We start from the raw sequence: 459,358 nt of genomic DNA, 5'->3' as shown, positions 1-459,358 counted from the left end.
CGAACGGCGCATCTCGCGCGTGCGCAAGGTGATGCCGCCACGCGCCGGCTACGCCGACTGGGAAGTGACGGTGGCGCTGTCGAACCGTCTGGGCTATCCGATGGACTACCGCCACCCATCCGAGATCATGGACGAGATCGCGATGCTGACCCCGACCTTCACCGGCGTCAGCTACGCGCGCCTGGACCAACTGGGCAGCATCCAGTGGCCGTGCAACGCCGACGCGCCGGAAGGCACGCCGACCATGCACATCAAGGAATTCGTGCGCGGCAAGGGGCGCTTCATCATCACCCAGTACGTCGGCACGTCCGAAAAGGTGACGCGCAAGTATCCGCTGATTCTGACCACCGGCCGCATCCTGTCGCAGTACAACGTGGGGGCGCAGACGCGGCGGACCGAGAACGTGCAGTGGCACGCCGAAGACCGCATCGAGATCCACCCGCACGATGCCCAGGAACGCGGCATTGCAGAGGGCGACTGGGTCGGCATCGAGAGCCGTGCCGGTGCCACGGTGCTGCGCGCGCTGGTCACCGAGCGCATGCAGCCGGGCGTGGTCTACACCACCTTCCACTTCCCGGAATCGGGCGCCAACGTGATCACGACGGAGAATTCGGACTGGGCCACCAACTGCCCCGAATACAAGGTGACGGCGGTGCAGGTGATGCCGGTGCAGCAGCCGTCCGAGTGGCAGCAGGCCTACCGGCGCTTCAATGCCGAACAGCTGCAGCTGGCCGAGGTGCGGCTACCCGATGCCAACGTGACCATCTGAGGAGAACACAAGGATGAATATCGACCACCTGGTCACGATGGCCAACCAGATCGGCGGCTTCTTCGCTTCCTTCCCGGACCGCGAAGAAGCGCAGGTAGGCATCGCCACCCACATCGAGCGCTACTGGGCGCCGCGCATGCGGGTACGGCTGTACGAGCACATGGACCGCGAGGAAGGCGCCGGCCTGGCGCCGATCGTGCTGGATGCGATGACCCGGCACCGCCGCCGGCAGGAGTTGCCGGTGGCGGAGAATACCTCGGTGCCGAAGGATGAGGATACCGGCGGGGATGCCGGCTGAGGCCGAGGCTTAAGCTCTTAAGCCGCGACGCCGGCTTCGTGCGCCTGCTGGTCGGCGTGGTACGACGAACGCACCATCGCGCCGACGGCCGCGTGCACGAAGCCCATCTCGTAGGCCTTTTCTTCGAACATCTTGAAGACGTCCGGGTGCACGTAGCGGCGCACCGGCAGGTGCGAGTTCGACGGTGCCAGGTACTGGCCGATGGTCAGCATGTCGATGTCGTGGGCGCGCATGTCGCGCATGACTTCCAGGATTTCCTCGTCGGTCTCGCCCAGGCCGACCATCAGGCCCGACTTGGTGACGGCGTTCGGGTACTTGGCCTTGAAGTCTTTCAGCAGGGTCAGCGAGTGCTGGTAATCGGCGCCCGGACGCGCTTCCTTGTACAGGCGCGGCACGGTTTCCAGGTTGTGGTTCATCACGTCAGGCAAGCCGTCGGCGAAGATGTTCAGCGCCTTCTCCAGACGGCCGCGGAAGTCCGGCACCAGCACTTCGATCTTGGTGTTCGGCGACAGCGCGCGCGTCTTGCTGATGCACTCGACGAAGTGGCCGGCGCCGCCGTCACGCAGGTCGTCGCGGTCGACCGAAGTGATCACGACATACGACAAGCGCAGGTCGGCGATGGTCTTGGCCAGGTTGCCCGGCTCGTTGACGTCGAGCGGGTCCGGACGGCCGTGGCCGACGTCGCAGAACGGGCAGCGGCGGGTGCACTTGTCGCCCATGATCATGAAGGTCGCGGTGCCCTTGCCGAAGCATTCGCCGATGTTCGGGCAGCTGGCTTCCTCGCAAACAGTGACCAGGTTGTTCGCGCGCAGGATGTCCTTGATCTCGTAGAAGCGCGACGACGCCGTGGCGGCTTTCACGCGGATCCAGTCCGGCTTTTTCAGGCGCTCGTGCTGCTCGAGCGGGACGATCTTGATCGGGATGCGCGAGGTCTTGCTGGCGCCCTTCTGCTTGTCGCTGGCGTTGTAGGCGGCGGGTTCGGTGACGGGTGCGGCTACGGGTGCTGCCACTGCTGCAGCGATGCCGGTATCGATTTCGGAAGTCATTTGCTCTTGCCCCAAAGGGTGTCAGTTGGAGTTGATCGTTGCAGCTTCAGGTGCCGGCGTGGAGACCGCCTCGGTGGTTGCCAGGTGCCGCACCAGGGCATGCGCCAGGGCCTGCTGGACATCGGCCAGCGGCGCTTCCACGCCCATGGTGCGCATGTCCACGGTAGCCAGTCCGGAATAGCCGCACGGGTTAATCCATGTAAAAGGAGACAGGTCCATCGCCACGTTCAGCGAGACGCCGTGGTAGGTGCAGCCGTTGCCGCGCACTTTCAGGCCCAGCGCGGCGATCTTGGCCCCACGGCGTGGACCTTCGGCGATGTAGATGCCGGGCGCGCCTTCGACGCGTTCACCCGCCAGATTATACGCCGCCAGCACATCGATGACCGCCTGCTCGATCTTGTTCACGAACTGGCGCGCATACAGCTTGCCGCCGGGCTTGTTGCGGCGCAGGTCCATCAACAGGTAGATCACGACCTGGCCCGGTCCGTGGTAGGTCACTTCGCCGCCGCGGTCGGTCTGCACCACGGGCACATCGTGCGCCGGGACGCCGGGTCCGCTCAGCAGGTGGCCGCGGTCGGCACCGAGGCCGAGGGTGAACACCGGCGGGTGCTCGACGATCCACAACTCGTCGCGCGTCTCCGGCGTGCGCGCATCGGTAAACGCGCGCATGTCGGCGAAGACGCTCTCGTAGTCGGCACGGCCAAGCTCGCGGATGATCGGGCCACCAATGAAGGGGCTGCCAACGACCGGAGCGGCGGGACGATTCGCTTGCATGGAATTTAGAAGGGAAATGGGCTGCCCCGTCATTATAAGCCAGCCGCATTTCCTGTGCCCGCCTTTGCTTGGCCGGGCAGATGAGACGTTGCGCTGTTACAGCACGATCTTGACCATCGGGTGGCCGGACAGGGCGGTATACAGGGCATCCAGCTGCTCGCGGCTGGTGGCGCGCACGGTCACGGTCAGGCTCGTGTAGTTGCCCTTGCCCGACGGGCGGACTTCCATCTTGCCTTTGTGGAACTCCGGATCGTGGACGAGGATCACTTCGTGGATGGTGTCGGCAAAGGCGTCATGCGTGGCGCCCATCACCTTGATCGGGAAATCGCTGGGGTATTCGATGAGGGATTCTTTGGGGTCCATGGCCGCTCCATTTAAAAGTGCATTGTAGCCAAACTCGGGACACGGCGTTGGCAGGGCGCCGGGAAGGCTGGTCGAGGCGTTTCGATTCCTTTGGTTATTTCTTTTTTACTGTATTTTCAGGTTTTTTCTTTTGTTTCGCTTGTTCTGTTTGCATGTAATTTTTGGTATATAATTTCTAAAATAACAACTTATTTATAATACATATGCTGAATAACTGGCAGATTTGGAGCAAATATATTTCCTAGCGCAAACAAAAAAGCCTTGTCGCGTTTCCACGGCAAGGCTTTGATGATCTTCGCAGGTGCCGCGAAGGCCCAGTGAACTGGATGGCTCAGCGCTCGCGCTGGTCCCGCCCGCGCGCCTCGCCATGCGCACGCTGGCCGGCATCGGCGCGCTGGACCGCTGCAGGTGGCGGAGCAGGGCGCGCGGCCGCCACCGGCGGCGGTGCCGGCATGGCCGCACGCGGCGCCGGCGCCACGGCGGCCGGGGCGGGGGCGGGCGCTGCCGGCGGCGGTGTGAAGCGCTGCGGACGCTCGCCGTCGCCGCGGTGGCCGCGCTCGGGGCGCTGCTCGAAACGCGGCTCGGTGCGTGCTTCCAGCACCGGTTGCGCCGGCGCGGGTATCGCCTGGACCGGTGCGCTCTGCGCCGGCCGGTTGCGGCGCAGTTCTTCCATCTGCTCGCGCCGGTCCGAACGCTGCCAGCCCTGGCTGCGCCACTCGGCACGGGGATCGCTGCGTTGATCAACACGGCCCTCGATCTGGCCCGGCTGCATCACGCCCTGCGGCGGCACGGTCGTGATCGGCGCCGGCGCCGGCTGGCGCGGCGGCGGGCTGACGATGGTGCCCGCCTGCGGCGACTGGCGTGGCGGCGGGCTGACGACCGACAGGCCCTGGGCCGACTGCGTCTGCCGCTGCGTCTGCGACATCAGCGCCCCCAGTCCGCTGCCCTGGCGCACGAAGCCGTCGCGCTCGACGCGGCCGGTATCGATGCGGTTGGCGTCGGCACGCTCATCGCCACGGCGCCCCTCGAAACGCTCACCACGGTCGCCGCGGTCACCGAAGCGGCGCTCGCTCCCACGGTCGCCATCACGGCGCTCCCAGCCCGGCCGCTCGCCGCGCTGCGGACGGTTCGGCGGCGCCGGCGGCGCGCTGGCCAGCGGCACGCCAGCGCCCATGTTGGTGTTCAGCACCGGCGGCGCGGTGGCGATCGGCGCGCGCGAGACATTGATCCGGCCCGGCTGGCGGAAGCGGTCCTGCGGCACCACCGTCAAGCCCTGCGGCCGAAAATCGCGGCCGCGGTCGCGCTCATGGCCAGCGCGCGGATCGTTGCGCACGTGCCCGTTGAGCCAGCGCAGGTGGTTGTCCGAGGTGCGGTAACCCGGCACGTAGCGGTCGTGCCACGACAGCGGGTACCAGCCGTAGCCCGGCGCGCGGGTGCGGTCGCGGAAGGTGATATCCCAGCCGGCGCCGCCGACCCAGCCGACCAGCGCCGGCGCCCATACCGGACGGCCTTCGCGGCGGCCCGGTGCCCAGGCCCAGCGGTTGCGCACCTGGATCCAGCGGCCGTAGTGGAAGGGCGCATAGCCCCAGGGCGCGTTGTCGACCCAAGTCCAGCCCCATGGATCGAGCCAGGTCCAGCTGCCGTCGCGGTAGGGCACCCAGGTGGTGGCGACGGTGGGCAGCCAGATCGGGCCGTATTCGGCGTCGGTGCTCCAGCTGCCGTAGCGGTCGAGGTCTTCGTAGCCGGTCATTTCGGTGCCGACGTAGCGCGCCGAGACCGAGGTTTCTTCGATGCGGTCGCGCCCGGCCGCCCAGTCGTCGAAGGCGTCGCGCTGGGCGGCGAGGGTGCGTACGTCGTCGTCGCTGAAATCGGCGCCCTTGCCGGCGCGCACCGTCAGCTGCGAGCCGCCGCCCTCGACCAGCGCCACGCCGTCGAACACGTTCACGCTGCTGGTGTCGCGCACGCGCTCGGCGTCGATGCGCAGGCTGCCGGGCTGCTGCAGCTGGACGCGCGCCTGCGCCGTCGCCAGTTCGAAGCCGGGCAGCAGATCCGGGTTGCGCACGCGGATGTTGGCGCTGCCGTAGTGCAGGCGCAGGCGCAGGGTGGCGTCGTCCAGCTGCAGGATCTCGAGCGAGGAATCGCCGTCCAGGCGGATCGAGGTCGAGCCGATGCGCAGCTCGGTGCGGGCGCCCGGCGCGGTACTGATCATGTTGCCCGAGGTAACCGGCCAGTTGACCTGCGCCGCCATCATTTCGGCGCCGACGTCGTCGGCGATGCTGACCTGGCCCTGGGTCAGCGCCACCCGGCCGACCTGGGCCGGGACATCGTCCGGGTCGGCGGCCAGCGCCAGCGAAGTCAGGCCGGCCAGGGCCAGCAGGGTCAGGGAAGGTAGGACTCGGTTGCGCATGGTCTCTCCAGGCTCGGGCTTGCTGTTTGTATGGACGCAGCGCGTCTACCTGATTACAACGCACGAGCGTTCGAAAGGACAACGTGCGTTACAAACGGTTGCGAAAACCGTCGCAACCGCACAATCGGCCGCACGATCCGGCACGCGAAAGACGCCTCAGGCGGCGTGGCGCTTGACGAAGAACAGCAGGGCGCCGACCATGATCAGCACGCCGCCAAAGAAACGGTTCTGGGCCTTGACCGCGCGCTCGTCGCGGAAAAAACGCTGCATCGACGAGGCCAGGAAGGCGTAGCCGTGCATCACGGTGGCGTCGATGGTGACCATGGTCACGGCCAGGATCGCCAGCTGCGGCAGCACCGGCGCCGTCGGCGAAATGAAACTCGGCAGCACCGCGACCATGAAGATGATCCCTTTCGGGTTGGTGGCGTTGGTCAGGAAGCCGGTCAGCACGCGCCGGCCGAAGCTCGGGTGGGCCGCCATGCCGGCGGTCGACACGTTGGTGGCGTGCGCCTTGGCGCGCCACTGGCCGATGCCGAGCCAGATCAGGTACAGGGCGCCGATGGTCTTGACCACGGTGAACGCCACTTCGGACGCCAGCAGCAGCGAGCCGACGCCGGCACCGGCGATGACCAGCACCAGGATCAGGCCGAGCTGCAGTCCCAGCACGGTGGCACTGGCTTTACGGACGCCGTAGGCGAGGCCGTGCGACATCGACAGCACCGCGCCCGAACCGGGAGAAATGGCGATCAGGGTGCCGGCGATGACGAAAGCGATCCAGGTGGCGAAGCTCATGCTGGGAAAGGAATCTGGGAATGAGGAAGGAAAAAGAGGCGCAACGCCCGGTCATCGGTGCGTTGCGGCCTCTCTGGTACGGCAATTACTTCTTTTTCTTCGGGTTGACGGCGGCCTTCAGGGTGGCGCCGGCTGCGAAGCGCGGGGTCTTCGACGCAGCGATCTTCATCGCTTCGCCGGTGGCCGGGTTGCGGCCCTGGCGGGCAGCGCGCTTGGTGACCGAGAAGGTGCCGAAGCCGGTGATCCCGACCGTGTCGCCTTTTTTCAGGCGCTCGGTGATGATCTCGATGACGGTGTTCACTGCGTCGTTGGCAGCGGCACCCGACATCTCGGTACGCTTCGCAAATTCAGCGATCAGTTCGCCTTTCTTCATAAATCCTCCGGGGGTAAAAGAGCCGGAAGATTAGCATAATTAATTGCTATATGTAATGTTCTACAGGGCTACGGGTCGGCCGTAAGCCCTTTACTGACGCGGTTTCTGCCGTGCCGGCCATTCAAGCGGCGGCCGGGGCCCCCTCGAGGCGCCCGCGCAGGGCAGCATTGATCAGCGTCTGGTAGCCGGTCCCGGTGCGCTCGGCGCGTGAGCGGAACTCGTCCAGCACCTCGTCATCCAGGTAGATGGTGATGCGGGTCTTGCGCTTCGGCGGACGGGTGCGGCGGCGGGGTGCGGTCGGCAGGTCGACATTGCTGTTCATTGCATCTCCTTTGGTCGGTAAAGGCTGCTGCACCGCAGCCGATGGTCCAACTATACGTATTCGCTCCCCATGGCGGCGTGGAAAGCGACGAGTTGCAGATTTGCGGGGATGAAACGCAAATAAAGCGTCTCAGGCGCGTGCACGCATGACGCCCGAAGCGTGTGCAAGGGGGCGATGCATGTCGGTTAAGATGTGGCCATATTGACATTTGGAGGTAGGCCAATGGCTGCAGGAAGTTTACTAGCGTTGATCGACGATATCGCCAGCGTGCTCGACGACGTCGCCCTGATGAGCAAAGTGGCGGCCAAGAAAACCGCCGGTGTGCTGGGCGACGACCTGGCCCTGAATGCCCAGCAGGTCACCGGCGTGAATGCCGACCGCGAACTGCCGGTGGTGTGGTCGGTGGCGCTCGGTTCGCTGCGCAACAAGGCGATCCTGGTACCGGCCGCGCTGGCGATCTCGGCCTTCCTGCCGCAGGCGATCACGCCGCTGCTGATGCTGGGCGGCGCCTATCTATGCTTCGAGGGTTTCGAGAAGCTGGCCCACAAATACATGCACAGCGCATCCGAGGATGCCGCGCATGAGGAAGAACTGGTCACGGCGCTGGCCGCCGGCGCCGACATGCGTACGGTCGAGCAGGACAAGATCAAGGGCGCGGTGCGCACCGACTTTATTTTGTCGGCGGAAATCATCGTGATCGCGCTCGGCGTCGTCAACGAAGGCGGCGCCAGCTTCGGCGCCCAGGTCGCGGCGCTGGTCGCAGTTGCCATCGCGATGACGGTCGGCGTGTACGGCCTGGTAGCGGCGATCGTCAAGATGGACGACGTCGGCCTGTGGCTGAGCAAGAAGAGCGGCGCCCTCGCGCGCGGCCTCGGCAACCTGCTGCTGGCGGCGGCGCCGCGCCTCATGAAAGCGCTGTCGGTGATCGGCACGGTGGCCATGTTCATGGTCGGCGGCGGCATCATCGGCCACGCAGTGGAACCACTGCACCACCTGGCCGAGAGCGCGGCCCACGCGGTGTCCGGCGTGCCGGCGGTCGGCGGCCTGCTGGCGGCGGTCACCCCGACCGTGATCGATGCCGTGGCCGGCGTCGTCGTCGGCGCCGTGGTACTGCTGGTGGTGACATTGGTGCAGCGCCTGCGCGGCAAGCACTGACCTTGTACTGAAAAGAACCTTTCCGGGCGCGCCGACTCCAAGGCAAAAGGAGGAGGCTGCGTCATGCAGGAAACCCGCTTGCGCCTGCACCTGGCTCTCGGTGCGGCGCGGATGTCGACCTGGGATGCCACGGTCGTCGACAGCAAGGTCACCGACGGCATCGTCTCGTGGTCGCCCGACGGTGCCGCGCTGATCGGCCTGGCCCCGGTCGAGCAGCAGCAACACTATCTCGACTTCCTGGCGCGGGTCCATCCGGACGAACGCGCACACCTGGTTCAGTACATGCAGCTGCGCGTCGACCAGGGCGCTCCCTACCATTGCGAATACCGCGTGCTGATGCCGGACGGCATGGTGCGCTGGATCGGCTGCCGCGGCATGGCCGTCTACGAGGATGGGATTCCCGTGCGCACGCTCGGCCTGATCTGGGATGATTCGCCACGCAAGCAGCAGGAAGCCGAGCTGGCCGAACAGAAGGAGCTGGCCGAAGTGACGCTCGGCTCGATCGGCGACGGCGTGATCGCCACCGATGCGCGCGGGCGCGTGCGCTTCATGAACCGGGTCGCCGAGGAACTCACCAGCTGGAACGGCGAGCAGGCCGCCGGCATCGACGTCGCCCACGTGGTGCGGCTGCTGGACGAGGCCGACGGCAGCGAGATGGAAAACCCGGTACACCGCTGCCTGCGCGAACGGCATGCCGTCGGCGTGAGCTCGCATGCCCAGCTGCTGGCGCGCGACGGCCGGCGCATGGCCATCGAGGATTCCTCGGCACCGATCTGGGGCCGCGACGGCACGGTGCTGGGCGCGGTGGTGGTGCTGCACGACGTCACCCACGAACGCAAGCTGGCGCACCAGCTCAGCTGGCAGGCATCGCACGATCCGCTGACCGGTCTGATCAACCGGCGCGCCTTCGAGGTGGCGGTGGCCGATGCGCTGCGCAGCGCCAAGGACCACGGCCACCATCACGCGCTGCTGTACATGGACCTCGACCGCTTTAAAATCGTCAACGATACCTGCGGCCACGGCGCCGGCGACCTGCTGCTGCAGACCTTGTCCCAGCTGCTGCAGCGCCGCATGCGCGAGAGCGACGTGCTGGCGCGGCTGGGCGGCGACGAGATGGGCGTGATCCTGTCGTTCTGCCCGTTGCCGCGCGCGCTGGCGCTGGCCGACGAACTGCGCCAGGCGGTCAAGGATTTCCGCTTCGTCTGGGGCGAACGCGTGTTCGAGATCGGGGTCTCGATCGGCATGGTCGAGATCAGCGAGCACAGTAAATCGATGACGGAACTCCTGATCGCCGCCGACCAGGCCTGCTACATGGCCAAGGAGCAGGGCCGCAACCGCGTGCACGTGTACCGCGAGAGCGACGCCATGCTGGCGCGCCGCCAGGGCGAGCTGCACTGGGTGTCGCGCCTGACCGAGGCGCTGGAAAAGAACCAGTTCCGCCTGTTCTCGCAGCCGATCGTGGCACTCAACGGCAGCGTCAACGGCGCCGCCAACGGCCACGCCGCCGGGCACCAGGAAGTCCTGCTGCGCATCGCCGGCGCCGGCCGCCTCGATCCGGGCGCGAGCGGCGACGGCCTGATCCTGCCCGGCGCCTTCATTCCCGCCGCCGAACGCTACGACCTGATCGTGCCGCTCGACCGCTGGGTGGTCACCCACGTCTGCCGCCATATCCAGGCCGAACGGCGCCGCGCCGACGGCAGCCGCAAGGCCCAGCTGTACGCCCCCATGTATTCGGTCAACCTGTCAGGCAGCTCGCTCGGCGACGACGGCATGCTGGCCCACATCCAGTCCGAAATCGCGGCCCACGGCATCGATCCCGGCCAGCTGTGCTTCGAGATCACGGAGACCGCCGTCATCGCCAACCTGCCCAAGGCCCAGGAATTCATCGCTTCGCTGCGCGCGCTGGGCTGCCATTTCTCGCTCGACGATTTCGGCAGCGGGCTGTCTTCGTTCGCCTACCTGCGCACCCTGCCGGTCGACTACCTCAAGATCGACGGCCTGTTCATCCGCGGCATCGCCGGCAACGACATCAACCGGGCGCTGGTCAAAGCCATCAACGAGGTCGGCCACGTGATGGGCATCCGTACCGTGGCCGAATACGTCGAAGACACGGAAACCCTGGCAGCGGTGCGCGCACTCGGCATCGATTACGCCCAGGGTTACGCGGTCGGCCAGTTGCGCCAGCTGTCCTGAGCGCTGCCCCATCCCGGTGCGCGGCCCACCGGGCACGCTCGCTGCCCACGCACGTCATGCACCATGCATGATCATGTGTTGCGCCATTACAAACAAGCAAGCTGATTTGTTTGACAACGATCATACCCACAGCCCAGTATCAATATAGGGCTTGCCACCAGTAAAGCCCTGACCTCCGTGTCACGTTCCCATCAGGCATGACCGCACGGCTTCATTTCATTCGCAGACAAGAATAAGGAAGCAACGATGCAACAACGATTTGTACCGGAAAAGACCGCACTCGCCCTGGCGATTGCCACCCTGTGCGCCGCGGGCTCGGCCCAGGCTCAGGCCCAGGACACGGCGGGCGCAGGTAGCGCCGCCACCGTGGTCGTGACCGGCACCCGGGTCGCCAACCGCAGCGCGCTCGACACCGCCTCGCCGGTCGACGTCATCTCGGCCGACACCCTCAAGAATACCGGGTCCACCGACCTGAACCAGTCGCTGGCGGTGGCGCTGCCGGCGCTGAACTTCCCGCGCCCGGCGATCACCGACGGCACCGACACCGTGCGCCCGGCCACGCTGCGCGGCATGTCTCCCGACCAGAGCCTGGTGCTGGTCAATTCCAAGCGCCGCCATGCGGCCTCGCTGGTCAACCTGAACGGCAGCATCGGGCGCGGCGCATCCGCGGTCGACCTCAACACGATCCCGTCCGCCATCGTGCGCAGCATCGAAGTGCTGCGCGACGGCGCGGCCGCCCAGTACGGCTCGGATGCGATTTCCGGCGTGATCAACGTCCGCCTGCGCACCGACCGCAGCGGCGGCGAAGGCACCTTCACCTTCGGCGAGCGCAAGACCGATTACAGCATGCTCAACGGTGGCGCGCCGACGGATGCCACCTGGGGTCCCGGTCCGACCTCGCGCTCGCGCACCGACGGCCAGAGCCGCACCCTGAGCGCCTGGAAAGGCCTGCCGTGGGGCGAGACCGGCTACATCACCATCGCCGGCGAAGTGAAAAGCCAGGAACACACCGAGCGCAGCGGCTACGACCTGCGCCAGCAGTATGCACTGGTGAACGGCGTGAAGGGCGCCTACGACCCGCGCGAGCAGACCGTCAACCGCTACAACGCCTGGTACGGCGAGCCGGAGATGAAGCAGAAGACCCTGTTCGTCAATGCCGGCAACAACCTGTCGGGCGACGTCAAGGTCTACGGCTGGAGCAGCTACCAGCTGCGCGACGCCCGCTCGGCCGGCTACTTCCGCCCGGCGCAGGACGTGCGCAACGTGCAGGCCATCTATCCGGACGGCTTCCTGCCGATCATCGCACCGACCGTCGAAGACTTCAGCGCCGCCGCCGGCATCAGCTGGACGGTCGGCGACTGGGACCTCGACACCTCGCTGGTGTACGGCCAGAACCGGATGAACTACGACGTCGAGAACACCCTGAACGCGTCCTACGGCGCGGCCAGCAAGACCAGTTTCGACGCCGGCGGCTTTACCTACAAGCAGCTGGTCTACAACCTGACCGGCGTGCGCAAGTTCGACGTCGGCGGCCTGGCCTCGCCGCTGAACCTGGCGCTCGGCCTCGAGGCGCGCCGCGAAGGCTACGAATTGCATGCCGGCGAGCCGACCTCTTGGAACAATGGCGGCGTGCGGGTCAACGGCGCCGCCGCCCCGTCGGGTGCCCAGGTGTTCCCGGGCTTCCGTCCGCAGAACGCCTCCGACAGTTCGCGCACCGCGCTCGGCGTGTTCGCCGACCTGGAGGCGAATCTCACCGATAAACTGCTGGCATCGGCCGCAGTGCGCGGCGAGCGCTACAACGACTTCGGCAGCAACCTGTCCGGCAAGCTGTCGGCCCGCTACGACTTCGCCAAGACCTTCGCGCTGCGCGGCGCGGTGCAGAACGGCTTCCGCGCACCCTCGCTGCAGCAGCAGAACTTCACCTCGACTTCGACCAACTTCATCGACGGCGTCCCGTACGAGATCACGACCTTCAAACCGTCGGATCCGGTGGCGGTCGCGCTCGGCGCCAAGCCGCTGAAGGCCGAGAAGTCGACCAACTACTCGCTCGGCGCGGTGCTGCGCTTCGATCCGGTCAGCATCACGGTGGACGCCTACCGCATCAACGTGCGCGACCGCATCGTGCTGTCCGAAAACCTGACCTCGACCGCGGTGCGCAACTACATCGTGTCGCAGGGCTTCGCCGGCGTCGGCGGCGGCCGCTTCTTCATCAACGGCGTCAGCACCCGCAGCGAGGGCGTCGACGTGGTCGCCAACCTGCCGTGGAATGCCGGCGCCGTGGGCCGCTTCGACTTCACGCTGGCCGGCAACGTCAACCGCACCAAGGTCACCAAAGTGCCGACCACCGCCCAACTGGCGGCGCTGAACCCGGCGCCGGTGCTGTTCGACCGCATCAACGTGCTGGTGCTGGAGCAAGGCCAGCCGAAGAACAAGATCGTCGCCAGCGCCAACTGGAAGCTGGCGCAATGGGGCGTGACCGCGCGCGCCACCCGCTACGGCAAGGTGCTGTCGCCCGGGACCACGGCCGCCAACGACTTCCCGCTCGATCCGCACACCATCGTCGACCTGGAAGGCCGCATCGCGCTCACCAAGCAGCTGAGCCTGGCGGTGGGCGCAGACAACGTGTTCGACCAGTATTCGGAAACGCTGCCGTTCCGCGTGAACACCACCAACAACGCGCCGTTCTCGAACTACACGCCGTTCGGCAACAGCGGGCGTTACATCTACGCGCGCGCCAACTATACCTTCTGATCGTTATTGGGTGCGATGACGCGCCTAGCTTAACGGGATGCCGATAAAGGGTGGACAGCTTACCGTCCACCCTTTATTTCTTTTATTTCTTCCATCCGCCCCTTTCCACCCTGCGGATTCAACACATATTCCCCATCTGCATTACAATTTAGTCAACTGTGGCTTGGCACCGCCCAGTGCCGGGCCCAGGCCTGCGTACGCCACCGCCAATGACACGAGGATCCTTGACCGGTGTTTGAACAGGAGCATGCATGCGGATTTTGTTGACGGGCGCAAGCGGATTCATCGGGCAACACCTGCTGCACGCGCTGCTGGCGGAAGGCCACCAGGTCGTGTGCGCCGTGCGCGCCGTCAAGCCGAGCAGCGATCCGCGCCTGAGCTACATCCATGCCGATTTCAGCAAAGACATCGATAAATCCACCTGGCTGGCACGCCTGACCGGGATCGACGCGGTGGTCAACACGGTCGGCATCTTCCGCGAAAGCGGCGCCCAGACCTTCGAGAACCTGCATACCCGGGCACCGCGCGCGCTGTTCGCCGCCTGCGCCGAATCGGACGACGTGCACATGGTGCTGCAGCTGTCGGCGCTGGGCGCCGACGACGGCGCCGACACCCCCTACCACCTGTCGAAAAAGGCGGCCGACGACTACCTCGCCTCGCTGCCGATCCGCGCCTGCATCGTCCAGCCGTCGCTGGTGTACGGCGCCGACGGCACCAGCGCGCGCGTGTTCAAGGCGCTGGCCTCGATGCCGTTCGCGCTGCGTTTCGGCGATGCGCCGCAACTGGTGCAGCCGATCCACGTCGACGACGTGGTGGCGGCGATCGTCTGCCTGCTGCGCCAGCGCCTGCACATCGACCAGCCGCTGTTGCCCGGCATCGTCCCCTTGCGCACCGCACGCCGGCTGGCGCTGGCCGGGCCGCAGGCGCTGCCTTTCACCGACTACCTGGCGAGCCTGCGCACGGCGATGGGCATGGGCCGCCTGCGCGTGCTGAAGCTGTCCGCCGGCAGCGGGCGCCTGCTGGCCCGCTGCGGGCGCTGGCTGCCGGGCGGCCTGCTCGATCCGGACGCGCTGCGCATGCTCGACCGCGGCAACACGGCCGACCCGGGGCCGACGCTGCGCCTGCTGGGGCGTCCGGCACGCAGCATCGCCTCGTTCATCGTGGAGCCGCGCGCCGAGCGCGCCCGCGCCAAACTCGACTGGCTGCTGCCGCCGCTGCGCTGGGCTATCGTCGTGGTCTGGATCTTCACCGCGATCGTGTCGGGCTTCGTGTATCCGGTCGAGGACAGCCTCGCGCTGCTGGCACGGACCGGCATCCCCGAATCCCTGCGGCCGCTGATGCTGTACGGCGCATCGGCGCTGGACCTGCTGTTTGGCCTCGGCATCCTGTTGCTGAAGCGGCGCCGCTGGCTGTGGCTGGCGCAGCTGGCGCTGATCGGCTTTTATACGGTCGTGATCGCGTTCAAGCTGCCGGAGTTCCTGGTGCATCCCTACGGACCGCTGACCAAGAACCTGCCGATGCTGGCGGCCATCTGGCTATTGTATGAGTTGGACGGAAAGGAAAAGTAATGGAATACCTTGGCATCAAGTGGCTGCACATCCTGTCGTCGACGCTCCTGTTCGGCACCGGACTCGGGTCGGCCTGGTACATGTTGTTCGCCAACGTGAGCAAGGACGTGCGCGCGATCGCCGTCGTCAGCAAGTACGTGGTGATCGCCGACTGGCTGTTCACCGCCACCACCGCCGTCATCCAGCCGGCCACCGGCTTCTACATGGCGCACCTGGCCGGCTATCCGCTCACCAGCCACTGGATCATGTGGTCGGTGATCCTGTACGTGCTGGCCGGCGCCTGCTGGCTGCCGGTGGTGTGGATCCAGATCCGCCTGCGCGACCTGGCAGCCGCGGCGGCGCGCGATAATACGGCCCTGCCGCCGCAGTACTGGACCTTGTTCAAAACCTGGGTGGCGCTCGGGATCCCGGCCTTCATCGCCTTCGTGTTCATCTTCTGGTTCATGGTGGCCAAGCCGGTGTGAACAATTCAATCAGATTCGAAAGGAAATCCATGTCTCGTCTCAGCTTCGGTATCGCCGTCCTGCTGGCTTCCGGCGGCGTCTTCGCCGCCACCCCGGAATGGGTCGCACGCAGCGACGCCTACACCCAACCCGTGCTGAAGGACACCGGCAAGTACCAGCCCGAGGAATCGACCGAGCTGGGCGACGAGAGCTTCGACACCGGGGTGGCTGACTTCAAGCCGCGCGACTACGAACGCCAGCTGGCCGACACCGAAAAGCGCCTGCAGGCGCTGCGCCGCGAGCGCGCGGCTGAAAAAGACGTCAAGGTGCGGCAAGACCTCGACATCCTGATCGACTCACGCGAAAAACTTATCGCCAGCATGAAGCTGGAACGCCAGTACCTGCTGAACTACGTGAACGTGGGCGAACTGGTGTACGGCGGCCTGCGTGCCCTGCTCGACACCCGCAACAAGCCGGCCCGCCAGAAGCTGGCGCTGGTGCGCCTGAAGCGCTATGCGGGCACGGAAAGCGGCTATACGCCGATGGCCACGCTGGTGCGCGCCCGTACCGAGGAACGCCTGGCCAACAAGGGCTTGATCGGTCCCTATGTGGGCGAAGTCGAGGAAGGGCTGAACAACAACGCCACCTACATGAACGGCATCGAAGAACTGCTGAAAAAGGATGGCCTCAGCGGCTGGGAAGCCGACTTCGCGGCGCTGAAGGCGCAAGTGAAAGCCTACGACGAGTGGGTACGGAGCCGCATCCTGCCGCGCGCGCGCAAGGAAGTGCGCCTGCCGGAACCGGTCTACGTCAACCGCCTGGTGAATGTCGGCGTCGACATCACCCCGGGCCAGATGATCGAGCGCGCCAGCTTCGACTTCCAGGAAGTGCGCGACCAGATGCAGGTGGTGGCGGGCACCATCGCCGCGCAAAGGAAACTGCTGTCGCCCGATTACCGCGACGTGATGCGCGAACTGAAAAAGACCTCGATCCCCGCCGACCAGCTGCTGCCGTACTACCGCGAGCGTTTGAAGGATATCGAGGGCATCATCCGCGCCCACAACCTGGTGACGCTGCCGGCGCGCGAGGCCAACATCCGCACCGCCAGCCCGGCCGAGGCGGCGCGCACCCCGGCGCCCTTCATGAACCCGCCGCGCATGATCGGCAACACCGGAGAATACGGCGAGTTCGTGATCCCGCTGGCCAACCCGAACGCGAAGTCTAAGGAGAGGATGGACGACTTCGACTACGCCGCGGTGTCGTGGGGCGTGACCGCGCACGAGGCGCGCCCGGGCCACGAGCTGCAGTTCGCATCGATGGTGGAGCAGGGCATGTCGGTGGCGCGCGCCCGCTTCGCCTTCAACAGCGCCAACGTCGAAGGCTGGGGCCTGTATTCGGAAGCGCTGGTGCTGCCCTACATGCCGCCCGAAGGCCAGCTGGCCGCGCTGCAGATCCGCCTGCTGCGCATGGCGCGCGCGATGCTCGACCCGATGATCAACACCGGCCGCATGACGCCCGAGCAGGCCAAGGCCTTCCTGATGAAGGAAGTGGTGCTGTCCGAACCCTTCGCCCAGTCCGAGGTCGACCGCTATTCCTACCGCAGCCCGGGCCAGGCCACCGCCTACTATTATGGCTACGTGAAGCTGCGCGCCCTGAAGACGCTCGCCGAGATCGAACTGGGCGAACGTTTCAACTTGAAAGCGTTCAATGATTTCATCATCGCCCAGGGCATCCTGCCGCCCGAGCTGATGAAGCAGGCGGTGCTGGAGGATTTCATTCCGGCGCAAAAGGCGGCGAAGTGAGCCAATGAAGTGAGCCGATGAGCGCGCGAATATTAACCAGCGGTAAGCTGCGCCATGCCGGGCGCGATCCACGGTAAGGTTGACACTGTTGCGGCCAGGACGGCCGCCAGGCTCACCATTCGGAGGATACGATGCGCAAGATGATTTTCATGGCAGTTGCCGGTTTTCTGTGGAAAAAATTCATGGCCAAGCGGACCTATAACGGTACGGTGCCGGGCCGCTTCTGACGGTCTTTACGGAACCCGTTCTTCCAGCCGGAAGAACGGGTTTTTTTACGCCTGGCGAAGGCGTGCGTTCATCTACCCATCTACACGGAGAAAACAATGCGGGCTTATCAGATCTTACCCGGCGCGGGCATCGACGGACTGCAGAGCGTCGACTATCCCGACCGCGAACTGGGCACCGGCGAAGTGCGCGTCCGCGTGCGCGCGGTGTCGCTGAACTACCGCGACCTGATGGTCGCGAGCGGCAATTACCTGGTCAATGTCGACGAGTCCATCATTCCCTGTTCCGACGGCGCCGGTGAAGTGCTGGCCGTGGGGCCGGGCGTGAGCCGGATACAGGTCGGCGACCGCGTCGCCGCTTCGTTCTTCCCTTACTGGCACGACGGCCCCGCCGCCCCGGATAAAGTGCGCCACGCGCTCGGCGGCGACATCGACGGCATGCTGGCCGAAGAAGTGATCCTGCACGAAGATGCGCTGGCCAGGATCCCGGCCGGGATGAGCTTCATCGACGCGTCCACCATGCCGTGCGCGGGCGTCACGGCCTGGAACGCCATCTTCGAATCCAGCAACAACATCCGTCCCGGCGACACCGTGCTGCTGCTCGGCACCGGCGGCGTGTCCGTGCTCGGCCTGCAGCTGGCCAAGGCGGCGGGCCTGCAAGCCATCATCACCTCGTCCAGCGACGACAAGCTGGCGCGCGCCAGGGAACTGGGCGCCGCCCACACCATCAACTACCGCACCCATCCTGAATGGCAGGAAGAGGTGCTGCGCGTGACCGGCGGCACCGGCGCCCACGTGGTGCTCGAAGTCGGCGGCCAGGGCACCGTCAACCGCTCGATCGCGTCCGCCGCGATGGGCGGCAGCATCGCCGTCATCGGCGGCGTCAGCGGCTTCGGCGGCGAAGTCAATCCGGCCTCGCTGCTGGCCAGCGCCCGGCGCCTGGTCGGCATCTACGTCGGCAGCCGCACCATGCTGGAGAAGGTGATGCGCTTTGCCGATGGGGCCGGGCTGCAGCCGGTGGTGGACCGGGTGTTCCCGTTCGAGGAGGCGCAGGCCGCGTACCGCTACATGGAGTCGGGGGCGCACTTCGGGAAGGTGGTGATTGCGGTGGGGGAGTGAACGCGGTACACCCAGACTGACCGTTGGCGCCAGATCCGTCGCCCCTGCCCAGGCAGGGGTCCAAGTTCGTCGCGTACCGTCAGCATGTACAGCAGACTGTTCTGAAAACTTGGGTCCCTGCCTTCGCAGGGACGACGTTCCAGCGCCCGAACGTCCCTTACTTCTGGATTTTCACCAGCTCGATCTCGAACAGCTTCGGCCACAGCTTGCCGGTCACATATAACTTCTTCTGCCGGCCATCCCAGGCAATCCCGTTCAGCACCGCATCCACCGAACTGGTACCGCGCTGTTCCGGCGGCAGCAGGCCGGCCAGGTTGATCCAGCCGACCACCTTGCCGCTGTCCGGGTCGATGCGCGCGATCACGTCGTAGCCCCAGACGTTGGCGTAGATCTCGCCGTCGACCACTTCCAGCTCGTTCAGCTGCCCGACCGGCTTGCCCTCGGCGGTCACCGGGATGCGGCGCTGCTCTTCCAGGGTCTTCGGGTCCAGCACGCGGATCTCGTTGCTGCCGTCGCTCATGTAGACGTGTCTGGCATCGCTGGCCAGGCCCCAGCCTTCGCCCTTGTAATTGAAGCGGCTTTTCAGCGCAAAGGTCTTGGCGTCGTAGACGAAGCCGACGTTCGACTGCCACGTCAGGGTGACGATGCTGTCGCCCACCGCGGTGGAACCCTCGCCGAAGTATTCGTCCGCCAGCGCCTTCTTCTGCTGCACCTTGCCGGTCTTGAGGTCGACCTTGCGGAGTGTCGACTGGCCCTTCTGGCCGGTGCTTTCGTACAGCTGGCCGTCGCGGAAGAACAGGCCCTGGGTAAAGGCGGCGGGGTCGTGCGGATAGGTGTTCTTGACCACGAAGCCGTACACGGGGATGGCGGCTTGGGCGGCGGTGGCGCCGAGCAGGGCCACGCCTAGCACGACGGATGCGAATTTTTTCAAGGCTGACTCCAGAGGCAGGCGAATTGCGGCCATATCGATAGCGGCCACATAGTATGCCAGCAACGCGCCAATGCCGAGCAGGTTGACCCGGTTTTACACCGTATGGCCGGGCGTGGCGCTGGCTTATCGCCGTTTGCGTTAGGATTGGACTGGTTGACGAATAACGCTTGAAGGATAGCCCTATGGACAGTATCGACCTCGAAGTGCTGCACGCCTGCGACCAGTGGCTGCGCGCCGGCTACCGCTGCGAATACGTGACGGTGGTGCGCACCTGGGGCTCGAGCCCGCGTCCGGAAGGCGCGACCATGGCGATCCGTTCGGACGGCCTGGTGGTCGGTTCGGTGTCCGGCGGCTGCATCGAAGACGACCTGATCGCCGCGGTGCGCGAACACGGCATCGTGCGCACCAGCCCCGAAGTGCTCACCTACGGCATCAGCGCCGACGAGGCGCACCGCTTCGGCCTGCCTTGCGGCGGCACCATCCAGCTGGTGGTCGAGCCGCTCGGCGCGCACAGCCGCATCGACCAGTTGCTGGCGCTGGCCCAGCGCCGCGTATTGACCCGGCGCACGCTCGATCTCGCCACCGGCGCGGTCGAGCTGGACGAGGGCGCGGCCGACCAGCAGCTGCACATGGACAAGGACAAGCAGCGCCTCGTGACCCTGCACGGGCCGCGCCTGCGCATGCTGATCATCGGCGCCGGCCAGCTGTCGCAATTCCTGGCCCAGATCGCGGTCGGTCTCGAATACCAGGTCACGATCTGCGACCCGCGCGAAGAGTACCGCGGCAGCTGGAGCCTGCCGGGCGTGGAGGTCGTGCACGAGATGCCGGACGACGTCGTGCTGGCGATGAAACTGGATAACCGCAGCGCCGTGATCGCGCTCACCCACGACCCGAAGCTGGACGACATGGGCCTGATGGAAGCGCTCAAGACCGGTGCCTTCTACGTCGGCGCGATCGGTTCGCGCGTCAACAATGCGCGGCGCCGCGAGCGCCTGCGCGAATTCGACCTGACGGACGAGCAGATCGCCAAGCTGCACGGCCCGATCGGCATCTATATCGGCAGCAAGACGCCATACGAGATCGCGGTGTCGATCCTGGCCGAGCTGACGGCGGTCAAAAACGGCGTGCCGCTGCCGCAGCAGATGACGGTGGAGGGGGGTAAAGCGCTGGCGAACAACGTGCCGGCGAATCCGCTGGCGTTCGAGGCCAAGGCGGCCTGAGCTTTATTACGGTCGCAGCAACAGCGCGGCCAGCACCAGCATCGTCGCGCCCGTGAACACTTCGACGGCGCGCCAGACGCTTGGTCGCTCCAGCACGAAGGCGCAGCGCCGCGCCAATAATCCCAGGCCGGAAAACCACAGCAGCGAGGCCAGCATGGCGCCGGCCGCGAACGAGGTGCGGTGGCCCGCCGCCAGGCTGCTGCCGACCGCCCCCAGCAGCACCACCGTATCCAGGTAGACGTGCGGATTCAGCAGCGACATCGCCAGCACCAGCGTGAACGCCTGGCGCGCGCTGCCGGCCCGGGCGCCATCCTGCTGGACCGGCGCCGTGTGCGTCTGCCAGGCGCTTTTCAGGCAGCGGCAGCCGTACCACACCAGGAACAGGGCGCCGCCCCAGCGGCAGATCGCCAGCAACAGCGGAGAGGCTTCGACCAGCGCGCCGAAGCCCGACATGCCGAACCCAATCAAGGTAATGTCGATCAGCACGCAGGTGGCCACCGTCAGCAGCAGGTGGCGGCCGCGCACGCCGGTGCGGATCACGTGCGCGTTCTGGGCGCCGATCGGCATGATCAGGCTGGCACCCATGCCCAGCCCCTGCAGGAATACCTGTTGCGAAAACATCGTCACTTCCCCGGTCAAAAAGCCGCCATGATCGCTGCAGAGAGGTGATCTCATCAATTATATTAATGAAATCTAATGTCGATTAAGCCGGGCTAATCCATGAACCTCGATCCGCGCCGCAGTGAGGCCTTTATGGCCGCCATCGACGGCGGCAGCCTGGAAGCGGCGGCCAGCCAACTCAAGATCACGCCGTCGGCGGTGTCGCAGCGGATCACGGCCCTCGAGCAGGACCTCGGCACGCCGCTGCTGGTGCGTTCGCGGCCCTGCCGTCCGACGGCGCCGGGCATGCGCCTGCTGCAATTCCTGCGCCGGCGCGCGCTGCTGGAAGCGGAATTCCTGGCCGAGCAGGCCGACGAGACGGGTCCGGTGCGGATCACGCTGGCGGTCAACAACGACACGCTGGCGACCTGGCTGCTGCCGGCGCTGGCGCCGCTGCTGATTGCCGAAGGTTTACTGGTCGAATTCGTGCTCGACAACCAGGGCCACACCTTCGCTTTGCTGGAGCAGGGGCTGGCGCTGGCCTGCGTGTCGGGCGAGGCGGCGCCGATGCGCGGCTGCACGGTCACGCCGCTGGGCACGATGCGCTACCGGATGGTGGCGGCGCCTGGCTTTGCGGTGCGCTGGTTCCCGGACGGCATCCGGCGCGATGCCGCCCGGCGCGCGCCGGTGATGGTGTTCGACCGCAAGGACACGCTGCAGAGCGCCTTCCTGCTCCAGCATTTCGGGCTGCCCGAGGGCGCGTATCCTTTTCATTATGTGCCGGCCAGCGATCCGTACGTGCAATCGATCCGCCTCGGCCTCGGCTACGGCCTGCTGCCGCTCGAGCAGTGCGCGACGATGCTGGAAGCCGGCCAGCTGGTCGACCTGACCCCGGATTTGTATGTCGACGTGCCCCTGTTCTGGCATGCCTGGCGCATTCAGCCGCCGCGGCTGGAGCGCATGGGGGCGGCGCTTGTGAAAGCGGCGCGCGCGGTGCTGCTGCCGCTGCCATCGGCATGAGCGCGGGCGAGGGGCAGCCACTGGAGCATGCCCCAGGCCAGTTCCGGCACCACGAACAGCCACAATAAGGGGGCGCCGGTGGCGGCCAGTGTCCATGCCATCCAGGCCGAAAACAGCAAGCGTGTCACGCCGTCGTAACGTCCGAGGCGCACACTGGGCGTGGAGTACACTTTAAGGTCAAGTCCAACCCACATCACCGGATCATGCAGATCGGAGAACTGGCGTGCGCCACCGGCTCGAGCCGGAATACCCTGCGCTTCCACGAAAAAAGCGGCCTGCCGGTGCGAACTCGAACGGCCGGGCGCGGGCTGTCCGCTGGATGCGCAGCTCGAGACCATCGCGTGAGGACACCATGATGTGGCGTATCGAATTCTCGTCGGCGAAATTCCTCCCCACCTTGCCGGTCGCATGCCAGAGCAATCCCGGCGTGTACGGCTTCGAGCTGGCCCTGTGGCTGGCGCAGGCGCTGGGCCGGCGCGGCATCGCGACCAGCTACCCGGCACCCGAGGACTGGGGCTGGCTGATCGAATACGCGCTGCCGGAAGAGCGCAGCTTCATGATCGGCTGCGCCAGCATGTGCGGCCCGCACCAGGGCTATGACGGCCAGGCGCTCGACTGGTCGATCTTCGTCGAGGAACACCGCAGCATGCAGCAGCGCATCCGCAACCTGTCGAGCCGGAGCGAGCTGGACGCCTTGAGCGCGCACATCGTCGGCATCCTCGAGGAAGAACAAATTCCACCGGCGCGGGTGGGTGTGTAAGCGCACCGTTGCCGCCCAATCCGCCTGCTAAGGTAGGAATTTGTTACAAGAAAATGTCTGCCGATGGCAGGGCTGCCGCGTTAACCACGCAGGCGCCCCCCTGCTGGCGCGACATACAACGATCGATGGAGAAATCATGAAACGCCTGTTCGCTGCCGCCGCCGTGCTGGCACTGTGCTCCCATGCCGCATTTGCCGGCGAGCTGACCCTGTTCGCCGACAGCGACTTCCGCGGCGCCCGCGTGACGGTCCAGCGCGACGTGCCCGACCTGAACCGCGTCGGCATGAACGATCGCGTGTCGAGCATGATCGTGCAATCCGGGGTGTGGCTGGTGTGCGAACACGCCGGCTTCGGCGGCTACTGCGCCGAATTCGGTCCCGGCGAATACCGCGGCCTGCCGCGCTTCAACGACAGCATCTCCTCGGTACGGGAAGTGACGCGCGGCGGACCGGGTCGCGACCGCGGCGATTACCGCGATGGCGGCTATCGCAACGATGGCTATCGCGACGGCGGCTATCGTGACGGCGGCTGGCGCGGTGACCGTGACGACCGCCGTGGCGGCGACTGGCGTGGGGACGATCGCCGCGGTGACGACCGCCGCGGGGGTGGTGGCGACGTCATCCTGTTCACCGACGCGAATTTCGGCGGCGCCGAAGTGGCCCTGGCCGGCAACATGCGCGCGCTGAACGACGTCGGCTTCAACGACCGTGCCAGCTCGATGATCATCCGCGAAGGCCGCTGGGAACTGTGCGAAGACAGCGACTTCCGCGGTTTCTGCGCCGTCTACGGCCCCGGCCGCTATCCCGGCCTGGACCGGATGAACGACCGCGTCTCGTCGCTCCGCCGCGTGCGCTGACCTTGACATTCGGGTTCAGCCCAGCAGCGCCACGCCTTTGATCTGCACCCACAGTTCGCGCCCGGGAACGATATCGAGTTCGCGGCGCGAGCGTTCCGTGATGCGCGCCAGCAGCGGCGCCGGGCCCATGCGCAGCTGCACCAGCACGTGGCCCGGGGTGTCGGTGGCGGTGCAGGCCGTTACCCGCGCCGGCAGCAGGTTGACGATGCTGGTCCCGCCGGGGCGCTGCAGCGCCAGGCTGACGTCGCGCGCGTGGATGCGGCAGCGCAGGTGGGTGCCGATGGCTTCCCTGCGCTGGCCGACGTACAGCACGCCGCCGTCGAAGCGCAGGCGCGACAGCGCATCGGCTTCATGCCCCTCCAGCACCGTATCGAGCACCACGCCGGCATCGTCGGCGAAACTGGGCGGCAGATCGGCGCGCGCCAGCGTCTCGCTCAGCGGGCCGCTGGCCACCATGCGGCCGCCATCCAGCAGTACCAGGTGGTCGGCCAGGCGCGCCACCTCGTCCGGCGCGTGGCTGACGTAGATGATCGGGATCGACAGCGCGTCGTGCATGCGCTCCAGATAGGGCAGGATCTCCTGCTTGCGGCGCAGGTCGAGCGCGGCCAGCGGTTCGTCCATCAGCAGCAGGCGCGGCGAGGCGAGCAGGGCGCGCGCGATCGCCACCCGCTGGCGCTCGCCGCCCGACAGCCGGTCCGGCCGGCGTTCCAGCAATTCCCGGATGCCGAGCAAACGCGCCACCTCGTCGGGTTCGAAGCGGCGTTCGCTGCGCGGCACCCGTTTCATGCCGAATTCGAGGTTGGCGCGCACGCTCAGGTGCGCAAACAGGCTGGCTTCCTGGAATACGTAACCCAGCGACCTGCGATGGGTCGGCACGAAGATGCGGCGCGCTTCGTCCTGCCACACGGCGCCGCCGACGGCCACGTAGCCATCGTTCACGTGCTCCAGCCCGGCGATCGCGCGCAGGCAGGTGGTCTTGCCGGACCCTGACGGTCCGAACAGCGCCGTGATGCCGCGTCCGGGCAGAGTCAAGTCGACGTCGAGCCGGAATCCGCCGCGGTCGATGTGCAGGCGTACCTGGATGTCGTCCATCAGCGCCGCCCCTTCACTGCCTGCGGGTTCACCGTGTACAGCGCCAGCAGCACCAGGAAACTGAACACCAGCATGGCGCCGGACAGCCAGTGCGCCTGCGCATACTCGAGCGCCTCGACGTGGTCATAGATCTGCACCGACACCACCCGCGTCTTGTCTGGAATATTCCCGCCGATCATCAGCACGACACCGAATTCGCCGACCGTATGCGCAAAGCCGAGCACGGCCGCCGACAGGAAGCCGGGCCGGGCCAGCGGCACCGCCACCGTCCAGAAGGTGTCCCAGGGGCTGGCGCGCAGCGTCGCCGCGACTTCCAGCGGGCGCTCGCCGATGGCGTCGAAAGCATTCTGCAGCGGCTGCACCACGAAGGGCATCGAATACAGCACCGAGGCCAGCACCAGCCCGGCGAACGTAAAAGGCAGCAGGCCCAGGCCGAGCGCAGACGTCAGCCGGCCGACCCACCCGTTCGGCCCCAGCGCCAGCAACAAATAAAAGCCGATCACGGTCGGCGGCAGCACCAGCGGCAAGGCGACCACCGCCGCCACGGCGTGTTTCAGGCGCGAGCGCGTGCGCGCCAACCACCAGGCGACCGGAGTGCCGATCGCCAGCAGCAGCAGCGTGACGACAGTGGCCAGCTTGAGGGTCAGCCAGATGGCTGCGAGGTCGGCGTCGTCCATCCCGCTGATGCGCTTATAACTCGTAGCCGAAGGCGCGGATGATGCCTTTGGCCTTGTCGGACTTCAGGTAAGCCATCAATGCCGTGGCCGCCGGGTTGGCAGCGCCCTTGATGAGGATCACGGCATCCTGGCGGATCGGGCTGTGCATCGCGTCCGGGACGATCCAGCCCGATCCCGCGCTGAACTTGCCGTCGCGCGCCACCTGCGACAGCGCCACGAAGCCGAGTTCGGCGTTGCCGGTGCCGACGAACTGATATGCCTGCGCGATGTTTTCACCCTGCACGATTTTCGGCTGCAGCGTTGCCATCAGCTTGAGTTTGGTCAATGTCTCGACCGCTGCGGCGCCATACGGTGCGGCTTTCGGATTCGCGATCGACAGGTGCTTGAAGGTGCCGCTCTGCAGCACCTTGCCCTGGCCATCGACGTAGTGATCCTTGGCCGACCACAGCACCAGGCGCCCGGTGGCGTAAGTAAAACGCGAGCCCGCCACGGTCTGCTTTTCCTGGTCCAGTTTCGCCGGCGTCTCGTCGTCGGCCGCGAGCAGGATCTCGAACGGCGCGCCGTTATGGATCTGCGCATAAAACTTGCCGGTGGCGCCGAAGGCCAGCACCGCCTTGTTGCCGGTGTCCTGTTCGAAGGCGGCGGCGATCTTTTGCATCGGCGCCGTGAAATTGGCGGCGACTGCCACCTGCACTTCGCCGGCGTGGGCCTGGGTGCCGGTGGCAAGGACGAGCGTGGCCAGCAGGCCGGCAATGCGTGTCATGCAATATTCTCCGTGGATAGCGTTATATACCGCAGTATATAGCGAACGCTTGCATCGCGGAATCTGCTATCGTGCCGGCCATGGACGAACCAATCACATTGCAGGGCAGTGTCTGGATGACGGTCGGCGGCCAGAATTTCGGCGGCCCGGGCCGGGTGGACCTGCTGGCCAAGATCGCCGAGACCGGTTCGATCAGCCAGGCCGCCAAGGCCATCAAGATGAGCTACAAGGCAGCCTGGGACGCCATCGACGCGATGAACAACCTGGCCGGCGAAGCCCTGGTCGAGCGCCTGACCGGCGGCAAGGGCGGCGGCGGTACCCGCCTGACGGCCCGCGGCGAGCAACTGGTGAAAAACTTCCGATTGCTCGAACAAGTGCACCGCGATTTTGTCGAACAACTCAACCGGCAAGCGGCGGGCGTCGCCGACGATTTCACTCTGATCAGCAGGCTGAACATGAAAACCAGCGCACGCAACCAGTTCTTCGGTACCGTCTCGCGCGTCCAGGCCGGGGCGGTCAACGACGAGATCGAACTCGACATCGCCGGCGGCCAGCGCCTGGTCGCCATCGTCACCCGCGAAAGCACCGAAAGCCTGGGCCTGCAGCCGGGCCGCCAGGCATTTGCCCTGATTAAAAGCGCATCCGTGATCCTGGCGACGCAAACCGAGGGCGCCCGCTTTTCGGCACGTAACCAGTTGCGCGGAACAATTTCTCGCCTGACGCCGGGCGCGGTCAACACCGAAGTCGTGCTCGACCTGCCGGGCGGCGGCACGGTGGCGGCCGTCATCACCAACGACAGCGCGCAGATGCTGGAACTGGCCGAGGGCAAGGAAGCCACTGCCATGTTCAAGGCGTCCAGCGTGATCGTCGGCGTGCCCGGGTAAGTTGCTGCGTCATTCGACCAGGTGCAGGATCGGCGCGTGGTCGAACAGACCGTCTCCCTTCCAGCGCGGTGCCGTCGACGAATCGTTCGCCGCCACCGCCCTGCCGGCGTAATCGGGTCCCAAATTGCGGATCATGCGCGGAAAGGCGCGGCAATAGCTCGACTGCACGCCAGCCAAACGTGCCAGGTCACGGTACTCGATCACCGCGTCCAGGGGCAGCGCATCCAGCACCATCAGCACCCGCTCATGCCAGTCGTCGGACCAAGCCGGCAACGACAGGCGCAAATCGCGGATGGGGTCGCCGGGGCGCAACGTGCCGCCGGTAAGCACGCGCGCCAGCATGCCGCGCCGATCATCCAGCAGGCGTGACAGGCCGGGGCGGAAGGCATCCAGGTTGCCGCAGGCTTCGCATTGAAACATCAGCCTGAGCAGGACGTCGTTGCCGACCTGTAGCACCATGCCCGACGCGAGTGCAGCGGTATCGATATCGACCAGCAGGTTCTCGCGCAAGGCGTGCGCTGGCAAAGCCAGGTCGCGGTAGACGCCGGCATCGGCCAGCAGCAGCTGGCGTGGCGAATAACGGTCGGCATGGGCGTCGCCGAGCAGGCCGCGCTCCGCGACCGCATCGGCGCAATCGACCTGGCGCGGCGGCGCATGGCGGGTGGTACGTAGGGTCAATGCTTGAAGGGTTCCGATCTGCATACGGTCCAGATTAGCAAACCTCGGGCCGGCGTGACGATTCGATAAGCTGCAATGGCCGGAAGCACCGCATAATCCCATCAGATGGCTGATCGATGGGGAAATGGCGATGGAGAATTTTTTACCGGACGAATGCGATATCGTGATGGAAGGCGGCGTGACCTCGGGCGTCGTGTATCCCACCTTCGTGGCCCGGCTGGCGAAAAAATTTACCCTGCGCTCGATCGGCGGCGCCAGCGTCGGCGCCATCGCCGCCATTGCCGCGGCCGCTGCCCAGTACAAGCGCAACCGCGTGCGCCAGGCCGGCACCGGCAGTGACGATGGCTTCTATAAAATCGCCCTGCTGCCGCGGCGCCTGCGCGAATCGGTGGGTAACACCACACGCCTGCTGTCGCTGTTCCAGCCCAGTGCGGCAATGGCACCGCATTTCCGCGTCATCGTCGCCGGACTGAATGCCGGTATCAAACCGAAAGTGGTCGCGCGCATCGCCCTGGCATTGCTGTGGAATTTTCCGCTGGGCGCCTTGCTCGGCGCCGCCCTGTGGATGCTCGGCTATCTCGTCAGCAGTGGCTTGCTGGGTGGACATTGGCGTAGCGGCGTCGCGTACTGGCTGGCCAGTGGCCTGTGGTTCGGGCTGTCGATGCTGGCCAGCGCCCTGGGCTTCGCGGCGCTGCAATTCGTGCTGGGCGCCTGGCGCGGCCTGCGCCACAACCGCTGCGGCATCTGTTCCGGCCTGCGCACCCGGCCCGGCAATCCGCCGGCGCTGACCGAATGGCTGCACGCGCTGGTGCAGGACATTGCCGGCCTGCCCGCGGACCAGCCGCTGACCTTCGGCCACCTGCGCCAGTCGACGCCGCCGATCGAACTGGCCCTGATGAGCACCGGCTTGAGCGAACTGCGCGCCCACCGCCTGCCGCATGCGAGCGCCGACCTGGTGTTCCGCGCGTCCGAACTGGCGCATCTGTTTCCACCAGATATCGTGGAGTGGATGAAACAGGCGTCGCAGCATACCCATCATCGCCAGCAGACCCTGGATCTGCTGCAAGGTTTGAACGACCAGGGCGCGGATTATTATTTCATGCCCGATGCCGACGCCTTGCCGGTGGTGGTCGCCGCCCGCATGAGCCTGAGCTTTCCGGTGCTGCTGCAAGCCGTGCCCCTGTACCGCATCCGCACGCTGCCGGTAGCCGGCAGCAAGGTCGAGCTGCTGCGCGTCTGGTTTTCCGATGGCGGCTTAACGAGCAATTTCCCGATCCACTTTTTCGATGCGATCCTGCCGACCCGCCCGACCTTTGGCGTGATCCTGCGCGACGATCTGCACGAGGACCCGCATCAAGATCCATCCGCATCGCCCGGACCGGTGCTGCGCGTCACCCTGCCGTCCAACAACAACCAGGGCGCGACCCCGGCCTATGTCGCGGTCGACGACGCCGCCCAGTTGCCGTCGCTGGCGCGCTTCGCCACCGCCATCCTGCAGACCATCCGCACCTGGCGCGACGAAGCGCTGACGCGCACGCCGGGCTACCGCGACCGCGTGGTCCTGATCCGCCACAAGAAATCGGAAGGCGGCTTGAACCTGAACATGGACCGCAAGGCGATCGGCCTGATGAGCCGCAGCGGCAGCCTCGCCGCGCGCGCCATCATAGGCCGCTTCCTCGACCCGGTCGCGGCGGAGAACGGCTGGTTGAACCACCGCTGGGTGCGCATGCGCAGCACGGCGGCAGTCCTGCAGGACACGCTGGCGCCGCTCGCCGATGCCTGGCACGACACCCGGCTGGCGCCTTCGTATGCGGCAATGTGGCAGGCACAGGCTGACGCGGCGCTGCCGGCCTACCGCCTCAGCCGGGAAAGCCGGGTAGCCGGCGACATCCTGTGGCAGGGCATCCTGGCGATTCCGGAACAGATCCGGCATGCGGATCTGTCGGCACATGCGCCGCGGCCGCAGCCGGAACTGGTGATATCGCCGAAACAGACCTGAGGTGGAGGCAAACTTATCCTCCACTTATCCGGGGCTTATCCCTGCCTTATCCCATTCTTATACAGGGTTTGTGCACGCCTTGTGCCTCCGTTTATCCAACGGCTTTTCCACAACTTGCCCAAAGGCTTTTCCACGATTTTTACGGGCTTATCCTGCTCTTGTGCGCAAGTTATCCCAAGACTTATCCACTTTTAATTGTTGTACGGTTGGCCACGGTGGCATAGCTGATTTTGCCGCTAATCAATAGCTTCTAGGCACTTGCGCGTGACAATGCCTGCTTGTCACCGCCGCGATCGCATCGATCGGTCGCTTCACTTGTTGATGATGTCAGCGCTCACAGGAGCCGCAAGTGCCGGAACTCTTCCCACGCTTTACCCAGGACACCCGTCTGCTACGCCTGTCCACCCCGCTCGGCCCCGAACGCCTGCTGGCCGAATCGGTGCGCGGCGGGGAAAGCCTGGACCGTCCCTATCGCCTGCAGGTCTCGGCATTGTCGCTGGATGCGATGATCCCGCTCAAATCGCTGCTCGGCCAGCCTGTCCTGCTGGAAGTGCTGACGGCGGTGCCCGGAATGCCGCTGCGCCCCTTCCACGGCCACATCACTTCCGCACAATTGATCGGCGCGAATGGCGGCTTTGCCCGCTATGGCCTGACGATCGAACCCTGGTTTGCCTTCCTGGCGCTCGGCCGCGACAGCCGCATCTTCCAGGACAAGACCGTATTCGATATCCTCGATGCCGTGCTCCAGGCCTGGCCGGACCGGGGGACCCTGGTGCCGGCCTGGCGCTACGAGATCGCCGACCGCGACAGTTATCCGGTGCGTTCGCTGACCTGCCAGTATCAGGAATCGAACCTGGCCTTCGTCCAGCGCCTGATGCACGAAGCGAGCCTGTTTTATTACGTCGAGCACAGCGCCGCCCCCGACAGCGTGCAACTCGGCAGCCACACCCTCGTCATCGCCGACCACAACGGCAGCTTCCCGACGAATCCGCAAGCCGGGGTCCGCTTCACGCAACCGGACGCGGTGATGCGCGAGGACAGCGTCGACCGCTGGCATACGCTGTCGCGCCCGGTCCCGGCCACGATCGACATCCAGAGCTGGGACTACCGCAGCCTCGGATCGCGCCGGGTCAGCGCCGGCAGCGGCGACCATAAACTGTTTCCGGCCAGCACAGACACGCCGGGAAGCTATGCCTACCCGACGCGCGCCCAGGGCCAGCGCATCGCCGACAACCAATTGCAGGCGCTACAAGTCAGCAAGGAAATCCACACCGGTACCGGTACCGTGCGCACCTTTATGCCGGGCACGACCTTCACCTTGTCCGGCCATGCGCGCTTCGACGCTGCCGACCAGGACGCGGCCCGCTTCACGCTGCTGCGCGTCTGGCACCTGGCCCACAACAACCTGGCGGCCGACTTGCGCGCCGCGGTGACGCAGGCGCTCGGCAGCAGTCCCTTCGGCGATGAGGAAGTGCGCGCCACGGACACGGCGCCCGGCGAGCGCCCACTGTACCGCAACCGCTTCGAGGCGATCCGCAGCACGGTCCCTTACCGCAGCAGCGGCGCCGACGGCCACGGCGTGCGGCTGCACCCGCGTCCGACGATCAGCGGGCAGCAGACCGCGATCGTGGTCGGCCCGCCCGGCGCCGTCATCCACACCGACCGCGATCACCGCATCAAGGTGCAATTCCACTGGCAACGCAACGCCGGCGATGGCCACCTCAGCCACAGCCGCCTGGACCATCCGGCCCCCGACGGCCAGGCCGGCGCACCGGCCGACGACCGCGCCGGCACCTGGATCCGCATCGCCACGCCGCTGGCACCGATCGCCGGCGCCAACTGGGGCGCCGTCGCCGTACCGCGCGTCGGCAGCGAAGTGCTGGTCGACTTCATCGACGGCGACATCGACCGCCCGGTCGTCATCGGCAGCCTGTACAACGGCAAAGGCCAGCCCGACGCCCAGCACAACAGCGTCGCCCACGGTGCCGGCAATGCGACCGGCAACGCCCCAGCCTGGTTCCCCGGCGAGAACGATGGCCACGCCCATGCAGCAGTCCTGTCCGGCATCAAGAGCCAGGCCCTGAGCAGCAGCCAGGACGGCAGCGGCGCCTATCAGCAACTGGTCTTCGACGACAGTCCCGGCCAGGCAAGAGTCGCCCTGCAAAGCCATGCCGGTGCCCACAAGGGCACGGCCGAGCTCAACCTGGGCAGCCTGCGCCATCAAACCGACAACCAGCGCCTGGCGCCCACCGGCTTCGGCGCCGAGCTCAAGACCGCGCATGCGGCCGCGCTGCGCGCCGGCCAGGGTTTGTTGCTGTCGACCGACGGTTCCAGCGGCAACCAGCTTGATGTGCGTGCAGCTGTAGCTGTGATCGAACAAAGCCATGCGTTGCAAATATCGATGGCGACGACAGCGCGCGCGTACAAGGCCGTACTGCCCGCCGAGCCTGCGCCGGAAAAACTGCCTGCGGTGAGCGCTTTGCGGCACGGCATCGAGGTGCTGGAAAGCACCGGGGAACGGCACGTGACCGCCTTCAGCGAACCGCAGCTGCAATTGTCGAGCCCCGCCGGCATCGTCGCCTGCACCCCGGCCGATGCGGTGATCGCTGCCGGCCATACCAGCAGCATAACGGCAGGCCAGGATCTGAATTTCGTGGCGCAGGGGTGCAGCGGGCATGCGGTGAAGGATGGGATCAGTCTGTTCACCTTTGGCAAGGCGAGTGCGAACGACAAGCCGAATCAGGAGACCGGGATCCGGCTGCACGCGGCGAGCGGGAAGGTGAGCAGCCAGAGCCAGTCGGATGCGACGCGTCTGACGGCGGACAAGGGCGTCACGGTGGCCAGCGTGAGCGAGAGCGTGACGGTGGCTGCCAAGACCCACGTGCTGCTGACGGCGCAGGGGGCCTATCTGAAGCTCGAGGGCGGGGACATCATGCTGCATGCGCCGGGGAAGGTGGAGTTCAAGGCGAGCATGAAGGAGCTGGCCGGGCCGAAGGATGGCAGTCTGACGCCGCCGGTCATGCCCACCGCCAAAGACATCTATAACGAAGCTTTCGTCGTTCTGGACGAAGAGACCAAACAACCTATCGCCCACGTTCGCTACCGGCTCGAATCGGCAAGCGGCGTACAGGTCGAGGGCATCACCGATGCGCAAGGGCGGACCCAGCGCATCTTTACGTCGAAGAGCGAAGTGCTGACGCTGCACCTGGCCCAAGACGAATGAAGTCGACCACTGTTTTATCTCTCAGGAAAAACCATGAGTGAAACCCATGCCGCGGTTAAGACCGCGCCTACGACGACGCCTCGCGATACGTTTGTCGAGGTCTCGCATACGCTGACGGACGGTGTGCTTCTTTATCGTCCAGATGACAATTCGTTCATCGCTTTGTATCCGGACGAATGGCTGGCCTGTCGTGTCGAAGGCCATCAGAACAAGACTGCCATCGAAGAGCTGCAGGAAGCTAACCGCGCAGTCACTGAAAAATCACTGGCCCTGCAACACCTTCTGCAGCAGCCCAACTCGGCAAAAGCAGATCTCGCGCAGGCGCAAAAGGATCTCGACATCGCACTGAATAACTTGACGAAAAAAAGCGAAGCCGCCAAACAGCGGGTTGAAGCCATCACGAGCCAGAAGACCGATCCCAACAAGCTGGTCGAACTTCTACCGCTGACGATGAAGCGCATGGAGGGACGCACCCATACCCCCATCTATGTCAGCGCCCATAAGCTCAAAAGTGCACTGGCTGACAAGCGCATCTATCTTGTCGAGGGCGCTGCGGAACGTGCAAAACCGCCGAAAGAAAAGCTGTTCAACGGTGCCGTGTTGAATCACCGGGAAGTGAGGAATCGCATCCTGAATCAGGTACAGGACAAGGCAAAGTTCGAAAAGAAATGGAAATTGGCACCCAAAGATGCAGACCAGTTCAGCGGCATCCTCACCGATTGGGCAAAGGTCATGGGTGCGAACGCCACGGCCTTTCTTGAACGCGGACAGAAGGAACTCGCCGAGGGCCTGCTTGGTAAGGAAAATATCGATCCGAATAATCCTTATCGCATCGTCGACCTGAAACCCGAAGCGCAATTCATGCGCTGGTCCGCTGGCGCCGGAGCCGAAGCGACTTTCATGCCGTGTCAAGGCAACTTCTTCGACAAGCGCGACAAGAACTGGAGCCAGCGCTTCAAGCGTGCCGGCAAGGCAGCACAATTCAGTATCAAGGCTAATGCCGAAGCCTCTTTTGCCGTTGGCGAAGCGAAGGTCGAAACCATCCTTTATTTGCCCCATGCCGCCGGGTGGCACGTCAACGTCGCCAATAGCGATCTGCTACTCGATTTTGGTTATTTCCGTCTACGCAGCGATTTGACCTTGTACGCACTGGCAGGCGCCAGCGTGGCACTAGAGGCTGGGGCGGCGCTGATGGTAACCGAGGGAAGACAAGGCTTGAGGGGCACACCAGCCCGTACCAGTGCCAAGGCTAAGGTCGGCGCGAAAGGTGAAGCCAAGATATTTGCTGGCCTAAAAGAAGGCATACAGCTTTCCGGCGCATTGCAGTGGCTAAATCCGGAAGGGATGATCAATCCAAGTGGACCGAAGAAAGTGGATATGAACAAGGCAATCGCTGCCTATGTCGATATGGCGAGCATCAGCGGGGACGTTGCCTTGATCCAAGGATTGGCTGCGACATTAGGGTTTGAATGCGATTACCGAAATGGTCACTTTGTGGTTGCAGCCAAGGCAGGCGCTTGTCTTGGACTCGGCGGTTCTGGAAATGTTGCCGCAAAAGTAGGAGTTGAACAGATAGCACAGTTTTTCATGTGTATCGCACATCAGCTGAAGCAATCGGATTACAAGAAAATGGTAAGACTGATTAATAAGACAGCATTTTTCGCTTTTAATCAGCTTCTATACATGACCTTTGCGAGTAGCCGGGCGCTTGAAACCTTTGTTGGGCACGAACTTATAGATATTCAACGAGAATATACCAAGGTTAGTAACTCAATTAGAGAAATGCATGATGCATTCATAAGAAGAATAGAAAGCCAGTTAGTATCTGGCTGGGGTTGGTATGCCTATATGCCACCAGAATCTCGAGGCGCTACCATAAAAAGCATCATTGATTGTTTCAACCACTCTCCAAATAGAGACTTAAGAAAAATGGCTGCCTTTTCGATCAACGAACTCATGGCAACCGTCCAGTCGATTGCACATCTCGAAAATACTTTAGATAGGATCACAGTTGACATTGGGAAAAAATCAGACCGGAGCCTTTCGGTGAAAATGATTGAATCGATAACCGCAGACACTCCTTATGAAAACTGTATCAATCGTTGTGAAGTGCGTTTGGCATCCAGTGCCCCAATGATGGGTCGTCCTTTTTTACGAAACGATGCACCTGAATTTCTTGCAACGACATTTCCCTTGCATCATCCTGGATATCTCACTTAATTTTTTTTGGCAACGAATTAACTACACACCGAAAATTCGTAGTGGGATAACTGGAGTAGCCAGGGAACGGCAACATAACGCGCTTTTCGTAGTCTGGACCGTTGGGATAGGTTGTTTCCATTGGTTGGGGCACTGCTTTTGTCCGCATGAATACCATTGCGGAAATTTCAGCTTTCCCGCCAACGCTGCCACGCTTTACTTTCTCAATGCCCTTTCCGGGTCCAGTCGGGTTTTTTTTGGGAGAATTTTTATAATAATTTTCGTCGAACCAATCTTCTACCCATTCATATGTGTTTTCGGACATGCCATACAACCCGGCGGGATTCGATGGATAACTTCCAACAGCGGGTAAAGGCGGTTGTTCTTCCTCATCCGTCCATTCCTTCGGAAAATTCCTAGGCCTTTCGATCTTCCCGTTATCGGTTGCAAACAGCACACGTTTGCCGCCAGACCGCGCCGCATATTCCCACTGAGCCTCTGTCGGCAAATCAAACGGAAGATGGGTCAACGTTCCGAGCCACTGGCAATAGGCCTTGGCGCCATACCAGCTCACGCCTGCCGGACGCTTGGGTGCCCGGTCCCGGATGCCCAGCTCATCCATGTTGATACGTTGCTTACCGGTGGCATCCGTGAATACATCAAAATCCTCGTACGTGACCTTGTACGCCAACATCGAAAACCCATCCAGCGTCACCTTATGCAGCGGCCTGGAATACGTGTCGATATCGTAATACTGGCCAGCGCCATTGCCCCAATCGCCCATGTCGAACGTCCCGCCCTTGAGCGGCCGAAGCGAACCCTTCACTTTCGTGAGAAGTGCCTGCACCCGGGTCTCGACAGAGGCAGGAGGCGACGCCGCTTGCGGTGACGCTGCGGCTGCAGCGCCAATCGTAGACATAGGCAAACCGCTGTAGGCAAAACATGCGGCGACGAGCTGTCGACGCATCAGAGCTGTTTTCATATCGTGGCTCACATTTAAGTTATCCAGGCACAGCCCCATCCTGCTGAACCAAAGCAGCCTGCCGCAGCTGCGCATCCTCATTACTCACACAGACCACCGGCCCGAAACGCTCGAGCACATAGTGCCGCGCCAACGCCAGCGCCGTGATGAACGGCACGGTGCCGCTGCTGCCGCATGCCACGCCCACGCAGACGATGTCGCCCGCCTCGTCGAGCTGGGGCATCGTGACCGATGCGTATCCCATCAATTCCAGCACGCGGCTCGAGCGGTGGCCGGTATCGGCGACGATCATCACCACATCGGTGAAGTCGATATTGCGGCGCTTGATGGCGCGTTTGGTGAGTTCTTCCAATACATTCGGGTCGACGCGTTTCATGTCGTCGGCCGACACGCCGTGCTGCGCTTCCTCTACCGGATCCAGCAATACGAAATCGGTCAGCTGCCGGGCATGCGCCTGCGCCAGATCGGCGAGCACCAGGCCGGCCGCGCCTTCGCCGGGAATCAGGCCCTGCGGCCGGGAAGACGTAAACAGCTTGCCTTCGGCGGCCCATTTATCGACAGTCTCCTGATCGATGTGCGAGGCGCAGGCGACGACCAGTGCCGCCAGCGGCTGCGCTTTTTGCAGGGTGTCGTGGGCCAGACGGCTGAACACGGCCGATGGCGCCGGCGCGCCTGGATTGAGCGGCGCTTCGGCGGGTGTCATTAGGGCATCGGATGCCCAGCCGGACCGTTCGACCATATGCTTGAGCCATGCAGCGGCTGCCTGGCGCTGGTCAGCATGCCAGTCCAGGGGCAGGAGCGGCACCAGTTGCAGCATCGGCAGCGCGCCTTCGATACCAGCGAATGCGCCGATCGCGGACAGCGTCAGGTCGCCGGTAACGGCGCTGGCCAGGATCAGCGCGCGCCATTGGGCGTCGCTGAACTGCAGGTCCGCCATGCCGCACTGCGCCAGCCATGCGGCGATCTCTTCCTGCAGGGCCGCATCGCCGGCGGCGTCGCTGCGCGCCGTCATGACCGGGAAACCGTCGTCGTCGATCAGTTCACGATCCAGGTCCGCACGGGCCTTGCCGCCGGCGATGGCGGCTGCCAGTTCTTCGGCCGATGCGCCATGCGGTGAGCGCAACGCACTGGCCAACAAGGCGAGCGGCATTGCTGTTGGAGGTGCGGGGGGCGCGGCTGCCGGCTTGGCGGACACCGGCGCCGGGATGGAAGCGGCGATGCGCGGCAGGATCAACCTGGCGCCGAGCCATGCGATGCATGTCAGCGCCAGTGGAATCGCAAATAGAAAGGCGACGAATTCGCCCGAGTCGGGCGAACTCCGGGTCGAGCGCCAATAAGCAATCGAGATACCCCAGCAGGCCAGGAAAACAAAGCCGCCAATCAGGCTGTTGACGATCCAGGCAGGCGTTTTCGGGAGGGATGAAATGGTCGAAGCCATGGTCCTAGATATTGTCGATGGTGGTTTGCTGGCCTGCGATCAGGGTGGCACCGCACGCTGTTTTATCGCCGTGCCGTGCAACCGGTTTACCGTCGACGATCATGGTCGTATCGCCGCTGGCGATGGTGTTGTTGCCGTGCTTGGGACAACTCACCTTATCGCCCATGCGTGCAATGCCGGTCCCGGCGATATCGCTGTGAGATGAGGCTTCCAGAACGGCGCCGCCGTGGGACGTCTTGTCGCCCTTTCTGATCAATGGCCCTGCCATGCCGGCATCCTTTCTTTTGATGGTCAATCACTGCCATAAAACAGTTTGACAGTAAGGAAGCGTGAATAGTGGCTGTAGGCAATTCAAATGATTCGGCGCAAAAATGGCCAATTCGGATGGTGTAACTTGGCAACAATTTAGTTTCCCCACCGTGCTTGGAGATCACGATGAAAAAACAGGCTTTATTTGTTCCCTTGTTTGCATTGGCGGTATTGGCCGGCTGCGGCAAGCCGGTGCCGAAGGAAAAGCTGGCCTACGTTGGAGAATGGCAGGAAGCGAACATGTATCTGCTGATTACCGAGGATGGATCGGTCACTTATAAACGCATCAAGAATGGCAGCACGACCTCGATCGACGGGCCGCTCAAGGGATTTGAAGGAGATAATTTCGACGTGGGCGTCGGTCCGATGGCGACGACATTTGTCGTCGACAAACCGCCGTACCAGGTGGGAGGTCAGTGGAAAATGGTGGTGGATGGCCAGGAATTGATCAAGACGCCGGACGCGAGCTGATTGCCGGAACAGGAATTTCGCGGCTTGGCCTGCCGCGAAATTCCCTTGCCGCTTCAGGATGCCACCGCCATCAATTCCAGCTTCAATCCCTTCATGCCCGACGGCACGTAAATCGAGATCGACTGCGCCTGCAGCATGCGCTCGTACATGTGGCCTTTCGGATCCAGCGTGAAATAACAGGTGTCGGGCCGCACCGGTACCGCGGCCGGCAATTGGGGCGCGTATTGCAGGCGCACGCCGGGCAGGGCGGCCAGCACGCATTTCTCGACGTCGTCCGGGGCGCCGACCTTGAAACGCAGCGGCACCACGTCGACCAGTTCCAGCGCCGCGATGTCGGCCGAGACCGCGATATAAAAGGTGGTCTTGTCGTCGATCTTGCCGGAGTCGAGCATGCCAAGGTGGTACGAAGGCCGCGCCTCGTTCAGCGCGATGGCGAAATACTTCGACGAGATCACGGTGTCCAGCAATTCGCGGATGATCTGGTGCAGCTTGGCGAAGCCCGGGCCGGGGTCGCCATGCTGGTAGGGCGGCAGGTCGGCCAGGGTCCAGCTCTTGGAAAACGTCATCAGGCCGCCGGCCACCGCCAGCAATTGTTCGTACAGCCGTTCCGGGTGCAGCGACGGATGGTGGAAGTGATGTGTCAGCGTCGCATGGGCGGCACTGGCCGTGTGCAGCAGCCAGAACGAGGACATGTCGCCGGAGCGGAATTCGATCACGTTGCGGCTCGGTTCGCGCTGATGGCCGTACAGGGCGCTGACCTTGGCCTGCAGCGCGTCGAGCAGGCGCCGCAGTTGCAGGAACAGTGCCGGCGCCGCCTCGACCGACAGGCTGGGCGGCACGAAGGCCGGGTCCATCTCGAAGCCGCCGGTGGTGGCGCGGCGCAGCCGCAGCAGCGGGAAGTGGACATACGCGTCGCGCGGTTCGAATTCGGACACCAGGCGCATCGTCTTCTTGAGGTAAGCCAGTTGCACCGGGGCAGCCTGGGTGTACAGGTCCGGTGTTTCCTGATTGGCCTGCACGAAGCGCGCCGTGTTGCTGGCCTGGCCCGGCTGCACGAAATTGCCGGTAAAGGGTTTCAGGCCGGGCAGGGCGGCGTAATACGTCACGCTTTGCTGCGCGTGCGTGAGCTGGTCCAGGTCGATGGCGGGCGGCAGTTCGTCGATGGCGGGCGCATCGAGCAGTTCGCCGTCCTGGAAGCGCAGCGACAGGTCGAGCAGGCGCAAGACGTTGTCGGCCAGCGCTTCGCGGTCGATCTGCAGGCGCTCCACGCCCCAGGCATACGGATGCGCCGCGCGGATGCCTTTGTGCAGCCGGTGTTCATGGTATGCGTCCTGGCGCTGGAAATGCTGGGGACGCAGCAGCAAGCCTTCGCCCCAGAGTACTTTGCCGCTCATCTTTCCTCCCATGTTGTCGATGGCATCGCTCAGCGCTAAGCGAGCAACTAAATGAGCAACATAGCCTTTCAAGTCCACTCTTGCATCCCAACAATAGTCAATTTTGCGTTCGCTCAAGCGCGAGTGTGGCGTGCCTAAATGAACTATTTTTTCGGGACGGCGTGTGTGAAGATGGCGGTTTGCGCGCTGCGCACGCCACCATGAAGGGGATCCGATGAAGGGTTTTACGCCTGGGTTCTTTGACCGCCTGCTGGGCACGCCGGTGCGCCACGCGGCCGGCACCACGCTGCTGCGCATGTCGGTCGAGGACATGAAGGATGCCGTCGCGCGCGACCTCGAAGCCTTGCTGAATACGCGCTCGGTGCTCCCCGAGGGCTTGCTGAAGGCTTACCCCGAGTGCAGCGAATCGATCGTCAGCTACGGCATGATCGACTTCGCCGACCTGTCGCTCTCGAGCCCTTCCGACCGTGCCCATATCTGCGCCTGCATCGAAAAGACGATTGCCTGCCACGAGCCGCGCCTGCGCGAGGTCAAGGCCTTGCTCGAGATGCGCGAGGGCACCATCAACCGCCTGAACTTTTCGATCACGGGATTGCTGGTTGCCAGCGCGTCCGAGGAGCCGGTCAACTTCGATGCGGTGCTGCAGCCGTCGACGCTGCAGTACAGCATCAGCAAGACCGGCCGCACTGCTGCCGGACCGGCAGCCACGCCAGGAGGAGCCTGAGCTTGGAACAATTACTCCCGTACTATGAAAGCGAGCTCGGCTACCTGCGCCGCAACCTGCGCGATTTCGCCGAGCGCTATCCGAAGATCGCCGGGCGTCTCCTGATCAGCGGCGAAGTCTGCGAAGATCCGCACGTCGAGCGCATGATCGAATCGTTCGCGCTGCTGAATGCGCGCATTGCCAAACGCCTCGACGACGATTACCCGCAATTCACGGAAGCCCTGTTCGAGGTGCTGTATCCGCATTACCTGCGGCCCTTTCCCTCCTGCTCGATCGCGCACTTCGATTGCGGCGGCGTGGCCAAGCAGCAGACCGGCGCCAGCGTGATCGCGCGCGGCACCGAGCTGAATACGCGGCCGGTGCGCGGCGCCGCCTGCACCTTCCGCACCGTGTATCCGGTGACGGTGGCGCCGCTGACGCTGAGCGGGGCCAGTTTCGCTGCCATCCTCGACACCCCGGACGCGGTGCGCGCGCCGGCGGGCGCATCGTCCAGCCTGAGCCTGAGCTTCAGCAGCAGCGCCGAACAGGCTGGCGCCGGCCAGCTCGGCATCGATACCCTGCGCCTGTTCATCGACGGCGAACCCTCGTTCTGCGCCGCCCTGCGCGATGCCCTGTTCATGCGCGGCCTGGCGGCCTGGGCCGAAGCCGACCACGATGGCCGCTGGATCGCCTTGCCGGCCGTGCCGATCCGTGCGGCCGGCTTCGGCGACGACGAGGCGCTGATCGATTTTCCGGCGCGCGCCCATCCAGCCTACCGTCTGCTGACCGAATACTTTTGCTTCCCCGAGAAATTCAATTTCTTCGACGTCGACCTGGGTGCGCTGGCGGCAGTGCTCCCCGCCGCGACCAGGACCGTCACGCTGCACCTGGCGCTGGGCGGGGTGCGTGCCGACTCCAACACGGCGCGCATGCTGGGCACCTTGTCGACCAACAACGTGCTGCTCGGCTGCACGCCGGTGATCAATCTGTTCCACCAGCGCGGCGAGCCGATCCGCCTGACGCATACGACGGCCAGCTATCCGGTGCTGGCCGACGCCCGCCGTGCCTTTGCCTACGAGGTCGTCTCGATCGATTCGGTGCACCTGGTGCGCCAGACGCCGCAGGGCGAAACCATCGTCCAGTTCCGTCCCTTTTATTCGCTCCGGCACGCGCAGACACCGGAGCAGAACGGCCATTACTGGGCCATGCGGCGCGACGATACGCTGCTCGAGCGCAGCCCCGGCTTCGAGGCGCAGATCTCGATCGTCGACATCGATTTCGACCCGGCCGAGGTCGAAACCGATACCCTGAACCTGGAACTGACCTGCTCCAACCGCGACCTGCCGGCCCTGCTGCCGTATGGCCAGCGCGGCGGCGATTTGTTCCTCGAAGGCGGCTCGAGTGTGCGCGCGATCAGCTTCCTGCGTAAGCCCAGTTTGTCGTACCGCTTCGAACGCGGGCACAACGCGCACTGGCGCCTGATTTCCCACCTCGCACTGAACCACCTGTCGCTGGCCGACGGCGTCGTCGAGGCCTTCCGCGAGATGCTGGCGCTGTACGACTTGCCGCGTTCGGCGTCGTCGCAGCGCCAGATCGGCGGCATTGCCGGCATCGAGCAGCGTCCCGCCAGCGCCTGGCTGTCCGGCAATCCGTTTACCTGCCTGGTGCGCGGCGTCGACGTGCGCCTGAGCATCGACGAGGAAGCCTTCGTCGGCAGCGGCATCCACGCCTTTGCCCACATCGTCGAGCGCTTCCTGGCGCTGTACGTGCACGCCAACAGTTTTACGCGCTTGGTCGTGGTCTCCAACAAGTCGGGCGAGGATTTATTGACATGTTCACCCCGAAGCGGCGATTTGAGCCTGCTGTAATCCAGCGCCTGTTCGAGGCGCCCTGGCGCTTCGAATATTTCCAGGCAGTGCGCATGCTCGAGCTCTGGCTCAGGAAACATGGCGCGCCGCAGCAGGGCGTGGTCGCCAACTACCTGCGCTTCCAGAACTCGACCTCGCTCGGCTTCCCGCCCAGCCAGCTGGAAGCGATCGGTACCGAGCCGCCCGAACTCCTTCGCGACGCACGTTCGCTGAGTGAAGCGCTGCAGGCGGGCACGCTGCGCTACGTACGCGTCACCCCTGCCTTCATGGGCTTGCTGGGCGGCCACGGCGTGCTGCCAGTCCATTACACCGAGCGCATCGCCGAGCACCAGGCCGCGCAGCGCGACGACGGCGCGCGAGCCTTGCTGGACACCTTTTCGAACCGCTCGCTGGCGCTGTTCTACCAGGCATGGTGCAAGTACCGGCTGGCCCTGAAATACCAGGTCGGTGGCAAGGATGGCTTCCTGCCCCTGCTGCTGAGCCTGGCTGGCGTGGGCAGCGCATCGCTGCGCCGGCGCCTGGCGCACGACGACGATGGCGCCGTGCTGGACGAATCGATCGGCTATTTCGCCGGCTCGCTGCGGCACCGTCCGGCGTCGGCGGTGCAGATGGCGCGCGTGCTGTCCGAATATTTCGGGCAGCCGGTGCATGCCGAGCAGTTCGTCGGCAGCTGGTACGACGTGCCGCCGGCGCAGCAGACCGTGCTGGGCTGCCCGACCGCGGTGCTGGGCAGCAGCGCCATGGCCGGCGCCCGGGTGTGGCAGCGCGACCTGCGCCTGCGGCTGGTGATCGGTCCGCTCGACCATGCAGGGTTCGCCGCCTTCCTGCCCGGCGGGCGGGCAGCGCGGGCCCTGGCCAGCCTGGTGCGGATGTTCACCGGGGTGACGCTGGAATACGAGGTGGCGCTGGTGCTGCGGGCGGCGGACGTGCGCAGCGTCACCATGGAACCGCAGCAGAAGCGCGGGCGGCTGGGGTGGGATGCCTACCTGGTCGAGGGGCCGCAGGCACACGACCGCAACGATGTACGCTACGGCATCCACGACGCATGAGTCTGCTTGCGCTGTGCCAAAGCGTACTGAGCAATCAACCGGACCAAAAAAAATGCCAGCCCGAAGGCTGGCATTCTTTAACACGGCAGGTCGCCCGCTCAGGCAGCCGAACCGATGATCTGGTTGAAGGTCGCGCTCGGACGCATCGCGGCCTTGACCTTCGCTGCATCCGGCTGGTAGTAGCCGCCGATGTCGACCGGCTTGCCCTGCACTTCCAGCAGCTCGGCGACGATCTTCTGCTCGTTGTCCGCCAGTTGCTGCGCCAGCGGCTTGAAGAAGGCGGCCAGTTCGGCGTCCTCGGTCTGCGCGGCCAGTTCCTGGGCCCAGTACAGCGACAGGTAGAACTGGCTGCCGCGGTTGTCCAATTCTCCGGTCTTCGGCGACGGCGACTTGCGGTTGTCCAGCAGCTTGCCGGTGGCCGAATCGAGGGTCTTCGACAGCAGCTTGGCGCGTGCGTTGCCGGTCTTGATGCCCATGTCTTCCAGGCTCACTGCCAGCGCCAGGAACTCGCCCAGCGAATCCCAGCGCAGGTGGTTTTCCTCGGTCAGCTGCTGCACGTGCTTCGGTGCCGAACCGCCGGCGCCGGTTTCGTACATGCCGCCGCCGGCCATCAGCGGGACGATCGACAGCATCTTGGCGCTGGTGCCCAGTTCCAGGATCGGGAACAGGTCGGTCAGGTAGTCGCGCAGGATGTTGCCGGTCACCGAGATGGTGTCCAGGCCGCGTGCCACGCGCTCCAGGGTGTAGCGCATCGCGCGCACCTGCGACATGATCTGAATGTCCAGGCCTTCGGTGTCGTAGTCCTGCAGGTAGGTCTTGACCTTCTTGATCAGTTCGTTCTCGTGCGGACGGTACGGGTCCAGCCAGAACACGGCAGGCATGCCCGAGTTGCGCGCACGGGTGACCGCCAGCTTGACCCAGTCGCGGATCGGGGCATCCTTCACCTGGCACATGCGCCAGATGTCGCCCTGCTCGACGTTCTGGCTCATCAGCACTTCGCCGGTGGCCAGGTCGGTGATGTTGGCGACGCCGTCTTCCGCGATCTCGAAGGTCTTGTCGTGCGAACCGTATTCCTCGGCCTGCTGCGCCATCAGGCCCACGTTCGGGACGGTGCCCATGGTGCGCGGGTCGAAGGCGCCGTGCCATTTGCAGAAGTTGATGATCTCCTGGTAGATACGGGCGAAGGTCGATTCCGGAATGACCGCCTTGACTTCCTTCAGGCGGCCGTCGGCGCCGTACATCTTGCCGCCGGCGCGGATCATCGCAGGCATCGAGGCGTCGACGATCACGTCGTTCGGCGAGTGGAAGTTGGTGATGCCCTTGGCCGAGTCGACCATCGCCAGCGCCGGACGGTGTTCCTGGCAGGCGTGGATGTCACGGATGATTTCTTCGCGCTGCGAATCGGGCAGGGTGGCGATCTTGTTGTACAGGTCAGCCATGCCGTTGTTGACGTTCACGCCCAGGCTGTCGAACAGGGCGCCGTGCTTCTCGAACGCATCCTTGTAGAAGGTGCGCACGCAGTGGCCGAACACGATCGGGTGCGAGACCTTCATCATGGTCGCCTTGACGTGCAGCGAGAACAGCACGCCGGTGTTCTTCGCGTCTTCGATCTGCTGCTCGTAGAAGGCCAGCAGGGCCTTGCGGCTCATGAACATCGAATCGATGATCTCGCCGTCCTGCAGCGCCACTTTCGGCTTCAGCACGATGGTCTGGCCGCTCTTGGTGACCAGTTCCATCTTGACGTCGCGCGCCTTGTCCAGCGTCATCGACTTTTCGCCATGATAAAAGTCGCCACCGGTCATGTGCGACACGTGGGTGCGCGAGGCCGGCGACCATTCGCCCATCGAGTGCGGGTTCTTGCGTGCGTATTCCTTGACGGCCTTCGGCGCGCGGCGGTCGGAGTTACCTTCGCGCAGGACCGGGTTCACGGCGGAACCGGTGCACTTGCTGTAACGGGCCTTGATCGCCTTTTCTTCGTCGGTCTTCGGATCGGCCGGGTAGTCCGGCAGGTTGTAGCCCTTGGCTTGCAGTTCCTTGATGGCTGCCTGCAGCTGGCCCACCGAGGCGCTGATGTTCGGCAGCTTGATGATGTTGGCTTCCGGGGTCAGCGTCTTCTTGCCGAGGTCGGCCAGGGCGTCGGGGACGCGCTGCTCCGGGGTCAGGTAGTCGGCGAAGTTGGCCAGGATACGGGCGGCAACGGAAATGTCGCTCTGCTCGATCGTGATACCGGCCGGCTTGGTAAAGGTTTCGATGACCGGCAGGAATGCGTGGGTCGCCAGCAGGGGCGCCTCGTCGGTCAAGGTGTAGATGATGGTCTGATCGCTGCTCATGCGCATTTTCCTCGGTTGGTACTCAAAATTCATGGCCTGCTCGCCAGACGTCGATCCTAACCGATCCCGGATCGCAAACATAGCGGGGTTTGGAGGCCAAGTCTTATATAAGACAGAAGACAAGCGCCATATTATGCCCGACCTTTGGTGCGGATACCACCTTTTACGCACCCGGCCGCTTCAGGCGTCGCCATACGCGCCGCCATGCGGCACCCGTGCCGCACCACGGCAGTGCAATTTTGATCATGTTTTCTTGGCACGTTTCTTGATACGAAGAACCTGTCGATACAGGAGGAGCAGCATGATGGCGGCATATTTCAACGAAATGGTAGGCGGCGAATCGGGCCAGGTCCGCGAGCACTACCATGCCTTCGACGCCTGGCTGCAGCGCCAGCCGCCGGAGCGTATCGAGCGCAAGCGCGCCGAGGCCGATCTGACCTTCCGCCGCGTCGGCATCACCTTTGCCGTGTACGGCGACGGCGCCGGCACCGAGCGCCTGATTCCCTTCGATACCATCCCGCGCATCATCCCCGCGCACGAGTGGACCGCCCTGCAGGCCGGCCTGGCCCAACGCGTCCAGGCGCTCAACATGTTCGTGCACGACATCTACCACGACCAGAACATCATCAAGGCCGGCATCATGCCGGCCCAGCAGATCGTCCAGAACGCCCAGTACCGCCCCGAGATGCAGGGCATCAGCGTGCCGTCCGACATCTACGCCCACATCGCCGGGGTCGACATCGTGCGCGCCGGCCAGGGCGAATTCTATGTGCTGGAAGACAACCTGCGCGTGCCCTCGGGCGTCTCCTACATGCTGGAAGACCGCAAGATGATGATGCGCCTGTTCCCGGAACTGTTCGCGCACCACCGCATCGCCCCGGTCGAGCATTACCCGGACATGCTGCTGGAAAACCTGCGCTCGGTGGCGCCGACCGGCGTCAACGACCCGACCGTGGTCGTCATGACGCCGGGCATGTACAACTCGGCCTATTTCGAGCACGCCTTCCTGGCGCAGCAGATGGGCGTCGAGCTGGTCGAGGGCAAGGATCTGTTCGTCGACGCCGACCAGGTCTGGATGCGCACCATCCGCGGCCCCAAGCGCGTCGACGTCATCTACCGCCGCCTCGACGACGATTTCCTCGATCCGCTGGCGTTCCGCCCGGATTCGAGCCTGGGCGTGCCGGGCCTGCTGTCGGCCTACCGCGCGGGGCGGGTCACGCTGGCGAATGCGATCGGCACCGGCGTCGCCGACGACAAGTCGATCTACCCCTTCGTGCCCGACATGATCAAATTCTATTTATCGGAGCAGCCGCTGCTGAACAACGTGCCGACCTGGCAATGCCGCAAGCCGGACGACCTGTCGTACACGCTGGCCAATCTCGACAAGCTGGTGGTAAAGGAAGTGCACGGCGCCGGCGGCTACGGCATGCTGATCGGCCCGGCCGCCAGCAAACAGCAGATCGAGGATTTCAGGCGGCGCCTGATCGCCAAGCCGGAAGGCTACATCGCCCAGCCGACGCTGGCCCTGTCGGCCTGCCCGACCTATGTGGAAAACGGCATCGCGCCGCGCCACATCGACCTGCGCCCGTTCGTCCTGTCGGGCAAGACGATTTCAATGGTGCCGGGCGGACTGACCCGGGTGGCGCTGCAGGAAGGCTCGCTGGTGGTGAACTCGTCGCAGGGCGGCGGCACCAAGGACACCTGGATTCTCGAGGAATAAGGAGTAACAAGCATGCTGAGCCGCACCGCAGACCACCTGTACTGGATGGCGCGCTATACCGAGCGTGCCGAAAACACCGCGCGCATGCTCGACGTGGCATTGCAGACGGCGATGTTGCCGCAATCGCAGTTCGACGCCGAACAGACCTGGCGCGCCATGCTCGGCATCTCCGAACTGCAGGGCGCCTTCGATGCCAAATACGAGACGCTCGACGCCAAAAATGTGCTCGCCTTCATGGTCAGCGACACCGCGAACCCCTCGTCGATCGTGTCCTGCCTGACCGCGGCGCGCGAAAACGCGCGTGCGGTGCGCGGCGTGCTCACCACCGAAGTCTGGGAAACGCAGAATGCGACCTGGCTCGACCTGCGCGAGCGCGTGGCCCACGACGGCGATCCCGGCGAATTCTTCGAATGGGTCAAGCACCGCTGCCACTTGGCGCGCGGCGTCACGCTGGGCACCATGCTGGCCGACGAGGCGATGGTGTTCATCAGCCTCGGCACCTTCCTGGAACGGGCCGACAGCACCGCGCGCATCCTCGACGTCAAGTACCACGCTGCCAAGGGCAATGCGACCCACGAGATGCTGACCCAGCGCGAGTTTTACTATTGGGCCGCACTGCTGCGCTCGGTGGCCGGCTTCGAGACCTACCGCAAGGTGTACCGCGATTCGATCACGCCGGCACGCGTGGCCGAACTCCTGATGCTGCGCGCCGACATGCCGCGCTCGCTGCTGGCCTGCATGGAACGGGTCGTCCACAACCTGAAGGCGGTGCGCAATGACGTCTCCGCGAACACCGAAAGGCTGGCCGGCAAGATGCATGCGGAACTGCAGTTCGCGCGCATCGAGGATATCCTGGAAACCGGACTCGACCAGACCCTCGGCCGCTTCATGGAAAACATCTACAAGCTGGGCAACGGCATCAGCCGCGATTTCCTGGTCCCGCTGGGCGAGTGAGATGCCTCCTGGGCACGCACGGCTTCGGTGCAGTCGCGTACCGAAGTGGTGCGGCACCTGTGCCCGGAATGCGACACGGCGGGGGTGGACACAGCCCCCATGGTGAAGCCTGCATTGTGCCGGCCTGAAATGCCCGTGTAGAATAAAAATTTCACTTAGGAAATCCCAGCCATGACTTATTGTGTAGGCATGCGCCTGGAGGCCGGCCTGGTCTTCCTGGCCGATTCGCGCACCAACGCCGGTATCGACCAGGTCAGCACGGCCCGCAAGCTGAGCGTCTTCGAAAACCCGGGCGAGCGCATGATGGTCCTGATGACGGCCGGGAACCTGTCGATCTCGCAAGCGGTGCGCCAGACCATTTCCAGCTACGTCACCCAGGACGGCACCACGATCTGGACCGCGCCCACCATGTACGAAGCGGCGCGCATCGTCGGCGAAGCCGTGCGCAGCGTGCACAAGGAAGACGCGGCCAAGCTGACCGAGTTCGGCGTCGACTTCAATATCAGCCTGATCTTCGGCGGCCAGATCGGCACCGAACGCTGCCGCCTGTTCTATATCTACTCGGCCGGCAATTTCATCGAGTCGCACGACGAGAACCCGTATTTCCAGATCGGCGAAGCCAAGTACGGCAAGCCGATCCTGGACCGCGTGATCACGCCCCAGACCTCGCTCGACGATGCCGCCAAGTGCGCGCTGGTGTCGATGGATTCGACGCTGCGCTCGAACGTCGCGGTCGGCCTGCCGCTCGACCTGCTGGTGTATGAAAACGGCAGCCTGGCGCTCACGCGCTTCGTCACCATCGACGAACAGAACCAGTATTTCCAGCGCCTGCGCATCGCCTGGGGCCAGCAGCTGAAAGCCGTGTTCGAAGGCATCGACGCGCCGGTCTGGGATGCCGCGCCCGCCATCACGGACAAGGTGCCGTCCTCGGCGAACCTGCACAGCCGCCCGGTACGGGTGCCGCTGCCGGCCGGGCTGGCGCCCTTGCAGGCATCGAAACCGCTGCAATCGCTGGCCGAGCAGCCGGCCCTCGAAACCCAGCACTGAGGCTGGACTGTCCGCGCACACGCTTTCGTGCGCGTATGGACAAGGGAAAAAATCGGAGTATGGTTGAGGCAAAGCCAGCCTGAGGAGGCCGCGATGTCGATCAAGCCCTTGTCTTTTACGCTCCCCCTGGCCGCCGGCCTGCTGGTCTCGTGCGGTGGCGGCGGCGGTGGCGGCACAGGTGGCGGCACGACGCCACCCGTCACCACCCCCACCCCGCAACCGCCGGTGACGATCAACCTGGCGCTCGGTCCCTATGCCAGCGGCCTGAACGCGCCCACCTACCTGACCGCGCCGCCCGGCGACACGCGCCAGTTCGTCACCGAGCGTGCCGGCCGCATCCTGGTCATGCGCAGCGGCAGCGCGCTGGCCCGGCCTTTCCTCGATATCCGCACGGGCGTCAGCACCGCCGGCGAAGGCGGCCTGCTGTCGATGGCCTTCGATCCCGGCTATGCCAGCAACGGCCGCTTCTACGTCTACCGCACCGATCTGAGCGGCGACATCGTGGTCGAGCGCTATACGGTCTCCAGCAATGCCGACGTGGCCGATCCGGCCTCCGCGCTGACCATCATCCGGATCCCGCACCCGACCTACCAGAACCACGTGGGCGGCACGGTCGCGTTCGGCCCCGACGGCTACCTGTACCTGGGCACCGGCGACGGCGGCGGCGCCGGCGATCCGAACCGCAACGCCCAGAACCCGGGGTCGCTACTGGGCAAGCTGCTGCGCCTGGACGTCAGCGCCGCCAGCGCCGCCGAACCCTACCGCATCCCGCCGACCAACCCCTACGTCAACGGGTCCGGCAACCGCGCCGAGATCTGGGCCTCGGGCCTGCGCAATCCGTGGCGCTTCAGCTTCGACCGCGGCGCGCTCGCCGGCGGCCAGATCTATATCGCCGACGTCGGCCAGGATGCGCGCGAAGAGGTCGACGTCGAGGCGGCAACCCAGGGCGGGCTGAATTACGGCTGGCCGCGCATGGAAGGCACGGCCTGCTACGGGGCGCAGACCTGCGACCAGAACGGCCTGACCCTGCCGGTGTTCGACTATCCCCATACGAGCGCCACCAGCAGCCCCTGTTCGATCACCGGCGGCTTCGTCTACCGCGGCAGCGCCATGCCGGAGCTGGCCGGGCACTATTTTTATTCGGACTATTGCGCCGGTTTCGTGCGCAGTTTCCTGGTCAGCGGCAGGACGGCAACCGAGCAGCGCGACTGGAATCTCACCAACGTCGGCCGCATCGTCTCGTTCGGCCAGGATGGGCAGGGCGAGCTGTATCTATTGACCGATAGCGGCGCCATTTGGACCATCATCAAAGCGCGCCAATAAGGCCAGTCCTACAACGGTAGGGCACGCGCGCCGATTGGAATGGTCGCCCAGGTGGCTACCATCATGTCTACTGACAGTATGCAAAGGAGATCATGATGGCTGGAAATCAACACAATGACTGGGGCCACAGCGACGTGGGCAGCAACAAGGTGGCCGACAAGAGCGGTGTCGGCTTCACCGGCAACGAGCAATCGGATAAGCAGCAGGGCAATGCGGGCGGCACGCCGGCAGGCGAAGCCAACCGTCAGAAAGACGATCCGGGCCAGGATGCCGGCGCTTCCAACGGCCAGGCCTGGCGCCCGGACGTGCCGGACCAGAGCGGCGTCGGGTTTACGCCGGAAGACGGCGGCAATGGCGGCAGCGGCAGCCAGAACCGCCAGAGCGGCGCCCGCGCCTCGTCGTCCGGTGTCTATACCAACTTCCAGCACGCCAACCCGGAAAGTAACGTCAATCCGCCGGGCGCACCCCAGAACAGCCACGGCAGCGCCACCGGACCGCTGCCGGGCGGCGTCGAGGGCCAGTACCAGGCCAGCCGTAACGCCCAAGCCGGCATGGGGGCAACTGCCGCAGGCGGCAACCCGGGCACGCGCCAGGGCAGCGACGACGACGCCTCGAGCCAGGGCATCCATGGTGCCGGTCCCGATGGCGGCGCGCCGGCCGGCAACGGTTCGCGCTGAGCTGCGAAGCACAGCCGTCAATGCTGGAACGGACCCACGTCCTCGCGGGTCCAGCCGCCACTGCCCGGCGCCTTGGTCACCCTGACCAGGCTGGCGCCGGACTGCGCAAACAAGGTGTAATCGATGCCGTCGCCGTCCGGTGACGGCGCGATTGCCTCCACATCCGACAGGATCACCACCGGGACGCTCCAGGCGCCTGGATCGGCGACATGGACCTGGGGTGCGCCCGTGCAGATCACCTGGCCCGCCCCGTTCAATCCCCATATCGTGACGCGCTCGCCGGTGGCCGCCGCAAACAGGCTGCGCATGCCGTCGAAGGCCGGCCCGCTGCCGAGCGCCAGCGCCTGTGCGCCTTCGTTCTGGTTGGTGGCGGAAAAATAATACAGCGTGCCCTGCGCGGCGACGTACAGGCCGGAGGTATTGTCCGCATTGCGGCAGGCGGCGATCGCGTCGGCGCTGCGGCCGCGCGGCAATGCCAGATGGCGCGCCCAGCGCGGTTGCATCGGATTGAAGGGGTTGTACAGCGGCGCGTACAGCAGTTGCGCGTCGGTACCGGCCATGCCTGCCAGGTACAGCCCGTCCACGTCCCAGCCGCCGCGGCAGCGCCCGAGGCAGGACGCCAGCACGCGGCCGCCGTCGAGCGGCAGCCGGTGCTCGATCCAGCGCGGTCCGGCGCTGCGGCTGGCGCCGCGGCCGAGATCGATCGCATAGCGTGCCGGCCGGCGCGCACCGTCCGCATCGAGCACGGCGTCGACCACCACGAAAGCGCGGTCGCTGGCGTCGCCGATCTGCACCCGGGTAATCGCCAGCCGCCCCGGCGCCGGACCCGCATCGAAAGGGCAGGCGGTCCAGGCCGGCGCCGCGCCCCGGACCACGCTGTGCGCCGCCATGGGCGGCAGGTCCGCCGCCGGATTCGACAGGCTCAGATACAAATGGTCGCCCGCGCCATCGCTCACCACCAGCGCCAGGTGCAGCATCTGCATGCGCCAGGGCACCGCCACCGACAGCGCGCTGGCGAAGGCCGTGCTGCGGCCGCCCGGCAGGTCGCGGGCGATGCGCGCACTGCTCAAGTCGTGGCACTGCCAGCCGCGCACCGGGTGAAAGACTTCGCGCATCATGCACAGCTTGCCGGCTTCGATATGGAACAGCAGCGCGCTGCCCGCGGCGGGCTGGCGCGCTTCGAATCGGGGAGCAGGCGGGGGCTGGGCCAGGGGGTGGTACTGCATCGGTTCACCTGTTGTTTCGGGTCGATCGACAATCGTGATGCAGTCGTCGGGCATGCACGGACAAACGCGTGGCGGCGCTTGCCGTGTTGCGCGCAGTCTCTTTTGCAAATGACGTGCCACGCCAAACCGGTGTCCAGGGCCGGTAAACGGGGCGGATCGGCTGTCAAAACAGACAAATTGACATGTCAACAGCCACGCCTTACATTGTTTTTTACATGCAGAAACAATGGATTGACAGCAGCGATGTTCGACTCGGACCACACTTTTACCTCGCCGCTGACCGGCACCCCGTATGCCGGCGCGCCGGTGCTGGCGCTGACCGTGCTCTGGCATCCGGACCTGGCGCGCATCGGCGAGCAATACCTGCAGGCGGACGCCGAGGGGGCGCTGGAAGTGAGCCGCTTTTTCCCGCTGTTCGCCCATCCCGGCCGCGATGGCCTCGCACTCGGCCACGGCAGCGTCTCGCGCCAGCCATTGCGCCTGGCGCGCGCGGCCGGCGGCCGGCTGTCCCTGACGCCGCCCGACAGCCGCATGACGGTCGAAGTCAACGGTAGCGAGATCGCGCAAGCGGTCGTCCTCGAACCGGCCCAGCTCGACCGCGGCATCGTGCTCGGGCTGGGCCGTTCGATCCTGCTGTGCGTGCACTGGACCGACCGCCTGCCGCGCGATAACCCGGTGGCCGGCCTGCTCGGCGTCAGCGCGGCCGCGATCCAGGTCCGCGAACTGATCCGCACCGTGGCGCCGACCGAACTGCCGGTGCTGCTGCTGGGCGAGACCGGCACCGGCAAGGAAGTGGCGGCACGAGCGCTCCACGCCCTCGGCCAGCGTGCCGATCGGCCGCTGGTGGCGGTCAACATGGCGGTCATGAACGAAGGCCTGGCGGCGGCCGAACTGTTCGGCACCGCGCGCGGCGCCTACACCGGCGCCCAGTCGGCCCGCAGCGGCCTGTTCGCCGAGGCCGACGGCGCCACCCTGTTCCTCGACGAGATCGGCAACACCCCGGCGGCGGTACAGCCGATGCTGCTGCGCGTGCTGGAAAGCGGGCAATACCGCGTGGTCGGCGGCGACACCGACCGCCGCAGCAGCGCGCGCGTGATCGCCGCCACCGACCAGGATCTGTCGGGCCAGGATTTCAGCCAGGCCCTGCTGCGCCGGCTGGAGCGTTTCGTGATCACCTTGCCGCCGCTGCGTGCGCGGCGCGAGGATATCGGGGTATTGATCGTGCATGCGCTGGCACAGGCGCGCAGCGCGGGTGGCGCCGAGTTGCCGGCGCTGCCGTTCGCCTTCGTCAGCGCTTGCGCCAACTACGACTGGCCCGGCAATGTGCGCCAGCTGTCGCACGTGCTGGCACGCGCGCTGCTGCTGGCGCAGGCCGGGCAGTTGCCACTGTTCGAGGCGCTGGTGGGGGTGCGCCATGCAGTAACGCCAGCATCGGTAGTGGCAGCGGCGGCACCGGTGCCGGCACCGGCCAGGCGGCGCGCACTGGACCAACTCAGCGATGACGAGGTCGTGGCGGCGCTGCACAACAACGGTTGGCAGATCCAGGGGGCGGCGGCTGAACTGGGCATTTCACGGCCATCGATGTACAAGCTGATCGAAGCCCACCCGGCAATTCGCCGGCCCGAAGCGATCGGGCTGGAGACCTTGCAGCAGGCGTTGCAGCAAAGCGGCGCCGACATCAAACGCTGTGCCGCTTTGCTGCTCACGCCGGCAGAGGCCTTGCGCCGCCATTTGCGTGGGCTGAGCCTGCTGGGCTAGCGTCAGCTTGCCGGGTTGGTGGACACGGCGTTGCCGTCCGGAGCCGGGCTGGTGCCGAACGGGGCGGTCGGGCCGGCGCCGCTGCCTACCTGTGCCTCCGGATCGAAAGCAAATACACGGTACTCGAGACCGTTTGCCCGCTTGATCGCCACGGTCATGATGACATGTCAGGATTCCATTTCAGTTGGGATAACGCGGGTCGCGTCGCAACGCGACAAAATCCGGCTCGGCGTCGATGGCAGCGGCCGGGTAACCGTAACGTTTCGCCTGTGCCAGCGCCTGCAGCGCCAGTTCGCGCCGCTTCAACAACTCGTACGCAAGCGCTGCGCGGAAATAGACATCTGGACTGTCGGGCGCCGCAGCCAGCGCCTTGGCCGTCAGGGTCATGGCTTCCTCGGTGTCGGCACTGCGCGCCGCATATAAACCCATGCGAGACAGCAAGGTCGCATCGCCGGGCCTGAGGACGAGTTTGGGTGAAAGCAATTGCCGCGCCTTTCGATAGGCATCACGCGCCGCGCCTGCGCGGCCGGGTATCCACAACAGCGTATCGCCGAGATTGGCCCAGCCCAGGTAATCGTTCGGGTTGCCTGCCGGCGCGCTGACGGCACGCTGATAAGCGTCTGCCGCGCCCACGTAATCGCCACGCTGGAACAGCGCCAGCCCCAGGTTCGAATACAGGGCGGCGTTCGGACGCACCTGCAAACCCTGCTGGACCACGCGCAAGGCTTCGTCCGCGCGGCCCTGGCGCAGCAGTGCGGCGTTCAGGTTGGCGTAGCCAAGACCCGAATCGGGCTGCAGCTTGATGCTGAGTCGAAATGCCTGCTCGGCTGCCTTGTCATTTCCTTGCCGGTAATAAACAGTCCCGAGTTCGTCGGCAAATGCGCGCTGCGTCGGGAAGCGGCGCAACATGGCGTGGCCCCAGGCCAGCGCTGCGTCGTTGCGGCGCATGGCATTCAAAAAGTACATCTTGCCGTAAGCGGCAAAAAAATTGTCTGGATCCAGCGCCAGCGCCCGTTCAGCCTCTGCCAATGCCTGTTCGATTTTTCCCTGATGCCGTAAAACCCAGGCGTGCGCCACATGGCCCAGCGCCAGCGCCGGTTCCAGCCGCAACGCCTGCTGGGCGGCAGCGTCGGCACGGCGCAGCCAGGTCTCGTCCTGGGTGTCGGCGCTGTAGCGGAAAACGGCCACCAGCGACATGCCGGCCACCGCGGCGGCATTGTTCGGATCCCTGGCCAGCAGGGCTTCGAAATCGGCACGCGCCGCTTCCAGGCGCTCGGGCTGGTCGAAGGATTCCAGCGCATGCAGGGCGCGGGCGATGGTCGCCGAACGCGAGAACGGTGCCGGTGCCTGCCCATGCTGCATCGCATACCAGCCGCCCAGGCCCAGCGCCAGTACCAGCGCGGCACCGAGCCCGGCCTTGCGCCAGCGTGCGCCGAACGGCGCACCTGCGGCTGCGGCCACCGGTTCCGGCTTGGTTTCTGCCTTTGGCGCCGGCTCGGGCAGCAGCGCCGGCGCGGATGCCGGCGCCACGGCAGGCATGCCCGCCCGCACGGCACGCAGCGCCGCCTCCACCTCCGGCATGCCGGCCGGACGCTGTTCCGGCCGGCGCGCCGTCATCGCCCGCACCAGTGCGATCAGCGGTGCCGGCGTCGCCGCCGGAAACACCCACGATGCCGAGCTCGACTGCATTTGCGCGGCCGCCAGCGCCAGCCCGGACAGATTGCCGAACGGGCGCTCGCCGCAGATCATCTCGTAGCACACCACGCCCAGCGCGTAGACGTCGGACTGGCGGTTCGGCGCCTGCCCCAGCAGGCACTCGGGCGCCATGTAGGCGATCGTGCCCTGCTGCTCGAGCTGCATGACGGAGGTGGTGGCCTGCGGATCGTCGTGGAAGGCCAGGCCGAGGTCGAGGATGCGCAGCCGCCCGCCGGCGTCGACCATCAGGTTGGACGGCTTCAGGTCGCCGTGCACCAGTCCGCACGCGTGGGCCGCCGCCATGGCCGCGGCCGCCTGGCCAGCCAGATCCAGCACGGTGTCGAGCGCCAGCGGGCCGCGCCCGACCAGCTCGCGCAGTGTGGTGCCGGCGATCAGTTCCATGACGATCGCATGGCTGCTGCCGTCTTCCTCGATCGAATGGATCCGGACGAAGGCCGGGTGCTCGAGCGAGGCGGCCAGGCGCGCTTCGCGCAGCAGGCTGTCGGGCCGGCCGAGGACGGCGCCGCTCTTGAGGCGCTTGATCGCGACCTTGCGCCTCAGGTGTTCGTCCCAGGCTTCGCGCACTTCACCGAAACCGCCGGCGCCCAGTTGCCGGCCCAGGCGGTAATGCTTGAACGGCTGCGCCAGCTCGGGGGTATCGTGTTCGGTGTCGCTGGTGGCATCCATTTGAATGAGCAGAACCAGTTATGGTCTACATTGAGGAATAACAAACAATCTACAGTCTGGCATAAGCTGTTGTGTAGAGCCACTAAAATCTTGCTCTAGCGCCACAAAATAACACCACGATTCGTAGGCTGAGAGGCAAAAAAAAGCCGCCCGGGTGGGCGGCGGCTTCAGCATCCCGGCGGCGGCAAGCTTGCCGCCGCCGGGGCAGGGTAGCGGATTACTTTTGTGCGATCACCGGCGTCGGCGTCGCGGCCGGCACTTGCGCCGCGGCCGGTGCCTGTGACGGATCGGCCACGTTCAGGTTGAACGCCTTCAGGCCCAGCACGCCGCTGCTGTACTGGCGGATCTGGTTGGCGAACGCCGCGTCCGGGTTCAGCTTGCGGCCGTACGACGGCACCATTTCATGCATCTTGGCTTGCCACTCGGGCGTCTTGAGCTGGTCGCGGAAGGCCGACTTCTCGAGCACCTTCATCATGATCGGCGCGGCGGTCGATGCGCCCGGCGAGGCGCCCAGCAGCGCGGTCACGGAACCGTCGGCGGATGCCACCACTTCGGTACCGAACTGCAGGATGCCGCCCTTCTTCGGATCGTCCTTGATGATCTGCACGCGCTGGCCGGCGTTCTGCAGGGTCCAGTCTTCCATCTTCGCGTTCGGCAGGTACTCGCGCAGGGTGGCCAGGCGCTCTTCCGGCGTCAGCTGCACCTGCTGGATCAGGTACTTGGTCAGTGGCATGTTGTCCCAGCCGGCCTGCAGCATCGGACGGACGTTGCCGGTGTTGACCGAGGACGGCATGTCGATCCAGGAACCGTTTTTCAGGTACTTGGTCGAGAAGGTCGCGAACGGGCCGAACAGCAGGGCCGGCTTGCCGTTGACCAGGCGGGTGTCCAGGTGCGGCACCGACATCGGCGGCGAACCGACCGAGGCCTTGCCGTAGACTTTGGCCCAGTGCTGCTTGATCACTTCCTGGTTGGTGGTGACCAGCCACTGGCCGCCGACCGGGAAGCCGCCGTAGCCGTGGGCTTCCGGAATCTGGGTCTTCTCGAGCAGCGGCAGCGCGGCGCCGCCGGCACCGATGAAGACGAACTTGGTACGCACGTTTTGCGTGGTGTTGTCGGCCAGGTTCTTGATGCTGATGTTCCAGATGCCGTCGGCGCCGCGCTTGATGTCCTCGACCTGGTGGCGCAGCTTCAGCGTCATGCCGGTGTCGGTCAGGTGCTTGACCATGCTGCGGGTCAGCACGCCGTAGTTGACGTCGGTGCCGATGTCCATGCGGGTGGCGGCGATGCGCTGGTTCTTGTCGCGGCCGTTCATCACCAGCGGTGCCCACTGGCGGATCTGTTCCGGGTCTTCGCTGTACAGCATGCCCTTGAACAGGTTTTCATGGGTCAGCGCGGCGTAGCGCTTGCGCAGGAAGTCGACGTTGTCGCCCCAGACGAAGGCCATGTGGGGCACGTTGTTGATGAAGGTGCGCGGGTTGCCCAGGTAATTCTTTTGCACCTGGTAGGCCCAGAACTGCTTCGAGATCTCGAACTGCTCGTTGATCTCCACTGCCTTGCTGGCGCCGACGCTGCCGTCCGGGTTTTCCGGCGTGTAGTTCATTTCGGCGAAACCGGAGTGGCCGGTGCCGGCGTTGTTCATCGTGTCCGAGCTTTCGGCGCCGACCGAATCGAGGCGCTCGACCATCTCGATGGACAGGTTGGGCTGCAATTCCTCGAGCAGGGTGCCGAGGGTGGCACTCATCACGCCGCCGCCGATCAGGACCACGTCGAGCGGCTTGTCCGACGAGGCGGGCGGGGTGCGGCTGCAGGAAGTCAGGGCCAGGCAGGAGAGTGCGACTGCTAACGATAGTGTCTTACGCATACGTCTTATTAACTAATTAACTAACAAGCTGATTGAAGAAACAGGCTTCAATGGCTTTAGTACAGACGAAAGTCTTTCAGCTAAAGCATGGGGCAGAGCCACGGGGCTCGCGACACGACGCGTAACGAGGGCAACATCGCCGGCCAGGCCTGGAAACCGGGTTTCCGGGCGGGACCGAACAAGAGGCGAACGAGACAAGAACGCGTTGGCCAGACGGCCAGACCTGCACGTTCTTGGCGTCCATTGAGCAGGACAAATCCTTTAAGGATGCGAAATTATATTCGTCCAAATACCTGAATAAAAATTATATTTGTGAATACCGGATATATTTAGCGTTTTATTCGTATTAATACGTATCGTTCGATATTTTTTGTCAGTACCGGCAAGCTTATCAATTTGATTCCCTCATGCATGGAACGTTGCCGTTCAAACGCGCGCCTCATCCGGAATTATTTTGTGACAATTTGATAGTGTGTGCGCGGAAAGTACCCGTTACCATTTGCCCGTACCCTTTACCTAATAACACTGAACTACGCTGCCGCCTGCCCACGCCGGCCAAGGCGTGCGTCATTAAGAGAGAACAACTATGAACAAACCACTCCTGGTCCTTGCCCTCGGTTCCGCCATGGTGCTGTCCGCCTGCGGCGGTGGTGGTGGCGGTGGCAGCACGGGCGGCGGTACCACCACGCCGCCGGTGACGACCACGCCGCCGCCGGCCACGTCGACCCAATCGTCGATCACTGCCGCCAACGCGACCAGCGCAGCCAGCAATGCCTACGCCGCCACGACCTCGGTCGGCGCGTCGTCGACTTCGCTGACCGACATCCTGACCGGCGTCAACGTCAACCGTGCCAACATCAACACCGTGGCGCCACTGCTCAAGCTGGTCAAGCGTGCCTACGGCGGCCAGCAACTGCTGACCGGCGTCACCCAGACCCAGACCCAGCAATGCCCGGGCGGCGGTTCCCTGACCATCGATGCCACCATCAGCAACGCGAACAATGTCAGCAATGGCGACATCCTGAAAGTCACGGCGAATAACTGCGTCGATGGCACCGACACCCTGAGCGGCGCATTCACGGTCAATTTCTCGGGCGTGACCGGCGACATCAACACCCCCGTCTTCGGCGTCACGATGGACAGCACCTTCACCAACTTCAGCATTGTCAGCGGCACCGACAAGGTCGGCGTCAACGGCGACATGAAGGTCGTGCTGAACCAGACCAGCGCCAACAACAACACCATCGTCCTGTCCGGCAATTCGCTGCAGACCACCGAGCAGCAGGGCAGCGCGGCGGTTGTGAACCGCACCGTCACCGCCTACACGGTGAAAGGCAAAACCGAAAACGGCGTCGAGTCCAGCGGCGCCAACTTCGGCCTGTCCGGCACCAGCCCGAAACTCGGCACCTTCTCGTACACCGTGAAGAGCCTGGCAGATTTCGTCTTCAGCAGCCCGACCGCCGTGGTACCGAGCAGCGGCTCGCTGATCGTCACCGGCAATGCGTCGTCGGTCACCGCGACCGTCGTCCCGAACGGCGTGCGCGTGGACTTCAGCGCTTCGGGCAACGGCACGATCACGAACACCGAAACGGTGGCGTGGGCTGCCTTCCTGTCGTCGATCTGATCGATCCGCTCGACTCCCGGCCGGCCTGAGCCGGTCGGACCGATGCCAGCCAGCCAGGACGCCATGCGCGTCCTGGCTGGCTGTGTCGTTTCATGTGCCCCGCTTTTCCTCACCCTATAATAAGCAAATGACATCGATCCTTCGCGCCGGCCTCGCCGCAGCCCTGTATGCTTCGCTGATCCATCCTGCCTGCGCCCAATGGGAAGGCAGCATCGGCCCGAGCGTGCGCAACGTAACGCATACCGAAACCGCCCCCGGCGGGCGCCGCCTGGTCAAAGAAGACGGCTGGCTGCCCGGCGTGGCGCTGCAGGCCGGCTACCGCAGCGGCAAGCTCACCTGGTTCGCCGGCGCCGACTGGTACCACGGCAACATCGACTACCAGGGCCAGACCCAGAACGGCGCCGCGGCATCCTCCAGGACGGCGACCGGCCTGGCGGCGGGGCGCATCGGCGCCGCCTACGCGCTGCCCGCCGATTATGCGGTGCAGGCCGCGATCGAGGTCGACCGCTGGAAGCGCGACATCCGCGGCACGGCCGCCGCCGCCGGGCTGCAGGAAAGCTATCGCTCGACGCGGCTGGTGGCCGGCGCCGCTAAAACCTGGCAGCCGGCCGCCGGCAAGGTCAGCGTCGATGCCGCCGCGGTGCTGGCCGCACCGGAACGCCTGCACGTCGGCTTTTCCGGCGTGCTCGATCCGGTGGCGTTCGACACCCGCCGTTCCTACGGCGTGCGCCTGGGCGCCGCCCTGCGCCCGGCAGCCGCGCCCTGGCTCGAAGTGCGCGGCCGTTACGACTGGCTCAAGACGCCGCGCAGCGGCGATGCGGGCGTGACCGCCAACGGCCAGTACGCCGGCACCGTGGCCCAGCCCGAACACGAGCGCAAGGGATTCACGCTGACCGTGGCGGCCGTGTTTTAAGAGAGAGCCTGCCCGCACACAATTGAATTCGGGTAGGCGAGAGCTATGCCACACTGGGGCAGATAGCGCTGTTATGCAATCTGCAACCAAGGAAGGCGTACTCAATGACGAAACGAAATGAAAACCTGGCCCTGGCCGCCGGTGCGCTGGGGCTGCTCGGCGGCTATGCGCTCGGCAGGATGGTGGCGGCATCGCGCACGCAAGCGCCTGACACCCTGCCGCAGGCCAGCCTGCTCGATACCGTGGCCCTGGCAGTCGACGTGCTGGCGCCGACCTTCGCCAAGGGCGTGATCATCCGCCGCCCCGGCGCCGTGGCGCTGGCCGAGCAATGGCAACTCGATACGCGCGCGGTGCAGCGCCTGCAAAAGCTGCGCAACAAGTACGGCCAGGGGCCGCTGATGCTGCCGCTGCCGATTCGCAAGCAGGCGGTCGTGCTGTCTCCGCAACACGTCTACCGCGTCCTGAACGAATCGCCGGAGCCGTTTTCGCCGGCCAGCAGCGAAAAGCGCGCCGCGCTGTCGCACTTCGAGCCGGAAGGCGTGCTGATCTCGCAAGGCACGCTGCGCACCGAGCGCCGCCAGTTCAACGACGCCGTGCTCGAATCGAACCAGGCGGTGCACCACATGGCCGAGCGCTTCCTGCCGATCGTCGACGAAGAAGCCGCACGCATCCTGGCGGCGGCCCGCGCTAAAGGCGAACTCGACTGGGATGCCTTCGCCCAGGGCTGGTACCGCCTGGCGCGGCGCGTGGTGTTCGGCGACGGCGCCAGCGACGACCAGGAACTCAACGACATGACGGTCGCCCTGCGCAAAGCGGCCAACTGGGCCTTCCTGCACCCGAAAAAGAAGGCAACCCAGGCGCGTTTCTTCGCCCGTATTCAGCACTACCTCGAGCGCGCCGAACCCGGCAGCCTGGCCGCCGTCATCGCGCGCACCCCACAAAGCGCCGACACCAAACCGGAGCAGCAGGTGCCGCAATGGCTGTTCGCCTTCGACGCCGCCGGCATGGCCACCTTCCGCGCGCTGGCGCTGCTGGCGACCCATCCGGAACAGGCGCAGGAAGCGCGTGCCGAAATCTGCGCCAAACCCGGCATCGAACGCAAATTTTTACCCTTCCTGCGCGCCACGCTGCTGGAAGCGGTACGCCTGTGGCCGACCACGCCGGCAATCCTGCGCCAGACCACCCGGGATACCGAATGGGAAGGCGGCACCATGCCGGCGCGCACCGGCGTGCTGGTGTTCGCGCCCTTCTTCCACCGCGACGACCAGCGCCTGGCGTATGCGCACCGCTTCACGCCGGCCTTGTGGCTGCATGCGCGCAGCGACCAGGAATGGCCGCTGGTGCCGTTCAGCGCGGGGCCGGCGGTGTGTCCGGCGCGGCATCTGGTGCAGATGCTGTCGAGTGCGCTGCTGGCGGCCCTGATCGACGGACGCGAACCGACGCTGGTGTCGGGGCAGAAGATGGTGCCGGGGCGGTTGCCGGGGACCTTGAACAATTACGGCCTGCGCTTTGCACTGGAGACCCAGGGCTGACCAGGGACTGGCTCAGTCCTGCAGGCCGGCGACGATGGCGGCCACCCGCGCCATGAAATCCTTGAGGGCAAAGGGTTTGGTGAGCAGTCCCATGTCCGGTGCGGGCGCTCCCTTGTCCAGCACGCTCGACTCGGCATAGCCGGTGATCAGCAGCACCCGGGTCGCGGGGCTGTCGCCGCGGACGGTGTCGGCCAGCTGGCGCCCGTTCACGCCGCCCGGCAAGCCGATATCCGTCACCAGCAGGTCGACCCGGTCGATATGGCGCAGTTTCGCCAGCGCGGTGGCGGCATCGCCGGCTTCGAACACGGTGTGGCCGGCGCCGCGCAGCACCTCGGCCAATACCTGGCGCAGCGCGGCTTCGTCGTCGACCAGCAGAATGGTCATGCTGCGCGGTGTGCCGGACGGCTCCGCCGCCGGCGCGGCGTCCGGCGCCGCCGGCAGCGCATCGGTACAACGCGCCAGGTCGATATGCACCGAGGTACCGCATCCCGGCGCCGAGTCGAGGCTGACGTGGCCGTTGCTCTGGCTGACGAAGCCGAACACCATCGACAAACCCAGGCCGGTGCCCTGGCCGAGCGGCTTGGTCGTGAAAAAAGGATCGAAGGCGCGGGCGGCGGTATCGGCATCCATGCCGGTGCCGGTATCGCTGACGCTGATGCGGATGAATTCGGCGGCGGCCAGGCCGGCCGGGTGTTGCGGCAACTCGCGGCCGAGGTCGCAGGTGCTGATCAGGAGACGGCCGCCGCCGGGCATGGCGTCGCGCGCATTGATCGCCAGGTTGAGCAGGGCATTCTCGAGCTGGTTCGGGTCGCAGGACGTGACGCGCCATGCGCTTTCCAGTTCCAGGTCGATGGCGATCGCCGGCCCCACCGTCCGCGCGATCATTTCGTTCATCGAGGTCACCAGCTGGTTGACGTCGGTCGGCTTGGGGTCGAGGGTCTGGCGGCGCGCGAAGGCCAGCAGGCGATGGGTCAGCGTCGCGGCCCGGTTGGCCGACTGCGAGGCGCCGTCGAGGTAGCGGTACAGGTTGTCGGCGCGGCCCGCCTTCAGGTGGAAACGGGCCAGCTCGATGTTGCCGACGATGGTGCCCAGCATATTGTTGAAATCGTGGGCGATGCCGCCGGTGAGCTGCCCGATCGCTTCCATCTTTTGCGCCTGGCGCAGCGCGTCCTCGGCCTGGCGCAAGGCTTCCTGGCCCTGCTTTTCCTCGGTGACGTCGCGTCCCGCCATGTACAGCAGCCTGGCGCGCGGCACGACCGTCCACGACAGCCAGCGATAACTGCCGTCGCGGTGCCGGGTACGGATTTCGTAGCGCGTGACGGTCTTGCCGGCTGCCAGCTGCGCCATGACGCCAGCCAGTTCGTCGATCTGATCGGGATGGGCAAAACCCGCGAACGGCACCACCTGCAACTCGCGTTCGGTCCAGCCGAGGGTCTCGGTCATTGCCGGGTTACAGTTGAGGAAATAGCCTTCGGTGGTGGCGATGGCCAGGATCTCCTGCGCCATGTCCCAGAGCCGGTCGCGCTCGGCCGTGCGTTGGCTGAGCAGGTCTTCCAGCCGGTGGTTGGCCTGGTGCAGCGCGGCTTCGGCACGGGCGCGCTCGACCGCATTCCAGGTGCGCTCCGCCATGTCTTCCACCAGTTCGATTTCGTAGGGCGTCCAGATGCGCGGCGCGCGGTCGTTGACGATCAGGATGCTGGTCAACCGGCCTTCGCGCAGCACCGGCACGCTGATCTCGGCCCGCGTATCGAGGGCGCGGAACTGGCGCGCTGCCTGCGGGTCGGTCGTGCCGAGTTCGGCATCGATGTCCTTGTGCACGCTGGTGCGGCCGCTGCGCAGCGTGGCGAACAGGCTGGCGCCGAAGTTGTCCGTGTCGAACATGCCATGCAATTCATCCAGTGAACCGTCGGTATGGTTCGAGTGAAAGATGCCATGGGCACCGTCTTCCAGGATTTCGCCGAACAGCACCCGGCCGACCCCGAGTTCTTCGCCGAGCAGGCGGCTGCCGCGCCGCGCGACCTCGAGCGGATCGGCCAGTCCACGCAGCTGGTCGGCCATGCGCAGCTGGAAGGCGAGGCGGCGCTCGGTCGTCACCCGCCGCGTGGTGTCGGTACCGGTGCCGTACAGGCCGACGATGGCGCCGCCGTCGTCGTAGATCGGCGAATAGGAAAACGTGAACCAGGTCTGCTCGTGACGGCCGTTCCTGAACATCACCAGCGGCATGTCCTCGATGTAGATCGACTCGCCGGCAAGCGCACGTTCGATCAGGGGCCCCAGCTGCGGCCACAATTCCGGCCAGGTATCGCGAAAAGGGCGGCCCAGCGCCCGCGGGTGCTTGTCCTGCAAGAACTGCGCATACGGCTGGTTGTAGACCAGGCCGAGTTGCGGTCCCCAGAACACGAACATCGCATGCTTGGCGTCGAGCATCAGGCGGACCACGGTCCGGATGGCGGCCGGCCAGGCATCCGGCACGCCGAGGACGGAGGCGGCCCAGTCATGGTGGGCCATGCGTGAAGCGAGTTCGTCCGTACCTGAGAACAGAGGAGCAGAAGCCATTGTGGACAAGAGGAGGCGCCGGCTGGCGCTGTCATGACCGGTGATTCTACCCGACCTCTGCGCCAGAACCCGTTCCATGCGGTGGCGCCGTCAAGCGTGCGAGGCGGCGACATCATTGGCGCATTAGTATTGCGGTTACTTGTCCCCATACAGGAGGTATGAACATGACCACGTTCCAACGCATCGTGCTGGCCTCGCGTCCCACCGGCGAGGCCACATTAGAGAATTTCCGACTCGAAACCGTCGAGGTGCCCGCGCTGAAGGACGGCGAGGTGCTGGTCCGCAACGAGTACCTGACGGTCGACCCATACATGCGCTCACTCATGAACGAAGGCAAAAGCTACATGCCGCCGGCGCAACTGAATGCCACCATGCCCGGCGGCACGGTGGGCGAAGTGGTGGCGTCGAAGAACCCGGCATTCGCCGTCGGCGACAAGGTCTTCGCCAACCTGGGCTGGACCGAAATGGGCGTGTCGGACGGCAGCGGCATGCGCAAGGTCGATGCCGGCAAGGTCCCGCTGCAAGCCTATCTCGGCGTGGTGGGCATGCCGGGCATGACCGCCTGGTACGGCCTGAACCAGATCATGGCCCCGCAACCCGGCAACACCGTGGTGATCTCGGCCGCCAGCGGCGCGGTCGGCAGCGCCGCCGGCCAGCTGGCCAAGCTGCAGGGCTGCCGCGTGGTCGGCATCGCGGGCGGCAAGGAAAAGTGCGATTACGTGGTCGACGAGCTTGGCTTCGATGCCTGCGTCGACTACAAGGCGGGCAAGCTGGCGGCCGACCTGGCGGCGGCCACGCCGGACGGGATCGACGCGGTGTTCGAAAACGTCGGCGGCGCGGTGCTGGACGCCTCGCTGGCGCGCATGAATCCGTTCGGCCGGATCGCCGTCTGCGGCCTGATCGCCGGGTATGACGGCGAGCCTGTTCCAGTGAATAATTTCAGCGCGGTGCTGGTCATGCGCCTGACCGTGCGCGGCTTCATCGTCGGCGAGCACATGGAGTTCTGGCCCCAGGGCTTGAACGAACTGGGCACGCTCGTCGCGTCGGGCAAGCTCAAGTACCGCGAAACGATCGCGCAAGACCTGGCCAACGCGCCCACGGCATTCCTGGGCCTGCTGAAGGGGCAGAACTTCGGCAAGCAGCTGGTCAAACTGACCCGGTAACGGCAAACGCTAAAAGTCATCGGCCGGGCGACCGGCCCACGTGACCCGGGTCCGTCATCCGCAGCGTTATAGCGCCGGGATGCACACTTATTCCACCGTCACCGACTTCGCCAGATTACGCGGCTTGTCGACGTCGGTACCGCGCGCCAGCGCCGTGTGATACGCCAGCAGCTGCAGCGCCGCCACGTGCAGGATCGGCGACAGCAGGCCGTAGTGTTCCGGCAGGCGGATCACATGCAGGCCGTCGCTCGAGGTGATGTGGGTGTCGACGTCGGCAAACACGTACAGCTGGCCGCCGCGGGCGCGCACTTCCTGCATGTTCGACTTCAGCTTTTCCAGCAGTGCGTCGTTGGGGGCGATGGTCACCACCGGCATCTCTTCGGTCACCAGCGCCAGCGGGCCGTGTTTCAGCTCGCCTGCCGGGTAGGCTTCGGCGTGGATGTACGAGATTTCCTTCAGTTTCAGGGCGCCTTCGAGGGCGATCGGGTAGTGGATGCCGCGGCCCAGGAACAGCGCGTTTTCCTTGCGCGCGAAATCCTCGGCCCAGGCGATGATCTGCGGCTCCAGCGCCAACACCGCGCTCAGCGCAACCGGCAGGTGGCGCATCTGCTTCAGGTAATTCGCTTCCTGCTCGTCGTCGAGGCGGCCGTTGACTTGCGCCAGCGTCAGGGTCAACAGGAACAGCGCGGCCAGCTGCGTGGTAAACGCCTTGGTCGAGGCGACGCCGACTTCGACGCCGGCGCGGGTGATGTAGGCCAGCTTGCATTCGCGCACCATGGCGCTGGTGGCGACGTTGCAGATGGTCAGCGTGTGCTGCATGCCGAGGCTGCGCGCGTGCTTCAGTGCGGCCAGGGTGTCGGCCGTCTCTCCCGATTGCGAGATCGTCACCACCAGGGTCGACGGGTGCGGCACGCTGTCGCGATAGCGGTATTCGCTGGCGATCTCGACGTTCACCGGCACCTTGGCCACCGATTCGATCCAGTACTTGGCGGTGAGGCCGGCGTAATAGCTGGTGCCGCAAGCCAGGATCAGCACGCGGTCGATTTCCTTGAATACGCGATAGGCCTGGTCGCCGAACAGTTCCGGCATGATGCCGGTGACGCCTTCCAGGGTGTCGCCGACCACGCGCGGTTGTTCAAAGATTTCCTTCTGCATGTAGTGGCGGTACGGGCCCAGTTCGGCGGCGCCGGTGTGCGCATGCACGGTCTTCACTTCGCGTTCGGCCGGGCGGCCTTCGGCGTCGACGATCCAATATCTCGCCAGCTGCAGGTCGACCACGTCGCCTTCTTCCAGGTAGATGATCTGGTCGGTGGTGCCGGCCAGCGCCATCGCATCCGAGGCGACGAAATTCTCGCCCTTGCCGACGCCGACGATCAGCGGCGAACCCTGGCGTGCGGCCACCACGCGGTGCGGTTCTTCGCGGCAGAACACGGCGATCGCGTAGGCGCCATGCAGGCGTTTTACGGCCTGCTGCACCGTCTCGAACAGATCGCCGCTGTACATGTGGTCGACCAGGTGGGCGATGACTTCGGTGTCGGTCTGGCTCTGGAACACGTAGCCGAGGCCGGTCAGTTCGGCACGCAGCTCGTCGTGGTTTTCGATGATGCCATTGTGGACCAGCGCGATGCGGGCGTTGTCTTCGCTCGGCGAGAAGTGCGGGTGGGCGTTGCGGGTGGCCGGGGCGCCGTGGGTGGCCCAGCGCGTGTGGGCGATGCCCGTAAAACCTTGCAAATGGGTTTCGGCGATTTGCGTTTCGAGATCGGCCACGCGCGAGGTGCTGCGCGAGCGCGCGAGGTGGCCATCCACGTGCAGGGCGACGCCGCAGGAATCGTAGCCGCGGTATTCGAGGCGCTTCAAGCCTTCGATCAGGATGGGGGTAATGTTGCGTTGGGCAACTGCCCCGACGATGCCGCACATGGTAAATCTCCGAAAAGTTGTCTGATGTCACTAATGTAGAACAGTTGCCATGAAATAAGCTGTCGTACTTTAGTGAATTTTGAAAGAATATTTCATGCTATGCTAACGATGAAATTTCCTTTCATTTTTTGAAGTTATTTTTATAAAAATGCCGAGTGACGCCTACCCATTGGACGAAATCGATCGTCGCATTCTCAACGCCCTGCAGGTTGACGCCTCGCATACCAATGCCGAGTTGGCAGCCCTGGTACACGTGTCGCCGCCCACTTGCCTGCGTCGCGTCAAGCAGCTGATGGATAACGGTGTTATCGAACGGCAAGTTGCGCTGGTCACACCGGAACAGGTGGGTGCGCGCCTGACTGCCATCGTCGAGATCACGCTGGACGTGCAGGCGGCCGATCGCATGGAAGAGTTCGAACACGTGGTGGCGCTGGAGGCGGCCGTGCTGCAGTGCTACCGCGTTGCGCCCGGACCCGACTTCGTGCTGGTAGTGCAGGTGGCCGACATGCCGGCCTACCACGCGCTGGCGCACCGTTTATTTACCACCCACAGCAACGTGCGTAACGTGAAGGCGTATTTCTCGACCTTCCGTAGCAAGTTCGAGACACGCATTATCGTATAAGTTGCCGTTGAGCATGCTCAACCGTGCGCCACGGCAAACCGGGTCTACTGAAGGTCTTTCCTGCATCCGGCGAGGCGATCGTGCACACCGAAGCGATGGGCGGCGCGTCGACGCTGCTGAGCTTATCCGGCATCCACAAGCACTACCGTCATGGCGAATTTGACGTGCATGCGCTGTGCGGCATCGAGCTGCAGGTCGGCGCCGGCGAGATGGTGGCCGTGTGCGGCCCATCCGGCCACGGTAAAACCACCCTGACCAATATCATCGGCCTGCTCGAACCACCCAGCGGCGGCCGCCTGCTGCTCGACGGGGTCGACGCCGCCGGGCTGGGCGCGGCCGAGCGTGCCGTCCTGCGCGCACGCCTCATCGGCGCCGTCTACCAGTGTTTTACATTGATACCGGGCCTGACGGCACGCGACAACGTCCTGCTGCCGCTGCTGCTGCAGCGCCGCCTGACGCGTGCGGAGCGTGCCGATGCCCTGGCCCTGGCCACCGAACTGCTGGCCCGGGTCGGCCTGGCGTCGCACCTGCACCACCGGCCGGCGCGCCTGGATCCGGGCCAATGCCAGCGGGTGGCGATCGCGCGTGCCCTGGTCACGCGGCCGCGCCTGGTGGTCGCCGACGAACCAACCTCGCGCCTCGACGGCAGCGCGCTGCGCATGGTGCTGGAACTGTGGACTGCCTGCCAGCGCGAGCAGGGCACGGCCTTCGTGATCACCACCCGCGACCAGCGCCAGCTGGTGCGCGCCTCGCGCACGCTGCAGCTCAGCGATGGCCGGATCGGCGCGCGCCAGGCCGACCTGCCGCGCCACTATCCGCGCCCGGCATCCCTCCACGCTGCGCGGGTGGAGGCGTGACGCCGGCGCGCCTGGCATTGTGCACGGTGCGCCGCGGCTGGCTGCGCGCCTGGGCCGCGCTATCGGCGATCGGCGCCGCCGCCTGCATGCTCGAGCTCGGTGCCGGATGGTTGCATGCGCTGTCCCTGGCCGCCTGTGCCAGCGCCGCCCACATGGCACTGCAGACGCTGGCACGACGGCGCGAACTGGCAACGCTGCGTGCGCTCGGCATGTCGGGACCGGCCCTGGTGTGGATGCTGGAGCTGGAAGCGCTGTGGATAACTTGTGGCGGCGCGTTGCCGGGACTGGCGCTCGGCGCCATCGCGGCCTGGGGTAGCGGGCGCAGCGTCGGCCCGCCGCATCTGCTGCCGGGGCAGGCGGCGCCGCTGCCCGCATCCGGCGCCTTGCTGCCGCTGGCGGCGCTGGTGGCGCTAGCGGCGGCCTGCCTGCTGGCCGCACTGGTGCCGGCGATCCGCGCCGCACGCCATGAGGTGGCGCACGGGCTGGCGCTGCTGCCGCCCCATCAGGACGGCTGACATCCTGTGGACAAGGATGTGGACAGGATTGTGGAAGAGGGCAAGTAAGCCCTGTGCACAGCCTGTGGTTTTGCTGTGCACAGGGTGGATTACGCGCTTTACTTCTTGACCTTGACCGGGCGCTGCCAGCCTTCCACGGTCAATTGCTTGGGCCGCGAAATGGTCAGCTTGCCGGCCGGCGCATCCTTGGTCAGCGTGGTGCCGGCGCCCAGGGTCGCGCCCTTGCCGACGGTGACCGGCGCCACCAGCTGGCTGTCGCTGCCGATGAAGGCATCGTCTTCGATGGTGGTGCGGAATTTATTCGCGCCATCGTAGTTGCAGGTGATGGTACCGGCGCCGATGTTCACGCGCGAACCGACGTCGGCATCGCCGACATAGGCCAGGTGATTCGCCTTGCTGTGGGCGGCGATCTTGCTGTTCTTGACTTCGACGAAGTTGCCGATGTGGACATCCTGGCCGAGTTCCGTGCCCGGGCGCAGGCGCGCGTACGGGCCGATGACCGATTGCTCGCCGACCACGGCATCTTCGAAGTGGCAGAACGGTTTGACCTGGGCGCCGGCCGCGACCGTCGTGTTCACCAGCACGCTGTGGGCGCCGATCGTCACCCCATCGCCCAGCGTGACCTTGCCCTCGAACACGCAGCCGACGTCGATGGTGACGTCGCGTCCGCATTGCAGGGTGCCGCGCACGTCGATGCGCGCCGGGTCCATCAGGGTCACGCCCCCTTCCAGCAGGGCATGGGCGATATTCAGCTGGTGGCGGCGTTCCAGTTCGGCCAGCTGCACCTTGGAATTCACGCCCGCCACTTCCCATTCGGCCGCCGGCTGGGCCGACACCACCGGTACCCCGGCGGCAACGGCCTTGGCCACGATATCGGTCAGGTAATACTCGCCTTGGGCATTGTTGTTCTGCAGGGAATCGAGCCAGCCGCCCAGGTACTGGGTCGGGATGACCATGATGCCGCTGTTGATTTCCTTGATCGCGCGCTCGGCTTCGGTCGCGTCCTTTTCTTCCACGATGCGCACGATGCGGCCATCTTCGCGCACGATGCGGCCCAGGCCAAAGGGGTTGTCTTGGACCACGGTGAGGATCGCCAGCTTGTCGCTGCCCGCCGCTTCGACCAGGCGCTGCAGCGAGGCGGCGGTGGTCAGCGGCACGTCGCCGTACAGCACCAGCGTCGGCGCGTCCGGATCGATCTGCGGCAGCGCCTGCATGACGGCGTGACCTGTGCCCAGCTGCGGCTGCTGCAGGGCGGTATCGATGACGATGCCGGCGCTACCGTTCCACCCGGCAACCGCACTCGGCACCGCTGCGCCGCCGTGTCCGTAAATCACGCATAATTTACTCGGCTGGAGGCTGAGTGCGGTGTTGATAACATGCTGCAGCAGCGGCTTGCCGGCCAGCGGATGCAAGACTTTCGGCAGTGCGGATTGCATGCGCTTTCCCATGCCTGCGGCGAGGATGACAACGTTCATAAGCCGATCTCGGATGAGTTGAATAAGTTGAAGTGATTACCAAATGAAAAAGTTTAACACGCACCCCCAATTGCTCCAGCGCGTGCGCCTGCTGTTCCTGGCGTTTGTCGTGGTATTGGCCGCCGGCTGCAGTTCGATCCGGTTTACGTATAACCACGGCGACACCTTGTTGTACTACTGGTTGAATGCTTACATCGATATCGATAGCGACCAGTCCGACTGGGTCAAGAAAGACATCGACAGCCTGTTCCAGTGGCACCGCAGCACCCAGCTGCGCGACTATGCCGGGCTGATGACCAAGATGCAGCGCCAGCTCGGCGACGGCAACGTGACCCAGGACGAATTGCTGGCCGATTACCGCGACATCAAGGCGCGCACCGAATTGCTGGCCTTCAAAGCCTTGCCGCAGCTGGCCGATCTCGCGATGTCGATCAAGCCCGACCAGATCGCCCAGATGGAAAAGAAATTCGCCAAAAATAATGCCGACTTCCGCAAGAAATTCATGAGCGGCAGCGTGCAGGACCAGCAGGATGCGCGTTTCAAGAAATCGATGGAACAGTTCGAACTGTGGTTCGGCAGTTTCAGCCGCGACCAGGAAGCGGCGCTGCACAAGGCCTCCGATGCGCGTCCGCTGGATAACGAGATCTGGCTGCAGGAACGCACGCTGCGCCAGAAGAAAATCGTGGCGCTGCTGCGCCGCGTGCAACAGGAAAAGCTGAACAAGGAACAGACCATGTCGGCCATCCACAACCTGCTGCGCGACATGTTCGACCGCATGGACGCGCCCGACCGCAAAGCCTTCTTCGACGCCTATGTGGACAACACGGCGAAATTCATCGTCACGGCAATCCGCCTGACCACGCCGGAACAGAAAGCCCATGCACAGAAACGCATGCAGGGCTGGATCAGCGATTTCAACGCGCTGGCCCAGGGCAAATAAGTTATCAAGTCAATCGACAACGCGGCCGTGATGGCCGCGTTTTGCATGGGGCGGCCAATGCGCCAAACGCGCATGCTATAGTCGCCCCATGCAAAAGAAGAAGTCCTCCTCCCCCTCGTATCCCCGCCGTCCCGGCCCGCCGCAACAAGTCCGCATCATCGGCGGCACCTGGAAACGCACCCCGCTGCCCGTCCTCGACGCCTTCGGCCTGCGCCCGACCCCGGACCGCGTCCGCGAAACCGTGTTCAACTGGATCACGCACCAGATCGACGGCGACTGGGACCAGCTGGACTGCCTCGACCTGTTCGCCGGCAGCGGCGCCCTCGGCTTCGAAGCCGCCAGCCGCGGCGCCAACGCCATCACCATGATCGATACCCTCGGCCCGGTCGTGCGCCAGCTGGAAACGATCAAGGACAAACTGAAGGCCGACAAGGTGCGCGTGCTGCGCGCCGATGCCATGAGCGCGGCGCGCGACCTGGCGCAGCGCGGCCAGCGTTTCGACCTGATCTTCCTAGACCCGCCTTACCAGCAGGATTTCCTGGCCCAGGCCTTGCCGCTGTGCGCGCAGTTGCTGAAGCCGGGCGGCCTGGTATATGCGGAATCGGGCGACCGCCTGCCGTTCCCGGAAACCGCCGGCGCAGAAGACGCGCTGCCCGAATGGCTGGCACAATGGGAACTGGTGCGTGGCGACAAAGCCGGCATGGTGCACTTCCACCTCTTGAAGTTGCACTAAAACACCGCAACATCCGCCCTGAACCGGGGCGGCTGCCGAAATTTCAGGCATAATGCGCGTCTATTCAGGTGCATTTTCCAGGGAGCCGCAATGGTTGTAGCCGTTTATCCAGGTACTTTCGATCCGCTGACCCGCGGCCATGAGGATTTGGTGCGTCGCGCATCGGGCCTGTTCGACACCCTGGTGGTGGGCGTGGCCGACAGCAAGAACAAGAAACCCTTCTTTTCGCTGGACGAGCGCCTGGAAATCGCCAACGAAGTGCTCGGGCATTATCCGAACGTGCAGGTCGAAAGCTTTTCCGGCCTGCTCAAGGATTTCGTGCGCAAGCACGATGCCCGCGTGATCGTGCGCGGCCTGCGCGCCGTGTCCGACTTCGAATACGAGTTCCAGATGGCGGGCATGAACCGCTACCTGCTGCCCGATGTCGAAACGCTGTTCCTGACCCCGTCCGACCAGTACCAGTTCATCTCGGGCACCATCGTGCGCGAGATCGCCATGCTGGGCGGGGATGTCTCCAAATTCGTCTTCCCTTCGGTCGACCGCTGGCTGCAGAAGAAAATCGCGGCCAATGCCGCTGCAGCGGCGGCGGCATCGACCGCTCCGAAGGCATAACGACCGAGTTATCCATGGCTTTGCTGATTACCGACGACTGTATCAATTGCGACGTGTGCGAGCCCGAGTGCCCGAACGACGCAATCTCGATGGGCGCGGAGTTTTACCAGATCGATCCGCACAAGTGCACCGAATGCGTCGGCCATTTCGACGAACCCCAGTGCCAGCAACTCTGCCCCGTCGCCTGCATCCCCTTCGATCCCGCTTGGCGCGAAAGCCGCGAACAACTCCAGGCCAAGTACGAACGCCTGACCGCTGCCAAGGCAGCCTGAAGCTTCAAAGCATGCCGGTCCTTCGAGGCCGGCATTTTTTTGTCTGCCGTTTCGCTATCGATCCCGGGTCCGCTTCATGCAAGCTGAATAACCATGCCGCGTTTGATTGCATACGCAATTTATGTTTGATTGCGCTCGCAATATACGAGATATAAAAGGGTTTCTTGCTTCGTGCTATGCTGGTTCCATGAAGGACGAAACCGACCAGCACTCCGCGCTGCCGTCTTCGGTCAGCGAAAACATCGGCACCATTGCCGAGTTTTATGCACGGCATGAAGAACATGTCACCACCACCCAGCGCCTCATGGAAAAGGTCGCGCTGTTCCTGGGCAGTCCGGTTTACATCGCCGGCAACATCGGCTTCATCCTGTGCTGGATCCTGATTAACATCACGGCCACCGACCTGCATTTCAAGACCTTCGACCCGCCACCGTTTTCGCTGCTGCAAGGCATCATCACCCTGAACGCCTTCGTCATCTCGACAACAGTGCTGATCCGCCAGAACCGCATGTCGCGCCTGGCCGATCATCACGCCCACCTCGATCTGCAAGTCAACCTGCTCACCGAAGAAAAGACCAGCAAGATCATCGAACTGATCGACCAGCTGCGGCGCGACCTGCCGAATGTCCGCTCGGAAGTCGACCGGGAAGCCGAGGAACTGGCCAAGCCGGCCGATCCGAAAGCCGTGCTCGAAGCGATCGAGAGCAAAAACGACGACCCCTACGGCGAAGCAGGGGAGCGCACCCGCAAGTCCGACGATTGACACCAAGGTGTTGCCGATTGGCTGCGCTGTGGATAGAGTGCGCTAAAGCAGCATTTTGCTTGCTTGAATTCACTAGAAGGAGACACCCCATGCGTTGGATGCATACGCTCGCCGTCGGCGCCTTTCTCACCGTGACGATGGCCCTGCCTGCTGCCGCTGCCGTCGATGTCAGCGGTTATAGATTCGAGGACACGAACAAGGTCGCGGGCAAGGACTTGAAATTGAACGGTGCCGGCATGCGCACCAAGTTCGTCATCAAAGTCTATGCCGCCGGCCTGTACCTGCCGGAAAAATCGAAGGCGCTGGCCGAGATCCTGAAACAGGACGGCCCACGCCGCATCACCCTGCAGATGGCGCGCGACGTCTCGTCCGAGGATTTCGGCAAGGCCTTCATGGATGGCCTCAACGATAACGTCGACAAGGCCGAAAAGCAGAAGATCGTGGCCCAGATCGGCAAGTTCGGTGAAATGTTTGCCGGCGTCGACGGCCTCAAGAAGGGCGACGTGCTGCACATCGACTGGATTCCGGGCAGCGGCACCGTGTGCGAGCTGAACGGCAAAAAACTGATCGAAAGCGTCCCCGACGTCAATTTCTATAACGCGCTGCTGCGCATCTGGCTGGGCGACAAGCCGGTCGACCGCTCGCTCAAGCCGGCGCTGCTGGGCGACGCCCGCTAGGCTTTACTTTTCCCTTCCAAAACGCGGCCCCGGGCAACCGGCGGCCGCGTTTTTTTTCGCCCCGGTTTTTTGACTGCGCGACTGCCATTTTTTCGGGGTAGGGGTCCCCTGCATCCGCCATCCCGACGCCACTGGCAGGCCCTATCTTCGATGTTATCGAAAGTAACCGTAGATCATCCATAATGCGCAACTTACTATGAACTTCATCCAAAACCTACGATTATCAGCCCATACCTCATGCATGTTCCTGCAATTACTCTTATCTATGATTTTTATATCATCCCAAACCGGGGTACGCGTCAAACCGGAGTAGCTCATCAATATCGCGTATTTTACATTCATTATCTTCCATTAATGGCGCATCTTTCGATTGAGCGCATAATCGAATTTATGCACACTACATCGTCTATCGACTAATTGTTAAATCAACCGGCCGAAAAAATCCACCAAAACCCGGGTAACCGGAAATCAGGGGTGGACAACGAGAATCGCTTACCCTGGCCGGCAGACGAGGGCGAATGGCGGCAGGCTAGACAGGGGATAGGAACGGCCCGGACGGGCGAAAAAAAACGGCGCCCGTTACCGGGCGCCGTTTTCTTGGAGGAAGCGGGTAAATTCTATCAGGAGCGCGAACCCATGGCCCGCACGCTTGGGGTATCGAGCTCGAGGTCGGCCTGCTTGGCCGCGTTCAGCTTGCGGCGCGCTGCCAGCTGGTCCTTGGTCGGGCGCGGGCGCACCACCAGCACCAGCGCACGGGCGATGCCGATCAGCAGCGGGCGGAAGAACATCAGCACGGCACCCAGCACGGTCAACTGGACCATGCCGGTCACCAGGTGGGCAAAGGGAACGGCGGTCAGCGGCGCTTGGAACAGGGTGTCAGCGAAAGACATGGCTTATATATAGGATATCGATGAGTTCCATATCACTATAGTGCAACGCAACATATAAATCTAATTACGTTCCCTGATAGTGCTCATGCTGTTCGTGAATGGGAAATCAGGTACACTGTCATCACCTTGTTTACCCTTTAGCGCCGAATCGCCATGAGCTTTCTTACGCTTGACCTGAACCTGCTCCGTGTCTTCGACGCTGTCATGACCGAGCAAAACCTGACCCGGGCCGCCGGCCACCTGGCCATGACGCAACCTGCCGTCTCGAACGCCATCAAGCGCCTGCGCGAGAGTCTCGGCGACGAATTGCTGATCCGGACCGCCTATGGCGTCAAGCCGACGCCGCGCGCCGAAGCGCTGTGGCCCTCGGTGCGCCAGGCGCTGGCCGCGCTGGAAGCGGCCGTGATGCCGGAAACCTTCGACGTCTCCAAGGCCCAGGCCACCTTCCGCCTGGCCATGGCCGACGCCACCGCCGCGCTGTGGCTGCCGTCGCTGGTGCGCTCGATCGAAAAAGAGGCACCCGGCGTCAACATCCGCATGGTGCCGCTGACCACGCGCGAACCGCGCCCGATGTTGCTGCGTGGCGACATCGACCTGGCCGTCGGCTTCTTCCCCGGCGTTGCCGCCCAGCTGTCCTACGAGACCGGTTCGCCGATCCGCCACGAGCGCCTGTATTCGGGCGAGTACGTGGCCGTGATGCGCAAGAACCACCCGCTGGCGCAGGGCAAGCTCGAACTCGACAGCTACTGCAAGGCCGACCACCTGCTGGTGAGCTTCTCCGGCCGTGCGCACGGCCTGGTCGACGAGGCGCTGGCCCAGATCGGCCGCGAACGCCGCATCCTGCTGACCGTCAACCAGTTCTTCACCGCCGGCCGCGTGGTCGCCAACTCCGACCTGGTCACCGTGCTGCCCAAGCACCTGATCGCCTCCACCGGCGCCGCCGATGCGCTGGTGTGGCGCGAACTGCCGTTCCAACTGCCGGCCGTGCACCTCGACATGCTGTGGCACGAACGCGATGGCCGCAGCCCGGCTCACCGCTGGCTGCGCAACAACCTGGAAAGCATGTCGGCCTCGGCCCAGAAGACGCTGCCGCAGAAGTCGGAGACGAATGAGCGGATGGAGAAGGTGGCGTAAAGCGAGTGTGCTGAATGCTCGTCACCTTCGCCACGTCAATGTAAACGTCGCCCCTGCCTTCGCAGGGGCGACGTGCATGTATCAACGTCTGTTTTTTATTTGATCGGCAACTTGGTCGTATTCTTGACCTCTTCCATCACCGCATACGTGTGCGTCTCGCGCACCCCCTTCTGCAGCAATGTCTTACCAAGGAACTCGCGGTAAGCCGCCATGTCCTTGACACGCGCCTTGACCAGGTAGTCGAAACCGCCCGCCACCATGTGGCACTCGAGCACTTCCGGAATCAGCTGCACGCTCTGCTTGAAGGCGTCGAACACCTCGGGCGTCGTGCGGTCCAGCACCACTTCGATGAAGACCAGCAGCGACACGTCCAGCAGCTGCGGATTCAACTGGGCCGTATAGCCCATGATGTAGCCGGACTCGTGCAACTTGCGCACCCGTTCCAGGCAGGCTGCCGGCGACAGGTTGACCCGTGCCGCCAGTTCGACGTTGCTGATGCGCCCGTCGCTTTGTAGCTCGGCAAGGATTTTCTTGCTGATCTTGTCCAGCATCTTGGTTCACTCTCCACTATAAATATTATTTGGTGAAATTCTCTCACCAAAAACTATCTATTGCTAGTCTTCTGTAAAAACAGAATTAATCAAGAAGAATTCTCTCTACAATCGAATCATGTTTCCGCATTCCGACTCGCGCCGGCCGTATTTACGGTGCGGCGCGTTTTGCCATGCGCAGCTAGCCCCTGATTGACCCCGATTCTTCACTTTTTTTCGAGTTTCCATGAACATTGCCGCCGCCCCGGCCACCACCTTCGTTCCTTTCGACGCCCTGCAAGCCGAGACCCGCAGCGCCCAGGCGCCACTGCGTGCCGCGATCACCGCCGCCTACCGCCGCGACGAGACCACCGCGGTGGAATGGCTGCTGGCGCAGGGCGCGCGCGCGCATGCGGACGCGCACGGCCTGGCGCATCGCCTGGTGAGCGCGGTGCGTGCCAAGCGCACCCGCGCGTCCGGGGTGGATGCGCTGATGCACGAATTCTCGCTGTCGTCCGAGGAAGGCGTAGCCCTGATGTGCCTCGCCGAAGCGCTGCTGCGCATCCCGGACAGCGAGACGGCCGACCGCCTGATCGCCGACAAGATCAGCAAGGGCGACTGGAAAAAGCACCTGGGCGAATCGCCGTCGCTGTTCGTGAACGCCGCCACCTGGGGTTTATTGGTCACCGGCAAGCTGGTGGGGTCGAGTAGTGAAAAAGGCCTGGGCGCCGCGCTGACGCGGATGATCGCGAAGGGCGGCGAACCGCTGATCCGCAAGGGCGTCGACCTGGCGATGCGCATGCTCGGCAACCAGTTCGTAACCGGCCAGACCATCGAGGAAGCGCTGAAGAACAGCCGCGACAACGAAACCCGCGGCTACCGCTACTCCTACGACATGCTGGGCGAAGCCGCGCTGACCGAGCTCGATGCGCAGCATTACTACGCCTCGTACGAAGCGGCGATCCACGCGATCGGTAAAGCCTCGAATGGCCGCGGCATCAAGGACGGTCCGGGCATCTCCATCAAGCTGTCGGCGCTGCATCCACGCTACAGCCGGGCCCAGTATGCGCGCGTGATGGCGGAACTGCTGCCGCGCGTGCGCCAGCTGGTGCTGCTCGCCAAGGGCTACAACATCGGCATCAACATCGACGCCGAAGAAGCCGACCGCCTCGAGATTTCGCTCGACATGCTGGAAGCGCTGGCCTTCGACCCCGACCTGGCCGGCTTCGAGGGCATCGGCCTGGTGGTGCAGGGCTATCAAAAACGCTGCCCGTTCGTGATCGACTTCGTGGTCGACCTGGCGCGCCGCAGCGGCCGCAAGTTCATGGTGCGCCTGGTCAAGGGCGCGTACTGGGATGCCGAGATCAAGCGCGCCCAGGTCGACGGCCTGCCGGGTTACCCGGTGTACACGAGAAAGGTGTACACCGACGTTTCCTACCTCACCTGCGCGCGCAAGCTCTTGGGCGCGACCGACGTCATCTACGCCCAGTTCGCCACCCACAACGCCCATACCCTGTCCGTGATCTACACCTGGGCCAAGGCGGACAATGTGCAGAATTACGAATTCCAGTGCCTGCACGGCATGGGAGAGACGCTGTACGACCAGGTCGTCGGTGCCGAGAATCTGGATAAAGCCTGCCGCATCTATGCGCCGGTCGGTTCGCACGAAACCCTGCTGGCCTACCTGGTGCGCCGGCTGCTGGAAAACGGCGCCAATTCGTCGTTCGTCAACCAGATCGTCGACGAAAGCGTGCCGATCGAGACGCTGTTGACCGACCCGTTCGACGCCGCCCGTGCCGCCAACTGCCTGCCGCATCCGCGCATCCCGCTGCCGCAGGCGCTGTATCCGGACGGCCGCAGGAATTCCAGCGGCCTGGATCTCGCCAACGAAGACGTACTGGCCGCCCTGGCAGGCGAACTGGGCACTGCGCGTCCCTACGTGGCAGCGCCATTGATCGATGGCCAACTCGAAGCGGCGGGCGCGCTGAATATCGTGAACCCGGCGCAGTCGGCCGATATCGTCGGCCAAATTACCGAAGCGACAGTCGGCGACGTCGATACCGCGCTGGATGCCGCCGTGGCCGCCGCACCGGCGTGGGAGGGTCTCGGCAACGCCGCGCGTGCCGACATCCTGCTGCGCGTGGGCGATCTGTTCGAACGGCACCAGGCCGAACTGATGGCGCTGGCCGTGCGCGAAGCCGGTAAATCGCTGCCCAACGCGATCGCGGAAATCCGCGAAGCCGTCGACTTCCTGCGCTATTACGCGGCCGAGATCCGCAGCGCCAGCACCAGCCGGGCGCTGGGACCCGTGACATGCATCAGCCCATGGAACTTCCCGCTGGCGATTTTTACCGGCCAGGTCGCGGCCGCGCTGGCCGCCGGCAACACCGTGCTGGCAAAACCGGCCGAACAGACGCCACTGATCGCCTTCCGCGCGGTGCAGCTGTTTCACGAGGCCGGTGTGCCGGCCGGCGCGCTGCAGCTGCTGCCGGGCCGCGGCGAAACCGTCGGCGCCGCCTTGACCGACGATGCGCGCGTAAACGGCGTGATTTTTACCGGCTCGACCGAAGTCGCCCAATTGATCAACCGCACGCTGGCCCAGCGCGCCGTGCGCGAGGGCGGCGACATTCCGCTGATTGCGGAAACCGGTGGCCAGAACGCCCTGATCGTCGATTCCTCGGCGCTGCCGGAACAGGTGGTGCAGGACGTCCTGAGCTCGGCCTTCGACAGTGCCGGCCAGCGCTGCTCGGCGCTGCGCGTGCTGTTCCTGCAGGACGATATCGCCGATAAGACGATCCGCATGCTGAAGGGCGCGATGCAGGAATTGCGCGTCGGCGTGCCGGACCGCCTGGCCACCGATATCGGCCCGGTGATCGATGCCGAAGCGCAGGGCAACCTGCTGGGCCACATCGAGCGCATGAAGGCGAATGCGAAACAGCATTTCTCGCTGTCGCTGCCGGATGGCCTGGCGCAGCAGGGCACCTTCGTGCCGCCGACGGTGCTGGAAATCGGTTCGCTGGCCGAGCTGCAGCGCGAAGTGTTCGGCCCGGTACTGCACATCGTGCGCTACCGCCGCGCCGACCTGGGGCAAGTGGTCGACACCATCAACGCCACCGGCTACGGCCTGACGCTGGGCGTGCATTCGCGCATCGACGAGACCATCGACTTCATCGCCACGCGCGCCCACGTCGGCAACATCTACGTCAACCGCAACATCGTCGGTGCCGTGGTCGGCGTGCAGCCCTTCGGCGGAGAAGGCAAATCCGGCACCGGCCCCAAGGCCGGCGGTCCGCTCTACCTGAAGCGCCTGCAACAGGATGCGGCGCCGCTCCTCACCCACGAGCGCCGCAGCAATGCCGCGCTGGACGCGCTGCTGGCCTGGGCGCGCGCCAACGGCCATGCCGCGCTCGCCACGCTGGCCGACGGCTACATGCAGACCACGCTGGACGGCATCGAGCTGGAATTGCCGGGTCCGACCGGCGAGCGCAACCGGCTCGCCTTCGTCCCGCGCGGTACGGTCCTGTGCGCCGCCGCGTCGACCGCCGGACTGCTGAACCAGCTGGCGGCGGTGTTCGCCACCGGCAACCGTGCGCTGGTGCTGGAAGAGGGCCGCGCGCTGCTGCCGGCCAACCTGCCGGCCGGCGTACAGGCGCAGCTGCGCGTGATCGGCGCCGCCAGGCTGGAAGGCAGCGATGTCGCGATGGCGCTGGTCGAGGCCGGCGCATCGAACACGCTGCATGACCGGCTGGCAGGCCGTCCGGGCGCCATCGTCGGCATCGTCGACACCCGCGAGAACGCGCCGGTCGCCCTGTGGCGCCTGGTGGCGGAACGCGCGCTGTGCGTCAACACGACCGCGGCTGGGGGTAACGCAAGCCTGATGACGCTGGGAGTGTGATCATCCGGGAGCCCCGAATTCTGTAGTCCTGTAGTTAGCATAACTTGGAGGAAGACATGCTAGTAGGCGTTCCCAAAGAAATCAAAAACCACGAGTACCGGGTCGGCCTGACGCCACCCAGCGTGCATGAGCTGGTGGCGCGCGGCCACCAGGTGATGGTGCAGACCGGCGCCGGTGCCGAGATCGGCCTGACCGATGCGCAATACCAGGCGGCCGGCGCCAGCATCGCCGGCGATGCGCGCGCCATCTTCGCGCAGGCCGACATGATCGTGAAGGTCAAGGAACCGCAGCCGGGCGAATGCGCCATGCTGCGCCCGGGCCAGATCCTGTACACCTATCTGCACCTGGCGCCGGATCCGGAGCAGACCGCGGCGCTGATCGATGCCAGCGCCGTCTGCATCGCCTACGAAACCATCACCGGCCCCGGCGGCGGTTTGCCGCTGCTGGCGCCGATGAGCGAGGTGGCGGGGCGGATGGCGATCCAGGCCGGCGCCAGCCACCTGGAAAAGTCGAAGGGCGGCATGGGCCTGCTGCTGGGCGGCGTACCCGGCGTGGCGGCCGGCCACGTGGTCGTCATCGGCGCCGGCGTGGTCGGCACCAATGCACTGCAGATGGCGGTCGGCAGCGGCGCCCGCGTCACCGTGCTCGATAAGAACGTCGACCGCCTGCGCCAGCTCGACCTGGTGTTCGGCAACCGCATCTCGACCCTGTATTCGAATGCGCACGCGATCGAGGAAGCGGTGCTGTCGGCCGACCTGGTCGTCGGCGGCGTGCTGGTGCCGGGCGCGGCGGCGCCGAAGCTGGTCACGCGGGCGATGGTGTCGCGCATGAAAAAGGGGGCAGTCATGGTCGACGTCGCGATCGACCAGGGCGGCTGCTTCGAGACCTCGCACCCGACCACCCACGCCGACCCGACCTTCATGGTCGACGGCGTCGTCCATTACTGCGTGGCGAACATGCCGGGCGCGGTGGCGCGGACCTCGACCTTTGCGCTGAACAACGCCACCATCGCGCACGCGATCGCGCTGGCCAACAAAGGCTGGCAGGGGGCGCTGCGCGACGATCCCCACCTCAGGAATGGCCTGAACGTCTGCCAGGGCAAGATCACGCACCAGGCCGTGGCCTGGGACCTCGGCTACGACTACGTGCCGGCAGACACTTTATTGGGCTGAACGCCTGCCCCCAGTTGCCGGCAGAACTGGCGGACGATACAAAATGCATAACGCGCGGCCACCGATTTCACGAAGCGCATGAAATCGGTGGCCGCGTTTTCATTGGCATTGTCGGAAATCGTGCGGATCACGCCGAACGGTATGCCGAGCTCGAAACACACCTGGGCCACGGCAGCACCTTCCATCTCGACCGCCAGCAAACCCGGCAGAGCCGCGCCAAGGGCCTGTATGCGCTCTCTGCTGCCCACGAACTGGTCGCCGCTACCGATGAGGCCTCGATGGACGCGCGGCGCCTGGAGCGCGAATACGGCCCTTTCCTGGGCATCGATGCTTGTTGCCAGTTCGGTGTCGAGGAAATCGCCGGCTGCCTGGAGCAGTTGCAGCGCCATGGTCTGGTCCGACGCGAAGTGGCTGATCCCGGTTAACGGCACTTCATGACGTGGAAACAAGGGACTCGCATCCATGTCGTGCTGAACCAGCGATTCCGCGACCACGATGTCGCCGACATGCACCGATTTGTCGGCACTGCCGGCCACGCCCGTGAACAGGATGTGGGTAACACCAAATTTTTCCACAAGCAGTGTCGCCGTCATGGCAGCGGCAACCTTGCCAATTCGCGATAAAACGCACACAGCGTCGATTTCCCACAGTTGTCCGACCCAGACCTCACGCATGCCATGGATGATCTTGTAGGGGCTCTGCATGGCTTCCACGAGGCCCTGCTGTTCTTCGTGCAAGGCGCTGATGATGCCTAACCGCATAAATTGACCGTCCTGGAAGGGGTTGAAGGTGATGTTAACGGTGTATACGCCGGACGCATACATGCCTGCTGTCGTGCTCATACGCTGGATGTATAGGTACTTCATTGCTGACCTATGCGTTCGGCGTATACGCATGTTTACGCCAGTAGTGGTCGTTTACGCCGTTTGCCGTCCTGCTCCTCTGCTTGCCGGTTTTTGTTTTAATAGACCAAAGATATATATAAAAACTGGTAGTAGATAGTAAACGCGGCTTCGTCTGTGGATAAAGCCGGATTTGTCTACAGCATCAACGGTTTACGTGACGGCGTATACGCTGGAAAAGGATTGTATCTAAGCTGAACCGTTCGTGGACAAAAAGCGGCGTTAACCAGAAAAGACGTCTTCTGCACATCCAGTCCTGTGGATATGCAGGGCTTTCTCCACAGACGCCTGTCGGAAGGGCTGGATTTGTTGTCTTCAGAACCAGTTTTGCAGGAATGGCGCTGCCGTAAACCATGCCGGTAACCTGCCGGCGGTTCTGACCGGCCGTCCTGGTTGTGCATGCCATGTTCGGCAACCCGTTTTCGATCACCCGTTAACCAGCTTCCCTGCGATGGGTTCGCATCGCGTTCTTCCTGTAGACAAATGAAAGCATGCAATCAAGCGGCCAGGCCGCAGTCGTTTGTCCACGCGCACCGCGTCGTTGTTTTAGTTAACTTGGATAAATATATAAATTGGTAGTGATAGTAAACGCCTGCCTGTCTGTGGATAAGCCGGATTTTCTTCACAGCCTCAATGGTTTACCTGTGTTTCAAGCAGCTGAACAAGCCTTGTGTCTGGCGAGGACGTTAACTGGACAAAAATCAGGCTGTGGACGAGCGGGGCAGTTCCGCACATTCGATCCTGTTGATATGCATGGGCTTATCCACAGCGGCGCTGGTTTTTATTGGTAAACCGGGTTTTCAGGTAGCCGGCAAGGCCGTCGAAGCAGGATTGCGATCCAGGGCGGGAACTGGATCGGCGCCGTGAGATTTTTTTGTCCGGTGACGGCCGCTTTTTGGTTGACCGGTTCGACAGCGTTAACGCCGCCCGAAGGCGGCTTTTTTTTTGAACGCGGCCACATGCGCAAAGCGCGTCGTCAGGTTTACAACCAAAAGCTTGTATACAGAATAATGGTAATAGTTAACGACCCCCATCCTCTGTGGATAAGCCAGGTTTTATCCACAAGATCAATCGTTTACGTGCCGTATAAGGCAGTGGGTCGACCTTGTATGTGCCTCGTGGAAAAACTGGACAAGATTTTCGACCACGAACAAAAGCGGCGTTCCCCACAATCGATACCTGTGGATATGCAAACCCTTATCCACAACGGATGAGTGCCTGTAAACCTTAATCATCTGGTAAGCTTGCCTCCACGAAGTTCTGATCTGCATCCTGAGCGGCATTACCTGATCGACGTATACGGATCGAGAGGCGCGGCATGGAATCGGCGGGAGAATACGATTACGTCATCGTCGGCGCCGGCACCGCCGGCTGCCTGCTGGCCAACCGTCTCACGCGCCGCTCGGACACCCGGGTCTTGCTGATCGAAGCCGGCGGCAAGGATGACTACCTGTGGATCCACATCCCGGTCGGCTACCTCTACTGCATCGACAATCCGCGCACCGACTGGCTGTTCCGCACCGAAATCGAAGCGGGCCTGGGCGGCCGCACCCTCCTGTATCCACGCGGTAAAGTACTGGGCGGCAGTTCCTCGATCAACGGCATGATCTACATGCGCGGCCAGGCCGGCGACTACGACCGCTGGGCCGCGTTCACCGGCGATCCATCCTGGCGCTGGGATGCCGTGCTGCCGGTTTTTAAACGCAGCGAAGACCATCACGGCGGCGCCAGCGCCATCCACGGCAGCGGCGGCGAGTGGCGCGTCGAGCGCCAGCGCCTGTCCTGGGAGATCCTGGATGCGTTCCGCGAAGCGGCGGCCGAGAACGGCATCCCCAAAATCGACGATTTCAATGGCGGCGATAACGCCGGCTGCGCCTATTTCGACGTCAACCAGCGCCGCGGCATCCGCCTGAACACGGCCAAGGCCTTCTTGCGGCCGGCGGCGCGGCGCCCGAATCTGACCATCATGACCGGCTGCCACGTCGAGCGGCTGCTGATCGAGGACAGCGAACACGGCCAGGTCTGCCGCGGCGTGCGTTTTACGGGCGGGGGCAGGGCGTTCAGCGCCACCGCGCGCCGCGAAACCCTGCTCGCCGCCGGCGCCATCGGCTCGCCGCACATCCTGCAATTGTCCGGCATCGGGCCGGCTGCCTTGCTGCACGCGCACGGCATCCGGCCGCGCGTCGATGCCCCCGGCGTCGGCGCCAACCTGCAGGATCACCTGCAATTGCGCATGGTCTACCGCATCAGCGGCGCGCGTTCGCTGAACACCAGCGCCGCTTCCTGGTACGGCAAGATGCTGATCGGGCTGCAATACGTGCTGTCGCAGAGCGGGCCGATGTCGATGGCGCCGTCGCAGCTGGGGGCGTTTGCCCGCTCCGACCCGTCCCAGGCCACGCCCAACCTGCAATACCACGTGCAGCCGCTGTCTCTGGAAAAATTCGGCGATCCCCTGCACGGTTTTCCAGCGTTCACGGCCAGCGTCTGCAACCTGCGCCCGAGCTCGCGCGGCCATGTCCGCCTTGCCTCGAACGACAGTTACGTAGCACCGAAGATCACGCCGAATTACCTGAGCACGGCCGAAGACCGCAAGGTCGCAGCCGATGCGCTGGCGCTGACGCGGCGTATCGTTGCGTCTCCCGCGCTGGCGAAATACCGGCCCGAAGAGTTCAAGCCGGGACCGCATTACCGCACCGAGGAAGAGCTGGCCGAAGCGGCCGGCCTGATCGGCACCACGATTTTCCACCCGGTCGGCACCTGCCGCATGGGTCCTGCCGGCGATCCCTTGTCGGTGCTCGACAGCCGCCTGCGGGTCAACGGCGTGGCCGGATTGCGCGTGGTCGACGCCTCCGTCATGCCGTGGATCACGTCCGGCAACACGAATTCACCGACCCTGATGATCGCCGAACAGGCGGCGCAATGGATTCTCGAAACCACCGCGCAGACGACAGCGGAGACGACAATATAAGGAGACGACCGGCATGGCCGACGCGGACATCATTCTCGAAACGCGCAAGCTCAGCAAGGAATTCAAGGGTTTTACGGCGGTCGACGCCGTCGATTTGCAGGTGCGGCGCGGCCATATCCATGCACTGATCGGCCCCAACGGTGCCGGCAAAACCACCTGTTTCAACTTGCTGACGCGCTTCCTGGCGCCGACATCGGGCCAGATCCTGTTCAACGGCCGCGACATCAGCCGGGTGCCGCCGGCCCGGGTGGCGCGCATGGGCATCGTGCGTTCGTTCCAGATTTCGGCGGTGTTCCCGCACCTGACGGTGCTGCAGAACGTGCGCGTCGGCCTGCAGCGCCGGCTCGGCACCAGTTACCAGTTCTGGCGCAGCGGGCGCTCCCTCGGGGTGCTGGACGAACGCGCGCGCGAACTGCTGGCCGAGGTCGACCTGGCCGGCTTCGCCGACACCGTCACCGCCGACTTGCCGTATGGCCGCAAGCGCGCGCTCGAGATCGCCACGACGCTGGGAATGGAGCCGGAACTGATGCTGCTCGACGAGCCGACCCAGGGCATGGGCCATGAAGACGTGCACCGGGTGACGGCGCTGATCAAGAAGGTGGCGCAGGGCCGCACGGTGCTGATGGTCGAGCACAACATGAACGTGGTGTCCGGCATCTGCGACCGCATCTCGGTGCTGCAGCGCGGCGCCATCCTTGCCGAGGGCAGCTATGCCGAGGTAGCGAAAAATCCGCAGGTGATGGAAGCCTATATGGGCAGCGCCGATGCCGCCTTGCAGGGAGCGCACGAATGACGGCCGCGCTCGAATTGACGGGTGTCCAAGCCTGGTATGGCGAATCGCACATCCTGCACGACGTCAGTTTCAGCGTCGCCCGCGGCGAAGTCGTGACCTTGCTCGGGCGTAACGGCGCCGGCCGCACCACGACCTTGCGCGCCATCATGGGCCTGACCGGTGCCCGTTCGGGCTCGATCAAGGTCGACGGCGTCGAGGCGATTTCTCTGCCGACGCACCGGATCGCCCATCTCGGCATCGGCTATTGCCCGGAAGAGCGCGGCATTTTCTCGGCGCTGTCGACCGAAGAAAACCTGATGCTGCCGCCGCGGCTGCAGGGTAATGGCAGCGGGGCGGGTCAGCCGATGAGCGCCGCCATGAGCGTCGACGAGATCTATGCCATGTTTCCCAACCTGTACGAGCGCCGCCACAGCCAGGGCACGCGCCTGTCCGGCGGCGAACAGCAGATGCTGGCGGTGGCGCGCATCCTGCGCACCGGTGCGCGCCTGCTCTTGCTCGATGAAATCTCGGAAGGACTGGCGCCGGTCATCGTGCAGGCGCTGGCGCGCACCATCCTCACGCTGAAGGAACGCGGCTACACGATCGTGATGGTGGAACAGAACTTCCGCTTTGCGGCGCCGCTGGCCGACCGCTTTTATGTCATGGAACACGGCCGCATCGTCAGCACGATTGCGGCTTCACAACTGCAGGCCAGCATGCCGGCACTGACGGAACTGCTCGGCGTCTGAACCCGGGCAAGAACATCACAAGCGATTTTTTTACAACGGAGACCAGAATGAAAATCACAGCGATCGCCCTTGCCGCCAGCGCGGCCCTGTCCCTGCCGGCCCAGGCCCAAGTCTCGGGCGACACCATCAAGATCGGCATGATCACCGATCTGTCCGGCGTGTATTCCGATGTCGACGGCAATGGCGGCGCGGAAGCGGTGCGGATGGCGATCGCCGATATGGGCGGCGCCATCAATGGCAAAAAAATCGAGTTCGTGGTCGCCGACCACCAGAACAAACCGGACATCGCCGCCAGCCGCGCACGCGAATGGTTCGACCAGCAGGGCGTCGACATGCTGATCGGCGGCACCAATTCGGGCGCCAGCCTGGCCATGGCAAAAGTCGCACGTGAAAAGAAAAAAGTGTTCATTGCGATCGGTTCCGGCACCGCACAACTGACCAACGAGCAGTGCTCGCCCTACACCGTGCACTACGCCTACGACACCGTGGCGCTGGCGCGCGGCACCGGCGCCACCATGGTGAAGCAGGGCGGCAAGTCCTGGTATTTCCTGACCGCCGACTATGCCTTCGGCCAGTCGCTGGAAAAGGACACCACCGACGTCGTCAAGGCCAACGGCGGCAGCGTACTCGGCAGCGTGCGCCACCCGCTGTCGGCTTCCGATTTCTCGTCCTTCCTGCTGCAGGCCCAGGGCGCCAAGGCGCAGGTGCTGGGCCTGGCGAATGCCGGCGGCGATTTCATCAACGCCGTCAAGGCGGCCAACGAATTCGGCCTGACCAAGAAAATGAAAGTCGCCGGGCTGCTGGTCTTCATCAACGATATCCACACCCTCGGCCTGAACACGACCCAGGGCCTGTACCTCACCGACGGCTGGTACTGGGACCAGAACGACGCCAGCCGCGCCTGGGCCAAGCGCTACTTTGCCAAGATGAAGAAGCAGCCGTCGATGCTGCAGGCGGCCGATTATTCGGCCGCCACCAACTACCTGAATGCCGTCAAGACCCTCGGCAGCGACGACGCCGACAAGGTCATGGCCCAGCTCAAGAAAACGCGCATCAACGACATGTTCACCAAGAACGGCGAGATCCGTCCGGACGGCCGCATGGTTTACGACATGTACCTGATGCAAGTCAAAACGCCGAAGGAATCGAAAGGAGCGTGGGATTACTACAAGGTGGTGGCGACGATCCCGGGTGCCCAGGCCTACACCACCAAGGCCGAAACCAAGTGCGCGCTGTGGAAGTAGGGCGATGGAACTCTTCGGCGTTCCCCTGCCGGCCCTGCTGAGCCAGCTGCTGCTGGGGCTGGTCAACGGCTCCTTCTATGCGATGCTGTCGCTCGGCCTGGCCGTCATCTTCGGCCTGCTCAACGTGATCAATTTCGCGCACGGGGCGCTGTACATGATGGGCGCGTTCGCCGCCTTCATCGGCGTCACCAGCTTCGGCCTGAACTACTGGGCGATGCTGGTGCTGGCGCCGCTGGCGGTGGGCCTGTTTGGCATCCTGGTCGAGCGCGCCATGCTGCGCCGCCTGTACCGGCTCGACCACCTGTATGGCTTGTTGCTGACCTTCGGCATCACGCTGCTGCTGGAGGGCTTGTTCCGCTCCTTTTACGGGGTGTCGGGCCAGACCCTCGACGTGCCGGACATGCTGGCCGGCGCCACCGACCTCGGCTTCATGATCCTGCCGAACTACCGCGCCTGGGTGGTGGCAGCCTCGCTCGCGGTCTGCCTGGCAACCTGGTTCGTGATCGAAAAGACGCGCCTGGGAGCGACCCTGCGCGCCGGCACCGAGAACCCGAAACTGGTCGAAGCCTTCGGCGTCAACGTGCCGCGCATGGTGATGCTGACCTACGGCTTCGGGGTGGCGCTGGCCGGCCTGGCCGGGGTGCTGGCGGCGCCGGTCATCAACGTCACCCCGCTGATGGGCTCCAACCTGATCATCGTCGTGTTCGCCGTGGTCGTGATCGGCGGCATGGGTTCCATCCTCGGCGCCATTCTGACCGGCCTCGGCCTGGGCGTGATCGAGGGCTTGACCCGGGTCTGGTATCCGGAAGCGTCGGAAGTGGTGGTGTTCATGGTGATGGTGATCGTGCTGCTGCTGCGTCCCGCCGGCCTGTTCGGCAAGGAAAAATAATGTCCAAGAAAATCGTCTATGCCCTTGTCCTGCTGGCGGCCCTGGTGGCGCCTTTCGTAGGCTACCCGGTATTCCTGATGAAGCTGCTGTGCTTCGGCCTGTTCGCCTGTGCTTTTAATTTGCTGATCGGCTACGCCGGCTTGCTGTCCTTCGGCCACGCCGCGTTTTTCGGCGGCGCCGGCTACGTGGCCGGCTATGCGCTGGCGACGTTGGGCCTGCCGTTCGAACTCGGCATCCTGCTCGGGGTGCTGGCGGCGGCGCTGCTCGGCCTCGTGATGGGCGCGCTGGCAATCCGCCGCCAGGGCATTTATTTTGCGATGATCACGCTGGCACTGGCACAGATGGTGTATTTCTCGGCGCTGCGCGCACCGTTCACCCACGGCGAAGACGGGCTGCAGGGGATCCCGCGCGGCCGCCTGCTGGGCTCGTTTGACCTCGGCAGCGACCTCACTTTGTACTACGTGGTGCTGGCCATTACCGCCGCCGGCTTCGCCCTGATCGTGCGCACGATCCACTCGCCGTTTGGCCAGGTGCTGCGCGCGATCAAGGAAAACGAGCCGCGCGCCATCTCCCTCGGCTACGACGTCGACCGCTACAAATTGCTGGCCTTCGTCTTGTCGGCCGCGCTGGCCGGGCTGGCCGGTGCGCTCAAGGCGGTCGTGCTCGGCTTCGAGACCTTGACCGACGTCCACTGGACCATGTCCGGCCTCGTCATCCTGATGACCCTGGTCGGCGGCATGGGCACGCTGGCCGGGCCGATCCTCGGTGCCTTCCTCGTGGTTGCGCTGGAAAACAAGCTGGGCGACCTCGGGAACTTCCTCGCCGGCGCGACCCATGTAGAATGGTTTGCGTCGCTGGGCGAATCGGTGGGCATCGTCACCGGGCTGATCTTCGTTGCCTCCGTGCTGTTGTTCCGCCGCGGTATCGTCGGCGAACTGGCCCATGCCTATTCGAGGAGACGCGCGTGATCGACGAATCCCTGATGCTGGATGTAAATGGCATCCGCATGCATACCACCATGACCGGGCAGGGGCCGCCGGTGCTGCTGCTGCACGGCTTTCCCGACACCCACCTCGTCTGGCGCAAGCAGGTCGGGGTACTGGCCGCCGCCGGCTACCGCGTGCTGGTGCCGGACTTGCGCGGCTATGGCCGCAGCGATGCGCCGGGTGGTGTCTACGACTACACGCTGGAAAAGCTGCGCGGTGACGTCCTGGGCTTGTTGGATGCGCTGAAGATCGACAAGGTCAGCCTGGTCGGTCACGACTGGGGTGGCCTGATCGGCTGGCAACTGGCGGCACTGGCGCCGCAGCGCATCGAACGCCTGGTGGCGCTGTCGACCGGACACCCGTCGGCGATCGCCCGCGCCGGCCTGATCCAGCATCTGCGCATGACCTATGTCCTCGGTTTTATGCTGCCCGGCATCGCCGAGCAGATGCTGCGCGCCGGCGACTGGTTCATGATGCGCCAGTTCACCGGCGAGCCCGGCCAGGCCGAGCATTGGAAACGCGACCTGTCGCCGCCCGGTCGCCTGACGGCGGCGCTCAATTATTACCGCGCGAATGTCGGGCTGGCACTGCCCAAGGGCTACCCACGGGTGCGGGTGCCGGTGATGGGCATCTGGAGCGATTGCGATCCGGCCCTGGGCGAAAAGCAGATGCGTGATTCGGCGCGCTACGTCGACGCCGAATTCCGCTTCGAGCGCATCCACGACGCCGACCACTGGCTGCAGTTGACGGCGCACGAACAGGTCAACCGCCTGCTGCTCGATTTTCTCGGCAGCCGTTCGCATTCGGCGGCTGCTGCCTGAGGTGGAGGAGGGAACAGCAAAGCTTACGGTTGCGATGTTTGCTTACCGTAAAATATTGCTTTTCCCTTGGTCCGCCTCCCCATGTTCGATTTCACCCTGCTGGCCTGCGCGGCCTTTCTTGCCGGTCTCGTTGATGCTGTCGTCGGCGGTGGCGGTTTGATCCAGATCCCGGCCATCTTTGCGGTGTTCCCGAGAGACGTGCCGGCCACGCTGCTCGGTACGAATAAACTGGCATCGATGTGCGGCACGGTGGTCGCGGCGGCCAAGTACACGCGCCGGGTGAATGTCGCGTGGAGCACGGCGGCACCGGCCGCGGTGACGGCTTTCCTGTTTGCCTGTGTCGGCGCCTTTGCCGTGACACGGGTCCCGGGCGACTTTGTGCGCAGCCTGCTGCCTTTGATCCTGCTGGCGGTCGCGGTCTACACGTTCAAGAAAAAGGATTTCGGTTCGACTCACGCGCCGCTGCACAGCGGCATGAAGGAGCGCTGGCTGGCGATGGGCGTCGGTGCTGCCATCGGGTTTTATGACGGCTTCTTCGGCCCCGGTACCGGCAGCTTCCTGCTGTTCCTGTTCGTGCGCTTTTTCGGTTTCGATTTCCTGGGCGCGTCGGCGGCGGCCAAGGTCGTCAACGTCGCCTGCAATGTCTCGGCACTGCTGTGGTTCGGGTACAGCGGCCACCTGATCTGGAAGCTGGCAGGGTTGATGGCGGTGTGCCAGATCGGCGGCTCCCTGATCGGCACGCGGCTGGCGCTGAAGCATGGCAGTGGCTTCGTGCGCAAGCTGTTCCTGGTAGTTGTCTCGGTGCTGATTGTAAAGACGGCCTACGATACGGTGAGGCACCTGGGGTTCTGACTGTTTCACGTGAAACAGCGCTGCGCTGATCAGACCAGGCCTCCATGGTTTCACGTGAAACAAAATCTGTCGTTTTCGAGCCCATGTCGGAGCCCGATAGAAAAAAGAATCTATAATCCGGGCTTAACTCCCGCAACTCCTCCTTGCAGCACAATCCATCATGCTATATCCGACAGAATTCGACGTGATCGTCGTTGGCGGCGGCCATGCCGGCACCGAAGCGGCACTTGCATCCGCACGCATGGGGCAGAAGACCCTGTTGCTCACTCACAATATCGAAACCCTGGGTGCGATGTCTTGCAACCCATCCATTGGCGGCATCGGCAAGGGCCACCTGGTCAAGGAAGTCGACGCCATGGGCGGCGCGATGGCGATCGCCACCGACGAAGCCGGCATCCAGTTCCGCATCCTGAATTCGTCCAAAGGTCCGGCCGTACGCGCTACCCGTGCCCAGGCTGACCGTGCCTTGTACAAGCAGGCGATCCGCTCGCGCCTGGAAAACCAGAACAACCTGTGGCTGTTCCAGCAGGCCGTCGACGACCTGATCGTCGAAGGCGAACGCGTGGTCGGCGCCACCACCCAGATCGGCTTGCAGTTCCGCGCCCGTGCCGTGGTCCTGACCGCCGGCACTTTCCTCGACGGTAAAGTGCACGTCGGCCTGCAGAACTATGCGGCCGGCCGTGCCGGCGACCCGACCGCGCTGTCGCTGTCGGCGCGCCTGAAGGAACTCAAGCTGCCGCAGGGCCGCCTGAAAACCGGCACGCCGCCGCGCATCGATGGCCGCAGCATCGACTTTTCGGTGATGAGCGAACAGCCGGGTGACCTCGATCCGGTCCCGGTCTTTTCGTACATGGGCAATGCCGCCATGCACCCGAAGCAGGTACCGTGCTGGGTCACGCACACGAACGCCCAGACCCACGACATCATCCGCGCCGGTCTCGATCGCAGCCCGATGTACACCGGCGTGATCGAAGGCGTCGGTCCGCGCTATTGTCCGTCGATCGAAGACAAGATCCACCGCTTCTCGTCGAAAGAGTCGCACCAGATCTTCCTCGAGCCGGAAGGTCTCACCACCAACGAGTTTTATCCGAACGGAATCTCGACCAGCCTGCCGTTCGACGTGCAGCTGAACCTGGTGCGCTCGATGCGCGGCCTGGAAAACGCCTTCATCCTGCGTCCCGGCTATGCGATCGAATACGATTACTTCGACCCGCGCGGCTTGAAGGCGTCGCTGGAAACCAAGGCGATCGGCGGGCTGTTCTTCGCGGGCCAGATCAACGGCACCACCGGTTACGAAGAAGCCGCCGCCCAGGGCATGCTGGCCGGTATCAACGCCGCCCTGCAAACCCAGGGCAAGGAAGCCTGGACCCCGGGCCGTTCGGAAGCCTACCTTGGCGTGCTGGTCGACGATTTGACCACCCAAGGTGTGGCCGAACCCTACCGCATGTTCACCAGCCGCGCCGAATATCGCCTCAGCCTGCGCGAAGACAATGCCGACATGCGCCTGACCGAAATCGGCCGCAAGCTGGGCGTGGTCGGCGATGCGCAGTGGGAAGCCTTCGAGCGCAAGCGCGAAGCCGTCGCCCTCGAGCTGGAACGCCTGCGTTCGACCTGGGTCAATCCGCGCATCCTGGCCGCTGCCGAATCCGAACGCGTGATCGGCCAAGCGATCGAGCGCGAGTACAACCTGGCCGACCTGCTCAGACGGCCGGGCGTCGACTACGAAAAACTGATGAGCCTGCAGGGTAACGAAGGCCAGCCGCTGGCCGGTCCTGGCGTGGCAGATCCGGCAGTGAAGGAACAGGTCGAGATCCAGCTGAAATATTCGGGCTATATCGACCGCCAGGCGCGTGAAGTCGAACGCCATGACTACTACGAAAACCTCAAGTTGCCGGAAAACCTGAATTACCACGAGATCACGGCGCTCTCGATCGAAGTGCGCCAGAAACTCGACAAGCAGCGCCCGGAAACCCTGGGCCAGGCTTCGCGCATTTCCGGCGTGACCCCGGCAGCAATATCTCTGCTGCTGGTGCACCTGAAAAAACGCGGCGCCAAGGGATTTACCCAGGCGCCGCCTACCGAGGAAGTCGCCGGATGAAGAATTTCGATCGACCAGGCCTGCAGACGCTGCTGGCCGAAGGCATCCGCGACATGGGGCTGGACGTGAATGCGGCCCAGCAGGACCAGCTGATGGATTACCTGGCCCTGATGTTCAAGTGGAACTCGGTCTATAACCTGACGTCGCTGCGCGACCCGGTGCAGATGGTGACCCACCACCTGCTCGATTCGCTGGCGGCGGTGCCGGCGTTCAAGGATGCCGTCAACGTGCTCGACGTCGGTTCCGGCGGCGGGCTGCCCGGCATCGTGCTGGCCATCGTGCGGCCGGACATGAAAGTGTCGATGATCGACACCGTGCACAAGAAGACCGCGTTTTTGAACCAGGTCAAGGCGGAACTGAACCTTGCCAACGTCACCGTTTACACGATGCAGGTGCAGCAGCTGCAGGCGGGCAACAAAACCGGCGGGCCATTCGACGTCATCACCTCGCGTGCTTTTGCCGACCTGTCCGATTTCGTCAACTGGTCTGCGCACCTGCTGGCAGAGCAGGGCAGGTATATCGCCTTGAAAGGCACGGCGCCCAAGGATGAGCAGGAGCGGGTGCCCCAGGAATGGAAGGTGACGAAAGTGGAGCCTTTGCAGGTGCCCCGGCTGGGTGCGGAACGCCACCTCGTTTATATAGAACGCAGCTGAGCGAAACCGACCGAAAAATCGAAATCGGAAATAACCGTATAAACAATATAAATCGTTTATACAGTTAAAACCATACAAACCGTATAAATCGTTTTAACGATATGAACGGTATATATGTAAAGAGCATACATGGCGAAAATATTTTGCGTAGCAAACCAGAAGGGCGGGGTGGGCAAGACGACCACCAGCGTCAACCTCTCGGCCGGCCTCGCCAAGCTGGACCAGCGCGTGCTGCTGGTCGACCTCGACCCGCAGGGCAACGCCACCATGGGCGCCGGCATCAACAAGGCCGGGCTGGAGGCATCCATCTATGAAGTGCTGCTGGGCGAAGCCGACGTGGCGGGTGCGCGCCTGCGCAGCGAGGCAGGGCGCTTCGACGTGCTGCCGGCCAACCGCGAGCTGGCCGGCGCCGAAGTCGAGATGGTGGAGCTGGCCAACCGCGAGCGCCGCCTGAAGGAAGCGCTGGCCAAGGTCGATGCCGACTACGACTTCATCTTGATCGACTGTCCGCCGGCCTTGTCGATGCTGACCCTGAACGGCCTGGTGTCGGCGCACGGCGTGATCATCCCGATGCAGTGCGAGTACTACGCGCTGGAAGGCCTGTCCGACCTGGTGAACACCATCAAGAAGGTGCACGCCAACCTGAACCACGACCTGAAGATCATCGGCCTGCTGCGCGTGATGTTCGATCCGCGCATGACGCTGTCGCAACAGGTGTCGAGCCAGCTCGAGCAGCACTTCGGCGACAAGGTTTTCAAAACCATCATCCCGCGCAACGTGCGCCTGGCCGAGGCGCCGTCGTACGGCATCCCGGGCGTGACCTTCGATCCCTCGTCGAAGGGGGCGCAGGCGTACATCGCCTTCGGTGCCGAGATGGTCGAGCGCATCAAGACGATGTAACCCAGTCGAACGGAGCGGAACTCAATCATGGCAACCAAAAAACTCAAGGGTCTGGGCCGCGGTCTCGACGCCCTGCTCGGCGGCGGCATGGCCGACGACGCACCGGCGACGCCCGAACGCGCGCCGTCCACGCTGCACGTGACCCAGATCCAGGCCGGCAAGTACCAGCCGCGCACGCGCATGGACGACGGCTCGCTGTCCGAACTGGCGGCCTCGATCAAGACCCAGGGCATCATGCAGCCGGTGCTGGTGCGGCCGATCGAAGGGCAGGGCAAGGTCGGTTACGAAATCATCGCCGGCGAACGCCGCTTCCGCGCGGCCCAGCTGGCCGGCCTGGACGAGATCCCGGTGCTGGTGCGCGAAGTCGACGACCAGAACGCCGCCGCGATGGCACTGATCGAGAACATCCAGCGCGAAGACCTGAATCCGCTGGAAGAGGCGCAGGGCATCGCGCGCCTGATCTCGGAATTCGATTTTACGCACGAGCAGGCGGCGAATGCCGTCGGCCGCTCGCGCAGCGCGGTGTCGAACCTGCTGCGCCTGGTGAACCTGGCCTCGCCGGTGCAGACCATGCTGATGGCGGGCGACATCGACATGGGCCACGCGCGCGCGCTGCTGGCGGTCGACAACGCCAGCCAGATCGCGCTCGCCAACCAGGTGATCGCCAAACGCCTGTCGGTCCGCGAAACCGAAAAGCTGGTGGCGCGCGCGCTGGAAGAGCAGAACGCGCCCGCGGCCAGCGCACGCCAGAAGGAAAAGTCGGGCGACATCGTCCGCCTCGAGGAAGAACTGTCCGACCGCCTGGCGACCCCGGTCGTGTTCAAGATGGGGAAGGAGGGCAGGGGACAGATGATCATCGACTTCGCCGACCTCGATATCCTCGACAGCGTGCTGGCGCGCCTGCGCGCCTGAGCCCACCACCGCAACCCCGGGGTATCGGCATCCTCCCCACGCTTGTGCATAAAACCACAGTTGTGCACAAGCGTGGCGCAGAAAACAACAATGACACGTATGTATCGACGCAGCGCGCGGATTGTTGGCAATGTTGTAAAAAGACCGAATTTCGTAGCAAAGTTCCGATTTTTTACACGATTTTCTTTGTCGTTTTTACATTCATTCATGGTGCACGGTCGGACGGAACAGTTTGACTGTAGCTGTTATCACGCTTTATAATCCCGCTGATTCATGTAATTACCATTCCGTAATACGGTTCCACCACGGCTGGCGCGAAAGAACAACAACAATGCTGCGCTTGGTCTCCCTGCAAATGATCGCAACACTGATCACCGGCGTCATCGCCGGACTGCTCGGTGGGTGGAGTGCGATGTTATCGGCGGTACTCGGCGGAATCTGTTGTGTCGTACCAAACGGCATCATGGCCTTGCGCCTGTTCGCCGGTACGCAGAAAGTCGGCGGTGCCAACCCCGCCACTTTCTTCATCTGGGAATTTGTAAAGATTGCTTTAACGCTTGCGCTGCTGATCGCAACGGCGCGGCTGTATCACGATCTGAACTGGCTGGCACTTTTGTGCGGGTTCATCGTGGCGCTTAAAAGTTACATTATTTTATTATTTAGGCACTGACAATGATGAGTCCAACGGCAGAAACCGCGACGGCGCATGCGCCTACCGCGGGCGAGTACATTAATCACCACCTGGGTCACCTGACCAATATCCACCAGGGCTTCATCGTCGATTTCAAGGTCATCAACTACGATACCGTGTTCTGGTCGATCCTGATGGGCGTGATCGGCGTGTTCGTCCTGTGGCTGGGCACCCGCCGTGCCACCTCGGGCGTCCCGGGCCGCTTCCAGGGCGCCATCGAAGCCGTCGTCGAAATGGTCGACGACCAGGCCAAGTCGATCATCCACGGCGACCGCCGCTTCATCGCCCCGCTGGCACTGACCGTGTTCGTCTGGGTGTTCCTCATGAATTGCCTGGACTTCCTGCCGGTCGACATGTTCGCAGGTATCTTCCGCGCACTGGGCATGGGCGAACCGCACTTCCGTATCGTCCCGACCGCCGACCTGAACGGTCCGCTGGGCATGGCGCTGGGCGTGCTGGCCGTGGTTCTGTACTACAACGTGAAAATCAAGGGTATCGGCGGCTGGATCCATGAACTGTTCGCCGCACCGTTCGGCATCTGGCTGGCGCCGTTCAACTTCCTGTTGAACCTGATCGAATACGCAGCCCGCACCGTGTCGCTTGGTATGCGACTGTTCGGCAACATGTACGCCGGCGAGCTGTTGTTCCTGTTGATTGCGCTGCTCGGCGCCATGGCAACCCCGTTCGGCGTCGTCGGACATGTGATTGCTGGTTCGATCTGGGCAATCTTCCACATCCTGATCGTGCTCCTCCAGGCATTCATCTTCATGATGCTGACGCTGGTGTATATCGGTCAGGCCCACGAGAGCCACTGACCGACGCGATCGCAAGACGTACAAGATAGTGGTAGTAAAGAAGTTGTAAATTTCTTAGTTTTTTAATTTTACTTTTGGAGTAATTCTCATGACTGACGTTTCTTTCGTTGCACTGGCTTGCGGTCTGATCATCGGCCTGGGTGCTATCGGCGCATGTATCGGTATCGCGATCATGGGCGGTAAATACCTGGAAGCCTCGGCCCGTCAGCCTGAACTGATGAACACCCTGCAGACCAAGATGTTCCTGCTGGCCGGCCTGATCGACGCGGCATTCCTGATCGGTGTTGGTATCGCCATGCTGTTCGTGTTCGGCAAGCCGTTCACCAGCTAATAGATTCTCAAGACGATGATCTGAAGCGCCGAACCCGAACCGGTTCGGCATCCGTTTTTGTAAGAAGGAATCTAACCGTGAACTTGAACGCAACCTTGATTGTTCAGTTCGTGGTCTTCTTCGTCCTGGTGTTCGTCACGATGAAATTCGTGTGGCCGCCGGTGATGAAAGCGCTCGACGAGCGCGCCGAGAGGATCGCGAATGGCCTGGCCGCAGCTGATCGTGGCAAGGCAGAAATGGCCGCCGCCGAAAAGCGCATCGCCGCCGAACTGGCCGCGACCCGTGACGAAAGCGCCAAGCGCATCGCCGACGCCGAAAAGCGTGCCCAGGCGATCATCGAAGAAGCCAAGCAGAACGCCAACGTCGAAGCTGCCCGCATCGTCGAAGGCGCCAAGGCCGACGCCGAGCAGCAGGTCACGCGTGCGCGCGAAGAACTGCGCGGCCAGGTGGCTGCCCTCGCCGTCAAAGGCGCCGAGCAGATCCTGAAGCGTGAAGTGAACGCAGCGGCCCACGCCGACCTGCTGTCGCAACTGTCGACCGAGCTCTGATCATGGCTGAACTCGCAACCGTCGCCCGCCCTTACGCCGAAGCGCTGTTCCGTGTCGCCCAGAACGGCGACCTGAATGCCTGGTCCGGCCTCGTCGCTGAACTGGCGCAGATCGGCGCCAACCCGGACCTGCAGGCTTTCGCCAGCAATCCGAACGTCACGCCGGCCCAGCTGGCCGAGACGATTGCGTCGCTGGTCAAGTCGCCGCTCAACGCCGAAGCGCACAACTTTATCGCGATGCTGGCCGAAAACGGCCGCATCGCCCTGCTGCCGGAAATCGGGGCCCAGTACGCCGTGCTCAAAAATGCACTACAGGGTGCCGCCGACGCGATCGTCTACAGTGCCTTCGACCTGTCGGCCGACCAGCTCAACCCGCTGGTCGCCTCGCTGGAAAAGAAATTTGGCCGCAAGCTGAACCCCACGGTCGAAGTCGACCCCTCGCTGATCGGTGGTGTGCGCGTGGTGGTCGGTGATGAAGTGCTCGATACCTCGGTCCGCGCCAAGCTGCAGCAGATGCACGCCGCGCTGGTAGCCTGAGATCGCACAGTCACCGCATCCGCGCCCTTGCCCTACGCATCAAGAAACTATTAGGAGTTAGCACTCATGCAACTTAATTCATCTGAAATCAGCGAACTGATCAAGAGCCGTATCCAGGGCCTCGAAGGTCAGGCTGATGTTCGCAACCAAGGCACGGTGATCTCCGTCGCCGACGGTATCTGCCGCATCCATGGTCTGTCGGACGTGATGCAGGGCGAGATGCTGGAATTCCCGGGCAACACCTTCGGTCTGGCGATGAACCTCGAGCGCGACTCGGTCGGCGCCGTGATCCTGGGCGCCTACGAGCACATCTCGGAAGGCGACACCGTCAAAACCACCGGCCGCATCCTGGAAGTGCCGATCGGTCCGGAACTGCGCGGCCGCGTCGTCAACGCACTGGGCCAGCCGATCGACGGCAAGGGTCCGGTCACCACCCAGCTGACCGCCCCGATCGAAAAGATCGCCCCGGGCGTGATCGCCCGCGAATCCGTGTCGCAGCCGCTGCAGACCGGTATCAAGTCGATCGACGCGATGGTGCCGATCGGCCGTGGCCAGCGCGAGCTGATCATCGGCGACCGCCAGACCGGCAAGTCGGCCGTGGCTGTCGATGCGATCATCAACCAGAAGGGCCAGGGCGTCACCTGCGTGTACGTCGCGATCGGCCAGAAGGCCTCGACCATCAAGAACATCGTGCGCTCGCTGGAAGAGCACGGCGCGATGGAATACACGATCGTGGTCGCCGCATCGGCATCCGAATCGGCTGCCATGCAGTACATCTCGGCATATTCCGGCTGCGCGATGGGCGAATACTTCCGCGACCGCGGCGAAGACGCGCTGATCGTGTACGACGACCTGTCGAAGCAGGCAGTCGCCTACCGCCAGATCTCGCTGCTGCTGCGCCGTCCGCCGGGCCGCGAAGCCTACCCGGGCGACGTGTTCTACCTGCACAGCCGCCTGCTGGAGCGTGCCGCTCGCGTGAACGCCGACTACGTGTCCGCCTTCACCAACGGCGCCGTGACGGGTAAAACCGGTTCGCTGACCGCACTGCCGATCATCGAAACGCAAGCGGGCGACGTCTCGGCCTTCGTGCCGACCAACGTGATCTCGATTACCGACGGCCAGATCTTCCTGGAGACCTCGCTGTTCAACGCCGGTATCCGTCCTGCGATCAACGCCGGTATCTCGGTGTCGCGCGTCGGTGGTGCGGCCCAGACCAAGGTCATCAAGAACCTGTCCGGCGGTATCCGTACCGACCTGGCACAGTACCGTGAGCTGGCTGCGTTCGCGCAGTTCGCATCGGACCTGGACGAGTCGACCCGCAAGCAGCTGGACCGCGGCGCACGCGTGACCGAACTGCTGAAGCAGAAGCAGTACTCGCCGCTGCCGATCTCGCTGATGGCGGCATCGCTGTTCGCAGTCAACAAGGGCTATTTCGACAGCATCGACGTCAAGCGCGTGCTGGACTTCGAACATGGCCTGCACAACTACCTGAAGTCGAGCCATGCCGGCCTGCTGTCGAAGATCGAACAGGCCAAGGCGCTGGACAAGGATGGCGAAGCGGCACTGGCCGCCGCCGTCGCCGACTTCAAGAAGTCGTTCTAAGCGCATTCTGACGGAATGCGGGATGGGGGCGTCATGCCCCCGTCCTCACAAGGAGTAAGGGCTCATGGCAGCAGGCAAAGAGATACGTGGCAAGATCAAGAGCGTAGAAAATACGAAGAAGATCACCAAGGCGATGGAAATGGTCGCCGCATCCAAGATGCGCAAGGCGCAGGACCGGATGCGCGCCGCCCGTCCCTACAGCGAGAAGGTCCGTAACATCACGGCCAACCTCGCCACTGCGAACCCGGAGTACACCCACGCGTTCATGGCGCAAGCCAAGGACGTCAAGGCGAAAGCCGTCGGCTTCATCGTCGTCACGACCGACAAGGGTCTGTGCGGCGGCATGAACACCAACGTGTTGCGCCAGGTGACGCAGAAGACCCGCGAGCTGGAAGCCGCGGGCAATCGCATTGAAGTCGTTGCAATCGGCAACAAGGGTCTGGGCTTCCTGAACCGCATCGGCGTGAAAGTGGTTTCGCACGTGACGCAGATCGGCGACACCCCGCACCTGGAAAAGCTGATCGGCCCGATCAAGGTCATGCTCGACGCTTACCAGGATGGTCAGCTGGACGCGGTGTACCTGTGCTACACCAAGTTCATCAACACCATGCGCCAGGAACCGGTGGTCGAGCAGCTGCTCCCGCTGCCGGCCCAGCACCTGGAAGCCGACCGCGGCACCCACGCTTGGGATTACATCTACGAGCCGGACGCGCAAGTGGTCATCGACGAGCTGCTGGTGCGTTACGTCGAAGCGCTGATCTACCAGGGTGTGGCCGAGAACCTGGCGTCCGAGCAGTCGGCGCGCATGGTGGCGATGAAGGCCGCGACCGACAACGCGGGCAGCGTCATCGGCGAGCTGAAGCTGGTCTACAACAAGACCCGCCAGGCGGCGATTACCAAAGAACTCTCCGAGATCGTGTCGGGCGCAGCTGCAATCAGCGGCTAAGCGGCACCGGCGATCTCCCGAAACGACATTAAAACTATATCTGAAGGAACGAACATGGCTGATGGCAAAATCGTTCAGTGTATCGGCGCTGTGGTTGACGTGGAATTCCCGCGCAACGCGATGCCGAAGGTGTACGACGCACTGAAAATGGAAGGCTCGGAACTGACCCTGGAAGTCCAGCAACAGCTGGGCGACGGCATCGTCCGTACCATCGCGCTGGGCAGCTCGGAAGGTCTGCGTCGCGGCATGATGATCCAGAACACCGGCAACCCGATCATGGTGCCGGTCGGCCAGGCAACCCTGGGCCGCATCATGGACGTGCTGGGCAACCCGATCGACGAGCGCGGCCCGGTCAGCGCCGAGCGCACCGCATCGATCCACCGCAGCGCACCGGTGTACGACGAGCTGTCGCCGTCGCAAGACCTGCTGGAAACCGGCATCAAGGTGATCGACCTGGTGTGCCCGTTCGCCAAGGGCGGTAAAGTCGGCCTGTTCGGCGGCGCCGGCGTGGGTAAAACCGTCAACATGATGGAACTGATCAACAACATCGCCAAGGCGCACTCGGGTCTGTCCGTGTTCGCCGGCGTGGGCGAGCGTACCCGCGAAGGTAACGACTTCTACCACGAAATGGCCGATGCCAAGGTCGTCGACCTCGACAACCTGGGCAACTCGAAGGTCGCGATGGTCTACGGCCAGATGAACGAACCGCCGGGCAACCGTCTGCGCGTCGCGCTGACCGGCCTGACCATGGCCGAAGCCTTCCGTGACGAAGGCAAGGACGTGCTGTTCTTCGTCGACAATATCTACCGCTACACCCTGGCCGGTACCGAAGTGTCGGCACTGCTGGGCCGTATGCCGTCGGCGGTGGGCTACCAGCCGACCCTGGCCGAAGAGATGGGCCGCCTGCAGGAGCGCATCACCTCGACCAAGACCGGTTCGATCACCTCGATCCAGGCCGTGTACGTCCCTGCGGACGACTTGACCGACCCGTCGCCGGCCACCACCTTCGCCCACCTGGACTCGACCGTCGTGCTGTCGCGTGACATCGCGTCGCTGGGTATCTACCCGGCCGTCGATCCGCTGGACTCGACCTCGCGCCAGCTGGACCCGCTGGTCGTCGGCGAAGAGCACTACACCACCGCGCGCGCCGTGCAGGGCACCCTGCAGCGCTACAAGGAACTGCGCGACATCATCGCGATTCTGGGCATGGACGAACTGGCACCGGAAGACAAGCTGGTCGTCGCCCGTGCCCGCAAGATGCAGCGTTTCCTGTCGCAGCCGTTCCACGTCGCTGAAGTGTTCACCGGCGCACCGGGCAAGTACGTTTCGCTGAAAGACACGATCAAGGGCTTCAAGATGATCGCGTCGGGCGAACTGGACCACCTGCCGGAGCAGGCGTTCTACATGGTCGGCACCATCGAAGAAGCGATCGAAAAGGCCAAGAAGCTGGCTGCCGGTTAATTCCGACCGCCTCTTCAAAGGACACTTATGGCAAACACACTTCACGTAGACGTCGTTTCGGCCGAAGAGTTGATCTTCACGGGCGAAGCCGAATTCGTCGCGTTGCCGGGTGAATCGGGTGAGCTGGGTATCTACCCGATGCACACCCCCTTGATCACGCGCATCCGCCCGGGTGCCGTGCGCATCAAAGTTGCTGGCCGCTCGGACGAGGAATTCGTCTTCGTGGCCGGTGGCATCCTGGAAGTCCAGCCGAAAGGCGTGACCGTCCTGGCCGACACCGCGATCCGCGGCGCCGACCTGGACGAGGCGAAAGCCCAGGAAGCCAAGCGCAAGGCCGAAGAGCTGATGCAGTCCAAGGACACCCAGATCGACTACGCCAAGGCGCAAGCCGAACTGGCGGCGGCGATCGCCCAGCTGGCGGCCATCGCCAAGCTGCGTCACAAGGGACGCTGATCGCCGGCTGGTTTGGCGATCGATGAAAAGGCAGCCTGCGGGCTGCCTTTTTTATTGGCGCCGGCCGTTCGCCAGCCATGTCCTGCGCCGCCCGCCAATATGAATCTGATAAGCTGATGTCAACGACAACAGCGTCATCAGAACACGGGAACCCCATGCGCACCATCGAGCAAATCCTCCGTACCGCCAGCAACGTGGCCGTGGTCGGGCTGTCCAGCAACCCCGAACGCACCAGCCACCACGTGGCGCAATACCTGCAGCAGCAGGGCTACCACATCATCCCGGTGAACCCGGTGTATGCCGGCCAGCAGATCCTCGGCGAGACCGTGCACGCGACCCTGCAGGACGCGGCAGATGCGCTGGCGCAGAACGGCCAGCGCATCGACGTGGTCGACTGCTTCCGCAAGTCCGAAGACATCCCACCGATCGCCAAGGAAGCCATTGCGGTGCGCGCCGGCACCCTGTGGATGCAGCTCGACATCGAGAACCGCAAGGCAGCCGATCTGGCGCGCGCGGCCGGCCTGGACGTGGTGATGAACCACTGCATGCTGATCGAGCACCGCAAGCTGGACGCAGGTGCCGCATGAAGATGCTGGAACGCTTCCGCGCGCCCAAAAACCTGGTGCTGGACGATGCGCGTGCCGGCGACAAGCCATTGCGTGACGACGACGGCGGCAAGCTGAAAAACGGCGCCATCAAGGAGCGCGAGCGCGCGCTGACTGCCGAGCTGACCGGGCAATCCGCCCAGCTGCAGGAAAAACTGTACGCCGCGCGCGAGCACAAGCTGCTGTTGATCCTGCAGGGGATGGACACCTCGGGCAAGGACGGCACCGTGAGCGCGCTGTTCTCGCAGATCAATCCGATGGGATTGCGCGCCACCGCCTTCGCCGCCCCGACCGTGCGCGAAAAGTCGCGCGACTACCTGTGGCGCGTGCATGCCCACGTGCCCGGCAACGGAGAAATCGCGATCTTCAACCGCAGCCATTACGAGGACGTGCTGGTGCCGCGCGTGCTGGGCGACATCGACGGCAAGGAAATCAAGCGCCGCTACGGCCACATCCGCGACTTCGAACGCATGCTGCATGAAACCGGCACCACGGTCATGAAGGTGTTCCTGCACATCTCGAAGGACGAGCAGCGCGAGCGCCTGCAGGCGCGGCTGGACGATCCGGAAAAGCACTGGAAGTTCGACCCGGCCGACCTCACCGCGCGCGAGAAATGGGACGACTACCGGCATGCCTATCAGGACGCGATCGAGGCCACCGACGCCGACCACGCGCCCTGGTACATCGTGCCGGCCGATTCCAAGACCCACCGCAACCTGATCGTCGCCCACCTGCTGCTCGAGACCTTGCAGGGCATGAAGCTGGACTGGCCGGCACCGAAGGCCGACCTGTCGAAGGTCCGGATAGACTGAGCTAAAATGAAGCTCCTTTACCGTTCGTCAACGCCACCGGCCGACCATCCCATGTCCAAGACCACCGCTCTGCTGCTCTCCCTCGGCGCCGCCATCGCCGCCATCTCCATGCCGGCGCCCGCCCTGGCCCAGGCCGCGGCACCCGCCGTGAAATCCGCGCCGGCCTCGTGCCCGGCCGTGCTGAAGCACAGTTTTAAACGCCTGCAGGATGAAGCGCCGCAGGACCTGTGCCAGTACGCCGGCAAGGTGGTGCTGGTGGTGAACACCGCCAGCTACTGCGGCTTCACCAAGCAGTACGAAGGCCTGGAAAAGTTATACAGCAAATACGGCACCCGCGGCCTGGTGGTGCTGGGCTTCCCGTCGAACGATTTCAAGCAGGAAGATGCCGATTCCAAAAAGATCGCCGACCTGTGCTACAACACCTATGGCGTGAAATTCCCGATGTTCGCCACCACCGTGGTGAGCGGGACCGGCGCCAACCCGCTGTATGCGGAGCTGATCAAGGCGACCGGCAACCAGCCGAAGTGGAATTTCAATAAGTACCTGATCGACCGTAACGGGAAAGTGGTGGAGTACTTCCCGAGCAAGGTGACGCCGGAGGATCCGGCGCTGGTGGGCAAGATCGAGCAGGCGCTGGGTGGTTGACTGACCTGGGTTCCCGCGAAGGCGGAAACCCGGGTTTGCGTGAGGACCTGCGGCAGAAGTTAACAGTCCGCGCCGAACTTGGGTCCCCGCCTGCGCGGGGACGACGTGCTGATGACTGCGAGGCAGTCACGCGGCGCTTTTTTCCTAAGCCGCACTCTTCATGGTGATTTTGATCCACATCAACGATTTTGTTGAGGTGAATCAATAACCTTACATTCGCTGAACAACAACGCGAAGAAAGGTAACACCATGAACAAGCCGCTGCTGATCCTGACCCTTGCCGCCCTGGGCCTGATAGCCACCCACAACCTGGCGCAGGCACAGGAATCGCCCTGGCTGGTGCGGGCACGCGCGGTCCACATCGACCCGGCCGACAAATCCGATCCGGTCGGCGGCAGCGGCGCGCGCGACCGCCTGCACGTGAGCGACAAGTGGATTCCCGAAGTCGACATCGCGTATTACTTCACCCCGCACTGGGCCGCGGAACTGATCCTCACCTATCCGCAGAAGCACGACGTCACCCTCGACGGCACCCGGATCGGCACCTTCAAGCACCTGCCGCCGACGCTCACCGCGCAATACCATTTCATCCCCGGCGCCACCATCGATCCCTACGTGGGCGCGGGCGTGAATTACACGCTGATGTCGAAAGTAAAACTGCTGGATGGCGCGGCGCGCCTCGAACACGACAGCGTCGGGCTGGCGCTGCAGGCCGGCGCCGACTTCCGCCTCGACGACCGCTGGTCGGTCAACATCGACGTCAAGAAGGTGCAGATCCGCAGCGACGTCGAGATCGGCGGGGCGCGCGCCAGCCGGGTGAAGGTCGATCCGGTGCTGGTTGGCGTCGGCCTCGGTTACCGGTTCTGACCTTCCCTGCGACAGGTTTCGCTTCCTCCAAGCGTTGCCGGCCTGGTGCCGGCTTTTTTATGCGCGCAGCCGGTCCGCCATTCAATCGGCCAATACCGCCCGCAGCGGTCCGCGCAGCGCATTGCAGACGACGATCTCCTGGGCCCGCAGCAGGGTCGCGCGCGTGATCGGCACTTCGATCGCGTTCCAGGCCGGATCGTCCAGCAGCACGCCGCGCATCACGCCCGGCAGCACGCCGGCCGACAGCGGCGGCGTGTACCAGCGTCCTTTTACGCGAACGAACACGTTGCTGCGGCCACCTTCGGTGAGCTCGCCGCGTCGGTTGAAGAACAGGGTGTCGAAGGCGCCCACGCTTTCGGCGGCTTTCCAGGCGGCGTCGTAACGGCTGCGGATGCTGGTCTTATGGCGCAGGAACAGGTCGTCGGCATCGACCGGATCGTCCGCCAGCAGCAGGCGCACCGGCTCCTGCAGCGGCGCCAGCAGGCCGCTCTGCACCACGATCTCGCCATCGGCCCGCAGCGACAGGCGCAGGCGGTGCGGCTGGCCGGCCGGCAGCACGCTGCAGGCGGCCTGCACGCCGGCACGCGCCAGCTCAAGACGCAGCGGATAGCCGAAGTAGCTGCTCGAGGCCTGCAGCCGCGCCAGGTGGCGTTCCAGGTGGCGGCAGCCATCCTCGCGCGTGGCGTACATCGTCTCGAACAGGTCGAAATCGTTCGGCAGCCCGGTCAGGAAGCCGGCCTTCAGCTGGCATTCGGCATACTCGTCGGCGGCAATGCTGTCGTGGACGATGCCGGCGCCCACGCCCAATTCTCCATGGCGCACGCCGCCGTGTTCCGGCTGCAGCACCAGGGTGCGGATCGGCACCGCCAGGCAGAAGTCGCCGACCTCGGCACCGCCTATCCCAGGCTGGGAAGCGGGAGGATCGATCCAGCCCAGTCCCCCCGTATAGATGCCGCGCGCCGCCGGTTCCAGTTCGCGGATGATTTCCATCGTGCGGCGCTTGGGGGCGCCGGTGATCGACCCGCACGGATACAGCGCGTCGAAGATGCCGGCCAGGCCGACGCCGGGCGCGAGCTGGGCCTGGATGGTGGAGGTCATCTGCAGCACACGGCCGTAGGGGCGCACCTCGAACAGTGCCGGCACGCCGACGCTGCCGGTGCGCGCGATGCGGCCCAGGTCGTTGCGCAGCAGGTCGACGATCATCAGGTTTTCGGCGCGGTTCTTGGGGTCGGCGGCCAGCGCCGTGGCACGCACGGCAGTCTCGGCGTCGTCGCTGCCGACGCGTGCCGTCCCCTTCATCGGCCGCGCCAGCAGGCGTCCGGCGTCGTGGCGCACGAACAGTTCCGGCGACAGCGACAGCACCGTGCGCCCGTCGGGCAGGCCGACCAGCGCCCCGTAGGGCACCGGCTGGCGCGCGCGCAGGCGAGCATACAGCGCGAACACCGAACCGAAGGCGTCGAAGCGCAGCCTGTAGGTGTAGTTCACCTGGTAGGTATCGCCGGCCTCGATGTAGGCGTGGATGGCGTCGATGGCGCGCGCAAACGCGGCGTTGTCGACGTTGGGGCGCACCGCGGCGATACCGGCCGGGCCGCCGTCGTCTGCGGCGGCACGTTCGTCGAGCCAGGCTGTCACGCCATCCGCATCCAGCGCCTCGTAGCGCTCGAACAGCAGCACTTGCGCCAGCGGCGCGTCGGCGGCGCGGGGCGCGCCTGCGGCCACGCCGAGCAGCTGCTCGCCCAGTTCGTAGGCCAGCACCGGCACCGCGTACAGGCCACGCGCCAGCGCGGCCTGCAGGCGCGCCAGCAGGGGCGGCCACTCGGCGATTGTGTGGCAGGCCAGGGTGCCGGCGTAATCGCGGTACAGGCGCGAACGGGCCTGGTGCCAGCCGCCGGGGCCGGCACTCGGGCTGGCGTTGTCCAGCAGGGCGTAGATGGGCGGGGAGGCATCCATGGTGGCGTCCGGAGCGTGCTTCAGGCGGCCAGCAGCAGCGACAGCTGCAGCGCGCTGTTCTCGGCCGGGTGCTGCTTGAAACCGCTCTTGGCATAGCGGTGCCAGCGGCCGGCCACGTAGGACACCAGCAGTGCGGCGCGCGCGGCGACGTCTTCCTCGCGGCCGTGGCCCTGGCTGGCGGCCACGCGCAAGGCCTGTTTGAAAGCCAGTTCGACCTTGTCGTAGAACCCGTTCATGCGCAGCTGCAGGCGCTCGTCTTCGCCGACCAGCGCATCGCCGATCAGCACCCGCGTCATGCCCGGGTTGCTGGCGGCAAAGGTCAGCAGCATCTGCAGCATCGCATGCGCCTGCGCCACGCCCTGTTCTTCGCGTTCGCTGATCTGGTTGATCACCCCGAACACGCTCGATTCGATGAACTCGATCAAGCCCTCGAACATCTGCGCCTTGCTGGCGAAATGACGGTACAGCGCGGCTTCGGAGACGGTCAGCTTGGCGGCCAGCGCCGCGGTCGTGATCTTGTCGCCTTTCGGATGTTCGAGCATGGCCGCCAGGGCCTGGAGAATTTGAAGTTTGCGCTGGCCCGGCTTGGTGCTTGGCATATCTGTTTCGGATTCCCTGGATGTTTTATTTATGGGCGCGCAGCCGGTGCAGTTGCGCCGGCAGGCGAAGCACGGATTTTACTTTGACATCGACGTAACCGGGGCGTTTGACCATCTTCGGCAAGGGCGCTTTTCCTATTGGATCGCTGTAGCGCAGGTACTGGGTGACCCAGGCGGTGCGCAGGCCGAGCTGCTTGGCGTGCTTCAGGTTGACCAGCGTGTCTTCGACCAGGATGCAGCGCTGCGCTGCCAGGCCGTGGCGGCGCAGCAGGCGGCGCAGCATCAGCTTCGACGGCTTCGGACGCAGCTGCCCATGCACGCGCATGTCTTCGATCGCGATGTGGTGGGCGAAGTGGCGCTGCAGCCCGAGGTGGCGCATCACGTCGGTCGAATAGTCGAGCGGCGCGTTGGTCAGCAGGATCTTGCGGCCGGGCAGGCGGCGCAGCAGGCGCGCCAGGCCGCGCTCGAAGCGGACCATCTCCTGCAGCGCACCGAGGTCGTGGGTTTCACGCAGGAAGTCGGCGGCGTCGACCTGGTGGTGGCGGATCATGCCGAGCAGGGTGGCGCCGTACTTCTTCCAGTAGCCGATGCGCGCCGCGTTCACCGCCTCGCGGCTGGCCGGCGTGACGCCGTCGCCGAGCACGCGCCCGATATACGTGTTCATGTTGGCGCTGATCGCCGGGAAGATCGCATGCGAGGCGTCGTGCAGCGTGTTGTCGAGGTCGAACAGCCAGACGGGGGAGGGGAGCTTGGGCACCGGAGGACGAAGATAAAAGGGAGCAGCCGCGATTATATCGGCTGCGCGCAGGCGCTTCGCAGATGCTGATCCGGCTCTGGCCCGGGGACTGCGCTGGCGCAGGTCGCTACGGATGAGCTTGCTGATAATCGACAGGAGGGCTTACCCGATATGGATACCCTCAGGAAATATTTCCAACCTGTCAGGAGTGTCCCATGCGTCGTCCTGTCCTTGCCTTCCTGCTTGTCCTGTTCACCCTGGCCGTGCACGCTGCCGAGCGCAGCCCGGCCGAGCGCGGCGCCCTGTTCAGCGCCACCCTCAACGGCCATACGATGCTGCTGTTCGGCACCCTGCACGTCGGCCAGTCCGGTTTTTATCCGCTCGAGCCGCGCATCGCGCAGGCGCTGGCGGCGGCGTCCACACTGGCGCTCGAAATGGACCCGGCCCAGCCGCGCGCGGCCCTGCAGCGGGCGGTGCGCAGCCACGGCATGCTGGTGCCGGGCGAAGACGATTACGGCGCCATGCCGAGCGCGCAGAAGCGCCGCCTCGATGCGCTGATCCTGCAGGGCGGCCTGGATGCCGGCACGGTGCTGGACTACAAGCCGGTGCTGCTGGCGACCCTGCTGGCGCTGGCCGAATACACCAGGCAGGGGTATCGCGGCGACTGGTCGAGCGAAGCCTGGCTGGCCCGTACCGCGCGCGCCGCCGACGTCCGCGTGCTCGAACTGGAATCGCTGTCCGCCCAGCTGTCCCTGCTCGACCGCCTGAGCGTGCCGGAGCGCTGGCGCTTCCTCGACGAGATGATGGGGGCGATCGAATCCGGCGCGCTGCGCAGCGATGCGCGCGCCATGGTGCAGGCCTGGAGCACGGCCGACCGCACTGCGCTGGATGCGATCGCGGCGCGCTGCGAGGCCGACCGCAGCGTGTCGGGGCAGTTCGTGAATGCGGTCCTGCTGAAGGAGCGGAACCGGAAGCTTGCCGACAAGCTGGTGCGGTTGCTGGAGGCGGAACAGAAGACGGTGGCGGCCGTGGGCGTGCTGCACTTGCTGGGGACAGGCAGCGTACCGGCTTTACTGCAGGAGCGCGGCGTGACTATTGAGCGACTGTATTAAAAAAAATGCCTCCGCAAGCGGAGGCATTTTTCTTACAGCTTTTACTTCATGTTCTGGCGGAGCGGACGGGGCTCGAACCCGCGACCCCCGGCGTGACAGGCCGGTATTCTAACCAACTGAACTACCGCTCCAGACTGGTGCCCTTGACGTGGATTGAACACGTGGCCTCTCCCTTACCAAGGGAGTGCTCTACCACTGAGCTACAAGGGCATTCACATTCTGCGGCGACTTGTCGCCACAAAATTTCAGTGCGAGCGGATCATAGTGCCAAAAGCCTGTTCGGTCAAGACTTCCAGCAATAAAGAGTGCTCGATACGGCCATCGATGATGTGCACCGTATTGACGCCGGACTTGGCGGCATCGAGTGCCGACGAGATTTTCGGCAGCATGCCGCCCGAAATCGTACCGTCCGCGAACATCTCGTCGATCTCGCGCGCCGACAGGTCGGTGACCAGGTTACCCTGCTTGTCCTGCACGCCGGCGATGTTGGTCATCATGATCAGCTTTTCGGCTTTCAGGATTTCCGCGATCTTGCCGGCGACGACGTCGGCATTGATGTTGTAGGCTTGCCCGTCCTGGCCGAAGCCGATCGGCGAGATGATCGGGATGAAGGCATCGTCCTGCAGGGCTTTCACCACCGCCGGATTGATCGCCTCGATTTCGCCGACGAAGCCGATGTCGAGGAATTCGCCCGGCTTTTCCTTGTCCGGCATGGCCATCCGGCGCGCGCGGATCAGGCCGCCGTCTTTGCCGGTCAGGCCGACTGCCTGGCCGCCGTAGTGGTTGATCAGCATGACGATGTCCTGCTGGACTTCGCCGCCCAGCACCCACTCGACCACTTCCATGGTCTCTTCGTCGGTGATGCGCATGCCTTGCACGAAGGTGCCTTGCTTGCCGATCTTTTTCAGGGCGTTGTCGATCTGGGGACCGCCGCCGTGCACCACCACCGGGTTCATGCCGACCAGCTTCAGCAGGATGACGTCGCGCGCGAAGCCGTGCTTCAGGCGCTCGTCGGTCATCGCGTTGCCGCCGTATTTGATGACGATGGTTTTACCGTGGAAATTACGGATGTAGGGGAGTGCTTCGGCCAGGATCTGCGCCTTGATCTGCGGCGAGACCGCAGTCAGGTCATTGTTCTGGTCGTCGCCCAATGGGTTCAGCGTAGCGTTCATGGGGGTCCAAAAAGAATTTGCGAGATTTTACAGGCAACAGGCCATCGCAGTGGGCATTATAGAGACATCTGTTGAAATTTTTTGCAGGCGCCGTTAAGGTGAACCGGCCATGAATCCTTTCACCTCCATGAGTACCTGTACCCGCTGCGGCGCGTCCTTCGGCTGTGCGATGGCCGACGGCGGCACCGGCCCGTGCTGGTGCACGGCACTGCCGCCGGTCGTCGCGCTGCCGTCGCTGGACGCCGGCGCGCCGGCACCCGGCTGCTGGTGCCCGACCTGTCTGGAACAGCATATCGCGCAATCGCATGCGGTGGCGCCTGCCACGACGCCACCCGGATGACGCTGCCGTCTCAACGTGCTGTGCGGAAAAAGCGCATCATTGCCTGGCTGGCGCTGGGACCCCTGCCGTCGGTATAGCTGCCGCGCGCATCGCCGCCCGACCAGGCGTGGCCCGAACCGTGCACCACCCAGTGTTCGGCGTGAATGCTGCCGTCGGGACGGCGGTGCAGCGTGCGTGTATAGGCGTGGCCGTGCGGCACCTGGCCCGGCTCGACTTCGACCGCTTCCGCCGGGTGGCGCCGCCGCCGCTGGATCAGCTCGTCGCCATTGGCCGGATGCACGGTGGTGTCGCGGTCGCCGTGGAACACGATGATCGGGAGCGGGCGTCCGGGCCCCCGCATTGAGCCATGATGGCGGCGCAAATCGCCCTTCATCGCGGCCACCGCCGACGCCAGGTCGTGCGCCGCCGCGAACGGCAGGCCGGAATGGACACCGACCGCCGCGTACAGGTCCGGGTACAGCGTGCCCATGATGGCCGCCATCGCGCCGCCCGCCGACAATCCGGCCACGTACACCTGCTTCGGGTCGACCGCATATCTTCCCATGATGTCGCGCGTCAGGCCGGCGATGATCGAGGGTTCGCCTTGCCCATGCTGCTGGTCGAAGGCGTTGAACCAGTTCCAGCAGCGCGACGGGTTGGCCTGCTGCGACTGGGCCGGATAGGCGACCAGGCAGCCGCACTCCTCGGCCAGCGCGTTCATGCCGGTGCCGAGCGCGAAGTCGTCGGGATTCTGGGTGCAGCCGTGCAGCATCACCAGCAGCGGGCCGGGACCTGCCGTATAGGTGGCGGGCACGTACAGCTTGTAGCTGCGGGTACCGGCATCGTTGGTATAAGAGGCATCGACGACATGGCCGGGCAGCCCGGCGGCGCCGACCCCGCCCGCCGGCGGCGGAAAATAAAACGGGTTGCTGCCGGGCTGGCCGATACGGCCGAGGGTGGCGAGCAGGTCGGAAACGGGATCCTCGTGGGGTGGATGCGGGGCGGCGTCGGTACGATCGTGCGGCATCACCGCCTGTGCCGCGGCGCGTAGCTGCGCCAGCAGTTTATGGCTGAGACTCATGGGGCGCTCCTTTCCGGTGGGCCGGCGCCCAGTCTTTGTTGTTAAGCTTGCGTCAACCTTACAAAGTGTATGCGTGGCGCGACTGTGCCGAATGGGTTACGCTGCGCGCATGAATCCGGAAGACCAGAGCCCCGTTCCTTCTCCCTGCATCAGCCTGTGCAAGATGTCGAATGACACCGGCTTGTGCGAGGGCTGCCTGCGCACCATCGACGAGATCGTCGCCTGGAGCAGCGCCGACGACGCTTTCAAGCGCCAGGTGTGGGCCGCGATCCGCCGTCGCGAACAGGACCTGCCCTTTGACGACTGAATTGGCTGCATAAATGATTTAGAGTCGGAAATCTAGCACGGTCGTTCTTTTCTGCGCCATAATCGCCGGGCTGCTTCGATCAACCTACCGTGAGAGACCTCCATGGCGCTGCCCACCGTCCTGCAAGACCTGTCCCTACCCGTCATCGCCTCGCCGATGTTCATCGCCAGCGGCCCCGCGCTGGTGGCCGCACAGTGCAAGGCCGGCATCGTCGGCTCGTTCCCGGCCCTGAACGCGCGTCCGGCCGAGCAGCTCGACGTGTGGCTGACCGATCTGCAGAACGAATTGCAGGCCTACCAGGACGCCCACCCCGATAAAAAAGTGGGTCCGATCGCGGTCAACCAGATCGTGCACCAGTCGAACGACCGCCTGGCGCACGACGTCGAGGTATGCGTCAAGCACCAGGTGCCGATCATCATCTCCTCGCTGCGCGCACCGCCGCCGGAGATGCTGGACGCGGTGCACAGCTACGGCGGCATCGTGCTGCACGACGTGATCTCGATCCGCCACGCCGAAAAGGCGCTGGAGGCGGGCGTCGACGGCCTGATCCTGGTGGCGGCCGGCGCCGGCGGCCATGCCGGTGCGCTGTCGCCGTTCGCGCTGGTGGGCGAAGTGCGTAAATTCTTCGACGGCCCGATCGCGCTGTCCGGCGCCATCGCCACCGGCGATGCCATCCTCGCGGCCCAGGCCATGGGCGCCGACTTCGCCTACATCGGCTCGCGCTGGCTGGCGACCCGGGAGTCGAACGTCAGCGATGCGTACCGGGATGCGATCGTCGACTCGAGCGCGGCCGACGTGGTGTACACCAACCTGTTCACCGGCGTGCACGGCAACTACCTCAAGAAATCGATCGTGGCGGCCGGGCTGGATCCGGACAATCTGCCGGTGTCGGACAAGAGCAAGATGAGTTTCGGTTCGGCCAGTGCCAAGGCCTGGCGCGATATCTGGGGCGCAGGGCAGGGCGTGGGCTTGATGGAGGATGTGCCGACGGTGGAAGAGATGGTGGCGCGCCTGAAAGCGCAGTACGAGGCGGCGCGTGGCCGTCTCTCTTTGCGTTAGCCCCTGAACGTCGTTCCCGCGCAGGCGGGAATCCAAGTTTACGATGAGTTATTGCACACGTTCGCCATGCGCGACGAACTTGGATCCCCGCCTGCGCGGGGATGACGTGCAGACTGCGCGGGTCAGGGCGTGTCGTTCTGTTCCGCTTCCACCTTCTTGTCCGTATCCTTAATCACCCACAAGCCCGGCAAATTCCGCCAGTACCCATGCGCATCCATCCCGAACCCGACGACGAAACGGTTCGGAATGCTCAGGCCGACGATATCGGCCTGCACCGGCTTGGTTTTACCCAGGTCCTTGTCGGCGAACACGGCCAGGACCACCTCGGCCGCGCCCATGTCGAGCAGGCGCTGTTTCACGTGCGCCAGGGTCTCGCCCTCGTCGAGGATGTCGTCGACCACGATGATGATGCGCCCGGCCACGTTCTGGCGCGGGATGACTTTCCAGACGACTTCGCCGCCCTTGTCCAGGTCGCCGTAGCGGGTCACGTGGATGTAGTCGAATTCGAGCGGGAAGGTCAGCTGGGGCAGCAGGTTGCCAGTGAATACCACCGCGCCGCCCATCACGCCGAGCACCAGCGGGAAGGCGCCGGTCTCGTCGTTGTCGAAACGCTGGTTCAGCACGGCGGCCACGTTGCCGACGGCGGCCGCTACCTTGTCAGCGCTGACGATTTCCTCGGCATTGGCCATCAGTTCGCGCGCACGGGTGTAATGAAAGTCTTGCATGGTCTGTCTGTCTAAAAAGGGTCGAATGAATTATCCGCCAGAATGATGGGAACCGCGTTCCGCCTGGAGGCGCGTATGATACGGGGCTTGGAATAACATTTGAATATCTCCTTTTTTTGACCATGCCTGCTCCTGACACCACCGGCGTGCGCGCCGCCCGCCTTGCCCAGTTGCGCGCCGCGATGGCGCGCCACCAGGTCGATGCCTTCATCGTGCCGTCCGCCGATCCGCACCTGTCCGAATACCTGCCCGGCCGCTGGAAGGGCCGCGAATGGCTGTCCGGCTTCACCGGCTCGGTCGGCACCTTCATCGCCACCGCGGATTTCGCCGGTGTCTGGACCGATGGCCGCTACTACACCCAGGCCGACAGCGAACTGGCCGGCACCGAAATCCGGCTGATGAAGATCCCGTCCGGCGCCAGCCTGCTGCACATCGACTGGCTGGCCGAGAACCTCGACGCCGGCCAGACGGTGGCGGTCGATGCCCGCGTGCTGGGCCTGGCCGTGGCGCGCCTGCTGGGTGACGCGTTGACGGCGCGCGGCATCAAGCTGCGCACCGACCTCGACCTGCTGGACGATATCTGGGAAGACCGTCCCGGCCTGCCGCCCGAGCCGGTGTTCGAGCACGTGGCGCCGTATGCGGTGCAGGAGCGCGCGGATAAACTGCACGCTACCCGCAACGCGATGGCGAAGCTGGGCGCGCATGTCCATTTCATCTCGACCCTGGACGACATCGCCTACCTGTTCAACCTGCGCGGCGCCGACGTCAGCTACAACCCGGTGTTCCTGGCGCACGCGCTGGTCGAGTCCAGCCGCGCCACGCTGTTCGTCGCCGACGGCAAGGTACCGCCCGCACTGCGCGAACGCCTGGCGCGCGACGGCGTGCATGTCGCGCCGTACGCCGATGCCGCCGCCGCGCTGGCGGCGATCCGGGAAGATTCGACGCTGCTGGTCGATCCGCGCCGCATCACCGCCGGCATGCGCGCCGCGGTGCCACAGGGTGTGCGCGTGGTGGAAGCGATCAACCCGACCACCTTCGCCAAGTCGCGCAAGCTGCCGCAGGAAGCCGACCATGTGCGAGAGACCATGGAACAGGATGGCGCCGCCCTGTGCGAATTCTTCGCCTGGCTCGAGCACGCCTTGGAAGGAGGCACGCCGCTGACCGAAGTCACGATCGACGAACAGATCACGGCCGCGCGCGCGCGCCGTCCCGGCTTCGTCAGCCCCAGCTTCGGCACCATCGCCGGCTTCAATGCCAACGGCGCCATCATGCACTACCGCGCCACGCCGGAGTCGCACGCAGCCATCGAAGGCGACGGCCTGCTGTTGATCGATTCCGGCGGCCAGTACCTGGGCGGCACCACCGACATCACGCGCGTGGTCCCGGTCGGCACCGTCTCGGCGGCGCAGAAACGCGACTTCACGCTGGTGCTGAAAGGGATGATCAACCTGTCGATCGCGCGTTTCCCGCGCGGTACCAAAGGACCGATGCTGGATGCGCTGGCGCGCGCGCCGATCTGGGCCGCCGGCATCGACTACGGCCACGGCACCGGCCACGGCGTCGGCTACTTCCTCAACGTGCACGAAGGTCCGCAGGTGATCTCGCCGACCGCGCTGCCGGAACCGCATACGGCGATCGAACCGGGCATGATCACCTCCAACGAACCGGGCATCTACCGCCCCGGCCACTGGGGCATCCGCATCGAGAACCTGGTGCTGGCGCAGCCGGTTGAAAACGGCGAGTTCGGCGAATTCCTCGGCTTCGAGACGCTCACCCTGTGCCCGATCGACACCCGCTGCATCGACGTCAAGCTGATGCGCGGCGACGAAGTCGCCTGGCTGAACGATTACCACCGCACGGTCCGTGCGCGCCTGCTGCCACGCGTGAGCGGCGCCGCGCGCGACTGGCTCGAATTACGCACGAAGGAAATCTGATCATGGCCAGTTCCCGCTCCACCCGCGCCAGCGCCGCCGTCGACCGCCTCAAGCGCCGCAGCGGCGTCACCTCGTATTCGATGGCGCGCACCGGCGACGGCCTGTTCTTCCTGTCCGAAAAACCGGGCGCGCCGCCGCTGTGCGCGCCGCTCGAGATGGACGATTTCGTCGCCTTCGTGAACGGCCTCGGACCGCAGGAAGTCAAGCGCGTCAGCAAGAACGATCTCGAGTTCGAGAAACAGCTGGTCAGGAAAAAGATTGACTAACCAGGCGATCGTGACCGAGTCCGGCATGACGGTGTCGAGCCTGATCGCGGCCTACTGGTCGCCGGCCGAACTGGTGACCAATGGCCTGATCTTGCTGAACCTGGCCGGGGCCCTGCTGCTCGGCCTGATGGTCGGCTACGAGCGCTCCTATCACGGCCGCGCCGCCGGCATGCGCACCTATGGCCTGGTGTGCATGGCCTCGGCCGGATTGACCATCATCGCCGGCTACCCGAACTACTGGTACGGCGGGCATGGCGCCGCCACCGCGCTGGTCGACCCCACGCGCGTGATCCAGGGCGTGGTCACGGGCATCGGCTTCCTCGGCGCCGGCGTCATCATGCGCTCCGGTTTTACCATCAGCGGCCTCACGACCGCGGCCTCGATCTGGGCTTCGTCGGTGATCGGCATCATGGTCGGCGTCGGCTTTTACCTGGCCGCGATGGGCCTGGCCTTCTTTTCGGCCATGATCATGATCTACCTGAACCGCGCAGTCGGCATGCTGCCTTCGCGCCGCGCGGTGGCGGTGACATTGCGCTTCAAGCCCGGCATCCGCCCCGAAGAAGAAGTATTGCGCAAGGCCGCGCTCGAGCGCGGCTACGAGATCGCCGGCGGCTCGCTCACCATCGGCAGCGAAAAGAATGCCCAGGAATGGCGCTTCGTGGCGCTGGCGCTGGCCGGCCAGAACGGCGCGCCGCTGTCGTCGCTGGCGGGCGAGCTGTCGTCGGTCGAAGGCGTGGACGGCTACTCGCTGTCGCACGCCCGTAATTAATGGGACACCGCATGACCCCACACGAGATACTCGATTTCTGGTTCGGCGCGCCCGGCAGCGCCATTGACGGACAGCCGCGCCGCGAATGGTTCGTCAAGAACGACGCCTTCGATGCCGTCATCCGCGAACGCTTCGGCGCCGCCATCGACGCCGCCGTCGCGGGCGGCCTGCGCGAGTGGGATGCGAGCGGCCCGGACGGCGTGCTGGCGCGCCTGCTGGTGCTCGACCAGTTCACCCGCAACGCTTACCGCAACACCGCGCAATCCTTTGCCGGCGATGCGCTGGCGCTGGCCGCCGCCCAGCAGCTGGTGGAGACGGGCGCCGACCGCGCACTCTCTCCGCTGCGGCGCGCCTTTGTCTACATGCCGTTCGAGCATGCCGAAGACCCGTATATGCAGGAACGGGCGGTCGAGCTGTTCTCGATGCTGGCCGCGGAACACCCGGGCTTTGACGAGATGCTCGACTACGCGCACCGCCACCGCGGCGTGATCGCCCGCTTCGGCCGCTTCCCGCACCGTAACGCCATCCTCGGACGCATGTCGACGCCGGAAGAGCTGGCTTTCCTGCAGCAGCCGGGTTCGCGCTTCTGACATGGCGCCTTTCCTGAACATCGTCGGTGCCGGCCACGTCGGCCGCGCCCTCGGGCGCGTGTTCACCGCGCGCGGCATTTATCGGGTGCAGGACGTACTGACCCGCTCCCAGGCCGGCGCCCAGGCCGCCTGCGCCTTCATCGGCGCCGGCCACCCGGTCGACGCGCTCGGCTGGATGCGGCCGGCCGACGTCTGGATGCTGGCGGTGTCGGACGACCGCATCGGCGAGGTGGCGGCGGCGCTGGCCCAGGCCCATGACATCGAAGGCGCCGTCGTGTTCCACTGCAGCGGCGCCAAGGCCTCCAGTGAACTCGAACCGCTGCGCCTCAGGGGCGCAGCGGTCGCCAGCGTGCACCCGGTGCGCAGCTTTGCCGACCCGGCCGGCGTGGCATCGCAGTTCGACGGTACCTGGTGCGGGGTCGAAGGCGACGCTGCCGCGCTGGCACGGCTGGTACCGGCCTTCGAAGCGGCCGGCGCGCGCATCGTCGCCATCGACGCCGCCGCCAAGACCGTGTACCACGCGGCCTCGGTGTTTGCTTCGAACTACCTGACCACGGTGCTGGATGCCGCACTGCGCGCCTACCAGGCGGCCGGCATCCCGGAACCGGTGGCGCGCGAGCTGGCCGGCCCGCTGGCCGCCGAGACCCTGGCCAACGTGCTGAGATTGGGCGCCGCACAGGCGCTGTCCGGTCCGATCGCACGCGGCGACGAGGCCACGGTCTCTCGCCAGCAGGCCGCCGTCGATGCCTGGGACGGCGCCAGCGGACGCCTGTACGGCGCGCTGGCCGAGGCCACCCGCGGCCTGGCCCGGCGCCGTCCCTGATTCTTCCGTTTTATCAAAAGGAACTTCTAAAATGCAACTAACCGAGTGGACCATGCTGGCCGTACTTGGCGTCTACTTCTGGACCGGCGTGATGGCCGGCTGGGCGCGCGTCAAGTATGGCGTGGCGGCGCCGTCGATGGACGGCCCGCTGCCGTTCCAGAGTGCCCAGCGGGTGCAGGCGAATACCCTCGAACAGCTGCCACTGGTGCTGGTACCGCTGTGGCTGTGCGGCCAGGCGCTGGGCGACACCTGGGCCGCCGCGGGCGGGCTGCTGTGGTGCTTTGGCCGCATCCTGTATGCGCTCGGCTATTACCGCGATCCGGCCAAGCGCGAAGCCGGCTTCATCATCGGCATGCTGGCGTGCGGCGCGCTGGTGGCCGGCAGCGCCATCGGCCTGCTGCAGCAAGCCTAGGACGGTATCTGTTGCACCAAAGCAAAACTCGATCAGCAAAACGTCGACAAAGCCGGCGTGCTGCAATAAGCTAGTTGCCTCAGTTCAACTAATTTATTCAACACCCCGGCGGCCCGTCAAGCCGCTTGGCGGATGGAGGAGGACAGCATGCTGTTTTTGAAGAGCACCAGTGTCACCAAGGCACCGGGCATTTATGAAGTCGACGTGGCGGCCAAGCCTCCGGGCAAGACTTTCGGCATCTTCATGGCGACCGATCCCGACAATCCGCCGAACGCCGTGCTGACCGCGCTGGCCGAGCTCGGCTTCGAACCCACCCACCAGCAAAACTATGTCCACAGGGACAAAGGCAAGGTGCTCGACCTGCATTTCCAGAAGAACGGCACCGATCTGTTCAATGGCTGGAAGGCGGACGAGTGCAGCAACAACCTGGCGGCCATCGATTCCCTGTTCGGTAACGTCGGCATCAAGGTGGTGCCGCGTGTAATGAGCCTCGCAGAAGCCTACGCTTGAGCCATCCCGGGCCGGCCGGTGCCGGCCCTGCGCATGGACATCGACATGGTCATGCGCGCACGTCGATGTGGTAGAGCGCCCACGGGCATGCCGTAAAACGCTGTGCCAGCGGCAGCGCCGCCAACTCCGGGATCCGGTCGGCATCGTAGACGGCCCACAGCGGTCCCAATCCTCCCAGCGGCATCGGCGCCCCGTCGATATGGGTGGCCACGATGACGCCCCGCGCACTTGCCTGGGCACCGCTCAGTTCGACGTTATAGCCATCCACCGCCCGCAATACCAGGATGGTCCGGTCGCCGACCCTGGCGCCGGCGTTCCCCAGTACGTCCAGCAGCAACGGGCCGCGCAGCGTGTGCGGCTTGCCGTCGTATTCGAGCGTCGGCCGGATCGTGTGCGGCGCCAGTTGCAGCAGGGCGGCATGGTCGAAAGTGTAAGCCTTGGCGAAGCCGAGGCCCTGCTTGTGCATCATCTGGTCGAGTACCGGGTCGAACGGCCCGCGGTTGGCACGGGCGATGGCGCCGGTGACGGTCAGCAGGGCCGGGCCGCGCGAGGCCGGGCCACGGTCGGGCGCCGCGGCAGCGTCAGAGGCGAGCGGCAGGGCGCCGGCGATGGCCGCGCCCAGGAACTGGCGTTTGTTCATAAAATACGCATGAGAAAATACGAAGTCGATGGCTGGTCCATCATAGTCTGATTGGTGTCTCAATGGATTTATTCTCCGACGATGCCAGCCTGGTGCCAATCCCGATCGAAGACGGGGAACTTGCCATGCTGGCGCGCATGCCGCTGCCGGCCAGTCCGGCCCAAGTATTGGAACAATTGATTCAAGAAACAACGTGGCGCGCCGAAACGATCGTCCTGTACGGCAAGCGCTTCCTGCAGCCGCGCCTGACGGCCTGGTTCGGCGAAGCGGCCTACACTTATTCCGGCCTGACGCTGGCGCCCGCACCGATGACGCCGCTGTTGAACGGCTTGCGCAGCACGGTCGAAGACCTTACCGGCCACCGCTACAACAGCGTGCTGCTGAATTACTACCGCGACGGCGCCGACAGCATGGGCATGCACAGCGACGACGAGCCGGAACTCGGCCCGGCACCGGCCATCGCATCGCTCAGCCTGGGGGCCACCCGCACCTTCGTCCTGCGCCACAAGCTGAACAAACGCACCGTCAAGATCGATCTGAGGGACGCCAGCCTGTTATTGATGGCAGGTGAACTCCAGAAATACTGGTTGCATGGCATAAATAAAACTGCAAAACCAATCGGTGCACGTCTTAACCTGACTTTTCGGTACGTCGCTTAAGTACCGCTTAAGTTTCAGCATTCATCGGCAAAATTTAACTGAACGAAGGGTCATTAAGTTACAGCTGCTTACAGTTCTTACCAAATGGGCACGGACGCAAACGAACCCTGGTGCTATCTTGGCTACATCGCGATTCACTTTGCATCGCGAACCAGACCAACAAAGCAAAAGGATTCGTCATGAAAAAGCTCATCGTGGCCCTGATCGCCGGCGCCGCCGCCATGTCCGCAGCACAAGCACAGGACACTACCACCCCTGGCCACGCCTACCTGGGCGTGGGTGTTGCCAGCGCCGACCATGAAGACGGCAACGGTTTCAACAGCGACGGCTACAAGGCCTCGGGCAAGATCTTCGGTGGCTATGAATTCAACCAGAACTGGGGCGTCGAAGCCGGTTACACCGACTTCCGCAAGGCTGACGTGAACACCGCGACCGCCCGTGGCGAAACCAAGGGCTACGGCTACTACGTCGCTGCCAAGGCAACCAAACCGATCAACGAAAAGTTCGACGTGTACGGCAAGCTGGGCCTGCAGAACAGCCAGCGTGAACTGAGCATCGCCGGCCTGACCACCAAGGACCACGCAACCGACGCCTACGGCGCAGTCGGCGTGCAGTACAAGGTGAACCAGCAGGTTGGCCTGGTTGCCGAATACGAGCGCTACGGCAAGAGCAAGGACTTCGGCGCCAGCCCGAACGTCCTGACCGTGGGTGCACGCTACAGCTTCTGATGCCGGCGCAAGCGGAATATCGCAAATAGAAAAAGGGACCTGCGGGTCCCTTTTTTATTGCTTGCTTCGCCTGACCATCAGCGCAAAGGATTCGGGTAGGGCAGCGCCTGCGATACGCCGGAGCGCATCCAAGGCGGCGGCGGCAGGGGCGATGCGGGCGGCTTGAAACCGGAGGCAAGGAAGCGGTGCACCGACGACCACTGCCACTCGGATGCATGCTGGCACAAGCCGTGGCGTACCGGGTTGCCGTGCAGGTAATCGATCAAGGCCGTGTATTCGTCGTCGTCGGCAATCAGGTGGTCGTGGTAATGGCGTTCCCAGATCGCTTCGCCGCTGCCGGCCACGCGCAAGCCCGGCAGGCAGGCTTTGTTCAGGGCTTTCGAAAAAGCGATCTTGACGGCGCGCCAGCGCATCGCGCAATCCTGGTCGCCCGGGGGCAGGGTCCAGATCGTGTGAGCATGATTGGGCAGGACGACCCAGGCATCGACGTGGAAGGGCTTGCGGGTCCGGGCCTGGCGCATGGCTTCGCCAAATGCGGAGAAGTGGTCTGTCAGCAAGGTGCTGTTGCGGTCCAACAAGCGCACCGTGAAGAAGAACGTCCCGCCTGGAACGCGGTTATCGCGGTAATGGGTCATGAACCTGGTGTCAAGCGAGGCTTGAACAATCTCAACGTCGGTCGATTCTACACATGGCTTCAAAATGAGGCCGGTTCATTTCCGCGCGAAAATTATCTACAGATGCGGCGCATATCGAGGTATTTAATAACAAAAAAACCCAGGCACCGGATCGATGCCTGGGTTTTTTTCGGATTGCCGTTCCGCTGTGGCGCGGATACGACTCGGCTTACGCCGTCAGCGGCTTGTAGCGGATACGCTTCGGCTTGGCGCCTTCTTCGCCCAGGCGCTTCTTCTTGTCGGCTTCGTATTCCTGGTAGTTACCGTCGAAGAAGGTCACCTGCGAATTGCCTTCGAAGGCCAGGATGTGCGTCGCGATGCGGTCCAGGAACCAGCGGTCGTGCGAGATCACCATCACGCTGCCGGCGAATTCCAGCAGCGCATCTTCCAGCGCGCGCAGGGTTTCGACGTCGAGGTCGTTCGACGGTTCGTCCAGCAGCAGTACGTTGCCGCCCTGCAGCAGGGTTTTCGCCAGGTGCAGGCGGCCGCGTTCGCCGCCCGACAGGTTGCCGACCACCTTCTGCTGGTCGCCGCCCTTGAAATTGAAGCGGCCGAGATAGGCGCGCGACGGCATCTCGAAGCGGCCGACGCTCAGCATGTCGGCGCCGCCGGTGACGTCCTCGAACACGGTCTTGGTATTGCTGAGGTCTTCGCGGGTCTGGGCGACCAGCGACACCTTCGCCGTCTGGCCGATCTTGACTTCGCCGCTGTCCGGCTGCTCGAGGCCGGCGATCATCTTGAACAGGGTCGATTTACCGGCGCCGTTGGGGCCGATGATGCCGACGATCGCGCCCGGCGGAATCGTGAACGAGACATTGTCGATCAGCAGACGGTCGCCGAAGGCTTTGGAGACGTTCTTGAACTCGATGACTTCGTTGCCCAGGCGTTCCGCCACCGGGATAAAGATCTCTTGGGTCTCGTTGCGCTTCTGGTATTCGTATTCGCTCAGCTCGTTGAAGCGGGCCAGGCGCGCCTTCGACTTGGCTTGACGGGCCTTCGGATTCTGGCGCGCCCACTCCAGCTCTTTCGCGAGGGCTTTCTGACGTGCCGATTCGGTCGCTTCTTCCTGCTTCAGGCGTGCCTGTTTCTGATCCAGCCAGGACGAGTAGTTACCCTTCCACGGAATGCCGGCGCCGCGGTCCAGTTCCAGGATCCATTCGGCGGCGTTGTCGAGGAAGTAGCGGTCGTGGGTGATGCCGACCACGGTGCCCGGGAAGCGCAGCAGGAACTGCTCCAGCCACTCGACCGATTCGGCGTCCAGGTGGTTGGTCGGCTCGTCCAGCAGCAGCATGTCGGGTTTACTCAGCAGCAGCTTGCACAGCGCCACGCGGCGCTTCTCGCCGCCGGACAGCACGCCGACCTTGGCATCCCACGGCGGCAGGCGCAGCGCATCGGCCGCCATTTCCAGCTGCAGGTTCAGGTTGCCGCCGTCGGCCGCGGCGATGATCGCTTCCAGGCGCTCCTGCTCTTTCGCCAGCGCGTCGAAGTCGGCGTCTTCTTCCGCGTACGCGGCGTACACGGCTTCCAGCTTGGCTTGCGCCTCGAAAGCTTCGCCGAGGCCGCTTTCGACCTCCTGGCGTACGGTCTTTTCCGGGTCCAGCTGCGGCTCCTGGGGCAGGTAGCCGATGTTCAGGCCCGGCATCGGGCGCGCTTCGCCCTGGATGTCGGTGTCGATGCCCGCCATGATCTTCAGCAGCGTCGATTTGCCGGAGCCGTTCAGGCCCAGCACGCCGATCTTCGCGCCCGGGAAGAAGGACAGGGAAATATCCTTCAAGATCTGACGCTTCGGTGGGACGATCTTGCCCACGCGGTTCATGGTGTAGACGTAATTGGCCATGTGATGAGTGATTCGATGTGAAATAAGGACGACAGGATACTGTAAAAATTCGGGGTCAGAGCACAACTTTTACGTTGTCGGTCAAGCCTTGGCCGGTAGCGGCGGGCGGCGCAGCAAGCCTTCGATGGCGAACAGGGCCAGCGCCAGCCAGATCAGGGCAAAGCCGACCAGGCGGTCCGCCGTGAAGGCTTCGTGGAACAGCCAGACGCCGAGCAGGAATTGCAGCGTCGGCGACAGGTATTGCAGCAAACCCAGCACCGATAAGGGGATCTGGCGCGCGCCCGAGGCGAACAGCAGCAGCGGGATCGCGGTGATCGGACCGGCCGCGATCAGGAGCAGGCGGGTGGTGTCGGACGGGGTGTTGATGAAGGCGTTCTGGCCATGTATGGTCAGCCAGGTCACGTAGCCGGCTGCCAGCGGGAACAGCACCATGGTCTCGAACGACAAGCCTTCCAATGCCCCCAGCTTGGCCGTCTTGCGCAGCAAACCGTAGCCGCCGAACGATGCCGCGAGCGCCAGCGCGATCCAAGGCACGGTGCCGGCCTGCCAGGTCAGCCAGGCGACGCCGAGGGCGGCCACCGCGATCGCCATCCACTGCGCGCGGCGCAGGCGTTCGTTCAGCAGCACGTAGCCGAACATGATGTTGACCAGCGGGTTGATGAAGTAACCCAGGCTGGCTTCGATCACGTGGCCGTTGTTCACGGCCCAGATATAGATCAGCCAATTGATGCTGAGCAGCAAGGCGGACGCGGCAAAGCTGCCGAACACGCGTGGCTGGCGTACCAGCGACAGCCAGGCCCACTGGCGGCGCAGCACCAGCACGATCACCAGGAACAGCAGCGACCACAGCATGCGGTGGGCCAGGATCTGCAGCGGCGGCACTTCGCCGATGGCGTGGAAATACAGTGGAAACAGGCCCCAGCACAGGAAGGCGAGGGCAGCGGACAGGATGCCGGTGCGCATGGAAAGATGAAAAAATTATTGGGTCGACATTATCCCCGAAGTGGCGCCACTCTGCTGGGCCCCCGTATTTATGCTGCCGGGATCGCTGCCGAGTCGCGCGCCCATGCGCCGGCAGATGGGGCAGACTGCGGTCTTGCCTGAACTAAAACTTTGAGAAAATGTTGGAAAAATAAGCCGCTTGCCAGAAGGCCCGGCTTGTCTTTCCTTGTCTATTATTCTATTGTGCAACGCACCGGAACAACCAAGGTGAAAACTTGTCGCAACATAACAAAAGCAGCCTGGCCGCGCTGACCCTGGCGGCGGTCGGCATCGTCTATGGCGACATCGGCACCAGCCCGCTGTACACGCTGAAAACCATCTTCGATCCGACCCATGGCCTGCCGCTGAACACGCCGAACCTGCTGGGCATCGTGTCGCTGATCTTCTGGGGCTTGACGATGATCGTGTCGCTCAAGTACGTGACGCTGGTGCTGCGCGCCGACAACCGCGGCGAGGGCGGCGTCATGGCGCTGATGGCGCTGGCCATGAATTCGGTCACGCGCCACTCGCGCTGGCATTACGTCCTGATGGTGATCGGCGTGATCGGCGCCACCATGTTCTACGGCGACAGCGTGATCACACCGGCGATTTCCGTGCTGGGCGCGATCGAGGGCCTGGAAGTGGCCACGCCGGGCCTGGAAAAATACGTGGTGCCGCTGACCATCGCCGTGCTGCTGGTCCTGTACAGCGTCCAGAAACATGGCACCGCCGGCATCGGCCGCTTCTTCGGCCCGATCATGATCGTCTGGTTCGTCGTACTGGCGGTGATGGGCATCATCAACATCGTGCAGGCGCCGGTGATCCTGCAGGCGCTGAATCCGTGGCACGCCATCGAATTCATGGTGCGCAACAAGTTCATCGCCTTCGTCGCACTGGGTGCGGTGGTGCTGTCGCTGACCGGCGCCGAGGCCCTGTATGCCGACATGGGCCACTTCGGCAAGAAGCCGATCCGCATGGCCTGGTTCATGGTCGTGTTCCCGGCGCTGGCGCTGAACTACCTGGGCCAGGGCGGCCTCCTGATCATGCATCCGGAAGCGGTCGAGAACCCGTTCTTCCACCAGCTCGACAGCTGGAGCGTGCTGCCGCTGGTGGTGCTGTCGACCATGGCGGCGGTGATCGCCTCGCAGGCGACGATTTCCGGCACCTTCTCGATGACCAAGCAGGCGATCGCGCTGGGGCTGCTGCCGCGCATGCGCGTGATGCACACCTCGGAAAGCGAGATCGGCCAGATCTACATCCCGGCCGTGAACTGGCTGCAGCTGATCGTGGTACTGATCGCGGTGGTCGGCTTCGGCTCCTCGGACAAGCTGGCCGGTGCCTACGGCATCGCGGTCACGGCGACCATGTTCGCCACGACCTTCCTCACCTTCTTCGTGATCCGCTACCGCTGGCACCTGCCGCTGTGGCTGTGCATCGGCGCCACCGGCTTCTTCATGGTCATGGACGTGATGCTGTTCTCGGCCAGCACGCTGAAACTGTTGCACGGCGGCTGGTTCCCGCTGCTGCTGGGCGCGGTGCTGCTGACCACCATGCTGACCTGGAAGCGCGGCCGCGAACTGGTGTTCGAGAACCTGGAAAAGCATGCGATCCCGCTCGAGGACTTCCTGCAGTCGCTGTTCGTGGCGCCGCCGGCGCGGGTGGCCGGCACCGCCATCTTCCTGCGCGGCGAAACCGACGGCGTGCCGCACGCGCTGCTGCACAACCTGCTGCACAACAAGGTGCTGCACGAGCGCGTGGTGTTCCTGACCGTGCACATCCGTGAAGAGCCGTATGTGTCCCAGTCCGAGCAGCTGCAGGTGACGGCGCTGGGCCACAACTGCTTCCAGCTGAACGTCAGCTACGGCTTCAAGGACGAGGCCAACATTCCCGACATCATGCGCCTGTGCGCCATGAAGGACCTCGAATTCGAGATGATGGAAACCTCGTTCTTCATCGCGCGCCAGACTGTGATCTCGGTGCCGGGGCAGGGCATGATGCCGTGGCGCGAACACCTGTACGTGGCGATGCAGAGGAATGCGCGCACCGCCGCCGACTACTACCAGATCCCGGCCAACCGGGTGATCGAGCTGGGGACGCAGGTGGAAATTTAAGGACGCTTGCACGACACGGCATTACAAAAAATGTACATGTGGCATGCGGTCTGCAGGTAAGGTTGAGGTTTTCTTACCAAGGACCCGCATGAAACTGAAGTCTCCCCTCGCCGGCGTGCTGCTGGCCGCTTCCCTCGCCCTGAGCCTGACCGCCTGCGGCGGCGGCGATGACGACGCCGGCAGCAACGTGGTGGTCGCCAACCCGGCGTCGTTCACCAAGACCGACACCACGGTCGGCACCGGCGCCGAAGCCACCAGCGGCAAGACCGCCACCGTCACCTATACCGGCTGGCTGTACAGCGCCACCGCGGCCGACCACAAGGGCACCAGGTTCGACGGCGGTACCCTGTCCTATACCGTCGGCTCGACCAATTACATCAAGGGATTCGACCAGGGCGTGACGGGCATGAAGGTCGGCGGCAAGCGCACCGTGCTGGTGCCGTCCGACCTCGGCTACGGCAGCGCCGGCTCGCGTCCGGTCATTCCGCCGAACGCCGGCCTGGTGTTCGACATCGAACTCACCGCCGTCAAATAAGTTATTCCCTGAGCGCCAGCGCCGCCAGCGCATGGCGCAGCACGATCTCCTTTTCTTGCCGCTTGGCGTGCTACGCACGTCCGATCGGGCGCGGCGCTCTTCGGTGATAACTTTCTGACACCGTACATACAGCGTCGATCATGTGGAAATGCTATCCTAGGCCGCCTGGCCGCGTCGGCCGTAGCGGATCCACCCGGGAATTCGTCAGCCACGCCCTGGCGTACCAACGAAAACCTGGAGATCGCAATGACAGCAACAGACAGTACGGAAGCCCAAGCCATCCACGACCTCACGCCGCGCCAGCGCGTGTTCGCCATCGTCGGCGCCTCATCGGGCAACCTGGTCGAGTGGTTCGACTTTTACATCTACTCGTTCTGCGCGCTGTACTTCTCGTCGGCGTTCTTCCCCAAGGGCGACCCCACCACCCAGCTGCTGAACACGGCCGGCGTGTTCGCCGCCGGCTTCCTGATGCGTCCGATCGGCGGCTGGATGTTCGGCCGCATCGCCGACCGCTACGGCCGCAAGAATTCGATGATGATCTCGGTGCTCATGATGTGCGGCGGCTCGCTGATGATCGCCGTGCTGCCGACCTACGCCACGATCGGTACCGCGGCGCCGGCGCTGCTGCTGCTGGCACGCCTGTTCCAGGGCCTGTCGGTGGGCGGCGAGTACGGCACCAGCGCCACCTACATGAGCGAGGTGGCGGAACCCGGCCGCAAGGGTTTTTATGCGTCCTTCCAGTATGTGACCCTGATCGGCGGCCAGTTGTCGGCGCTGCTGGTGCTGGGCATCCTGCAACTGCTGCTGAGCCATGAGGAACTGGTGGCCTGGGGCTGGCGCATTCCGTTCGTGGTCGGCGCCGCGTCGGCCCTGGTCTCGCTGTGGCTGCGCCGTTCGCTGCACGAAACCACCACCGCCAGTGCGCGCAAGAGCGAATCCGCGGGCAGCGTCAGCGCGCTGCTGCGCAACCATGGACGTGCCTTCATCACCGTGCTCGGCTTCACCGCCGGCGGCTCGCTGATCTTCTACGCGTTCACCACCTACATGCAGAAGTACCTGGTCAACACGGTCGGCATGAGCACCAAGACCGCCAGCGGCGTGATGACCGTCTGCCTGCTGATCTACATGTTCCTGCAGCCGGTGTTCGGCGCCCTGTCGGACCGCATCGGCCGCAAGAATTCGATGATCGGCTTCGGCGTGCTGGCCACGCTCTGCACCGCACCGATCATGTTCGCGCTGCGCGGCGTGCAAAGCCCGTTCATGGCCGGCGTGCTGATCGTGTGCGCACTGGCGATCGTCAGCCTGTACACCTCGATCTCGGGCCTGATCAAAGCCGAGATGTTCCCGGTCGAGGTGCGTGCGCTGGGCGTGGGCCTGTCCTACGCGGTCGCCAACGCCATCTTTGGCGGCTCGGCCGAATACGTGGCGCTGTGGTTCAAGCAGGCCGGCACCGAATCGCACTTCTACTGGTACGTCAGCTTCATGTGCCTGCTGGCCGCGATCGTGGCGTTCCGGATGCCGGACCCGACCCGCTCGGGTCACCTCAAATAAGCGGTTCCGCGGCGCGGATCATGTCGATGTGCATGATCCCGTCTTCGTCGTAGGGTGCGGACACGGTGACGAACCCGAAGCTGCCGTAGAAATTCTCCAGATGCGCCTGGGCGCCGATACGAATCGCGTGGCCCTGGTGCAGGCGCACGGCGCAGGCGATGCCCTGCGCAACCAGCTCGCGTCCCAGCCCGGTGCCGCGCATGGCCGGACTGGTGACCACGCGGCCGAGCGACATCTCGGCGTACTTGGCGCCCGGCGCCAGGCAGCGCAGGGTGGCCGCCAGTTCGCGTTTCCCGTTCACCGTTCTCCAGCCGAGCAGGTGGTGGGCGCCCGGGTCCAGGCCGTCGATGTCCGGATACAGGCAAGTCTGTTCCAGCACGAACACTTGCTGGCGCAGCGCCAGCATCTCATACAGCTGCGCCGCCGTCAGGTCGGCGAAGCGGCTCCACTGCCATTCAATCATCGTTCTCGTTCTATCAGGTTGGGGTTGTCAGAGCACGCTCAAGCGACGGTCTCGAAGCCGTCGAGCACGTTCACCACGTCGACGCCGAGCGCCGGGCCGGCGTCGCCGCCTTCGAGCATGAAGGCAGTGGGCAGGCCGAGGTAGCCGAGGCGTTCGCCGAGGCGCAGGAAGTCGCCCGTCCCCAGTCCGAAGTGCGACTGCACGCCGAGCGACACCACCAGCGCCTGCGGCGCGAAGCCCGCCATTTTAAGGCATGCCGTCTCCAGTGCCGCAAACCACTGCGTGCTGCCGGCGCCGCGCGCCAGCGGCAGGTTCATGTTGGCACCGGCCCCCGGTCCGGCCCCGGTCTCGTCGGCGTGGCCCGAGTAATACGGGTAGGCAGCGTGCGGGTCGGCGTGGATCGAGACGAACAGCACGTCGCCGCGGCCATAGAAAATGCCCTGGGTACCGTTGCCGTGGTGGGCGTCGAGGTCGAGGATGGCGACGCGTTCGAGGCCGTCGTCCAGCAGGTGCTGGGCCGCCAGCGCCGCATTGTTGAGGAAGCAGCCGCCGCCGAAATGGTCGGCGCCGGCGTGGTGGCCGGGCGGGCGGGTCAGGGCGAAGCTGGCATGTTCGCCCAGGCGCAGCGCGTGGGCCGCATTGATCGCGCAATCGGCCCCGGTCTTGGCGGCGATCCAGGTGCCGGCCGTGAGCGGGGTGATGCCGTCCATCGCATACAGGCCGAGGCGGCCCGTGAAATCGTCGGGTTCGATGTCGTGGCGCTGCATGCGCGCCGGCCACACGGCGGGCTGGATGTCCCTGCCGGCGTTGCGCGGATCGAGGGCCAGCCACGCGCTCCAGGCGCTGCGCAGGAAGTGCAGGTAGCGCGGCGTGTGCACGCGCTCGAGCGAGGCCAGGGACACGCCGTGCGGGGTGACGATCTGGCCCAGGCCGCGGCCGTGCAGTTCGGCCACGATGAGGTCGAGGCGCTCGGGTATCTCGGAACAGGGGAGCGGGGCGCCGGGCCGGGGGACGGCGCGCGGGCCGTGGTGGGCATGGTGTTCGTTGAAGAAGGTGAGCAAGGGGGCTCCGCAGGTGGAACGAAAACCTACTCAACGTCGTCCCCGCGCAGGCGGGGACGACGCAAGGCCGTTTCAGCCCTGGTGATTACTGCACAGTGTACTGCTGTTGTACGCCGCCACGAAATCGTCGAAGCTGCCGCTGTCGGCCGCCTCGATCCTGGCCTGCTCGTCCAGCGATGCTTTCGCGGTTTCGTCGAACAGCGCCACTTCCGCCGGCATCAGCGGTTCGGCGCGCAGCGCCCGGGCGTGCAGTTCGCTCTGCTGCAGGCCGAATCTGGCAAAGGAGCCGAGCGCGCGCACTTCTTCCAGCACGCGGGCCGACGGGGTCTTGTCCGGGTTCGCCACCTTGGCCTTCTGCAGTTCGAGCGCGGACACGTGCGCGCCGGCGTAATTGTGTTCGCTGTCGAGCAGTTCGGCGAGCGGGCGGATGCGTTCGAGCAGCTCGGCGGCCCACTCCAGCAGCGGCACTTCGGCGTCGTTGCGGGTCAGCGTCAGGCCCGGGCGGCGGCCTTCCTTGACGGTGCGCGCGAAGTTGCGGGCATGGACCTGTCCTTCCATCGCATTGATCAGCGGGCTTTCCTCGAGCGCGCAGAACAGCAGGAAGGCGTCCAGGAAGCGCCCGGTTTCCAGCGCCACGCCGACCGGCTCGAACGGGTCGATGTCGAGGCAGCGCACCTCGATGTACTGCACGCCGCGGTTGCACAGCGCCTGCACCGGACGTTCGCCGGTACGGATCACGCGCTTGGGACGGATGGTCGAATAGTATTCGTTCTCGATCTGCAGGATGTTGGTCGACAGCTGCACCCATTCGCCATCCTTCTTGGTGCCGACGTCGGCGTACGGCGGATACGGGCGGTTGACCGCGTCCATCAGCGAGGTGACGTAGCTTTCCAGGCTGTTTTCGTGCGGACGCAGGCCGGACTGGGCGTCGTTCTGGTAACCCAGGTCGCTCATGCGCAGGCTGGTCGCCCAAGGCAGGTACAGGGTGTCGTCGGACAGCTTTTCGAGATTGTGCTCGCGGCCGCGCAGGAAGCCCGTGGCCAGCACCGGAGAAGCGCCGAACAGGTACATCAGCAGCCAGCTGTAGCGGCGGAAGTTGCGGATCATCGCGATGTAGCTCTCGGACTGGAAATCGCGCAGCGCATGGCGGCGTTCCTCGGCGATGCCTTCGCTCTCGGCCAGCACTTTCCACAACTGCTCGGGCAGCGAGTAGTTGTAGTGGATGCCGGCGATGCATTGCATGGCCTTGCCGTAGCGCAGGGCCAGGCCGCGCCGGTACACGTGCTTGAGCATGCCGATGTTCGATGTGCCGTACCAGGCGATCTCGATCTCTTCTTCGGACGGCAGGTCGCACGGCATCGACTGGCTCCACAGCATCTCGCCGTCGAGCTTGGTGTAGGCGTAGCGGTGGATCGCGTCCAGGCGGTTCAGGGCCAGGCCGATGTCGTGCTCGGCCGGCGTGATGAATTCGAGCAGGGCTTCCGCGTAATCGGTGGTGATCTGCGCATGGGTCAGGGCGGCGCCGAGTTGGACCGGGTGCGGTGTCCGCGCCAGACGGCCCTGGCTGTCGACGCGCAGCGTCTCGCGCTCGATGCCGCGCAGGCCCTGCAACAGCAGGCCGCGGTGGGCATCGTCGTCCAGCAGGGCCAGGCGGCGGGTCAGTTGGTTCGACACGGGATTTCCTTTCTTATACTGTACTGCTTTGAAGGTGCAGAGAGTAACCGAAAACGGCCAAGCGCGCCGGGCACCGCTCAATATGACGATTGTATTAACCTGGCGCCGGCTGCGGCGCCCCGAACAGCGCCTGATCGGGCATCTGATCGGGCACCTGGGCGCTGCCCTGCGCGGGCACCGGCAGCGGCGCCGGATCGGGTCCCTGGGCGGGCGGTGCCGGCGGCGGCTGCGTGGCCTGGGTTGCGATCCAGCGTTCGACTTCCCGCTCCAGCAGGTCGAGCGGCAGCGCGCCCTGGCCCAGCACGGCCTCGTGGAAGGCGCGCACGTCGAAACGCCCGCCCAGCGCCGCCTGCGCCTTGCGCCGCAGCGCCAGGATGCGCAGCTGGCCGATTTTATAGGCCAGCAGTTCGCCCGGATGGGCAATCGCGCGGTCGACTTCGGCCTCGTTGTCGAACGGCGGATTGGCGGTGGTCGCGTTCAGGTAGTCGAGCGCCTGCTGCCGGGTCCAGCCGCGCGCATGGATGCCGGTGTCGATCACCAGGCGGGCGGCGCGCAGCAATTCGTCGGCCAGGCGTCCGAAATCCGAAAACGGATCGCGCATCAGGCCCAGTTCGGGGCCGAGGCCTTCGGCATACAGCGCCCAGCCTTCGCCGTAGGCGGCGTACCAGGCATTGCGGCGGAACGGCGGCAGGTCGGGAATCGCCTGGGCCCGTGCCACCTGCAGGTGGTGGCCGGGCACGCCCTCGTGCAGGGCCAGGGTCTCGACTTCCCACAGCGGACGCGTGTCCAGGCGCGCCGTGTTGACCACCAGCGCCGCCATGCGCGCGGCGTTGCCCGCCTCGTAGGCGGCGCCGCCCTGGCCGGCCTGCGCATCCTGCAGCGGCTTGACCGCCAGCTCGTCGGGCGGAATCGTCGCAAACAGCAGCGGCAGGTGGGCGTAGACGCGGGCCAGGGTGCGCCGGTAGCGGTTCAGCAGCGCGTCTGCATCGGTAGTGAACAGGCGCGGATCGCTGCGCGCAAAGACGAAGAACTGGGGCAGGGTGCCGCGAAAACCGGTGCGCTGGATGGCCGGCGCCATCTCGGCGCGGATGCGTGCCACTTCCTTCAGGCCGAGCGCGTGGATCTCGGCCGGCGTCAGGGCGGTGGTGGTGGCGTTCTTTACCAGCAGCGCGTACCAGGACGGACCGCCGGGCAGGCTCGATGCGGCGATCGTGGGGCGCGCCGCCGGCAGATAGTCGTTGCGGACCACGTCTTCCAGCTTTTGCAGCGCCGGCGCCAGCGCCTGCAGGGCAGCAGCGCCGTCGGCGGCCAGCTGGGCGCGCACCTCCTCGGGGATGGTGGCCGGCAGGCGCCGCAGGGGCGCGGAGACGGCGCCGTCGGCCAGGTGCTCGCGCAGGCTGCGCAGCTGGTCCGGCACGCCGGCCATGATGCGCTTCGGCGCGACCCAGCCGGTGCGCATCCCTTCATGCAGCTGCTCGACGATGCCGTCGATGTGGCGCGGCAGCGCCTGCAGGCGCGCCAGGTAGTTGCGGTAGTCGGCTTCGGTAACGTAGGGCATCTGGGCGACCAGGCGCGGAAAGCGGAACTGGATGCCGTCCTGGACGCTGATCGGCTGCGGATCGAAGGGCACGACGGCGGCGACGGCCAGGCGCCTTTCCTTGTCGGCCACGAACAGCTCCCAGGACAGGCGCTCGCGCGCGTTCAGCTGGGCCGGGTCGAGCTGGCGCGCCAGCTCGAGCATGCGGCGCTCGTGCTCGGCCGCTTTCAGCGCGCCGGCCAGCGAGCTGTCGGCCAGCTGGGCATCGTAGCGGTGGTCGCCGACGGCGGTGGCGAATGCCGGCTGGTGCTTCAGGCGCCATTGCCAGTCGCGCTCGAACAGGGCGCGCGCCTGGCTGGGGACGTCGGCAGGAAGTTCGGTGGCGCTTGCCGGCAGCGGCGCCAGCAGCAGGGGGATCGACAGCGACGTCGACAGCAGCGGGGTCAGCAACAGCGGCAGCGCGGCCGCCAGCAGCCGCGCCGCGCGCTGCCGGGCCGCGGGCAGTCGGGTTCGAGGCATGCGGGGCTCCGGGGATGGGGCACCCATTGTAACAAAGGCGTAAAACGGGCTGCGCCGGGTGGCCTCGGCCATCCCGTGCGCGCGCATTGTGTGGCACACTGCGCCGGATTGATTATTTGTCAGGAAACCATGAGCATCATTAAAGACATGCCCTATGAATGGTGGGTCGGCCTGCGCTACACGCGCGCCGGCAAGCGCAGCGGGCGTAACCGTTTCATCTCCTTCATTTCATGGATCTCGGTGGCCGGCATCGCGCTCGGGGTGGCGGCGCTGATCGTGGTGCTGTCGGTGATGAACGGTTTTCAGAAGGAAGTCACCGACCGCATGCTGTCGGTGGTGGCGCACATCGAAGTGTTCGACGCGCGCGGCGTGCTGCCCGACTGGCGCCGGTCGGCCAGCGAGGCGCTGCGCAACCCGGGCGTGCGCGCCGCCGCGCCCTTCGTCGACATGCAGGGCATGCTGGTGGTCGACGGCACCATGAAGCCGGCGCTGGTGCGCGGCGTGCTGCCCGCCGAGGAAGCCAAGGTGTCGAAGGTGGCGCAGCAGTCGACCGCGTTCGCGGCGCTGCAGCCGGGATCGTTCAACATCGTGCTGGGCAATGCGCTGGCCGAGGCGCTCGGCGTGAAAGCCGGCGACCGCCTGACCATGCTGCTGCCGCCGGGCGGGGCGCAGGGACAGGCGGTGCAGGGCGGACAGCTGGCCGGTGCGCCGCGCTCGCGCACCTTCACGGTGGCCGGCACCTTCGCGGCCGGCCATTACCAGTTCGATTCCTCGCTCGCCTTCGTCAGCCTGGAAGACGCGATGGCCGTGCAGGGCCTGCCGGCGCCGTCCGGCCTGCGCCTGCACCTGGCCGACCTGTATGCGGCACCCCAGGTGGCGGCCGACCTGCAGCACAGCATGTCCGGGGAGCTGATCATGCGCGACTGGTCGCAGGTGAACGCGATCTGGTTCGCGGCGGTCGGCTCGCAGAAGCGCATGATGTTCATCATCATCACGATGATCGTGGCGGTGGCGGCCTTCAACCTGGTGTCGACGCTGGTGATGGCGGTGCGCGACAAGCAGGCGGATATCGCGATCCTGCGCACCCTGGGGGCGTCGCCGCGCTCGATCATGAAGATCTTCGTGGTGCAGGGCACGCTGGTCGGCGTTCTGGGCACCCTGCTCGGGGTCGGCCTCGGGGTGCTGGTGGCGCTCAACGTCGACGTGATCGTGCCCTTCATCGAACGCGTGTTCGGCCTGCACTTCCTGTCGAAGGACATTTATTTCATCAGCGAGATCCCGTCCCAGCTGCGCTGGGCGGACGTGGGCTGGAGCGGCGGGGTGTCGATCCTGCTGGCGTTCGTGGCGACGCTGTATCCGAGCTGGTCGGCGTCCAGATTGCACCCGGCCGACGCGCTGCGCTACGAGTAAGGCTTATTGCGGCGCGCGTCCGCCGCTGACTCTCTCTATATCACCGAGGTCGCGCCAGCTCTGCACCTCGGTGTAGCCGTGTTCTTGCAGCAGCGTGCGCACCGCGGCCGCCTGGTCGTAGCCGTGTTCCAGCAGCAGCCAGGCGCCCGGTTCCAGGCGCGCCTGCGCGCCCTCGGCGATGATGCGCAGCGCCGACAGGCCGTCGCCGAAATCGGTCAGGGCGCCACTCGGTTCGAAGCGCAAATCGCCCTGGGACAGGTGTTCGTCGCCGGCCGCGATATAGGGCGGATTCGAGGCGATCAGATCGAAGGTCTCGCCCGCCGCCAGGGCCGCGAACCAGTCGCTTTGCAGGAAGCGTACGCGGGCGCCGTTGGCATCCGCATTCGCCTGCGCCACCGCCAGCGCGGCCGGGCTGACGTCGAGCGCGCTGACCGCGGCATCGGGCCGGGTGTGGGCCAGCGCCACCGCGATGGCGCCGCTGCCGGTGCCCATGTCGAGCACGCGGCTGCGCTGTCCCGGTTGCGGCAGGCGTTCGAGCGCCAGTTCGACGATCAGTTCGGTGTCGGGGCGCGGGATCAGGACGGCTTCGCTGACCTGGAAATCGAGGCCGAAGAATTCGCGCTTGCCGACGATGTAGGCGATCGGCTCGCCCTCGAGCCGGCGCCGCACCAGCGCGTTCAGGCGCGCCGCTTCATCCTGGTCCAGCGCGCGCCCGGCCTGGGTGATCAACTGGACCCGCGTCAATCCGGTCGCGTGGCACAGCAGGATGCGGTTTTCGAGCGGGTCGAGCGGCAGCGCTGCCTGCGCCGCGCCGACCGTGGTGCCGGAAAGGACGGGAGATTGCACGGCCATCAGCGTGCGCGGCGCGCCAGCACCCAGACCAGGGACAGGCCCAGGATCACGAACCACAGCGCCGACCACTGCGGCACCGACAGGCCGAGCACGTCGTCCAGTGCCGCCTCGCACAGGCCGTCGGCGCGGAACACCCAGGGCAGCAGGGTCGCGGTCGGGATCTTGTTCAGCACCGTCTCCATCGGATCGATACCGCAGGAAAAGCCCGGATGCGCGAGCACGTACAGGTGCTTGCCGGCCACGCCGAGTCCGCCCAGCGCCGACAGCAGGGCCACGCCGGTCCACACTTTGACCTTGCCGGCAAAGGCCGCGATCAGGCTGAAGACGGCCACGCCCAGGAACAGGTAGCGCTGGATGATGCACAGGGGGCAGGGCAGCATGTCTTTCGCGTGCTGCAGATACAGGGCCGCGCCGACCAGGGCGAGGCTGACGGCAGCGATGAGAAGCAGGATCTTGCGGGAGGCGGGCATCTGGGCGTTCCTGTTATAAATGGCAATGTCAATCGTGCGATTTTCGCACATCGCGTCTCATCGAACCGGGTTTATCAATCGCCCAGCGCGGCCAGCAGTTCGGCCTGGTGCTCGGCCGACAGCGCGGTCGTCAGTTCGTTCAGGTCGCCGTCCATGATCATGTCGAGTTTATACAGCGTCAGGTTGATGCGGTGGTCGGTCAGGCGGCCCTGGGGGAAGTTGTAGGTGCGGATGCGCTCGCTGCGGTCGCCGGAGCCGATCAGGCTTTTACGGGTGGCGGCTTCTTCCCTTTGCTGTTCGCGCAGCTGCACGTCCTTGATGCGCGCGGCCAGGACTTTCATGGCCTGCGCCTTGTTCTTGTGCTGGCTGCGGTCGTCCTGGCACTCGACCACGATCCCGGTAGGCAGGTGGGTGATGCGCACCGCCGAGTCGGTCTTGTTGATATGCTGGCCGCCGGCGCCGGACGCGCGATAGGTGTCGATGCGCAGGTCGGCCGGGTTGATGTTGACGTCCTCGACTTCGTCCGCCTCCGGCATCACTGCCACCGTGCAGGCCGAGGTGTGGATGCGGCCCTGGGTCTCGGTGGCCGGCACGCGCTGCACGCGGTGGCCGCCGGATTCGAATTTCAGTTTCGAGTACACGCCGTTGCCGATGATGCGCGCGATGACTTCGCGGTAGCCGCCCAAGTCCGAGCTCGACTCCGACACGATTTCCACCTGCCAGCGGTTACGCTCCGCGTAGCGCGTGTACATGCGCAGCAGGTCGCCGGCAAACAGCGCCGATTCGTCGCCGCCGGTGCCGGCGCGGATCTCGAGGAAGATGTTGCGCTCGTCGTTCTCGTCCTTCGGCAGCAGCATGGTCTGCAGCTCGAGGTCGAGCTGGGACAGGCGGCCCTTGGCGGCTTCGATCTCGTCCTGGGCGAATTCCTTCATCTCCGGGTCGAGCAGCATCTCCTGCGCCGCGGCGATGTCGCCCTGGGCGGTCTGGTACTGGTGATACACGGCCACCAGCGGGCCCAGTTCGGCGTGCTCGCGGTTCATCTTCCTGAAATTGTCCATGTTGGCGGTGGCGCCTTCGGACATCAGGAGCTCGTCCAGTTCGACGAGGCGGTTGGCCAGTTGGTCCAGCTTGGCCAGCATGGATGGTTTCATAGTGTAGTAGACGAGATAGGACGGACGGGCCGCGCAGGGCGGCAGGGCGCGCGGCACGATCGCTGCCGCGCACATGGGCAAACGACAGAGGAAGACGCTAACGGCGGCCGCGGAACAGCTGGGGCAGCAGGCTGGCCAGGCGCGCGCGCTCGTCGCCCTGGGCGCGGTGCAGCGCCTGCTGCGGGCCGTGCAGGAACTTGGCGGTGAGACCCTTCGACAGCGCTTCCAGCACCGCGTCGATGTCTTCGCCCTTGGCCAGCAGCTTTTTCGCGCGCTCCAGTTCGGCCAGGCGCAGGACTTCGCTGGACTCGTGCAGGTCGCGGATGACCGGCACCACGGCGCGGTCGCCGACCCAGTGCATGAACGATTGCACGCGTGTTTCGATGATGGCTTCGGCCTGGGCCACGGCGGCTTGGCGGCTTTCGACGCCGCTGCGCACGACGTCGGCCAGGTCGTCGACGGTGTACAGGAACACGTCGTTCAGCTTGCCGACTTCGGGTTCGATGTCGCGCGGGACCGCCAGGTCGACCATGAACATCGGCCGGTGGCGGCGCGCCTTGATGGCGCGTTCGACCAGGCCCTTGCCGATCAGCGGCAGGGTCGAGGCCGTCGACGAGATCACGATGTCGAACTGCGGCAGCAATTCCGGCAAATCGGCCAGGCGGATCGCGCGGCCGGAAAAACGGTTGGCCAGGGTTTCGCCGCGCTCCAGCGTGCGGTTGGCGATCGTGATCGATTTCGGGTTCTGGGCCGCAAAATGGGTCGCGCACAACTCGATCATTTCGCCGGCACCGATGAACAGCACGTTCTGTTCGCTGACGCTGTCGAAGATGCGCTCCGACAGGCGCACCGCCGCCGCCGCCATCGACACGCTGTGGGCCCCGATCTCGGTGGTGCTGCGCACTTCCTTCGCCACCGCGAAGCTGCGCTGGAACAGCTGGTGCAGGTAGGTGCCGAGGCCGCCGGCCTGGTCGGCCACGCGCACGGCATCCTTCATCTGGCCCAGGATCTGGGCTTCGCCGAGGACCATCGAATCGAGGCCGGATGCGACACGGAAGGCGTGGCGCACGGCGTCGTGCTGCGGCAGCATGTACAGGTGCGGACGCAGTTCGGAAAAATTCAGCTGGTGGTAATCGGCGAGGAAGCGCGCAGAAGCGTCGAGCGGATCGGGCGCGCCGCTGGCGGCATACATCTCGGTGCGGTTGCAGGTCGAGAGCAGGGCCGCTTCGTCTTCGCCGTGGGTATTGAAACGCGAAAACCAGCCGCGCGCCGCTTGCACCGCCTCGCCCAGCTGCTCAGGCGCCAGCGCCAGTTGCTCGCGTAGCGAGACCGGGGCGGTGGTGTGATTGAGGCCAACGGCAAGGAGTTGCATGGGTGATCAAAAAACGGGCAGTCCGCTCATTATACCCTGATGTGCGCAGGGTTTCAGGGCAGCCTCAAGCCAGGGGCGAGGGCGCCCTCAAGCGCCCAATTTTTCCAGACGGTAACCATAGCTGTACACCGGCACCAGGCGGAAACCGTTCTCCGGGCGCAGGCGCAGTTTATTGCGCACGCGCGAGACGTGGGTGTCCATGGTGCGCGACGGTACCGCGGTTTCGCGCACCCAGATCGATTCGTGGATGTAGGCGCGCGACAGCGGACGGCCGAGATTGCGGAAAAACAGCAATGCCAGGTTGAATTCCTTATGGGTCACATCCACCTGTTCACCATCCATCATCAGGCGGCCGGGACGGGTTTCAAAGATATAAGGACCAAATTGCAATTGTTCAGCGCCATTCTGAGACGGGTAGGCACGGCGCAGCAGGGCTTGTACGCGCGCCACCAGTTCGCCGCGGCGCAGCGGCTTGACTAGGTAGTCGTCGGCACCGGCGGTGACGCCGGCCACGATGTCGTCCTCGGCGGCGCTGCCGGCCAGGAACATGGTGGGCGTATTCGCCGCCATTTTTTCCTTGGCACGGCGCAGCACTTCCTGTGCCGGTACATCGTTGATCTGCCAGTCGAGGATCAGCAGGTCGGTGCTGTCCTTGCGAAGGTTACCAAGAAGCTCTTTGCCACTGTCAAACGATTGGCAGCTGTGGCCGGCGCCATTCAGGACTTGGCAGATCAAATCTGCTTGGGTGGTGTCGTTATCCAGTACTGCAATTCGCATAATAAGGCGGTCTCGGCTTGGGAGGTGGGACTGCGTGAAGCCCAGGTGTAGGAACGATCCTACAACTTATTTCCGAATATAACAGACTTTTAAAATAAAGCCACACAGCTGCAATCAAAATTCACATTTCCGTTGGTGAATTGCGTCACACTTGTGTCCGTTTAGCATAAAACTCGTGGTTACAATCATATCGACCATCAGGATAGGAGTTTACATGTTTCTGAAAAAGAAAAAAGATGCTGAACAGGTTTTACTGCCGGTGGCCAGCGCGGACATCGAACGGGTACGCGCGCACTGCCGTGCCCTGGTGCGCAAGCGCGCCATGATTTCGGCCGGCGTGGGCGCGGTGCCGCTGCCCGGCATCGACATGGTGGCCGACCTCGGCAGCTTCGCTTCGATGGTCGAAGACATCAACCGCGCCTTCGGCCTGACGCCGGAACAGATCGAACGCCTGCAGCCGCGCATGCGCGTGGCCGCCTACGAGGCGGTGGGGGCGCTGGGCGGGATGCTGGTGGGTAAGCTGGTGACGCGCGAACTGGTGCTTAAACTGCTGCAGAAGTCGGGTGCCAGGCTGGCCGCGAAATCGGCCGCCAAGGTGGTGCCGCTGGCCGGCCAGATCGCTTCGGCCGCGATCGGCTTTGCGCTGTTCCGCCAGATGGGAAACCAGCACGTGGAAGCCTGCGTCCGGGTCGCGCGCGAGGTGGCGGACAAGGTGCCGCACGGGCCGGTCTGAAACGGAAAAACCGCCGGCAGCTCAGGCTGGCGGCGGTCGGTGCGTCAGGATGCGGTGCAGGGCCGGATCAGGCGTCCGGCAAGACAACGTTAACGTCGAGCACTTCCAGGTTGCCCTGGCGGTCGAGCGAGATCTTGATGTCTTCGGCGCTGACCTTGGTGTACTTCGAAATCACTTCGATCAGTTCGCGGTGCAGGGCCGGCAGGAAATCCGGCCCGGCGCGGTCGGTGCGCTCGCGGGCGATGATGATCTGCAGCCGTTCCTTGGCCGCTGTCGCACTTTTCTGTTTCTGAGGAAACAGGAATGAAAGCAAAGCCATATCACTTTACTCCAAACAGGCGCTTCATCAGGCCTGGTTTTTCGTAATTGGTGAAGCGCAACGGAATCTCTTCGCCAAGGAAGCGGCCGACCACGTCCTGGTAGGCTTGCGCGACATCGGTATCCTTGAAGTGGATTGCCGGATTGCCCTGGTTCGACGCGTGCAGCACGGCTTCCGATTCCGGAATGATGCCGATCAGCGGGATGCGCAGGATTTCCTGCACGTCCTGGTAGGACAGCATTTCGTCGGCTTCGACGCGGCGCGGCGAATAGCGCGTGATCAGCAAATGTTCCTTGACCGGCTCGCCGCCGCTCTGGGCGCGGCGCGACTTGGCCTGCAGGATGCCGAGGATACGGTCGGAGTCGCGCACCGACGAGACTTCCGGATTGGTCACGATGATCGCCTCGTCCGCGAAGGTCAGCGCCATCAGCGCGCCGTGCTCGATGCCGGCCGGCGAATCGCAGATGATGTATTCGAAGCCCATCTGCACCAGTTCGTTCAGTACGCGCTCGACGCCGTCTTCGCTCAGGGCGTCCTTGTCGCGCGTCTGCGAGGCCGGCAGGATGAACAGGTTCTCGCAGTGCTTGTCCTTGATCAGCGCCTGGGTCAGCGTGGCTTCCTTGTTGATCACGTTGATCAGGTCGTACACCACGCGGCGTTCGCAGCCCATGATCAGGTCGAGGTTACGCAGGCCGACGTCGAAGTCGAGGACGGCGGTCTTGTGACCGCGCAGCGCCAGGCCGGTCGAGAAGCTCGCGCTGGAAGTAGTCTTGCCCACACCGCCCTTGCCGGACGTTACAACGATAATTCTTGCCATGACAAATAGATGTCCTTAATTATTTTGGATCTGGTCAATGCTGGATGCGTAAGCACTCAATGCCGATTGGCCGAACCCAGCGATGATATATCGATTCGGTCGCCGACCAAACGGATTTGTACCGGCGTGCGCGCCATGTCGGCCGGCACGCCTTCGTCGAAGGTCCGGTACACGCCCGCGATCGACACCAGTTCCGGTTCCAGCTGCAATGCGAAGATACGCGCATCGGCATTGCCCGAGGCGCCCGCCAGGGCGCGCCCGTGCAGCGGCGCATACACGTGGATACTGCCGTCGGCGATGATTTCGGCGCCGTTGTTGACCACTGCGGTGATGATCAGGTCGGTACCGCGCGCATAGATGCGCTGCCCGGCACGCACCGGGGTGTCGATGATCAGGGCCTGGGCCGGGGCCGACGGCGCGGCCGGGGCAGGCGCGGGAACCGGTACCACCGGCGCCGGTGCCGGCACAGGTTCGGCCGCGTTCGCCGCCGCCGACGCATGGTCGCGCGCGCCGCCCGTACGCGGGCCGCTCGAGCCATCGTCGAGGAACAGGTCATGGGCACGGATGATGTCGTGCAGCCCGGCCGGCGCGCCGCGCACGGCGACCGCATTCAGGCGGTATTTCTTGAGCAGGCGAACCAGGGATTCCCAATCGATCTGTCCGGCCTCTTCGGCGATCGCGGCAATGTCGATGACGGCAAACTCATCTTCGAAAAAGTCGGCCACCCCGCCGGTCATCTGCTTCAGTGCGGCATCGATCGCAATCGGATCGGCCGAATGCAGAATGGTCGAAATGGCGACGACCGTGGAGATCTTGATTTCGATGGGAAGGGATGTCGGGCTCTTGGACATAGATAGTTCTGGTTGGCACAAGCCCGTGCATTCTACTTTGAAATTTCCATGAACGGGAAAGGCTTTTGACCCTTTGGTAATAGGGGGCAATGAGTATTTCCATACAAAAAAATGAACAGGAAAAAGTTCGTCTTTTCATAGGGGAATTGACTTAAATGCAGAGTCTGTTTGATAAATAAGCTGATAAGATTGATTTTGCTCAAACAATGTATAAGCTGAATATCTAACATTGTTGGCTTTCCAACCCGCGTCCCAATAGAGGCGCGCTAGGACTTCGGCCAGCTGGCTGCATTCATTACAACCCCGGTCCAGGCCGGGCACTCGGAGATCATCATGGAAGACGTCGTTATCGTGGCCGCCGGCCGCACTGCAATCGGCAAGTTCGGCGGTACGCTCGCTAAAATTCCCGCAACCGAGCTGGGCGCACAGGTCATCAAGCAGCTGCTGGCCAAGACCGGCATCGACCCGGCATCGGTAAGCGAAGTCATCATGGGCCAGGTGCTGACCGCGGGCGCCGGCCAGAACCCGGCGCGCCAGGCCGTGATCAAGGCCGGCCTGCCGGACAGCGTGCCGGCCTCGACCCTGAACGTGGTGTGCGGCAGCGGCCTGCGCGCCGTCCACCTGGCGGCGCAAGCCATCAAATGCGGCGACGCCGAGATCGTGATCGCCGGCGGCCAGGAAAACATGAGCGCCTCGCCGCACGTGCTGAACGGCTCGCGCGACGGCTTCCGCATGGGCGATGCCAAACTGACCGACACCATGATCGTCGACGGCCTGTGGGACGTCTACAACCAGTACCACATGGGCGTCACCGCCGAGAACGTCGCCCGCAAGTACGAAGTCGCGCGCGCCGAGCAGGACGAATTCGCGCTGCAGTCGCAGAACAAGGCCGAAGCCGCCATGAAGGAAGGCCGCTTCAAGGACGAGATCCTGCCGATCGAGATCGCGTCCAAGAAGGGCACCACGGTGTTCGACACCGACGAGTATCCGAAGCACGGCGCCACGCTGGAAGGCCTGGCCAGCCTGCGTCCGGCCTTCAACAAGGAAGGCACCGTCACCGCCGGCAACGCCTCCGGCCTGAACGACGGCGCCGCCGCCGTGATCCTGATGTCGGCTTCCAAGGCCCAGCAGCTCGGCCTGACCCCGCTGGCCCGCATCAAGGCCTATTCGCTGTCCGGCCTGGACCCGTCGATCATGGGCATGGGCCCGGTACCGGCCGCACGCGCCTGCCTGGAAAAGGCCGGCTGGACCCATGAAGACGTGGATCTGATGGAAATCAACGAAGCATTCGCCGCCCAGGCCGTCGCCGTCAACAAGCAGATGGGCTGGGATACGTCGAAGATCAACGTCAACGGCGGCGCGATCGCGCTCGGCCACCCGATCGGCGCCTCCGGCGCGCGCGTGCTGGTGACCCTGCTGCACGAAATGGTGCGGCGCGACGCCAAGAAGGGCCTGGCCAGCCTGTGCATCGGCGGCGGCATGGGCGTGGCGCTGGCGGTCGAGCGCTGAAACGGGCAAGTGCGTTACCGCAGTATTGGATAGGACAGGGCGATTACCAGAACAGGCAGTTCCTAAAACAGTTTTTGAAAAACTAGGAGAAGACGATGACGAATCGAGTGGCATTGGTAACGGGCGGGATGGGCGGCCTGGGTGAAGCGATCTGCATCAAGCTGGCGGCGCTCGGCTATACGGTCGTGACGACGTATTCTCCGGGCAGCAAGAAGGCGGAAGGCTGGCTGGCCACGATGCGCGAGCAGGGCCAGGACTTCAAGGCCTACGAGTGCGACGTGGCCGACTACGATTCGGCCCAGGCTTGCGTGGCCAAGGTGACCCAGGAAGTGGGGCCGGTCGACGTGCTGGTGAATAACGCCGGCATCACGCGCGACATGACCTTCAAGAAAATGGACAAGGTCAATTGGGATGCGGTCATGAAGACCAACCTGGATTCCGTGTTCAACATGACCAAGCCGGTCGCCGACGGCATGGTCGAACGCGGCTGGGGCCGCATCATCAACATCTCGTCGGTCAACGGCCAGAAGGGTGCTTTCGGCCAGACCAACTATTCGGCAGCCAAGGCCGGCATCCACGGCTTCACCAAGGCCCTGGCGCTGGAAGTGGCGCGCAAGGGCGTGACTGTGAACACGATCTCGCCGGGCTATATCGGCACCAAGATGGTGACCGACATCCCGAGCGAAGTCCTGGAAAGCAAGATCCTGCCGCAGATCCCGATGGGCCGCCTGGGCAAGCCGGAAGAAGTCGCCGGCCTGGTCGCGTACCTGTCGTCGGACGAAGCCGCATTCGTGACCGGGGCCAACATCGCCATCAACGGCGGCCAGCACATGCAGTAATCGTTGTAGCGTAGGGTAATGCCACTCGACACCGCCTGCGGGCGGTGTTTTCTTGTCTGGCGCCGCCATGCGGCCCAGCGCCGGACCGTATCCGCCGGACGGCGAACAGGCGGGGGCTGCCGGGCCGTGATCAGTCGTGCTTGAGCAGTTCGTATTCCGGTGCCAGCGGATCGTTGACGGCATGCACCGGCAGCACCGCCGGACGGCTGGCCGGCCGCGGCGTCAGCCAGCGCAGCCACAAGGCGCGTAAAACGCGCTGGAATTGTTCGCACATGGGCGTCGCCACCGCGACGATGACCAGGGTGGCGCCGATGACCAGCACGCGCCTGCCCCAGCTGCCTGCATCCGCGGGGCCGATGTAGCTGAACAACTGGATCAAGGGCCGGTGGAACAGGTAGAGCACGAAAGTCGTGGCGGCGATCTTCTTGATGGCATGGGCCATGCGCGGCGGCAATGGCGCATTCTGCTTGAACAGGCCATGGGCTGCGACCAGGTTCGCGAAGAAGAGGATGGCGTCGAAATAACGGCCACCGAGATCCTGGTCCATCCACTGGAAGCTGGCTGCGTGGCGCAACGTCGGCGACATCAGCAGCAGCAAGCCGCTTGCTACGAAAATGGCGAGCGCAGCCGGTACCGGCAAGCTCCGGTTCCTGCAGGTGCGATGGGCGAGGACGCCGCTCATCCACACTGGGAACAACGCCAGCATCAGCGGCCCGCCGAGCAGGAACAGGGCCGCCAGCACCAGGTATTTCTTGTATCCACTACAAAACGTCAACACGCCAAAGGCGAGGTAATAAAATGCTTCGTAACCAAGCGACCAGAACGGCAGATTGATGCCCGGTGTGTAGTTGATGTGCCATACCTCCTGCACCATGAACAGGGATGCCAGATAGCGCAGGGCGAGATGGTCGCCGTTGAACCAGGGCCGGTCGATGTACAGCGCGGGCGCCATCCTGACACCGACGTAATCGATCACGAAGGTCAGGACCAGGGCCGGGATGATGACCGACCACAGCCTTGCAACGCGGTTGGCGCCATATGTCCACCAGTTGCCTTCCTTGTTTTCGGCCACCCAGGCGATCACGAAACCGGACAAGACGAAGAAAATGACCACGCAAGTATCGCCATAGGCGCCCAGCTGCCACAGGAATCCTTGGGTCCAGTTGGTGCCGGCGGCGTGACCCAGGAACACCGTCAAGGCAGCCAGAAACCGTACTATGTCCAGGTAAGCGGAGAATTTGGGCTGCATGATGAGGTCAAGTAAGAAATAGGTATAAAGCAAGTGCGATCGATAATTATCGCAAACTTTTGCAACAAAGCATTAAATTTTGATAATAGCTGTAATTATTTTCGGCCTCGACACGTCTATATTGACGCTGCTGAGCAACAGGAGTCTCGCGCCTCACTTGGCGCAGCTTGTCGTATGCTGCGTATACACGATCCGTACCCATATATTGAAAGGCGGCGATGGCGATCGATACCCGACAACTGCAGGCGGTGGTGATGCTGCCGGGACCGCAGCGCTACGAATATTTCGTCAAGCGCGTGGCCGAGACCGGCGTGGTCTGGAGCCTGTACCGCCAGGGCTGGGCGCTGGCCAAGAAGGAAGACGGCACGCTGGTGTTCCCGCTGTGGCCGGACAGCGAATTCGCGCAGGTCTGCGCCGACTACGAATGGACGGGCTATGCGCCGCAATCCTTCGCGCTGGACGAACTGATGACGGAACTGCTGCCGCAGCTGGAGCAGGACGGCATCGTCACCGGCGTGTTCTATACGCCCGGCGCACGCGACGTGATGCCGACGGCCGGGCTGCTGCGCGCCGACCTCGACGATGAAATCCGGCGCCGCGGTGCCGAAGGGGAGACGCCATGATCCTGCCTCACGGTTCCTTGTCTCTGTCGAGCCTGGAAGAACAATGGCTGCAGCCGGGCATCAAGGGCTTGCCGATCAGCGCACCCTTGCGCCAGGGCGCGATCGGCGTGCAGGGCTGGAACGTGCTGCATGGCGACACCGGCTTCCCGGTCGGCGTGCTGAAGCTGAGGGCGCTGGAACACAACCTGGCGTGGATGCGCGATTTTTGCGCGCGCCATGGGGTGCTGCTGGCGCCGCACGGCAAGACCACCATGTGCCCGCAGCTGTTCGGCGCCCAGCTGGCGCACGGCGCCTGGGGCATCACGCTGGCGACCGTGCCGCAGGTGCAGGTGGCACACCGCTTCGGCGTACGCCGCGTGCTGCTCGCCAACCAGCCGGTCGCGCGCAGCGACATCCGCGCGCTGCTGCAGCTGCTGCACGACGATCCCGATTTCGAATGCAGCGTGCTGGTCGATGCCCTGGCCGGCGTGGCGCGCCTGGCCGAGGAGGTGGCGCAGCGCGCGCTGGCACGGCCGCTGCCGGTATTGGTCGAGCTGGGCCTGCAGGGCAAGCGCAGCGGCTGCCGCACGCCGGAACAGGCGTTGACGGTGGCGCGTGCCGTCGCCGGCGCGCCCGGGCTGACGCTGGCCGGCTTCGAGGGCTACGAAGGGCTGCTGGTGTCGGACGACCGCGCGGCCGATTTGCGCGCGGTCGGCGCCTTCGTCGACCAGCTGTGCGGGCTGGTGCTGGAAGCCGACGACGAGGGGCTGTTCACCGGCAGCACGATCCTGGTGTCGGCCGGCGGCTCGACCTATTTCGATCTGGTGGCGCGCGGCCTGGGCACACTGCACGGCTTGTCGCGGCCCTTGCAGCCGGTGCTGCGCAGCGGCTGCTACGTCACCAGTGACCATGGTTTGTACCATGACGCCCTGGCCGAGCTCGATGCGCGCGCCGGCTACGACGCCGGGCAGGGCCTGCGCCCGGCGCTGGAAATCTGGAGCGTGGTGCAATCGCGTCCCGAGGCCGATCTCGCCATCCTGGACATGGGCAAGCGCGACGCCTCGCAGGATGCCGGCCTGCCGCTGCCTTTGCTGACGCATCGCCCGGGGCCCGGCACGCCGCATGCGCTGCCGCCGGGCTGCGCCATCGTCAAGATGAACGACCAGCACGCCTACCTGCGCCTGCCCGAAGGGCCGCTGCGCGACGGGCTGGCGGTGGGCGACCTGGTCGGCTGCGGCATCTCGCATCCCTGCACCACCTTCGACCGCTGGCCGCTGCTGCTGGCAGTCGACGACGATTACCTGGTGCGCGGGGCCTGCAATACCTTCTTCTGAAGCCGTCCAGCATTAAGTTACAATCAATTGTCGCTTCAACCAGAACGTATCCCATGCCCGCCACCCCGCAGTCGCTGTTCCCGCCCATCCTGCCCAACCGCCACGGCATGCTCGCCGTCGACGACCTGCACACGATCTACTGGGAAGAGGTGGGTAACCCGAACGGCATCCCGGTGATCTTCCTGCACGGCGGGCCGGGCGCGGGTTTATCTCCCCAGCATCGCCGCTTCTTCGATCCGAGCGCCTACCGCGTGATCCTGTTCGACCAGCGCGGCGCCGGCAAATCGACTCCGCTGGGCGAATGGCGCAACAACACGACCCAGTTGCTGATCGAGGACATCGAGCGCCTGCGCGCCATGTTCGGCATCGAGCGCTGGCTGGTGTTCGGCGGTTCCTGGGGTTCGACGCTGGCGCTGGCCTACGGGCAGGCGCACCCGCAACGCTGCCTCGGCTTCGTGCTGCGCGGGATCTTCCTGTGCACCCCGGCCGAGATCGACTTCTTCCTGTACGGCGTGCAGTGGTTCTATCCGGAGCTGTACGACGAGTTCATCGCCCCGATCCCGCTCGAGGAACGCGGCGACCTGCTCAAGGCCTATGCGACCCGCCTGCTGTGCGACGATCCGCAGCAGTTCTGGCCGGCGGCGCGCGCCTGGAGCCGCTTCGAGGGCCGCCGCGTGTTCCTGCTGCCGCAGGAAGAGGAAAGCTCGTCGGACACGCTCGACCTCGGCGTCGGCCGCCTGGAAGCGCACTACATGGCGAACGGCGCCTTCCTCGAAGACGACCAGCTGATCCGCAACATGGGGCGGATCGCGCACCTGCCGGGCGTGATCGTGCAGGGGCGCTACGACGTGATCTGCCCGCCGCTGGCGGCCTACCGCCTGCAGCAGGCCTGGCCGGGATCGCGCATGCGCATGATCCCGGACGCCGGCCACGGCGCGCTCGAAACCGGCATCGCGCGTGCGCTGGTCGGCGCCACCGAACAGTTCAAACGCCACGGCCGCTTCGACTGAGGAAAGCCATGAACATCCAGACCAACGACATCGGCCACGTGATCCAGCTGTCGATCGCGCCCGTGTTCCTGCTGACCGGCGTCGCCACCAAGCTCACCGTGCTGATGAACCGCCTGGGGCGCATCATCGACCGCACGCGCGTGCTCAAGGAGCAGTTGCGCAAGGGGCCGAATCCCGAATGCCACGAAGAGCTGGATGTGCTGTACGTGCGCTGGCAGCTGATCAACTACGCGCTCACCGCCAGCACCCTGTGCGGCTTCCTGATCTGCGTGGTCATTGCCTGCCTGTTCCTCGGCGACACCGCCAACCTGCCGCTCGACCGCTATATCGCCGGCATGTTCGTGATCGCCATGATTGCCCTGATTGCCAGCTTCACCTTCCTGTTGCGCGAAGTCTTCGTCTCGTTCCGCTACATGCGCATGCACCTGCACGACACGCCGGCGCCCGAGCCGCAGCAGATGACGACGACGCATTGACCCCCTTTTGAAAGCATCGAATCACCATGCAAGACTACCAACGACCCCCGACCCTGTACCGCTACGGCCTGCGCAGCGAACTGGAACAGGCGCTCAGCGCCGGCCAGTTCCGCCTGGTGCCCGCCAACGGCTTCCTGGTGGTCTCCTTCGCGCAGGAGTGGAACAAGGAATTGTTCACCGTGCTCGGCCCGGCCGACAGCTGCCTGGTCATCCATGACGCGGAGGCCTTCGGCGAACGCCTGCACCGCGCCGTGCAGCGCACGCTGCCCAACTGGGCCGGCATCGACGGCCCGGTCGAATACGGCGTGCGCTCGCGCCTCGGCCTGGCGTTCTCGAAAACCGCCGCCGAAGCACGCGAAAAGGAGTGGAAATTCGCCTGGCGCTCGATGTCGCCGCAGGCCAGCCTGAACCCGGTCACGGTGCGCATCGGCAGCCTCGAGCAGTTTGCCGAGCTGCGTTCGCCGGAGAGCTATCCGGTGTAAGGAGCGCGTCCGGCGCGGGCAAAAAAATGGCCGGGTGAACTTCCACCCGGCCACTACCACCAACCAAAGTGATTCAATCCTGTCCGGCGCCGCTGCTGCCCTTCTTGCTCGGCCGGCTGGCGTAATCCGAGGCCGGCTGCCTCGTCTGGTCAAGCTGGCGCGAACCGCCGGCCCCGGTCTGCAGCGAACCAGCCGGTCCGGTCGGCGATTCCTGCGAGCCCGCTTTCTGCTGCTGTTCCATGCCGCCATACCCTGACTGGCGCGAGGCGTTCAGGCGGTCTTCCTCGCCGCGCGCCTGCATCCGCTGCGCGCTCTGGCGGGCGCTCCAGCCGGCCTGCTGGGCACCGCCGCCGCCGCGCTGGGTGCCGACGTTCGCATCGCCACCGCCGCTACCGCCCTGCAGCGAACCGCGTGCCCGCAGCGCCGCACCCTGCTGTTCGATATTCGCCGACTGCACGCTGGCGCCGCCCGGCGCGACCCAGCCCGGCGCACGCGGTTGCTGGCTGCCCTCGGCCACCGTCATGGTCACGGCCTTTTCCTTGGCGATGCCGCGTGCACGGACGCTGTCCGGTCCTTTTTGCTTGGTCATGTTGATCCTCCTCAAGTGCTGCGCTGCTGAAGCGCTGACAGGAAGATCATGCGCGCCGGGAAGCCCGTGTTCCAGAGGAACAGGGAGCGCACCTTTGTAGGAGTAGAACTACCATCATTCTCGGTGGAATTGAGAATGATGGTTACTGCCGAGTTGTCTCAGGTAGAATTTATTTTTTGCGCACGACCACGCAGCCGATCGAGTAACCGGCACCGAACGAGCAGATCACGCCCTGGGCGCCGCTCGGCAGGTCGTCCTGGTACGAGTGGAAGGCGATGATCGAACCGGCCGACGAGGTATTCGCATAGGCATCCAGGATCACCGGCGCCTCGTTGGCGTCGGCATCGCGGCCGAGCAGGGTGCGGATGATCAGCTGGTTCATGCTCAGGTTGGCCTGGTGCAGCCAGAAGCGCGAGATGTCGCCGATCTGCAGGCCGGCGCCCTGCACGGTCTCGCGGATCATCTCGGCCGCCATCGGGCAGACTTCCTTGAACACCTTGCGGCCCTGCTGGCGGAACAGTTTATCGGCCAGGCCGACGCCGGCTTCGTCGAAGCGGTTCATGAAGCCGAAGTTGTTGCGGATGTTGTTCGAGAACTTGGTCTTCAGCTTGGAATCCAAGATTTCGAACTGGTGCGCGCTGGTGGCCGTATCGGCCGCCTCGATGACCATCGCCGTGCAGGCGTCGCCGAAGATGAAATGGCTGTCGCGGTCGCGGAAATTCAGGTGGGCGCTGGTGATTTCCGGATTCAGCACCAGCACCGCACGCGCCTGGCCGGTCTGCACGGCGCCGGCCGCGGTCTGGATCGCGAAGGTGGCCGACGAGCAGGCCACGTTCATGTCGAAACCGAAGCCCTCGATGCCGAGCGCATCCTGCACCTCGACCGCCATCGCCGGGTAGGCGCGCTGCATGTTGCTGGCCGCGACCAGCACCATGTCGATGTCGGCAGCGGTGCGGCCGGCGCGCTCGAGCGCCTGGCGCGCGGCGGCGACGCAGATCTCGGCCTGCAGCGACAGTTCGTCGTCGGCGCGTTCCTTGATGCGCGGGGTCATGTGGGCCGGATCGAGGATGCCGGCTTTTTCCATCACGTAGCGCGACTTGATGCCCGAGGCTTTTTCGATGAAGGCGCTGCTGGACGGTTCCAGCGCGTTCACGTCGCCGGCCGCGATCCGGTCCGCGTTTTCGGCATTGAACAGTTCGACGTAGGCATTGAAGGCGGTCACCAGCTCATCGTTCGAGATGGCATGCGGAGGGGTGAACAGGCCGGTGCCGCTGATGACGACAGATTTCATGTTTGGCTTTCCAAGGTGATAACGGGAGGCAACTCCCGGAGAATCTGGCGATTCTACACAATCGTCGTGGCCGTGGGAATCGCCGCCGCCGGACTATGCTTATTAGGCAGGAAGCCTGTGGGGACAGGCTTTGCGCGGGATCAGTGTGCCTGCTGGGCCAGCGGCGCCGCTGCCGTGGTTGCCCGCTTCGACAGCTGTACCGGCAAGCCCTGCAGCTGGCGCAGCGCTTGCGCCAATTGAAAATCGTCGGCGCTGCCGAAGTCGAGCGGCTTGCGGCGGCGCGCCTCGGCCAGGATGCGGATCTGTTCCTGGATGTCGTCGTGGCGCGTGGCTTCTTCATGGTCACGATCGTTCGACAGGTGGCGCTGCAGGTCGGCTTCGCGCATGCGCAGCGCGTTCAGGCCGTCGCCCTCGGCGGTTTCGTCGACCGCGACGTCGGGCAGGATGCCGCGCGCCTGGATCGAGCGCCCGCCCGGGGTGTAGTAGCGCGCCGTGGTGAGTTTCACGGCGGCGTCGCCGGACAGCGGGCGGATGGTCTGCACCGAACCCTTGCCGAAGGTCGGGCTGCCGACGATGGTGGCGCGCTTGTAGTCCTGCAGCGCGCCGGCCACGATTTCCGAGGCCGAGGCCGAGCCGGTGTTCACCAGCACCACCATCGGCACCGTCTTGAACAGGGCCGGCACCTTGGCCAGCGGGTCGATGCCGCGTCCCGTCATGTAGTACTCGGGGCGGCCATAGAAACGGGCGCGCGATTCCTCGAGCTGGCCGTTGGTCGAGACCACTTCGGCGCCGGCCGGCAAAAAGGCGGCGGACACGCCGATCGCGCCCTGCAGCAGGCCGCCCGGGTCGTTGCGCAGGTCGAGCACCAGGCCTTTCAATGCCGGTTCTTCGCGCGCCAGCGCCGCCAGCTTATTCGCCAGGTCGTCCACGGTTGGTTCCTGGAATTGCGCGATGCGGATCCAGGCATAGCCGGGCGCCACGATCTTCCCCTTGACGCTCTTCTGCACGATTTCTTCGCGCACGATGTTGAACTGCAAGGGGGCAGGGGCGTCCTGGCGGACGATGGTCAGCACCACGCTGCTGTGCGGCGCCCCGCGCATGCGCTTGATGGCGGTGTCCATATCCATCTGCTTGACCGCGGCGCCGTCGATGTGGGAAATCAGGTCGCCGGCCTGGATGCCGGCGCGCGCCGCCGGCGAATCCTCGATCGGGGAGGTGATCTTGATGTAGCCCTCGTCGCTCTGGCCGATTTCGATGCCGAGGCCGACAAATTTTCCCTCGGTGCCCTCGCGCAGCTCGCGCCAGGCGGCGCGGTCGAGGTAGGCCGAATGGGGGTCGAGCGCGTCGACCATGCCCGCCACGGCCTGGGTGATGAGTTTTCGCTGGTCGACCGGTTCCACGTAATCGGCCTCGATCAGGCGGTAGACGCTGGCCACCTGGCGCAGGGCGTCGACCGGCATGCCATCCTCGACCGGCTTGTTCGCCAGCGAGGAAAACTGCATCGTCACCCCGACCCCGAGGATCACCCCGAGGGCGACGAGGCCGTAGTGCTTGAGGGAAGAGCCCATTACTGAATACCGGTCCGGAAATGTGGATGCCGGCTCAGTATACTCGCTCAGGCTGCGACGCGCCGGCCGCTCGACAAGGGGCGCGCGGCCCCGATGATGCGCGAAAACAGCTGGATCTGGCCTTCGGTGGTCGCATCCCAGCTGAAATTCTCGGCATAGCGGCGGGTGGCGGCGTGGTCCGGATAGTTCTCGCGCAGGGTACGCACGGCACGGGCGATGCCTTCCGAGGTGCGCTCCGGCATCAGCACGCCGGCCTCGGGCGCGGCCACGACTTCCGGCGTGCCCCACACGTTGCTGGCCACCACCGGGGTGCCGCAGGCCATCGATTCCAGCAGCACATTGGCCCAGCCCTCGCGGCTGGACGCCAGCACCATGGCGTCGGCGGCGTTGTAATACTCCTTCAGCTGCGGCTGGGCCACCGATCCGAGGAAGGTGACGCGGTCCGCCACGCCCAGGCGCTGGGCTTGCATTTCCAGGTTCTTGCGTTCCGGGCCGGTGCCGGCGATCAGCAGTTTCGCGTCCGGCATCAGGGGCAGGGCGCCGATCGTCAGGTCGTGCGCCTTGCGGGTATCGAGCAGGCCGACCGAGACCAGGGTAAAACCGTCGATGCCGAGCTTGGTGCGCGCGGCTTGCCGGTCCATCGGCTGGAAGCGCTGCAGGTCGACGCCGTTGCGCAGCGGGACGATGCGTTCGCCCGGCATGCCGAGCTGGACCATTTCATCGCGCAGCGCATTGCACACCGTGATCATGCCGGCGGCGTTCTCCGCCGCCCACATCAGCTGCTTGCGCGGCAGCGCGTATTGCGGAATCAGGTTGATGTCGGTGCCGCGTGCGGTGATCACGACCGGCTTGTTGAAATATTTGCCGAGCATGACCGCGGCCACGCCATCCGGATAGAAATAGTGGGCATCGATGGCGTCGAAGTCGTAGCCCTCGTCGATGATGCGGCCGATTTCCTGCTTCGCCGACTGGGCCAGCAGCCAGGGCGCCACCGTCATCCCGACCTTCGGAATCACGGCATAACGCGGATGGCGCACGTCGATGTCGTAGCGCGTTTCGCGCCGCGGCACCCCGGCAAAGGCGGCATAGCTGCCGAAACGCGGGTTCGACGACGGGAACCAGGGTACCGGCGCCACCACTTTGGAAGCGACTTTGCCACTGCCCAGCAGGTAGCGCAGGCGGGTTTCGACGAAGATGCCGTGGCTGGGCTTGACCGTGTTGGGAAACAGCGTGCTGAATGTGAGAAGCTTCATGGGGCGGCGTAATAAGTGGCGGCCGGGGCGGGCCGGGCAGGGGGCTATTATGTTACATAACGCAACACCTGTCTTTTCTAACGGAACGTAACGTCGCTTAATAGCAAAAATGTAACGTGCGTAACGTGCTCAGTAGAAATTTATGATAAATTCGACCGGTTCCTAGCCTAGAGGAAAGTCTGCTTGTCTTTCCGCTAGCCTTCACTTTCATGGGATGTTCCGGCCGGCGGCGCGGGCATCGCGTGCTTCACCTACTGCATATATTATGAAAATTTCCGTTATCGGGACTGGTTACGTTGGCCTGGTGTCAGGCGCCTGCTTTGCCGACGTCGGCAACACCGTGCTGTGCCTCGACGTCGACACGCGCAAAATCACGATGCTCAAGGATGGCGTCATCCCGATCCACGAACCTGGCCTGGACAGCCTGGTGCAGCGCAATGCCGCCGCCGGCCGTCTGCTGTTCTCGTCGGACTATGACGATGCGGTCAACCACGCCGACATCATCTTCCTGGCCGTGGGCACCCCGCCGGACGAAGACGGCAGCGCCGATCTCACCCACATCCTGTCGGCCGCGCGCAGCATCGGCCAGCGCCTGACCAAGCCGGCGGTGATCGTCGACAAGTCGACGGTGCCGGTCGGTACCGCCGAGAAGGTCAAGCGCGCGATTGCCGGCGAGCTGGAAAAGCGCGGCGTGGACGTCGCCTTCAGCGTGGTCAGCAACCCCGAATTCCTGAAGGAAGGCGCGGCGATCGAAGACTTCATGAAGCCCGACCGCATCGTGGTCGGCGGCGACGAAGCGGAAGCGATGAAGCAGATGCGCAAGCTGTACGCGCCGTTCAGCCGCAACCACGAAAAATTCGTCGAGATGGACGTGCGCAGCGCCGAGCTGACCAAGTACGCGGCGAATGCCATGCTGGCCACCCGCATCAGCTTCATGAACGAACTGGCCAACCTGTCCGAACTGCTGGGCGCCGACATCGAAGCGGTACGCATGGGCATCGGCATGGACCCGCGCATCGGTCCCGATTTCCTGTACGCCGGCATGGGCTACGGCGGCTCCTGCTTCCCGAAGGACGTCAAGGCGCTGATCAAGACCGCCAGCGGCCACGACCGCCACCTGCACCTGCTTACCGCCACCGAAACCGTCAACGACGCCCAGAAGAACGTGCTGTTCACCAAGCTGGTGCGTTTCTTCGGCTCGGAACAGGCGCTGCAGGGCAAGACCATCGCATTGTGGGGCCTGTCGTTCAAGCCGAACACCGACGACATGCGCGAAGCGCCGAGCCGTATCCTGATCCGTTCGCTGTTCGCCGCCGGCGCCAGCGTGATCGCCTACGACCCGGTCGCCAGCACCGAAGCCCAGCGCGTGCTGGTGGCCGAGCATGGCGAAGCGCTGTGCCAGGAACGCCTGCGCATCGTCGATTCGGCCAAGGCCGCGGTCGAAGGCGCCGACGTGCTGGTGCTGGTCACCGAATGGAAGGAATTCCGCGCGCCGGACCTGCCTTTCCTGGCCGACAAGCTGAAACTGAAGGCGGTGTTCGACGGTCGTAACATCTACGATCCGGAAGCGTTCGCGGCCGCCGGCCTGGCCTACGAAGGCATCGGCCGCCGTTCGAAGAAAGTGGAACAATGACCGACGCAGTGCAAGGCACGGACAAGCAGACGGTGCTGGTGACCGGCGCCGCCGGCTTCATCGGCAGCGCGGTAGCGGTGCGCCTGGCCGGCATGGGCTACCGCGTGGTCGGCTGCGACAACTTCAACGATTACTACGACCCGGCGCTCAAGCACCACCGCGTCGAGGCCCTGCTGGGCCCGGCCGGCGTGCCTTGCGAGACGGTCGAACTGAGCGACGGCGAACAGACCGCCGCCCTGTTCGAGCGCGTGAAACCGGCGCTGGTGGTGCACCTGGCCGCCCAGGCCGGCGTGCGCTATTCGCTGAAGAACCCGGCCGCCTACGTGCAGGCCAACCTGGTGGCCTTCGGCCACATCCTGGAAGGCTGCCGCAAGTTCAACACCCAGCACCTGCTGTACGCGAGCAGCAGCAGCGTCTACGGCGCCAACGCCAAGACCCCGTTCAGCGAAACCGACCAGACCGACGCCCCGGTGTCGCTGTACGCGGCCACCAAGAAGGCGAACGAGCTGATGGCGCATACCTATAGCCACCTGTACGGTCTGCCGATCACCGGGCTGCGCTTCTTCACGGTCTACGGCCCGTGGGGCCGGCCCGACATGGCGTATTTCAGCTTCGCGCGCAAGATGCTGGCCGGGGAAAGCATCCCGGTCTTTGCCGAAGGCAAGCTGTACCGCGACTTCACCTACATCGACGACATCGTCGAAGGCGTGGTGCGCCTGCTGTTCAAGCCGTCGATCCGGGAAGGCCAGCCGCCGCACTCGATCTTTAATATCGGCAACAACAACCCGGTACAGGTGCTGGACTTCATCCGCACGCTGGAAGGGGCGGTCGGCGTCAAGGCCGCGCTGGATTTCCAGCCGATGCAGCCGGGCGACGTGCCGGCCACGCATGCCGACACGAACAAGCTGCAGGACTGGGTCGGCTACAAGCCGACCACCTCCCTGGCGACCGGATTGGGCGAATTTGCACGATGGTATAATCAGGCGACCAAGGCAAATGTTTCCTATCTGAAATGAAAAAAGTCCTCATCCTCGGCGTCAACGGTTTTATTGGCCACCACCTGTCCAAGCGCATTCTGGAGACGACCGACTGGGAAGTGTATGGGATGGACATGCAGTGCGAGCGCCTGGGCGACCTGCTGTCCAATCCGCGCATGCACTTCTTCGAGGGCGACATCACGATCAACAAGGAATGGGTCGAGTACCACGTCAAGAAGTGCGACGTGATCCTGCCGCTGGTGGCGATCGCCACGCCCTCGACCTACGTGAAAGAACCGCTGCGCGTGTTCGAGCTGGATTTCGAGGCCAACCTGCCGATCGTGCGCTCGGCCGCGAAGTATAAAAAACACCTGATCTTCCCGTCGACCTCGGAAGTCTACGGCATGAGCCCGGACGCCGAATTCGATCCGGAAAACTCGAGCCTGGTCTACGGCCCGATCAACAAGCCGCGCTGGATCTACGCCTGCGCCAAGCAGTTGATGGACCGCGTGATCTGGGGCTACGGCATGGAAGGCCTGAATTTCACGCTGTTCCGTCCGTTCAACTGGATCGGCGCCGGCCTCGATTCGATTCACACCCCGAAGGAAGGCTCGTCGCGCGTGCTGACCCAGTTCCTGGGCCACATCGTGCGCGGCGAACCGATCCAGCTGGTCGACGGCGGTGCCCAGAAGCGCTCGTTCACCTATGTCGACGACGGCATCTCGGCGCTGATGAAGATCATCGAGAACAAGGACGGCAAGGCCACCGGCAAGATTTATAACGTCGGCAACCCGGTCAACAATTACTCGATCCGCGAACTGGCGACCATGATGCTGGACCTGGCGGCCGAGTACCCGGAATACCGCGAGACCGCGAAGCAGGTCAAGCTGGTCGACACCAGCTCGGGCGCCTACTACGGCGCCGGCTACCAGGACGTGCAGAACCGGGTGCCGAAGATCGAGAATACCGAGTCGGAGCTGGGCTGGCAGCCGCAGGTCTCGATGCAGGATGCGCTGCGCAAGATCTTCGATTCGTACAAGGACAACCTGGGCGATGCCAAGCAGCTCAATTCCTGAGTGCCTGGCCTTCGCCATCGAAAGGGCTGCCGCGGCAGCCTTTTTTATTGGCAGCGGCGTCAATACAAGTTCGATGTTCTTGTAAATCCTTGTATTCCGTCTCCAACGTAGGGTAAGTATTTGTAAAGGGCCCGGACAGGGCAGGGCGAGAGGCATATAGTCGATCTCAGTTTTTCTCTCTCTCCACTCTTGAAGTGGTCTTTGCCCACGGTACCCACCGTGGGCTTTTTTATGCCCAGGAGATTTGCAGTATGTTAAGAACCCGTCTGTTCCGTGCCTGCGTGCTGGCCCTTGCCGTCGGTGCTGCCACGCCCTCGTTCGCCGTCCCGCTGATGGACATGCGCGTCGAAGACCTGATGTTCATGGCGTCGGACCTGAAATCGTCGATGCACCTGAGCACCAACCAGCAAACCCTGTGGAACCAAGTCGAGGGCCGTACCCGCAGCGTGCTGCGCGAGCGCCAGCACCGCCGCGACACGCTGCAGGAACAGGCGAAAACGATGCTGGCCAGGCCGGACGTCGAACTGCGTGAACTGAATAAACTGGTGGAAGCGGAAAGCGCGGCTTCCAGTGCGGAAGACAGGCAGCTGCGTGAGCTGTGGCTGGGCGTGAACGATGCCCTCGACGACAAGCAGCGTGCCCAGCTTGCGGTGTTCCTGGGCGAGCAGCTGGTGCGCGTGGTGCCGGAAGGGCGGCCGGGCGGTGCTGGCGAGCGTGGCGGCGAACGGGGAGAGCGGCGTGGCGGACGTGGCGGCCGCGGCATGGGCGGCATGGGTGGCGCCGGCGGCGCGGGCGCCACGGGACCGGGCGGCGCCTCGATCAACATCGGCGGCTAAGACCCGCCGCGGTGCTCACATATGCATGATGTATCGAAAAGTAAAAAAGCGTGTTTTCGTGTAATGGCCTTACCCTTCCCGGATAGAATTTCCTCGATCTAGTCGGCAACATGGGGCAGGGACGACGAAGAAGTGCCTGTCAGACAACAGCCCGGTTTTGCCAAGCCGGGCTGTGTTACATTTGCCGATGGCCACAAGCCGCTCTTTTCCCTATGCAATGAAGGACTTCCTTGTGAAACGTTACCTGTTGAGCACCCTGACCCTGTCCCTGCTGGCCGCTTTCGCCAGCGCTGCGGAGAATGCCCCGGCACCCGCTGCATCCGCAGCCAAGTCCGGCATCGAGACGCAGTACATCGACCCGACCGTACGCGCCCAGGACGACTTTTTCGAATACCTCAACGGCAAGTGGCTGAAAACCGCCGAGATCCCGGCTGACAAGTCGAGCTGGGGCACCTTCATGAAGCTGCGCGACGACACCACGCCGCAGCTGCGCGAGATCATCGAAGCCGACCAGCAAGCCAAGGCCAAGCCGGGGACCGATGCCCGCAAGATCGGCGACCTGTACGCCAGCTTCATGGACGAGAACAAGCTGGAAGCCCTCGGCACCAAGCCGCTCGCCGGCGAGCTGCAGCGCATCCGCACGCTGAAGGACAAGAAGGGCGTGCCGGCCCTGGTCGCGCACTTGTCGCAGATCGGGGTGGCCACGCCCTACGGCATCGGCGTGGCGCAGGACGCCAAGGCATCGACCCGCTACGCGACCTACATCCGCCAGGGCGGCCTGGGCATGCCGGACCGCGATTACTACCTGAAGCTGGACGACAAGCGCATGGCCGGCATCCGCGCCAAGTACGAAGCGCATGTCGCCACCATCCTCGGCCTGGCCGGAGAAAAGGACGCCGCCGCCAAGGCGAAAGCGATCGTGGCCTTCGAGACGAAGCTGGCCGAAGTCCAGTGGAACCGCGTCGAGCTGCGCGATCCGAACAAGGGCTACAACAAGATGAGCGTGGCCGAGCTGTCGACCCTGGCGCCGGACTACGACTGGAAGAGCGCGCTGGCCGCCGCCGGCGTCGGTAACAAGGCCGACTACGTGATCGTCGGCCAGCCGAGCTACGTCACCGGCTTCAACAAGGTGCTGAACGACACCGACCTCGAGACCGTCAAGGCCTATTTCCAGTGGCAGCTGCTGCGCGAATACTCGCCTTACCTGAGCAAGGGCTTCGTGGACGCCAACTTCTACTTCTACGGCACCACGCTGACCGGCGTCACCGAGAACCGTCCGCGCTGGAAGCGCGCCGTGTCGACGGTGGAAGGCGCGCTGGGCGAAGCGCTGGGCCGCGAATACGTGGCCAAGTACTTCCCGCCGGAGAGAAAAGCGCGCATGGACGCGCTGGTCAAGAACGTGCTGGCCGCTTATAAAGAGTCGATCGACGGCCTCGACTGGATGGGCGCGGCCACCAAGAAGGAAGCGCAGGCCAAGCTGGCCACCTTCAACCCGAAGATCGGCTACCCGAACAAGTGGCGCGACTATACGAAACTGGCGGTCAAATCCGATGACCTGGTCGGCAACGTGATGCGCGCCTCGACCTTCGCCTACAACCGCAACATCAACAAGCTGGGCAAGCCGATCGACCGCGAGGAATGGGGCATGACGCCGCAGACCATCAACGCCTACTACAACTCGCGCCTGAACGAGATCGTGTTCCCGGCCGCGATCCTGCAGCCGCCGTTCTTCAATGCCGAAGCCGACGATGCCGTGAACTACGGCGCGATCGGCGCCGTGATCGGCCACGAGATCGGCCACGGCTTCGACGACAAGGGCAGCCAGTCTGACGGCCAGGGCAACCTGCGCAACTGGTGGACGGAGGAAGACGAGGCGCGCTTCAAGGCCAAGACCGACATGCTGGTCAAGCAGTACGACGCCTTCGAGCCGGTGCCGGGCTACCACGTCAACGGTGCGCTGACTCTGGGCGAGAACATCGGCGACAACTCGGGCCTCGCCATCGCCTATAAAGCCTACAAGATCTCGCTGCACGGCCAGCCGGCCCCGGTCATCGACGGCCTCACCGGCGACCAGCGCTTCTTCATGGGCTTCGGCCAGGTGTGGCGCTCGAAGATGCGCGACGAAGCGGCGATCAACCAGGTGAAGACCGACCCGCACTCGCCGGGCCAGTTCCGCGCCAACGGCACGCTGCGCAACCAGGCCGCCTTCTATGAAGCCTTCGGCATCAAGGAAGGCGACAAGATGTACCTGAAGCCGGAAGACCGCGTGACGATCTGGTGATCGGCATCTGGTAAGCTGCACCCGCACGACCCGGGCCGGCGGTGATCCCGCCGGCCGATTGACCACAATCCGAGAGACCAAAGAGATGAAAAAACAATACCTGTTGAGCGCCCTGACCCTGGCGCTGATCTCCAGCCTGGGCCACGCGGCCGAAGGCGCCGCCGCGGCCAAGAGCACCGCAGCCAAGAGCGGCCAGACCCTGAGCGCCGGCATCGCCACCCAATACATCGAGCCGTCCGTGCGCCCGCAGGACGACTTCTTCGAATACCTGAACGGCAAGTGGCTCAAGACGGTCGAGATCCCGGCGGACAAGTCGAGCTGGGGTTCGTTCATGGAGCTGCGCGAGAACACCCTGCCGCAGCTGCGCGGCATCATCGAAAAAACCGCCTCGACCAACCCGTCCGCCGGCACCGACGCCCAGCGCATCGGCGATTTTTACGCCAGCTTCATGGACGAGGCGCGCCTGGAGCAGCTGGGCGTGGCCCCGCTGAAGCCGGAACTCGACAAGATCGCTGCCCTGAAGGACAAGTCCGAGCTGCCGGCGATGCTGGCCCGCCTGGGTAAAATCGGCGTCGGCGTGCCGTTCGACTTCGGCATCCACCAGGACAACAAGGATTCGACCAAGTACGTCGCCGACATCGGCCAGGGTGGCCTGGGCATGCCGGACCGCGACTACTACCTGAAGGCGGACGACGCCAAGCTGGCCGACACCAAGGCCAAGTACCAGGCCCACGTCGAGAAGATGCTGGGCATGGCCGGCGACAAGAACGCCGCCGCCAATGCGAAAGCCATCGTCGCCTTCGAAACCGAGATCGCCCGCGTGCAGTGGACCAAGGTCGAACTGCGCGATCCGATCAAGGCCTACAACAAGGTCAACCTGGCCGACATGGACAAGACCGCGCCGGGCTTCGACTGGAAGACCTGGTTCGACACCACCGGCATCGGCGCCAAGGCGAGCTACGTGATCGTCGGCCAGCCGACCTACCTGAAGGGCTTCGTCGAGCTGTCGAACAAGACCCCGATCGAGACCTGGAAAGCCTACCTGTCGCTGCACCTGATCGAATCCTACGGCAGCTTCCTGTCGAAGAACTTCGCCGACGAGCGTTTCGATTTCTACGGCCGCACCCTGTCGGGCGTGAAGGAGCAGGAACCGCGCTGGAAGCGCGGCGTCGGCGCGGTCGAGCGTGCGCAGGGCGAAGCGCTGGGCAAGCTGTACGTGGCCGAATACTTCCCGGCCGAGCGCAAGGCGCGCATGGAAGCGCTGGTCAAGAACCTGCTGGCCGCCTATAAACAGTCGATCGACAAGCTTGACTGGATGAGCCCGGCCACCAAGAAGGAAGCGCAAGCCAAGCTGGCCACCTTCAACCCGAAGATCGGCTACCCGAACAAGTGGAAGGACTACTCGGCCCTGACCGTCAAGCGTGACGACCTGGTCGGCAACGTGATGCGTTCGCGCGTGGTCGAAGCCGACCGCGAGCTGAACAAGCTGGGCCGCCCGATCGACCGCGACGAGTGGGGCATGACGCCGCAGACCATCAACGCCTACTACAACCCGGAGATGAACGAGATCGTGTTCCCGGCCGCGATCCTGCAGCCGCCGTTCTTCGACGCCAATGCGGATGACGCAGTCAACTACGGCGGCATCGGCGCGGTGATCGGCCACGAGATCAGCCACGGCTTCGACGACCAGGGCGCCCAGTACGACGGCAAGGGCAACCTGCGCGACTGGTGGACCGCGTCCGACCACAAGAACTTCAAGGCCAAGACCGCGATGCTGGTCAACCAGTACAACGCCTTCGAGCCGCTGCCGGGCTACCACGTCAACGGCGAGCTGACCCTGGGCGAGAACATCGCCGACAACTCGGGCCTGGCCATCGCCTACAAGGCCTATCACATCTCGCTGAAGGGCAAGAAGGCGCCGGTCATCGACGGCTTGAGCGGCGACCAGCGCCTGTACATGGGCTGGGCACAGGTGTGGCGTTCGAAGATGCGCGAACAGCAGCAGATCGTGCAGGTGAAGACCGACCCGCACTCGCCGGGCCAGTACCGCGCCAACGGCACCCTCAAGAACCAGCCGGGCTACTACGAAGCTTTCGGCGTGAAGCCGGGCGACAAGATGTACCTGGCGCCGAAGGACCGCGTGATCATCTGGTAATGCGTCGTCGACAATGAAAAAGGCCGCGAAGTTCGCGGCCTTTTTTTACGTCGACGCAGTACTCAGGTCATCCGCTTATTTTGTCAGGCTGGACACGCTGCACGACTTGACCACGCCCAGGGCCGGGTCGCCGAACACGGCGTTCGAGCACAGGACCGAGCCCGTGAAGGTCCGGGTCACGAAGCTGCTGCCGGCGCCGTAGCGGACGTCGCGGGTGCCGCTGAAGGTGCACAGGGCGCCCTCGCCGGCGCAGGTGTTCCAGGTTTCCGCTGCCGGTGCAGTGCTGCTGTCGGCGGCGTAGCTGCAGGTCTTGGCCACGTTCGGGGTCGGGTCGCCGAACACCGCGTTGCTGCAGGCGACCGAACCGGTGACGGTGCGCGACACGAAGGTCGTGCCCGAGCCGTAGCGCACTTCATGGGTGCCGCTGAACGAGCAGGTACCGCCTTCGTTGGCGCACTGGGTCCAGGCGGTGGCCGCATAGCTGCAGGTCTTGGCCACGTTCGGGGTCGGGTCGCCGAACACGGCGTTGCTGCAGGCGACCGAACCGCTCACGGTGCGCGACACGAAGGTCGTGCCCGAGCCGTAGCGCACTTCGCGGGTGCCGCTGAAGGTGCAGGTGCCGCCTTCGTTGGCGCACTGGGTCCAGCCCGTCGTTGCGGGCGGCGTGGCGGCGGCGCCGTTGGAGGCGTAGGCGCCGATGTCGTTGACGTTGATGCGGGCTTCGCCCGAAGCCACGTGCTGGTATTGCGCAATCGGGGCCAGCACGAAGCCGGTCGGTGCGGTGCCGGGCGCCGAGGCGGCATTGATCATCGGCGAACCGGCGGCCGGATGCAGGTCGTAGGTGGCGCGGTTGACGAAGGCCGGTGCGGCGGCGCTGTGGTTGGTCCTGAGTGTCGCATTGCCCTGGCTGGTCACGCTGCCGGCGCCCGCAAAGACGTTGTTCTGAATCAGGGCAGGGGTGCTCACACCGGAGCCGATCATCACGAAAGTGCCCGAACCGGCATCGTTCAGGAAAGTATTGTTGACCACATACAGGTCCTTGCCCGGGTTGCTCGCACCTTCCTCGCCATAGGCCAGGATGTTCGGGTTGCTGTTGGCGGCCGGCTGTTCGATCACGTTGCCGATGACGTACGAGGTGCCGGCGTTGGGCAGGTCGACTTCGTAGCTCGGGCTGCCCGCTGCGGTGCTGCTGGTCTGGCCCGGCGCGGTGCTGGAGAAGCGGTTGTTGTAGATCGTGTTGACCTGGGCGCGCGACTTCAGGTTGTGGCCGACGTTGGCGTCGTGCGAATAGCTGTAGCGGAAGGTGAGGCTGCGGACGTTGCCGATATACAGGTTGTGGCTATAGCCGTCGCCGAAACCGTTGTGGCCGAATTCACTGTACTCGATCAGGATATCGCTGGCGGTATTGGCGCCGCTCAGAATGCCGTTTTCGTTATCGTGCAGGAAGCTCTGGCGCAGCGTGAAACCGGTGCCTTCCAGGCGCAGTGCGGCGCCGTTCTGGTCCGGCACCCGGGCACCGTACATTTCGACGTTTTCGATGGTGATGTTGTTGCCGCCGACCACCCAGATCGCCTTGCCCATGGCATTGGCGCCGTTGGCATCGATCATCGGACGGCCGTTGACGCCGCGAATGGTCAGGTTATTGCGGGAAATGCCGCAGACATCGCCCTTGTAAATATTGTTGCCGCTGATTTCGATGGTGTCGCCATCGCGGGCAGCGTTGAATGCCGCGCACGGTGCGGCATATTGTTTGCCGGGACCGACCGACAGGGTCGCGGCAGATGCGCCGGTTGCCGCCAGCAGCGAGACCACCAGGGCAGGGGCCAGGCGGGCGGCGATGGAGCCGGTGTTGCGCTGTTGCATGTCGTTTCCTCGTAAATGAAAATTCTTTTGAGCAGTTATTCCTGCTGGAAAGATAGGAGCTTACGAGATTTGAGAAACGTGGTTTGTAAGTATTTGTAACGAAGAATATGTAATAAATAACCATGCAATTACTGCCATTTCTATTTATTTTTCGATAACGCCGCCTAAATCTTTCCTGAATCCGAGGCTGCCTGTAATTTTTTCCTACGGAAACTACTTGATCGAGTATGAATCCCCTGCACGTGCGCCAGGCGAGGCCGGTAGCGATATAAGTCGTCTAATTCTGCTTCCTTCAGCCACTCAAAATTTTTATCGCGAAACTTTATTTGATGTTGTTTCCTGGCATCTTTGAAGATTGTCTGAAGAAGAATAAATATTATTTATTACAACAAAATTTAATATAAAAATTCTATTTTTTATCTTTTGTAACTAGGGTTTTTACCTGTTTGATACTGATAGGGGCGTCGATTTTTTTTACACGACAAATTTGAAGTGCTCAAAGCCAAAAAATAACTCATTGATAAGAAACAAAAAATTCTTATGGAATGCAACTTGCTTATGTTCTTGTCATGATTGGTAATTGTTCAAATAGGAGAGGTGTGTGAAAAAAATATTTGTTTCTTTGATGTTACTCATTGCATCTTTGGGTGCGACAGGCTCCGCATGGGCTGTCGTCGTCACCGGTTCTACTTACGGTGTTTACCTGGAGGGTGAATTCAGCGGCAACCCTGCTATCCCCATCAGCGTCTTCGACGACACGCCGGCCACCTTCATGCGCGACGGCCTGGTGGTGACGGTCAGTGAATCCGATACCATCCTCAGCGATGTCACCAACCACATTTCCATCAACCTGAGCACGAACGGTGATTTGTTTCCGGTTTTCAATGAAGGTGCCTACCTGGGCGTGGGGACCCTCGACGTACTCGACCTGGCATTCCCCGTGAATCTTTATGATGCGCGCATTACCATGCTCGACCTTGCTGGCAATGTGATATTTGCATCGGATAACCTGGCCGGACTTGCCGTTCAAAGCCAGCCTTGGGACGGCAGCTTGCCGACCCCTGCGACGAGTCTGTTCGTGAGCGAGATCGGTGGCCAGGACGTGGCCAGTATCACCTTCGATTTCTACGTGACCCACGTGATGCAGAATTCGGTGCCGGAACCGGGCAGCATCCTGCTGTGCTGTGCAGGCCTGCTGGCTGCCCTGGCAATGCGCCGTCGCCGCCAGTCCCGCATGTGATCCGCCTGTCCAGCAGGGCAAGCCACGCCCTGCTGTCAACTTGCCATGCTTGCGGCCGTCGATACGACGGCCGCAACGCCATCAGCGAGTCAATTTCCGCTGTTCAATATTCTTCCAGTTTTACCAAATACAACAGAATTCGTTACGAATATATAAAAAACACAAATCCGTATAAAATTTGACCTGAAGCATTATTAATTGTCCACCTCGACCTCCTGAATGCAAGCTCTTACCAAGAGGCCATCGGCTTCCTTCCTGTTCCTGGCCTATCTGGCCGCCGTCGCCGTCGGGACGTTTGCCATGGTCCTCGCCAGGGCCTACCAATCAGGTTTTTCCGGCGCAGACGAACCTTCCCACTTCCTCAACGGCTATTTCATCGCGAACTACCTGAGTACCCACCTGGGCGCCAATCCGATGGCGGCCGCGGCCGATTTCTATATCCACTATCCGAAGATCTCGATAGGCCATTGGCCGCCCGCCTATTACGGTTTCCTGGGGCTGCTGTTCATGGTGCTGCCGCCGACCATGCCGGTCGTGTTCGCGCTGAATGTGTTGCTGGCCGCGCTGCCGGCAATCGGCATCGCCGCTGCGCTGAGCCTGCTGGCGGATCGCCGCGCCGCCATCATCGGCGTGCTGGTGTACGCGCTGACGCCGCTGGTGCTCGAGGGCCACGCGATGTTCATGGTCGACCAGCCGCTGGCCGCCTGCCTGGTGGCCGCCACCGCCGTGTGGATCGCGTATGCGGCGGCCCCGGGCTGGGGCAAGGCGATCGGCTTTGCGCTGCTGGCTGCGCTGGCCGTGCTCATGAAGGGCAATGGCTGGCTGGTGGTGTTCATTCCGGTCTTTCATATCGCGCTGACCGCCAACTGGAAGCAGCTGCTCTCCATCAAGCCGTACGTCGCCGCCGTGCTGATGGCGCTGCTGGTGGTGCCGTGGTACCTGCTGACGGCAAAAATCGCCGCCGACGGCTTCAATTACCAGGCAGGCCTCCCGTATGCATCGCAGGCGCTGCTGGCCAACCTGCTCACGCTGTCGCACAACCTGACGCCGGCCGGCGTGCTGCTGGCCCTGTTCGCCGTGGTGGCCGAATTCCGCCAGCGTGCGCGCTCGGCGCTGCGCTGGTCGATCGTCAGCTGCATCCTCAGCCTGGTGCTGGCCACGCTGCTGCTGCAGTCGCTGGTGCCGGTCGATATCGTCGACCGCTACATGGCGCCGGCCCTGCCGGCGGTGGTGGTGCTGGCCATCCTCGGTGCCCAGCATCTGCTGGCCATGCTGGCGCAACGCGGCGCCAGGCCGGCCGCGGCGCTTGCCGCTGCCGTGCTGGCGGTGGTGATGGCGGTGCCCGGCGTGATGCACCTGGCGGCGCGCCCGCCCAAGGCCGACACCGGTATCGGGCTGCTGTCGCAGGCGCTGGCGCCCGCCAACCGCCCGACGCTGACCGTGATCGACGGCCCGGCCGGCGCGGAAGGCGCCTTTATCGCCGAGATGGCGGTGCACGACAGCCGCCTGCAGGGCTATGTGATCCGCGCATCCAAGCTGCTGGCCGATTCGAATTTCATGGGCAGCAGCTACACCCTCAAGTACAGCAATGCCGGGCAGGTACTGGCGGCGCTGAACCGCCTCGGTGTGCAGCACGTCGTCATCGTGCGCCAGAACAATAATCCGGCTTATCCCCATAGCACCCAGATGCGCGACGCGCTGATGGGCCGGGATTCCGGCTTCGTGTTGACCCGGCGCCTGCCGCACCAGTACCGCGACGGCGTGACGGAAGTCTACGAAGCCAGCGGCATCGTCACCCCCGACATCGCGGCCGTCCGCGAAATGGGCATTCCCGCCAAAGCCAGCAAGCTAACCCAATTACAGCAGTAAGGAACAACATGGAATCCACTTTGAGAACCCCGCAGAATGTCGTGCCGATGGACGTGACGCATGCCTCCCTCGCCGGGTTCGAGATCGCAGTCATCTTGCCCTGCTACAACGAGGAAGCGGCCATCGGCGCCGTCGTCGAAGGCTTCCGCCGTGAACTGCCGCAAGCCCGGATTTATGTCTACGACAACAATTCGAAGGACAAGACGTCCCAGGTCGCCGCCGCCGCCGGCGCCATCGTGCGCACCGAAACCCTGCAAGGCAAAGGCAATGTCGTGCGCCGCATGTTCGCCGACGTCGACGCCGACATCTACCTGATGTGCGACGGCGACATCACCTATGATGCCGCCAGCGCACCCGCCCTGATCGCCAAGCTGATCGCGGAAAACCTGGACATGGTGGTTGGTTGCCGCGTCGACTCGGAAGCCGCCGCCTACCGCGCCGGCCACCGCTTCGGCAACGCCTTGTTTACGGGCTTCGTCGCCAACCTGTTCGGCAACCGCTTCACCGACATCCTGTCCGGCTACCGCGTGTTCTCGCGCCGTTACGTGAAATCCTTCCCGGCGCTGTCGAACGGCTTCGAGATCGAGACCGAACTGACCGTGCACGCGCTCCAGCTGCGCATGCCGATCGGCGAACTGAATACGCCCTACGGCGCACGCCTGGAAGGCTCGACCAGCAAGCTGTCGACCTACCGCGACGGCTTCCGCATCCTGCTGATGATCACCAAGCTGTTCAAGAACGAGCGCCCGCTGTTCTTCTTCACCATCATTTTCGCGCTGCTGGCCCTGCTGTCGCTGGGCTTGTCGCTGCCGGTGCTGCTGACCTACCTCGAGACCGGCCTGGTGCCGCGCCTGCCGACCGCCGTGCTGGCGGCAAGCACGATGCTGCTGGGCTTCCTGGCGCTCACCTGCGGCCTGATCCTGGACACGGTCACCCACGGGCGGCGTGAACTGAAGCGCCTGGCTTACCTCACGGTGCCCTCGGTCGGTGCCATGCTTGGAAAACGGACTTGAAACAGTTCCTGCGCTTTTGCATGGTCGGTGCGCTCGGCTTCGTCACCGACTTTTCCATGCTGTACCTGGGCGTCAAGGTGCTGGGACTGGGAACGGTCAGCGGCCGGCTCCTCTCGTTCGTGATTGCCGCCACCGTGACCTGGAAGGTCAACCGGCATTTCACCTTCGTCCAGCAGGGGCAGGGCTCGCTGCGCGAATGGGCGCAGTATCTGCTGCTGACCAGCCTCGGCGGCGGCATCAACGTGATCGTCTATACGATCTGGCTCTGGCTGACCGACCACAGCACGCTGAACCTGTTCCTGGCCGTTGCGGCCGGCTCGGCCGTTGCGCTGATGTTCAACTTCGCCATGTCGAAGTACGCCGTGTTTACGCGCCGCCAGGCCGCGTCGTAGCCGGCGGCCCGCGCCCGGCGGCCCGCGCCCGGCGGCCCGCGCCCGGCGGCCCGGCAGGCGGCTTATTTTGCCGCCGCCACCATGTAGTCGACGGCCGCTCGGACGTCGGCATCCGGCGCCGCCGAACCGCCTTTCGGCGGCATCACGCCAGCCTTGCCCTGGAAACCCTTGAGCGCATGGTCGTACAGCACCGCATTGCCCTGGGCGATGCGCGGTGCCCAGTTGGCCTTGTCGCCGACCTTCGGCGCGCCCGCGATGCCGGCGCCGTGGCAGGCGATGCAGGCCGTGTTGAACAGGGCCTTGCCGGTATCGGCGCTGGCACTGGCAGGGGCGGCTGCCGGCGCTGCTGCAGCCGGCGCCGCTGCTGCAGCCGGGGCGGGTGCCGCGGCCGGTGCCACGGCAGCGGCGGGTGCGGCCGCCGCAGCAGGCGCAGCCGCAGCAGGAGCGCCAGCCGCAGGGGCCGCCGCCTGCTGGGTGGGGGCCGGGGCTTCCGGTTCCTTGAACTTGGCGCCCGCCTGGTTGCTCATGTAGACCACGGCACGTGCCACTTCGATGTCGTCCAGGTCCGGATTGCCGCCCTTGGCCGGCATCAGGCGGATCCCCTGCACGGCGTGCTGGACCAGCGTGTCGTAACCCTGCTTGATGCGCGCGGCCCAGGCGCCGGCATCGCCCAGCTTGGGGGCGCCGGCGGCGCCGCTGCCGTGGCAGGCCGCGCATACCGCGGTGTACACGGCCTGGCCGCTCTGCAGGACTTTCGGGGCGTTGGCGTCCTTGAAGGTGAAACCTTCGTCGGCCACCGGGCGGATGCGGGCGCCGATGGCTTGCGCGGTCTGTTCCGAGCCGGCCCCCTGCAGATGGGTATTGGTGACGAAGGTGACGAGCAGGATGATGCCGATGACGATGACGAGGAAGAAACCTGCGACCGCAACGATGAGTTGCTTGGGTGTCTGGATCAGGGATTGCTGTTCATTGTGTGCGTCGCTCATGATTTCCTTAATCTAATTAAAAAAACCTGTCTCCTGCGCTGCGGATGCTTGTTTGCAATACCATCCGCGCCCGATTATAGACCCAAAAATCGTTAATGGAAACGCAATTACTGGCCGGCAGCGCCGGTTCCCATAGACGACGGTCGGGAAAGACTGTATCCTTCGCATCACTCTCAGCGCGGCTGTAGCTCAGTGGATAGAGTATTGGCCTCCGAAGCCAAGGGTCGCTGGTTCGATCCCAGCCAGCCGCGCCACTTCAGAAGATGGGCAAGTCCTTGCATCTTCGACCCGGGCTTACCGCCTGCGCCATCCGATCGCACCGCTCGTGGCGTTCGAACCTCTCGTATTTCTTCTTCATTCATGCTGAGTTTTCCGCATCGCTAGCGTTCTGGGCGATTTCTGGTCGGCGCAGCGCAGTCTGTACTCATTCCAATCTGCAATTAATAGTTTGCCACTATATTTTCGCCGTGGTATCGTCATTACATATAAATCTACCTACATAGAAATATGTTTTACGCATACGCATCATCAATCGCCTATGCCCTCATGGATGGTTTTCAACCATGATGGCGGCGCTTCAGTCCTTGTCCACTGCAAATTCGAAGGTAAGAAACGAGATCCCGAGAGCGTTTTCTATCTATCTTGATTTATTGAGGTTTCTTGCAGCGTTGAGTGTGGTCTTGCACCATACGTTTTTGCAGTTTGCCCCCCTTGAATTTCCGGGCCATGAGGCCGTTGTCGTATTTTTTGTGTTGTCCGGCTACGTCATCACGCATACGACGTCGCGTCCCGGGATGACCCTGTCCACTTATTTGCAACACCGGATTGCCCGCATCGTCCCGGTCGCGTGGGCAGCCCTGTTGGTTGGGCTGATACTGTCGATGGCGAAGGGCGAATTACCGCTTGCAGCGACACTGACCAACATGTTCTTCCTTGGGCAATCCGGTCTTGGATGGACCGAAGCGCCACTGAATGTTGCTTTCTGGTCGCTCAACTATGAAGTCTGGTATTACCTGATCTTCGCTGCCTGGATATTCTCGGCGCCCCGCTACCGGATCGTACTGACGGGCCTGACGGCACTGATTGCCGGACCAAAGATCGTGCTGTTGTTTCCAATATGGTTGATGGGTGTATGGCTGTATCGGAAAATGCCGGTACTGGACAAGGGCCCGGCGCTGGCAATCTATGCAGCCACCCTGATTGCAGCTGTACTGCTGTGGCGGTTCGATATTTCAGAGCTGTTGCGGGCGTGGCTTTATGATGTGTTCCCACCTGCCTGGCGTGCGCATCATTCGACACAGATGCTGTATGACCTCGTACTCGGCGTGGTGGTCACCGCGCATCTGAGCGCCGCCGCCAATATCATGTCCAGCCTTGACTGGTTGACCCGCTTCGAAGGCCCGATCCGTTATCTCGCCGGTCTTTCGTTTTCGATGTATGCATTTCATGGACCACTCGGGGAGCTGTATCAGCCGGGAATGAGTCCATTTCAATTTTATGCTGAGTTATCGATAGGAATTTTCTTGCTTGCTCAGCTTACCGAGTGCCGCGTGGCTTTTTTCCGCAGCATGCTGCGGCAGCTTGTAGCAAGGACTGCACATCCATTAAGCCAGTGAAGCAAGCGCGCTTCCCTGGCTTTGCGCTGCCGCGTGATGCGCTCTGACTTCGCGCACGATAGATGAGCGCTGCGCGGTCGCGCCGTCGAAATGGTACTATTGCATGCTCTGGGCATAACAATGTTGCCCAAAAGTTCACGGCAGCCAAATACTTCCCTTAGGAAAATTGCAGTATTTTTCTTGCGTCCGCGTTGACCAGACCTCGTGGGTGGAGGTTGGAGGGCCTGACAAGGGGCCGGTAACTTGTTGTTTCTGTTTAACAATTCATGTACTTTTGCTGGGAAGTATCGGTTTTTCCGTGTTATATTAAATGTTGTACAATTTGCAAAAATTGGATCGGAACCGATAAAATGAATGCAGAAGCAGTCGTTGCAGTAGTTGGACTCGGGTACGTTGGTTTGCCACTGGCGGTCGCATTCGGCAAGCGGGGCAGGACGCTCGGCTTCGATTTGTCCGCCACCAAGATTGCACATTATCGCAGCGGCGTCGATCCCAGCGGGGAAGTCGCGGCTGCCGACCTGGCTGCGGCGGCGCAGCTCGAATTCACGACCGATCCGGCGTGCCTGGACGCCGCCGATTTCATCATCGTCGCGGTGCCGACCCCGGTCGACGGCGCCCACCAGCCTGATTTCACGCCGCTGGCCGGCGCCACCACGCTGATCGGCCGTCACATGAAGCCCGGTGCGACCGTGGTGTTCGAGTCGACCGTGTATCCAGGCGCCACCGAGGAAATCTGCATTCCGATCCTCGAGCGCCAGTCCGGCATGCGCTGGCGGCATGACTTCCACGTCGGGTTTTCGCCGGAACGCATCAATCCGGGCGATCGCGAGCATACGCTGGCGACCGTTCCGAAAGTGGTGTCCGGCGACGACGACGCCACGCTGGCCCGGATCGCCGCGCTGTATGAATCGGTGGTCGAGGCCGGCGTGCACCGGGCGTCCGCGATCAAGGTGGCCGAGGCGGCGAAAGTCATCGAGAACACCCAGCGCGACCTGAACATCGCGCTGATGAACGAACTGGCGATCATTTTCGACAAGATCGGGATCGATACCAGCGACGTGCTGCGCGCGGCCGGCACCAAATGGAATTTCATGCCCTTCCGTCCGGGGCTGGTCGGCGGTCATTGCATCGGCGTCGATCCGTATTACCTGACGCACAAGGCCGAGATGGTCGGTTACCACCCCCAGGTGATCCTGGCCGGCCGCCGCATCAATGACGGCATGGCCAAGTTCGTGGCCGAGAAAACCGTCAAGTCGATGATCTCGTCGGGTTTCCACGTCAAGGGCTCGACCGTCAACGTGGTCGGCCTGACGTTCAAGGAAAACTGCTCGGACCTGCGCAATTCCAAGGTGGCCGACATCGTGCACGAGCTGGCGTCCTATGGCTGCGACGTGCACGTGCACGACCCGCTGGCCGATCCGGGCCAGGCGCGCCACGAGTACGGGATCGAGCTGGAGAACTGGGACAGCCTGCCGCGCGGCGACGCGATGGTGGTGGCGGTCGGGCACCGCGAAGTGATGGAGCACTCGTCCGACGAGTTCTGCGCCAAGCTCAACGACGGTGGCTGTTTCATCGACGTGAAGGCGCAGTTCGACCCGAAAACCTTCAGCCAGGCAGGCTACAGCGTCTGGCGCTTATAAGAATGGCATGCGTTTGATAATGATTGCCAAGAATGATGCTTTGAATCAAGTCTACAACGCTTTGGCGTGCGTTCGTAGCGTGCTCGACGGCGTGTACGGTATGATGAACGCTTTGCTGTCCGGGAACTTTGCGCATGCCGCTGCACGGGGCCCGGAATACGCCGATTTCCGCCGCGGCGATGCACGGCACTCGCAGGCGGACATGTCCAGGGCACTCAACACCGCCCATGTTTTCCAAATAATCAAGAAGAAGCCCGGGAGTTATCGTGTTTAGGATTTCTAATCACTACGTGTCGAAGATCGTATTCGTTCTGCTGTTCGTCGAGGTGCTGGTGCTGCTTGGCGCAGCCTACATCGGGGCGACGGTGCGTTTCATGGAGCTGGGCCCGGGGGCTTCGCTGCCGAACATCGACCACTTCCTGACTTCGGCCATCGCGTTTACGGTCGCCATCATCTTCAGCATGAGCGCGATGGGCATGTACCAGCTCGACTTCAACGAAGGGCTGCGCAACCCCTTCCTCATGAAACTGATGCCCTCGTTCGTGATGGGCTTCCTGATCCTGACCCTGGTGTTCTACGTGGCGCCCGACCTGTACTTCGGGCGCGGCATCCTGGCGCTGGTGTTCGGCATCGGCGGCGTCGGCATCGTCGTGTCGCGCATGGTGTTCTTCAAGACGTCCGAACTGCGCTTCCTCGAAACCCGCATCCTGTTCCTCGGCAGCGGCCCGCTGGCCAAGGAATGCAGCGACTTGGCCCAGCAGAGCGCCAGCTACCACCGCTACCACATCACCGGCTTCATCCCGACCCCGACCGAAGAGCTGTGCGTGCCGTCCACCGGCCTGCTGTCGGCGCGCGAGAACGAGTCGCTGGTGGCGCTGGCGCGCCGCCACAACGTGCAGGAAATCGTGGTGTCGGTGCAGAACCGCCGCGGCGGCTTCCCGATCAAGGAACTGCTGGAGTGCAAGCTGGCCGGCCTGAAGGTGACCGATGCCGCCACCTTCTTCGAGCGCGAAACCTGCCAGATCCGGGTCGACTCGCTGCAGCCGTCGTGGCTGGTGTTCGGCGGCGGCTTCGACCAGAGCTTCGTGCGTACCTTCATGAAGCGCAGCTTCGACATCATCTGCAGTACCCTCATCCTGGTGCTGACCTTCCCGCTGATGCTGGGTGCGATGCTGGCGGTGTGGTTCGAAGACCGCGGTCCGGTGTTCTACTCGCAGGAGCGCGTCGGCATGGATGGCGAGATCTTCCGTGTGCATAAATTCCGCAGCATGCGCATCGACGCCGAAAAGGGCGGCAAGCCGCAGTGGGCGCAGCAGAACGACCCGCGCATCACGCGCGTCGGCAACTTCATGCGCAAGACCCGTATCGACGAGCTGCCGCAGATCCTCAACGTGTTCAAGGGCGAGATGTCCTTCGTCGGCCCGCGTCCGGAGCGCCAGTACTTCGTCGAGCAGCTGATCGAGGTGGTCCCGTATTACAACGTGCGCCACAGCGTCAAGCCGGGCATCACCGGCTGGGCCCAAGTGCGCTACGGCTATGGTTCGTCGGCCGAGGACGCATTGCAGAAACTGCAATACGACCTGTATTACGTGAAGAACAACAGCCTGTTCCTCGACGTCCTGATCCTGATCGATACCCTGAAGGTCGTGCTGTTCCGCAGTGGCCGCTGATCGGGCCGACGGTTTTGCTCATCCTTGCGGCCGCCTGTGCGGCCGTTCATCGTTCCTATCCGTGACTAAGATCGCGTGACCAACATCGCTGCCTCGAGTTACCTGCTGGCCGCCATCGGTTTCCTGGTGCTGGGCCTGCCCGTGCTGTCGGGCTGGCGCGGGCGTGCCCAGCGCATCACGCTGCCCCTGGCCTGCCTGGCCAGCGCGCTGTGGGCCGGGGTGCTGTCCTGGGAAGCGGGACGCGGGGTGCTGTGGAGCCCCTTGTCGGGCCTGCTCGAAGTGGTGCGCGACGGTGCCTGGGCATTGTTCCTGGTGGCGCTGCACGGCCACTGGCGCAACCAGGCCGGCCGCCTGCGCCGCTCGCTGGCCATCGCCGCCGCCTGCTACCTGACGCTGGTGGTGCTGCTCGCCCTGGCGCTGGTCGGCCACGGCACCGGTTTCCTGGTCGCGTTCGGCAGCCTGCCGATGCTGGCCGCCTTCGTCGGCCTGTCGGTGTACGGCATGCTGCTGGTGGAACAGGCCTACCGCAATAAAACCATCGAAGAGCGCTGGGCCACCAAGTTCGTCTGCCTCGGCGTGTGCGGCATGTTCGCCTATGATTTTTATATGTACAGCAATACCATGCTGTTCCGCGAGCCGAATCCCGACCTGTGGACCGCGCGCGGCGTCGTCAATGCCCTGACGGTGCCGCTGGTGGCGGCCTCGCTGGCGCGCCGCCGTTCCTGGACCACCTCGTTCTCGGTGTCGCGCCGCGTGATGTTCCATTCGGCTGCCCTGTTCGGCTCCGCGATCTACCTGCTGGCGATGGGGACGGTCGGCTATTACCTGCGCTACGTCGGCGGACGCTGGGGCACGGTGATGCAGACCGGCTTCCTGTTCGGCGCGGTCTGCCTGCTGGGCGTGATCCTGTTCTCGGGCACGGCGCGCTCTTGGCTGAAGGTCTCGATCAGCAAGCATTTTTTCCGCTACAACTACGACTACCGCGAAGAGTGGATGCGGTTCACGCGCACGCTGTCGGAGCGCGGGCCGAACCTGGGCGACCGTGCGATCCAGGCGCTGGCGGCGCTGGTGGAAAGCCCGGGTGGCGTGCTGTGGCAGCGCGAGGGCGTCCATTTCGCGCCGCGTGCCTACTGGCAGGCGCCGGCGGCCGACGCGGTCGAGCCGGAGCATTCGCCGTTCTGCCAGTTCCTGGAAAGCACCCAGTGGGTCATCGACCTCGACGAGTATGTCGACAGCCCCGACAAATATGAGGGTCTGGCCGTGCCCGACTGGATACTGGACCTGCCGCGACGCTGGATCGTGGTGCCGCTGATGCTGCACGAAAAGCTGTTCGGCTTCGTGGTGCTGCAGCGCGCGCGCAGCCCGCTCAAGCTGAACTGGGAAATCTTCGACCTGCTGGAAATCGCCGGCAGCCAGGCCGCCAGCCACCTGGCCCAGGAAGACGCGGCCAATGCGCTGATGGTGGCGCGCCAGTTCGAATCCTTCAACCGGATGTCGACCTTCGTCGTGCACGACCTGAAAAACCTGGTGGCCCAGCTGTCGCTGATGAACGCCAACGCCGAGAAGCACAAGAACAATCCCGAGTTCCAGCAGGACATGCTGGAAACACTGAACCACTCGGTGCAGAAGATGAAGCTGCTGCTGCAGAAGCTGTCGCGCACCGAGAATGCCGACAACAAGCTGCCGCTGGCGATCGACCAGGTGGTGCGCGGCGCGGTGGCGCTCAAGAGCGCCTTCGAGCCGCACCCGCAGCTGGTGATCGAGGCGCCCGGCCTGAAGGTGCTGGCCGACCGCGAACGCCTCGAGCGCGTGGTCGGGCACCTGATCCAGAATGCGATCGAGGCCACGCCGCGCGATGGCCATGTCATGATCCGTGTCGGCATCCGCAAGGACGACAAGCGTCCGCAGGACGCGGTCGAGATCGAAATCAGCGACACCGGGGAAGGCATGAGCGAAGAGTTCATCCGCGAGCGCCTGTTCAAGCCCTTCGACTCGACCAAGTCGGCCGGCATGGGCATTGGCGTGTTCGAGAGCCGCGAATACATCACCGAGCTGGGCGGGGCGCTGGAAGTGAGCAGCCGTCCCTCGCTCGGCACCACGTTCCGGGTCGTGCTGCCGCCTTACCGCGAAGCGGCGCCGGCCATGACCTGAACGCCCGTTTGACCAGAGGACATCCGTGACCCAAACCAAACCGAAACTGCTCATCATTGAAGACGATCCGGGCCTGCAGAAGCAGCTGCGCTGGAGCCTGGATGCCTACGACGTGGTCGTCGCCGGCGACCGCGAGGCGGCACTGACCCAGATCCGCCGCCACGAACCGGCCGTGTGCACCATGGACCTCGGCCTGCCGCCCGATCCGGACGGCTCGACCGAAGGCCTGGCCACGCTGCAGCAGATCCTGGCGCTGGCGCCGGACACGCGCGTGATCGTCCTGACCGGCAACCAGGACCATGCCAACGCGGTCAAAGCGATCGGCATGGGCGCCTACGATTTCCACCAGAAGCCGGTCGATCCGGAAGTGCTGAACCTGGTGATCCAGCGCGCCTTCTTCCTGCACACCCTGCAGCAGGAAAACCGCCGCATGCAGCAATCGCAGGCGGATTCGCCGCTGTCCGGCGTGATTTCGCGCGACCCGGGCATGCTGAAGGTGTGCCGCACGGTGGAGAAGGTCGCGCCGACCTCGGCCTCGGTGATGCTGCTGGGCGAATCCGGCACCGGTAAAGAGGTGCTGGCGCGCGCGGTGCACGCGCTGTCGCCGCGCGCCAAGGGCCGCTTCATGGCGATCAACTGCGCGGCGATTCCGGAAAACCTGCTCGAAAGCGAACTGTTCGGCTACGAAAAGGGCGCCTTCACCGGCGCCGCCAAGCAGACCAAGGGTAAAGTCGAACTGGCCCACGGCGGCACCTTCTTCCTCGACGAGGTCGGCGATCTGCCGATGGCGCTGCAGGCGAAGCTGCTGCGCTTCCTGCAGGAGCGCGTGATCGAGCGCGTCGGCGGCCATGAGGAAATCCCGGTCGACGTGCGCATCGTGTGCGCGACCCACCAGAAGCTGAAGGACCTGTGCGCCCAGGGCCGCTTCCGCGAAGACCTGTATTACCGCCTGTCGGAAATCGTGGTCAACATCCCGCCGATGCGCCAGAGGGAAGGCGACGCCGCGCTGCTGGCCCACCATTTCAAGAATAAATTCTGCGCCCAGGAATCGCGCGCGTCGCTGCACTTCGCGCCGGACGCGCTGGCGGCGATCGAGGGCTATGCCTGGCCCGGCAACGTGCGCGAGATGGAAAACTGCATCAAGCGCGCCGTCATCATGGCCGACGGCAACACCATCGTTGCCGACGACCTCGGCCTGCCCGAGAGCGGCGCCGAGGAAGAGCCGCTCAACCTGCGCCAGGTGCGCGACGAGGCCGAGTATAAAGCCATCGTCAAGGCGCTGGCCCGTACCGACGGCAACATCGTCAAGGCGTCCGAGGTGCTGGGCATCAGCCGTCCGACCATGTACGACCTGATGGGCCGGCACGGCATCAAGGTCAACGCTTGAAGCGCGTGACGGGAAAAAAGCCCAGCGGCAAGCGCAGCCGCACCGGCCGCCGCCTGCTGCTGGGCGCCGCCGCACTGGCCGTGGCCGGACTGGTCGGCGCCGCGGTCGTGATCGAGCACCTGGGCGTGGCGCCGCGCACGCTCGCGCCCTATGTCGAAAAACGCAGCAGCGGCCACAACCCCACCATCGTCGGACTGGGCCAGTTTGCCAGCCGGACCTTGCTGGAACTGGACCGCGGCGCCCCGGCGCTGCCGCCTCCCGAACTGGCGCTGGTCCTGGGCGCCCAGGCGCACCCGGCCGGCGGCCAGCGGCCGGGCGGTGTCCTGGTCGGCACGCCCGACGAACTGCGCGCCGCCATCGGCAAGGCCGAGGCCGGCGACGTGATCACCCTGCTGCCCGGCACCTACCGCTTCTCCGGGCGGGCGATCGATGCCGACCGCCCGGGCCGCCCCGACCATCCGATCGTCGTGCGTGCCGCACAGCCGGGCAGCGTGCAGGTCGAGTTCGACCAGCAGGAAGGGTTTCGCGTGAGCGCGCCATGGTGGCGCTTCGAGAACCTGGCGATCCGCGGTGTCTGCGGCGACGACACGTATTGCGAACACGCCTTCCACGTGGTCGGCGCCGGCCGCCATTTCGCCGCCGTCAACAACAGGATCGCCGACTTCAATGCCCACTTCAAGATCAACGGCGGCGGCGAGAATTTCCCGGACGATGGCCTGATCGAATCGAACACGCTGTACAACACCCACGCGCGCCGGACCGGCAACCCGGTGGTGCCGATCGATTTGGTGGCGGCCAGCCGCTGGACCATCCGCACCAACGTCATCAAGGATTTCGTCAAGCTCGAGGGCAACCAGGTCAGTTACGGTGGTTTTGCCAAGGGCGCAGGCAGCGCTAACGTGTTCGAGCGCAATCTGGTGTGGTGCGAAGACAAACTGCGCGGGCAGCCGGGCCAGCGGGTCGGCTTGTCGCTGGGCGGCGGCGGTACCGGCGCCGAGTGGTGCCGCGACCGCAAATGCATCACCGAGCAACAGGGGGGCGTCATCCGCGCCAACCTGGTGGCATCCTGTTCGGACGTGGGGGTGTATCTGAACAGCGCCGCCGACAGCCGCGTGGAAGACAATACACTGGTCGACACGACTGGCATCGACGTGCGCTTCGCAACCAGCAGCGCGCAGCTGGATGGCAACCTGGTGGATGGTCCGATCCGCGCCCGCGATGGCGGTTTGCTGCACCTGGGCGACGACCGCACGGTGCCGTTGTGGCACGCCTATCTGGGCGACCACCCGGTACGGGCGCTGTTCCGTGCGGCGTCGGAGGGGGATTTTTCCTGGAAGGAGAAGGCACCGCAGCGCGAGGGCGGCCGCAAGGGCTTGAACTTGTGCGGCACCGGACCCGTGGGGGCCTACGGCGCCTTCGACGACTTTGCCGAGTGCCGCCGCACGCCTTGACGGCGGCGGACGGGCGCTTCAGCGGCGCTGGGCCTTGCTCATTTCCTTTTCCGCGCGCTTGGCTTCTTCGCGTTTCGCGATTTCCGCTGCTTCACGTGCCAGGACCGATGCCGGTTTGTCGATCGGCGCCAGCTTGGCGTCCGTGTAGCGACGCAGGGTATGGTCGTAGGTCAGCTGGACCAGCTTGTAGAACTGGTTGCTGACGTGCTTGAACGGCGTCAAGCGGACCACCGGCGCGGTCTGGCGCGTGTAATGGCCCTTGAAAATCTTCGCGTGTCCCTGGTCGCCATCGATGATGTTGTACTCGAGGCCGAACACGTTGCGCCCGTCGACCATGCGGTGCGGGTGCTTCTCGCGGATGCGTTCGATCGCCAGCGTGTATGGAATCGGACCCGTCAGACGCAGGGTACCGTTCTTGCCGGCCTGGTGCAGGGAGGGCAGGTAATGGTCGATGTTGAACAATACCTGCTCGATCACCGCTTTCAGGTAGGGATGTCCCGGCGCGCTGATCACATGCCATTGCTGGAATTCGCCGCCCAACAGGTCGCGCAGGTCGAACACCAGGCCCCAGTGCTCGAACTGGCCATCGGCGCTGTGCCATTTCGACAGGATGTAGCGGTCGTCCGGGCGCAGCACCGAATCCAGCGGCAGGGTGGCGCTGCTCTTAATGTCGAGATAGACGCCACCGACCTTGTACAGCAGCAGGTAGCGGAACAGGTCGGCGCGGGCCGGGCCGTAACGCGGGTCGATGCGCTCGTAATACGCCCAGATCTCCGGCGGATAGTTACCTTTGATGAAGGCTTCGATCTCGTCGTCGCCGTAGAAACGGAATTCCCATCCGGGATTCAGCGCCTTCATCTTTTCGATGTTCTTTTCGAACAGCGGCGGGATCTGGCGGTTTTCAAAGGCCGGACGCATGCCTACTTGGTGAATGATGCGTGGGATCGACGTGCCCTCGGGGAGTGCAGCGATGTATTCGCGCGCGGGTGGACGATTCAGCGATGGGATCAGGAGGGATTTGAGCGACATTACGGACAGATTAGAGTGTGGGACATAAACCCAAGGAATGTTGCAAGTCTAACACGAAGAAATCGATTTGCACGTCGTGATTCAGGATAAGAAAACCACTATTTTTGATGTTTTGTCGGTCATTTGCATCACAACTCGTTGTATTACAGTTTTATTCCCCACGGACCCAAGCGCAGGTCCAGTCCGCCACCTGATCACGCCACATGCGGCGCGAAAACGTGTGGTCCGCCTTGTCGATCTGGCGGCGGGTCACGCGCGGCGCTTCCAGCAGGCTTTTCCAGGCCGGCATGGCAGCGGCGACGTCGCAGAATTCACGTGCGGTCAGATCGGCACCGCTGGTAATGACGAGCACCCGCCCCCGAAAGGCCTGCATGCCGGCAAGAATGCGCTGCGGCAGCGGGGAGGAGAGCGAACCGGCGCCGGCATCCGGCTTGCCCGGACTGAAGGCGCTGCGAGCCAGCTTCGCCATCGATGCCAGCGAGCCCGCCAGGTCGAAGCGACCGCTCAGCAGCTTGCGCCAGAAGTCGCGCTCCAACAGCCGGCCGCGGTAGTAATGCTTGAGGGTGGCGCGCGCCAGGCCGTCGTCCGTGCGGACCCACGGGTTCAGCATCACCACGCCACTCACGCGCGCATCGCTGGGCGCGTAAATGGCAATCGCCGAGGCTGCATCGCACAAGCCCCACAGCACGAGCTCCCGCATGCCCGGCACGGCTTTTGTAAAGGCATCGATGGCGGCGCGCAAGTCGCTGGTGATGGTCTCGAAGTCGCGCAGTGCGCCTTCGCTGTCGCCCATGCCGCGGTAGTCGAAGCGCATGGCGGCGATGCCGTTCGCGGCCAGGCTGCGCGCCAGCAGGGTGAACTGGCGGTGACTGCCGGCGCGGTATTGCGGTCCGCCGACAACGATCAGGACACCCTGGGTCGGCATTCTGCCCGGCATGCTGAGTACCCCGTACAGCCAGTCGTCCCCGCAGCGGAAAGCGAGGGCGCGGTCGTCGCAGTCTTCAATCGACATCGGCGCTCTCCTGCAGGACCGCCACGGTCGCCTGCAGCCAGGCTTCCGACTCCGTGATCTCGGGGGTAATCCAGAACGATGGGCAGGCCAGCGCATGCAGGTGCAGGTCGACGCCGCGGCGCTGCCATTCGGTGCTGACGCGGGTAGTGCCAGCCCCCAGGGCGGCATCGGGCGTCGCCAGCGCTTCGAACCAGTCCACCCGGCAGGCGGGTGCCAGGCTGTCCGCTGGCGGCAGCGTATCGATGGCCATGGCCAGCTCGGACGCCAGGTCGTAGCCGGCGATTTCCAGGGTTGCGCCGTTTTGCAGGGCCTGGCGCAGCATACTGGTGCTGGTCTGCGCCCCCTCGTCGAACATGGCGCCGGCGACGCGCAGGCGCAGGAACTGCGTCAGGTAGCTGGCACCGTTCAGCACCGGTTGCCACAGGATCAGCGAATGCGGTGTTTCAGGAGCCTCGCGCGCATAATCAAGCGCAAGCAGGGCGCCCAGACGCAGTCCCCACAAGGTGAGAGGGCGCGCGAGCCGCCGCTGCAGCCAGGCCGCGCCGGCCGCCAGGTCCGATTTCCAGATCGTCCAGCGGGCATCGCCGAAGTCGCCGCTGCTGTCGCCGCAGCCGTACAGGTCGAGCTGCAGAACGCCATAGCCGCAGGCCGCCAGGGCGCGCGCCTGCAGCGCTGCCATCCGGCGCGAACGGTTCATTTCCTCGGCAAACGGGTGAACATACAGGACCGCGCCGCGGCAGACGCCCACGGGCGGGTGGAACAGGCAGAACCGTCGGCCGGGGGCACTTTCCAGAAAGAAAGGCTCGGCCGGTTGGCTCGGCACGGCGCTCATTCGCCGCGTTTATGTGCGACGAACGCGGCCAGGCTCCCCAAGGTTTCGAAGGTGCTGGCGCTGATCTCGTCATCGTCGATCGCGATGTCGAACTGTTCTTCGAGCGCGGCGATCAGGCTGACCACTGCCATCGAATCGAGTTCGGGAAGACTGCCCAGCAAAGGCGAGTCGGCATCCAAGCGGCTGCCTGCTTCGCCCAAGCCCAGCACGTCAATCAGGATCGTCTTAACTTGGTTGAGGTACATAATCTATTCGTCATTCCGGTCAGGAGGCGATTATACATTCGGGCGCAGCAGTCCGAGCCTGATCCCGATCGGCGCCGCCAAGCGGTGTATTTCCTCGAGCAGCACGTGGCGCGTGACGCGCAGCAGCAGGTACCAGACGGCGGCCAGCGGCACCAGCATGATCAGCAGGCGCGCCAGTGCCGGCAGCGAGGACGGCAGCGCCAGTTGCAGCAGGTAGCCGGCCGCGCCGGTGCCGAGGGCGACCAGTGCGCTCGGCGTCAGTGCGCGCACCATGACGCCAGTCGGGTAGCCGAGATGGCGGCTCTGCTGGAGGCCAATGACGGGTGCGGTGACGATGGTCGCGATGCACAGCGCCCAGGCAAAGTGGACCAGGCTGCCGTTGAACAGCAGCACGCCAAAGCCGATGCGGGTCAGCACCGACACCATGATCGGCACCGTGCTCAGGTAGGGCCGGCCGATCGCGGTCACCGCCATCGGCACGTAGTGGTACATCATGCCGACCGCGGCAGCCAGGGTCAGGGCCGGGATCGCGGGTACGGCCTCGAGCCAGCTCGGTCCGTACAGCGCCAGCACGATGTCGTGCCCAAGAATGGCAGTCAGCAGCAGGGCGGCCCAGCCCACGCCGGTCAGCAGGGCGGTGGCGCGCGACAGCGTTGGTGCCAGGGACTCGCCGCGGTGGTAAGTCTGGGCCAGGTAGGCTACGGCGCCGTAGTTGACGGTAGAACCGGCGATGTAGGTGAAGATCGCCACGGTCGAATTCGCGCGGCTGAGCAGGCCGACCAGGCGCGGGCTGCCGAGCTTGCCCAGCAGCAGGTCGGGAACGGCATTGTTCAGAGAGCCGGCGCAGCTCGACAGCAGCGAGCCCACGCCGAAGTGAGCGACCTCGCGCCAGTGCTTGAACGAAGGCAGCCACGGCAAATCCTTGGGCCGCATGAAAGCGCAGCCGATGCCGCAGGCGATGATGTTGATCAAGTTGGCATACGCCAGCGCCATGCTGCCGAAGCCGAGCTTGGCCAGGGTGATACAGCTGATGCAGAAGCTGCCGGTACCGATTGCCCACAGTACGGCTTCCTTCTTGGCTTCGAAATTACGGGCCAGCAGCGAGTTGGTGATCGACCCGAAGGGAATGAAGAAGAAGCCGACGGCCAACACACGCATCACTGGCACCAGCTTCGGTTCCCGGAACCATTCACCGATCCAGCCGCTGGCCAGCAGCAGGACCGTGGCGATGATCCAGGAGGTAGTGAACACGACGCCGGTAACCGAGCGCAGCTTGTCCGGCGTCAGCTCTTTTTCGCGCTGGATGTAGTTGGTGACGCCGAAATCGCGGAATACGTGGCCCAGATTGACGACCACCGCCGTCATCGAATAAATACCGATCTCGCTGGGGCTGAGGATGCGGGCCAGGATGATGCTGACGATGAACTGGAGCATTGCTGCCCCCGACGTCGAGAAGAAATTAATGACCAGCGAGCGACGGAGATCTGCCATAAAAACAACTGCGCACTATAGAGAGAACGGCAACGATTTACGCTGGCGCACTGTTAATCAGGCGGATGGCGTGCCGGGAGGCAGCCTCGTATTTGTTATTGATGAAGCGCATCGACCCGATGAAATGGTAGAACGCGGTGTCCGCCGTCGCGCAATCCGGGGTGCCGTACTTGGGGAAAGGCAGAGGCTGGACGCCTGGCATGTTGCTGACCAGGTAGTTCGAGGTGACTTGCTCGGTGCCCCAGCGCTTCCAGTTGTCGCCGAGCTTGGCGCCCATGCGGCGCGAATAATCGGTCATGGTGTCGCGCATCGTGGACGAGCGCGGGAAGCCGGTGAAGCCCGAGCAGCCGCGAATGTAGCGGGCATCCTGCGGCAAGCCGACGTTGACCATCTCGGTTTCGGCGATCGCTTGGACGTGCGCCCACGGCGCCAGCCAGGGCAAGGCATTCTCGCGGGTCGCCTGCAGCGAGCGGATCGGCGTATCCGGCATCTCGCCGAGCACGAAACCGGTGCCGTTGCGGACCGCGTCCAGCACTTCCGGCACCGGTCGCACGGTCAAGGTGTCAGCGTCCAGCTGCACCACGTAGCTATCCTCGACGTAGTGGGCAATCGCGAACAGGCGTTCCCAGGTACCGCCGCGCGGGATATCCGGATGCACGAATTCGTGGGCTTCGCGCAGTTCGACATGGGGCAGGTGGCGTTTCAGGACGGCGCGGTCGGCATGGTCGATCGATGGATCGCAAACCACGACGATCTTGGCCGGATTGAGGAAATGCGCGAAGGACTTGACGGCAACCAGGTACGACGAGACGTCGCGCTGGTGCACCATCGATAACAGGGTAAACGGCAGCACGCCCGGTTCGAGAGGGCGGGTTCCCAGGATTTGCCGGGCAACCCTGTGGTACTTCCAGCGCCAATAATCACGCTTGGCACGCCCCATGGCCTTGTTGAATAAAGACATCCTTACTAACTCCCATATGACCTGCTAAAGTGCAAGTTCCTTGCTATATCGCATTACATTATATGCTGCAACGCGGCACGCACACGTGAGCTTGCGGGTTTTTTCTATTAAATTCTTGCCAACAATGTAGCGCCAAAGAAAAACCGGACTCCCTGTCAAGGAAGTCCGGCTCGGTTCAGCCCGGGGCGGGCTGGGGATTATGCGATGCCGAGGTTCAGCGCGGCAGGATGGCCCACTGCGGTGCCGAACGGTAGTTCGGCTTGGCGGTGCGGTTCGTGAAGATCGTCCACGCCTTCTTGGCATCGGCGCCACCCATCTGGGCGGCGACCGCAAGTGCCGGTTGCATGTTGGCCGGGTAACCCATTGCACCGTCGGCATAACCCATCATGCGGCCGACCTGCCATTCATAGCCGTTGATCGAGCCGAGGAAGTCCGCCTGTTCATTGCTGCCGCAAGTCATGTCGACGAACTTCTTGCCATTTCGGCTGGTCGATACCACACGCATGTCGTCATTGAACATCATGTCGCCGCCGAAGGTGGCCGCATACACACCGGCAAAGCTGTCATACAGCGGCGCCGAGCGGCTAGGACGGATGTTCAGGATGTACGCCGAGGCGCCGACCCAGCAGAAGCCCGGCGCCGTCATGCGGCCCACGGGGTATTTCGCTTTCCATTGCACGATCGGATCGGCCTTGTTGAAGCCGAGTTCGCTCAGGTAACCGAAGCTCCAGGTCAGGAAGTCATCCTGCCAGGCACCGAAATTGTCGGCATCGTTGAACGCGCCTTCACCCGAGCCGTCGTAGGCACCCAGTTTGTTCGGCTGGCCGACGACATAGGTCTGCTTGTAGAAGTCCAGGTTATTGCCCAGCTGCTGGACGAAATAATCCTTCATCGGATCGGCGTCAGGCGTGATATAGGCCACCTGACCCAGGGTGCGCAGCGACCATGCCTGGCCACGTACCTGCAGCCAGCGCACCAGGCCCCTGCCGTTACCCGAATTGTTCGGGTCGGTGCCGAGCGGATTGGAAGCTGCCCAGAACTGCAGTTCTTCCAGGTAGTAATAGTCACCCGTGACCAGGTAAGGCAGGTAATCCAGCGACGGCTGGTGGGCGGTATCGTCCGTGTACGGCGTCCATGAATGGCCCAGGTCGTCGTTCACGTAGCGCGGCACCGGCAGCGGCCCCCTGTCGCGCAGATTGAAGTGGGTCGTGATGTTCTTGTTCGTATCGTTGTCGGTACGAACCGGGCGCCCCGTCTTTTCATCGCGATAGTGGATCGACCAGCTGCCCGCGCCATCGGCCGCGGCCATCATCACTTTCCAGGCGCGCTGGTCCATCGACAGCAGCCACATCACCGACCAGGAAGGCAGTGAGCCGATATCGTTGCGTCCGCCGGTGGTCGGCATGTAGGCGGTCACGGGACCGATGGTCATCGGACCGGTATTGCCGCCGTTGATGCTCTGGGCCATCGAGCTCAGCTCGCCTTCGCCAGGGGCGAAGCTGGTGTCGTAGTTGGGAACCGCCTTGGTGGCGATCAGATAAGCCGTATTGAGTTTCACGTTCACCGCCGGCTGGCGCGAGGCATCCCACCAGGCATACTGGTGCCAGCGCGAGTGGTGATAGTGGTCCATGCCGGTCTTGCTGTACACCGACTGACCGTTCAGTTCGAGGTTGACGTCATAATTGACTTTGATGCCGGGCACCCAGGTTTTGTTGTTTTCGACCACGAACTCGACGCGTGCCTGCTTGTTCAAGCCCGAATACCAGCGCACGTCGAAGCGCGCGGTCAGTTGCGGGTGGGCATTGCCGTTCGCATCCTTCAGCGGCGCGCTGACGATCCATTCGTTGGCGACCGTACCCGACAGCCAGGCGATCGGCGTCGACTGCGCCACGGCATCGGCCAGCGTTGCACTGTATTTCACGCCGTTGAGCGAGATCGTCGTCTTGCCGGTCAGGCCGGCGCTGAGCAGGCCTTGCAGCGTCACCGTGGCCGTGGCAGAGGGGGTCGACTTGACCAGGTTCAGGGTCTGGGTCTGGCCGGCAGCAAGCGAAGGCAGCACGCCGGAGATGATGGCATGACGCACCGAGCCGTCGGCATGCGTCGCCTTGACGTTGATCTGCAGCGGCAGCACGGTGCCATCGGCCAGCTTGGCAGCGACGCCATCGGTTACGCTCAGGGCACCCGGGGTAAACACCTGACCGAACGTGAATGGCATGTTGGTCTGGGCACTGCCGGTGCTCTCCAGGCGCACGTCGGTCAACGGGGTGCCGATGACGGTCGGCGTCGTCACAACCGGCGGGGTGACGACAGGCGTGGTCGGGGTGGTACCGATCGGGGTCAGGGCATGACCGCTGCTGACCGTTGCCAGCGAGACCGCGCTGTCGGTGGATGCACCGGATGCGCCGCCGCCGCCACAGGCAACCAGCAGAGCGGCTACTGATAAGACAGCAATAAAACGCAAGGTAGGAGTATGGGTAGTCGAGCGCATGATCTGGAGGAATGGAATGGGTAAATAAGAATTCTGTTCCGTGTCTCACGGTCATTTATTTGCCGTAAGAAATTTCACGAGAGAATCAAACTTTACTCCAGTCAATAAAGTTAGTGTTCTGTTTTAGGACAAAAATGCCGAGATTCCACACAAAAACAACAAAAAATATCACTTTTGATACCGAAAGTTTATTTGAGCTTAAGAATCAAATGAAAAATATTGACCGGTGTGCTATGCCAAAACAGCATAAAAATTTCTATATTTTCACGATACTTTCATAAATAATCACAACTGTTATAATTTTAAAAATATCTTGTTATTTTAATTAAGCATTAAGCGTTATGGAGTGACAACTTTTTTGTCTATGTTCAATAAAAAGAAGCGCATTATGAAGTGGTTGATAAAAGAAAGGAATGGATACTTAGCAATCCATTCTTTTTTTTAGCCTGAAACCGGCAGCGCTATCGGGGAAGAGCGGACATGGCGTCCGTTCACCTTGAAAGCATGCCAATAGGAAAGAGTAAGCGGTAGTGATACGCGATGCTTACAACCGATGCTTAATTGCAACTGTGTCGTAAATATCAGGAGAGTCGCTCACCAAGGAATCACGTCATTCGATAACACCAAAATAATTTTGATGTTCAAATAAGCGACGGCGAAATTACTGTCTATCAATATCTAGCGTAGATCCATTCTCTATCAAGACACTTTAAAAGAAAGGTGATCCATTGCTCGACGCGAATTGCAGACTGCCGTGCTATTGCCGCTGCTTGCATTGCACGCTGTATGCGACCTGACGATATTGCCGGGCCGATATCGACATCCCATAAAGGGAAATGATCAATCGGCTGCCGTGGATACCGGTGCCTGCTGCAATCGCGCATGCAGGCGCAGCAGCAGGGGCCAACGGTAACAGTTCAGGTGATACAGCGTACGAACGTCCTCGGTCCAGCGCGTATGCCATTCCATGACCTTGCCGTAGAACTCGATACGGCGCCGCCGTCCTTCCTCGAACACGCGGCGGCAGGCTTCCTCGCGCATCAGCAGGGCCGGTGAATAATGCTTCGGTATGCTCTCGTCATAGGTGGTCTTGAGGATCACGATGCAATCGCCATCCTCGATGCACAGGTCCATCGCGACCAGCTGGTCGCCGAAGAAATAGCGGTAGATGCTCGCCTGGCCGCGGGCGCAGAATGCTTCCAGCATATGCCGGTAAAAGCGGCCCTGGTCGTTGTCGGCGGCGACTGCAGTGCCGGCACGTCCTTTCCAGCCGGTGCTCTCCAGGCGGCCATAGTCGGCAATGGCTTGCGCCACCTGGTGCGGTGCGCGCCAGGTATCGAGCCGGGTGGCGACGCCCGCCGCGGCGAGGCGGTTGCGCTGCTTCTTGAGATTGGCGCGCAGATTCTTGCCGCGGCCTTCCCACCACGCATCGAAAGTGCCATCGACCACGATGCGCGCGGTATCGATGTAGTCGGCGGTCTGCATGCCGGGGCCATTGGCCGGCCGGCCCAGCAGGAAGGGATCGCACTGGCTCAGGCCGACCAGCAGCGCACACCCGGGCAGTGCGCGCACCAGGCTTGCCAGCAGCGCTTGCGGATCGCTGTCCGGACGCTGCAGCCAGCAGCCGACCGGCGCCTGGGCCGGCTGGAAGGTGGCCCAGCTGGCGCGGCCTTGCGGCACCAGCAGCGCCGCGGCCAGCAATGCCTCGCCGTCACGGCACAGGGCGATGCGTTCCCGCCCGGTGCCGAAGGCGGCCAGCAGGGCGGCGACGAAATCGGCGGCCAGCATCGGCGCCGCCGGTCCAAGCGCACGCAAGGCATCCCATTGCGGAGAGATCGTGGAGAAACCGGCAGCCGGCAGGAAGGTCCATTTCATGGCGCCAGCACCTCGGCTAGGCAGGTGCACAACCAGTCGAGTTCCTGTGCGCTCAGCTCCTGGTGGCAGGGGAAGGCCAGCACGTGGCGCGACAGGTGCACACTGTCGGGGCAGCGCGCTGCGTCCACGCCCGGCCACAGCGTGTCGGCGAAGCGCACGACCGGCAACCCGCGTTGTCGGATGCGCGCGAAAGCCGTTTCGGCATCATCGACGACCAGCGGGAACAGCCAGGGGCAGACGCCGTCCGGCAGCGCCGCATGCAGCGGGCGGCAGCCCGGCAGCTTGGCCAGTGCCGCCTGCAGGCGCTGGTAGTGGCGGCGGCGCAGGGCCACGATGCGTCCGGCCGACACGCGCCGGAGCAGCAGGCGTGCGAACAGCGAGGAACGCTTGTCGAGCCAGCGCGTATCGAAGCTGAAATCGCTGTCCGAGGAACCAGGCGCCAGCCCACCCGCCGCCGCCACGGGGCGGCTGGACTTGATGCGGCGCCACAGCAGGTCCTTGGCGCGCATCGGCAGCGCGAGCAGGGCCTTGAGGGCCGGCAGGCGGCCGTAGCGGAAGCTGTGCTCGAGCGTATTCAGGACCACCTTGGCTTCGAAGCCCTTGCCGGCCGAACGCAGCACGACACGGTCCAGGGCGTGGCGCGCCGACACCAGCGCCCCGCCTTCGTACATCGGGAAGAATTTCATGCTGCTGGCGATCGCATAATCGCCATGGCTGCCGAGCGGACGGCCGGCGTATTCGCCGAAGAAGGCGTGGGCGCAATCCTCAATCAGGGCGATGCCGCGCGCGTCGCACAAGGCGCGCAGCGCCGCCAGGTCTTGCGGGAAGCCGAAATAATGGGTGGCTACTAGGGCCTTGACGCCGGGGCCGCACAGGGCCGCGATGTCGTCCAGGTCGGCGCGCGCGTCGCCATCGACCCGATAGAAAATCGGCGTGGCTTGCAGCCACAGTACCGGCGGCACCATCGACAGGCTGTGGTAGGCCGGCAGCAGCACGCTGTCGCCCGCGCCCACGCCGAGTTCGCGCAGCGCCAGCGCCAGGGCGATGCGGCCGCTGGTCACCAGGCGCACGTGCGCTGCGTCCAGCACGGAACCCAGACGCTGTCCGCGCGCAGGACGGAACGAAGCGCCCGACAGCACCGGTACCAGCGGCACATGCGGCCGGGCGGGCAGGGGCTGCGCGGCCGGCGCGGCAGAAGGGGACAAGGACATGATGGGTTGGTTCCGGGATCGTTGATCGGTATTCGGTGATGCGGCTTCGACGTTGCGCAAGTGGAATGGTAACATTGCAGTTTGGTTTTCCCGAGTACGTCCTCGTCCTTATGAGCGACCTGATCCACGACTTCATTTTCACGGCGGCGCGCCGTACGCCGGCTGCGCAGGCGCTTGTCCACGGCAACCTGCGGCTCGATTATGCGGCACTGGCGGACCACGTCCGGCGCGCCGCCCAGGTCTTCCTCGGCGCCGGCCTGCAGCGTGGCGAGCGGGTCGCGGTGTATCTCGAGAAGCGCATCGAGAACGTGGCCGCGATGTTCGGCGCTTCTCTGGCCGGCGCTGTGTTCGTCCCGGTCAATCCCCTGCTCAAGCCGGAGCAGGTGGCGCACATCCTGGCCGACTGCAACGTGCGGGTGCTGCTCACCTCCGGCGAACGGCTGGCGCAGCTGGCACCGCAGCTGGCGGCCTGCCCCGACCTGCGCCTGGTGCTGCTCACCGGTACGCCGGACCTGGCTGCGGCGGGCGCGCACACGACGCTGGCCCTGCGTGCCTGGGATGCGGCGCTGCATGAAGCCGGCACCGATCTGGCGCCGCACCGCCGCATCGACGGCGATGTCGCCGCCATCCTGTACACCTCGGGCAGCACCGGCAAGCCGAAGGGCGTGGTGCTGTCGCACCGGAACATGGTGACCGGCGCCCGCAGCGTCGCCAGCTATCTCGAACTGGTCCCGTCCGACCGCCTGCTGGCGGTGCTGCCGCTCAGCTTCGACTATGGATTGAGCCAGCTCACCTGCGCCTTCCTGAGCGGCGCCAGCGCCGTGCTGCTGAACCACCTGTTCGCGCGCGACGTCGTCGATGCGGTGGCCGCGCATGGCATCACCGGCCTGGCCGCGGTGCCGCCGCTGTGGAACCAGCTGGCGCGCCTGGACTGGCCGCAGGAGTGCACGCTGCGCTACCTCACCAATTCGGGCGGGGCGATGCCGGGCGCGACCCTGGCGGTCCTGCGCGCCGCCCTGCCGCACGCCCAGGTGTTCCTGATGTATGGCCTGACCGAAGCCTTCCGTTCCACTTACCTGCCGCCGGCGGAGATCGATCGCCGCCCCGGTTCGATGGGGCGTGCGATCCCGAATGCCGAGATCATGGTGGTGCGCCCCGACGGCAGCCCGTGCGATACCGACGAGCCGGGCGAGCTGGTGCACCGCGGCGCGCTGGTCTCGCTCGGCTACTGGAACGATCCGGCCAAGACCGCCGAGCGTTTCCGCCCGGCCCCCGGCCAGGATCCGGCGCTGCCGCTGACCGAGATTGCGGTGTGGTCGGGCGATACCGTGCGCCGCGACGGCGACGGCTATCTGTATTACATCGGCCGCGCCGACGACCTGATCAAGGTGTCCGGCTACCGCGTCAGTCCGACCGAGCTGGAAGAAGCGTTGTACGGCCTCGGCACGGTCGACGAGGCGGTGGCCTTCGGCGTGCCGCATCCGGAACTGGGCCAGGCCATCGTGCTGCTGGCCAGCGCCGCCGGCCCCGATGCGCCCACGCCCGAGCTGCTGCGCCGGGCCTGCCAGCGCCGCCTGCCGGCCTGGATGGTGCCGTCGCATGTCGAAGTCCGCAGCGAACCGTTCCCGCGCAACCCGAACGGCAAGATCGACCGCAAGGGGCTGGCGCTTCCATTCCTCACCCTGTTCGAAGACCGTTCATCATGAGCACCACCAAGCCTGTCCACGCCGGGATGACCCAGTTTGCCGTCGACGGCGGCGAACTGCAGGTCGGCGGCGTGCCGCTGACCCGGCTCGCCCAGCGTGTCGGCCGCACCCCTTTCTATGCCTATGACCGGGCCCTGCTGACGGCGCGCGTCCAGCATGTGCGCGCCCACCTGCCGGCGCCGCTACGCCTGCATTATTCGGTCAAGGCCAATCCGATGCCGGCGCTGGTACAGCACATGGCCACCCTGGTCGACGGCCTCGACGTGGCTTCCGCCGGCGAACTCCGGACGGCGCTCGATACCGGCTTCGATCCGGCCCACGTCAGCTTCGCCGGTCCCGGCAAGACCGACGCGGAGCTGACGCAGGCGATTGCCGCCGGCGTCACGCTGAACGCCGAGTCGCCGAATGAAATCGGGCGCGCGGCGCGCATCGGCGACGCGCTCGGGATCGCGCCGCGCATCGTGCTGCGCGTGAACCCGGACTTCGAGCTGAAGGGGTCGGGCATGCGCATGGGCGGCGGCGCCAAGCCCTTCGGCATCGACGCCGAACAGGTCCCGGACTGCCTGCGCCAACTGGCGGCGCTCGGCATCGCGCTGCAAGGCTTCCACATCTTCAGCGGCTCCCAGAGCCTGAAGGCCGAGGCGATCGCCGAGTCGCATGCGCGCAGCGTCGAGCTGGCCCTGCAACTGGCGGGCGAAGCGCGCCAGCCGCTGCCGGCCCTGTACCTGGGCGCCGGTTTCGGCATTCCCTATTTCCCCGGCGAGCAGCGGCTCGACCTGGCGCCGATCGGCGACAACCTGGCGCAGTGCATGGCACGGGTCGAACGTGAACTGCCGGGCACGCGCGTGTCGGTGGAGTCGGGGCGCTACCTGGTCGGCGAAGCCGGCGTGTATGTGGCGCGCGTCATTGACCGCAAGGTCTCGCGTGGCCAGGTGTTCCTGGTCACCGACGGCGGCCTGCACCACCACCTGGCGGCCTCAGGGAATTTCGGCCAGGTGATCCGCAAGAACTACCCGGCCGCGATCGGCAACCGCATGGCGGCGCAAGCACGCGAGACGGTGTCGGTGGTGGGCCCGCTGTGCACGCCGCTCGACGTGCTGGCCGAGCGCATGGACCTGGCGCGGGCCGACGTGGGCGACCTGGTGGTGGTATTTCAATCGGGTGCATACGGCCTGTCGGCCAGCCCGACCGCTTTCCTGGGACACCCGGCGCCGCTCGAAGTCCTGGTCTAGACGCTCGGGGACGGGTCAGCCGCGCTGAGTCAACTGCCATAACGGCTTGCGGAGCAGGCCGGGCAGAGCGGTAATGAATGCCTTCAGGCGGAATTTGCGGTCCTGAGGCCGGCGCCGCATGCGCGCCAGCATGTCGCCTGCCGTATCGAAGGCGCCGCGCGCAAAGGCGCCGTCGAACACGTCCAGGCGGCGCACGTCGATCTCGCGCAGGATGGCCTCGCGGTAGGGGGCGGCGTACGGGTGCTCGTCGAGGGCGAATTCGAGGATGTGCACGCAGCCGCTGACGGTGCGGATGTTGTCGCCCGAATCGTTGGTGGCGTGCTTGCGCACGCGTACCAGCGGCGTGGCGCACAAGGCCAGGCGCGCCTGGCCGATCAGGCGCAGCGTGAATTCCCAGTCTTCGGCGCCGACGCCGTTGAAGCGCACGTCGTAGCCACCGATACGCTGGTACAGGGTCTTGCGGATCACGCTGCCCGAAGGGAACAGCGGCTGGTAGGACAGGGTGCGCAGGTACAGGTCCGGGATGCCGACCCAGAAACCGTCGCTCTGCTGCGCGCCGTCGAAGAAGCCGGCCGGCGCCAGCGAAAACTTGTCGGCATGGGCGCCGCGTTCGTCGAAGGTCGTGAAATTGGTGTACACGGCATCGTAGTCGGGATGCCGGGCCAGCCAGGCCGCGATCGTCTGCGTGTACGCCGGCTCGAACAGGTCGTCGGAGTCCATCAGCACGACATAGTCGCCGCCGGCCGCTTCCACGCCGGTGTTGCGGGCCTTCTGCACGCCGCCGTTGGCCAGCCGGATCACCCGGATCCGTCCCGCGTACTGCGCGAGTACCCGGGCCGTGTCGTCGGTCGAACCGTCGTCGACCACGATGATCTCCAGGAACGGCAGGTGCTGGGCCAGCGCGCTGTCCAGCGTGGCGCCGATCAGCGACGCCCTGTTGTACGTGGGGATGACTAGACTGAGGGTGGGTGCGGTGCTGGACATGGTAATTCTTTGGTCAGTTTGGCCGGGACATGCTGGTCACCTGGTACCTGCGCCGCCTGCATCCGCTCGCCGAAGGACAGGGGTTTCTTCAGGAGCAGCAGCTTTTCGAGCAGGACCAGGATGATGATGATGTCGTAATACAGGTCGAAGTAGGCAAGCGACAGGAAGGCGCCGCTGACGGCATAGCCGATGATGCTGACCTGGGCCATCTTGGCCAGGTCCGAAGCCCACTTCAGCTCGGGATTCTTCCCGCAGAACTTGATGATGCGCGTGCCGGTGCGCCAGCTGAAGAACATCAACAGCAGGAACATGATCAGGCCGACGTAGCCGTGATCGCCCAGTACCTGGAAATAGATACTGTGCGCCACGTGGTAGCCGAGCGGATCGGGCGCGTACTGCAGGAACAGCCGTGGCGTGAAGACATTGAAGCCGCCACCCAGCAGGTGGCTGTTGGCGATATTGATGGCGAAATACCAGGCGTTGATGCGGCCCAGCGCCGAGCTGTCTTCCTGGTAGTCGTTGATCGTGTCCATGCGCGCATACCATGCTTCCGGCATGATGCAGGCAATCAGGACGCCGATCACGACCACCGCCAGGCCGGTCTGCGCCTTCTTCGGGCTCTTCAGCCACAGGAACACCAGCATCGCGGCGCCGCCGAGCAATGCGCCGCGCGAATAGGAGCCCATTGCCGACACCGACGTGAAGATCACGACCGCCAGCAGGCCCATCGAGACCAATTTGCTCTTGACCTGGCTGCGCAGGTACCAGATCATCGGCAGGGCCACCACCAGCGCCAGCGCCATGCTGTTGTTTTCCGCGATGTAGCTGCCGTCCGGACCGAACACGCGGTAGTGGCCGCCGGAGGCGATCGTGAACAGGCCGCCTTTCAGTCCGTAGATACCGAGCGACAAGGCGACGACCCACACGAACAGCTTGATGTTCTTTTCAGTGTTGATGACCATCAGGGTGATGGCGACCATGAGGAAGGTCTTGGTCACCCGGTCCCATTCTCTCCAGACCAGGCCCGGTTCAAGGGCGAACTGGCTGGTGAGGTTCATCCAGGCATAGAACAGCAGCAGCATGACGGTGACCGGCGTGAGCGGGAAGCGTTTCGGCTCCTTCGACATCAGCATGCTCAGGATCGTGACACCCGCCACCACCGCTGCGAACTGGAAGTTGTACGCCGCGCCGTAGGCGAGGCGGTGCGGGTTCATCAAGCTGACCCAGGTGAACAGCAGGGCGCCCAATGCCGGCCGCTTGAAGACGAAAGGCAGCAATCCGAAGATGATGCCGAAAATGACGAGGTCACGCATGGGTGCGCAAAGTCCCGAACAGTTCCACCACGCGCTGGGCGTTGGCTTTCCAGGTCAGTTTCTGCTCGCCGATGGCGCGGCGCGCATTGGCCGCGACCTTGGTGCGCAACAGGTCGTCGGCGCACAGGCGGCCGGTGGCGTCGGCCAGGCCGCCGCTCTGTTTCGGATCGAACAGCACCGCGTTGTGCTCGTCGGTCAGGATTTCCTTGATGTTCGGCTGGTCCGGGGCCACGATGGCCTTGCCCAGGGCCAGGTATTCGAACAGCTTGAGCGGCGAGGCATAGGCCACCACCGCCGGCTGCAGGGCGACGTCGAAGGCGGCGACGTAGCGCGCCACGTCGTCGCGGCCGATGATGCCGGTGAAGGTGACGCGGCTGTCGATGCCGAGGCGGCGCGCCTGCTGTTCCAGGTCGGCGCGCGCCGGGCCGTCGCCGACGACCAGCAGGTGGCGGCGCGATTCCGGCGGATCCTGGGCGATCATGTCGATCACCTTGTCCAGGCCATGCCAGTCGCGCACGAAGCCGGTGAAGCCGAGCACCAGGCTGCCTTCCAGGCCGAGGGCGCGCTTGGCGGCTTCGACGTCGGGATTGGCCTGGAAACGGTCGGAATTGATGCCGTTCGGGATCACCACGATCTTTTTCGGGTCGACCCCGTAGGATGCCACGATGTCGCCCAGCACCTGGGTGACCGGCAGCACCAGGTCTGCATTGCGCCAGCAATAGGCCTGCGACCAGCGCGCCAGGCGCTTGAGCGACAGGCCGTCGTAGCGGCTGCGCTCCTCCAGGATCGGTGCATTGATCTCGAGCAGCATCGGCAGGCGGAAGCGGCGCGCCAGCCAGACGCCGGCCGGCAGGAACAGGTTGTAGCGTTCGTACAGGCAGTCCGGTTTGTATTTGCGCACCGCCGCCGCCAGGCGCCGGTAGGCTACCAGCGAGTAACCCAGTTCCATCACTTCATAGAACCATTTCGGCAGGTGGCGCTTGAGGACGGCCACCAGGCCGGCATCGGCACCGAAGGCTTCGGTGTCGGCGCTGGGCGGCGCGACCACGATGACTTCGTGGCCGAGCGCGCGCAGCGCATTGATCATTTCCTCAATGTGGACGTATTGCCCATCCTTCGAGCGGGTACGGTGGTGGTAAAGAATGCGCACTGTTGCTGCCAATATAAAAGTTTATAAAATCAATCGCCGCGCATGACGCGGTGCAGGACGGCGCACACCGCTTCGGTGTGCCGTTCGATCGAATAGTCGCGTGCCTTGAGTGCGGCGCGGTTGCCGAGCGCGGCCGCGAAGGCCGGCTGGTCGAGCAGGCGCAGCACGGCGTCGGCCAGCCGCTGCGGGTCGCGCGGGGGGATCAGGAGGCCGTCGACCCCATCCTCGATGACGTCGAGCGGACCGCCTTCGTTCGAGGCGATCACCGCCTTGCCGAGCGCCATCCCTTCCAGGAAGGTACGGCCGAAGGGTTCCGGCTTGGTCGAGGCGTGCAGCACGATGGTGCTCAGTGCCAGGATGTCGGGCACGTCGCTGCGCATGCCGAGCAGGCGCACGCGGCCCTGGAGGGCGGGGGCGGCGGCGCGGCGCGCAACCTCGTCGGCGAACGCACGGTCCTTGCCGTAGGCGCCGCCCACCAGCAGCAGGTGGGCGTGCGGACAGCGTTCCAGGATGCGCGGCGCGGCGTCGAGCAGCACGTCCTGGCCTTTCCAGTCGACCAGGCCGCCGACCAGCGTGATCACCGGCTCGTCGCTGCCGATGCCGAGTTCGGCACGCAGGCCGGGCAGGGGCGCGCGCGGCGAAAAGGCATCGAGGTCGAGGCCTTCGGCCACCACCGTGCATTTTTCCGGCGCCAGCCCGAGCGTCAGCAATTCGGCCTGCACCGCGGTCGACACCGGGATGCAGTGGCGCAGCTTGGACAGGACCCAGCGGTTGCCGCGGGTATCGACGTTGAAGCCGCGCGCGTGCAGCACCGTCGGCAGTCCGGCCAGGGTGGCGCCCAGCGCGGCCGCAAGATTGCAGCTGGCGTCGTTGTTCAGGTAGACCAGGTCGATGCCGTCGCGCTTGAAACGCCAGTAGTAACCGAGCGCGGTCGGCAGGATGTTGACCAGGTTGTCGATCGCCGAAGCGGCCGGGATGCGGCGCCGGCGCAGCCACTGCTGGCTCAGCACGCGCACCGCGCGCAGGTGGCGCCAGCGGCCCAGCCGCGCCAGGCGCGGATAGGGATCGATCGCCAGCCCGGTATAGATATGCGGGACGAAGTCGGGCGGCAGCTTTTCCAGCAGCGCTTCGAGCGAGATGACGGCGCCGCCATAGCCGGCGCCGTTTTCGCAGAAGGCCACCCGCAGCGCGCCGCCGCTGCGTGCGCGGCCGGAGCCGTGCGACGGGCCCGGCCGCGCATGCTGTTCGTGGAGCGGCTCGACCGGCGCCAGCGGCGCGACCTGAGAAGACGAAGAGGGGAAAGTCATCGTGGCCCCGTCAGATCAGGCCGGCGAGCCAGCGCAGCAGGCGCGCGGCGAACATTCCCGGCGTGGCATCCCATGGCCGCGCACGCGGCAGTTCGAAGCGCGGATGCGCGCGCGTGGCGGCCCCGGTCTCGGTCGTGAAGGCGGCGCTGTAGCCGGCTTCTTCCAGCATCTGCACGTGGGCGGCGGTATAGTCGGCGCGCCGCTTGCCGTTGGGGTAGGCGAACAGGCGCAGCGGCTGGCCGATGATCGCTTCCAGCACGCGCTTGTTGTCGACGATCTCGGCGCGCGCCGCATCGTCGTCGATCTTCGCCAGGATCGGGTGGCTCACCGTATGGCCGCCGATCTCGATGCGGTGCTTGACCAGCGTGCGCAGCATGTCGTCGTCGAGCATCAGGTCCTGCTGCAGGGCGACGCCGGCATGGCGCTGCAGCAGGGCGGTGAAGGCATCGCGTTCCGGCAGCGCCATGTACTTGCAGCGGTCGGTCAGCACCTGGGCCGTCCGGCGGCGCTGTTCGGCGGTGCGCAGCGGCAGCTCGCCCAGGCCGATCTCGCGCAGGTCGAGCGAGGTCGGCGGCATGCGGCGCACCGCTTCCAGGATCATGTCGTTCCACATGCTGCCCTTCGCCTGCATGTGGCCGGTGGTGACGAAGACCGTCGCCGGCAGCCCGTATTCCGTCAGGACCGGCAGCGCCAGGTCGTGGAACGAGCTGTAGCCGTCGTCGAAGGTGATGGCGACGGCGCGCGGCGGCATGCGCTCGCTTGCCATCGCCTGCACCGCATCGTGCAGCGGCATCACGTTGAAGCATTCGGCCAGCAGGCGCATCTGCCAGCGGAAGGTCTCCACGTCCGGATCGCCGTCGATCAGCGGATCGGGATTGGCCAGGATGCGGTGGTAACTCAGGATGCAGAGGCGGCCGGCACCCTTGCCACGGGGCGCAATCAGGTCGCCCGCCGTGCGCACCATGCTGGCGGTGAACCGCGGCAGGACATGGGAAACGCTGGCGTTTCCGGTCGGGCGCCCAGCCGGGTGCACCGAAACCGGGGCGGAAAAAGGAGCACGCATTCTTATGTCGTCAACATTGGAGGCGGCATCGGGTGCCGGGTGGATCGAGCTGTTCATGCCTGAATTCAACAGCATACTATCTTATTTGCAATGAAACAGGCGGATCCAACCGTAGCGTTGTCATGACGCCACCGATACCCGCAGGAAAGATTCGAACATCAGCAGCGACCACAGCGCCACGCTGTGGTCGGCCGCGCCGGACTCGTGCTGGCTGACCAGCTGTTCCAGGTAGCGGCGGTTGAAGATGCCGGTATCGAGCAGGCGCGCGCCGAGCACGCCATCGCGCACGGCCTGGCGCAGCGGACCGCGCAGCCAGTCCGCCAGCGGGATCGAAAACCCTTTCTTGGCGCGGTACATGATGTCATGCGGCAGGTGCGGCTCGAGTGCCTTCTTGAGCACGTACTTGCCTTCGCCGCCGCGCAGTTTCAGGTCGTTCGGCAGCGTGGCCGCGTATTCGCAGAAGGTGTGGTCGAGCAGGGGCACGCGCACTTCCAGCGAATGGGCCATGCTGGCGCGGTCGACCTTGGTGAGAATGTCGCCCGGCAGCCAGGTCTTGAAATCGAGGTACTGGATCAGCGACAGCGGATCGTCGGTCGGCGCGCGCGCGGCGTGCTCGCGCATCACGTCGATCGCGCGGTAGCCCTGCAGGTCGTCGCGGAAGCCATCCGAAAACAACTGATCCCGCTGGCGGTCGGTCAGGCGCGACACGCCGTGGAAGTAGCCCTCGACCAGGTCGCGCGCCAGCGCCTCGAAGGTGGTCTTGGCGCGGAACATGCGCGGCGCCCAGTCGGCCTTCGGGTACAGGCTGCCCAGCGTGCCGAACAGCGGCTTGCGGATCGCTTCCGGCAGTTTCGAGCGCACGCTGTGCTCGGCCATCGCGAAGCGGTAGCGGCGGTAGCCGGCAAAGTTCTCGTCGCCGCCGTCGCCCGACAGCGCCACCGTTACGTGGCGCCGCGCCAGCTGGCACACGCGGTAGGTCGGGATCGCGGAACTGTCGGCGAACGGTTCGTCGTACAGGTGGGCCAGCGTATCGACCAGGCCGTAGTCGTCCTTGTCGACGACCTGCCCGTGGTGGACGGTCGCGTAGCGGCGCGCCACCTGGTTCGCGTATTCGGACTCGTCGAATTCCGGATCGTCGAAGCCGATCGAGCAGGTGGTCACCGGCTTGTCGCCGGCCATCATCGCCACCACCGCGCTGGAATCGACGCCGCCCGACAGGAAGGCGCCGAGCGGCACTTCGGATTCCATCTGGCTGTGCACGGTCTCGCGCAGGCGTTCGATCAGCTCTTCCTGGACTTCGGCGTCCGGACGCTGCGGTGCCGGGCGGAAGGCCAGGTCCCACCAGCGCTGCGGCTGCACCGCGCGGTCGCCGACTTTCAGGGTGATGCAGTGGCCCGGGCTGAGTTTATAGGCGTTATTGAAGATGGTCTTCGGCTCCGGCACGTAACCGTAGGCGAAATAATCCTCGACCGCGCGCGGGTTCAATTCGCGCGACAGCTCGGGGAAGGTCATGATCGACTTCAGTTCCGAGCCGAACACGAACAGGCCGTTCGGCAGCAGGGAATAGAACATCGGCTTGACGCCGACGTGGTCGCGCGCCAGGAACAGCGTCTGTTGGCTGCGGTCCCAGATGGCGAAGGCGAACATGCCGCGCAGGCGGCGCACGCAGTCCGGACCCCAGGCCAGCCACGACTGCAGCACGACTTCGGTGTCGGACTTGGTGCGGAACACGTGGCCGAGCGCGATCAGTTCGTCGCGCAGCAGCCGGTAGTTGTAGATTTCGCCATTGAACACCAGGGCGACGTCGCGCGCGGGGTTGAGGAAGGGCTGCTGGCCGGTGGCCAGGTCGATCACCGACAGCCGGCGGTGGCCCATGCCCAGGCCCTTTTCCAGGTACAGCTCGCCCTCGTCGGGGCCGCGGTGGTGCTGGCTCTCGTTCATGCGCCGCAAGGCTTCGCGGTCGATGTCCCGGTTGCCGTGGGTATCAAAGATGCCGACTATTCCGCACATGGTTGCTCTTTTCGATTCGTAGTAAAGTCAGGCCGTCACGGCAAGTCCTGCCTTGCGGCGACACAGGCCGGCGTACAGGTCGCCATAGGCGGCCAGCATGGCGCGCATGCTGAAGCGTTCCTCCACGCGTGCGCGGGCGGCGCGCCCGTGGCGCGCGCGCAGGTCGGCGTCGCCCGCGTAACGCGCCATGGCCTGCGCCAGTGCCTCGACGTCGCCGACCGGCACCAGCAGGCCCTGGACGCCGTCGTCGACCACTTCCGGGATGCCGCCCACGCGCGAGGCCACCACCGGCAGGCCGCAGGCCATCGCCTCCAGCATCGACACCGGCGTGCCTTCGGCCAGCGACGGCAGGGCGAACATTGTAAACGTATGCAGCAGGGACTTGACGTCCACGCGTGCGCCCGGCAGCCACACGGCATCCTGCAGGCCCAGGTCCTGCACCTGCTGGCGCACCGCAGGCAGCAGCGGACCGTCGCCGACGATCGACAGTTTTACGCGGGCCGCCAGTTCCGGATGGCTTGCGTGCAGGCGCGCCAGTGCCTCTACCAGCAGGCGGTGGTTCTTGACGTCCTGTACCCGCGCCACGGTGCCGATCACGATGTCGCCCGGCTGCCAGGGCGAATCCGCGGCAGGGGCGCCGCCCGGGGCGTATTTATCGGTGTCGACGCCGTTCTTGATGAACAGGGTCTTGGCCGGCGCGATTTTCACCACTTCGCCCAGCCAGCGGTTCAGGTCTTCCGAAACCGGAATGAAACGGTCGACGAAGGGCGCGATGCGGCGGCGCAGGAAGTTGTGCTTCGGGTTCAGGCCGTGCGGATCGCCGGCGTCGCGTCCATGCTCGGCGTGGATGCGCACCGGCACCCCGGCCATGCTGGCGGTGAACGCGTATTCGAGCGCCGCCAGGTTATAGGTATGCAGCACGGTCGGCCGCAGCTTGCGCATCAGGCGCCAGAAATCGAGATGGGTGCCCAGGCCCAGGCCGGGCGCCTTGCCGAGCGCGTGCAGCGTCACGTCCGGACGCTGGATGCGGTCGGCGAAGTCGGTGTAGCGGGTCAGGCAGACCACCGCGTGGCGCCAGGCCGGCATGCGGTTGATGCAGTCGACCAGCAGCGTCTCCAGCCCGCCGACGCCGAGCGCGTACACCAGGTGCACGACCAGCGGGCGGGTATCGGCGCCGTTGGCGACCGGATGCGGTACGGCAGCGTTCATCGTGTCCGTTCCGCGCGCAGGGCCGTGTCCAGCGCCGCACCCTGTTGCGCCAGGAAGCCGCCCAGGGCGCGGCGCGCCGCGTCCGGGTTGTCGTCGGCCGGCGCGTACAGCATCACGGCGGCGCCGTCGTCGCCCTGCAGCAGCGCCTTGGCGCGCGCCTGCAGCAGCTTGCCGGCGATGTCGCTGTTGGTGTACTGGCCGCCGATCCATTTCCAGGACCAGACCAGCAGCGTGCGGGTGCCGCTGCGCAGCGTGGTTTCGCGCACCGCGACCGGGTGGCCGGCCACGTTTTCGGTACGCGTGGTGGCGTCGATCTCGTGCCAGGTGTCTTCATAGGCCGTCAGGCGGTTGATGGAGCTGATCAGGGCCTGGTCGCGGTCCTGGTTGCGGTAGTACAGCACGGTCAGCGCGACCGGCACGCTGCCGTTCTGGTAGACGCGGTGGAAGCGCGCGCTCGGCGTCATGTAATCGGGCTTCCAGTCAGCGAAGTCGGGCGCCGGCGGCAGGTTCACCGCGATCTGGCCGAGGGCGACCGGGGCCGGGTTGTGGTTGACGCGCTCGCCGATCAGGGCGGAAGCGGGCCACAGGGCGGCCAGCGCCAGCACGGCGGCGGTCATGGCGGCGAAGCGGCCTTGCGGGGCGCCGGCCGGATGCATGCCGGACGGCGCTGCCGTTGCGGCGCCGGCGCCGGTGCCGGTCGCGCCGGATGCCTCGGGGGCGTCCTCGCGCCAGTAGCTGCCGATCCAGAACATGACGAACATGACCAGGCCGAAGAACAGCCAGCCGTAGATCAGGTGGTCGACGCCGGTCGCCAGCTCCATGCCGGACAGGTGGCCGATCATCACGATCATGTAGGCGCGCAAGCCGTTGGCGATGATCGGCACGATCATCGCCAGGCCGATGAACAGCACGCGGCGCATGGTCGAACGGTAAGTCAGGTAGGCGTACAGGCAGCCCAGCGTGATCGAGGAAATCAGGTAGCGCACGCCGCTGCAGGCCTCGACCACCGACCAGTTGCCGGTCGGGAGTTCGAAGCGGGTGCCGCTGCGCAGCACCGGGATGCCGGTGGCGCGCACGGCCCACACGGTGAAATCGGCGGTGAACTGGATCAGCGGCGCCACGAACACGTCGCCGAACGGCACCGCGAACAGCAAGAACAGCAGCGGGAAGGCGAGCGAGCCGGCCAGGCGCGGGCCGAGCAGGGCCAGCGCGATCACCGGCAGCATGGCCACGAAGGCGTACTGGGATACGAACTGCACCTCGCCCAGCTGGGCCGCCAGCCAGCCCAGGCCCAGCACTGCCAGCGCGGCCAGCGCCGGCGCGTAGGGCTTGGGCGGATACAGGGTGAAATTCTCGCGCTTGCGCCACAGCAGCCACAGGCTGATCGGCAGGATGATGTAGCCGTGGGCGAAGGTCTCGGAACTGTTCCAGATCGAGACGATCGAGCGCACGGTGCCGAAATACAGGACGAACGGCGCCAGCAGGGCCAGCGCGATCAGGACCATGCTGGTGCGCGTGAGCGGCATCGCCGGCACTGCGGTGGCGCTACCGGCGACGCCGGGGGGAGGTTTCAGGAACATTCCAGGTTCTCTCCTATGCAGGCAAGATTGCTCGACCAGCTGTATTGACTCTGTACCTTGGCACGCGCCGCCTGGCCGATCGCGCTGGCCGCGCTGTCCAGACCCGTCAGCAGGGTGGCGACGGCGTCGGCGAAGGCCGCCGCATCCTCGGCCAGCACCAGTTCGCTGCCGGGAACGGCGTCGATGCCTTCCAGCGCCTGCGGCGACACCACCACCGGGGTCGCCATCGCCATCGCTTCCAGCACCTTGTTCTGGATGCCGCGCGCGATCCGCAGCGGTGCCACCGCGACCGCGGCGTGGGCGATGTAGGGCCGCACGTCGGGCACGGTGCCGGTGACTTTGACGCCCGGCCGTTGTCCGAGTGCTTGCACAGCAGGTGACGGGCGCGAGCCGACAATATAAAAGCGCAGTTCCGGGAAGCGCGTGCGCAGCTGCGGGAACACTTCGTCGCAGAACCACTGCACCGCATCCACGTTGGGCCAGTAATCCATGGCGCCGGTGAACACCAGCGCGCGCTCGCCGGCCGCGTAGGGGCTGACGTGGTTGTCGTGCGGCGAAAAATAATCGGTATCGACGCCGTTGCTGAAGTGGCCGATCTTGACGCTGCTTTCCGGCGCCAGCTGGCGGAACAGCTCGGCCTCGGGAGCCGACACGAACAGCGAGGCATCGTAGTCGCGCGCCACCTGGCGCTCGTAGCTGAGCAGGCGCTGCGCTTCGTACTGGTACAGCCAGCTCATCGGGAAGGATTTCTTTTCCGCGTACTGGCGCCACTTGTCGGAATCGACGTCGACGAAATCGACCACGCGGCGCGCCGCGCGATACGGATCGGCGTACTGCGCCATCGCCGACGAGAACACCAGCACGCGCTCGATGCCGTGCGCGGCCACGGCCTGCCTGACCCAGCGCTCGACGCTCTTGTCGCGGTAGTACTCGAGCGACAGCGAGCGGTTCTTCAGCAGCGCCCCCAGGCTTTTTACGCGCGCGACCAGGGGTTTCATGGCGGCGAAATGGCTGCTCGCGCACAGCGCCTCGACGTGCGGCACGTACTGCCAGTCGTCCGGATCGTCGACGAAGGTGGCCAGGTGCACACGGTAATGGCGCGCCAGGTGCTTCAGCAGGTGGTAGGAACGGATCTTGTCGCCCTTGTTGGGCGGGTAGGGGATCCGGTGGATCAGCAGGAGCAGGTCTTCCACGATGTATCAGCCATCAGCCCAGGTTACGGACGATGTACGGCCCCATGAAATTCGCCAACGGCAGCGGCAGCTTTTTCCACATCTTGATGAACAGCTGGTACTTCGGATTCAGCGGGTTGTTGTCGGGCAGCGCCTCCGCGCCGTACAGCTTGTATTCGTAGGGCAGGTGCTGGGCCGTGAAACCCCAGTTCTTCTTGAAATCGTAGGCGCCGGTGCCCAGCTTGCTGCGGCCGAAATCGAACAGGCGGCAGCCGCGCGCGGCGGCGGCCTGCATCAGGTTCCAGTACATGAAGTCGTTGCCGGCCACTTCGCGCGCCAGGTCGGTGCCGCCGCCGTAGTAGGGCACGACTTCGTCGCGCCAGTAGAACGACAGCACGGCCGCCACCAGGCGGTTGTCGTCGGTGACGATGGTGCGCACTTCGCACTCGTCGCCGAAGGTCTGCTGCAGCAGGGCGAAGTATTTTTTCGGGAACACTGGGGTGCCGAGGCGGTGCACGCTGCGCGCATAGGCCTCGAACATGCGGTCGACGTTGGCGTCGATTTCGCCGCGCAGGCCCAGCTTGATGCCCTTGCGGACCATCGCGCGCTGCTTGCGCGGGATCGCGTTCATGTTGGTCTCGTCGTCGCCCGTGATCTCCTTGCGGAAGGTCACGTACAGTTCCTTCGAGTGCCAGGCCGGGTCTTCCGGGTGGAAGCGCGCCATGCCGCGGTATTCGAGGTGGCCGACGCCGAGTTTCTGCGCCAGTTCATGCGCGGCCCGGTCCAGCATCGCACGTGCTTCCGGGCCGGCCGCGACCGGGCCGCCGTACACGCAGAACGGCATCGCGCCGAGCGAGTGGCCGAACAGGCGGCTCTTGATCTCGGCCAGCGGCAGCACGCCCTGGATCTGGCCGTCCTGCTCGACGTAATAGAAGAAGGTCTTGATGCCGAACGACTGCTCGATCACGCTCTGCCAGCCGGACAGGTGGAAGAAGGTGGCGTCGGGGCAGGCGCGCACGAAGGCGTCCCAGCGGGGATAGTCGGCGCGCTGCAGCAGGTGCAGGGTCAGGGGCGCCGGCGCGACAGGCGCGTCCGGCGCCGGGCCGGCGCGTTTGGCCTGCGCGGCTTCGATGATCGAATTCATTTTTGGTTCAAGAAGATGCGGTCCATCCGGTCCCACGCGAAATCGCGGGCCAGGGCTTCGATGCGGCTTTCCATGCGCTCGATGTTGACGTAGTGGCGGAAGCGCGACTTGGCGCCGACGCCTTCGGGGCGTGGCTGCTCGGTGTCGATTTCCCACGGGTGGAAGTAGAACAGGGCCGGCTGGCGGTCGTCCTGGTTGACCTTGGCCATCATCCAGCGCGACAGCGCGTACGGCAGCAGGCGGAAATAGCCGCCGCCGCCGGCCGGCAGGTTGCGGCCCATCATCTGCACCGTGGTGATCGGCACTTCCAGCAGGCCGTCGGTACCGTTCGGATAGAACGCGAAGCGCGGCGCTTCCGGCATGCCGTAGTGGTCGTGCTGCACCGGGTAGATGCTCGAGCTGTAGCGGTAGCCGGCTTCGAGCAGCGCGTCGAGCGCCCACAGGTTGTCGCGGCCGATCGAGAAGCTCGGGGCGCGGTAGCCGAGCACCGCCTGGCCGCCGATGTCTTCCAGCAGGGCCTTGGCCGAGCGGATGTCGTTGTCGAATTCGGCGCGGGTCTGGTCGGAGGCGCGCAGGTGGCCGTAGCCGTGGCTGGCCAGCTCGTGGCCGCCGGCGACGATGCGTTTCACCACGTTCGGGTAGCGCTCTGCGATCCAGCCCAGCGTGAAGAAGGTGGCGCGCACGCCGGTGCGCTCGAACAGGGCCAGGATGCGGTCCATGTTGGCTTCGACGCGGCATTCGCGGTTCGGCCAGCTGGCGCGGTCGATGTAGGGCGCGAAGGCCGAGACCTGGAAGTAATCCTCGACGTCGCAGGTCATGGCGTTGCGGATGCGTTCACCCGGGGCCGGCGCGGGGCGCGCGGCGAGTTCGTACATGTTCATTCTTGGTTGTCCACGTGATGAGGGGCCGCGCCCTGGGGCGTGGCCACGATCTTCTTGAGGATCGACAGCACCGACACGATCGATTTTTCGAGCCGCATCATGCGTTCGTCCAGCATTTCGACGCTGTTGGCACGGCGGTCGCCGGTGCGCTGGTCGATCATGCGCATGCCGCCGGCACGCAGGTCGTCGTCCAGGCCCGCATGCGCCGGCATGGCGTCCTCGGCCGGCGTGCCCATGATTTCGGGCACCTTGTATTCTTCGTTGATGTCGCGGATCACGGTATTGATGTCTTCTTCCGTGAACGTGTGCATCTCTTCCAGGTAACCCATCAGCAGCACGCGGTCCATCAGCGTGTTGACCTTGCGCGGGATGCCGCCGCTGTAGGCGAAGATCGCCGCATGGGCGCCGTCGTCGAAGGAAGGGTCGTTCTTCCAGCCGACGGTGGCGAGGCGGTGCTCGATGTAGGCGTGGGTTTCCTGCGCATCCATCGGGCCCAGGTGGTAGCTGGCGATCACGCGCTGGCGCAGCTGCTGCATGCCGGGGCTGTGCAGGGTGGCGCGGAATTCGGGCTGGCCGAGCAGGAAGGTCTGCAGCAGCGACTTGTCGTCGGTCTGGAAATTCGACAGCATGCGCAGTTCTTCCACCGTGCGCGCCGACAGGTTCTGGGCTTCGTCGATGACCAGCAGGGCGCGCTTGCCCTGGTGGTCGACGTCGCACAGGAAGCGCTCCAGGCGCGTCAAGAGGTCGGTCTTGCTGGCCCCCTCGTAGGGCAGGCCGAACGCCGACACCACCATCCGCAGGGTGTCGTCCGGATCCAGGTGGGTGTTGACGATGTGGGCGGCCACGATCTGGTCCGACGGCAGCCGGTTGAACAGGCTGCGCACCAGCGTGGTCTTGCCCGCGCCGACCTCGCCGGTGATGACGATGAAGCCTTCGCCCTGCGACAGGCCGTACTCGAGGTAGGCCATGGCGCGCTTGTGCCCCTTGCTGCCGTAGAAGAAGTGCGGGTCGGGACGCAGCTGGAAGGGCTTGGCGGATAATCCGTAATAGGTTTCGTACATCTTGATGGACTCCGCTTAATAGACGACGGAAAGAGTCGCGACCAGCGCGTTCTCGCGGTAGGTGTCGCTGTTGACCAGTTTCTGGCGCCCGCGCGTGTGGCGAAGCTCGACGCTGCCCTGCATCCGCTGTGCGAAGCGGTGATTCAGCCCCAGGCGCATTTCGCTGTTGTTGCTGGAGAAATCCGCCGACAGCGAGTGCACCCGCGACAGCGACAGGGCGCCGTAGGCACTCGAGCGCGGCGACAGCCGGTAGTCCAGATTCGCGGTGGCGCCGCGCTGGCTGGTGTCGTCGTTCAGCGAGGCCAGTTGCCCCAGCAGCAGGGCGCTGTCGCTTTCCTGGCTCGACAGTGCGAGGCGCTTTTCGTTGAACACGCTGAAGGTCAGGTTGCTGCGCGGACCACGGAAGATGGCCGCGCCCTGCAGGCGCTGGATCCGGATGTAGCGGTTACTCAGGTAATTGATGCTGTTGGCCAGCGTCGGCGGCAGGCCGGCGGCGGCGATGTAGGCCTGCACCGCCTGCTGGCGCTGCACCGCATCCGGGATGCTGGCGGCAAACAGGCTGTCGAGCATGGAGGCGGTGTCGATCGCGGCCGGCAGCACGAATTGCGAGCGGGTGGTGGTAACGGCGTCGCTGTAGTTCAGGTTCCAGATGCTGCGCTGGGTGCGGTAACTCGAGACCAGGGAGCCGGTCTTGCCGAAATAGCGCCGGCCGAACGAGGCCTGCACGCTGGTACGGGTGGACGGCGTCCAGATGAAACCGCCCAACCAGCTGCGGCCACTGGTGGCTTCGCCGAGGGTCGGGTATTCGTACTTGTCGTAGCCGACGCTGGCGGTCAGGGCAAGGCGGCGGATCAGGCGCCAGCGCAGCCCGGCCGAGCTGTTCTCGGACATCGAATCGTTGGCCAGCGTGGGCACGGTGCCGGGCACGCTGCCGGGCACGGTGCCGACATTGTCCAGGCGTTCGCTCAGGTCCTGGTGGTAATACGACAGGTTCCAGCCGAGGGTGTCGAATGCAGTGCCGCTGCTCAGGTCGGCCGAGCGCGTGCTGGCCCTGCTGCTGCCGTAGCCGCCCACGCCGCTGTCGACCGAGTCGCGCATGTAGCGCAGCGTCATGTCCGCGGTCGAACCGAAACGGTGGCGCAGGTAAGGGCTGACGCGCCAGGTGCTGATGTCGGTGCGGTTGGCGTTCGAGAACGTGTTGTTCGATACCGGGCCGAAGGCCGACACGGCCTGGCGCGATCCGCTGGCGTTGGCGTCGACGAACAGCAACTGGTCGACCACCATCGCCTGCATGGCGCCACTGTAATGGCGTTCGCTGTTACGCAGATTCGGTGCATCGTTGTTGCTGTACGAATACAGGCGCCAGCCGGCATCCGCACTCACCTTCAGGCGCGGCCCGACCTTGGTGATGCTGATGCCGGGATCGGCTTCGCTGACGAAGCTGCTGCGCGCGTCGGCGCTGTTCTGCAGGCCGACGTTGTCGGAATATGTTTCGCGCAGGTCGATCCGGGGAGTGACGCGCCATTGCGCATGGCATTCGGCCGACATCAGCATCGCGGCCAGGGCCAGCGGCAGCAGCCTGAGTGCCGGCCCGGAAATCGGCATCTTAGCCGTAGTGATAGTCATACGTTTCTTCGATGCCCGGGATTTCCCTGGTCTTGTTATAAATGAGATTCACGTTCGGGTAGCCTTCCAGCTGCTGGAGTGCTTCCTTGACCGCATGCTGGGTGGTGGTCTGGGCTTCGACCATCACCACGATCTGGCCCATGTGCGAAGCCAGCACGTGCGATTCCGAGGTGAGCAGCAGCGGCGGCGAATCGAAGATCACGATCCGGTCCGGATAGCGGTTGGCGATCTCGTGCACCAGGTTGGTCATGGTCGAGCTGGCCAGCAGTTCGGTAGCGCGCGGGGTATTCGTGCCGGCCGGCAGGATCGACAGCGTGTCGACGTTGGTGCGCAGCATCACGTCAGCCATGTCGAGCTTGTCGTCGACCAGGATATCCATCAGGCCGCGGTGCGCCGGCAGGCCGAGCGTGCGCAGCACCGACGGGCGCGCCACGTCGGCGTCGACCAGCAGCACGGTGTGGTCGAGTTCCATGGCGATGCTCATCGCCAGGTTGATCGCGCAATAGGTCTTGCCTTCGCCCGGCAGCGAGCTGGTGATCATGATCAGGTTGTTCGGACGGGCGCCCGGCGCGCGTTCGATGAAGGCGCGCTGCAGCAGCGGACGCTTGATCACGCGGAAGTCTTCCAGCAGGCGGGTGCGGCCGGCGGCGGCGGTGACCATGCCCAGGTCGCGCATGCGCGCCAGGTCGAGTTCGACGCGGCGGGTCGAAAACTTCTGGGGCGGGCGCTCGGCTTCCTTCGCCGGCTGGGCCGGCGCGGCGGCCGGCACCGCGACCGGCTCGGCAGCCGGCATCACGACGGCGGGGGCGGGCGGGACGGCGGGTGGGGCGGCGACGGCGACCGGGGGAATGGCGCGGACGGCATCGGTGTCCGGCACGGTGGCAGTGCCGGTGGCGGTCGCGGCGGCGCTGCGCTGCTGGTCGATCCGGCTTGCTGCTTTTTCAATAATGCTCACGGTGTACTCCTTGCAATCGTCGCGTTAAAGCGTGGGGCGGACCAGGATGGCGGCCACGCCGGCGGCATAGGCGCCCAGCAGCAGCAGCACCGATACCCCGACGGCGACCAGGCGGCGCTTGCGGCGGACGGTCTGTTCGTTGGTCCAGTTCATGCCGATCGAACCGAGCACCGGCAGGCCGGTCGTGTCGCGCAACGCGGTCTGGCTCATGAAGGTCGGACGGAACTGGCTCATCAGGAAAGCGACGGCCAGGCCGGCTACCAGCGCGCCGCCGAACACCATCGAGAACAGGCGCAGGCGGTTCGGGCCGCTCGGCTGGTTCGGCACGGTCGGCGGATCGATGATGCGGAAGGCCAGCATGTCGGTGGCCGAGGTCAGGTCGCCCGACAGGCGGGCCTGTTCGCGGCGCTCGACCAGGCGCTGGTAATTGGCCTTGTTGACGTCATAGTCGCGGTTCAGCTGGGTCAGCTGGACTTCGATTTCCGGCGCCGTGGTGCTCTGCGCGCGCAGGCGCGCCATGCGGGCCGAGAATTCGTCGACGCGGGCACGCATCGAGGCCACGCGTGCTTCGGCAGCCGACAGGGCCACGGTCAGTTGCTGCAGCATCGGGCTGTAGCCGGCGCCCGGATCGCTACTGCGTTTCTTGGTCTTGGACAGGTCCGCCTTCTGCGCCAGCAACTGCTCGAGCAGGCGCTTGTTGGCGACCACGTCGGGGTGCTGCTCGGTGTATTGCAGGCGCAGGCTGTCCAGGTTCTTCTGGACCGTCTGGATGCGGCCTTCCAGTTCGGGGTCGAGCAGCGCCGGATCGATCGTCTTGGTGCCGGGCTGGGCCGGCTCGCCGTTGATCTGGCGGCGGATCGCATTGCGCGCCTGCTCGGCCTCGGCCAGTTCCAGGCGAGCCTGGTTGAGCTGGTCGGTGACCGTGCTCAGCTGGCCGTTGAAGTCGCCGGAGCCGGGCAGCATGCCCATGTTCTTGATCTTGAATTCCTTCAGGGAATTTTCTGCGGCAGCCAGCTTGTCTTCGTAGGTCTTGATCTGCTCGTCGATGAACTGGATCGCCTTGTCGGAATCCTGTTTCTTGCCGCCGAAGCTGCCTTCGACGAAGATGGTCAGCAAGCCCTGTACGACGGCCTTGCCCAGCTGCGGGTTGTCCGACACATAGCTGATCGTGTAAATGTCGTCGCGTTCGGTGCCGCCGAGCCTGAGATTGGACATCAGTTCATTGACGATCCTGTCATGTTCCTTGGTGTTCTTGGCTTTGACGTCGAGGTCGACGTCGCGCATCAGGCGCTCGATGTTCGGGCGGCTGAGCAAGGTGCGGCGCATGAACATCACCTGCTGGTTGACGTCGGGCATGCTGGTCATGCCGGACAACAGCGGACGCAGCATGCTCTGGGTGTCGACATACACCCGTGCCGATGCTTCATATTGGGGCGGCAGGCGCAACACCACGGCCCAGCCGATCAGGGCCACGGTCCAGGCGATGACGACCGCGTACCAGCGGTACTTGCCGATTGCTTTCAGGAAGTTTAGAAGTACGGCGGTAATTTCTGCCATCTCGTCAGTCTCGCGATAGATGACCCATAAGCTCGGTGAGCCGGGTCAGAAAAATAATCAAATACGTCGCATGATCGCTTGTAGTGGGAGCAATTGCAATTACGCACGAGAAAAATGTGAAGTGCTCGGTCAGTCGTGCCCTCGCTACAACACAAATCCTGTTCCTGCATCCCAAAACCACATGTCGTTTGCATTGTATTTCAGCAATTATTTCTGCCGTGTTAATAAAATCACAGCTTTTTATTGCATGAAATCAACACCTTATCCGTGCAGGATAAGATGTCATCGCGTAGACTTGCGTTGGATGCTTTGCTCCAGAACAAGCGCTTAATTGTAATGTCTTAAATGCAAAAGGGGGTGCACGTTTGCTGCCTTATCGAAATATTAATTTCATCCGCCGACTGCGTGCCCGGGTAAAGACGCGTCTGCCTGGCGTTGCGCTGCTCTGTGCTGCTGTTGCTTTTTTGCCGACGCTGCCAGGCGCGGCGCAGGCTGCCGACCTCACCGCCGTGGTTCCGACCGTCAAGCGTTCGGTGGTCGGTGTCGGCACCTTCGAGCGCACGCGCAGTCCGGCCACGGTGTTCGTCGGCACCGGCTTCGTGGTCGGCGACGGCCTCAGCGTCATTACCAATTCCCACGTGGTGCCGGCCACGGTCGATTCGGAACGCATGGAACAGATCGGCATCGTGACCGCGGACGGCGACATGGTGCGCTTCCGTCCGGCCCAGCTGGTGGCGCGCGACGCCGAACATGACCTGGCGCACCTGCGCCTCACCGGCACGCCGCTACCGGCGCTCGAGCTGGTCGATTCGGACAAGGCGCTCGAAGGGCAGGCACTGGCATTCACCGGCTATCCGCTGGGCATGGTGCTGGGCCTGCATGCCGCCACCCACCGCGCCACCCTGGCCGCCATCACGCCGGTAGTCACGCCGTCGCTCAACTCGCGCAAGCTGGACGTGCGCCAGCTGGTGCAGCTACAGCGCGCGCCCTTCAATATCTTCCAGCTCGACGCGACCGCCTATCCCGGCAACAGCGGCAGCCCCTTGTATGATCCCGCCAGCGGCAAGGTGTGGGGCGTGATCAACGCGGTATTCGTCAAGGGACTGAAGGAAAGCGCGATCACCAACCCGAGCGGCATCACCTATGCCGTACCAGGGAATTATGTGCGCGAGCTGTTGCAACAGAAATAAATATTGAGAAACAATTTGTATCGTGCGCACCCTTGTCCTAAAGCACATTGATATACAATACGCGGCTGTTGATGGCTTAATAACAATCCGAGAGGGATCTCACGTGGGCAAGTACAAGGCGAACCTGATCAAATATTCGACAATCGCGCTCGTCGCTGCCAGCACGCTGGCGCTGGGCGGCTGTGCCACCCGCCCGCTGCCGGCACCGACCGAGGCACAGGTGACGGCCAATCCGGACTACCTGATCGGACCGGGCGACAGCATTAACATCATCGTCTGGCGCAATCCGGAAGTCTCGATGTCGGTTCCGGTACGTCCGGACGGCAAGATCACCACGCCGCTGGTCGAAGACCTGCCGGCGTCCGGCAAGACCTCGACCGAACTGGCGCGCGACATCGAAAAAGCGCTGGCCAAGTTCATCCAGCAGCCGGTCGTGACCGTGGTCGTGTCGAGTTTCGTCGGCACCTACGGCGAGCAGATCCGCGTGATCGGCCAGGCCGCCCGTCCGCAGGCGCTCCCTTACCGCCGCGACATGAGCCTGATGGATGTGATGATCGCCGTCGGCGGCACCACTGAATTTGCAGCCGGTAACCGCGCCAGCCTGGTGCGTACTGTCGATGGCAAACAACAGAAGTTCAATGTGCGCATCGACGATCTGGTCAAGGATGGCGACATCTCGGCCAATGTGCCGGTACGTCCGGGCGACGTGCTGGTGATCCCGGAAAGCTATTTCTGATCGCTGTCAGTTTTCTTTACAGTCGATTAGCATAGCGAAATAAGGGCAGCCGTCGCACGCTGCCTAAGTTGCTGATTATTAAGCGTTGCTTTTGGGCAGCTTGTTTCTGGCACAAGGATTGCTTGTTTTTGCGTGATCTGGCATTGTGCTGCTGCCCGACTGTGCTGAAAACCGAAGAGGACCCACGTGGCTACCCAAGACCGTCACCCGAGCGAAACTGATTCTGTCGCATCGATTCCGCAAGCGGATGCTGCGCAGCCCGCGGCATTGGACTCGCTGTCGGCCAAGGGCGCTTCACGCCGGCGCTTTACCCGGGCCGGTGCCGGCGCCGCAGGCGTGCTGCTCACCCTGCACAGCCAGCCCGGTATGGCATGTACCTACTGCGGCGTTTCGGCTTCGGCGGCGGTGTCGGCGGTCGGCCAGAACAAGGCCGTTGGCACACTCAGCCACCACGGTCCGGCGCCGGTGTGCAATGGCCTTGATCCGCTTGCCTGGAGCAAGATGGCCTGGCCGGCTGGCTGCTCCCCGACCGATGCTTTTTCCAAGCATTTCAGCTGCAATATCGGCAGCGCTTACGCTGGGGCGAGTTGCAACCAGATCATGCACGGCGCCCCTTTCGACAGTACCAAGATGGCCAAGTACATGCTGGCCGCTTACCTGAACGTGTTGTCGGGCCGCGTCAACTTCCTCACCATCGAGTCCTTGCGCAGCGTATGGAGCGAATGGGTCGCGAAAGGCTACTACGCGCCGATGGCTGGCCAGAAGTGGTATGCCAACGACATCGTCGCTTACCTGTACGGCACCATGGATTGATCCGGTGGCCGCCAGCGAGACATGGCGCCTGCGGCCCGGACAGACCCTGCAGTACCGGCAGTGGGACGGCGAGTGCATCCTGTATAACGATTTGTCCGGCGACACCCACCTTCTGGGTGACGGCGCCATCGAACTGCTGCTGGCGCTGCGCCGCGGCCCGGCCACGCGCGCTGCGCTGGCTGCCGTCCTGCAGGCCGAATTCGACCTCGAGCCGGCCGAACTCGACCTCGAGACCGGCACCTTGCTGCACGACCTGCAACACCTGAACCTCATCGACACGCTCGCATGCTGACGGTCGCATCGCTCAGCCGCCGCCAGCTCGAAACGCGCCTGGCCGGTCCCGGCCTGCTGGTGCAGACCGGCGCCTTCGTCAGCCGCATCCGTTCGCCGATCCGCCACGTGGCCGACGGCATCGCGCTGCTGTACGGCGACTACCCGATCCATGGCGCGGACGGCTTCGCCGATTTCCACGTCGGCCTGCAGTACCCGGGCGGGCTGCGCCGCTGGTACCAGCCGCAGGTGAATTTCGACCTCGACGGCCAGCTGCCGTTCGAGCCGCTGCCCGAAGCGCACGCCTTCCCGATGCTGGAATGGGGCCTGAACTGGTGCATTTCGACGCGCGCCCATGCCTACCTGATGATCCATGCCGCGGTGGTCGAGCGCGGCGGCCTGGCGGCGATCCTGCCGGCGCCGCCGGGATCGGGCAAGAGCACGCTGTGCGCGGCGCTGGTCAACCGCGGCTGGCGCCTGCTGTCCGACGAGCTGGCGCTGTTCCGTCCGGAAGATGGCCTGCTGGTGCCGGTGCCGCGTCCGGTCAGCCTCAAGAACCGCTCGATCGACGTGATCCGCGGCTACGTCGCCGACGCCGTGCTGAGCCGCCCGGTCACCAACACCACCAAGGGCACGGTGGCGCACCTGAAGGCGCCGGCGGACAGCGTCGCGCGCGCGCACGAGACCGCGCGCCCGGCCTGGATCGTGTTTCCCAAGTACGAAGCCGGCGCTGCCACCTCGCTCACCCCGATCCCGCGCGCCCGCGCCTTTTTCCGCGTGGCCGAGAATGCCTTCAATTACAGCCACATGGGCGCGTGCGGATTCGCCACCCTGGCCGGCGCGATCGAAGGCTGCGCCAGCTACGATTTCCGCTACAGCAACCTGGACGAAGCGATGGCGCTGTTCGCCGCGCTGGAGGCGCCGCGGTGAAGCGCCTGCCGATCCTGGTCGCGGTCCTGCGCGACCCCGGCCTGCTGCCAGGCCTGCGCCTGGCCGACTGGGACCTGCTGCTGCGCCAGTCGACCAGCGCCAACCTGAGTCCGACACTGCTGGCGCTGATCGAGGAGCACGGCCTGCTCGACACCGTGCCGGCGCAGCCGCGCGCCCACCTGGACTGCGCGCGCGCGCTGGCCAGGCGCCACCGCCAGGCGGTGGGTTTCGAGGTCGAATGCATCCAGGCCGCGCTTGCGAAAGTGAACGGCGTGGCGCCGCTGCTGCTGTTGAAAGGCGCAGCCTACGCGATGGCCGGCCTGCGCGCCGGTGCCGGCCGCCTGTTCGGCGACATCGACATCATGGTGCCGCAGGCGCGCCTGGACGATGTGGAATCGGCGCTGATGCTGCATGGCTGGGCCAGCAGCCAGGCCGACGCCTACGACCAGCGCTACTACCGCCAGTGGATGCACGAACTGCCGCCGATGCAGCACGTGCGCCGGCAGAGCAGCATCGACGTCCACCACGCGATCCTGCCGCAGACCGCGCCCGTGCACCCCGATCCGGCATTGTTGCGTGCCGCCGCCGTGCCGATCGCGCATGCGCCCGGCCTGGCCACGCTGGCGCCGGCCGACATGGTGCTGCACAGCGCGGTACACCTGTTCTTCGACGGCGAATTCGACAAGGGCTTGCGCGACCTGCTCGACTTGCACTTCCTGTTCCGCGAGTTCGGCGTCCGTGCCGGCTTCTGGGAAGCGCTGCCGGCACGGGCGCGCGCGCTCGAACTGGAACGGCCGCTGTTCTATGCGCTGCGCTACAGCCGGCGCCTGCTCGGCACGCCGGTGCCGGAGGCGGTGGTGGATGCGCTTGCCGCGGCCGCGCCGAACCGCGCGCTGCTGGCCATGATGGATGCCCTGTTCGAACGCGCGCTGCTGCCGATGCATGCCAGCTGCACCGACGCGTTCACCGGCGCCGCGCGTTTTGCGCTGTACGTGCGCGGCAACTGGCTGCGCATGCCGCCGCTGATGCTGGCACGCCACCTGTTTCACAAGGCCTTCCTCTCCAGGAAACAATCGTCTTAATAGATGGCAACAGACAATATAATTTCCATATCGAAATTATTGGTCAAATTTTCTGTCGGCATTTTTTACAGTCGGTTCTTTTGGGTTTAATTGATTGCGGATAAGTCATTGATATTAAACATTTTCCAAAAGCTGGCACACGGCTTGCTTATACAGAGGCATAGCACCACCGATCAACTAAGCGAGGAAAACGAATCATGAAATTTCTGAAAAAACTGTCGTGCGCTGCAGCTGTAGCTCTTTCCATGGCCGGTGCTGCGCATGCAGAAGACGTGCTGCAAAACTGGGTCTTCAACCCGGTCGGCGGCGGTTATTCGAGCGGCCAGACCATCGGCGAATACCTGGACGTGAACGGCAACGCCTTCATCCAGATCGCCAATACCGGCAACAACACCTTCAGCTTCCAGGAAAACGCTGTTTTCAACATCGTCCAGGCTGACAGCAACGGTCTGCTGTTCCCGGTTACCTACCCGGGCGGTAACATCACCGCGACCTTCGCGGCGACTGGCTCCGGCACCTTCAGCGGCGCCTTCCAGTTCACCGGCGGCACCATCAACATCTACCAGGATGCCGTTGCCAACTACGGTTCGACCACTGGCATCTACGGTGCTGACGACGGCAAGCTGATCGCCAGCTTCGACGTGCTGGTAGGCGGCGGCGGCAACGTCGACGCATCGGGCAACCCGATCAGCAACGGCCAAGTGACCGTGTACGCCAAGGCTAACGCCGGCGACCTGGCATCGGGCTACTTCTTCCGTGAAAACGGTCAAGACCTGAGCTCGGAAGACATCCTGGCCTTCGCCTTCACCAACGCCAACGGCGTGAGCAACATCACCCAAAACCTGGTGTCGGAAGTCGCTTGCCAATTCGGCGGCTACACTGGCGCAGGCTGCACCACCGGTACCACCTACACCCCGACCCCGGGCCAGAACTTCTTCGTCAGCAACAACGGTCAGTTCAAACTGGCTGAAGTGCCTGAGCCGGGCTCGCTGGCCCTGTTCGGCATCGCCATGCTGGGCGCCGGCGTTGCAGCACGCAAGCGCAACAAGAAGGCCTAATCGTAGCAAAAAGGCATAATATTTATCCGGTCATTTGACCGGATAAATATGGCAATAAAAAAAGAGCAGGATTTCCTGCTCTTTTTTTATTCCCGAAACAAAAAAGCAAACCAAACGAGACCCCGCCGACGGCCGGTCTCGATGCCGCCGTCAGCGTTTCAGCAATTGCTCGACCGGCAGGCGCTGCGACCGTGCGGCAGGGGCGGGGCCGGCACCCAGGCGGCCCATGTAGACCGGATACAGTGCGTCGTTGAAGATCAGTTCGGCACCTTGCTGCTGCAGGCGGCGCGCCGGCGCATGCAGGCGTGTCTCGCGCGTAAAGGATGTGTTTTCGCGCACGTACTTGGCAAAGATCAGCGGCGTCATCTCCGGCTGCATGAACAGTCCGAGCCGGGTCAGGGTCAGCCAGAAGCGCTGGACCGCGCGCCCGGCCTGCACGTAATCGTCGATCGTCTGCGGTTGGCGCCTGGCCTTCAGCACGAAGTGGGCCGCGCAGGCGATCCCCGGCAGCAAATCCATCTGCAGGCGCGGCGCCCAGGTGCCCATCAGGGTGTTGATGGTCGACATCCGCTTCCAGCTCACCATCGCCCATTTCATCAGTTTCAGCGTCGCCTTGTCGACGCCGAGCGCCTGGTCCGGCACCTTGTCCGGGCTGTACCTGGCATTCCAGTCGATGATGCGGCGGTGCACCTCGAAGGCTTCCGGCATGGTCAAACGCAGCCTGGCGTTATTGAACATCAGGCGTGCCGCCTTGAGCTTGGGGCCGAAGCCTTCGATCCAGGTCACGGCGAAATCGGGACCGACGCAGGTTTCCAGCTCGCGCTTCTCGGCCGCAGTCAGTGGGCGCGTGCGCATCGGGCGGCGCTGCACCGTGCGCGTTTCGATGGCGCCGAGCAGGGGGCTCGGCGCCACCGTGGCATCGGGGCTGAAGCGCACGTCGAACACGGGGCGGTCGGGCGCGCTGTCGGCACGGCGCACGGTGTGGGCGCGCAAGCCCTGCTCGCTGGCGGCGATGTCGATGGTTTCCAGCAGCGCACCCATGGAAATCTGGCTCGGATGGCCATCCAGGTCGTAGACGGTGTCGTGCCGGGTATCGTAGGCGTGGATGACCAGATGGTCGGGCGCGGCGATTTCGAAGCGCCAGCACTGGGTATTGTCACCGCTCGGCGCCCAGCGCGCCAGTTCGAGGATGCGGTGGAGGCTCGGCGGGATGTTCATGCTTGCGGCGCCAGTTGCTTGGTCATCTGGCGCTTGGCGACGCCGATCATCAGGCGGTGCAGCGGATTGCCGTTGCCGCCGGGACGCCAGGTATGGCTGAGCTTGTTGCGGTAGGCGTCGAACTGCATGCCATGCGGCGCCGCCAGGATCTTTCCGCGCTCGAGAAGGATCTTCAAGGCCTCGGTGGCGACGATGCCGGCGCACAGCTGGCAGGCCATGAAGGTCGACGGACCGCGGCGCTCGGCGAAATTGACGGCTTCCGGGACCACCAGGTAAGGCCGGTGCAGGCCCGCCGGGGCAAGGCCGACCACGAACCGGATCGCCTTGTCCAGCTCGGGCAGGTCGCCCCACTGGAAATATTCCTCGAAGGTCATCTGGCCCGGCATGAAGTTGAGCAGGGCAGCCCCCATGCCGAGCGGCGCCGCCGTGGTGGCCGGAATGCCGAGCCGGGCGCAGGCCGCGAAAGTCTGCTGGCGCGCGTCGAAGGCGAAGAAATCGAGTGCGTCGACGTACAGGTCGACGCCGGCCAGGAAATCGTTCAGGTTGTCCTTGTTGACGCCCTGGTCGAAGATCTTGATGTCGATCTCGGGGTTGATGTCCTTGGCCATCCGCGCCAGTACCTCGGCCTTGGGCTGGCCGACGGTCGACATCATGGCGCCGACCTGGCGGTTGAAGTTGACGACGTCGAAGCTGTCGAAATCGGCGATATGGAAACGGGAGACGCCCAGGCGCGCCAGGGTCAGCAGGTGGACACCGCCGACCCCGCCGCCGCCGGCGATGGCGACGCGCTTGCCGCGCAGCGTGGATTGTTCTGCCGGCGTGACCCAGCCAATATTGCGTGAAAACGCCTGTTCATAGCGGAACGGATTGTTCATCGATGGGGAGATACAGAAGGTCAGAAGAGAATTGCGAGACGAGGATGCGCCGGGATCGGGAATGCCCGGCGCCTGTGCGCAATGTCATCCCGCGTGCTGGTCGTCCATGCGCAGCAGACGGTTGCGAATACCCATTTCTTCGCGCGGCGAAAAGAAATACGGATAGAACGAACGTTCGGTGACGTTATTGTCGGCAGTGAAGGTGCCGCCGAATTTTTCGATTTGCTCGGTCACGTATTCCAGGTTGACGCGCAGCAGAAAGGCCGGCGCATCGACGCGCGGATTGATTTTCAAATCGCCTTCCTGCTTGAAGCCCAGCATGCGCTCGTAAAAACGGCGGTGACGCGGATTGACTTCGATCACGATATCGGTGCATTTATGGATATCGCGGCCGTAGATCACGGCCAGGTGAAACAGGTTGGCCAGCGAGGTTTTCGAGCGCACCGAAGGATCGAAGGCCAGTTTGGTGAACTCGCACAGGCGCGCGCCCTTGTTGCGATGAAAATCGAGTTCTTCCTTGAAAATCTGGTCGGCCATCAGGCCGATCGGGGAGTCGATGCCGATGGTGAGCGTGCCCACCACTTCGCCCTTGTCGGTTGCCGTGAGGGTGATGCGATTGGGGTCGTCAGTCAGCTGATGCGTACCGGCGTAGCCACGCCAGGCATACATCTTGTTGATTAACATGCTTGCTGAATTACGCCCGTCCGCCGTATCGGTAAGCCGGATTCCGTACGAATCGTGGTTCACGATCACATCCTCATATTGAGAGGGCGTAATATTATCGCGATCATTGAAATCATGAGCGTCCGATAGGGATACGGCCGATTCACCCTCTGGGTCCTTGAAATCGTCAAAAGTCGCCATCGCAGGATTCCCCATTGAGAAACGCCGGCGGTGGCGCCGGCGCCAGGTTAGCTCGCCACGTCCATCCTGGCGTGGCTTATTGTTTTATTATGAATAACGTATATTAACCAGTTACAAGGTCTTTAGCAATGCGCGTGCGTCGTCGGCTTGCGGGAACGGCTTGCCGTCGGCGAGCAGGGTATCCAGTTGCTTGCGCGCGCCTTGCTTGTCGCCGGATTTATGCAGACCGACCGCAAGGTGATAGCGGATTTCGGTTGCATTCGGCGCCAGGCTGCTGGCTTTTTGCAGCAGCGGCAAACCGCGGCTGGTATTCCCTTGTTCCACCAGCATCCAGCCGAGGGTATCCATGACGCCCGCATTGGTGCTGGCCAGCTTGAATGCCTGTTCGGCGGTCGGGAGTGCACGCGGATCCTTGACCTGCTGGTAGGCGTACGCCAGGTTGTTCAGGGCAGCTGCATTGTCCGGAGTCTGCTTGGCCACGGCTTCCAGCATCCGGATCGCGGTCGGGTAGTCCTTGCGCGCCAGGTTGGTTTCCGCGACAAACATCGTGACCATCGGATCGCTCGGGTGCTCTTTCAGCCACTGGTTGCCGCGCGCCTCGGCTTCCTTGCCCTTGCCTGCCATGTTCAGTGCCTGCATCGAGCGCACCAGCAGCTGCGGCGATTTGGCCAGGGAAAGTGCCTTGTCGTAAGCCGGCACCGCCTGCGCCGCCTTGTGCTGCGCCAGCAGGATGTCGCCTTCGGTGGCATAGCCGACCGGCGACTTGTCGTTCATCTTCTGCATCTGGCGTGCGATGCCGAGCGCTTCGTCCGGACGGCCGCTGCGCATCGCCATCTCGACCTGGGCCATGCGCGCCGGCACCAGTTCAGGCTGCAGCTCGACGGCACGCTTGAGGTCCTCGGTGGCGGCGGCATTATTCTTCATCGCCATGTGGACGGCGGCCAGGCGCATCTGCGGCGTGGCCGACTTCGGCACGACGTTGGACATCTTGCTGTAGGTTTCCAGCGCACCATTCAAGTCCTTGTTGGCGACTTGCGCCTGACCCAGCATGTCCAGCAGCTCGGGGTTGGTGGCATTGGTGGTCTGGAGCTTGCGCGCCAGGCTCAGGGCCTTGGCCGGCTGGTTGGTACGCAGGTAATGCATGCCGAGCGTGACCGCCGGGTTCACCGCGTTCGGGCTGGCGTTGCTGGCCTTTTCGAACCACGAGGTGGCTTCTTCAGGACGGTTCTGCAGCATGGCCAGCTGGCCCAGCGAGGTCATCGCATCGACGTTGTTCTTGTCCTTTTCCAGGACTTTTTCATAGCGCTGCTTGGCGGCATCCGGCTTTTTCTCCATCAGATCCAGGCGCGCCATGTTCTTCACGGCCGGTGCGAAGGTCGGATCGAGCGCCAGCGCCTGGTCGAGGGCAGTGCGCGCGGCCGGGATGTCGCCCTTGACCATGTTGACCGCAGCCTTCAGGTTGTAGACCTGCGGGTTCTTCGGTTCCTGCTTGGCCAGGGCGTCGGCCGCGGCCAGCGCCTTGTCGTAGTGCTTGAGGCCCATTTCGGTCTGCACCAGCGCCATGGTGGCACGCGAGGACTTGGGATCGAGCGAGGTCGCCATTTCGAGGTCGCTCAAGCCGCCCGACTGGTCGCCCCTGGCCAGTTTGGACAGGCCGAGCGAGGTACGCACGCCGGCCGCTTTCGGCGCCAGTTCGGCGGCTTTTTCCAGGTAGCCGCTGGCCTTGTTGAAATCGCGCACCTGCATGTAGGATTCACCGGCCAGGGCCAGCAGCTGCGGATCGGCGGCGTCGTTCTTCAGTGCCGGCGCCAGCGTGGCGGCGGCATCGGCCGGCTGGGCATTCTTCAGCTGGACCTGGGCCAGCAGCTTGCGCGCATAGGTGTCGTTGGGCGCCGCCTCCAGGTACTTGCGCAGGTGCTGTTCGGCCTGCTGGGTCGCGCCCAGCTGCAGTTCCGATGCACCAGCCAGCAAGACGCTCGGCATGTGATCCGGCGCCACTTTCAACACGCGCTGCAGGTGTTCCTGGGCGGCAGAGAATTTACCTTGGGTGAATTCATACAGCGCGCTGGTGTAGGTGACCAGCAGGTTGCCCGGCGCATTCTTTTGTGCGGCATCGATTTCCGTCTTCGCTGCCGGGAACTTGCCGCGGCCGATCTCGATATAGGCTTTCTCGATGTGGGCGGTGCGGTGGGCCGGGTCCAGCGCCAGCGTCCGGTTGAACGCAGCCAGCGCCTCGTCCGGCTTGTTCTGCATGCGCAGCAGGGTACCTTGGGCCATGAAGACTTCGGGATTCTTCGGATCCTTGGCCACTGCCTCGTTCACGTAGCGCTCGGTCGCGTCGCGGTCCTTCGCCAGCACGGCCAGACGGGCCAGGCCCAGCAGGGCATCGCCCGAGTTCGGATTGATCGCCAGCGCCTGTTCGAAGGCCGCCTTGGCATCGCCGGGCTGGCCGGTGGTCAGCAGGGCTTCGCCGCGCAGGGACATCAGCGGCGCCGACTTGGCCGCCATCTCCGGCGTGACTTCCTGCAGGATGTCCTTGAATTTGCCTTGCTGCGCCATCGCCTTGCCCATCATCGGCAGGACACGCTCGGCAGGGATGCCGAGCGAGCGCGCCTTGCGGAATTCCTTCTCGGCCGAGGGTACGTCGCCCATGGCCAGTTCGAGATTGCCGAGTGCGATACGGGCTTCGCCGTTCTCCGGGCTCTTCTCGACCGCATTCTTCAACTGGATCAGGGCTGCCTTGACGTCGCCTTTCTGCTGGTATTGCTGGGCTTCGGCAAGCAGCGACTCGGTAGTCTGGGTCTTGCCGCAGGCACCCAGGCCTGCGATCAGGAAAGCGCTGGAAACTAGTGCAGCGGTGAGTTTGAGCTTGTTGGCGTGACGCGGCATTCGGGATTCCTCGAGGATAGGGATGAGAAGCGCTGGCTGAGCGGATTCCTCACAACAATAATACCTTAAGGAACAGATTTTAAGCCGCCTTGGCAGGCTATGCCGTACAAATCGATCATTTGTAAACACAGTAGTGGCGGATGCGCCACCGTTTACGGCAGTTTGTCGCTTATTCGAGATACCAATTACTGGCCCTCATCATTTTCGCCTTTTTTCAAGCGCTGGAGCAGGGCCTCGACGTCGTTGCCGACTGGTAAACCATCGCGGCGCAGTAGTTGTATATGTAGCACCATGTTCTCCAGCACCAGCTTGGCCGACACGGCCAGCAGGGTCATCAACTTGTCTTCGGTACTGAAACTGTCCATCGACGCCGCCATCTCGCACAGCTGGATGGCGACGAGCTGGCGCAGTTCGTCTTCGGGGAAGGGCAGGTCGGCGAAATCGATCGGGTCTTCCTGCTCGACTTCCTGCATCAGGGCGGTGAGGTCTTCCGGCTTGATCGGCATGGCAAGGCTCCGTGGTGGTGGCGGAACCATTCTAGGCCACGCCGTCGAGCATTGCCCACAGGATTGACGCAGGGTGGGCGGCGGCCCACCCTGCGTCAATCCCTTACATATTGCGGCGGTACTGGCCGCCGACTTCGAACAGCGCCGTCGTGATCTGCCCCAGCGAGCACACGCGCACGGCATCCATCAGGCGCGCGAACACGTTGTCGTTGTCGATCGCCGCCTGCTGCAGCGCCGCCAGGGCTGCGGGCGCCGCCTGGGCGTTGCGGGCGTGGAAGGCGTCCAGGCGCGCCAGCTGCGACTGCTTTTCGTCGTCGGTCGAGCGTGCCAGTTCGATGACGGCCGGCGCGCCTTCGCCTTTCGGGTTGCGGAAGGTGTTGACGCCGATGATGGGCAGCGAGCCGTCGTGCTTCTTGTGCTCGTAGAGCATCGACTCTTCCTGGATCTTGCCGCGCTGGTAGCCGGTTTCCATCGCGCCCAGCACGCCGCCGCGCTCGGCGATGCGCTCGAACTCCTGCAGCACCGCTTCCTCGACCAGGTCGGTCAGTTCGTCGATGACGAAGGCGCCCTGGTTCGGATTCTCGTTCTTGGCCAGGCCCCACTCGCGGTTGATGATCAATTGGATCGCCAGGGCGCGCCGCACCGATTCGTCGGTCGGCGTGGTGATCGCTTCGTCATACGCATTGGTGTGCAGCGAGTTGCAGTTGTCGTAGATCGCGATCAGCGCCTGCAGCGTGGTGCGGATGTCGTTGAAGTCGATTTCCTGGGCATGCAGCGAGCGGCCGGAGGTCTGCACGTGGTACTTCAGCTTTTGCGAACGGTCGTTGGCGCCGTATTTGTCGCGCATGGCGACCGCCCAGATGCGGCGCGCCACGCGGCCCAGCACCGTGTATTCCGGGTCCATGCCGTTCGAGAAGAAGAACGACAGGTTGGGCGCGAAATCGTCGATGTGCATGCCGCGCGCCAGATACGCTTCGACGAAAGTAAAGCCGTTCGACAGGGTGAATGCCAGCTGCGAGATCGGATTCGCGCCGGCTTCGGCAATGTGGTAGCCCGAGATCGAGACCGAGTAAAAGTTGCGCACCTGGTGGTGCACGAAATATTCCTGGATGTCGCCCATCACCTTCAGCGAGAACTCGGTCGAGAAGATGCAGGTGTTCTGGCCCTGGTCTTCCTTCAGGATGTCGGCCTGCACGGTGCCGCGCACGTTGGCCAGCACCCACTCCTTGATCTTGGCCGCTTCGTCGGCGGTCGGCTGGCGCCCGTTGTCGCGCACGAACCGGTCGATCTGCTGGTCGATGGCGGTGTTCATGAACATCGCCAGGATGGTCGGCGCTGGACCGTTGATGGTCATCGAGACGGACGTGCTCGGGCTGCACAGGTCGAAACCGTCGTACAGCACCTTCATGTCGTCCAGTGTCGCGATCGAGACGCCCGAGTTGCCGACCTTGCCGTAGATGTCCGGACGCAGCGCCGGGTCGGCGCCGTACAGGGTGACAGAGTCGAAGGCGGTCGACAGGCGCTTCGCCTCCATGCCGGTCGATACCAGCTTGAAGCGGCGGTTGGTGCGGAAAGCATCGCCTTCGCCGGCGAACATGCGGGTCGGGTCCTCGCCTTCGCGCTTGAAAGCGAACACGCCGGCCGTGAACGGGAAGGAGCCGGGCACGTTTTCCAGCATCAGGAAGCGCAGTACTTCGCCGTGGTCTTCGTACTTCGGCAGCGCCACCTTGCGGATGGCGGTGCCGGACAGGGTTTTCTGTACCAGCCGGGTGCGGATTTCCTTGTCGCGGATTTTCACCACGTAATCGTCGCCGGCGTAGGCCGCCTGCATGTCCGGCCACATCGCCAGCAGCTTTTTGGCGCCGGCATCCATGGCGCTGTCGCGTTCCGTGATCAGGTCGTCGAGGACCACTTCCCGGTTCACGAGCGCCAGCATGCGCTTGGTCTCGCTCAGCTGCTGGCGCTCGCGTGCCAGCTTCACCTGCTTGCCGACATTGCGGTGGTAGCCGCGCACGGTGTCGGCGATCTCGGCCAGGTAGCGGATGCGTGCCGGGGGCACGATCACGTGCTTGCCGCTCGAGTAGTGCTGTGCCGGCTGCGGCAGCTTCGGCGTCTCGACCTGCAGGCCGAGCCGGGCCAGCGCCGGCAGCAGGCCGTGGTACAGCGCGGTGACGCCGTCGTCGTTGAAGCGCGAAGCCTGGGTGCCGTACACCGGCATCTGCTCGGGGCTCAGGCTCCACAGCTCGCGGTTGCGCTGGTACTGTTTCGCCACGTCGCGCAGTGCATCCTGGGCACCCTTGCGGTCGAACTTGTTGATGGCGATGAAATCGGCGAAATCGAGCATGTCGATCTTTTCCAGCTGCGAGGCGGCGCCGAATTCCGGGGTCATCACGTACATCGACAGGTCGACGTGCGGCACGATGGCGGCGTCGCCCTGGCCGATGCCCGAGGTTTCGACGATCACCAGATCGAAGCCGGCCAGCTTGCAGGCGGCGATCACGCTAGGGAGTGCCTGCGAGATCTCGGACCCTGCCTCGCGCGTGGCCAGCGAGCGCATGAACACGCGGGTTTGCCCATTCCACGGATTGATCGCGTTCATGCGGATGCGGTCGCCGAGCAGGGCGCCGCCGGACTTGCGGCGCGACGGATCGATCGAGATGACGGCGATGTGCAGGCGGTCGTTCTGGTCGAGGCGGATGCGGCGGATGAGTTCATCGGTCAGCGAGGATTTACCCGCGCCGCCGGTGCCGGTGATGCCGAGCACGGGCACCTTCAACCCTTCGCTCAGGTCCATCACCTGCTTGCGCAGGGCGCCATCCACTTTGCCGTTTTCGAGCGCCGTGATCAGCTGGGCCAGCGGCCGGTGGCGGGCTTCGAGCGGGCCCGTTTGCAGCGGTTCGACCGTGGTCGGCGCATACGGGGAGAGGTCGACGTCGCAGGCTTCCAGCATCGAGCGGATCATGCCGACCAGGCCCATTCGCTGGCCGTCTTCCGGGCTGAAGATGCGGGTCACGCCATAGGCATGCAGTTCCTCGATCTCGGCCGGGACGATCACGCCGCCGCCGCCGCCGAACACCTTGATGTGGGCGCCGCCGCGCTGGCGCAGCAGGTCGATCATGTACTTGAAATATTCGACGTGGCCGCCCTGGTAGCTGGAGATGGCGATGCCTTGCACGTCTTCGGCCAGCGCCGCGGTGACGACTTCGTCGACCGAACGGTTGTGGCCCAGGTGGACGACTTCGGCGCCGTTCGATTGCAGGATGCGGCGCATGATGTTGATCGAGGCGTCATGGCCGTCGAACAGCGAGGCTGCGGTGACGAAGCGCACTTTGTTGGCCAGTTTCGGCTGTTCCGGGAGCTCGAGCCTGGCGGCGGGGGTGATGTCGTTCATGGTGTTCCTTGAGGGTCGGAAGCGAACAGGTGTTCTTGTACGGTATATGACGTTAACGTTAACGTCAAGAATAGGACGGTGAGCTGGAACACGTGCTTGCGTTGGCGGCCGGATCAGGCGGCGCGTTTCTTCAAATTGCCGCTGAGCAGCTCGGCCTTGCGCATGCGGTATTCGGCCACCGCTTTCTCCTTGACGTGCCCGAAGCCGCGGATCTGTTCCGGCAGCGCCGCCAGCTCGACCGCGGCCGCGTGGTTTGCCGCATCCAGCGCCGGCAGCAGGCCCTCGACCATGGCGCGGTATTCCGCGATCAGCGCCCGTTCCATCCTGCGCTCGGCGCTGTAGCCGAACACGTCGAAGGCACCGCCGCGCAAGCCTTTCAGTTTCGCCAGCAGCTTGAAGGCGGTCCACATCCACGATCCGAATTCGGCTTTCACCAGATGGCCCCTGGCATCCTTTTTGGCGAACAGCGGCGGCGCCAGGTTGAACTTCAGCGAGAAATCGCCTTCGAACTGGGTTTTCAGCTGTTCGACGAAGCGGCCGTCGGTATACAGGCGCGCCACTTCGTACTCGTCCTTGTAGGCCATCAGCTTGAACAGTGACCTGGCCACCGCCGTCGTCAGCTTGTTGCCCAGGCCGGCTGCACGCTCGGCCTCGCGCACGCGCGTGACCACCGATTCGTATTGCGCGGCATAGGCGGCATCCTGGTAGCCGGTCAGGAACTCGGCGCGCTTGTGGATGATTGCATCCAGGCCTTGCGGCATCTGCACCACCACCGCCTGGGCCGGCATGGCGACCTTGTCGACACGCGCCAGGTCGGCGGCTGCACGGCGGCCCCACAGGAAGCTGCGCTGGTTGGAGGCGACGGCCACGCCATTCAGCTCGATCGCCCGTTGCAAGGAAGCTTCCGCCAGCGGCACCAGGCCTTTTTGCCAGGCATAGCCGAGCATGAACAGGTTGGCCGCGATCGAATCGCCCATCAGCGCGGTCGCCAGCTTGGTCGCATCGAGGAAGTCGACGCCAGCAGCACCGCCGACAGCTTCCTCGATCAGGGCACGCACCTGCGCCGCCGGGAATTCCCAGTCGCGCTGTTGCGCAAAGGTGCCGGTCGGCTGTTCGTGCAGGTTGACCACGGCCACCGTGCGGCCCGGACGCATCTTCGAGATCGCGTCCGCCGCCCCTGCGGTCAGCATGTCGCAGCCCAGCACCAGGTCCGCTTCGCCGGTGGCGATGCGCTGGGCGCGCAGGCGTTCCGGCGTCTCGGCGATTTTCACGTGCGAGGTGACCGAGCCGTTCTTCTGGCTCATGCCGGTCATGTCCAGCACCGACGCACCCTTGCCTTCCAGGTGGGCCGCCATGCCCATCAGGGCGCCGACGGTGATCACGCCGGTGCCGCCGATGCCGTTGATCAGGATGTTGTACGGATGTGCGATCGAGGGCAGGGTCGGTTCGGGCAGCGCACCCCAGCCGTCGTCGATGTCGCCCTTGCTGACGCCGGCCTTGTTCTTCTTCAGCGTGCCGCCTTCGACGGTGACGAAGCTCGGACAAAAACCCTTGGCGCACGAATAATCCTTGTTGCAGGAAGACTGGTCGATGCTGCGCTTGCGGCCGAATTCCGTTTCCTTGGGCAGGATCGAGACGCAGTTCGACTGCACGCCGCAATCGCCGCAGCCTTCGCACACGGCTTCGTTGATCACCATGCGTTTCGCCACGTCCGGAAATTCGTTTTTCTTACGACGGCGGCGCTTCTCGGCGGCGCAGGTCTGGTCATAGATCAGGACCGTCACGCCGGGCAGTTCGCGCAATTCGCGCTGCACGTCATCCATGTGCTTGCGATCGTGGATCGTGACCAGCGCCGGCAACGAAGAACGGTCTTCGTAGCGCGACAGGTCTTCGGTGACCAGGGCGATGCGTTTTACCCCTTCGGCCGCCATCTGCTGGGCGATCAGCGGCACCGAGGTGACGCCGTCGACCGGCTGGCCGCCGGTCATCGCCACCGCATCGTTGTACAGGATTTTATAGGTGATGTTCACCCTGGCCGCGATTGCCGCGCGGATGGCGAGATAGCCCGAGTGGAAATAGGTGCCGTCGCCCAGGTTCTGGAACACGTGCGGCACCTTCGAGAACGCGGCCTGGCCGATCCAGGGCGTGCCTTCGCCGCCCATGTGGGTGGTCAGCTTGTTCATCTCCGGATAGATCGAGGTCGCCATCACGTGGCAGCCGATGCCCGCCAGCGCGAACGAGCCGTCCGGCACCTTGGTCGAGGTGTTGTGCGGGCAGCCGGAGCAATAGAAGGCGGGGCGGAAGGGCGTGCTCACGGCTTTCATCAGCACCGCGTCCTTGGCTTCCAAGAAGGCCAGGCGGGCTTTGATGAGGTCGCGCGTGCGCTCGTCCAGGTTCAGGCGCGCGATGCGGCCGGCGATCACGCGCGCCACTTGCGCCACCGAGAAATCGGCCTTGGGCGGCAGCAGCCATTCGCCGCGCGGCGATACCCATTCGCCCTTGTCGTCGAACTTGCCGACGATGTGCGGCCGGACGTCGTCGCGCCAGTTGTACAGCTGTTCCTTGAGCTGGTATTCGACGACCTGGCGCTTTTCCTCGACCACCAGGATCTCCTCGAGACCCTGGGCGAATTCGCGCACGCCTTCCGGCTCCAGCGGCCAGATCATGGCGACCTTGTACACGCGCAGGCCGACCTGGGCCGCCATCGCTTCGTCGATCCCGAGTTCTTCGAGGGCTTCCAGCACGTCGACGTAGGACTTGCCGGAGGCGATGATGCCGAGCTTGGCATCCGGACTGTCGATGACGGTGCGGTTCAGTTTATTTTCGCGCGCATAGGCCAGGGCTGCGTAGATCTTATAGTCCTGCATCAGCGCTTCCTGGTTGCGCGCCTGGGTCCCCAGCGGCACCGACGAGAGGCGCGCATTCAGGCCGCCTTCCGGCATCGCAAAGTCCTGCGGGATCCTGACCTCGACCCGGAACGGATCGGCATCGACCGAGGCGCTCGATTCGACCGTGTCGGCCAGCGCCTTGAAAGCCACCGCGCAGCCGGAAAAGCGCGACATCGCCCAGCCGTGCACGCCCAGGTCCAGGTATTCCTGCACATTGGACGGGTACAGGACCGGGATCATGCAGGCGGCGAAGATGTGGTCGGACTGGTGCGGCAGGGTCGAGGAATAGGCGCCGTGGTCGTCGCCGGCCACCAGCAGCACGCCGCCATGCCTGCTGGTGCCGGCATGGTTCATGTGTTTGAAAACGTCGCCGCAGCGGTCCACGCCCGGACCTTTGGCATACCACATGGCGAATACGCCGTCGTGCTTGGCCGGGCCGATCAGGTCGACGGTCTGGGTACCCCAGACGGCGGTGGCGGCCAGGTCTTCGTTCACGCCCGGCACGAACTGGATGCTTTTGGCTTCCAGGTGTCCCTTGGCCTTCCACAAGTTTTCGTCCAGGCCACCCAGCGGCGAGCCGCGGTAGCCGGACACGAAGCCGGCCGTGTTCAAGCCCGCCTGTTCGTCGCGCAGCTTCTGGATCATCGGCAGGCGCACCAGCGCCTGGATCCCGGACAGGAAGATCCTGCCTTCTGTAGCGGTGTACTTGTCGTCGAGGCTGACGTCTTTGCGTGCGGGCGTCTGCGCAGGCGTGGCAGGGGGGACGGCAGGCGCGTGCGCGCCTTGGCCGAGGACGGTGTCGGGCATGGTGTCTCCAATGGTATGGTGAACTGGCCCGCCTTCGCTCCAGCGCCGGGTAGGCGCCTGGCGGGGCGGGCCGTCATCCGCTTTTGCGGCTTTTATTGGAGTGTAGCCACGAGTTGACGTATACGGAAATACCGATTGGGGATGGGGGTATAAGAAAAAATGATGCCCCCGGTGCTGCTCAGCGTTTCCGCTTGCGGCGCTCTTCCTGGAAGCGCATCTCCGTACCGGCTTCGGTGCGCTGGCCGAACGCATAGTTGGTCTCGAGCCAGATGGCATTGATGATGGCGACCGTGATGGCGAAGCCGAGGCCGAGCATCCATGAGAAGTACCACATGATCGTATTCCTTCGTTCTTTATGAATTAATAAGCGGTGTGCTGGTTGTCCTGGATGTGCTGGTGCGTGACCTTGCCGCGCATGACGCGGTACACCCAGCCCGTATACAAGCTGACGATCGGCAGCATCACGATCACGACCCAGAACATCACGGACAGGGTGCGGTGGCTGGACACCGCATCCCAGGCGGTCAGGCTGTGGGCCGGCAGCAGCGAGGAGGGCATCACGAACGGGAACATGGCGGCACCGGCGGTCAACACGACGCCGGTCACTGCCAGGCCGCTGGACAGGAAAGCCGGCAGCGAACGGCGCACGGCGCTGAACACGCAGGAAAGAAGCGCGCCGCCCAGGCCCATGATCGGCAGGACCCACAGCAGCGGCCAGCGGCCGAAGTTGTCGAGCCAGGCCCCGGTGGCCCGGGTCACCGTCTTGGCGGCGGGCAGGAACACGCTGTTCGCATCCGGCATGGCGGCAATCCGATAACCCTCGATGCCGGTGGCGATCCACAGCCCGCCGGCCGCGAACAGTGCGATGGTCAGCATCGCTGCGCCCATCGCCATCAGGCGCGCCCGTTCGGCTACGGCGCCTTCGGTCTTTTGCTGCAGCCAAGTCGCGCCGTGCAGCGCCAGCATGGCAAGGGACAGCACGCCGCACAGCAGGCCGAAGGGATTCAGCAGGTCGAAGAAGCTGCCCGTGTATTCGAGGCGCAGCATGTCGTCGTATCTGAAAGGGACGCCCTGCAGCAGATTGCCGAAGGCGACGCCGAAGATGACCGGCGGGACGAAGCCGCCGGCGAACAGGCACCAGTCCCAGGTGCTTCTCCAGCGCGGGTCCTGCAGCTTGTTGCGGTAGTCGAAGCCGACCGGGCGGAAGAACAGCGCGAACAGGCACAGCAGCAGGGCGACGTAGAAGCCGGAAAACGCGGCCGCGTACACCAGCGGCCAGGCCGCGAACAGGGCGCCGCCGGCGGTGATCAGCCAGGTCTGGTTGCCTTCCCAGGTGGCGCCGATCGAATTGATGACGATGCGGCGCTCGGTGTCGGTACGGCCGACGAAGGGCAATGCGATGCCGACGCCGAAGTCGAAGCCGTCGGTCAGCGCGAAGCCGAGCAGCAGCACGCCGACGAAGGCCCACCAGATCAGTTTATAAGTCTCGTAATCGAACAGCATGATGGTTCCTTTGATTTATACGGCGGCGATCTGGTCGTCCGCCAGGTGCCCGGGTTTATCCGTGCCCGCTTCGCCGCCCGGCTCCCCGTGATAGCGGCCGGTATGCAGGCTGGCCGGGCCGATCCTGGCGTACTTGATCATCAGGCCCATCTCGACCACCAGCAGCAGCGTGTAGAAGCCGAGGAAGCCGAACAGCGAAAACCACAGGCTGCCCGGGCTCAGGCTCGATGCCGACAGATGGGTCGGCAGCACGCCGGCGATGGTCCAGGGCTGGCGGCCGTATTCGGCCACGATCCAGCCCAGTTCGGCAGCGACCCAAGGCAGCGGGATCGAGATCACGCACAGTTTCAACAGCCAGCGCTGCGGCGCCAGGTTGCGGCGCACCATGAACCACACCGAAGCGCAGAAGATGAACAGGAACAGGAAGCCGAGGAAGACCATGCCGCGGAAGGACCAGAACAGCGGCGCCACTTTCGGAATGGTGTCGGCGGCGGCCTGCTTGATCTGCGCTTCGCTGGCGTCGACCACGTTCGGCGTGTACTTCTTCAGCAGCAAGCCGTAGCCGAGGTCGGCCTTGACCGCTTCGAAGGCGGCTTTCGCTTCAGGCGACTTGTCGCCGCCCTTCAGGCGCAGCAAGGCGGCGTAGGCCGTCATGCCGGTACGGATGCGCGCTTCGTTTTCCATGCGCAGTTCCTTCAGGCCGGTCACCTTGCCGTCGTAGGAACGGGTAGCGATCAGGCCCAGCACCCAGGGCAGCTCGACCGAGTAGTCGGTTGTTTGTTTCTCGTCGTCGGGAAAACCGAAGAGCGTGAGGCCCGCCGGCGCCGGCTGGGTTTCCCAGGCCGCTTCGATGGCGGCCAGTTTCACCTTGTTGACTTCGCCGGCGGTGTAGCCGGATTCGTCGCCCAGCACGATCACGGACAGGGTCGAGGCCAGGCCGAAGGCGGCGGCGATGGCGAACGAGCGCAGCGCGAACGGCACGTCGCGCGCCTTGAGCAGGTACAGCGCCGAGATACCGAGCACGAACATCGAGGCCGTCACGTAGCCGGCGGCGGCGGTGTGCACGAACTTGACCTGCGCCACCGGATTGAAGATCACTTCCGAGATCGAGACCAGCTCCATGCGCATGGTGTCGAAGTTGAATGCGGCGCCGACCGGGTGGTTCATCCAGCCGTTGGCGATCAGGATCCACAGTGCCGACAGGCTGGAGCCGAGCGCCACGAAGAAGGTCACCATCAGGTGCTTGCGCGGAGAGAGGCGGTTCCAGCCGAGGAAGAACAGGCCGACCATGGTCGATTCGAGGAAGAAGGCCATCAAGCCTTCGATCGCCAGCGGCGCACCGAAGATGTCGCCGACGTAGTGGGAATAGTAGGCCCAGTTGGTGCCGAACTGGAATTCCATCGTGATGCCGGTGGTGACGCCCATCGCGAAGTTAATGCCGAACAGTTTGCCCCAGAACTGGGTCATGTCCTTGTACACCTGGCGGCCGGTCATGACGTAGCTAGATTCCATGATGAACAGGATCCAGGCCAGGCCCAGGGTCAGGGGAACGAACAGGAAGTGATACAGCGCGGTGGCTGCGAACTGTAGCCGCGAGAGGGCTACGACATCGTCGAGCGGAGGCATGGTGGGACCTGCTTTTATTTGTTGGGGAGGGAATCACGCGCAGCCGGGATGGCGAACAGGTGGCGTTCCACCTGGCCGGCCGGCAGCAGCATGTGCTTGGTTTGCGGATGCGAGAAACAGGCGTACCAGAGGCCGTACAGCGCCAGGCACTTGACGGCGATGGTCACGGCCAGCGTCAAGGCCAGGTTGCTGCGGCGCGGTGTGCGCAGCGCGTGCTTGGAAAGAGTGTGCATGGTGTGCGCCTTCAAAATGCTCCAACGGCAGATTTGAGCGTGCGCAAACTACGTGTAGCTAGATCTGATAATGGAGCGATGACGCGAGGTTAGTTTTCCCAAGCGGAAAAATCTTTGATGCACATCAAAAAGCCCGGAGAGGGCTTGTCAGGGACAGTTCAGGGGAGGGGACGGGCGCCGACCCAGCCTCCGCTGTCGCACAAATCGTGCGCCACCTGGGCTACCAGGCGGCCGACTGCGGCGGCCGCATTCGTGAGCGGGATATTGCGCGAGGCGCACAGCACCACGGTGCGTGCGATCGCCGGGCCATGGATCGGCAGCGCGCGCATCGCGCCGCGTTCGACTTCGGCCAGCACCGGCGCCACCGGCAGGATGGTCGCGCCCATGCCGGCCAGGATCGCCGATTTCAGGATGGCGATCGAATTGATTTCGATGACGTCGCGCGCGTGCAGGCCGGCGCCGCGCGCCGTGCTTTCGATGCGCGGCCGTACGCCATGCTGCAGGCCGGGCAGGATCAGGGTGGTGTCCAGCACTTCGCGCAGGGACACGCTGTCGCGCCCGCTCGCCAGCGGCGCATCGTCGCGGCAGATGTAGCGCAATTCTTCCTCGACCAGCGGGGTGGTGGCGAAGCCGCCCAGCTGGCCGTCGTCGAGCAGTACGGCGAGATTGACGCGGCCGGCGCGCAGCTGCTCGGCCAGGTTGCCGGTCAATTCCTCGGTCAGCTGCAGCGTGATTTCCGGGTATCTCTGGCGGATGGCGCGCAGGAGCGGCAGCGCCAGCGCGCTCGAAATGCTGTGCGGCAGGCCCAGCGTGACGCTGCCCGACGGCCGCTCGGCCGACTGCACCACGGCGGCCTGGGCATCCGCGACCTGTTTCAGGATCGCCTGCGCGTGCTCGTAGAACACCTTGCCGGCGTCGGTGCTGAGCACACCCTGGGCGGTACGGTGCAGCAGCTGCACGCCCAGTTCGTCTTCCAGCTGGCGCAACTGCTGGGTCAGCGCCGGTTGCGCCACATGCAGCACCAGGGCCGCGCGCGATAGCGAGCCGTGATCGACGATGGCAACGAAATAGCGGAGTTGTCTAAGTTCCATTACGAAATATTTGTATCTTTATAGACACATATTGATCAGGAATTGTTTTCATCTGGCAACTAAACACCCCAGAGTAGCTATACTTGAGCGCCGCGAAACGCGGCGACATTAACATACCCTGAGACCCACCGCGATTTACCGGCAACCGACCTGCGCCTCCCCCCATGCTGAAGAAAGTTGATCCCTCGCAGCTGCGCGTCGGGATGTTCATCCATGCGCTCGACTGTGGCTGGATGACGCATCCCTTCCTGCGCAACCGTTTCAAGATTACGCACGATGACGAAATCCGCAAGATCTTGGCAGCGCGTATCCAGTCCGTGACCATCGATTGCAGCCTCGGCCTGGATGCCGACGATGCGCCGACCGTGGCCGAAGCCGAGGCCAAGGTCGACGCCGGGATCGCCGCCATCGGCGCCCGTCCGGTAGTGGCGCCGCGCAGCACCCTGGCCGATGAATTCGATCGCGCGCTGGCGATCCGGCGCCAGGCCGCCGGCCTGGTCAAGACCGTGATGCAGGATGCGCGCATGGGGCGGGCGGTCGAACTCGATCAGGTGTCGCCGGTCGTCGAGAACATCACCGGCTCGATCCTGCGCAACGCCGGCGCCTTGCTCGGGCTGTCCGTCATCAAGAGCAAGGACGACTACACCTTCCTGCATTCGGTCAGCGTGTGCACCCTGCTGGTGGCGTTCTGCCGCGCGCGCGGGATGGATGCCGAGACCATTTATCAGGCCGGCATCGGCGGACTGCTGCACGATACCGGCAAGGCCCTGATTCCGGATGCCATCCTGAACAAGCCGGGGCGCCTGACCGAAGAGGAATTCGCCGTCGTGCGCCGCCATCCGCAGGACGGCCACGACATCCTGGCGCGTACGCCGGGCATCGGCACGATCCCGCTCGACATCACGCTGCACCACCACGAGCGGCGCGACGGCGCCGGCTATCCGGAGCGCCAGGGCGGCGCGGCGATCAGCGAACTGGCGCAGATGGCGGCCATCGTCGACGTCTACGACGCCATCACAGCCGACCGCTGCTACCACAAGGGCATCCCGCCGGCCGAAGCGCTGCGCAAGATGTACGAGTGGAGCAGCACCCAGTTCGAGCCGGCGCTGGTCCAGGCATTCATGCGCTGCGTCGGCATCTACCCGGTCGGCACGCTGGTGCTGCTGGAATCGGGACGCCTCGGCGTGGTGATCGAACCGCACGAAACGAGCCTGCTCACGCCCAAGGTCAGGGTGTTCTACAGTACCCGCAGCCAGGCCTATATCAAGCCGGAACTGGTCGACCTGGCGCGCGGACTGGGCTTCGGCGGGGGCGACCGTATTGTGCGCCACGAGTCTCCCGACAAGTGGCAGGTCGACCCGCTGCGCTTCCTGTCACTGGCCTGAGCCGGCGCAGCATCCTGCACGGCATCAGAAGAATTCGGCGGTATCGTTCGAGGCCGCTGCCTGCACCATGCCGTGCGAGACCAGATCGTCGTAGTGGCAGGCGCGATTGCGGCCGCTGCTCTTGGCGTGGTACAGCGCCTGGTCGGCATGGCCGAGCGTCATTACCGGCGATTCGAAGGCGCTGATCGCGACGAAGCCGACGCTGACGGTCACCCGCCCCACTTGCGGGAAGCTGTGATTGGCCACGCCGGCGCGGAAGCGTTCGATGATCTTCCAGGTATTGTCCAGCGTGGTCGAGCGCAGCAGCACGACGAATTCTTCGCCGCCGAAGCGGAATACGCGGTCCTGGGCGCGAAACGAGGATTGCAGCAGGTTGGCGATCAGGATCAGCACTTCGTCGCCGTACAGGTGGCCGAACCGGTCGTTGACCGCCTTGAAGTGATCGACGTCGACCACTGCCAGCCACTGCTTTTCCTGACCATTGATCTGACGCCGTTCCGGGAGACCGGGCAGGCGCGCATCCTGCTGCTGCGCGCTGTGCAGCATGCGCGCCAGCTGGTCGTCGAAGGTCTTGCGGTTGAGCAGGCCGGTGAGGGAATCGCGTTCGCTGTAGTCGAGCAGGTTCTGGAAGTTGCGGTACACGCCGACGATGCCGCCGACCATGTGGACGGTGACGTCGGCGAACGGTTTGTCGTCGCGGATTTCGAGGCAGGTGCCGGCCTTGTCGCCGAACCAGATCGGCAGCCATAGCGTGCGCATGCCGTCGCCGTCGAGCGCTTCGGCGCTGGGCCGGCGCGCCATCAGACACTGCATCAGTACCGGATGGCTGGCCAGTGCTTCGCCGGGGCCACCCTCGTGTGCGTCCTCGAGGCGGGCAGGGCTGCCTCTGCGGATCGATGCGCGGGCACGCAGGACTTGTTGCCCCGACACGGAGGCAATGCTCAGGATGCGGGTCTGCACGGCCCCGGCCAACTCCCGCACCGCCGAGATCACGGAAATGTCGAGCATTGCGTGGTCGCGGTGGCCGGTCATGTCCACCATATGTTTCAGAAGCGAGTCCATGTCGTTCCCGGCTATGTAATCCAGAAGCTGGCGCATGAACCATGTCCCTGTCGGGCGCCTATGCATCTGGCATTTCACTAAAGCAATAAAATCAGCATAACGGCTTTCTACATTAATTTCAATTATGCAAATAAAATTTCTCTAGGTGTGTTTGATTTTTACGAATTTTTGGACAGCAGCGTGCTGTTTAAAGGTGCTAAAAAAATTCCTCATACCAAAAAATAATTCTCTAAGGAAAAAATTGCGCGTAATCAAATTGCCGTACGGCATCACATCTTATAGTGAACTCACTGACACGGAACGCGAAGCAGCCAGTCGCAAGAAGCGCAGTTGTCGCAGTCAGCGCCCTCCGGTCAGTGTTTCATCAACCTACCATATGGGAGTACGTTATGAGCAACTTCATCTCTGCAGTCAAAACCTTCGTTGCTGACGAAAACGGTGTGACCGCGATCGAGTACGGCCTGATCGCTGCACTGATCGGCGTGGTGATCGCCGGTGCCGCCAAGACCGTGGGTGGCGATCTGAAGACTTTGTTCGGAGAGATCAGCACTGCGCTCCAGAATAAGTAAGTAGCACTTGCCCTCCGGGACATTCGGCCCGGAGGGCTTTTTTGTTTCGAGGATGCTATGCCAATCGAACCATATCTGGACTTGAGTCTCCTTTTGCTGGTTTGCATTGCTGCCATCAATGATCTGGCGACGCGCCGCATTCCAAACCGGTTGTTGCTGACCGGCCTGGCTTGTGCCCTGTTATTGCATCTGCTCTCTGCAAGCCCTGGCGCATCCGTGCTGAAAGCATTTTCCGGCATGGGGGTCGGCTTCGCGATATTTCTGCCGTTTTATCTGCTGCGCGGCATGGCGGCCGGCGACGTCAAGCTGATCGCCGTCGCGGGGGCATTCATTGGTCCTGAGGAAGCATTCGAGGTCGCCGTGCTGACGTGGTGCGTCGGCGGCGTCATGTCACTGTGCGTCGTGCTGATGAATGGCCGCCTGCGGCTGGCCTTTACCAACATCCGCTACCTGTTATCCGGCTTCATGGTACCGGGCATCCATATGACCGACATGCCGCTCCAGCAGAGCGCCGGTTCCATTCCATATGGGCTGGCCATCGCGGTCGGCACGATCACGGTCCTGCTTCGTCACTACGGTTGAGTCTGCCTTTGGCAAAGCGCAAGGGTGGACTGGAAGGCGGTCGCTAGAATCAATCCGACCTCTTTCAGAAAACATGAAGGTTTCTAGGGGATTCCGATGTTTGAAACGCTATCGACAGGCAATACCGCGACGGCCTCGCGCACGCTCCAGGGCAGTATGGCGGACGCATCGGACGTCATGCCGATCCTGCCCCGCCAGGCCAAGACAGTGCGCGACACCGGTCTCGAGCCGCGCTTCGTGGCGGACCTGGTGCTCAAGGCGATCGAGGCCAGCGGCAAGGCGCCGCTGCCGCTCCTGGCGGGCAAGCTGCGTCTCTCGATCAGCGTGCTGCGCGAGGTGCTCAACCCGCTGATCGCCGAGCAGCAGGTGGACGTCGCCTGGTGCGGCGAATCCGATATCGACATGCAGTACCAGTTGACCCCGATCGGGCAGCGCACCGCCGCTGACGCGCTCGCGCGTTGCCGCTACGTCGGACCGGCGCCAGTGACGCTGGCAGCCTACCGTGCGATGGTCGAACGCCAGGCGCTGCGCCATGCCGATGCCGAGCGCATTACCCCTGCCCAGCTCGCGGCCGTGCTCGGCGAGGATGGCCTGGCAGCGGATGCGCGCGCCACGCTGGGCGCCGCGCTGTACGCACGGCGTTCGCTGCTGCTGTATGGCCCATCGGGCAGCGGCAAGACCCAGCTGGCACGCAAGCTCGGGCGCCTGTTGCCCGGGGCGATCGCCGTGCCGCATGCCCTGATCGTCAGTGGCCAGGTGATCCGCTTGTTCGACCCTGCCATCCACGTCGCACCTCCGCCGTCGGCGCGCGGCAGTACCCAGGAAGAGCGCCGCAGCAGCGATGCCCGCTGGGCGGTGTCGCAACGGCCGCTGGTCCACGTCGGCGCCGAGATGGCCCGCGAGACGCTCGAGCTGCGCTACGACGCCGAACAGGGGGTGTACCACGCGCCGCCGCACCTGCAGGCCAACAACGGCATGCTGGTGGTCGACGACGTCGGCCGCCAGCGCATGCCGGCCGCCGAGCTGCTCAACCGTTTCATCGGCCCGCTCGATGCCGGCACCGACCAGCTGGCGCTGCAGGGTGGCCAGACCGAGATCGTGCCGTTCGACGCTGCCGTCGTGTTCGCGACCAACCTGAATCCGGCCATGGTGTTCGACGACGCCGCACTGCGCCGCATCGGCTACAAGACCGCCATCGGGGCGTGGTCGCCGAATGCCTATCGCACCCTGTTGCGGCGCCAATGCCGGCTGCGCCGCATCGACTACGACGAAGGCGCAGCCGACCACCTGGTCGAGCGCCTGCATCCGCAGTCCGGGCGTGCGCTGCTGGCCTGCTACCCAGGCGAACTGCTGGACCGGGTCGCCGATTTCGCCGGCTTTGCCGGCAGCGAGGCGCGCCTGACGATGGCGGCAGTCGAGCAGGCCTGGCGCAGCATGTTCATTGCCAGCGACGTGGAGGCTTGAATGAAGAACAAGCGTGCTCTCATCCTGATGGTAGTTGCCATCCTGTTCGGCCTCGCCGCGGTGGTGTTCGCATCGCGCTGGTTGCTGACCCAGCCGGGCGGCGCGAACGGCCGCATCCTGGTGGCCAGTGCCGACATCAGCCTCGGCCAGCGCCTCGCGCCCGAGATGTTCAAGCTGACCGAGTGGCCGTCCGGCAGTCTGCCGAAAGACGCGTTCACCGATCCACAACGGCTCAACGGCCGTGTCCTCAAGAGCAACCTGGTCATGGGCGAACCGGTTACCGAAGCCAAGCTGGCGCCGGCCGGCACCCTGGGCGGTTTGTCCGCCCTGATCACCGAAGGCAAGCGTGCGATCACGGTGCGCGTCAACGACGTGATCGGGGTCGCCGGCTTCGCGCTGCCGGGCAACTACGTCGACATCATCGTCAGCACCCAGAAGGACATGCAGCCCGGCGCCGAAGGGCGCGAGCAGAGCATTTCGAAGATCGTGCTGGAACGGATTCTTGTACTGGCGGTCGCGCAGGAAGTCAGCCGTGACGAGACCAAACCGAAGGTCGTCAATGCGGTCACGCTCGAAGTCACGCCGGAACAGGCCGAAAAACTCGATCTGGCGCGCAGTGTCGGCACGCTGTCGCTGGCCCTGCGCAACCAGGTCGACCCGCAGTCGGCTGCGACCGAGGGTGCCACCAAGGTGACGCTGCTGCCGCCGGCAACGCCGGTGCCGCCGAAGCCGGCCCCGAAGCCCGTGCCCAGGCCGGCCGCGGCACCGCGTCCGGTGGTGGTCAAGGCGGCGGCACCGGTGCGGCGCGATTGCGTCAGCGTATTGAACGGTCTGCGCATGACGCAGGAATGCTTCTGAATCTATCCCGGGGTGAGGCCATGAACGCAAGCCTGATGCAAACACCGATGTTCCGCTGCCTGGTCGCCGCTGGCCTGGCTCTGGCGGCCGCCGGACCCGCGTGCGCAGCCAAGGCCAAGGCGCAGAACGTGGACGAGACGGCCCAGGCGGCGCCGGCGCGAACCGAAGTTGGCCCTAACTGCCAGGGTACGGCCGCCAGGCCGGCCCAGCTGGCCCTGCAGGTCGGCAAGTCAAGCCTGATGCGCCTGCCCGAGGTGGTCCAGCACCGCAGCGTCGGTAATCCGGCCGTGGTGCAGGCGCTGCTGGTGGCACCGGACACGCTGTATATCGCCGGCGTCGACGTCGGCACCACCAACATGATCGTGCAGGGCCGCAGCGGCGTGTGCAGCATGCTCGACATCACGGTCGCGATCGATCCCGCACCGCTGCAGGCCACGCTGGCGGCGGTCATGCCCGAAGAGCGCGACATCAAGGTCATGGCGGCAGCCGACACGCTGGTCCTGAGTGGCAGCGTGAGCGACGCCGCCGCCGCCTCGCGGGTTGTCGAACTGGCCAACGCCTACGTACGCCGGCCCTTGCGCGCACTGGCCGTGCCCAAGCCCGACAAGGAAGAAACCGAATCCAAGGATGCCAGCGCCAGCGCCACTCAGGCGGCCAGTACCCGTATCGTCAACCTGCTCAATGTGAGCGCCCCGCAGCAGGTCCAGCTCGAGGTCAAGGTCGCCGAAGTGTCCAAGACCCTGCTCGAGCGCCTGGAAGCCGGCGCCGCCTGGCGTTTCGGTTCCGGCAGCTGGGCTGCGACGCTGGCAACGGATTTCATCAGCGGGAAAGCCAGCAGTACCCTCAACGCCACCAAAGGTGTCACTAACGGCGTCAAAGCCGCGGCCGAACGCCAGGACGGCCTGGTGCGCATCCTGGCCGAACCGAACGTGATGGCGATCAGCGGTCAGGAAGGCACTTTCCTCGCGGGCGGCAAATTCTACATACCCGTAGCCCAGGATAACAACCGGGTCACGCTGGCCGAGAAGGAGTTCGGCGTCGGCCTGCGTTTCACACCGACCGTGCTCTCCGGCGGCCGCATCAACCTGCGTGTGGCGCCGGAGGTGTCGGAATTGTCGCGCGACGGCATCGGTATCTCGGTCAACGGCTTTAATGGCGTGGCAGTGCTACCGGTCGTGACCACGCGCCGCGCCAGCACTACTGTTCAGCTGTACGACGGCCAGAGCTTCGCGATCGGCGGCCTGGTCAAGAACAACCTGGTGTCCAACCTGAAAGGCTTGCCGGTGCTTGGCGAAGTGCCGATCCTGGGCGCGCTGTTCCGCAGCACCGATTACCAGCAGGACCGCACCGAACTGGTATTCGTGATCACCGCACGCCTGGTCAAGCCGCTGCCGGGTGCAGGCTATGAACTGCCGACCGACAAGATCGGCGTGCCGTCGCGCGGCGCGATCCTGCTCGGCGGACGGCTGGATGGTCCTGCACCCGAAACCACCAGCGCCGCCCAGTCCGCACCGGCGCTGGTGCCGCCCGCGTCGCACAGCAGCGGCGGCTTCGAACTGAAATAGGAGGCGAGAATGACGATCCGACGCAATCTGCCGGTGCTGCCGGTGTCGCTGGCGCTGCTGCTGGGCGCGACGCTGCAGGGCTGCAGTTCGACCCCGCGCTTCAACGACCACTTCGGTGCTGCCATGCGCGCCAATCTTTCTGCCCAGGTCATCAACCCGGCGGCGTCGGCGAATGCCAATCCCGCCATCGGCGTGGACGGCGTTGCCGCCCACGCGGCCCAGGAGCGCTATCAGCGCTCGTTCAAGGACAAGGATACCAGTGCCGACCGTTCGCTGGTCAATGGGAACGGCGCCCAGTGATGCAGCGCGCGTGGCTCCGGCCCGAGCACGCAGCACCGCCCGCACCCAGCATCGATACGATCGCCCGCCGCCCCGAGGAACCCGATGAAAGCCCTCTTGATCAGCCGCGACACCCAGCTTTACGCGGAGATCGCCTCCCAAGGGGCGGCGCGCGTGCCGCCGCTGAATGTCGGCGCCAGCCGCGCCAGCCTGCGTGAAGCGCTCGATCGTCCGCTGGCGGAGGCGCCGGCGCTGGTCGTGGTCGACGTCAGCGACGCCGATGCCGCCGACGGCGACCTCCTGGAACGGCTGACCCGCCATTACGCAGCGGCGCATTTCATGCTGCTGACCGATAACCACCATCCCGAGATCCTGATACGCGCCATGCGAGTCGGTGTGCGCGAGGTGCTGCAACTGCCGTTGCTGCACAGTGCCCTGCATGAAGCGATCGACCGCATCGCCGCCAGCGCCGGCGTGGCGTCGGTCCACGACGGCAAGGTACTGGCCTTCATCGCCTGCAAGGGCGGCAGCGGCGCGACCTTCATCTCGACCAATTTCGGCTACGCGCTGGCGACCCTGGCCGACAAGAAGGTACTGCTGATCGACCTGCACCGCCAGTTCGGCGATGCCACGCTGTACGTCTCGGACCAGAAGCCGGTCATGACGCTGGCCGACGTCTGCCAGCAGATCGCGCGTATCGACGGCCCGTTCCTGGATTCGTGCCTGGTGCACGTGGCACCCGGCTTCGGCGTGCTGGCTGCCGCGGACGATCCTGGCCAGACCAGCGAGGCCAAGCCCGACCACATCGACACCATCCTGCGCGTCGCGCGTCAGCATTACGATTACATCCTGCTCGACGTCGGGCGCCAGATCGACGCGGTTTCGCTGCGCGCGCTCGACAGCACCGATGCGATCTATCCGGTGCTGCAGCTGGCCTTGCCCGACATCCGCGATGCGCGCCGCCTGCTGGATATCTTCCGTTCGCTAGGCTACCTCACCGACCAGATCCGGCTGATCGTCAACCGTTACGAAAAAGGCGGCAAGCTGCGCCTGCAGGACTTGAACGCAGCGCTCGGCGCCGAGGTGCTGCACACCATTCCCAATGATTATGTCGCTGTCACCGATTCGGTCAACCAGGGCATCCCGGTGCTGCAGCTGGCACGCGGCAGCGCCGCCGCGCGCAGCCTGGCCGACCTGGTCGAGATCGTGACCGAGCGCCGTATCGTCGAATCCAGGGGCGGTCTGTTCGACCGCCTGTTTGGACGCGGCGAAGGCGATTATTAACTCTCCAAGGAGCCGTCCATGTCCCTGCGCGAGCGCCTGTCCGGAACGGACGAGGAACGCCAATACCAAGCCATGCCTGTGGTAGCCCAGCACGCCTACCAGGAGCTGAAAAAGACGATGCACCAGCTGATCCTCGACAGGATCGATCTGGAGCGCCTGAAGCGCCTCACCACCGAGCAGTTCAAGCACGAGCTGGCGCTGCTGGTACAGCGCATCGTCGAGGAAGAACGCATCGTGCTGAACCAGCAGGAGCGCCATAACCTGGTGCTCGACATCCAGCACGAGATGCTGGGCTTCGGCCCGCTCGAGCCGCTGCTGAACGATCCGACCGTGTCCGACATCCTGGTCAACACGCATAACAAGGTGTACGTCGAACGGCGCGGCCGCCTCGAGCTCACCGACATCGCCTTCCACGACAACGCCCACCTGATGAAGATCATCGAGAAAATCGTCTCGCGCGTCGGCCGCCGCGTCGACGAGTCGAGTCCGATGGTCGATGCGCGCCTGCCTGACGGCTCGCGCGTCAATGCGATCATCCCGCCGCTGGCGGTAGATGGGCCACTGGTCTCGATCCGCCGCTTCGGTGCGACACCGCTCACGGTGCAGAACCTGCTCGACTACAAGAGCGTCACGCCGCCGATGGTCAAGGTGATGGAAAGCCTGGGCCTGGCCAAGGTGAACATCCTGATTTCGGGCGGCACCGGCAGCGGCAAGACCACCATGCTGAACCTGATCTCCGGTTTCATCCCCGGCAACGAGCGCATCGTGACGATCGAGGACGCGGCCGAGCTGCAGCTGCGCCAGCCGCACGTGGTACGCCTGGAGACACGCCCGCCCAACATCGAGGGCAAGGGCGAAGTCACGCAGCGCGCACTGGTCCGCAACTCGCTGCGCATGCGCCCCGACCGCATCATCCTGGGCGAAGTACGCGGACCCGAAGCGCTCGACATGCTGCAGGCGATGAACACCGGTCACGAAGGCTCGCTGGCGACGATCCACGCCAACACCGCGCGCGACGCGCTGGCGCGACTGGAGAACATGGTCGGCATGGCAGGCGTGAGCCTGACGCCGCGCGCGATCCGCCAGCAGATCTGCTCGGCCATTACCGTGATCCTGCAGGCCACGCGCCTGACCGACGGCACGCGCAAAGTGGTCAGCATGCAGGAAGTCACCGGCATGGAAGGTGACATCATCTCGATGCAGGAAATCTTCCGCTTCGAGCAGACCGGGGTCGACACCGACGGCAAGGTTCAAGGCCATTTCTGTGCCACCGGCGTGCGGCCGCGCTTCGCCGATCGTCTCAGGATGTTCGGCGCGCCGGTGCCGGAAGATACCTTCGACCCGGACCGTATCTTCACCTAGCCGGCAGCTGCCGCGGAGTCTCGCATGGACATCCTGTTCTACGGTTTCGTCGTCTTCCTGTTCGCTGCCGTCATCCTCGGCATCGAAGGCGTGTACCTGTGGTGGATAGGCACGCATGGCGCGGCCGCACAGCGGGTGGCGCGCCGCCTGCAGCTGATGTCGGGGACCGCAGGCCGCTCCGAGCGCATCTCGATCCTGAAGCAGCGCCGCTTCGCCCGCAACGACCTGGCCGACCGGCTGCTGCACCGCATCGCGCTGGCCCATCGCATCGACCGGCTGCTGGTGCAGTCGGGGGGCAAGTGGTCGGTCCAGAAGTTCCTGCTGTGGTCGGGTACGGCGCTGCTCGCAGGCGCTTTCCTGACTGCGCAGTGGCCCTTGCCGTGGGCGCTGCGCATCGGGCTGGCGCTGCTGTGCTCGATCATCCCCATGTTGCTGGTCAAGCGCGCGCGCCGGCGGCGCCTGGCGCGCATCGAGCAGCAGTTGCCGGAGGCCGCCGATTTCATTGCACGCGCGCTGCGCGCCGGCCACTCGTTCACCAACGTTCTGCAAATCGTCGGCAACGAGCTGCCGGAGCCGCTCAGCGCGGATTTCCGCATCACCCGCGAGGAAATCAACTACGGCGTGCCGATGGCCGAAGCGCTGCACAACATGGCGGCGCGGATTCCGCTGACCGACCTGCGCTACCTGATCATCGCCGTCCTGATCCAGCGCGAGACCGGCGGCAACCTGGCCGAAATCCTCACCAGCATCAGCCACATCATCCGCGAACGCCTGAAGCTGGTGGACAGGGTGCGCGTGCTGTCGGCCGAAGGCCGGATGTCGGCCTGGATCCTGGGCCTGCTGCCGTTTGGCGTGGGCGGCATGCTGGTGCTGACCAATCCGGACTATATCGGCATCCTGTGGACCGACCCGACCGGTATCAAGCTGGTCTGGGCCGCGCTGATCATGATCGTCATCGGCGTGCTCTGGCTGCGCAAGATGATCCGCATTCACATCTGAGGAGCCGTCGATGACAAGCGCACAGTTACTGTTCCTGTTGATCGTGTTCGCGGTCGTCTGCGGCCTGGTGGGCGTGGGCATGATGCTGTTCGCGCCCGGCGCCCTGCAGGCGCGTCTGGCCAGCTTCAAGGGCGGCACCGACGACAGCCAGGCCGACCGCAGCAGCTGGACAGAGCGCGTCGCGCGGGTGGTGCGGCCGCTGAGCCGGCTGTCGGTGCCGGAAGAGGGCTGGGAAAAATCGCCGTTGCGTACCCGGTTCATGAACGCCGGCTGGCGCAACCCGTCGGCGCCGGCGCTGTACTTCGCCTCCAAGACCATGCTGGCACTGTGCCTGCCGGCCCTGGCCGGCATCGTGCTGGCCTTCAAGCCGGCGCCCACGGCCAGTACCAACGTGCTGCTCCTGCTGCTGATGGCGTCCTGTGGCTACTACCTGCCCAACGTGGTGCTGAGGCGCATGGTCGAGCGCCGCAAGCGCGAGATCTTCGAAACCATCCCCGATGCGCTCGATCTGCTCACCGTCTGCGTCGAGGCCGGCCTGAGCCTGGAGCGTGCCATGGTCAAGGTCGCGGGCGAGATCCACATCAAAAGCGTGACCCTGGCGCAGGAATTGCAACTGGCTCTGATGGAAATGCGCGCCGGCTTCAGCAAGGAGAAGGCGATGCGCAACTTCGCCTTGCGCATCGGCCTCGACGACGTCGATTCGCTGGTGGCCATGCTGATCCAGTCGGAGCGCTTCGGCACCAGCATCGGCGATGCCCTGCGCGTGTATTCCGACAACCTGCGCAACAAGCGCCGCATGATCGCCGAGGAAGCGGCCGCCAAAATCGGCCTGAAACTGCTGTTCCCGCTCATCTTCTGCATCTTCCCGACGCTGCTGATGGTGCTGGTGGGTCCTGCGGGCATCCAGCTTCGGCGCGTGTTCAGCGCCGTCGGCGGCACCAATTGACATGAGTGGAGAGTCTTATGCGTACCCGAATCCTTTTGAGTGCCTTGCCCTTGCTGTGCAGCGGCGTCCTGCTGGCCGGCTGCGGCAGCGCGCTGCTGCGTGAGGACGCGGCGGCACCCGTCATGTCGTCCGCCGACGACGCCTATCTGCGCGGCCGCAACCTGCACCTCGAGCGCCGCTATGGCGAAGCGATCGCCGCTTACCAGGCCGCGCTGCAGGCCAATTCCGGCCATGTCAACGCCAACAACGGCCTGGCGATCGCCTATGCCGAGCAGCGCGACTTCGCCAAAGCGATCCCGATCTGGCGTGCGCTGACCCAGGGCGCGCACATGGGCTCGGGACGGGCTACCGCGTTCCTGTTCGGTAACCTGGGCTACGCCTATTTCCTGGCCGGTAACTACGACGAAGCCCAGGTCGCGCTCGAAAAGGCCTGCCTGCTCGACCCGCTCAACGCGCGCTCGTGGCAGTACCTGGGCGAGACCCTGCAGAAGCTCGGCCAGGACGAGCGCGCGCGCCAGATGCTGAGCCAGGCCAGCGCCCTGCGCGAGCACGATTTCCAGGCCGACTATGCAGCGGCCGGCGGCGGTAGCCGCATGCCCGTGCTCGAGCGGGCGGTGCAAGCCACGCAGGCGGTACAGGCGCAGCCGGACCAAGCATGGGCGTTCGTCGAAGTGACCCGGGCATCAAGCGGCGTGCTCGAACTGCGCCGCGTGCTGCCCTCGGCACCGGCGCCGAAAGCGCCGCCGCCGTCGCTGCCGGATCCGGCACAGCCGGCCATTGTCGCCGCGCTCGAGATCAGCAACGGCAACGGACGCCCGGGCATGGCCAGGCTGGTGTCGCGCCAGATCCGCGATCCCGGCGTGAAAATTGTGCGCCTGAGCAACGAAAAGGGGTACAAGGTGCGCCAGACCCGGATCGAATACCAGCCCGCCTTCCGCGAGCTGGCCGAGCGCCTGGCACGGCGCTTCGGCGCCGCCGCCCCGGTCGAAGTCAGGATGGCTGGACGCGCCGACGTGCGCATGGTGATCGGCCACGACCTGGCGCCGCAGCGGCTTGCCTACCGGCCGGGAGCCGGCAGCGCCACCGCCATGGCAAGTACGCCTTGATGCGGGAGTGACTTTTTTGCAACGATATCGGGCGCCAGACTTAGCCGAAATTGGGAATAATTGAACTTCAATAAATTCGGGAGAATTGCCATGACCTTTACTCGTCGTTTCCAGTCCGCCATTGCTCAATCCGTTATCGCCGGCACCCTGCTGGTCTCGGTCGTCGCCTGCGCCCCGACCGCCACCCGTGAAGGCACCGGCGAATACGTCGACGATTCCGTCATCACCGCCAAGGTGAAAGCCGCCTATGCCGCCGACCCGACGGTCAAGGCGACCCAGGTGCAGGTGGAAACCTTCAAGGGCACCGTGCAGCTGAGCGGCTTCGTCGACTCGCCTGAGAGCGCCCGCCGTGCCGTCGAACTGGCACGCGGCATCAAGGGTGTGAAGTCGGTCAAGAACGACACGGTCGTCCGCTAAGGTCCGCATTACCAGAAAAACAGGCGGCCAGTGCCGCCTGTTTTTTTATTTCACGTTTCGGCTCACTGCCAGCTGACCTTGCCGAAGCCGTTGGTGGTGGCATTGCGCGTCGCCGGCTTGCCATACACGGTGGCCGAACCCATACCGCTCATGCTGATGTTGGCGGCGGTCCTGGCGAACACGCTGGCACCGCCCAGGCCCGACATGTCCAGGTCGACCGTATCCGCACGCAGCCCCTGCGCATCCAGCCCGCCGATGCCGCCCAGGTGCGCGCGCAGCAACCGGGTCCTGCCGCTGACCGTGATGTGGCCGGCGCCGCCCAGGTGCAGCTCGACCCGTTCCGCCTGTCCCGGATCGAGCGTCAGGCCGCCGACCCCGCCCAGGCGCGCATCGACGTCGCGGTACTGCCCCGTGAACCGCACCGCGCCGGCGCCGTCCAGCGACAGGGTCACGCGGTTGCCGCTGAAGCCCGACAGCTCGCTCGAGCCGAGGCCCTGCGACACGAATTCCTGCAGGTTCGGCACCGTCAGGTCGGCGCGCAGGTCGCCGGCACTGCCGTTGACGCGCAGGTTGTCGTCCATGTCGATGACCAGCGTGTCGCCGCGCTGGACAGTCTTGATCTTCGCCAGGTAGCGGCGTTCGCCGGACAGTACCAGCGACGGCGGTCCCTGGCGCAGGTTGAGGCGGATGACGCCGCCCAGGTGGACTTTCGAGACGGCGGCGTCGATGTTGCGGGTTTCCCGCACGACGTCGTCGGCCACGGCGCCGTGCATCGCCAGCGACAGGGTGGTGGCCAGCAGGGCGCTGCCGAGGATATTGTTCATGGGATGTCTCCAGTAGTGATCGCTTGTAGCCACTATAGGCACGCCCCACAGCTCCGGCAGCGCAATTGCGACAGGCTGCGCCATCGGCGGCATGGAACGTCATATCCGGCGGTTTCAGGCGTGCAGCGCGTCCCACGCCAGCCCGAACCTGGCCAGGTATTTCTTGAGCCGGTCGGCATCGTTCGGCTGGCGCTTGGCCTCGCGCGAGACGGCGAACAGGCTGCGTCCCGCCTCCGACAGCGACTTCGATGCGCGGCACACGCGCACCACCGCCTGCAGCTGCAGCGCATCGAAGCGGTCGAGCTGCGCCGCCGCGGCCTCGCCCAGCAGCGTATCCAGATCGACCGCATCGCCGTCCCCGGCCTGCAAGCCGTCCGCCGGTCCGGCAACGGCCGGCTGCCACAGGCGCGCCAGGCGCAGCGCTTCGGCATCGACGATCTCGCCGGTGATGCGCCCGACCTCGGCCAGCGTGGCCATGCGCGTCACCGAAGCCGACAGGTCACGGAAGTTGCCGCTCCAGCGCGCCTGTGCCGACATGGCGAAGCGCATGTAGCGGTCGCGCGCCTCCTTGTTGAAACGGACCATCTGCCCATGCTCGGCGCCGAACGCGCGCAGCAGGTAATCGATGTTCGGCTCGATGTCTTCGCGGCGCTCGGCCAGTCCGGGCAATTCGTAGGTCCACAGGTTGATGCGCGCGAACAGGTCGTCGCGGAAGCGCCCGCGCGCGACTTCGCGCGCCAGGTCGCGGTTGGTGCCGGCGATCAGCTGGAAATCGCTGTGCACCTCATGGTCGGCGCCGACCGGCAGGAAGCGCTTTTCCTCGATCGCCTTGAGCAGCATGGCCTGCTCGTCCAGGCCCAGTTCGCCGATCTCGTCCAGGAACAGCAGGCCCTTGCCGGCACTGCGCAGCAGGCCGGCGCGCTCGCTGGCCGCGCCCGTGAAAGCGCCCTTGACGTGGCCGAACAGCGTCGACGCCGCCCCGTCGCCGTGCAGGGTGGCGCAGTTGATCTCGACGAACCTGCCGTCGAGCTGGCGCCGCGCCTTCTTCAATTCATACAGGCGCCGCGCCAGGAAGGACTTGCCGGCACCGGTGGGACCCATCAGCAGCATCGGCGCGCGCGACTTGATCGCCACCCGATCGATCTCGTCGATCATCGCGTTGAAGCGAGGATTGCGGGTCGCGATGCCCGATTTCAGGAAAGCCACGCCTTCCTGCTGCTCGTGCGAAAAGCGCTGCGCGATCTGGTCGTACTTCGACAGATCGAGGTCGATCAGCGCAAACGAACCCGGCGCGCCGGGCGCATGGCGGCGCGGGGGCGAGGTCTGCAGCAGGCGCCCGGGAAAATAATTCGCCTCGGTCATCAGGAACATGCAGATCTGGACCACGTGGGTGCCGGTAGTGATGTGGACCCAGTATTCCTCGCGCTCGGGATCGAAGGGGTAGTCCCTGGCAAAATCGAACAGCGCACTGTAGACCTGCTCGAAATCCCAGGGGTCGTCCAGCGCCAGCGTGTGCGGCACCACCTGGGTTTCCGGCGACACCGCCCCCATATCCTCGATCACCTGCCGCACCAGCCCCTCGTAGCCGCGATTGCACAGCAGTTCGAAACGGTCGATGACCACATCCTCATGCTGGGTGAGGGCGACGGACGGCCGCCACTTTTCCCAGCGCGCGCTGCCCTTGCCGCTGTCGAGCTGGGTCCCGACGAAACCGATCACGACGATTTTCTTGTTCTTCATTTTATAAAGGTTTATACGGTCGTATAAATTCTGAATATTCCATATTGGAATCCAAGATCGTCCCTGTCAACCCTCGTGAAACATTTTTGCTTGCCAATCAAGCACTTGGCGTTCCCACCGGCTGCCGTCCAGGCGCTGGCACGCCGCTTGCAAAAGAGAAGGAGCAAACAAGATAAACGAGATCAACGAGAGGGAGAGCGATCATGGGCTGGATTATCAGCGTCGGCAGGGCCGGCAGCGCAACGCAACAAAAAAACGCACAGACAGGCGACCAGGTCGTGTCGGTCAGCATCGACGTACAAGGCGTACCGGCCCGCATCAAGGTGTTCGACGACGCCGGCGCAATCCCGGCCTGGCAGGCACGGCGCATCTGGCGCAACCTGCTGACCACGCTGGCCGATACCGAATAAGTCACAGACAAGCAATGCAGTCGACACGAGAGAACACGATCATGAACCAAGCATACAAAGACCAGCACTACGATACCCTCGAGGTGGCCGGCGGCCGCCCGGTCAAGATGTGGACCCGCGGCGTCCCGGTCGAAGAAGAAGCCAAACAGCAGCTGGCGAACACCGCGCGCATGCCCTTCATCTACAAGCACATGGCGGCCATGCCCGACGTCCACCTGGGCAAAGGATCGACCATCGGCAGCGTGATCCCGACCCTGGGCGCGGTAATCCCGGCCGCGGTCGGCGTCGACATCGGCTGCGGCATGATGGCGGCCAAGACCACGCTCGCTGCACGCGACCTGCCGGACAACCTGGGACCGCTGCGCAGCGCGATCGAGCGCTCGGTGCCGCACGGGATGTCGCCCAAGACGCGTGGCTTCAAAGGCCGCGACAAAGGTTCGTGGGACACGCCGCCGCAGGCGGTCGACACGGCCTGGATGGCGCTGAAGGACGAATTCGACGTCATCTGCCAGAAGACCCCGAAGCTGAAGAACACGAATAACTACAAGCACCTCGGCACGCTCGGCACCGGCAACCACTTCATCGAGATCTGCCTCGATGAAGAAGGCTTCGTCTGGTTCATGCTGCACTCGGGCTCGCGCGGCGTCGGCAATGCGATCGGCAGCCATTTCATCGAGGTGGCCAAGCAGGACATGCGTACCCACATCGCCAACCTGCCCGACAAGGACCTGGCCTACCTGAAGGAGGGTACGCAGCACTACGACGACTACGTCGAGGCGGTCGGCTGGGCGCAGAAGTTCGCGCGCATGAACCGCGAAGTCATGATGCGCAACCTGATCGCGGCCGTGCGCACGGTGATTCATAAACCGTTCGAGACGCACCTGGAAGCGGTGAACTGCCACCACAACTACGTCCAGAAGGAGCAGCACTTCGGCCAGGAAGTGCTGGTCACGCGCAAGGGCGCGGTGTCGGCGCGTGCAGGCGAGCTGGGCATCATTCCGGGCTCGATGGGCGCGAAGAGTTATATTGTGCGCGGCAAGGGCAATCCGGACAGCTTCCACAGCTGCAGCCACGGCGCCGGGCGCACGATGAGCCGCACCGAGGCCAAGCGCCGCTACTCGGTCGAGGACCAGGTACGCGCCACCGAGGGCGTCGAATGCCGCAAGGATGCCGCCGTGATCGACGAGATCCCGATGGCCTACAAGGACATCGACGCCGTGATGCAGGCGCAGAGCGACCTGGTCGAAGTGGTGCATACGCTCAAGCAGATCGTATGCGTGAAGGGGTAAAGGAGATGGGGATGATCGAACTGGATGGCGCATTGGGCGAGGGCGGCGGCCAGATCCTGCGCACGTCGCTGACGCTGGCCATGATCACCGGTCAGCCGTTCCGCATCAAGCGCATCCGCGCCAACCGCAGCAAGCCGGGCCTGATGCGCCAGCACCTGGTGGCGGTGCAGGCCGCCGCCCAGGTCTGCGGCGCCGACGTGAGCGGGGCAAGCCTCGGCAGCCAGGACCTGGAATTCATTCCGGGCACGCTGCGCGGCGGCGACTACCGCTTCGCGATCGGCAGCGCCGGCAGCTGCACGCTGGTGCTGCAGACAGTGCTGCCGGCGCTCCTGCATGCCGAGGCGCCGTCGACGCTGCGCGTGTGCGGCGGCACCCACAACCCGATGGCGCCGCCGGTGCAGTTCCTGCAGCGCGCCTGGTGCCCGCGCATGGCCGAGATGGGCGCGCAGATCGACCTGCAGCTGGCGCGCTTCGGCTTCTATCCGGCCGGCGGCGGCGAAGTGGTCGCCACGGTCCAGCCGTGTGCCCGACTGGCGCCGCGCGAATGGATGACGCGCGGCGAGCGCAGGCAGGGGTATGTCGAGAGCTTCACGGCCGGCATCCCGGCACGCGTCGCCCAGCGCGAACTCGAGTGCGTCGGCCAGGGCATGAACTGGGGTGACGACCAGCTGTTTGCGCGCCGCCTGCCCGACGAGCAGGGGCCGGGCAATGCGCTGATGCTGACCCTCGAGTACGAGCACGTGACCGAAGTCTTCACCACCTTCGGCGAAAAGTCGGTCACCGCGGAAAACGTCGCGCGCCAGGCGGTCGGCCAGGCGCGCCGCTATATCGCCAGCGGCGCCGCCGTCGCCGAATACCTGGGCGACCAGCTGATGCTGCCGCTGGCACTGGCGGGCGGCGGCGGCTTCACGGTAGACCAGGCTTCGCTGCATGCGCGCACCAACGCCCAGGTGATCGAGCTGTTCCTGCCGGTGCGCTTCAGCTTCACGCACCGCGACGGCCTCGATTGCTGCGTGGTCGAGCCGCGCTGACGCCAGGCTGGCCTCAGGCAGCGGTTGGGCGCCAGCCGGCGTCGCGCAGCCGCTTCAGTTCCGGCCGCGGCGGCAAGTCTTCGGGCAGGCGCAATGCCCACACCAGTCCCAGGCGGCGCAGGCCGCACAGCAGCCACCAGCCCGGGTCCCATTCACCCGCGTACAAACCCAGGCGCGCCGATCCCGGAAACGCATGATGGTTGTTGTGCCAGCACTCGCCCATCGTCAGCAGCGACGTGAAGCGGATATTGCGGCCCTGGACCGCAGCGCCTTGTACCTCGTGGTGCATGCTGCCGTGGTTGTGGGCAAAGTAACCGATCAGCCAATGGCCGAGGATGCCGGCCGTCACCCGCGCACACACGCCCCAGACGACAAAACCCCAGCCGCACCAGGCATACAGCAGCAGCGCCGGCGGCAGCTGCTGCAGCATCCAGGTGCGCTCCAGCCAGGCCAGCACGCGGTCGCCGGCGATGCGCGGCTCGAGCACCACGGCCGGTTCGCGCGCGAGCACCAGGTCGCAATGCACCTGCCACCAGAAATCGTGCCAGAATCCGGCGCCGTGGCGCAGGTAAGGATGGCAATCTGGCTGGCGCTGGGCATAGTCGCGCAGTTCGTGCTGGCGCAGCAGGCCGAGTGGACCGGCGAGGCCGACCAGTACCCCGCACCAGATCAGACCATAGCCGAGCCAGGCCGGGCATTGAAAACTGTCGTGGATCAGCTTGCGGTGGCTGCCCAGCGAGTGCCCGAGCAGCAGCACGGCGGCGGTCGACAGCGCAAACAGCAGCAGGCCGCGCCAGCTTGCATACACGACGCCGCCGCCAAGCGCCGCCAGTGCCATCGCACTGAACCAGAGCGATTTTTTCCATGCATAGCGGACCTGACCGTCGACCAGGTCGCGGCTGGAAGTGGCGTGAACGCGGTGCGTGTGCCGGTCGGGCTCCTGCATGCATGACCTCGTGGATGGGTGGGCGAATGCTTGTTCCATAACTTATCCGGCAACGATGCTGCCGTCAAACACTCATGATGTCTTGCACATGTTTGACTGACCCCATGCCTTCCATATATCCACGGAACCGGCCATGCAAGCCGCGCTCTAATGCACATCCAGCTTCCATGACACGCGTTGCGCTTCCTTCTGTCGGCAAAAAGCGTCGACGTCGATGATGTGGAGGAGTAGATCATGCGAAATCCTGGAATCCTGGCCGCGTTGGCGGCTGCCGGTGCCGCCACGCTGCTGGCCCTGTCCCCGACCTCCGCCGAGCAGGGCACGGCACCGTCTGCATTCGATCCCCTGTTCGCCCGCGGCGCCAGCTGCACCCCGGCCCAGGCCGGCCGTCCGGTCCTGCTCGCCAGCCTGCTGCAAGTCCAGAACCAGCTCCAACCGCCGCCGACCGAAACGCGTCCCTTCCAGCCCGGCCAGCAATTGCCCGCGCAAGCCGACGGCAGCGCCGACAGCCCGCCGCCGCTGTACAAGGACCTGGGTAAATTCCACCTGCCGATCACCACCCGCAGCAGGCCGGCCCAGGCCTATTTCGACCAGGGCATCCGCCTGGCCTTTGCCTTCAACCATGCCGAAGCCGCGCGCGCCTTCCGCGCCGCCCAGCAGGCCGATCCCGGCTGCGCCATGTGCTACTGGGGAGAGGCGCTGGTGCTGGGGCCCAACATCAATGCGCCGATGTTCCCGCAGGCGGTGGCCCCGGCCTACGCCGCGGCCAGCAAGGCCGTCACCCTGCTTGACGCGGTCACGCCGCACGAGCAGGCCGTGATCCGCGCCGTCGCCAAACGCTACGCCGAGGCGCCGCCGGCAGACCGCAAGCCGCTCGACCAGGCCTATGCCGACGCGATGGGCGAGGCGGCGCGCGCCTTTCCCAGCCACGACACGATCCAGGTTCTGTACGCCGAAGCACTGATGGACCTGTCGCCCTGGGATTACTGGCAGGCCGGCGGTACCCAGCCCAAGGGCCGCACGCCGGAGATGATCGCCGCCCTCGAGCGCGTGCTGGCGCACAACCCGAACCACCCGGGCGCCGCCCACTACTACATCCACGCGGTGGAAGCCTCGTCCAACCCCGAGCGCGCCTTGCCCTACGCGCGCCTGCTGGCAAGGCAGATCCCCGGCGCCGGCCACATCGTGCACATGCCCTCGCATATCTATTACCGGCTCGGCCTGTATAAAGAGTCGCTGGACGCCAACCTGCAGGCGGTGGCCGTCGACGAGCGCTACTTCGGCCGCTCGGGCAGCGATCCGGTCTACAAGGGCGCCTACTACCCGCACAACATCCACTTCGTGATGGTCTCTGCCTTGATGGGCGGCGACGGCAAGACCGCACTGGACGCCGCACATAAACTGGATAAATCGTTACCGGCCGAACTGGTGGCGACATTCCCGCTGATCCAGCCGGTGAAGGCAGCGCCATACTTCTCGCACGTGCAGTTCAGCAGTGCCGACACGCTGGTGGCCCTGCCGGACCCCGGCCCGGACCTGGTGCTGGTGCAGGCGATGTGGCATTACGCACGCGCCGTCGGCTTCGCGCGCAAGGGCATGGCGCCCGAGAGCCGACGCGAGATCGATGCCCTGGCCACCATGGAGCGCAGCGCCGACTTCAAGCCGTTTGACCAATGGGGCATCCCGGCCCAGGACATCGTCCGGACCGCCCGCTACGTCGCCACCGGCCGCCTGGCCGATGCACGCGGCGACCTGCCGCTGGCGCTGGCCGCCTACCGCCAGGCGGTCGCGGTGCAGGACGGACTGCCCTACATGGAGCCGCCATACTGGTACTACCCGGCGCGGCAGTCGCTGGGCGTGGCCTTGCTGCGCGCCGGCCGGCTGGACGATGCGGAAGACGTGTTCCGCGCATCGCTGGCGCGCACGCCGAGCAATGGCTGGGCGCTGCGCGGCTTGATGGAGGTGTACCGGCAGCGCGGGGATGCGGTGTCGCTGCAGCTGGCGCAGCGGCGTTTCGAGACGACCTGGCTGGGGAAGGGCGGGGAGCCGGCGTTGGCGCAGCTGTAAGCGGCGTGTCGAGCAGTCCAGAAAGCAAAAAGCCCAACCATGTAGGCTGGGCTTTCGCACGATTCTTGGTGCCGGCTGCAGGACTCGAACCCGCCACCTGATGATTACAAATCAACTGCTCTACCTGATGAGCTAAGCCGGCAATGTGGCCAGAATTATACCGCTATTTGATGCGGGTCAACGTAGGCCGGCCACCTTTTTTCGGTGGCTCATTGTCGCCGTCGGGCAGATGCGACACTTCCGACGCCGTCTTGGCGGGGACTGCAGCCAATCCCGGCGCTGCCGGCTCGGCGGCGGGGGCCGGTGCCGGCGCGGGGGCCAGCGTCGGGGCAGGGGCCGGCGGTGCCATCTCGGCCGCCGTCGTGTTCACCTCGAACGCCATGCCCTGGCCGTTTTCGTTGGCATAGATCGCCAGCACGTTCTGCACCGGAATGTACAGCTCGCGCGACACGCCGTTGAAGCGTGCACGGAAGGTGATGGCGTCGTTGTCCATCTTCAGGCCCGAGGTGGCGCCGTAGCTGATGTTGAGGATGATCTCGCCCTTCTTCACGTATTCCATCGGAACCGTGGTCGCGGCGTCGACTTTGACCGCCAGATAGGGCGTATGGCCGCTGTCCGTGCACCATTCGTAGATGGCGCGCAGCAGGTACGGCTTGGTAGAGATGTCTGGCATGTTCGGCATTCGGGTTGCATCGAATTGCACGCCAGTGTAATCCGAATCGCCGCAGGGCGTCGAACAACTGGCGTGCAACGGTATCCCGCGAACGGGACGCGTGCGCTTAACGGCGCATGACCTTTTCGGAAGGCGTCAGCGCTTCGATGTAGGCCGGGCGCGAGAAGATGCGCTCGGCGTACTTCATCAGCGGCGCCGCGGTCTTCGACAGCTCGATGCCGTAATGGTCGAGGCGCCACAGCAGCGGAGCGATCGCCACGTCCAGCATCGAGAACTCGTCGCCCAGCATGTACTTGTTCTTCAGGAACAGCGGTGCCAGCGTGGTCAGGCGGTCGCGGATTTCGGCGCGGGCGCGGTCGTGGCTCTTGTCGGTGACCTTGTTGCGCTCGTTCTCGAGCGTGTTCACGTGCACGAACAGCTCTTTTTCGAAGTTGAACAGCATCAGGCGCGCACGCGCGCGCATCAGCGGGTCGGCCGGCATCAGCTGCGGATGCGGGAAGCGCTCGTCGATGTACTCGTTGATGATGTTCGATTCGTACAGGATCAGCTCACGCTCGACCAGGATCGGCACCTGGCCGTACGGGTTCATCGTCGAGATGTCCTCGGGCTTGTTGAACAGGTCCACGTCGCGCACTTCGAAGTCCATGCCCTTTTCGAACAGGACCAGGCGGCAGCGCTGGGAGAACGGGCACGTGGTGCCGGAGTAGAGAACCATCATGGTTTATAGTTCCTTCAAGAAACAAAGGGGTGAAGGCCAAATGGCTCACCCCGAATAGACATTGCCCGCATTATAACCGGGCAATCAAATCACTTTACATCTTTCCAATAAGAAGCATTCAGACGCCAGGCAAGGAAAGCGAACAAGGACAGGAACAGTACCACGACCGCACCCAGGCGCTTGCGCAGGTCGCGGGTCGGTTCGGCCATCCATTCCATGTATGCCACCAGGTCGGCGACCTGGGTGTCGAACTCCGGCTGGCTCAGGCTGCCCGGCGTGACCTGCTCGAAACCGGCGAAACGGTGCATCGTCTTGCCCTTTTCGTGCGGATCGGGTTCCTCGACCATTTTCACGGTACGCACCCCCTGCAGTTGCCACAGTACGTGCGGCATGGCGACGTTCGGCACCACCAGGTTGTTCCATCCGGTGGGACGGGTGTCGTCCTTGTAGAAGGTGCGCAGGTAGGTATACAGATAGTCGCCGCCGGTGCCGGCGCCCGATGCGCGCGCACGCGTAATCACCGACAGGTCCGGCGGTACTGCGCCGAACCAGGCCTTGGCGTCGTCCGCACGCATCGCGACTTTCATCATGTCGCCCACCTTCTCGCCCGAGAACAGCAGGTTGCCCTTGATCTGGTCTTCGCTCAAACCCAGGTCCCGCAGGCGATTGTAGCGCATCGACGATGCCGAATGACAGTTCAGGCAATAGTTGACGAACAACTTGGCACCGTTTTGCAGCGAAGCGATGTCGGTACGTTCGGGCGCGCGGTCGAGCGCGAAGCCGGCTTCGTTGGCGAACACGAAGCCGGGCACCAGGGCCAGCACCGCGAGCAGTTTCTTCGTAAGATTCATGGTTGTCCTTTGGCTCAATCCAAGTCAATGCGCGGTCCAGGTCACACGCTTGGGCAGCGGCTTGAAGCGGCCCATCGTGCTCCACCATGGCATCAGGAGGAAGAAGCTGAAGTACAACAGCGTCGCCAGCTGGGCGATCAGCGTGTAGGCCGGGGTCGGCAGCTGGGTGCCGAGGTAGCCGAGCACCAGGAAGCAGACGAAGAACACGCCATACACGGCCTTGTGCCAGCCCGGGCGGTAGCGGATCGAACGCACCGGCGAGTGATCCAGCCAGGGCAGCAGGGCCAGGATCACGACGGCCGAGCCGAACAGCACCACGCCCCAGAATTTCGCGTCCAGCACTTGCGGCAGCATGCCGATCTCGACCAGCACGGCCAGCACCGTGATCGCGATCTTGGTTTTATAGGACAGGCGCGAGCGCAGCCAGATGAACACGACGTAGGCGGCCAGGCCGGCCATCACCACCCACATGAAGTCGGAGGTGGTGGCGCGCAGCACCGAGTAGAACGGCGTGAAGTACCAGGTCGGCGCGATGTGCGGCGGGGTCTTGAGGGAGTCGGCCGGCAGGAAGTTGTTGTATTCCAGGAAGTAACCGCCCATCTCTGGCGCAAAGAACACGATCGCGCTGTAGATCAGCAGGAACACCGAGACGCCGAAGAAATCCTTGGTCGTGTAGTAGGGATGCGACGGGATCGTATCGACGCCGTGGCCGTCCGGACCGAGGTTTTCCTTCACTTCGATGCCGTCCGGGTTGTTCGAGCCGACTTCGTGCAGCGCGATCAGGTGCGCCGCCACCAGGCCCAGCAGCACCAGCGGGATCGCGATCACGTGGAAGGCGAAGAAGCGGTTCAGGGTCGCATCCGACACCACGTAGTCGCCGCGGATCCACAGCGACAGGTCCTGGCCGATGACGGGGATGGCGCTGAACAGGTTGACGATCACCTGCGCGCCCCAGTACGACATCTGGCCCCAGGGCAGCAGGTAGCCGAAGAAGGCTTCGGCCATCAGGCACAGGAAGGTGGCGAAGCCGAACAGCCAGATCAGTTCGCGCGGCTTGCGGTAGGAGCCGTACATCAGCGCCCGCGTCATGTGCAGGTAGACCACGATGAAGAAGGCCGAGGCGCCGGTCGAGTGCATGTAGCGCACCAGCCAGCCCCACGGGACTTCCTTCATGATGTATTCGACCGAGCCGAACGCCAGGTTGGAATCCGGCTTGTAGTGCATCGTCAGGAAGATGCCGGTGACGATCTGGATCACCAGCACCAGCATCGCCAGCGAGCCGAAGATGTACCAGACGTTGAAATTCTTCGGTGCGTAGTAGCGGCCCCACTGTTCCTGCCACAGCTTCGACAGCGGAAAGCGGTCGTCGATCCAGGCCAGGGCCTTCTGGCTCTTCGGCGCATTGGCCGGGAGCTTGGTTTCCTTGAATGCAGCGCCCATCTTATGCCTCGCCTTTCTCGTCTTTGCCGATCACGATCCTGTTATCGGTTAGATACATGTACGGGGGGACATCGAGGTTCACCGGCGCCGGCTTGTTCTTGAATACGCGGCCGGACAGGTCGAAGGTCGACCCATGGCAGGGGCACAGGAAACCGCCGTGCCAGTCGTCCGGCAGGTTCGGCTGCGCGCCTTCCTGGAAGCGCGCCGACGGCGAGCAGCCCAGGTGCGAGCAGATGCCGACCACCACCAGCACTTCCTTGTGCTTGTCGTACGCGCGGAATTCGTTCTTGGCGTACTTCGGCATATCGAGCTGGAAGGTCTTGTCGGAAGCCGGATCGGCGACAAGGTTGTCGTTCTGCTTGAGGCTGGCCAGCATTTCGGGCGTGCGGCGCAGGATCCATACCGGCTTGCCGCGCCATTCGGCCACTTTCATTTCGCCGGGTTTGACGTCCGAGATATCGACCTCGACTGGAGCACCGGCCGCCTTGGCCCGTTCGGAAGGTTGAAGGGTACTGACCAGAACTCCGGCCGTTGAAACACCGACGACACCACCCGCCGCGCATGTAGCCACGAGCAAGCCTCGCCGGCCTGAATCGACCTGCTTCTCATTACTCATACCAACTCCATTCGTCAAATGCGAAATGTTGCACTGCAATGCATTGCAATACAGTAAAAGCCAATATTGCAACAATCGATTATATGTGAACAGTTTTGCAAATTAAAGAAAAAACGTGCCTGCCGCGAACTCTGCAATGCGCGTCGCGCGCCCACCGCTGCCGTCGGGTTGGCGCACCTTCCTGTATCATCGCCACGAGATAATCAAAGAACAAGGAGGGCTCCGGATGGCCATGCTGGAAGAATTCAGGAAATTCGCGATCAAGGGCAACGTGGTCGACCTGGCGGTGGGCGTGATCATCGGCGGCGCCTTCGGCCGCATCGTCGATTCGCTGGTGCAGGACGTCATCATGCCGCCGATCGGCAAGCTGTTCGGCGGTCTCGATTTCGCCAGTTACTATATTCCGCTGAACCACCAGGCCTATGGCTTGCCGCTGGCCGAAGCGAAGAAGGCCGGCGCCGTGCTGGCCTACGGTAACTTTCTCACCATCCTGCTGAACTTCCTGATCCTGGCCTTCGTGATCTTCCAGATGGTGCGTCTGATGAACCGCCTGCGCAACTCCTTCCATCATCCGGACGAGGACAAGCCGGCCGTGCCGCCGGCGCCGCCGGAAGACATCCTGTTGCTGCGCGAAATCCGCGACTCCCTGAAAAAATAGATTCCAGGCTCACGCCATGCGCCGCTACTGGCTCCTGTTCGCGCAAACCGTCACCATCGCGCTCGGCGTGTATGCGGTGATCGCGGCGCTGCGCCCGGCATGGCTGGAACGGGCGCCGGCCCAGGTCGGGATCGGCACGCCGGGGCGCGCGATCCCGGTGCTGCAGGCGCCGGGCGGCGGCGCGCCGAACAGCTACCGCGACGCGGCCGGCAGGGCGATGCCGGCCGTGGTCAACATCCTGACCAGCAAGGCGCTGCGCGAGACCCATCCGCTGTTGAAAGATCCCTTTTTTAGACGTTTTTTCGGCGACAAGATGCCGCCGCAGGAACAGATGGCCAGCCTCGGTTCGGGCGTGATCGTCAGTGCCGAGGGCTACATCCTGACCAATAACCACGTGGTCGAGGGCGCCGACGAGATCGAGGTCGGCCTGGCCGACGGCAGGAAGGCCGAGGCCAGCGTGGTCGGTACCGATCCGGAAACCGACCTGGCCGTGATCCGCATCAAAGAGAAAAACCTGCCGGTGATCGTGCTCGGCGAACCGGACCAGGCGAGGGTAGGGGATGTCGTGCTGGCGATCGGCAACCCGTTCGGCGTCGGCCAGACCGTCACCCTGGGCATCATCTCGGCGCTGGGGCGCAACAACCTGCACATCAACCACTTCGAGAATTTCATCCAGACCGACGCCGCCATCAACTTCGGCAACTCGGGCGGGGCGCTGGTCGACAGCCGCGGCAACCTGCTCGGCATCAATTCGGCGATCTATTCGCAGACCGGCGGCTCGGTCGGCATCGGGTTCGCGATTCCGGTGTCGACTGCGAAGACGGTGCTGGACTCGATCGTCAAGCACGGCCAGGTGGTGCGCGGCTGGATCGGCATCGAATCCCAGGACATCACGCCGGAACTGGCCGGTAATTTCGGCCTCGGCCGCGACAGCGGCGCCATCATCGCCGGGGTCGTGCGCGGCGGGCCGGCCGACCGTGCCGGCATGCGTCCGGGCGACATCCTGCTGGCGGTGAAAGGGCGCAAGGTTGGCAATACCAACGACATGATGAACCTGATCGCCGCACTGCCGCCAGGAGAAAAGGCGCCGATGACCGTGATGCGCAAGAACCGCGAAACGACGCTGGCGGTGACGGTCGGACGGCGGCCGCGCCAGACGCCCTGATTCTTTATAACCTGTTACCGGAACCTCCATGCACCTGCGTGACCTGACGCAATTCCTGACCGAACTCAAAGACAACAACACGCGCCCCTGGTTCATCATGAACAAGCCCCGCTACGACATCCTGCGGGCCGAGTTCGTGGAAGTGCTGACCGAACTGATCCAGGAAATCGCCAAGTTCGACCACCAGGTCGCGGCCTGCGACCCGAAGAAGGCGATGTTCCGTTTCCAGCGCGATACCCGCTTTTCCAACGACAAGACGCCGTATAAAAACCATTTTTCGGCCGGCATCGCGCCGGGGAATAAACGGCGTCCCAGCGAAGGCGGCGGCCCGACCTATTATTTCCACATCGAAGCCAACGGGACGCTGCTGTTCGGCGCTGGCGAATACCTGCCGCCGGCGGCGCGCCTGAAGGCGATCCGCGAACACGTGGTCAACGATGCGACAGGTTTCTCGAAAATGTTGAAGAATAAACATCTGCGCGAGACCTATGGCGACCTGAATCCGGAAGACAAGCTGCAACGTCCGCCGAAAGGCTTCGATCCGAACCATCCGCTGATCGAATACCTGAAGCTCAAGAGCTATTTCGTCTGGATCGAGATGAAGCTGGACATCAATGCGCCGGACAAACTGGTGCCCCAGCTCGCGCAGGGATTCAAGGATGCCACCGCGCTGGTGAACTGGCTGCGCGGGGTGCCGCAAACTTACGACGAGTAATGATTGGAGAGAAACATGGCCTTGCAACATGCAGTATCGGGTGAACGGATCGCACTACAGCGCGGCGAAGACGACATCGCCAACTTCACGTCGATCGCGTTGATCAAGACCGATCACATGGAATTGATCCGGCTGGTGCTGCCGAAGGACAAGCCCATGCCGGAACACTGGGTCGAGGGCGAAATGACCCTGCTGTGCCTGGAAGGCGAGATCGTGTTTCAGGCCCACGGCCGCAGCACGATCCTGAAGCCGAATGAAATGGTCTACCTGGCCGGCGGCGAACCGCACGCGATCAGCGCCAACGAAGACGCGGTGGGCCTGATGACCATCCTGCTGCACCCGGGCGACAATAGCGGCGGCCCGACGTCGCGCACCACGAGCGCATAATGGTAGGGATGGGTTGCGGTGATTGATGCCCAGGCATCACTCACCGCAACCTGGGTAAACCGTTTAGGCCAATTCATTGCGCGGATCCCGCGCCAGCAACTGCCCGGCCATCTCGGCCGCCGGAATCCCGTCGAACAACACGCCCGCCACCGCATTCGTGATCGGCATGTCGACGCCCATCCGGCGCGCCAGTTCGCGCACTGCCTTGGCACACGGCACGCCTTCCGCCACGTGCCCCAGCTCGCGCACGATGGTGTCCAGCTGCTTGCCTTCGGCCAGCGCCAGCCCGACGCGGCGGTTGCGCGACAAATCCCCGGTGCAGGTCAGGATCAGGTCGCCCATCCCGGTCAGCCCCATGAAGGTGCCGGCATGCCCGCCCAGTGCGGTGCCGAGCCGGGTGATCTCGGCCAGGCCGCGCGTGATCAGTGCCGCGCGCGCATTCAGGCCGAGGCCGAGGCCATCGGCCGCGCCGGTGGCGATTGCCAGGATATTTTTTACGGCGCCGCCGACTTCCACGCCGACCATGTCGTCGCAGGCATACACGCGCATATTGCCGCCATGTACCAGGCTGACCACGCGTTCGCGCAGTTCCGCCGAGGCCGAGGCCACGGTCAGCGCGCACGGCAGTCCGCGCGCCACTTCCTGGGCGAACGAGGGGCCGGACAGGGCTGCGCCGGTTACGCCATTGCCCAGTACCTCATGCACGACCTGGTGCGGCAACAGGCCGGTGTCGTATTCAAAACCTTTGCACAGCCAGACGATGTTCGGGATCGGGCGCCCCTTCAGCGCCTGCAGCAGCGGGCGCAGGCCGGCCACCGGACAGGCGGCGATCAGCAGCGGGGTGGCATCGGAGGACGAAGCCGCGCCGGCTACGTGGGCAATTGCAGCCTCGAAATCGGCGCTGACCTGCAATCCCTCGGGAAACGGGAAACCGGGCAGGTAATCGGTGTTCTCGCGCGCCGCGGCGCTGCGTTCCATTTGCGCCGGGTTGCGTCCCCACAGCAGCACGTCATGGCGTGCTGCCAGCGCGATCGCGACCGCCGTGCCCCAGGCGCCGGCACCGAGGACGGTAATGTTCTGTGCTGGTTTATCGTGCATGCTCATCAGATACCCCAGACGTCGGACGCCCTGACGTAGCCGCTGACGCCGTCGCGGTGGCGCACGCGCACCCACGGACCGGCTTCCGGATCGACCAGTTCGAGCAAGACATTCTTGTCGGCCGTCATGAGGACCGGCGCCGCATCGTCGGGCGTCGCCCGCACCTTGGCGGAAGCGGCCTTGACGATCACGTTGCGTTTCGCGGACAGGCCTTTGATTTCGGTCCAGGCCATGTCGCCGGCGGCATCGCGCACCTTGACCCAGTCGCCGTAGCTGAGCACGACTTCGACCGGCATGCCGCTGGGGGCGACGAACAGTTTGCTGCCCTTGACCGACGGGGCATCGTAAAGAATCACGGAACGGGCGCCGACGCTCTTGAAGTCGAAGGCACTGGCGGCGAACGACGCCAGCAGCAGACAGCTACCGAGGATCAGGCGGGGAGAAAAGCGCTTGCGGATGGACGGCATGCGGGCCTTTGGGAAGACGAAAGACGCCGAAAGGCAGGGCAGGTGCCGGTGGCCTTCCAGCAGGAAGACAACCGGCACCAAGTAGACATCTACTACGATACGACGGTATTACTGGTTGCCGATCGGGGTGCCGGCGGTTGCTGCCTGCTCGGCCAGGGCCTGGCGACGCTGCTGGTAGAACACTTCGAAGTTGATCTCGGCCAGGTGGACCGGCGGGAAACCGGCACGGGTGATCACGTCGGCGATGTTGCTGCGCAGGTAAGGATAGATGATGTTCGGGCAGCCGATGCCCAGCAGCGGATCCATCTGGTCAGCCGGGATGTTACGGGCTTCGAAGATACCACCCTGCTTGCCTTCGACCAGGAAAGCGACCTTGTCCTTGACCTTGGCGGTCACGGTGATGGTCACGGTCGATTCGTAGATGCCATCGGCAATCGCTTCGGCGCCGACGTCCAGCGAGACCTCGATGGTCGGGGCTTCCTGCTCGAGGAAGATCGCCGGGGAATTCGGTTGTTCCAGCGACAGATCCTTCAGGTAAATACGCTGGATTTGGAATACGGGTTGCAGGTTTTCGTCAGCCATGGAACGCTTTCGTTTAATTGTAAGAAGAACAGCTGTCGCTATCCCGGATGCTCGGATGCGTGGATCAAAGCGTCGGCAATTGTATCAAAACCAATTAGGTTGCAATAGCCATTGTCAGACAACTTCCGCGCGGGCAGGCAGACTGCTGCGGCGCGCGCCGAGGCCCATGAAAGCGGCCCGGCGGCGGCCCGTTCCCTTATTACCTCAGGCCGCTTCGCCCTTCAGCAGGGGATCCAGGCGGCCGGCCTGGTCGAGCGCGTACAGGTCGTCGAAGCCGCCGACGTGGGTGTCGCCCACGTAGATCTGCGGCACGGTGCGGCGGCCGGTGCGCTGCATCATGATGACGCGCTGTTCCGGGTCGAGGTCGACGCGGATGCGTTCGATTTCGGTGACGCCCTTGGCTTCGAGCAGGCGCTCGGCACGCACGCAATACGGGCAGCTGGCGGTGTGATAAAGAACGACGTGGGCTGTCATGGTAATTCCTTTCGATGTTATTTGGTCACGGGCAGGCCGGCAGCCGTCCAGGCTGCGATACCGCCTTCCAGGCTATAGATATCTGCAAACCCTGCCGTTTTCAACAGGCGCTCGGCCTTGGCGGCGCGGCTGCCGTTCTGGTCGACCACGATCACGGTCTTGATTTTGGCCTTGTCGAGTTCGCCGACGCGAGCGCCCAAGTCTGCCAGCGGAATGTTTTTCGCGTCGCGCAGGTGGCCGGCGGCGAACTCGTCGGCAGTGCGCACATCGATCACGGCGGTGGTCTTGCCGCGGTTGATCATCTGGGTAACCTGCATGGTCGAGGCCAGGCGGCCGCGCGGCGTCAGCGACGTCCAGAGCAGGGCGGCGCCGGAAATCACGGCGACCGCAACGGTGGGAAGATGGTCAAGGATGAAATTCACGAATGTTCCGTTGGTTGAACTGAATCCGCGCATTATAAAATAGAAGTTGCCGGACATTTTTCTACGAACTTTCTTTAAGTAAGAGCTTATGTACAAAATCGTATTCATGCGCCACGGCGAGTCCACCTGGAATCTCGAAAACCGTTTCACCGGCTGGACCGACGTCGATCTCACCGCCAAGGGTATCGAAGAGGCGAAAACCGCGGGCCGCCAGCTGCGCGAGGCCGGCTTCACCTTCGACCTGGCCTATACCTCGGTATTGACGCGTGCGATCCGCACCCTGTGGCTGGCCATGGACGAAATGGACATGATGTGGCTGCCAGTCAAGAACGATTGGCGCCTGAACGAGCGTCACTACGGCGCCCTGCAGGGCCTGGACAAAGGCGAGACCGCCGCCAAGTTCGGCGACGAGCAGGTGCTGGTCTGGCGCCGCAGCTACGACACCCCGCCGCCGGCCCTCGACGAGAATGACGAGCGTACCTCGTTCGCCGATCCGCGCTATGCCGGCCTCGACCGTGCAAGCATTCCCCTGACCGAATGCCTGAAGGACACCGTGGCGCGCGTGATGCCGGCCTGGGACGAGGAAATCGCCCCTGCCATCCGCGCCGGCAAGAAGATCCTGATCTCGGCCCACGGCAACAGCCTGCGCGCGCTGATCAAGATGCTGGACAACATCAGCGACGCCGACATCGTCGGCCTCAACATCCCGAACGGCACCCCGCTGGTGTACGAACTGGATGCCGACCTGAAGCCGATCCGCCATTACTACCTGGGCGACCAGGACGCGATCGCCGCCAAGATGGCTGCCGTGGCCAACCAAGGGAAGGCGAAGTAAGTCTTGCGCTTCCCCGTATCACGATCCGCCGCCGGCAAGCTGCTGTGCGGCTTGATAGCTTGTGTACTGGCCTTGGGCGCCGCTCACGCGGATCCGAAGGCCAGGTCTCGTCAAACCGAGCGCAGCAAGCAGAAGGCAGCCGCCGAAGCCTCGCGCGCCGCCATCCAGCAAAAACTCGGCGCGCTGAAGAAGGACATCAGCCGTACCGAGAGCGAAAAGGAAGACGCGGCCGACGAGCTGTCCGAATCCGAAGAAAAAATCTCGGACGCCACCCGCGCCTTGCGCGAACTGGCCGAAGAACAGGCTGCGACCAATGCCAAGCTGAAAGACCTGGCCAACGAGCAGGAGCGTCTGGCCAAGACCATCGCATCCCAGAAGCAGCAACTGACCAAGATGCTGCGCGAACACTACGTTGCGGGTAACGAAGACCGCATCAAGCTGCTGCTGTCGGGCGACAACCCGAACCGGATCAACCGCGACCTGCAATTGATGGCCTACGTCTCGCAGGCCCAGGCCAAGCTGCTGACTTCGCTGCGCGGCAACCTGGCGGCGGTCGAGGCCAACCACGCATCGACCCAGAACGCCAAGGATGAACTCGAAGAGATCGCCGGCGAGCAGCGCGACCAGAAGGCGCTGCTGGAAAAGGAAAAGGCGAAACGCGCCACCCTGCTGGCCAACCTGTCGAGCAAGCTGGTCAACCAGCGCAAGCAGGCCAGCAGCCTGGAGCGCGACGAACAGCGCATGAGCGGCCTGGTCGACGAGCTGACCCGCATCATCCGCGAACAGGAAATCGCCGCCGCCGCCGAGCGCAAGCGCCAGCAGGCGCTGGCCGAGGCGCGCGCCAAGGCCGCCGCCGAAGCCAAGGCGCGCGCGCTGGCGCGTGCCAAGGCGCTGCAGGCGGAGCGCGAACGCCTGGCCCGCGAAGCGGCCAGGACCGGCAAGCCGGCGAAACCGCTGCCGGTGCCGGAAGAGCCGAAGGTGGCGGCCGAGCCGGCGGAAGAGAAAGCGCCGCCGCCGCAACGCCGCGCCGATACCGCGCTGGCCTCGAACCTGCCGAGCGGCGCCTTCGAAAGCCTGCGCGGCCGCATGCCGGCGCCGGTCGCCGGCCGTGTCGCCGCCCGCTTCGGCACCAAGCGCGCCGACGGCCCGGCCTGGCGCGGCGTGTTCGTCAAGGCGCCGCAGGGCACCGACGTGCGCGCGGTCGCGCCCGGCCGGATCGCCTACGCGCGCGGCATGCGCGGCTGGGGCAATGTGATCATCATCAACCATGGCGGCGAATACCTGTCGATCTACGGTTTCAATGAGACGCTGCTCAAGCACGAAGGCGATACTGTGAAGGCGGGCGACGTCATTGCCAGTGCCGGGAATACCGGCGGCAACGAGGAATCGGGGCTATACTTCGAGCTCAGGCATCTGGGCAAGCCGATCGACCCGGCCGGCTGGGTCAACTTCTAGGATCTAGGAAGCACATGGGTAACAAACTCAAGAACCTTGGCCTGATCGGCATCGGCATGGTCGCCGGCGTGGCTGCCACCGTGCAGTTCTCGGCGTTTGCGCAAAAGGCTGCGGAATCGCCGTTGCCGCTGGACGAACTGCGCCAGCTGGCCGACGTGTACGGCCTGATCAAGAGCGACTACGTCGAAAAGGTCGACGACAAGAAACTGCTGTCGGACGCCATCGCCGGCATGGTCGCCTCGCTCGACCCGCACTCGGTCTACCTCGACCAGAAGGACTTCGCCGAGATGCAGGAAGAGGTCGAGGGCAAATTCGTCGGCGTCGGCGTCGAAGTCGCGATGGAAGACGGCTACGTCAAGATCGTGACCCCGATCGAGGACACGCCCGCCTACCGCGCCGGCATCAAGGCCGGCGACCTGATCACCCGTATCGACAACGTGCCGGTCAAGGGCCTGTCGCTGGACGACGCCATCAAGCGCATGCGCGGCGAGGCGCACAGCAAGGTGATGCTGACCATCGCCCGCCGCGGCGCCGACGCGCCCTGGGTGGTGCCGGTCGAGCGCGAGGAAATCAAGGTCGCCAGCGTCAAGGGCAAGATCGTCGAGCCGGGCTACGCCTGGCTGCGCATCAGCCAGTTCCAGGAAGAGACCGTGGACGAGCTGGCCGCCAAGATCAAGGAGCTGTATGCCCAGAACCCGGCCATCAAGGGCCTGGTGCTGGACCTGCGCAACGATCCGGGCGGCCTGCTGCCGAGCGCGATCGGCGTGTCCGCTGCCTTCCTGCCGCAGAACGAAGTCATCGTCTCGACCAAGGGCCAGCTGGCCGAATCGAACGCGACCTTCTACGGCCGGCGCGAGTTCTATGCGATGAAGCCGGGCGCCGATCCGCTCTCGAAACTGCCGGCCGCCCTGAAAACCGTGCCGATGGTGGTGCTGGTGAACACCGGTTCGGCATCGGCCTCGGAAATCGTGGCCGGCGCGCTGCAGGATTACAAGCGCGCCATCGTGCTGGGCAGCCAGACCTTCGGCAAGGGCTCGGTGCAGACGCTGCGCCAGCTGACCGAAGACACCGCCGTCAAACTGACCACGGCGCGCTACTACACGCCGAAAGGCCGCTCGATCCAGGCGCTCGGCATCGTGCCCGACCTGAAAGTCGACGAGACCGCGGAAGGCGACGGCCTGAACGCGATGCAGGTGCGTGAAGCCGACCTCGACCATCATCTGGTCAACGAGGGCGAGAAGGGCGTCACGGTATCGACCGCCGCAGCCTCCGCCGCCAAGGCGAAAGCGCGGCGCGACGAGCTGGAAGAAGAGCAGCGCGCCCTGGCCCTGCTGAAGAATGCCAAGCCGCTCGAGTTCGGCGGCAAGGACGATTTCCAGCTGGCGCAAGCCATCAACCACTTCAAGGGCTTGCCGGTACGCCTGGCGAAAGTGGATGCGGAGGGCGACAAGGCGGCGCCGGCGCAGTTGCCGGGCGAAGAGCAGAAGCCGCCCGAGCTCAAGGGCGCGCCGAAAAAATAATGCACGACCAGCAACTGCTGCGCTATTCGCGCCATATCCTGCTCGACGAGATCGGCATCGAAGGCCAGCAACGCATGCTCGATGCGCATGCGCTGGTCATCGGCGCCGGCGGCCTCGGCTCGCCGGCCGCCATGTACCTGGCCGCCAGCGGCGTCGGCCGCATCACGCTGGTCGACGACGACACGGTCGATCTGACCAACCTGCAGCGCCAGGTGATGCACACGACGGCGCGCGTCGGCCAGCCCAAGGTCGAGTCCGGCCGTGAAGCCCTGTTGCAGATCAATCCCGACATCGCCGTCGTGGCCTTGCGCGAACGCGTGGGGCCGGCCCGCCTGGCGGAACTCGTGGCAAGCGCCACTGTCGTACTCGACTGCAGCGACAATTTCGCGACCCGCCATGCGGTCAACCGCGCCTGCGTCGCCGCCGGGGTGCCGCTGGTGGCCGGCGCCGTGATCCGCTTCGACGGCCAACTGTCGGTCTACGACATGCGCGATCCGGCTTCGCCCTGCTACGCCTGCCTGTTCCCGCCGGACAGCCGTTTCGAAGACGTTGCCTGCAGCACGATGGGCGTATTCGCACCCCTGGTCGGGGTCGTCGGCGCCGTGCAGGCCGCCGAAGCGCTGAAGCTGGTGGTCGGCATCGCGCCGTCGCTGGCCGGGCGCCTGCAGATGCTGGATGGCCGGGCCATGGAATGGAGCGAGGTGAGGGTGGCGCGCAATCCCGCCTGTCCGGTGTGCGCGGGCCGCGCCGTCCCGCGCAGCGACCGATAAAGGTGTCATTCACGACCGCCTGCCTTACAATTGGAAAAGCTTGTAAGGTGGTCTTTGCCAGTCAAACCGACTTATACTAGATCGTTTTTACCGACTCTTATCCATAGATTGAGCCATATGCAAAATGTTTCGCAACGCCTGAAGGGCCAGCGCCGCCAGCGCGGCTTCACCCTCGTCGAGATCATGGTGGTCGTGGTCATCATCGGCATCCTCGGCGCCCTGGTCGTGCCCAAGCTGCTGGGCCGTACCGGCGAGTCGCGCGTGACCGCCGCCCGCGTCGACATCTCGACCCTGATGTCGGCCCTGAAACTGTACAAGCTCGACAACCAGCGCTACCCGACCACCGAACAGGGCCTGCAGGCGCTGATCCAGAAGCCGACCACCGGCCCGGCGGCCAACGGCTGGAAGGAAGGCGGCTACGTCGAACGCCTGCCGAAAGACCCGTGGGGCAATGCTTACCAATACCTGTCGCCGGGCATCCATGGCGGCGAAGTCGAAATCATGTCGCTGGGCGCGGATGGCCAGCCGGGCGGTACCGGCGAAGATGCCGACGTCGGTTCCTGGGACAATAAGTAAGTGAGCCAGTAAGGAGCCCTTATTCCGATGACCACGCGCGCGCGCGGGCTGTTGCGCCGGAAAGCTGCGCCAGCCCACGGCTTCACCCTGGTGGAAATCATGGTCGTGATGGTCATCATCGGCATCACGCTGGGACTGGTATCGATCAACGCCATCCCGAGTCCGCGCCAGGACCTGCAGGACGAGGCGCGCCGCCTGTCCCTGCTGCTGCAGCTGGCGCGCGACGAGGCGATCGTGCGCAACCGCCCGGTCACCTTCGAAGCCACACCCGAGCGCTACCACTTCCTGGTGCGTAATGAAACGCGCTGGGACCCGATCACCAGCGACGACCTGCTACGCGAGCGCGACTTCCGCAATGCGCCGCTGACCCTGCTGCTGGAACCGGGCAGCGCCGGCACCGCCAATCCATTGCGCATCACCTTCGGCCGCGAACCGGTCGACAAACCCTTCCTGCTGACCCTGGCCAGCGGCGACATCCGCGTCGCGATCCGGGCCGACGGCGTCGGTCATTTCACGGTCGAATGAGCCCATGAACCTGCGTATTCCATCGCGGCAGCGCGGCTTCACCCTGCTCGAAGTGCTGGTGGCGCTGGTCATCGTCGGCACCGCATTGGGTGCCGGCCTGCGCGCGGTCGGCAGCCTGAGCACGAACAGCGCCGGCCTGCGCACGGCGATGATGGCGACCTGGTCGGCCGAGAACCGCCTGGTGCAGATCCGCCTGAGCCGGCAATTCCTGGAGATCGGCAAGCGCAGCTTCGACTGCCCGCAAGGCGACCTGCACCTGGTATGCCAGGAAGAAGTCTTTTCCAGCCCGAATCCGCGTGTGCGCCGGGTCGAGGTGTCGGTGTTCGACATCGCCAACCCGAACCGGCGCATCGTCAAGCTGATACAAGTGGTGCTGAGGCGGACATGAGGCACCTGAACCGCCCGCGCGGCTTCACCCTGGTCGAACTGCTGGTCGCGATCAGCATCCTGGCCATCGTCGCCGTGCTCGGCTGGCGCGGCCTGGACAGCATCGTGCGCGCCCGCTCCTCGCTCACCACGCAGATGGAAGTCACGCGCGGCATGCAGCTCGCCTTTGCCCAGCTGCAGAGCGACTGCGAGCACATCACCCGTCCCGAGATCCTCAACGGCCGGCCCTACCTGTTGATCGGCAACGGCCGTATCACCATGGTGCGCGACGTGTTCACGGAAAACCAGCCATCGCGCCTGCAGGTGGTGGCCTACCGCATCGTCAACGGCACCCTGATGCGGCGCGAATCGAACGTCACCCGCGACCTGGCCGAACTCGACGCCCTGTGGCAGGCCTCCACCAGCGACACCGATACGGGCGGCGCCGTGCCACTGCAGGGCGGCGTCGCCGGCATGCAGGTGCTGGTGTGGCAGAACGACGGCTGGCGCCAGGCGGTCGCGACGATCAATAGCGTGGCGCAGAGTGCGACCGGCGTTTCGCAGGAAGCGACCGGCCTGCAGGTGGCCTTGCAGCAGCAGGGCCAGGAAGTACCGTTGAGCAAATTCTTCCTGATAGGGGAGCCATGATGCCGGTACGCTTGAAGCGGCGCCGCTGGCGCCAGCGCGGGGTTGCGGTGATCACTGCACTGTTGCTGACCACGCTGGCGGTGGCCATCGTGGCCAGCCTGTTCTGGCAGCAGCAGGTGCAGGTGCGCTCGATGGAAAACCAGAGATTGCACCTGCAGACCAAGTGGATCCTGCGCGGCGCGCTCGACTATACGTCCCTGATCCTGGACACGTTCAGAGGCGGCTACACCAGCCTCGACCAGGCTTGGGCGTTGCCGGTGGCCGAAACCCGGCTCGACCAATATATTGAGCGCGAGCGGGTCGAGGGCGAAAATTTCGAGGCAACCTTGGCCGGCAATGTCACGGACGCGTCGGCGCGTTACAATTTACGCAATCTGGCTGACAGCAACGGGCCGGTCCCGGATCAGGTCGCGCTCTTCAAGAATCTGCTGCGCAACCTGCAACTGGACCAGTCGCTTGGCGACCGGATTGCGACTTACGTGTATGCCACCCTGCCGCCGGCGCCGGCAACGCCGCCCGGTACCGGGAACGGCCAGCCGCCGACGACGCCGCCGGTGCAGCGCAGCACGGTGGCCGGCAAGCCGATCAGCCTGCTGCAAGTGGATGATTTGCTGGCGATACCCGGTATTTCGCAGGAAATGGTCGAACGCTTGCGGCCCTTCGTGATCGTGCTACCGTCAGGAAATACCTTAACGACAGTGAACGTGAACACGGCCCCGCCGGAATTGTTGTCGGCCATGGTCGTCAACCTGTCGATCTCGGAGGCCAACACCCTGGTGGCGCAGCGCAAGCAGGCGCCGTGGAAGGACATGAGCTACTTTACGAATGCATTGAGTGGACGCGTGGTGACGGCGGCAAATTCGGCGGCAGTGACGAGCGAATGGTTCCTGGTCGACAGCCGCATCCGGCTCGACCGCGCCGCGCTGGATGCGCAGTCGCTGATCTACCGGCCGTCGACGCCGGTCGCCGGCGGTACCCGCGTGATGTGGACCCGCGAGAACTAACAAGAAAGCGAGACGGTTTGACTACACTCTATATCCGGCACCCGGCCCGCGCGGAAGGCGAACATGCGCTGAGCCGCTTCGCCCTCGTCAACGACGGCGGTGTCATCGAGCAGCAGGGCGAAGGCCCGCTGCGCAACCTGGGCGACCTGGTCGGCACCGCGCGCCGGGTCGTGCTGCTGCTGGCCGGCGCCGACGTCTCCCTGCTGTCGGTGCAGGCGCCGCCGCTGACGGGCGCGCGCCTGAAGGCGGCGCTGCCGGCCCTGGTCGAGGAACACATCCTGGGCGACCCCGAGGATTCGGTGCTGGTGGCCGCACCCGAGCAGCCCGACGGCACCCGTCCGATCGCCGTGGCCGACCGCGACTGGCTGGAAGCCATCGTGCGCGCGCTGCTGGCCCAGGGCGCGCGCTCGGTCGCCGCCATCCCGGCCCAGCTGTGCCTGCCGCTGCAGCCGGGCAGCGTGTCGGCTGCCGTCGACGGCGCCGAGCTGACCCTGAGACAAGGCCTGTTCCAGGGCTTCGGCCTGGCCCTTGAAGCGGTCCCGGCCGTTGTGCTGCAGACCGCGCGCGCCTTCAGCGGCGACGCGCCGCTGGTGCTGTACGTGCCGCGTGCCCTGCTCGGCGAATACCAGGTGCTGGCCCAGGAAGCCGGCCCCGGCATCACGCTCGAGACCGACGACTGGGCGCACTGGATCGCCGCCTCGCGCAGCACCGCGCTCGACCTGGTCAGCGGCCTCGGCGCGGCCGGCACCCCGGTGCGCGACTGGCGCCGCTGGCGCTGGCCGCTGCGCCTGATCCTGCTGGCGCTGGCGGTCAACCTGGCCGGCCTGAATCTCGACTGGCTGCGCCTGAAGCGCGAAGCCGCCACCGTGCAGCAGTCGATGACCCAGACCTTCCGCCAGGTGTACCCGCGCGACCCGGTGGTCGATCCGGTGGTCCAGATGCGCCAGAACATGGCGCGTGCCCGGGCCGGCACCGGCGAGCTGTCGCCCGACGAATTCACTTACCTGGCGGCGGCGTTCGGCGAAGCTGCACGTGCCACCGGACGCGAACCCGGCATTGCATCAATCGAATACCGCGAACGCGCGCTGTCGGTCAAAGTCAAACCAGGAACGGCCGACCCCGGCTTGACCGGGCAACTGCGCACGGCCCTGGCCGCGCGCGCCCTGACCCTCGACGACACCACGCCGGGCACCTGGGTCATCCGCAGCGGCGCACGCGGTACCGGCACAGGAAACACCGCAGGCAGTACAGGAGCCACGCAATGAGCCTTGCCACCACCATCGCCCAGTACCGCGAGCGCGCCAATGCGCTCTGGCTCGCGCGCACCGAGCAGGAGCGCCGCTTCCTGACCGTCGGCGGCGCCGTCGTGCTGCTGGCCGTGCTGTACCTGCTGCTGGTCGATCCCGCGGTCGAGGGCCGTGCCATGCTGCGCCGCCAGCTGCCGCAGCTGCGCCAGCAGGCGGCCGAACTGCAGGCCATGGCCCAGGAAGCCGGCGCGCTGGCGCGCGCGCCCGCGACCCAGATCCCGCCGATCACGCGCGAAGCCGTCGACACCAGCCTGAACAGCCGCGGCCTGAAGCCGCAATCGCTGGCGATGACCGGCGAATACATCAAGCTGCAGCTGAATAACGTACCGTTCGCAGGCCTCGCCAACTGGCTCGACGAGCAGCGCCGTGCCAACCGGGTGCTGGTGCAGGACGCCACCGTCACCGCGCTGCCCACGGCCGGCCAGGTCGACGCCAGCCTGACGCTGCGGCAGAACACCGGCGCGGCCCAATGAAGCGGGCCGTACTGTGGGGTGTGCTGGCCGCGCTGGCGGTGGCCGTCACGATCCTGGCGTTCCTGCCGGCCGCGTGGCTGGGGCCGATGGTCGAGCGCCAGACCGGCGGCCGTTTGACTCTGGGGGATGCGCAGGGTACGCTGTGGCGCGGCTCAGCCTTCGTGGGTGGCGCGCCGGGCGAGGGCGGGGCGGTCACGCCGCTGCTGCCGGGCCGCTTCAGCTGGCGCCTGTCGCCGCTGGTGCTGTTCGGCCAGGTCAGCATGGACCTGGCCAACGGCGAGGCGCTGGCGCAGCCGGTCCGCATCAGCGGCAGCTGGTCGCAGTGGCAGGTCAGCGCCGGCGAACTGCTGCTGCCGGCCGAAGGCTTGTCCGGCCTGGGTGCGCCGCTGAACACGCTGGCGCCGTCGGGCACCATCAAGCTGTCCTGGAACCTGCTGGATATCGCACGCCAGGGGCAGGCGGTGGCGGTGAGCGGGCGCACGGTGCTGTCCATGAGCGACATGGGATCGCGCATCAGCCCGATCAAACCGCTGGGCAGCTACGAGATGGCGATGGACTGGCGCGGCCAGCAGGCCGACTTGACCCTGCGCACGGTCCGCGGCGCCCTTTTGTTGTCTGGTAGTGGTGCACTGGAAAATGGGCGCCTGCGCTTTTCGGGACAGGCTCAAGCGGCCGAAGGATATGAAGACACGCTGGGCAACCTGCTCAACCTGCTGGGCCAGCGCCGAATGGTGAACGGCAAGAACATAATCGCACTCGAGTTTAGATAATGAAAAATAATCCGCAAGTCCCGGCCTTGCGCCGTATCGCAGCGGGCGCCATGTTGTGCTGCGCCATCCTCTCGGCAATCTCGCCGGTGACCGCCCTGGCCCAGGAGGGCAGCGGCGCGGCGCTCAACTTCGTGAATGCCGACATGGAATCGGTGATCAAGGCGGTCGGCCATTACACCGGCATGACCTTCATCGTCGACCCGCGCGTGAAAGGCACGATGAGCCTGGTGTCGGAACGCTCGCTCACCAAGGCCCAGGCTTTCGCGCTGCTGACTTCGCAGCTGCGCCTGCAGGGTTACGCGGTGGTCACCGGCGACGGCTTCGCCAAGGTGGTGCCGGAAGCGGAAGCCAAGCTGCAATCCTCGCCGACCCAGGTCGGGGTCGGCGGTTCGCGCGTGCGCGGCGACCAGATCGCGACCCAGGTCTATCGCCTGCAGCACGAGTCGGCGGCCAACCTCACCGCGGTGCTGCGGCCGCTGATCTCGCCGAACAACTCGATCATGGCCGACCCGGGCAACAACAGCCTGGTGATCACCGATTACGCCGACAACCTGCGCCGCCTGTCGAAGATCATCGCCGCGCTGGACGGCCCGGCCACCTCCGACCTCGACGTGATCCCGATCCGCAACGGCATCGCCAGCGACGTCGCCACCCTGGTCACGCGCCTGATGGAACCGAGTGCCGGCGGCGATTCCGGCCGCGTCACCGTGCTGGCCGATGCCCGCACCAATTCGGTGGTCGTGCGCGCGCCCTCGGCCGGACGCGCCAACATGGCCAAGAGCCTGATCGCCAAGCTCGACCAGCCGACGACCGAACTCGGCAACATCCACGTGGTGTACCTCAAGAATGCCGACGCCAGCAAGGTCGCCCAGACCCTGCGCGCGGTGGTGTCGCAGGATTCGTCGGCGGTGCCGGTGCAGCAGCAGGGCACCGCGGGCGGCTCGATCCAGTCCGGCACCGCGGGCGCCGGCGGCACCGGCAGCGGCGGCCTGGGCGGCGGCCTTGGCGGCAATCAGCAGCAGAGCAGCATCGGTGCCGGCGGCACCGGCGGCACCTTCGCCCAGCAGAGCCAGGCCACGGCCGGCGGCGCCGGCGGCGGCCAGGGCTCCGGCTTCATCCAGGCCGATGCCTCGACCAACAGCCTGATCATCACCGCGCCGGACGCGCTGTACCGCAACCTGCGCTCGGTCATCGACCAGCTCGACGTGCGCCGCGCCCAGGTCTACATCGAAGCGCTGGTGGTCGAAGTCAATGCTGCCAAGGCATCGGAGCTGGGCGTGCAGTGGCTGGGCCTGTCCGGCAACGACGCCAGCAAGTACCGCGTCGGCGCGCTGCAATCCTTTAATACCAACGGCAGCAACAACATCGTCAACCTGGCCGTGGCCGCTCGAAGCGGCCTCAGCGGTACGAGCGGCAGCTCGATACCGACCCTGGGCGGGCTGTCGGTCGGCGTGTTCCGCCAGATCAACGGCGCACTCGGCCTGGGCGCGATCGCCCACGTGCTGGAAACCGACGGCGACACCAACATCCTGTCGACTCCGAACATCATCACGCTGGACAACGAACTGGCGACGATCAAGGTCGGTCAGAACATTCCGATCCTGACCGGTTCGTTCACGACCACGGCCAGCGGTTCCAGCAACCCGTTCCAGACCATCGACCGCAAGGACATCGGCCTGCTCCTGAAAGTGCGCCCGCAAATTTCCGAAGGGGGTACGATCAAGATGGCGATCTACCACGAGAACTCGGGCATCGACAATTCGGTCGCCTCGACTTCGGGCATCGTGACCACGGTGCGCGCGATCGAAAACAACATCATCGCCGACGACGGCCAGATCGTGGTGCTGGGCGGCCTGATCTCGGACGACCAGAGCAGCAACGAAGAGCGGGTGCCCGGCTTGTCCAGCATCCCGGTGGTGGGCAACCTGTTCAAGTACCGCACCCGCAACCGTACCAAGCGCAACCTGATGGTGTTCCTGCGTCCGGTCGTGGTGCGCAGCAAGGAACAGAACAGCAGCATTTCGATGGACCGCTACGACTACATGCGCGCCGCCGGTACCGAGCTCCAGCAGAACAACGACGGCAACATCATGCTGCGCGATCTCGGCACGCCGGTGCTGCCGCCGCTGACCAACGGCCAGCCGCCGGTCGGCAACGGCACGATGGCGACGATGCCGCCGCCGGCGCCGGTCGCGCCGCGTCCGGGCCAGGCCACCGGCACGGGCACGGGCACGGGCCAGCCGGTCCGGCCGGTGCAGCCCGGCCAGCCGGACTATCGGCCGGCACAGCCGTCGCCGTCGGATTACCGTCCGGCCCAGCAAAACTAAGCGCAATCCAGTAGAACCAGCAGAACCAAGCAGAATCGAGGAACCATGAACAACCTGTTGCCTTACGCATTCGCACGTGACTATGGCGTGCTGGCGCGTTCCAACGGCGACCCGGCGCAAGCCGTCGAAGTGCTGGTGTCGAATGCAACCAAGCCGGCGGCGATCGCGGAAGTCTCGCGCCGCTTCGGCCGCATCGCGCTGCGCCGCATGGAACGCGCCGACCTCGAGGCCGAGATCGCGTCCGCCTACCAGTCCGGAGGCGGCGACGCCTCCCAGGTGGCCGACGAGTTCGATGCCGACCTCGATCTTACCAAGCTGCTGCAGGACGTCCCGGCGATCGAAGACCTGCTCGAATCGTCCGACGACGCCCCGGTCATCCGCATGATCAATGCGCTGCTGACGCAGTCGCTGCGCGAGGGCGCCTCCGATATCCACATCGAACCGTTCGAGCAAACCTCGGTGGTGCGCTTCCGCATCGACGGCGCGCTGCGCGACATCGTGCGTCCCCGTAAAGCGATCCACGCGTCGCTGATCTCGCGTATCAAGATCATGTCGGCGTTGGACATTGCCGAAAAACGCCTGCCGCAGGACGGGCGCATCACGCTGCGCATCGGCGGCAAGCCGGTCGACGTGCGCGTCTCGACCTTGCCGACCGGCCATGGCGAACGCGCCGTGCTGCGTCTGCTCGACAAGGAAGCCGGCCGCCTCGATCTGAGCCACCTCGGCATGAGCGAGCGGATGCTGCCGAAGTTCGACAAGCTCATCAATCAGCCGCACGGCATCGTGCTGGTGACCGGCCCGACCGGCTCCGGCAAGACGACTACCCTGTACGCGGCGCTGTCGCGCCTGAACGCCTCGACCACCAACATCATGACGGTGGAAGACCCGATCGAGTACGACCTCACCGGCATCGGCCAGACCCAGGTCAATGCCCGCATCGACATGACCTTCGGCAAGGCCCTGCGCGCGATCCTGCGCCAGGACCCGGACGTGATCATGATCGGCGAGATCCGAGATTTGGAAACGGCGCAGATCGCGGTGCAGGCCTCGCTCACCGGCCACCTGGTGCTGGCGACCCTGCACACCAACGACGCGCCGTCGGCGGTGACCCGCCTGCTCGACATGGGCATCGAACCCTTCCTGCTGTCGTCGTCGCTGCTGGGCGTGATGGCGCAGCGCCTGGTCCGCAAGCTGTGCCCTTACTGCAAGAAACAGGAAGGCGGCACCTGGCATGCGGTCGGCTGCGACCGCTGCGGCCACACCGGCTACCAAGGCCGGGTCGGCGTCTACGAACTGCTCGAAACCAACGAGAAAATTCGTGCGCAGATCCACAACCAGGTGTCGGAAGCCGAGATCCGCGACGCCGCGATCGCGTCGGGCATGCAGACGATGCGCGAGGATGGCGAACGCTGGGTGCGCGAAGGCATCACCACCGAAGCCGAACTGCTGCGCGTGACGAAGGCGGACTGACGCATGCCCGCCTTCCGCTACGAAGCCGTCGATACCGGCGGCATCACCCGCAAGGGCGTCCTCAACGCCGACAGTCCGCGTGCCGCGCGTGCCGACCTGCGCCTGCAGGGACTGACGCCGCTCGCGGTCGAAGCCATCAGCGCCCAGCTCGACGAGAGCGGGGCGGCCAAGGCACGCGGCTTCGGCGAGCGCCTGTCGCAGGTCGAGCTGGCCCTGTTCACGCGCCAGCTGGCCAGCCTGCTGGAAGCGGGCCTGCCGCTCGAGCAGGCGTTCACCGCATTGCTGGAACAGGCCGAGCGTCCGTATGTGCGCGACCTGATCGCCTCGATCCGCTCCGAAGTCATGGGCGGCGCCTCGTTTTCGAGTGCGCTGGCGCGCCATCCGCGCGATTTCGCCGAGATCTACCGCGCGCTGGTGTCGTCCGGCGAACAGATCGGCCAGCTGTCGCGCGTGCTCTCGCGCCTGGCGGATTACATCGAACGCCGCAACGCGCTGGTACAGCGGGTGCGCCTGGCATTTACCTATCCGGCCATCGTCACCGTGGTCGCGTTCGCCATCGTCATCTTCCTGCTGACCTATGTGGTGCCGCAGATCGTCTCGGTGTTCGCCAACACCAAGCAAAAGCTGCCGGTACTGACCGTGATCATGCTGGGCGTATCGAACTTTACGCGCGCTTATGGCATCTACGTCGCATTGATCGTCATCGCGGCCTGGTTCAGCTGGCGCCGGGCCCTGCAAAACCCGGTGCTCAAGCGGCGCTGGCATACCTGGCTGCTGACGGCACCGGTGTACGGCAAGTTCGAACGCAGCCTGAACACGACGCGCTTTGCCAGCACGCTGGCCATCACCACCGGCTCCGGAGTGCCGATCCTGCGCGCCCTGGAAACCAGCCGCGACACGCTGTCGAACGTGGCCATGAAGGAACTGGTGGAATCGGCGACCGCCAGCGTGCGCGAAGGCGTCAGCCTGGCACGCGCGCTGTCGGCGCAAAAGCTGTTCCCGCCAATGCTGGTGCACATGATCCGCGCCGGCGAGATCACCGGCGAACTGCCGGCCATGCTCGAGCGCGCCTCGAATTCGCAGCAGGCCGACCTCGAGCGGCGCACGCTGACCATCGCCGGCCTGCTCGAACCGGTGCTGATCCTGGCCATGGGCCTGGTCGTGCTGCTGATCGTGCTGGCGGTGCTGATGCCGATTATTGAAATCAACCAGTTGGTGCGGTGACAAGGAAATAGATGAACAAGCGCTTGCCCTTAATTCTGAGCCTGGCCGGCCTGATCCTGCTGGCGGCTTCGCTCGCCTACTGGATCCTGCAGCTCTACCAGCCGCCGCAGCGTCCGCTGGCAGCGGTGCCGCACAGCGCCCCGCCGAATCCGGACATCAATGCCGCCGCTGGTTTGTTCGGCGGACAGGTGGCGGTGGCCACCGCCACCAATTACCAATTGACCGGCATCGTGTACGCCGGGCGCGACAGCGTGGCGATCATCGTCGCCGACGGGGCGCCGCCGAAAGCCTTGCGGGTAGGTAAAGAACTGTCGTCGGGCATCAAGCTGGCCGAAGTCTATCCGCGCTATGTGATGCTGTCCGATGGCGGCGTGATGAAGCGTATCGATTTGCCGGCCGATACCAAGTCGGTGGCGCCGATCGGCGCCGCGGGCGCTGCAGGGGGCGCCAACCAGGGCGTCAACAATGGGATGATGGCGCCGCAGGGACCGCAAACCCCGGCCGGCGATGCCGGACCGGCACTCGGCGCGGCGATTCCACCGGGCGCAGCCCCGGCCGACAACCCACCGCCCGAGCCGCCGATGTCGCCGGGCGCCGTGTCCTCGCAAATGCCGGCTAGCGGCCAGATCGGGCCGTCGGGCCAGGCCCCGGCCCAGAACAACGCACCCTCGGCGCCGGTGCAGATGGCACCGCCGACGCGGGGGGCGGCGACCCCGGGCCAGGTCCCGACCGCCACCCAGTAAGTCTCAGCGCCGCAAGGCCGTGAACGCCGCAAATTCCCACGACCTGAATCCCACCAGCAAAGTAAAGCCATCGCGCTCCTGCGGCGGGAGCCGCCGGTCGTTACGGTGCATGCGCGCCAGTTCGCCGGCCAGCTGGTGGATGCGCTCGGCCAGTTCGCCTGCGCTCGCCAGCGACAGCCGCGCCGGCAGGCACATCAGCGTTTCGCCGGGACCATCGAAGCGGCCGTTGAAATAATCGCCGACGACGTTGTCGCGGAAAAAGCGTTGCACCGGACCATCCGGCAACCAGCGGAAAGCATTCGAGACGCGCAGGCTGTAGCGGTTCAACGGTTTCAGTTCGATCACGCCGAGACGGTCGAGTTCCACCAGCAAGCCGATGCATTCGGCTTGCGTCAAACGGTAGGTTTCGACGACTTGCTCCAGGCTCCAGTGGCCGAGGCAGCAAATCGCCACCAGCAGCAGGCGCGGATTGGCGATCAGCGCGTTTTCCTGCACCAGGGTCAGCGTGTCGGCCTGGGGCCGGGCATCGGCCGCACGGCGCAGCACGTCTTCCATGGCGATGCCGGCCGCCTGGCAGATCTGCGCCAGGCGCGACAGCGTCATGTCCTTCTGGCCGAACATGCGTTTGATGCTGGATTCGCTCATCGCGATACGCTCGGCCAGGGTTTTATAGGTGATGCCCGCGGCACGCAGTTCGGCGCGCAGCACATCCAGCAGCATGTCGGGGGAGCTCATGGGATTTGTGCATTCATGACTTGGTGGGATTACTCCAAGTCATCGAATGTACAGAAGATGGGAGGTCAGTTCAAGACCAAAAACATTGCCTATAGGCACGTCTAGTGGCGCCGCAAAGGATGTTGCTTGCGACCTTATTCGTCCTCGGGTTCCAGCTTGGCCTTCTTCAGCGCCCGCTTGGCGGCCAGCCGTTCGCTGGCCTCGGGCTTGGCATGCGGCCCGGCCGCACGCGCCTTGGCGAAACCCGCGAACGGGTTGCGCGGTTTCAGGGCCGGAAGTGGCGCCGGCGTGGCGCGCAGACGCATCTTTTGTCGGGTTGCCAGTGCTTTATTCGCCATTGCCGCTTCCTTTCCTTCGATACCTTGCTGATTACAATACGTAGCGCGACAGGTCTTCGTTGACCGCCAGCGCATCCAGCCGCTCGTTCACGTAGGCGCTGTCGATGACCAGGGTCTGGCCCGACTTGTCGGTGGCCGAGTACGAGATCTCTTCCAGCAGCTTTTCCATCACCGTGTACAGGCGGCGCGCGCCGATGTTCTCGGTGCGCTCGTTGACCGAATAAGCGATCTCGGCCAGGCGATGGATGCCGTCGTCGGCGAATTCGAGCTTGACGCCTTCGGTCGCCAGCAAAGCCTCGTATTGCTTGGTCAGGCTGGCGTCGGTCGAGGTCAGGATGCTCTTGAAGTCGTCGACCGACAGCGCTTCCAGTTCGACGCGGATCGGGAAGCGCCCCTGCAGTTCCGGGATCAGGTCCGACGGCTTCGACAGGTGGAACGCGCCCGAGGCGATGAACAGGATGTGATCGGTCTTGATCATGCCGTACTTGGTGTTCACCGTGGTGCCTTCGACCAGCGGCAGCAGGTCGCGCTGCACGCCGGCACGCGAGACGTCGGGACCGCCATGTTCCGAACGGGTGGCGATCTTGTCGACCTCGTCCAGGAACACGATGCCGTTCTGCTCGACGTTGGCGATCGCCTTCTGCTTCATCTCGTCTTCGTTGACGAGCTTGGCGGCTTCCTCGTCGATCAGGATCTTCATCGCTTCCTTGACCTTCATCTTGCGCGCCTTCTTGCGGCTGCCACCGGCGCCGGCGAACATCGACTTGATCTGTTCGGTCATTTCTTCCATGCCCGGCGGCGCCATGATTTCCATCTGCGGCGCTGCCTCGGCGACGTCGATCTCGACTTCCTTGTCGTCGAGCGCGCCTTCGCGCAGGCGCTTGCGGAAAGTCTGGCGGGTGGTGTCGCCATCCTTGCTTTCGGCGGCGCTGACGTTGAAGCCGAAATCGCGCGCCGGCGGCACCAGGATGTCGATGATGCGGTCTTCGGCCGCGTCTTCGGCACGCTGGCGCATCTTCTTCATTTCGCTGGCGCGGGTCTGCTTGACGCCGATGTCGATCAGGTCGCGGATGATGGTGTCGACGTCGCGGCCGACATAGCCGACTTCGGTGAACTTGGTCGCTTCGACCTTGATGAAGGGCGCATCGGCCAGCTTCGCCAGGCGGCGCGCGATCTCGGTCTTGCCGACGCCGGTCGGGCCGATCATCAGGATGTTCTTCGGGGTGATTTCGTGGCGCAGCGGCTCGTCGACCTGCTGGCGGCGCCAGCGGTTACGCAGCGCGATCGAGACCGCGCGCTTGGCCTTGCCCTGGCCTACCACGTGCTTGTCGAGTTCCGAGACGATTTCGGCGGGGGTCATGTTCATGATCTTGCTAATTTGCATTTGCTTGCCTTTTGCTCGCACGCTCAGTCGAGCGTTTCGATGATGTGCGACATGTTCGTATAGATGCACAGCTCGCCGGCGATGGTCAGTGCTTTCTTGACCACGTCCGCTGGGGCGAAATCCGTGTTTTCCTGCAACGCCTTGGCGGCCGATTGGGCATAGATGCCGCCGGAGCCGATCGCGCCGATGCCGTCTTCGGGTTCGAGCACGTCGCCGTTGCCGGTGATGATCAGGGTTTTCTCGCGGTCGGCTACCAGCAGCATCGCTTCCAGGCGGCGCAGCACGCGGTCGGTGCGCCAGTCCTTGGCGAGTTCGACCGAGGCGCGCAGCAGGTTGCCCTGGTGTTTTTCCAGTTTCGCTTCGAAGCGGTCGAGCAGGGTAAACGCGTCGGCCGTGCCGCCGGCAAAGCCGCACAGCACCTTGTTCTGGTAGAGCTTGCGCACCTTGCGTGCCGAGCCCTTCATGACGACGTTGCCCAAGGTGACTTGTCCATCGCCACCCAATGCAACCTGGTTGCCGCGCCTTACGCTGACGATCGTCGTGCCGTGAAATTGTTCCATATTTGCCTCGTGATTAATCTGCCCACCGCAATTGGGGATGCGATGTGGAATTACAAGAAGAAACATGAAGTGCAGGTCGACGGACGCCCATGGCGGCCCTGGCGCGTTTCAATAGCGGTGCGTGTACAGCCGGATCGGCTCGCCGGCCCCAAGCAGGCGCAGCAGGGCGGCGACGAGGTGATTCAGGTCGCGCAGTTCGATCCGGCGCGGACTGTCGCCGCCGTCTTCGGCAAGCGCACGCAGCCGCGTCACCAGCATGGCGGCGGCGCCGTAGTCGATGCGCGCCAGGTGCGAACAGTCCAGCACCAGCAGGGGGCGCTCCTGGGCATAGGCATCGATGGCGGCCAGCAGGGCCGGGCTGCCGCCTTCGATGACGGCGGGCAGCAGGAAGCGGTCGCCCTCGATGCCGGCGTTGCTGCCGGCACTGTCGTCGGTGCTGATGCTGAGCGCGGTCCGCGCCGGCGCCTCGAACGAGGGTGGGGACACTTCGAAGGTGACGCAATAATCCATCGCCGTCTCTTCGAAATCCTTTTCGCGGTTCATCAGGAGCAGCAGTTCGAGCAGCAGCAGCCAAGGCGCCTGGCTGGCCGTGCCTTCGCCGATGGCCAGCATCGGACGCAGCACACCGACCAGGTGGTCGGCCCCGGCCAGCACCAGTTCGCGTCCGGCGCGGCGCAAGGCTTGCAGCGTATCCAGCAGCACCGCACAGCCTTCCGGTGTGGCGCCGGTGACGGCGCTGAATTCGATCCGCACCGGCGGGGCGCAAGCGCCACTCGACGCAGACAACGGCGCGGCTGCCGGCATCTGCAGCCGCGCCAGCCGGGCGCCGGCGCCGGCGTCGAGGCAGCCACTCAGGCTGGCGGTCGGGGTGACGCCGGAAAACGCCGCGCTGCCCGGGCCGGCGCCGGCCCCCGGGGCAGTGCCGGCCGGTGCGCGGTAGGCCGGCGGCGAGGTCTCGAAGTGGCTGGCGTAATCGATCGCGATGCTGTCGAAGGCTTCTTCGCGCGCGCCGGCCTGGTACAGATCGAACAGCATCCACCACGGCATGCGGTCATTGCCGTTGCTGTCCAGGCTGGCGCGCAGCGACTGTTCGGCGGCGTCGGACTGGCCGTTGGCGTACAGGATCGCCGCTTCCTCGACGGCCGGCGCGCTGGACGGTGCGGCGGCCGCGCCCAGGGCGCTGTCGAGTCCGGACAGGCCGTCGGTATTCAGGCCGCCGTCCAGCAGCGTGGCCGGCGCCGCGCCGGCTGCCCAGGTGCCGGCGGCACCCGGGACGCCTGCGCTGCCGGCGCCGGCAGCCAGTGCCGCCACCGCGGCCGGGGCCCGGCGCGGGCTGCTCCAGGCATCGTCGTCGAAGATGTCGGACGCCATCTCGAGTTCGATCTCGTCGATCTTGGCCGCGGTGGCACGCGCGATTTCGCGCTGGCGTTCGCGTTCGGCCTCGGTATCGAGGGGCATGCGCGTGCTGGGACTGGCCGCGGCCGGACGCGGGCGTGCCTGCGCCGGCGCTGGCGGCGCATCGCTCTTTTTCTTGAGAAAGGAGAACAATCCCACATCGTTCCTTTACTGTCTTCGCCGGTCGAGACAGTAGCATGGCGGCGCGCCAGGAGTGGTGCGCACGCCTGAGTTGCATCAAGCATCCGGCAGGCCAGCGTTAGTGTATCCGATGGGAAACTTTTTTACGTGAACATGTGCACCCATGCGCAGGGCCGGAAATGAAAAAAGCATGCGGCAGGCGCATGCTTTTTCGTGGGTGCGTTCAGCGCCACCCGCGCGCGGCGCGGGGAGCGGCAAGGCAGGGCGAGCGATCAGTCGCCGTACAGCTTCTGCTTCAGCTCGCGGCGCTGCTGGGCTTCCAGCGACAGGGTCGCGGTCGGACGCGCGATCAGGCGCGGGATGCCGATCGGCTCGCCGGTTTCTTCGCACCAGCCGTATTCGCCGGACTCGATCGAGGCCAGCGACTGCTGGACTTTCTTGAGCAGCTTGCGTTCGCGGTCGCGGGTGCGCAGTTCGAGCGCGTGCTCTTCCTCGATCGTGGCGCGGTCGGCCGGATCGGGCACGAGCACGGTTTCGCGCAGGTGTTCCGTAGTCTCGCCGGCATTCTTCAGCAGCTCCTTTTCGAGCTCCTGCAGGCGGTTCTTGAAGAACGCCAGCTGTGCCGGGTTCATGTAGTCCTCGTCGCTCATCGCCCGAATCTCTTCGTCCGTCAAGAGGCGTTCTTCGGGCTGCGCCACGGTATTCGGTTTCGTTGTTTTAGTCATGACTTCACTTACCTTTGATACGACAGAGTTTCCATTTTATCAGCTAGCTCAGCAGTTACCAGTTACGGTGCGCGCCGGCCGGCTGCCGTGATGGCGGGCCAGTCAACCGGGACCGGTTGCAAGCCGCGCCTGCCGAATGTGCAAATACAGAACCGCAGTAGTTTATACCAAACACTGTTCCAGTCCGCGGATAAACACATCTTTTGGTAAATTTTTACCAATAAACACCATCTTGCTGCCACGGGCCTCATCATCCGACCACTTTGCACCGAGGTCGCTGCCCATGATTTGATGCACGCCTTGGAATACCACCTTGCGGTCCGCGCCAGCCATCGACAGCACACCTTTGTAGCGCAGCATATTCGGGCCGAAGACTTGGACCATGCTGCCAAGGAATTGATCCAGACGCTCGGGATCGAAGGCGCGCTCGCTCTTGAACACGAAGGCCGCGATGTCGTCGGCGTGATGGCCGTGGTGGTGATCGTGGCTGTGGTCGCATGCCTCGGTGTGCACGTGATCGTGGTCATGCTCATGATGATCATGGTCGTGCGCTTCGTCGGCCGTCAGGAAGGCCGGATCGAGTTCCAGCTTGTCGTTCAGGTTGAAGCCGCGCAGGTCGAGCACCTCGCTGATCGGGGCGCGGCCAAAATCCGACACGCTGATCGGCGCACGCGGATTGATGCGGCGAATGCGTGCCTTCAGCGCATCCAGTGCGGCGGCATCGACCAGGTCGGTCTTGGACAGCAGGATCTTGTCGGCAAACCCGACCTGGCGCTGCGCTTCTTCCTGGCGGTCCAGCTGGTCCATCGCATGGCGCGCGTCGACCACGGTCACGACCGCGTCGAGCAGGTAGTGGGCACCGACTTCCTCGTCCACGAAGAAGGTCTGGGCCACCGGGCCGGGATTAGCCAGGCCGGTGGTCTCGATGACCACGCGGTCGAACTGGATTTCGCCGGCGTCGCGCTTGCGCGCCAGGTTGGTCAGCGCCACGATCAGGTCGCCGCGCACGGTGCAGCAGATGCAGCCGTTGTTCATCTCGACGATCTGTTCGCTCGCATCCTGTACCAGGATCTCGTTGTCGATGTTTTCCTGGCCAAATTCGTTTTCGATGACGGCGATCCGCATGCCGTGCTCTTCCTGCAGAATGCGGTTGAGCAGGGTGGTTTTGCCGGCGCCGAGGAAGCCGGTCAGGATGGTGCTGGGAATAAGTTCCATATCTCGCTGCCTAATGAAGGCGCCCCATGGGGCGCCAGAGAATCGGAAGATTATGCCGGAATTTACGAAATGTCACCACCGACGTGCTCGCAAGGCGTAGCGCACCGCCCGTCAGCCAGCCTGCCGACCTTATTTGACCTTGGCGCGCGGATGGGTGCGGTCGTACACGGCCGCCAGGTGCTGGAAGTCGAGCGCCGTATAGATCTGGGTCGAGGTGATGCTGGCATGGCCCAGCAGTTCCTGTACCGCGCGCAGGTCGCCCGAGGATTGCAGCAGGTGCGAGGCAAAGGAATGGCGCAGCACGTGCGGGTGCACGTGGACCGGCGCCCCTGTTTTCTGGGCATGGACCTTGAGGCGCGACTGCACCACGCGCGGGCTGACCCGGGTGCCGCGCTCGGACAGGAACAGGGCGCAACTGGCGTCGCGTGCCGGCGGCCGTACCGCCAGCCAGGCCGCGATCGCCGTGCGCGCCGGTCCGCCGACCGGCACCCGGCGCATCTTGTTGCCCTTGCCGGTGACCACCACTTCGCTGCCATCCGCTTCCAGCCAGCCGAGCGAGGCCGGGGCGCCGTCGTGCGCCGCCACGTAGTGCAGGTCGAGGCCGGCCAGTTCCGACACCCGCAGGCCGCTCGAGTACAGCAGTTCGAACATCGCGCGGTTGCACAGGTCGAAGGCTTCGGCAGCGCCGGAACCGGCGCCTGGTTTGCCTTCCATTAATTGCACCGCATCGTCGACGGCGAGCGCCTTGGGCAGGCGCTTGGCGCGGCGCGGCGCGCGTACGCCGTCGACCGGGTTGGCGTCCAGCGCGACCTGGCGCGACAGCCAGTCGAAGAAGCCGCGCCAGCCGGACAGCTTGCGTGCGATCGAGCCCGGTCCCTGGCCTTCGGCGTGCAGCTTGGCGGCAAAGCGCCGGATATCGAAGTGGGTGAGCTTCGGCCAGTCGGTATGCCCGCTCAGGGCGGCCAGTTCGGCCAGGTCGCGCCGGTAGGCGGCGATCGTGTGCGGGGAGAGCTGGCGCTGGGTGGCCAGCTCGGCCAGGTAGCGGCCGGCCAGGTCGTCGGTGGCCGGGGTGTCCATCAGGCCCGCAGCGGTGCCAGCGCGGCGCTGGCGGTTTCGCCGATGTGGACCAGGAAATCGGTCGCCATCGTGGCGTTGAAGCGATCGGGATCCGGCGAACCGAGCACCAGCAGGCCAAAGGCGTTGCCGCCGGCGCGCAGCGTCAGCAGCACCGTCGAGCGCACGTTTGATCCGACCTCGACACCATCGTCGAGCCAGCGCACCGCCTCGAAATCCTTGTTCGGACCGCAATAGGGGGCGCGCAGGCTGTTGGCGAACAGGCGCACGTCGTCGCTGACGCCGCGGGCGAACGGCGCGTCGGCGTAGTCCGGTGCCAGGTTCCACAGGCGCAGGCTGGCTTGCGGCACGCTGAAATGCTCGATCAGGCCCTGGACCACGGCATCCGGCATCGCCGCCGGCGTGGCCGCGCGCAGCAGGCCCTGGGTCCAGCCATGGAAACGGTTGGCGATCGCCATGTTTTCCTCGGCGCGGCGCAGCAGGTCGGCCATGCGCAGTTCCAGTGCCTTGTACTTGTCGCGCATCACTTCCATCTGCCGTTCCTGCAGCGACACTGCGCGACCGGTCAGCGGGCTCGACAGTTTTACTTCGCCCAGCAAACCGGCGTGCTCGACAAAGAATTGCGGATGGTCGGCCAGGTATTGGGCGACGGCGGCGGAATCCAGTGGTGCGGTCATGAATGGTCGTACGAAAGAGTTGGACCGCCCATTTTACTCGACCGCAAGCACGCAAAGCAGGAAAACGCCGCCGCGTTGACCGCGTCGTCAGAAACGGTGGCGTACACCCAACTGGAAGGCCCGTCCGTCGTCGCCGGGCGCCTTGGTAAAGCCGCCCGGCGCCCCGGCCGTTGCCGGACTGTACTGGGCTTCGTTGTCGTTCCGGATGAACGACGCCACCGCATACAGGTCGGTGCGCTTGGATAAAAAGTAGTTGTAGCCGAGCGCAAACAACATGGCATCGTTTTCGGACGAGCTGCGGTCGTGCTGGTGCGCGACCGAGGCCACGATCCGTCCCGCGCCGATGCGGTAGTGCAGCCCGGCCTGGACGCTGAACGCATCCTGCCGGCTGTTGATGGTGATGTTGTTGACGAACACGGTGCGCAGGGCGGTGGCCGTGGCGGCGCCCAGCGGCGCCAGCTGCGGGGCGATCTGCGCATCCCAGCCGGCGATATAAGTCGGCAGCAGGGATGCATTGCGGTCGTACTGGTCGTGCCAGCCGGCGAAGAACTTCCACTGGCCCCAGGCATACGAGCCGCCCACGGTGGTGGTGCGCAGGCTGGGCCGCCCGGCCGGGTCGTAGGCGTGGTTGTGGCCGATGCCGATGTCCCAGCCGCGCGCTTTATAGGTGAGCGCCGCGCCCCAGAATTTGTTGTACAGGCCGAGGTAGCCGGAACCCTTGCCGGCGACCATGACCGAGCCGCCCAGGCCGGAGGGCAGCGCAATGCGGTACTGCAGCGCGCGCTGCGAGCGGATGTCGGCCCCCAGTACCGTAAAACCGCCGGTGCCGCCGGTGATGCTGCCCCAGGTGCCGCCGGTGCCGACTTCGAAGGTATCGGCGGCCGCGAACACCTCATAGCCCGGCGTGTACATGCGCCCCAGCAGGACCGCGCCGAGCGGCGTGACCATGCCGACCATGGCAGTGCGGTCGAACAGCGCACGCTCGGGATTCACGGCCGGTCCGCCGGGCGGCTGCAGTGCCTGGCGCACGGCCGCCAGCACCGGGGCGGGCAGGGCGCCCATGTTGCGCGTCAGGTAATAACCCTGGTTTTCGTTGACCAGGGTCGGCACCTGGGTGCCGTTATCGAGCTCGATGCGCGCCTCGAGGTTGAAGATGGCTTTCAGGCCGCGCCCGAGATCTTCGCTGCCCTTGAAGCCGAGGCGCGAACCGTCGGCGCCGCCGCTGATGACCTTGACCCGGCTGCCGCGCTGCCACATGACGCCGGCATCGGCGATACCGTAGATCTGGACGCTGCTCTGGGCGAGTGCGGGCGCCGCCAGGCAGGTGGAAAGACAGGTGCCGGCGAGCGCGGCCGGCAGGAACTTGTTCATCGCATTCTCCATGGTTGGACGGACGGCAATAACAAGCAACAAGACAACAGTGCAGACAGCCGGGGCGGCAACAGCGCACGGATGATGCCGTTTGCGCGGGCAGTGCCGGGCACCCGGCTCAAGCGTTGTGCAAATCGCACAGGCCCCAGATGCAGCAAGGGCGGACCTGGTTGCCCAGGCCCGCCCTTGCGGATCAGCTTTTGGCGGGGGCGTGCCCCGCATCAGCTTAGAACGAGTGGTTCAGGCCCACGTCGTAGTGGTTGACGGTCGGAACCAGCGCCAGTTGGCCGATATTGGTACCGCCCACGTTCACGATGTTCTTCTTGCGCGAGGCATCGACGTACAGGTAGGTACGCTTCGACAGGCTGTATTCGTAGCCCAGCGAGAACTGCTTGGTCTTCGGGGTGTTTTCCAGTTGCTTCTGGCCGTAGCCAGCCAGCAGCTTGCCCGGGCCCATGGCGTAGGTCGCGCCGATCACCCATGCCTTGGTGTCCGACAGGACCGGATTGATGTGCTCGGCGTTCTGCTTGGAGTAGGTCGCCATCAGCTTCAGTTCCGGGGTCAGCGCGAACGAACCGGCGCCCGACCAGACCTTCGACTCGACAGCATTACGCTCGTAGGCCAGCATTGCGGCGGCCGGACCGTTGTTGTAGGTCGCAGCGACCGAGAACGGGTTGGTCGAGCCTTGCGGTGCCGCGCCGTTGACGGTCAGGTAGCTCGCGCCGCCGTTGGTGCCGGTCAGGGTACCGCCGTTGGCTTCCTTGGTTGCCCACGATGCGTTCAGCTGGAAACCGTTGACGACCGGGGTGTTGTAGAACACGGCGTTCGAGATACGGTTGCTGTTCGCGGTGGTGGCGCCGGTGGCTGCGTTCGCGGTGCCATCCAGCGGTGCCGAGTTGAAGCCGGCGACGCTGATGTCGGTATAGAAACCGGCCGGGGTCGGCAAGCCGTGGAACGGCTCGAACGAACCGACGACTTCCTGGAACGGGGTCAGGCCGCGACCGATGCGGACCATACCGAAATCACCCTGCAGGCCGACGCGGCTCTGGCCCTGGAACAGCGGACGGTTACCGTTTTCAACGGTGCCGGTGTCCGGCTCGTAACGGATTTCCAGCTGGAACAGTGCTTTCAGGCCATTGCCCAGGTCTTCAGTCCCCTTGAAGCCCAGGGTGTTGGCGGCGCGCTTGCCGATGGCAACGGTCTGGTTGGTACGCTTGACCAGGCCGGCATCCAGGTTGCCGTAGATCTGAACAGCGGTCTGAGCTTGCGCCACAGCGGCGAAGCCACCCAGCAGAGCGACTGCCACGAGTGATTTTTTCATCTAATTATTTCCTTATAAAGTCGATCGCAGGATCCGGAGAGCATTGAGATTTGTTGTAGTTTCTGAACACTCGGATGTGTGAACCTTAAATGCTTAATGCGTCAAGAATGTCGGATTTGTCAATTATGACCGTTGCACTTGGTCGAAAGCCAATAAATCCAATTGTGCTGTTGTATTTTCGAAACGGCTCATCCTGTACAGACAGACAACCCTAAGCATGGTTTAAGTTTCCATGCAGCATCATATTATTGCTGTCTTGTAACGCGATTTGTGCAGCCTCAAACCCGTGAAGAATTGCAATCGAATCGTGCCAACGCGGCTTTAGACTCTGGCCCATCCGACGTCACCGCCCGTATCGCCTGTCCTGTGGGTGCTTCGGGCGCCAACGTGCATCTTCTGCGCGTATTTCCAAGACGTCTTTTACTTCCAGAAAATGAGCGATGGCAAATCGTGAAGAGTTAGCGATCATTCGCGGCGCCCGTGCCGGCCGCGCCGAGGCCCAGCTGGCACTGGGACGGCTGTACCTGTTCGGCAGCAACGGCTTGCCGAAGAGCCTGCCTACGGCCCTGCACTGGCTGGACCGCGCCGCCCAGCAAGGTTGTACGGAAGCCTGGCAGCTGATCGGCAACCATATTCCGTTCGAGCTGGCGCAGCAGAGTCCACATCCGGTCACTGCCTGGTACGAGCGTGCGTACGACGGCGGACTGGTGCGGGCCGGGCTGGTCTATGCCCAGCTGGTGCTGGGCGCGCGCACGACGCCGGCGGGGCAGGCCCAGCGTACCAAGGCCCTGCGCGCACTCGAAGATGCCGGCCGCGCCGGCTTTTCCCAGGCGCAGTGGCTGCTGGCGGGCGAGCATGGCGCGGTGGCGCCGGCCGGTGCCGAAGCGCAGGCGCCACAGTCGCCGGGCATGCCGGGCAGCGTCGCGCCGGCAGGCCAGCGCTGGCTCCGTCAGGCGGCGGACAGCGGCGTCGCCCCGGCCCAGTTCGCGCTGCTGGAACAGGCATGGCAGGCCGGCGACCATGCCGCCTACCTGCGGCGTGCGCTGCCGCTGGCCCGCAGCATGGCCGGTTCCGATGCCGCCCGCGACGGTGCCTGCGCCCGCCTCGCCCCCGACGAGGTGACGCTGCTGTCGCGCTGCGCCCGCCTGGCGGCCGAGGGCGGCTTGCCCCATGACGTCACGCCTGACGAATTGCACACGTTCTGGGAACTGGCTGCAGCCGAGCAGGACCGCCATGCCCAGTTCTCGCTTGGCCTGTGGAGCGCGCGCATGCAGGTGGACGGCAAGCGCATACCCGGCAGCGGCGGCGCGGCCAACTTCAAGAAAGCCGTGCGCTGGCTGGTGCAGGCCGGCGAGCAGGGCCTGGCCGAAGCCTGGTACGCCCTGTCGCGTATCTATATCAAGCCGGAGTTTTCACAGCGTAATGTCGTGGAAGCGCAGAAGTACCTGGAGCGGGCTGCGGAAATGGGGTACCGCGACGCCCAGCTCGAATGCGGCAACGCCGCCTGGCGGGCGCGCCGGGAAAACGAAAGCAATGATGTGCGCGCTGTGTTCTGGCTGCAGAAGGCGGCGCTCCAGGAATGCTCGCGGGCGGCGGCGGCCCTGCGCAAGATCGCGCCGCGCCTGCCGGATGCCTGGCCGGGGCTGGCTGCCTTGCTGGCAGGGCGCGACCTGTCGGCCCATCCGCTGCTGGCGGCGCGCCTGGAACTGGCGCTGGCGTTTGGACTCAGCCGGGCCGAAGCCCTGCTGCTGGATGTGCGGCAGGCGGACCGCGGCCATTGCCTGGTGATCGATATCCGCGCCAGCTACGGCCGCAGCCGGCGCCGCCTGGTGCTGGTGGAAACGGCGCAGGAGCGCCAGCTGCTCGACCGCATGGCGCAGCTGTTCGACGAGGTCGACTGCGGGCCGGGCGGGCCGGAGGGCAATTATCGGCAGCGGCTGTACCGCTTGCGCACCCTGCTGCCGGAAAGCGGCACCGACAACGATGCCGATTACAACCTGGCCGCCTAGCGCGGCGGCCAGGCATGCTTCACATGTCGATTTCGCCTTCGAACACGGTGACGGCCGGGCCGCTCAGGTAGACCGGTTCGCCTTCGCCGGCCCAGCTGATGCTGAGCTGGCCCCCGCGCGCATCGACCCGGACCGGCGAATCGAGCAAACCGCGGCGGATGCCGGCCACGACTGCTGCGCAGGCGCCGGTGCCGCACGCCAGCGTTTCGCCGGCACCGCGCTCGTACACGCGCAGTTTGACGTGGCTGCGCGCCAGCACTTGCAGGTAGCCGGCGTTGACGCGCCGCGGAAAGCGCGGGTGGCGCTCGATCTGCGGGCCGGTCTCGGACACCGGCGCGGTGTCGACGTCGTCGACCACCTGCACCGCATGTGGATTGCCCATCGACACGACCGACAGCAGGACTTCCACTTCCTGGCCGTCCTGGCGCAGCGTGACCGGCCACAGGGTGTCGCGGCCCTCGGGCACGCCTGCCAGACCGGCGGCGTCGAACGGGACCCGGGCCGCTTCCAGCACCGGCGCGCCCATGTCCACGGTGATGCTGCCGTCCGCTTCCAGGCGCGGGGTGATGATGCCGGCCATGGTCTCCACGCGGATCGCATCCTTGGCCGTCAAGCCCTTGTCGCTGACGAAGCGGACAAAGGCGCGCGAGCCATTGCCACACTGCTCGACTTCGCCGCCGTCATTATTGAAGATGCGGTAGCGGAAGTCGCAGCCGGGCAGGGTCGGGCGCTCGACCACCAGGATCTGGTCGGCGCCGATGCCGAAACGGCGGTCGGCCAGGCGGCGCCACTGTTCGGGGCCGAAGTCGATGGGCTGGCTGATGGCGTCGATCACGACGAAGTCGTTGCCGGCGCCGTGCATCTTGGTGAATTTCAGTTTCATTATGTCGATCAATCGTAGAGCGGAGGTTCGCCTGGCGGCCGGGTCTTGAAGCGTTTATGTGTCCAGAAATATTCGGCAGGATGTTCGCGCACACGGTCTTCGATGAAGGCATTCATGCGGCGGGTGGCTGCGACGATATCGTCGCCCGGGTAATTTTCCCATGCCGGGAAGAATTCGACCCGATAGCCCTTGTAGTTCGGCAGGAAGGTGGCGATGATCGGGATCACCTTGGCCCCGGTCGCGCCGGCCAGGCGCGCCATGGCAGTCAGGGTCGCGGCCTGGATACCGAAGAAGGGCACGAAAGTGGCGTCCTTTTCGCCGAAATCCATATCCGGCAGCATGTAGTAGGGCAAGCCGTCGCGCAGCGCGCGCAGGATCGGTTTGACGCCTTCTTCGCGTGTGAACAAGCGAACCGGACCGTAACGCTCGCGCCCGTAGCGCAACAAGTCGTCGAAAGCCTTGTTTTTCTGCGGCGAATAGATCGTGGCGAGCGGCATCACGCGCGCGGCGACGCCGCCGACGTCGAGGCAGACGAAATGCGGACAGAACAGGATCGTCGGACCGCTTTCCATTTGTGCCTTCGGCACCGCCGGCACGACTTCGATCAGACCGTGGATGCGCTCGAATGACGCCCACCAGATCAGCGAGCGCTCCAGGATGCTGCGCGAATACCCCTGGAAGTGGCGCATGACGATGTCCCTGCGCTGCGCCTCGCTCAGCTCGGGCATGCACAGGCGCAGGTTGGTCATGGCGATCTTGCGGCGCTTGGGGATGGCGTAATACATCAGGGTGCCGACGGCGGTGCCGATACGGCCGAGGATGGGCAGCGGCAGCCAGTGCAGCAGCCACAGGAGGGCGATCAGGAATTTCATGCGACGGTCTCGGCGTCAGGTGCTGCGACGCCCTGCGGACGCTTGTAGCGGTTATAGCTCCAGAAATACTGGGACGGACAACGCGCAATCAATTGCTCCATTGCGCGGTTGATGCTGGCGGCCTGTTCGGCAGCGGTGCCGGACAGATCGCCTTCGAAGGGCACGAAGCGGATCGCGTAACCGCGTCCACGCGGCAGGCGCTCGGCATACACCAGCAGGATGTCGGCCTTGCCCAGCTGGGCCAGCTTGGACGGCAGGGTCATGGTGTAGGCGTCGCGGCCGAAGAAGGGCGCCCACACGCCTTCGCCTTCCTGCGGTACCTGGTCTGGCAACACGCCGACCGGCTGGCCGCCGCGCAGCGCCTTGACCAGCATGCGCACGCCGGACAGGTTGGCCGGCGCCAGGTGCATGTGCTGGCGCGCACGGGCGCCTTCGACCAGCGGCTTGAGCGCGCTCTTGCGCGGCGGGCGGTACATCACGGTCAGCTCGACGCGCAGCGACACCTGTTGCGCGGTCAGTTCGAAGCAGCCGAGGTGCGGCGTGAGGAAGACGATGCCCTTGCCACTGTCGAGCTGGCGCTGGACCAGTTCCCAGTTTTCCATCGTGACGTGGCGGGTGACACGCTCCTGTTGCGCGCACCATACAAACGGCAGTTCGAGGATCGCCTTGCCGGATTCGGCGATGGCGGTATGCAGCTGGCCGGCATAACCGGCACCGTCCAGGTTGCTGCGCAGGCGCCGGCGATAAGAGGGGGAAACCAGGTAAACCAGCCAGCCAAGCGCCGCCCCCAGCGCATGTAGCACAGATAGAGGCAGCACCGACAGGAGGCGGAACAAGAGAACAAGCATGGATTGATTCAGGGTAGACAAGCGACGGCTTGCTCACCAAAATTTTTCAAGGAGCGTAAAATACCACTTTAGAGCGCCTAACAAAACTTCATGGCCGGGTTGTATCGTCTGGCCATACCAGCGTATCGCCTGCGGCAATACGTCTTTCCTTGAAGATTGATTAGCGCGCCGAGCAGGATCCGCGGAGTTAATGACAACTTGCGAAGCGGAATACAAATATCGCTAAAGCGTCGCAGGCATTGGTACTGCGGCAATTATTTAAACAGTATCAGGAGCCTTACTTCATGTCTTCCAACGACTATCTCTTCACTTCCGAATCCGTTTCGGAAGGCCATCCGGACAAAGTTGCCGACCAGATTTCCGACGCCATCCTCGACGCGATCCTGGAACAGGATCCGACCGCGCGCGTGGCCGCCGAAACCCTGTGCAACACGGGCCTGGTGGTGCTGGCCGGAGAGATCACGACGCATGCGAACGTCGATTATATTCAAGTTGCACGCAACACCATCAAGCGCATCGGTTACGACAATACCGACTTCGGCATCGACTACAAAGGTTGCGCCGTGCTGGTCGCCTACGACAAGCAGTCGCCGGACATCGCCCAGGGCGTGGACGAAGGCGCCGGCATCGACCTCGACCAGGGCGCGGGCGACCAGGGCCTGATGTTCGGCTATGCCTGCGACGAAACCCCGGAATTGATGCCGGCCGCGATTTATTACGCACACCGCCTGGTCGAGCGCCAGTCGCAGCTGCGCAAGGATGGCCGCCTGCCGTGGCTGCGTCCGGATGCCAAGTCGCAGGTTACGCTGCGCTACGTGAACGGCCGTCCGGTGTCGGTGAACACCGTGGTGCTGTCGACCCAGCACGCGCCGGAAATCAGCCACAGCCAGATCGAGGAAGCCGTGATCGAAGAGATCATCAAGCCGGTGCTGCCGAAGGAATGGCTGCAGGACACCCGCTACCTGGTCAACCCGACCGGCCGCTTCGTCATCGGCGGCCCGCAGGGCGATTGCGGCCTGACCGGCCGCAAGATCATCGTCGACACCTACGGCGGCGCGGCGCCGCACGGCGGCGGCGCCTTCTCGGGCAAGGACCCGTCCAAGGTCGACCGCTCGGCCGCCTATGCGGCCCGCTACGTCGCCAAGAACGTGGTCGCCGCCGGCCTGGCGCGCCAGTGCCAGGTGCAGGTCAGCTACGCGATCGGCGTGGCCCGTCCGATCAACATCACGGTCTACACCGAAGGCACCGGTGTCATCTCGGACGAGAAGATCGCCGAACTGGTGATGGAACACTTCGACCTGCGCCCGAAAGGCATCGTGCAGATGCTCGACCTGCTGCGCCCGATCTACCAGAAATCGGCAGCCTACGGCCACTTCGGCCGCGAAGAGCCGGAGTTCACTTGGGAGCGCACCGACAAGGCCGCGCTGCTGCGCGCCGAGGCCGGGCTGGCGTAAGCGTCTACGCCTATAACTTGGATCCCCGCCTTCGCGGGGATGACGTTCCAAGGTGGCGGGCTTGGAAATACGTTGCGTTAATCGACTGCCTCGGCACGTCGTCCCCGCGCAGGCGGGGACTCAAGTTCGTAGCGCACCACGTTCAATTGCGGGTAACGTCAGCGGAAGCACACCCACCCATCCAGCAATACAACACAACAGGCCATTTCCGAGCCCACCCGTGTTAAACTTATGAATTCCGAGGAGCGTTGCGACGAAAGAATTCTCTTTCGCCAGGCTCGGATCATCAACACCGCGCTCACGTTACTTTTTTCTTAACTTGAAAGGAGGGCGTGATGAGCGCCGTACTCAAAGACACCACCCAGGATTACCTCGTTGCCGACATCGGCCTCGCCTCGTGGGGCGAGAAGGAAATCCGCATCGCCGAAACCGAAATGCCTGGCCTGATGGCCATCCGCGAAGAATACGCGGCCAGCCAGCCCCTGAAGGGCGCGCGCATTGCCGGTTCGCTGCACATGACCATCCAGACCGCCGTGCTGATCCGCACGCTGGAAGCCCTTGGCGCGCAAGTGCGTTGGGCCTCGTGCAATATCTACTCGACCCAGGACCACGCTGCTGCCGCCATCGCGTCGGTCGGCACCCCGGTGTTCGCCATCAAGGGCGAGACCCTGGACGAGTACTGGGAATACACCCACCGCATCTTCGAATGGCCGGGCGACAATCACGCCAACATGATCCTGGACGACGGTGGCGACGCGACCTTGCTGCTGCACCTGGGCGTGCGTGCCGAAAAGGACATCTCGGTGCTGGACAAGCCGGGTTCGGAAGAAGAAATCTGCCTGTTCAATGCGATCAAGGGCCGCCTGGCACGTGATCCGCAGTGGTACTCGAAGCGTCTGCCGGAAATCAAGGGCGTGACCGAAGAAACCACTACCGGCGTGCACCGCCTGTACCAGATGCACCAGGAAGGCAAGCTGGCATTCCCGGCGATCAACGTCAACGACTCCGTCACCAAGTCGAAGTTCGACAACCTGTACGGCTGCCGCGAATCGCTGGTCGACGGCATCAAGCGCGCGACCGACGTCATGGTCGCCGGCAAGGTGGCCGTCATCGCCGGCTACGGCGACGTGGGCAAGGGTTCGGCGCAAGCCATGCGCGCGCTGTCGGCCCAGGTCTGGGTTACCGAAATCGACCCGATCTGCGCACTGCAGGCGGCGATGGAAGGCTACCGTGTCGTGACCATGGATTACGCGGCCGAGCACGGCGACATCTTCGTCACCTGCACCGGCAACTACCACGTCATTACCGAGCAGCACATGCTCAAGATGAAGGATCAGGCGATCGTCTGCAACATCGGCCACTTCGACAACGAGATCGAAGTCGCTGCACTCAAGAAGTACGAGTGGGAAAACATCAAGCCGCAGGTCGACCACATCATCTTCCCGGACGGCAAGCGCATCATCCTGCTGGCTGAAGGCCGCCTGGTGAACCTGGGCTGCGGTACCGGTCACCCGTCGTACGTGATGAGCTCGTCGTTCGCGAACCAGACCATCGCCCAGATCGAGCTGTTCGCCAACACCGACAAGTACCCGGTCGGCGTCTACACGCTGCCGAAGCACCTGGACGAAAAGGTCGCGCGCCTGCAGCTGAAGAAGCTGAACGCTCAGCTGACCACGCTGACCGAAGAGCAAGCCGCGTACATCTCGGTGAGCAAGGAAGGTCCGTACAAGCCGGATCATTATCGTTACTAATCTGGTAATCTTCCGTGATTTGGCGCCTGGCGGCGCGGGCGGTGCGCCCGTGTACGCCGGCGCTCCGGACCATCCCCAGCGGTCCGGTTCGCTGCCCTAGGGCGGCCCCTGTGCCAGGGTGTCGTCGTGGGACAGCCGGACCGGCTCGCCCTCACGAAAGACACCGACATGCGTTTGCTCCTGACCTGGCTGATCAATGCCGCCGCCCTGATGGCGCTGCCTTACCTGATGAATTCCGTGACCGTGACCAACATCGGCGCCGCCCTCGTGGCTGCGCTGGTGCTGGGCCTGGTCAATACCCTGATCCGTCCCGTGCTGGTCGTGCTGACCCTGCCCGTGACGCTGCTGTCCCTGGGGTTGTTCATCCTGGTGATCAATGCGCTGCTGTTCTGGCTGGTATCGCACCTGGTGGCGGGCTTCCATGTCACAGGATTCGGGTCGGCCTTCGTGGCGGCGATCCTGTACAGCGTGATTTCGTGGGCGCTTTCCACCTTACTCCTCAAAAATGATGGAAACCCCTAATCTCAGTATCGAGTTTTTCCCGCCCAAGACCCCCGAGGGTGCGGACAAACTGCGTGTGGCGCGGCAGAAACTGGCCGAGCTCAATCCCAAATACTTTTCGGTGACCTTCGGCGCCGGCGGCAGTACCCAGCAGGGTACGCTGGCGACCGTCCTCGAGATCCAGGCCGAAGGGCACGAGGGGGCGCCGCACTTGTCCTGCGTCGGTGCCACGCGCGCGTCGATCCGCGCCATCCTGCAGGAATTCCAGGCGAAGAACGTGCGCCGCCTGGTTGCCCTGCGCGGCGACTTGCCGAGCGGTTACGGCGGCGCGGGCGAACTGCGCTATGCCAGCGAGCTGGTCGAGTTCATCCGTGCCGAGACCGGCGACTGGTTCCATATCGAAGTCGCGGCCTATCCCGAGATGCACCCGCAAGCGAAATCGCCGCAGGACGACCTGCAGAATTTCGCGCGCAAGGTGCAAGCCGGCGCCAACGCGGCGATCACCCAGTACTTCTACAATCCGGACGCCTATTTCCAGTTCGTGGACAACGTCCACAAACTCGGCGTGGACGTGCCGATCGTGGCCGGCATCATGCCGATCACGAACTACACGCAGCTGATGCGCTTCTCGGAAATGTGCGGTGCCGAGATCCCGCGCTGGATCCGACTCAAGCTGGCCAGCTTCGGTGACGATTCGGCCTCGATCAAGGCCTTCGGCCTCGACGTGGTGAGCAGCCTGTGCGAACGCCTGCTCGCCGGCGGCGCGCCGGGCCTGCACTTCTACAGCATGAACCAGGCCGCGGCCACGACCGCGATCTGGCAACGCCTGCAGTCGGCCTGAGCCTGAACCAAGGCCGGCAAAAGCCCCGATGCCCGCGCGCCCACCGGCCCGCGGGCATGTTTCATTCGATCGCCCGTTGTATCAAGTAAGCCGCGTCAGGTGATCTGTGTCGTTTCCGTCACAATCACATCCAGCGGCACATCGTGCGCAGCGTGCGAGAACACGGCGCGCTGGTTACTATAGGCAATGCCCAGCGTGTGGGGGCGCGGTGCCGTCTCCAGCGTGCGGTCGTAATAGCCGCCGCCATAGCCCAGCCGGTAATTCTCGTCGTTGAATCCCAGGCAGGGCACCAGCAAGGCCGATGGGCGTGCCACGAAGCGCAGGTCGGCCGGTACCTGTATGCCCATCTCGTCCGGCATCATCGGTTCGCCCGGCGTCCATTCGACAAAGGAGAGGGCGGTGCCGCGTTCCATGACGACCGGCAGCGCCAGTCGCACGCCGGCCTTGGCCAGTTCGCCGTAGGCGGCGCGCAGGTCGGGTTCGCCGGCCAGCGGCCAGTAGACGCCGATGCCGGCGACCTGGCGCAAGCGCCACCAGGCCAGCACCTGGGCGCCGATATGGCCATCCCACTGGACCTTGATTGCTGGATCGAGAGCCCCACGTGCTGCTCTGAGCGCTTTGCGCAAGGCCGTCTTGGCCGCCTGTTGTGAAGTCGTCTGTTCCGCCCCCGCCACGCTTGCACTGGAGTCTGGCAAGCCGTCGGAGCCGCATGGTATTCTTGATTCGCCGGTCATGGATGATATGAAGCGTAAATTGAAAGTTGGATTGATGTTTCCGCAAAAACTGTTTGCCGGCGCCAGTCTTGCCGCCACGGGCTTGATCTCGTTTGTCGTTGCTTCCGCTGCCTCGGCCCAGGCCGCAGCGCCAATTGCTCCCACCACAGCGCCCGCCACCTCGGCCCCAGCCACGGGCACCCCAGCCGCTGGCGTGCCAGCCACCGGAGCGCCGGCCGCCGGAGCGCCGGCCACCGGAGCGCCGGCCGCAGCAATGCCGGCCGCCAGCGCTGCCGCGCCTGCCGGCACCGTGCTACTGGTCGCCAACGATGCCAGCCGCGAACAGGACGAGATCTTCCTGCAATTGCGCGACGCCGCCCGCCAGGGCGACGCCAACCGCGCGGCCGGACTCGCCTCGCGGCTGCCGAACTACGCGATTCCCTCATATGTCGACTATTATCGGCTCAAACCGCGCCTGCGCGACGCCAGCGACGCCGAGGTGCTCGATTTCCTGAAGCGCTACGAAGGCAGCGCCATTGCCGACCGCATGCGCAACGACTGGCTGCTCGAGCTCGGCCGCAAGCGCGACTGGGTGAATTTCGACCGCGAGCTGCCCCTTTTCGTCAAGAAAGACGACTACCAGGTCAAGTGCTACGCACTGCTGTCGCGCGCCATCAAGGGCGAACGGGTGGCGGCCGAGGCGCGCGCGCTGCTCGACAATCCGCCCCAGTACGGCGAGGCCTGCGCGGCGCTGGTGGCGCAGCTGGCCCAGTCCGGACAATTCAACCAGGCCGACCTGCTGGCCCAACTGCGCCTGGCCGGCGAGATGCACGCGACCGGGCCCGCGCGCCGTACCGCATTGCTGCTGGGTGCGTCGGACACGCGCGCGGCGCAGGCGGTCGACGTACCGGCGCTGGCGATGGCGCGCGGCATCGGCAACACGCGCGCCGAGCACGAAATCTACCTGGTCGCGATCGGCCGCATGGCGCGCACCAGCCTGAAGCTGGCGACGGTGGCGCTGGACAAGAATGCATCGACACTGTCGGCCGAGGAGCGTGCGATCGGCTGGTCGAACATCGCGCTGGCGGCGTCGCTGACGCTGGCACCCGACGCCTACGATTACTGGCAGCGCGCGGCCGGCGCCCCACTGTCGGAAACCCAGCTCGAGTGGAAGACCCGGATCGCGCTGCGCCGCGGCGACTGGAAGACGGTGCGCGCCACTATCGAATCGATGCCGCCCGACCAGCAGGCGCTGACGGCCTGGACCTACTGGCTGGGGCGCGCCATGCAGGCCCAGGGCCGCACCGAGGATGCCCAGGCGCTGTATCGTCGCATTGCTGACCAGAACAGTTTTTATGGTCAGCTGGCGATGGAAGAAGTCGGCATGCAGGTGACGATCCCGCCTGGCGCAGCGCCCTTGACCCCGGTCGAAGTAGCGCAGGCCGCCGCCAATCCGGGATTCAAGCGCGCCCTGAAATTCTTCGGCATGCGCATGCGCTTCGAGGGGACGCGCGAGTGGAACTGGACGGTGAGCAATCTTTCCGAGCGCCAGTTGCTCGCGGCAGCCGAGTATGCGCGCCAGAACCAGATCCTGGACCGCATGGTCAACACCTCGGAGCGCACCCGCACCGAGTTCGATTACACCCAGCGCTTCCCGGCGCCGCACAACGACATCCTGCACCCGACCGCGCAGGGACTGGGCCTGGACCAGGCCTGGGTGTACGGCCTGATCCGCCAGGAATCGCGTTTCATTACCGATGCCCAGTCCGGCGTCGGGGCATCCGGATTGATGCAGGTGATGCCGTCGACCGCGAAATGGGTGGCTGGCAAGATCGGCCTGGACGACTATGGCCACGGCATGCTGAACGATATCCGCACGAATATCTTGCTTGGCACTAATTACTTGAACATGGTGCTGAACAACGCCGACGGTTCGCAGGTGCTGGCGACAGCCGCTTACAATGCCGGTCCGGGGCGGGCACGCAACTGGCGCGGGCTGCTGGCGGCGCCGATGGAAGGGGCGGTGTTCGTCGAATCCATTCCTTTCGAAGAAACCCGCAACTACGTGCGCAATGTGATGTCGAACGCAACGAACTATGCGGCGCTGTTCGAAAAGCGTCCGCAATCGCTCAAGGCCCGCCTGGGCACGATCACGCCGCGCGGCAACGCCCTCGGCCTGCCATGAGGATCGATTAATACGACAAGGGGACGACCATGGCCGAGCTGTCGGTGCTGTTGATTGGAGGAAGTGGATTCATCGGCAGTCACGTGGCGGCACGGCTGGCGGAGAAGGGCGTGAGCATCGCGGTACCGACGCGCCACGAAGCACATGCGATGCACCTGATGCCGCTCGGCGTCGACATCGTCGAAGCGAACATCCACGACGACGCCACGCTGCGCCGCCTGGTGGCCGGCAAGAGCGCGGTGATCAACCTGGTCGGCATCCTGTATGCGCAACGCGGCACGCCGTATGGCGAAGGATTCCGGCGCGCCCACGTCGAGTTGCCGCGCCGCATAGTCGAGGCCTGCGCCGCCGCCGGCGTGCCGCGCTATCTGCACATGAGTGCGCTGGGCGCCGATCCGCAGGGGCCGTCGATGTACCAGCGTTCCAAGGCCGACGGCGAACGCGCCGCATCCGCCAACCCGGCGGTGGCGGCGACGATCTTCCGTCCTTCGGTCGTGTTCGGCGAGGAAGACAATTTCCTGAACATGTTTGCACGGCTGCAGCGCCACGTGCCAATCGTGCCGCTGGCCTGCGCCAGGGCGCGCTTCCAGCCGGTGTACGTCGGCGACGTTGCCGATGCCTTCGTGCGGGCGCTGTTCGATCGCCACACGGCCGGCAAGACTTATGAACTGGGCGGGCCGCGCGTCTACACCCTGGCCGAGCTGGTACACCTGGCCGGACGCTACAGCGGCCACGAGCGCAAAGTCATCGGCTTGCCGGATGGCCTGGCGCGGCTGCAGGCCATGTTCTTCGAGCTGTTGCCCGGCACGCCGCTGATCAGCCGCGACAACCTGGACTCGATGAAAGTCGATAATGTCGTCAATAAAGTTGTAAATCCGTCTATGCAGGTCTTGACAGCCGAGGCGCTGGGAATCAAGCTCACGGCGCTCGAGGCCGTCGCGCCGCAGTATCTGTCGCCGACCGGCCGCATCGACGTCCTGCGCGCCCGCGCCGGACGCTAACCTGAAGACCGCATCCAGACCCGAAAGCCCCAGCGCGCCATGCAGACAATCGAACTCGACCCGACGCTCACGCAAACCCTCGACCAGGCCCGCCAGGCCGGCCTGACCCTGGTCATCGGCAACAAGAATTACTCGTCGTGGTCGATGCGCCCGTGGGTGGCGGCGGTGGCGGCCGGCATCCCGTTTACCGAAGTGCGCGTCCTGCTCGACCAGCCCGATACCTCGGCCAACATCGCCCGCTTCTCGGCCGCCGGCCGGGTGCCGGTCCTGCTGGCCGGCGAGATGACGATCTGGGACAGCCTCGCGATTTGCGAATACTTGGCTGAGCAATTTCCCGATAAACATTTGTGGCCGCAAGACGTGGCGGCGCGCGCCCTGGCGCGCTCGGTCGTGGCCGAGATGCATTCGGGTTTCCCCGACCTGCGCATGGCGATGTCGATGAACATCAAGGCCAAATTGCCGGGCCGCGGCCGCACGCCGGGCGCCCAGGCCGACATCGGCCGCATCTGCGAAATCTGGGAAGAGTGCCTGGCGCGCTTCGGCCACCACCGCTTCCTGTTCGGCGATTTCTCGATTGCCGACGCCTTCTATGCGCCGGTCGTGATGCGTTTCAAAACCTATGGCGTGGCGCTGGCGCCGGCGCTGCAGGCGTATTGCGACCGCATGCAGGCCCATCCGGCGGTGGCGCGCTGGGTCGAGGAAGCGCTGCAGGAAACCGAGATCGCCGCCGGCCACGAAGACGACTTGCCGGACTGATGCCGATGCAGATTTACGTCGTCGGCGGCGCGGTGCGCGATGAATTGCTGGGGCTGCCGGTGCAGGACCACGACTGGGTCGTGGTCGGCGCCACCCCGGATCAGATGATTGCCCAGGGTTTCCGTCCGGTCGGCAAGGATTTTCCAGTCTTCCTGCACCCGCAAACGCAGGAGGAATACGCGCTGGCGCGCACCGAACGCAAGACCGCGCCGGGCTACCACGGCTTCGTGTTCCACACCTCGCCCGAGGTCAGGCTGGAAGACGATTTAATAAGGCGCGATCTCACCATCAATGCGATGGCGCGTGCCGAGGACGGCAGCATCGTCGATCCCTACGGCGGACAGCAGGATTTGCGCGAGCGCGTGTTCCGCCATGTCTCCGAAGCCTTTGCGGAAGATCCGGTCCGCATCCTGCGCCTGGCGCGCTTTGCCGCCCGCTTTCCGGATTTCCGTGTGGCGGACGCGACCAACGTCCTGATGCGCAGGATGGTGGACGAGGGCGAGGTCGACGCACTGGTGCCGGAACGCGTGTGGCAGGAACTGTCGCGCGGGCTGATGGAACAGAAACCGTCGCGCATGTTTGCGGTGCTGCGCGATTGCGGCGCCCTGGCCCGCATCCTGCCCGAGCTGGATGCGCTGTGGGGTGTGCCGCAGCCGCCGTTGCACCACCCGGAAGTCGATACCGGCGTCCACATGATGCTGGTGATCGACTATGCGGCCGAGCGCGGCTTCGACTTGCCGATCCGCTTTGCCGCCCTGATGCACGACCTCGGCAAGGGCGTGACGCCGGCCGAGCATTGGCCCAAGCACCATGGCCACGAAGGCATGGGGCCGCGCCTGATCACCGACTTATGCAAACGCCTGCGCGTGCCGACCGATTGTCGTGACCTGGCGGTCATGACTGCGCGCGAACACGGCAACGTCAGCCGCGCCATGGAATTGCGGCCGAAGACCATCGTGACCCTGTTCGAACGCTGCGACGCCTTCCGCAAGCCCGAGCGCTTCGCCCAGATGCTGCTGGCATCCGAATGCGACGCGCGCGGGCGCGGGCACGAGACCCACGACATGCGCTATCGCGATTATCCGCAGGGACCCTATTTGTTGCGGGCGCTGGCGGCGGCGCGCGCCGTGAACGCGGGCGAGGTCGCGGAACGCTTCGCCGCGGACAAGGCACGGATTCCGGAAGCGGTGCATGCAGCCAGGGTAGCGGCAGTGAAGGCGGCGCTGGGGGATGTGCGCGACTGAATCGTCGGAAACGACGGACGAACACCAATCCATTACAATGGAAGGATTGGTGCACCGCACAAAACCTTTCCTCCCCATGACACCGCAGGACAATCCCCTCCGCCGCTGGCTGAAAAGTCTGAAGGGCAAGAACGGCCGCCAGCCGGTCCTCGTCAAGGCCTTGAGCGAGCGCGACCGCCGCCGCGTCCTGCGCCACTTCATGGCCCTCGACAGCAACGACCGCCTGCTGCGCTTCGGCAGCATGCTCCCCGACGAGCGCGTGGAAGCCTACGTGGCGAAGCTCGATTTCGCCAGGGACATCGTGTTCGGCGTCTACAACCGTGTGTTCCAGCTGGTCGGCGTCGGCCATCTGGCGGTTACGTCGAAAGAGGCGCACCCGGACAGCATCCACTACACCGACAAGGAAAAGGTGGCCGAGTTCGGCGTATCGGTGTCGACATCGGCGCGCGGGCAGGGCGTCGGCACGCGCTTGTTCGAGCGCGCCGCCACCCACTGCCGCAATGTCGACGTCGACACCCTGTACATGCAGTGCCTGTCCTCGAACCGCACCATGATGCACATCGCCAAGAAGGCGGGCATGGAAATCCACCGCGAATACGGCGAAGCCGACGCCCACCTGCACCTGCCGCCGCCCAGTCCCTCGAGCGTGCTGGCGGAGGCGCTGGAAGAGCAGATCGCCAAGATCGATTACGCGGTGAAGGCGAATGCGCGCGCCGCTTTCCGCCTGTTCAGCCCGAAAAAGTAAGCTCCACTTACTTGTCGAGTACGTTCAGCACCTCGTAGCACGCACCCATGGTGTGATAGTCGACCTTGCCGGCCGGGCTTTTCTCGTCGGTCAGCTTTTGGTTGGCCGGTCCCAGGATGCGGTACCAGGCGCCGTGCTGGTGGTCGACGAAGTGGGCCCAGCTGTAGGCCCAGATGCGGTCGTACCAGTCCCAATACGCGGCGTCGCCGGTGCGCGCACCCAGCAGGGCCGCCGCCGCCAGGCTCTCGGCCTGCACCCAGAAGTATTTTTGCGGATCGCAGATGCTGCCGTCCGGCGCAAAGCCGTAGTAGATCCCGCCATGTTTGCCATCCCAGGCCTTGGTCAGGGCAGCGTCGAACAGCGCGCGCGCGCGCGGCAGCAGCCAGTCGGCCGGATTGCTCAATTGAGCACTGTGCCGTTCCAGGATGAGCAGCAGCTTGGCCCATTCGGCCAGGTGCCCCGGCTGGTAGCCCCAGGGACGGAAGATGTTGGTGCTGTCGTGGCGGTTGTAGTCGGGGTCGACCGACCAGTCGGCGTTGTAGTGTTCCCACACCAGGTTGCCGTACAGGCCGGCCTGGCGCACGGTGATGTTGTGCGCCAGCGTCTCGGCGCGTGCCAGGTAGCGCAGGTCGCCGGTGGCGTCGAAGGCGGCCAGCATCGCCTCGCAGGCGTGCATGTTGGCGTTCTGGCCTCGGTAGCCGTCGAGGCGCGACCAGTCACCGCTGGCTTCGTCGGCGTACAGGCCGTGCTGCGGCTCCCAGAAGCGCTGCTCCATCAGGTCGAAGGTTTCATCCAGCCAGGCGCGCGCCTCGGCCACGCCGGCCATCAGCCCGTGTGCATAGGCCAGCAGCACGAAGGCCAGGCCGTAGCAGTGGTTGGTGTCGTCGGTGACGGTCTTCGTACCTTCGTTCCAGTCGAGCGTCCATGCATAGCCGCCGGTCGCCGGGTTGCGGTGCGCATCTCTCAGAAAGCGCAGGCCGTGCAGCACGCGCGCGCGGTCGGCCGCCTCGCCGAACTGGCGCCACGCCATGGCGAAGTTGAACACGAAGCGGGTGCTGCTGACCAGGTGGCGGGTGCGGGCATCGTAGACGCTGCCGTCGTCCTTGTAGAAATGGTAGAAGCCGCCGCTCGGGTCGACGCAGCGCGGATCGTAGAAGCTGCGGGTATGGCGGATGTGCTGCAGCAGCACGGCGCGCGATTGGAAGTCTGGATGCATGGGTTATTGTTGTGATGCGTCTCGTTGTAGGGTAAGTCTCGTCTCAATAATGTGGACGCCGGCGCGGATCTTCGTAGACGGTGCTGGCGCGCACGATCAGTTCGACCGGCGCGACTTTTTCGACGGCCTGGGCCGGTTCCTCGGGATCGCGCAGCAGCAGTTCGACGCCGAGCGCGCCGAGTTCCTTTTTGTCGATGCGCAGCGTGGTCAGCGGGCGGTGGCCGAGCAGGGCGCCCGGGATGTCGTCGAAGCCGACGATCGAGACATCGTGCGGGACGCTCAGGCCAGCCGCCAGGCAGCAGCGCATCGCCGCCAGCGCGGCGGCGTCGTTGTAGCAGAACACGGCATCCGGCGGATGCGGCAGGGCGAGCAGGGTCTGCATCGCCTCGTAGGCGCCGGTTTCGAGGTCGACGCCGTCGGCCAGCGTCACGTCCAGGCGCGGATCGGCCAGCACCCCGGCCTCGAACAGCGCCTGGCGGTAGCCGCGGTTGCGTTCGCGCACGCTGTAGTGGCTCAGCGGGCCGGAAATCATCGCGATGCGCTCGCGTCCCAGCTTGATCAGGTGGCGGGTGGCGAGCTGGCCGCCCATCAGGTTGTCCGGGTTGACGGAGCTGTAGCCGCGCAGCTTCATGTCGATCAGGACCAGCGGCTTGCCGGTGGCGCGCAGCGCGGCCAGCAGTTCAGGCTCGAAGAAGCCGGCGCAGACGATGGCGTCCGGCGCGTGCATGCGCAATTGATCGTTGAGGCCGTCGGCCGGCCCCACCGCCAGGAAGGACAGCACCACGCCGCGCGCGCGGCAGGCTTCCTCGGCGCCGTGCAGCACCGGTGAATAGAAGGGGCTGCTGGCGGCGGTGTCGTGTTGGCGGTGCAGCAGGAAGGCCAGGCGGCGGATGCGCTTGCGGCGCAGCTTGCAGAAGTCGTAGCCCAGTTCGTGGGCCGCCTGCAACACGCGCTGGCGCGTCGCTTCGGTCAGGCCGGGCTCGTTCTTGAGGGCGCGCGAGATGGTGCCGGTCGAGACGCCGGCATGGCGCGCCAGGTCGCGCACCGTCACCGGCGGCCGTTCGCCGCCACGCTGGCCACCGTCGATGCCGCCCGGGTCGGGGGCACTGCGCGGGGCATCCGGATTCACGCTGTCTTGTGGGCTCGTGTCTGCGGACATGGTCGTTTTATCGTTTTGTTGGATCGGATAAGTGTAGCCGTCTTTACTAAACAGTGTAATCCCGGCTATATTTTATGTGTAAGAAACCGATTTCATAAAACAAAGTGAGACACCCTATGCGTTTTCCTAGCCTGACCCTCGTGGCCGCACTGGCCGCCGCCTTCCCTGTTTTCGCAACTGCGGCCGATGCGGCCCCGAATGCCGCGGCCGAACCGGCCCAGAAACCCTGGCTCGACCGCTCGCTGAGCGCCGACCAGCGCGCCCAGCTGGCCGTCAAGGCCATGACCCAGCAGGAAAAGCTGGTGTGGGTGATGTCTTACTTCGGCCATGACTTCGGCAAGGGCAAGCGCATTCCGGAAGCGCTGCCGCAATCGGCCGGCTACGTGCCGGGTTCGCCGCGCCTCGGCCTGCCGGCGCTGTTCGAGACCGACGCCGGCCTCGGCGTGGCCTCGCAGGCCGGCCCCAACGTGCGCGAGCGCACCTCGCTGCCGTCGGGCCTGGCCACGGCCTCGACCTGGGATCCGAAGGTGGCGTATGCCGGCGGCGCGATGATCGGTTCGGAGGCGCGCGCCTCCGGCTTCAACGTGATGCTGGCCGGCGGCGTGAACCTGATGCGCGAACCGCGCAACGGCCGCAACTTCGAATACGCCGGCGAAGACCCGCTGCTGGCCGGCACCATGGTGGGCCAGGCCATCAAGGGCATCGAATCGAACAACATCATCTCGACCCTGAAGCACTACGCCCTGAACGACCAGGAAACCGGCCGCAACGAACTCGATGCGCGCATCGACAAGGCGGCCTTCCGCATGTCCGACCTGCTGGCGATGGAACTGGCGCTGGAACAGTCGGATGCCGGTTCCGTCATGTGCTCGTACAACCGCGTCAACGGTCCGTATGCCTGCGAAAACAGCTGGCTGCTGAACGACGTCCTCAAGCGCGACTGGGGTTTCAAGGGCTTCGTGATGTCCGACTGGGGCGCAACCCACAGCACCGTGGCCGCCGCCAACAATGGCCTGGACCAGCAGTCCGGCCATGAATTCGACAAGTCGCCGTACTTTGCCGGTGCGCTGCTGGAAGCGGTCAAGACCGGCGCCGTGCCGCAGTCGCGCCTGGACGACATGGTCACGCGCATCCTGCGCACCATGTTCGCCAAGGGCGTGGTCGACAACCCGGTCAAGGAAGGCGGCGCGATCGACGTCGCCAGGAACAACGCGGTCAGCCGCCAGACCGCCGAAGAAGGCATGGTGCTGCTGAAGAACGACAATCGCGTGCTGCCGCTGGCGAAGACGGTGCGCACCATCGCCGTGATCGGCGGCCATGCGGATGCCGGCGTGCTGGCCGGCGGCGGTTCGTCGCTGGTGTATCCGCGCGGCGGCAATGCGGTCAAGGGCTTGCTGCCGGCCACCTGGCCGGGCCCGGTGATGTACCACAACTCGTCGCCGCTGCGCGCGATCCAGGCGCAGGCGCCGAATGCCAAAGTGGTCTATGACGACGGCACCGACCCGGCCCGCGCGGCACGCGTGGCGGGCCAGGCCGACGTGGCGCTGGTGTTCGCGACCCAGTGGGTCGGCGAGGCGCTGGACGCCACCTCGCTGGCGCTGCCGGACCGCCAGGACGACCTGATCACGACCGTGGCCGGCGCCAATGCGCGCACCGTGGTCGTGCTCGAAAATGGCGGCCCGGTCACGATGCCGTGGCTGAACAAGGTGCCGGCGGTGCTGGAAACCTGGTATCCGGGCACCAGCGGCGGCGAAGCGATCGCCAACGTGCTGTTCGGCGCGGTGAACCCGTCCGGCCACCTGCCGGCGACCTTCCCGGCATCCGAGCAGCAGCTGCCGCGGGCGACGGTGGACGGCGATCCGAAGCAGCCCGAGATGCAGTTCGCCGTGACTTACACCGAAGGCGCGGCGCTCGGCTACAAATGGTTCGACCTGAAGGGCCACAAGCCGCTGTTCCCGTTCGGGCACGGCCTGTCGTACACCACCTTCTCGTACTCGGGCCTGAGCAGCCAGGTCAAGAACGGCCGCCTGCATGTGCGCTTCAAGGTCACCAACACCGGCAGCGTCGCCGGCAAGGACGTGCCGCAGGTGTACGTGTCGCCAACCGGCGGCGCCAAGTGGGAGGCGCCGAAGCGCCTGGCCGGCTGGGACAAGGTAGCGCTGCAGCCTGGTGAATCGAAGGAAGTCGAGGTGGCGGTGGAGCCGCGCGTGCTCGGCACCTTCGACGAGACCTCGCGCACCTGGCGCATTGGCAAGGGCAAGTACAAGCTGATGCTGGCCCAGGATGCAGCCGGCACCGGCGCCAGCAGCGTGACCGTGGACCTGCCGGCCAGCACGCTGGACGTACGCGGCCGCGCGCGCTGAACCGGAGGCGGTATGCAAGTTCAACTCGGCAGGATCGTGTTCGCCACCCTTGCCGGGTTGGCGAGCATCGGGGGCGCCGCTGCGCAGGCGGCGCCGGGCGAGGACGGCTTCGTCGCCGTCAAGGGCAGCCATTTCGTGCGCAAGGGCCAGCCCTACTACATCGCCGGCACCAACCTGTGGTACGGGGGCTATCTGGGCGCGCCGAGCGGCGTCGGCCAGCGCGCGCGTTTGACCCGGGAACTCGACCGCCTGAAAGCGCTCGGCATCAATAACGTGCGCGTGCTGGCAGTGTCCGAAAAGACGGCGATGAAGAGCGCCGTCAGCCCGGCCACCACGGCGGCGCCGGGAGAGTACGACGAGCAGTTGCTGAAGGGCCTGGACTTCCTGATGGCGGAACTGGGCAAGCGCGACATGACGGCGGTGCTCTACCTGAACAATTTCTGGCAGTGGTCGGGCGGCATGACCCAGTACCTGAACTGGTTCACGGGCAGCCCGGCGCACGATCCGAACGCGAGCAAGGATTACGAGCGCTTCATGGCCGAGAACGCGCGCTTCTACAGCAACGACAAGGCGCAGGCCGCATACCGGCAGGTCATCGCGCATATCGTCGGGCGCGTCAACACGGTGACCGGCCGCGCCTACCGCGACGACCCGGCCATCCTGTCGTGGCAGCTGGCCAACGAACCGCGGCCCGGCAACAGCAAGGCCACAAAGGCGGAGAAAACGGTTTATATCAAATGGATCGCCGACACCGCCCGTTACATCCGTTCGCTCGATGCCAGGCACATGGTCAGCAGCGGCAGCGAAGGCCTGGCCGGCTCAAGCCAGGACGAGCAGCTCTACCTGGACGCGCACCGCACCCCGGACATCGCCTACCTGACTTACCACCTGTGGCCGGCCAACTGGGGCTGGTTCGATCCGAAACGGGCGGACCAGACCTGGGCCGGCATGATGGACAAGAGCCTGCATTACCTGAACCTGCACATCGACGATGCGAAGCGGCTGGGCAAGCCGATCGTGCTGGAGGAGTTCGGCCTGAACCGCGATGGCGCATCCTTCGCCATCGGGTCCGGCACCACCGTGCGCGACCGCTTCTACGGCGAGGTGTTCGGACTGATCCAGCAACGCGCGGCCCAGGGCGACCCGGTCGCCGGCTGGAACTTCTGGGCCTGGGGCGGGGCGGGGCGCGCCGCGAATGCGGATTACTGGTGGAAGCCGGGGAACGATTTCGTCGGCGACCCGCCGCAGGAAGAGCAGGGCCTGTACTCGGTGTTCGACAGCGACGCCGCCACGCTGAAGGTGATCGGTGCTGCGGCGCAGCGCCTGCATGGCTTGGAAGGAGGCAAGCGATGAAGCGCGCCTTTGCCACTCTCCTGATGACAGCCGTGAGCGTGGCGCCGGCCTGGGCCCAGAAAGCCGAAGGCCTGGCCACGACCCCGCAGATGGGCTGGAACAGCTGGAACAAATTCGCCTGCAACATCGACGAAAAGCTGATCCGCGAGACCGCCGACGCGATGGTGAAACTGGGCCTGAAGGATGCCGGCTACCAGTACGTCAACATCGACGATTGCTGGCACGGCGCGCGCGATGCCAACGGCGAGATGCACCCGGACCCGCAGCGCTTTCCGTCCGGGATGAAGGCGCTGGCCGATTACGTGCACGCGCGCGGCCTCAAGCTGGGCATCTATTCGGACGTCGGCAACACCACCTGCGGCGGGCGTCCGGGCAGCCGCGGCCACGAATACCAGGACGCGCGCACCTATGCGGCCTGGGGCGTCGACTACATCAAGTACGACTGGTGCGACAGCAAGGGTTTGAGTGCCCAGGGCGCCTACCAGACTATCAGCGATGCGATCCGGGCCAGCCAGCGGCCGATGTTGCTGAGCATGTGCGAGTGGGGCGAGAACAAGCCGTGGGAATGGGCATCGCCCATCGGCCATTCCTGGCGCACCACCGGCGACATCTACCCGTGCTGGGATTGCGAGATGAGCCACGGGTCGTGGTCGGCGCTGGGCATCCTGCGCATCCTGGATAAACAGGCCGGTTTGCGCAAGTACGCGGGGCCGGGCCACTGGAACGACATGGACATGCTGGAAGTCGGCATGGGCATGACGGAAGACGAGGACCGTGCCCACTTCTCGATCTGGGCGATGATGAATTCACCGCTCATCCTCGGCAACGATCTGCGCTCGATGCCGGCGTCGGTACGCAGCATCATCGGGCGGCGCGAGGTCATCGCCATCAACCAGGACCCGCTCGGCGTGCAGGCGCTGCGTTTCTACAACCAGGGCCAGGTCGAGCTGTGGGCCAAGCCGATGGCGAACGACGAGTGGGCGTTCATGATCCTGAACCGCGGCGAGGCGCCGCTGGCGTATCGCTACGACTGGCAGCAGCACACGATCGGCGACGATCTGAGCAAGCGCGAAGCCGACTTCAGGAAAACGACGTACCGCTGGACGGATGCCTGGACCGGCAAGACCGGCGATACCGGCAAGCGCCTGGAGGTGACGGTGCCGGCGCATGGCGTGGTAGTGCTGCGTTTGAAAAAGCCGTAACAGGGTAAGACCCGGTCAAATGAGTGCGGCTACGTGCTCATTTGACCGTTTTATTCACACCAGCGGCAGCGCCGTGGTCTCCTTGATCCGCTGCAGCGCAAAGCTCGACTTCACGTCCAGCACCGCCGGGTGCCGCAACAGCGTGCCCATCATGAAGCGCGAAAAGTGCTCCATGTCCTCCACGTGCACGCGCAGCAGGAAATCCATTTCTCCCGTCATTGCATAGCAGGCGATCACTTCCGGCCAGGACGACACCGCCTGGGCGAACTCGAAGCGCGGCGAGGTCGCCGGCACCCGCGCATTCGGCGCGCCCTCGGCGTGCTTTTCCAGGCGCACGTTCACATAGGCCAGCAGGCCCAGGCCCAGCTTGTCGGGATCGAGCAGCGCCACGTACTGGCGGATCACACCGGCCTCTTCCAGCCGCTTGATGCGGCGCAGGCAGGGCGACGGCGACAGGCTGACGCGCTCCGCCACGTCCTGGTTGGACAGCCGGCCATCCGATTGCAGGATGGCCAGGATCTTGCGGTCGGTTTTATCCAGCTCGATTTTTGACATGAATCCCCCTAGTCGGTCAGGTGTACCGCAATTTTATTGCGCAAATCATCCGGCGGGGGGAATTGATTGAAATTTAATGCTTGCGATAGCGGCCTATACTGGCCGGAACAATGACGCGGACACCGCGCAAAACCGATGACAACGGAGACACAAGCATGAATGCACCCCTGGACCGCTCCCAGCTGGAACCGGCGCAGCCTCAGCAAGATATCACCCTCGACGACAAATGGACGCTCGAGCGCGGCCGCGCCTTCATGACCGGCACCCAGGCGCTGATCCGCCTGCCGATGCTGCAGCGCGAGCGCGACTTGCGGGCCGGGCTGAACACCGCCGGCTACATCACCGGCTACCGCGGGTCGCCGGTCACCCAGGTCGACCAGACCGCGTGGAAGGCGAAAAAACACCTGGACGCCCACCACGTCCACTTCCACCCGGGCATGAACGAAGACCTGGCCGCGACCGCGGTCTGGGGCACCCAGCAAACCAACTTGTTCAAGGATGCCAAGTACGATGGCGTATTCGCCATGTGGTACGGCAAGGGCCCGGGCGTGGACCGCTGCGGCGACGTTTTTAAACACGGCAACGCCGCCGGCAGCGCCGCCCACGGCGGCGTGATCGTGCTGGCCGGCGACGACCATGCCGCCAAATCCTCGTCGACCGCGCACCAGTCCGACCACATCCTGCACCACGTCGGCATGCCGGTGCTGTACCCGTCGTCGGTGCAGGAATACATCGACTACGGCCTGCATGCCTGGGCCATGAGCCGCTTCAGCGGGCTATGGGTGTCGATGAAATGCGTCACCGACATCATCGAATCCGGCGCCGTGGTCGACCTCGACCCGGAGCGCGTGCAAACCGTCATCCCGACCGACTTCGAGATGCCGCCGGGCGGCCTCAACATCCGCTGGCCGGATGCCGTGCTCGACCAGGAAGTGCGGATGAACAACTATAAATGGTACGCCGCCCTGGCCTATGCGCGTGCGAACAAGCTGAACCAGCTGGTCTGGGACAGCCCGAATCCGAAGATCGGCATCATCACCGCCGGCAAATCCTACCTCGACACGCGCCAGGCGCTGGCCGACCTCGGCATCGACGAGCAGGCCGCGCGCGAGATCGGCCTGCGCGTGTACAAAGTCGGCATGACCTGGCCGCTGGATTCGATCGGCGTGCACGAATTCGCCCAGGGCCTGGACGAGATCCTGGTGGTCGAGGAAAAGCGCCAAGTGCTGGAATACGCACTGAAGGAAGAGCTGTACAACCTGCCCGACGGCCAGCGCCCGCGCGTGGTGGGAAAATTCGACGACAGCGGCGAATGGAGCGTCAAGACCCGCTCCGGCCAGGGCGACTGGCTGCTGCCCGGCACCTACGAACTGAACCCGGCCCAGATCGCGCGCGCGATCGCCTCGCGCATCTCGCACTACTGCGCCGGCCACCCGGTCGCCGAACGCGTGCGCGAGCGCATCGCCTTCCTCGAAGCGAAGGAGCTGGTGCTGAAGGCAATCCCGGCCAAGGCCAACCCGGACACCGACCGCATCCCTTATTTTTGCTCGGGCTGCCCGCACAACAGCTCGACCAAGGTGCCGGAAGGCTCGCGCGCCCTGGCCGGCATCGGCTGCCACTACATGGTGCTGTGGATGGACCGCGAAACCTCGACGTTTACGCACATGGGCGCCGAAGGCACGACCTGGATCGGCCAGGCGCCGTTCACCGATGAAAAACACGTGTTCGCCAACCTGGGCGACGGCACCTACTTCCACTCGGGCGTGCTGGCGATCCGCGCCTCGGTCGCGGCCAAGGTCAATATCACCTACAAGATTCTGTACAACGACGCGGTGGCGATGACCGGCGGCCAGACCCACGACGGTCCGCTCGACCCGGCCAAGATCAGCCGCCAGCTCGCCGCCGAAGGGGTGAAACCGATCATCGTCGTCACCGACGAGCCGGAAAAATACCCGGCCGATTATCCGTGGGCCGAAGGCGTCACCGTGCGCCACCGCCTCGAGCTGATGGACGTGCAGAAGGAATTGCGCGAGATGCCGGGCGTGTCGGCCATGATCTACGACCAGACCTGCGCCTCCGAGAAGCGCCGCCGCCGCAAAAAAGGCGAGTACCCCGACCCGGCCAAGCGCGCCGTGATCAACGAAGCCGTGTGCGAAGGCTGCGGCGATTGCTCGAAGCAGTCGAACTGCCTGTCGGTCGAGCCGCTGGAGACGGAACTGGGCCGCAAGCGCCAGATCAACCAGTCGTCCTGCAACAAGGATTTTTCGTGCGTGACCGGCTTCTGCCCGAGTTTCGTCACCGTCGAGGGCGGTGGGCTGAAAAAGCCCAAGCCGGCGGCGAAAGCCGTCGGCGCAAGCACTTCTGATGTTAAACCGCCGCTGCTGCCGGTGCCGCGCATCCCGTCGACCGAGACGCCGTTCGGCATCCTGGTCACCGGCATCGGCGGCACCGGCGTGGTCACCGTCGGCCAGATCCTGGCGATGGCGGCCCACGTCGAAAACAAGGGCGCGCTGGTGCTGGACATGAGCGGCCTGGCCCAGAAGGGCGGTCCGGTGATGTCGCACGTGCGCCTGGCCGACCGCCAGGCCGACCTGCACTCGACCCGCGTCGGCACCGGCAACGCCGACCTCGTCATCGGCTGTGACCAGATCGTCACCGCCAGCCGCGACGCGCTGTCGCGCATGGGAGAAGGGCGCACCTGGGCCGCGGTGAACGCCAGCGGCGCCACCACCGCTGCCTTCATCAAGAATCCGGACTGGCAATTCCCGGGCGAAGGCTCGCGCGGCGCCATCCTGCAGGCTTGCGGCGCGGACAACGTCGATTTCCTCGACGCCGGGCAGATCGCCACCAGCCTGATGGGCGACGCCATCGCCACCAACATGTTCATGCTCGGCTACGCCTTCCAGAAGGGCCATGTGCCGCTCTTGGCCTCCTCGATCATCAAGGCGATCGAATTGAACGGCGTGTCGGTCGGTTTCAATAAAGCCGCGTTCGAGTGGGGCCGCACTGCCGCGCACGACCTGGCCTCGGTCACGCGCCTGACGACACCCGCAAAAGTGATCGAATTCAAGCGCGCGCAAAGCCTGGACGACCTCGTGAACCGCCGCGTCGAACTGCTCACCGCCTACCAGAACGCGGCCTACGCGCAGCAATACAAAGGCTTCGTCGACGGGGTGCGCGCCGCCGAGGCAAAGCTGGGCAAGGGCACGCGCCTGACCGAAGCGGTGGCGCGCTACCTGCACAAACTGATGGCCTACAAGGACGAGTACGAAGTCGCGCGCCTGTACACCGACCCGGCCTTCATGGACAAGATCAACGGCATGTTCGAAGGCGACGTCACATTGAAATTCCACCTGGCGCCACCGCTCATGGCGAAGAAGGACAAGCAGGGCCACCTGGTCAAGCAGGAATTCGGGCCATGGATGATGAAGGCTTTCGGCGTGCTGGCCAAAATGAAAGGTTTGCGCGGCACCGCGCTGGATCCGTTCGGCCGCACCGAGGAGCGGCGCATGGAGCGGGCGCTCATCGGCGACTACCGCAACACCGTGGCGGCGCTGCTGCCGAAGCTGACGGCCGAGAACCTGGCGCAGGCGGTGGCGATTGCCAGCGTGCCGGAAGACATCCGCGGCTTCGGGCACGTCAAGGAGCGCCACCTGGCGGCGGCCAAGCGCAAGGAGGCGGAGCTGGTGGCGGCTTTCCATACGCCGGGGGTCGCACCGCGCGCAGCCTGATCCGCTAGAGCAGGTCCGGCATGCAACGGCCGTGTCGCCGCTGTCGTCACAGCGCGAACACGGCCGTTGTATTTTTATCCCACTGTTACTTTTGGTTGGATTCAAGCAAAAGCGGCGCGACTATAATCAGACGCATGAATTCGCTCCTTCCTACCCGCATTGCATTGGCCGGTCATTCGACCGCGCCTCGTCTGGGCGCCTGCGCGCTCGCGGCTGCCATCCTGCTCAGCGCCTGCGGCGGCGGTGGGGGAGGCGGAGGCAGCTCGGTGGCGCCGGGTACCACGACCGGCACCACCCCGGGGACCACCACGCCGGGCACGATCCGCACCCCGGACGTGATCCCGAACGATTACCAGGCCTACGCCAACCTGTGCGCCAAGCCGCGCAGCGGCGTCGACGCCATCACCGGCCAGACCTTCCCGGACCGCCAGGGCACGCTGCTGGATGAAATGAAATTCCTGCGCGGCTGGGCCGACCGCAATTATCTGTGGTTCAACGAAATCCCGACCAATTTCTACATGGCGGATTTCACCAGCACGCTCGATTATTTCGACAAACTGAAAACCCCGGCCACCACCGCATCCGGCAAGCCGAAGGACCAGTTCCACTTTACCTACACGACGGCGGAATGGAATGCGCTCAGCACGGCGAGCCAGGAAACCGGCTACGGCGTGACCTGGGCCGCGAATGCGTCGAAGGCGCCGCGCACCTGGATCGTGGCCGCGGTCGAACCGAACTCGCCGGCCGCAAGCGCCGGCCTGCAGCGGGGCGACATGCTGGCGACCGTGGATGGCGTCGACTTCGTCAACACCAACACCGATGCCGGCATCGACACGATCAACGCCGGCCTGTATCCGACCCACAGCGGCGAGACGCACCGTTTCGGCCTCAAGCGCGGCGGCGTCACCCTGGACGTCAGCTTGAGCGCGGCCGTGGTGACGTCGGCCTCGGTGCAGAATGCCAAGGTGATCGATACCCCGACCGGCAAGGTTGCCTACCTGACGTTCAACGATTTCAATGCGACCGCCGAAAAGCAGCTGATCGACGCCTTCACCCTGTTCCAGGGCCAGGGCGTGAGCGACCTGGTGATCGACATGCGCTACAACGGCGGCGGCCTGCTCGGCATCGCCGCCGAGCTCGGCTACATGGTGGCGGGACCGGCCGCGGCCAACCAGACCTTCGAGCGCCTGATCTACAACAGCAAGACCGCGCCGGACGCACCCTTCACCTTCGCCACCAAGGCCTACGGCTACAGTGCGCCGAACGCGGTCAGCAGCGGCCAGGTCCTGCCTTACCTCGGCCTGAAGCACGTGACCGTGCTGACCACGGGCGACACCTGCTCGGCCAGCGAATCGGTGATCAACGGCTTGCGCGGCATCGACGTGCAGGTCGACATCATCGGCGGCGCCACCTGTGGCAAGCCCTACGGCTTCACCCCGGTCGACAACTGCGGCACGACGTATTTCTCGATCGAGTTCCAGGGCGTGAACGCGAAGAACTTCGGCGACTACGCCGACGGCTTCGCGCCGACCTGCACCGTGGCCGACGACTTTGCGCATGCCCCGGGCGATACCTCGGAAGGCTTGCTGGCGGCGGCGCTGGCTTACCGCACCGGCAAGGCTTGCCCGACCAGCCGCGCGAGCGCGCTGCCGCTGAAGCTGGTGCGGCCGGCGGCGAAGGAGGTTAAGGTGTTGCAGCTGCAGCATTGATATTCGTGTTGACCGAAAGACCGTCGCCCCCGCGCAGGCGGGGGCCCAAGTTGCACGCGTTTCGACGGCGCATGCAGAACTTGGGCTCCCTTCTTCGCGGGGGCGACGTTCATGGACTAACTGTTCTTCCCGACACTGCCTGTTTGCATCTATTGCCAGTTTATAATTTCCGGCTCATCCCCAACCCGCCGGAGTCCTCCTGATGTTGCGTTCCGCATTCCTGCTCGCCCTGCTTGCCGCCACCCCCGTACTGCACGCCGCCCCCGACCTCGTCACCGTTTCCGAACGTTCCGGCTTCACCGCCACCGGCCGTTACGACGAAGTGGTCAAGCTGTGCAGCGCCTTCCAGCAAGCCTATCCGAAGCAGGTCAAATGCTTCCAGTTCGGCACCACCCCGGAAGGCCGGCCGATGCTGGCGCTGGCGGTCAACGCCAGGGGCGTGTTCACGCCCGAGGCCGCGCGCCGCCACAAGCTGCCGGTGACGCTGATCCAGGGCGGCATCCACGCCGGCGAGATCGACGGCAAGGACGCCGGCTTCCTGGCGCTGCGCGAAATGCTGGACAACAAGATCGCCCCGGGTGTGCTCGACAAGCAGGTGCTGCTGTTCGTGCCGGTGTTCAACGTCGACGGCCACGAGCGCTTCGCCAAATGGAACCGTCCCAACCAGCGCGGCCCGGTCGAGATGGGCTGGCGCACCACCGCCCAGAATTTCAATTTGAACCGCGACTACGTCAAGGCCGATGCGCCCGAGATGCAAGCCATGCTGGCCATGGTCAATGCCTGGGATCCGCTGACTTATGTCGACCTGCACGTGACCGACGGCGCCATGTTCCAGCACGACGTCTCGATCCAGGTCGAGCCGGTGTATTCGGGCGACCCGGCCTTCCGCCAGGCCGGCCTGGCGCTGCGCGCCGGCGTGATCGAGGACATCAGCAAGCAGGGCTCGTCGCCACAGTCGTATTACATGTCGTTCAAGGAAACCGACGACCCGGCCTCGGGCTTCGTCGACAGCGTGTCCGACCCGCGCTTTTCGACCGGCTATTTCCAGCTGCGCAACCGGATGGCGATGCTGGTCGAGACCCACTCGTGGAAGGATTACCCGACCCGGGTGCGCATCACCCATAACTCGTTCGTGTCGGTGTTGCAGCAGGTGGCGCGTCATGGCCAGGCCTGGCAGCAGGCCGCGCTCGATGCGGACGCGCGCGCGACGAAGATCGCCGGCCAGCCGGTGGCGCTGACCTATAAAACCACCGACAAGACCACGATGGTCGACTTCCAGGGCTATGCCTATACGCGCACCATGTCCGACGTGTCCGGCATGCTGATGACCCGCTACGACGAAAGCAAGCCGCAGGTCTGGCACGTGCCGTTGCGCGACGAGGTGGTCGAAGACCTGCAGGTAAAAGCGCCGGGTGCCGGCTACGTGGTGCCGGCGGCCTGGGCGCAGATCGTCGCGGCCAAGCTGGTCCAGCACGGCATCGGCTACCGTACCCTGGACAAGGCGGTGGACGGCGCCGCCGTCGACACCTTCCGCGCCGACAAGGCCAGCTTTGCGCCGACGTCGTTCGAATCGCACCAGCGCCTGAAGGTCGAAGGCAGCTGGAAACGCGAGCCGCGCACGCTGGCCAAGGGTGCGCTGTTCGTGCCGATCGCCCAGCCCAAGGCGAGATTGGTGATGGCGCTGTTCGAGCCGCAGGGGCCGGATTCGCTGCTGGCCTGGGGCGAGTTCAACAACGCCTTCGAGCGCAAGGAATACATGGAAGAGTACGTGGCCGAAGACGTCGCGCGCGCGCAGATGGCAAAGGATCCGGCACTGGCCGCGGAATTTCGCAAGAAGGTCGAGACCGACGCCGCGTTTGCCAAGAACCCGCACGCGCGCCTCGAATTCTTCGCGCGCCGCCACCCGTCCTGGGACGAGCGCCTGAACCTGTACCCGGTGATGCGCACCGACAGCGTGCTGTGATGCGCGTGCTGTAAAGCGCCTCACCCCTGATGCATGTCCACGCGCGCACCCGAGGGTGCGCGCTAGACTGGGGCGATTGCCTTCATGGTCTTCGCCCATGCATCGCCTCCTTCATCGGCTTCATCGGCCTCATTGGTTTTTTGATTGGCCCGTTCAGCGGCGCGATGTCCGCCAGGCCTGGGCTGCGCTCCTGGTGCTGACGTTTCCCTTGCTGAGCCTGGTCACCGGTTTCGGCATCGGCCTGGCCGGTTTCCTGTTCCTGTTCACTGCCTGCCTGTGGTGGCGCGGCTGCCTGGCTGCCTTGCGCGCGTACTGGCCGCAGACGCGCTGGGTGCTGCTGGCCTTCCTGCTGCACCTGGCTTGCGTGCTGGCGCTGGCGCTGGGACGCACGCACGGCGCCAATGCGGTCGACGGACCGCTGCGCATGTGCAGCGCCGGCGCCGCCATGCTGGTGGTGCAGGCCGGCCGGCCATCCTTGCGTGCACTGTGGCTGGGCGTGGCCGGCGGCGCGCTGCTGGGGGCCGGTTTCGTCGGCTGGCAGCGCCTGGCGCTGGGCATGGAACGGCCGGGCGGGTTGCTCAATCCGATCACCTTCGGCGATCTGGCGCTGTGTCTGTCCCTGCTGGCGCTGGTCGGCGCGGCCGCAGTACGCCACGCTGCGCTGCGCGCGATCGCGGCGCTGGGCGTGGTGTCCGGGCTGGCAGCCTCGCTGCTGACCGGCAGCCGCGGCGGCTGGCTGGCGCTGCCGGCCGCCTTCATGCTGCTGGCGGCGGCCAGGCGGCAGGCATTGCTGCCGCGCCGCCTGGTACTCGGCGTGCCCGTGCTGGCCTGCGCGCTGGCGCTCGCTGCCTATGCCGTGCCGCAGACCGGGGTGCATGCGCGCGTCGCGGTCGGCGTCGAGGACGTCCAGCGCTACCTGGCCGGCAGCCCGGTCGCCACTTCGATCGGCGTACGCCTCGATCTATGGAAGGCGGGCCTGCGCCTCGCCGCGGAACACCCGTGGCGCGGCCTCGACACGCCGGCCTATAAACGCCGCATGCACGCATGGGTCGCCGCAGGCGAGCTCAGTCCGGCCGTGTTCGCCCCGCCGGAACCGCCGCACATGCACAACGATGCCCTGCAGGCCCTGGTCACGCGCGGCATTCCCGGCTTGTGCGCCTGGGCCGGGATCCTGCTGCTGCCTTTCCTGTTCTTCCGGGCCCGGCTGGCACGTGCGCCGGAGGCGGAACCGCGCGCGCGACCGACCCAGCGCCAGTCGGCGGCGCTGGCCGGCATGCTGGTGGTGCTGGCCTATGCCGCCTTCGGCCTGAGCGAAGTCATATTCTGGTCGATGAAGGGCAGCCTGTTCTATGCTTTGATGGTGTTCCTGCTGATGGGCTGGTGCCTGGTGGACGAGGAAGCCGGGGCCAGTGCGGACAGCAGGCTGACCGGCGGTGCGACCGACGGCGCCATCGACGACGCAACTGCCGGCACGGCAGACAAGCTAGCGGCTGACACGGCTCCCGGCATGATGCAGGCCGGTCAAGCGCGGCCGGGACCGATGTCGGCCGGGTCCTGAGACGGACCGGTCATGGCTTGCGCTGGACCGGTCGCAGCGCGCGGCGGATCGGCTGTGCCCCGGTGTGGACCGGCAGGACGCGTTGGCAGCCGGGCCAGCGTTTCCGGGAACGGTCCCAGCCGCCCATGGAGGCCGTCGCCGATCGCGCGCAGCAGGATAGCGACGGCACCGCGGCGCAGGCGGCCGCCGCTGGCGCCCCACAGCGCCAGGCCGAACAGCAGCGTGACCACGGTCGGCACCACGGGCAGCGTGGCATAGGCGCGCGCCACGGCGATGCGGTTGCGGATGGTGAAATAGTGCTTGGGGCCGAACGGTCCCGCGCGCAGGCGGGCGCGGCGTGCCCGCAAATGTTCGACCACGCTGGCGGGCACCAGCCACACGGATCGTCCGGCGCGTCCCAGGCGCAGCGCATATTCGGTGTCGTCGTAGCCGAGGAAAAAGCCGCGCTCGGGCATGCCGACCTCGGCGATGGAAGCCGCCGCGACCAGGAAGCCGACAAAGGACGCGGTATCGACGCGGCAGGGCGGCCCGTCGTAGGCGGCACGCGGCAGCGGCAGTTCGATGGCGCTCGGCAGGTGGTAGCGGCGCCGGTGGCGCAGGGCGATGTCGCCGAATTCGCGCACCGTGCCGCACAGGGCGCCGATGCGGGCATCTGTGCCGGCCACCACGTCGAGCAATTGCGCCAGCGCATCCGGGCGCGCCATCGCATCGTCGTCCAGCAGCCAGATCCAGTCGTGGCCGTCCGCGAAGGCGTGCGTCATGCCGAGCGCAAAGCCGCCGGCGCCGCCGAGGTTGGTGTCGGAACGCAGCAGTGTCACCGGATGCCGGCGTGCCGCCCCGGCTGCGCCGCTTGTGCCGGTTGCACCTGGTGTGCCGGCGGCCCCACTGCCGGCTGCGCCATTACTGTCCGCACCATTCCCGGCCGCGCCGATCGTGGCCGGCATGCAGGGCGGGTCGCTGGCATTGTCGACGACATAGATGGCATCCAGCGGCCGGGTCTGGGCACGCAGCGCGGCCAGCGCCTGCAGCAGCAGCTGCGGACGGTTGTGGGTGACGAGGACGGCGGCGACGCGCATGCTGTGTCCGTTCGAATGGCGCTCAGCCGCGCGCCAGGTGCCGTACCATCCGGGCCGCCAGCCGGCGCACCGGGTGGTGTGGCCGGTTCGGGTCGAACAGCAGCCCGTGCAGCGCGCGGCTATGCGCGAAGGCGCCGCGTGCCAGCGCTTTCTGGCGCCGGCGCGCCTCGATCAGCGCATGCAGCGGGGCCGGATCGGCCACCCCGGCCAGCGTCGGATTGGCCAGCGCCAGCCAGTCCAGGTGCATCAGGTTGTTGAGGCGCTGGAACGGCGAGTTGCCGACCCAGCCGTATTTATCGAAGCGCAAGCCGATCTGCCACGGGTCGAGCAGCATCGCGTCCTGCGCCAGGAAGCGCCGGTAATCCATCAGCACGGTATCGGACACGTCGTTCAGGAAGCTTGGTACGGTATAGCCGCGCCCATGCGCGAAATGCAGGCACAGGTGCTGTTCGACTGCAAAGCGCGCACGGAACTGGCGCTCGAACACGGTGGAGCCGGCGGCGTGGTCCTGGCTTTCGTACAGGCGCGCATCCTTGGCCGACATCGGCGGTGCCGCCCAGTAGTCGCGCAGCAGCGGCGTCGGGCCGAACTGGAACCAGTCGCTCAGGTGGAAGGGCAGCCGTTCGAACATGCTCGGATCGAGCGTGAAGAAGGACGAGGCCAGCAGGCGGTCGCGGCCGTCGTCGAGGGCAAGCTGCTCGCGGTAATAGTCGATGAAGCCGCCATGCTCGAGGCGGCAGTCGGTGCGCAGCTTGGCCGCATACGGGGTCTCGACCGCGGCCAGCCCGGCGCGCGTGCTCAGCAGCTGGCGGTTGATGTTGTTGGCCTTGCTGTCGCCGAGTTTCAGCGGCGCCAGGCCGCCCGGGTCCGCGCTCTCCACCACCGCATCCACCTGCAGCCCCGGCGGCAGTTCGGTGCCGGCCCAGGTGGACAGGACGATGCGCGCTCCCGGCAGCACCTTGCGCGTGAGCCGGATATTGCGCGCGAAGTCGTCGTGCTCGCGCGTGACATAGGGTTTGACGGCGCCTTGGAACACCAGCGTGATGTCAGTGGTCTTCATGGGCGCGCCTATCCTGGGGTTGCGTGCTCGATCGATCGGGTTGACTGCCCAGCTGATCTATATAGCGGCGCAGCGGCGCATCGGCCCGCCGCGGCACGCGCTTGACGCCGTACAGCCCGTGGCGGTCGAACACGCGCCATTTGCCGTGGCCGTCGGACAGCCACTCGTAGGGCGCCAGCGCTTCGGCACGGTCGTGGGCAATGCGCTCGACCCAGCCCTGGTCGATGCGGTGGAAGCCGGAACGGATCATCAGGAATTCCAGCGCGCGCCGCGGCAGCCAGCGTGCATCGCCGCGGCGCCCGATGAAGGGGTCGACCACGGCCAGCACGCGCCAGAACACGCGGTCGAAGCGGTGCACTTCCGAAAACACGTAGGGCGTGCCGGCAACCGCCGCACCGCAGGCATGGGCGACCGTCGACAGCCACACTTCCTCGCGCGGATACGGCACCGGCGCCGGCTGCCGGGCGGCGTGCTTGACGATGTCGGCGATCTCGTAGAGCAGGGTGGCGTCGTAGCTCGATCCTTCGACCTGGGACCCGAGCGCGGGCGCATCGCCCAGGCGCCTGCGCAGCGCCAGCAGCGGCTGGTCGCCTAGTGCCGCCCCGGCAAAGCGCCAGCGGCTGCCCGGCCGGATCGGGCGCCGGTGCAGGAAGCTGCCAGCCTTGTCGAGATGGCTGCCCAGGCCGTGCCGCACCAGCATGTCGTTCGAGGAGTGCAGGCAGATGCGCGTGCAGGCCGGCAGCTGGCGCCGGATCCAGGCGATGTTGGCGAGGTGCGCCAGAAGGATATTGCCCCAGCCGGTGGCCAGGCGCTGCGGATTGACGACGGCGTTGGCGCAGCCGCCGGCGGCCAGCGCGGCTTCCAGCTGGGCCGGCGTGAAGCGGGCGTCGGCGGAGACGTGCAGCACCACCTGCGCCGCCGGCAGGAAGGCGGCGAAGTTGGCCAGCTGCCCGGCGATCACGGCGGGACGCGTGTGCACGGGCAGCGAGACGCAGATCAAGGCAGGCTCCGGTGCGAGGCCACCAGTGCCCCGTATTCGGCCGGGGTGCCGGCGAAATGCACGCGGCTGGCCGGCGCTTCGTCGTACACGATGTGGCGCCCCGCTTCGATCAGCGTGTTGTACAGCGGCGCCACGTACAGTTCGCCCCAGCGTTCCAGGTAGGCGGCCGGGTCGTGCAGCGCCACTTCGCAGGCGGCGGCGAAATCGGCGGCGCGCGCAAAATAATACAGGCCGGTACAGCACAGGCCGGAGATGCGGCGTTTTTCGGCGGTTTCGGCGACGCGCCGGGTGAACGAAGCGGCCGGACGCACGAAGGACCAGTGCTCGCCGGGCGCGTGCACGACGTCGAGATAGCCGTCGCTGTGCGCCGCCTCCGCGGGAAAGCGGTAGCCGGGGCGGATGGTGTCGATGTTGAAGATCAGGATCGCGTCGCTGGCGGGACAGCCCGCTTCGCGCAGCCCGAGCAGTACGGTTTCGGCCTGGCCGCGCGTGGGCGCGGCCAGCGTGACGACGCAGCGGTCGGCGATGCCCAGGCGTTCGCACTCGGCGCCGATGAACGCTTCGGCGCTGCAGCCGGCGCGCGCCACGAACAGGAAGCGCTCGCTATCGAAATAACGTTCGAACGAGCGCATGCAGCAGGCGAACAGCGACTCGCCCTGCAGCGGCAGTTCGTACTTGGGACGGTCGTAGCCGGCTTCACGGAAGCGCCGGCTCTGGCCCGCCATCGGGATGACGATCATCGGATTTCCATTCCAGGTAGAGCCTGATGCCGTTCGCCATCAGCGCCTGCTGGCGCCGCGGGTCGTCCGCATGCAGGGGAAGCATCGACAGGAACAGCAGCACCATCGCCGGATGGCACTGCCACTGCGCGGGCCGCTGCCCGGCAAAGGACGTCGCGGCGAACAGGCGCTGCACCGCCAGGCAGCGTTCGGACAGCACGCGGAACTGCAGGGCCTGGCCCTCCGCCCGCAGCAGATAGAAGCCGGCGACGATGAAGTCGTACAGCCCCAGTACCGAATGCGCCAGCTTGCCGAGGTCGTAGCGCAGGTCGCCGAAGCGGGCCGGACGGCCGAGGGCATCGGTACCGCGCGGGTCGACCATCTTGACGCGGCCGGCGCGGAAGTCGAACAGGATATTGCTGAAGCAAAAGTCCCCATGCAGGAAGGCCGGCACCGGCGGTGTCGCCAGCAGGGCCGTGGCGGCATGCGCGGCGATCGCGCGCAGCGACGGTGCCGGGCGTCCGTTGAGGGTCCAGGGCGCGTCCAGGTCGACGCCGGCCTGCCCGGCATAGGCCTGCAGGCGTTGTACGGTCTTGTCGACCCAGGTCTGGCGCAGCATGTCGTCATCCAGCCGGACAGCGTCCAGCCGCGATGCCGCCAGGCTGCCGGCCGTACGCAGGTAGGCGTCGCAGGCGCGGAAGATGCGGTGCCAGACGCGCTCGGGCAGGCGGCCGAACACGTACAGCTCGTTCAGCGCGGCCAGGTGCAGGTATTCGAGCTGGTAGGCACAGGCGCCGCCATTGCCGTCGTCCGCGGTGGTGCGGCAGATGTAGGGCGCCAGGTAGGGTTTGATTTGCGCCGGCGCCTGCTCGAACCAGCTCGCCTCGGCCATGATCTTGGCGTTGTCGCTGCCGGACTTGGTGACTACGCCGTCCGCCACCCGCAGCTGGTTGAAATGGCGCTGGGTGGTGATGATGCGCTTGGAATCGAAATAGGTGTGCACGTGGCCGAAGTCGAGCCAGCGCGACACCGTCCAGTGCGCCAGCCCGCCGACGGCGCGGTCGTAGGCGCGCACGGCGGCGATGAAGTCGTCGGTCGTCTCGAGCTGGGTGCGCAGCAGGCCGGCGTCGGCAAACGAGAACAGCCCGGTCCAGGTGCCGCCCGGCTGGCCGCTGGACGGCGCTTCCTGGTACCAGTCGTAGTACTCGTCGGTGTGGCCGACCGCCAGCCAGTCGCTGCCTTCGCGCAGCGGATCGGTGATCAGGGTGTCGCCATACAGGATGTCGAGCGGGCCGGCGGCGCCCGTCGGGGGGACGACCTCGAGGAATTCGCGCACGGCGGCCCCCAGCGCCGCGCCCGGCGTGGTGCGCAGCACGTCGACGCGGTGCTCGCGCAGCCACAGCGTGTCGGCTTCGTCGAGGCGGAAGTCGTCCGGCACCGTCAGGCAGACGCGCTCGTGCAGGCGGCCGAACTGGCCGATCTGGTAGGTGTACAGGCGGCGGTTCCCGACCGGCAGGAAGGCCGGCGGGATGCGCCCGAACTCGGCCGCGAGTTCGCTTTCGACGTAGGCGCCGGAGGTAATGAGCAGCATTCAGGCACCGGCCTTTTCGGCGGCAAGCAGGGCGTGGATGGCCGGCAGCGAATAGCGCAGGAATTCCGATGGCCGGATCGACTTGTCGTCCACGTAGAACCCTTCCAGGCCGCACCACGGTTTGCCGACGTAGATTTCGTCGAAGGGGACGTCGTGCCGGTCCAGCCAGTCGAGGATGGCCGGCAGCGTGTGCGCGTTGATCTTGCCGATGTTGCCGTCGAAGGTGCGCATGTTGCGGCTGGTGCTGATGACGATGTCGAAGCCGTTGGCGCGGTATTCGCGCAGGCGCGCGATCAGCGCCAGGTTGGGCAGCGCATGCGCATAGCGGGCCGGCGCCGGCTCGGGGGATGCCGCGCCGGGCATCGCCGCGCCGGGCGCCGCCACGTCGGCGGGCGCCGTCAGCGCGATGGTTTCGTCGAGGTCGATGATCAGTCGTTTCATGCGCCGAGCATAGCCCGCACAAACTGGTGCTTTGCTGATCCACATCTATCGTGCTCGATCAAAGCGCGGACGCATCGATTTCCGTGACCTGGCCATGTTCCAGGCGCAGGAAGCGGCTGCAGTAGCGTTTCAGGGCGGCGCTGTCGTGCGAGGCGAACACGAAGATGCTGACGGTGGAAATCAGGGATTCCATGCGCTGCGCCGCCTTTTCCTGGAATTCGGCGTCGCCGGCGCCGAAGACCTCGTCGACCAGCAGGATGTCGGGCCGGGTCGATGTCGCCACCGCGAACATCAGGCGCGTGGCCATACCGGCCGAATAGGTGCGCACCGGCAGGCCGAGGAAGGGCCCGAGCTGGGTAAAGGCCTCGATGTCGTCCATGCGCGCGCGGATCTCGCTTTGGTCAATGCCCATCAGCAGGCCCATGCGCTGGATGTTTTCGTAGCCGCTCAGTTCGCCATCCATGCCGGCGCCGAGCTCGAACACGGTGGCGATGCGGCCGCTGCGCCGCACGCTGCCCCAGGCCGGCTGGTAGACGCCGGCCATGGTGCGCAGCAGGGTGCTCTTGCCGGCGCCGTTGTGGCCGACCAGGCCGACCGCGTCGCCGTCGCGCAGCGTGAAGCTGACGTCGCGCAGCGCGGTGACGATCTGCACCCCCGACGATTCGCGCTCGATGCGCCCGCCGGTGGAAATGCTCACCAGGCGCGAGCGCAGCGACTTGGCGCGCACGTCGTACACCGGGTATTGCACGGTGACATCGTGGAATTCGAGCAGGGCCATGGCGCGATCCGCTCACAGCCAGTAGGCGATGCGGTCGCGCTTGGCATTGAACAGCCACAGCGTGAACAGCCAGCCCGCCAGCGCCAGCAGGCAGGTGGTCAGCACCACGAAGCCGGGCGGCGCCGTGCCCAGCAGCGGATAGCGCACGATCTCGATCAGGTGGCTCAGCGGGTTGAACCAGACGACATGGCCGTTGAAGGGCAGGTAGCTGGGCCGGTAGAACACGGGACTGAGGAACATCAGCAGCGGCATGGCCGCATTGACCACGTATTCGAGGTCGCGGAAGCGCGCCCCCAGCATCGACAGCAGCAGGCTGATCCAGAGCAGGTTGACCGCCACCAGCGCCAGGCAGGGGACGGCCAGCAGCGTGGCCCAGGTGACTGGCAGCCGGAAGATCAGGAGCACGGCGACCAGCACCGGCAAGTTGTGCAGGAAATTGATCAGGTGCTTGAGCAGCATCTGGATCGGCGGCATCGACAGCGGGACGCTGAGGTTGCGCAGGATCGCGCTCTGGCGCCAGTAGGTGGTGGTGGCTTCGCCGATGCAGCCGCTGAGCAGCTGCCACATGATCAGCCCGGCGGTGAGCGAGGGCACGAAGCTGGCACGGTCGATGTGCAGCAGCTCGCTCCATACCAGGCCCAGGCCGAGGGTGCCGGCGGCAGTGCCGAGCGTCATCCAGAACGGGCCCAGCACGCTCCTGCGGTAGCGCGCGCGCAGGTCGCCGGCGGCCATGAAGGCGATCACGTGCAGCAGCCGCATAGCGCGGCCGAGGTCGCTCAATGCCGGGCTGCCGGCGCCCGCGCCGGGATTGCGTTCAGTCAGGAACATGATATGCAGGCAGGGTGGCTGAAGCGCAGATTGTCCGGGAGCCTCGGCAGCGCCGACTGATCTTGCGCAATCCGGCGCGATTCCGCTGCAACCGTCCAGCAGCCGGACGCTCTGAACTCATGTACGCCCCGATGCTTGCGATGCTTGATGTGGAGGAAAGGCAATGAGCGACTACCTGAAACAGTATGCGAGCATGCAGAAACTGTTCTACGACGCGACCCCGGCTTCGGTCGAGGAAATCGTCGGCAATTACGATTATCACGAGAATTTCCCGTACGAGACCCATCTGCTGCACCGATACGGCGACATCCGCAAGCCGGTGCTGGCCGATCCGTCACGCGCGCGCGGCTTCGAGATCGGCTGCGGCGAAGGGCGCATGATCCGGCGCATGGCGCGCCTGCTGCGCCAGGTCGACGGCGCCGACATCTCCGAAAAAATGGTACGCGCGGCGCGTTCCCGTACGCCCGGTTCGGAAATCTTCCTCAGTGCCGGGACCGACTGCGGCGGCGCGCCGTCCTCGAGCTACGATTTCGCCTACTGCGCGATCTCGATGCAGCACATCTGCGTGCACGATACCCGCGCCGCCATCCTCGACGACATCGTGCGCATCCTGCGTCCGGACGGCTGCGCCACGCTGCAGTTCTTCTTCTCCAGGTACTACCCGTACTGCCGCACCTCGGCGCCGCCGGCCAACGAATCCTTCCTGCTCGACGTGCACCACCTCGACCGCCTGCACGCGCGCTGGTTCGAGAACCGCTGGGATGCGGCCGGCACCAACAGCGTATGCGACGTCGCCTTCGGCACCCAGGACATTCCGGAGGTGGTCGGCGATTTCAAACGCTGGTTCGGCGAGGTCGAGGTGTGGTTCCACGACATCTCGATCGGCCGGCCCGAGTCGCGCGGCAACGGCCGGCCGCGTATCCTGCCCGAAGTCCATCCGAACTGCCACGGCTGGGAAGATGCCTGGTTCACGCACATGGCCTTCTTCCACTTGCGAGAGCCGCGCAAATGAAGACGCCGGCCGTGGAAGCCAGCTGCTGCATCGTCTGCTACCACAACCCACCCGACCAGGTGGAACGGCTGCTGGCCAGCGTCACCATGGCCAGGCCGCGCATGCTGGTGTACCTGGTCGACAATTCGCGCACCGACGCGCTGCGCGCCCTGGCCGGCCGCGCCGGCGCGGTCTACCGCCACCAGCCGGACAATCCGGGCTATGCGCGCGCCCACAACTGGGCCCTGAACGCGGCGGCCGCGGCCGGCAGCCGCTACCACCTGGTGCTGAATCCCGACGTGCAGCTGCCGCTGGACGGCATCGGCAAGCTGCTCGCCTACATGGAAGCCCATCCCGACGTCGGCCTGCTGGCGCCGCGCGTGCATTACCCGGACGGCCGCCTGCAGCCGCTCTGCAAACTGCTGCCGCACCCGCTGGAACTGGCGGTGCGCCGCTTCTTTCCGCTGCTGCACCGATCGAGTGGGCGGCTGGCGCGCTACGAACTGCACGGCAGCGGCTACAGCCAGGTGATGGACGTGCCGGCGCTGTCCGGCTGCTTCATGCTGATGCGGGTCGAGACCGTGCTGCGCGTCGGCCTGTTCGACGAGCGCTTCTTCCTGTACTTCGAAGACGTCGACCTGTCGCGCCGGGTCGGCCGCGTGGCGCGCACGGTGTTCGTGCCGCACGTGGCCATCGTCCACGATTACGGGCGCGGCTCCTACCGCAACTGGCGGCTGCTCTGGCACCACATGGTGTCGGCGGCGCGCTATTTTAATAAGTGGGGATGGGTGCGCGACCCGGAGCGCGACCGCATCAATGCACGGGCACTCAGGGAAGCCGGACTGACGCGCAGCCGGCCTGCCGCGCCGGCGCCTGCCGAAAACGACCTGCGGCCATGAAGGCCGCAGTCGAGGACGGCCATGAAGGCCGCAGTTGAAGACGGCCATGAAGGCCGCGCGCCGTCAGCAGCGCTGCAGCGGACGGCGCGCGTACCAGCCGAAGACCAGGATCAGCAGGTAGCACACGGCGGGCACGGCCAGCGCCATGCGCAGGCTCGACATGTCGGCTGCATACCCGGTCAGCAGCGGCACGATGGCGCCGCCGACGATGGCCATGCAGATCAGGCCCGAGCCTTCGGCTGCGCGTTCGCCCAGGCCTTCCGACGCCAGCGTGAAGATGGTCGGGAACATGATGGAGTTGACCAGGCCGATGGCCAGCAGTGACCAGCCGGCCAGCGCGCCGGTATTGGTGGCGGACACCAGCAGCAGTCCGGCGGCGATGGCGCCGGCCGAGGCCAGCACCTTGCCCGGCGAGCAGATGCGCAGGACATAGGCGCCGAGAAAACGGCCGACCATGGCGCCGCCCCAGTACAGCGACACGTGCTTGCCGGCGGCTTCGTCGCCCAGGCCCAGCACGTCGGCCTGCATCAGGTAATTCACGATCAGCGAGCCGACCGCGACTTCCGCGCCCACGTACAGGAAGATGCACAGGGTACCGAAGGCGAAGCGCGGCTGCCTGAGCAGGCCGAAGGCCTTCAGGATGCTGCCTTCCGGGCTGGCATGCTCGACCAGCTTGTTGCGGTTCATCCAGACCAGCGCCGCGACCACTGCCAGCGCGATGGCCAGTCCGAGGTAGGTGTGCACCACCACCTGGCTTTCGGCGGCGCGGTAGGCGCCCAGGGCGGCGCCGCTCAGCGTCGCCTGGTCGACCTTGGCCAGCGAACCCAGGATCACCATCGCGCCGACATACGGAAACACCGTGGTGCCGAGCGAATTGAAGGCCTGCGCGAAGGTCAGGCGGCTGGATGCCGTATCGGATGCGCCCAGCATCGAGATCAGCGGATTGGCCACCACCTGCACGATGGTGATGCCGGCCGCCAGCACGAACAGCGCCGCCAGGAAGGTGACGAACAAGCCGGACGAGGCCGCGGGAATGAACAGCAGGCAGCCGGCGGTCATGGTCAGCAGGCCGACGACGGCGGTGCGCATGTAGCCGAAGCGGCGCACGATGGCGGCGGCCGGCAGGGAAACGACGAAATAGGCGGCGAAGAAGGCCGATTGCACCAGCATCGCCTGGGCATAGCTCAGGGTGAACAGGTCTTTCAGCTTGGGGATGATGACGTCGTTCAGGCTGGTGATGCCGCCGAAGATGAAGAACAGGGCGAATACGAAGACGCGCAGGCTGGCAACGTTGGCATTGGCGTTGACGGGGGCGGGCGCGGAGGTGCTGCGGGTCTGGGCAGCGCCGGCAGGATGGCCGATTTGCATGGGGGAAGTCCGGTAGTGGTGCAATGGGTCTGCCCGGCCAGTCCTACTGCCGAGCTAGTAGGAATAGTACATCGATTTAACAAAGTGGTGGCGTCCACGCACGGCGGAACGTTTCAGTAAATACGCTGAAAACCCTGCTCGTGTTAGTGAAACTACAGCCATTCTGCTTATCGGCATGGTCGAGAAACCCGACAGGAGCGAGCTCGACGCTTGCTTGATGCCCGATAAGGAACCCATCCTGCATACGCTCTAGTCTGGTATTGCCGGGCGACTGGCCCTTTTACCGACTCCAAATGGGTGAACAACATGGCGACCTATTACATCGATCCCTCCGTCCCCGGTCCGGGCAACGGCACGCTGGCCAGCCCTTTCAGGTCATGGACGGGCGTCACCTGGGCGCCCGGCAATACCTACCTGCAAAAGCGCGGCACCACCTATGCCGGCGTGTTCCGGCTGGCGGCGAGCGGGACCGCCACCCAGCGCATCACGGTCGGGGCGTATTACGGTGCCGACGGCAGCGACGACCCATCGCGGCCAAAACCGGTCATCCTGCTGCCGGGCGCGCCCACCACGCCGGCAAACGGCGCTTCGATCGCGGTGTACCGCCAGGAGCGCGACTTCATCACTTACCGCAACCTCGACATCCGCAATACCGCATTGCCGGAAGCGAGCGACGTCGCGATCATCTGGCTCGGCAACGACTGCATCTTCGAGAACAGCAACGTCACCTCGAATTGCGCCGGCATCTACATGTTCGAAAAAAGCCGGGTGACGGTATCCGGCTGCGTGCTCGACGTCGTCAACAACAGCGCCGCCTATGCGAATCACGGCATCCTGGTGGCCGGCAACGTCGCGATCGACAGTATCCGGATCGCCGGCAATACGATCTATCACCGCGGCGGCGGCACCAGCACTTCCCATGGCATCCGCTGCGAAACCTATGCGGCCACGCTGTTCCTCACGCGTCTCGTCATCAGCGGCAACCGCGTGTCGCCGCCGCCCGGCACCGCTTACAGCCGCAACCGCGGGGCGAACGGCATCTACCTGGTGCGCGGTGCGAGCGCTACGCTGGAGCGGAATACCGTGACCGGCATGCTGACGGGGATTTTCATCAATAACGGGGATAGCAATTACGTCGGCTACAACAACTGCAGCAACAACATGAATTTCGGCATTCACATCAACGGCGTGGCCAGGGCCTTCCTTATCGAAGGCAATACCTGCAATGCGAATGGCGGCACCCTCAGCCCGAACTATTACGGCCGCGGCATCGAACTGTCGTCGGTGGCTGGGCAGGATGCCGTATCCGGCCATACGATACGCTTGAACGTCTGCCGTTTTAATATCAACTACGGCGGTCCGCTCGACAATGGCACGGAAGGCGTCGGCATCGGCCTGGATGACGGCACCAGCAAGTGCACGGTCTACGGCAACCTGCTGTCGAATAACGAAGGCAACGGCATCCAGTTGTACGGCGGCGGCGACCGCACCAAGTACACCGATACCGGCGGCCATACGATCATGTCGAACCTGATGGATTCGAACTGCACCTATTCCGTGCTGAACCGGCGCAGCGGCGGCACCACGCCGAGCCGCTTCCAATATCACATCCAGCTGGCCTATACCTACGGCAGCCGCACGCTGATCTCGAACAACACCTTCATGGGATCGACGCGCGGCGGAATTTATGTGGACAGCACGTCGTCGAACGTGGTCGCGATGAACAACCTCTATCTGGGGGTGCCGTTTCCGCTGAATGCGGCGGGCGAAGGGAAGGGCAGGCCGGCGCACGCCGAGGGCTTGCCCGCGCCGGCACCGGTGCCGGCGCCCGACATCCTGATGCCGGGCACCTAGGCTGCGCAGCGCTCAGGAATCGATGCGCTGCAGCGAGATGGTCGAGCTCGAGGCCGCCGGCGTCGAGCACGGCTCCTCGTCGAAGGCGATGTCGCCGTCCGGATTGGCCACGCCGTCGGTCTTCAGGTCGACGAAGCCGAAGGCGTTACGATCCATCAGGTGCGACGGCACCACGGTCGACAGCGACGAGAAGATGTTTTCCACGCGGCCCGGGTGTTTCTTTTCCCAGTCGCGCAGCATCGCCTTGATCTGCTTGCGCTGCAGGTTTTCCTGGGAACCGCACAAATCGCACGGAATGATCGGGAAACCTTTTACTTCCGCATAGCGCTCGGTATCGGCTTCCTTCACGTAGGCCAGCGGGCGGATCACCATGTGCTTGCCGTCGTCGGACACCAGCTTGGCCGGCATGCCCTTGATCTTCGCGCCGAAGAACATGTTCAGGAAGAAGGTTTCGAGGATGTCGTCGCGGTGGTGGCCGAGGGCGATCTTGTTGCAGCCGAGTTCGTCCGCGACGCGGTACAGGATGCCGCGCCGCAGCCTGGAACAGAGCGAGCAGGTGGTCTTGCCTTCCGGGATCAGGCGCTTGACGATGCTGTAGGTGTCCTGGTTCTCGATGTGGTACGGAACGCCCAGCTTGTCCAGGTAGGCCGGCAGCACGTCGGCCGGGAAGTTCGGCTGTTTCTGGTCGAGGTTGACGGCGACCAGCTCGAACTTGATCGGCGCGCGCTCGCGCAGCGTCATCAGGATGTCGAGCAGGGCGTAGCTGTCCTTGCCGCCGGACAGGCAGACCATGATCTTGTCGCCATCCTCGATCATGTTGAAATCGCCGATGGCCTGGCCGACCAGGCGGCACAGGCGCTTGTGCAGCTTGTTGTTTTCGTACGCCTGCTTCTCGGCCTGCTTGTCCGCAGCCGGCACGGCCTGCTCAATCACTTCACTCATGCTTGATCCTTGATCTGGAATACTTCGACACCGACGCCTTCGCAGTCGGGATACACGTCCGGCTTCATGGTCGACACCTGCACCGCACGCACGCGCGGATGCGCCAGCATCGCCTTGACCACGTCGTCGCACAGGGTTTCCTGCAGCTGCACGTGGCCCTGCGCCATGCGGCGGGCGATGGTCTCGCGCATGAAGTCGTAGTCGACCACTTCCTCGAGCTGGTCGTCCTTCGGCGTCGATTGCGCGAGTGGAATGTACAGGTCAACATTGATCAGGACGCGTTGCTCGCCCTTTTTCTCGAAGTCATGCACCCCGATGTTGATCATGACTTCGTAATTGCGCAGGAACAGCCGGCGGCAATCGCGCAGCTGCGGGTGGGACAGGGCGGACAACATAGGACTTACCTTTATTTAGTTAAAAACATCACGTCGCGCTGCAGCGGCACCAGGTGCTGGCCGCCGTCGACCAGCAGGGTGGTGCCGGTCAGGGCCGCCGCCCGGGCTGCGTAGCACACGGCGTCGACGATGTCTTGCGGCGTCGACGAGCGTCCCAGCGGCGTCACCGTGTGGGCGCGCTCGAAACCGTCCTCGCTCTGGTCGCCGGACACCATGGTGATGCCGGGGGCGACGCCGACCACGCGCAGCTTCGGCGCCAGCGCCTGCGCCAGCATCGTGGTGGCGGTGTGCAGTGCCGCCTTGGACAGCGTGTACGACAAAAAATCCGGGTTGAGATTGTACAGTTTCTGGTCCAGCAGGTTGACGACCACGGCCTGCTCGCCATCGGCGACGTGCGCATGCAGGGCCTGCGCCAGCAGCAGCGGGGCAGCCACATTGCACTGCATGTGGGTCGTCAGCAGCGCCGGTGAAAAATCGTCGGGCTTGTCGTATTCGAACAACGAGGCGTTGTTCACGATGCAATCCAGGCGGCCCAGCAGGTGGACCGCCTGGCCGGGCAGGGCCCGTACCGCGGCTTCATTGGCCAGGTCGGCATGCAGGGCGACGGCGCGGCGGCCGAGGGCCTGGATCGCCGCCACCACTTCCTGCGCCTCGGCTTCCGACTGGCGGTAGTGGACCGCGACGTCCCAGCCGGCCTGTGCCATGCCGAGCGCGATCGCGCGTCCGATGCGGCGGCCGGCGCCGGTGACCAGCGCGACCGGCGCGCGTTCCTGTCCTTGCATACTCATCTTGTCGATGCGGCGCCGGAGGACGCCGCGTTGTTGATCCGTGGTGATGTTGGCTACAATGGCCGGATGTCCCTACCCGCACCGAATAGCGACGCGCTGGCCGCGTCCCAAGCCCTGCAGCAAGCCATCGCTGCCGAGATCGCCGAACAAGGCGGCGCCATTCCCTTTGCGCGCTTCATGGAGCTGGCGCTGTATGCGCCGCGGCTCGGCTATTACAGCGGCGGCGCGGCCAAGCTCGGCGAGGACGGCGACTTCACCACCGCCCCCGAGATCAGCCCCCTGTACGGCGCCACGCTGGCGCGCGCGGCCGCCGCTATTATGGCGCAAAGTGGCCCCAACATCATCGAATTCGGCGCCGGCACCGGCAAACTGGCGCGCGACGTGCTGAACGCGCTGGCTGACATGGGCGTGCAGGTCGACAGCTACACGATCGTCGAGCTGTCCGGCGAATTGCAGGCGCGCCAGCAGGAAGCGCTCAAGGAATTTCCGCAGGTGCGCTGGCTCAGCGGCTTTCCGGATGCCTTCCGCGGCGTGGTGCTGGGCAACGAAGTGCTGGACGCGATGCCGGTCGAGCTGGTGGTCAAGGAGGGCAGCGCGTGGCGGCGCCAGATGGTCGGCATCCGCGAGGGTGCCTTCACGCTGCTGCCGGCCGAGGCCGACGCGGCACTGCTGCAACAGATCGAGCGCCAGATTCCGGACGCCGCTACCCTGCAGGACGGTTACCTGACCGAGATCCACCCGGTCGCCTGCGGCTTCATGCGCTCGCTGGCCACCATGTTCGAAGGTGGCAAGGGCGCCGCGATCCTGGTCGACTACGGCTTCCCGGCCCACGAATACTATTTCGACGAGCGCACCGGCGGCACCCTGATGTGTCATTACCGCCACCATGCCCATCCCGACCCCTTTTATTTGCCGGGCCTGCAGGACATCACCGCCCACGTCGATTTCACGGCGATGGCGCTGGCCGCCCAGGATGCCGGACTCGAGGTGCTGGGCTACATGAGTCAGGCCAGCTTCCTGCTGGCCGCCGGCATCGGCGAACTGCTGATGCGGACCGACCCCGAGGATGCGCTGCGCTACCTGCCGCAATCGAAGGCGGTGCAAAAGCTGGTGTCGCCGGCCGAGATGGGGGAATTGTTCAAGGTGCTGGTGGTCGGAAAGGATGTCGAACTCGATCCGGCGATCGTGCGCGCCGACCGTTCGCACCGCCTGTGATATCTTGCGTTTTGGACACAAACACGGCTATGCTGTACTGCGCGCCTCCCTGAGCTAAACCCGACCTCGAGCCATGGCCAAGATCCATACCCATTATGACAACCTGAAGGTGTCGCGCCACGCACCGCAGGAAGTCATTCGCGCGGCCTACAAGGCGTTGAGCCAGAAATACCATCCCGACAAGAACCAGGGCGACGAGCGCGCTGCCCGCATCATGGCGATCGTGAATACCGCCTACAACATCCTGTCCGATCCCGTGCGCCGCAAGGAGCACGACGACTGGATCGCGGCGGAAGAGTGGGAAGTCGAGTGGCTGGAAAGCACCCATGGCGACGAGGGCCGCGACAAGCCGCGCGGCGACGCCCACTGGGAACCGCGTCAGGTCGAGGCGCCGGCACGCTGGCAGGTGCTGCGCGATCCGCGCTGGTGGGGCGCGATGCTGCTGTTCTTCGCCGGCGGCGCCGGCCTGACCTTCCTGCTGTCCGATCCGCCGCGCGCGCTGCCGGCGGCACTGGCCTGGGCCGGCAAGCCGCCGGCTGCATCGGCCTCATCGGCTGCCGCGGTGGCCGCCGTCTCCGCTTCGGGCGCGGTGCCGGCGTCGTCAGCCGATGCGCCCGCCGACACCGGCAGCGACGGCTGGGCCCGCCCGGCCGGCCAGTCCGATGCCCCGGCCGACGTCAAGGCGCTCGCCGTGACCCAGCTGGTGGTACCGGCGCGCGCCCCGGATTGCGATACCGACCTGCAGAGCCAGGTGTCGCCGAACGGCGAGCCGTGGCCGTCCCAGTCCGGCTACATCGACGGCTACCCGCTCGGCAACCAGGGCGAGGAAATGCAGGTGCTGGTCGATAACAGCAACAATCCATCGCCGGTGCTGGTCAAGCTGTACGACCTCGACCGCCGCTCTAACGTGCGTCATGCCTACGTGCTCGGCCGTACCAAATTCCTGATCGACAAGCTGGCCGCCGGCAAGTACGAAGTGCGCTACCAGAACATCCTGGTCGGCGCGCCGCGCGCCGAATGCACCGGTGCGCGCCGCCCGGCGCTGGCCTGAATCCCCGTTTGTCCCATTTCTGCCGCAAAGTGTGGTTTTAAGAGAATTTCCTCTCGTCAACCCCTTGCCGATTCAAGTAATTTGATTCCTGGACGTAATATACTGGTCCAGCAGCGGGCCCATGCAGCCTGCCAGGCCCGACGCAGGCAAATACGGAAACGACCGGAACCATGAATGAACTTGACGGCCTCAGCGCGCTGATCATCGAGCCGCATGCCGGAATGCGTGCGACCATCCACAACATGCTCACCCTGTGCGGCTTGAGCAAGGTCGACCACGTGGGCAGTTCCAACCAGGCGATCAAGCACCTCGGCAGCAAGCCCTACGACCTGATCCTGTGCGAATACGCGCTCGAGGGCGGCCAGGATGGCCAGCAACTGCTGGAAGACATCCGCCACCACAAGCTGATGCCGCTGGCGACCATGTTCTTCATGGTCACCGCCGAGGGCGACTACGGCAAGGTCGTCAGCGCCGCCGAGCTCGGTCCTACCGACTACATCCTGAAACCCTTCACCGCCGACCGCCTGCTGGAGCGCATCGCGCGCGCCCTCGACAAGCGCAACGTGTTCCTGCCGGTGTACCGCCTGATGGAGGCCGGCAGCCAGCGCGAAGCGATCGACGCCTGCCTCGCCGGCGAAGCCCGGCACCCGCGCTACCTGGTCGACTTCATGCGCCTGCGCGCCGAGCTGCACATGTTCCTGGGCGAACCGGAGCAGGCCGAACCGCTCTACCGCAAGCTGATCGAGACCAAGGCGATCGCCTGGGCGCGGCTGGGCCTGGCCAAGACGCTGTTCCTGCGCGAACGCTATGGCGAAGCCCAGGACATCCTGGAACACCTGGTCGACAGCAACAAGAACTTCGTCGACGCCTACGACTGGCTGGCGCGCACCCATGAGGCGGTCGGCGCGCTCGACAAGGCGCAGGAGGTGCTCACCGACGCGGTGGGCGTGTCGCCGCACGCGGTGCGGCGCCTGCGCAAGCTGGGCGAAACCGCGCTCGAAGCTGGTGACCACGACACCGCCGAAAAGATCCTGAAGCAGGTCGTGAGCAAGGCCAAGTATTCCGAATTCCGCGATCCGCAAGACCACGTCCTGTTGGTGCAGACCCTGGTGCGCAAGGGCGATCCGGTGCAGGCCGCCGCGGTGATCCGCGACCTCGACAAGTCGATGGCCTTCCAGAAGCACACCACCGTCTGCAGCGCGATCGCCTCCAGCATGGTGCACGAGTACACCGGCAACGAAGCGCGCCTGAACGAAGCCCTGGCCAGCGCCCTGGCCGGCAGCCGCGATGCCCCCGAGCTGCGTCCGGAACTCAAGCTCGAACTGGCCCGGGTCGCGATCGAGAACCGGATGGAGGAGGGCGCCGCCGAAGTGGTGCGCGAAGTCATGCGCAACGCCCGCAACGGTGCCGGGGTCGCGCGCGCGATGGCCGTGTTCGAGCAGGCCGGCCAGGCCGAGCTGGCCCAGAAGCTGGCGCAGGAAAGCCGCCAGCAGGTGGTCGACCTGGTCGCCGGCGGTGCCGCGCGTGCGCGCGAAGGCGATTTCAAGGGTGCCGTGGTGCTGATGCAGGAAGCCGTGGGCAAGCTGCCCGACAATCCGCAGGTCGTGTTCAACGCTGCGCTGGCCGTACTGAAATACCTGGACAACGGCGGCTGGGACGAGCGCCTTGGCCAGCAGGCGCTCGGCTACATCGCCGGCGTGCGCCGCCTCGACCCGGTCAACCCGAAACTGCCGGCACTGGCCGGGCTGCACCAGCAGATCCTCAAGAAGTACGGCAAGGGTTCGCCGGTCCCGCAACCGAAGAAAGCCGGGTAACGCCTCATGGCCAATGCAGCTACTGTCGACGATGCATCGGAACGGCGCCGGGTGCGCGCCGCGCTGCTGAACAAGGTCTGCGGCGACGAAGACATGTTCGCCCTCGGCAGCTCGGTCGCACGGGTGGTGCAGATGGCGTCCTCGGACGACCAGGGCACCCACGACCTTGCCTATTACGTGCTGTCCGACGTCGCCCTGACCCAGCGCATCCTGCGCCTGGCCAACACGGTCAAGTACCGCACCGCGTCCGGCACCTCGGTGACCACGATCTCGCGTGCGATTGCGCTGCTCGGTTTCGACAACGTCAAGACCACCGCGCTGGCGATGCTGCTGGTCGACGCGCTCGGCAGCAGCGAGCACGTGTACAGCGTGCGGGTCGAACTGGAAGCCTCGCTGTGCGCCAGCCTGGTCGGGCGCGAGATGGCGCGCCACAGCTTTTACCAGGGCGCCGAGGAAGCGTCGATCGGCGCCCTGTTCAAGAACCTGGGGCCGCTGCTGGTGGCCTCGCATGCGCACGAGCGCTACCGCGAGATCAATGCGCTGACCGCCGGCGCCAGGCACACGCCGGTCCAGGCGGCCCAGATGATCCTCGGCTGCAGCTACGACGCGCTGTCCGAAGCGGTGCTGGGCGAGTGGCAGATCCCGGATGTGATCCTGCGGGCCCAGCGCGCGCTGCCCGACGGCGTGCTGAAGACCGCGCTGAACCGCGGCGAATGGATGCGCCAGGTGGCCTCGTTCAGCCTCGACGTGGCGCGCCTGCTGGCCCATGGCGCCGATCCGGCCGGCAGTGCCCAGGCGCAGGCCCTGCTGGCGCGTTACGGCAATGCCCTCAACCTCGATGCGCGCCAGCTCGACGAATTGTTCGGCAATGTCGCCCGCGAAATGAGCGCGCTGCTGCAGAGCATGAACCTGGAGCCGCTGCCGCGTCCGCAGGAAGACAAGGAAGGCGAGAGCGGCGGCCTGCCCAACGTGCTGCTGCTGGCCACCCTCGGCAACGGGGAAGAGCAGGGCAGCCACCCGAGCGGCAAGCCGAAGAATGCGCGCGAGCTGCTGCTGGCCGGGGTGCAGGACGTGACCCAACTGCGCGCCTCGGGGCAGGGCAAGGTCAACGACGTGGTGCGCGCCGTGCTCGAAACCCTGTACACGGCGCTGGGGTTCCGCTTCGCCACCGTGGTGCTGCGCGATCCCAGGGCCGGCCAGTTCCGTGCGCGCGTCTCGTTCGGCGCGGCGCCGGCCGGGCAGCAGGCCGGCTTTGCCTTTTCCACCGTCTCCAGCCGCGATCTCTTCCACCTGGCGATGGAGAACGACGCCGACCTGATGATCGCGGACGCATCCAGCCCCAAGATCCGCGACCTGCTGCCGGCCTGGCACAAGACCCTGCTGCCGGACGCCCGCAGCTTCATCGTATTGCCGCTAGTGCTGGGCAAGGCGCAGCTGGGACTGTTCTATGCGGACCGCGCGGTGCCGGCGCCGGAAGGCGTGCCCCCGGACGAGACTGCCCTGATCAAGGCGCTCAAGGGGCAGGTGCTGGCGGCGCTGTCGGGAAGCTGAGCGGCGCTTTTCTTCTAAGGTTATTCAACTTTCTTGCAGTTCCTGAAAAAACACCCTTGCAGAACTGCAGTCGGGTCGCTACAATCACGCCCCGAAGCAACAGCAACTATGTGAGCTGAATCAGAAGAAGTAGATTTAGTTGACAATAGATTGTTCGTTCTTCATACTCTGCGGTTCTTCGCGGTGGGGTGGCCGAGTGGTTAAAGGCAGCAGACTGTAAATCTGCCCTCTCTGAGTACGCTGGTTCGAATCCAGCCCCCACCACCAAATTGAAGAAGTCGTGAAGTTGAATCGAATAGAAGTGAGTTGAAGAAGTACCTCGTGCGGGTGTAGCTCAATGGTAGAGCTGAAGCCTTCCAAGCTTATGACGAGGGTTCGATTCCCTTCACCCGCTCCAGTTTCAAATAAGCCCTTGTAGCTCAGTGGTAGAGCACTCCCTTGGTAAGGGAGAGGCCACGTGTTCAATCCACGTCAAGGGCACCAGAATTCAAAGCGGCAGTCGTAGTACTCGCCCGTCAGGCGTGCCTGGTAATTTCAAACATCGTTAGGAGTCAAGAAATGGCAAAAGGTAAATTCGAACGGACCAAGCCGCACGTCAACGTCGGCACCATCGGTCACGTTGACCACGGCAAAACCACCCTGACGGCTGCAATCGCAACCGTTCTGTCGAAGAAATTCGGCGGCGAAGCCAAGGCCTACGACCAGATCGACGCGGCTCCGGAAGAAAAAGCACGCGGCATCACCATCAACACCGCGCACGTCGAGTACGAAACCGCGAACCGTCACTACGCGCACGTCGACTGCCCGGGCCACGCCGACTACATCAAGAACATGATCACCGGTGCTGCCCAGATGGACGGCGCGATCCTGGTGTGCTCGGCCGCTGACGGCCCGATGCCGCAGACCCGCGAGCACATCCTGCTGGCGCGTCAGGTTGGCGTTCCGTACATCATCGTGTTCCTGAACAAGTGCGACCTGGTCGACGACGCAGAACTGCTGGAACTGGTCGAAATGGAAGTCCGCGAACTGCTGTCGAAGTACGAGTTCCCTGGCGACGACCTGCCGATCATCAAAGGTTCGGCACGTATGGCGCTGGAAGGCCAGCCGGGCGAAATGGGCGAAGCGTGCATCGAGCGCCTGGCCGAAGCCCTGGACAGCTACATCCCGACCCCGGAACGTGCCGTTGACGGCGCCTTCCTGATGCCGGTGGAAGACGTGTTCTCGATCTCGGGCCGCGGTACCGTGGTGACCGGTCGTGTCGAGCGCGGCATCATCAAGGTCGGCGAAGAGATCGAAATCGTCGGTATCATCGACACCGTGAAGACCACCTGCACCGGCGTGGAAATGTTCCGCAAGCTGCTGGACCAGGGTCAAGCTGGCGACAACGTCGGCCTGCTGCTGCGCGGCACCAAGCGTGAAGACGTCCAGCGTGGCCAGGTTCTGGCCAAGCCGGGCTCGATCAAGCCGCACAACCACTTCACCGGCGAGATCTACGTTCTGTCGAAAGACGAAGGCGGCCGTCACACCCCGTTCTTCAACAACTACCGTCCGCAGTTCTACTTCCGTACGACTGACGTGACCGGTTCGATCGAACTGCCGGCAGACAAGGAAATGGTCATGCCAGGCGACAACGTGTCGATCACCGTCAAGCTGATCGCTCCGATCGCGATGGAAGAAGGTCTGCGCTTCGCAATCCGCGAAGGCGGCCGTACCGTCGGTGCCGGCGTGGTTGCCAAGATCCTGGCCTAATCAGCCAGAAGCAAGTAGAAGTAGTTGGCCTGCCCTGCAAGGGCAGGCCGCTCGGCAGGCACGGGACCTTGTCCCGTGAATTCCCTGCCTTGCCGTCGGGCGGAACGTTCCTGTTCCGCCCAACAACAGAACATTGTGCGATGCCTACACATCGCGTATAATGTTCGATTCAACGAGCAGTTTATGTAGGGGAGTAGCTCAATTGGCAGAGCGTCGGTCTCCAAAACCGAAGGTCGCGGGTTCGATTCCCTCCTCCCCTGCCACCGAATTCGGTGCCAGGCACCCGAAAGTAAAATAAGTATGTCTAATCAATCCGTGCAAACCGTCAGCACCTCGAATGACAAGTTCAAGGTTGCACTGGCAGTGGTTGCTACGATTGCAGGCGTGGTTGGCTTCTTCATCCTGAAAGGCCAGAACAAACCAGCTCTGATGTGCGCAGGCGCACTCGTGGCTGGTCTTGTCGTTGCCGTCCTGCTGTTGTGGACTTCCGCTACCGGTCGCGATTTCCTGGGCTTCGCCAAAGAGTCCGTACGCGAGACGAAGAAGGTTGTCTGGCCCACCCGCAAGGAAGCAACGCAGATCACCCTGGTGGTGTTCGGCTTTGTCCTCGTGATGGCGATTTTCCTGTGGGGCACGGATAAGATTCTCGAATTCCTGATGTACGACGTTGTTCTGGGGTGGAAACAATAATGAGCGAAAACGTACAAGATGACGTGCCGGGCGATGCTCCGGCAGCAGACGCTGGTGCGCCCCTGAGTGTCCCGGTCAGCACCAAGCGCTGGTACGTCGTGCATGTCTACTCGGGCATGGAAAAGAGCGTGATGCGTGGCCTGACCGAGCGTATCGAGCGCGGCGGCATGCAGGAACAATTCGGCCGCATTCTGGTCCCGACCGAAGAAGTGGTCGAGGTCAAGAATGGCAGCAAGTCGGTCACCGAGCGCCGTTTCTTCCCGGGCTACGTGCTGGTCGAGATGGAAATGACCGACGAGTCGTGGCACCTGGTCAAGAATACGCCGAAAGTCACCGGCTTCATCGGCGGCAAGAGCAACAAGCCGACCCCGATTCCAGCCCGCGAGATCGACAAGATCATGCAGCAGGTGCAGGAAGGCGTCGAAAAGCCGCGTCCGAAAGTGCTGTACGAAGTGGGCGAGCAGGTGCGTATCAAGGAAGGCCCGTTCACCGACTTCAACGGCAACGTCGAAGAAGTCAACTACGAAAAATCGAAGGTGCGTGTCACTGTCACCATCTTCGGCCGCGCAACTCCGGTGGAACTGGAGTTCGGGCAGGTAGAGAAAGTCTAAAGCGCCCAATCGGAGCGTCGCAGCAGCAAGGCGGAATCCGATAAGAGGAGCTCCGCCGGATAAGTGGTATCGGTCGGAGCGCTACCACTCATAATCGACAAGGAGCCTATCATGGCAAAGAAAATCGTCGGTTTTATCAAGCTGCAAGTGGCAGCTGGTAAGGCAAACCCATCCCCTCCGATCGGCCCGGCACTCGGCCAGCGCGGTCTGAACATCATGGAATTCTGCAAGGCGTTCAACGCCCGTACCCAAGGCATGGAGCCGGGTATGCCGATTCCGGTGGTGATCACCGCCTTCGCGGACAAGTCCTTCACCTTCGAGATGAAGACTCCGCCGGCAACCTACCTGATCAAGAAGTACGCTGGCATCACCAAAGGTTCGGCCAAGCCGCACACCGACAAGGTCGGCACGCTGACCCGTGCCCAAGCGGAAGAAATCGCAAAAACCAAGCAGCCGGACCTGACCGCTGCCGACATGGATGCAGCAGTGCGCATCATCGCCGGCTCGGCACGTTCGATGGGCATCACGGTGGAGGGTATCTAAATGGCTAAGCTGTCCAAGCGCGCAAAAGAAATGAAAGCCAAAGTCGACCGTAACAAGGTCTACGCTTTCGACAACGCCGTTGCGATCGTTAAAGAATTCGCTACCGCCAAGTTCAACGAGTCGATCGACGTCGCCGTGCAACTGGGCGTGGATCCGAAGAAGTCGGACCAGGTCGTCCGCGGTTCCGTGGTTCTGCCGGCTGGTACCGGCAAGACCGTCCGCGTCGCCGTGTTCGCCCAGGGCGAAAAAGCCGAGCAGGCACGTGCCGCCGGCGCCGACATCGTCGGTATGGAAGACCTGGCTGACCGCGTGAAGGCCGGCGACATGCCGTTCGACATCGTGATCGCTTCGCCGGACACCATGCGTATCGTCGGTACCCTGGGTCAGATCCTGGGCCCGCGCGGCCTGATGCCGAACCCGAAGGTCGGCACCGTGACCCCGGACGTGGCTGGCGCCGTCAAGAACGCCAAGGCCGGTCAGGTTCAGTACCGTACCGACAAGGCTGGTATCGTGCACGCCACCATCGGCCGCAAGTCGTTCTCGGACGACCAGCTGAAGACCAACCTGGTCGCGCTGATCGACGCCCTGAACAAAGCCAAGCCGGCTTCGTCGAAGGGTATCTACCTGCGCAAGGTTGCTCTGTCGTCGACCATGGGCGCTGGCGTCCGCGTTGACCACGGCACTCTGGCTGCCTAAGCAATAAAGAATTAAGTCCCCGTAGAACACCACGGGGCAGATCTTTGGGCTGGCAGTGAAAGCTGCCAGGCAATCAAAGACCGTTGGGCCGAATGCAGTGGTTGGGCAGGAGGTTAATAGAACACCCAACGCAGATGGCGAACCCGAACAAGTTTTGTAGTCGATGCTGCGAAGTTTCATCCGCTAGTCTCGCTTCTTAACTTCGGACGCCGTGTTCGAACCGATGTGGGGAATTTTCCTTGCATCATTTAAGGAGATTGACCGTGGGTCTTAATCTGAATGACAAAAAGGTCGTCGTCGAAGAAGTTTCCGCAAAAGTAGCAACTGCGCAAACCATCGTCGTGGCCGAATACCGTGGCATCCAGGTTAGTGCTTTGACGAAACTCCGTGCAACCGCTCGTTCGCAAGGCGTGTACCTGCGTGTTCTGAAGAACACGCTGGCCCGTCGTGCGGTCGAAGGTACCCAGTTCGCACCGCTGGCTGATTCGATGGTTGGTCCGCTGATCTACTCGATCTCGGATGACGCCGTTGCAGCAGCCAAAGTGATTTCCGACTTCTCGAAGACCAACGACAAGCTGGTCGTCAAGGGCGGTAACTACGCTGGTAAGAACCTGGATGTGGCCGGCGTCAGCGCGCTGGCAAGCATCCCGAGCCGTGAAGTCCTCATCGCCCAGCTGCTGGGCGTCATGCAGGCTCCGGTTTCCGGCTTTGCACGTGTTCTGGCTGCAGTCGCAGCACAAAAAGGCGAAGGTTCGGCAGCTCCGGCTGAAGAAACCGCAGCAGCTGAATAAGCTGACGTCTTTTTTTTCGAGCATTAATCTACATATACAAATATCTGGAGTTTCAAATGGCAATTAGCAAAGAAGAGTTCCTGGACGCAGTTGGCGCAATGTCGGTCATGGAACTGAACGACCTGGTCAAGGCTTTCGAAGAGAAGTTCGGCGTGTCGGCAGCTGCAATGTCGGCACCGGCTGCTGGCGGCGGCGCTGCTGCTCCGGCTGCTGAAGAGCAGACCGAGTTCAACGTCGTGCTGACCGAAGTCGGCGCGAACAAGGTCGGCGTCATCAAGGCCGTCCGTGAAATCACCGGCCTGGGCCTGAAAGAAGCCAAGGACGTCGTTGACGGCGCACCGAAGACCGTCAAGGAAGCCCTGCCGAAAGCTGACGCTGAAGCCGCTAAGAAGAAGCTGGAAGAAGCTGGCGCCAAGGCCGAGCTCAAGTAATACATACGCAATGGGCACCGGACACGGTGCCCGGCGCCGGAGTCAAAGCTTGCAAATCCCTGCTGAAAAGTGGGGGATGCGGCTTTGGCTCTTTTGTCGTCCCTGCAACACAATGCGCATTACCCTGCTGTAAAAGCAGTGGAAGCACAGCAGTATCGTAACACAGCAGTTCGAGTTGCCCTTTTCATCATGACAGGGGAGGGCGAGATTTGAGGCCTTGTATGTGGTGCGCCGTCCGGCTGGCCACTGGCAATCCCTGAATTCTCATCCTTTCTGTCACTCACGGAGTGTCCATGCACTACTCATTTACTGAGAAGAAACGCATTCGCAAATCGTTCGCGAAGCGCGCCAACGTTCACAACGTTCCCTATCTCCTGGCCACCCAGTTGGAGTCCTACGAGAACTTCTTGCAGGCGGACGCTGGTCCCTCCGTCCGCAAGAACGAAGGCCTGCAGTCGGCTTTCACCTCCATTTTCCCGATCGTGTCGCACAACGGCTTCGCGCGCCTGGAATTCCTCTCCTACGTGTTGGGTGACCCTGCCTTCGACGTCAAGGAATGCCAACAGCGCGGCCTGACCTTCGCGTCGCCGCTGCGCGCCAAGGTGCGTCTGGTGATCCTGGACAAGGAATCGCCGACCAAGCCGGTCGTCAAGGAAATGAAAGAGCAGGAAGTGTACATGGGCGAACTGCCGCTCATGACCGCCAACGGTTCGTTTGTCATCAACGGTACCGAGCGCGTGATCGTCTCGCAGCTGCACCGTTCGCCGGGCGTGTTCTTCGAGCACGACCGCGGCAAGACGCACTCGTCGGGCAAGCTGCTGTTCTCGGCACGTATCATTCCTTACCGCGGCTCGTGGCTGGACTTCGAGTTCGACCCGAAGGACATCCTGTTCTTCCGCGTCGACCGCCGCCGCAAGATGCCGGTGACGATCCTGCTGAAGGCGATCGGTATGACGCCGGAACAGATCCTGGCGAACTTCTTCGTCTTCGACAACTTCAACCTGCGCTCGGAAGGCGCGGAACTCGAATTCGTGGCCGAGCGCCTGCGAGGCGAGGTCGCGCGCTTCGACATCGTCGATCCGAAGTCGGGCAAGACCATCGTCACCAAGGACAAGCGTATCAACGCGAAGAACGTCCGTGACGTCGAAAACGCCGGCATCACCTACATCTCGGTACCGGAAGACTACCTGGTCGGCCGCGTGCTGGCCAAGAACGTCGTCGACACCGACACCGGCGAGATCATCGCCAATGCCAACGACGAGCTGACCGACGAACTGCTGGCCAAGCTGCGCGACGCCAACATCGAGTCGATCCAGACCCTGTACACCAACGACCTGGACCAGGGCGGCTACATCTCGCAGACCCTGCGCACCGACGACACCGCCGACCAGACCGCCGCACGCGTGGCGATCTATCGCATGATGCGTCCTGGCGAACCGCCGACCGAAGAATCGGTCGAAGCGCTGTTCAACGGCCTGTTCTACATGCCGGAACGCTATGACCTGTCGGCAGTCGGCCGCATGAAGTTCAACCGCCGTATCGGCCGTGACGAACTGGTCGGCGACATGACCCTGTCGAACGAAGACATCCTGGCCGTGATCAAGATCCTGGTCGAGCTGCGCAATGGCCGCGGCGAAGTCGACGACATCGATCACCTGGGTAACCGCCGCGTGCGTTGCGTGGGCGAACTGGCCGAAAACCAGTTCCGCGCCGGTCTCGTGCGTGTCGAGCGCGCCGTCAAGGAGCGCCTGGGCCAGGCCGAAGCCGACAACCTGATGCCGCACGATCTGATTAACTCCAAGCCGATTTCGGCAGCTATCCGTGAGTTCTTCGGTTCGTCGCAGCTGTCGCAGTTCATGGACCAGACCAACCCGCTGTCGGAAATCACCCACAAGCGCCGTGTGTCGGCCCTTGGCCCGGGCGGTCTGACCCGCGAACGCGCCGGCTTCGAGGTGCGCGACGTGCACCCGACCCACTACGGCCGCGTGTGCCCGATCGAAACGCCTGAAGGCCCGAACATCGGCCTGATCAACTCGCTGGCACTGTACGCCCGCCTGAACGAATACGGCTTCCTGGAAACCCCGTACCGCAAGGTCGACGGTTCGAAAGTCACCGACAAGATCGAATACCTGTCGGCGATCGAAGAAGGCCGTTACATCATCGCCCAGGCAAACGCCGCGATCAACGAAGAAGGCCAGCTGGTCGACGAACTGGTGTCGGCACGTGAAGCCGGCGAAACCATCCTGGTCTCGCCCGAGCGCATCCAGTACATGGACGTGGCCCCGGGCCAGGTCGTGTCGGTGGCAGCTTCGCTGATTCCGTTCCTCGAGCACGATGACGCGAACCGTGCACTGATGGGCGCCAACATGCAGCGCCAGGCCGTGCCTTGCCTGCGTCCGGAAAAAGCCTTCGTCGGCACCGGTATCGAGCGCACCGTGGCAGTCGACTCCGGCACCACCGTGCAGGCGACCCGTGGCGGTCTGGTGGACTACGTCGATGCAGGCCGTGTGGTGATCCGCGTCAACGACGACGAGGCGCAAGCCGGCGAAGTCGGTGTGGACATCTACAACCTGATCAAGTACACCCGTTCCAACCAGAACACCAACATCAACCAGCGTCCGATCGTGCAAGTGGGCGATCGCGTGGCACGGGGCGACGTCATCGCCGACGGCGCCTCGACCGACCTGGGCGAGCTGGCACTGGGCCAGAACATGCTGGTGGCGTTCATGCCGTGGAACGGCTTGAACTTCGAGGACTCGATCCTCATCTCGGAGAATGTCGTCAAGGACGACCGCTACACCTCGATCCACATCGAGGAACTGTCGGTCGTGGCACGCGACACCAAGCTGGGACCGGAAGAGATCACCCGCGACATTTCGAACCTGGCCGAGAACCAACTGGCGCGCCTGGACGAATCGGGCATCGTCTACATCGGCGCCGAAGTGCAGGCCGGTGACGTGCTGGTCGGCAAGGTGACCCCGAAAGGCGAAACCCAGCTGACCCCGGAAGAGAAGCTGCTGCGCGCGATCTTCGGCGAAAAAGCGTCGGACGTGAAAGACACCTCGCTGCGCGTGCCGTCGGGCATGGTCGGCACCGTGATCGACGTCCAAGTGTTCACCCGCGAAGGCATCGTCCGCGACAAGCGCGCCCAGCAGATCATCGACGACGAGCTGAAGCGCTTCCGCCTGGACCTGAACGACCAGCTGCGTATCGTGGAAGGCGATGCCTTCCAGCGTCTGGAGCGTCTGCTGGTGGGCAAGACCGTGAACGGCGGTCCGAAGAAGCTGGCGAAAGGCGCCGTTATCGACGCCGCTTACCTGGCTGACCTGGACAAGTTCCACTGGTTCGACATCCGCCCGGCTGACGACGAGACCGCCAACGCGCTGGAAGCGATGAAGGAATCGATCAACGAGAAGCGCCACCAGTTCGACCTGGCCTTCGAAGAGAAGCGCAAGAAGCTGACGCAGGGCGACGAGCTGCAGCCTGGCGTGCAGAAGATGGTCAAGGTATACCTGGCCGTCAAGCGCCGCCTGCAGTCGGGCGACAAGATGGCAGGCCGCCACGGTAACAAGGGTGTGGTCTCGCGTATCGTGCCGGTGGAAGACATGCCGTTCATGGCCGACGGTACCCCGGCCGACGTCGTGCTGAACCCGCTGGGCGTGCCGTCGCGTATGAACGTCGGCCAGATCCTGGAAACCCACCTGGGTTGGGCAGCGAAGGGTCTGGGCCTGCGTCTGGGCGAAATGATTAAGGCCAAGGCAGAAACCGAGCAACTGCGCGCGTTCCTGGGCAAGATCTACAACGAGACCGGCAAGAAGGAAGACCTGGACAACTTCAGCGACGAGGAAATCGTCTCGCTGGCGAACAACCTCAAGAACGGCGTGCCGTTCGCGACCCCGGTGTTCGACGGTGCGCACGAGGAAGAAATCCGGCGCATGCTGGACCTGGCCTTCCCCGACCCGATCGCGAAGCACCTGGGCATGACCCCGTCGAAGAACCAGGTCACGATGTTCGACGGCCGTACCGGCGAAGCATTCGAGCGCAAGGTCACCGTCGGCTTCATGCACATGCTGAAGCTGCACCACCTGGTCGACGACAAGATGCACGCGCGTTCGACCGGTCCGTACTCGCTGGTGACGCAGCAGCCGCTGGGCGGTAAAGCCCAGTTCGGTGGCCAGCGCTTCGGTGAGATGGAAGTGTGGGCACTGGAAGCCTACGGCGCGTCCTACGTGCTGCAGGAAATGCTGACCGTGAAGTCGGACGACGTGAATGGCCGTACCAAGGTGTACGAGAACCTGGTCAAGGGCGACCACGTGATCGATGCCGGTATGCCGGAATCGTTCAACGTGCTGGTCAAGGAAATCCGCTCGCTGGGTATCGATATCGATCTCGAGCGCAGCTAAGCAGGCCGGCATGGCCGCCAGCCTTCGGGCTGGCCCGTGACCTCGACAATCGTCGCCCCGGCGCAGGCTGGGGCGCAAGCCCGGCGGAAACGCCGGCAAACTTGGATCCCCGCCTGCGCGGGGATGACGTTTTTCAAGGGATACAATACGGTTCAGCAAACACTGGCGAAAATCAGTGAGAAGCGGCGGTAGTAGTTAGTACAGAATTCAATCACCCGGAGTGATAAATGAAAGCACTGCTCGATCTATTCAAGCAAGTTCAGCAAAACGAGAGCTTCGACGCCATCAAGATTGGCCTGGCGTCGCCCGAAAAAATCCGTTCGTGGTCGTTCGGCGAAGTCAAGAAGCCGGAAACCATCAACTACCGTACGTTCAAGCCGGAACGCGACGGCCTGTTCTGCGCCAAGATCTTTGGTCCGATCAAGGACTACGAATGCCTGTGCGGCAAGTACAAGCGCCTGAAGCACCGCGGCGTCATCTGCGAGAAGTGCGGCGTCGAAGTCACGCTGGCAAAAGTCCGCCGTGAGCGCATGGGCCACATCGAGCTGGCCTCGCCGACCGCGCACATCTGGTTCCTGAAGTCGCTGCCGTCGCGTCTGGGCATGGTCCTGGACATGACCCTGCGCGACATCGAGCGCGTGCTGTACTTCGAAGCATACGTGGTCACCGATCCGGGCATGACCCCGCTGAAGAAGTCGCAGATCATGTCGGAAGACGACTACGCCGCCAAGTACGAAGAGTACGGCGACGACTTCACCGCATTCATGGGCGCCGAAGGCATCCGTGAACTGCTGCGCTCGATCGACATCGACCGCGAAGCCGAAGCCCTGCGCGTCGAGCTGAAAGAGTCGAAGTCCGAAGCCAAGATCAAGAAATACGCCAAGCGCCTGAAAGTGCTCGAGGCCTTCCAGCGTTCGGGCATCAAGCCCGACTGGATGATCATGGAAGTGCTCCCGGTTCTGCCGCCGGAGCTGCGTCCGCTCGTCCCGCTGGACGGCGGCCGTTTCGCGACCTCCGACCTGAACGACCTGTACCGCCGCGTCATCAACCGTAATAACCGCCTGAAGCGCCTGATGGAACTGCGCGCGCCGGAAATCATTACGCGTAACGAAAAGCGCATGCTGCAGGAAGCAGTGGACTCGCTGCTGGACAACGGCCGTCGCGGCAAGGCGATGACCGGCGCCAACAAGCGTCCGCTGAAGTCGCTGGCTGAAATGATCAAGGGTAAGGGCGGCCGTTTCCGTCAGAACCTGCTGGGCAAGCGCGTCGACTACTCGGGCCGTTCGGTCATCGTGGTGGGTCCGCAGCTGAAACTGCACCAGTGCGGCCTGCCGAAGCTGATGGCCCTGGAACTGTTCAAGCCGTTCATCTTCAACAAGCTGGAACTGATGGGTCTGGCCACGACCATCAAGGCGGCCAAGAAGCTGGTCGAGCAGCAGGAACCGGTGGTCTGGGACATCCTGGAAGAAGTCATCAAGGAACACCCGGTCATGCTGAACCGTGCGCCGACCCTGCACCGTCTGGGTATCCAGGCGTTCGAGCCGGTGCTGATCGAAGGCAAGGCAATCCAGCTGCACCCGCTGGTCTGCGCGGCGTTCAACGCCGACTTCGACGGTGACCAGATGGCAGTCCACGTCCCGCTGTCGATCGAAGCACAGATGGAAGCCCGCACCCTGATGCTGGCCTCGAACAACATCCTGTTCCCGTCGAACGGCGAGCCGTCGATCGTCCCGTCGCAGGATATCGTGCTGGGTCTGTACTACGCGACCCGCGAAGCGATCAACGCCAAGGGCGAAGGCATGCTGTTCCCGAACGTGTCGGAAGTCATCCGCGCGTACGACAACAAGGAAGTCGAACTGGCGACCCGCATCACCGTGCGTATCGTCGAGCATCCGAAGAACGAGCAAGGCGGCTTCGACCGCACCGTGACCCGCTACGAGACCACCGTCGGCCGCGCCATCCTGTCCGAGATCCTGCCGCATGGCCTGCCGTTCTCGGTGCTGAACCGCGCCCTGAAGAAGAAGGAAATCTCGAAGCTGATCAACACGTCGTTCCGCAAGTGCGGCCTGCGTGCGACCGTCGTGTTTGCCGACAAGCTGATGCAGTCGGGCTTCCGCCTGGCGACCCGCGCCGGCATCTCGATCGCCGTCGACGACATGCTGATCCCGGACGTCAAGAAGACCATGATCGCGACCGCCGAAGCGGAAGTGAAGCAGATCGAGCAGCAGTACGCCTCGGGTCTGGTCACCGCCGGCGAGCGTTACAACAAGGTCGTCGACATCTGGGGCAAGACCTCCGACGAAGTCGGCAAGGCGATGATGGACCAGCTGAAAGTGGAACCGGTCACCAAGCGTGACGGCACCGAAGGCACGCAGGAATCGTTCAACGCGATTTACATGATGGCCGACTCGGGCGCCCGTGGTTCGGCAGCCCAGATCCGCCAGCTGGCCGGTATGCGCGGCCTGATGGCGAAGCCGGACGGTTCGATTATCGAAACGCCGATTACCGCGAACTTCCGCGAAGGCCTGAACGTTCTGCAGTACTTCATCTCGACGCACGGCGCCCGTAAAGGTCTGGCCGACACCGCGCTGAAGACGGCAAACTCGGGTTACCTGACCCGCCGCCTGGTCGACGTGACCCAGGATCTGGTGGTGATCGAGGACGATTGCGGCACCAACAACGGCACGCACATGAAGGCGATGGTCGAAGGCGGTGAAGTCATCGAGCCGCTGCGCGACCGTATCCTCGGCCGCGTGACCGGTACCGACGTCGTCAATCCGGAAACGCAAGAGACCCTGTACGAAGCCGGCACGCTGCTGGACGAAGACATGGTCGAAGAAATCGAGCGCCTGGGCATCGACGAAGTCAAGGTCCGTACCCCGCTGAACTGCGACACGCGCTACGGCCTGTGCGCCAAGTGCTACGGCCGTGACCTCGGCCGCGGCATGCTGGTGAACAGCGGCGAAGCAGTCGGCGTCGTGGCTGCACAGTCGATCGGTGAGCCGGGTACCCAGCTGACCATGCGTACCTTCCACATCGGTGGTGCGGCATCGCGTGCAGCAGTGGCATCGTCGGTCGAAGCCAAGTCGAACGGTACGGTCCGCTTCACCGCGACCATGCGTTACGTGACCAACGGCAAGGGCGCCCAGATCGTCATCTCGCGTTCGGGCGAAGTGCTGATCACCGACGACCACGGCCGCGAGCGCGAGCGCCACAAGGTGCCGTACGGCGCGACCCTGGCCGTGCATGACGGCATGGTCGTGAAAGCAGGCGTGCCGCTGGCAACCTGGGATCCGCTGACCCGTCCGATCATCACGGAATACGGCGGCACGATCAAGTTCGAAAACGTGGAAGAGGGCGTCACCGTCGCTCGCCAGGTGGACGAAGTGACCGGCCTGTCGACCCTGGTGGCAATCGATCCGAAGCGTCGCGGTTCGGGCAAGGCACTGCGTCCGCAGGTCAAGCTGCTGAACGAGAACGGCCAGGAAGTCAAGATCGCCGGCACCGAGCACGCCGTGACGATCGGTTTCCAGGTTGGCGCACTGATCATGGTGAAGGATGGCCAGCAGGCGTCGGTGGGTGAAGTGCTTGCACGTATCCCGACCGAATCGCAGAAGACCCGTGACATTACCGGTGGTCTGCCGCGCGTTGCCGAGCTGTTCGAAGCCCGTTCGCCGAAAGATGCCGGCATGCTGGCGGAAGTCACCGGTACGGTCGCATTCGGTAAAGAGACCAAGGGCAAGCAGCGCCTGGAAATCACCGACATGGACGGCAACAAGCACGAGTTCCTGATCACCAAGGACAAGCAAGTGCTGGTGCACGACGGCCAGGTGGTGAACAAGGGCGAGATGATCGTGGACGGCCCGGCCGATCCGCAAGACATCCTGCGCCTGCTGGGTATCGAAGCGCTGGCCCGCTACATCGTCGACGAAGTCCAGGACGTGTACCGTCTGCAGGGCGTGAAGATCAACGACAAGCACATCGAGGTGATCGTTCGCCAGATGCTGCGCCGTGTCCAGATCGTCGATGCCGGCGACACCGACTACATCGTCGGCGAGCAGGTGGAGCGTTCGGAACTGCTGGAAGAGAACGACCGCATGAACGCTGTCGCGAAACTGCCGGCACAGTACGAAAACGTGCTGCTGGGTATTACCAAGGCATCGCTGTCGACCGACTCGTTCATCTCGGCCGCATCGTTCCAGGAAACCACCCGCGTGCTGACCGAAGCGGCGATCATGGGCAAGCGCGACGGTCTGCGCGGCCTGAAGGAAAACGTCATCGTCGGCCGCCTGATCCCGGGCGGTACCGGTCTGGCCTTCCACCGCGCTCGCAAGGAGAAGGAGCAGTGGGAAGCGGAAGAGCGCCAGGCACTGCTGCAGCAGGAGAAGGCCAACATGGCTGCCGAACTGCAGGCGATGGAAGACCAGCAGCAGGCTGCGGCGCATGCCGAGCAGCATCAGGGCGATGGCGAGTAATTTTCGCTTCAGCTTTAGCTTAGATAGCTAACAAAAACGGCACCTCTTGGGGTGCCGTTTTTTTTTTGGTCCGTCGTCAGCGTGCCGCGGCTTCCAGTGCCCCGATGTCACCGCTGCGAATCAACTTCAGATGGCGGGTAATCCACTCCACCGGCCGGTCCCACCACGCAATCGCCAGCAGGCGCCGCACGCTGTCTGCATCGAAACGTTCGCGCAGTATTTGCGCCGGATTGCCACCGACGATGGCATACGGCGGCACGTCCGCCGTCACCACCGAGCGCGCCGCGATGATGGCACCGTCGCCGATCGTCACCCCAGGCATGATCAGCGCGTCATAGCCGATCCAGACATCGTTGCCGACCACGGTATCGCCCTTGTACGGCAATTCTCCCGGCTGGGGCGCCGCGGTTTCCCAGCCATTGCCGAAGATGAAGAACGGATACGTGGAGATGCCGTTCATCTGGTGGTTGGCGCCATTCATGATGAATTTCACGCCACGCGCGATCGCACAGAATTTGCCGATGCGCAGGCGGTCGCCGATGAAATCGAAGTGGTACAGGACGTTGTTTTCGAAATGGTGGGCACCGTCCGGATCGTCGTAATAGGTGTACTCGCCGATCTCGATGTTCGGGCGGGTCACGACATTCTTCAAAAAGCTGATTTGCGGAAAAGGTGTCGGGGAGGGCGTATGGGGGTTCGGGCCTGGCATGGATGCTGTTGAATATGCATGAATGGAGCGTATGACTTTGCCTCATCCTCGCACGCGAACAAGCGGAATTGCGACAGATTGCAGGGACTGCGTCACGAAATGCGAATCAGCGGAACAGACTGGTCCGCCGATTCGTATCTGGAAATCCAGCACTGCTCAGTGCTGATAGATATTCGTGTAATTCCCCGATCCGGTCTGGCTCACGTTGGCGACATAATTCTGCCCGACCTGGCGCACGATCGCCGTGTTGCTGTTGCCGAGCTGGGCAACGGTAGCCGAATTGCCGATGCCGAAGGTGACGGGGCCGGTACCGGTCTGGCTGACGATCGCCAGGTTGCCGACGCCGTTCTGGTCGATATCGGCAATATGTTCACGGGTACCGGTCTGGCTTGCTTCCGCCTGGTTATCGCTGCCGGTTTGCCGGATCCGGATGTCGGCGGCTTCGGTATCGGTCTGCAAGGTGCTGGCATAGTTCGCGACACCGGCCTGCTCGATCAGGGGGCCGCCGAACACGTTGAGGTCGACGTTCGCCGATGCGATATTGCCGTCGCCTTCCTGGGTGATACGCGGGCTGGCATAGCCGGTGCCGCGCTGGCTGACGACCGCGATGTTGTCATTGCCGTTTTGCGTGGTGCGCGCCGTACCCGGAATGGATTCCTGCTGCTCGACGGCGGAAATGTTGCCGTTGCCGTTCTGGATAAGCACTGCGCTCAGATCCGAGGTCAGCGTCTGGCGCAGCGTGGCGGTGTTGTAGCTGCCCGTCTGCGTGATCTCGGCCGTTACCGGAAAGGTCGACGCGACGATGTCGATTTGCGTGATCCCCGCATTGTTGCCGTTGCCGGTCTGGCGAATCTGCGCTTCGAGATTGCCGCCACTGTTCAGCTGAAGCAGGCCACCGGTGGTCGACCCGGGACCGCCGACATGATTGTTGTTGCCGATCTGGGTGATCGTCGCCGTCACGTTATTGAAATCGTAGACGCCGGTGGTCTGCTCGGCATAGGAGGTATTGCCATTGCCCTGCTGCGTCACGGTGACGGTGGAACTGGTGTCCTGGGCCGAGGCAGCCTGGGAGGCCAGGGTGAGTGCCAGGCCGAGTGCAGCGGCGATGACCGATAACGAGAATCTGGACTGCATGATGAACTCCTCGAAGTAGTACTGCGTGGGGAATCAATGCTGGTAGATGTTCGTGTAATTGCCCGAGCCGGTCTGGCTGACGTTGGCGTTGTAGCCCGCACCGACCTGGCGCACGATGGCCGTGTTGCTGTTGCCAAGCTGGGCAATCACCGTAAAGTTCCCCAGCAGGCTCGCCGGCACCCCGGTCTGGGCGACGCTCGCCAGGTTGCCGTTGCCGGTCTGCGTGATGTCCGTGCGTTGCCCCTCGCCGGTCAGGTTGGTATCGGCCTGGTTGGCCATGCCCTGCTGCCGGATCGCGGTGCCGGAATCGAAGCCATTGATGTTCTGTACGACGGTTGCGCTGTTCAGGCTGCCGGTTTGCACGATGGATGGCCCACCGCCGATCGCACCCACCGTGACCACCGACGCGGTATTGCCATCGCCGTCCTGGGTGACATTCGGGCCGCCATAGGTGGCGCCGCTCTGGCTGATCGTGACCTGGTTGCCGGTGCCGTTCTGTACCGACCGCAGACTGCTGTCGCCACTGAAGGTCTGCTCGATGCGGGCGATGTTGCCGTCGCCGCTCTGCTCGATGATGGCTTCGGCATACGAGGTAGTGAACTGCCTGAACGTGGCGTCGTTGCCGATGCCGGTCTGCGTGATGCGGGCAGAGGCTGCGAGTGCGGCATTGCCGTTGTTATCCTGGATGAGGCCGGCGTTATTGCCCCTGCCGGTTTGCAAGACCTCGGCGATGACCGGACCGATCGGCGCGTTACTCTGGATGAGGCCGCTACTGGTGCCGCCCAGGCCGCCCACGTGGTTGTTGTCGCCGATCTGGGTGATCGTCGCTTGGACCCCGGTCACCGTCGTGATGGCGTATTGTTCGGCGTACGCGGTATTGCCATTGCCCTGCTGCGTCACCGTCACGTTCGAGGTGTTGTCCTGGGCCGACGCGGCGTGGCACACCAGGCCCATGCCGAGGGCGAGGACAACTGCCGAGAATCTGGATTTCATGAATGACTCCTCAAAAGCAGGGGCGTGACGACGCTCATCCAGTGCCCCGATGCTGGACGGCCGCGCACTGAGCGGCGGTGGGCCGCTCAGTGCTGGTAGATGGTCGTGCCGTTGTTTGCGCCGAGCTGGCGGACATCGGCGCGATAGCCGAGACCGGCCTGGCGCACGATGGCCGTATTGCCGTTGCCGAGCTGGGACAGGAGCACCGCATTGCCGTCGTTGACGCCGCCCGGGCTCATGCCGGTCTGGCTGACGCTGGCGAGGTTGCCGTTGCCCTCCTGGTCGATCGAGAGGCGCTGGAAATCGCCGGTCTGTGTCGCGTCGGCCTGGTTGCCGGTGCCCTGTTGGCGGATCCGGTGGCTCGACTCGGACAGCAGGTTCTGCACGGTGATGACGCTGTTGAAGCTGCCGCTCTGCTCGATGCGCGGGCCGCCGCCGATGGTCACGCCGTACCCGATCACCGTTGCGGTATTGCCTTCGCCGTCCTGCGTCACGTTCGGTCCGCCGAAGGGGCCATTGCTGTAGTCGATCGTCAAACGGTTGCCGGCCCCGTTCTGGCTTGTGCGCAGTAAAGCGGTGCCGCCGTTGTGGGCGACGTCGGCGACGTTGCCGCTGCCGCTCTGGTCGATGGCGACGCTGCTGTCGGAGGAGCCGTATTGCCTGAGCTGGGCGGTGTTGTCCATGCCGAGCTGCGTGATCCGGGCCGAGTTCGGCAGCGAGCCACCGTTGCCGGTTTGCGTGATGCCGGCGTCGTTGCCGGTGCCGGTCTGCTGGATCAGCGCCGATATCAGCCCGCCATTATCGCGCTGGAGTACGCCGCCGGTCGCCGCGCCGGGGCCGCCCACGTGGTTGTCGTTGCCGGCCTGGGCGATCGTGATGGCCGCTCTGACAGGAAACGACGGACCGCCGGCTTGTTCAGCGTAGGACGTGTTGCCCTTGCCCTGCTGCGTCACGGTGATGTTGCCGGTAAAGTCCTGCGCGAAAGCGGCGTGGCAGGCACATGCCAGGATGACGCCGGTGAAGATGGTCGAGCGTGCGGCTTTCATGGAACGGCTCCTCGAAGTGATCAGGGCATGGCGGACATCTACCCAGCGCTCCTAGTACTGGATGATGGTGGCGGTCTTGCCGTTGCCGTACTGGGTGATGCGCGCGGCACCCTGTTGCCCGTATTGTTCGATGCGTCCGCTGTTCAGCACGCCATGCTGTTCGATGCCGGCGCGGTTGCCCTGGCCGGCCTGCACGATGGTCGCCTCGTTCTGCTGGCCCAGCTGCTGCACGAAGGCCTGGTTGTCCAGCCCGCCCTGCAGCAGGCTGGCGCTGTTGGCCAGGCCGTCCTGCGATACCGCTATCTGATTCTGCTGGCCGGCCAGGGCGGCGTAGGCGCGGACGGCGGCAGTGTCAGCGGCCGGCTTCGACCGGGCAGGGACGGCGAGTTCGGACGGCGCCAGGTCGCCGGCGCCGGCGCAGGTGCACGCCAGCAGCGCGCACAGCATCGACAAGCCGCGCTGCGCGTTCATGGCGCGCTCCCGCTGCCGGTCGCCGCCACGCGGCCGTCCGTGCCGGCATCCTGCGCCGTCGCAGACGTCACCGCGGCTGTACGCCGTGCCGGCGCCTGCGCCAGGTAGCGCCGCAGCACCGGATTGGCCCGGTCGGCGTCGTTCTGCAGCGTCCAGTTACCGGCCTGGATGCCCTGCGCGACCAGGTGCGTTACTGCCGCCTCAATCGCCTCGCTGACGCACAGCTGGGTCGGCTCGTTGCGCGTGGTGCCGGCCTCGAACTCAGCCAGGTCCTTCACGTTGACGAATTTGAAGACGCTCGGATGCAGCTCGTACGAATAGATGGTCTTGGTGGTCGACACGCTCTGCAGGATCTGGCCGCCGCGGATGTCGACGATGCGCAGGTTGACTGTCACCTGGTCGACCCGGTATTGCGTCGACAGGCCGATGCCGAGGAAGCGCGCGCCGACGCCGCCGGTACGCACGTTGCTTTCGAAGGCGACGATGCCGCCCTCGATCAGCACCGACGCTCCCAGCAGCGGCGGCACCTGTACCGGCGGCGTGCCGGCCGGCTGCGGCATCTCGAGCGCACGCACGATCTTGCGTTCGGTGAGCAGGTTCTGCAGGTTCTCGCGCTCGACCGGGATGAACCAGCCGGAATCCTGCAGCGCGCGGATCAGCATCGACGAGGCGCCCTGCGTCACCGCGGTCGAGAATGAACTATCCGGCGCCGGCTTGTACTGGCCGGTCTGGTCGCGGATGCCGTACACGGCCACGGCAATCTTTCCCTTCGGCGCAGGCAGGGCCAGCAGGTCGCGCGTGATGGCGGTATCGGGCGTCAGCTGGGCGTTGTTGCGCACGCCGGACGGTTGATGCGCGCAGCCGGTTGCAAGCAGCAGGGCGGCCAGGGGCAGAAGCAGCTGGATTTTCATTGTCCCACCTCGAAGGAAGTCACGACGCCGGTCGCCTTTTCGGTGGTGGTCACGCGCAGGATGCCGCCGCCGAGGTCGGTCACGGTGATCACGAAGTTTTCAGTGGAAAAGGTGCCGGGGATCAGCTTGCCGTCCTGGCCCAGGAGCTTGGAGGTGGCCGAGGAGGCGAGCTGGCTCAGCACCATGCGCTCGAGCGTCTGGTTGAACTGCTGCAGCGGCGTCTGGTTCAGCGACGAGCCGCCCAGTCCGGATTGCAGGCCGTGCTTGTTGGTGGCCGAGGCGGCGGCGAGCAGGCCGGGCGCGTTGTTCGGCGCGCCGCCGAAGTTCGGGTTGACGGGTACGTAGACCAGCTCGCTTGCGCCGGCGCCGCCGGCCCACAGGGCGAGTCCGCAGACGATGGCCGTGGTGATTCGCGGGGTGACTCGCGAGGTGACTCGATGCGACATGGCGGTCTCCTTGATGACAGGTCAGAATTCGTCGGCGGCGAGGTCGGCGTCGCTGACGAGGCGGCGCTGGCGTTCGATGTCGAGGATGGTTTGATAGGCGCTTTCGGCGGCGCTTTCTGCCAGCGTCTTCAGCCCGGCACGCGCCGGCGGCAGCTGCAGCTGGAGCACGCGCTGCTGGCCGAATTCGATCCAGACCAGGCTGCCCCAGCGCGCCGACGGGCGTTCGCGCAGCGCCAGCGTGTAGCGTTCGCCGCCGGGCTTGTCGCGCCATTCGGCGATGAAGTGATTGGCGAATTCGTGGCCGGCCACGGTGACCATCTGGCTGGTGACGATGCCCCAGGCTTCCGTCAGCGGTTCCTGGACAGTGGCATCCGTGACCGCCGGTGCCGGTGCCGTTGCAGCGCAGGCCGGCCACGCGGCCAGCAGCGATGAAAGGAGCGGGACCAGGAGACTGCGGGCTGGATGAGGCATGGTGGCGCCTGTTGCCTATTAGTTATAAAAACTGCAATCCTTTACATTCGAGTGTAGTGAGGAAGCGGACTGTACAGTTGAGAAGGGTCAGGCTTGGCAGACGGGATTGCGACGGTCTGGGCCGGATCAAGGTACATGCATGAGGCGTACAGGCAATTTTGCAGTGGAAAGCTATTGCACGCGGCAACGGGAAAGCACTGACGAAACGATGCGCCGAAAAAGAAAACGGCACCTCGCGGTGCCGTTTCCCATGGCTGGCCGAACGGCCAACGATCAGGGTTTGTAGTACAAGACGGTCGTTCCCGCCGCGCCAGCCCCGGCCACCTTGATCGCCGATCCCACCGGCAGGTAGATAGTATTGCCGGATGCGGTGTCGGTGACGGTAACCGTGGTATCCAATCCCGGCGCGAACACGAGCGTGTTGAGCTTGCCACTGATCGTGACGCCGCCACCCGCTTGTGCGGCATCGATCCAGAGGTTCGCAAGTTGCCCGGACAGCGTCAGGTTGGCCGCGTTATTGAACTTGACGACGGTCGTTTGCCCGCTGCTGCCTTCCGTATAACCATTTGCCGTCAGATGCAGGGCCGACGCGGGCGCCACCGGCGCAGCCACGATGGTTTGGGTAGGCGCCGGCGTCGTCGTGCCGGGCGTCGTTGGTGCCGCATTGCTCGTGGGTGCAGTGCCGCTGCCGGTGGCCGAACTGCCGCCACCGCCGCAGGCTGCAAGCAGGGTCATGACGGCGGTCGCAATCGCGAATTTTTTCATGTCGTCCAGAAAGTTGTGTAGGGGAAATCAATGCTAGGGAAGACGTGCTTCCATCGCGTTGCGGTTTCTCTTCCCTACGCAGCTTTCCGGACGAACCTGGGTTTTACTTATCCAATCTCATCATTTCACTGTGGTTTCCAGCCACGCGAAAATCGCCGGCCAGATCCGCGCATGCGCATTGCGTCCCACCAGCACCCCGACGTGCTGCAGGTTGACGCCGATATCGCCCTCGTACTCGAGCACCAGTTTATGAGAGCTGGCAGCCGCCTGGTTGAACGGCACCACGGCCTGCAGGGGGATTACCTTGCTGCGCGGGTCGACCACGCTGGCCAGCGGCGCGTGCAGATCCTGCGGGCCGATGCTGCGGCCGTTGATCATGAGGCGGCCCTGCATGAAGTCGTCGTTGCGGTACAGCGACTCGACGATGTCGGTGAACAGCCGGCCCGGCATCGGGAACTCGTCGTGGGTCCAGCGCTCGACGCGCATGTGGGTCGACAGCGCCACCGGGTCGAACATCGACAGCGTGCGGTCCATGATGCGCTCCCACTGGAAGGCATGGGGTTCGGCGATGGCGCTCATCATGTTGAGGAAGGCGCCCGGCACGTGGTTGAAGCTGTCGGCGATGTCGCGCGCGTGCGGGGTGGCTTGCACCAGGCGGTTGAAGCAGCAGGTGGCGGGTTCGAAATGCAGCGGCGATTCCAGCAGGATGGTGGCGGCTACCCGCTCCGGGTGCATGCAGCTGTAGATCGCGGCCAGCACGCCGCCGAGCGAATGGCCGGCGATGACCATGCGCGCTTCGCCGCTGTCGGCCTCGATGGCCTTCTGGCAGGCGGACAGCAGGCGGTCGCCGTAGTGGGCCAGGCCAAAGTCGGCACGCTGAGCGGCACCCTGCGCAGCACCTTCGTCGGCGCCATCGCCGGCGTCGTGCACCGGCACCCATTCGGCCTGGTAGACCCGGTAGCCGCGCTCGAGCCAGCGCCGCACGACGCTCACCTCGGGCGTCAGGTCCCAGATGTAGGCGCGCTTGATGGGGGCCGGCACCAGCAGCACGGCCGGGCCGTCGCTGTCGTCGGGGCCGAAGCGGCGCAGCCTGAGGCCGGGTTCGGTGTGGAGGATCGTGGACGGGGTCTGCTGCGGACCATAGCCGGCGCGGTCCAGCATCTTGCCGCGCTCGAGGCGGCTGCGGTCCATATCCTTGAGTGCCTGCACCCCGAGCGTGCCCAGGGTGTTCGGGTTCATCGACGTCGTTGTGGTAGTCATGTTGTGTCTCCTTCAGGACCACGGCACTGTACGCCAACTTGAGGGCGATTCCAACGGCGTTCCAATCGAATTTGCGAAGCGTTAAATGGAAACGGTTCGAAATTTCTAGCAGTCTATAAATAGTCCCGCGCTGGCGTCCGCCACCCATCCATTGCGTGATTTACACTATCCCGGCTCGATCATCCCAACCTGAAAGGACACACCATGAACATTCGATCGGCCGGCATCCTGCTGGCATCTGCACTCGTCGCAGCCGCCTCCGGCGCCAACGCCCAGTCCACCGACAAGCTGCAGGCGCCGATGAGCCTGGCAACGCCCAGCGGTCCCGGCAAGATGATCGGCACGGTGACGGTCACGGAATCGAAGGATGGCCTGGTCTTCACGCCGGCGCTGACCGATCTGCCGGCCGGACCGCATGGCTTCCACGTGCACGAGACCGGCAGCTGCGACGCCAACCAGAAGGATGGCAAGCCGGTGCCGGCCGGCGCGGCCGGCGGCCACTACGATCCGACCACCAGCAAGCACCACGCCGGACCCACCGGCGACGGCCACATGGGCGACCTGCCGCCGCTGGTGGTGGGCGGCAACGGCGGCGCCAGTGTCGCGGTGACGGCGCCGCGCCTGACCAAGCTGGCCGACGTCAAGGGCAAGGCCCTCATGATCCACGCCGGCGGCGACAACTACGCCGACAAGCCGGCGCCGCTGGGCGGCGGGGGGGCGCGCATCGCCTGCGGCGTGATCCAGTAAGCCGGTCGAACACCGGGCCGGGCAGGGGACTGTGGCCAAATTTGCCACAGTTTCACTCGCCATTTAACATATGCATGTTTTCTATTGATGATGCCTGATATCATCAACAGTTGAGCCTCAACCCCGCTCAAACCCTGAATGGAACGACATGCCCTGGCCTTTTGATCCCGCTGCGCCCACGCCCGTATTGGCGCGGTCCGTAAGCCACATGGAACTGCAGATGCGGTCCCATCCGTGGGAGTCGACCGGGGCCGGACCCGTGGCGCAGTGGCCGCTCGCCCTGAAACTGGCGGTGCGTGCGCTGCTCGATTCCTCGCTGCCGATGGTGCTGGCCTGGGGCACCGAATGCACCCAATTCTTCAACGACGCCTGCCTGCCGCTGATCAAGGACCACCACCCGCATCCGCTCGGCCTTGACTCGCGTGACAGCTGGCGCGCGCTGGTGCCGGACATCGACCGGATCGTGGCGCGCGTAAAACGCGGCGAGCCGGCCGAAGGCGCCGGCCTGGTGCTCGACATCGACCGCGCCGGCTACATCGAAACCTGCCGCTTCAACGACATCTACAGCCCGGTCTACGGCGACGCCGGCGTACCGCAGGGCGTACTGGCGACTTTCGTGGACACCGCTCAGGAGCGCGAGCAGATCCTGACCAGCGAACGCGCCGCCCGCGCCGAGGCCGAGCGCCACAACAAGATGAAGGACGAGTTCCTGGCGATGCTGGCGCACGAGCTGCGCAATCCGCTGGCGCCAATCACCAGCGCGGCCCAGCTGCTGCGCCTGCCGGAGGTCAGCGAAGGCCTGCGCCTGAAGGCCAGCAACATCATCTCGCGCCAGGTGCGCCACATGACGGAACTGGTGGACGACCTGCTCGACGTCTCGCGCGTCACGCGCGGGCTGGTCAAATTGGAAAACGAGGTGCTCGACCTGAACAAGGTCGCGATTGCCGCGGTGGAGCAGGCGCGGCCCCACATCGAAGAGCGCGGCCACACCCTGAGCGTGGACCTGCCGCCGCAGGCGGTGCCGGTCGAGGGCGACCGCACGCGCCTGATCCAGGTGCTGGTCAACCTGCTCAACAATTCGGCCAAGTACACGCCGCCGGGCGGCCGCATCGGGTTGACGGTGAGCGTGGCGGCCGATGCCACGGGCGGGGCGGCCACGGCGGCGGTGCGCGACAACGGCAGCGGCATCGACGCCGGACTGCTGCCGCACGTGTTCGACCTGTTCACCCAGGCCGACCGCACGCCGGACCGCTCGCAGGGCGGCCTCGGGATCGGGCTGGCGCTGGTGAAAAGCATCGTGCGCATGCACAACGGCCAGGTCGCGGCCTACAGCGACGGCCCCCAGCAGGGCACCACCATGACGGTGACGCTGCCGCTGGCGGATGCCGAAGTCGGCCAGGTGATCCGCTCGGGCGAGGGCAGCACCGAGACCCGTCCGCTGAACGTCACCATCGTCGACGACAACCTGGATGCCGGCCAGTCGCTCGCCGTGCTGCTGCGCGCGCATGGTCACGTGGTGCAGGTGCACGAGGATGCCGTGTCGACGCTGGACGGGGCGGACGCCGCCACCCAGGTCTTCATCCTCGACATCGGCCTGCCGGACATGACCGGCTACGAACTGGCGCGCCGCCTGCGCCGCAAGCCCGCGCACGAAAAGGCGGTGTTCGTGGCGCTGACCGGCTACGGCCAGCAGCGCGACCGCGAGCTGTCGCAGCAGGCGGGCTTCGATTACCATCTGGTGAAGCCGGTGGAGATCGGGAAGTTGACGCAAATTCTGGCCAGCGTCGTCTGATCCGTCGATCCGTCGCCCCTGCCTTCGCAGGGGCGACGTTCAAAGGTAGCGGGCTGGTGTCACGGGTTGTGGCTTACCGCTTCACCTTCCCAAACTGGTCCCCAGCCTTCCACCCCGGCATCTTGGGCGCATCCGCGATCATCCGCCCCAGGTTCAGCGCGAATTGCGCCTGCTGCACCATCCCCGACAAATCCCAGTTCGGATCGTATTCGTCGCCGACCTGGTGGTAGCGCGGGCCATAGGCCTTGCGCTTGGCATCGTTCGCTTCCTTGTCCTTGACCCAGGCGTGGCCGCCCTCGATCGAGAACGCCGGCACGCCGGCCTTGGCGAAGCTGAAGTGGTCGCTGCGGAAGTAGCCGCCGCCGAGGTCGGGACGCGCCGGCGCCACGCTCAGGCGCATTGCCTTGGCGGTGGCGGCGGCCATCGCGCCCAGGTCGCTGCGCTCGCTGCCCTGCACGCCGATGTCGGTGGCGGCGGCGACGAAGTTCAGGCTGTCCAGGTTGAGCGCGGCCGCGGTCTTGTTCAGGGGCCACAGCGGACGGGCGGCGTAGGCGGCGCTGCCCAGCAGGCCTTGCTCTTCGGCCGCGACCCACAGGAACATCTGGCTGCGCTTGGCCGGATGCAGCGCTGCCTGCTGGGCCATCGCCAGCAGGCCGGCGCTGCCGGAGGCGTTGTCGACCGCGCCGTTGAAGATGGTGTCGCCACTGTCACCCTGCTTGCCGAGGTGGTCCCAGTGCGCGCTGTAGATGACGACTTCGTCCTTCAGCTTCGGGTCGGTGCCGGGTACGATGCCGGCCACGTTGAATTGTTCGAGGGTGCGCACCGCCGCTTTGGTTTCGCCCTGCACGCGCGCGTTCAGCACGACCGGCTTGAACGACTTGTCTTCGGCCGCGGCGCGCAGCTTGTCGAGGTCCTGGCCGGCGGCGGCGAACAGGCTGCGCGCGGCCGCTTCCGTCATCCAGCCCTGCATGCCGGTGCCGAGGTCGGCGTCGGCCAGCTGGAAGCGCTCGGCGGTCCAGCTGTTCTGTACCACGCTCCAGCCGTAGGAGGCCGAGGCATCGGTGTGGATGAGGAGCACGCCGGCGGCGCCGCGGCGCGCGGCTTCCTCGAATTTGTAGGTCCAGCGGCCATAATAAGTGAGGCCGCGGCCGTTGAAGCGGTTCGGCTCCGCCGCCGTCGGCGCCGGGTCGTTGACCAGCATGACCAGCAGCTTGCCCTTCATGTCGACGCCCTTGTAGTCGTCCCAGCCGCCTTCTTCCGGCGCCTGGATGCCGTAGCCGACGAACACCAGTTCGGCATCCATCGCGTGCACCGGTTTGGCGTCGCCGGGCGCCCACACCCAGTCCCTGGCGAAGGCGAGCGGCAGCGGCTTGCCGCCGGCGGCCAGGGCCACCGAGCTGTCCTGCGGCTGCGCCTTGACGCCGGCGATCCTGACGCTCTGGCGGTAGCTGCTGCCGTTGGCCGGCTGCAGGCCGGCGGCCAGTGCCTGGTTCTCGAGGTAGACGACGGTCAGCTCGCCGCCGCGCTGGCCGGTGCCGCGGCCTTCGAAGGCATCGGACGACAGGGTGGCCAGGTGGGCGCGCAGCGGCGCTTCCTGGACCACGCCGGCCCTGTTGGCAGGGGCGCCGGCTGCGTGGGCGGCAAAAGCCAGCGCAAGGCTGGCGGCGACGGCGGTGCGAACGATCTTGTGCATGGAATCCTGACGCGTGAATGAGTGAAAGGCGCATGCATTGTATTGCATACGCTTCCCTTCAAAATCACTCGATGCGCAGGATGTCGGCCGATATCGTGGTGCCGGTGAGCGGCAGCAGCGCCGGGCGCATGGCGGCGGGACGCGGCGGCAGGTCGCGCTCCGGCACCCCCGGCAGATATTCCTGGACGAAGACCGTGAACGCCGGATCGCCGTAGAAATCGAAGGCGAAGCGCAGGTCCTGGTCTTCCATGCCGTACAGGTCGATGCGCCAGCCGCGGTAGAAGGTGTCGGTCAGCACGCGGCCATTCAGGCTGGCCTGCTTCGGCCCGGCGCCGTCGATGCGCAGCGCGATATGCGGCGCACGGTTCTTCGAGCGCAGCAGGAATTCCACGTGCTTGGTATCGCCGCGCCATTCGAGCTTTTCGATGAGCAGGTGGGGATAGGCGATGGCGTCGTTGCGCGGCGCTGCCGCATACCAGACCCGTTTGCCACTGGGGCCGAACAGATAGGGCAGCTGGTAGGGATGCAGGGTGTTCGGGAACACGCTGCGGGTCCAGGGATCGAGCGGCACCGGCGGATACAGCCAGAACGCGCGCCAGCTCGGGGTGTCCTTGAAATACACCATCTGGTTCGGCGTCGGCATTTCCGGCACCCGCGGCGTGGCCAGGTAGGCGAGGACAATCGATGCTGCGGCGGCCAGCAGCAGCGGACGCACGACGAAGCGCGCGCCGGCCTCGTGCAGCAGCAGGCCGCACAGCCCGAGCAGGGTGAAGACCAGCGCCGCCGGCAGCACCAGCCAGGTGGGCGATACCAGCCCCAGGCTGTCGCGCAGGGCGGGCACGATCAGCACCGCGGCCGGCAGCGCCGCCAGCGCCGGCAGCGCGACCCTGTGGTTCGCAAAGCGCTTCGACAGCAGCATCAGCAAGGCGCCCTGCGCCGCCAGCAGCGGCCACGCCAGCAGATAGCTGGCGCCGGGCGCGCCCCAGCTCACGGCCACCAGCGCCAGCGTGGCGACGCAGAGTACGCCCAGCAGCATGCACAGGGCGCCGAGCCGTGCCTGCAGCCTGCGCTGCACCACGATGAAGCCGGCCGCCAGCAGCAGGGCAAAGGCCAGCACCTGCCAGCGGATGCCTTCGTCGTCGGCCAGCACGGCGGCGTCCCAGCGCCAATCCAGGCCCGGCAGCGCGCCGTGGCCGAGGTGGACGATGAAGGTGACCAGGGCACCCATGAACAGGAAATTGAAGCCGGCGTGGATGATGTCGGTGCCGGCGACGCGGGCGCGGCGCATGGTGCTGCGGCACACCAGCACGCTCAGCACGCACGCCAGCACGGTCAGGGGCCAGACCAGCGCATACGGGTAATGCACGATGCCCAGGCCGGGTACGGCAAAGAACACCTGGCCGCGTGCACCCGGTGCCGGCAGCGGCCTGTTGCCGGCCTCGCGCAGCAGGGCCAGCATGGTGTTGCCCTCGTGCTGCAGGCTGGCGCCGGACAGGCGCTGCGGGATGTCGTGGACGGCGCCGCGTCCGAGGGTGCCGCCGCCGGTCGCGAACTGCAGCACGGAAGCGCTGTTCGCATGCAGCAGTCCATCGGTGTTGCGCGGCCGGATGTCGGCATACAGCTCGGCCATGAACGAATTCCCCTGGGGCGCCGGTGCGGCGCGCGCAAAGGCGGCCAGGGCGATGCCGTCCGCGTGCGCTGCATCGACCAGCGCCAGCGGCCCGCGGTTGCCCGGGTTATCGAAGCGCAGCAGCAGGCGTACGCGGCGTGCCCACGGATGCGAGGCCAGGAAGCCGCGCGTGCCGAGCGCTTCGCCGCTGTCGGCGTCGGTGAACACGAACAGCACGTCGTTGTCGAGCGGCGCTCCAGCCTGCAGCACGCGCAGCGCTTCCAGCAGCGCCGCGGCGGACATGGCGCCGTCGGCCGCGCCCAGCGTGCCTGCGCCGGAATCGTAGTGGGCGGTGGCCATGATGGCCGGGGCGTCGCCGGCGCCCGCTGCATGGCCTTTGGATGCGCGGCCGGGCTTGCGCACCACGATATTGTGCACCGTCGCCAGCGTCACGCGCACGGTGCGCATCGGACCCTCCGCCGCCGTCTGCACGGTCTCGGTCTGGATCGCGGGTTCCAGGCCCAGGCTGCGTACCTGTGCGGCGATGTAGTCGCGCGCGGCGGCGTTGGCGCGGCTGCCGGCCGGCCGCGGCGCCTGCGCCAGCGCGTTCACGTGGGCCAGCGCGCGCGCCGCCACGAAGCCGGATGCAGGCGCTGCGGCCGGTGCAGGGACTGCATGGGGGCGCAGCGACAGCCAGCCGATCAGGACGGCGAGCACCGCCAGCGACAGCGCCACGGCGGCAGGATTCACGCCCGGCATGCCGGGCAGAGTTGGATCGTGACGCATGCTGGTTCCCTTGGCATAAAAAAAGCCCGCCGGTCCGAGGGGGTAGGGCGGGCAAAAACGGGTTCGATGACCTTCGGTGAGGCGGTCGCGCTAATCGAGGGTCCAGACGTAGGCCAGCTGCGCCCAGCCGGCTTCCGCCACGCCGTTGTTCGAGGCCGGCTTGAAGCGGCACAGGCTGAGGGCATTCACGGCGGCGCGGTCGAGGTCGCGCGAGCCGCTGGACCGCTCGATGCGCGACGAGGTCACGCGGCCGTCGGTGCCGACCAGCAGCGCCAGCAGGGTGGTGCCGCTGATGCCTTCGCGGGCGGCGCGCACCGGGTAGTCGGGCAGGGCGCAGGCGTTCGGGTCGGCCAGCACCGCCGTGCGTACCGGATTGCCAGCAGCCTTGGCCTGCGACCCGGCGGGCGCCGTATCCGGCACCGCATGTGCCGGTCCGGCCGTCGCCGGCGCGGGGTCGGGCGTGGTAGTGGCATGCACCGGCGCCGCATCCGGCGGCGCTGACACGGACACTTCGGGTTCCGGCATCACCAGCGTGGGCGGCACGATCTTCGGCAGCAATTGCGGCGGCATCGGCAACGGCGGCTGCGGCGGTGGCGGGTCGACGCGCTGCGGATCGAGCATGACCAGCACTTGCTCGTTGATCCGCGACAGGGAAATGTGGCGGCTGTTCATGGCGTGGATGAACAGCGCGCCGATTGCGACATGCAGCCCGGCGACCAGCAGGAACTTGCCGGCCTTGTTGCCACCCTCGTTGGTATGAGAAAACTGCATGGCCATCCTCCTTGTTGGTAGGTGTTGGAATTACTATATGCTAGGTCCTAGCAATTTGCAAAGGGATTTAATAGTAGTCTGTAATTCCACAAGTTGTCAGATCGCTTCTGCGGGCTTTGTATGGAATAATCGGGGCGCGCCTGCTGCGGCTTCGATGCCGTGGTAGGTGCAGGTGCCAGAGATTGGCAAGCCCAAGTCGACGAATGCCCGGAGAATGTAAAGTGCAGAAAGACCAGAAGCCGATCCGCGTGATGCTGGCGGACGACCACCCGATCGTGATGACCGGTTTCGCCATGTCGCTGGCGGCCCAGGGCATGGAAGTCGTGGGCCAGGCCAAGACCCCGAGCGAGGCGGTGGCCATGTATGCGGAACAGAAGCCCGACGTGGCGGTGCTCGACATCCGCTTCGGTACCGAGCTGACCGGCATGGACGCGGCGCAGAACATCCTGAAGGCCGATCCGCAGGCGAAGATCGTCTTCCTCAGCCAGTTCGACCAGGATAGCCTGATCAAGGAAACCTACCGCCTCGGCGCCCACGCCTTCGTCACCAAGGATTGCGACCCGGCCGACCTGGCCGACGCGGTGCGCCACGCGCATGGCGGCAAGCTGTACTTCCCGCCGCAGATCGCCGAGCGCCTGGCCAGCATCGCGGTCCGCGGCGACGTCTCGCCGCAATCGCAGCTGGACGAGCGCAGCCTGGAGATCTTCCGGCTGATGGCGGAAGGGCTGACCAACAACGAGATCGCGGAGCGGCTGAATTTGTCGAGCAAGACGATCAGCAATATCAGCCAGTCGGTGAAGGAGAAGCTGGGGGTGCATCGCCAGGCTTACATCACCAAGCTGGCGGTGAAGCATGGGTTGATCGAGCCCTGACCGCTGTGCGTCAGCTGCTCGGCACATTGCTCCTGTTGGCGGCCACGAGCGCCCAAGCCGCCAAACCCGACCCCGTCCACGACTACGGCTTCCAGATCGTGGCCGCCGACGACAGCGCCATCACCCGCCGCATCAGCGAAGACCTGGTCAAGCGCCTGGTCCCGATCTTCGGCAAGTTCCGCACCGAACTGGCCCAGCGCCGCCGCACCCTGTACGTCGCCATCGGCCCCAGCGCGCTGCGCGACGTGGCGGCGCGCCGCTGCGATTGCGTGGTCGTTTCCGCCTTCACATCGAGCCAGGTCTACCGCACCATCGCCGCCCGGCTGGCGCCGACGCAGGCGGCGGCGATCACGGCGGTGTACGCCGAACCGGCCCCCGCCGACCAGCTGCGCCTGGCCGCGCTGCTGTACCGGCGGCCGGTGCGGGTGGCGGCGCTGCTGGGCGCCGACACCGCCTTCCTGAAGCCGGCGCTGGCGCTCGACAAGGTCACGGTGCTGGACGCCGGCCAGGGAGACAACAGCGGCGGCAGGAGCGGCGACGACATCAACGACCTGCTGAACCGCATCGCCCAGACCGACGTGCTGCTGGCGCTGCCCGACGCCGCCATCTACAACGCCGAGAACTTCCGCAACATCCTGCTCTCGACCTACCGCCACAAGCAGGGCGTGATCGGCTTTTCCGCCGACATGGTCAAGGCCGGCGCGCTCGGCACGACCTATTCCGAAGTCGAGGACATCAACACGCAAGTGGCCGAGATCGCGGCCGCCTACGTCGCCGGCGGCCAGCTGCCGGCGCCGCAGTTCCCGCATTACTTCCGCACCATCGTCAACGAGGGGGTGGCGAAGTCGCTCGACGTGACCGTGGACGACGCGGCGCGCCACTTCGCCCGGCGTCCTCCGGGCGCGAAACCGGCGCCGCCGCCATGACACTGCGCTTCTGGCGCGGCTGGAGCATCGGCCTGCGCATGGCCTTCATCACCATGCTGCCGGTGGCACTGCTGTTCTCGGCCTTCGTCGGCTACTCCTGGTACGCGCACCGGGCCCAGGTCGACGAGGAACTGGCCGAACGCGGCCGCATCCTGGCGCGCGCGCTGGCCGAGACCAGCGAGTACAACGTCATCTCCGGCAACCTGTCCGACCTGCATCTCACCATCAACGGCCTGGTCCAGTCGGACACCAGCGTGTACCGCATCGACGTGGTCGACACCGCCGGCCGCAACCGGGTCGGCGTGGTGTCCGAGCACCCGATCCTGCCGCAGCCCGGGGGGCGCTGGTACGAAGCGCCGATCCGCAAGCAGGTGGTGTGGATCAACCTGTTCTCGGATAACGGCACGCCGCACGTCTCGGCCTCGAGCGACATCCGCCCGCCGACGATGACCAGCGAAGTGGTCGGCCGCGTGCGCGTGACGATGTCGCCGACCAACATGCTGGCCAAGCAGGTGCAGCGCTTCCGCATCGAGCTGGCGATGGCGGCGCTGGCCCTGATCGCCAGCGGCGCGCTGGCTTTCATCCTGGCACGCAGCCTGACGGTGCCGCTGCGCGAAGCGATCGCGGTGCTGCGCCGCATCCGCGGCGGCAACGTGCGGGTGCAGCTGCCGGTGACGACCGGCGGCGAGGTCGGCGAGCTGCAGGCTTCGATCGGCGAGATGTCGGTGGCGCTCGACGACGCCAGGCGGGACCTGGAAAACCGGGTGGCCGAGCGCACCCGCGACCTGCTGGCCTCGCGCAACGAAGCGCTGCGCGCCGACGCCGACAAGAGAAAACTGATCCAGAAGGTCAACAGCATCATCGAGGACGAGCGCAAGTCGATCGCGGTCGAGATCCACGATGAACTCAACGCTTCCCTGATCGCGGTGCGCCTGGAATCGCAGACCATCCAGCTGCTGGCCAACAAGGCGCCTGCCGGACCGGAAGTCGAGCAGATCGCCGCGAAAGCCCAGGCCATCACCAAGCTGGCGCTCGACCTGTACGCCAACGGCCGGCGCCTGGTGCGCAGGCTGCGGCCGGAAGTGCTGGACATGCTGGGCCTGCACGGCGCGGTCGAGGAAATGGTGAATCACTACCGCAGCGCCGGCGTGGTGTTCGATTTCCATACCGAAGGCGATTTTTCGAAGATCGGCAACGAGCTGGCGATTTCCGCCTACCGCATCGTGCAGGAAGCGCTGTCGAACATCATGAAGCATGCCGGCGCCGGTTACGCGCGCGTCAGCCTGGTGCTGTCCGAGGCCAGCGATGCGCTGCAGATCGAGGTGCAGGACGATGGCGAAGGTTTCGATCCGGCGCTGGCGTCGGAAGGCATCGGCATCATCGGCATGCGCGAGCGCGTGTTCGCGCTCGGCGGCAGCATCCAGGTACGCTCGACCCCGGGCGAGGGCACGCTGGTGGCGATCGCGCTGCCACTCGGGGGTGCTTCTGAGGTATCTTAGCGATCTTGGAAACACCCTCACCGCACACACCATGTCCAATGAATTGAAGACGCCTTTCGAGAAGGGCAACCAGAACCAGACCACCACCTGGGCCGACTGCATCGCCTGGTACGAAGACCTGGCGCGCCAGCATCCGCGCGTACTGCGCTTTTCCCGGATCGGCACCTCGGATGCGGGCGTGCCGATCCACGCCGGCGTGGTCAGCAGCGATGGCGCCTTCAATTGCGGCGAGATCAAGCGCGAAGGGCGGCCGGTGTTCTTCAACAATAACGGCATCCACCCGGGCGAACCGGAAGGCGTCGACGCCTGCATGGCGCTGGTGCGCGACTTCTGCCTGGAGCCGCAGCGCCTGGCCGCGCTGGGCAAGACCGTGTTCATCTTCATCCCGCTGTACAACGTCGACGGCGCCTTCAACCGCAACAATACCTCGCGCGTGAACCAGGACGGCCCCGAGCAGTTCGGCTTCCGCGGCAACAGCCGCCACCTCGACCTGAACCGCGACTTCGTCAAGTGCGACACCCTCACTGCGCGCGTGTTCAACGAATTCTTCACGGCCTGGGACCCGGACGTGATGGTCGACACCCATACCTCCAACGGCGCCGACTACGCCTACACGATGACGCTGATCCACACCCAGGCCGACAAGCTGGGCGGAGATCTGGGCGATTTTCTGCGCGATACCATGCTGCCGCACATGTACGCCGAGATGGACCGGCGCGGCTGGCCGACCTGCCCCTACGTGAACCCGGTCAAGGACAGCCCGGACGATGGCATCGCCGAGTTCCTGGAGACCGCGCGCTTCTCGACCGGCTACGCGGCCCTGCACCACACGATCGGCTTCATGCCCGAGACCCACATGCTGAAGCCCTTCGCCGACCGCTACCACTCGATGCGCGCGCTGGTCGAGACGGCGCTCGGCTTCACGGTCGCACATGGCGAGCGGATCGTCGCGTTGCGCCGCGCCGCCAAGGACCAGGGCCGCACCCGCCGCGAGTGGCCGATCCACTGGAACATGGACGCATCCAGCCCATCCAGCTTCCGCTTCAAGGGCTACGAGGCAAAGTACAAACCCAGCCTGCTGGGCGACTACCAGCGCCTGTGGTACGACCGCAGCGCGCCCTACGAAAAGGACATCCCGTACTACAACCGCTTCCCGGCCGACATCGTGGTCTACGCGCCGCGCGCCTACGTGGTGCCGCAGCAGTGGCGCGAAGTGATCGAGCGCCTGCAGTGGAACGGCGTGCGCATGGAGCGCGTCGAGTCCGAGCGCGAGCAGGAAGTGGCGTGCTACCACGTGAAGTCGGTGACCTCGCGCCCGAACGCCTACGAAGGCCACATGTTCCACGACGACGTGCAACTGGAGCGCGGCTGCGCCAGCGTCACCCTGCGTGCCGGCGACCACATCGTCTGGCTCGACCAGGACAATGCGCGCTATGCGGTCGAGATGCTGGAACCGCTGGGCCACGACAGCTTCTTCCGCTGGGGCTTCTTCAACAGCGTCCTGGAAAAGAAGGAAGCATATTCGGATTACGTATTCGAGGACGAGGCCGAAAAGCTGCTGCGCGAGGAACCTGCGCTGGCGGCGAAGTTCGCCGACTGGAAGGCCGCCAACCCGGCGCTGCTGCAGGACCAGGGCGCGGTGCTCGACTTCATCTTCGCCAACTGCGCGCGCTGGCGCGAGCCGGAGTGGGGCCGTTATCCGGTCTTCATGATCGATTAATCTTGTAGAGGAAAGAGGAGACATGCATAAAACGATTCCGGCGGCGCTGACCGCCACCTTCGGCTGGCTGGCCATCGCCGGCGCCGCCGCGGCCGCTCCCTCGGCTGGCCAGACTTATTTCGAGCGCAACTGCGCCAGCTGCCACACGGCGGATGCAAGCATGGGCTCGCGCGCCGGCCCCGGCCTGTTCAACGTGGTCGGGCGCAAGGCGGCGGGCGTCCCCGGCTTCAACTACACCGACGCGCTGTCCAAGGCCGGCGCTGCCGGCAAGACCTGGACCAGGGAGGAACTCGACGTCTTCCTGCGCGACCCCAGCAAGGACGTGCCGGGCACCGCGATGCCGATCGGGATCGCCGACGCGAAACAGCGCGCCGCCGTGATCGATTACCTGGCCGGTCAACACGGCAAGGTGGCCGCTGCCGCCACGGCAGCCGCGCCGAAGGCGGCCGGCGGCGACAAGGCCGGCGCCTGGACCGAAGACAAGCCGGGCGACCTGCACCATATCACCGTCGCCAGCCTGGTACAGCCTTTCGCCAGCGAGAGCGCCGGCAACGGCCCGAAAGTGGCGGCGCGTCCGGACGGCGCGCTGCCGGCGGTGCCGAAAGGCTTCAAGGTCACCACCTTCGCGGCGGATAGCGGCAAGGCACGCCTGGCGCTGCGCGCGCCCAACGGCGACATCCTGCTGGCCGACACCGGCAAGGGCCAGATCACGATCCTGCGCGCCAAGGGCGGCGGCGACAAGGCCGACAGCGCCAGCGTGTTCGCCAGCGGCCTGTCGCGCCCCTACGGCATGGCGCTGTGGCCGTCCGGCCCGAATCCGAAGTACCTGTACGTGGCCAACGTGAACTCGGTGGTGCGCATCCCGTATGCGCCGGGCGACCTGAAGGCCAAGGGCGAGCCGGAAACCATCGTCGACAAGCTGAGCGACACCACCGGCGGCCACACCACGCGCACGCTGGCGTTTTCAAAAGACGACAAGACCCTGTTCGTGTCGGTCGGGTCGGCCACCAACATCGCGTCCGGCATCGGCAACAAGCCGCCGCTCGCCTTGCCCGAGTGGGAAAAACGCCATGGCCTGGGCGGCGCCTGGGCCGAAGAGACCGACCGCGCCACGGTGCTGGCCTTCGACCCCGACGGCAAGAACCGCCGCAACTTCGCCAACGGCCTGCGCAACTGCGTCGGCATGCTGGTGCACCCGGATACCGGCGATTTGTACTGCAGCGTGAACGAGCGCGACGAACTGGGCGACAACCTGCCGCCCGATTACGTCACGCGCGTAAAACAGGGCGGTTTCTATGGCTGGCCGTGGTACTACCTGGGCGACCACGAAGACCCGCGCCTGAAGGGCATCCGCCCCGATTTGAAAGGCAAGGCGATCATGCCCGACACCCTGATCCAGGCCCACTCGGCGCCGCTGGGCATGGTGGTGTACCACGCCCCGGCGGGTGCGAAAAACGCTTTCCCGAAAGAGTACGACGGCGACATCTTCCTGGCCCTGCACGGCTCGTGGAACCGCGGCATCCGCACCGGCTACAAGGTGATTCGCGTGATGATGAAGAACGGCGTGCCGACCGGGCAGTACCAGGACTTCATGACCGGCATGGTGCTGAGCGACCGCGATGTGTGGGGGCGGCCGGCGGCGGTGACGGTGGCCGCGGATGGGGCGCTGCTGGTGGTGGACGATGCGGGCGGGCTGGTGTGGCGCGTGGCGCCGGAGAAGTTATAACGCCTCTTTAAGCGTTTCCGCATGAACGTCGTTCCCGCGCAGGGGGATAGCTGCGCTATCCCCCCAAGTTTTACGCGCCGACGTAACGCAGGCAGAACTTGGGTCCCCGCCTTCGCGGGGACGACGTTGGCATATTTCGCCACTATTCCTTGATCACTTGGACTCGGCAATCCACCGATCCACCTTCTTCTCCAGCAGCGCCAGCGGCAGCGTACCTTCCCCCAGCACGATGGCGTGGAACGCCGGCAGGCTGAACTTGTCGCCCAGCGCCGCCTGCGCGCGCGCGCGCAGTTCCTGGATTTTCAAGGCACCGATCTTGTAGCCCAGCGCCTGGCCCGGCCACGCCATGTAGCGCTCGGTCTCGCTGCGGGCGATCGATTCCGGATAGCCCAGGGTGTCGCGCATGTACTGGATCGACTGCTCGCGGGTCCAGCCCTTCGCATGCATGCCGGTGTCGACCACCAGGCGCACCGCGCGCAGCATCTCGTCGTTCAGGTGGCCGAAATAATCTTCCGGCTTGTCGAACAGGCCCATTTCCTTGCCCAGGGTTTCGGCGTACAGCGCCCAGCCTTCGGTAAAGGCATTATTAAAATAGTACTGGCGGAAGGTCGGCAGGCCCAGTTCCTGGGTCAGCGCGATGTGGAAGTGGTGGCCCGGCTGGCCTTCGTGCAGGAACAGCGTGACCATGCCGGTGTCGCCGTACTGGGTCGGGTCGTTGACGACCGACCAGAACACGCCCGGACGCGAACCGTCGGTGGCCGGCGGAGTGTAGTGGTCGGACGCGGTGGCGCGCGTCAGTTCCGGTTCCAGGCGGATGTCGAGCGGGGTCTTCGGCCGCAGCGAGAACAGCGCCGGCAGCTTGGTGTTCAGGGTGGCGTTCAGCTTGCGGTAGACGGCGATGATCTCGGCTTCGGTCTTGAACGGCTTGTACTTGGCCTGTTCGCCGACCCAGGTCGGCAGGCCGCTGGGCGCACCCGTATAACCCATCTGCGGGCCGATGCGCGCGTATTCGCCCTGGATGCGCGCCACTTCCTTCAGGCCCATCTGGTGGATCTGTTCCGGCTGCAGGTCGGTGGTGGTCTGGCTGGCGACGCGCGCCAGGTACCAGTCCATGCCCTGGGGAAGCGCGCTCCAGCCGGTGCTGGTGCGGCAGGCCGGCAGGTATTCGGTCTCGAGGAAGGCCGACAGGCGCGCCAGCGCCGCGTTCAGCTTGCCGTCGATGGTGGCACGGTAGGCGTCGGCCAGCTTCTTCTTGTCGGCGTCCGAGAAGGTCGATGGGAAGTGCTTTACCGGCGCGTAATAAATGCTGTCCTCGGCCTTGGCCGCGACCAGCTGCTTGAACTGGGGCAGGGCCGAGACCATGACCGCCTTCTGCAGCACGACGCCACGCTTCATCCCCTCGCGCATGTTGGCGATGGCCTGGTCGATCCAGGGCGTGAGCTGGTTCAGGCGGCTCAGGTAAGCCTGGTAATCCTTGACGGTCGCCAGCGGCTGCGCGCCCTGGCCGCTGGAGTAGTTCGCCAGCGTCACCGGCATCGCGTCCATCTGGTTCAGCGGCAGCAGGTGCTCGGGGAAGGCTTCCATGCGCAGCGTGGTGCGCAGGTCGAAGTCGAGGATGTCGTAGCTGGTCTGGTCGCGCTGCGCCAGGCGGTCGCGGCGGATCGCGTGCAGGCGCTTCAGCATGTCCTTGTACAGCGCGAACTGGCGCGCGCGCATGTCGGGTGCGATCGACATGCCGATCTGGTCGGGGAAGCGCGGGTCGCCCGCTTCGCCGGCCATGACGGGATCGAAGCGCGCTTGCGCGTTCCAGTAGTCGTCGCCCAGCTTGGCCAGTTGCTTCGATGCGGGGCTGGCGGCAGTGCTGGCGCCGGCCGGCTTGGCGCTGGTCTGGACGGCGCCGGCGGGCGCGCAGGCGATGAGGCAGGCGGCGGCGATCGCGCCCAGCTTCAGGAAGTTCTTCATAGGTGATCTGCTTGGTGGGAAAAATAAGGCGGCACAAGGATAACCCTTGCACCGCCCGTCGCCCAGTCTTTACTGGAAAATCAGTAGTTTGCCAGCGGCGCCAGCTGGCCACCCTTGAAGGTGTACACCGTGACCGCGGTCTGTTTCAGGTTGCCGCTGGCATCGTAGCCGTAGGTGCCGGCCACGCCCGTGTAGCTGGCGCTGTGCAGGACCTTGCCGACCGCGCCGGCGTCGACGCTGTTCGCATCCTGGATCGCCTTGGCGATGAACATGGTCTGGTCGTAGAAGGCCGGCGCGTACACGTCCGGCTCGCGCCCGAAGCGCCCCTTGTAGCGGGTCTTGAAGGCCGGGCCGCCGGCCTGCTTGTCGAGCATGGCGCCGGCCTGGGCGCACAGTACGTTGGCGCCGACCGCGTCGCCGCCTAGCTTGGCCATCTCGGGGCTGCACAGGGTGTCGCCGCCGAGCAGGCGCACGTTCGCCATGCCGAGCTGCTTCATCTGGCGTGCCATCGGCGCGCCCTGCGGGGCGTAGCCGCCGAAGAAGATGGCGTCGACCTTCTTGGTGCGGAACGAGGTCAGGATCGAGGCGAAGTCGCTCGCCTTGTCGTTGGTGAATTCGCGGCCGGCGACGGTGAGGCCGGAAGCGCGTGCCTGACGTGCGAATTCGTCGGCGATGCCTTGGCCGAAGGCGGTGCGGTCGTCGATCACGCCGACCGTCCTGATCTTGAGCGCCTTGGCCGCGTACGAGGCCATCGAGGCGCCGACCTGGGTGTCGCTGGCCACGATGCGGAACACGTTCGGATAGCGCGCCTGCGTGATCTTGGGGCTGGTGCCGACGGTCGACATCAGGATGCCGGCATCGTGGTAGACGCGCGAGGCCGGAATCGCCACGCCCGAGTTGTAGGGGCCGAGCACGAACTTGACGCCGGCGTCGGCGAACTTCTGGGCCACGTTGACGCCGGATTTCGGGTCGCCCTGGTCATCCTCGGACATCAGTTCGAAACGCAGGGTCTTGCCGCCGGCCTTGATCTTGCGGGCGTTGAGTTCCTCGAGCGCGAGGCGCACGCCGTTCTCGTTGTCCTTGCCGGCAAATGCGTTGGCGCCGGTCAGCGGGCCGCTGAGGCCGATGCGCACGGGCTGGTCCTGGGCCAGGGCGCCATGGGAAGCAGTGGCCAGCAGCGTTGCGGCCAGTGCGAGTGAAGCGATTTTCATTCTTGACGCATCTCCGTTCTAGATTCCGACGGGCGCCATCATCGCACGATTCGCGCTGGCCGCGGCATCAGGCCGGCAGGCCGTGCGAGATCAGGTCCAGCGGCAGCGCGGTGGTGTACTTGATCTGCTCCATCGAGAACGCCGACGAGACGCCGGACAGCTGCGCGGTCTTGATCAGCTTTTTATAAAAGCGGTCGTAGCCGCCGATGTCGGTGGTGACCACCTTCAGCAGGTAGTCGACGTCGCCGCTCATGCGGTGGAATTCGAGCACTTCGGGCAGGGCAATCACGGCCGCGGCGAAGCGCTCCAGCCATTTTTCGTCGTGTTCGACAGTGCGCACGCTGACGAACACCGTCACCGGCAGACCCACCTTGTTGCGGTTGACGATGCTGACCCGGCTCTCGATATACCCCTCTTCTTCCAGGCGCTTGACCCGCTTCCAGCAGGGGGTGCTGGACAGCCCGACCTTCTCGCTCAGCCCGGAAATCGACAGGGTGGCATCCGCCTGCAGCGCCGCGAGGATGGCGCAATCGTATTTGTCGAGTGAGTTCATTTTATTTTCCTGCCGGTATGAGAATAATTGTTCTGTGAGGCTGGCAAAACTGATGAGATTTTAGTACATCTTATCCTGCATGAGTCCGTAACATATTACTCAATATGGCGCCACTCGCGCACGATTATTTTTGGACTTTTGGCAATTATTTCATGAGCCACCTTTCCCACGCTGACGAACTCTATCTCGACGCCAACGCCACCTCGCCCGTGCTGCCCGCCGCCATCGCGGCCGCGCTGGATGCCATGGGCGGCCGCTTCGGTAATCCCAGCAGCAGCCATGCGGCTGGACTGCGCGCCAAACAGATCCTCGACGACACCCGCGCAAGGGCGCGCCGCGTGATGAAAGCAGGGCCGGGCCGGGTGCTGTTCACCAGCGGCGCCACCGAGGGCATCCAGACCGCCGTGCTGTCGGCGCTGTGCGCGATCCGCGAACGCCTGGCTGCAGGCGATACCTGCGGCGACCTGCTGGTGTATGGCGCCACCGAGCACAAGGCCGTGTCGGAAAGCCTGGCGCACTGGAACCGCCTGCTCGGCACCGGCTTGACCCTGCAGGCGCTGCCGGTCGATGCCGATGGCCGCCACCGCCTCGACATCCTGCGCGAACTGGCGCCACGCGCGGCCCTGGTATGCACGATGGCGGCCAACAACGAGACCGGCGTCATCTCCGACCTGGACGGCATCGCACGCACGCTGCGCGAACAAGGGCCGCGCGCCTACTGGATGGTCGACTGCGTGCAGGCGCTCGGCAAGCTGCCGCTCGACCTGGCCGCGACCCGCATCGACTACGCACCGTTCTCCGGCCACAAGCTGTATGCGCCGAAGGGCATCGGCATGCTGTACGTACGCGACGGCGCGCCCTACACGCCGCTGATGATCGGCGGCGGCCAGGAAGCCGGGCAGCGTTCCGGCACCGAGAACATGGCCGGCATCGCCGCGCTGGGCGCGGTGCTGGCCGAACTGGAGCAGGGCACGGCCTTCCGCAGCCACGCCGGGATGGCGGCCATGCGCGACCGGCTGGCAGCGGCGCTGCTTGACGCCTTCCCCGGCATCGTGTTCAACGCGCCGCTGGCGCAGGCGCTGCCGACCACGCTGAACTTCGCGGTGCCGGGCCTGGCGTCGAAAGACCTGCTCGACCTGTTCGATGCCGCCGGCCTGCGCGTCAGTGCGGGGTCGGCCTGCTCGGCGGCCAAGGCCGCGCCCAGCTACGTGCTGGCGGCGATGGGCTTGCCGCTGTGGCGCAGCAGCGGCGCCGTGCGCCTGTCGTTCGGTCCGACGGCCGGCGACGATTTCATCGACGAAGCCTGTGCGCGCATCCGCCGCTGCGGCCAGGCGCTGCGCGCGCCGCTGCTGGCGCCGTCACCCTTGAGCGGCGCCGCGCACGGCCTGCTGCAGGTGAGCGCCGAAGGCCGCCACGGCTGGATCGCCTTCGACCTCGATGCCGGCGTCGGCGTGGCGATCGATCCGCCGCTGGCGCTGGCGCCGCGCATCGCGGCCCTGGTTGGCGCGCGCGGCCTGCGCGTGGCGGCGGTGCTGGGGACCGGCGCCGATGCGGAGGGGGCGACGGCCCGTGCGGCCCTGCGTGCGGCGCTGGGACAGGCACCGGCCGATCCCGGGCCGCTGGGCTGGCCGGACAGCGAAGCCGCGATCGCGATCGGTGGCCGGGTGCTGGCGCGCCTGGCGTCGAGCGGCACGCGCATGGCTTACCTGCTGGAGGCGGCCGACGGCGGCTGTATCGCCTTTACCGGCGATACCGACAATCTGCCGCGGCCTGCGGCCTTGCTGTGCCATGGCGTCGATCTCGACGGCCAGGCATTCCGCACCGGGGCCGCCACCACCGCCGAGGGCGCCACCGCGCAGCTGGCGCCGGCGGAACTGGCGGCCTTTTTGAAAACCCACGCCGATGCCTTGCTGGTCGACGTGCGCGAACAGCCGGAAGCCGACGCCGGCGCATGCGCACTGCATGGCCGCAGCGCGCTCAACCTGCCGCTGTCGCGCCTGGCCGAGCACCTGGCATACCTGCTGGCCACGCCCGAACGGCCGCTGGTGTTCGTGTGCCGCAGCGGCAACCGCAGCGCCCGCGCCGCGCTGGCCCTGCGCCGCGCCGGCCACGCGCAGGCGTGGACGCTCGCCGGCGGGATCGCGCTGGCGCAGTGATCCCATGCGGAACGCGTACGTACGCCGCTTGCAAGGCGAGCGTACGCTAACGCACTGTCACTGAAGACCTGATCTCTTAGCATGGCGGCAGCCGTGCGCCCTCGATCCCGCTTGCCAGCAATCGGCTGCGCACGCCAACATCGAGGTCCCTGTTGAAAGACGAACGCCACCGCCCAGACGATGCCGCGCCACTGCGTGCCGACCTGTTCTCCGCCGCCCAGATGGCGGTGCACGGGCGCAGGCTCGCGGCCGAGCACCAGCTGGGCACGCAGCCGGGCAGCGCGCGCCTGCTCGACCGCTTGGCGGAGAATGCCGCCGTCATCCTCGAGGCCTGCAGCGCGCTGACGCTGGCGGCGCGCGATGGCGTGCGCCTGGCGCCGGCCGCCGAATGGCTGCTCGATCACCGCTACATGATCGAGGAGCAGGTGCGCCTGGCGCACAGCCACCTGCCGCGTCATTACAGCCGTGCCTTGCCCTGCCTGGCCCTGGCGCCGGGGGAGGACGAGGCGGACAGCCACCCGCGCGTCTACCGGCTGGCGCTGGAAGCCGTCGCGCATGGCGACGGCCGGGTCGAGCCCGAAAGCCTGGCACGCTTCGTCGCCGCCTACCAGGAAGGCGCGCCGCTGGCGCTGGGCGAACTGTGGGCGGTGCCGATCATGCTGCGCTTGGCGCTGCTCGAAAACGTGCGCCGCATCGCCGCGCGCCAGGCGCACACCTGCAGGCAGCGTGCGCTGGCCAACCGCTGGGCCGACCGCCTGGCCGGCCAGGCCGACCAGCGTCCGGGCGACCTGATATTGCTGGTGGCCGATATGGCGCGCGAGGTCCCGGCGATGGACGCCAGCTTCGTGGCCGAACTGACGCGCCGCCTGCAGGGCCGCAGCGGCCCGCTGACCCAGGCCCTGCAATGGGTCGCGACCCGCCTGGCCGACGACGAGCGCACCATCGAGCAGTCGGTGCAGACCGACATCGCGCGCCAGTCCGCCGACCAGGTCTCGGTGGCCAACAGCATCGGCAGCCTGCGCCTGCTCGGCACCATGGACTGGCGCGAGTTCGTCGAGACCCTGAGCGCGGTCGAACAGGCGCTGCGCCAGGATCCAGCCGGCGTCTACGGCAAGATGGATTTCGCCACGCGCGACCACTACCGCCACACCATCGAGCGCCTGGCGCGCGCCAGCCGGCGCAGCGAAACCGAGGTCGCCGGCGAGGCGCTGGCGCTGGCGGGCGAAAGCGCACAAGGCCAGCGCGAACGTCACGTCGGTTTCTACCTGGCCGGTAGCGGCCTGGCGCGTCTGGAACGGCGCCTGAAGCTGGGCACGGCCGCGCACCGCTCGGTGCGCCGCATGCTGCGCCGCCTGCCGCTGCCTTTTTATCTGGGCGCGGCCGCCATCCTGACGGCATTGTTCACGGCCGCCGCCGTGATCCACGCGCAGGCCGGCGGCGCCGGCGACGCGCTGCTGTTCGCGCTTGCCGTGCTGGCCGCGTTCGGCGCCAGCCAGCTGGCGCTTTCCCTGGTCAACCTGCTGGCGGCGCGCCTGGTGCGTCCGAAACCGCTGCCGCGCATGGATTTCAGCGCCGGCATCCCGGCCGATGCCCAGGCCGTGGTGGCGGTGCCCGCACTGCTGTACAGCGGCGACAACGTGGCCGCGCTGTGCGACGACCTCGAGGTGCGCTACCTGGCCAACCGCGATCCGCACCTGCGCTTCTGCCTGGTGACCGACCTGCTCGACGCACCGCTGCAGGACATGCCGGGCGACGCCGAACTGGTCGAGCAGGCGCGCGCCGCCATCGCCGCCCTGAACGCCAAGTACGCACACGACCCCTTCCTGTTCCTGCACCGCCAGCGTGTCTGGAACGAGGGCGAGGGCGCCTGGATCGGGCGCGAGCGCAAGCGCGGCAAGCTGGCCGATCTGAACGCCTTCCTGCGCAGCGGCGCGCGGACGCCGTTCAGCGTGGTCGAAGGCAGCGCCGACGGCCTGGCCGAAACGCGCTACGTGATCGTGCTCGACGCCGACACCCGGCTGCCGCGCAACACCGCGCGTGCGCTGGTGGCCGCGATGGCGCACCCGCTGAACACGCCAGTGCTGAACGAGGATGGCAGCCGCGTGGCCGAAGGCTACGGCCTGCTGCAGCCGCGCGTGAGCGCCTCGCTGGCGCCGGAAAATGCGTCGCGCTACCAGCGCCTGTGCAGCGGCGAGCCCGGCATCGATCCGTACACGCGTGCCGAGCACGACGTCTACCAGAACCTGTTCGGCGAAGGCTCCTTCATCGGCAAGGGCATCTACGACCTCGAGGTGTTCGAGCGCATGCTCCAGGGCCGCTTCCCGGACGACCGGGTGCTGTCGCACGACCTGCTGGAAGGGTGTTACGTCCGCTCCGGCCTGCTGGACGACGTCCAGCTCCACGAAGCCTGCCCGGCGCGCTACAGCGACGACGTCGGCCGCCGCCACCGCTGGATCCGCGGCGACTGGCAGCTGGCCGGCTGGCTGGGCGCGCGCGTGCCGGCTCCTGACGGCCGCCGGGTGCCGAATCCGCTGTCGCCGCTGTCGCGCTGGAAGCTGTTCGATAATCTGCGCCGCAGCCTGGTGGCGCCGGTGCTTAGCGCACTCCTGCTGCTGTGCTGGGCGCAGCTGGAAGGGCCGGCGTTCTGGAGCGCCGCGGTGCTCGCGATCTTTTTCCTGCCGGTGTTCTTCCAGGCCCTGATCCGCCTGGCCGGCAAGGCGCACGACGTCACGCTGCGCCAGCACCTGCTGAACTGGGCCCAGGACACGTGCAGCGGCGTCGTGCGTGCCATCCTCGACGTGAGCTTCCTGCCCCACGAAGCCTGGTACAGCCTCGACGCGATCGCGCGCAGCGCCTGGCGCCTGGGCGTGAGCCGGCGCCGCCTGCTGGAGTGGAAGGCGTCCAGCCTGGCGCGTTCCAGTACCGACCTGGAAAGCAACTGGCACAACATGACGTTCGCACCGGGGTTCGCGATCGGCACCGCGCTGCTGCTGTCGTTTGCCAATCCGCTGGCACTGTTCGCGGCGGCGCCGCTGCTGCTGCTGTGGTTCCTGTCGCCGGTCGTCGCCTGGTGGATCAGCCTGCCCGTGGCGCGGCCCGCGCCCGCCATCGACGCCGGCCAGCGCCGCTTTCTGCACAGGCTGGCGCGCCGCACCTGGGCCTTCTTCGAAGACCACGTCGGCCCCGAGGACAACTGGCTCCCGCCCGACAGCATGCAGGAGCATCCGGCGCCGCGGGTGGCACAGCGCACTTCGCCCACCAACCTCGGGCTGGCGCTGCTGGCCAACCTGAGCGCCTGGGATTTCGGCTACGCCGCCACCCCCGACCTGCTGGCGCGCACCCGCGCCACCCTGCAGACCATGGGCCGCATGGAGCGTCACCGCGGTCACTTCTATCAGTGGTACGACACCCGCAGCCTGGCGCCGCTGCTGCCGATGGTGGTGTCGACGGCCGACAGCGGCAACCTGGCCGGCCACCTGCTGACCCTGGCCGCGGGGCTGGAACAGCTGGCCGATCGCCCAGCCGCGTCCAGCCGCGCGCTGGACGGCATCGGCGACACCCTGGACATCGTCGCCGAGCTGGCCGAAGCCGGCCCGGCGCCGCTCAGGGACGCGATCGCCGCCATGCGCCTGCAGCTCGGCCCCGAGCGCTGGCGCAGCCTCGACACGCTGCCCGGCCTGCTCGACTGCCTGGCGGCGCTGGCGCGCGCTGCCGTGGCCATCGAACAGGCCGTCGCCGACGATGCCGGCGCCGAGCTGCGCAGCTGGACCGGCAAGCTGGCCGCGCAATCCCACGCCTTCCACGCCGACCTGCTCCTGAGCACGCCGTGGATGCGCGCCGCCCAGGCCTACGTGCTGGATTCGAGCCTGACCCGCATCCCGACCCTGCGCGAACTGGCGGAAGGCGGCGTGCGCCTGCCGGCCGACGATGCGCTGGCCGCGATGGTGGAGGAGGGCGCCGCTCACGCGCGTGCGCGCCTGGACGAGCTGCGCCTGCTGGCGCGCCTGGCGCGCGAGTTCGCCGCCATGGACTTCGGTTTCCTGTACCGGCGCGACACCGGCCTGCTGGCGACCGGCTACAACGTCAGCGAGCGCCGCCTCGACGGCGGCAGCCACGATCTATTGGCGTCGGAAGCGCGGCTGGCGAGCTTCGTCGGCATCGCCCAGGACCAGCTGCCGCAGGAGCACTGGTACGCGATGGGACGCCAGCTGTCCCTGGCGGAAGGCGAGCAGGTGCTGCTGTCCTGGAACGGCACCATGGCCGAATACCTGATGCCGCTGCTGCTGATGCCCGGCCAGCGCGGCACGCTGCTCGACCAGACCTACCGGGGCATCGTGCGCGCCCAGGCCGCGTATGCGGGCCGCCGCGGCATCCCCTGGGGCATGTCCGGGTCCGGCTACAACACGGTGGACGCCGCCATGCAGTACCAGTACCGCGCCTTCGGCGTGCCCGGCACCGGCGCGCGCCGCGACCTGGGCGAAGACCTGGTCGTCGCGCCGTATGCCGGCATGCTGGCGCTGATGGTCGAGCCGGCGCTGGCCTGCGCCAACCTGCAGCGCATGGCGGCGCTCGGTTTCAGCGGCCGCTACGGGTTTTATGAGGCGGTCGACTACACGCCGGCGCGCCTGCCGCCCGGCCAGGCCAGCGCCGTGGTGCGTGCCTTCATGGTGCAGCACCAGGGCATGGGCTTGCTGGCGCTGTCCCACCTGCTGCATGGGCGACCGATGCAGCGCCGCTTCGAGAGCGACCCGCAGCTGCGCGCCACGCTGCCGCTGCTGCAGGAACGCGTGCCCAGGTCCGGCGCCGCCGAGCCGTCGGGCGCCGATCATCCGGCCTTGCGCCAGCCGGCCCAGGCCGCCGGCACGGCGAACGCGGTAGCGCGCAGCGTGACCGATGCCGATGCCGGCCATCCGGAAGTGCAGCTGCTGTCGAACGGCCGCTACCACGTGATGGTGAGCGCCGCCGGCACCGGCTACAGCCACTGGAACGGCCTGGCCGTGACGCGCTGGCGCGAAGATCCGAGCGCCGACGACAGCGGCCATTTCTGCTATGTGCGCGACCTCGACGGCGGCGCCGTCTGGTCGACCACGCGCCAGCCGGTGCAGGCCGCGCCGGAGCGCTACGAAGCCGTGTTCTCGGAAGGCCGCGCCGAATTCCGCCGCAGCGACCACGGCATCGATCTGCACACCGAGATCGTGGTCTCGCCGGAAGACGACATCGAGCTGCGCCGCACCCGCATCGCGAATAAATCGGGCCGGGTGCGCCGCATCGAGCTGACCGGCTACGCCGAAGTGGTGCTGGCATCTGCCGCCATCGACGCTGCGCACCCGGTGTTTTCCAGGATGTTCGTGCAGACCGAGATCCTGCCCGAACGCGGCGCCATCCTGTGCACGCGCCGGCCGCAGACGCCGGACGAGCGGCCGCCGGTCCTGCTGAACCTGATGGCGGTGCATGGTGCCGCAGTGGATGAGGGTGACGCGGCAAGCTTCGAGACCAGCCGCGCCGCCTTCATCGGCCGCGGCCGGCGCAATGCGCTGCCGGCCGCGCTGGCGGACAGCGGCCCGCTCGGCGCGCATGCGGGCACGGTGCTCGATCCAGCGGTGGCGATCCGGCGTGTCCTGACCTTGGCGCCCGGACAGGAAATCACGGTGGACGTGGTGCTGGGCGTGGCCGCCACGCGCGAGGGAGCGATGCAGCTCGTCGACAAATACCAGGCCCAGGAAGCTGGCAACCCGCTGGCCGACCGCGTGTTCGAGCTGGCCTGGACCCACGGCCAGGCGGTGCTGCGCCAGCTGAACGCGAGCGAGCCGGACGCCCAGCTGTACGGCTGCCTGGCCGGTGCCGTGCTGTATCCGCAGGCCGCGCTGCGCGCCGACCCGGCCCTGATCGCGCGCAACGGCCGCGGCCAGTCGGGGCTGTGGGCGTATGCAGTGTCGGGCGACTGGCCGATCGTGCTGCTGCAGCTGCGCGACAGCGCCAATATCGAGCTGGCGCGCCAGCTGGTGCAGGCGCATGCCTGGTGGCGCCTGAAGGGCCTGACGGTGGACCTGGTGATCTGGTGCGGCGACGGCGATAGCGGCGGCGCCGGCGGCTACCGCCAGGGCTTGCGCGACCAGATCATGAACCTGATCGCCGCCGGACTCGATGCGCAGTCGCTCGACCGCCCCGGCGGCGTGTTCGTGCGCGCGCTCGAACAGATCCCGAACGAGGACCGGATCCTGATGCAATCAGTGGCGCGGGTGGTGCTGTCGGACGAGCGCGGCAGCCTGGCCGACCAGCTGCGCCGTGGCGGCCTGCAGAAGCCGAACCTGCCGCCGCGGTTGGAGACCGTGCCGCCAGCGCAGGTGCCCGCCGCGCAGCCGCAGCCGCTGGCGGTGCCCCCGCTGCAGCTCGACAACGGCATCGGCGGCTTCAGCGCCGACGGCCGCGAATATGTCATCCGCATCGGCCCCGGCCGGCCGACGCCGGCGCCCTGGTCGAACGTGCTGGCCAGCCCGATGTTCGGCAGCGTGGTCTCGGAAAGCGGGCAAGTCTACAGCTGGAACCAGAACGCCCACGAATTCCGCCTCACGCCCTGGCACAACGACCCGGTATCGGACCCCGGCGGCGAAGCCTTTTATATACGCGACGAAGAGAGCGGCGTGTTCTGGTCGCCGACCGCCTTGCCGGCGCCGTCCGGCGCCGATTACCTGACGCGCCACGGCTTCGGCTACAGCGTGTTCGAGCACGCGGCGCATGGCATCCGCAGCGAACTGCAGACCCATGTGGCGCTGGATGCGCCGCTCAAGTACGTGGTCGTCAAGCTGCGCAACGAGGGCACGTCGCGGCGGCGCCTGTCGGTCACCGGCTACGTCGAATGGGTGCTGGGCGACCTGCGCGAGACGTCGGCCCTGCACGTGGTCACCGAGCACGATCCGGCCAGCGGCGCGCTGTTTGCCCGCAATGCCTACAACACCGATTTCTCGGGCCGGGTCGCCTTCTTCCACCTGGATGCCGAACAGGTTTCGTACACCTGCGACCGCCTCGAATTCATCGGACGCCACCGCAGCCTGGCCAGTCCGGCGGCCCTTGAACGTGCCGGCCTCTCGGGCCGCAGCGGCGCCGCGCTCGACCCGTGCGCCGCGCTGCAGACGGTGGTCGAACTGGCGCCCGGCGAGGAGCAGGAGCTGGTGTTCATGCTGGGCGTCGGCGGCCGCCGCAACCTGGACGCAGCCGGCATGGTGCAGCGCCATGCCGGCGCAAGCAACGCCCACGACAGCTTCGCCCGCATGCGCGACTGGTGGGACGAGACGCTCGGCGCCGTGCGCATCGAGACGCCGGAACCGGCGCTGGACGCGCTCGCCAACGGCTGGCTGTTGTACCAGACCATCGCCTGCCGCCTGTGGGCGCGCACCGGCTACCACCAGTCGAGCGGCGCCTACGGTTTCCGCGACCAGCTGCAGGATGCGATGGCGACGGTGCACGCGCGTCCCGAGCTGCTGCGCGACCACCTGCTGCTGTTCGCCGGCCACCAGTTCGTCGACGGCGACGTCCAGCACTGGTGGCATCCGCCCCACGGCCGCGGTGTGCGCACGCGCAGCTCGGACGATTATCTGTGGCTGCCGCTGGCCGTGTGCCGCTACGTGGAAGTCACCGGCGATACGGCGCTGCTGGACCAGGTCGTGCCCTTCATCGAGGGACGGGAACTGCGGCCCGACGAAGCCGCCTCGTATGACTTGCCGGAGCACTCCAGCCAGCAGGGCAGCCTGTACGAGCACTGCGCGCGCGCGATCCGGCGCGCGCTGGTGTTCGGCGGCCACGGCCTGCCGCTGATCGGCAGCGGCGACTGGAACGACGGCATGGACCGCGTCGGCGCGCAGGGGCAGGGCGAGAGCGTCTGGCTCGGCTTCTTTTTATATGAGGTGCTGCAGCGCTTCGCCACGCTGGCCGAGGGCCAGGCCGACTACGGCTTTGCCACCACCTGCCGCAGCGCGGCCCAGGTGCTGTCGCTGAATATCGAGGAACACGCCTGGGACGGCGAATGGTACCGGCGCGCCTGGTTCGACGACGGCACCACGCTCGGCGCGCGCGACAACCAGGAATGCCGCATCGATTCGATCGCGCAGAGCTGGGGCGTGCTGTCCGGCGCCGCCGATCCGGCCCGCGCACGCGCGGCGATGGACGCGGTCGACGCCCACCTGGTGCGGCGCGACGCCGGCCTGGTCCAGCTGCTCGATCCGCCCTTCGACGGCGCCGGCCCCGACCCCGGCTATATCGGCGGCTATGCGCCCGGCCTGCGCGAGAACGGCGGCCAGTACACCCACGCCGCGATCTGGGCCACGATGGCGTTTGCCGGCCTGGGCGACAGCGAGCGCGCCTGGGAACTGCTGCGCATGATCAATCCGGTTAACCACGCGCGCGATCCGCAAGCCTGCGCGCGCTACATGGCCGAACCCTACGTGATGGCGGCCGACGTCAGCGCGGCGCCGCAGCACCTGGGGCGGGGCGGCTGGAGCTGGACCACCGGTTCGGCCGGCTGGATGCTGCGCCTGATCGTCGAATCGTTGCTTGGCGTGGCGCGAAGCGGCGAACGCTTGGCGCTGACGCCACAACTGCCTACCGGTTGGGATGGCTTCCGGCTACACTACCGTTACCGCGGCAGTACATACACGATCGAGGTGCGCAAAGGCACCGATGCTGCGCTGATCGTGGACGGTTTGCCGCAAGACGATGCGTCGATCGCGCTGGTGGACGACGGCAAGCTGCACAAGGTGGAACTGACGGTCGCCTGCGGCGCCGCCGACCCTGTCGCGACCGGCCCCGCCCACGACACGACCTGCGAAAAATGATGAGACTCACAACAACGAATGCCGCCGCCCTGATCCTGCTGGCGATGTCGGCATCCGCACCTGCAATTGCCGCCGACTGGAGCGATACCGCCATCAGCTGGCGCTACGGCACCCGCTACCGCGAACCGGTCAACCCGTCCGATATCAAGAAGAACATCTTTGCGCTGACCCACGCCAGTGGCTACAAATACGGCTCCAACTATTTCAACCTCGACCTGCTGCAGTCGGACAAGAACGACCCCGCTTCCTTGACCCAGGACGAAGGCGCACAGGAAGCCTATGTGGTCTACCGCCATACGCTCGACATCGGTGCCCTGCGCGGCGCGCCGATCCAGTACGGCAAGGTGAAGGGCCTGGGCCTGGTGCTCGGCTTCGACTGGAACACCAAGAACGACGTCGGCTACAACTCGCGCAAGCGCATGCTGGTGGCCGGCCCGACCCTGATGTGGGACGTGCCCGGTTTCCTCAGCACTGGCCTGCTGCTGATCCACGAGAGCAATGCGCCGAGCGGCGCCTTCCCGCCGATTTCGCAGGTCAACGGGCGCTATACCTACGACACCCACGCCATGTTCTCGGCCAGCTGGGGCATTCCGCTGCCGGCGAACCTGCTCGGCGACTGGGCCCAGGGCTGGGGTTTCGAAGGCTACCTGAACTACATCGGTGCCAAGGGCCGCGATGAAGTCGGCAACTCGACCGGCGCCGAGACCAACCTCGACATGCAGCTGATGTACGACCTCGGCAGCCGCTTCGGCCAGCCGAAGAACCGCTTCCGGGTCGGCGTCGAATACCAGTTCTGGAACAACAAGTTCGGCAACACGTCGGCCACCACCGGCAACCGCGGCCAGCGTGCCAGTACGCCGATGGTGCGGGCCGAATACCATTTCTGAGGGTTATTGCAAACGAGTCAATATTTGTCAAAGAGATATTGATTAATTGACATTGGGGTGATCCGCACATCAAGGCGGGAATTGATGCAATTGCAAAAATTGCATCATGAAAACCTCATTCCGACTCTCATTCCTGGTGCTGGCCGCCGCCAGCTTGTTCAACCCCGTGAAGCTGCCGGCTGCAAAGGCTGCGCCGGCCGTCATCGCCGCCGCGCAGCACGAGCACAGCGAATTCGAGGCAACGCTGAACGCGCCTTACCACGGCGACGGTACCGTCCGTGGCCAGCCGGACGCGCGCAGCTTCACGCTCTCCTTTGATTATCCCGGCTTGCAGCAAGGCCTGGGTGCGCGCTGGCAGCTGGAACTGGTGGCGCCCGGCGGCCGCACGGTGCAGCGCTGGCAGGGCAGCGTGCAGCTCGCCGGCCGGCCGCGCGACGTGACCGTGCGCTGGCAGGGCCGCCTGAACGGACGCAGGCCGGCGCCCGGCATCTACCGCGTGCGCCTGCACGCAGTCGCCGACGAGACGGTCGAGCAGAGCTGGGAGATCGCCGTCGGCCAGCTGCCGGCACCCCTGATGCCCGCCTTTGCACCGCTGCCGACCGCGCACCCCGGCATGGGCGCCGCGCCGGCACCCGCCAGCCTGCCGTACACGGTCTACTACGGCAACCTGCATAGCCAGACCAGCCACAGCGACGGCGGCGCGCCGCTCGACAACTGCAAGGGCGCGCAAGAGCCGCAGACCGCACCCTACGGCCCGGATGCCGCCTACCCGTACGCCCGCGACCGTGGGCTGGACCTGCTGATGGTCTCGGAACACAACCACATGTACGACGGTTCCGACGGCACCGACAGCGGCGCCGACCCGGCTGTGGCGAAAGCCCTGTACCAATCGGGGCTGCAGGCGGCGCGTGGCTTCAATGCGGCGCATCCCGGCTTCCTGGCGCTGTACGGCATGGAGTGGGGCGTGATCAGCAAGGGCGGCCACCTGAACATCTTCAACAGCGACGAATTGCTGGGCTGGGAAAAGAATGGGCGCGGCGACCTGCTGGCCGACACCGCGACCGCGCGCAGCGACTACGGCGCGCTGTACACGCTGATGAAGGAGCGCGGCTGGATCGGCCAGTTCAACCACCCGGCCAACGGCGGCCAGTTCGTGGTGAACGGCGTGGCGCTCGGCTACACGCCTGACGGCGACGCCGCGATGGCGCTGTGCGAAGTGCTGAACACCTCGGCCTTCTCGACCAACGACAAGGAGCAGGAGACCCGCCGCAGCAACTTCGAGCAGGCCTGCAACAAGGCGCTGGAAGCCGGCTACCACGTGGCCTTCAGCAGCAACCAGGACAACCACTGCGCCAACTGGGGCGCGTCCTATACCAACCGCACCGCCGTGCTGGTGCCGAACGGCGTGCCGCTGACGCGCGACAGCTTCGTCGAGGCCCTGCGCGCGCGCCGCGTGTTCGCCACCATGGACAAGCATGCGCAGCTGGTCTTCACGGCGAACGGCCGCCTGATGGGCGAACGCTTCGACAACAGCGGCCCGCTGGTTTTGAAGGCGCATTACGCCAGCGATGGCGGCAAGCGGGTGGCGTCGGTGGCGGTGATGGAGGGCGTGCCGGGACGGAATGGCACGGTGACGCAGGTGGCGGCGCAGGCCGAGGTGAGCATCGTGCCGGCGCCGGGGCAGCACTTCTATTATGTGAAGCTGACGCAGGACGATGGGAATGTCTTGTGGTCGGCGCCGGTGTGGGTGAATCAGGTGGCGCCGGCGATCAAGCCTTGATGTCCGCTGCTCATGCACGTCGCCCCTGCCTTCGCAGGGGCGACGGTTTTAAGTGCGACGGCCTTAATCAGAATCCGAGATTGCGCCCTGCACCCAGCAGTGTCGCCACCCCCAGCACCACAAAGATCAGCGCCGCAATCCCGTGCACCAGCTGCAACGGCGCCTTGCCCGAGATGCGATCCCCAAAATACACCGCCGGCACATTCGCCAGCATCATGCCCAGCGTGGTCCCGGCCACGACCCACACCGCCGACGCATAGCGCGCCGCCAGCGCCACCGTCGCCACCTGGGTCTTGTCGCCCATCTCGGCCATGAAGAAGGCCAGTACCGTGGTCAGGAAGACGCCGAACCTGGCGCGCGGCGCCTCGTCGCCGTCGATATCGTCGGGCACCATGATCCAGGCCGCCATCGCGATGAAGCCGATACCGAGCACCCAGCGCATCACGTCCGGGCCGAGCAGCTTCCCGGCCAGTGCGCCGACCGCGGCGGCGAACGCGTGGTTGGCGATGGTGGCGACGAAAATGCCGAGCACGATCGGCAGCGGGCGGCGGAAGCGGGCAGCGAGCAAAAAGGCGAGCAGCTGGGTCTTGTCGCCGATTTCGGCGAGGGCGACGATGCCGGTTGAAACGAGAAAGGCGTCCATGCGGGGACCGGGCGAAAAGGCCGGATCATAACAGAGAAAAATGCTATCCTGCTCGCGCCCATGGCTGGCGCCGCGCCAGCAAGTCAATACAGGAAACCGAACGTGCAATCCATGAATCGCATCGCAGCAGCCGTCTTGATCGCCTTTTCCGGCGCCGCTTTTGCCCAGGCGCCGGCCGCCGTCCCCGCTGCCCCGGCGACCATCGCCACCGCAAGCGCAGCGGCCTACAGCCTGGAAGCCGACGTCACCCGCGCCATGAAGCTGTTCGACGTGCCGGGCATCGCGATCGCGGTGGTCAAGGATGGCAAGGTCGTCGCCGCGCAGGGCTTCGGCGTGCGCAAGCTCGGCGCGCCGGAGAAGGTCGATGCGAAAACCCTGTTCGAAGTGGCCTCGAATTCGAAAGCCTTTACGGCGGCCGCGCTGGCGATGCTGGTCGACGAGGGCAAGCTGGCATGGGACGATCCGGTCACCAAGCACCTGCCCGACTTCCAGATGTACGATGCCTACGTCACCCACGAAATGACGGTGCGCGATCTGCTGACCCACCGCAGCGGCCTGGGTCTCGGCGCCGGCGACCTGCTGTGGTGGCCGACCACCAACTTTTCGACCGACGAGATCATCCACAAGCTGCGCTTCATCGCGCCGAGCACCAGCTTCCGCAGCAGCTACGCCTACGACAACCTGCTGTACATCGTGGCCGGCAAGATCATCGCGGCGAAGTCCGGCAAGACCTGGGGCGAGACCATTCACGAGCGCATCCTGGGCCCGGTGGGCATGACCACCACCACCACCAGCCTGGCGGAGAATGCCGGGAATCCGAACGTCGCCAACGCGCACAGCAAGATCGACGGCAAGATCGCCGCCGTCAAGTCGATGCCGGTGCCGAACGCGGTCGGCGCGGTCGGCATCAACACCAATGCCGAAGACATCGCGCGCTGGATGAACGTCCTGCTCGCAGGCGGCAGCCTGGGCAAGGACGCGAACGGCAGCGAAGCGCGCCTGTTCAGCGCCAAGCAGGCGCAGGAAATGTGGACCGCGCAGACGCCGATGCGCATCAGCACCCCGAATCCGAAGCTGGCCGGCACCAAGCCGCATTTCGCCGCCTACGGCCTCGGCTTCCAGCTGCGCGACTGGCAGGGCAAGCTGATGGCGCTGCACAGCGGCGCGCTGCAGGGCTTCTATTCGAAAGTGGTGCTGGTGCCGGAAGCGAAGCTGGGCATCGCGATTCTCACCAACGCCGAAAGCGGCGGTTCGATCAACGCGCTGCAGTACCAGCTGGTCGACCATTACCTCGGGACGCCGAACGCGCCCGACTGGATCGGTGCCGTCGCCGCGGTCGAGAACGAGAACCACGCCAAGGAACAGGCCCGCCTGGCCACCACCAAGGCCGCGCGCGCCGCGAAATCGCAGCCGTCGCTGGCACGCACCGCCTACGACGGCGACTACCAGGACCCGTGGTACGGCATCGCCACCATCAAGCATGCCGGCGGCAAGCAGATCCTGTCATTTGCGCGTACGCCCGACCTGACCGGGGAACTCCAGCACTTCCAGCACGACACCTTCATCGTGCGCTGGAAGGAACGCAACTTCAATGCGGATGCGTATGTGACGTTTGCGCTGAATCCGGACGGGAGCATCGAGCGCATGAAGATGCAGCCGATGTCGACGGAAACGGATTTCAGCTACGACTTCCAGGATTTGAACTTTACGCCGGTGAAGAAGAGCCAATAAGGCGTTTGTACCCGTTACGTTGGCCCGTCTGCAAGTCAACTCGAGTAACAAGTGTTATTTCAGATCGGCGGCACCGGATTGAACCCCGCTACCGCCCGATACCGCCCACCCTGATAGCGCAGTACCTGCCGCTGGTCGATCGCCGCCGGCGCCGCCGCATGCGCCTCGGCGCGGCTGATGGCGCCATGGTAGTGGACCACCAGGTCGCCCGGCTGGGCGCGCGCCGGGTCGACTTGCCAGTTGCCGTCGATCGTATAGCAGTCGTGGTTGTCGGGCGGGGTGCCGCTGTCGTGCAGGCCGCTATCCTGCGGCGGCGCCTTGACCAGCGGCTGCAGGCGCCGTGCGCAGTCGAGCGCGGCGTTGACGTTGGTGCCCGACAGCGCCATCTCGACCACCGGCGTGCCCTGTACCGTGGGACCCTGCAGTTCGTACAGCGCCAGCCAGGTACCGCAATAACCGCCCCAGCAACTGCCGTATTCCACGGCCACGCCCTGGCGCTGCCCCGACAGCGCGACCCGGTGCAGGCTGGCCTCGCCGAAGAAGCCGCGCAGTGCAAAGATGCCCTGGCTGGCCGCCAGCGTCCATGCGCCGCCGCGGCGTGCGAACTGGTAGGCTGCCAGCGCCCGCGGCACGGTGTGCGCGGCCGCTGGCTTGCCGTCCGCGCCGGCCGGCACCAGGCCGGCAACCAGGGTCAGGTGGGTGGCGTCGGTACGCAGCACCAGTTCGGGCGCGGCCAGCACGCGCTGGGCGCCGGTTTCCCAGTTGGCGCCGCGGACATCGGTCACGCCGGGGAGGTGCGGCACGGTCACGGTCCGGACGTGGCCGGCCGCGCTGTCGTCCCAGCCGGGAAAGGCCTGGGCCATGAGCCGGCCCATGTCGGGTTCGGCCGCCTGCGCCGCCGGCCCGCATGCGGTCGCGGCCAGCCCGGCCGCGGCAGAGAGGATCGCGGCGCGCAGCGTCACAGCTTCTTGCCGTTCCAGACGTCCATCATGTCGGGCGAGCCCTGGGAGCGGATGCCGTTGTCCGACAGGACGCCCTCGGTCGCCTCCAGCATCGCCTTGCGCGGCAGGACCATGGTTTCGCCGGCGCGCTGGGCGAAGCGCAGCACGATCAGTTCGTCCTTCTGGTCGCGCAGCAGCGACACCAGGTGGCGCAGGCTGCGCACCGGCACGCCGTTGACCGATTCCACCACCGCGCCGAAGCGGTTCGAGTAGCCGGCCACCAGCTTGTGCGGGAAGAACGGCGAACTGATCACCACCAGTTCCTCGTGCTGGGCGTCGGGCTCGTCGCCGCGGCGCGTCACCAGCGGGCTGCCGAGGTAGCTCATCGCATTCATGGTGGCGGCGTTGGCATTGAGCGCCGCCAGGAACTCGTTGGTGGCGCGCGAGAACACGATCGGGCCATACACGAAATACGACGGGTAGCTGCCGTCCAGGCTCGGGATCAGCATGCCGCGGCGGTTGCCGACCGGGACCTGCACCTGCAGCGGCCTGCCGTCGCGGACGATGGTCAAAGGCACCTTGCCGTCGCGTGCCACCTGCTGCACGCGGTACTGGAAGCGCACCCGCAGGTTCGGACCCAGCTTGACCATGCCCTGGTTGTCGACCGGGTAGTCGCCGACGCGGGTGATGATGTCCCATTCCTTGAGCGGGTAGGCGGCGTCGCTGCGCGCCGGGCGGTGCACCAGCGCGCCCTCGACCGATTTATCCAGTTTCAGGTACTGGCGCAGTACCGGGTTTTCCAGCGTCTGGACGTCGTCGACCAGCTGCGGCTTGCCGTCGTAGCGGCCGTCGGCGACGTCGCGGAGGAACAATTCGACTTCCTCGTTCGGGATCACGTAGCCGATGTTCTGGGCGTTGGCGGCCACCATGTAGGCCAGGCCGATCATCTTGTCGCCGGCGATCACCGGGCCGCCGCTGTTGCCGGGGTTGATCGGGGCGTCGATCTGCACGCGCAGGCCGGCGTTGCCGCCGAAGTAGGGCACGAATTCGACGCGCGAGACGATGCCCTTGGTGATCGACAGCGAGTTGCCGCCCAGCGGATAGCCGTAGGCCATCACGGCTTCGCGCACGTCCGGCAGCACGCTGGCGCGCGGCACCGGCTTGTGCTTGTCGAAGAAGGATTCGTCGTCGAGCTTGAGCACCGCCAGGTCCATGCCCGGCGCGATCGCGACCACGGTGGCGCCGATCTTGTCGCCGTCCTGGCTGGCCTGCACTTGCACCTGGCTGGCGTAGCCGACCACGTGGGCATTGGTGAGGATGCGCTTGCCCTCGATGACGACGCCGGAACCGGTAACCTCCTGCGGCGTCGCCTTGGTCCAGGGTTTGTAGGGATCGGGGCGGCGCAGGCTGGAGAAGATCTTGACGACGGAATTCTCGACGGCGGGTGAAGCGGCGGCGACCGTCGGCGGGGCGATGGCCTTGCTGGGCGCGGCCGGCGTGCCGCTCGTGGGCATCGGGATCTGGCCGGCGTCCTGGGCGTGGGCGGCGAAGCCGGCGCAGGCGAGCGCAAAGGGGAGAGAAACTGCGGCGAGGCGGACGATCTTCATGGCGTGATTATGGTTTCCGGATGCAGCAGCATACACGTGCTGTCCATGCGGAAAATACGCGGATTGTCACGCCAGCGCGCTGACCACCAGCTTGCGTTTGCCGTTCGGCGCCAGCGGGATGTCGCACTCTTCCTGCAGCGCGATATCGAAGAAACCGCCCCAGCGGCGCCGCTGGGCGTCCAGCACGAAGGCGCGCTGGTCGGCGCTGAGGACGCCGTGGCGCGGCACCACCGCCAGCGTGATCGCGCCGGGGCGGCGCTGGCGCACCTGGTACAGGCGCACGAAGTCCCAGGTGACTTCGTCGATGACGATGGCCAGGCCGGGGATGCGGCGGCCGCTGCGGTCGACCAGGAAGTCCTGGCCGCGGCCGTCGATCGCGGCGCAGCGTCCGCCGGCGCCGATGCGGCCGTAGTCGCCGGTGCGGTAGCGGATCAGCGGCATCAGGTCGTTCCACAGCGAGGTGCCGACGATCTCGCAGCGGTCCTCGTCGATGCGGTTCTCGGACCAGCCGTACAGCGGCTGGAAACGGTAGCCGCCCAGGCCTTCGTCGTCGTAGCCGGCAAACGCCAGGTTGGTGCGCTCGGACAGGCCGTAGTTGAGCGACACCGGGCAGCGGAACAAGCGCCGGATCGCCGCCAGCTGGGCCGGCGTGGCCGGTTCCGAGGCCAGCAGCACGGCCCGCACCTGCAATGCCAGGTCGCCGGGCTGCAGCAGCTCGGCCAGCGCCGCGGCCGAACTCGGGTAGGCGTGCACGTAGGCCGGGCGGAAGCGTGCGATGGCATCCACGATCGCGCCGCGGTGCGCGGCGTCGAGGTGGTAGGGCGACAGCATCAGGCGGTTGCCGGCCACGCGCGTGGGCGCTTCGTGCGCCAGGCGGCGCGCGTCGGCACCGATGCGCAGGATGCGCGCCTTGTCGAAGGAAAAGCCGAACCGGCCCCACTCATGGGTAAAAAAGGCTTTTTCGATGTCGGCCAGGCGCTTGCTGCGCCACATGCCGATGCCCTGGCCGGACGAGCCGCCGCTGGTCGCGTACAGCAGTTTATCGGGATCGGCGCGGCAATCGAGGAAGTCGCGCTGCTGCGCCATCACCTCGTCCTTGCTCAGATAGGGGAAGCAGGCCAGCACCTGCTCCAGCGGCTCGTGCGCCGCCTCGTGAGCACCCAGCCGGACGTTGCGCCGGTACCAGGGCACGTAGGCGAGCGCGTGCACCAGCACCCGGCGCAAACGCCGCCGCGCTTCCTGTGCGACCCGGATGTCATCCTGCGCCAGCAGTGCCTGCACCCGGAAGAAATCGGGGTGGTACAGGACGCGCGCGGGCAGGAAGCGGCGCCACGCGTAATAGCCGGCGCCCACGCGTGCCGCCAGCCAGGCTTGCGCCGCCATTGCCTAGCCGTTGACGAGCCGGCGGAAGGCGACCGCCGACAGGTGGCCGAGGCCGAGGCTGGCCAGGGTCCGTCCCTCGCGTGCGAAGTCGCGTCCGAGCAGACCGCCGGCAATCACGATCAGGGCGTCGGCCACCGGCGTCGGCACGGCCATCAGGCGCCCGATCGACGCCATCAGCGCCAGGCCCATCGGCACGTCCTCGGTGAGGAAGCGGGTGTCGAGGCGGTTCGGGCCCTTCGGTCCGCCCTCGCGCGCATAGCGGCGGAATACCTCCAGGCCGGGACGCGTCAGGTCTTCCTCGTTGCGGAAGCGGCACTCGTCGAAGTAGGGCGAGGGCGTGCCGCCGCTGGCTTCGATCACCGCGTTTTTCTCGGCATCGAGCCGCGCCAGCAGGCGCAGCACCGAGGGCGTGAAGGCTTCGCGGTACATCCAGAATTCGCCCTGCGCATATTCGATGCGGCTGGCCGAGAGCAGGGTGCCGATCGTGTGCACGATCAGGTTCGGGTTGTGCAGCGCCGACTCGACCACGTTGCTGCGCGTGGCCACATAGGTCGGGAACAGGCGCGCGGCGCGCTCCAGGCCTTCGCCGGCACGCGCACGCGGCACGAAGGCGAGCGCGTTGCGCACGTTGCGGAACAGGACGTCGACCACGCCCGGCGCAGCCAGGCGCGCATCGTAGGGCAGGCTCTCGCCCTCGGCCAGCAGGAAGCCGGCGCGCTCCTGCCACGGCAGGAAGTAGCACGAGCCCATGTTCCCCGGGGCCAGCAGCACCAGCGGGCGCGCGTCGAGCCGGGGGCCGAGCAGGCTTGCTACCTGCGGGTGGAACTGGGTCTGGGTGGTGACGATCACGGCATCCGGGGCGGTAGAAAACGCTTCGGCGACATCGCGCGTGGCCAGTGCCAGCCGCGCCCGGCGCGTGACGCCGCCGTCGGGATGGCTGACGACGGTGATGGTCCTGGTTTCGCGTACCGTGTCGAAATTGTCGTCGTGCAGGGCGTGCGAAGTCTTGAGCAGGACGACGTGGTGGCCGTCCAGTGCAAGCAAGCCCCCGAGCGCGCAGCCGGCGTTACCGGCGCCAACCATTAGCACATTCATGTTTGAACTCCGTCAGATGAGCGGATGACGAAGCTTGACGATGCCAGTGGCAGGCGCGGTGAGGTTGCGTTAGCTCAGTTATGTTCGGCGGGTGAGCGGGAACTATCTCAGAACCGGTAATCCACCTTCGCATACAAGGACCGCCCATTGATCCCGAACGGGCAGGTTTCCCAGCAATACGTAAAGCCCATCTGCGGGAACGGCGCCGCCTTCACCGGGTCCCAGCGGCTCGGGTAGGTATCGAACACATTGTCGACCCCGGCGCTCAGGCTGAGCCGGCGGTTGATCGCATAGCGCAGCGACAGGTCCGTCAGCCAGCGCGCGGCCCAGGTCTGGACGTAGGGTGCCGTAAAACCCTGGCCCGCGACTTCGCCGTAGTAATTGGCGCGCAGGTTGGCGTTCCAGGCGCCGCGCGTGTAGTCGGCCGACAGCACGTGGTGCCGGCGCGGCTGGCCGCGTTCGATCAGCGTGACCTGGGCGTCGTCGAACAGCTGGCTGCCGGACAGCAGCGGCGACGAGGAATGGCGCGCATTCACGCGCGTGCGGTTGAAGCCGAGCTGGCCGGACAGCACCAGCGACCCGCCGGCGACGCGGCGCAGCGTCTTTTCCGCCACCAGGTCCAGCCCGTCGGTCGTGGTACCGACCGCATTCGTGAAGAACTGCGCCTGGCCGATCCGCAGCGGATCGAGCACGGCGCGCACCGGACAGCTGGCGGGCGTGGGGCAGGGACCGGCCTCGGGCGCGATCGTGCTGGAAAAGACGATGCGGTCGGCGATGCGGGTACGCCAGGCATCCGCGGTGATCGAGAAGTCCGGGGCCGGGCGCAGCACCAGGCCGAGGCTGGCGCTGCGCGAGGTTTCTTCCTTCAGCGGCGCGATGCCCAGTAGCCGGGTGACGGCGCTGCCTTCGCGCGCGGTCAGGGTTTCGGTCAGCACGCCGGCCGTGTTCAGGTTGGTCGAGACCGAGCTGTAGTACTTCTGCTGCACGCCGGGCGCACGGAAACCGGTCGAGGCGCTGGCGCGCAGGCCGATCGTGCGGCTCGGGTCGTAGCGCAGCGTGAGCTTGCCGGTCGTGGTGGCGCCGAAATCCGAGTAGCGCTCGTGGCGCACGGCCGCGCCCAGCGTGACCGGCGCCGCCAGCTTGTGTTCGGCGTCGAGGTAGAGCGCGGTATTGTGGCGGCCGGCATCGACCTCGGTCGCCGGCGTGTAGCCGGGGAAGCCCTGGATGCCGGCCTGCGCGATGTTGCCGTTCTGGTCGTAGATCGGGATCGCTGGATTATTGGTGCGGCCATACTGGTAGGTGACCGGGTCGCCGGCGAAGATGCGGTAGCCGTCGCGCCGGTATTCGAGGCCGGCGGCCAGCTGCACGGTGCGGCCGAACACCGACACCGGTCCGCGCAGGTCGAGGTTGGCCGTGGTCTGGGTGAAGCGCAGCTTGCCGGTGTTGCCGCCGGTCGGCGATTCGTGGGCGTGATTGCAGCCGCAGGTCGGCTCGTACCAGTAACTGACGTTGATCGAGTTGTATTCGAAGAAGCCGAGTTCGCTGAAGCCCTGGTTGACGCTGGCGTCCAGCTGCCAGCCCTTCGGCAGGCTGTGGCGGTAGCCGAGCGCCAGCGAGGCATCCTTGACCGTGGTGCGGATGCTGGGCAGCATGCCGTCCGGGTACACGGCCGGCACGTTGCGGCCGTCGCCGCGCGGGCGGAAGAAGCCGGCGGCATCGCCGATGCGGCGCGAGAAGCCGCCGAAGGCATACAGTTCGCCTTTGTCGCTCACGGGCAGCAGGCTGTTGAACCACAGGTGGCTGTCGGCGGCCAGCGAGTCGCCGATGCGCTGGGTCACGCGCGGCGGATTGGTGCGCAGGGGGTCGGGGCCGGCACGGTTGGTTTCGCCGCGGCGCCGGCCCTCGGCCGTCAGCGTCAGGTAGCCGCCGTCGCGGCCCAGCGCGAAGCTGTGGTTCTCGCCGAGGCTGAACGTGCGTCCGTCGCCCTCGCCCGTGGTGCTGACCAGCGCGCCCATGCCGTCGACGTCGGCGCCGCCCTTGAGCACGATGTTGATCACGCCGGCGATGGCATCCGAGCCGTACTGGGCGCTGGCGCCGTCGCGCAGGATCTCGATGTGGTCGATGGCCCAGACCGGAATCGCATTGATGTCGGTGCCGGCCGAGCCGCGGCCGATGGTCTGCTGCACGTTGACCAGCGCCTGCTGGTGGCGGCGCTTGCCGTTGACCAGCACCAGCAGCTGGTCCGGCCCCAGGCCGCGCAGGGTGGCAGGGCGGATGATGTCGGTGCCGTCGCTGATGAAGGTGGTGCTGAAGTTGAACGAAGGGTCGAGCGCCTGCAGCGCCTTGCCGAGTTCCGCGGTGCCGGTCGACTGCAGTTCTTTCTGGCCGATCAGGCCGACCGGGACCGCGGTGTCGAGCGCGCTCTTGGGGGCGCTGCGCGAACCGACCACGACCACCTTGCTCGTTGTGGGTTCGGCGTCATCCGCCTGCAGGGCCGCGGCCGGCGCGCAGGCCGCCAGTACGGCGGATGCGAGCAATGTATGTCGGAAATTCTTGTCCATGATCATTTCCCTCAAGGCTGAGCTCGGTTAGAGACCCAGCCATCTTGCGCGTGCTGCTGCAGAGGGAAATTGAGCGGCCACAACCCATGAGGCGTAGCTTGACCGTGGAGACGATGTGCATGTGCGGTTTATACAACAGGGAAGCGGCCGGCCGCGCTCACGCCAGGTGGTCGCGCATCCACTCCTTCAAGCCATTGACCCAGTTCTTGGCCGGCAGGTTATAGCGCCGCTTGATGTCGGCGGCGCGTTCGTACAGCAGCGCGAAGTCGAGCTGGGGCGACTGCTTGAAGGCGATCACGACGATATTCGCGTCGTGGACTTCGGGCAGCCAGACCACGGCGTCGAAGGCCTGTTCCATCGCCTGCAGGTTCTTGTCGTAGTTGATGAAGTCGCCGAACACGTTGGCGGTCATGACGCCATCGGGCCCCAGGCAATCGGCGCAGGCCTGGTAGAACTCGGGGGTGTCCAGCACCGGGCCGCGCGCTTCCTCGTCGTACAAATCGACCTGCAGCACGTCGACCGTGCCGTGGTTGGCGGGATCCATCACGAAGTCGAGGGCATCCATTTCGCGCACGTCGAGGCGGGCGTCGTCCGGCGGCAGGCCGAAATGATCGCGGCAGATCGCGATCACGTTCGGATTCAGTTCGGCCGCGGTCACGCGCGCCTGCGGGAAGCGCTGGTAGCAGAACTTGGTGAGCGCGGCGCTGCCCAGGCCGAGCTGCACGATGCGGCGCGGCTGCTGCACGAACAGCATCCACATCATCATCATCTGCACGTATTCGAGCTCGATCGCATCCGGCCGGCTCAGGCGCATCGCGCCCTGGACCCAGGAAGTGCCGAGGTGGAGCGAGCGCACGCCTTCGAATTCGGTGATGGTGGCCGGCGGATGGCCGGGCTGGGAAAAGCGGGGAGAAGTGGGGACGGACATGGGGGAATCTTATCAGGCCGGCAGGATCAGCGTCACCGCCAGCCCGCCGCCTTCGCGGTTGTTCAGCGTGATGCGCCCGCCATGCGCTTCGGCGATCTCGCGCGCCAGTGCCAGGCCCAGGCCGGTGCCGCTGCGCTTGGTGGAATAGAAGGGCACCAGCGCGTTGGTCAGCACCGCGTCGTTCATGCCGCTGCCGCGGTCCAGCACGTCGATGCGCACCAGGTTTTGCACCCGGCGGATCTGGAGTCCGACGTCTTCCGCGCGCGAGCCGGATTCGTGGGCGTTCTTCAGCAGGTTCAACAAGGCCTGCTCCATCTGGGCGACGTCGATCAGGGCCGGCTCGGGCGGCAGCTCGCCGTCGAGGCGGAAGCTGACCTGCGCCGCCAGCCGCGCCACCAGGGCATCCCAGGCGCAGCGCTCCAGGCGCGGCGTCGGCAGCTTGGCGAAGCGCGCGTAGCCGAGGATGAAGGTTTCCAGGTGGCGCGTGCGCTCGCCGATGGTTTCCAGGATCTGCGGCAGGCGCTCGGTCTGGCCGCGCCGCACCAGTTCCGCGCCGGAGTGGGCGAGCGAGGCCAGCGGCGCCAGCGAATTGTTCAATTCGTGGCTGATGACGCGGATGACCTTCTTCCAGGTCTGCACTTCCTGGCGCCGCAGCTCGGCGGTCAGCTGGCGCAGCAGCAGCAGTTCGTGGCGCCGTCCGTTCAGGCTGAAGTCGCGCCGCGCCAGGTGGTACACCTCTTCGTCCTCGCCTTCGCCCGCGGAAAACAGGCCGTCGCCGCCGCGCGCCAGCGCCTCGACCAGTGCCGGCGCCGCCGTCGCCAATACCGTCTGCAGGGCGTGGCCTTCCAGCTTGCTGCCGTGCGCCAGCAGCTGGCGCGCGGCCAGGTTGGCGTAGACGATGGTGCGGGCGCCGGCCGCCGTATCGGCCACCAGCAGCATCGCCACCGGCGTGTTCTGCACCATGGTGTCGAGCAGCAGCTCGCGCTGGACCAGGCCGAGGCGCTGTTCGCGCAGCACCTCGCCGAGCGCATTGTGGGCGGCGACCAGGTCGGACAGCTCGTCGTTCTGCGGCCAGTGCAGGCTGAACGAAAAATCGCCGTCGCGGTAGCTCGTCACGGTGCCTTCCAGCGCGCGGAACAGCGACAGGACCGGCTGCACCTGGGCGCGCAGGGTGATGACCGCGATCGGCACCACGCACAGCAGGCAGGCGCCGAGCACCAGCAGCGGCTGCCCCGGCAACAGGTGGTCGAGCGCCAGCGCGATGCCGATGCCGAGCGCCAGCAGCGTCGCCACCAGCGCCGACCAGCGCGTGACCAGCGAAAGGCGCCAGCGCCTGAACCAGCCCGCGTTTCCCGGCCCCGGCGCCGCGTTCATGCCGAGCGCGCGATGCCGAGGCGCTCCATGCGCCGGTACAGTGCCTGGCGCGACAGCCCGAGTTCGGCCGCCGCCTGGGCGATGACGCCGCCGGCGCGCGCCAGCGCCGCGGCGATGGCGTCGCGGTCCGGCTCCGCATCGGGGACGGCGGCAACCGCCAGCGGCAGGCCGAGATCGAGCGGCTTGATGGTCTCGTCGCGCGCCAGCAGCGAGGCGCGCGCCATCACGTTCTTCAGCTCGCGCACGTTGCCGGGCCAGCCATGCGCCGCCAGCGCGCTTTCCGCACTGGGGTCGAGCCGCTTGCCCGGCGCCAGGAAGCTGCGCGCCAGCGGCAGGATGTCGCCCGGCCGCGCCGCCAGCGGCGGCAGTTTCAATTCGATCAGGTTGAGGCGGTAGAACAGGTCTTCGCGGAAGGTCCCGGCGCGGATCATCGCCTGCAGGTCGGCGTTGGTGGCGCTGATCACGCGCACCTTGACCTGGCGTTCGCGGTTCGAGCCGAGGCGCTCGAAGCGCCCGGTTTCCAGCACCCGCAACAGCTTCATCTGCCCGGCCAGCGGCAGGTTGCCGATTTCGTCGAGGAACAGCGTGCCGCCGTCGGCCGCCTCGAATTTGCCTTCGCGTGCCCTGGAGGCGCCGGTGTAGGCGCCGGCGTCGGCGCCGAACAGCTCGGCCTCGATCAGTTCCGAAGGCAGGGCGCCGCAATTCAGCACCACGAAGGGACCATCCTTCACCGCCGAATTGGCCTGGATGATCTCGGCGATGCGTTCCTTGCCGGTGCCGTTGGGTCCCGTGATCAGCACCGGCACGTCGGCGCGCGCCACCTGGCAGGCCAGGCTCAGCACCCGCTCTGTGGCCGGGTCGGCCCACACCAGGCCGCGCAAATCGAAATTCTGTTCCAGTTCGCGCTTGGCGCGGCGTTCGCGCTGCAGGCGCTGGGCCAGCGCGCGGTTGGCCTGGCCCAGTTCGATCAGGTTGGTGACCGTCGCCAGCAGGCGCTCGTCGTTCCACGGCTTGGACAGGTAATCGGCGGCGCCGGCCTTGATCAGGTCGACCGCGGCGTCGAGATGGGTCCAGGCGGTCAGCAGGATCACCGGCAGGTCCGGGTACTGCCTGCGGATCGCGCGGAACAGCGCCACGCCTTCTTCGCCGGAGGTGGTGTCGGCGGTGAAGTTCATGTCCTGGATCACCAGGTCGACCGGCTGGCGTGCCAGCAGGGCCAGGCCCTCCTCGGGCGAGGCCGCGTGCAGCGCCGCGATGTCGTGCAGGGAGAACAGGACGTCGAGCGCGATGCCGACGGCGGCGTTGTCATCGATGATCAAGACAGTAGGCATGGACAATAGAATAACACTACACGCTGCGGGTAGCCGTGGCCGGCGAGATGCTGGCCGCCTTCCACGCCGGCCCGTAGGCGGCAAGCACGCCGATCAGCCAGAACAGCAGCGCGCCGCCCGCCAGGTAGCCCGCCGGCAGGCGCGTCATCTCCAGTTTGCTCACCAGCAACTGGTTCAGCGCCAGCCCCAGCGCCGCACCGCCGAACACGCCGGCGCTGGTGATCATCACGTTTTCAAGGATGAAGTAGCGCAGGATGTCGATGCGGCGGGCGCCGAGCGCGCGCCGTACGCCGATCTGCTTGCGGCGCTGGGTCACCCACAGGCTGGCCATGCCGACGATGCCGGAGCAGGTAATCAGCAGCATCAGCAAACTGACCGTGACCAGCATCCACTGCAGCGCGACGTCGCTGCGGTAGCGGTCCTTGCGGTCCTCGTCGACAGTGCGCATCTCCAGAATCATCGGGGTGGCCGTGGATTTGCGCAGTGCGCTTTCCGCTTCCTTCATCACGCGGTCGCGCTGGCCCGGCTCGGTGCGCACCGCATACATGGCACGCGAGCCGCCGTACAGGCGTGCCGGGATGATCACCGCGAACTCGCCTTTTTCACCGGTTTGCGCCGATTGGGTCTGCAGGCGCTCGACCACGCCGACCACCTGGGTGCCCTCGGCCTGCTCGTTGCGCCCGAAATACAGGGTCTTGCCGATCGGGGATGTGCCCGGCCACAGCTTGCCGGCCAGCGCCCGGGTGACGATGATCTGCGGCGGCGTGTCCTTCTTCTCCTTCTCGTTGATATCCACCAGTTCCTGGGGCAGGAAATCGCGGCCTTCCACGACATTCAGGCCGAAGGTCTTGATGACCGAGTCGCCCGACATGTACATCGAGGCCAGGGCGCTGCCGCGGTCCTGCTTGCGGTCGATACTGACGGTGCTGTTCCAGCCGCTTTGCGACAGCGGCATCTGCGACACGTTGGCCACCGAGGCCACGCCGGGTACCGCGCGCAGCACATCGGCCTCGTGCTTGAAGGTGGCCAGGCGCTGTTCGGGACCGTCGGTATCCAGGTTGCGCGCCTTGATGTAGAAGGTCGCATGTTCGTCGGCGATGCCGGACGGGCGCGCGATCACGGTGCGCCGCTCGTTGACGATGTACACGGCGTTGGCCAGGATCGCCAGGCTCAGCGCCACCTGCAGCGCCACCAGGATCGGACCGGTCTTGTTGCGCAGCAGCGCGGACAGGATGGGACGGATTTCCATGTCGTCTCTCTCTTATGAAAATTACTGCGATTTGAGCTGGATCGCCGGCGTCACCTGGCAGGCGCGCCAGGTCGGCAGCAGGCCGGCCAGCAGCGCCGCCGCCACCGACAGCACGAAGGTCAGGCCCAGCATCTGCCAGTCCATGTGCGCCATGGCCGCGACTTCCTTGCCCTGCATGCCGATCAGCGCCAGCGCGCCGAAGGCGAGCAGCAGCCCGAGCACGCCGCCGGCCAGGCCGATGACGCCGGTCTCGACCAGGAACTGGCGGAAGATCTCGCGGCGCGAGGCGCCGAGCGCGCGGCGCACGCCGATCTCGGACGCGCGCACCGAGAACTTGGCCAGCAGCAGGCCGATGGTGTTCACCAGGCACAGCGCCAGGAAGCCGAACGCCAGCCAGACCGACAGCTTGCTGTCGTTGTCGACGATCTTCAGCACGTCCATCCACTCCATCACGTCGTACAGGTGGTTCGGCGCATTGCGCTTGAAGCGGCCGAGCTTTTTCTGGTCGCGCACATAGTTGTCGAGCCAAGCCTGCAGATCGGCGCGGTCGCTCGCCGCGCGGGTCTCGAACCAGAACTGGATCCAGGTGCACTCCGACGCCAGCAGGGCGGCATAGCCCGGGTCGCGCCTGGCGCTGCAGTTCATGCCGCCGTTGTTGTCGGATTCGTGGCGGATCGCAGTGGAGAAGGGAATGAAGTAGTCGTCCGCATCGCCGAAGGTGTCGCCGCCGACCAGCTTGTAGTAGCGCGGGCGCGGGTTCCAGGTGTCGAGCACGCCGCTCACGGTGAACGGGAAACCCATCAGGCGCACCTGCCGGCCGACCGGATCGGCCTCGCCGAACAGCTTTTCGGCCATGGCGCGGCCGAGCACCACGACATCGGCGCCACGGGCATCGTCGGCTTCGCTCCAGGCCTGGCCATGGAGGAAGCGGACGTTGAACATGGCGAAGAAGTCGCGCGTCGGCGCCATGCCGGACACCATGAAGGCCGACAGGTCCTTGCGCGGCGGCTCGAGCGGCCCGGCGACACCGAACAGCGCAGTGCGGCGCTCGCCCTGGCCGCTTTTCAGCAGGTTGGCGGCATCCTGGTAGCTCATCTGTACGTCGTTCGGCTCGTCGCCCGGCGACCAGCCTTCGAGCGGGCCGTTGTCGACCTGCGGCACCAGCAGGCGGTCGCTCTTTTCGGGGATCGGGTCGCCCGACATCATGTGCAGTATGGTCAGGGTCGAGACGCTGGCGGCGACGCCGACGGCCAGAGTCAATACCATCAGTGCGGTAAGCGCGCGGTTGCGGCGCAGGCTGCGCAGGCCGAGCTTGAAGTAATAGCCGAACATGGTCGTGGACTCCTCAGGCGGTGACCGGGGTCTGGACCAGCGACGGCCCTTTGCGCACCAGGTCCGACACCTGGCCGTCGATGATGTGCACGTTGCGCGTGGTGCGCACCGCCAGCTCGGGATCGTGGGTCACCATCAGGATCGTGGTGCCGGCGGCGTTGATCTCTTCCAGCAGTTCCATCACGCCGCGCGCCATCTGCGTATCCAGGTTGCCGGTCGGTTCGTCGGCCAGCAGGAGCTTGGGCGAGCCGGCCAGTGCGCGCGCGATCGCCACGCGCTGCTGCTGGCCACCGGACAGTTCGGCCGGATAGTGCTTCATGCGCGAGGCCAGGCCGACCTTGGCCAGCGCATCCTCGATGCGCTTCTTGCGCTCGGTTGCATTGAAGCCGCGGTAACGCAATGGGACGTCGACGTTGTCGAACAGGTTCAGGTCCGGGATCAGATTAAAACCCTGGAAGATGAAGCCGAGCTTTTCGTTGCGCAGGCGCGAGCGCGCATTGTCGCCCAGGCCTTTCACGTTGACGCCGTCGAGGATGTAGTCGCCCGAGGTGAATTCCTCGAGCAGGCCGGCGATGTTGAGAAAGCTGGTTTTACCCGAACCGGACGGGCCGGTGACGGTGACGAACTCGCCTTCGCGGACGTCGATCTCGAAGCCGCGCAGCGCGTGGGTCTCGATCATGTGGGTGCGGTACACCTTGTTCAGGTTGGTCATGCGCAGCATGGCTGTGTCCTTTCAGTGATGTTTTCAGTTATTGATCGAGATGCGGCTGGCGTTGTTGAAGGCGTCGGTGCCGGCCACCACGACCTTGTCGCCCTGCTGCAGGCCGGACTGGATCTCGACTGCCGAGATGCTGGTGGCGCCGACGCGGATCGGGGTGCGGGTCGCGATGCCGTCGCGCACCACGTAGGCATAACGTCCGCCCTCGCTTTCGACGAAGGGGCCGCGCGGCAGCATCAGGACGTTCGGCTTTTCCTCGACCAGCAGGCGCGCGGTGACCCGCTGGCTCTGGCGCAGGCCCTTCGGCTGCTCGCCACGCTGGTCATCATCGAAGCGGACCCGGGCCAGCACCATGCCGCGCACCACTTCCGGCGACAGCGCCGACAGCTTGCCGGTGGCGGTCCCGGACGGCAGCTGGACCTCGGCGTTCATGCCCAGGCCGAGGTCAGCCACATAGGTCTCCGGCACTTCGATCTCGACTTCGAGCTTGGACAGGTCGACCAGGGTCATCAGCGGCGCATTGGCGGCGACCACCATCCGGTTCTGCACGTTCAGGGTGCCGATGAAACCGTCGACCGGGGCGCGCACGGTCAACTCATCCACACGGCGCTGGGCTTCCGCCATTGCCAGGCGCGCCCGTTCCAGCTCGTTGGCCTTGGTTTTGAGGGCCAGCTGGACGTCGTCGCCTTCGAGCGCCGCCGCCTGGGCCGCGTGCCTGGCGCGGATCTCGCTCGACTTCACGGCATCCTTGGCCTTCTGGAAGTCGATCTTGGCGATGATGCCGAGATCGCCGACGCTCTGGTAGCGTTCCAGCGTGCGCTGGGCCGACAGGCGGTCGATCTCGGCGGTGTCGGCTTCGCGCTGCGCCAGCAGCTTCTGTTTTCGGGCCAGGATCTGCTGGCGTGCCACTTCCGCCTTCAATTGCTCGTACGTCGACACTTCGCGCTTCAGCGCATCGGACAGGTCGGGCGATTCCAGCACGGCCAGGACCTGGTCCTTTTTCACCGTGTCGCCCGCCGCGACCTTCAGGTTGACGGTGGACGGCGCCTTGGCATACAGGGTCGGGCTGACGGCGGCCACCACGCGGCCGTTGACGGACGCGTCGCGCACCAGCGTGCCGCGGGTGACCTCGGCGACGCGCAGGCGCGCCGCGCTGACCGAGGCTTCGCTGCCGTGCCAGGACGACAGCAGGAAGGCGCAGACGGCCAGCACGGCGGCGCCGGCGCCGATCCAGATGGCGCCGCGCTTGAGGCCGGCGCCGGCCGCCGGGGCGATGATGGCGTCTTGTTGGGAGGTGTCGCGGATCATGGTGTGGACATTCGGGTTTGGACACAGCGGTATCTGCAGGAACCGTGCCAACTCTTAAGTCTTTGATTCGATTGGTGTCCGCCCGGATGAACGCGCCGTCCGCTCGCTGTCCGTCCGGCAGGCGGACGGACAGGGCGGACACTCTTTTGCCGGCGCTCCCTTGATATTTTATAAAGCGTTCATAATTTCCCGGCATCACTATCCGGCCCGGCCGTGGAAAGCGCCTATGTCCTTTACCGTGTTTCGCCTGCCGGGCTATTGGCGCCCGCTGCTGGCGCGTGTGGCTGGCTTGACGACGCCTGCTGAACCGGAACCGCAGGATTATCCGTTCGCGCCCGGCGACGTCGCCCGGCTGCAGCGTGTCACCGCGGGCGATGCCGACGCTGCGCTGGACGATCCGACCTGGCGCGACCTGCTGCTCGAGCGCTACGGCGAACTGGTCTCTGCCGAGACCAGCATCTTCGGCCGCCAGGTGCTGTACCGCCGCCTGCGCAACGGCAGCAGCGAGGACGAGGCGGCCCTGCGCCGTACCCGCGTCGAGACCCTGCTGGCCGATCCCGGGCGCCTGGCGCGGCTGCACCACGGCTTGCGCGCGCTGCGCCATGCCGACATCGAGGTGGCCGGGCTGCTGTTTGATGCGGATATCACCGCGCCGCCCCGGCCGGCCTGGCTGCGGGTCTGGTTCCTGATCCCGCTGCTGCTGGCGGCCTCGATCGCGGCGGCCCTGCTGCTGTCGCCGCTGGCCTGGCTCGCTACCGCCGTCGCGATGTATCTATTGGTGGCGCCGCAGATGCGCTACCGCGAGCGCATGGAGGAATGGAGCCGGCTGGGCGGCGCGCTGCAGATGCTGCTGCGCGTGTGCGCGCTGCTGGACGGCAGCGGCCATCCGCTGGCCGAGGATTTCACGGGCCGCGGCAAACGAGCCGGCTGGATCAGCCGGCGCCTGAAGCCGTCGCCGCTGGTCGACGGGGCGCCGCTGGTCAAGGATTACCAGCACTGGTTCATGCTGGCCAACGTCCGCCATTACTTCAGGAGTGTGCGCCTGGCCTTCGCACAGCGCGCCTTCCTGTGCGAATGCTACGACCTGTGCGCCAACCTCGAAGCCGACGTGGCGCTGGCGCGCCACCTGCTGGCCACGCCGCTGTGGTGCTGGGCCGGGCGCAGCGCTGCGCGCTCGCTGGCACTGGACGAGGGCGTGCATCCGCTGGTCGAGGGCGCCAGCGCGCTGTCGATCGCGCTCGACGGCAAGGGTGCCTTCCTGTCGGGCCAGAACGGCGTCGGCAAGAGCACCTTCCTGCGCACGCTGGGCCTCAACCTGGCGGCGGCGCGCGCCTTCGGCTTTTGCTACGCGCGCCGCGCCATGTTGCCGGCGCTGCCTGTCGTCGCCAGCATGCAGAACGAGGATTCGCTGCTGGGCGGGCAGAGCCTCTACATCGCCGAACTGGCGCGCGCCAGGGAACTGCTGGCGGCCGCCACTGCACGCCCGGTGGTGTGCCTGGTCGACGAGATCTTCCGCGGCACCAACCACGAGGAATCGGTATCGGCGGCGGCGGCGGTGCTGGACGAACTGGCGGCGCAGGCGCTGGTGGTCGTGTCTTCGCATAACCTGGTGCTGGGACCCTTGCTGGCGCACCGGCTGGCGCCGTGGCGGGTCGGGACGGGCGACGATGGCGTGCTGCGGCTGGAACCGGGCGTGCTGGGGCGGACCAACGGGATTGCGCTGCTGGCCGGGCACGGGTTCGGGACGGCGGTGCAGGACAAGGCCGAGAAGGTGGCGCGCTGGCTGGCGGGGCAGCGGGGTGGCGGTGCCGGGGCGGATTTGCTGGATGATGGGGTAGGTTGACGTCTGATACGGCCAGGAACACGAGAACGTCGTCCCCGCCCTTCGCGGGGACGACGAGGCTGGCTCGTTACTTCTGCGGCTTCTGCTTCTGCGCAAACGTCCCGACCAGCTCCCCCTTGGCCAGCACGTGCCCCTGCATCGCCTCCAGCAACTGGTCGCGCTCGGCACCCCAGGGCACGTCCAGCATCCGGTCCAGCGCATACACCTGGAAGTGATAGTGGTGCGGCTTGTCGCCCACCGGCGGATGCATGCCGTACCAGCCGGTCGAGCCGTGCGTGGTGCGGCCCTGCAGCACACCGTCCGGGTCGGTCAGGCGCGGCTGCTCCTGCAGGCCCTCGGGCAGGCGGGTCAGGCTGGCCGGGATGTTCCAGGCCAGCCAGTGCACCACCGGCGTGACCGGCTTGGCGTCCGGGTCTTCCATGACGACGACGTAGGATTTCGCATTCGGCACCGCGGTCCAGCTCAGCGCCGGCGCCACGCCGTCCGCGTATTCGCTGTACTTGGCCGGGATCTCGCCGCCGCGCACGAAGCTGGACGAACTGACGGTGAGCGTGCCCTTGGCCTGGGTCTGCGCGCGGGTAAAGGCGATCGGCACGCCGCTGCCCTTGTTCGCCTGCTGCTGCATCGGGCCGGCCGGCGCCTGCAGTTCGCTCGCGGGCTTGGCGGCGTTGCCGGTGTAGGCGACGCGGTAGATCACGCCGTTGGCGTCGTCCGCCATCAGCAGCGCGCCATCCCTGGCCATCGCCAGGCCGACCGGACGCGCGATGTGGGTCTTGTTGCCGTCGGTGAGGAAGCCGGTCACGAAGGGTTCGATCGAGCGTGCCTGGCCGTCCTGGAAGCGCACGCGCACGATCTCGTAGCCGGAAGGGACCTTGCGGTTCCAGGAGCCGCGCATGGTGACGAAGGCGTCGCCCTGGTATTCGGCCGGGAAGGCGGTGCCCTTGTAGAACACCAGCTGCATCGGCGCCGCGTGGGCGGCGTAGCCCAGCACCATCGGCGTGCTGTGCGCCTTCCAGTCCTGCTTGCTGATGTCGCCGATCGGGGTGCTCTGCGGGTAGATGGTGCCGGCGCCGACCACGTGCGGCCAGCCGTATTGTTTACCCTGTTCGATCTTGTTGAGCTCTTCCGGCTGTTCCTCGTCGCCGAGGAAGTCGATGCCGTGGTCGAAGCCCCACAGCTCGCCGGTCCGCGGCTGCCAGTCGAAACCGATGGTATTGCGCAGGCCGGTGGCGACGATCGTGCGGCTGCTGCCGTCCGGGGTGATGCGCAGGATGGTCGCGTTTTCCTGGTTGTTTTCATTGCAGGCGTTGCAGGTGCTGCCGACGGTCAGGTACAGCATCCCGTCCGGGCCGAAGGCGATGGTGCGGTTGGCGTGCTGGCCGGCGTCGGGCAGGTCGCCGATCAGCATCTTCGGCGCGCCGAGGCGGCCGTCGGGCTGGATGTCGGCCACGAACAGCTCTTTCACCGTCACCAGGTACAGCTTGTTGTCGCGGATTGCCAGGCCGTGCGCGCCGGCGCGGCTGACCACGATCTCCGGCTGGCCGTCGGCACGGCCGTCGCCGTTGGCATCGCGCAGCAGCACGACGTCGCCCTGGTCGCGCCGGCTCACGTAGACGTTGCCGTTCGGCGCCACCGCGATGATGCGGGCGTTTTTCAGGCCGGTGGCGAAAGGCGTCACCGTGAAGCCCGGCGGCGCCTTGATGCCGGCCATGCGCTGCGGCGTGGGCTCGACCTTGTCGGGTTTGAAGATATTGTTTTCGGCGCTGTACCGGGTGCCGTCGCCTTGCTGGGCCCAGGCACCGGTAACGGTCAGGCACAGCAGGGCCATGAGAGGACGTTTCATCGCGTGCTCGCTTTCGGAAAGTGGATCGGTCGGGGGAGGGACCGGGCCATCTTTACGCAGACAATTGGTGTTGTCTGTTTGCGAACTCACTAATGTCGAGTCCGTTCGACAAATTCGGCAGATTCACGTTTCCGGGCGCATCAGTGGCGCGGGAGCGGCTTGCCTTTGGCGATGACTTCGTGGCATTCGCCCTTGATGGTGGCGTTGTCGTAGTCGGTCCAGCCGTAGCTGTCGACGTAGCGCTTGTGCTGGCGGAAAGCCGGGTTGACGACGCTCCAGTCGAGGCGTTCGCCCGGGTAGTGCACGTCGGCCAGATCGAGCAGGGTGTGGAACACGTTTTCGGTGGCCAGCCTGGCCTTGCGGTGGCGGCGCAGCTGGCCGACCTTGTCGGGGTGGCGCTCGGCATAGGCGTCCGAATACCAGGCAAAGGCGGGCACGTGGAATTCGTACTGGGTATTGTGGCCGTGGAAGGCCAGGCGGCAGCTGTTGTCGTACAGGGTCTGGCCGTGATCGGCCACGTACAGCAGCGCGGCCGGCCCGGCGTTCTCTTTCAGGCGCTTGACCACGCCGTCGAGGAACCAGTCGGTGTACAGGATCGAACTGTCGTAGCTGTTGTTGAGCTGGGCCTTGATGCGGATGTCGGTGTAGACCGGCTTGTCGATGCCGTACAGCGAGGGCAGCCATTTGTCGAACTGCTTCGGGTAGCGGTGGCTGTAGTTCCAGTGGCTGCCCAGCGTGTGCAGCACGATCAGTTTTTTCGGCGCGGGATCGGCCACCGCATGCTTCAGGGGGCCGAACAGGATCTCGTCGTAGTTGGAATTGTCGGTGAAACCGCCCAGGTTCAGGAAATCGACGACGTCCGCTTCCTTGGCGAACACCGACACCGGCGTATCGAACTTGCCGAACGAGATCTGGTTCGACAGCCAGAAGGTTTTATAGCCGGCTTCCTTGAAGGCGGAAATGAAGGATTTTTCCGAGAAGCCATCCTTCAGGCTCTCGGTCGCCGGCTTGCGCGAGATGATCACCGGCACCGACAGCCGCGTCGCCGACACCGAGGTGATCATGTCCGGCAGCGTCACCAGATTGGCCTGCTGCGACAGCAGCGGATTGGTGTCGCGCGCATAGCCGTTCAGGCTCCAGCGGTCGTAGCGCGAGGATTCGCCGATCACCATCACCACGGTCTGCGCCTCGTCCGCGGCGAGGGCCGAGGTGGCGTGGAAGCGGAACTGCGCGCTGCTGCGGTTGAGTTCCGCCAGATAGACGCGCTCCTTGTAAAAGTCGACGCCGCGCGCCATCAGGCCGAAGGGCCAGGAATGGGCGAAGGCATCCAGGTCGAACGGCAATCTCGCCCAGTGCGCCAGCGGCGGCAGGGCGGGGCGCGGCGGCACGCTGCCGGGACGCGGCGCGGCGGTTTTTTCGGCGCCCTCGTCCTTCGACGGCGCCGTCCCGGCCAGCTGCACAGCCGGGCGCGCGGAGGAGGCGGCCGCCAGCGGTGGCGCCGCCACCCCGAATTCGACGCCATACGCGAACACCGCCGTGCCGATCGCCAGCACGCCCAGCACCACTGGGCGCGAGACGTCGGTCCAGTCGAGATCGCGCGTGCGCCAGGCTGCGACCCAGCTGGCGGCGAACCAGGCCAGCACGCCGATGAAGACGGCGATCAGCAGCCACACCTTGTTGCCGAGGAATTCCATTGCCTCGGCCGGGCTGGTCTCGGCGATGATGCCGAGGTGGTGGGTGGAGATGCCCTGGCCGTAGAACGCATATAAATAGAGCTCTACCGGCAGCGCCAGGAAGGCCGGCAGCAGCAGCCAGTGAAACCAGGCCGGGCGTTTCAGCAGCGCCCAGACGCCGCTCCAAGCCATCAGCTCGATGCCGAGCACCTTGCCCGGATGCTCGAGCGGCAGGCCGAACAGGGCCGGCACGAAAGGCATGCAGGACAGCAGCAGGTAGCTCAGCAGGACGGCCAGGTTACGCGGACGCAGCAGGAAACGCGGCAGAACACGGGGCAGGAAGCGCGGCAGAAAACGCATCGGAAACGGGAGCAAGGGTGGTGGCAGGGCCGGCAGACGAAGTCGGCTATTATGTCTTCTTTGCCGCAAGACACGCTATTTCTTTCCCGCAACTGCGCGTAACGGCTTGCAAAATGCTGGCCGGCGATTGTTTGTTGTATCTCAATCACGACATTCTTTGGCAATCAGGCATCCTTTCGCCATCTGGGCCTGCCGAGAGTGACCACGCGGTTGACCCCGTCCCATATCAGGTCTATACTTGCGAGTTCTCGTTTTACTCTGGTCTTCGTATACGTCAATTCAGCCGCTCCCATTGGTGAGTGGCTTTTGGCGCCTGTCGGGGCAGTAAAGCCGAGACTAGGTTTCAGTCCCCGGAAGCACCTGATGAGTCCGGGTCATCAACGTAGTAACTTTGTTGGATTAAGAACGATGCCAACCATCAATCAACTGATTCGCAAGCCGCGTGAAGCCGCGGTTGTGAAGAGCAAGTCGCCGGCACTGGAAAACTGCCCGCAAAAGCGCGGTGTTTGCACCCGTGTCTACACGACGACCCCGAAGAAGCCGAACTCGGCACTGCGTAAAGTCGCCAAAGTCCGCCTGACCAACGGTTTCGAAGTCATTTCGTACATCGGCGGTGAAGGCCACAACCTGCAGGAACACTCGGTCGTGCTGCTGCGCGGCGGCCGTGTGAAGGACTTGCCGGGTGTGCGTTACCACATGGTCCGCGGTGCACTGGATACCCAGGGCGTGAAAGACCGTAAGCAGGCCCGTTCGAAGTACGGTGCCAAGCGCGCTAAAGCCGCCAAGAAGTAATTCTTAGCACTTTCGCTTAATTAATTTGTTGAGTTGAGCCGGCCGGAAGGCCGAGTAAGTGAAAAACCATGAGGGTTTTTCGCGAGTGCGGTTCAAGCACTCAACTGAAGACAGGAAGGAATTGAAATGCCACGTCGTCGTGAAGTACCCAAGCGCGAGATTCTGCCGGATCCGAAATTCGGCAATACCGATGTCGCCAAGTTCGTCAACGTTCTGATGCTGTCCGGCAAGAAGTCGGTCGCAGAAAACATCATCTACGGTGCGTTCGAATACATCCAGACCAAATCGGGCAAGGACCCGCTGGAAGTCTTCGTTACCGCGATCAACAACGCCAAGCCGATGGTCGAGGTGAAGTCCCGCCGCGTCGGTGGCGCCAACTACCAGGTGCCGGTTGAAGTTCGTCCAGTTCGCCGTATGGCTCTGTCTATGCGTTGGTTGCGCGAAGCCGCAAACAAGCGTAGCGAGAAGTCCATGCCGCAACGCCTGGGTGGTGAGCTGATGGAAGCGGCGGAAGGCCGCGGCGGCGCGATGAAGCGTCGTGACGAAGTGCACCGTATGGCTGAAGCGAACAAGGCGTTCTCGCACTTCCGCTTCTAAAAAAGGACCAGCCGATCCATGGGCAGGTCGCCCCGGGATTGGCCCCTTAGTAATATCTGTTGTTCAGGCCGAGCTCATTTTGATAACCAAGATGTTGCTCGGTTTTGTCCATTCAAAGATTTAGGAAAAATTATGGCACGCACTACCCCCATTGAGCGCTACCGCAATATCGGTATTTCCGCTCACATCGACGCCGGTAAGACCACCACCACCGAGCGCATCCTGTTCTACACGGGTGTGAACCACAAGATCGGTGAAGTGCACGACGGCGCCGCTACCATGGACTGGATGGAGCAGGAGCAGGAACGCGGCATTACCATTACCTCGGCAGCGACGACCTGCTTCTGGAAGGGTATGGCCAACAACTTCGAGCCGCACCGCTTCAACATCATCGATACCCCGGGCCACGTCGACTTCACCATCGAGGTGGAGCGTTCGATGCGCGTTCTGGACGGCGCCTGCATGGTTTACTGTGCAGTCGGTGGCGTGCAGCCGCAGTCGGAAACCGTGTGGCGTCAGGCTAACAAGTACAAAGTCCCGCGTCTGGCATTCGTCAACAAGATGGACCGTACCGGTGCGAACTTCTTCAAGGTGTACGAGCAGATGCGCGCCCGCCTGAAGGCCAACCCGATCCCGCTGCAGATCCCGATCGGCGCCGAAGACAACTTCCTGGGCGTGGTCGACCTGGTCAAGATGCAGGCGATCTACTGGGACGACGCGTCCCAGGGCATGAAGTTCGACTACCGCGACATCCCGGCCGAACTGGTGGACACCGCCAACGAATGGCGCGAGAAGCTGGTCGAAACCGCCGCTGAAGCGTCGGAAGAGCTGATGAACAAGTACCTCGAAGAGGGCGAGCTGACCGAAGCCGAGATCAAGGCCGCACTGCGCCAGCGCACCATCGCTTCGGAAATCGTTCCGATGATGTGCGGCACCGCGTTCAAGAACAAGGGCGTGCAGGCCATGCTGGATGCCGTCATCGAATACCTGCCGTCGCCAGTGGACATTCCGCCGGTCGGTGGTACCGATGAAGATGACCAGCCGGTCACCCGTACCGCATCGGACGACGAAAAGTTCGCAGCGCTGGCATTCAAGATCATGACCGACCCGTTCGTCGGCCAGCTGATCTTCTTCCGCGTGTACTCGGGCGTCATCAAGTCGGGCGACACCGTGTTCAACCCGATCAAGGGCAAGAAGGAACGCGTCGGCCGTATTCTGCAGATGCACGCCAACCAGCGTGAAGAGATCAAGGAAGTCCGTGCCGGCGACATCGCCGCTGCAGTCGGCCTGAAAGAAGCGACCACCGGCGAAACCCTGTGCGACCCGTCGGCACCGATCATCCTGGAAAAGATGGTGTTCCCGGAGCCGGTGATCCAGCAGGCAGTCGAGCCGAAGACCAAGGCCGACCAGGAAAAGATGGGCCTGGCCCTGAACCGCCTGGCGCAGGAAGACCCGTCGTTCCGCGTGCGTACCGACGAAGAATCGGGCCAGACCATCATCGGTGGTATGGGCGAGCTGCACCTGGAAATTATCGTCGACCGCATGAAGCGTGAATTCGGCGTGGAAGCGACCGTCGGCAAGCCGCAGGTTGCCTACCGCGAAACCATCCGCAAGGGTGTTACCGACGTCGAAGGCAAGTTCGTCAAGCAGTCGGGCGGCCGCGGCCAGTACGGCCACGCCGTGCTGTCGATCGAACCGCAAGAACCGGGCAAGGGCTTCGAATTCATCGACGCCATCAAGGGCGGTGTGATTCCTCGCGAATTCATCCCGGCAGTCGAGAAGGGTGTGCGTGAAACCCTGTCGAGCGGCGTGATGGCCGGCTACCCGGTGGTCGACGTCAAAGTGACGCTGACCTTCGGTTCGTACCACGACGTGGACTCGAACGAAAACGCGTTCCGCATGGCCGGTTCGATGGCATTCAAGGATGGCTGCCGTAAAGCCAACCCGGTCATCCTCGAGCCGATGATGGCCGTGGAAGTGGAAACGCCGGAAGACTACGCCGGTACCGTGATGGGCGACCTGTCGTCCCGCCGCGGTATGGTGCAGGGCATGGACGAAATCCCGGGCGGCGGCGGCAAGATCATCAAGGCCGAAGTCCCGCTGTCGGAAATGTTCGGTTACTCGACCGTGCTGCGTTCGGCAACCCAGGGCCGTGCGACCTACACGATGGAATTCAAGCACTATTCGGAAGCACCGAAGCACGTGATGGACGCTATCGTCACCGCGAAAGCCAAGTAATGACAATCAGGGGGCGGGGCACGTGTCCCGCCCCTGATTCAACAAACAAAAAACGAAGTAAATTGTTCTTTTAAAGGAAGATCAAAATGGCAAAAGGTAAATTCGAACGGACCAAGCCGCACGTCAACGTCGGCACCATCGGTCACGTTGACCACGGCAAAACCACCCTGACGGCTGCAATCGCAACCGTTCTGTCGAAGAAATTCGGCGGCGAAGCCAAGGCCTACGACCAGATCGACGCGGCTCCGGAAGAAAAAGCACGCGGCATCACCATCAACACCGCGCACGTCGAGTACGAAACCGCGAACCGTCACTACGCGCACGTCGACTGCCCGGGCCACGCCGACTACATCAAGAACATGATCACCGGTGCTGCCCAGATGGACGGCGCGATCCTGGTGTGCTCGGCCGCTGACGGCCCGATGCCGCAGACCCGCGAGCACATCCTGCTGGCGCGTCAGGTTGGCGTTCCGTACATCATCGTGTTCCTGAACAAGTGCGACCTGGTCGACGACGCAGAACTGCTGGAACTGGTCGAAATGGAAGTCCGCGAACTGCTGTCGAAGTACGAGTTCCCTGGCGACGACCTGCCGATCATCAAAGGTTCGGCACGTATGGCGCTGGAATGCCAGCCGGGCGAAATGGGCGAAGCGTGCATCGAGCGCCTGCCCGACGCCCTGGCCCGCTACATCCCGACCCCGGAACGTGCCGTTGACGGCGCCTTCCTGATGCCGGTGGAAGACGTGTTCTCGATCTCGGGCCGCGGTACCGTGGTGACCGGTCGTGTCGAGCGCGGCATCATCAAGGTCGGCGAAGAGATCGAAATCGTCGGTATCATCGACACCGTGAAGACCACCTGCACCGGCGTGGAAATGTTCCGCAAGCTGCTGGACCAGGGTCAAGCTGGCGACAACGTCGGCCTGCTGCTGCGCGGCACCAAGCGTGAAGACGTCCAGCGTGGCCAGGTTCTGGCCAAGCCGGGCTCGATCAAGCCGCACAACCACTTCACCGGCGAGATCTACGTTCTGTCGAAAGACGAAGGCGGCCGTCACACCCCGTTCTTCAACAACTACCGTCCGCAGTTCTACTTCCGTACGACTGACGTGACCGGTTCGATCGAACTGCCGGCAGACAAGGAAATGGTCATGCCAGGCGACAACGTGTCGATCACCGTCAAGCTGATCGCTCCGATCGCGATGGAAGAAGGTCTGCGCTTCGCAATCCGCGAAGGCGGCCGTACCGTCGGCGCCGGCGTGGTTGCCAAGATCCTGGCCTAATCGCCTTCGATCTGCCTACGTGAGTAGGTAACGGAAGAGGGACAGAACTTCGGTTCTGTCCCTTTTTTGTGACAGTGCCTGAAACACCGGGGGAGTTCAGTGTTATACTGCCGTCCCTCCTGCAGTACAGCCTCACCTTTACATGATTGCCGGCATTACGCCGGTTCGTTCTTTTTTAAGGAAATAGCATGTCCGCTCCGAATCAGAAAATCCGTATCCGCCTGAAAGCGTTCGACTACAAATTGATCGACCAGTCCGCTCTGGAAATCGTCGACACCGCCAAGCGCACCGGCGCCGTCGTCAAGGGCCCGGTCCCGCTGCCGACCCGCATCCAGCGCTTCGACATCCTGCGTTCCCCGCACGTCAACAAGACCTCGCGCGACCAGTTCGAAATCCGTACGCACCAGCGTCTGATGGACATCGTGGACCCGACCGACAAGACCGTTGACGCACTGATGAAGCTGGACCTGCCGGCTGGCGTCGACGTCGAAATCAAGCTGCAGTAATCCGCTCGTCAAAATTCCGTCATGCCGGCCGCTGGCCGTCATGACCCCCGGGGCCGGTACCGCTTTGCGGACCGGCCCCGTTTTCATTGCGGCGGCGTCGTGCGCCTATTTAGCCGCACGTACTAAACAATTCTGTGACAATATGTCAATACCGTAGCGCCTGCTTCGGGAAACCGTCACAAGGACTGCCATGACCGCCGCCGCTTTCCCGCAGGTTGCCCAGATGGCCCAGCGCCTGCGCACCCACAGCTGGCGCGACATGGCCAAGTGCGCCTGGTTGATCCTGTTGAGCATGCTGCTGCTGAAGTGGCTGCTGCCCGCCGGCCTCAGGGACGGCATGCGCCCGCTGATCCCGGTCGCGCCGCTGCTGCCCTTCATCGCCAAAGACCTGTCGCACTGGCCGGACGCCCTGGCGCGCCTGCGCGCCGCCATCGCCAACCGTGCCTGGGCGAGCATGCTGCAGGCATGCTGGCCGCCCGAGCTGATCGGTCTGCTGCGGCTGGATGCGGCGCTGCGCCACGGTTTCGTGCAGTGGCTGAGGCGGCGTCCGCAACCTGCGCCGCCGGCCGGCCAGGCCTTTAGCTATCTCGAGCGCGGCGCTTACCGCACCGGCATCGTCATCGCGCTGATGGCGGCCCTGTTCGAACTGCCGCTCGACGCAGCCTTGCTGCCGCTGCTGCCGCCGACCCTGGTCGATCCGCACAAGGTGCACGTATTGCACGCAGTGCTGGCGATCGGCGTCCTGTGGACCCTGGTCTGGGTGCTGGGCGATCGCTGGCATATCGGCCGCGGCTGTCACGTACTGACCGCGGACGGGCTTGAACTGCGCGTCGGTGCCCGCACGGGCGGCACCATCCCGCTGGCGGCCATTGCCGATTGCCGGCGCATCGATGTCGAGACGCACACCTGGTGCCGCCGCGAAGGCATCGAGCGCCACCGTACGCTGGCGGCTTCACCTCTTGACAAGCCGAACACAGCCCTCATGTTGAAACCGGACAGCCGCGTGCGCCTGACACACCTCGGCGTGGAGCGGACCGGCCTGGCTTGCGTATTCCTGTACGTCGACCAGCCCGATCGCCTCATCCGGGCGGTGCGCAGCGAACGGCAACAATAAAACAGATCTGGTCACGTATTGGGGAGATCGCGATGACCACAATGAAGCAGGTCGCACAGCTTGCCGGGGTTTCGATCTCGACGGTGTCGCACGTCATCAACAACACGCGCGTCGTCAGCAGCGACGTGCGCGAGCGGGTGCAGGGCGTGATCGATGAACTGCGCTACATCCCGAGCGCCGTCGCGCGCAGTCTCAAGAACGACAAGACCAACACCATCGGCGTGCTGGTGCCCGACAGTTCGAATCCCTATTTTGCCGAGCTGATCGGATGGATCGAGGACGCCGCCTTCCAGCGCGGCTACAACATGATCCCGTGTAACGCCCATGGCGGCGCGCGCAAGCAGGCCGCCTACCTGCGCCTGCTGATGGGAAAGCGCATCGACGGCCTGGTCCTGGTCGCCAGCGGCGACGACGACGAGCGCGACTTGATGCTGCGCCACGAAGCGGTGCCTATCGTCCAGCTCGAGCGTGCGCTGCCGGGCCTGGATGCGGACCTGGTGCTGGCCGGGCAGGAGGAGGGCGCCTACCAGGCCACGCGCCACCTGATCGGCCTCGGGCACCGCGCGATCGCCTGCGTGTCCGGTCCGCCCGACCTGCCGCGGGCGCGCCAGCGCGTGGCCGGCTACCTGCGCGCGATGGCGGAAGCCGGCCTGCCGGTGCCGCCCGGGCGTATCGTGCACGACGAATTCACCAGTGCCGGCGGCCACGCCGCCTTTGCCCGCCTGCTGGGCCAGCCGCATCCGCCCAGCGCGGTGTTCGTCGCCAGCGACCTGATGGCCCTGGGCGCCCTGTGCGCGGCCGGGCGCGCCGGCGTGAACATCCCGGGCGAACTGTCGGTGATCGGCTACGACGACATCGACGGTGCCAATTACACCAACCCGCCGCTGACGACGGTGGCGCCGCCCAAGCGCGAGATGGCAAGCCTGGCGATCGAGCAGCTGATCGACCGCATCAAGGGCCTGCACGCGCCGCTGCGCGCCACGGCGCTGAGCAGCACGCTGGTGGTGCGGGCCTCGACCGGCCCGCTGCTGTAATGCAGGCCCCGGTTCAGGCGCGCCGCGCCGGCAGCACGCCGCCGTGCGCATCCGCCGGCGCGGCATTGCGCTGCGCCGCCGCGGCTGCGGCTTCGGCCGCGCCCCGCAGGTCCGGCGTGTGCAGCACCTGGGTGGGGTAGGCAAGGCGGATGTCGCGCGCCGCCAGGCCGTCGACGATCTGCAGCAGGATGTCCTGCTGGATGTCCATGAAGCGGTTGTAGTCCGGCGATTCGACCCAGTACACGACCTCGAAATTCATCGACGCCGGGCCGATACCCTGGAAGTGGGCGCGGTCGAAGGTCACCGTCTGCTGCGCCTTGACGATCTCGGTCAGCATCGGCGGGATCGCCGCCAGCTTGTCGCGCGGCGTGTCGAAGGTCACGCTGATCGAGAACACGATGCGGCGCCGCTGCATGCGGGTCATGTTCTGGAGCCGGCTTTTTAACAAGTCGCCGTTGGCGAAGATCAGTTCTTCGCCACCGAGGCTGCGGATGCGCGTGGTCTTGAGGCCCACGTATTCGACCGTGCCCAGGTATTTGTCGACGATCACGAAGTCGCCGATCACGAAGGGTTTGTCCAGTACGATCGACAGCGAAGCGAACAGGTCGCCCAGGATGTTCTGCACCGCCAGCGCGACCGCCACGCCGCCGATGCCGAGCGAGGCGACCAGGGTCGTGATGTTGACGCCCAGGTTATCCAGAATCATCAGCAGGATCACGATCCACAGCACCATGCGCGCAATGAAGCTGACGGCGGCCGCCGAGGTTGCGCGGCCGGGTTCGTCCGAGCGGTTGCGGTAATACTCCGTCAGCCAGGCGCGCAGGGCGCGATTGCCCCACAGCGCCGTCTGGATCAGGCCGGCCACGATGGCGACCCGCGTCACCAGCTGGTGCACGTACTCGGGCAAGACCAGCAGCTTGCTGCCGGCGAACAGTCCCATCACGACGATCACGAACATCCGTGTCGCATCCAGGGTTTCGACGGCGATGTCGTCGAGCCGGGTCTCGGTGCGCTCGGCCAGCCGGCGCAGGTGGTGCACCACCACTTTCTTGGTCACGTAGAGCGCGAGCATCACCGCGGCGGCGACGCCGAGCGCCGTCAGCCACACCAGTGTCGTGTTATTGAAAAACACCAGATCCATGCAATCATCCTTTCCAACGTACTGCTTATCGAGCGGCCAATTGTAACGGTCTCGTGCAGCGCACAAGATTTTGCATCCGGGTATTGCGCTTTCCGGATTGTTGCTCGTATAATGCGACTCCCCGGGCGGTTAGTTCAGCTGGTTAGAATACTTGGTCGACATCCAAGGGGTCGCAGGTTCGAATCCTGCACCGCCCACCAGAATTTCTTCATAGCGCAGGCCTCAGCTTCACGAGCGCCTGTAGAGAAAAGGCGCAGCAGTGTGCCTTTTCTGTGCTGACCAGCCAGGTCAGATTCCTTTCTTCTCCAGAACTTCAGCGTGAAACGCAACAGGCCGCGTCAACTCTTCGCATTCTCCTGTTGCGTCCTTCCGATGCGGGCGCTATACTAGCCGGCTTCGGTATGGGCATGTCTTTTTTTGCCCATGCGTTTTGTAGTTCAACTATCCCCGCCCAATCGCAGGTGGGAATTGGAGAAAAAATGAGCCTGGGCCTTCTCGGTCGCAAGGTTGGCATGATGCGCATCTTCACGGATGACGGGGATTCGATCCCGGTCACCGTGCTGGACGTGTCGAACAACCGTGTTGCGCAAATCAAAACTCCTGAAACCGACGGTTATTCCGCTGTTCAGGTCGTATTCGGTCAACGTCGCGCTTCCCGCGTGAACAAGGCCAGTGCGGGTCACTACGCCAAAGCTGGTGTCGAAGCCGGTACGCTGCTGAAGGAATTCCGCATCGACGCCGAGCAAGCCGCTGGTTTCAAGGCTGGCGACGCAGTCAATGTATCCCTGTTCGAAGTCGGCCAGAAAATCGACGTGCAAGGCACCTCGATCGGTAAAGGCTACGCCGGTACCATCAAGCGTCACAACTTTGCTTCGGGCCGTCAAACCCACGGTAACTCGCGTTCGCACAACGTTCCTGGCTCCATCGGTATGGCGCAGGATCCGGGCCGCGTGTTCCCTGGTAAGCGCATGACCGGTCACATGGGCGACGAAACCGTCACCACCCAGAACCTGGAAATCGCCCGTATCGACGCCGAGCGTCAACTGCTGCTGGTCAAGGGTGCCGTTCCTGGCGCCAAGAACGGCCAAGTGGTTGTCAAGCCGGCCGTCAAGGTCAAAGCAAAGAAAGGAGCGTAAAAGATGGAACTGAAGCTCCTGAACGAGCAAGGCCAAGCCGGCTCGAACGTGAACGCCACCGATGAAGTCTTCGGTCGCGATTACAACGAAGCACTGATCCACCAGATCGTGGTCGCCTACGCCGCCAACGCGCGCAGCGGTAACCGCAAGCAGAAGGATCGTGAAGAAGTCTCCCACACGACCAAGAAGCCTTGGCGCCAGAAAGGCACCGGCCGCGCCCGTGCCGGTATGTCGTCGTCGCCGCTGTGGCGTGGTGGTGGTCGCATCTTCCCGAACTCGCCTGACGAGAACTTCTCGCACAAGGTCAACAAGAAGATGTATCGCGCCGGCATGTGCTCGATCCTGTCGCAGCTGGCCCGCGAAGAGCGCCTGAGCGTCGTCGAAAACCTGTCGATCGAAGCCCCGAAGACCAAGCTGCTGTCGCAGAAGCTGCAGAGCATGGGCCTGGAATCGGTCCTGGTGATCACCGACACCATCGACGAAAACCTGCTGCTGGCATCGCGCAACCTGCCGAACGTGCTGGTTGTCGAGCCGAAGCACGCCGACCCGATGTCGCTGGTGTTCTACAAGAAAGTCCTGGTCACCAAAGCTGCTCTGGCCAAGATCGAGGAGATGTACGCATGAGCGCCGCAATCAAATTCAGCGAAGAGCGCCTGATGAAGGTGCTGCTGGCTCCGGTCATTTCCGAAAAGGCGACCTTCGTCGCGGAAAAGAACGAACAGATCGTGTTCAAGGTCCTGCCTGACGCGACCAAGCCGGAAATCAAAGCTGCCGTCGAACTGCTGTTCAAAGTCGAAGTGGAATCGGTGCAGACCGTGAACCGCGAAGGCAAAGTCAAGCGTTCGGGCCGTTTCACCGGTCGCCGCAACCACACCAAGCGCGCTTTCGTGGCCCTGAAGCCGGGTCAGGAAATTAACTTTGTCGAGGAGGCTCAATAATGGCACTCGTTAAGATGAAGCCAACCTCCCCAGGCCGCCGCGGCATGGTGAAGGTTGTGAACAGCGACCTGTACAAAGGTCGTCCGTTCGCAGCCCTGGTTGAGAAGAAATCGAAGACTGCTGGTCGTAACAACAACGGCCACATCACCACCCGCCACATCGGCGGTGGTCACAAGCAACACTACCGTATCGTTGACTTCAAGCGCAACAAGGACGGTATTCCGGCCAAGGTCGAGCGTATCGAATACGACCCGAACCGTACCGCGCACATCGCTCTGCTGTGCTACGCGGACGGCGAGCGTCAGTACATCATCGCCACCAAAGGCATGGCTGTCGGCGACAGCGTCATGAACGGCTCGGAAGCTGCGATCAAGTCGGGCAACTGCCTGCCGATCCGCAACATCCCGGTTGGTACCGTGATGCACTGCGTCGAAATGCTGCCGGGTAAGGGCGCGCAGATGGCGCGTACCGCTGGCGCCGGCGTCGTGCTGATGGCACGCGAAGGCACCTACGCCCAGGTCCGCCTGCGTTCGGGTGAAGTGCGTCGCGTGCACATCGAGTGCCGCGCCACCATCGGCGAAGTCGGCAATGCAGAACACAGCCTGCGCAAGATCGGTAAAGCCGGTGCGATGCGTTGGCGCGGTGTCCGCCCGACCGTCCGCGGTGTGGTCATGAACCCGATCGACCACCCGCACGGTGGTGGTGAAGGTCGTACGGCTGCGGGTCGTCACCCGGTCTCCCCATGGGGCCAGCAGACGAAGGGCAAGAAGACGCGTTCGAACAAGCGCACGTCTTCGATGATCGTTTCGCGCCGCGGCAAGAAATAAGGATAAGACATGACTCGTTCATTGAAAAAAGGGCCGTTCATTGACGCCCACCTGGTGAAAAAAGTCGAGACCGCGCAAGCGACCAAAGACAAGAAGCCAGTCAAAACCTGGTCGCGCCGCTCGACGATCACCCCGGACTTCATCGGTCTGACGATCGCTGTCCACAACGGCAAGGTGCACGTGCCGGTGTACGTCTCCGAGAACATGGTCGGTCACAAGCTGGGCGAATTCGCCCTGACCCGCACGTTCAAGGGCCACGCCGCTGACAAGAAGGCGAAGAAATAATGGAAACTAAAGCTATCCTCAAAGGCGTACGCCTGTCGGAGCAGAAGGGCCGCCTGGTTGCGGACCTGATCCGCGGCAAGAAAGTCGACGCTGCGCTGAACATCCTGCAATTCAGCCCGAAAAAAGGCGCGACCATCATCAAGAAAGTGCTGGAGTCCGCAATCGCGAACGCCGAGCACAACGATGGTGCCGACATCGACGAACTGAAAGTGGTTCAGATCTATGTCGAAAAGGGCCCGATCCTGAAGCGCTTTACGGCTCGCGCCAAAGGCCGCGGTGATCGCATTTCGAAACAATCCTGTCACGTCTACGTGACTGTCGGTAACTAAGGGGCATACGATGGGTCAGAAAATCCACCCAACCGGCTTCCGCCTGGCGGTCACCCGTAACTGGGCATCGCGCTGGTACGCTGGCAACGGCAACTTCGCCGACATGCTGAAGGAAGACCTGGAAGCACGCGTCTTCCTGAAGAAGAAGCTGAAGAACGCTTCGGTCGGCCGCATCGTCATCGAGCGTCCTGCCAAGAACGCACGCTTCACGATCTACTCGTCGCGTCCGGGCGTGGTCATCGGTAAGAAAGGCGAAGACATCGAAGTCCTGAAGTCGTCGCTGACCAAGATCATGGGCGTGCCGGTGCACGTCAATATCGAAGAGATCCGCAAGCCGGAAATCGACTCGCAGCTGATCGCCGATTCGATCTCGCAGCAGCTCGAAAAGCGCATCATGTTCCGCCGCGCCATGAAGCGCGCGATGCAGAACGCCATGCGCCTGGGCGCTGTCGGCATCAAGATCATGTCGTCGGGCCGCCTGAACGGCATCGAGATCGCACGTACCGAATGGTACCGCGAAGGCCGTGTGCCGCTGCACACCCTGCGCGCCGATATCGACTACGGCACCAGCGAAGCATCGACCACCTACGGCATCATCGGCGTCAAGGTGTGGGTCTACAAGGGCGACCGTTCGGCAACGGGCGAAGCTCCTGTGATCGACGTCCCGGCCGACGAGAAAAAGCCACGCGGCCCGCGCCGCGATGATGGCAAGCCGGGCGGCCGTCCGCGTCCAGGCGCCAAACCAGGTACCGCTCCAGCCGGTCGCCGCGCTGCTGCCAAGCCGGCAGCTGAGAAAGCAGGAGAATAAGCATGCTGCAGCCATCCCGCAGAAAGTATCGTAAAGAGCAGAAAGGCCGTAACACCGGCATTTCGCACACCCGCGGCACCGCAGTGTCGTTCGGTGAATTCGGTCTGAAGGCAGTTGCCCGCGGCCGTATCACCGCACGCCAGATCGAAGCTGCCCGTCGTGCCATGACCCGTCACATCAAGCGTGGCGGCCGTATCTGGATCCGTATCTTCCCGGACAAGCCGATTTCGAACAAGCCGGCCGAAGTCCGTATGGGTAACGGTAAGGGTAACCCGGAGTACTACGTCGCTGAAATCCAGCCGGGCAAAGTCCTGTACGAGATGGACGGCGTCGCTGAAGAACTGGCGCGCGAAGCATTCCGCCTGGCTGCCGCCAAACTGCCGCTGGCCACGACCTTCGTCGTGCGTCAAGTCGGCCAATAACAGGAGTTAAGAATGAAAGCAACAGAACTCCGCGGCAAGGACCAGGACGCTCTGAAGAAAGAGCTGAGCGAACTGCTGAAGGCCCAGTTCGGTCTGCGTATGCAAGTCGCGACCCAGCAACTGACCAACACCGCGCAGCTCAAGAAGGTGCGCCGCGATATCGCGCGTGTCAAGACCGTGATGAACCAGAAGGAAGCCAAATGAACGACACCACTAAAACGGCGCTGAAGCGTACGCTGGTCGGCAAAGTCGTGTCCGACAAAATGGACAAGACGGTGACCGTGCTGATCGAACGTCACGTCAAGCACCCGCTGTACGGCAAGATCATCGTGCGCTCGAACAAGTACCACGCGCACGACGAGACCAACCAGGCCAAGATCGGTGACACGGTCGAGATCGCGGAAGGTCGTCCGATCTCGAAGACCAAAGCTTGGACGCTGACGCGTGTTGTGCAAGTCGCACAAGTACTGTAAGCACTAAAATTTGTCTTGCGACGCCCGCTGGTATCTGAGATACTAGCGGGCTTCGTTCATGTGTCGCCGCAGTTGGTCTCCGCGATTGCTGCGGCCTGCAAATGAAGTACATTGGAAAGTCCAATCACCCAAACGTATTGCTCCAGCAGGGGCGGTGCGGCGGGACCAAGACTGACCGCAGGCCCACGGTTTCCGTGGGGATTACTACGGCTTAAGTTGGGAAAGAAAATATCATGATTCAAACCGAAAGCCGGCTCGAAGTGGCCGACAATACCGGTGCAAAAGAAGTTCTGTGCATCAAGGTATTGGGCGGCTCCAAGCGCCGTTACGCCAGCATTGGCGACGTGATCAAGGTCACCGTGAAGCAAGCCGCTCCGCGCGGCCGCGTCAAGAAAGGTGAAATCTACAATGCCGTGGTTGTGCGTACCGCCAAGGGTGTGCGCCGCCAAGACGGTTCCCTGGTGAAGTTCGACGGCAATGCCGCCGTTCTGCTGAACGCCAAGCTGGAGCCGATCGGCACCCGTATCTTCGGACCGGTAACGCGCGAACTGCGTACCGAAAAGTTCATGAAGATCGTGTCCCTGGCACCTGAAGTTCTGTAAGGGAGTCGTAATGTCTAAGATTCGTAAAAACGACGAAGTCATCGTTCTGGCCGGTAAAGACAAAGGCAAGCGCGGCGTCGTCCAGCAGCGCGTTGATGCTGAACACGTTATCGTCGAAGGCGTGAATGTGGCCAAGAAGGCCGTCAAGCCGAACCCGATGACTGGTGTCACTGGTGGTATCGTCGACAAGACCATGCCGATTCACGTGTCGAACGTCGCGCTGTTCAATGCAGCGACCGGCAAGGCAGATCGCGTTGGCTACAAAGATGTGGATGGCAAAAAAGTCCGCGTCTTCAAGTCGAACGGCGAAGTAGTGAAAGGGTAATAAGAAATGGCCCGTCTCCAACAACTGTATAAAGACAAAGTCGTCGCCGAGCTGACCGAGAAATTCGGTTACAAATCGGTGATGGAAGTTCCGCGCCTGACCAAGATCACCCTGAACATGGGTCTGTCGGAAGCAGTCGCCGACAAGAAGATCATCGAGCACGCTACCGGCGACCTGACCAAGATCGCCGGCCAGAAGCCGGTCGTGACCAAGGCTCGCAAGGCAATCGCAGGTTTCAAGATCCGCGAAGGCTACCCGATCGGCACGATGGTGACCCTGCGCGGCAACCGCATGTACGAATTCCTGGACCGCTTCATCACCGTGGCTCTGCCGCGCGTGCGTGACTTCCGCGGTGTCAGCGGCAAATCGTTCGACGGTCGCGGCAACTACAACATCGGCGTCAAAGAGCAGATCATCTTCCCGGAAATCGATTACGACAAGATCGATGCGCTGCGTGGCATGAACATCTCGATCACCACCACCGCCAAGACCGACGAAGAAGCCAAAGCGCTGCTCGCCGCCTTCAAATTCCCGTTCAGGAACTAAGAGCATGGCAAAACTTGCACTGATTAACCGCGAACAGAAGCGTGCAGACCTGGTGGAGAAATTCGCCGCAAAGCGTGCCGCTCTGAAAGCAATCATCGACGACCAGTCGAAGACCGAAGAAGAGCGTTACGAAGCGCGCCTGAAACTGCAGGCCCTGCCGCGTAACTCGGCCCCGACCCGTCAGCGCAACCGTTGCGCAATGACCGGCCGTCCGCGTGGCACTTTCCGTAAATTCGGTCTGGCCCGTACCAAGATCCGCGAATTCGCCATGAAAGGCGAAATCCCGGGTATGACCAAAGCTAGCTGGTAATAGGAGAACAAGCAATGAGTATGAGCGATCCTATCGCCGATATGCTGACCCGCATTCGTAACGCACAGGGCGTGCAAAAGACCAACGTGTCGATGCCGTCGTCGAAAGTGAAAGTTGCGATCGCCAACGTCCTGAAGGACGAGGGTTACATCGAAGATTTCGCCGTGTCCACCGAAGGTGGCAAGTCGGAACTGCAAATCGGTTTGAAGTATTACACCGGCCGTCCGGTCATCGAGCGCATCGAGCGCGTCTCCCGTCCTGGCCTGCGCATCTACAAGGGCAAGGATGAAATCCCTCAGGTCATGAACGGCCTGGGCGTGGCAATCATCTCGACCCCGCAGGGCGTGATGACCGACCGCAAAGCACGCGCAACCGGTGTCGGTGGCGAAGTGATTTGCTACGTGGCTTAAGGAGTAGACGATGTCTCGAGTAGCTAAGATGCCAATCGCCGTCCCGGCCGGTACCGATGTCGCGATCAACGCGTCGTCGATCACCGTCAAGGGCCCGCTGGGCACCCTGACCCAGCCGCTGAACGGCCTGGTCAAAGTAGAAAACAACAACGGCACGCTGTCGTTCGACGTCATCGACGATTCCCGCGAATCGAACGCGATGTCGGGCACCCTGCGTGCTCTGGTCAACAACATGGTGACCGGCGTGACCAAGGGCTTCGAGCGCAAGCTGAACCTGGTCGGCGTGGGCTACAAGGCAGCAGTGCAGGGCAACGCCCTGAACCTGTCGCTGGGCTTCTCGCACCCGGTTCTGCACGCGATGCCGGAAGGCGTCACCGCAACCACCCCGACCCCGACCGAGATCCTGATCAAGGGTATCGATCGTCAAAAGGTCGGCCAGGTCGCCGCGGAAGTGCGCGCTTACCGCTCGCCTGAGCCTTACAAAGGCAAGGGTGTCCGTTATTCGGACGAAGTGGTGAAGCTTAAAGAAACCAAGAAGAAATAATCGGAGCTGACATGGACAAGAAACAATCGCGTCTGCGTCGCGGACGCCAAACCCGCATCAAGATCGCCCAGCTGGGCGTGAATCGCCTGTCGATTCACCGCACCAACCTGCACATCTATGCGAACCTGATCAGCCCGGATGCGAAGGTCCTGGTTTCGGCTTCGACGCTGGAAGCAGACGTGCGCGCCGAACTGGCTGGCAAGACTGGCGCAGGCGGCAACGCTGCCGCGGCTGCCCTGGTCGGCAAGCGCGTCGCAGAGAAAGCACTGCAAGCAGGGATCACCGAGGTCGCTTTCGACCGTTCGGGTTTCCGTTACCACGGCCGTGTCAAAGCGCTGGCAGAAGCTGCCCGCGAAGCCGGTCTGAAGTTCTAAGGAAGAATCGTCATGGCAAAAATGCAAGCGAAAATGGCAAGCGACAAGCCGGATGATGGCATGCGCGAAAAAATGATCGCGATCAACCGCGTGACCAAAGTGGTCAAGGGTGGTCGTATCATGGGTTTTGCAGCGCTGACCGTTGTCGGTGACGGCGATGGCCGCATCGGCATGGGCAAAGGCAAGTCGAAGGAAGTTCCGGTCGGCGTGCAAAAAGCGATGGAAGAAGCCCGCCGCAACCTGATCAAGGTGCCCCTCAAGAACGGTACCCTGCAGCACACCGTTACCGGCCGCCACGGCGCCTCGCGCGTCCTGATGGCCCCGGCCAAGCCGGGTACCGGCGTGATCGCCGGCGGTGCAATGCGCGCTATCTTCGAAGTGATGGGCGTGACCGACGTGGTCGCCAAGTCGACCGGTTCCTCGAACCCGTACAACCTGGTTCGCGCTACCCTCGACGGTCTGGCGAAAATGAGCACCCCGGCTGACATCGCTGCCAAGCGCGGCAAGTCGGTCGAAGAAATCCTGGGTTAAGGGGAATTACCATGGCAAACACCATCAAAGTCAAGCTGGTCAAAGGCCTGATCGGTACCCGTCAGGATCACCGCGCCACCGTGCGTGGTCTGGGTCTGCGTCGCGTCAACTCGGTCTCCGAGCTGCAAGACACCCCGTCGGTCCGCGGTATGATCAACAAGGTCAACTACCTCGTCAAAGTTGTCGACTAAGCCGCGGCTTGGTCAACGGAGAAAATCTATGCAACTCAATACCATTCAACCTGCAGACGGCGCCAAGCATGCGAAGCGCCGCGTCGGTCGCGGTATCGGCTCCGGCCTGGGCAAGACTGCCGGCCGTGGTCACAAAGGTCAGAAGTCGCGTTCGGGCGGTTTCCACAAGGTCGGTTTCGAAGGCGGTCAGATGCCGCTGCAGCGCCGCCTGCCGAAGCGTGGCTTCAAGTCGCTGAACGCTACGTTCAAGGCTGAAGTCCGTCTGTCGGACCTGAACGCCCTGGCCGTCGGCGACGTCGACATCCTGGTGCTCAAGCAAGCCGGCGTGCTGCCGGTGGTCGCTCGCGACGTGCGTGTCATCCTGTCCGGCGAGATCACCAAAGCGGTGAACCTCAAGGGTATCAAGGCGACCGCTGGCGCGAAAGCAGCGATCGAAGCAGCTGGCGGTTCGGTCGCCTAAAGCGGCCGCTGCCTGATCGGAGCAAAAATTGGCGACTAATTCACAACTTGGTAAAAGTGCAGCATCCGGTTTCCCCTGGGGCCGGCTGTGGTTCTTGCTTGGCGCGTTGGTCGTGTACCGTATCGGTGCTCATATCCCGGTCCCCGGGATTGACCCGGTCGCCATGGCCCAGCTGTTCAAGCAGAACGAGGGCGGCATCCTGGGCATGTTCAACATGTTCTCGGGTGGCGCACTGTCCCGCTTTGCCGTGTTCGCTCTTGGCATCACGCCTTACATTTCGGCTTCGATCATCATGCAGCTGGTGTCGATCGTCTCGCCGCAGATGGAGGCACTGAAGAAAGAAGGCGAGGCCGGTCGCCGCAAGATCACCCAGTACACCCGTTACTTCACGGTGCTGCTGGCTCTGTTCCAGGCGTTCGGCATCGCGGTCGCCCTCGAGGCCCAGCAGGGCCTCGTGATCGACCCGGGCATCGCTTTCCGCTTCGTGACCGTCGTGACGCTGCTGACCGGCACCATGTTCCTCATGTGGCTGGGCGAGCAGATCACCGAACGTGGTCTTGGCAACGGTATCTCGATCATCATTTTTGCCGGTATCGCAGCCGGTCTGCCGAACGCACTGGGTAGCCTGTTCACCCTGGTGTCGAACGGTTCGATCAGCAGCTTCGCCGCAATCTTCATCGTGATTCTGGTGGCCCTCGTGACCTACGCGGTCGTGTTCGTAGAACGCGGCCAGCGCAAGATCCTGGTGAATTACGCGAAACGCCAGGTCGGTAACAAGATCTACGGTGGCCAAACCAGCCACCTGCCGCTGAAGTTGAACATGGCCGGCGTCATTCCGCCCATCTTCGCTTCGTCGATCATCCTGTTCCCGGCCACGATCGTCGACTGGTTCACCCGTGGCAAGGACACTTCGAATCCGTTCATCGGCTTCCTGAAGGACCTGGCCGCGTCGCTGACAGCCGGCGAACCGATCCATGCGTTGCTGTATGCGGTGGCGATCGTGTTCTTCTGCTTCTTCTATACGGCGCTGGTATTCAACAGCAAGGAAACGGCGGACAACTTGAAGAAGAGCGGCGCATTCGTTCCGGGCATCCGTCCGGGCGAGCAGACTGCGCGCTACATCGACAAGATCCTGATGCGCCTGACCCTGGCCGGTGCGGTCTATATCACGGCAGTGTGCCTGCTGCCGGAGTTCATGCAGAGCCAGTGGAAAGTACCTTTCTACTTCGGCGGTACTTCGCTCCTGATCATCGTGGTCGTCACGATGGATTTCATGGCGCAAGTGCAGAACTACGTCATGTCGCAGCAATATGAATCGCTGCTGCGCAAGGCTAATTTCAAGGGCGGCATCCCGTCGCGTTGAGCGGCGAGCGCCCAGGAGTGTATAGACCGAATGGCAAAAGACGACGTCATCCAAATGCAAGGGGAGATTCTCGAGAATCTCCCGAACGCGACGTTTCGCGTGAAGCTGGAAAACGGGCACGTGGTATTGGGACACATCTCGGGTAAAATGCGCATGAATTACATCCGCATTCTCCCAGGCGACAAGGTGACGGTGGAGTTGACGCCGTACGACCTGTCCCGGGCCCGCATCGTGTTCCGCACCAAGTAAAACATTTAAGTATCTGAATCTGGAAGAGAGTGCAAAATGAAAGTTAATGCTTCAGTCAAGCGGATCTGCCGCAACTGCAAGATCATCAAGCGCAAGGGCGTGGTCCGTGTGATCTGCGTCGAGCCGCGTCACAAGCAGCGTCAAGGTTAATACGAGGAATATCGAATGGCACGTATTGCAGGGGTCAACGTCCCCAATCATCAGCACACCGTGATCGGCCTGACGGCAATCTACGGTATCGGTCGCACCCGCTCGCAAAAGATCTGCGAAACCACTGGTGTTGCAACCAACAAGAAGGTCAAGGACCTGGACGACAACGAACTGGAAAAGCTGCGTGACGCAGTCGGCAAGTTCACCGTCGAAGGCGATCTGCGCCGTGAGCTGTCCATGAACATCAAGCGTTTGATGGACCTGGGCTGCTACCGTGGCATGCGTCACCGCAAGGGCCTGCCGGTCCGCGGTCAGCGTACCCGTACCAATGCACGTACCCGCAAGGGCCCGCGCAAGGCCGCTCAATCGCTGAAGAAATAATCTAGGAACCGACCATGGCTAAGCAACAAAGCTCGGCGGCTGCAGCCCGCATCCGCAAGAAAGTCAAAAAGAACGTCGCCGAAGGCATCGCACACGTCCACGCATCGTTCAACAACACCATCATCACGATCACCGATCGCCAGGGCAACGCCCTGTCGTGGGCAACTTCCGGCGGCGCCGGCTTCAAGGGTTCGCGTAAGTCGACCCCGTTTGCGGCGCAGGTCGCAGCTGAAGCTGCTGGCAAGGTCGCTCAGGAATACGGCGTGAAGAACCTGGAAGTGCGCATCAAGGGCCCGGGCCCTGGCCGTGAATCGGCTGTGCGCGCGCTGAACAACCTGGGCATCAAGATCACCGAGATCCAGGACGTGACGCCGGTACCGCACAACGGTTGCCGTCCGCCGAAGCGTCGTCGTATCTAAGTTGATGGGCGGGCTCGCCCGCCTGTTGTGTGGATACCACGCGCTTTGACCGCACCCTTGTGGTCAATGATCGCCGGTGCAGTTAACCCGTAATTGGGTTATACTGCCCGGCTATTGTCGCCTCCGATCGTCCCGATTGGAGGCTTTTTGTAAGCCACGTCCGGTCTCATGCAGAACCGGACTAGCGCCTGTTGCGGGATTCCATCCGCATCCGGGGCGTGATCATTCAAATAAAGGAAGTACAACGTGGCACGTTATATCGGACCAAAAGCAAAACTGGCTCGCCGTGAAGGCACCGACCTGTTCCTGAAGAGCGCACGCCGCTCGCTGGATTCGAAGTGCAAGCTGGACGTCAAGCCGGGTCAACACGGCGTGAAGTCGGGCGCCCGTACCTCGGACTACGGCAACCAGCTGCGTGAAAAGCAGAAGGTCAAGCGTATCTACGGCGTGCTGGAGCGTCAGTTCCGCCGCTACTTCGCCGAAGCGTCGCGCCGCAAGGGCAACACCGGTGAAACCCTGCTGAAGCTGCTGGAAGCACGTCTCGACAACGTCGCTTACCGCATGGGCTTCGGCTCGACCCGCGCCGAAGCGCGCCAGCTGGTGAGCCACAAGGCCTTCACCGTCAACGGCCAGGTCGTGAACATCGCTTCGTACCAGGTCAAGGCCGGTGACGTCGTCGCCGTGCGCGAAAAGGCCAAGAAGCAGACCCGTATCCTGGAAGCCCTGTCGCTGGCCGAACAAGTCGGCATGCCGAGCTGGGTTTCGGTCGACGCCAAGAAGATGGAAGGCACCTTCCGTTCGTTCCCGGAGCGTAACGAGATCGCTGCTGACGTCAACGAAGCGCTGATCGTCGAACTGTACTCGCGTTAATTGACAAATCGAGGCGCCGCGGCGCCCGATTTGTCACCCCCGCGAAGGCGGGGGCCCAAGTTTGGTTGATTAGTACGAAAGCCAACTTGGGTCCCCGCCTGCGCGGGGACGACGGTGTACCAGCTGCGCCGTCAAAACACCGAATTCGTTTCACCGCCTGCTCGAAGAAGCAGGCGTTTTCACTGATGCCATCAGCCTTATCGGTGTAACGAGCCGAGGGTATTGAAGAGGACACCCATGCAAAATAGTTTGTTGAAGCCACGTATCATCGACGTCGAAGCTCTCGGCGCCGGCCACGCGAAAGTCGTGATGGAGCCGTTCGAACGTGGTTATGGTCACACGCTGGGTAACGCGCTGCGCCGCGTCCTGCTGTCGTCGATGATCGGCTACGCGCCGACCGAAGTGACGATCGCCGGCGTCGTGCACGAGTACTCGTCGCTGGACGGCGTGCAGGAAGACGTGGTCGACCTGCTGCTGAACCTGAAGGGCGTCGTGTTCAAGGTGCACAATCGTGACTCCGTGACGCTGACCCTCAAGAAGGACGGCGAAGGTCCGGTCCTGGCTTCCGACATCGATCTGCCGCATGACGTGGAACTGATCAATCCGGAGCACGTGATCGCCCACCTGACCGCCGGCGGCAAGCTGGACATGCAGATCAAGGTCGAAAAAGGCCGTGGCTACGTGCCGGGTAACGTCCGCCGCCTGTCGGAAGACACCAACAAGACCATCGGCCGCATCATCCTGGATGCATCGTTCTCGCCGGTGCGCCGCGTGTCCTACGCGGTGGAATCGGCCCGCGTCGAACAGCGTACCGACCTGGACAAGCTGATCATCAACATCGAGACCAACGGCGTCATCACCCCGGAAGAGGCGATCCGCCAGTCGGCACGCGTGCTGGTCGACCAGCTGAACGTGTTCGCCGCCCTGGAAGGCACCGAAGCCGCTGCGGAAGCGCCGTCGCGCGCACCGCTGGTCGATCCGATCCTGCTGCGTCCGGTCGACGACCTGGAACTGACCGTCCGTTCGGCAAACTGCCTGAAGGCCGAGAACATCTACTACATCGGCGACCTGATCCAGCGTTCGGAAAACGAACTGCTGAAGACCCCGAACCTGGGCCGCAAGTCGCTGAACGAGATCAAGGAAGTCCTGGCTTCCCGCGGTCTGACCCTCGGCATGAAACTCGAGAACTGGCCGCCGGCTGGTCTGGAGAAGTAATTTGCAGTACCGCCGCCCGTGCAATTCCGCACGGGCGGTTTATAACCCCTTAGAACCGGTCCGCGGTCATGCGTCGATGCGCATGAACGATCGAAGAACTGGAATTTAAAACACTCGAAAGGATTTACCATGCGTCACCGTCACGGCCTCCGTAAGCTGAACCGTACTTCGTCCCACCGCCTGGCCATGCTGCGCAACATGACCGTTTCGCTGCTGCGTCACGAAGCGATCAAGACCACCGTTCCGAAAGCCAAGGAACTGCGCAAAGTCGTCGAGCCGATCATCACCCTGGGCAAGAACGACAACCTGGCCAACAAGCGCCTGGCCTTCGCCCGCCTGCGGGACCGCGAGATCGTCCAGAAGCTGTTCGCCGAAATCGGCCCGCGCTTCGCCAACCGCAACGGCGGTTACACCCGTATCCTGAAGATGGGCTTCCGCGTTGGCGACAATGCACCGATGGCCTACGTGGAACTGGTTGACCGTCCGGAAGTCGGCGTCGACGAGAGCGCACCGACCGCCGAGTAATCGACCGGTAGCATCAAAGGAACCAGGCCGCGTGCCTGGTTTTTTTTCGCCTTCATGCGTCGCATGCTCGAGCGGTGTACCATTTCCGCTGCGCAGAATCCTGATAAGCCATCCATGTCCCGATTTATATTCGCCTTGCTGTTGTCCTGGGCCGCACTGCTGGCCGCGCCTGCCCGCGCCGACGACGATTTCCTGCCGCCCGAACAGGCTTTCCAGTTCTCTGCGCGCATGCTGGACGCCCACACCGTCGTGGTGAACTACGCGATCGCCGACGGCTACTACATGTACCGCGAGCGCTTCAAGTTCACCGCCACCGGCGCCCAGCTGGGCGCGCCCCTGGTCCCGCCGGGCAAGATCAAGTTCGACGAGACCTTCAACAAGAACGTCGAGACCTATCACAAGGGCGTCGAGATCCGCATCCCGGTCGAGGGCAACGGGCCCTTTACGCTGAATGCCACCGGCCAGGGCTGCGCCGACAAGGGCCTGTGCTATCCGCCTCAGGATGCGTCGGTCCAGTTGGTGGCAGGCAGCGTGGCGGCTGCGGCGCAGCCTGGCCTGCCGCTCGGCCAGGGCGGGCAGGGCAGCGGCCTCGGCAATGCGCCGCAGTTCTCGCTGCCGGGCCAGGCCGCACCGCAGGTCGACACCCCGGCCAGCCAGCCGCCGGCAGCTCCAGCCGGCGCGGCGAGCGCCGCTTCGGCACCGGCACCGGCACCGGCAGCGGCCCCGTCCGAGCTGTCCGGCATCGCCAGCCTGCTGCAGGGCGGCCGCCTGCTCGCCATCGTGCCGGCCTTCGTCCTGCTCGGACTGGGCCTGGCCTTCACCCCCTGCGTGCTGCCGATGGTGCCGATCCTGTCGTCGATCATCGTCGGCGAGGGCAAGCAGGTCAAGAAAGCGCGCGGCTTCATCCTGTCGGTCGCCTATTCGCTCGGCATGGCCATCGTCTACACCGCGCTCGGCGTGGCCGCCGGCCTGGTCGGCGAGGGCCTGTCGGCGGCGCTGCAGAATCCCTGGGTACTGTCCGCCTTCGCGCTGCTGATCGTGGTGATGGCCCTGTCGATGTTCAACGTCTACCAGCTGCAGGTGCCCGCCAGCCTGCAGTCGCGCCTGGCGAGCGCCTCCGGGCGCCAGTCCGGCGGCAAGCTGGCCGGCGTGTTCGTCATGGGCGCGATCTCGGCCCTGATCGTCGGTCCCTGCGTGGCTGCGCCGCTGGCCGGCGCGCTGGTCTACATCAGCCAGACCCGCGACGTCCTGATCGGCGGTGCCGCGCTGTTCGCGATGGCGGCCGGGATGAGCATCCCGTTGCTGCTGGTCGGCGTGTCGGCCGGTTCGCTGCTGCCGCGCGCCGGCATGTGGATGGAATCGGTGAAGCGCTTCTTCGGCGTGCTGATGCTGGCGATGGCCCTGTGGATGGTGACGCCGGTGCTGCCGGCCTTGGCGCAGATGGTGCTGTGGGCCGCGCTGCTGCTCGGCTACGGCTTTTATCTGTTGAAGGGCAAGGGCCACTGGGCCGCCATGGCCCTGGGCGCTGCATGCGCGGTGCTGGGCGCGACCCAGCTGGTCGGCATCGCCAGCGGCGGCCGCGATCCGCTGGCGCCGCTGGCCCACCTCACGCGCGGCGGCGCGCCGGCGCAGCCGCTGGCCTTCACCCGCATCAAGACCGTCGAGCAGCTCGATGCCGCGCTGGCCCGGACCGGTGGAAAAACCGCCATGCTCGATTTCTATGCGGACTGGTGCGTGTCGTGCAAGGAGATGGAAAAGCTGACCTTCGTCGATCCCGCGGTCAAGGCGCGCCTGGCGAACACCCTGCTGCTGCAGGTCGACGTCACCGCCAACGATGCCGCCGACCGTGCGCTGCTCAAGCGCTTCGGGCTGTTCGGGCCGCCGGGGATCATCCTGTTCGACCGCCAGGGCCGCGAAATCGCGGACAGCCGCGTGATCGGCTACCAGGACACCAACAAATTCCTGGGCTCGCTCGGAAAACTTCAGTAACGACTGCACACGCGGCGCCATGAAAAAAGGCGGGGACAACCCCGCCTGCAACCCGGCCCGGCGCCGGATTCAATAACCCTGGCGGATCATGGCCATGTTGCCGCCGCCGCCGCGCTGGTCGATCGTGGCCTGCTGGCCGTATCCCGCCTGGTAGATCGAGGCGTTGTTGTTGCTGGTGTAGAGCTGGCGGATACCGGCCTGGTTATAGCCGCCGCTCTGCATGATGTCGGCGCGGTTGAAGCTGCTGTAGCCGGCAACGTCGATCGCGGCGCCCGACTCGACCCCGGTCTGGTCGATCCTTGCATTGTTGGACTGGCCGCCCGAGTCGCCCATCTCCGCGCCGAAGGCGTTGATGGCGGCGCGCAAGCCCTGGCCATTGGTCTGCCAGATCGCGTAGCTGTTCATGTCGCCCGATTGATAGATGCGGGCATCCGCATTGCCGACGTTGCTCTGAAAGACGCGGGCGTCGTTGCCGTTGTTGCCGCCGAAGGCGCCGGGTACCTGGTCGATGGTGGCGTAGTTGTTGCCGAGCGAGCCGATCTGATCGATGGTGGCCATGCTGGCGTTCGCTTCGACTTGCTGGATGAAGGCCGAGTCCTGGGCGCCGGCCGGGGCCGCGGCGATGGCGAGGACGATGGCGCAGGCGGCAAAAGAGGACAGCTGTTTCATGATGGGCTCCTTGAAGTGGGATAGGGAAGAAAGACGGTTGCGAAGATCCGTTGCCTAGTACTGGACCAGGTTTGCTACGTTGCCGTTGCCACGCTGGCTCAGGCTGATGTTCGGCGAGTGCGGGCCCTGCACGAGGTTGACCCGGTTGTGATCGCCGAACTGTTCGATCTGGGCGACGCGCTCGTCGCCGCGTTGCGTAATGTTGGCCAGGTTGGCGCCGCCGCGCTGGTCGAGGCTGACGAGATTGCCGTTGCCCTGCTGATTCACTTGCGCGCTGTTGTGGTAGCCGTTCTGGGAGACATCGATCCGGTTGCCGATGCCCTGCTGGCCGAGCCGGGCAAGCTGGTCGATGCCGCGCTGCTCGACGGCAGCGCGGTTGTGCCAGCCGCGCTGCGAAATCGATGCGTCCAGCCCGCTGCCGGCTGCGAATTCCGGTCCGGCCAGGTCGCCGGCCGCTGCTGGCGCGCTCGCACCCAGCGCCAGCGCCGCCAGCGCCAGCCAACCGCCGATACCGGCCGCGCGCCAGCCGCGCATCCGCTCATGCTCCATCATGGTGAAACTCCTTTGGGTGTGGGGGAAAAATCAGGATTCGGCGTGGCGCCCGTAACGGCGCAGCAGGGTGCCGTCGCGTTCGCTATCGTCTTTCAGGGACCACTGGCCGTCCTCGATGCCCTGCGCCAC

General features: G+C 64.9%; 410 protein-coding genes, 9 tRNA genes and 1 riboswitch (2 of these 420 cut by a window edge). Of the genes, 244 read left to right on the top strand and 175 right to left on the bottom strand.

Annotated features, from left to right (window positions below; translation table 11 throughout):
• Together fdhF and FBX97_RS21940 are read left to right on the top strand one after the other, a co-directional pair.
• Window positions 1–769, top strand: partial view of a formate dehydrogenase subunit alpha gene (fdhF, locus tag FBX97_RS21945; RefSeq protein ID WP_141836577.1) — the end only. 2,108 nt of this gene lie to the left of the window's left edge; the window shows 769 of its 2,877 coding nt (coding positions 2,109–2,877); its start codon lies off the left edge, out of view; it ends in the stop codon at window positions 767–769.
• A gap of 13 nt (window positions 770–782) precedes the next feature.
• Window positions 783–1,067 (top strand): formate dehydrogenase subunit delta, encoded by a 285-nt coding sequence (locus tag FBX97_RS21940; RefSeq protein WP_141836575.1) that lies wholly within the window; start codon window positions 783–785, stop codon window positions 1,065–1,067.
• Between the two features lie 17 nt (window positions 1,068–1,084).
• On the opposite strand, the gene lipA is transcribed toward FBX97_RS21940, so the two are convergent.
• From lipA to FBX97_RS21905, 7 genes are all read right to left on the bottom strand, one after another.
• Window positions 1,085–2,113, bottom strand: a complete 1,029-nt coding sequence (gene lipA / locus FBX97_RS21935; protein WP_141836573.1) for a lipoyl synthase — start codon at window positions 2,111–2,113, stop codon at window positions 1,085–1,087.
• Between the two features lie 21 nt (window positions 2,114–2,134).
• Entirely contained in the window at window positions 2,135–2,887 is a 753-nt protein-coding gene (lipB, locus tag FBX97_RS21930) for a lipoyl(octanoyl) transferase LipB (protein WP_141836571.1), read from the bottom strand.
• Window positions 2,888–2,983: 96 nt separating this feature from the next.
• The gene (locus FBX97_RS21925) at window positions 2,984–3,250 is read right to left on the bottom strand and encodes a DUF493 family protein (RefSeq protein WP_141836569.1); all 267 of its coding nucleotides are present in this window, start codon (window positions 3,248–3,250) and stop codon (window positions 2,984–2,986) included.
• Window positions 3,251–3,581: 331 nt separating this feature from the next.
• Window positions 3,582–5,657: a DUF6600 domain-containing protein gene (locus FBX97_RS21920; protein ID WP_141836567.1), complete on the bottom strand. Its 2,076-nt coding sequence runs from the start codon at window positions 5,655–5,657 to the stop codon at window positions 3,582–3,584.
• 156 nt (window positions 5,658–5,813) lie between these two features.
• Window positions 5,814–6,449, bottom strand: coding sequence for a LysE family transporter (locus tag FBX97_RS21915; RefSeq protein ID WP_141836565.1), 636 nt, complete (start codon window positions 6,447–6,449; stop codon window positions 5,814–5,816).
• 85 nt (window positions 6,450–6,534) lie between these two features.
• Window positions 6,535–6,822 (bottom strand): HU family DNA-binding protein, encoded by a 288-nt coding sequence (locus tag FBX97_RS21910; protein ID WP_141836563.1) that lies wholly within the window; start codon window positions 6,820–6,822, stop codon window positions 6,535–6,537.
• Between the two features lie 121 nt (window positions 6,823–6,943).
• Window positions 6,944–7,144 carry a BrnA antitoxin family protein gene (locus tag FBX97_RS21905; RefSeq protein ID WP_141836561.1) on the bottom strand — a complete coding sequence of 67 codons (201 nt, stop codon included), beginning with the start codon at window positions 7,142–7,144 and terminating at the stop codon, window positions 6,944–6,946.
• A 222-nt stretch (window positions 7,145–7,366) separates the two neighbouring features.
• Between FBX97_RS21905 and FBX97_RS21900 the strand changes: the two genes are divergently transcribed.
• The 7 genes from FBX97_RS21900 to FBX97_RS21870 all read left to right on the top strand — a co-directional run bounded on the left by FBX97_RS21900 (window position 7,367) and on the right by FBX97_RS21870 (window position 18,399).
• Entirely contained in the window at window positions 7,367–8,299 is a 933-nt protein-coding gene (locus tag FBX97_RS21900) for a DUF808 domain-containing protein (RefSeq protein ID WP_141836559.1), read from the top strand.
• A gap of 63 nt (window positions 8,300–8,362) precedes the next feature.
• Window positions 8,363–10,492, top strand: coding sequence for an EAL domain-containing protein (locus FBX97_RS21895; protein WP_141836557.1), 2,130 nt, complete (start codon window positions 8,363–8,365; stop codon window positions 10,490–10,492).
• 246 nt (window positions 10,493–10,738) lie between these two features.
• Window positions 10,739–13,243 carry a TonB-dependent siderophore receptor gene (locus FBX97_RS21890; protein ID WP_141836555.1) on the top strand — a complete coding sequence of 835 codons (2,505 nt, stop codon included), beginning with the start codon at window positions 10,739–10,741 and terminating at the stop codon, window positions 13,241–13,243.
• A gap of 251 nt (window positions 13,244–13,494) precedes the next feature.
• The gene (locus tag FBX97_RS21885) at window positions 13,495–14,811 is read left to right on the top strand and encodes an SDR family oxidoreductase (RefSeq protein WP_141836553.1); all 1,317 of its coding nucleotides are present in this window, start codon (window positions 13,495–13,497) and stop codon (window positions 14,809–14,811) included.
• Entirely contained in the window at window positions 14,811–15,275 is a 465-nt protein-coding gene (locus FBX97_RS21880) for a DUF2269 domain-containing protein (RefSeq protein ID WP_141836551.1), read from the top strand. The genes FBX97_RS21885 and FBX97_RS21880 overlap by 1 nt, the downstream gene beginning before the upstream one ends.
• A 29-nt stretch (window positions 15,276–15,304) precedes the next feature.
• The gene (locus FBX97_RS21875) at window positions 15,305–17,056 is read left to right on the top strand and encodes a DUF885 domain-containing protein (RefSeq protein ID WP_141836549.1); all 1,752 of its coding nucleotides are present in this window, start codon (window positions 15,305–15,307) and stop codon (window positions 17,054–17,056) included.
• A 323-nt stretch (window positions 17,057–17,379) separates the two neighbouring features.
• Entirely contained in the window at window positions 17,380–18,399 is a 1,020-nt protein-coding gene (locus tag FBX97_RS21870; RefSeq protein WP_141836548.1) for an NAD(P)-dependent alcohol dehydrogenase, read from the top strand.
• A gap of 157 nt (window positions 18,400–18,556) precedes the next feature.
• On the opposite strand, the gene FBX97_RS21865 is transcribed toward FBX97_RS21870, so the two are convergent.
• Window positions 18,557–19,330, bottom strand: coding sequence for a glutaminyl-peptide cyclotransferase (locus FBX97_RS21865; RefSeq protein WP_141836547.1), 774 nt, complete (start codon window positions 19,328–19,330; stop codon window positions 18,557–18,559).
• A gap of 182 nt (window positions 19,331–19,512) precedes the next feature.
• Between FBX97_RS21865 and FBX97_RS21860 the strand changes: the two genes are divergently transcribed.
• Window positions 19,513–20,550: an XdhC family protein gene (locus tag FBX97_RS21860; protein WP_141836546.1), complete on the top strand. Its 1,038-nt coding sequence runs from the start codon at window positions 19,513–19,515 to the stop codon at window positions 20,548–20,550.
• Window positions 20,551–20,556: 6 nt separating this feature from the next.
• Here FBX97_RS21860 and FBX97_RS21855 read toward each other — a convergent pair whose 3' ends face one another.
• Window positions 20,557–21,171, bottom strand: coding sequence for a LysE/ArgO family amino acid transporter (locus FBX97_RS21855; RefSeq protein ID WP_185748686.1), 615 nt, complete (start codon window positions 21,169–21,171; stop codon window positions 20,557–20,559).
• Between the two features lie 99 nt (window positions 21,172–21,270).
• Between FBX97_RS21855 and FBX97_RS21850 the strand changes: the two genes are divergently transcribed.
• The 3 genes from FBX97_RS21850 (at window position 21,271) to FBX97_RS21835 (ending at window position 23,786) form a co-directional block, all read left to right on the top strand.
• Window positions 21,271–22,170, top strand: a complete 900-nt coding sequence (locus FBX97_RS21850) for a LysR family transcriptional regulator ArgP (protein WP_141836544.1) — start codon at window positions 21,271–21,273, stop codon at window positions 22,168–22,170.
• A 352-nt stretch (window positions 22,171–22,522) separates the two neighbouring features.
• A complete protein-coding gene (locus FBX97_RS21840; RefSeq protein WP_141836540.1) occupies window positions 22,523–22,930 on the top strand; it encodes a hypothetical protein in 408 nt (135 codons plus the stop codon).
• A 136-nt stretch (window positions 22,931–23,066) separates the two neighbouring features.
• On the top strand, window positions 23,067–23,786 hold the full coding sequence (locus FBX97_RS21835; RefSeq protein ID WP_141836538.1) for a beta/gamma crystallin-related protein: 720 nt from the start codon (window positions 23,067–23,069) through the stop codon (window positions 23,784–23,786).
• A gap of 15 nt (window positions 23,787–23,801) precedes the next feature.
• On the opposite strand, the gene modC is transcribed toward FBX97_RS21835, so the two are convergent.
• Genes modC through modA form a run of 3 tightly spaced genes read right to left on the bottom strand, consistent with a single transcriptional unit; the run spans window position 23,802 to window position 26,318 of the window.
• Window positions 23,802–24,878, bottom strand: a complete 1,077-nt coding sequence (modC, locus tag FBX97_RS21830) for a molybdenum ABC transporter ATP-binding protein (protein WP_141836536.1) — start codon at window positions 24,876–24,878, stop codon at window positions 23,802–23,804.
• The gene (gene modB / locus FBX97_RS21825) at window positions 24,878–25,555 is read right to left on the bottom strand and encodes a molybdate ABC transporter permease subunit (protein WP_141836534.1); all 678 of its coding nucleotides are present in this window, start codon (window positions 25,553–25,555) and stop codon (window positions 24,878–24,880) included. Before modB ends, modC begins: the two co-directional genes overlap by 1 nt.
• A 13-nt stretch (window positions 25,556–25,568) precedes the next feature.
• A complete protein-coding gene (modA, locus tag FBX97_RS21820; protein WP_141836532.1) occupies window positions 25,569–26,318 on the bottom strand; it encodes a molybdate ABC transporter substrate-binding protein in 750 nt (249 codons plus the stop codon).
• An 80-nt stretch (window positions 26,319–26,398) separates the two neighbouring features.
• On the opposite strand from modA, the gene FBX97_RS21815 reads away from it, so the two are divergent.
• Entirely contained in the window at window positions 26,399–27,202 is an 804-nt protein-coding gene (locus tag FBX97_RS21815) for a TOBE domain-containing protein (protein WP_141836530.1), read from the top strand.
• A 9-nt stretch (window positions 27,203–27,211) separates the two neighbouring features.
• Here the strand turns inward: FBX97_RS21815 and FBX97_RS21810 are convergent, their stop codons facing one another.
• The gene (locus FBX97_RS21810; RefSeq protein ID WP_255517583.1) at window positions 27,212–27,880 is read right to left on the bottom strand and encodes an MOSC domain-containing protein; all 669 of its coding nucleotides are present in this window, start codon (window positions 27,878–27,880) and stop codon (window positions 27,212–27,214) included.
• A 130-nt stretch (window positions 27,881–28,010) separates the two neighbouring features.
• On the opposite strand from FBX97_RS21810, the gene FBX97_RS21805 reads away from it, so the two are divergent.
• From FBX97_RS21805 to FBX97_RS21795, 3 genes are all read left to right on the top strand, one after another.
• Window positions 28,011–29,879 carry a patatin-like phospholipase family protein gene (locus FBX97_RS21805; RefSeq protein ID WP_185748685.1) on the top strand — a complete coding sequence of 623 codons (1,869 nt, stop codon included), beginning with the start codon at window positions 28,011–28,013 and terminating at the stop codon, window positions 29,877–29,879.
• 349 nt (window positions 29,880–30,228) lie between these two features.
• A complete protein-coding gene (locus FBX97_RS21800) occupies window positions 30,229–33,102 on the top strand; it encodes a type VI secretion system Vgr family protein (protein WP_141836524.1) in 2,874 nt (957 codons plus the stop codon).
• A 33-nt stretch (window positions 33,103–33,135) separates the two neighbouring features.
• The gene (locus FBX97_RS21795; RefSeq protein ID WP_141836522.1) at window positions 33,136–35,322 is read left to right on the top strand and encodes a hypothetical protein; all 2,187 of its coding nucleotides are present in this window, start codon (window positions 33,136–33,138) and stop codon (window positions 35,320–35,322) included.
• On the opposite strand, the gene FBX97_RS21790 is transcribed toward FBX97_RS21795, so the two are convergent.
• From FBX97_RS21790 to FBX97_RS21780, 3 genes are read right to left on the bottom strand one after another with little or no spacing between them, the layout of a single operon-like run.
• Window positions 35,315–36,283, bottom strand: a complete 969-nt coding sequence (locus FBX97_RS21790) for an SUMF1/EgtB/PvdO family nonheme iron enzyme (protein ID WP_185748684.1) — start codon at window positions 36,281–36,283, stop codon at window positions 35,315–35,317. The two genes, FBX97_RS21795 and FBX97_RS21790, sit on opposite strands and share 8 nt — an antisense overlap.
• 19 nt (window positions 36,284–36,302) lie before the next feature.
• On the bottom strand, window positions 36,303–37,721 hold the full coding sequence (locus FBX97_RS21785; protein WP_141836518.1) for a hypothetical protein: 1,419 nt from the start codon (window positions 37,719–37,721) through the stop codon (window positions 36,303–36,305).
• Between the two features lie 4 nt (window positions 37,722–37,725).
• On the bottom strand, window positions 37,726–37,989 hold the full coding sequence (locus tag FBX97_RS21780) for a PAAR domain-containing protein (protein WP_141836516.1): 264 nt from the start codon (window positions 37,987–37,989) through the stop codon (window positions 37,726–37,728).
• A gap of 167 nt (window positions 37,990–38,156) precedes the next feature.
• On the opposite strand from FBX97_RS21780, the gene FBX97_RS21775 reads away from it, so the two are divergent.
• Complete coding sequence (locus FBX97_RS21775; RefSeq protein ID WP_141836514.1) at window positions 38,157–38,501, top strand: hypothetical protein; 345 nt, start codon at window positions 38,157–38,159, stop codon at window positions 38,499–38,501.
• A 53-nt stretch (window positions 38,502–38,554) separates the two neighbouring features.
• Here the strand turns inward: FBX97_RS21775 and tssK are convergent, their stop codons facing one another.
• Window positions 38,555–39,895, bottom strand: a complete 1,341-nt coding sequence (gene tssK / locus FBX97_RS21770; protein WP_141836512.1) for a type VI secretion system baseplate subunit TssK — start codon at window positions 39,893–39,895, stop codon at window positions 38,555–38,557.
• A 214-nt stretch (window positions 39,896–40,109) separates the two neighbouring features.
• On the opposite strand from tssK, the gene tssE reads away from it, so the two are divergent.
• From tssE to tssG, 3 genes are read left to right on the top strand one after another with little or no spacing between them, the layout of a single operon-like run.
• Entirely contained in the window at window positions 40,110–40,619 is a 510-nt protein-coding gene (gene tssE, locus FBX97_RS21765) for a type VI secretion system baseplate subunit TssE (RefSeq protein ID WP_141836510.1), read from the top strand.
• Window positions 40,620–40,621: 2 nt separating this feature from the next.
• Window positions 40,622–42,466, top strand: a complete 1,845-nt coding sequence (gene tssF, locus FBX97_RS21760; RefSeq protein ID WP_141836508.1) for a type VI secretion system baseplate subunit TssF — start codon at window positions 40,622–40,624, stop codon at window positions 42,464–42,466.
• On the top strand, window positions 42,430–43,515 hold the full coding sequence (gene tssG, locus FBX97_RS21755) for a type VI secretion system baseplate subunit TssG (RefSeq protein WP_141836506.1): 1,086 nt from the start codon (window positions 42,430–42,432) through the stop codon (window positions 43,513–43,515). The genes tssF and tssG overlap by 37 nt, the downstream gene beginning before the upstream one ends.
• Before the next feature lie 98 nt (window positions 43,516–43,613).
• On the opposite strand, the gene FBX97_RS21750 is transcribed toward tssG, so the two are convergent.
• The gene (locus FBX97_RS21750; protein ID WP_141836504.1) at window positions 43,614–45,845 is read right to left on the bottom strand and encodes an NADP-dependent isocitrate dehydrogenase; all 2,232 of its coding nucleotides are present in this window, start codon (window positions 45,843–45,845) and stop codon (window positions 43,614–43,616) included.
• 304 nt (window positions 45,846–46,149) lie between these two features.
• On the opposite strand from FBX97_RS21750, the gene FBX97_RS21745 reads away from it, so the two are divergent.
• The 5 genes from FBX97_RS21745 to FBX97_RS21725 all read left to right on the top strand — a co-directional run bounded on the left by FBX97_RS21745 (window position 46,150) and on the right by FBX97_RS21725 (window position 51,566).
• Entirely contained in the window at window positions 46,150–47,565 is a 1,416-nt protein-coding gene (locus tag FBX97_RS21745; RefSeq protein WP_141837118.1) for a circularly permuted type 2 ATP-grasp protein, read from the top strand.
• A gap of 12 nt (window positions 47,566–47,577) precedes the next feature.
• Window positions 47,578–48,519 carry an alpha-E domain-containing protein gene (locus FBX97_RS21740; RefSeq protein ID WP_141836502.1) on the top strand — a complete coding sequence of 314 codons (942 nt, stop codon included), beginning with the start codon at window positions 47,578–47,580 and terminating at the stop codon, window positions 48,517–48,519.
• A 171-nt stretch (window positions 48,520–48,690) separates the two neighbouring features.
• Complete coding sequence (locus tag FBX97_RS21735; RefSeq protein WP_141836500.1) at window positions 48,691–49,566, top strand: peptidase; 876 nt, start codon at window positions 48,691–48,693, stop codon at window positions 49,564–49,566.
• 93 nt (window positions 49,567–49,659) lie between these two features.
• Window positions 49,660–50,889: a sorbosone dehydrogenase family protein gene (locus FBX97_RS21730; RefSeq protein WP_141836498.1), complete on the top strand. Its 1,230-nt coding sequence runs from the start codon at window positions 49,660–49,662 to the stop codon at window positions 50,887–50,889.
• 95 nt (window positions 50,890–50,984) lie between these two features.
• Window positions 50,985–51,566 carry a hypothetical protein gene (locus FBX97_RS21725; protein WP_185748683.1) on the top strand — a complete coding sequence of 194 codons (582 nt, stop codon included), beginning with the start codon at window positions 50,985–50,987 and terminating at the stop codon, window positions 51,564–51,566.
• A gap of 17 nt (window positions 51,567–51,583) precedes the next feature.
• Here FBX97_RS21725 and FBX97_RS29670 read toward each other — a convergent pair whose 3' ends face one another.
• On the bottom strand, window positions 51,584–52,792 hold the full coding sequence (locus FBX97_RS29670) for a hypothetical protein (RefSeq protein WP_185748682.1): 1,209 nt from the start codon (window positions 52,790–52,792) through the stop codon (window positions 51,584–51,586).
• A 243-nt stretch (window positions 52,793–53,035) separates the two neighbouring features.
• Between FBX97_RS29670 and FBX97_RS29665 the strand changes: the two genes are divergently transcribed.
• Window positions 53,036–54,550 carry a sigma 54-interacting transcriptional regulator gene (locus tag FBX97_RS29665; protein WP_185748681.1) on the top strand — a complete coding sequence of 505 codons (1,515 nt, stop codon included), beginning with the start codon at window positions 53,036–53,038 and terminating at the stop codon, window positions 54,548–54,550.
• Between the two features lie 2 nt (window positions 54,551–54,552).
• On the opposite strand, the gene FBX97_RS29660 is transcribed toward FBX97_RS29665, so the two are convergent.
• The 3 genes from FBX97_RS29660 to mqo form a co-directional block, all read right to left on the bottom strand.
• Window positions 54,553–54,708 (bottom strand): hypothetical protein, encoded by a 156-nt coding sequence (locus FBX97_RS29660; RefSeq protein ID WP_185748680.1) that lies wholly within the window; start codon window positions 54,706–54,708, stop codon window positions 54,553–54,555.
• Window positions 54,709–54,730: 22 nt separating this feature from the next.
• On the bottom strand, window positions 54,731–56,932 hold the full coding sequence (locus tag FBX97_RS21715; RefSeq protein WP_141836492.1) for a serine/threonine-protein kinase: 2,202 nt from the start codon (window positions 56,930–56,932) through the stop codon (window positions 54,731–54,733).
• Window positions 56,933–57,149: 217 nt separating this feature from the next.
• Window positions 57,150–58,793: a malate dehydrogenase (quinone) gene (gene mqo / locus FBX97_RS21710; protein ID WP_141836490.1), complete on the bottom strand. Its 1,644-nt coding sequence runs from the start codon at window positions 58,791–58,793 to the stop codon at window positions 57,150–57,152.
• 586 nt (window positions 58,794–59,379) lie between these two features.
• On the opposite strand from mqo, the gene FBX97_RS21705 reads away from it, so the two are divergent.
• The 3 genes from FBX97_RS21705 to FBX97_RS21695 all read left to right on the top strand — a co-directional run bounded on the left by FBX97_RS21705 (window position 59,380) and on the right by FBX97_RS21695 (window position 62,862).
• Window positions 59,380–60,417, top strand: a complete 1,038-nt coding sequence (locus FBX97_RS21705) for a hypothetical protein (protein WP_141836488.1) — start codon at window positions 59,380–59,382, stop codon at window positions 60,415–60,417.
• A gap of 127 nt (window positions 60,418–60,544) precedes the next feature.
• Window positions 60,545–61,330 carry a hypothetical protein gene (locus tag FBX97_RS21700; RefSeq protein ID WP_141836486.1) on the top strand — a complete coding sequence of 262 codons (786 nt, stop codon included), beginning with the start codon at window positions 60,545–60,547 and terminating at the stop codon, window positions 61,328–61,330.
• A gap of 104 nt (window positions 61,331–61,434) precedes the next feature.
• Window positions 61,435–62,862, top strand: coding sequence for a cytochrome P450 (locus FBX97_RS21695; protein ID WP_141836484.1), 1,428 nt, complete (start codon window positions 61,435–61,437; stop codon window positions 62,860–62,862).
• A gap of 12 nt (window positions 62,863–62,874) precedes the next feature.
• Here the strand turns inward: FBX97_RS21695 and FBX97_RS21690 are convergent, their stop codons facing one another.
• On the bottom strand, window positions 62,875–65,370 hold the full coding sequence (locus FBX97_RS21690; RefSeq protein ID WP_185748679.1) for a PAS domain-containing protein: 2,496 nt from the start codon (window positions 65,368–65,370) through the stop codon (window positions 62,875–62,877).
• Window positions 65,371–65,582: 212 nt separating this feature from the next.
• Between FBX97_RS21690 and FBX97_RS21685 the strand changes: the two genes are divergently transcribed.
• Window positions 65,583–66,581, top strand: coding sequence for an NADP-dependent oxidoreductase (locus tag FBX97_RS21685; RefSeq protein WP_141836480.1), 999 nt, complete (start codon window positions 65,583–65,585; stop codon window positions 66,579–66,581).
• A gap of 87 nt (window positions 66,582–66,668) precedes the next feature.
• Here FBX97_RS21685 and glmS read toward each other — a convergent pair whose 3' ends face one another.
• On the bottom strand, window positions 66,669–68,498 hold the full coding sequence (glmS, locus tag FBX97_RS21680; RefSeq protein WP_141836478.1) for a glutamine--fructose-6-phosphate transaminase (isomerizing): 1,830 nt from the start codon (window positions 68,496–68,498) through the stop codon (window positions 66,669–66,671).
• Window positions 68,499–68,646: 148 nt separating this feature from the next.
• Between glmS and FBX97_RS21675 the strand changes: the two genes are divergently transcribed.
• Genes FBX97_RS21675 through FBX97_RS21665 form a run of 3 tightly spaced genes read left to right on the top strand, consistent with a single transcriptional unit; the run spans window position 68,647 to window position 70,492 of the window.
• The gene (locus FBX97_RS21675; RefSeq protein ID WP_141836476.1) at window positions 68,647–69,120 is read left to right on the top strand and encodes an Lrp/AsnC family transcriptional regulator; all 474 of its coding nucleotides are present in this window, start codon (window positions 68,647–68,649) and stop codon (window positions 69,118–69,120) included.
• A gap of 23 nt (window positions 69,121–69,143) precedes the next feature.
• A complete protein-coding gene (locus FBX97_RS21670; protein ID WP_255517582.1) occupies window positions 69,144–69,977 on the top strand; it encodes an ABC transporter ATP-binding protein in 834 nt (277 codons plus the stop codon).
• Entirely contained in the window at window positions 69,974–70,492 is a 519-nt protein-coding gene (locus FBX97_RS21665) for an FtsX-like permease family protein (RefSeq protein ID WP_141836474.1), read from the top strand. Before FBX97_RS21670 ends, FBX97_RS21665 begins: the two co-directional genes overlap by 4 nt.
• Before the next feature lie 98 nt (window positions 70,493–70,590).
• On the opposite strand, the gene glmU is transcribed toward FBX97_RS21665, so the two are convergent.
• Window positions 70,591–71,967 carry a bifunctional UDP-N-acetylglucosamine diphosphorylase/glucosamine-1-phosphate N-acetyltransferase GlmU gene (gene glmU, locus FBX97_RS21660; RefSeq protein ID WP_141836472.1) on the bottom strand — a complete coding sequence of 459 codons (1,377 nt, stop codon included), beginning with the start codon at window positions 71,965–71,967 and terminating at the stop codon, window positions 70,591–70,593.
• Window positions 71,968–72,010: 43 nt separating this feature from the next.
• Here glmU and FBX97_RS21655 point away from each other — a divergent pair, with 43 nt between their 5' ends.
• From FBX97_RS21655 to FBX97_RS21630, 6 genes are all read left to right on the top strand, one after another.
• Entirely contained in the window at window positions 72,011–72,907 is an 897-nt protein-coding gene (locus FBX97_RS21655; RefSeq protein WP_141836470.1) for a DUF6279 family lipoprotein, read from the top strand.
• Window positions 72,908–72,995: 88 nt separating this feature from the next.
• Complete coding sequence (gene rsmD, locus FBX97_RS21650) at window positions 72,996–73,640, top strand: 16S rRNA (guanine(966)-N(2))-methyltransferase RsmD (RefSeq protein WP_141836468.1); 645 nt, start codon at window positions 72,996–72,998, stop codon at window positions 73,638–73,640.
• Between the two features lie 90 nt (window positions 73,641–73,730).
• Window positions 73,731–74,252 carry a pantetheine-phosphate adenylyltransferase gene (coaD, locus tag FBX97_RS21645; RefSeq protein WP_141836466.1) on the top strand — a complete coding sequence of 174 codons (522 nt, stop codon included), beginning with the start codon at window positions 73,731–73,733 and terminating at the stop codon, window positions 74,250–74,252.
• 14 nt (window positions 74,253–74,266) lie between these two features.
• Window positions 74,267–74,524 carry a YfhL family 4Fe-4S dicluster ferredoxin gene (locus FBX97_RS21640; protein ID WP_141836464.1) on the top strand — a complete coding sequence of 86 codons (258 nt, stop codon included), beginning with the start codon at window positions 74,267–74,269 and terminating at the stop codon, window positions 74,522–74,524.
• 187 nt (window positions 74,525–74,711) lie between these two features.
• Window positions 74,712–75,287, top strand: coding sequence for a DUF1003 domain-containing protein (locus FBX97_RS21635; protein ID WP_185748678.1), 576 nt, complete (start codon window positions 74,712–74,714; stop codon window positions 75,285–75,287).
• Window positions 75,288–75,376: 89 nt separating this feature from the next.
• Window positions 75,377–75,964, top strand: coding sequence for a chalcone isomerase family protein (locus tag FBX97_RS21630; RefSeq protein WP_141836460.1), 588 nt, complete (start codon window positions 75,377–75,379; stop codon window positions 75,962–75,964).
• A 620-nt stretch (window positions 75,965–76,584) separates the two neighbouring features.
• Here FBX97_RS21630 and FBX97_RS21625 read toward each other — a convergent pair.
• Window positions 76,585–76,854 carry a hypothetical protein gene (locus FBX97_RS21625; protein ID WP_141836458.1) on the bottom strand — a complete coding sequence of 90 codons (270 nt, stop codon included), beginning with the start codon at window positions 76,852–76,854 and terminating at the stop codon, window positions 76,585–76,587.
• 153 nt (window positions 76,855–77,007) lie between these two features.
• Between FBX97_RS21625 and FBX97_RS21620 the strand changes: the two genes are divergently transcribed.
• The gene (locus FBX97_RS21620; protein ID WP_141836456.1) at window positions 77,008–77,988 is read left to right on the top strand and encodes a LysR family transcriptional regulator; all 981 of its coding nucleotides are present in this window, start codon (window positions 77,008–77,010) and stop codon (window positions 77,986–77,988) included.
• A gap of 95 nt (window positions 77,989–78,083) precedes the next feature.
• Here the strand turns inward: FBX97_RS21620 and FBX97_RS21615 are convergent, their stop codons facing one another.
• Complete coding sequence (locus tag FBX97_RS21615) at window positions 78,084–78,539, bottom strand: Lrp/AsnC ligand binding domain-containing protein (RefSeq protein WP_036171419.1); 456 nt, start codon at window positions 78,537–78,539, stop codon at window positions 78,084–78,086.
• A 226-nt stretch (window positions 78,540–78,765) separates the two neighbouring features.
• Between FBX97_RS21615 and putA the strand changes: the two genes are divergently transcribed.
• Both putA and ald read left to right on the top strand, forming a co-directional pair.
• Entirely contained in the window at window positions 78,766–82,413 is a 3,648-nt protein-coding gene (putA, locus tag FBX97_RS21610) for a trifunctional transcriptional regulator/proline dehydrogenase/L-glutamate gamma-semialdehyde dehydrogenase (RefSeq protein WP_141836454.1), read from the top strand.
• Between the two features lie 56 nt (window positions 82,414–82,469).
• Entirely contained in the window at window positions 82,470–83,585 is a 1,116-nt protein-coding gene (ald, locus tag FBX97_RS21605) for an alanine dehydrogenase (protein WP_141836452.1), read from the top strand.
• Here ald and FBX97_RS21600 read toward each other — a convergent pair.
• Window positions 83,555–84,346 carry a 5'-methylthioadenosine/adenosylhomocysteine nucleosidase gene (locus FBX97_RS21600; RefSeq protein ID WP_141837114.1) on the bottom strand — a complete coding sequence of 264 codons (792 nt, stop codon included), beginning with the start codon at window positions 84,344–84,346 and terminating at the stop codon, window positions 83,555–83,557. The genes ald and FBX97_RS21600 overlap by 31 nt on opposite strands.
• A gap of 1,459 nt (window positions 84,347–85,805) precedes the next feature.
• On the opposite strand from FBX97_RS21600, the gene FBX97_RS21595 reads away from it, so the two are divergent.
• From FBX97_RS21595 to FBX97_RS21475, 25 genes are all read left to right on the top strand, one after another.
• A complete protein-coding gene (locus FBX97_RS21595; protein WP_141836450.1) occupies window positions 85,806–87,455 on the top strand; it encodes a GMC family oxidoreductase in 1,650 nt (549 codons plus the stop codon).
• Between the two features lie 13 nt (window positions 87,456–87,468).
• The gene (locus tag FBX97_RS21590; RefSeq protein WP_141836448.1) at window positions 87,469–88,248 is read left to right on the top strand and encodes an ABC transporter ATP-binding protein; all 780 of its coding nucleotides are present in this window, start codon (window positions 87,469–87,471) and stop codon (window positions 88,246–88,248) included.
• A complete protein-coding gene (locus tag FBX97_RS21585) occupies window positions 88,245–88,976 on the top strand; it encodes an ABC transporter ATP-binding protein (protein ID WP_141836446.1) in 732 nt (243 codons plus the stop codon). Before FBX97_RS21590 ends, FBX97_RS21585 begins: the two co-directional genes overlap by 4 nt.
• 47 nt (window positions 88,977–89,023) lie before the next feature.
• Window positions 89,024–90,220, top strand: a complete 1,197-nt coding sequence (locus FBX97_RS21580) for an ABC transporter substrate-binding protein (protein WP_141836444.1) — start codon at window positions 89,024–89,026, stop codon at window positions 90,218–90,220.
• A 4-nt stretch (window positions 90,221–90,224) separates the two neighbouring features.
• A complete protein-coding gene (locus FBX97_RS21575) occupies window positions 90,225–91,109 on the top strand; it encodes a branched-chain amino acid ABC transporter permease (protein WP_141836442.1) in 885 nt (294 codons plus the stop codon).
• Window positions 91,109–92,077 carry a branched-chain amino acid ABC transporter permease gene (locus tag FBX97_RS21570; RefSeq protein WP_141836440.1) on the top strand — a complete coding sequence of 323 codons (969 nt, stop codon included), beginning with the start codon at window positions 91,109–91,111 and terminating at the stop codon, window positions 92,075–92,077. Before FBX97_RS21575 ends, FBX97_RS21570 begins: the two co-directional genes overlap by 1 nt.
• Window positions 92,074–92,916, top strand: coding sequence for an alpha/beta fold hydrolase (locus tag FBX97_RS21565; RefSeq protein WP_141836437.1), 843 nt, complete (start codon window positions 92,074–92,076; stop codon window positions 92,914–92,916). Before FBX97_RS21570 ends, FBX97_RS21565 begins: the two co-directional genes overlap by 4 nt.
• Window positions 92,917–92,997: 81 nt before the next feature.
• A complete protein-coding gene (locus FBX97_RS21560) occupies window positions 92,998–93,768 on the top strand; it encodes a TSUP family transporter (RefSeq protein ID WP_141836435.1) in 771 nt (256 codons plus the stop codon).
• Between the two features lie 160 nt (window positions 93,769–93,928).
• Window positions 93,929–95,866 (top strand): tRNA uridine-5-carboxymethylaminomethyl(34) synthesis enzyme MnmG, encoded by a 1,938-nt coding sequence (gene mnmG, locus FBX97_RS21555; protein ID WP_141836433.1) that lies wholly within the window; start codon window positions 93,929–93,931, stop codon window positions 95,864–95,866.
• Window positions 95,863–96,519, top strand: a complete 657-nt coding sequence (gene rsmG / locus FBX97_RS21550; protein ID WP_141836431.1) for a 16S rRNA (guanine(527)-N(7))-methyltransferase RsmG — start codon at window positions 95,863–95,865, stop codon at window positions 96,517–96,519. The genes mnmG and rsmG overlap by 4 nt, the downstream gene beginning before the upstream one ends.
• Before the next feature lie 129 nt (window positions 96,520–96,648).
• A complete protein-coding gene (locus FBX97_RS21545) occupies window positions 96,649–97,419 on the top strand; it encodes a ParA family protein (RefSeq protein ID WP_141836429.1) in 771 nt (256 codons plus the stop codon).
• A 27-nt stretch (window positions 97,420–97,446) separates the two neighbouring features.
• Complete coding sequence (locus tag FBX97_RS21540) at window positions 97,447–98,331, top strand: ParB/RepB/Spo0J family partition protein (protein ID WP_141836427.1); 885 nt, start codon at window positions 97,447–97,449, stop codon at window positions 98,329–98,331.
• A gap of 331 nt (window positions 98,332–98,662) precedes the next feature.
• Entirely contained in the window at window positions 98,663–99,001 is a 339-nt protein-coding gene (locus tag FBX97_RS21535; protein ID WP_141836425.1) for an ATP synthase subunit I, read from the top strand.
• Window positions 99,002–99,003: 2 nt separating this feature from the next.
• On the top strand, window positions 99,004–99,837 hold the full coding sequence (atpB, locus tag FBX97_RS21530; protein ID WP_255517581.1) for a F0F1 ATP synthase subunit A: 834 nt from the start codon (window positions 99,004–99,006) through the stop codon (window positions 99,835–99,837).
• 88 nt (window positions 99,838–99,925) lie between these two features.
• Complete coding sequence (atpE, locus tag FBX97_RS21525) at window positions 99,926–100,168, top strand: F0F1 ATP synthase subunit C (RefSeq protein ID WP_141836424.1); 243 nt, start codon at window positions 99,926–99,928, stop codon at window positions 100,166–100,168.
• Window positions 100,169–100,245: 77 nt separating this feature from the next.
• A complete protein-coding gene (locus tag FBX97_RS21520) occupies window positions 100,246–100,716 on the top strand; it encodes a F0F1 ATP synthase subunit B (RefSeq protein ID WP_141836421.1) in 471 nt (156 codons plus the stop codon).
• A gap of 2 nt (window positions 100,717–100,718) precedes the next feature.
• On the top strand, window positions 100,719–101,252 hold the full coding sequence (locus FBX97_RS21515; protein ID WP_141836419.1) for a F0F1 ATP synthase subunit delta: 534 nt from the start codon (window positions 100,719–100,721) through the stop codon (window positions 101,250–101,252).
• A 66-nt stretch (window positions 101,253–101,318) separates the two neighbouring features.
• Complete coding sequence (gene atpA, locus FBX97_RS21510) at window positions 101,319–102,854, top strand: F0F1 ATP synthase subunit alpha (protein ID WP_141836417.1); 1,536 nt, start codon at window positions 101,319–101,321, stop codon at window positions 102,852–102,854.
• Between the two features lie 64 nt (window positions 102,855–102,918).
• Window positions 102,919–103,800: a F0F1 ATP synthase subunit gamma gene (gene atpG, locus FBX97_RS21505; protein WP_141836415.1), complete on the top strand. Its 882-nt coding sequence runs from the start codon at window positions 102,919–102,921 to the stop codon at window positions 103,798–103,800.
• Between the two features lie 54 nt (window positions 103,801–103,854).
• Window positions 103,855–105,261 carry a F0F1 ATP synthase subunit beta gene (atpD, locus tag FBX97_RS21500; protein ID WP_141836413.1) on the top strand — a complete coding sequence of 469 codons (1,407 nt, stop codon included), beginning with the start codon at window positions 103,855–103,857 and terminating at the stop codon, window positions 105,259–105,261.
• Between the two features lie 27 nt (window positions 105,262–105,288).
• Complete coding sequence (locus FBX97_RS21495) at window positions 105,289–105,714, top strand: F0F1 ATP synthase subunit epsilon (RefSeq protein WP_141836411.1); 426 nt, start codon at window positions 105,289–105,291, stop codon at window positions 105,712–105,714.
• A gap of 155 nt (window positions 105,715–105,869) precedes the next feature.
• A complete protein-coding gene (locus FBX97_RS21490; RefSeq protein WP_141836409.1) occupies window positions 105,870–106,301 on the top strand; it encodes a CoA-binding protein in 432 nt (143 codons plus the stop codon).
• Complete coding sequence (locus tag FBX97_RS21485) at window positions 106,298–107,131, top strand: PPK2 family polyphosphate kinase (protein WP_141836408.1); 834 nt, start codon at window positions 106,298–106,300, stop codon at window positions 107,129–107,131. Before FBX97_RS21490 ends, FBX97_RS21485 begins: the two co-directional genes overlap by 4 nt.
• Before the next feature lie 51 nt (window positions 107,132–107,182).
• Window positions 107,183–107,776, top strand: a complete 594-nt coding sequence (locus FBX97_RS21480) for a glutathione peroxidase (protein ID WP_141836406.1) — start codon at window positions 107,183–107,185, stop codon at window positions 107,774–107,776.
• A 249-nt stretch (window positions 107,777–108,025) separates the two neighbouring features.
• Window positions 108,026–108,643, top strand: a complete 618-nt coding sequence (locus tag FBX97_RS21475; RefSeq protein WP_141836404.1) for an OmpW family protein — start codon at window positions 108,026–108,028, stop codon at window positions 108,641–108,643.
• A gap of 81 nt (window positions 108,644–108,724) precedes the next feature.
• On the opposite strand, the gene FBX97_RS21470 is transcribed toward FBX97_RS21475, so the two are convergent.
• The 3 genes from FBX97_RS21470 to FBX97_RS21460 are packed head-to-tail and all read right to left on the bottom strand — an operon-like array spanning window position 108,725 to window position 111,949.
• Window positions 108,725–110,593: a chorismate-binding protein gene (locus tag FBX97_RS21470; protein ID WP_141836402.1), complete on the bottom strand. Its 1,869-nt coding sequence runs from the start codon at window positions 110,591–110,593 to the stop codon at window positions 108,725–108,727.
• Between the two features lie 20 nt (window positions 110,594–110,613).
• The gene (gene slmA, locus FBX97_RS21465; protein WP_141836400.1) at window positions 110,614–111,192 is read right to left on the bottom strand and encodes a nucleoid occlusion factor SlmA; all 579 of its coding nucleotides are present in this window, start codon (window positions 111,190–111,192) and stop codon (window positions 110,614–110,616) included.
• Between the two features lie 25 nt (window positions 111,193–111,217).
• Window positions 111,218–111,949 carry an HAD-IA family hydrolase gene (locus tag FBX97_RS21460; RefSeq protein WP_255517580.1) on the bottom strand — a complete coding sequence of 244 codons (732 nt, stop codon included), beginning with the start codon at window positions 111,947–111,949 and terminating at the stop codon, window positions 111,218–111,220.
• Window positions 111,950–112,143: 194 nt separating this feature from the next.
• On the opposite strand from FBX97_RS21460, the gene FBX97_RS21455 reads away from it, so the two are divergent.
• Window positions 112,144–113,040, top strand: a complete 897-nt coding sequence (locus tag FBX97_RS21455) for a TraB/GumN family protein (protein ID WP_141836398.1) — start codon at window positions 112,144–112,146, stop codon at window positions 113,038–113,040.
• Between the two features lie 54 nt (window positions 113,041–113,094).
• Here FBX97_RS21455 and FBX97_RS21450 read toward each other — a convergent pair.
• From FBX97_RS21450 to argB, 3 genes are all read right to left on the bottom strand, one after another.
• Window positions 113,095–113,171, bottom strand: a tRNA-Asp gene (locus tag FBX97_RS21450).
• A 4-nt stretch (window positions 113,172–113,175) separates the two neighbouring features.
• Window positions 113,176–113,250 (bottom strand) — tRNA-Thr (locus FBX97_RS21445).
• 35 nt (window positions 113,251–113,285) lie between these two features.
• Window positions 113,286–114,212 (bottom strand): acetylglutamate kinase, encoded by a 927-nt coding sequence (gene argB / locus FBX97_RS21440; RefSeq protein ID WP_141836396.1) that lies wholly within the window; start codon window positions 114,210–114,212, stop codon window positions 113,286–113,288.
• A gap of 109 nt (window positions 114,213–114,321) precedes the next feature.
• Here argB and FBX97_RS21435 point away from each other — a divergent pair, with 109 nt between their 5' ends.
• Entirely contained in the window at window positions 114,322–114,552 is a 231-nt protein-coding gene (locus tag FBX97_RS21435; protein WP_370457307.1) for a cysteine-rich CWC family protein, read from the top strand.
• 10 nt (window positions 114,553–114,562) lie between these two features.
• On the opposite strand, the gene FBX97_RS21430 is transcribed toward FBX97_RS21435, so the two are convergent.
• Window positions 114,563–115,612 carry a PHB depolymerase family esterase gene (locus tag FBX97_RS21430; RefSeq protein WP_141836394.1) on the bottom strand — a complete coding sequence of 350 codons (1,050 nt, stop codon included), beginning with the start codon at window positions 115,610–115,612 and terminating at the stop codon, window positions 114,563–114,565.
• Window positions 115,613–115,721: 109 nt separating this feature from the next.
• Between FBX97_RS21430 and FBX97_RS21425 the strand changes: the two genes are divergently transcribed.
• Both FBX97_RS21425 and FBX97_RS21420 read left to right on the top strand, forming a co-directional pair.
• Complete coding sequence (locus tag FBX97_RS21425; RefSeq protein WP_141836391.1) at window positions 115,722–115,919, top strand: DUF1289 domain-containing protein; 198 nt, start codon at window positions 115,722–115,724, stop codon at window positions 115,917–115,919.
• A gap of 102 nt (window positions 115,920–116,021) precedes the next feature.
• A complete protein-coding gene (locus FBX97_RS21420; protein WP_141836389.1) occupies window positions 116,022–116,978 on the top strand; it encodes a nitronate monooxygenase family protein in 957 nt (318 codons plus the stop codon).
• 122 nt (window positions 116,979–117,100) lie between these two features.
• Here FBX97_RS21420 and FBX97_RS21415 read toward each other — a convergent pair whose 3' ends face one another.
• On the bottom strand, window positions 117,101–117,703 hold the full coding sequence (locus tag FBX97_RS21415) for a hypoxanthine-guanine phosphoribosyltransferase (protein WP_141836387.1): 603 nt from the start codon (window positions 117,701–117,703) through the stop codon (window positions 117,101–117,103).
• 122 nt (window positions 117,704–117,825) lie between these two features.
• On the opposite strand from FBX97_RS21415, the gene FBX97_RS21410 reads away from it, so the two are divergent.
• From FBX97_RS21410 to FBX97_RS21380, 7 genes are all read left to right on the top strand, one after another.
• Entirely contained in the window at window positions 117,826–119,637 is a 1,812-nt protein-coding gene (locus FBX97_RS21410) for an aminopeptidase P family protein (RefSeq protein ID WP_141836385.1), read from the top strand.
• Between the two features lie 2 nt (window positions 119,638–119,639).
• Window positions 119,640–119,903 carry a hypothetical protein gene (locus FBX97_RS21405; protein WP_141836383.1) on the top strand — a complete coding sequence of 88 codons (264 nt, stop codon included), beginning with the start codon at window positions 119,640–119,642 and terminating at the stop codon, window positions 119,901–119,903.
• A gap of 25 nt (window positions 119,904–119,928) precedes the next feature.
• Window positions 119,929–120,672: an MgtC/SapB family protein gene (locus FBX97_RS21400; protein ID WP_141837107.1), complete on the top strand. Its 744-nt coding sequence runs from the start codon at window positions 119,929–119,931 to the stop codon at window positions 120,670–120,672.
• A gap of 11 nt (window positions 120,673–120,683) precedes the next feature.
• Window positions 120,684–121,262, top strand: a complete 579-nt coding sequence (locus tag FBX97_RS21395) for a DUF924 family protein (protein WP_141836381.1) — start codon at window positions 120,684–120,686, stop codon at window positions 121,260–121,262.
• Between the two features lies 1 nt (window position 121,263).
• A complete protein-coding gene (locus FBX97_RS21390) occupies window positions 121,264–122,085 on the top strand; it encodes a Rossmann-like and DUF2520 domain-containing protein (RefSeq protein WP_141836379.1) in 822 nt (273 codons plus the stop codon).
• A 31-nt stretch (window positions 122,086–122,116) separates the two neighbouring features.
• A complete protein-coding gene (locus FBX97_RS21385; RefSeq protein ID WP_141836377.1) occupies window positions 122,117–122,497 on the top strand; it encodes an MAPEG family protein in 381 nt (126 codons plus the stop codon).
• A 147-nt stretch (window positions 122,498–122,644) separates the two neighbouring features.
• Complete coding sequence (locus FBX97_RS21380; RefSeq protein ID WP_141836375.1) at window positions 122,645–123,007, top strand: hypothetical protein; 363 nt, start codon at window positions 122,645–122,647, stop codon at window positions 123,005–123,007.
• A gap of 49 nt (window positions 123,008–123,056) precedes the next feature.
• Here the strand turns inward: FBX97_RS21380 and FBX97_RS21375 are convergent, their stop codons facing one another.
• Window positions 123,057–123,647 (bottom strand): molybdopterin-dependent oxidoreductase, encoded by a 591-nt coding sequence (locus tag FBX97_RS21375; protein WP_141836374.1) that lies wholly within the window; start codon window positions 123,645–123,647, stop codon window positions 123,057–123,059.
• A 62-nt stretch (window positions 123,648–123,709) separates the two neighbouring features.
• On the opposite strand from FBX97_RS21375, the gene FBX97_RS21370 reads away from it, so the two are divergent.
• Both FBX97_RS21370 and FBX97_RS21365 read left to right on the top strand, forming a co-directional pair.
• Window positions 123,710–124,306 carry an alpha-ketoglutarate-dependent dioxygenase AlkB gene (locus FBX97_RS21370; RefSeq protein ID WP_141836372.1) on the top strand — a complete coding sequence of 199 codons (597 nt, stop codon included), beginning with the start codon at window positions 123,710–123,712 and terminating at the stop codon, window positions 124,304–124,306.
• Between the two features lie 179 nt (window positions 124,307–124,485).
• A complete protein-coding gene (locus tag FBX97_RS21365; protein WP_141836370.1) occupies window positions 124,486–125,034 on the top strand; it encodes a porin family protein in 549 nt (182 codons plus the stop codon).
• Between the two features lie 77 nt (window positions 125,035–125,111).
• Here the strand turns inward: FBX97_RS21365 and FBX97_RS21360 are convergent, their stop codons facing one another.
• The 3 genes from FBX97_RS21360 to rarD form a co-directional block, all read right to left on the bottom strand.
• Window positions 125,112–125,669, bottom strand: coding sequence for a transposase (locus FBX97_RS21360; RefSeq protein WP_141836368.1), 558 nt, complete (start codon window positions 125,667–125,669; stop codon window positions 125,112–125,114).
• A gap of 208 nt (window positions 125,670–125,877) precedes the next feature.
• Entirely contained in the window at window positions 125,878–127,545 is a 1,668-nt protein-coding gene (gene ettA, locus FBX97_RS21355; protein ID WP_141836366.1) for an energy-dependent translational throttle protein EttA, read from the bottom strand.
• Between the two features lie 81 nt (window positions 127,546–127,626).
• The gene (gene rarD, locus FBX97_RS21350; RefSeq protein ID WP_141836364.1) at window positions 127,627–128,508 is read right to left on the bottom strand and encodes an EamA family transporter RarD; all 882 of its coding nucleotides are present in this window, start codon (window positions 128,506–128,508) and stop codon (window positions 127,627–127,629) included.
• 254 nt (window positions 128,509–128,762) lie between these two features.
• On the opposite strand from rarD, the gene FBX97_RS21345 reads away from it, so the two are divergent.
• From FBX97_RS21345 to FBX97_RS21335, 3 genes are all read left to right on the top strand, one after another.
• Window positions 128,763–130,637 carry a potassium transporter Kup gene (locus FBX97_RS21345; protein WP_141836362.1) on the top strand — a complete coding sequence of 625 codons (1,875 nt, stop codon included), beginning with the start codon at window positions 128,763–128,765 and terminating at the stop codon, window positions 130,635–130,637.
• 88 nt (window positions 130,638–130,725) lie between these two features.
• Window positions 130,726–131,172 (top strand): FKBP-type peptidyl-prolyl cis-trans isomerase, encoded by a 447-nt coding sequence (locus FBX97_RS21340; RefSeq protein ID WP_141836360.1) that lies wholly within the window; start codon window positions 130,726–130,728, stop codon window positions 131,170–131,172.
• A gap of 246 nt (window positions 131,173–131,418) precedes the next feature.
• A complete protein-coding gene (locus FBX97_RS21335) occupies window positions 131,419–132,723 on the top strand; it encodes an MFS family transporter (RefSeq protein ID WP_141836358.1) in 1,305 nt (434 codons plus the stop codon).
• On the opposite strand, the gene FBX97_RS21330 is transcribed toward FBX97_RS21335, so the two are convergent.
• The 4 genes from FBX97_RS21330 to FBX97_RS21315 form a co-directional block, all read right to left on the bottom strand.
• The gene (locus FBX97_RS21330; RefSeq protein ID WP_141836356.1) at window positions 132,716–133,186 is read right to left on the bottom strand and encodes a GNAT family N-acetyltransferase; all 471 of its coding nucleotides are present in this window, start codon (window positions 133,184–133,186) and stop codon (window positions 132,716–132,718) included. The two genes, FBX97_RS21335 and FBX97_RS21330, sit on opposite strands and share 8 nt — an antisense overlap.
• Window positions 133,187–133,224: 38 nt before the next feature.
• Window positions 133,225–134,247, bottom strand: a complete 1,023-nt coding sequence (locus FBX97_RS21325; protein WP_141836354.1) for a histone deacetylase family protein — start codon at window positions 134,245–134,247, stop codon at window positions 133,225–133,227.
• Between the two features lie 72 nt (window positions 134,248–134,319).
• Window positions 134,320–135,921 carry a glutamate--cysteine ligase gene (gshA, locus tag FBX97_RS21320; protein WP_141836352.1) on the bottom strand — a complete coding sequence of 534 codons (1,602 nt, stop codon included), beginning with the start codon at window positions 135,919–135,921 and terminating at the stop codon, window positions 134,320–134,322.
• 94 nt (window positions 135,922–136,015) lie between these two features.
• On the bottom strand, window positions 136,016–137,977 hold the full coding sequence (locus FBX97_RS21315) for a DUF885 family protein (protein WP_141836350.1): 1,962 nt from the start codon (window positions 137,975–137,977) through the stop codon (window positions 136,016–136,018).
• A 129-nt stretch (window positions 137,978–138,106) separates the two neighbouring features.
• On the opposite strand from FBX97_RS21315, the gene FBX97_RS21310 reads away from it, so the two are divergent.
• Window positions 138,107–139,387, top strand: a complete 1,281-nt coding sequence (locus FBX97_RS21310; RefSeq protein WP_141836348.1) for a lipoprotein-releasing ABC transporter permease subunit — start codon at window positions 138,107–138,109, stop codon at window positions 139,385–139,387.
• Window positions 139,388–139,390: 3 nt separating this feature from the next.
• On the opposite strand, the gene prmC is transcribed toward FBX97_RS21310, so the two are convergent.
• From prmC to FBX97_RS21285, 5 genes are all read right to left on the bottom strand, one after another.
• The gene (prmC, locus tag FBX97_RS21305) at window positions 139,391–140,239 is read right to left on the bottom strand and encodes a peptide chain release factor N(5)-glutamine methyltransferase (protein WP_141836346.1); all 849 of its coding nucleotides are present in this window, start codon (window positions 140,237–140,239) and stop codon (window positions 139,391–139,393) included.
• Window positions 140,239–140,709, bottom strand: a complete 471-nt coding sequence (locus tag FBX97_RS21300) for a disulfide bond formation protein B (RefSeq protein ID WP_141836345.1) — start codon at window positions 140,707–140,709, stop codon at window positions 140,239–140,241. Before FBX97_RS21300 ends, prmC begins: the two co-directional genes overlap by 1 nt.
• A gap of 74 nt (window positions 140,710–140,783) precedes the next feature.
• Window positions 140,784–141,860 carry a peptide chain release factor 1 gene (gene prfA, locus FBX97_RS21295; RefSeq protein ID WP_141836343.1) on the bottom strand — a complete coding sequence of 359 codons (1,077 nt, stop codon included), beginning with the start codon at window positions 141,858–141,860 and terminating at the stop codon, window positions 140,784–140,786.
• Window positions 141,861–141,957: 97 nt separating this feature from the next.
• Window positions 141,958–143,232: a glutamyl-tRNA reductase gene (hemA, locus tag FBX97_RS21290; protein ID WP_141836341.1), complete on the bottom strand. Its 1,275-nt coding sequence runs from the start codon at window positions 143,230–143,232 to the stop codon at window positions 141,958–141,960.
• A gap of 87 nt (window positions 143,233–143,319) precedes the next feature.
• Complete coding sequence (locus tag FBX97_RS21285) at window positions 143,320–144,009, bottom strand: response regulator transcription factor (protein ID WP_141836339.1); 690 nt, start codon at window positions 144,007–144,009, stop codon at window positions 143,320–143,322.
• A 214-nt stretch (window positions 144,010–144,223) separates the two neighbouring features.
• Here FBX97_RS21285 and FBX97_RS21280 point away from each other — a divergent pair, with 214 nt between their 5' ends.
• The gene (locus tag FBX97_RS21280; protein WP_141836337.1) at window positions 144,224–144,742 is read left to right on the top strand and encodes a DUF697 domain-containing protein; all 519 of its coding nucleotides are present in this window, start codon (window positions 144,224–144,226) and stop codon (window positions 144,740–144,742) included.
• 67 nt (window positions 144,743–144,809) lie between these two features.
• Here the strand turns inward: FBX97_RS21280 and minE are convergent, their stop codons facing one another.
• The 3 genes from minE to minC are packed head-to-tail and all read right to left on the bottom strand — an operon-like array spanning window position 144,810 to window position 146,729.
• Window positions 144,810–145,061 (bottom strand): cell division topological specificity factor MinE, encoded by a 252-nt coding sequence (minE, locus tag FBX97_RS21275; RefSeq protein ID WP_141836335.1) that lies wholly within the window; start codon window positions 145,059–145,061, stop codon window positions 144,810–144,812.
• A 1-nt stretch (window position 145,062) separates the two neighbouring features.
• Window positions 145,063–145,878 (bottom strand): septum site-determining protein MinD, encoded by an 816-nt coding sequence (gene minD / locus FBX97_RS21270; protein ID WP_141836333.1) that lies wholly within the window; start codon window positions 145,876–145,878, stop codon window positions 145,063–145,065.
• A 56-nt stretch (window positions 145,879–145,934) separates the two neighbouring features.
• Complete coding sequence (gene minC, locus FBX97_RS21265; RefSeq protein ID WP_141836331.1) at window positions 145,935–146,729, bottom strand: septum site-determining protein MinC; 795 nt, start codon at window positions 146,727–146,729, stop codon at window positions 145,935–145,937.
• A gap of 333 nt (window positions 146,730–147,062) precedes the next feature.
• Between minC and FBX97_RS21260 the strand changes: the two genes are divergently transcribed.
• Both FBX97_RS21260 and phbB read left to right on the top strand, forming a co-directional pair.
• The gene (locus tag FBX97_RS21260) at window positions 147,063–148,238 is read left to right on the top strand and encodes an acetyl-CoA C-acetyltransferase (protein ID WP_141836329.1); all 1,176 of its coding nucleotides are present in this window, start codon (window positions 147,063–147,065) and stop codon (window positions 148,236–148,238) included.
• Window positions 148,239–148,333: 95 nt separating this feature from the next.
• Window positions 148,334–149,077: an acetoacetyl-CoA reductase gene (gene phbB, locus FBX97_RS21255; protein ID WP_141836327.1), complete on the top strand. Its 744-nt coding sequence runs from the start codon at window positions 148,334–148,336 to the stop codon at window positions 149,075–149,077.
• A gap of 130 nt (window positions 149,078–149,207) precedes the next feature.
• Here the strand turns inward: phbB and FBX97_RS21250 are convergent, their stop codons facing one another.
• Entirely contained in the window at window positions 149,208–150,326 is a 1,119-nt protein-coding gene (locus FBX97_RS21250; protein ID WP_141836325.1) for an acyltransferase, read from the bottom strand.
• A gap of 218 nt (window positions 150,327–150,544) precedes the next feature.
• Between FBX97_RS21250 and FBX97_RS21245 the strand changes: the two genes are divergently transcribed.
• The 5 genes from FBX97_RS21245 to FBX97_RS21225 are packed head-to-tail and all read left to right on the top strand — an operon-like array spanning window position 150,545 to window position 154,230.
• Window positions 150,545–150,949: a DUF2750 domain-containing protein gene (locus tag FBX97_RS21245; RefSeq protein ID WP_141836323.1), complete on the top strand. Its 405-nt coding sequence runs from the start codon at window positions 150,545–150,547 to the stop codon at window positions 150,947–150,949.
• On the top strand, window positions 150,946–152,262 hold the full coding sequence (locus tag FBX97_RS21240; RefSeq protein WP_141836321.1) for an amino acid deaminase: 1,317 nt from the start codon (window positions 150,946–150,948) through the stop codon (window positions 152,260–152,262). The genes FBX97_RS21245 and FBX97_RS21240 overlap by 4 nt, the downstream gene beginning before the upstream one ends.
• A gap of 53 nt (window positions 152,263–152,315) precedes the next feature.
• Entirely contained in the window at window positions 152,316–153,272 is a 957-nt protein-coding gene (gene pip, locus FBX97_RS21235; protein WP_141836319.1) for a prolyl aminopeptidase, read from the top strand.
• Between the two features lie 8 nt (window positions 153,273–153,280).
• Window positions 153,281–153,748: a DUF2721 domain-containing protein gene (locus tag FBX97_RS21230; protein ID WP_141836317.1), complete on the top strand. Its 468-nt coding sequence runs from the start codon at window positions 153,281–153,283 to the stop codon at window positions 153,746–153,748.
• A 26-nt stretch (window positions 153,749–153,774) separates the two neighbouring features.
• Complete coding sequence (locus FBX97_RS21225; protein ID WP_141836315.1) at window positions 153,775–154,230, top strand: hypothetical protein; 456 nt, start codon at window positions 153,775–153,777, stop codon at window positions 154,228–154,230.
• A gap of 73 nt (window positions 154,231–154,303) precedes the next feature.
• On the opposite strand, the gene FBX97_RS21220 is transcribed toward FBX97_RS21225, so the two are convergent.
• The 4 genes from FBX97_RS21220 to FBX97_RS21205 form a co-directional block, all read right to left on the bottom strand.
• Complete coding sequence (locus FBX97_RS21220; protein WP_141836313.1) at window positions 154,304–154,819, bottom strand: hypothetical protein; 516 nt, start codon at window positions 154,817–154,819, stop codon at window positions 154,304–154,306.
• A gap of 169 nt (window positions 154,820–154,988) precedes the next feature.
• Window positions 154,989–156,110, bottom strand: a complete 1,122-nt coding sequence (locus FBX97_RS21215) for a beta-ketoacyl-ACP synthase III (protein WP_141836311.1) — start codon at window positions 156,108–156,110, stop codon at window positions 154,989–154,991.
• Between the two features lie 140 nt (window positions 156,111–156,250).
• Window positions 156,251–157,678: a S41 family peptidase gene (locus FBX97_RS21210; protein ID WP_141836309.1), complete on the bottom strand. Its 1,428-nt coding sequence runs from the start codon at window positions 157,676–157,678 to the stop codon at window positions 156,251–156,253.
• A gap of 47 nt (window positions 157,679–157,725) precedes the next feature.
• Window positions 157,726–158,931 carry a glycosyltransferase family 4 protein gene (locus tag FBX97_RS21205; RefSeq protein WP_141836307.1) on the bottom strand — a complete coding sequence of 402 codons (1,206 nt, stop codon included), beginning with the start codon at window positions 158,929–158,931 and terminating at the stop codon, window positions 157,726–157,728.
• Window positions 158,932–159,196: 265 nt separating this feature from the next.
• Here FBX97_RS21205 and FBX97_RS21200 point away from each other — a divergent pair, with 265 nt between their 5' ends.
• The 6 genes from FBX97_RS21200 to FBX97_RS21175 all read left to right on the top strand — a co-directional run bounded on the left by FBX97_RS21200 (window position 159,197) and on the right by FBX97_RS21175 (window position 167,889).
• Complete coding sequence (locus FBX97_RS21200) at window positions 159,197–160,564, top strand: UDP-glucose/GDP-mannose dehydrogenase family protein (protein WP_141836306.1); 1,368 nt, start codon at window positions 159,197–159,199, stop codon at window positions 160,562–160,564.
• A complete protein-coding gene (locus FBX97_RS21195) occupies window positions 160,561–161,580 on the top strand; it encodes an NAD-dependent epimerase/dehydratase family protein (RefSeq protein ID WP_141836304.1) in 1,020 nt (339 codons plus the stop codon). The genes FBX97_RS21200 and FBX97_RS21195 overlap by 4 nt, the downstream gene beginning before the upstream one ends.
• On the top strand, window positions 161,577–162,617 hold the full coding sequence (locus tag FBX97_RS21190) for a bifunctional UDP-4-keto-pentose/UDP-xylose synthase (RefSeq protein ID WP_141836302.1): 1,041 nt from the start codon (window positions 161,577–161,579) through the stop codon (window positions 162,615–162,617). The genes FBX97_RS21195 and FBX97_RS21190 overlap by 4 nt, the downstream gene beginning before the upstream one ends.
• A gap of 251 nt (window positions 162,618–162,868) precedes the next feature.
• Entirely contained in the window at window positions 162,869–163,453 is a 585-nt protein-coding gene (locus FBX97_RS21185; RefSeq protein WP_141836299.1) for a hypothetical protein, read from the top strand.
• A 232-nt stretch (window positions 163,454–163,685) separates the two neighbouring features.
• Complete coding sequence (locus FBX97_RS21180) at window positions 163,686–165,734, top strand: M13 family metallopeptidase (RefSeq protein ID WP_141836296.1); 2,049 nt, start codon at window positions 163,686–163,688, stop codon at window positions 165,732–165,734.
• 85 nt (window positions 165,735–165,819) lie between these two features.
• A complete protein-coding gene (locus FBX97_RS21175; RefSeq protein ID WP_141836293.1) occupies window positions 165,820–167,889 on the top strand; it encodes a M13 family metallopeptidase in 2,070 nt (689 codons plus the stop codon).
• Between the two features lie 75 nt (window positions 167,890–167,964).
• Here FBX97_RS21175 and FBX97_RS30250 read toward each other — a convergent pair whose 3' ends face one another.
• Window positions 167,965–169,752 carry a hypothetical protein gene (locus tag FBX97_RS30250; protein ID WP_255517579.1) on the bottom strand — a complete coding sequence of 596 codons (1,788 nt, stop codon included), beginning with the start codon at window positions 169,750–169,752 and terminating at the stop codon, window positions 167,965–167,967.
• A gap of 601 nt (window positions 169,753–170,353) precedes the next feature.
• Between FBX97_RS30250 and FBX97_RS21165 the strand changes: the two genes are divergently transcribed.
• The 4 genes from FBX97_RS21165 to FBX97_RS21150 all read left to right on the top strand — a co-directional run bounded on the left by FBX97_RS21165 (window position 170,354) and on the right by FBX97_RS21150 (window position 174,266).
• Complete coding sequence (locus FBX97_RS21165) at window positions 170,354–170,992, top strand: PEP-CTERM sorting domain-containing protein (protein ID WP_141836290.1); 639 nt, start codon at window positions 170,354–170,356, stop codon at window positions 170,990–170,992.
• A 219-nt stretch (window positions 170,993–171,211) separates the two neighbouring features.
• Window positions 171,212–172,861 (top strand): glycosyltransferase family 39 protein, encoded by a 1,650-nt coding sequence (locus tag FBX97_RS21160; RefSeq protein ID WP_141836288.1) that lies wholly within the window; start codon window positions 171,212–171,214, stop codon window positions 172,859–172,861.
• Window positions 172,862–172,908: 47 nt separating this feature from the next.
• Entirely contained in the window at window positions 172,909–173,874 is a 966-nt protein-coding gene (locus FBX97_RS21155) for a glycosyltransferase family 2 protein (protein WP_141837105.1), read from the top strand.
• Window positions 173,871–174,266 carry a GtrA family protein gene (locus FBX97_RS21150; protein WP_141836287.1) on the top strand — a complete coding sequence of 132 codons (396 nt, stop codon included), beginning with the start codon at window positions 173,871–173,873 and terminating at the stop codon, window positions 174,264–174,266. The genes FBX97_RS21155 and FBX97_RS21150 overlap by 4 nt, the downstream gene beginning before the upstream one ends.
• Before the next feature lie 62 nt (window positions 174,267–174,328).
• Here the strand turns inward: FBX97_RS21150 and FBX97_RS21145 are convergent, their stop codons facing one another.
• Window positions 174,329–175,252 carry a cytochrome c5 family protein gene (locus tag FBX97_RS21145; RefSeq protein ID WP_141836285.1) on the bottom strand — a complete coding sequence of 308 codons (924 nt, stop codon included), beginning with the start codon at window positions 175,250–175,252 and terminating at the stop codon, window positions 174,329–174,331.
• Between the two features lie 178 nt (window positions 175,253–175,430).
• Between FBX97_RS21145 and FBX97_RS21140 the strand changes: the two genes are divergently transcribed.
• From FBX97_RS21140 to FBX97_RS21105, 8 genes are all read left to right on the top strand, one after another.
• Window positions 175,431–175,506, top strand: a tRNA-Arg gene (locus FBX97_RS21140).
• A gap of 309 nt (window positions 175,507–175,815) precedes the next feature.
• Window positions 175,816–176,868 (top strand): acyltransferase, encoded by a 1,053-nt coding sequence (locus FBX97_RS21135; RefSeq protein ID WP_141836283.1) that lies wholly within the window; start codon window positions 175,816–175,818, stop codon window positions 176,866–176,868.
• Between the two features lie 350 nt (window positions 176,869–177,218).
• Window positions 177,219–178,508 carry a nucleotide sugar dehydrogenase gene (locus tag FBX97_RS21130; protein WP_141836281.1) on the top strand — a complete coding sequence of 430 codons (1,290 nt, stop codon included), beginning with the start codon at window positions 177,219–177,221 and terminating at the stop codon, window positions 178,506–178,508.
• Window positions 178,509–178,515: 7 nt separating this feature from the next.
• Window positions 178,516–178,782 carry a hypothetical protein gene (locus FBX97_RS21125; RefSeq protein WP_185748676.1) on the top strand — a complete coding sequence of 89 codons (267 nt, stop codon included), beginning with the start codon at window positions 178,516–178,518 and terminating at the stop codon, window positions 178,780–178,782.
• A complete protein-coding gene (locus FBX97_RS21120) occupies window positions 178,775–180,178 on the top strand; it encodes a TIGR03013 family XrtA/PEP-CTERM system glycosyltransferase (protein WP_141836277.1) in 1,404 nt (467 codons plus the stop codon). The genes FBX97_RS21125 and FBX97_RS21120 overlap by 8 nt, the downstream gene beginning before the upstream one ends.
• A gap of 75 nt (window positions 180,179–180,253) precedes the next feature.
• Complete coding sequence (gene prsK / locus FBX97_RS21115; protein WP_141836274.1) at window positions 180,254–182,329, top strand: XrtA/PEP-CTERM system histidine kinase PrsK; 2,076 nt, start codon at window positions 180,254–180,256, stop codon at window positions 182,327–182,329.
• 25 nt (window positions 182,330–182,354) lie between these two features.
• Window positions 182,355–183,716, top strand: coding sequence for a PEP-CTERM-box response regulator transcription factor (gene prsR, locus FBX97_RS21110; protein ID WP_141836270.1), 1,362 nt, complete (start codon window positions 182,355–182,357; stop codon window positions 183,714–183,716).
• 5 nt (window positions 183,717–183,721) lie between these two features.
• On the top strand, window positions 183,722–185,167 hold the full coding sequence (locus FBX97_RS21105; protein ID WP_141836267.1) for a right-handed parallel beta-helix repeat-containing protein: 1,446 nt from the start codon (window positions 183,722–183,724) through the stop codon (window positions 185,165–185,167).
• Window positions 185,168–185,185: 18 nt separating this feature from the next.
• On the opposite strand, the gene FBX97_RS21100 is transcribed toward FBX97_RS21105, so the two are convergent.
• The 9 genes from FBX97_RS21100 to FBX97_RS21060 form a co-directional block, all read right to left on the bottom strand.
• On the bottom strand, window positions 185,186–186,085 hold the full coding sequence (locus FBX97_RS21100; RefSeq protein ID WP_185748675.1) for a glycosyltransferase family 32 protein: 900 nt from the start codon (window positions 186,083–186,085) through the stop codon (window positions 185,186–185,188).
• Window positions 186,086–186,347: 262 nt separating this feature from the next.
• Window positions 186,348–187,208 carry a hydrolase 1, exosortase A system-associated gene (locus tag FBX97_RS21095; RefSeq protein ID WP_141836261.1) on the bottom strand — a complete coding sequence of 287 codons (861 nt, stop codon included), beginning with the start codon at window positions 187,206–187,208 and terminating at the stop codon, window positions 186,348–186,350.
• Window positions 187,198–188,040 (bottom strand): hydrolase 2, exosortase A system-associated, encoded by an 843-nt coding sequence (locus FBX97_RS21090; protein ID WP_141836259.1) that lies wholly within the window; start codon window positions 188,038–188,040, stop codon window positions 187,198–187,200. The genes FBX97_RS21095 and FBX97_RS21090 overlap by 11 nt, the downstream gene beginning before the upstream one ends.
• Window positions 188,037–188,285 (bottom strand): acyl carrier protein, encoded by a 249-nt coding sequence (locus FBX97_RS21085; RefSeq protein WP_141836256.1) that lies wholly within the window; start codon window positions 188,283–188,285, stop codon window positions 188,037–188,039. Before FBX97_RS21085 ends, FBX97_RS21090 begins: the two co-directional genes overlap by 4 nt.
• A 30-nt stretch (window positions 188,286–188,315) precedes the next feature.
• On the bottom strand, window positions 188,316–189,776 hold the full coding sequence (locus FBX97_RS21080; protein WP_141836253.1) for an oligosaccharide flippase family protein: 1,461 nt from the start codon (window positions 189,774–189,776) through the stop codon (window positions 188,316–188,318).
• A 37-nt stretch (window positions 189,777–189,813) separates the two neighbouring features.
• Window positions 189,814–190,737 (bottom strand): hypothetical protein, encoded by a 924-nt coding sequence (locus tag FBX97_RS21075; protein ID WP_141836250.1) that lies wholly within the window; start codon window positions 190,735–190,737, stop codon window positions 189,814–189,816.
• A gap of 214 nt (window positions 190,738–190,951) precedes the next feature.
• On the bottom strand, window positions 190,952–193,198 hold the full coding sequence (locus tag FBX97_RS21070; protein WP_185748674.1) for a hypothetical protein: 2,247 nt from the start codon (window positions 193,196–193,198) through the stop codon (window positions 190,952–190,954).
• Window positions 193,199–194,065: 867 nt separating this feature from the next.
• Window positions 194,066–195,100 carry a GNAT family N-acetyltransferase gene (locus tag FBX97_RS21065; RefSeq protein ID WP_141836245.1) on the bottom strand — a complete coding sequence of 345 codons (1,035 nt, stop codon included), beginning with the start codon at window positions 195,098–195,100 and terminating at the stop codon, window positions 194,066–194,068.
• Window positions 195,097–196,311, bottom strand: coding sequence for a DegT/DnrJ/EryC1/StrS family aminotransferase (locus FBX97_RS21060; protein WP_141836242.1), 1,215 nt, complete (start codon window positions 196,309–196,311; stop codon window positions 195,097–195,099). Before FBX97_RS21060 ends, FBX97_RS21065 begins: the two co-directional genes overlap by 4 nt.
• Before the next feature lie 110 nt (window positions 196,312–196,421).
• On the opposite strand from FBX97_RS21060, the gene FBX97_RS21055 reads away from it, so the two are divergent.
• Window positions 196,422–198,017, top strand: a complete 1,596-nt coding sequence (locus FBX97_RS21055) for an acyl-CoA ligase (AMP-forming), exosortase A system-associated (RefSeq protein WP_141836239.1) — start codon at window positions 196,422–196,424, stop codon at window positions 198,015–198,017.
• Complete coding sequence (locus tag FBX97_RS21050; protein ID WP_141836236.1) at window positions 198,014–199,249, top strand: pyridoxal-dependent decarboxylase, exosortase A system-associated; 1,236 nt, start codon at window positions 198,014–198,016, stop codon at window positions 199,247–199,249. Before FBX97_RS21055 ends, FBX97_RS21050 begins: the two co-directional genes overlap by 4 nt.
• Before the next feature lie 15 nt (window positions 199,250–199,264).
• Here FBX97_RS21050 and FBX97_RS21045 read toward each other — a convergent pair whose 3' ends face one another.
• From FBX97_RS21045 to FBX97_RS20975, 15 genes are all read right to left on the bottom strand, one after another.
• Window positions 199,265–200,233 (bottom strand): glycosyltransferase family 2 protein, encoded by a 969-nt coding sequence (locus FBX97_RS21045; protein ID WP_141836233.1) that lies wholly within the window; start codon window positions 200,231–200,233, stop codon window positions 199,265–199,267.
• Complete coding sequence (locus tag FBX97_RS21040) at window positions 200,203–201,546, bottom strand: putative O-glycosylation ligase, exosortase A system-associated (RefSeq protein WP_141836230.1); 1,344 nt, start codon at window positions 201,544–201,546, stop codon at window positions 200,203–200,205. The genes FBX97_RS21045 and FBX97_RS21040 overlap by 31 nt, the downstream gene beginning before the upstream one ends.
• Window positions 201,539–202,696 (bottom strand): glycosyltransferase family 4 protein, encoded by a 1,158-nt coding sequence (locus FBX97_RS21035; protein WP_141836227.1) that lies wholly within the window; start codon window positions 202,694–202,696, stop codon window positions 201,539–201,541. Before FBX97_RS21035 ends, FBX97_RS21040 begins: the two co-directional genes overlap by 8 nt.
• A 29-nt stretch (window positions 202,697–202,725) precedes the next feature.
• A complete protein-coding gene (locus FBX97_RS21030; RefSeq protein ID WP_141836224.1) occupies window positions 202,726–204,003 on the bottom strand; it encodes a glycosyltransferase family 4 protein in 1,278 nt (425 codons plus the stop codon).
• A gap of 10 nt (window positions 204,004–204,013) precedes the next feature.
• Entirely contained in the window at window positions 204,014–205,066 is a 1,053-nt protein-coding gene (locus FBX97_RS21025) for a polysaccharide deacetylase family protein (RefSeq protein ID WP_255517578.1), read from the bottom strand.
• A gap of 120 nt (window positions 205,067–205,186) precedes the next feature.
• Window positions 205,187–207,076: an XrtA/PEP-CTERM system amidotransferase gene (locus FBX97_RS21020; RefSeq protein ID WP_141836221.1), complete on the bottom strand. Its 1,890-nt coding sequence runs from the start codon at window positions 207,074–207,076 to the stop codon at window positions 205,187–205,189.
• Window positions 207,077–207,103: 27 nt separating this feature from the next.
• Window positions 207,104–208,285, bottom strand: a complete 1,182-nt coding sequence (locus FBX97_RS21015; RefSeq protein ID WP_141836218.1) for a TIGR03088 family PEP-CTERM/XrtA system glycosyltransferase — start codon at window positions 208,283–208,285, stop codon at window positions 207,104–207,106.
• A complete protein-coding gene (gene xrtA / locus FBX97_RS21010) occupies window positions 208,282–209,865 on the bottom strand; it encodes an exosortase A (protein WP_141836216.1) in 1,584 nt (527 codons plus the stop codon). The genes FBX97_RS21015 and xrtA overlap by 4 nt, the downstream gene beginning before the upstream one ends.
• Window positions 209,856–211,058 (bottom strand): TIGR03087 family PEP-CTERM/XrtA system glycosyltransferase, encoded by a 1,203-nt coding sequence (locus tag FBX97_RS21005; RefSeq protein WP_141836214.1) that lies wholly within the window; start codon window positions 211,056–211,058, stop codon window positions 209,856–209,858. Before FBX97_RS21005 ends, xrtA begins: the two co-directional genes overlap by 10 nt.
• Window positions 211,059–211,071: 13 nt before the next feature.
• Entirely contained in the window at window positions 211,072–212,181 is a 1,110-nt protein-coding gene (locus FBX97_RS21000) for a FemAB family XrtA/PEP-CTERM system-associated protein (RefSeq protein WP_141836211.1), read from the bottom strand.
• Entirely contained in the window at window positions 212,178–213,062 is an 885-nt protein-coding gene (locus FBX97_RS20995) for an XrtA system polysaccharide deacetylase (protein ID WP_255517577.1), read from the bottom strand. The genes FBX97_RS21000 and FBX97_RS20995 overlap by 4 nt, the downstream gene beginning before the upstream one ends.
• Window positions 213,059–214,123: an XrtA/PEP-CTERM system-associated ATPase gene (locus FBX97_RS20990; protein WP_141836208.1), complete on the bottom strand. Its 1,065-nt coding sequence runs from the start codon at window positions 214,121–214,123 to the stop codon at window positions 213,059–213,061. Before FBX97_RS20990 ends, FBX97_RS20995 begins: the two co-directional genes overlap by 4 nt.
• A 15-nt stretch (window positions 214,124–214,138) precedes the next feature.
• A complete protein-coding gene (locus FBX97_RS20985; RefSeq protein ID WP_141836206.1) occupies window positions 214,139–215,749 on the bottom strand; it encodes a TIGR03016 family PEP-CTERM system-associated outer membrane protein in 1,611 nt (536 codons plus the stop codon).
• Window positions 215,730–216,704, bottom strand: coding sequence for an XrtA-associated tyrosine autokinase (locus FBX97_RS20980; protein ID WP_141836204.1), 975 nt, complete (start codon window positions 216,702–216,704; stop codon window positions 215,730–215,732). Before FBX97_RS20980 ends, FBX97_RS20985 begins: the two co-directional genes overlap by 20 nt.
• Window positions 216,705–216,728: 24 nt before the next feature.
• On the bottom strand, window positions 216,729–218,261 hold the full coding sequence (locus tag FBX97_RS20975) for an XrtA system polysaccharide chain length determinant (RefSeq protein WP_141836201.1): 1,533 nt from the start codon (window positions 218,259–218,261) through the stop codon (window positions 216,729–216,731).
• Between the two features lie 464 nt (window positions 218,262–218,725).
• On the opposite strand from FBX97_RS20975, the gene FBX97_RS20970 reads away from it, so the two are divergent.
• From FBX97_RS20970 to pepA, 7 genes are all read left to right on the top strand, one after another.
• On the top strand, window positions 218,726–219,451 hold the full coding sequence (locus FBX97_RS20970; RefSeq protein WP_255517576.1) for a S1C family serine protease: 726 nt from the start codon (window positions 218,726–218,728) through the stop codon (window positions 219,449–219,451).
• Window positions 219,452–219,554: 103 nt separating this feature from the next.
• Window positions 219,555–220,187: an XrtA/PEP-CTERM system exopolysaccharide export protein gene (locus FBX97_RS20965; RefSeq protein ID WP_221631851.1), complete on the top strand. Its 633-nt coding sequence runs from the start codon at window positions 219,555–219,557 to the stop codon at window positions 220,185–220,187.
• A gap of 186 nt (window positions 220,188–220,373) precedes the next feature.
• Window positions 220,374–221,000 (top strand): hypothetical protein, encoded by a 627-nt coding sequence (locus FBX97_RS20960; protein WP_141836198.1) that lies wholly within the window; start codon window positions 220,374–220,376, stop codon window positions 220,998–221,000.
• 4 nt (window positions 221,001–221,004) lie between these two features.
• Window positions 221,005–221,292 (top strand): HPr-rel-A system PqqD family peptide chaperone, encoded by a 288-nt coding sequence (locus FBX97_RS20955; protein ID WP_185748673.1) that lies wholly within the window; start codon window positions 221,005–221,007, stop codon window positions 221,290–221,292.
• Complete coding sequence (locus FBX97_RS20950; RefSeq protein ID WP_221631849.1) at window positions 221,286–222,200, top strand: HprK-related kinase A; 915 nt, start codon at window positions 221,286–221,288, stop codon at window positions 222,198–222,200. The genes FBX97_RS20955 and FBX97_RS20950 overlap by 7 nt, the downstream gene beginning before the upstream one ends.
• The gene (locus FBX97_RS20945; RefSeq protein WP_255517575.1) at window positions 222,197–223,282 is read left to right on the top strand and encodes a nucleotidyltransferase family protein; all 1,086 of its coding nucleotides are present in this window, start codon (window positions 222,197–222,199) and stop codon (window positions 223,280–223,282) included. The genes FBX97_RS20950 and FBX97_RS20945 overlap by 4 nt, the downstream gene beginning before the upstream one ends.
• Before the next feature lie 197 nt (window positions 223,283–223,479).
• Window positions 223,480–224,340 carry a flocculation-associated PEP-CTERM protein PepA gene (gene pepA, locus FBX97_RS20940; RefSeq protein WP_141836193.1) on the top strand — a complete coding sequence of 287 codons (861 nt, stop codon included), beginning with the start codon at window positions 223,480–223,482 and terminating at the stop codon, window positions 224,338–224,340.
• Window positions 224,341–224,490: 150 nt separating this feature from the next.
• Here pepA and FBX97_RS20935 read toward each other — a convergent pair whose 3' ends face one another.
• The 12 genes from FBX97_RS20935 to FBX97_RS20880 form a co-directional block, all read right to left on the bottom strand.
• Entirely contained in the window at window positions 224,491–225,558 is a 1,068-nt protein-coding gene (locus tag FBX97_RS20935) for a molybdopterin biosynthesis protein MoeY (RefSeq protein WP_141836190.1), read from the bottom strand.
• The gene (locus tag FBX97_RS20930) at window positions 225,555–226,433 is read right to left on the bottom strand and encodes a ThiF family adenylyltransferase (RefSeq protein WP_141836186.1); all 879 of its coding nucleotides are present in this window, start codon (window positions 226,431–226,433) and stop codon (window positions 225,555–225,557) included. Before FBX97_RS20930 ends, FBX97_RS20935 begins: the two co-directional genes overlap by 4 nt.
• Window positions 226,434–226,517: 84 nt before the next feature.
• Complete coding sequence (locus tag FBX97_RS20925; protein ID WP_255517574.1) at window positions 226,518–227,297, bottom strand: N-acetyltransferase; 780 nt, start codon at window positions 227,295–227,297, stop codon at window positions 226,518–226,520.
• Window positions 227,298–227,408: 111 nt separating this feature from the next.
• Entirely contained in the window at window positions 227,409–230,186 is a 2,778-nt protein-coding gene (gene prsT / locus FBX97_RS20920) for an XrtA/PEP-CTERM system TPR-repeat protein PrsT (RefSeq protein WP_141836183.1), read from the bottom strand.
• A 185-nt stretch (window positions 230,187–230,371) separates the two neighbouring features.
• Window positions 230,372–230,692 (bottom strand): hypothetical protein, encoded by a 321-nt coding sequence (locus FBX97_RS20915; protein ID WP_141836181.1) that lies wholly within the window; start codon window positions 230,690–230,692, stop codon window positions 230,372–230,374.
• A 103-nt stretch (window positions 230,693–230,795) separates the two neighbouring features.
• Window positions 230,796–234,083, bottom strand: coding sequence for a fused isobutyryl-CoA mutase/GTPase IcmF (icmF, locus tag FBX97_RS20910; protein ID WP_141836178.1), 3,288 nt, complete (start codon window positions 234,081–234,083; stop codon window positions 230,796–230,798).
• A 113-nt stretch (window positions 234,084–234,196) separates the two neighbouring features.
• Window positions 234,197–237,778, bottom strand: a complete 3,582-nt coding sequence (locus tag FBX97_RS20905; protein WP_141836175.1) for an indolepyruvate ferredoxin oxidoreductase family protein — start codon at window positions 237,776–237,778, stop codon at window positions 234,197–234,199.
• Window positions 237,779–237,956: 178 nt separating this feature from the next.
• The gene (cydX, locus tag FBX97_RS20900) at window positions 237,957–238,112 is read right to left on the bottom strand and encodes a cytochrome bd-I oxidase subunit CydX (RefSeq protein WP_141836172.1); all 156 of its coding nucleotides are present in this window, start codon (window positions 238,110–238,112) and stop codon (window positions 237,957–237,959) included.
• A gap of 26 nt (window positions 238,113–238,138) precedes the next feature.
• A complete protein-coding gene (gene cydB / locus FBX97_RS20895) occupies window positions 238,139–239,281 on the bottom strand; it encodes a cytochrome d ubiquinol oxidase subunit II (protein ID WP_141836169.1) in 1,143 nt (380 codons plus the stop codon).
• A 15-nt stretch (window positions 239,282–239,296) separates the two neighbouring features.
• On the bottom strand, window positions 239,297–240,907 hold the full coding sequence (locus tag FBX97_RS20890) for a cytochrome ubiquinol oxidase subunit I (protein WP_141836166.1): 1,611 nt from the start codon (window positions 240,905–240,907) through the stop codon (window positions 239,297–239,299).
• Window positions 240,908–240,921: 14 nt separating this feature from the next.
• Window positions 240,922–241,140 (bottom strand): cytochrome oxidase putative small subunit CydP, encoded by a 219-nt coding sequence (cydP, locus tag FBX97_RS20885; RefSeq protein WP_141836163.1) that lies wholly within the window; start codon window positions 241,138–241,140, stop codon window positions 240,922–240,924.
• Between the two features lie 158 nt (window positions 241,141–241,298).
• Window positions 241,299–242,231 (bottom strand): LysR substrate-binding domain-containing protein, encoded by a 933-nt coding sequence (locus FBX97_RS20880; RefSeq protein ID WP_141836161.1) that lies wholly within the window; start codon window positions 242,229–242,231, stop codon window positions 241,299–241,301.
• Between the two features lie 164 nt (window positions 242,232–242,395).
• On the opposite strand from FBX97_RS20880, the gene FBX97_RS20875 reads away from it, so the two are divergent.
• A complete protein-coding gene (locus tag FBX97_RS20875; RefSeq protein WP_141836158.1) occupies window positions 242,396–243,616 on the top strand; it encodes an HD-GYP domain-containing protein in 1,221 nt (406 codons plus the stop codon).
• Between the two features lie 24 nt (window positions 243,617–243,640).
• On the opposite strand, the gene FBX97_RS20870 is transcribed toward FBX97_RS20875, so the two are convergent.
• On the bottom strand, window positions 243,641–244,678 hold the full coding sequence (locus FBX97_RS20870) for a GGDEF domain-containing protein (RefSeq protein WP_141836155.1): 1,038 nt from the start codon (window positions 244,676–244,678) through the stop codon (window positions 243,641–243,643).
• A gap of 389 nt (window positions 244,679–245,067) precedes the next feature.
• On the opposite strand from FBX97_RS20870, the gene FBX97_RS20865 reads away from it, so the two are divergent.
• The 12 genes from FBX97_RS20865 (at window position 245,068) to FBX97_RS20810 (ending at window position 256,109) form a co-directional block, all read left to right on the top strand.
• Window positions 245,068–245,247: a Flp family type IVb pilin gene (locus FBX97_RS20865; RefSeq protein WP_141836152.1), complete on the top strand. Its 180-nt coding sequence runs from the start codon at window positions 245,068–245,070 to the stop codon at window positions 245,245–245,247.
• A 57-nt stretch (window positions 245,248–245,304) separates the two neighbouring features.
• Window positions 245,305–245,829 carry a prepilin peptidase gene (locus FBX97_RS20860; RefSeq protein ID WP_141836149.1) on the top strand — a complete coding sequence of 175 codons (525 nt, stop codon included), beginning with the start codon at window positions 245,305–245,307 and terminating at the stop codon, window positions 245,827–245,829.
• 96 nt (window positions 245,830–245,925) lie between these two features.
• Window positions 245,926–247,293, top strand: a complete 1,368-nt coding sequence (locus tag FBX97_RS20855) for an ATP-binding protein (RefSeq protein WP_255517573.1) — start codon at window positions 245,926–245,928, stop codon at window positions 247,291–247,293.
• On the top strand, window positions 247,294–248,151 hold the full coding sequence (gene cpaB, locus FBX97_RS20850; RefSeq protein ID WP_141836146.1) for a Flp pilus assembly protein CpaB: 858 nt from the start codon (window positions 247,294–247,296) through the stop codon (window positions 248,149–248,151).
• A gap of 20 nt (window positions 248,152–248,171) precedes the next feature.
• Complete coding sequence (locus FBX97_RS20845; RefSeq protein WP_255517572.1) at window positions 248,172–249,716, top strand: type II and III secretion system protein family protein; 1,545 nt, start codon at window positions 248,172–248,174, stop codon at window positions 249,714–249,716.
• A 9-nt stretch (window positions 249,717–249,725) separates the two neighbouring features.
• Window positions 249,726–250,016, top strand: a complete 291-nt coding sequence (locus FBX97_RS20840) for a hypothetical protein (RefSeq protein WP_141836143.1) — start codon at window positions 249,726–249,728, stop codon at window positions 250,014–250,016.
• 84 nt (window positions 250,017–250,100) lie between these two features.
• A complete protein-coding gene (locus tag FBX97_RS20835; protein ID WP_141836140.1) occupies window positions 250,101–251,279 on the top strand; it encodes an AAA family ATPase in 1,179 nt (392 codons plus the stop codon).
• 18 nt (window positions 251,280–251,297) lie between these two features.
• On the top strand, window positions 251,298–252,641 hold the full coding sequence (locus tag FBX97_RS20830) for a CpaF family protein (RefSeq protein WP_141836137.1): 1,344 nt from the start codon (window positions 251,298–251,300) through the stop codon (window positions 252,639–252,641).
• Between the two features lie 24 nt (window positions 252,642–252,665).
• Complete coding sequence (locus tag FBX97_RS20825) at window positions 252,666–253,640, top strand: type II secretion system F family protein (protein ID WP_141836134.1); 975 nt, start codon at window positions 252,666–252,668, stop codon at window positions 253,638–253,640.
• A gap of 10 nt (window positions 253,641–253,650) precedes the next feature.
• Window positions 253,651–254,586 carry a type II secretion system F family protein gene (locus tag FBX97_RS20820; protein WP_141836131.1) on the top strand — a complete coding sequence of 312 codons (936 nt, stop codon included), beginning with the start codon at window positions 253,651–253,653 and terminating at the stop codon, window positions 254,584–254,586.
• 17 nt (window positions 254,587–254,603) lie between these two features.
• On the top strand, window positions 254,604–255,692 hold the full coding sequence (locus tag FBX97_RS20815) for a LytR C-terminal domain-containing protein (protein WP_141836128.1): 1,089 nt from the start codon (window positions 254,604–254,606) through the stop codon (window positions 255,690–255,692).
• Window positions 255,693–255,782: 90 nt separating this feature from the next.
• Window positions 255,783–256,109, top strand: a complete 327-nt coding sequence (locus tag FBX97_RS20810) for a BON domain-containing protein (protein WP_141836125.1) — start codon at window positions 255,783–255,785, stop codon at window positions 256,107–256,109.
• Window positions 256,110–256,171: 62 nt separating this feature from the next.
• Here FBX97_RS20810 and FBX97_RS20805 read toward each other — a convergent pair whose 3' ends face one another.
• Both FBX97_RS20805 and rtcR read right to left on the bottom strand, forming a co-directional pair.
• The gene (locus tag FBX97_RS20805) at window positions 256,172–256,933 is read right to left on the bottom strand and encodes a GIN domain-containing protein (protein ID WP_141836122.1); all 762 of its coding nucleotides are present in this window, start codon (window positions 256,931–256,933) and stop codon (window positions 256,172–256,174) included.
• A gap of 114 nt (window positions 256,934–257,047) precedes the next feature.
• Window positions 257,048–258,673, bottom strand: coding sequence for an RNA repair transcriptional activator RtcR (gene rtcR / locus FBX97_RS20800; RefSeq protein WP_141836119.1), 1,626 nt, complete (start codon window positions 258,671–258,673; stop codon window positions 257,048–257,050).
• 203 nt (window positions 258,674–258,876) lie between these two features.
• Here rtcR and FBX97_RS20795 point away from each other — a divergent pair, with 203 nt between their 5' ends.
• Genes FBX97_RS20795 through rtcA form a run of 3 tightly spaced genes read left to right on the top strand, consistent with a single transcriptional unit; the run spans window position 258,877 to window position 261,403 of the window.
• The gene (locus tag FBX97_RS20795; RefSeq protein ID WP_141836116.1) at window positions 258,877–259,083 is read left to right on the top strand and encodes a hypothetical protein; all 207 of its coding nucleotides are present in this window, start codon (window positions 258,877–258,879) and stop codon (window positions 259,081–259,083) included.
• Between the two features lie 41 nt (window positions 259,084–259,124).
• Window positions 259,125–260,372, top strand: a complete 1,248-nt coding sequence (locus FBX97_RS20790) for an RtcB family protein (protein WP_141836113.1) — start codon at window positions 259,125–259,127, stop codon at window positions 260,370–260,372.
• Window positions 260,357–261,403 carry an RNA 3'-terminal phosphate cyclase gene (rtcA, locus tag FBX97_RS20785; RefSeq protein WP_255517571.1) on the top strand — a complete coding sequence of 349 codons (1,047 nt, stop codon included), beginning with the start codon at window positions 260,357–260,359 and terminating at the stop codon, window positions 261,401–261,403. The genes FBX97_RS20790 and rtcA overlap by 16 nt, the downstream gene beginning before the upstream one ends.
• Window positions 261,404–261,416: 13 nt before the next feature.
• Here rtcA and FBX97_RS20780 read toward each other — a convergent pair whose 3' ends face one another.
• On the bottom strand, window positions 261,417–262,349 hold the full coding sequence (locus FBX97_RS20780) for a fatty acid desaturase (RefSeq protein ID WP_141836107.1): 933 nt from the start codon (window positions 262,347–262,349) through the stop codon (window positions 261,417–261,419).
• Between the two features lie 234 nt (window positions 262,350–262,583).
• On the opposite strand from FBX97_RS20780, the gene FBX97_RS20775 reads away from it, so the two are divergent.
• On the top strand, window positions 262,584–264,416 hold the full coding sequence (locus FBX97_RS20775) for a tetratricopeptide repeat protein (protein ID WP_141836104.1): 1,833 nt from the start codon (window positions 262,584–262,586) through the stop codon (window positions 264,414–264,416).
• Between the two features lie 66 nt (window positions 264,417–264,482).
• On the opposite strand, the gene FBX97_RS20770 is transcribed toward FBX97_RS20775, so the two are convergent.
• The 6 genes from FBX97_RS20770 to petA all read right to left on the bottom strand — a co-directional run bounded on the left by FBX97_RS20770 (window position 264,483) and on the right by petA (window position 268,714).
• A tRNA-Thr gene (locus tag FBX97_RS20770) sits at window positions 264,483–264,558 on the bottom strand.
• 21 nt (window positions 264,559–264,579) lie between these two features.
• Window positions 264,580–265,089 (bottom strand): ClpXP protease specificity-enhancing factor, encoded by a 510-nt coding sequence (locus FBX97_RS20765; protein WP_141836102.1) that lies wholly within the window; start codon window positions 265,087–265,089, stop codon window positions 264,580–264,582.
• 106 nt (window positions 265,090–265,195) lie between these two features.
• Window positions 265,196–265,807, bottom strand: coding sequence for a glutathione S-transferase N-terminal domain-containing protein (locus tag FBX97_RS20760; protein WP_141836099.1), 612 nt, complete (start codon window positions 265,805–265,807; stop codon window positions 265,196–265,198).
• 89 nt (window positions 265,808–265,896) lie between these two features.
• Window positions 265,897–266,658 (bottom strand): cytochrome c1, encoded by a 762-nt coding sequence (locus tag FBX97_RS20755; RefSeq protein WP_141836096.1) that lies wholly within the window; start codon window positions 266,656–266,658, stop codon window positions 265,897–265,899.
• Between the two features lie 24 nt (window positions 266,659–266,682).
• Window positions 266,683–268,098 carry a cytochrome bc complex cytochrome b subunit gene (locus tag FBX97_RS20750; RefSeq protein WP_141836093.1) on the bottom strand — a complete coding sequence of 472 codons (1,416 nt, stop codon included), beginning with the start codon at window positions 268,096–268,098 and terminating at the stop codon, window positions 266,683–266,685.
• A 1-nt stretch (window position 268,099) separates the two neighbouring features.
• Window positions 268,100–268,714 (bottom strand): ubiquinol-cytochrome c reductase iron-sulfur subunit, encoded by a 615-nt coding sequence (petA, locus tag FBX97_RS20745; protein WP_141836090.1) that lies wholly within the window; start codon window positions 268,712–268,714, stop codon window positions 268,100–268,102.
• A 226-nt stretch (window positions 268,715–268,940) separates the two neighbouring features.
• Between petA and mscL the strand changes: the two genes are divergently transcribed.
• From mscL to FBX97_RS20725, 4 genes are read left to right on the top strand one after another with little or no spacing between them, the layout of a single operon-like run.
• The gene (gene mscL / locus FBX97_RS20740; protein WP_141836087.1) at window positions 268,941–269,372 is read left to right on the top strand and encodes a large conductance mechanosensitive channel protein MscL; all 432 of its coding nucleotides are present in this window, start codon (window positions 268,941–268,943) and stop codon (window positions 269,370–269,372) included.
• A 16-nt stretch (window positions 269,373–269,388) separates the two neighbouring features.
• Window positions 269,389–270,537, top strand: coding sequence for a Do family serine endopeptidase (locus tag FBX97_RS20735; RefSeq protein WP_141836084.1), 1,149 nt, complete (start codon window positions 269,389–269,391; stop codon window positions 270,535–270,537).
• Between the two features lie 28 nt (window positions 270,538–270,565).
• The gene (locus tag FBX97_RS20730; RefSeq protein WP_141836079.1) at window positions 270,566–271,252 is read left to right on the top strand and encodes a DUF2461 domain-containing protein; all 687 of its coding nucleotides are present in this window, start codon (window positions 270,566–270,568) and stop codon (window positions 271,250–271,252) included.
• A gap of 15 nt (window positions 271,253–271,267) precedes the next feature.
• The gene (locus FBX97_RS20725) at window positions 271,268–271,639 is read left to right on the top strand and encodes a cupin domain-containing protein (protein ID WP_141836076.1); all 372 of its coding nucleotides are present in this window, start codon (window positions 271,268–271,270) and stop codon (window positions 271,637–271,639) included.
• A gap of 63 nt (window positions 271,640–271,702) precedes the next feature.
• Here the strand turns inward: FBX97_RS20725 and FBX97_RS20720 are convergent, their stop codons facing one another.
• The 5 genes from FBX97_RS20720 to FBX97_RS20700 all read right to left on the bottom strand — a co-directional run bounded on the left by FBX97_RS20720 (window position 271,703) and on the right by FBX97_RS20700 (window position 274,682).
• On the bottom strand, window positions 271,703–272,743 hold the full coding sequence (locus FBX97_RS20720) for an NAD(P)H-dependent glycerol-3-phosphate dehydrogenase (protein ID WP_370457304.1): 1,041 nt from the start codon (window positions 272,741–272,743) through the stop codon (window positions 271,703–271,705).
• Window positions 272,743–273,204 (bottom strand): SH3 domain-containing protein, encoded by a 462-nt coding sequence (locus tag FBX97_RS20715; RefSeq protein ID WP_141836073.1) that lies wholly within the window; start codon window positions 273,202–273,204, stop codon window positions 272,743–272,745. The genes FBX97_RS20720 and FBX97_RS20715 overlap by 1 nt, the downstream gene beginning before the upstream one ends.
• A 108-nt stretch (window positions 273,205–273,312) precedes the next feature.
• Window positions 273,313–273,786, bottom strand: coding sequence for a protein-export chaperone SecB (gene secB / locus FBX97_RS20710; protein ID WP_141836070.1), 474 nt, complete (start codon window positions 273,784–273,786; stop codon window positions 273,313–273,315).
• A 204-nt stretch (window positions 273,787–273,990) separates the two neighbouring features.
• Window positions 273,991–274,260, bottom strand: a complete 270-nt coding sequence (gene grxC, locus FBX97_RS20705; protein WP_141836067.1) for a glutaredoxin 3 — start codon at window positions 274,258–274,260, stop codon at window positions 273,991–273,993.
• A gap of 17 nt (window positions 274,261–274,277) precedes the next feature.
• Window positions 274,278–274,682: a rhodanese-like domain-containing protein gene (locus FBX97_RS20700; RefSeq protein WP_141836064.1), complete on the bottom strand. Its 405-nt coding sequence runs from the start codon at window positions 274,680–274,682 to the stop codon at window positions 274,278–274,280.
• Between the two features lie 88 nt (window positions 274,683–274,770).
• On the opposite strand from FBX97_RS20700, the gene gpmA reads away from it, so the two are divergent.
• From gpmA to FBX97_RS20620, 16 genes are all read left to right on the top strand, one after another.
• Window positions 274,771–275,517, top strand: coding sequence for a 2,3-diphosphoglycerate-dependent phosphoglycerate mutase (gene gpmA / locus FBX97_RS20695; RefSeq protein ID WP_141836062.1), 747 nt, complete (start codon window positions 274,771–274,773; stop codon window positions 275,515–275,517).
• 66 nt (window positions 275,518–275,583) lie between these two features.
• Window positions 275,584–276,972 (top strand): murein hydrolase activator EnvC, encoded by a 1,389-nt coding sequence (locus tag FBX97_RS20690; RefSeq protein WP_141837083.1) that lies wholly within the window; start codon window positions 275,584–275,586, stop codon window positions 276,970–276,972.
• Window positions 276,973–276,986: 14 nt separating this feature from the next.
• Window positions 276,987–278,492: a S41 family peptidase gene (locus FBX97_RS20685; protein ID WP_141836058.1), complete on the top strand. Its 1,506-nt coding sequence runs from the start codon at window positions 276,987–276,989 to the stop codon at window positions 278,490–278,492.
• Window positions 278,492–279,262: a molybdopterin-synthase adenylyltransferase MoeB gene (locus tag FBX97_RS20680; RefSeq protein ID WP_141836055.1), complete on the top strand. Its 771-nt coding sequence runs from the start codon at window positions 278,492–278,494 to the stop codon at window positions 279,260–279,262. The genes FBX97_RS20685 and FBX97_RS20680 overlap by 1 nt, the downstream gene beginning before the upstream one ends.
• Before the next feature lie 117 nt (window positions 279,263–279,379).
• Window positions 279,380–279,838, top strand: a complete 459-nt coding sequence (gene gspG / locus FBX97_RS20675; RefSeq protein WP_141836052.1) for a type II secretion system major pseudopilin GspG — start codon at window positions 279,380–279,382, stop codon at window positions 279,836–279,838.
• A gap of 27 nt (window positions 279,839–279,865) precedes the next feature.
• Window positions 279,866–280,363, top strand: coding sequence for a GspH/FimT family pseudopilin (locus tag FBX97_RS20670; protein WP_141836048.1), 498 nt, complete (start codon window positions 279,866–279,868; stop codon window positions 280,361–280,363).
• Window positions 280,364–280,367: 4 nt separating this feature from the next.
• The gene (gspI, locus tag FBX97_RS20665; protein WP_141836043.1) at window positions 280,368–280,751 is read left to right on the top strand and encodes a type II secretion system minor pseudopilin GspI; all 384 of its coding nucleotides are present in this window, start codon (window positions 280,368–280,370) and stop codon (window positions 280,749–280,751) included.
• The gene (locus FBX97_RS20660; RefSeq protein WP_141836040.1) at window positions 280,748–281,377 is read left to right on the top strand and encodes a type II secretion system protein J; all 630 of its coding nucleotides are present in this window, start codon (window positions 280,748–280,750) and stop codon (window positions 281,375–281,377) included. Before gspI ends, FBX97_RS20660 begins: the two co-directional genes overlap by 4 nt.
• Window positions 281,374–282,381: a type II secretion system minor pseudopilin GspK gene (gene gspK / locus FBX97_RS20655; protein ID WP_255517570.1), complete on the top strand. Its 1,008-nt coding sequence runs from the start codon at window positions 281,374–281,376 to the stop codon at window positions 282,379–282,381. Before FBX97_RS20660 ends, gspK begins: the two co-directional genes overlap by 4 nt.
• Before the next feature lie 17 nt (window positions 282,382–282,398).
• Window positions 282,399–283,646, top strand: coding sequence for a type II secretion system protein GspL (gene gspL / locus FBX97_RS20650; protein WP_185748712.1), 1,248 nt, complete (start codon window positions 282,399–282,401; stop codon window positions 283,644–283,646).
• Window positions 283,643–284,161 carry a type II secretion system protein GspM gene (gspM, locus tag FBX97_RS20645; RefSeq protein ID WP_141836034.1) on the top strand — a complete coding sequence of 173 codons (519 nt, stop codon included), beginning with the start codon at window positions 283,643–283,645 and terminating at the stop codon, window positions 284,159–284,161. Before gspL ends, gspM begins: the two co-directional genes overlap by 4 nt.
• Window positions 284,158–284,931: a type II secretion system protein N gene (gene gspN / locus FBX97_RS20640; protein ID WP_141836031.1), complete on the top strand. Its 774-nt coding sequence runs from the start codon at window positions 284,158–284,160 to the stop codon at window positions 284,929–284,931. The genes gspM and gspN overlap by 4 nt, the downstream gene beginning before the upstream one ends.
• Window positions 284,931–287,258, top strand: a complete 2,328-nt coding sequence (gene gspD, locus FBX97_RS20635; protein ID WP_141836028.1) for a type II secretion system secretin GspD — start codon at window positions 284,931–284,933, stop codon at window positions 287,256–287,258. The genes gspN and gspD overlap by 1 nt, the downstream gene beginning before the upstream one ends.
• Before the next feature lie 45 nt (window positions 287,259–287,303).
• The gene (gspE, locus tag FBX97_RS20630) at window positions 287,304–288,728 is read left to right on the top strand and encodes a type II secretion system ATPase GspE (protein WP_141836025.1); all 1,425 of its coding nucleotides are present in this window, start codon (window positions 287,304–287,306) and stop codon (window positions 288,726–288,728) included.
• A 3-nt stretch (window positions 288,729–288,731) separates the two neighbouring features.
• Window positions 288,732–289,952 (top strand): type II secretion system inner membrane protein GspF, encoded by a 1,221-nt coding sequence (gene gspF / locus FBX97_RS20625; RefSeq protein WP_141836022.1) that lies wholly within the window; start codon window positions 288,732–288,734, stop codon window positions 289,950–289,952.
• Window positions 289,953–289,963: 11 nt separating this feature from the next.
• Window positions 289,964–290,695 carry a type II secretion system protein N gene (locus FBX97_RS20620; RefSeq protein WP_141836019.1) on the top strand — a complete coding sequence of 244 codons (732 nt, stop codon included), beginning with the start codon at window positions 289,964–289,966 and terminating at the stop codon, window positions 290,693–290,695.
• Window positions 290,696–290,698: 3 nt separating this feature from the next.
• Here FBX97_RS20620 and FBX97_RS20615 read toward each other — a convergent pair whose 3' ends face one another.
• The 11 genes from FBX97_RS20615 to FBX97_RS20565 all read right to left on the bottom strand — a co-directional run bounded on the left by FBX97_RS20615 (window position 290,699) and on the right by FBX97_RS20565 (window position 301,631).
• The gene (locus tag FBX97_RS20615) at window positions 290,699–291,430 is read right to left on the bottom strand and encodes a helix-turn-helix transcriptional regulator (protein WP_255517569.1); all 732 of its coding nucleotides are present in this window, start codon (window positions 291,428–291,430) and stop codon (window positions 290,699–290,701) included.
• A gap of 134 nt (window positions 291,431–291,564) precedes the next feature.
• Window positions 291,565–291,768 (bottom strand): hypothetical protein, encoded by a 204-nt coding sequence (locus FBX97_RS20610; protein ID WP_141836017.1) that lies wholly within the window; start codon window positions 291,766–291,768, stop codon window positions 291,565–291,567.
• A gap of 31 nt (window positions 291,769–291,799) precedes the next feature.
• Complete coding sequence (hslU, locus tag FBX97_RS20605; RefSeq protein WP_141836014.1) at window positions 291,800–293,134, bottom strand: ATP-dependent protease ATPase subunit HslU; 1,335 nt, start codon at window positions 293,132–293,134, stop codon at window positions 291,800–291,802.
• A gap of 41 nt (window positions 293,135–293,175) precedes the next feature.
• On the bottom strand, window positions 293,176–293,712 hold the full coding sequence (gene hslV, locus FBX97_RS20600; RefSeq protein WP_141836011.1) for an ATP-dependent protease subunit HslV: 537 nt from the start codon (window positions 293,710–293,712) through the stop codon (window positions 293,176–293,178).
• A 108-nt stretch (window positions 293,713–293,820) separates the two neighbouring features.
• A complete protein-coding gene (locus tag FBX97_RS20595; protein ID WP_141836008.1) occupies window positions 293,821–295,266 on the bottom strand; it encodes an STAS domain-containing protein in 1,446 nt (481 codons plus the stop codon).
• A gap of 254 nt (window positions 295,267–295,520) precedes the next feature.
• A complete protein-coding gene (gene dksA / locus FBX97_RS20590) occupies window positions 295,521–295,973 on the bottom strand; it encodes an RNA polymerase-binding protein DksA (protein WP_141836005.1) in 453 nt (150 codons plus the stop codon).
• A gap of 162 nt (window positions 295,974–296,135) precedes the next feature.
• A complete protein-coding gene (locus FBX97_RS20585) occupies window positions 296,136–297,188 on the bottom strand; it encodes a GTP-binding protein (RefSeq protein WP_141836002.1) in 1,053 nt (350 codons plus the stop codon).
• A 129-nt stretch (window positions 297,189–297,317) separates the two neighbouring features.
• Complete coding sequence (locus FBX97_RS20580) at window positions 297,318–298,265, bottom strand: tyrosine recombinase XerC (protein WP_141836000.1); 948 nt, start codon at window positions 298,263–298,265, stop codon at window positions 297,318–297,320.
• Window positions 298,265–298,939, bottom strand: a complete 675-nt coding sequence (locus FBX97_RS20575) for a DUF484 family protein (RefSeq protein WP_141835997.1) — start codon at window positions 298,937–298,939, stop codon at window positions 298,265–298,267. The genes FBX97_RS20580 and FBX97_RS20575 overlap by 1 nt, the downstream gene beginning before the upstream one ends.
• An 87-nt stretch (window positions 298,940–299,026) precedes the next feature.
• Entirely contained in the window at window positions 299,027–300,310 is a 1,284-nt protein-coding gene (locus tag FBX97_RS20570; RefSeq protein WP_141835994.1) for a porin, read from the bottom strand.
• A 226-nt stretch (window positions 300,311–300,536) separates the two neighbouring features.
• A complete protein-coding gene (locus tag FBX97_RS20565) occupies window positions 300,537–301,631 on the bottom strand; it encodes a porin (RefSeq protein ID WP_141835990.1) in 1,095 nt (364 codons plus the stop codon).
• Window positions 301,632–302,071: 440 nt separating this feature from the next.
• Between FBX97_RS20565 and FBX97_RS20560 the strand changes: the two genes are divergently transcribed.
• Window positions 302,072–303,640, top strand: coding sequence for an SEL1-like repeat protein (locus FBX97_RS20560; protein WP_141835987.1), 1,569 nt, complete (start codon window positions 302,072–302,074; stop codon window positions 303,638–303,640).
• A 19-nt stretch (window positions 303,641–303,659) separates the two neighbouring features.
• Here FBX97_RS20560 and dapF read toward each other — a convergent pair whose 3' ends face one another.
• Genes dapF through FBX97_RS20545 form a run of 3 tightly spaced genes read right to left on the bottom strand, consistent with a single transcriptional unit; the run spans window position 303,660 to window position 306,255 of the window.
• A complete protein-coding gene (dapF, locus tag FBX97_RS20555) occupies window positions 303,660–304,523 on the bottom strand; it encodes a diaminopimelate epimerase (RefSeq protein WP_141835983.1) in 864 nt (287 codons plus the stop codon).
• 8 nt (window positions 304,524–304,531) lie between these two features.
• Complete coding sequence (locus FBX97_RS20550) at window positions 304,532–305,395, bottom strand: lipid A biosynthesis acyltransferase (RefSeq protein ID WP_141835980.1); 864 nt, start codon at window positions 305,393–305,395, stop codon at window positions 304,532–304,534.
• The gene (locus FBX97_RS20545) at window positions 305,392–306,255 is read right to left on the bottom strand and encodes a lysophospholipid acyltransferase family protein (protein ID WP_304599200.1); all 864 of its coding nucleotides are present in this window, start codon (window positions 306,253–306,255) and stop codon (window positions 305,392–305,394) included. Before FBX97_RS20545 ends, FBX97_RS20550 begins: the two co-directional genes overlap by 4 nt.
• 272 nt (window positions 306,256–306,527) lie before the next feature.
• Here FBX97_RS20545 and metK point away from each other — a divergent pair, with 272 nt between their 5' ends.
• The 4 genes from metK (at window position 306,528) to metF (ending at window position 310,790) form a co-directional block, all read left to right on the top strand.
• Window positions 306,528–307,697, top strand: coding sequence for a methionine adenosyltransferase (metK, locus tag FBX97_RS20540; RefSeq protein WP_141835973.1), 1,170 nt, complete (start codon window positions 306,528–306,530; stop codon window positions 307,695–307,697).
• Between the two features lie 234 nt (window positions 307,698–307,931).
• Window positions 307,932–308,004: riboswitch (S-adenosyl-L-homocysteine riboswitch) on the top strand.
• Window positions 308,005–308,032: 28 nt separating this feature from the next.
• Complete coding sequence (gene ahcY, locus FBX97_RS20535) at window positions 308,033–309,448, top strand: adenosylhomocysteinase (protein WP_141835970.1); 1,416 nt, start codon at window positions 308,033–308,035, stop codon at window positions 309,446–309,448.
• Window positions 309,449–309,616: 168 nt separating this feature from the next.
• Window positions 309,617–309,970, top strand: a complete 354-nt coding sequence (locus tag FBX97_RS20530; RefSeq protein WP_141835967.1) for a phage holin family protein — start codon at window positions 309,617–309,619, stop codon at window positions 309,968–309,970.
• The gene (metF, locus tag FBX97_RS20525) at window positions 309,957–310,790 is read left to right on the top strand and encodes a methylenetetrahydrofolate reductase [NAD(P)H] (protein ID WP_141835964.1); all 834 of its coding nucleotides are present in this window, start codon (window positions 309,957–309,959) and stop codon (window positions 310,788–310,790) included. The genes FBX97_RS20530 and metF overlap by 14 nt, the downstream gene beginning before the upstream one ends.
• Window positions 310,791–310,885: 95 nt before the next feature.
• On the opposite strand, the gene FBX97_RS20520 is transcribed toward metF, so the two are convergent.
• Window positions 310,886–311,416 (bottom strand): 5-formyltetrahydrofolate cyclo-ligase, encoded by a 531-nt coding sequence (locus FBX97_RS20520; RefSeq protein ID WP_255517568.1) that lies wholly within the window; start codon window positions 311,414–311,416, stop codon window positions 310,886–310,888.
• Window positions 311,417–311,777: 361 nt separating this feature from the next.
• On the opposite strand from FBX97_RS20520, the gene FBX97_RS20515 reads away from it, so the two are divergent.
• The 5 genes from FBX97_RS20515 to FBX97_RS20495 all read left to right on the top strand — a co-directional run bounded on the left by FBX97_RS20515 (window position 311,778) and on the right by FBX97_RS20495 (window position 317,434).
• Complete coding sequence (locus FBX97_RS20515) at window positions 311,778–313,688, top strand: lytic transglycosylase domain-containing protein (RefSeq protein WP_255517601.1); 1,911 nt, start codon at window positions 311,778–311,780, stop codon at window positions 313,686–313,688.
• 29 nt (window positions 313,689–313,717) lie between these two features.
• Window positions 313,718–314,689 (top strand): complex I NDUFA9 subunit family protein, encoded by a 972-nt coding sequence (locus FBX97_RS20510; protein WP_141835957.1) that lies wholly within the window; start codon window positions 313,718–313,720, stop codon window positions 314,687–314,689.
• A 39-nt stretch (window positions 314,690–314,728) separates the two neighbouring features.
• Complete coding sequence (locus tag FBX97_RS20505) at window positions 314,729–315,445, top strand: glutathione S-transferase family protein (protein ID WP_141835954.1); 717 nt, start codon at window positions 314,729–314,731, stop codon at window positions 315,443–315,445.
• Window positions 315,446–315,450: 5 nt separating this feature from the next.
• Entirely contained in the window at window positions 315,451–316,689 is a 1,239-nt protein-coding gene (locus FBX97_RS20500; RefSeq protein ID WP_141835952.1) for a multifunctional CCA addition/repair protein, read from the top strand.
• A gap of 76 nt (window positions 316,690–316,765) precedes the next feature.
• Window positions 316,766–317,434 carry a GNAT family N-acetyltransferase gene (locus tag FBX97_RS20495; protein WP_141835949.1) on the top strand — a complete coding sequence of 223 codons (669 nt, stop codon included), beginning with the start codon at window positions 316,766–316,768 and terminating at the stop codon, window positions 317,432–317,434.
• 7 nt (window positions 317,435–317,441) lie between these two features.
• Here the strand turns inward: FBX97_RS20495 and FBX97_RS20490 are convergent, their stop codons facing one another.
• Window positions 317,442–318,650 (bottom strand): AGE family epimerase/isomerase, encoded by a 1,209-nt coding sequence (locus FBX97_RS20490; RefSeq protein ID WP_141835946.1) that lies wholly within the window; start codon window positions 318,648–318,650, stop codon window positions 317,442–317,444.
• 43 nt (window positions 318,651–318,693) lie between these two features.
• Window positions 318,694–319,809: a LacI family DNA-binding transcriptional regulator gene (locus FBX97_RS20485; protein ID WP_141835943.1), complete on the bottom strand. Its 1,116-nt coding sequence runs from the start codon at window positions 319,807–319,809 to the stop codon at window positions 318,694–318,696.
• Window positions 319,810–319,925: 116 nt separating this feature from the next.
• Between FBX97_RS20485 and FBX97_RS20480 the strand changes: the two genes are divergently transcribed.
• From FBX97_RS20480 to FBX97_RS20470, 3 genes are read left to right on the top strand one after another with little or no spacing between them, the layout of a single operon-like run.
• Window positions 319,926–322,172, top strand: a complete 2,247-nt coding sequence (locus tag FBX97_RS20480) for a glycoside hydrolase family 3 C-terminal domain-containing protein (RefSeq protein ID WP_141835940.1) — start codon at window positions 319,926–319,928, stop codon at window positions 322,170–322,172.
• A gap of 12 nt (window positions 322,173–322,184) precedes the next feature.
• The gene (locus FBX97_RS20475; protein WP_141835937.1) at window positions 322,185–323,525 is read left to right on the top strand and encodes a cellulase family glycosylhydrolase; all 1,341 of its coding nucleotides are present in this window, start codon (window positions 322,185–322,187) and stop codon (window positions 323,523–323,525) included.
• Entirely contained in the window at window positions 323,522–324,727 is a 1,206-nt protein-coding gene (locus FBX97_RS20470) for a glycoside hydrolase family 27 protein (RefSeq protein WP_141835934.1), read from the top strand. Before FBX97_RS20475 ends, FBX97_RS20470 begins: the two co-directional genes overlap by 4 nt.
• Before the next feature lie 54 nt (window positions 324,728–324,781).
• On the opposite strand, the gene FBX97_RS20465 is transcribed toward FBX97_RS20470, so the two are convergent.
• Window positions 324,782–325,282, bottom strand: coding sequence for an Lrp/AsnC family transcriptional regulator (locus FBX97_RS20465; protein WP_141835931.1), 501 nt, complete (start codon window positions 325,280–325,282; stop codon window positions 324,782–324,784).
• A gap of 155 nt (window positions 325,283–325,437) precedes the next feature.
• Between FBX97_RS20465 and FBX97_RS20460 the strand changes: the two genes are divergently transcribed.
• From FBX97_RS20460 to FBX97_RS20445, 4 genes are all read left to right on the top strand, one after another.
• The gene (locus FBX97_RS20460) at window positions 325,438–329,013 is read left to right on the top strand and encodes an indolepyruvate ferredoxin oxidoreductase family protein (RefSeq protein ID WP_141835928.1); all 3,576 of its coding nucleotides are present in this window, start codon (window positions 325,438–325,440) and stop codon (window positions 329,011–329,013) included.
• A 134-nt stretch (window positions 329,014–329,147) separates the two neighbouring features.
• The gene (locus FBX97_RS20455; RefSeq protein WP_141835925.1) at window positions 329,148–330,722 is read left to right on the top strand and encodes a S41 family peptidase; all 1,575 of its coding nucleotides are present in this window, start codon (window positions 329,148–329,150) and stop codon (window positions 330,720–330,722) included.
• Window positions 330,723–330,924: 202 nt separating this feature from the next.
• Window positions 330,925–332,685, top strand: coding sequence for a M14 family metallopeptidase (locus FBX97_RS20450; RefSeq protein WP_141835922.1), 1,761 nt, complete (start codon window positions 330,925–330,927; stop codon window positions 332,683–332,685).
• 193 nt (window positions 332,686–332,878) lie between these two features.
• Window positions 332,879–334,243 carry an O-antigen ligase gene (locus FBX97_RS20445; protein ID WP_185748671.1) on the top strand — a complete coding sequence of 455 codons (1,365 nt, stop codon included), beginning with the start codon at window positions 332,879–332,881 and terminating at the stop codon, window positions 334,241–334,243.
• On the opposite strand, the gene FBX97_RS20440 is transcribed toward FBX97_RS20445, so the two are convergent.
• From FBX97_RS20440 to FBX97_RS20405, 8 genes are read right to left on the bottom strand one after another with little or no spacing between them, the layout of a single operon-like run.
• Window positions 334,207–335,319: a glycosyltransferase gene (locus tag FBX97_RS20440; RefSeq protein WP_141835916.1), complete on the bottom strand. Its 1,113-nt coding sequence runs from the start codon at window positions 335,317–335,319 to the stop codon at window positions 334,207–334,209. The two genes, FBX97_RS20445 and FBX97_RS20440, sit on opposite strands and share 37 nt — an antisense overlap.
• A gap of 22 nt (window positions 335,320–335,341) precedes the next feature.
• On the bottom strand, window positions 335,342–336,379 hold the full coding sequence (locus FBX97_RS20435; protein WP_141835913.1) for a WavE lipopolysaccharide synthesis family protein: 1,038 nt from the start codon (window positions 336,377–336,379) through the stop codon (window positions 335,342–335,344).
• Window positions 336,366–337,379: a hypothetical protein gene (locus FBX97_RS20430; RefSeq protein ID WP_141835910.1), complete on the bottom strand. Its 1,014-nt coding sequence runs from the start codon at window positions 337,377–337,379 to the stop codon at window positions 336,366–336,368. The genes FBX97_RS20435 and FBX97_RS20430 overlap by 14 nt, the downstream gene beginning before the upstream one ends.
• A complete protein-coding gene (locus tag FBX97_RS20425; protein WP_141835907.1) occupies window positions 337,376–338,119 on the bottom strand; it encodes an NTP transferase domain-containing protein in 744 nt (247 codons plus the stop codon). The genes FBX97_RS20430 and FBX97_RS20425 overlap by 4 nt, the downstream gene beginning before the upstream one ends.
• Window positions 338,076–339,689, bottom strand: coding sequence for a phosphotransferase (locus FBX97_RS20420; RefSeq protein WP_141835904.1), 1,614 nt, complete (start codon window positions 339,687–339,689; stop codon window positions 338,076–338,078). Before FBX97_RS20420 ends, FBX97_RS20425 begins: the two co-directional genes overlap by 44 nt.
• Window positions 339,690–340,130 carry a capsular biosynthesis protein gene (locus tag FBX97_RS20415; RefSeq protein WP_141835901.1) on the bottom strand — a complete coding sequence of 147 codons (441 nt, stop codon included), beginning with the start codon at window positions 340,128–340,130 and terminating at the stop codon, window positions 339,690–339,692.
• 58 nt (window positions 340,131–340,188) lie between these two features.
• Window positions 340,189–340,908, bottom strand: coding sequence for an ABC transporter ATP-binding protein (locus tag FBX97_RS20410; RefSeq protein WP_141835898.1), 720 nt, complete (start codon window positions 340,906–340,908; stop codon window positions 340,189–340,191).
• 12 nt (window positions 340,909–340,920) lie between these two features.
• Complete coding sequence (locus FBX97_RS20405) at window positions 340,921–341,736, bottom strand: ABC transporter permease (RefSeq protein WP_141835895.1); 816 nt, start codon at window positions 341,734–341,736, stop codon at window positions 340,921–340,923.
• A 163-nt stretch (window positions 341,737–341,899) separates the two neighbouring features.
• Here FBX97_RS20405 and FBX97_RS20400 point away from each other — a divergent pair, with 163 nt between their 5' ends.
• Window positions 341,900–342,748: a class I SAM-dependent methyltransferase gene (locus FBX97_RS20400; protein WP_141835892.1), complete on the top strand. Its 849-nt coding sequence runs from the start codon at window positions 341,900–341,902 to the stop codon at window positions 342,746–342,748.
• Window positions 342,745–343,626: a glycosyltransferase gene (locus FBX97_RS20395; protein ID WP_141835889.1), complete on the top strand. Its 882-nt coding sequence runs from the start codon at window positions 342,745–342,747 to the stop codon at window positions 343,624–343,626. The genes FBX97_RS20400 and FBX97_RS20395 overlap by 4 nt, the downstream gene beginning before the upstream one ends.
• A gap of 63 nt (window positions 343,627–343,689) precedes the next feature.
• On the opposite strand, the gene FBX97_RS20390 is transcribed toward FBX97_RS20395, so the two are convergent.
• A complete protein-coding gene (locus FBX97_RS20390) occupies window positions 343,690–344,994 on the bottom strand; it encodes a sugar MFS transporter (protein WP_141835887.1) in 1,305 nt (434 codons plus the stop codon).
• 306 nt (window positions 344,995–345,300) lie between these two features.
• Between FBX97_RS20390 and FBX97_RS20385 the strand changes: the two genes are divergently transcribed.
• Complete coding sequence (locus FBX97_RS20385; RefSeq protein WP_141835883.1) at window positions 345,301–346,848, top strand: right-handed parallel beta-helix repeat-containing protein; 1,548 nt, start codon at window positions 345,301–345,303, stop codon at window positions 346,846–346,848.
• Window positions 346,849–346,860: 12 nt separating this feature from the next.
• Here the strand turns inward: FBX97_RS20385 and ttcA are convergent, their stop codons facing one another.
• Genes ttcA through FBX97_RS20370 form a run of 3 tightly spaced genes read right to left on the bottom strand, consistent with a single transcriptional unit; the run spans window position 346,861 to window position 348,967 of the window.
• On the bottom strand, window positions 346,861–347,790 hold the full coding sequence (ttcA, locus tag FBX97_RS20380) for a tRNA 2-thiocytidine(32) synthetase TtcA (RefSeq protein WP_141835881.1): 930 nt from the start codon (window positions 347,788–347,790) through the stop codon (window positions 346,861–346,863).
• The gene (locus tag FBX97_RS20375) at window positions 347,787–348,185 is read right to left on the bottom strand and encodes a dihydroneopterin aldolase (protein ID WP_141835878.1); all 399 of its coding nucleotides are present in this window, start codon (window positions 348,183–348,185) and stop codon (window positions 347,787–347,789) included. Before FBX97_RS20375 ends, ttcA begins: the two co-directional genes overlap by 4 nt.
• Before the next feature lie 11 nt (window positions 348,186–348,196).
• Window positions 348,197–348,967 (bottom strand): SDR family oxidoreductase, encoded by a 771-nt coding sequence (locus FBX97_RS20370; protein WP_141837076.1) that lies wholly within the window; start codon window positions 348,965–348,967, stop codon window positions 348,197–348,199.
• 72 nt (window positions 348,968–349,039) lie between these two features.
• Between FBX97_RS20370 and FBX97_RS20365 the strand changes: the two genes are divergently transcribed.
• The 17 genes from FBX97_RS20365 to rpoC all read left to right on the top strand — a co-directional run bounded on the left by FBX97_RS20365 (window position 349,040) and on the right by rpoC (window position 368,993).
• Complete coding sequence (locus FBX97_RS20365; RefSeq protein WP_141835875.1) at window positions 349,040–350,188, top strand: class I SAM-dependent methyltransferase; 1,149 nt, start codon at window positions 349,040–349,042, stop codon at window positions 350,186–350,188.
• Window positions 350,189–350,261: 73 nt separating this feature from the next.
• Window positions 350,262–351,239, top strand: a complete 978-nt coding sequence (locus FBX97_RS20360) for a J domain-containing protein (protein WP_141835872.1) — start codon at window positions 350,262–350,264, stop codon at window positions 351,237–351,239.
• Between the two features lie 170 nt (window positions 351,240–351,409).
• Window positions 351,410–353,053: a tetratricopeptide repeat-containing response regulator gene (locus FBX97_RS20355; RefSeq protein WP_141835869.1), complete on the top strand. Its 1,644-nt coding sequence runs from the start codon at window positions 351,410–351,412 to the stop codon at window positions 353,051–353,053.
• A 6-nt stretch (window positions 353,054–353,059) separates the two neighbouring features.
• A complete protein-coding gene (locus FBX97_RS20350; RefSeq protein ID WP_141835866.1) occupies window positions 353,060–354,604 on the top strand; it encodes an HDOD domain-containing protein in 1,545 nt (514 codons plus the stop codon).
• Window positions 354,605–354,786: 182 nt separating this feature from the next.
• A tRNA-Tyr gene (locus FBX97_RS20345) sits at window positions 354,787–354,871 on the top strand.
• 56 nt (window positions 354,872–354,927) lie between these two features.
• A tRNA-Gly gene (locus FBX97_RS20340) sits at window positions 354,928–355,001 on the top strand.
• 11 nt (window positions 355,002–355,012) lie between these two features.
• A tRNA-Thr gene (locus tag FBX97_RS20335) sits at window positions 355,013–355,087 on the top strand.
• 75 nt (window positions 355,088–355,162) lie between these two features.
• Window positions 355,163–356,353 (top strand): elongation factor Tu, encoded by a 1,191-nt coding sequence (tuf, locus tag FBX97_RS20330; RefSeq protein WP_141835865.1) that lies wholly within the window; start codon window positions 355,163–355,165, stop codon window positions 356,351–356,353.
• Between the two features lie 187 nt (window positions 356,354–356,540).
• Window positions 356,541–356,616 (top strand) — tRNA-Trp (locus FBX97_RS20325).
• Window positions 356,617–356,653: 37 nt separating this feature from the next.
• On the top strand, window positions 356,654–357,043 hold the full coding sequence (gene secE / locus FBX97_RS20320) for a preprotein translocase subunit SecE (protein ID WP_141835864.1): 390 nt from the start codon (window positions 356,654–356,656) through the stop codon (window positions 357,041–357,043).
• Window positions 357,043–357,654 carry a transcription termination/antitermination protein NusG gene (gene nusG, locus FBX97_RS20315; protein ID WP_141835863.1) on the top strand — a complete coding sequence of 204 codons (612 nt, stop codon included), beginning with the start codon at window positions 357,043–357,045 and terminating at the stop codon, window positions 357,652–357,654. The genes secE and nusG overlap by 1 nt, the downstream gene beginning before the upstream one ends.
• Window positions 357,655–357,765: 111 nt before the next feature.
• The gene (rplK, locus tag FBX97_RS20310) at window positions 357,766–358,197 is read left to right on the top strand and encodes a 50S ribosomal protein L11 (RefSeq protein WP_141835861.1); all 432 of its coding nucleotides are present in this window, start codon (window positions 357,766–357,768) and stop codon (window positions 358,195–358,197) included.
• Window positions 358,198–358,893 (top strand): 50S ribosomal protein L1, encoded by a 696-nt coding sequence (gene rplA, locus FBX97_RS20305; protein ID WP_141835860.1) that lies wholly within the window; start codon window positions 358,198–358,200, stop codon window positions 358,891–358,893.
• Window positions 358,894–359,156: 263 nt separating this feature from the next.
• A complete protein-coding gene (gene rplJ, locus FBX97_RS20300; protein ID WP_141835859.1) occupies window positions 359,157–359,684 on the top strand; it encodes a 50S ribosomal protein L10 in 528 nt (175 codons plus the stop codon).
• A 56-nt stretch (window positions 359,685–359,740) separates the two neighbouring features.
• Entirely contained in the window at window positions 359,741–360,115 is a 375-nt protein-coding gene (gene rplL / locus FBX97_RS20295; protein WP_141835858.1) for a 50S ribosomal protein L7/L12, read from the top strand.
• A gap of 293 nt (window positions 360,116–360,408) precedes the next feature.
• A complete protein-coding gene (rpoB, locus tag FBX97_RS20290; protein ID WP_141835857.1) occupies window positions 360,409–364,518 on the top strand; it encodes a DNA-directed RNA polymerase subunit beta in 4,110 nt (1,369 codons plus the stop codon).
• Between the two features lie 227 nt (window positions 364,519–364,745).
• A complete protein-coding gene (gene rpoC, locus FBX97_RS20285; protein WP_141835856.1) occupies window positions 364,746–368,993 on the top strand; it encodes a DNA-directed RNA polymerase subunit beta' in 4,248 nt (1,415 codons plus the stop codon).
• A 76-nt stretch (window positions 368,994–369,069) separates the two neighbouring features.
• Here rpoC and FBX97_RS20280 read toward each other — a convergent pair whose 3' ends face one another.
• The 10 genes from FBX97_RS20280 to FBX97_RS20235 form a co-directional block, all read right to left on the bottom strand.
• Entirely contained in the window at window positions 369,070–369,702 is a 633-nt protein-coding gene (locus FBX97_RS20280) for a Vat family streptogramin A O-acetyltransferase (RefSeq protein WP_141835855.1), read from the bottom strand.
• 156 nt (window positions 369,703–369,858) lie between these two features.
• Complete coding sequence (locus FBX97_RS20275; RefSeq protein WP_141835853.1) at window positions 369,859–370,836, bottom strand: hypothetical protein; 978 nt, start codon at window positions 370,834–370,836, stop codon at window positions 369,859–369,861.
• 33 nt (window positions 370,837–370,869) lie between these two features.
• On the bottom strand, window positions 370,870–371,829 hold the full coding sequence (locus tag FBX97_RS20270) for a hypothetical protein (protein ID WP_141835849.1): 960 nt from the start codon (window positions 371,827–371,829) through the stop codon (window positions 370,870–370,872).
• A gap of 86 nt (window positions 371,830–371,915) precedes the next feature.
• Entirely contained in the window at window positions 371,916–372,875 is a 960-nt protein-coding gene (locus FBX97_RS20265) for a hypothetical protein (RefSeq protein ID WP_141835846.1), read from the bottom strand.
• Window positions 372,876–372,926: 51 nt separating this feature from the next.
• A complete protein-coding gene (locus tag FBX97_RS20260) occupies window positions 372,927–373,346 on the bottom strand; it encodes a curli production assembly protein CsgB (RefSeq protein WP_141835842.1) in 420 nt (139 codons plus the stop codon).
• Window positions 373,343–374,257: a CsgG/HfaB family protein gene (locus FBX97_RS20255; protein WP_141835839.1), complete on the bottom strand. Its 915-nt coding sequence runs from the start codon at window positions 374,255–374,257 to the stop codon at window positions 373,343–373,345. Before FBX97_RS20255 ends, FBX97_RS20260 begins: the two co-directional genes overlap by 4 nt.
• Window positions 374,254–374,703 (bottom strand): curli assembly protein CsgF, encoded by a 450-nt coding sequence (locus FBX97_RS20250; RefSeq protein WP_141835835.1) that lies wholly within the window; start codon window positions 374,701–374,703, stop codon window positions 374,254–374,256. Before FBX97_RS20250 ends, FBX97_RS20255 begins: the two co-directional genes overlap by 4 nt.
• Before the next feature lie 21 nt (window positions 374,704–374,724).
• Entirely contained in the window at window positions 374,725–375,174 is a 450-nt protein-coding gene (locus tag FBX97_RS20245) for a CsgE family curli-type amyloid fiber assembly protein (RefSeq protein ID WP_141835831.1), read from the bottom strand.
• A 273-nt stretch (window positions 375,175–375,447) separates the two neighbouring features.
• Complete coding sequence (locus tag FBX97_RS20240; protein ID WP_141835826.1) at window positions 375,448–375,939, bottom strand: hypothetical protein; 492 nt, start codon at window positions 375,937–375,939, stop codon at window positions 375,448–375,450.
• 120 nt (window positions 375,940–376,059) lie between these two features.
• Window positions 376,060–377,199 carry an alpha/beta fold hydrolase gene (locus tag FBX97_RS20235; protein ID WP_255517566.1) on the bottom strand — a complete coding sequence of 380 codons (1,140 nt, stop codon included), beginning with the start codon at window positions 377,197–377,199 and terminating at the stop codon, window positions 376,060–376,062.
• 204 nt (window positions 377,200–377,403) lie between these two features.
• Here FBX97_RS20235 and sodC point away from each other — a divergent pair, with 204 nt between their 5' ends.
• Window positions 377,404–377,946: a superoxide dismutase family protein gene (gene sodC, locus FBX97_RS20230; protein WP_141835822.1), complete on the top strand. Its 543-nt coding sequence runs from the start codon at window positions 377,404–377,406 to the stop codon at window positions 377,944–377,946.
• A gap of 220 nt (window positions 377,947–378,166) precedes the next feature.
• A complete protein-coding gene (locus FBX97_RS20225; protein ID WP_185748670.1) occupies window positions 378,167–379,738 on the top strand; it encodes a hybrid sensor histidine kinase/response regulator in 1,572 nt (523 codons plus the stop codon).
• Window positions 379,739–379,811: 73 nt separating this feature from the next.
• Here FBX97_RS20225 and FBX97_RS20220 read toward each other — a convergent pair whose 3' ends face one another.
• The 3 genes from FBX97_RS20220 to FBX97_RS20210 form a co-directional block, all read right to left on the bottom strand.
• Window positions 379,812–381,431, bottom strand: a complete 1,620-nt coding sequence (locus FBX97_RS20220; protein WP_141835815.1) for a M28 family peptidase — start codon at window positions 381,429–381,431, stop codon at window positions 379,812–379,814.
• A 64-nt stretch (window positions 381,432–381,495) separates the two neighbouring features.
• The gene (locus FBX97_RS20215) at window positions 381,496–383,826 is read right to left on the bottom strand and encodes a M28 family peptidase (protein WP_141835812.1); all 2,331 of its coding nucleotides are present in this window, start codon (window positions 383,824–383,826) and stop codon (window positions 381,496–381,498) included.
• A 90-nt stretch (window positions 383,827–383,916) separates the two neighbouring features.
• Entirely contained in the window at window positions 383,917–384,597 is a 681-nt protein-coding gene (locus tag FBX97_RS20210) for an energy transducer TonB (RefSeq protein WP_185748669.1), read from the bottom strand.
• A 221-nt stretch (window positions 384,598–384,818) separates the two neighbouring features.
• Here FBX97_RS20210 and FBX97_RS20205 point away from each other — a divergent pair, with 221 nt between their 5' ends.
• Genes FBX97_RS20205 through FBX97_RS20185 form a run of 5 tightly spaced genes read left to right on the top strand, consistent with a single transcriptional unit; the run spans window position 384,819 to window position 391,340 of the window.
• On the top strand, window positions 384,819–385,469 hold the full coding sequence (locus FBX97_RS20205) for a response regulator transcription factor (RefSeq protein ID WP_255517565.1): 651 nt from the start codon (window positions 384,819–384,821) through the stop codon (window positions 385,467–385,469).
• Between the two features lie 5 nt (window positions 385,470–385,474).
• Window positions 385,475–386,395: a hypothetical protein gene (locus tag FBX97_RS20200; RefSeq protein WP_141835798.1), complete on the top strand. Its 921-nt coding sequence runs from the start codon at window positions 385,475–385,477 to the stop codon at window positions 386,393–386,395.
• Entirely contained in the window at window positions 386,392–387,894 is a 1,503-nt protein-coding gene (locus tag FBX97_RS20195) for an ATP-binding protein (RefSeq protein WP_141835795.1), read from the top strand. Before FBX97_RS20200 ends, FBX97_RS20195 begins: the two co-directional genes overlap by 4 nt.
• Window positions 387,895–387,925: 31 nt before the next feature.
• The gene (locus FBX97_RS20190) at window positions 387,926–389,614 is read left to right on the top strand and encodes a M14 family zinc carboxypeptidase (protein ID WP_141835792.1); all 1,689 of its coding nucleotides are present in this window, start codon (window positions 387,926–387,928) and stop codon (window positions 389,612–389,614) included.
• 22 nt (window positions 389,615–389,636) lie between these two features.
• Window positions 389,637–391,340: a PQQ-dependent sugar dehydrogenase gene (locus FBX97_RS20185; protein WP_141835789.1), complete on the top strand. Its 1,704-nt coding sequence runs from the start codon at window positions 389,637–389,639 to the stop codon at window positions 391,338–391,340.
• A gap of 153 nt (window positions 391,341–391,493) precedes the next feature.
• Here FBX97_RS20185 and FBX97_RS20180 read toward each other — a convergent pair whose 3' ends face one another.
• The 3 genes from FBX97_RS20180 to FBX97_RS20170 all read right to left on the bottom strand — a co-directional run bounded on the left by FBX97_RS20180 (window position 391,494) and on the right by FBX97_RS20170 (window position 395,066).
• Entirely contained in the window at window positions 391,494–393,302 is a 1,809-nt protein-coding gene (locus FBX97_RS20180) for a DUF885 family protein (RefSeq protein ID WP_141835786.1), read from the bottom strand.
• 80 nt (window positions 393,303–393,382) lie between these two features.
• Entirely contained in the window at window positions 393,383–394,513 is a 1,131-nt protein-coding gene (locus FBX97_RS20175) for a branched-chain amino acid ABC transporter substrate-binding protein (protein ID WP_141835783.1), read from the bottom strand.
• A gap of 67 nt (window positions 394,514–394,580) precedes the next feature.
• Window positions 394,581–395,066 carry an Lrp/AsnC family transcriptional regulator gene (locus FBX97_RS20170; protein WP_141835780.1) on the bottom strand — a complete coding sequence of 162 codons (486 nt, stop codon included), beginning with the start codon at window positions 395,064–395,066 and terminating at the stop codon, window positions 394,581–394,583.
• Window positions 395,067–395,218: 152 nt separating this feature from the next.
• On the opposite strand from FBX97_RS20170, the gene FBX97_RS20165 reads away from it, so the two are divergent.
• The 4 genes from FBX97_RS20165 to FBX97_RS20150 all read left to right on the top strand — a co-directional run bounded on the left by FBX97_RS20165 (window position 395,219) and on the right by FBX97_RS20150 (window position 408,717).
• Window positions 395,219–397,222, top strand: coding sequence for an aminotransferase class V-fold PLP-dependent enzyme (locus tag FBX97_RS20165; protein ID WP_141835778.1), 2,004 nt, complete (start codon window positions 395,219–395,221; stop codon window positions 397,220–397,222).
• A 152-nt stretch (window positions 397,223–397,374) separates the two neighbouring features.
• Entirely contained in the window at window positions 397,375–406,050 is an 8,676-nt protein-coding gene (locus tag FBX97_RS20160; RefSeq protein WP_255517564.1) for a GH36-type glycosyl hydrolase domain-containing protein, read from the top strand.
• Window positions 406,050–406,937, top strand: coding sequence for an outer envelope protein (locus FBX97_RS20155; protein WP_141837070.1), 888 nt, complete (start codon window positions 406,050–406,052; stop codon window positions 406,935–406,937). The genes FBX97_RS20160 and FBX97_RS20155 overlap by 1 nt, the downstream gene beginning before the upstream one ends.
• A 106-nt stretch (window positions 406,938–407,043) precedes the next feature.
• Window positions 407,044–408,717, top strand: coding sequence for a CehA/McbA family metallohydrolase (locus tag FBX97_RS20150; RefSeq protein WP_185748668.1), 1,674 nt, complete (start codon window positions 407,044–407,046; stop codon window positions 408,715–408,717).
• Between the two features lie 67 nt (window positions 408,718–408,784).
• On the opposite strand, the gene FBX97_RS20145 is transcribed toward FBX97_RS20150, so the two are convergent.
• Window positions 408,785–409,360, bottom strand: coding sequence for a TMEM165/GDT1 family protein (locus FBX97_RS20145; RefSeq protein ID WP_141835775.1), 576 nt, complete (start codon window positions 409,358–409,360; stop codon window positions 408,785–408,787).
• A 111-nt stretch (window positions 409,361–409,471) separates the two neighbouring features.
• Between FBX97_RS20145 and FBX97_RS20140 the strand changes: the two genes are divergently transcribed.
• On the top strand, window positions 409,472–411,091 hold the full coding sequence (locus FBX97_RS20140; RefSeq protein WP_141837066.1) for a serine hydrolase: 1,620 nt from the start codon (window positions 409,472–409,474) through the stop codon (window positions 411,089–411,091).
• A 59-nt stretch (window positions 411,092–411,150) separates the two neighbouring features.
• Here the strand turns inward: FBX97_RS20140 and FBX97_RS20135 are convergent, their stop codons facing one another.
• From FBX97_RS20135 to FBX97_RS20080, 12 genes are all read right to left on the bottom strand, one after another.
• Window positions 411,151–412,053, bottom strand: coding sequence for a hypothetical protein (locus FBX97_RS20135; protein ID WP_141835773.1), 903 nt, complete (start codon window positions 412,051–412,053; stop codon window positions 411,151–411,153).
• Window positions 412,050–413,639, bottom strand: a complete 1,590-nt coding sequence (locus tag FBX97_RS20130) for a S1C family serine protease (RefSeq protein ID WP_141835771.1) — start codon at window positions 413,637–413,639, stop codon at window positions 412,050–412,052. Before FBX97_RS20130 ends, FBX97_RS20135 begins: the two co-directional genes overlap by 4 nt.
• Before the next feature lie 66 nt (window positions 413,640–413,705).
• Complete coding sequence (locus tag FBX97_RS20125; protein ID WP_141835768.1) at window positions 413,706–415,022, bottom strand: AMP-binding protein; 1,317 nt, start codon at window positions 415,020–415,022, stop codon at window positions 413,706–413,708.
• Between the two features lie 3 nt (window positions 415,023–415,025).
• On the bottom strand, window positions 415,026–416,117 hold the full coding sequence (locus FBX97_RS20120; protein WP_141835765.1) for an NAD/NADP-dependent octopine/nopaline dehydrogenase family protein: 1,092 nt from the start codon (window positions 416,115–416,117) through the stop codon (window positions 415,026–415,028).
• Window positions 416,118–416,224: 107 nt separating this feature from the next.
• Window positions 416,225–418,678: a TonB-dependent siderophore receptor gene (locus FBX97_RS20115; protein ID WP_255517562.1), complete on the bottom strand. Its 2,454-nt coding sequence runs from the start codon at window positions 418,676–418,678 to the stop codon at window positions 416,225–416,227.
• A 157-nt stretch (window positions 418,679–418,835) separates the two neighbouring features.
• Window positions 418,836–419,606, bottom strand: a complete 771-nt coding sequence (locus tag FBX97_RS20110; RefSeq protein WP_141835762.1) for a fused MFS/spermidine synthase — start codon at window positions 419,604–419,606, stop codon at window positions 418,836–418,838.
• A gap of 12 nt (window positions 419,607–419,618) precedes the next feature.
• Window positions 419,619–420,980, bottom strand: a complete 1,362-nt coding sequence (locus FBX97_RS20105) for a PAS domain-containing sensor histidine kinase (protein ID WP_141835759.1) — start codon at window positions 420,978–420,980, stop codon at window positions 419,619–419,621.
• Complete coding sequence (locus tag FBX97_RS20100) at window positions 420,977–422,311, bottom strand: sigma-54 dependent transcriptional regulator (RefSeq protein WP_141835756.1); 1,335 nt, start codon at window positions 422,309–422,311, stop codon at window positions 420,977–420,979. Before FBX97_RS20100 ends, FBX97_RS20105 begins: the two co-directional genes overlap by 4 nt.
• A 16-nt stretch (window positions 422,312–422,327) precedes the next feature.
• Window positions 422,328–423,560: an ABC transporter permease gene (locus tag FBX97_RS20095; RefSeq protein WP_141835753.1), complete on the bottom strand. Its 1,233-nt coding sequence runs from the start codon at window positions 423,558–423,560 to the stop codon at window positions 422,328–422,330.
• A gap of 21 nt (window positions 423,561–423,581) precedes the next feature.
• Window positions 423,582–424,892: an ABC transporter permease gene (locus FBX97_RS20090; RefSeq protein ID WP_141835748.1), complete on the bottom strand. Its 1,311-nt coding sequence runs from the start codon at window positions 424,890–424,892 to the stop codon at window positions 423,582–423,584.
• 13 nt (window positions 424,893–424,905) lie between these two features.
• Window positions 424,906–425,613 carry an ABC transporter ATP-binding protein gene (locus FBX97_RS20085; protein ID WP_141835744.1) on the bottom strand — a complete coding sequence of 236 codons (708 nt, stop codon included), beginning with the start codon at window positions 425,611–425,613 and terminating at the stop codon, window positions 424,906–424,908.
• A gap of 24 nt (window positions 425,614–425,637) precedes the next feature.
• Window positions 425,638–426,918 carry an efflux RND transporter periplasmic adaptor subunit gene (locus FBX97_RS20080; protein WP_141835741.1) on the bottom strand — a complete coding sequence of 427 codons (1,281 nt, stop codon included), beginning with the start codon at window positions 426,916–426,918 and terminating at the stop codon, window positions 425,638–425,640.
• Window positions 426,919–427,144: 226 nt separating this feature from the next.
• Between FBX97_RS20080 and FBX97_RS20075 the strand changes: the two genes are divergently transcribed.
• Window positions 427,145–428,761 (top strand): hypothetical protein, encoded by a 1,617-nt coding sequence (locus tag FBX97_RS20075; protein WP_141835739.1) that lies wholly within the window; start codon window positions 427,145–427,147, stop codon window positions 428,759–428,761.
• A 67-nt stretch (window positions 428,762–428,828) separates the two neighbouring features.
• Here FBX97_RS20075 and FBX97_RS20070 read toward each other — a convergent pair whose 3' ends face one another.
• Together FBX97_RS20070 and FBX97_RS20065 are read right to left on the bottom strand one after the other, a co-directional pair.
• Window positions 428,829–430,604, bottom strand: a complete 1,776-nt coding sequence (locus FBX97_RS20070; protein ID WP_141835736.1) for a YbhB/YbcL family Raf kinase inhibitor-like protein — start codon at window positions 430,602–430,604, stop codon at window positions 428,829–428,831.
• 140 nt (window positions 430,605–430,744) lie between these two features.
• Complete coding sequence (locus FBX97_RS20065; RefSeq protein WP_141835733.1) at window positions 430,745–432,637, bottom strand: phosphoethanolamine transferase; 1,893 nt, start codon at window positions 432,635–432,637, stop codon at window positions 430,745–430,747.
• 408 nt (window positions 432,638–433,045) lie between these two features.
• On the opposite strand from FBX97_RS20065, the gene rpsL reads away from it, so the two are divergent.
• From rpsL to FBX97_RS20030, 7 genes are all read left to right on the top strand, one after another.
• Window positions 433,046–433,429: a 30S ribosomal protein S12 gene (gene rpsL, locus FBX97_RS20060; protein WP_005663517.1), complete on the top strand. Its 384-nt coding sequence runs from the start codon at window positions 433,046–433,048 to the stop codon at window positions 433,427–433,429.
• A gap of 126 nt (window positions 433,430–433,555) precedes the next feature.
• On the top strand, window positions 433,556–434,026 hold the full coding sequence (gene rpsG / locus FBX97_RS20055; protein ID WP_141835730.1) for a 30S ribosomal protein S7: 471 nt from the start codon (window positions 433,556–433,558) through the stop codon (window positions 434,024–434,026).
• Window positions 434,027–434,158: 132 nt separating this feature from the next.
• Window positions 434,159–436,264: an elongation factor G gene (gene fusA / locus FBX97_RS20050; protein ID WP_141835727.1), complete on the top strand. Its 2,106-nt coding sequence runs from the start codon at window positions 434,159–434,161 to the stop codon at window positions 436,262–436,264.
• Between the two features lie 86 nt (window positions 436,265–436,350).
• Window positions 436,351–437,541, top strand: a complete 1,191-nt coding sequence (tuf, locus tag FBX97_RS20045; protein ID WP_141835724.1) for an elongation factor Tu — start codon at window positions 436,351–436,353, stop codon at window positions 437,539–437,541.
• 188 nt (window positions 437,542–437,729) lie between these two features.
• The gene (gene rpsJ / locus FBX97_RS20040; RefSeq protein WP_036209000.1) at window positions 437,730–438,047 is read left to right on the top strand and encodes a 30S ribosomal protein S10; all 318 of its coding nucleotides are present in this window, start codon (window positions 437,730–437,732) and stop codon (window positions 438,045–438,047) included.
• Between the two features lie 190 nt (window positions 438,048–438,237).
• Window positions 438,238–439,161, top strand: a complete 924-nt coding sequence (locus FBX97_RS20035) for a hypothetical protein (protein WP_141835721.1) — start codon at window positions 438,238–438,240, stop codon at window positions 439,159–439,161.
• Between the two features lie 32 nt (window positions 439,162–439,193).
• A complete protein-coding gene (locus FBX97_RS20030; RefSeq protein ID WP_141835718.1) occupies window positions 439,194–440,195 on the top strand; it encodes a LacI family DNA-binding transcriptional regulator in 1,002 nt (333 codons plus the stop codon).
• A 13-nt stretch (window positions 440,196–440,208) separates the two neighbouring features.
• On the opposite strand, the gene FBX97_RS20025 is transcribed toward FBX97_RS20030, so the two are convergent.
• Entirely contained in the window at window positions 440,209–441,336 is a 1,128-nt protein-coding gene (locus FBX97_RS20025; RefSeq protein ID WP_141835714.1) for a mechanosensitive ion channel family protein, read from the bottom strand.
• Window positions 441,337–441,459: 123 nt separating this feature from the next.
• Here FBX97_RS20025 and FBX97_RS20020 point away from each other — a divergent pair.
• The 30 genes from FBX97_RS20020 to dsbD all read left to right on the top strand — a co-directional run bounded on the left by FBX97_RS20020 (window position 441,460) and on the right by dsbD (window position 458,008).
• Window positions 441,460–441,536: transfer RNA gene (locus tag FBX97_RS20020), tRNA-Val, on the top strand.
• A gap of 279 nt (window positions 441,537–441,815) precedes the next feature.
• A complete protein-coding gene (gene rplC / locus FBX97_RS20015; RefSeq protein WP_141835711.1) occupies window positions 441,816–442,472 on the top strand; it encodes a 50S ribosomal protein L3 in 657 nt (218 codons plus the stop codon).
• Window positions 442,473–442,475: 3 nt separating this feature from the next.
• The gene (gene rplD, locus FBX97_RS20010; protein WP_141835708.1) at window positions 442,476–443,096 is read left to right on the top strand and encodes a 50S ribosomal protein L4; all 621 of its coding nucleotides are present in this window, start codon (window positions 442,476–442,478) and stop codon (window positions 443,094–443,096) included.
• Window positions 443,093–443,410, top strand: a complete 318-nt coding sequence (gene rplW / locus FBX97_RS20005) for a 50S ribosomal protein L23 (RefSeq protein ID WP_141835705.1) — start codon at window positions 443,093–443,095, stop codon at window positions 443,408–443,410. The genes rplD and rplW overlap by 4 nt, the downstream gene beginning before the upstream one ends.
• Entirely contained in the window at window positions 443,410–444,237 is an 828-nt protein-coding gene (gene rplB, locus FBX97_RS20000; RefSeq protein ID WP_141835702.1) for a 50S ribosomal protein L2, read from the top strand. Before rplW ends, rplB begins: the two co-directional genes overlap by 1 nt.
• Window positions 444,238–444,246: 9 nt before the next feature.
• Window positions 444,247–444,522, top strand: a complete 276-nt coding sequence (gene rpsS, locus FBX97_RS19995; protein ID WP_141835699.1) for a 30S ribosomal protein S19 — start codon at window positions 444,247–444,249, stop codon at window positions 444,520–444,522.
• Window positions 444,519–444,851: a 50S ribosomal protein L22 gene (gene rplV, locus FBX97_RS19990; protein ID WP_170976705.1), complete on the top strand. Its 333-nt coding sequence runs from the start codon at window positions 444,519–444,521 to the stop codon at window positions 444,849–444,851. Before rpsS ends, rplV begins: the two co-directional genes overlap by 4 nt.
• A 10-nt stretch (window positions 444,852–444,861) precedes the next feature.
• A complete protein-coding gene (gene rpsC, locus FBX97_RS19985) occupies window positions 444,862–445,659 on the top strand; it encodes a 30S ribosomal protein S3 (protein WP_141835697.1) in 798 nt (265 codons plus the stop codon).
• A 2-nt stretch (window positions 445,660–445,661) separates the two neighbouring features.
• The gene (gene rplP / locus FBX97_RS19980) at window positions 445,662–446,081 is read left to right on the top strand and encodes a 50S ribosomal protein L16 (protein WP_005663456.1); all 420 of its coding nucleotides are present in this window, start codon (window positions 445,662–445,664) and stop codon (window positions 446,079–446,081) included.
• A 12-nt stretch (window positions 446,082–446,093) separates the two neighbouring features.
• Window positions 446,094–446,285, top strand: coding sequence for a 50S ribosomal protein L29 (gene rpmC, locus FBX97_RS19975; RefSeq protein ID WP_141835694.1), 192 nt, complete (start codon window positions 446,094–446,096; stop codon window positions 446,283–446,285).
• A complete protein-coding gene (gene rpsQ, locus FBX97_RS19970) occupies window positions 446,282–446,554 on the top strand; it encodes a 30S ribosomal protein S17 (RefSeq protein WP_141835692.1) in 273 nt (90 codons plus the stop codon). The genes rpmC and rpsQ overlap by 4 nt, the downstream gene beginning before the upstream one ends.
• A 233-nt stretch (window positions 446,555–446,787) precedes the next feature.
• Window positions 446,788–447,156 carry a 50S ribosomal protein L14 gene (gene rplN / locus FBX97_RS19965; RefSeq protein WP_036172202.1) on the top strand — a complete coding sequence of 123 codons (369 nt, stop codon included), beginning with the start codon at window positions 446,788–446,790 and terminating at the stop codon, window positions 447,154–447,156.
• Between the two features lie 10 nt (window positions 447,157–447,166).
• Complete coding sequence (rplX, locus tag FBX97_RS19960) at window positions 447,167–447,481, top strand: 50S ribosomal protein L24 (protein ID WP_141835689.1); 315 nt, start codon at window positions 447,167–447,169, stop codon at window positions 447,479–447,481.
• 6 nt (window positions 447,482–447,487) lie between these two features.
• The gene (rplE, locus tag FBX97_RS19955) at window positions 447,488–448,027 is read left to right on the top strand and encodes a 50S ribosomal protein L5 (RefSeq protein ID WP_141835685.1); all 540 of its coding nucleotides are present in this window, start codon (window positions 447,488–447,490) and stop codon (window positions 448,025–448,027) included.
• Between the two features lie 4 nt (window positions 448,028–448,031).
• Window positions 448,032–448,337 carry a 30S ribosomal protein S14 gene (gene rpsN, locus FBX97_RS19950; protein ID WP_141835681.1) on the top strand — a complete coding sequence of 102 codons (306 nt, stop codon included), beginning with the start codon at window positions 448,032–448,034 and terminating at the stop codon, window positions 448,335–448,337.
• A 14-nt stretch (window positions 448,338–448,351) separates the two neighbouring features.
• The gene (gene rpsH / locus FBX97_RS19945) at window positions 448,352–448,747 is read left to right on the top strand and encodes a 30S ribosomal protein S8 (RefSeq protein WP_141835678.1); all 396 of its coding nucleotides are present in this window, start codon (window positions 448,352–448,354) and stop codon (window positions 448,745–448,747) included.
• A 10-nt stretch (window positions 448,748–448,757) separates the two neighbouring features.
• Window positions 448,758–449,291 (top strand): 50S ribosomal protein L6, encoded by a 534-nt coding sequence (gene rplF / locus FBX97_RS19940; RefSeq protein ID WP_141835675.1) that lies wholly within the window; start codon window positions 448,758–448,760, stop codon window positions 449,289–449,291.
• Window positions 449,292–449,302: 11 nt separating this feature from the next.
• The gene (gene rplR / locus FBX97_RS19935; protein WP_141835673.1) at window positions 449,303–449,665 is read left to right on the top strand and encodes a 50S ribosomal protein L18; all 363 of its coding nucleotides are present in this window, start codon (window positions 449,303–449,305) and stop codon (window positions 449,663–449,665) included.
• Between the two features lie 12 nt (window positions 449,666–449,677).
• Window positions 449,678–450,196, top strand: a complete 519-nt coding sequence (gene rpsE, locus FBX97_RS19930) for a 30S ribosomal protein S5 (protein WP_047826112.1) — start codon at window positions 449,678–449,680, stop codon at window positions 450,194–450,196.
• Window positions 450,197–450,207: 11 nt separating this feature from the next.
• Entirely contained in the window at window positions 450,208–450,387 is a 180-nt protein-coding gene (gene rpmD / locus FBX97_RS19925) for a 50S ribosomal protein L30 (RefSeq protein WP_141835670.1), read from the top strand.
• A gap of 28 nt (window positions 450,388–450,415) precedes the next feature.
• Window positions 450,416–450,847: a 50S ribosomal protein L15 gene (gene rplO / locus FBX97_RS19920; protein ID WP_141835667.1), complete on the top strand. Its 432-nt coding sequence runs from the start codon at window positions 450,416–450,418 to the stop codon at window positions 450,845–450,847.
• Between the two features lie 28 nt (window positions 450,848–450,875).
• Window positions 450,876–452,210, top strand: a complete 1,335-nt coding sequence (secY, locus tag FBX97_RS19915; protein WP_141835664.1) for a preprotein translocase subunit SecY — start codon at window positions 450,876–450,878, stop codon at window positions 452,208–452,210.
• 30 nt (window positions 452,211–452,240) lie between these two features.
• Window positions 452,241–452,459, top strand: a complete 219-nt coding sequence (gene infA, locus FBX97_RS19910) for a translation initiation factor IF-1 (protein WP_005663428.1) — start codon at window positions 452,241–452,243, stop codon at window positions 452,457–452,459.
• Between the two features lie 36 nt (window positions 452,460–452,495).
• Complete coding sequence (rpmJ, locus tag FBX97_RS19905) at window positions 452,496–452,609, top strand: 50S ribosomal protein L36 (protein ID WP_005663407.1); 114 nt, start codon at window positions 452,496–452,498, stop codon at window positions 452,607–452,609.
• Between the two features lie 15 nt (window positions 452,610–452,624).
• Window positions 452,625–452,990 (top strand): 30S ribosomal protein S13, encoded by a 366-nt coding sequence (rpsM, locus tag FBX97_RS19900; RefSeq protein ID WP_141835661.1) that lies wholly within the window; start codon window positions 452,625–452,627, stop codon window positions 452,988–452,990.
• Between the two features lie 14 nt (window positions 452,991–453,004).
• Window positions 453,005–453,409, top strand: a complete 405-nt coding sequence (gene rpsK, locus FBX97_RS19895) for a 30S ribosomal protein S11 (RefSeq protein WP_036172227.1) — start codon at window positions 453,005–453,007, stop codon at window positions 453,407–453,409.
• A gap of 246 nt (window positions 453,410–453,655) precedes the next feature.
• Entirely contained in the window at window positions 453,656–454,279 is a 624-nt protein-coding gene (gene rpsD, locus FBX97_RS19890) for a 30S ribosomal protein S4 (protein ID WP_141835658.1), read from the top strand.
• A 237-nt stretch (window positions 454,280–454,516) separates the two neighbouring features.
• Window positions 454,517–455,494 carry a DNA-directed RNA polymerase subunit alpha gene (gene rpoA / locus FBX97_RS19885; protein ID WP_141835655.1) on the top strand — a complete coding sequence of 326 codons (978 nt, stop codon included), beginning with the start codon at window positions 454,517–454,519 and terminating at the stop codon, window positions 455,492–455,494.
• A gap of 129 nt (window positions 455,495–455,623) precedes the next feature.
• A complete protein-coding gene (rplQ, locus tag FBX97_RS19880; RefSeq protein ID WP_141835652.1) occupies window positions 455,624–456,019 on the top strand; it encodes a 50S ribosomal protein L17 in 396 nt (131 codons plus the stop codon).
• 114 nt (window positions 456,020–456,133) lie between these two features.
• Window positions 456,134–458,008: a protein-disulfide reductase DsbD gene (gene dsbD / locus FBX97_RS19875; protein WP_141835649.1), complete on the top strand. Its 1,875-nt coding sequence runs from the start codon at window positions 456,134–456,136 to the stop codon at window positions 458,006–458,008.
• Between the two features lie 69 nt (window positions 458,009–458,077).
• On the opposite strand, the gene FBX97_RS19870 is transcribed toward dsbD, so the two are convergent.
• The 3 genes in view from FBX97_RS19870 to FBX97_RS19860 are tightly spaced (at most 54 nt apart) and all read right to left on the bottom strand, a layout consistent with a single transcriptional unit that may run on beyond the window.
• Complete coding sequence (locus FBX97_RS19870) at window positions 458,078–458,677, bottom strand: hypothetical protein (RefSeq protein ID WP_141835646.1); 600 nt, start codon at window positions 458,675–458,677, stop codon at window positions 458,078–458,080.
• A 54-nt stretch (window positions 458,678–458,731) separates the two neighbouring features.
• A complete protein-coding gene (locus FBX97_RS19865) occupies window positions 458,732–459,229 on the bottom strand; it encodes a hypothetical protein (protein WP_141835643.1) in 498 nt (165 codons plus the stop codon).
• Window positions 459,230–459,259: 30 nt separating this feature from the next.
• On the bottom strand, window positions 459,260–459,358 hold the end of the coding sequence (locus tag FBX97_RS19860) for a CsgG/HfaB family protein (protein ID WP_255517561.1). 729 nt of this gene lie beyond the right edge of the window; the window shows 99 of its 828 coding nt (coding positions 730–828); its start codon lies off the right edge, out of view; the stop codon is at window positions 459,260–459,262.

The sequence above is a fragment of the Herbaspirillum sp. SJZ107 genome, assembly GCF_006715485.1.
In the GTDB taxonomy this organism is placed as follows: domain Bacteria; phylum Pseudomonadota; class Gammaproteobacteria; order Burkholderiales; family Burkholderiaceae_D; genus Telluria.
Note: the sequence above shows the minus strand (reverse complement) of the source record. Positions and strands in the feature narration are given on the sequence as shown.

Bases quoted from the DNA above. Each gene is read 5' to 3' on its own strand.
- secB (WP_141836070.1), bottom strand. From the start codon at position 273,786: ATGGCTGACGAAAACCTGCAACCCGTATTCCAAATCCAGCGTATTTAC.
- modB (WP_141836534.1), bottom strand. From the start codon at position 25,555: ATGGACGACGCCGACCTCGCAGCCATCTGGCTGACCCTCAAGCTGGCC.
- FBX97_RS21840 (WP_141836540.1), top strand. From the start codon at position 22,523: ATGATGTGGCGTATCGAATTCTCGTCGGCGAAATTCCTCCCCACCTTG.
- FBX97_RS21490 (WP_141836409.1), top strand. From the start codon at position 105,870: ATGCGCACCATCGAGCAAATCCTCCGTACCGCCAGCAACGTGGCCGTG.
- FBX97_RS21875 (WP_141836549.1), top strand. From the start codon at position 15,305: ATGTCTCGTCTCAGCTTCGGTATCGCCGTCCTGCTGGCTTCCGGCGGC.
- FBX97_RS20210 (WP_185748669.1), bottom strand. From the start codon at position 384,597: ATGCAGTTTTCTCATACCAACGAGGGTGGCAACAAGGCCGGCAAGTTC.
- FBX97_RS21380 (WP_141836375.1), top strand. From the start codon at position 122,645: ATGCTGTTTTTGAAGAGCACCAGTGTCACCAAGGCACCGGGCATTTAT.
- pip (WP_141836319.1), top strand. From the start codon at position 152,316: ATGCCCGCCACCCCGCAGTCGCTGTTCCCGCCCATCCTGCCCAACCGC.
- FBX97_RS21030 (WP_141836224.1), bottom strand. From the start codon at position 204,003: ATGACTTTCCCCTCTTCGTCTTCTCAGGTCGCGCCGCTGGCGCCGGTC.
- FBX97_RS20235 (WP_255517566.1), bottom strand. From the start codon at position 377,199: ATGACTACCACAACGACGTCGATGAACCCGAACACCCTGGGCACGCTC.
- FBX97_RS21815 (WP_141836530.1), top strand. From the start codon at position 26,399: ATGGACGAACCAATCACATTGCAGGGCAGTGTCTGGATGACGGTCGGC.
- FBX97_RS21095 (WP_141836261.1), bottom strand. From the start codon at position 187,208: ATGTCGATTGAAGACTGCGACGACCGCGCCCTCGCTTTCCGCTGCGGG.
- FBX97_RS21540 (WP_141836427.1), top strand. From the start codon at position 97,447: ATGGCAACCAAAAAACTCAAGGGTCTGGGCCGCGGTCTCGACGCCCTG.
- FBX97_RS21805 (WP_185748685.1), top strand. From the start codon at position 28,011: ATGGAGAATTTTTTACCGGACGAATGCGATATCGTGATGGAAGGCGGC.
- FBX97_RS20575 (WP_141835997.1), bottom strand. From the start codon at position 298,939: ATGACCGCACCACTGGATTCCGCCGCCGTCGCCCAATACCTGGCCGAC.
- FBX97_RS21740 (WP_141836502.1), top strand. From the start codon at position 47,578: ATGCTGAGCCGCACCGCAGACCACCTGTACTGGATGGCGCGCTATACC.
- FBX97_RS21200 (WP_141836306.1), top strand. From the start codon at position 159,197: ATGAAAATTTCCGTTATCGGGACTGGTTACGTTGGCCTGGTGTCAGGC.
- FBX97_RS21545 (WP_141836429.1), top strand. From the start codon at position 96,649: ATGGCGAAAATATTTTGCGTAGCAAACCAGAAGGGCGGGGTGGGCAAG.
- FBX97_RS21245 (WP_141836323.1), top strand. From the start codon at position 150,545: ATGGCGATCGATACCCGACAACTGCAGGCGGTGGTGATGCTGCCGGGA.
- FBX97_RS21365 (WP_141836370.1), top strand. From the start codon at position 124,486: ATGAAAAAGCTCATCGTGGCCCTGATCGCCGGCGCCGCCGCCATGTCC.
- rpsS (WP_141835699.1), top strand. From the start codon at position 444,247: ATGACTCGTTCATTGAAAAAAGGGCCGTTCATTGACGCCCACCTGGTG.
- rplD (WP_141835708.1), top strand. From the start codon at position 442,476: ATGGAACTGAAGCTCCTGAACGAGCAAGGCCAAGCCGGCTCGAACGTG.
- icmF (WP_141836178.1), bottom strand. From the start codon at position 234,083: ATGAACGACATCACCCCCGCCGCCAGGCTCGAGCTCCCGGAACAGCCG.
- FBX97_RS20830 (WP_141836137.1), top strand. From the start codon at position 251,298: ATGTCCCTGCGCGAGCGCCTGTCCGGAACGGACGAGGAACGCCAATAC.
- mscL (WP_141836087.1), top strand. From the start codon at position 268,941: ATGGCCATGCTGGAAGAATTCAGGAAATTCGCGATCAAGGGCAACGTG.
- FBX97_RS20780 (WP_141836107.1), bottom strand. From the start codon at position 262,349: ATGCAGGAGCCCGACCGGCACACGCACCGCGTTCACGCCACTTCCAGC.
- prsT (WP_141836183.1), bottom strand. From the start codon at position 230,186: ATGCCGCGTCACGCCAACAAGCTCAAACTCACCGCTGCACTAGTTTCC.
- FBX97_RS20150 (WP_185748668.1), top strand. From the start codon at position 407,044: ATGAAAACCTCATTCCGACTCTCATTCCTGGTGCTGGCCGCCGCCAGC.
- FBX97_RS20355 (WP_141835869.1), top strand. From the start codon at position 351,410: ATGAATGAACTTGACGGCCTCAGCGCGCTGATCATCGAGCCGCATGCC.
- slmA (WP_141836400.1), bottom strand. From the start codon at position 111,192: ATGCCAAGCACCAAGCCGGGCCAGCGCAAACTTCAAATTCTCCAGGCC.
- FBX97_RS20765 (WP_141836102.1), bottom strand. From the start codon at position 265,089: ATGCCAGACATCTCTACCAAGCCGTACCTGCTGCGCGCCATCTACGAA.
- FBX97_RS21020 (WP_141836221.1), bottom strand. From the start codon at position 207,076: ATGTGCGGAATAGTCGGCATCTTTGATACCCACGGCAACCGGGACATC.
- FBX97_RS29665 (WP_185748681.1), top strand. From the start codon at position 53,036: ATGTTCGACTCGGACCACACTTTTACCTCGCCGCTGACCGGCACCCCG.
- FBX97_RS20370 (WP_141837076.1), bottom strand. From the start codon at position 348,967: ATGCAAGGACAGGAACGCGCGCCGGTCGCGCTGGTCACCGGCGCCGGC.
- FBX97_RS20505 (WP_141835954.1), top strand. From the start codon at position 314,729: ATGCAGACAATCGAACTCGACCCGACGCTCACGCAAACCCTCGACCAG.
- FBX97_RS21615 (WP_036171419.1), bottom strand. From the start codon at position 78,539: ATGCTGGACAAGATCAGCAAGAAAATCCTTGCCGAGCTACAAAGCGAC.
- cydX (WP_141836172.1), bottom strand. From the start codon at position 238,112: ATGTGGTACTTCTCATGGATGCTCGGCCTCGGCTTCGCCATCACGGTC.
- FBX97_RS21075 (WP_141836250.1), bottom strand. From the start codon at position 190,737: ATGTCTTTATTCAACAAGGCCATGGGGCGTGCCAAGCGTGATTATTGG.
- rplC (WP_141835711.1), top strand. From the start codon at position 441,816: ATGAGCCTGGGCCTTCTCGGTCGCAAGGTTGGCATGATGCGCATCTTC.
- FBX97_RS21405 (WP_141836383.1), top strand. From the start codon at position 119,640: ATGGCCAGTTCCCGCTCCACCCGCGCCAGCGCCGCCGTCGACCGCCTC.
- rsmD (WP_141836468.1), top strand. From the start codon at position 72,996: ATGCAAAAGAAGAAGTCCTCCTCCCCCTCGTATCCCCGCCGTCCCGGC.
- FBX97_RS20550 (WP_141835980.1), bottom strand. From the start codon at position 305,395: ATGAAATTCCTGATCGCCCTCCTGTGGCTGCTGCACTGGCTGCCGCTG.
- FBX97_RS20215 (WP_141835812.1), bottom strand. From the start codon at position 383,826: ATGCGTCACGATCCAACTCTGCCCGGCATGCCGGGCGTGAATCCTGCC.
- FBX97_RS20265 (WP_141835846.1), bottom strand. From the start codon at position 372,875: ATGAAAGCCGCACGCTCGACCATCTTCACCGGCGTCATCCTGGCATGT.
- FBX97_RS20580 (WP_141836000.1), bottom strand. From the start codon at position 298,265: ATGGACACCCCGGCCACCGACGACCTGGCCGGCCGCTACCTGGCCGAG.
- FBX97_RS21455 (WP_141836398.1), top strand. From the start codon at position 112,144: ATGCGTCGTCCTGTCCTTGCCTTCCTGCTTGTCCTGTTCACCCTGGCC.
- FBX97_RS20375 (WP_141835878.1), bottom strand. From the start codon at position 348,185: ATGTTGTCCGCCCTGTCCCACCCGCAGCTGCGCGATTGCCGCCGGCTG.
- FBX97_RS21895 (WP_141836557.1), top strand. From the start codon at position 8,363: ATGCAGGAAACCCGCTTGCGCCTGCACCTGGCTCTCGGTGCGGCGCGG.
- FBX97_RS21310 (WP_141836348.1), top strand. From the start codon at position 138,107: ATGAGCATCATTAAAGACATGCCCTATGAATGGTGGGTCGGCCTGCGC.
- FBX97_RS20510 (WP_141835957.1), top strand. From the start codon at position 313,718: ATGGCCGAGCTGTCGGTGCTGTTGATTGGAGGAAGTGGATTCATCGGC.
- FBX97_RS20275 (WP_141835853.1), bottom strand. From the start codon at position 370,836: ATGCAGTCCAGATTCTCGTTATCGGTCATCGCCGCTGCACTCGGCCTG.
- atpA (WP_141836417.1), top strand. From the start codon at position 101,319: ATGCAACTTAATTCATCTGAAATCAGCGAACTGATCAAGAGCCGTATC.
- FBX97_RS21190 (WP_141836302.1), top strand. From the start codon at position 161,577: ATGAAAAAAGTCCTCATCCTCGGCGTCAACGGTTTTATTGGCCACCAC.
- metF (WP_141835964.1), top strand. From the start codon at position 309,957: ATGGAAACCCCTAATCTCAGTATCGAGTTTTTCCCGCCCAAGACCCCC.
- FBX97_RS21050 (WP_141836236.1), top strand. From the start codon at position 198,014: ATGAGCACCACCAAGCCTGTCCACGCCGGGATGACCCAGTTTGCCGTC.
- FBX97_RS21215 (WP_141836311.1), bottom strand. From the start codon at position 156,110: ATGAAATCTGTCGTCATCAGCGGCACCGGCCTGTTCACCCCTCCGCAT.
- FBX97_RS21835 (WP_141836538.1), top strand. From the start codon at position 23,067: ATGAAACGCCTGTTCGCTGCCGCCGCCGTGCTGGCACTGTGCTCCCAT.
- FBX97_RS20715 (WP_141836073.1), bottom strand. From the start codon at position 273,204: ATGCCGTCCATCCGCAAGCGCTTTTCTCCCCGCCTGATCCTCGGTAGC.
- FBX97_RS20515 (WP_255517601.1), top strand. From the start codon at position 311,778: ATGCCGGCCGCCAGCGCTGCCGCGCCTGCCGGCACCGTGCTACTGGTC.
- gspI (WP_141836043.1), top strand. From the start codon at position 280,368: ATGAACCTGCGTATTCCATCGCGGCAGCGCGGCTTCACCCTGCTCGAA.
- FBX97_RS20240 (WP_141835826.1), bottom strand. From the start codon at position 375,939: ATGAAAAAATTCGCGATTGCGACCGCCGTCATGACCCTGCTTGCAGCC.
- coaD (WP_141836466.1), top strand. From the start codon at position 73,731: ATGGTTGTAGCCGTTTATCCAGGTACTTTCGATCCGCTGACCCGCGGC.
- hslV (WP_141836011.1), bottom strand. From the start codon at position 293,712: ATGGAACAATTTCACGGCACGACGATCGTCAGCGTAAGGCGCGGCAAC.
- rpsE (WP_047826112.1), top strand. From the start codon at position 449,678: ATGGCAAAAATGCAAGCGAAAATGGCAAGCGACAAGCCGGATGATGGC.
- FBX97_RS20195 (WP_141835795.1), top strand. From the start codon at position 386,392: ATGACACTGCGCTTCTGGCGCGGCTGGAGCATCGGCCTGCGCATGGCC.
- FBX97_RS21145 (WP_141836285.1), bottom strand. From the start codon at position 175,252: ATGAGCGACGCACACAATGAACAGCAATCCCTGATCCAGACACCCAAG.
- FBX97_RS20935 (WP_141836190.1), bottom strand. From the start codon at position 225,558: ATGAACATCCCGCCGAGCCTCCACCGCATCCTCGAACTGGCGCGCTGG.
- rpoA (WP_141835655.1), top strand. From the start codon at position 454,517: ATGCAAAATAGTTTGTTGAAGCCACGTATCATCGACGTCGAAGCTCTC.
- FBX97_RS20105 (WP_141835759.1), bottom strand. From the start codon at position 420,980: ATGAACGCGGCGCCGGGGCCGGGAAACGCGGGCTGGTTCAGGCGCTGG.
- FBX97_RS20610 (WP_141836017.1), bottom strand. From the start codon at position 291,768: ATGGCGAATAAAGCACTGGCAACCCGACAAAAGATGCGTCTGCGCGCC.
- FBX97_RS20475 (WP_141835937.1), top strand. From the start codon at position 322,185: ATGCAAGTTCAACTCGGCAGGATCGTGTTCGCCACCCTTGCCGGGTTG.
- FBX97_RS20030 (WP_141835718.1), top strand. From the start codon at position 439,194: ATGACCACAATGAAGCAGGTCGCACAGCTTGCCGGGGTTTCGATCTCG.
- FBX97_RS21940 (WP_141836575.1), top strand. From the start codon at position 783: ATGAATATCGACCACCTGGTCACGATGGCCAACCAGATCGGCGGCTTC.
- rpsG (WP_141835730.1), top strand. From the start codon at position 433,556: ATGCCACGTCGTCGTGAAGTACCCAAGCGCGAGATTCTGCCGGATCCG.
- FBX97_RS20760 (WP_141836099.1), bottom strand. From the start codon at position 265,807: ATGATGGTTCTCTACTCCGGCACCACGTGCCCGTTCTCCCAGCGCTGC.
- gspF (WP_141836022.1), top strand. From the start codon at position 288,732: ATGCCCGCCTTCCGCTACGAAGCCGTCGATACCGGCGGCATCACCCGC.
- FBX97_RS20975 (WP_141836201.1), bottom strand. From the start codon at position 218,261: ATGGCAGAAATTACCGCCGTACTTCTAAACTTCCTGAAAGCAATCGGC.
- FBX97_RS21385 (WP_141836377.1), top strand. From the start codon at position 122,117: ATGCAACTAACCGAGTGGACCATGCTGGCCGTACTTGGCGTCTACTTC.
- FBX97_RS20480 (WP_141835940.1), top strand. From the start codon at position 319,926: ATGCGTTTTCCTAGCCTGACCCTCGTGGCCGCACTGGCCGCCGCCTTC.
- prfA (WP_141836343.1), bottom strand. From the start codon at position 141,860: ATGAAACCATCCATGCTGGCCAAGCTGGACCAACTGGCCAACCGCCTC.
- FBX97_RS30250 (WP_255517579.1), bottom strand. From the start codon at position 169,752: ATGCAACAGCGCAACACCGGCTCCATCGCCGCCCGCCTGGCCCCTGCC.
- tssG (WP_141836506.1), top strand. From the start codon at position 42,430: ATGTTCACCCCGAAGCGGCGATTTGAGCCTGCTGTAATCCAGCGCCTG.
- lipB (WP_141836571.1), bottom strand. From the start codon at position 2,887: ATGCAAGCGAATCGTCCCGCCGCTCCGGTCGTTGGCAGCCCCTTCATT.
- FBX97_RS20400 (WP_141835892.1), top strand. From the start codon at position 341,900: ATGAGCGACTACCTGAAACAGTATGCGAGCATGCAGAAACTGTTCTAC.
- FBX97_RS21920 (WP_141836567.1), bottom strand. From the start codon at position 5,657: ATGCGCAACCGAGTCCTACCTTCCCTGACCCTGCTGGCCCTGGCCGGC.
- rpsM (WP_141835661.1), top strand. From the start codon at position 452,625: ATGGCACGTATTGCAGGGGTCAACGTCCCCAATCATCAGCACACCGTG.
- FBX97_RS21100 (WP_185748675.1), bottom strand. From the start codon at position 186,085: ATGCGTCCGGCCTTTGAAAACCGCCAGATCCCGCCGCTGTTCGAAAAG.
- FBX97_RS21285 (WP_141836339.1), bottom strand. From the start codon at position 144,009: ATGCGAATTGCAGTACTGGATAACGACACCACCCAAGCAGATTTGATC.
- FBX97_RS20425 (WP_141835907.1), bottom strand. From the start codon at position 338,119: ATGATCGTCATCCCGATGGCGGGCCAGAGCCGGCGCTTCCGTGAAGCC.
- lipA (WP_141836573.1), bottom strand. From the start codon at position 2,113: ATGACTTCCGAAATCGATACCGGCATCGCTGCAGCAGTGGCAGCACCC.
- FBX97_RS21860 (WP_141836546.1), top strand. From the start codon at position 19,513: ATGGACAGTATCGACCTCGAAGTGCTGCACGCCTGCGACCAGTGGCTG.
- modA (WP_141836532.1), bottom strand. From the start codon at position 26,318: ATGACACGCATTGCCGGCCTGCTGGCCACGCTCGTCCTTGCCACCGGC.
- FBX97_RS21060 (WP_141836242.1), bottom strand. From the start codon at position 196,311: ATGTCCTTGTCCCCTTCTGCCGCGCCGGCCGCGCAGCCCCTGCCCGCC.
- FBX97_RS21090 (WP_141836259.1), bottom strand. From the start codon at position 188,040: ATGAGCGCCGTGCCGAGCCAACCGGCCGAGCCTTTCTTTCTGGAAAGT.
- fusA (WP_141835727.1), top strand. From the start codon at position 434,159: ATGGCACGCACTACCCCCATTGAGCGCTACCGCAATATCGGTATTTCC.
- argB (WP_141836396.1), bottom strand. From the start codon at position 114,212: ATGAACGCTACGCTGAACCCATTGGGCGACGACCAGAACAATGACCTG.
- FBX97_RS21785 (WP_141836518.1), bottom strand. From the start codon at position 37,721: ATGGCTTCGACCATTTCATCCCTCCCGAAAACGCCTGCCTGGATCGTC.
- FBX97_RS20075 (WP_141835739.1), top strand. From the start codon at position 427,145: ATGTCCTTTACCGTGTTTCGCCTGCCGGGCTATTGGCGCCCGCTGCTG.
- FBX97_RS21890 (WP_141836555.1), top strand. From the start codon at position 10,739: ATGCAACAACGATTTGTACCGGAAAAGACCGCACTCGCCCTGGCGATT.
- FBX97_RS20185 (WP_141835789.1), top strand. From the start codon at position 389,637: ATGCATAAAACGATTCCGGCGGCGCTGACCGCCACCTTCGGCTGGCTG.
- FBX97_RS20775 (WP_141836104.1), top strand. From the start codon at position 262,584: ATGCGAAATCCTGGAATCCTGGCCGCGTTGGCGGCTGCCGGTGCCGCC.
- FBX97_RS20790 (WP_141836113.1), top strand. From the start codon at position 259,125: ATGAACCAAGCATACAAAGACCAGCACTACGATACCCTCGAGGTGGCC.
- rpoB (WP_141835857.1), top strand. From the start codon at position 360,409: ATGCACTACTCATTTACTGAGAAGAAACGCATTCGCAAATCGTTCGCG.
- FBX97_RS20125 (WP_141835768.1), bottom strand. From the start codon at position 415,022: ATGGCGGCGCAAGCCTGGCTGGCGGCACGCGTGGGCGCCGGCTATTAC.
- FBX97_RS20460 (WP_141835928.1), top strand. From the start codon at position 325,438: ATGAATGCACCCCTGGACCGCTCCCAGCTGGAACCGGCGCAGCCTCAG.
- FBX97_RS21335 (WP_141836358.1), top strand. From the start codon at position 131,419: ATGACAGCAACAGACAGTACGGAAGCCCAAGCCATCCACGACCTCACG.
- FBX97_RS20865 (WP_141836152.1), top strand. From the start codon at position 245,068: ATGAGCAACTTCATCTCTGCAGTCAAAACCTTCGTTGCTGACGAAAAC.
- FBX97_RS21515 (WP_141836419.1), top strand. From the start codon at position 100,719: ATGGCTGAACTCGCAACCGTCGCCCGCCCTTACGCCGAAGCGCTGTTC.
- atpB (WP_255517581.1), top strand. From the start codon at position 99,004: ATGATGAGTCCAACGGCAGAAACCGCGACGGCGCATGCGCCTACCGCG.
- FBX97_RS20660 (WP_141836040.1), top strand. From the start codon at position 280,748: ATGAGGCACCTGAACCGCCCGCGCGGCTTCACCCTGGTCGAACTGCTG.
- FBX97_RS20470 (WP_141835934.1), top strand. From the start codon at position 323,522: ATGAAGCGCGCCTTTGCCACTCTCCTGATGACAGCCGTGAGCGTGGCG.
- FBX97_RS21065 (WP_141836245.1), bottom strand. From the start codon at position 195,100: ATGAAATGGACCTTCCTGCCGGCTGCCGGTTTCTCCACGATCTCTCCG.
- atpD (WP_141836413.1), top strand. From the start codon at position 103,855: ATGGCTGATGGCAAAATCGTTCAGTGTATCGGCGCTGTGGTTGACGTG.
- FBX97_RS20175 (WP_141835783.1), bottom strand. From the start codon at position 394,513: ATGAAAATCGCTTCACTCGCACTGGCCGCAACGCTGCTGGCCACTGCT.
- prmC (WP_141836346.1), bottom strand. From the start codon at position 140,239: ATGGCCGTGCAATCTCCCGTCCTTTCCGGCACCACGGTCGGCGCGGCG.
- FBX97_RS20385 (WP_141835883.1), top strand. From the start codon at position 345,301: ATGGCGACCTATTACATCGATCCCTCCGTCCCCGGTCCGGGCAACGGC.
- FBX97_RS21690 (WP_185748679.1), bottom strand. From the start codon at position 65,370: ATGGCCCACCATGACTGGGCCGCCTCCGTCCTCGGCGTGCCGGATGCC.
- rpsJ (WP_036209000.1), top strand. From the start codon at position 437,730: ATGTCCGCTCCGAATCAGAAAATCCGTATCCGCCTGAAAGCGTTCGAC.
- FBX97_RS21585 (WP_141836446.1), top strand. From the start codon at position 88,245: ATGACGGCCGCGCTCGAATTGACGGGTGTCCAAGCCTGGTATGGCGAA.
- FBX97_RS21390 (WP_141836379.1), top strand. From the start codon at position 121,264: ATGGCGCCTTTCCTGAACATCGTCGGTGCCGGCCACGTCGGCCGCGCC.
- FBX97_RS20915 (WP_141836181.1), bottom strand. From the start codon at position 230,692: ATGCCGATCAAGCCGGAAGACCTCACCGCCCTGATGCAGGAAGTCGAG.
- FBX97_RS20130 (WP_141835771.1), bottom strand. From the start codon at position 413,639: ATGAAGATCGTCCGCCTCGCCGCAGTTTCTCTCCCCTTTGCGCTCGCC.
- FBX97_RS21735 (WP_141836500.1), top strand. From the start codon at position 48,691: ATGACTTATTGTGTAGGCATGCGCCTGGAGGCCGGCCTGGTCTTCCTG.
- FBX97_RS21195 (WP_141836304.1), top strand. From the start codon at position 160,561: ATGACCGACGCAGTGCAAGGCACGGACAAGCAGACGGTGCTGGTGACC.
- FBX97_RS21135 (WP_141836283.1), top strand. From the start codon at position 175,816: ATGATGGCGGCGCTTCAGTCCTTGTCCACTGCAAATTCGAAGGTAAGA.
- FBX97_RS20395 (WP_141835889.1), top strand. From the start codon at position 342,745: ATGAAGACGCCGGCCGTGGAAGCCAGCTGCTGCATCGTCTGCTACCAC.
- FBX97_RS20365 (WP_141835875.1), top strand. From the start codon at position 349,040: ATGTCCCTACCCGCACCGAATAGCGACGCGCTGGCCGCGTCCCAAGCC.
- FBX97_RS20115 (WP_255517562.1), bottom strand. From the start codon at position 418,678: ATGGACAAGAATTTCCGACATACATTGCTCGCATCCGCCGTACTGGCG.
- FBX97_RS20485 (WP_141835943.1), bottom strand. From the start codon at position 319,809: ATGTCCGCAGACACGAGCCCACAAGACAGCGTGAATCCGGATGCCCCG.
- FBX97_RS20565 (WP_141835990.1), bottom strand. From the start codon at position 301,631: ATGAAAAAATCACTCGTGGCAGTCGCTCTGCTGGGTGGCTTCGCCGCT.
- FBX97_RS20530 (WP_141835967.1), top strand. From the start codon at position 309,617: ATGCGTTTGCTCCTGACCTGGCTGATCAATGCCGCCGCCCTGATGGCG.
- FBX97_RS21210 (WP_141836309.1), bottom strand. From the start codon at position 157,678: ATGGGCTCTTCCCTCAAGCACTACGGCCTCGTCGCCCTCGGGGTGATC.
- FBX97_RS21640 (WP_141836464.1), top strand. From the start codon at position 74,267: ATGGCTTTGCTGATTACCGACGACTGTATCAATTGCGACGTGTGCGAG.
- FBX97_RS20190 (WP_141835792.1), top strand. From the start codon at position 387,926: ATGTCCAATGAATTGAAGACGCCTTTCGAGAAGGGCAACCAGAACCAG.
- rplO (WP_141835667.1), top strand. From the start codon at position 450,416: ATGCAACTCAATACCATTCAACCTGCAGACGGCGCCAAGCATGCGAAG.
- FBX97_RS21230 (WP_141836317.1), top strand. From the start codon at position 153,281: ATGAACATCCAGACCAACGACATCGGCCACGTGATCCAGCTGTCGATC.
- FBX97_RS20585 (WP_141836002.1), bottom strand. From the start codon at position 297,188: ATGGAACTTATTCCCAGCACCATCCTGACCGGCTTCCTCGGCGCCGGC.
- FBX97_RS21220 (WP_141836313.1), bottom strand. From the start codon at position 154,819: ATGACCAAGCAAAAAGGACCGGACAGCGTCCGTGCACGCGGCATCGCC.
- FBX97_RS21580 (WP_141836444.1), top strand. From the start codon at position 89,024: ATGAAAATCACAGCGATCGCCCTTGCCGCCAGCGCGGCCCTGTCCCTG.
- FBX97_RS20855 (WP_255517573.1), top strand. From the start codon at position 245,926: ATGTTTGAAACGCTATCGACAGGCAATACCGCGACGGCCTCGCGCACG.
- FBX97_RS21435 (WP_370457307.1), top strand. From the start codon at position 114,322: ATGAATCCTTTCACCTCCATGAGTACCTGTACCCGCTGCGGCGCGTCC.
- FBX97_RS21575 (WP_141836442.1), top strand. From the start codon at position 90,225: ATGGAACTCTTCGGCGTTCCCCTGCCGGCCCTGCTGAGCCAGCTGCTG.
- FBX97_RS20410 (WP_141835898.1), bottom strand. From the start codon at position 340,908: ATGGCCCTGCTCGAATTCCACGATGTCACCGTGCAATACCCGGTGTAC.
- FBX97_RS21775 (WP_141836514.1), top strand. From the start codon at position 38,157: ATGAAAAAACAGGCTTTATTTGTTCCCTTGTTTGCATTGGCGGTATTG.
- FBX97_RS20615 (WP_255517569.1), bottom strand. From the start codon at position 291,430: ATGAGCTCCCCCGACATGCTGCTGGATGTGCTGCGCGCCGAACTGCGT.
- rplQ (WP_141835652.1), top strand. From the start codon at position 455,624: ATGCGTCACCGTCACGGCCTCCGTAAGCTGAACCGTACTTCGTCCCAC.
- FBX97_RS21700 (WP_141836486.1), top strand. From the start codon at position 60,545: ATGACATCGATCCTTCGCGCCGGCCTCGCCGCAGCCCTGTATGCTTCG.
- FBX97_RS21085 (WP_141836256.1), bottom strand. From the start codon at position 188,285: ATGTACCTCAACCAAGTTAAGACGATCCTGATTGACGTGCTGGGCTTG.
- FBX97_RS20825 (WP_141836134.1), top strand. From the start codon at position 252,666: ATGGACATCCTGTTCTACGGTTTCGTCGTCTTCCTGTTCGCTGCCGTC.
- FBX97_RS20670 (WP_141836048.1), top strand. From the start codon at position 279,866: ATGACCACGCGCGCGCGCGGGCTGTTGCGCCGGAAAGCTGCGCCAGCC.
- FBX97_RS21280 (WP_141836337.1), top strand. From the start codon at position 144,224: ATGTTTCTGAAAAAGAAAAAAGATGCTGAACAGGTTTTACTGCCGGTG.
- FBX97_RS21240 (WP_141836321.1), top strand. From the start codon at position 150,946: ATGATCCTGCCTCACGGTTCCTTGTCTCTGTCGAGCCTGGAAGAACAA.
- pepA (WP_141836193.1), top strand. From the start codon at position 223,480: ATGAAATTTCTGAAAAAACTGTCGTGCGCTGCAGCTGTAGCTCTTTCC.
- mnmG (WP_141836433.1), top strand. From the start codon at position 93,929: ATGCTATATCCGACAGAATTCGACGTGATCGTCGTTGGCGGCGGCCAT.
- infA (WP_005663428.1), top strand. From the start codon at position 452,241: ATGGCAAAAGACGACGTCATCCAAATGCAAGGGGAGATTCTCGAGAAT.
- FBX97_RS21395 (WP_141836381.1), top strand. From the start codon at position 120,684: ATGACCCCACACGAGATACTCGATTTCTGGTTCGGCGCGCCCGGCAGC.
- FBX97_RS21620 (WP_141836456.1), top strand. From the start codon at position 77,008: ATGAGCTTTCTTACGCTTGACCTGAACCTGCTCCGTGTCTTCGACGCT.
- FBX97_RS20730 (WP_141836079.1), top strand. From the start codon at position 270,566: ATGCACCTGCGTGACCTGACGCAATTCCTGACCGAACTCAAAGACAAC.
- FBX97_RS20905 (WP_141836175.1), bottom strand. From the start codon at position 237,778: ATGCCCGACACCGTCCTCGGCCAAGGCGCGCACGCGCCTGCCGTCCCC.
- FBX97_RS21655 (WP_141836470.1), top strand. From the start codon at position 72,011: ATGAAAAAGTTTAACACGCACCCCCAATTGCTCCAGCGCGTGCGCCTG.
- FBX97_RS21015 (WP_141836218.1), bottom strand. From the start codon at position 208,285: ATGAACGCTGCCGTACCGCATCCGGTCGCCAACGGCGCCGATACCCGC.
- FBX97_RS21730 (WP_141836498.1), top strand. From the start codon at position 49,660: ATGTCGATCAAGCCCTTGTCTTTTACGCTCCCCCTGGCCGCCGGCCTG.
- FBX97_RS20085 (WP_141835744.1), bottom strand. From the start codon at position 425,613: ATGCTGCGCATGACCAACCTGAACAAGGTGTACCGCACCCACATGATC.
- FBX97_RS20250 (WP_141835835.1), bottom strand. From the start codon at position 374,703: ATGTCGCATCGAGTCACCTCGCGAGTCACCCCGCGAATCACCACGGCC.
- FBX97_RS20120 (WP_141835765.1), bottom strand. From the start codon at position 416,117: ATGAATGTGCTAATGGTTGGCGCCGGTAACGCCGGCTGCGCGCTCGGG.
- FBX97_RS20245 (WP_141835831.1), bottom strand. From the start codon at position 375,174: ATGCCTCATCCAGCCCGCAGTCTCCTGGTCCCGCTCCTTTCATCGCTG.
- FBX97_RS20725 (WP_141836076.1), top strand. From the start codon at position 271,268: ATGGCCTTGCAACATGCAGTATCGGGTGAACGGATCGCACTACAGCGC.
- FBX97_RS21155 (WP_141837105.1), top strand. From the start codon at position 172,909: ATGGACGTGACGCATGCCTCCCTCGCCGGGTTCGAGATCGCAGTCATC.
- FBX97_RS20170 (WP_141835780.1), bottom strand. From the start codon at position 395,066: ATGAACTCACTCGACAAATACGATTGCGCCATCCTCGCGGCGCTGCAG.
- FBX97_RS20080 (WP_141835741.1), bottom strand. From the start codon at position 426,918: ATGATCCGCGACACCTCCCAACAAGACGCCATCATCGCCCCGGCGGCC.
- FBX97_RS21495 (WP_141836411.1), top strand. From the start codon at position 105,289: ATGGCAAACACACTTCACGTAGACGTCGTTTCGGCCGAAGAGTTGATC.
- FBX97_RS21025 (WP_255517578.1), bottom strand. From the start codon at position 205,066: ATGCGTGCTCCTTTTTCCGCCCCGGTTTCGGTGCACCCGGCTGGGCGC.
- FBX97_RS21330 (WP_141836356.1), bottom strand. From the start codon at position 133,186: ATGATTGAATGGCAGTGGAGCCGCTTCGCCGACCTGACGGCGGCGCAG.
- atpG (WP_141836415.1), top strand. From the start codon at position 102,919: ATGGCAGCAGGCAAAGAGATACGTGGCAAGATCAAGAGCGTAGAAAAT.
- FBX97_RS21745 (WP_141837118.1), top strand. From the start codon at position 46,150: ATGGCGGCATATTTCAACGAAATGGTAGGCGGCGAATCGGGCCAGGTC.
- FBX97_RS20270 (WP_141835849.1), bottom strand. From the start codon at position 371,829: ATGAAATCCAGATTCTCGGCAGTTGTCCTCGCCCTCGGCATGGGCCTG.
- FBX97_RS21300 (WP_141836345.1), bottom strand. From the start codon at position 140,709: ATGCCCGCCTCCCGCAAGATCCTGCTTCTCATCGCTGCCGTCAGCCTC.
- FBX97_RS21470 (WP_141836402.1), bottom strand. From the start codon at position 110,593: ATGGATGCCTCCCCGCCCATCTACGCCCTGCTGGACAACGCCAGCCCG.
- tuf (WP_141835724.1), top strand. From the start codon at position 436,351: ATGGCAAAAGGTAAATTCGAACGGACCAAGCCGCACGTCAACGTCGGC.
- FBX97_RS21080 (WP_141836253.1), bottom strand. From the start codon at position 189,776: ATGGCAGATCTCCGTCGCTCGCTGGTCATTAATTTCTTCTCGACGTCG.
- FBX97_RS20890 (WP_141836166.1), bottom strand. From the start codon at position 240,907: ATGCCTCCGCTCGACGATGTCGTAGCCCTCTCGCGGCTACAGTTCGCA.
- FBX97_RS21715 (WP_141836492.1), bottom strand. From the start codon at position 56,932: ATGGATGCCACCAGCGACACCGAACACGATACCCCCGAGCTGGCGCAG.
- secE (WP_141835864.1), top strand. From the start codon at position 356,654: ATGTCTAATCAATCCGTGCAAACCGTCAGCACCTCGAATGACAAGTTC.
- sodC (WP_141835822.1), top strand. From the start codon at position 377,404: ATGAACATTCGATCGGCCGGCATCCTGCTGGCATCTGCACTCGTCGCA.
- atpE (WP_141836424.1), top strand. From the start codon at position 99,926: ATGACTGACGTTTCTTTCGTTGCACTGGCTTGCGGTCTGATCATCGGC.
- FBX97_RS21425 (WP_141836391.1), top strand. From the start codon at position 115,722: ATGAATCCGGAAGACCAGAGCCCCGTTCCTTCTCCCTGCATCAGCCTG.
- FBX97_RS20870 (WP_141836155.1), bottom strand. From the start codon at position 244,678: ATGGACTCGCTTCTGAAACATATGGTGGACATGACCGGCCACCGCGAC.
- rplX (WP_141835689.1), top strand. From the start codon at position 447,167: ATGTCTAAGATTCGTAAAAACGACGAAGTCATCGTTCTGGCCGGTAAA.
- FBX97_RS20685 (WP_141836058.1), top strand. From the start codon at position 276,987: ATGGGTAACAAACTCAAGAACCTTGGCCTGATCGGCATCGGCATGGTC.
- FBX97_RS20680 (WP_141836055.1), top strand. From the start codon at position 278,492: ATGCACGACCAGCAACTGCTGCGCTATTCGCGCCATATCCTGCTCGAC.
- xrtA (WP_141836216.1), bottom strand. From the start codon at position 209,865: ATGTTCCTGAAACCTCCCCCCGGCGTCGCCGGTAGCGCCACCGCAGTG.
- FBX97_RS20495 (WP_141835949.1), top strand. From the start codon at position 316,766: ATGACACCGCAGGACAATCCCCTCCGCCGCTGGCTGAAAAGTCTGAAG.
- FBX97_RS20810 (WP_141836125.1), top strand. From the start codon at position 255,783: ATGACCTTTACTCGTCGTTTCCAGTCCGCCATTGCTCAATCCGTTATC.
- FBX97_RS21400 (WP_141837107.1), top strand. From the start codon at position 119,929: ATGACGGTGTCGAGCCTGATCGCGGCCTACTGGTCGCCGGCCGAACTG.
- ettA (WP_141836366.1), bottom strand. From the start codon at position 127,545: ATGGCCAATTACGTCTACACCATGAACCGCGTGGGCAAGATCGTCCCA.
- FBX97_RS21590 (WP_141836448.1), top strand. From the start codon at position 87,469: ATGGCCGACGCGGACATCATTCTCGAAACGCGCAAGCTCAGCAAGGAA.
- FBX97_RS21560 (WP_141836435.1), top strand. From the start codon at position 92,998: ATGTTCGATTTCACCCTGCTGGCCTGCGCGGCCTTTCTTGCCGGTCTC.
- mqo (WP_141836490.1), bottom strand. From the start codon at position 58,793: ATGCGTAAGACACTATCGTTAGCAGTCGCACTCTCCTGCCTGGCCCTG.
- FBX97_RS21925 (WP_141836569.1), bottom strand. From the start codon at position 3,250: ATGGACCCCAAAGAATCCCTCATCGAATACCCCAGCGATTTCCCGATC.
- rplR (WP_141835673.1), top strand. From the start codon at position 449,303: ATGGACAAGAAACAATCGCGTCTGCGTCGCGGACGCCAAACCCGCATC.
- FBX97_RS21705 (WP_141836488.1), top strand. From the start codon at position 59,380: ATGAACAAACCACTCCTGGTCCTTGCCCTCGGTTCCGCCATGGTGCTG.
- FBX97_RS21370 (WP_141836372.1), top strand. From the start codon at position 123,710: ATGGATTTATTCTCCGACGATGCCAGCCTGGTGCCAATCCCGATCGAA.
- FBX97_RS20225 (WP_185748670.1), top strand. From the start codon at position 378,167: ATGCGGTCCCATCCGTGGGAGTCGACCGGGGCCGGACCCGTGGCGCAG.
- FBX97_RS21250 (WP_141836325.1), bottom strand. From the start codon at position 150,326: ATGCAGCCCAAATTCTCCGCTTACCTGGACATAGTACGGTTTCTGGCT.
- FBX97_RS21175 (WP_141836293.1), top strand. From the start codon at position 165,820: ATGAAAAAACAATACCTGTTGAGCGCCCTGACCCTGGCGCTGATCTCC.
- FBX97_RS21880 (WP_141836551.1), top strand. From the start codon at position 14,811: ATGGAATACCTTGGCATCAAGTGGCTGCACATCCTGTCGTCGACGCTC.
- FBX97_RS21600 (WP_141837114.1), bottom strand. From the start codon at position 84,346: ATGCGGTTAGGCATCATCAGCGCCTTGCACGAAGAACAGCAGGGCCTC.
- FBX97_RS20065 (WP_141835733.1), bottom strand. From the start codon at position 432,637: ATGCGTTTTCTGCCGCGCTTCCTGCCCCGTGTTCTGCCGCGTTTCCTG.
- FBX97_RS21340 (WP_141836360.1), top strand. From the start codon at position 130,726: ATGAAACTGAAGTCTCCCCTCGCCGGCGTGCTGCTGGCCGCTTCCCTC.
- rtcA (WP_255517571.1), top strand. From the start codon at position 260,357: ATGCGTGAAGGGGTAAAGGAGATGGGGATGATCGAACTGGATGGCGCA.
- FBX97_RS21790 (WP_185748684.1), bottom strand. From the start codon at position 36,283: ATGAAAACAGCTCTGATGCGTCGACAGCTCGTCGCCGCATGTTTTGCC.
- rplF (WP_141835675.1), top strand. From the start codon at position 448,758: ATGTCTCGAGTAGCTAAGATGCCAATCGCCGTCCCGGCCGGTACCGAT.
- FBX97_RS20750 (WP_141836093.1), bottom strand. From the start codon at position 268,098: ATGGGCGCTGCATTCAAGGAAACCAAGCTCCCGGCCAATGCGCCGAAG.
- tssK (WP_141836512.1), bottom strand. From the start codon at position 39,895: ATGAGCGGCAAAGTACTCTGGGGCGAAGGCTTGCTGCTGCGTCCCCAG.
- FBX97_RS20455 (WP_141835925.1), top strand. From the start codon at position 329,148: ATGAATTCGCTCCTTCCTACCCGCATTGCATTGGCCGGTCATTCGACC.
- FBX97_RS20165 (WP_141835778.1), top strand. From the start codon at position 395,219: ATGAGCCACCTTTCCCACGCTGACGAACTCTATCTCGACGCCAACGCC.
- FBX97_RS21055 (WP_141836239.1), top strand. From the start codon at position 196,422: ATGAGCGACCTGATCCACGACTTCATTTTCACGGCGGCGCGCCGTACG.
- FBX97_RS20220 (WP_141835815.1), bottom strand. From the start codon at position 381,431: ATGCACAAGATCGTTCGCACCGCCGTCGCCGCCAGCCTTGCGCTGGCT.
- FBX97_RS20820 (WP_141836131.1), top strand. From the start codon at position 253,651: ATGACAAGCGCACAGTTACTGTTCCTGTTGATCGTGTTCGCGGTCGTC.
- ahcY (WP_141835970.1), top strand. From the start codon at position 308,033: ATGAGCGCCGTACTCAAAGACACCACCCAGGATTACCTCGTTGCCGAC.
- FBX97_RS21225 (WP_141836315.1), top strand. From the start codon at position 153,775: ATGCAAGACTACCAACGACCCCCGACCCTGTACCGCTACGGCCTGCGC.
- tssE (WP_141836510.1), top strand. From the start codon at position 40,110: ATGAAGGGTTTTACGCCTGGGTTCTTTGACCGCCTGCTGGGCACGCCG.
- FBX97_RS21315 (WP_141836350.1), bottom strand. From the start codon at position 137,977: ATGCCTCGAACCCGACTGCCCGCGGCCCGGCAGCGCGCGGCGCGGCTG.
- FBX97_RS20440 (WP_141835916.1), bottom strand. From the start codon at position 335,319: ATGCGCGTCGCCGCCGTCCTCGTCACCCACAACCGTCCGCAGCTGCTG.
- gspD (WP_141836028.1), top strand. From the start codon at position 284,931: ATGAAAAATAATCCGCAAGTCCCGGCCTTGCGCCGTATCGCAGCGGGC.
- FBX97_RS20845 (WP_255517572.1), top strand. From the start codon at position 248,172: ATGAACGCAAGCCTGATGCAAACACCGATGTTCCGCTGCCTGGTCGCC.
- FBX97_RS20835 (WP_141836140.1), top strand. From the start codon at position 250,101: ATGAAAGCCCTCTTGATCAGCCGCGACACCCAGCTTTACGCGGAGATC.
- FBX97_RS20875 (WP_141836158.1), top strand. From the start codon at position 242,396: ATGCTGAAGAAAGTTGATCCCTCGCAGCTGCGCGTCGGGATGTTCATC.
- FBX97_RS21130 (WP_141836281.1), top strand. From the start codon at position 177,219: ATGAATGCAGAAGCAGTCGTTGCAGTAGTTGGACTCGGGTACGTTGGT.
- FBX97_RS21675 (WP_141836476.1), top strand. From the start codon at position 68,647: ATGCCGAGTGACGCCTACCCATTGGACGAAATCGATCGTCGCATTCTC.
- FBX97_RS21795 (WP_141836522.1), top strand. From the start codon at position 33,136: ATGAGTGAAACCCATGCCGCGGTTAAGACCGCGCCTACGACGACGCCT.
- rarD (WP_141836364.1), bottom strand. From the start codon at position 128,508: ATGCGCACCGGCATCCTGTCCGCTGCCCTCGCCTTCCTGTGCTGGGGC.
- FBX97_RS21570 (WP_141836440.1), top strand. From the start codon at position 91,109: ATGTCCAAGAAAATCGTCTATGCCCTTGTCCTGCTGGCGGCCCTGGTG.
- rpsL (WP_005663517.1), top strand. From the start codon at position 433,046: ATGCCAACCATCAATCAACTGATTCGCAAGCCGCGTGAAGCCGCGGTT.
- gspM (WP_141836034.1), top strand. From the start codon at position 283,643: ATGAGCCTTGCCACCACCATCGCCCAGTACCGCGAGCGCGCCAATGCG.
- rplW (WP_141835705.1), top strand. From the start codon at position 443,093: ATGAGCGCCGCAATCAAATTCAGCGAAGAGCGCCTGATGAAGGTGCTG.
- rpsK (WP_036172227.1), top strand. From the start codon at position 453,005: ATGGCTAAGCAACAAAGCTCGGCGGCTGCAGCCCGCATCCGCAAGAAA.
- cpaB (WP_141836146.1), top strand. From the start codon at position 247,294: ATGAAGAACAAGCGTGCTCTCATCCTGATGGTAGTTGCCATCCTGTTC.
- FBX97_RS20450 (WP_141835922.1), top strand. From the start codon at position 330,925: ATGTTGCGTTCCGCATTCCTGCTCGCCCTGCTTGCCGCCACCCCCGTA.
- FBX97_RS21000 (WP_141836211.1), bottom strand. From the start codon at position 212,181: ATGAATTCGATCATCGAAGCCGCGCAGGCCAAACGCGCCGGCCCGGCG.
- gspN (WP_141836031.1), top strand. From the start codon at position 284,158: ATGAAGCGGGCCGTACTGTGGGGTGTGCTGGCCGCGCTGGCGGTGGCC.
- FBX97_RS20560 (WP_141835987.1), top strand. From the start codon at position 302,072: ATGGCAAATCGTGAAGAGTTAGCGATCATTCGCGGCGCCCGTGCCGGC.
- rpsN (WP_141835681.1), top strand. From the start codon at position 448,032: ATGGCAAAACTTGCACTGATTAACCGCGAACAGAAGCGTGCAGACCTG.
- FBX97_RS29670 (WP_185748682.1), bottom strand. From the start codon at position 52,792: ATGCAGTACCACCCCCTGGCCCAGCCCCCGCCTGCTCCCCGATTCGAA.
- rplP (WP_005663456.1), top strand. From the start codon at position 445,662: ATGCTGCAGCCATCCCGCAGAAAGTATCGTAAAGAGCAGAAAGGCCGT.
- FBX97_RS20500 (WP_141835952.1), top strand. From the start codon at position 315,451: ATGCAGATTTACGTCGTCGGCGGCGCGGTGCGCGATGAATTGCTGGGG.
- grxC (WP_141836067.1), bottom strand. From the start codon at position 274,260: ATGACAGCCCACGTCGTTCTTTATCACACCGCCAGCTGCCCGTATTGC.
- FBX97_RS21915 (WP_141836565.1), bottom strand. From the start codon at position 6,449: ATGAGCTTCGCCACCTGGATCGCTTTCGTCATCGCCGGCACCCTGATC.
- gpmA (WP_141836062.1), top strand. From the start codon at position 274,771: ATGTACAAAATCGTATTCATGCGCCACGGCGAGTCCACCTGGAATCTC.
- FBX97_RS20405 (WP_141835895.1), bottom strand. From the start codon at position 341,736: ATGTTCCTGACTGAACGCAATCCCGGCGCGGGCGCCGGCAGCCCGGCA.
- minD (WP_141836333.1), bottom strand. From the start codon at position 145,878: ATGGCAAGAATTATCGTTGTAACGTCCGGCAAGGGCGGTGTGGGCAAG.
- metK (WP_141835973.1), top strand. From the start codon at position 306,528: ATGTCTTCCAACGACTATCTCTTCACTTCCGAATCCGTTTCGGAAGGC.
- minE (WP_141836335.1), bottom strand. From the start codon at position 145,061: ATGGCTTTGCTTTCATTCCTGTTTCCTCAGAAACAGAAAAGTGCGACA.
- FBX97_RS21725 (WP_185748683.1), top strand. From the start codon at position 50,985: ATGGCTGGAAATCAACACAATGACTGGGGCCACAGCGACGTGGGCAGC.
- FBX97_RS20420 (WP_141835904.1), bottom strand. From the start codon at position 339,689: ATGCTGCTCATTACCTCCGGCGCCTACGTCGAAAGCGAACTCGCGGCC.
- hemA (WP_141836341.1), bottom strand. From the start codon at position 143,232: ATGCAACTCCTTGCCGTTGGCCTCAATCACACCACCGCCCCGGTCTCG.
- FBX97_RS20415 (WP_141835901.1), bottom strand. From the start codon at position 340,130: ATGAAACGACTGATCATCGACCTCGACGAAACCATCGCGCTGACGGCG.
- FBX97_RS20180 (WP_141835786.1), bottom strand. From the start codon at position 393,302: ATGAAGAACTTCCTGAAGCTGGGCGCGATCGCCGCCGCCTGCCTCATC.
- FBX97_RS20570 (WP_141835994.1), bottom strand. From the start codon at position 300,310: ATGAACAAGTTCCTGCCGGCCGCGCTCGCCGGCACCTGTCTTTCCACC.
- FBX97_RS21630 (WP_141836460.1), top strand. From the start codon at position 75,377: ATGCGTTGGATGCATACGCTCGCCGTCGGCGCCTTTCTCACCGTGACG.
- FBX97_RS21485 (WP_141836408.1), top strand. From the start codon at position 106,298: ATGAAGATGCTGGAACGCTTCCGCGCGCCCAAAAACCTGGTGCTGGAC.
- FBX97_RS21595 (WP_141836450.1), top strand. From the start codon at position 85,806: ATGGAATCGGCGGGAGAATACGATTACGTCATCGTCGGCGCCGGCACC.
- FBX97_RS20880 (WP_141836161.1), bottom strand. From the start codon at position 242,231: ATGGAACTTAGACAACTCCGCTATTTCGTTGCCATCGTCGATCACGGC.
- phbB (WP_141836327.1), top strand. From the start codon at position 148,334: ATGACGAATCGAGTGGCATTGGTAACGGGCGGGATGGGCGGCCTGGGT.
- rplL (WP_141835858.1), top strand. From the start codon at position 359,741: ATGGCAATTAGCAAAGAAGAGTTCCTGGACGCAGTTGGCGCAATGTCG.
- FBX97_RS21185 (WP_141836299.1), top strand. From the start codon at position 162,869: ATGTTAAGAACCCGTCTGTTCCGTGCCTGCGTGCTGGCCCTTGCCGTC.
- glmU (WP_141836472.1), bottom strand. From the start codon at position 71,967: ATGAACGTTGTCATCCTCGCCGCAGGCATGGGAAAGCGCATGCAATCC.
- FBX97_RS20950 (WP_221631849.1), top strand. From the start codon at position 221,286: ATGCTGACGGTCGCATCGCTCAGCCGCCGCCAGCTCGAAACGCGCCTG.
- rpoC (WP_141835856.1), top strand. From the start codon at position 364,746: ATGAAAGCACTGCTCGATCTATTCAAGCAAGTTCAGCAAAACGAGAGC.
- rsmG (WP_141836431.1), top strand. From the start codon at position 95,863: ATGAAGAATTTCGATCGACCAGGCCTGCAGACGCTGCTGGCCGAAGGC.
- FBX97_RS20260 (WP_141835842.1), bottom strand. From the start codon at position 373,346: ATGAACGCGCAGCGCGGCTTGTCGATGCTGTGCGCGCTGCTGGCGTGC.
- FBX97_RS20840 (WP_141836143.1), top strand. From the start codon at position 249,726: ATGACGATCCGACGCAATCTGCCGGTGCTGCCGGTGTCGCTGGCGCTG.
- FBX97_RS21535 (WP_141836425.1), top strand. From the start codon at position 98,663: ATGCTGCGCTTGGTCTCCCTGCAAATGATCGCAACACTGATCACCGGC.
- FBX97_RS21855 (WP_185748686.1), bottom strand. From the start codon at position 21,171: ATGTTTTCGCAACAGGTATTCCTGCAGGGGCTGGGCATGGGTGCCAGC.
- glmS (WP_141836478.1), bottom strand. From the start codon at position 68,498: ATGTGCGGCATCGTCGGGGCAGTTGCCCAACGCAACATTACCCCCATC.
- FBX97_RS21695 (WP_141836484.1), top strand. From the start codon at position 61,435: ATGACGAAACGAAATGAAAACCTGGCCCTGGCCGCCGGTGCGCTGGGG.
- FBX97_RS20360 (WP_141835872.1), top strand. From the start codon at position 350,262: ATGGCCAAGATCCATACCCATTATGACAACCTGAAGGTGTCGCGCCAC.
- FBX97_RS21635 (WP_185748678.1), top strand. From the start codon at position 74,712: ATGAAGGACGAAACCGACCAGCACTCCGCGCTGCCGTCTTCGGTCAGC.
- FBX97_RS21870 (WP_141836548.1), top strand. From the start codon at position 17,380: ATGCGGGCTTATCAGATCTTACCCGGCGCGGGCATCGACGGACTGCAG.
- FBX97_RS21205 (WP_141836307.1), bottom strand. From the start codon at position 158,931: ATGAAGCTTCTCACATTCAGCACGCTGTTTCCCAACACGGTCAAGCCC.
- rtcR (WP_141836119.1), bottom strand. From the start codon at position 258,673: ATGAAGAACAAGAAAATCGTCGTGATCGGTTTCGTCGGGACCCAGCTC.
- FBX97_RS21750 (WP_141836504.1), bottom strand. From the start codon at position 45,845: ATGAGCAGCGATCAGACCATCATCTACACCTTGACCGACGAGGCGCCC.
- hslU (WP_141836014.1), bottom strand. From the start codon at position 293,134: ATGAACATGACCCCCGCCGAAATCGTCTCGGAACTCGACAAGCACGTG.
- rplA (WP_141835860.1), top strand. From the start codon at position 358,198: ATGGCTAAGCTGTCCAAGCGCGCAAAAGAAATGAAAGCCAAAGTCGAC.
- FBX97_RS20140 (WP_141837066.1), top strand. From the start codon at position 409,472: ATGAATCGCATCGCAGCAGCCGTCTTGATCGCCTTTTCCGGCGCCGCT.
- FBX97_RS21625 (WP_141836458.1), bottom strand. From the start codon at position 76,854: ATGTCTTTCGCTGACACCCTGTTCCAAGCGCCGCTGACCGCCGTTCCC.
- FBX97_RS20995 (WP_255517577.1), bottom strand. From the start codon at position 213,062: ATGAACATGTACGAACTCGCCGCGCGCCCCGCGCCGGCCCCGGGTGAA.
- FBX97_RS20795 (WP_141836116.1), top strand. From the start codon at position 258,877: ATGGGCTGGATTATCAGCGTCGGCAGGGCCGGCAGCGCAACGCAACAA.
- FBX97_RS21260 (WP_141836329.1), top strand. From the start codon at position 147,063: ATGGAAGACGTCGTTATCGTGGCCGCCGGCCGCACTGCAATCGGCAAG.
- rpsQ (WP_141835692.1), top strand. From the start codon at position 446,282: ATGAACGACACCACTAAAACGGCGCTGAAGCGTACGCTGGTCGGCAAA.
- ttcA (WP_141835881.1), bottom strand. From the start codon at position 347,790: ATGAGTGAAGTGATTGAGCAGGCCGTGCCGGCTGCGGACAAGCAGGCC.
- FBX97_RS21415 (WP_141836387.1), bottom strand. From the start codon at position 117,703: ATGCAAGACTTTCATTACACCCGTGCGCGCGAACTGATGGCCAATGCC.
- rplB (WP_141835702.1), top strand. From the start codon at position 443,410: ATGGCACTCGTTAAGATGAAGCCAACCTCCCCAGGCCGCCGCGGCATG.
- nusG (WP_141835863.1), top strand. From the start codon at position 357,043: ATGAGCGAAAACGTACAAGATGACGTGCCGGGCGATGCTCCGGCAGCA.
- FBX97_RS20490 (WP_141835946.1), bottom strand. From the start codon at position 318,650: ATGCATCCAGACTTCCAATCGCGCGCCGTGCTGCTGCAGCACATCCGC.
- FBX97_RS20145 (WP_141835775.1), bottom strand. From the start codon at position 409,360: ATGGACGCCTTTCTCGTTTCAACCGGCATCGTCGCCCTCGCCGAAATC.
- FBX97_RS20930 (WP_141836186.1), bottom strand. From the start codon at position 226,433: ATGAACAATCCGTTCCGCTATGAACAGGCGTTTTCACGCAATATTGGC.
- rplK (WP_141835861.1), top strand. From the start codon at position 357,766: ATGGCAAAGAAAATCGTCGGTTTTATCAAGCTGCAAGTGGCAGCTGGT.
- FBX97_RS21430 (WP_141836394.1), bottom strand. From the start codon at position 115,612: ATGAGTCTCAGCCATAAACTGCTGGCGCAGCTACGCGCCGCGGCACAG.
- dsbD (WP_141835649.1), top strand. From the start codon at position 456,134: ATGTCCCGATTTATATTCGCCTTGCTGTTGTCCTGGGCCGCACTGCTG.
- FBX97_RS21125 (WP_185748676.1), top strand. From the start codon at position 178,516: ATGCGTTTGATAATGATTGCCAAGAATGATGCTTTGAATCAAGTCTAC.
- FBX97_RS20620 (WP_141836019.1), top strand. From the start codon at position 289,964: ATGAACAAGCGCTTGCCCTTAATTCTGAGCCTGGCCGGCCTGATCCTG.
- FBX97_RS21480 (WP_141836406.1), top strand. From the start codon at position 107,183: ATGTCCAAGACCACCGCTCTGCTGCTCTCCCTCGGCGCCGCCATCGCC.
- petA (WP_141836090.1), bottom strand. From the start codon at position 268,714: ATGAGTAATGAGAAGCAGGTCGATTCAGGCCGGCGAGGCTTGCTCGTG.
- cydP (WP_141836163.1), bottom strand. From the start codon at position 241,140: ATGCACACTCTTTCCAAGCACGCGCTGCGCACACCGCGCCGCAGCAAC.
- rpmD (WP_141835670.1), top strand. From the start codon at position 450,208: ATGGCAAACACCATCAAAGTCAAGCTGGTCAAAGGCCTGATCGGTACC.
- FBX97_RS20990 (WP_141836208.1), bottom strand. From the start codon at position 214,123: ATGTACGAAACCTATTACGGATTATCCGCCAAGCCCTTCCAGCTGCGT.
- FBX97_RS20720 (WP_370457304.1), bottom strand. From the start codon at position 272,743: ATGAGCATGCACGATAAACCAGCACAGAACATTACCGTCCTCGGTGCC.
- dksA (WP_141836005.1), bottom strand. From the start codon at position 295,973: ATGACTAAAACAACGAAACCGAATACCGTGGCGCAGCCCGAAGAACGC.
- FBX97_RS21850 (WP_141836544.1), top strand. From the start codon at position 21,271: ATGAACCTCGATCCGCGCCGCAGTGAGGCCTTTATGGCCGCCATCGAC.
- gspK (WP_255517570.1), top strand. From the start codon at position 281,374: ATGATGCCGGTACGCTTGAAGCGGCGCCGCTGGCGCCAGCGCGGGGTT.
- FBX97_RS20755 (WP_141836096.1), bottom strand. From the start codon at position 266,658: ATGAATCTTACGAAGAAACTGCTCGCGGTGCTGGCCCTGGTGCCCGGC.
- FBX97_RS20070 (WP_141835736.1), bottom strand. From the start codon at position 430,604: ATGAAACGTCCTCTCATGGCCCTGCTGTGCCTGACCGTTACCGGTGCC.
- FBX97_RS20025 (WP_141835714.1), bottom strand. From the start codon at position 441,336: ATGGATCTGGTGTTTTTCAATAACACGACACTGGTGTGGCTGACGGCG.
- FBX97_RS21160 (WP_141836288.1), top strand. From the start codon at position 171,212: ATGCAAGCTCTTACCAAGAGGCCATCGGCTTCCTTCCTGTTCCTGGCC.
- FBX97_RS20090 (WP_141835748.1), bottom strand. From the start codon at position 424,892: ATGTTCGGCTATTACTTCAAGCTCGGCCTGCGCAGCCTGCGCCGCAAC.
- FBX97_RS20925 (WP_255517574.1), bottom strand. From the start codon at position 227,297: ATGGCGACTTTTGACGATTTCAAGGACCCAGAGGGTGAATCGGCCGTA.
- FBX97_RS20095 (WP_141835753.1), bottom strand. From the start codon at position 423,560: ATGGAAATCCGTCCCATCCTGTCCGCGCTGCTGCGCAACAAGACCGGT.
- rplE (WP_141835685.1), top strand. From the start codon at position 447,488: ATGGCCCGTCTCCAACAACTGTATAAAGACAAAGTCGTCGCCGAGCTG.
- FBX97_RS21905 (WP_141836561.1), bottom strand. From the start codon at position 7,144: ATGAACAGCAATGTCGACCTGCCGACCGCACCCCGCCGCCGCACCCGT.
- FBX97_RS21910 (WP_141836563.1), bottom strand. From the start codon at position 6,822: ATGAAGAAAGGCGAACTGATCGCTGAATTTGCGAAGCGTACCGAGATG.
- FBX97_RS20860 (WP_141836149.1), top strand. From the start codon at position 245,305: ATGCCAATCGAACCATATCTGGACTTGAGTCTCCTTTTGCTGGTTTGC.
- FBX97_RS20035 (WP_141835721.1), top strand. From the start codon at position 438,238: ATGACCGCCGCCGCTTTCCCGCAGGTTGCCCAGATGGCCCAGCGCCTG.
- FBX97_RS20465 (WP_141835931.1), bottom strand. From the start codon at position 325,282: ATGTCAAAAATCGAGCTGGATAAAACCGACCGCAAGATCCTGGCCATC.
- rpmJ (WP_005663407.1), top strand. From the start codon at position 452,496: ATGAAAGTTAATGCTTCAGTCAAGCGGATCTGCCGCAACTGCAAGATC.
- FBX97_RS20985 (WP_141836206.1), bottom strand. From the start codon at position 215,749: ATGACTATCACTACGGCTAAGATGCCGATTTCCGGGCCGGCACTCAGG.
- FBX97_RS20255 (WP_141835839.1), bottom strand. From the start codon at position 374,257: ATGAAAATCCAGCTGCTTCTGCCCCTGGCCGCCCTGCTGCTTGCAACC.
- FBX97_RS20805 (WP_141836122.1), bottom strand. From the start codon at position 256,933: ATGAACAATATCCTCGGCAGCGCCCTGCTGGCCACCACCCTGTCGCTG.
- FBX97_RS19870 (WP_141835646.1), bottom strand. From the start codon at position 458,677: ATGAAACAGCTGTCCTCTTTTGCCGCCTGCGCCATCGTCCTCGCCATC.
- rplN (WP_036172202.1), top strand. From the start codon at position 446,788: ATGATTCAAACCGAAAGCCGGCTCGAAGTGGCCGACAATACCGGTGCA.
- tuf (WP_141835865.1), top strand. From the start codon at position 355,163: ATGGCAAAAGGTAAATTCGAACGGACCAAGCCGCACGTCAACGTCGGC.
- rpmC (WP_141835694.1), top strand. From the start codon at position 446,094: ATGAAAGCAACAGAACTCCGCGGCAAGGACCAGGACGCTCTGAAGAAA.
- FBX97_RS20815 (WP_141836128.1), top strand. From the start codon at position 254,604: ATGCGTACCCGAATCCTTTTGAGTGCCTTGCCCTTGCTGTGCAGCGGC.
- FBX97_RS20735 (WP_141836084.1), top strand. From the start codon at position 269,389: ATGCGCCGCTACTGGCTCCTGTTCGCGCAAACCGTCACCATCGCGCTC.
- FBX97_RS20280 (WP_141835855.1), bottom strand. From the start codon at position 369,702: ATGCCAGGCCCGAACCCCCATACGCCCTCCCCGACACCTTTTCCGCAA.
- FBX97_RS21045 (WP_141836233.1), bottom strand. From the start codon at position 200,233: ATGTCCAGCACCGCACCCACCCTCAGTCTAGTCATCCCCACGTACAAC.
- FBX97_RS20390 (WP_141835887.1), bottom strand. From the start codon at position 344,994: ATGCAAATCGGCCATCCTGCCGGCGCTGCCCAGACCCGCAGCACCTCC.
- FBX97_RS19865 (WP_141835643.1), bottom strand. From the start codon at position 459,229: ATGATGGAGCATGAGCGGATGCGCGGCTGGCGCGCGGCCGGTATCGGC.
- FBX97_RS29660 (WP_185748680.1), bottom strand. From the start codon at position 54,708: ATGACCGTGGCGATCAAGCGGGCAAACGGTCTCGAGTACCGTGTATTT.
- FBX97_RS20435 (WP_141835913.1), bottom strand. From the start codon at position 336,379: ATGAAGACCACTGACATCACGCTGGTGTTCCAAGGCGCCGTCAAACCC.
- FBX97_RS21900 (WP_141836559.1), top strand. From the start codon at position 7,367: ATGGCTGCAGGAAGTTTACTAGCGTTGATCGACGATATCGCCAGCGTG.
- FBX97_RS20350 (WP_141835866.1), top strand. From the start codon at position 353,060: ATGGCCAATGCAGCTACTGTCGACGATGCATCGGAACGGCGCCGGGTG.
- FBX97_RS20110 (WP_141835762.1), bottom strand. From the start codon at position 419,606: ATGTCCGTCCCCACTTCTCCCCGCTTTTCCCAGCCCGGCCATCCGCCG.
- dapF (WP_141835983.1), bottom strand. From the start codon at position 304,523: ATGAAACTGAAATTCACCAAGATGCACGGCGCCGGCAACGACTTCGTC.
- FBX97_RS20100 (WP_141835756.1), bottom strand. From the start codon at position 422,311: ATGCCTACTGTCTTGATCATCGATGACAACGCCGCCGTCGGCATCGCG.
- cydB (WP_141836169.1), bottom strand. From the start codon at position 239,281: ATGCTGTTCGATTACGAGACTTATAAACTGATCTGGTGGGCCTTCGTC.
- gspE (WP_141836025.1), top strand. From the start codon at position 287,304: ATGAACAACCTGTTGCCTTACGCATTCGCACGTGACTATGGCGTGCTG.
- gspG (WP_141836052.1), top strand. From the start codon at position 279,380: ATGCAAAATGTTTCGCAACGCCTGAAGGGCCAGCGCCGCCAGCGCGGC.
- FBX97_RS21040 (WP_141836230.1), bottom strand. From the start codon at position 201,546: ATGCGTGACCTCGTCATTTTCGGCATCATCTTCGGATTGCTGCCTTTC.
- FBX97_RS21410 (WP_141836385.1), top strand. From the start codon at position 117,826: ATGCCTGCTCCTGACACCACCGGCGTGCGCGCCGCCCGCCTTGCCCAG.
- FBX97_RS21375 (WP_141836374.1), bottom strand. From the start codon at position 123,647: ATGAACAAACGCCAGTTCCTGGGCGCGGCCATCGCCGGCGCCCTGCCG.
- modC (WP_141836536.1), bottom strand. From the start codon at position 24,878: ATGGACGACATCCAGGTACGCCTGCACATCGACCGCGGCGGATTCCGG.
- putA (WP_141836454.1), top strand. From the start codon at position 78,766: ATGAACATTGCCGCCGCCCCGGCCACCACCTTCGTTCCTTTCGACGCC.
- rpsC (WP_141835697.1), top strand. From the start codon at position 444,862: ATGGGTCAGAAAATCCACCCAACCGGCTTCCGCCTGGCGGTCACCCGT.
- FBX97_RS21420 (WP_141836389.1), top strand. From the start codon at position 116,022: ATGGCGCTGCCCACCGTCCTGCAAGACCTGTCCCTACCCGTCATCGCC.
- FBX97_RS21685 (WP_141836480.1), top strand. From the start codon at position 65,583: ATGACCACGTTCCAACGCATCGTGCTGGCCTCGCGTCCCACCGGCGAG.
- FBX97_RS21780 (WP_141836516.1), bottom strand. From the start codon at position 37,989: ATGGCAGGGCCATTGATCAGAAAGGGCGACAAGACGTCCCACGGCGGC.
- rpsH (WP_141835678.1), top strand. From the start codon at position 448,352: ATGAGTATGAGCGATCCTATCGCCGATATGCTGACCCGCATTCGTAAC.
- FBX97_RS21885 (WP_141836553.1), top strand. From the start codon at position 13,495: ATGCGGATTTTGTTGACGGGCGCAAGCGGATTCATCGGGCAACACCTG.
- FBX97_RS21475 (WP_141836404.1), top strand. From the start codon at position 108,026: ATGAACAAGCCGCTGCTGATCCTGACCCTTGCCGCCCTGGGCCTGATA.
- FBX97_RS21360 (WP_141836368.1), bottom strand. From the start codon at position 125,669: ATGACCCATTACCGCGATAACCGCGTTCCAGGCGGGACGTTCTTCTTC.
- minC (WP_141836331.1), bottom strand. From the start codon at position 146,729: ATGTCCAAGAGCCCGACATCCCTTCCCATCGAAATCAAGATCTCCACG.
- ald (WP_141836452.1), top strand. From the start codon at position 82,470: ATGCTAGTAGGCGTTCCCAAAGAAATCAAAAACCACGAGTACCGGGTC.
- FBX97_RS20155 (WP_141837070.1), top strand. From the start codon at position 406,050: ATGAGACTCACAACAACGAATGCCGCCGCCCTGATCCTGCTGGCGATG.